The sequence below is a fragment of the Porticoccaceae bacterium LTM1 genome (assembly GCA_030252795.1).
Taxonomy (GTDB): domain Bacteria; phylum Pseudomonadota; class Gammaproteobacteria; order Pseudomonadales; family Porticoccaceae; genus SCSIO-12696.
Map to the genome: position 1 here is coordinate 2,418,186 of CP127080.1, position 461,373 is coordinate 2,879,558.

Sequence of the window (461,373 nt, forward strand, 5' to 3'; positions counted from 1 at the left end):
CAAGGCTATTGGCAGCGATTGGTACAAAAGCCCCATTTGGCCGGGGCCGTTGCTGGTATCAGCGCTTCAGTGGTCGGCCTTTTGATCGCAGCCCTCTATCAACCGCTTTTTATCAGCTCCGTCGCATCGTCTTTCGATATGGCGCTGGTAGTAGCTGGCCTGTTGACTCTGCGAGCATTGAAATTGCCAATACTCTGGCTGGTGCTGGCGTTTGCAACTGTGGGGGCCCTAGGTGCCTAGTGTAAAGTTGAAATTACACTTTAAGCTTTTTAGCGTTAGGGGTAGTCAATTTCACAATTGACGCAAGTCATCCTTTCCCAAAGCACCAATAGAGACAATCACTTCCTGATATAGACCCAAGTGCCAACACTCAGGAGATGACATGACCAGCCAAGCCTCAATAACTGCCCCCAACCCTTACGAGCAAAACTTTGGAAAGGCATATAGTGATTTGCTGCCAACCCTTGGCAATACCATTGTCGACATTCTCAAATTTTTTGGTTGTGAACGGGTTTATGGCGTGGGGGGGGATTTTGCGGCCAATCTGATCGGGGCACTCACTACCGGGCTTGAAGTACTACCTTCTGGCAATGAAATGCACGCTGGCTTCACCGCCTGCGGTCAGGCAGAAATAGAAAGCCTCGGCGTTTGCTTGACCACTTATACTGTTGGCAGCCTGCCCTGCACTTCCGCTGCCGCACTGGCAATGTCCGAGCGCCTACCCGTTATTTTCATATCCGGTGCTCCGGGCGAAAGCGAAGTTGCTGATATTGCCATTCACCATACTGTCACTTCCGCTGGCTCCTGGAAAACCGAATACAACGCTGCCATAAGGGCTTTCGCCGGCTTGGGTATGCGTACCGAAAGATTGCAAGGGGCGCGCAACGAAGGTCAGCCCAACATAGCAGGTGAACGCTTTTTTCAATTAGTCGCTCATGCCTACACTCACAAAGAGCCCGTCTTCATCGAAATACCACGGGATTTGGTAAACGCCAAAACCCAGCCGATACGATTGCCGGAATCTCCATTGTTGGCGTATCCGGAATATCAATTACTGGATGGTACTGCGCCAATCGCCGACGACATATGGCGCAAACTGAGTATTGCTCAAAACCCGCTGTTGTATATCGGTGAAAAGGCTAAATTGAATAAAGACCTCAAAGCGTTATTGCTAGCATTCAGTGAACGGTTAAATATTCCATTCGCCACCAGCTGGTTTGCAAAAGGTATATTCGATGAAAGTCACCCTCTTTGCCTGGGAGCCTATAATGGAGCATTCAGCAATCCTGACTGCCGTCGGTATATCGAAACAGAGGTAGATTATGTACTTGATGTAGCGTCGAGCATTCACGTTCAGGATGCCAACAACGCCTTCTGTTCTGACACACATCACATTGAGCGCTTTGCCAACAAAACTATCCTGAAAGGCGCTGCCAACAATGAAAGGGATTTAATCGAAGTATTTCAACTACTGTTGGAAAAGCCTGTTTCTCCTTTTTCGTACCAGCCAATAGAGCGCTCTCCACAGCAGTGGGAATCAGACGATCGAATTGATTTCCACAACCTGACAGATGTACTCAATGGCATTCAACAACAAGACCATAATCGCTATGTCTATCTACCAGAAGTGGGCAACTCCTATTTCGCCAGCTACAGCTTAATCACCCGGAACCCACAGCTAGGCCGCGGCTGGATAACCAACCCCTGGTATGCCGCCATGGGCACAAGCCTGCCCTACGCGCGAGCTTGTGCAGAAAAAATCAAAGCTACTGGCAGCAATGATCGCACTGTTGTAATTACCGGTGACGGCGGCTTCCACTTCCAGGCCAATGAGCTAATTCATTTTTTAAAGAATGATTTGCCAGTCACCATTGTGCTTATGCGCAATAATATTTTTCATTTAGGCAAAAGTGGTGATGCTCCCATCTACCATTGCTCTGATAAAGATTTCGACTTTCTGCAACTTGTCAAAGCCTATGGTGGCGAAGGAAGGGTCTGCTCGACTGTAGGTGACTTTCAGGAATATTTCCTGGAGTGTGTAACTGAAAACAAAGGAATTAAATTAATTGAAGTACCAGCTATTCCCACAGAAGAATATCAATGCAATGAAATTCGTCTGCTGAATCTGTATATCAAGGCACGAAACGGGATACCAGAAGCGGCTGAAGAGTGGCAGAGGCTGGTAGATCAGCAATAACTTTTTTGCATCCGGAAACAGCGCTAAAAGCACAAAGCGTCATTCCCGCGAAAGCGGGAATGACGTCAGTTTCCGGGTGTGCACTAACTAAGTAAAAGAGGTGGCAATAGCCCGAGTAAACAGCTGATGCCACCCTGAGAGTTAATTACTGGCAGGTATCGCTTCCAGTGCCGCTTTGAAGTAACGCCAGAAGTTCGCCACTGCCGGAATAAATACTTTCTCATCCGGTGAGTGAGCACCGCGAATGGTTGGGCCAAACGAGATCATATCCCAGTGGGGATAGGTCGCTCCCAAAATTCCGCACTCAAGCCCTGCGTGAATTACCGTAACTTTTGGCTCATAGCCAAACAGCTCATTGTGCTTGGCAACCATCATTTCCAACAGTGGAGTCCCCATTTTGGGGGTCCAGCCGGGATACGCACCGCCAAAATGGACATCGGCACCGGCCAACTCAAAAGCACTGGCTACCGACTGGGCAAAATCATCGCGAGCACTGTCGACAGCGCTACGGGTCAAACACTGAACATAGATAAACTGGTCATCCGAGAACACCACCGCCAGATTGTTGGATGTCTCCACCACACCAGGCAACGCACTGATCATACGAGCCGCACCACTCGGACAGGCGTACATGGCTTTGATAAATTTGTTTAGACATTCGCGAGCGATCTGTTTCTCCGGCAGCTCGGCAGCTTCCAGGGTTACGGTTAATCCGTCGTCGACACCCAACAGTTCGGTACGGGCCAAGCTGGCAAACTCATCCACATAGGCTTTGAACGCTTCAACTTGCTCCGCTGGCACGGTAATACCGGTAAACGCTTCACGCGGAATGGCATTGCGCAGTGTGCCGCCATTGAACTGATAAACACCAACTCCAAAACGCTCGACCGCCTCACTCAACAGGCGATTGGTCAGCTTGTTGGCGTTGCCGCGACCGTCATTGATATTCAGGCCACTGTGACCACCCACAAGTCCGCCCACGTTCATTTCAAACGCGACAGAACCAGTGTCTACTGGCTCGCTCTGGAATGGTAATTTGATATTTACATCAACCCCACCGGCACAGCCGACAAACAATTCACCCTCGTCCTCAGAATCCAGGTTGAGGAGAATCTTGCCCTCCAACCAGCCCGGCTCTAACCCTTGGGCGCCGGTCATTCCAGCCTCTTCGTCAATGGTAAACAGCGCCTCCAATGGGCCGTGTGGAATATCTGTAGATTCCAGCATCGCCAGCATAGCCGCGCAGCCAATGCCGTTATCCGCGCCCAAGGTGGTTCCCTCGGCAGTAACCCACTCTCCATCCACATACGCCTTGATCGGGTCGGTGGCAAAATTATGGCTGGAACTGGCGTTCTTCTGTGGCACCATGTCGAGGTGGCTTTGCAGAATCACTCCAACGCGGTCTTCCATACCCGCTGTCGCTGGTTTGGAGATAATCACATTGCCCACGTTATCGACTTTGCTCTCCAGCCCTCTTGCCTTGGCAACGCCAAGCACATAATCCACCACTGCCTGTTCCTGCTTGGAAGGGTGGGGGCGATTGCACAATTCCTGGAAGTGCTTCCAGAGTACGGCGGGCTGAAGTTCAACGAGCTGGGTCAAAATGGACTCCTTTGGTATTCAATAGAGTGAAGAAGCCGCATAGGATACGGCGAAAGGGATAATCATGAAAGCCGGGTTAATGACCGTTCAATATAAGACCCCGTTAGTTGCGGAATGCCCGCACACTCAGGATAATCGCGCCCTACACTTATAAAGACCCTATAGAGATTTGCAGTATGGCACTCAGCGTATTTGACCTTTTCAAGATTGGCATTGGCCCCTCCAGCTCCCACACCGTCGGTCCGATGCGGGCTGCCCTGGAGTTTGCCCAGGAACTGAAAGCCTCGGGCGCACTGGCCAATACCGCTCGTATCAAAGCCGAACTGTACGGTTCCCTGGGTGCTACCGGCAAAGGTCACGGTTCTCCCAAGGCGGTGGTACTGGGGCTTCAAGGTGAATCACCGGAAACAGTCGACGTTGCTACCATACGCGATCGCATGACCCAGCTGGAAGCCGAAAAGCAGTTACTGGTACTGGGTGAACACAACCTGAAATTTGACCGTGATACCGACCTGATCCTGCACCGCCGCAAAAGCCTGCCCTACCACCCCAACGGCATGCTGTTTACGGCGTTCGACGCTCAGGGTGAAGAGATCTCTAAAAAAGCCTATTACTCAGTTGGTGGCGGCTTTGTAGTGGATGAAAAAACTGCGTCCAACGACAACCCGATTGTTGAGGATGCCACCAAACTCCCTTACCCCTTCAAAACCGGTAACGAGCTTTTGGAGCTGTGTAAAAAGCACAATATGTCTATCAGCCAGATTATGTGGGAGAACGAAAAATCCTGGCGCCCTGAGGCAGAGACTCGAGCACAGCTGCTGAAAATCTGGGAGGTTATGCGCGAGTGTGTGGACAATGGCATCAAAAATGAGGGAGTACTGCCAGGCGGACTGAATGTACCCCGCCGTGCTCCTCAACTGTACCAAAAGTTGATGCAACGCCCAGAGTCGGCACTATCAGACCCGCTCAGTGTACTGGACTGGGTGAGCCTCTACGCCCTGGCAGTGAATGAAGAGAACGCCGCCGGTGGGCGGGTGGTGACTTCACCGACTAACGGAGCGGCGGGCATCATCCCGGCGGTAATGCACTACTATGATCGCTTTACTCCCGGCGCTAATGAAGACGGCATCATTGAAATGCTGCTGACTGCCGCCGCAATTGGCATCCTGTATAAACTCAACGCATCTATTTCCGGAGCGGAAGTAGGTTGCCAGGGCGAAGTCGGGTCAGCCTGCTCCATGGCAGCCGGTGCGCTGGCCGAAGTTCTGGGTGGTACACCCGCCCAGGTAGAAAACGCTGCAGAGATCGGCATGGAACACAATCTTGGCCTGACTTGCGACCCAGTGGGCGGATTGGTTCAGGTGCCCTGTATCGAGCGTAACGCAATGGCAGCCATCAAGGCCATCAGCGCAGCCCGTATGGCACTGCGCGGTGATGGAGAGCACTTTGTCTCTCTTGATAAAGTCATTAAAACCATGCGGGATACGGGCCTGGAGATGCACTCCAAGTACAAAGAGACCTCCCGTGGTGGATTGGCGGTTAACGTTGTTGAGGTACCTGTAAATATCATCGAGTGCTGAATCAGAGCGTTTTCCTGCTATTGCAAATTATTGTAAAGCCGGTTCATTAACCGGCTTTTTTTATATTACTCTCCAGCTGGTAGTTGAAATGCCATAGTAGTGTCAACAGGCTCTAATTAGATAACAGAATAAAGATCCCGGCACTCCTGACAGGCAAATAAACAAGTGCGTTAGGGTGGGGAGCAAGGCATATGCCTGATTACCGATTACCACATGGACAGTCATTACATCTTTTGATTCAACCGGACACCAGTAGCTGTTCGCAACATCTAAGTGCAAACTGCTCGCACCCTCTCCAACAGAGAATCCTCTCAGGATTTTTTCTCACAAAGAAAAAAATTAACAGCACGCTTTTCAACCAGCACACATACATCGAGCCCTAAAGCCATGTTTCAGAGTTATTTTTTGACTGCATTCCGCAACCTGATCAAGCACCCACTGAATAATGCCATCAATATTTTCGGGTTGTCGCTTGGACTCGCTTGCTGTGTAACACTATTGATATTTATCACCTATCAGTTGAGCTTTGATAAGCAATTTCAAGATATTGACAGAGTTTATATTCTTCAAACTACCATAGAGTTTGGCAACGGAAACGAGCGAACCAGCTCAACTATCGATAAAGAGAAGTACGAACAAATTAAAAATGCCCTTCCAGGACTCGAGCTGATCACCAGTTTGTCACGGGGAAATATAACTATCCAACGGGAGCTGGAGTTTGAAGAAACACTCCACTACACCGACAACACATTCTTTAATATTTTTAATCTACGATTTTTAGAAGGCTCTCCTGTCGGCGCTTTGGACAAGCCCAACTCTGTCATCCTGACTCGCAGTAAGGCTCAAAAATATTTTGGAAAACAGCCCGCTCTTGGAAAACAGCTTCCTGTATCAGACGGTTTACTCACAGTTACAGGCGTTATTGAGGACATTCCCGAAAACAGCCACCTGAAGAGCAACGATATAGGCATACTCGCTGCACTTTCTGGAAAGCCCGAACCAAGAAATGCCAATCAATTCTGGAACCGAAGCTCTCTGACAACTTATGTAAAAATGAGGCAGGAAATCTCTCTTGATGACATGAATCGACGACTGGCCAACGCCACCCCTGAACAGGTGAGAGAAGAGGCTGATCGGAATGCAGAGCAGTCTCCACGCCGCAGAGATTTTGCCAATATGAAGCAAACTCTCAGCGCCATCAAAGTACGCAACTCTCATTTACAAAATGTAAATATCAGTGAGCGGTCAATTCGGCGAGGGCAAACCGGATCTGGAGATCTTTTTCAAAATTGGTACTTCATATATATAGCTGGAGGCCTTGCACTTGCCGTTCTGGTGATTTCCTGTGTGAACTTTATCAACCTTACAACAGCCCGCTTCACTCAGCGAAATCGTGAAATTGGTTTGCGCAAGGTACTCGGGGCAGGCCGCAATAATATTTTTGTACAGTTTATCTGTGAAACTTTTGTCCTTACCTTTTTAGCGGTTATCGTTGCATTTTTTCTGTCTCTTGCCAGCCTGCCATGGTTTGAGGCTCTTGTACAAATAGATCTGTCCAATACCTCTTATGCCAGCCTGGAATTTTTTGCAGGGTTAGTGGGTTTGATTGCCTTTACAACAATTTTGGCAGGCTTCTATCCATCCATGGTACTTTCTCGTGTAAAACCTGCAGCAGCACTGTCTTCAGGTGGCTCCTCCAATAATAAAAACCGACTTCGAAAAATCCTGACCATTGTACAATTCGGGTTTTCGATATTACTCGCCACAACTTGTATCACGCTCTACTATCAGGTCAATCACCTGAAAAACCTGGACCTGGGCTTTGAGCTGGATAACATTTCTATCGTACCAGCCCAGAGCTGGGGCCGCGGACGAAATCAGGAGGAAAGTAATAACAAGCGGGACATTTTGACCAAGGAACTTCTGGCAAACCAAGCCATTCACTCAGTATCCACTCCTGCGTTGTCATTTGGGGCTCAAACGGAATATCAATTTGAAGATCGCGACCCGGTTGCCCTTAACATGGTGGTCGCCGATTATCAGTTTTTTGACCATTACCAGGTTGACATGCTGTCTGGCAAATCGTTTTCAAGTCGGGATAAATCATATGCGGTAACAGTTCCACCGTGGGGGGGAGCCCCTCAAACCAGTGGCGGTGTCATATTGACGCTTAGCGGTATGGATAAACTTGGTCTTGGTAACAGCAAAGAGTTAATTGGCAAAAAGCTGGTCATGCAAAATGATCAAGGTGAGCCAAGCGGTATTGAACTTGAAATTCTTGGTGTCGCCAACGCATTCCCCAAAGTATTGGAGGACTCTCAAATCCCCCTGACTGCAGACTACATAGTATTATCCGAAAGTCCCCTGGGGATGATGAGCGTTAGAATTCGGGACGGCCAATGGGCCACTGGCAAGGAACACATTCAAAGTGTTATTGAGAAGGTTTTACCCAATCAGGCAAACCGGATCATGTATCCGAAACAGCTGCTGGACGGTCTATTCACCACTATGGAAAGAGCGCTTTACAGCGTCGGTTTATTTGCTGTTATTGCAATTGTAATTGCCATATTAGGTCTTTATGCGATGTCCAGCTTTGTCGTTGAACGCCGCACACGGGAAATCGGAATTCGCAAAGTACTTGGCTCTTCCATACCAAAGGTTACCCTGTTATTGCTTTGGGATTTCAGTAAACCGGTACTGATAGCTCTGGCGTTTGCCGCTCCCGTAGCCTATTTGGGCGCCAATCAGATTATTCAGCACATTGCCGCACGAATTCCGCTGGAATTTATTACCTTTGGGGTTGTCCCCTTTATGATGATGGCAATCTCACTACTGACTGTAAGCAGCCACACATTGAAAGCGGCACTAATAGATCCTGTTGTCGCATTGAGGTATGAGTAAGTGCATATCAGTGAAGATGTAATAACAGAGAGTAGGGTACATCCTCACTTGGGGGTATTTAATATGGACAGGAATGTTCGAAAACGTACAGTCTGAACAATTGAAGAACGGCACCAGAAATATAACCTGCTGTTCTAAAAGGATTTTTTAATTGGCACGACATGTGCTTATAAAAAAGCAAAAGTTAAACCAAAAGTTAAACCAACCCTGGCACAGCATTAATACAGGAGAAAGAGAATGGGAATGGATCGCGCCATCAAAAAGAAACGCTGGACAGCCAAAAGAATTATATTGCTGTCGGTAGCTGCCGGCGGTCTGGGATGGCTGATTTGGGCGACGGCCAGTGTCAGCGGCAAAAGCACATACCGCATGGAGCGCGACTACGCCGCAATTGCCACCGTTCAGAAAGGTGAATTTCGGGACTATATTGCCCTGCGCGGCACAGTAGAGCCCTATCGATCCATGCCAATCAATATTTCTCAAGGTGGTACCGTCGACGAAATCTACTCCGAAGTCGGCGATTTTGTTAAAGCCAATGACCCACTGGTGAAATTCCACGACCCCAACTTTGAATTAGGGGTGTTGGATAAAGCAGGAACCATTTCCGAACAAATCAACCGCAGTAGTGAAACCAGGCTGCAGTTGGAAAAATCACTGCGCGATCTCAGAACACAGCTGAACGATACCGCATATCGAATCGAAACCAGGCAGAGAGAGCTGAGCCGCAAACAGGCCCTTCTGGAAAAGCAGCTGATCAGCAAAGACCAGATTGAAAACCTTGAATTTGAGCTGAAGCATGATATCGAGCAACACAAGCGCCTCTCTGATGACCTGACAAGAGAAGAAAAGGCTTTTCCACAAAAAATCAAACAGCTCAACGAAAGTGATGAACGAGCTCAGAAACACCTGGAAATTGTCGAAGCCAGTATGGACAACCTGGTAACTCGCGCCCCGATTAGCGGGCAAATAGTTGAAATGGAAATCGAGCTGGGTGAACAAAAAGGAAATGGCGTGCTGGGCCGAATTGATGATGTCAGTAAGTTCATTGTGGTTGCTGATGTTGACGAATATTACCTGAACAGGGTGAAAACCGGTCAAACAGCAATTTTTGAGTTGGGCAACAAAGAGCTCACGGCCACAGTGAACAAGGTTTACCCACAAATTAAAAGCGGGCGCTTTGAAATCAATCTGGAACTGCCTGAATCGGAAGAAGTGGTCAATCAGTTACGTCGTGGTTTGAGCTTGCAATTACAACTGGAACTGGGCGCGGCAAACCAATCACTATTGCTGGCCAATGGCAGCTTCATCAACGATACCGGTGGTAACTGGGCCTTTGTACTTAATGAAAACGGAGATATCGCCATCAAAAGGGATATTCGCCTGGGACGAAAAAACAATGACTCCATCGAGGTTCAGGGGGGACTGAGAGAAGGTGAACAGGTCATTATTTCAAGTTATGCAGGACTTGAAGACTTCGACGAAATTATTCTGACGAACTGATGGTAAGGGAATACGAACATGAAAATTAAACTACTCAGTATCGCCACCGCCCTTGCAATCAGTGCCAACAGCCATGGCGAATCACTGGCTGACATCTATGAGCTGGCTCTGGCTAATGACCCGACTTACCAGCAAGCCGTAGTGGAATATAAAATTGGTCAACGCAGCAACTACAAAGCCTGGGCAAATTTTTTGCCGAAATTGAATATTGACCCTTCCGGCTCATATTCTGAAGGAACTGGAGCAACCTTTCGAAGTAAAAGAGGGGATGATGATTGGGTTACCAACGAAGGAAAAGAAACAGAGAGTAAATCAGCCAGTATTGGCAGACTCACCTTCAATCTTGGCATCAACGACTGGTTCACTTTTCAAAACAGCTTGATGAATGACGATGAGGCAAAATATCGATTTGCCCAAGCTCAGCAGAATTTAATTATCAGCGTTACCAATAAGTACTTTTCTGTACTAAAGGCGTATGATCAATTAAGGATAGCCCAGAAAAGCCAGGAATTAAGCAGGATCAATCTGGAATTGGCACAGACCCAACTGGACCAGGGCCTGAATACCATTACTGACCTCCATAGTGCCAAAGCCGACTTTTACAGCAAACAAATCTCCACTCAAGACGCACAGGTTGCCTTTGATCAGGCATTTGAAGCGCTCAGTTTACTGACGGGTAAAGCTCACTATGAGCTGGAAGGGTTTGAAGAAAAAATCCCCAGCCCCGCGCCTTCACCCTCTGATCCGGAAAGTTGGATCAATGAAGCCATGAGCAGCAATTACAATTTAAAGCTGGATGCAATTACGCGGGAAAAGGCCAGAAATACTCGACAAGCAGATAAGCTATTTTACTTACCTAGAGTCAATATGAGCTGGGGCGGACAAAGTTACAATAGCACTCCGGGCACCTCCAGCATTGAGAAAATCCCAGTTACTGATGAAAATGGCGACGTGGTATTAATCGAACAACAAATCACCAGCCCTTCTCAACGCAACCTTAGGAGAGGAGGTGAATCTCTTACAGTCAATCTGAATATTCCCCTGTTCGGAGACAATGGCCTCAGCTGGATACAGCGTAAGGAAAACGCCGAACGCGAGCAGATTGCCCAGGAAAACTTCATCAAGTCACGTCGCCAAACCGAGTTTGATATACGCAGTAATTTCCTCAGCATCCTCAGCCAGCAGAAACGGCTTGAATTACAGGAAATGCAGCTGGAACAGTCACAACTGGCTTACGAAAAAACATTGATCGAGTACGAGCATGGCAGTAAGAGCATGGTGGACCTGTTACAACAGCAAACCAACCTGATGCAAAGTGAAAAAAGTAACAGCGATACTCGCTTCCAGTACATCGAACAGCTGCTCAGGCTAAAACAGGATGCCGGCAAATTAACGCCAGCTGACATTTATGAGATTGATAGCTGGCTGAGTGAAGATGCAGAAATTATTGCCACTCAGCGCACCTTTGAAGCTGCAGCCTCTCAAATTGAATCCATAACGACTAATACCACAAAGGAATGACCCATGTTAAAGCTGACTAATCTGGTAAAACGCTTTACCACCGACGAAGTGGAAACCTCCGCCCTCAATGGTATCAACCTGACAATCAAGGAAGGCGAGTTTGTCGCCGTAATGGGCCCTTCAGGTTGTGGTAAGTCCACACTGCTTAACATTGTCGGCATGCTCGACACCCCCGACGATGGCAGCTATGTCTTCAATGGTGAAGAGATCGCCCACTACAATGAAAACCAGCGCGCCAATCTTCGCAAAAACAACCTCGGGTTTATCTTCCAGAGCTTCAACCTGATTGATGAGCTGACCGTTGCCGAAAACGTAGACCTGGCCCTGCTCTATCAGGGCGTTCCCGCCAAAGAGCGCAAACAGCGCGTTACCGAAGTGCTGGAAAAAATGAACATCGCCCACCGCGCCAAGCACTTTCCGCAGCAATTGTCAGGTGGTCAACAGCAGCGCGTTGCCATCGCCCGGGCACTGGTTGGCAAGCCCAAGCTGATCCTCGCCGATGAACCGACCGGTAACCTGGACAGCAAACACGGCCAGGAGGTGATGAACATGATCACTGAACTAAACAACAACGGCACCACCGTACTGATGGTGACCCACTCGGAAGAACACGCACAATACGCACACCGGATTGTTCGTATGCTTGATGGTCAGATTTTAAGTGAGTCAGAAGACCAGAAGCAGACCGCACTGGCCTGATAATGGCATTGCCCGCCAGTAATTTTTCACCAACACTGGCGGGCAATATCTTATCTTCAGGACATTCGGACGCCTTCACACCATACTGACTCAAACCGCAACAGCATAAAACCTATATAAAGCGCCCATCTACCTCATAGTGGATTGGGTACGTCTACCCCAAAAAAATACAGAGGAGGACACTCAGATGTTCAAAAGCTACCTGATTACCTCACTTCGCAACCTAAGCCGTCATCCGGCTTACTCATTTATAAATATTTTCGGACTGTCACTGGGTATCGCCAGCTGTATGGTACTGGCTGCGTTGATTTTGAAGATGGGCAGTACGAACCGGAGCCTTGAAGGTGCAGACTACATTTATGAATTACAAACAGAACAACTTATAGACCGCGGTTGGGTACCGCAGCCTATCCATAAAACGCACCTCTCTCTACTCACCGCCAATATTCCAGAGCTGTCAGATGCTGCCTCTGTCGAAGTAACACCTTTTTCTATTCAACAAAACGAGGCCACCATCAACCTGAATGCTTATACGGCTGAAACCAACTTTTTCAATATATTTCCTATCAATATGATTCAAGGAAAGAAGGAAGGTGTACTCGAAGCCCCTGGACATGCAGTTATTTCGGAGAGCTCAGCCAAAAAGCTCTATGGCGACCAGTCGCCAGTCGGTAAAGTATTACAGCTAAACAAACAGTCATCCGTTGTTATCAACGGTGTTTATCAGGATTACCCAACCGACAACTTTCTCACAAATTGCCATCTGATTACCAGCAAGGATTCTGTACAAAAAAGTACAGAACAAATATTTTCCCCTGAACGTGCCTTTCTGAAACTCATTGACCGGCAGCACTTAAGCCAGATTCGACACCAGCTCAGTCTCTACAAGCTGCCCGAAGCGAATATACACCATATCAAGGATCAAAGAGTAACTCTTGAACCCATCATTACACCCTACCGAAAACTGTTTTCCACTGCCAACATCAAAGGAAAAGCGCAACTAACCTATACTCTTGCAGCGGCCGCCTTATGCTTTATTGTCCTATTTGCCTCCTGTATCAACTTTATCAATCTGACAACCGCTCGCTTATCACAGCGACAACTGGAAGTTGGTATACGACGCTCTTTTGGCGCACGCCAAAGCCACCTGCTTAGACAGTTTTTTGTGGAAACCCTGACGCTGGTATTAATCAGCTCAATCCTATCAATAACAATTCTGATACTGGGGGCTACCTGGGTTGAACATCTAATTGGCGAACAGATCCCTCTTGAACACCTCTTACGGATAGACACACTGATTGCCTATGCCATTATCATAGTTTCGGTGACCCTCTTGGCAGGTACCTACCCTGGCATCCAGATATCGCGATTAAAGCCTATTGAGTCACTCTCTAGAAGACTTTCTGGAGCAGGCAAAGGTATGCTTCGAAAGCTTCTGGTGTGCATTCAGTTTATCTCTGCCACCATTTTATTAACACTGTGCCTGATTGTTCAGTTTCAAGTGAATATATTTAAACAGATTAACAATGGCATAGAGTTAGACAACATCGCCACCCTTTATCCCGGCACAACAGAAACCACCTCTTTGCAACAAGAGATCTCCAAGCTGCCTTTTATTACGTCTGTCACCAACCCAATCCAGGAAATATTTCCCCCCAGCTTATCACTGGAAAACGCCAAATTTGACCAGAAAATCATTCATGATAGGTTGGTAATTAGTGGAGTATCAACCGGCTATGACAGTCATTTTGGGATAGGACTAATAGCTGGCGAACACTTCTCACCTCATAAGCACCATTTTGTGGAAGACATAAGCAACATTTTCAAGCAGTTGCCACTTTATGATTACTCAGGCAAGCATATACCGGTTATTATAACCCTTGCCGGCCTTGAGCTATTGGGTTATAGCACAGATAGTAAAAATCTGGAGTCTCTGATTAATCAGGAAATTACTCTTTCTGATAACAAGACTACCTTTGAGATCATTGGTATTGCTGATGCTTACCCTGAGTTCATAACAAATGATTTACCCATTATCAGTAGCAGAATCCCTCATTTCTTACTCTTCCACAAGCCAAACCATGTGTTAAGTATCAAGTACCACAACTTAACTTTTACAGAACTCACAAAACAGCTCCAGCCTTTAGTGAACTCATTCACTGGAAATTTGCTTGCTTCCTTCAGAAAGGAAAAGGAAGAGCATGATAAATCTTTTCAAAGAATGTCTAACCTGATTTGGAAAATTGGCAGTTTTGCAATTCTCGCAATTACCATTTCCCTGATGGGAATCTACGGCCTGTCATTATTCACCATTGAGCGTCGAACCAAAGAGATTGGCATTCGTAAAACACTTGGCGCCTCCAATGGCCAACTGAGCTGGCTACTGATCATTGACTCCTGCAAACCACTGGTAGTCGCACTGGCCATTGCGAGTCCTCTAAGCTTTATCGCTGGCAATTTATTGGCTAACTACTTTAAAGAAATCCCACCCATCTGGCTGTTTAGCCTGGTAGTTGTACCAGCAATCTTGCTTTCGCTCTCGGTGATTTTCATCTTGTCACATACACTCCAAGCTTCACGTGCCAACCCGATACTGGCGCTTAACAAGGAGTAACCCAAGAACTGACACACAGAGATCGCTGCTCAAAACCAGCCATATTTCCAAGGCTTATCAACTGCTATTTGAGTAGCGATCTGAAGGGATTTCTTCTGGAACTTCTACCTCGGTCATTGAAAACCAAGAGCAATAGAGCCGTAAGTGCTCATAGCGCTCTCGAACCTGAAACAAACTGTAATCACCAAGCTATCTTCGGCTTCGGCTTCGGCTTCGGCTTCGGCATCACAGGCATGACTGAAACCTTGCCGCTCTCAATCAAGAACCACACACCAAACTTATAATTACGGCAGTTCCTGCGCCTTCATTGGAATTAATAGATACTGTTCCACCGTGTGCAAGCACAATCTGTCTGACCAGACTCAACCCCACACCACTGCCTTTATTCTTGGTGGTGAAAAAGGGAATCCATACTTTCATTGCGTCTGACTCGGCGATTCCTCGGCCATTGTCTCTAACTGTTATTTTTACCTCATCCAAAGATCCACGAGCTGCCTTAATCACAATGAGAGCGCCATCAATCCCCAGAACCGCATCTTTGGCATTGAGTAGAAGATTAATTAATGCCTGGTTAATCATTTGCTCATCAATCTGAACATCTGGAAGATCATCGACAATTAACTCCAATTGAATGCTGTGCTCGCTGAAGTCTGGCCGCATCAAATGAACAACCTGCTCTAATAAAACACCTAAATTTACTGCATTCAACGAAGGTTCCGGAAGCCGAGCTACATCCCGATAACGCTCAACAAATTCAAGCAAACCATCACTTCTACGAGCAACAGTTTCCACCGCCGAAGCCATTTCTTCCATCAACTCCGCGTCCGGCTCGACTTCACCATCTGCCAGAGAGCGTAACATCCCACTGGCACTGTGACTCAATGAGGTGATAGGTGTTATGGAGTTCATAATTTCGTGGGACAGAACCCGTGCCAAATCCTGCCAGGCTTGCACCTCCTGACGGTCCAACTCAGTACGAATATTTTGCAGGCTAACAATTTTTTGAACGCTTTTACCTGCGATAAAGCGACTAACAGAGACCATCAAATGGAGGGTTTCATTACCAAGATTCACCTGAATAACCTTCCTGCCACCGGATCTCGCATTGACAATAAAATCAGCAAGTTCGTGTGAAATTTTCGACAGTGAATTGAGTTGCCTTAAACCACTAACTCCTAATAACTGACGGGCTTTATTATTGGCCAGCACAACGTCTCCATTAGATTCATACACCACAACGGCAACGGGAACCTGCTGAATGATCGTTTGCGAAAACTGTGCCATCTCCTCACGGGATAGTCGGGTTCGCCGAAACAGATCCATCACTTCTTCTAGAGATTGACCCAAACTGGCAAAGCTTTTTCCTAATTTTAAAAAGTGAAAACTCTGCGAGAAATCATCGTATTTAATCGACTGAAAGAAACGCTCCAACTCCCGATTGGTCTTTTCGACGTAGTAAATCAGCTTCCATACCTGGACTACTACAAAGCCGGCAGCAACCACAGCTAAAAAGATCATTTTTGGCTGCATCCAAAAAAAATAAGTAGTGATAAAACAACTAACAAGCAATAGAGCTACTCGGCTGATTACCTTGAGTCGGAAATGGTCAAAGCTCATACTTTTCCATCCTTCTATAGAGCGATGCCCGGGTAATACCAAGATCTTTTGCCGCCTTGCTGATATTGCCCTGACGATTTTTCAGGGCAGCTTTTATGACAGAGCACTCCACTTCTTCCAAATTACAACTGGTAACCGGAGTCTCGGCTTGTTTCTCCGCAATTGGCATAATCGAAAAGGCCTGTGCGTCGATCACATCCCCTTCATTTAAAATAATCGCCCTCTCAATAGCATGCCTCAACTCCCGCACATTTCCCCGCCATGGATTGCGCTGTAATTGACTCATAGCTGCAGCTGAAAGCTCCATTTCTGGCTTATGATATTTACGTTTAAAATACTCCAGAAAATGATTAGCCAGCACTGATATATCCTCTTTTCTCTCGCGAAGAGGTGGTAATCGCAACTCTACTGTATTGATACGAAACAATAGATCCTGCCGGAATTTGACTTCGTTATGGATTTCTTCCATGGGCATATTGGTCGCAGACAGCAACCTCACATCAATCTTGATGTATTGGTTGCCACCAACAGGCATTACCTTGCGTTGCTCAAGAGCAGTTAATAGCTTGCTTTGTAAATGCAGAGGCAAGTTACCGATCTCGTCCAGAAAAAGGGTTCCACCATTAGCCGCCTGAAGACGTCCAACACGATCTTTATCAGCGCCGGTAAAAGCCCCCTTTTTATGGCCAAACAATTCACTCTCAAACAGGTTTTCGGGAACTGCCCCCAGGTCAATGCTTACAAAGACTTCATCACTGCGTCTCGAGAGGCGATGAATCTCTCGAGCAATCATTTCTTTACCCGTTCCATTCTCACCGGTTATCAACACATTGGCATCCGTTGGCGCGACACGCTGCACCACTTTTAGCACTTCTGTAAATGTCGAAGATTCCCCGAGCAAGCTGCTTTCATTACCACCATCAATAGATGTCGCTGTATTGACCGCTTTCAGTTGCTCCACTTTCTGCCGTGACATATACAGCTGCGCAGCAGTACCCAAAGTCGCCAATACCTTTTCGTTATGCCAAGGCTTTAATACAAAATCGGTAGCACCTAGTTTGATCGCCTTGACTGCTGTATCGACATCCCCGAAAGCGGTCATCATCACTATCACGGTATCTGGCTGCTGCAAAAGAATTTGCTGAAGCCAATGAAACCCTTCAGAACCATCATTCACCGCCGAGTGAAAGTTCATATCCAGCAGCACCAAGCCAAATTCACCCTCAGTCAAGTTATGGGCAATCCGGCTCGGATCATCAATTGTTACTACCTGCTTGAAGTGAGACCGAAGCAACAACCTTGCCGCTGCTAGAATATCCCGGTCATCGTCAACGACCAGTATTGAAAGATTTTCTGTTGCGTTCTTATTTTCCCGATATCCGTGACTCATAGTCTTCCCACTCTTACTTTGGCCAGCAAAGTGTACGGATTCGCACACAGAGTGTCCGATATCGTACACAGCCAGCTATATTCAGAACAGCCCCTTTATGACATCTGAGATTCGGGGGCTAGAATATGCTGGAGGTTGTCATGGCTTTACCCCAGCAAGTTGCATGCCTAAGAATTGGATCTTCCTGAGATCAGGTAATAGCTCCAGACTACTGTGCCTGAGAGATATGCACCTGGCTGAAAATCCGGGCAGGTAGTATTCTGATTGTAATTTTCATAAGCTAGAAAGTTCTGTTAGCCATCTGTAAAACCTGGGCAATAATTTTGAGATCTGGGTTACTCTATGCTCCATACCTTCCAATAATTGGGAAAATCACAACCATGAAAAGCCCACTGAAAAAGTTGCTCACCTTAATCACCGTCTTTTTAGCAACGGCTTTAATTGTGGTGGTGATCAACCAGACTCTGCAATTGGCGGAATTTGCTGAGCGAGTGAGTCCAACCTTGGGATTGGTTGTGTTTTGGGGGCTATTGGCAATTTACGCGGCCTGCCTGATTACACCACTTTGGATCTATTTTTCGCTGCCACCTGCGCTGAAGCCACCCGTCTCTGAGGAAGACCCTCAGTTTGAAAAGCACTTGAACCAGTTGCGCAAACGATTGGCACGCAACCCCCGGTCAATTGGCTTGCCGCTGAATAATCGCGACCAGATTGAGTTCGCACTGACGAAACTGGATGAGCAGGCACTGGATGCGACCAGGGCAACGGCGGGTAAGGTTTTCCTGTCTACCGCCATTTCCCAGAACGGCTCCCTGGACGCATTGATTGTGCTGGCTGTGCAATCAAGGTTGGTTTTGGATATTGCCCGGATCTATCACCAGCGCCCTTCATTGCGTGAACTAGCCCAGCTTTATGCCAATGTAGCCGCTACAGCCTTTATTGCCCGCGAACTGGATGAGGCTGATCTATCGGAGCAGGTCCAGCCGGTATTGAGCAGCGTGCTAGGTTCAGCCGCTGGTGCGGTTCCGGGGCTTCAGGTGGCCAGTACGCTTCTGGTAAGTTCCGTCGCCAGCGGCGCAGCAAATGCTTTTTTAAGTTTGCGAGTTGGCATTATCGCTCAGCAATACTGCCGCGCTTATACCCGCCCTGAGCGCGCTACCATGCGCAAATCCGCTACCGTTCGCGCCCTTGCCATGCTGGGTTCGATAGTCGCCCGAGGATCGGGCAATGTCTCCAGTGCGATTGTCAGGGCATCGACTCGCGGTGTAACCGGAGCGGTAACGGATATGGGGAACAGGGTGAAAGAAACCAGCAAGGCCATGACGGACAAGATGACTTTTTGGAAAAAGAAAGGCGAAACGCCGAGTATTGATGAGTAATAAAAATGGCGCGGAAATCCGCGCCATTTTTATTTGCCAACATCAGATTAGCAGGAATCCTTAATTTGAATGGATCCCCGCTTTCGCGGGGATGAACTCTAAAAACAAGCTAGATAGTTGTCATCCTGAGTGCAACGAAGGATCTCTTACTTAATCAGACAAGAGATCCTTCACTTCGCTCAGGATGACAGTGCTGAGAGTGAAGGAGGTTAAGCCGCTTCGCCTTCACCAAGGTTCAGCAGCAGAGCATTACCACCGGTCGCCACAATGTTCACGGTTTTGGTTTTTTCCACTGCAAAGCGCACCAGATAGTTCGGGCCCCCGGCCTCCACCACCATTGGTGCAATGGCGCCGCCGCGATCTACCATATCCAGCTGCATTTGCAGGGCATTCTCTACCGGACCGCTCCAGGCGATACCGGCGGTGCGGAAGTCGGCAGTCATCATTTTGCCAACCAGCTTGCCCGGTACAAAGTGCACCAGCTCAGTCGGAATACCGGCATCCAGCATGGCCTTAATCATTTCCGCTGCAAGCAGAGCGTTGTCATCGGCTGGTTTGGCGATAACCGCATTACCCGCTGCCAGAGCTGCAGCCACCTGCTGAACAAAGTTGGAAACACTCGTACCATTGGCAACAGCGCAGTAGAATACGCCGCGACCCTGCAAGCTCAGTTCGTTAGTTTCACCAGTCGGTCCCGGCAGAATGATCGGGTTCTGGAATTTCTCACGCGCCTGCTGAGCGTAGTAGCGGCAAACGGATGCAGAAGCCTGCTGGTCCGGCATGCGCTCTTCAATCAGCTCAGCCGCTTTTTCCAGCAACATGGCGCGAATATTCCCTTTAGCCAAGTCCCACTTGAGCTGCTTCTTGCTGGCCATATCAACGGCGGTAGCAATCTGTTCAACACCTACCTGGGCAACCTCTTCACCGCCGATAATGGCATTGGCCACTGGCAGCTTGTCACCACTGGACTGTACCTGCTTTTCAGGCAGCGCTGGTTTGATCTCGGTAATTTTCTCAACCGCAAAACGGGTCATGTAGTTAGGGCCACCGGCTTTGGGGCCCGTACCAGAGAGTCCCTGACCACCGAACGGGTTGACGCCCACAACGGCACCAACCATGTTGCGGTTAATGTAGTTGTTACCCACACGGGTCATTTTCACAACGTCATCGGCAAAGCCTTCGATACGGCTGTGAACACCAAGGGTCAAACCAAAACCTGTGCCATTGATGTCGGCAATTACCTGTTTGAAGTTGGCTTTGTTAAAGCGAATCACATGCAGTACCGGACCGAATACTTCACCCGGCAGCTGGTTGATTGAACGCAGTTCAAACAAATGTGGGGCCACAAAGGTGCCCTTTTCAGCCGCCTCTGGAAGTTCGCAAGCGTAATGCAGTTGCGCTTCTTTCTTCATGTTCTCGACATGCTGCAGCAGGCCCATCTGGGCGCTGGCATCGATCACCGGGCCAACGTCGGTTGACAGCTCCCATGGGTTTCCAATGGTCAGCTCTTTCATGGCGCCTTTGAGCATTTCGATCACGCTGCCGGCAATCTCGTCCTGTACAAACATCACTCGCAACGCAGAGCAGCGCTGACCGGCACTGAGAAACGCCGAGCGAATTGCATCGTCCACTACCTGCTCCGGAAGTGAAGAGGAGTCGACAATCATGCAGTTCTGGCCGCCGGTTTCGGCGATAAACGCAGGCACTTCACCACCGCGCTCCACCAGCGTCTTCTGGATCCCCAGCGCCACCTCGGTAGAACCGGTAAAGGCAACACCCTTAACCCGTGAGTCAGTATTAAGGATTGGCCCCAATACACTGCCGCGACCAGGCACAAAGTTAAGTACATCGCCAGGCACACCGGCTTCGTGCAGAATCTTGATACCTTCAGACGCAATGATCGGAGTGGTGTCAGCAGGTTTGGCAATTACCGAGTTACCGGATGCCAGCGCTGCAGATACCTGACCAATGAAAATCGCCAGCGGGAAGTTCCACGGGCTGATGCAGAAGAACACACCACGGCCGTGCAAGCTGTGCTCGGCCACTTCACCCATTGGTCCGGTTACGGTCTCTGCACCGGAGAAGCGATTGCGTGCCTGCAGAGCGTAATAGCGCAGGAAGTCTACTGCTTCGCGCACTTCGGCGATGCCGTCGTTAAGGGTACGACCAGCCTCGTAGGAGATCACCCCCATCAGGTGCTCCATGCGCGATTCCATGATATTTGCCGCACGCTCCAGAATTTCGGCGCGAGCTTCACCGCCCAAGGCATCCCAGGCAGGCTGTGCGTTGTGAGCCAACTCCAGTGCCTTGCTCACCTCTTCCGAGGTAGCTTTACGACAGGTACCCACCACAACACTGGTATCTGTAGGGCGAACTACCGGCTGACCTTCAGCGACATTCTCCACACCGCCAATAATCGGACCGGTTTCCCAACTCTCATTGGCCAACGGTTGAACCACATCGAGAAGCTTTTTAATTGCATTCTGGTTGGCCAGGTCGATACCGTGGGTATCCGGGCGCATTTCACCGGCGTGACGGAACAGATCTACCGGCAGCGGAATGGCACTATGGCGGCGTGTTTCTTTCGCTTCCACATCGCCACGCACATCGGTAATCACCTGTTCAACCGGACACTTGTTATCCATAAAGCGGTTTACGAACGAGCTGTTGGCACCGTTTTCCAACAGGCGGCGTACCAGGTAAGGCAGCAGATCTTTGTGGGCACCCACCGGCGCATAAACGCGAACCGCGCTGTGGCTTTCACCTTTGGCCAGCTGCATGTGCAGCAAGTCGCCCATGCCGTGCAGGCGCTGGAATTCAAAGTTTTTGCCTTTCGCCAGTTCCAGAATCAGTGCCGCCGAGTGGGCATTGTGGGTCGCGAACTGCGGGTAGATTACGTCCTGGGCATCTAGCAGTTTGGCGGCGCAGACCTCATAACTGAGGTCAGTATTGGCCTTACGGGTGTAGACAGGATAATCCTTGTACCCCTCTTCCTGGGCAAACTTGATTTCGGTATCCCAGTAGGCACCTTTCACCAGACGCACCATCAGTTTGCGACCGGCATCACGAGCCAGCTCGGCCAACCATTGGGCTACGAAAGGCGCGCGTTTGCCGTAGGCTTGCAAAACGAAGCCAAGGCCGTCCCAATCCAGCAATTCCGGATCGCGGGCCAGGCTTTCAAAGATATCGAGGGAGATGTCGAGGCGATCCGCTTCTTCGGCGTCGATACTGAAACCGAGACCGAATTTTTTCGCTTCCAGCGCCAGCTCACGAATACGCGGCACCATTTCGTCAAACACGCGTTTCTCTTGCACGTACTGATAACGTGGGTGCAGGGCGGAGAATTTAACCGAGATACCGTTGGCTTCGATAACGTTATCTTGGGTTTCCTGGGCACCGATTTCACGAATGGCACGCATATAAGCCTGGAAGTAACGGTCGGCATCCTTCATGGTGCGAGCACCCTCACCCAGCATATCGAATGAGAAACGAGTGCCTGGAGTATTTTCCTTGCGGCCGCGCTTGATCGCCTCCTGAATATCGCGACCCAGTACGTATTGCTGGCCCATGATTTTCATGGCCTGACGTACCGCCGCGCGAACCACTGGCTCGCTGACACGGTTTACCAGCTTTTTCAGCCAATGGTCGGTGTTTTCGGTAATTTCAGACTCCAGGGAAACAACCTGGCCAGTCAGCATCAGTCCCCAAGTGGAGGCATTCACAAACAGCGAGCCGGATTTGCCAGCGCGCTCTTTCCAATTGCCCGAAAGGATTTTCTCGGCAATCAGGTCATCGGCGGTTTCGGCATCGGGCACCCGCAACAGTGACTCTGCCAAGCACATCAGGGCTACACCTTCCTTACTGGACAAGCTGAACTCCTGCATAAACACATCCAGCGTACCGGCTTTATCGGAATCACCACGACAGCCTTGTACCAGCTCGCGCCCCTTGGCAACAATGTGCTCACGCTGAGCTTGATCAAGAGCGGACTCTGACAGCAGACGCTCAACACAGGCAGCTTCATCGGCGTGGGTGTGTTCACGGATAAGACCGCGCAGTTCGTTCAACTTGGACATATTCGTACCTCGAAAAGGAGAGATAACCATAGTCAAACCTCTGGCTCTCGGCATGGCCAACAGAGATATGACTAGTATTGTAAAAGCGGAATTATCCAACACATGAACAATAATTATTCCATTGAATAATTATCAGACAGTTTTTTTCATTAAGGAAAAACCAATAATAACTAATAATATTTCGCAAACATTTCCGGTGTTACGCGCATAAAAAAACGCCCCTGGCGTGACCAAGGGCGTTTTAGAGCTATAGCTGCCTGGGTAACTCTATTGGCAATTACTCTTTGGCTGCTTCAACTTCCTGTTCTGGCTCATCCTCAGCCACCTCGGATTGAACGCCCTGCTCTTTATCTACTGAGGGCTCTTCTTCAGCTGAGGGCTCTCCTTCAGCTGATGGCGCTTTCCCAGCGGCGTCATTTTTAGCAATTTGCTGAGATTTCTTCAGCTCCATCGCCTGCAACTTCAGGTCGGCAACGCGCTCCTCAACATGCTCATCCATATCCAGGTAAGGCACTCCATCTTGCCACCAATCCGGAGCTTGCTCACCTTTCAGGTGATGGTCAAAAAACTCTTTCATCCGAACGGTATAGTCCTTGCGGTTGGCCGCATTTACCACGCCATGGTTTTCACCAACGTACTGCAGCATCACCACTTCTTTACCGAGACGGCGCAGGATGTTGTAGTACTCAACCCCCTGGTTCCAGTCCACGGCTCCATCCTTGTCGTTGTGCAGAATTACCATGGGTGTTTGAACCTGATCGGCAAACAGTACTGGCGAGTTGCGGGTGTAGGCTTCCGGCACATCCAGGTAGTGGCTGCTGAAACGCCCCTGCAAATCTTCAAAAATAGCGCCGTTTGCCACACCGCTGTTCCAGTAGTTGATGCCATACATACTGATCATGTTGGTCAGTGGCGCACCGGTAACAATCGCCTTAAAGGCGTTAGTCTGGGTCGCCAGGAAGGAGCTTTGGTAACCACCCCACGAGTGGCCGTGAAGTCCCACACGATCTTCGTCAACAATACCGGTATCGATAGCCGCCTTAAGTGCTGGCAATACTGCCCAAACCGCAGACATACCCGGGTTGTCGATCTCGTAGACGATGTCCGGCTGCAGTACCGCATAGCCATTGCTGGTGTAGTAAGAGAGGTTAAAGCCTCTCACTGACGGCATGGCATAACTGTTCATATTTTGAGAAAGCTTCTCGTAGATATAAACAATGGTCGGGTACTTTTTGCCTGGCTCGTAGTCAGCGGGGAGCGTCAGTGACGCCTGCAGTTTTACCCCTTTATCAGTGGTAAAGTCGATCAGGCGAGCACCGGCAGTCCAGGCAAACTCATCCTGATCCGGGTTGATATCGGTGAGGCGCTCGGACGTTTTAAAGCTGGCATCAGTCCAGTAAAAATCCGGGTACTCTGTTGGAGTCTGGCTGCTGTATACAAATACATTGGCGTCTTTAGCCTTGCGCGGCATAGCATACTTGGCTTCACCCCACTTGAGCATTTCTACGCCTTTTTTGATAAGGCCAAAGCCAGACTTCTTGGTCCACTCACCATATGCGGAGACGTAAAGATCCCGAGACAGATCAATACCATCCTGCCTCGCATCCTCATCGTAGGTTGTTACGTTGCTGTAGCGAATTTGCTTCTGTTTGCCATCGCGAGTCAGGTTCTCAGACCTGCCACCAGTGGCACTCACTTTCCAAATGTCCCATCCGTCAGACAGCAATACCCACTTTTCACCTTTGGCCCAGCCGATTGCCTGATATGGGGGATCCACCTGGTTATGATCATCCTCAACGTTAATAAATGAGGTATCCACACCCTTGGTGATATTGCGCACTTTACCGGTTGCCAACTCCAGAGTGTGGTAGTGGCCATTCAGGTAGTAAAGGTAGTAACGCCCTTTCGGTGAAAGAGCGCTGCCCCAACGAATTTTTTCGAGAGCTTTGATACGTTCGCCGGTGGCGAGATTTACCCGATAGATATCGAAGTAGTTTTTTCCTCGCAAGCTGGCCAGGAGGCTATACGCGGAATCGTCAAAACCTACACCCCACTTATGCTCGGAAGTGGTTTGTACAGAAGGAACCTGCTCATCGGCAATACGGACAAAAGTTTTTGTCTTGATGCTGTAACTGGCGAGATAAGTACGGTTTTTATCGCGCCCGGCCTGCTTTTGCTGCTCGGATTGCAGGCGATCGTCTTTCCAGTGCCACAATACCAGACCCGGTTTTTCGGCCGGTGATACTTTGGGTTTTGGCTTAGCTGGTTTGTCCTGCTCTTTGTCTTCAGACATGGACTTGGCTGCCTGTTCCGAACCCGGCTCTTCATCAGACTCCGGAGCTTCACCTTGAGGCATCGGTGGCTTTTTGCCAGCTGGCATCTCCACTTTGGTGACTTCTGCAATACCAAATACCAGGGTATTCAGGTCTTCATTCCAATAGGGCCGCGTATTGGCACTGATCGAGTAGTCTTTAGGAAAGTCCGCGTTTTCGTGAGGGTTGAACACGGTTTTCTCGGGCGTTTTGGCACCGGGCTTAATAATGCCAACCACGGAGTAGAGCAACTCTTCATAGCCTTTATCCTTTTCCCCTTTCAGGAAGGTCAAGGCGTTTTTATCATTTGCCCAGCTCAACTGCTTGTAACGGGCATCGCCACTATCCAGTACACGTGCCACATCAGTTTTGAGGTTGCGAATCTGAACACCATTGCCTGACTGTCCTTCCGAATCCACAATCCAGGCGATGTTTTCGCCCTCTTCATCAAAAGCAAACTCAGAAACATTGCCGATGTTGATCTGCACATCGGAGTCCAGGTTGTGAAGGATCAGGTCACGACCAGATGCCGGCTCTTCTGAAGGCTTACCACCATTGCCCGCACCAGGTTGCATACCGCGGCCACGGGGTGCTTGACCACTCGGTGCCTTTTGCATAGCCAACCAAGTCGTTCTTTCACCAGCAAACTGGTAGCCCTGAACATCTTCAAATTCCTTCAACTCGCCATCTTCAAGACTTACCAGTCCCAGCTTGCCTTTCGGCCCAGCCCCTTGTGGCCCGCGTGGTCCCGCTGGTTGGTAGGGTGCCGCAATATCAAACGTAAGCCATTTGCCATCTTCCGAAAAGCTAATCCGGCCCCGGTTTGCAGTGTTTCCGCTTGGAAAGCGGTACTCTTTGTCACCGTCAATTTGCTTGATTGTGAGTTCGGCATTGCCCTCTTCGGCGGGCCCTGCGATATAGGCAAACCATTTGCCGTCATCAGACATAGCGACCTGCTTGGCACTGTTCCAGGCCAGCATATCCGGTATGGTAAGAGCGCGGTTACTCTGCTCTACCGATTGTTCTGCTGCTTTATCAGTTTTGGTATCAACCGCATCGGTCGCCCAACCGTTCAGACTGACGGCAGACCCGATCACCAGACTCAAGGATAGTGCCAGTGATTTGCGATTAATCAGTTTGTATGAGTGATTCATAGTACCTTTCCAACCTAAATTTAGCCGTACAGGATACTAAATCTGCCAAGAGGATGAACCCAAAAACGTGTTAAGTAGTGTAAACACAGGTTTGCAGGCAGTGGTCATCTACACCGGCCGGAGACAAAAAAGGCGGCTCCAGGAGCCGCCTTTTTATAGGGAATTGATATAACTTAGACCAATTCCACTGCAATTGCGGTAGCTTCACCACCACCAATACAAAGGGAAGCAACACCACGCTTCTTGCCGTAGGTCTGCAGGGCAGACAGCAGCGTGACAATGATACGCGCCCCGGACGCACCCAGCGGATGACCCAGAGCTGTCGCACCACCGTGCACATTCACTTTGTCATGGGGAATATTCAACTCGGTCATCGCTGCCATGGTAACCACTGCAAACGCTTCGTTGATCTCGAACAGATCCACATCATCCACCGACCAACTCAGTTGATCCAGCAAATTGCGCATCGCACCAACCGGCGCAGTCGTGAACCACTCAGGCTCCTGTGCATACTGGCTGCTGCCCTTGATCACGGCGATCGGTTTCAGGCCGCGTTTTTCAGCCTCACTCTGACGCATCATCACCAAAGCCGCCGCGCCATCGGAGATGGAGCTGGCATTTGCAGGAGTGATGGTGCCATCTTTTTTGAAAGCGGGCTTGAGGGCTGGAATCTTGTCCGGGCGAGCCTTGCCAGGCTGCTCATCGATTTCAACGACGACTTCGCCCTTGCGGCTTTTGACAGTTACCGGAGTGATTTCGGCTTTGAAGTGACCAGCTTCAATTGCGGCATTGGCGCGACGCAGTGACTCTATGGCAAATTCGTCCTGCTGCTCGCGGGTGAAGGTATATTTGTCAGCGCAATTTTCGCCAAAAGCGCCCATCAATCCGCCTTCGTAGGCATCCTGCAGGCCATCAAAGAACATATGGTCAACTACGGAACCATGACCCAGGCGGTAACCACTGCGTGCATTCGGCAACATGTAAGGGGCATTGGTCATGCTCTCCATACCACCGGCAACCACAACATCGGCAGATCCCAGCTGAATCTCTGCGGCGCCCATCATGACAGTCTTCATACCGGAGCCGCAGACTTTATTTACAGTTGAGCATGGTACAGAGTTTGGCAAACCAGCTCCGATAGCCGCTTGCCGAGCAGGTGCCTGCCCAAGGCCCGCTGGCAGAACACAACCCATCAGCACTTCGTCGATGTCATTACCGGACAGACCAGCGCGTTCCACCGCAGCGCGAATAGCAGCAGCTCCAAGCTCCGTTGCTTTCACAGCAGAAAAATCACCCTGAAATCCACCCATTGGCGTGCGAGCCATACCCACAATAACTACCGGGTCACTCATTGAAATTTCCTCTTATCTAGCATTGGTTATCGTTAACGCCCTTTCTTGGAGCGTATCTGATACAAAAAGTGCGTTGGTATAGCCGCAGTGTCTCCCTGATCACTGACACACAAGACCATACACACACCTGGTTTATCTATTTGACTACCCTGAGGCTCGGACGATTAGGTGATGAGCCACCACTTGGCGGGGTGTCATCTCCATCATCCTCGGTTACCGATGAAACCGGTGATAGTGGTTTCTTTTCGGTCTCTGCGGCTTTTGAATTTTCTTTCTCGCCCTTTTCTCCGGGCTCCGGCTGAAATACCATGCCTTGACCGTTTTCACGAGCATAAATGCCAAGCACAGCCTTTACCGGCAAGTAAATATCGGTAGGAACACCACCAAAACGAGTATTAAACGTAATTTCCGTGTTATCCAGCTGTAAGCCAGTAACCGCGCGCGGGGCAAGATTCAGAACAATCTGGCCATCATTGACAAATTGCTGAGGTACTTCAACGCCTTGGTAATAAGCATCTACCACAACATACGGGGTACAGTCATTGTCCAGAATCCACTCGTAGAAAGCACGAATCAGATAGGGACGGTTGGAACTCATCGACATATTAATGGCCTCAAAGGCACGGGCGGCATCTAACTTGGCTACCAACAGTAGCGCTTATCACCCATTATGGTCAATGCTCGCCCGGTGAACACCGGGCGGGACAAAACATTAACCGCGCATCTCGCGCTCAGCCTCAGAAAGACTTTCTTTCATTGAGGGGCGAGCAAACATACGCTGCATGTAATCCTGCAATGGTTTCACCTGACGAGTGTTGGGCAGCTTGATACCCAGACGATCCAAACGCCACAGGATAGGTACCAGACAACAATCTACCAGGGAAAACTCTTCGTTCATGAAGAATGGATTTTCAGCAAAAACCGGCGCAATGGAGATCAGCTCGTCGCGTAGCTCTTTGCGTGCAGCTTCGGCAGACTTAAGATCCGGCTTGGCCATGATCAGATCTACTTTCTCGCACCAGTCTTTCTCAATGCGCTGCATAAACTGTCTGCTCAATGCACGAGCGACAGGGTATACCGGCAATAGCGGCGGATGTGGAAAACGCTCATCGAGGTATTCCATCATTACCTTGGACTCATAGAGTGCCAGGTCGCGATCAACCAAAGTCGGAACACTGTTGTATGGATTTACCTCAGCCAGTTCTTCCGGTGGATTTTTCGGGTCAACATTTTCAACATCTACAGTGACACCTTTCTCAGCCAGCACAATGCGTACACGGTGACAGTAGTGGCATTCAGGATCGGAAAAAAACGTCATTGAAGATCTTTTAGCTACAACCCCCATGGGGCACCTCATCTATATAACAATTAAGGCGGCACATGAAAGTACCGCCTTTTTATATCCCTAATCAGTGAATATCTTTCCAGTATTCACGGTTCAGTAGCCATACCCAGATAAACAAGAAGGCAAGGAAAAACAGTACATATACACCAATTTCCTTACGCCTCTCGGCACCCGGCTCACCTACATATTCCAGAAAGTTCACCAGGTCAAATACTGCCTGATCAAACTCGGCAGGACTCATGCTGCCCTCTTCAACGATTTTGTAATCGCCACAAGGGTCTTCCAGCAATGGCTGACCAGTATGGGGATCAACAATCATGTTGCCATGATGATCGTAGGTTGGCCCTGGCGCACACTCCTGAAGACCTTGCAGCTCCAACAAAACGTGCGGCATACCAACATCTTTAAAGACCTTGTTGTTCACACCCAGCGGGCGGCTTTCGTCTTTGTAGAAGTTGCGTAAGTAGGTGTACAACCAGTCAGCGCCACGAGCGCGAGATACCAGAGTCAAATCCGGCGGTGTAGCACCAAACCACTGCTTGGCCTGACGAGGAGCCATGGCGATTTCCATCTTGTCACCAATCTTCTGGTCGCCAAACACCAGGTTTTCCATCGCCAGGTGGTAAGGGATTTTCAGGTCATCTGCCACTCGTTGGTAACGAGAAAAGTTGGTGGAGTGACAGCCCATGCAGTAGTTTGCAAAAAGCTTTACACCGCGCTGGCGGGACTCCATCTGCAGGCGATCGCGATCAGTTTTATTGAGCTCCACTCCCTGGTCTTCCAGCACAATCAACTCAGGGTTTACAAACTGGTCACAGTCAATGGTACCACAGGGCTTTTCACCACCGGCCCCAACAGCTTTCAGTGGCAATACAATCAGCAGCGCCACACCAATCCAGACCAGCAGAGTTTTCCAGAACCCAAGACCACCGTTCATGGTGACACGAGCCGGCTCTGTTTTGCATTTTTCACGAGCAGTCCAGAACGGCATACCGATGAAGTAAGCAAAGTAGATAACCGTACAGATTTGCGCCAACAGGTTACGTTCCGGAGTCGGGGTCTTCACACCCAGCACACCCAGAATTACAAACGCAGCGGCAAGAACCAGCAACGCTACACGACTGAACATGCCTTTGTAACGAATCGACTTTACCGGGCTCTTGTCGAGCCAGGGCAGTACAAACAGGATTGCCACACCGGCACCCATGGTAACAAAGCCCATCAGCTTGTCAGGAACCGCACGCAGCATTGAGTAGAACGGAGTGAAGTACCAAACCGGCGCAATATGCGGCGGGGTTTTCAGACCGTTAGCCTCTTCAAAGTTGGCATGCTCCAGGAAGTAACCACCACCCTCTGGAATAAAGAACATGATGAAACTGAACACGAACAGGAACACAACCACCGGAACCATGTCGTGCACAGTGAAGTACGGATGGAACGGAATGCCGTCCAGCGGCTTGCCATTGGCATCCTTGTTCTTCTTGATTTCCACGCCGTCCGGGTTGTTGGAACCCACTTCGTGCAGAGCGAAGATGTGCATCACCACCAGACCGAGCAGTACGATCGGCAGCGCAACTACGTGCAGAGCAAAGAAGCGGTTCAGGGTAGCGCCGGAGATCAGGTAGTCACCGCGAATCCACTGAACGATGTCTTCCCCGACACCCGGAATTGCGCCGAACAGGGACACAATCACCTGGGCACCCCAGTAAGACATCTGCCCCCAGGGCAGTACGTAGCCAAGGAAGGCCTCGGCCATCAGTACCAGGTAGATCGCCATACCGAAGATCCACACCAACTCACGTGGCGCCTTATAGGAACCGTACAGCAGGCCGCGGAACATGTGCAGGTAAACTACCACGAAGAACATCGATGCACCGGTGGAGTGCATATAACGCAAGATGTCGCCGTAAGGTACATCGCGCATGATGTATTCAACAGAAGCGAATGCCTCTTCTGCACTTGGGGTGTAGTGCATGGTCAGCCAGATACCGCTGACCAGCTGATTCACCAGAACAAGCAGGGAAAGAACACCAAAGAAGTACCAGAAGTTGAAGTTTTTTGGCGCATAGTACTGCGCCATGTGCTTATTCCACTCTACCTTCAACATTGGCATGCGGGAATCAACCCACTCACCAAACTGAGTCAACTTGCTCATTACGCGGCCTCCTGATCAACACCGACAACCAGAATGCCATCACTTTCAAAGTGATAAGGTGGCACTTCCAGGTTGGTTGGCGCAGGTACATTTTTATAAACGCGACCCGCAAGATCGTACTTGGAGCCATGACAGGGGCAGAAGAAGCCACCTTGCCAATCAGACTCACCGAAGTCGGTAGCGCCAACCTGTGGTTTAAACATCGGGGCGCAGCCCAAGTGAGTACAGAGGCCAACCAATACCAGGAACTCCGCATTGATAGCCCTGTTTACCGGATCAACGTAATCCGGTTGCTTGGAAGCTTGGGAGTTAGGGTCAGAAACCTTATCCTTGAGCGTCTCAAGTGAAGCCAGCGCTTCCGGGGTGCGACGCACCACGTAGACTGGTTTACCGCGCCACTCGACAGTCATCATCTGACCTGGTTCCAGTTTAGAAATATTGGCCTTAACCGGCGCGCCTGCCGCCTTGGCCTTGGCACTGGGATTCCAGGAACCAACAAATGGTACGGCCGCGAAGCCCACACCCACTGCGCCTACTGCGCAGCTTGCACCCGTCAAAAAGCGGCGTCTGCCGTGATTGACACCGTCATTACTCATGACGCTATCCCCTTAGTTGTTTACAGCGATTTAAGAGCGAGAAGTCGACTTTTCTTGCGCACAAATAGAGGGCGCGCAAAATAGCGGGCAATATTAAAGAAAAGTGCCATTTTTGACAAGAGAGGCCCTCTGAAGACTAGGGTTAATTCGTTGTTTTTATTGATAAAAATCAATTAAAAAAATAACCACCCACCACCTGACAGCCACCAAAAACAATCGGGCACAAAAAAGCCCGGATGAATCCGGGCTTTTTTGAAGCAGAGTGCTCGCAGCGAATTAACGCTTGGAGAACTGAGGCTTCTTACGTGCTTTGTGCAGACCGACTTTCTTACGCTCAACCTCACGGGCGTCGCGAGTCAGGAAGCCAGCAGCACGCAGAGGTGCACGCAGGTTTTCGTCGTACTGCAGCAGGGCGCGAGACAGGCCGTGGCGAATAGCGCCAGCCTGACCGAAGCTACCACCGCCTTTTACAGTGATTTTCAGGTCAAATTTCTCAACCATATCAACGGTTTCCAGCGGCTGGCGCACGATCATGCGGGCCACTTCGCGACCAAAGTACTGCTCGATGGTGCGATCGTTGATGGTGATGTTACCGCTACCTGCCTTCAGGAAAACACGAGCGGAAGAGGTCTTGCGGCGACCGGTACCGTAGTATTGATTGTCTGCCATGTTCTCGCGTCCCTTAGATGTTCAGTTCTTGGGGCTGCTGAGCAGCGTGCGGATGCTCGCTACCAGCGTAGATTTTCAGCTTCTTGAACATTGCACGACCCAGTGGGCCTTTCGGCAGCATGCCTTTAACAGCATTCTGCAGAGTGCGCTCAGGAGCTTTGTCGATCAGCTTTTCAAAGCTGATGGACTTCAGACCACCCGGGTAACCGGTATGGCTGTGATAAATCTTGTCCTTCGCCTTGTTGCCAGTAACGCGGATTTTCTCAACGTTAGTTACAACAATGTAGTCACCGGTGTCTACGTGAGGAGTGTACTCCGGCTTGTGCTTGCCGCGCAGACGCTTGGCAATCTCCGCGGCCAGGCGGCCCAGAGTTTTGTCTGCTGCGTCGACTACGTACCAGTCGCGCTGTACAGATTCGGATTTAGCGCTAAATGTTTTCATCTTTTCCTGCCTGTTGGCCAGTTAAGCCTTTCGGGTTTGAGTTCGGGGCTCGTCCCAAAAAAGAGCGCGAATACTACCTAAGTAGCGCAGCCATTTCAACTGCTTTTTGAACCACACACGATTTAGCCCAAATACTAGGGGCGGTGCGGTCTCGCCAGGTATTCGTGGGACTGCATTTCCAGCAATCGGGAGCAAGTGCGCTCGAATTCAAACTCCAGTTTACCGCCAGCGTAGAGCTCCACCAGAGGCACCGCTGCTGAGATCACCAGTTTGACCCCACGATCATAGAACTCATCCACCAGATTTATAAAGCGTCGGGCCTGATCATCGGTTTCACGTCCCAGCCGGGGAATATCGCTGACCAGCACCGCATGGAACTCTCTTGCTATTTCAATATAGTCGTTCTGGCTTCGAGGGCCATCGCAGATCGCCATAAAATCAAACCAGACCACATCCTCCCCGACACTGCGCGCATGAATGGGGCGGCCCTCCACCTCCAGCGCAAGATCATGGTTAACCTCACCCACTGCCGGCACCAGATTTGAAAAAGCAGTTTGCAGGGCAGCCTCAGCCTGGTCACCCAGCGGATTGTGGTAAAGAGGTGCTTTGGAAAGCGCGCGAAGGCGGTAATCGACCCCACCATCTACATTGACCACCTCGGTGTGTTTATTAAGCAGCGCAATTGCAGGCAAGAACCGGGCACGCTGTAAGCCGTTGGCATAGAGACCATCAGGAACAATATTTGAGGTAGCCACCAGCGCCACATCGCGCTGGAACAATAGCTCCAGCAGCGTACCCAGTATCATGGCATCGGTTATATCAGAGACAAAAAACTCATCAAAGCAAAGCACCCTAGCTTCAGCTGCCAATCGATCCGCAACTTTCTCCAGTGGGTTTTTCACTCCATCAAGTTGTTTTAACTCCTGATGAACACGCCGCATAAAACGGTGAAAGTGCGCACGCATTTTCTGCTCAAAAGGCAGACTTTCAAAGAAATTATCCATCAGGTAGGTTTTGCCACGACCAACCCCACCCCAGAAATAAAGCCCGCGCTGCACAGTAATCTCAGGCGACTTTCGCCCCAGGCGCCCGAGCAACCGCGACAGAGTCCCACGCTGCCGCTCATCTTGCCAATCCGCCACCAGTCGCTCATAGAGATCCTGAAGCTTCTTGACGGCAAGCTCCTGCGACGGATCGTAGTTAAACCCATCCTTTTTCAGATCGCGACGGTAACGCTCCAATGGCGTGTCCGGGGTCATGGCAGCTCCTGTAGCCTAGGGCCTGTTCACACTAATTGAATATTTTATGTATTCAATTGGTGCGAACAGGCCCGAATTTAAATGGGCGCGCATTATGCTGGCAAAAAAAACCTTGATTCAAGTAGGCAGCATCCGACACACTTGCTTATATGATGTCGGTATACAAGGACTTGTTATACTTAACCTAGTTTGTACCCAGGAGAAGTCGATTGACCACTGCAATTATTATCACCGCCCTGATCTGTCTCGCCGTTGGTGCCGCCATCGGTATTCTGTTGACCCGCCTTTCCCACCCGGAAGAAAAACAACGCCGGGAACTGGAGAGTCGACTGCAACAAGCCGAAGACGAATTAAAAGCCTACCAGCAGGAAGTCAGTACCCACTTCATCAAAACTGCCAGCCTGGTGAACAATATGACCCAAAGCTATCGCGCTGTAGGCGAGCACCTTGCCGCAAGCGCCATGCACCTGGCCAACCCGGATATCAGCAGGCAGCTGCTTAATGCCGGCTCCGGATCACTGACCGGTTCCACTGCCAAGCAAGCCTCATCCCTGACCTTGGGTGATACAGCACCGGAACCACCAAAAGATTACGCACCAAAAGCACCGGGTGGCATTTTGAGCGAAGAGTATGGCCTGAAAGAAGATTATGGGGTGGAATCACGCCCGGCCTATGAAATGGCCAACGACGATCTGGACTCGGAAGATGATGACGATCAGGACCCGACCCTGAAAGCTGTCTGACGATTAGCGCCTGTCAGTACTAGCTTAAACACATAAAAAAGCGGGGAATTTCCCCGCTTTTTTTCGCTCTCACTATCTGTACAATAATCATCAACTACTGACTTGAAAAGGGAAATGCCTAATGGTTCGACTGCTTAGCTTTATCGGCTGGCCGGTAGTCGCCGGTATGATTGCTGCTGCCGTTTTACTTTGGCTTTTTCCATCGCAATTGCAGATTGCCCAACCAGAAGATCCATCCCCAACAGATAGCCTTTCACCCACAGCCAATGGCGACTGGAATGGACAGGTATCTTATGCCGAAGCGGTACGAAGAGCTGCACCATCGGTTGTGAGCATATATACCACCAAACAAGTCCGCCGCCGATACAACCCGATTCTGGACGACCCTTTTTTCCAACAGTTTTTCAACTTGCGTAGCCCGCGAAATTCTCGACCAGTAACCAGCCTGGGCTCTGGCGTTATTCTCAGCGAAGAGGGTCACATCCTAACCAACTATCACGTAGTACAGGGTGCTGAGCAGATTCAGGTGCAACTGGCCGATGGCCGGTCAGCGATTGCCCAGATTGTCGGCAACGATGTCACCACCGACTTGACCGTACTCAAAGTAGACCTGCCAGGTGTATCACCAATCAGTATCGGGGACTCAATGAATGCCCAGGTTGGCGATGTGGTCCTGGCAATTGGTAACCCGCAATGGGTTGGACAGACTGTTACCCAGGGCATCATCAGCGCAACCCGCCGCCAGAACCTGATGGCCAACCAGTTTACCCAGTTCATTCAAACCGATGCTGCCATCAACCCGGGCAACTCGGGCGGTGCACTGGTAGACGCTCATGGCAATCTGCTGGGTATTAACACCCAGATCCTGGATAAAGAGACCTACGGTATCAGCTTTGCCATACCGAGCCATCTGGCGGTTAACAAGGTAATGAAAGATATTGTCGAGCACGGCCGCGTAATTCGAGGCTGGGTGGGCGTCAACGATGTACAGGCGCTGACGGCTGACGAAGCCACAAGACTGGGACTGGGCGATTACGCCGGCTTGGTAGTACTGGAAATTGTCGCTGGCAGCCCAGCCGAAAAAGCCGGGTTAAAAGCTGGCGACCTTATTACCCATGTTAATAATCACAGCGCCCTGGATCAGGCGCACTTGAGCTACATGGCAGCCAACATGGTCCCTGGTGACGAGATTACAATGTCGATTATTCGCGGCGGCGAAGCCTTAACTCTGACCGCAGTTGCAGAAGCAACTCCAGAGACCACGCCGACAAATTAAAGTTATCTAATCGCTCGCAAGAATCTCGTTTAACGCATCGATAAACCGCTGGTTTTGCTGATCGGTTCCAACGGTAATTCGCAAGTACCGATCAATGCGCGGCTTGGCAAAGTGACGCACTACAACTCCACGTTCGCGCAAAGCACTCAGTAATTCAGCACCTGCTTTTTCACGGTGGCAAGCAAACACAAAGTTCGCCGCCGAAGGCAGAACATCAAAGTTTAACGCTTCAAGGTTAGCGGCCAATTTATCTCGACTGTCGATAACCTGCTGACAGGTTTGCTCAAAGTACTCCCTGTCATCAAAGGCGGCCACTGCACCGGCAATTGCAACACGACTCAGCGGGTAGCAGTTAAAACTGTTTTTGATGCGTTCAAGCGCTTCAACCAATTCCGGATTGGCGATGGCCAAGCCAACCCGCAAGCCCGCCAGGGAGCGGGATTTTGATAGTGTCTGCACCACCACCAGATTGGGATACTTATTGATCAGGGCTGCTGCCGATTGACCACCAAAATCAATGTAGGCCTCATCCACCACTACCACGGAGCGAGTATTGCTCAACAGCAGCTGTTCTACCGCTTCAAGTGCCAACAAACGACCAGTTGGCGCATTGGGGTTAGGAAAAATAATACCGCCATTGCTGCGTTGATAATCTGCCAGATCAATAGCCAACTCATCATTGAGTGGTATCGCATCAAAATCGATACCATAGAGCTTGCAGTAAGTTGGATAAAAACTGTATGTGATATCCGGAAACAGGATAGGCTTATCGTGTTTCAACAGGCCGTGAAAAATATGCGCCAGTACCTCATCGGAACCATTGCCGACAAAAACACAGGCTGGGTCCACGCCATAAAATTCGCCGATGGCATTTTTAAGCTTCTCTGCATTAGGCGCAGGATACAGGCGCATATCATCGCCAATAGCAGACTGCATGGCTGCCACCGCTTTGGGGGATGGGCCATAGGGATTTTCGTTGGTATTGAGCTTGACCAGATTTTCAATCACCGGTTGTTCGCCTGGCACATAAGGCTCCAGCACAGAAACCACATCACTCCAAAACGGATTGCTCACAGCAGCTCTCTCAGAAAATAGATTCGACAAATAAAATGTATGCGCAGCGTTACGACTTGATTCGGTATTCCGCCGAACGGGCGTGGGCCGTCAACGATTCGCCACGGGCAAGAACAGATGCCACCTTACCCAGCTCAGAAGCTCCTTCTGCGGAGCACATAATCAAAGAGCTGCGTTTTTGAAAATCATATACGCCCAGCGGCGACGAAAAACGTGCCGTGGTAGAGGTAGGCAATACGTGATTGGGTCCGGCACAGTAATCACCAAGAGCCTCAGCCGTATAGCGACCCATAAAAATCGCTCCGGCATGACGAATACCAGGCAGCAGACTTTCCGGATCCTCAACCGACAACTCCAGGTGCTCTGGAGCGATGGCGTTTATCACTTCAACGGCCTGTCCCAGGTTAGCTACCTGAATCATCGCACCGCGATTTTGAAGCGATGTTCTGGCAATTTCCTGTCGTTCCAGCTCCGGCAACAAGCGCTCAATGCTTGCCTGAACGCGATCGAGAAAATCAGCGTCCGGGCTGATCAAGATAGATTGGGCATCCTCATCGTGTTCAGCCTGCGAGAACAGATCCATGGCAATCCAGTCAGGGTCGGTATTGCCATCGCATACCACTAGGATTTCCGAAGGACCCGCCACCATATCGAGGCCGACCTGACCAAACACCATGCGCTTGGCGGTGGCTACGTAAATATTTCCCGGCCCGACAATTTTATCGACGCGCGGCACGAACCCAGTCCCGTAGGCAAGTGCAGCAACCGCCTGGGCACCACCAATGGTAAAGACGCGATCAACACCGGCAATAGCGGCGGCGGCGAGAACCATCGGGCTCAAAACCGCATCCGGAGCCGGAACAACCATGATAATTTCTGCAACACCAGCCACCTTTGCCGGAATCGCATTCATCAATACAGAAGAGGGATAACTGGCTTTGCCTCCCGGCACATAGATACCAACCCGATCCAGCGGGGTGATCTTCTGGCCCAACAGCGTGCCATCGGCTTCGCGATATTGCCAAGACTCCTGCTTCTGGTGCTGATGGTAACTGCGAATTCGTTCAGCCGCCCGCTCAAGCGCACGACGCTGCTCAGCCGGAATTTCATTGAGCGCATCACTCAACTGCTGCTGACTCAGCTCAAGCTCCTGAGCCGCCTCCACCTCACGGCGATCAAACCGATTGGTGTACTCAACAATCGCCTCATCACCACGCTGGCGAACGTCGGCGATGACATTGCGAACGGTTTGCTCAACCTGCTCATCGGAAACAGCTTCCCAAGCTAACAGCCCGGAAAGTTGCTCGGAAAAATTGTCGGTGTCAGCGCTTAACCGCTGAATCTTTACTGAGTCAGCCATTGGATGCCACCGCGTCGCGAAGCTGATCGATCAGCTTGTGAATAATGCGGTGCTTCATCTTCATAGAGGCATGATTGACGATCAATCGGGAGCTGATGTCGGCAATGTGATTACGCTCTTCCAGACCATTGGCGCGAAGGGTATTGCCAGTATCCACGATATCGACAATTTCATCGGCCAAACCGATCAGCGGCGCCAATTCCATTCCACCGTAAAGCTTGATCAGATCCGCCTGACGCCCCTGCTCCGCGTAATAGCGCCGAGCAACTTCAGTATATTTTGTGGCAACCCGAATGCGACCTTTCGGCAGCGACTTGCCCACCAATCCGGCGGTCATCAGCCGGCAACGGGCAATACCCAGGTCCAGCAGCTCATACAAACCTTCACCGCCGTGATCCAGCAGAATATCTTTCCCAGACACACCAACATCCGCCGCACCATACTGAACGTAGGTGGTGACGTCGGAGCCGCGCAACACTAACAGGCGAACATGCTCAAGATTGGTAGCAAATTCGAGCTTGCGGCTGGAATCAATATCCTCCAGCGGCTCAATACCGGCCTTGGCCAGCAGCGGCAGGGTCTCTTTGAGAATACGACCCTTGGTCAGTGCAATAGTGAGTTGCTCAGTCATGATCAGCCCGGAAAATTATTCAAGTCAGTCGGCAATGCGTTTGATGTTGGCACCCAATTGCTGCATTTTTTCTTCAATGCATTCGTAACCGCGGTCAATGTGATAAATGCGGTCGACAATTGTTTCCCCATCAGCCACCAGTCCAGCAATAACCAGGCTGGCAGAAGCACGAAGGTCGGAAGCCATTACCGGCGCACCTTTAAGGCGCTCAACACCGGTAACCATGGCATTATGGCCCTCTAAAGTAATTTTGGCGCCCATGCGATTAAGTTCATGAGTCTGAATCAGACGGTTTTCAAAGATAGTCTCTGTCACCATACCTACACCTTCGGCAACCGCATTCATTGCCGTAAGCTGCGCTTGCATATCTGTAGGAAATCCTGGGTATGGCGCAGTGCGCAAGCTGACTGCCTTGGGACGCTTGCCCTTCATATCCAGCTCGATCCAGTCCTCACCACAGGTAATTTCGGCACCCGCCTCTTCCAGTTTCAAGAGCACAGATTCAAGAAATTTGGGGTCAGTATCCTTGAGTTTCACACGACCGCGCGTGGCCGCCGCAGCCGCCAGGTAGGTTCCGGTCTCAATACGGTCCGGCATTACGCGGTAGCTACCGCCACCCATGCGTTCGACACCATTAATAACCAATGTATCGGTTCCGGCACCACGAACATCGCCACCCCAGGCATTGATACAGTTGGCCAGGTCCACCACTTCCGGTTCGCGGGCGGCGTTTTCAATAACGGTTTGTCCGTCAGCCAGTGCAGCTGCCATCATCAGGTTTTCAGTACCGCCCACGGTAACTGTATCCATAAAGATGTGCGCACCTTTCAGTCGACCGTCGCTGGTAGCCTTAATATAACCGCCATCAATTTCCACTTTGGCACCCATCTGCTCAAGACCACGCAAGTGCAGATCAACCGGACGGCTGCCAATGGCACAACCTCCAGGGAAGGAGACATTTGCGACCCCGTAGCGAGCCAGCATTGGGCCCAGCACCAGGATAGAGGCGCGCATTGTTTTAACTAGTTCATAGGGAGCGGTGTGGCTATGCAAGGTACTGTTGTCGATCTCCAGCTGCATTTTCTCGTCCACCACCACACTGACACCAAGGCATCCGAGGAGCTCTACCATAGTGGTGATATCGTGCAGGTGTGGAATGTTGCCAATGTGCACCGGCTGTTCCGCCAACAGCGATGCAGCAATAATCGGCAACGCGGAGTTTTTGGCACCGGAAATACGAATCTCACCAGAGAGCGGTGCGCCCCCGACTATCTGTAATTTATCCATCTGGGTCTAGACCTGATTGTAGCTTCTAAAAATAGTAAAGCGCTATTGCACTTCGGCGGGAGTTTTTGCGGTGATATAAACTGCGTGAATTGCTCCGCTGGCGATATGGCTGTTCAGTGCTGCATAAATCAGCTGCTGTCGCTTAACCGCTCGCAGGCCTTCAAAAATTTCACCAATTGCAACAATGCGATAGTGACCACCCTCACTCTCAACACTGATCTGGCAATCCGGCATCTGCTCTTGCAGTACTTGTTTAACCTCTTCAGGCTGCATATTCGCTCCTTAACAAACAACGAAGGCGTTAAACCTTGGCCGCCCAATTCTCAATAACTTTATCAATGTCGCCGTCATGCTGTTTGGCCGCTTGAATAAACTGGTTACGGAATGTTTTACCGAGATTGACACCATTCAGTATCACATTGGTAATCTTCCACTCGCCGTCGCGGTTCAATCCCATGCTGTATGACACAGGGTAAACATCGGTTTTACCGTAAATCTTCTGATCAATGCTAACTTTTCGTTTGCCGTTAGCGCCACCTTCCAGCGGCATCACTTCAATTTTTTCATCACTGTAACTGAGCAGACCACGACCATAGGTCTCCACCAGACCGCGGCGAAATACTTTTGCAAATCTTTCCTGCTGATCATCAGTAGCCCCATCGCGATAGGGCCCCATCACATTTTTGGCGATCCAGGGAAAATCAATTATGTTATTGAGACGACTTTCCAGATAATCAAAAAACGGTTCAGGATTAGCATCTACGGTTTCGCGATACTGCTCCATTGAGTTCAGCAGATCGTTGGTCATCTCCTGGACCAGTTGATCCGGCTCGACAGTTTTTCCCTCAGCAGCATTCGCCAAACAGCCCAACATCATCAGAAAGGCAATCAAAATATGTTTCATACAAGCAGCTTTTCTCAGTTTCATATCAATACGAATCCCTGTTCATTTTCGCTTTGACCCAGCAATGCCGCTTAGATTCAACGGCCGCCCATCCCAGTCAGTATTTCTTTGAACTGGTTAACTTTTGGTCAAGACGCTGTTAACTCTCCTTTAACAGCTGACTTCAGCGACCGCGCACTATAACATTGCCACCCCTATACACGGAACACTATACAACCGGACAAAATGCTCAAATGACCGCCATGCTACCCGCCTCTATCGCTGTTGTACTTGGACTGATTGGCCTTTTATGGGGTGCCGACCGCTTTGTAGCCGGCAGTGCCGGTGGCGCCAAAAATTTCGGTATCTCGCCTTTAATTATAGGCCTGACCTTTGTATCTATCGGCACCTCAGCGCCGGAAATTTTTGTCGCCGTGAACGCCGCCCTCTCCGGTTCAGGTGACATTGCCATCGGCAACGCGCTTGGCTCCAATATTGCCAACGTTGGCCTGGTGCTAGGGGTTACAGCTCTCGTTGCCCCACTACCCAGCCAGTGGCACCTGCTCAAGCAGGAAGCTCCGGTACTTCTCGGAGTGACCGCCCTGGCTGGTATTTTACTGGCCAACAACTACCTCAGCCGCCTCGACGGGCTTTTGTTACTGGGCCTGTTAGTACCAACACTTTGGTTAACCATCCACCTCAAAAAGCGCGAACTCTCGCCAATTGAAGTGGCAGAAGAAGAGGAAATACCCGACATTTCAACCGGCGCGGCCATTTTGTGGTTTGTAGTTGGCCTTGCGGTGCTGCTGGTCAGTTCGGAAGCCTTGGTATGGGGCGCCAAAGAGATTGCCACTCACTTCGGTGTCAGCGAACTGGTTATTGGACTTACCGTCGTAGCCATCGGCACCAGCCTGCCAGAACTGGCCGCTTCCGTGATGAGCGCAATCAAGGGTCAGCACGATATCGCACTTGGCAATGTGATCGGCTCCAACATGTTCAACCTGATGGCGGTAATGTCCGTACCCGGCATTATCAGCCCAATCACATTGCAATCAGGTGTTTTAAGTCGTGACTATGTCGCTATGGCTGCCCTGACTGCACTGCTAGTCGTGGCAATCTGGCTTTCGCTGCGCGGAAAATCAAGCCAGCAAGCCGGACGTCTCGGCAGGCGCTTTGGTATAACACTGCTGCTTCTCTGGTTTGGCTACAACTACCTTCTGTTGGTTCACGGCTGATTCAACAATATCCAGAGCCATCTCATCTGCGACCCGGCGCGTGATCTCGGTTATACTACGCGCCTTAACTTTTTTGACGTCGGACACCGAAACTGATGACCCCAAAACCCGTCACCCCTGACAGCCTGATCCACACCGGCCGCCGCACCATTCAAATCGAAGCGGAAGCAGTACAGCAACTGGAAGGACGCATCGACAAAGCGTTTGTACGCGCCTGTGAGTTGATGATGGCTGTTGAAGGGAGAGTGGTGGTAACAGGCATGGGCAAGTCCGGGCACATTGGCCGCAAGATCGCGGCCACCCTGGCCAGCACTGGCACCCCAGCCTTTTTCGTACACCCCGGTGAAGCCAGCCACGGCGACCTGGGCATGATCACCGAAAAAGACGTTGTGTTGGCGATGTCCAACTCTGGCTCTACTGGGGAAGTAGTTACTTTGCTGCCACTGATCAAACGACTGGGTGTTCCACTGATCAGTATGACTGGCAACCCGAACTCCCCGCTGGCAGAGGCCGCCGAAGCACACCTTGATATCAGTGTTGCCAATGAAGCCTGCCCACTTGGGTTGGCACCAACCTCCAGTACGACGGTCACATTGGTTATGGGCGACGCTCTGGCCGTAGCTCTTCTCGAAGCGCGAGGTTTTACCGCAGAAGATTTCGCCTTCTCACACCCGGGCGGTGCATTGGGGCGCAAGTTGCTACTGAAAGTAACCGACATCATGCATAAAGGTGACGAAGTGCCACGAGTGACCAGCGACTGCTCGGTACGCAAGGCACTCATCGAGATGACCGGCAAGGGATTTGGCATGACCACCGTTGTTGATAACAACCAACAGCTGCTGGGAGTTTTCACCGACGGTGACCTGCGTAGAGCAGTTGACCAGAATGTCGACATCAACAGCGCCCAGGTGGGCGACGTTATGACCCGCAAGTGCAAGACTGTCTCTCAGGAGATGCTGGCCGCCGAGGCGCTGCGCATTATGGAAGACAACAAGATTACCGCCCTGGTTGTGGAGAATGAGCAACAACAGCCCTGCGGTGTACTGCATATGCACGATATTCTTCGTGCAGGGGTAATGTAAGAGGGAATGTGAGGCAGCCATGATTCGCACTTCGCTGATTTTCATCATCCTGCTGGCAGGCATTGTTGCCTTTATAGACTTTTGGGATTCACCTCCTGAAAAGTTTTTCAAAAGCAAAACCACTACCGTCGCCAACCCCAAGGCAAATGTCTTTATGACAAACACCGAGACTCGGCAGTTTGGCGAAAACGGCCAACTGCAGTTTCAACTCAATACAGTGCGCAGTGAGCACTATGAAAATGAAGAGCGCTTTGAGCTTTCCTCTCCAGTGGTAACCGCACATCAGGACAAACGCCCCCCATGGGTATTGACCGCAGAAAAAGGTGTTATCACAGAGAAGGACAAAAAAATGCTGTTGTCTGGAGAAGTGCTTGCGGAGCAAACTCTGACTGGTAACAGATACAACAAGATAGCCACCCCGGAGCTGACGTTTCACTTCGAGAAAAAATTCGCTGAAACCGACAAACCGGTTACACTAACCACACCCGAAAGTTTAACCACCGGTGTCGGCATGACCGCCGAACTGGAAAGAGGCCTCTACAAACTGGGCCTGAACCCACAATCGCGAGTTAAAAGCCAGTACGATGCCAAGTAAGCACCTTTTGAAATGGATAGTAATACCAGCACTGAGCGTAACAATGGGTGCCACTGGTGCTATCGCCCTTCAGAACGACTTGAAAGAGCGTATCAAAGCCGAGGCCGACCTGTATGAGCTCAATGATTTGGAGCACATCACCACGTACACCGGCTCCGTAATCATTACCCAAGGATCAATTCGGATTGAGGCAGACACTGTGACCGTCAAGTGGGCAGTAAACCACGAGACCAACGAACGAACGATTGAAAGCCTCACCTGCAACGGTCAGCCAGCTCGTTTCCAGCAAGAAATCAATCCGGAAGAAGGCCTTGTTGTGGCCACTGCCAATACAATTTTTTACGACCACTCAAACGAAAAAATTGAACTCACTAAAGATGCCAATATCACTCGTGAAGATGGCAGCTTGTTAACCAGTGACAGCATTCTTTACGACCTCTCAACTGGTGGCATGTCCGCCGGTAAAAATGAGCGCGTAAAAACCGTTTTCCCGCCACAAAAACAAAAGGAAGAAAAAGATGGCGACTCTTGAAGCCCGCCATCTCGCCAAGTCCTACAAGCGTCGCCCGGTCGTCAAGGACGTAACCCTCAAGGTTCACAGCGGTGAAATCGTAGGCCTGCTGGGCCCCAACGGCGCCGGCAAGACCACCTGTTTCTACATGATTGTCGGACTGGTTGCACAGGGTGGTGGCACCATCACCATCAATGGCGAAGACATCACAAAACAGCCGATGCATGGCCGCGCACGTCAAGGAATCGGCTACCTGCCACAGGAAGCCTCCATCTTTCGCCGCCTGAGTGTTCAGGACAACATCATGGCGATTCTGGAGACACGCAAAGATCTCAATCGCAAACAACGCAAAGAGAAGCTGGAAGAGCTGCTCAAAGAGTTCCACATCACCCACATTCGCACCAGCCTGGGCATGAGCCTTTCCGGCGGTGAACGACGTCGAGTTGAGATCGCCAGGGCACTGGCCACCGAGCCACAGTTTGTTCTGCTTGATGAACCTTTTGCCGGTGTTGACCCGATTTCGGTCAATGACATCAAGTTCGTTATTCGTCATCTTCGTGACAAAGGCATTGGTGTATTAATCACCGACCACAACGTACGTGAAACTCTGGATATCTGCCAGCGAGCCTATATTGTCGGGGAAGGCCGTGTCATTGCCGAGGGTGGCGCTGAAGCCATTCTCTCAAACCAGCAAGTACGCAATGTGTACCTGGGTGAGAACTTTCAGCTTTGATAAGCCCGTCCCGGTTCAATCGTTGCACCAGCAGCAATAGCGGCGCTACACTGAAGCACCATTCAAGAACATGCGTTTTCTCGTAGTCTAAGTCGTACATGAAACAGAGCCTGCAACTCAAAATCGGACAACACCTGGCAATGACGCCTCAACTTCAGCAAGCTATCAAGCTGCTGCAGTTGTCGTCGCTCGACTTGCAACAGGAGATTCAACAGGCCCTGTACGAAAATCCGTTGCTGGAACTCGCCGAAGAAGATGACCACGCCGGGTCGACAAGCGACGACTCCCAGGAGTCCTCCGAATCAAGCTCCACATCAAATGCTGATGGCGTAGACGACTGGAGCAACGAAATACCCAATGACCTGCCGGTCGACGCCAACTGGGACGATATTTTCCAGGCTACTGCAGGACTCTCCGGCAGCAACACCCCGGTTAACGGAGAAAGCCGCGACTTTGATAGCGTGCAAACCGTTACCGAATCCCTTCAGGATCACCTGCTGTGGCAGCTAAACCTCTCTCACCTGTCCGACCGGGACCGCATCATCGGCTCCAACATTATTGATGGCATAGGCGAGGATGGCTTCCTGAAGCTGCCCATCAACGAGATTTGGCAGGGCCTGCAATCAGAAGTTGACGAAGAAGACCCGGTAGAGCTGGATGAAGTCGAAGCGGTACTGCACAGAATCCAGCAGTTTGACCCGCCCGGCGTCGGCGCCTGTAGCCTTCGGGAGTGTCTGCTGATACAGCTGGGACAGTTGCCATCAGATACCCCATTTCTGGCCGAGGCTCGCAAACTGGTTAATGACCACCTCGACCTGATCGCAAGCCGCGATTATCGACAGATTGAGCGCAGAACCGGCCTGCCAACTGCAGACGTGGAATCTGCGGTAGATCTGATCCAGAGACTCTCACCACGGCCCGGCGATGCTATTCAAAGCAACGATATCGAGTATGTCGTTCCCGATGTACGGGTCAGCCGTAAAGACGAATGCTGGCAAGTGTCGCTCAACAACGACATCACCCCCAGCATCCGCATCAATCAAAGCTACGCCCAACTCATCCGCCGGGCAGATAGCAGTGACCAAAACCGCTTTTTGCGCGATAACCTGCAAGAAGCACGCACCTTCCTGCGAAGCCTTGAGAGTCGCAATGAAACCCTGATGAGAGTGGCAACAGCCATCGTCGAGTCCCAGCAGGGGTTCCTGGAACAGGGTCCGGAAGCAATGAAACCGATGGTACTGGCAGACATTGCTGACCGCCTGGAATTGCATGAATCCACCATCTCCAGGGTCACAACCCAAAAGTACATTGACACCCCCAAAGGGATCTATGAACTGAAGTACTTCTTTTCGAGTCATGTCAGCACAGCAAGTGGAGGACAGTGTTCATCTACCGCAATACGCGCTATGCTGAAAAAAATGATTTCAGAAGAGAATCCGGCCAAACCGCTGAGCGATAGCAAACTGGCCACTATACTTGAAGAAAAAGGTATTCAGGTTGCCCGGCGCACCGTCGCCAAGTATCGCGAAAGTCTTAACATACCTTCGTCGAGCGAACGCAAACGGTACCAGCGCAGGCAATAGTCGGCTCGCTGCAAAAGCCCAGGGCCTGTTGACTAATAGTCACCGCAGTTCACTGCACTGAGATAAGGAGCATACAATGCAACTCAACATCAGCGGACACCACCTTGAAGTTACCGATCCCATCAAAAGCTACGTCACCAATAAAGTGGATCGCCTGCAGCGACACAGCGACCGTATTACCACCACCAACGTTATTCTCACTGTCGACAAGCTGGTTCAAAAAGCCGAAGCTACCGTCCATGTCAGTGGTGGCGAATTGTTTGCCGACAGTGAGCACGAAGACCTTTACGCCGCCATCGATATGTTGGTGGACAAGCTGGATCGACAACTGATCAAGCACAAACAGAAACAACGCGGTCGCTAATACGACCACTCGGAACAGTTACAGCAACAATGCTAATTTCAGAAATCCTCGCTCCCGATCGCACGCTTTGCTGCGCCAAAGCTGGCAGTAAAAAAAGACTGCTGGAATTTCTCGCCCATTTCCTGGCAGAGAAAAGTCCCTATGCCAATGCCGAAATACTATTTGAGCAACTGTTGGCCAGGGAGCGACTTGGCAGCACTGGCATTGGGGAAGGCGTTGCCATTCCCCACTGCCGCCTGCCCGGCTTTGACCAAACCAATGGCATTTTGCTGAAACTTGAGCAGCCCATTGATTTTGACTCCATAGATGGTCAGCCGGTGGATCTGGTATTTGCACTAGTGGTTCCTGAGGAACACAACGACGAACATCTCGTCACCCTGTCAAATATCGCCGAACTATTGCAGGATCCTGCTCAACGGGCGAAACTTCGATCTGCGCAAAGCGATGACGAGCTGTATCGTGCTGCTACAGTTAACCGGGCAGCCTAATAAACATTCAAAAAGAATAACAAGGATTGTGAAATGCGCTTGGTAGTAATCAGCGGCCGTTCAGGGTCGGGGAAAAGTACAGCGTTACATGTAATGGAAGATGTAGGTTTTACCTGCATTGATAACCTGCCGGCAGGCCTGCTACCGGCACTGTTTGAACAGCTGAAAAGCAGCAACGAGCCAGAAGACCTTCAGGTGGCTGTTGGCATTGACGCCCGCAACCTGATTGATGACATGGAGCACTTTCCCGGCATCCTCGATCAACTCAAGGCTGCTGGCGTCAATTACGAGGTAATCTACCTCGATGCAGGCGATACCACCCTGCTTAAACGCTTCAGTGAAACACGCCGCAAGCACCCGCTCAGCACCACGCACCTTGGCTTAAAGGAGTCTATCGACTGGGAAAGGGAAATTCTCGAACCCATCGCCATGATCGCCGATCGCGTGGTAGATACCACCTCAATGACCCTGCACCAGTTGCGGGACCTGATCAAAAAACAGGTTTCCCCGGATACCAGGGGCGACATGACAATCCTGTTTGAGTCCTTTGGTTTTAAACGCGGTGTGCCGGTGGACGTGGACCTTGTTTTTGACGCCCGCTGCCTACCCAATCCCTACTGGAAAGCCGAGCTTCGGGCCTTTACCGGTCAGGATCGACCCGTAGTGGACTTTCTGGAAGCACAAGTAGATGTCGCACATATGTTTGCCGATATCACCGGATTCCTGGAACGCTGGATCCCCAAGTTCCAGGCCAATAACCGCAGCTATCTGACCGTCGCTATAGGATGTACTGGCGGTCAGCACCGCTCCGTTTACCTGAGCAACAAACTGGCAGAATACTTCAAGAAAAGACTCAGCAATCCGGTGCAGGTTCGTCATCGCGAGCTCGACTAGGGCCAGACTGGAACTTGACAAATTCAGCATCGGCCGGCATCAATAGAGCCCATGATCAATACCGAACTGACCATCATCAACAAATTGGGCCTGCACGCTCGAGCAGCCACCAAGCTCGCCCAAACAGCGAACCAGTTTGCCAGCACCATTCGCTGCGGGCACAACGGGAAACTGGTCGACGCAAAAAGCGTCATGGCCGTAATGATGCTGGCTGCCAGTAAAGGCACCGTACTAGAGTGGGAGATCGATGGCAGGGATGAAAAACATGCTCTCGCTGCCATTGACGCCCTTATCGCCGACTGCTTTGGTGAAGAGCAATAACTCACATTTTATCCCACTGACCCACTCATCAAGCGCATTACCGATCTTCTCGCAGTAATTCAGCGCTATAAATTTTTCTTCAAAATCAGTAAACTGGACACCAAATAAATCATCACAACCACCGGGGGAAACGATGCAGCCTGCGAAGGATTCGTCCAATCATCTTGCGCATCTGGATCGTATCAGCGAAGCCCTGGATTCCGGCACGCTGAGTCATACCCAGCACATGCTCAACTCGCTTTCTCCGCCGGATATTGCCCACCTGATCCAAGCCTCTCCCCCCAAAGAGCGTCATGTACTCTGGGAGCTGGTTGATAAAGAGTTTGAAGGTGAGGTACTGCAGGAACTGGAAGAAGATGTCCAGCGCCAATTCCTGTTGCGCATGGACAGCCAGCAGCTCGTTGACCTGACCGAAGGCCTCGACGTCGACGACGTAGCCGATATTCTCCAGCAATTGCCTGACCGGGTAATCTCGGAAGTGCTGGAATCAATGACCAGTGCAGACCGTCATCGCATCGAAAGTATTCTGAATTTCGACGAGGATACCGCTGGCGGCTTGATGGATACCGACACCATCACCGTACGCCCGGACCTCACACTGGATGTGGTACTGCGCTTTCTGCGCCGCCACGAAGAACTGCCTAGCGGCACAGACAACCTGTTCGTCGTCAATCGAAACGACACCTTTCTGGGTGTTTTGCCACTGCGAAAAGTGCTTACTTCCGGTCCTAACACTACCGTTCGGGAGATTATGCTCACCGACGTACAGGCAATTCCTGCCACCATGGCTGATCGTGAAGTAGCTCACCTGTTTGAACGCCATGACCTGGTATCTGCGCCTGTAGTGGACGAACAAGGCAAGCTACTGGGCCGAATCACCATTGACGACGTGGTAGACGTAATTATCGAAGAGGCTGACCACTCCCTGCTCGGTCTGGCAGGCTTGAGTGACGAAGAAGACACCTTTGGCTCGGTACGCCGCACCGCCCCGCGCCGGGCAATCTGGTTGGGCATCAACCTGTTGACCGCCATTCTCGCGGCAATTGTGATCAAACAATTCGATGCCACGATTGAAGATATAGTTGCCCTGGCCGTACTGATGCCGATTGTCGCCAGCATGGGCGGGGTTGCCGGCAGCCAGACCCTGACTGTGGTGATTCGCGGTATGGCACAAGGCCAGGTCGGCCGAAGCAACCTCGGATGGCTGCTTAACAAAGAATTTGGCGTCGGCCTGATCAACGGCCTGTTGTGGGCGGCCGTCATGGGCGCCGTTGCCGGTGCTTTTTACAACCCCGATATTGGCATGGTGATAGGCGCTGCCATGGTCATTAACCTGATCACCGCGGCCGTGGCCGGCGCAGTGCTGCCGATCACCCTTAAAAGCATGAATATCGACCCCGCTTTGGCAGGCAGCGTGGTGTTGACTACCATTACTGATGTGGTGGGCTTTTTTGCCTTCCTGGGCCTCGCCAGCCTCTACCTTATTCCCTGAGACCTTATTCCTTGAGTAACGCTGAACAATGATTGATTTTCCTGAAGATTACGGCAAAGACCCGGACGAACCTGAAGAGGTAATCCTGGTCAGCAAATCCGAAATGAAGCGAGACATGCTCGCCCTGCAAAAACTGGGTGAGGATCTTGTCGACCTGCCTGAAAAACAGCTGGAAAAATTTGACCTGCCGGATGTGCTACTCGAAGGCATTATGCTGGCCCGTCGCCTGAAAAACCGCGAGGGTCGTCGTCGCCAGCTGCAATATATTGGCAAGGTAATGCGCGACATAGATGTCACCGAAATCCGCCAGCAAATGGAAAACCTGCAGCTGCAAAGCCGTGGCTTTCGTCAACATTTCCACCAACTGGAAGAGTGGCGCGATCGCTTGATCGAAGAAGGTGATGACGCCGTCACGGCACTGCTGGAAGAACAACCGGATGCCGACCGCCAAAAATTGCGCCAGTTGATTCGTCAGGCTCAAAAAGAGCAGTCACAGCAAAAGCCGCCTGCGGCGAGCCGTAAGATTTTCAAATATCTGCGTGAGTTATTTGAGTAGTTTTACAGCTTCTGCGGAACCATGAAAGCCCGAAGCAATTAATGATCTCAGCCACACAGGGGCACACCTGGAAAAATGATCCTGATTGGTTTATTTATACCAGAGCGCCCCTTCCAAAACCAAAATTATTTCTTTGCAGCCTGCTGAAAAAACGCCTTCATCTCAGCCACACTCTGATAACCGACAAAACGGGCGATTTCCTTGCCTTCTGCGGAAAATAAAATACCCGTTGGGTATGCCTCCACACTGTATTTCTCGATTAAGGCTCCTTCCTCATCACCATCAGCTTTAATACAAATAATTTCACTGGCCACATCAACGACTTCCTGGGCAACATAGACCATCGCATCCATTTGCTTGCAAGCGCCGCACCAAGTGGTTTCAAAATCGATAAAGTAAGCAGCACCTTCTGCTTGTGCCTGCTTGATACTAGCTTCAATATCGTGACTAAATTGCACCGGTTTTGCTGCACGCTTGGCCTGACGATCAAAGTGGTATGGATCACGCTTGATCAAATCATCCTTTTTTGTAATTCCGGGGTTATGAGCACGAAGAATACCCTCTCGAGCAGAACTATCACTTAAGGTTAAGAGATAAGCGTTATCACCAGACCAGACAAAGTCACCAATGTACCGAGAGGAACGATTTGATTCCATCTCCGTAGCTGCCCGCACTGACCAAATATCTCCTTTACCACCATAATCTCCATCATTTTTCGAGTCCGACAATGTCACATAATGTCTAACATCTTCTATCAGTACTTCACCAATAAGAAACCCTTGGGAAGAAAATCGTAATGTGTCAGGCGCTTTAGTCAGGTCGTCAGTAGCAGCCCACAGCGCCACCGGATATTCTCGAGTGAAATCAACTTTGCCAGCCGAGTACATCACCCGCAAACTTGATGAGAAAGTAGACCAATAAGCATTCCTCCCGACACTAATCTCAGTCGACAAAACCACATCATTATCAAGAGACCCGTTGTTATCAGTATCAACAACCAACCGGTCATACCCTTTTCCAGTTCTACTTTCAGTTAGCTTTACCATCCGCCCCTTACCAGCTTCCAATGGCAACTGAATAAAGCCCACCAAGGCACCATTAGGTTGCTTTTCAAGAATTACTTCAGTACCTTTTGGAGTTCCCATCGGCTGATATCTTTTATACTTTTCAACGCCGTACCCTTGCTCAAAAGAGACATCCCATTTGTTTTTTCCAGCGATCAAAACTTCACAGCTCCCTATAAGCGCCAGAAAAAGTCCAACATTCATTACTTTCTTCATATATCTCTCTTCCTTTTTTATAAAAATCTAAAAATATTCTATTTTCAGCCCTACATTAACCATCACATAGGGCGTAAACCCTATACACTTAATTCATTTCCAATATACAACCAGAGTCAATGATTTATTTTCATATATTCCCGTTGCTGAGGAAGCCTCAAAGGACAGTGCCAAATTAATACCTTGAGATTCTCCCTATATAATTGAAATGAGAGGACTGCTAACCCTCAGGAAGAACAATAAATTTGTAACCATCACCTTCCGAGAAATACAGGCGCTCATAGTTAGCTTTCAGCCAAGCACTCCATTCCGTAGCACTCTGGAAAGACTCATTGGTATATCGATTCAGAATACGATTGGCCATATCGACTTGTTCTCCTTTCACAAGCATACCCACGGCTGCTTCTAACAATCCCAAATTACCGACTGCAATACCCAGCGACTTGGCATCTTCATCCAGATCTTTCTCATGCCACTGATCAGCGGAAGGATAAAAATAATCCATATTTTCAGCGTAGTATTTCTCGTAGGCGGCCCAATTCTGGCCAAATTTTTCCTTCAGGTGATCTGACTCATATTGGATAGTCCAAGCACGGGTTTCTTTAGGTTGATCTGGAAGTTCAAGCAACCTGGTTTCCTGGTCTGTTAACGGCTCGCCAGCTTCTTTTTTAGCCTGAATCTCCGCTTTCCGCTGGACAGACTCGATGCGCGCCTCATCAATGTATGCCAACCAAGCAGCAGCCCCCTGATCCGATACCATCCACTGCGACTCTATGTTGTACCCTTTAAGCCTAACACCTTTAATTTTACGTGTTACCTGTTTAGCCCCTTTGAAAGAAGCAATGTAGTGGATTGAATTGATGAAAGCCAACTTAGCACTTTCGGTCATATACCTAGGCGCTCCGGCAAATCCCCAGTGTAAAAAATTAGCATGACGGCCAATCGCCATAGCTTCTACTCCCTTGATACAGGTGCCACTGGAGATCCATTCCGCATCAATACCATTATCAAAACCGTAGCCAGTGGAAACCAAACCAACCGGAAACCCTTTACCGTCCTCATAACCTTCGATTTGCATACGCCACATGGGCATGGTATCGCCCAAATGGCGGCCAGTGTATCGAGCTTTATAGTTACCCGGTGTTTCCCTCTCTTCGTAATTAATTTCCACTTTGTATGGCACATTGAAAATCGGGTGATTTAATTTCATGCTGTGAGCGTGGGCATCCAGACACAAACAAAGGTGATCTATTTTCAGCTGACGGCCTTCACCGATAAAAGCCGAGGGCTCACCAATCATCACCATGGCAGCATTGTACTGTTCGGTCAGATACTTGGGTTGAACATAAGTCTGTTCGCCAGTTTCCGAATCAACTACCATCCCCCCCTTTTCCACAATTGCGGGCAAATAGGCATCAATGATGGTGACATCGTAACTAGCACTCATGCCCTCTTTAAAAGTATCACCGTAAACCACCGATACTTTTTCAAAGTGTTCCTTCAGAAACTGCTCAAAGTCCAGTGAACGTGATTTACGCAGTTCAACCACTCTTTCAGGGAAAGCAGTTAATCGCCTATCTCGATCACTCAGTGGCTTGTTAGGATCCGATCCCACATACAAAATACTTAGCCTGGACTTCTCTGGAGCCGCACTCACTTGATTAGCACACCCCATCAATAGAAGTGCTACAAATATCGTCAGCACACCACTGAGGGTTAATTTGAAAGTCTCCAAGTATTTTCTCATTTAAGAATCTCTCCGAATATAAGGCAGCCGAAACGGGCTATTTCACAGTCATAGTTACTTCGGTCGATCGCATACACATATCTTCATTGCAGGCTTGATAACTAAACCGCCAATAGAGTTAGTTCACCTTGAGCATCATCGACAACCAACTGATGGGTAAATACCTGCTCTCCTTGATAAATCAAAATATCCGAATATCCAGCTAAATATTGTGATTGTGGCTTCTGCCAACAACCAATCCTTCGAACATCTTCAGGAAGCTCTAATGCCCACTCGACCGTCTTATAAGGAGTACTCGGCCCCACACATCAGTGTGACTGAATACGCATCTTGATCACTACCGTGACGGTATCAGCATCCCCCACATTGACTACATTTGGGTACACGGACACCACTACAGATACCAGTATTCACTCGCTAGTTTCGGGAAGAGCCAACTTTTCGATGTTTTGATCCAACTCCTTGAAAATACGGCAGAAGGTAGCATTAGAATTAACAACAGAAATAAAGTAATAACCCCCACTCATTACATATCTATCCGATACTCAATACGAAAATCAATGCAACTTTTGGTTTCCTATAGCTCTATGCTGAACATACATAAACTATCAGACAAACTTACAACGCCGGGGTACTCCCCCGGCGCTTAAAAATCTGCATCCCTATCAGTTCAAGAAAGCAGAATAACAATTGCAATTAATAAAGGTTGTATGACTTACTTACTTCCAGATACATGAGTCGACCACGAGTATCGACACGACGGGGATCCCACGGCCTCCCAAAGCCATCATAGAATGGAAAATCAGCGTTAAATACATCGCGGATACCACCATTAAACTTCCAGCCAGAATCCTCCATCAAGTACGAAGCTGTCAGATCATAAGTCATGTGAGATTTAATTTTCTTTTGAGGGCTATATATTCCAGCTCCACTATGCTCATAGCTGCTGCTATAGTTTGCAATAAAATTTAGACTGAGATCATCTTTAAACCAACTCAGTAAACCGCGAACTCTTATACGATCAGGACCATTATCCTTTCCATCACCGTATTTTGGGGTATGTTTTTCCGAAAGCTGATCTTTAAACACACTATAATAAGTGGCATTCAGCCCTGCTCGAAACGAACCCACATCTGTATCAAAGTCATAAGTAACATTTATATCAGTCGATTCACTGGTTCGGCTGGCCAAATTGAACGAGCTGAAATTTAATTGCCTAATGGAACCATCAGCGTTGTAATCAACAACTCCCGGAATTTCGAACAAAAGTTCTGGTGCATCATAGAAGACTTCTGTCCAACGGGTAAGCATACCCTCGATATCAATTTCGGTTCGAGTGACGCTTACGAAAAGCCCCTCCAATACACCAGTAGGTGCCCAGTCAAAACCATAGGACAGACTATCCGATGTCTCAGGTTTGAGGTTAGGATTTCCCCCTGTAGTCCAAAGGGGTGTCTGAGCTCCCAAATCTGGTCGCGACGGATCAACGATTGGGTCCCATCCGATGTAGGGAGCTCTCCGCTCACTAAACAACGAACGTAGCGTTGGTGTTCTGAATGACTCACCTTGACTCGCTCTCACCTTCAACGACTCAATTGGCTTCCAAGCCAGCTCTAGTTTCGGCGCTGTATGAGTGAACTCCTTACTGCTAAAAGGCATATCTGGGCCGTTGAAAGGCCCTTCGAAGGAATAGGTGTCACGACGCAAGGCAACGTTCAGGTCCAGGGAATATATACCAGGCACCCCATCAAAAAGCGGCACACCCAGCTCAGCAAAATACGACTCCACTTCACGCTCTGGTGCAAATACCGAAAGCCCCAAAGTGTTAGCTTGCGTAAAGTCCAAAATTTCGGTGCGATGCTCTGTCCCCATTACCAGCCGCACCTCCCCTGCCGGAAGATCAAACACACCGCCTTCAACAGACAATAGATAGCTATCCATTTCAGATCCTGTTGTACTTGGTGCCCATGAGCCATCCGTTGGCACAGTCATTAAACCTTCAAATGCCTCTGGGTGTTGCGCACTACCATCACCAAACGGATTAACAATTTGTTCAATAGGTAGAGGATTACCATCTTCATCAATGCCCGCCAATCGTTGGGCCATGAGAGCATCATTCATGCGAGGAACTGCAAAATAGAAGTCTTCTTCAGAACGACTGAGTGAAAAATCTAACTCCCAGTCTCGAAATGGCAACGCAGCCTTTACACCCAAAGTATAAGACAAGCTATCTTGGTCACTTGATGCACGAGTATCACCAAATAAGCCAGCAAGCAGCTCGGTGGCAAAGATGGTAGTAACCAATACTTCTTCACCAGTATCATTGTAAGGATTCGTCGTTGGTACGGGGGTGTAATAAAGATAAGGTGCACCAAAACTGCTTGTGGACTCATTAGCCGAATAACTTAACTCGCCATAAAGCTCTACTGAATCTAAAACTTCCTGACTAACAGTTAAAAAAGCTGTCGTGCTTTCAAAAAGTGATGTTGCCTGATTACCCAGTATTTTAGCCTGGTCAAACGGAACCACATTATCTGGCGAAAGCTTACCTGCGACACCATCACTACCATCATCACCCTCAGGCAATGAGCCGATAAGGGTATAATCAGCAGAATTGACAATCCCGGGCTGCGCATAATACGTCGCTCGATTGTCACTACCTCCTAAAGAGGTGAAATCTGAGGTAGTAAGCCCGGCTTTAACTGAATTCACCGGCTTACTCTCCTTGTAATTCACCGTCAACAATGCGCGTCCAGAATTCCAATTAACGCCAAAATTTTGCTCTAGACTAAACATATTTCCATTATTACGACTACCTTCGTAACGAGCTGTAGTTTCACCGCCAACATAATCCTTTCGCATTATGAAATTAATTACACCGGCCTGCGCATCGGCACCATAGATAGCTGATGCGCCATCCAACAAAACCTCAACCCGATCAATCGCACTGAATGGAATACCATTTAAGTTTACTGTACCGTTCCCATAAAAAGAGGACTGAGGCCAACGGCGACCATTTACCAGTACTAGCGTGGCACTAGTACCCAAGCCACGCAAGTTGATAGCTGACTGCCCTTGTGCCCCTGTCGCGGTGATACTGTTATCATTGGTAGTGGCCGCATTCACGTTACTTACGTTTTGAGTGAGTATACGAACAATATCCTCTACGGACCCCAGGCCTTGTTGCTTAATGTCTTCACGTGTAATTATTTGTACTTGTGATGCTGTGGTGACATTTTTTAAACGACTACCGGTAACTACTACTTCTTCGACCTCTTTACTTTCGCTTGCCTCCTGCTTAACTTGCTCCAGCACCACCAATCCATCAGCAGTAAAACTGTATGTCAGACCAGTACCACGAAGCAAAGTATTCAAAGCTGCTTCAAGGGTGTGTTCACCTTTCAATTCGGGCAATGTCATTTGCACATCAAGCCCTTGTTTGAACATAATTTCCGAGCCAGTCTGCCTGCCCAACTCCAGCAAAGCTGCATCTGCGCTTTGTGAAGAAATTTCCAGTTTGAATTTATCCATATCTTCTGCATAAAGACCGCCCGATACAAGCAGTGCAATTGCAGGAGCCATCCCCAGAACTAATTTTTTTTTAGTCGAAAATTTCATAAATACCCACCTCTTTCATCATTTTGTATGTATTCCTCTCTTTTTTAGCGAAGAACATCAAATACACGATTCAGATAAAAGACCTACTAAAATAATCTCAAAAAATTTAACACCCAACTTACATCCATTAGATGGAGACCCTTAATTCGACTCTAAAACGATCCTATCAAAATAGTGTCTCGCTTTTATGTTAGAGGTAACCTCAAGACCACGTACAGCCACATCAATACGATTAATTCGAATTACCCCAGAGATAGGAAGATCAATAATTGACTTGTCTTCTATCAGAATTTTTTTCCCTGAATAACGATTAAGCTCTTTTACTACATCAAATAACGGTTCCTGATTAAAGGTTAGAAGGCCGCTGCGCCACTCAGCCACTTTCTGTGTCGATTCGTAACGCGACAACTCTACTGTCCCGGCATCATCATTGTAAATCGACTGCTCACCCTGCTCTAAAACATACTGTGAAAAAGCAGGCAATTTCCCGATGGACTCTGATCCCAATTGCTCAGAAGAAACATTTTCCGAGACAGCCTCACCAGATTTGTGAACCACAATCCTCCCCTGCTCCACCGCGATAGTGATACTGCCAGGATCACGTCTAACACCAAATGCAGTACCCAACACCGTTATAACCTGATCGCCAATATCAATCGTAAAAGGCCGCTCGGGGTCTCTGGCCACATCAAAATATGCTTCGCCTCGAACCAGTGTTAATGAGCGCTGTCCATCTGTGAGGCTAACCAGTAATTCTGATCCTGTATTAAGAGCAACCTGAGTACCATCTGACAGGGCTATCTCCCGCTGCTTGCCAATAGCTGTCAGATATCGGTCTATACGCCCCTCAGGCGTCTCCCTCAAAAATTCTCCGTGCATCACCCAGAAGCCAACTCCCATCATCAGTAGCAGGCTTGCCGCAATCGCCACTCCCTTCCAAAATTTAAATCCGGATTCAGAAACAGGTGGAAGAGGCGCATCTGCAATGCTTAGAATTCGCTCTGAATTGCCTAAAGACTCAATATCAGCAAGCAGTGCTCCAAGCGTCTCAAACTCTTCTTTGTAAGGACTATCTTTCAACTGCTTTTCGAATAACTGACGTCCTTCTTCTTCTTTCACTTCCGCAGAAAGAATCCGGGCAAAGTCCTCTGCCACACGTTTAGCGATTTCTCCATTCGCTTTATATGTCGCCATTATTCAATCTCCTCAAGGGCACCCACTAGCCGCCGAATCTTGGCTAATGCGTGTCCTATGTATTTTTCTACCGATCTGGGGGATACACCCATCTCGACAGCAATTTGCCTGTAACTTAAATGCTTAAAACGGTTCATCACAAAAGCTTTTCGCCATACCGGCGGCAGACTTAAAATAGCCCGCTCCACCTGCTCAAGCCGCTCTCTGTAATCAGCAATTATTTCCGGTGTAGCCTCTACCTGCTTTTCACCATCCAACCCTTGTTCGGACTGCTGGTAGCGTCGACGAATAACTTTGCTGCGAGAGAGGTCTACAACCAGGTTGTTGGCTATCGTTAGGATAAATGAGCGATTTTCACGAAATTCATGGGACAAACGACCATCAATATCTTCCATTCGCGAAAGACGTAGAAATACTTCCTGCATAATATCATCCACGTCTGGACTGTCGCCCATACGCGCCAACAAAAACGCACGCAACACCTGCCCATGCTCACGAAACATGCGCGCAAGCAACTGTTTTCGTTCTTCTTTTTTACCGGCAAAAGCAACGATATTGTCCTGATCGCCAACTACCATTCCACTCTCGTTCTGAGTCGCCACATTACATACACGTACCAAAAACAATACCTACGAATATTTTTCAATATTCGTGATGACAAAGGAAAGTATAGGAATGTAATAGAGGTAACGCTTTGAAGACCGGTGTATCAGATGTTCCGGGAGAAGGGGATATTTGAACCACCGCCTCCAATTCAGTCAAGATTTTTCACTGGCATTCAAACGGAATTCGCTCCATCAGCACGATCTCCTCAGCGCAAAGCGATGCTCGATAAGCCAACACTTCTACACCCGCCGCAACCGCTTCACGCAACGTAGCGCCATATTCCGGATCGATCTCATCTGCTGGAGCAACACGATCAATACCAGTGTGTTGCACACAGAAAAGCAGTACCGCACGATGGCCCTGCTCTACCATCTGCTTGAGCTCCCGCAAATGTTTACTGCCACGAGTGCTGACTGCATCGGGAAACAGGCCAAGTCCATCACCTATTCCAAGCGTGACGTTTTTCACCTCCACATAACAACGCTCGCCATCACGCTCCAGCAAAAAATCGATGCGGCTGTTTTCTTCACCGTATTTCACTTCGCTGCGAATATGTTCGTAATTCTGCAGTTCGGCAATTACGCCATTTTCAATAGCTTCGCGAACCAGGCTATTAGCCCGCCCCGTATTGACCCCCGCAAGGTGCCCGTCCGGTGTGGTAGTAATTTCCAGGGTACAGGGGTATTTTCGCTTTGCGTTGTCGGAGCGAGAAAACCAGCACTTACCGTTTTCCGCCAGACAGTTTTTCATCGAACCGGTATTGGGACAGTGAATAGTAAATTCACCCTGTTCATGTTTAACATCGGCCAGAAAACGTTTATAGCGTTTTAATAAAATGCCACTTTCCAATGGCGGATCAAACTTCACAGGCTCTGCACTCCTTTAGCCAATCGCTCCAACGCTTCTTCAAGGCGAGGCATTGTCTCAGTGTAGGTAAAGCGAACATATTGATTGGCCAAGTGTTCACCAAAGTCCGTCCCCGGCGTAAAAGCAACACCCTGTTCGTTAAGCATTTTCCAACACAGTGCCTCACCATCGTCTGTAAGGTCAGAAACGTTCGCATATACGTAAAAAGCACCCGCCGGCAGGTGATCAATTCGAAAGCCAATATTGCGAAGACCAGCCACCAGAAAATCGCGGCGTTTATGAAACTCTTCACGGCGCTCCACTAATATCGCTTCCGTTTCCGGAGTCAATGCCGCCAAAGCGGCGTGCTGTGAAAGGCTTGGACAGGAAATATAAAAGTTTTGTGCCAGCTTATTGATACGCTCAACAGCATCTTCCGGCACCACGGCCCAACCCAGTCGCCAACCGGTCATGCCAAAGTATTTTGAAAAACTGTTGATCACATAGGCATCGTCAGCCAGTTCCAGCACCGAAGGCACATCAAGGTCGCCATAGGTGAGGCCGTGATAGATCTCATCCACCACCAGAGCTGCATCTCGCTGTGACGTGAACTGGTGCAGCTCAATCAGGTTGTCGCGGGTGATAATTTCACCGGTAGGGTTACTTGGCGAAGCGACCATCACACCCCGGGTATTGGGTTGCCAGTAACGCTCCACCAACTCGGCAGTAAGCTGGAAATTATTGGCGGCCTCGACCGGTACCAGTTGGGGCTCAGCTTCCAGCCGACGCACAAAATTGGCATTACACGGGTAACCAGGGTCAGACAACAACAAGCCATCACCAGCATTAAGTAGCAGCTCGCAAACCATGCCCAGCGCCGCGCTGCTACCGGTTGTGACAATCACCCGTTGTGGATCTATCACCACGCCGTAGCGACGCTGATAGAGGCCGGCAATCGCCTCGCGCAGAGGCATTATGCCGCAGGCTGGCGTATAACCGTTGCGTCCACTCAGCAATGCTTTCTGGGCGGCCTCTACCACCGGCTGTGGAGGCGGAAATGCTGGCTCCCCTACTTCCATTCGGATAATGTCTCGCCCCTGCTCCTGGAGCCTGACGGCGGCCGCCAGAATATCCATAGCCTTGAATGAACGGATGGTTTCGGTCCTGCGTGCAAATCGCATCGGGTTTTGAGTCCTTATTGAAATAAACCGTAAAAGTGCAGTCTAACCCCTAAATGCTGCTTCAGAAACCGCAAGGATGTAACAATCATCTGCAATTATGCTTGCAAATTAGCGCCAGCCCATCTATAAACGGCTGTTTTACAGAACAACGGGAAACGGGAAAAGAGTGATGCCCAGCAAAAAATCCGCAACCACCTCAGTATCTCTTCACGGATATGAACCCTATCAAGAGAAAAAAGGCGAGGAGTACATGAATGAACAGCAGCGAGAGCACTTCAAGGCTCTGCTGCGTGCCTGGAAACAGGAGTTGATGGAAGAAGTCGACCGCACTGTTACCCACATGAAAGACGAAGCGGCCAACTTTCCGGATCCTGCAGACCGCGCCACCCAAGAAGAAGAGTTCAGCCTGGAGCTGCGTACTCGCGATCGCGAGCGCAAGCTGATCAAGAAAATCGACAGCACCATAGAGCGTATTGAAGCTGACGATTATGGCTTCTGCGATCAGTGTGGCATCGAAATCGGCATTCGTCGTCTGGAAGCACGTCCCACCGCTAACCTGTGTGTGGACTGCAAAACCCTCGACGAAATCAAAGAGCGCCAGACTGTCGGCGGCTGATTGATTGCGATCTATTGAAAGGGCGGTAATACCGCCCTTTCTTTTACCTGTGGCAAGCTGTTGTGTCCCACTCCAATTACATAGGGCGATTTGCCCCTACTCCATCCGGCCCACTGCATTTTGGATCCCTGGTCGCCGCATTGGCGAGCTATCTGGATGCCCGCCATGTGGGTGGCCAATGGTTGGTGCGCATTGATGATATCGACCCGCCACGGGAGGTAGCAGGGGCGGCCGATACTATTTTGTCGCAACTCGAAGCGCATCATCTGTACTGGGATGGAAGCGTGTTTTATCAAAGCAATCGCGATGACGCCTATCTCGCAGCATTACAACAATTGCAAGACGATGGTTTGGTTTATCGCTGCGACTGCACTCGTCAGGACATCAAGGCCATGGGCGGACGCTATAACGGCCACTGCCGTCAGCGAACGTTGCCCGATGATTCCAGCTTTGCCCTGCGGGTAAACACCGAAATGTATCCGGCGATCGAGTTCAATGACCTTTGGCAGGGGCCTCAGCAATGGGATCTCAGCGTGGAGGGCGACTTTGTCGTGCGGCGTCGGGACGGCCTGTTTGCCTACCAGCTGGCCTGCGCAGTAGATGATCTGTTTCAGAATATCAGCCACGTGATTCGCGGCAGCGACCTGTTGAACTCCACTCCCAGACAGATTTTTTTAATGCAACTGCTTCGCGCTGACGAAGCTATTCCGGAATATGGCCATATTCCCGTTGCCATTAATCCGGATGGCCAAAAGCTGAGCAAGCAGAATTTCGCTTCCGCAATTGAAGCAGACCAGGCTTTTCACAACCTGTTAATCGCCTTGCACTGGCTGAACCACTCCCCCCCTGAAGAGCTGGAGTTTGGCAACTGCACAGAACTGCTGGACTGGGCCAGCACACACTGGAACCGCCAACAGATTCCCACCGGTTCGGAAATTCCGGCACCAGCCGGTTTTTGATAACTGCTTAAGGGCTATTAGGGCCTGTTAACACCAATTGCGTAAACAGACGCCCTTCTTTACCATCCAACCATGCTCAATTATCGATTTGTCGCCCTGCTTATCCTGCTGGCATGCGTGGTGTCCCCACTGGCCTTCCAGTGGATCACCGAACCTGGCGGTAGCTGGCTACGCCCTTATCTCGCCTGGTTGGTAATGATTATTGCCGCCTTGCTGATGCATCGAAGACAAAGGCCCTAGCACCACCATGAATACTTACCTGATCACACTGTTTCTGGCGGTGCTTTTGGCCCTCTACTTCCTGATGACACCCATAGCCAAACGACAACTGCACACTCACCCCACACTGCAATCACTGCTGTTATTTGGTGGCTTGGGGGCGATTATGTTTTTTGGGCTTCCGGAGATGGGTGGACGATTCGGGTTTAGTGCCATTCTGGCAATCATTGTATTCAGTGTCCTTTTTCTGTTTGGCCCTATGGTTATCCGCCCACTGCAATGGGCAGCACATGATCGTCAATTAACCACGTTCAGCGATTTGTTCAGTTACCGTTACCGCGGAAAGATAATCGGGCCACTAGCGACATTCACCCTGCTAGCCAGCTGCCTGCCATTACTTTCCGGCCAACTTTTGATCGCCGGACAAATTCTCTCTCAACAGCCATTAATTCCGGCAGAGAACAGCCTCAGTGCTGGCATGTATACAATTTTAGTGGTCGCCATCACTACCTGGCTGGGGTGTCACCCGAAACGACAGACCAAACTCAAATTAATCCTCGCCATAGGCGTATTACTGGCCCTTGTCACACTGATTGCTGCAACCATCCTTATCATCGTGCAGGTTTTTGGCAGCGCTGCAGAGATGGATTACTGGGCCAGGGAAAGGGGGCAGGTGCAGTTAACCCATAATTCTGAATATAACTACGGACTGATCAGCTTGTTTTTGCTGGCCAGCCTGACACTACCGCATTTCTACCATCAGCAGTCAGAAGCCGGGGCTTCCCGCCAGCGCACCACCCTGACAAGCTGGTTACTGCCATTGCTACTCCTGGTGGCATCCTTAACCATGTTCCCGCTGATATGGGCAGGCCTCGCCCAGCAACTGACTACACCCCTACAACTTTACCCACTGGCCCTGGCATCCAGCCTGGAGGTTTCAGGGTTATATGAAATGCTTTCGTTGGCAGGGTTGATGATCTGCACTGTCGCCACCATCACCATATCCCAGTCCTTGATCCAACCAGTTGCCCAATACAGTTTGCGCTTACCCGTGTCTCCCCAAAAAACACTTTGGCAAAAGATCACTCGCCACCAGCAATTTGCCGCCGCGATATTACTGGCACTGGCTTTTATAGCCACACATTGGTTACAGACCACCAGTATCACTACCCTGACGCTGGTCAGCTTTGTCGGCGTAGCGCAGTTGACTCCGGGAGTCCTGGCGGCACTTTACGTACCTTTCCTCAACCGGAAAGGCGTTATCGCAGGGCTATCGTGCGGGCTGATTTTATGGTTTGCAGGACTGTTCATACCGTTATTCATCGGCACCAGCTTCTGGAGCCCTTTCGGTAATGAGCAGGGCATACATTTTGGCATTTCGTATTGGATTGACTGGCTAATGACATCCATGGCGTTCAACTTTTGTATCGCCATCATGGTATCCCGGCTGACTCAAACTGATTCGGCGGAAATCATGAATGCCCAGGCCTGCATGCTGGACGAGCTTGTAGCGCCAAAACGCCTGGCATCTGACAGTTGCGATATGAACGAATTACAAACGTCCCTTTCCCAGTGGATAGGTGAAGTAGCCGCTGATCAGGCGCTGAGACTGTCACGCCAGAAACTGAATCTGTCACATGATGATTTACGCCCCCTTGATTGGCGCATGCTGCGTGAGGAGCTGGAGAAATTTCTTTATAAGCCCCTTGGGGTCTTACAAGCCGAGCAACTCATGGCGCTTATCATGCCATTGAGCGAGCAGATTGAAAGGCAGCAAAACCTCTACTCATTTGAATCACAGCTGGCCAGACATCAAAACGAACTCTCCGGCCTTGCCGCTGAATTAAACAAGTTGCGCATTCACCAACAGCAGATACTTCAGCAGCTGCCTCTGGGTGCCTGCGCTATTGATGACAGCCGTGAAGTAGTTCTTTGGAATCGTGCACTGGCCAAACTGACCGGCATTTCCATCGACCATGCCATAGGTACTTCGCTCGACAGCTTGCCTTCGCCCTGGAATGAATTATTAATGCAAGCGGCCACCAACAAACAATTACACCTGTTTGCCCAGGAGGTCCGCATTCAGGAGCGCCCACTGTGGATCAACCTGCATAAGTCAGCTGTTCAGCAAAGTGGCCAGCAAAATGGTGAGCAGGTTATTCTGATCGAGGATGTCACAGCCCCACTCCAGAGCACTCGAAAACTCGCTCACACCGAGCGACTGGTATCCGTTGGCCGACTCGCTGCGGGTGTCGCCCATGAAATCGGCAACCCGGTAACCGGTATCGCCTGCCTGGCCCAGGACATTAAACTGGACAGTGAAGACGAAGAGGTACGCACTGCCGCACAACAGATCCTCACACAGACCGAGCGCATCACCCGCATTGTTCGCTCAATGATCGACTTTTCCCGTTCCGGTAACGAACACCAGATACAACCCAGAGCAGTATCCCTGTACGACACTGTTCAGCAGGCTCTTGAGTTGCTGAAACTGCAAATGCAACACAACAGTCTCAACTGTCAGGTACAGCTGGCCAAAGACCTGCTGGTGCGCAGTGACCCACACCAGCTGATTCAAGTGTTCCTGAACCTGCTCAGCAACGCTCGCGATGCCAGTGAACCAGGCGCACCTATCGAAATATCTGCGCAAACTCATGGAAACGAAGTGCATGTTGCTGTCACCGATCAGGGCAGCGGCATTCCCACCAACAAACTTGAACAGGTTCTGGAGCCGTTCTACACCACAAAAGAAGCTGGAGAAGGCACCGGGTTGGGGCTTTCACTTGTGTACAGCATGGTGCGCAGTTATGGAGGCGACCTGCTCATTGAGAGTCCCGTTACCAAAAACAGTGGCACCCGAGTCACTGTGATTTTGCCAAGGGCTTGATCTTCGTGGTTCATCAGGTAACACTTGTCGGTCACCTTGTTACCAGATGTTACCAATGCGTCCAATTCTCATTGTCGAAGATGAAGAGGTAATTCGCTCTTCACTGAAAAAACTGCTTTCACGCGAAGGCTATGATGTCAGCGAAGCCCGCAATATTCAGGATGCCACCAACCAGTTCCAGCTCAACGATTTTGCACTGATCATAAGCGACCTGCGCTTGCCGGGAGCACCCGGTACGGACCTGATTAAAATGGCTGGCGAAGTCCCTGTGCTGATCATGACCAGTTATGCCAGCCTGCGCTCAGCGGTGGATACCATGCGCATGGGGGCAGTGGATTACATTCCAAAACCATTTGATCACACCGAGATGCTCAATGCCGTAAAGCGCATTCTTGACGCTCAGGGTCGCCAACCCAATCGCAACTTCGATTCACCAACTCATGCCAGCCGCGGCATGATCGGTCAAAGTTCGGCGATGAAAGAAGTGTTTAACATCATTCACAAAGTCGCCAGCACAGATGCCACGGTACTGATTTTGGGTGAAACCGGCACCGGTAAAGAACTCGCCGCACGCGCCATTCACAATGAAAGCAAGCGCCAGAATGGCCCTCTGATTTGCGTTAACTGCGCCGCGATCCCTGAAACCCTGATTGAAGCGGAACTGTTTGGCCACGAAAAAGGGGCGTTCACCGGCGCCTCCGAATCCCGCCAGGGGCTGGTAACTGCTGCCAATGGCGGCACACTGTTTCTCGATGAAATCGGCGAATTGCCCCTCGAGGCACAAGCGAGGTTATTGCGCGTACTTCAGGAAGGAGAAGTTCGCCCCATTGGGTCGGTCAAATCTCATAAAGTGGATGTTCGTCTGGTGGCAGCCACTCACCGTAATCTCAAAAAGCTATGTCAGGATGGCCACTTTCGGGAAGACCTCTTTTACCGAATCAATGTCGTCAATCTGGACTTACCGCCCCTTCGGGAACGTGAGAAAGATGTTCTTGAGATCGCCGACTTCCTGCTGAATAAATTCTGCGACAAATTCGATAAACCACAGCTGCAGCTGGCTCCCGATGCCATTCAGGCGATCACCACTTACAGCTGGCCAGGCAATATTCGCCAGCTGGAGAACTCCCTGCAGCGCGCAGTGATCTTGTGCGACAGCAACCATGACATTGGCCACCAGCTACTTGGCATCAACCTGGCCCTGGTGGATATTGAGGAACAGCATGACGAGCAAGACGAAACGGTTAAACCCCTGAAGAGTAATCGCAGTGGAGACCTGGATGAGGGGCTGTCCCTGGAAGATTACTTCACCCACTTCGTGCTGGAACACCAAGACCAGATGAGCGAGACCGAACTGGCACGCAAACTGGGGATCAGCCGCAAATGCCTTTGGGAGAGACGCCAGAAGCTGGGCATTCCTCGTCGCAAAGTGGAACAAACGTGAACTGTTACCACTTTATGTAACAATTTGTAGACATAGGTAACATAATTTGACACTTTTATGACATACCCCAAGTGAAGAAAATGGATAACCCATTGAAATATAAAGATATTCCGTTTTTGGCACAGGTAATGCATATATACAAGCACAACAACTAAGTACAAAAACAACAACCACTTCTAATAACAACAATAAACATAACAATATAAATTGGATGGATTGCACTGAATAAATGGGGGGGTAGGCCCCAATTAAAATGTAAGCGGGAAACTGCTAATGCAAAGGGAAGCCTTCGGGCTTCCCTTTTTACATTTCAACTTTTTACTTTTCACCTAAACCCCACTGGCCTAAGGCAGATTCTGACCATCTGTGGTAAAGTGGCCGCTCATTTTTCCTGTTCCAATCCAATCACAGGGTCACTACCTCTGCATGCTCAAGCGGATAAAAAAATTTCTTAAAAAGAAATCACCTCGCAGCAACGCCCCCCACGTCATTCAGGCACGCCACCACGGCATAGAGCCTGGGGATATCAGCCATGGCGCACTCAATGTAGTTGAAGGGTTAACCAAGGCGGGTTACGAAGCTTACGTAGTTGGCGGCTGTGTGCGCGACCTGCTTCTGGACCTGCATCCCAAGGATTTTGATGTGGCCACCAATGCCACCCCAGAGCAGGTAAGGTCGATCTTCAGGCGTGCCCGCATTGTGGGTCGTCGCTTCCAGATCGTGCACGTCCACCAGGGACGTGAAATGATTGAAGTCACCACGTTCCGCGCTCACCATGATGGAGAGCACAGCAAGAGTAGTAAGCGCTCACAAACCAGCAGACAAGGTATGCTGTTGAGAGACAACATCTTCGGTGACATAGACCAGGATGCAGCGCGTCGTGACTTCACAGTTAATGCACTCTACTACCACCCCCAGGACAACACCGTCTACGACTATGCGGATGGCCTGCCAGATCTGGAGCAGCGCATACTCAGAATGATCGGCGAGCCAGAACAGCGTTACCGGGAAGACCCGGTACGCATGCTCAGAGCAGTCAGATTTGCTGCCAAGCTCGGTTTTGAGATTGAACCCGCCACTGCCGAACCCATTCAGCGACTGGCAAAACTGTTACGGGATGTGGCACCCGCCCGGCTGTTTGATGAAGTGATCAAGCTGCTTATGTCCGGTCAGGGACTCGCCAGCTATCACCTGCTACGTCAGTACGGCCTGTTCAGATACCTGTTCCCGGCTACAGACAGCCTTCTGGATAATGGCGACGAACGATTGCACAATTTCATTGAGCAGGCGCTCACCAACACCGATCAACGCATTCGTATTGGCAAGCGTGTTACACCCGCCTACATCTATGCCGCCATGCTCTGGCCGGTAGTGCAGGAGTACAGCGCCCGCAACAGACACAACAACGAGTCCAGCACCTATGCGCAGCAACATGCTGCTGCACAGGCCATCGAACAGCAATTGCAATACATCGCTATTCCCCGGCGCTTTACCACACCGATGAAAGAGATCTGGGACTTGCAAGACCGCCTGCCTCGACGCGCCGGGAAACGCGCCGAACGCCTGTTGGAACACCCGCGCTTCAGAGCGGCCTATGATTTTGTATTAATGCGCGAAGAGTCCGGTGAGGACCTCAGTGGCCTTGGCAACTGGTGGACCCTGTTCCAGGAAGCCGGGGAAGAAAAACGCCGCACCATGGTTCAGGCGCTCAATGATGGCGATCGCAAGCCACGTCGCCGTCGTCGCAAGCCGCGCAAGCACAACGGCGGAGAGAGTTGATGAGCATTGCCTACCTGTCACTTGGCAGTAACCTCGACAACCCTCGCCAGCAAGTTGAGGAAGCTCTGCACGCCATTGCCGAGCTGCCAGCAACCGATCTGTTAAAAGTCTCACCCTGGTACCGCACCAAGGCGATCGGCCCCGGCGAACAACCGGATTACGTCAACGGCGTCTGCGCCATCGAAACAGATCTTTCGCCACTGGAATTGTTGCACGCCCTGCAATCCATAGAGCTGTCCCAAGGGCGCGAGCGCAATATCCGCTGGGGTGCCAGAACGCTGGATATCGATATTCTGCTCTACGACGACCAACAGATTTCCAGTGATGAACTGGAAGTACCCCATCCGCGTATGGTGGACAGGAACTTCGTACTGATCCCACTGGCAGATATAGTTCACGGTCTGCACATGCCCGATGGAACTACCCTCAGTCAGCTATTGGCAAACTGCCCCGCCGACGGTATTGTGCGCCTGTAAATCAAACGTCATAAGGAGAACCCGGTGGACATGGCAATTGAGGAACAAAGCGTTACGCTGCCGACAGGTCTACCCTCCTATATCGCTGTAGAAGGCCCGATCGGGGTTGGAAAAACCTCACTGGCGAAAAAGCTGGCGCACCGATTCAACTACGACACCCTGCTGGAGCTGGCTGACCAGAATCCTTTTCTGGAGCGCTTTTATCGCGACCCTCAAACGGCTGCCCTCCCCACCCAGCTGCACTTTTTGTTTCAGCGCGCAAAACAATTACAAGGCATTCGCCAGGGCGATATATTCCAGCAAGTCAGAGTGGCCGACTTCCTGATCGAAAAAGATCCGCTATTTGCACAGGTCACCCTCGACGATGATGAGCTTCGACTCTATCAACAGGTGTTTGACCAGCTCACTCTCGACGCACCGAAGCCGGACCTGGTGATTTACCTGCAAGCGCCCAGCGACATATTAATGCAGCGGGTAGAGCGCCGCGGAATTGCCGCCGAGCGTCATATTGACTCCGATTACATGACGCGGATTAATGAAGCCTATACGCACTTTTTTTACTACTACGATGATGCGCCTCTACTGATTATCAATGCCGCCGAAATCAACCCTGTCGACAACGAGCAGGATTTCGACGCATTGGTGGATTACCTGCCCCGAATCAAGTCGGGGCGTCACTATTACAATCCACACGCCAACCGTTAACCCTCACGGCTGCAACTTGTTGCGGCTTGAAACCAAACGAGTTTTACCATGAAAAAAGTTACCATCCAGACTCTGCAGGAAATGAAACAGAGCGGTGAGAAATTTTCCGTTCTGACATGCTACGACGCCACTTTTGCGCGTCTGATGGAAGCCGCAGAAATTGAAGTTTTATTAGTAGGCGACTCTCTGGGCAATGTGATCCAGGGCCAGGGAAGCACAGTACCGGTTACCGTTGATGACATGGCGTATCACACCGCCGCCGTTGCCAACGGCAACAGCAAGTCCCTGCTTATCGCCGATATGCCCTTTATGAGCTATGCCACTGAAGAGCAGGCGCTGGAAAATGCCACGGTGTTAATGCAGGCCGGTGCTCAAATGGTAAAACTGGAAGGTGGCGCCTGGCTGGAAGAGACCGTATTAATGTTGAGCGAACGCGGCATTCCGGTTTGCGCCCACCTTGGCCTGACACCACAGTCGGTTAACAAACTGAGTGGCTACAAAGTACAGGGACGCGATGAGGAAGGCGCCGAACAAATAATTTCCGACGCGCAAATTCTTGAAGAAGCCGGCGCAGATCTGCTGGTGGTTGAATGCATTCCCGCCGAATTAGGTAAACATCTCTCCGAAATTTTAAGCATTCCTGTAATCGGAATTGGCGCCGGCCCTGACACTGACGCACAGGTACTGGTACTGCACGATATGCTGGGCATTTCGGCAAGACTGCCCAAGTTCTCCCATAACTTCCTGCCAGAAGCCGGTTCTATTGAAGGGGCGATCGAAGCTTATAAAAAGTCTGTTCGTGAAGGGACTTTTCCTGCGGATGAACACTGTTTTTAATTTTTAGCCGCCAACATACTCACAAAAAAATAAGCATCTCGTTGGGAATTTAACGAGGTGCAAGAATGGCCAGAAACAAGAAAGACAAAAAAGGCGAACCCCTTACAGAGTTCGCCTTTTTCTTTAAACACAGCTTTTAGCTAAAAGCTGTATCTCTTCTTAAATGTAAAAATACCTGACTTATTCAGCCTGGGCACCTTTTACAAACTCAGCCACTACCTCAGCTGGCAACGCATAGCTGCGAGTGCGGCTGTGGCGAGCAATGTTGATGCCGAGGAATTCGCCATCGATGCTATATACCGGGCCACCGCACTCGTCTGGGCGCAGACGGGCGTCGTGGCTGAACACTTTTTCAAAACCGTCACGACGAAGGCTTTTACCACCGCGGAAGGTCTCGGCAATATGTTTGCCATTGTCCGGGCGAACACCCAGTGCCAGCTCTACAGAGAAGGTCTCTCCATCTCTAACAGCTTCCATTTTAACCATATCGCCAGGTTCATAGCTGGATAGCTCTTTCGCCAGCTCTTTCGGTTTGGTAACAGCCTTACCATTCACTTTAACGATGAAGTCACCAGCCTTGAAAAAATCTTTAGCAGGGCCATCTTCGCTAATCTGGTTCAGGAGAATCTTGCCTTCCGATTCTTCCATGAATACCCCGAGGAAACCGCCACTTTCACGCTTATCAGCAGTGAACACCTTGGAACCCCACACGCCAAAGCGTCCGCTATATTTGGGGTGTGGCGACATCAGGAACTCACCGCGCTCTGCCGGGGCTGTTTCCATGTCTTCCAGAGAAATGCCACCTTTCAGCTTGCGGTTCACTTTCAGCAGCACCAAATCGTTGGCGTCATCACGGCTGACAACTTCAGCTGGCAGGGTTTGATCCTGATATTCAATTGCTACGTTTTCACCCACCAGTGAGCTTTTGCTTACCAGCAAGGTGGAAAAGCTGAACCAGCTGTCGCGCTTGATGATTGTCGCCAGAGCAGCGGTAGAAGTGTCATTTTTCTCACTGCTGACCTCTACGGTGTTGTCATCCAGCAGGTCTTCCAGTACAGCTACAGGTTCGAGAATCTCGTCAATTCCAGCTACCGGATTAACGGGACGGGACAGTGGCTCGGATTGAAGGATTTGCACATCACCGCTCCAGGCATTGTAAGCGGCGGTATTTTCCGGCAGTGGCAACTTGATGCTGACCTCTTCACCATCTCTTTCCACAACCACATCAGCATGGGACTGCTGCAGGGTGTAGGCGTTTTCCAGCAGCATGGTCACTTCAACATAAGTACGAGCACGTTCACCATTAATGCTTTCAAAACGGTCACCGACTTTAAGCCCCGCTGCAGCTACCGGGCTACTCTCTTCAACAGAGGTAACATCAACGCGTTGACCACGATTGGAGTTTGGCCTGCCGGATCTTTGCTTGCGAGCTGTAGAAGTCGCTTCGAATTCAAAACCGTAGTCTTGTCCCTGATAAACATCAGATGGCTTGAAGCTTTCAGCTTTCACCATCTGATCCCAGAAACGTCTGAAGTTATCGACTCCCACTTCCTTGTTATCATCCAGGGAGGCGGCAATCTGACTGTGAACTGCAATTACCCTGCCTTCCATATCAAACAGCGGACCACCGGAATCACCCGGCTCCATCAGGCAGGTAGAGCGAATCATGCCGTTACTTGCTACAACATCCGCGATATAGCCTAAGCGAACCACAGTGCCCCGCTCCTGATCCCCACCACCCGGATGGCTGATACTGATAACCGGCTGGCCGGATTTGACGGTGGCTGACCAGCCCATCTCCGCTACAGGCAAATTGTCTGGCTCGCTAATCTTGAGCAAACCCATATCAATGGTGGGCTCTGAGCCCAAGCCAACAGCCTTGAATTCGCGACCATCTGCAAGTGTGACGGTGTATTTGGTGCCCGGCTTTACTGCGTGTCCGGCACTCAGTGCATATCCTTCCGGGCTAACGATCACCGCGCTGAATCCGCCCTGGCCGGCAGTAACGGATACAGATGCAGGCGTTACCTTACGAACAACTTCCAGAACAGATCTTTCCAGCTGCTTTTGCTCGCCAACAGCGGCAAATTGCTCCACATTGATCTCTGTATGTGAGACACATCCGGTTAATACACATCCGCTTAGCAGCAGACTCGCGATTGATGTTACTTTCATGGTTACTCCCGATATCGGCCATGGATCTGACAAAGGCCTACCCAGATAGATTGAGGGTGCTATTCCCCCTAGCAATGAAGGGGCCCTCGGTAAAGCAGCCCAAAATACCAAAATTGACTAAATTCATCAGCCAACTTTACAAATGTATACATTTTGGACAGCGCCACGAGTATGTGCTTCAGAAAGCGCACACAGGAAAAGGCTGGTAGCCCTGAGTTCTAGTCACCCCAGCAGACAGAAGTCTGCGGCAGCACATTCTATAGCGTGAGAAGACTGGCGATCAGCCAAAAAAGAACAGGGCTGCGATACTTCTTTAACCACAACCCCTGAGATATTCGTACTATTACTTATTTGTACATCTGTAATACTGTCTTACAGCCTGCATCATCCAGGCCACGTTTACAGGTTGTCACGACAAGCGAATAACATGCCTGATCTGCACCCTCATACATCACTTTCATCACACTGGCATCGGTTGAAGGGTTATCTTCTTCAAGCTCTTTATACATCTGTTTAATACAGGCTTCGTAGGCATTCTGGATTTCGGCTATCTCAGAAACCTTGGCAATATTTTTTGCACTGACAGAGCTTGAGTGTTCAGATTTTCCACACCCAGCAAGAAAGACCAACATAAATACAGCAGTAATTATTGTTTTCATTCTTGTCTCCATGACTTTTGATTTAACAACTGCAATTATTCAATTTCTTCCACAAACGGCTCTTCGCTCACCTTCAGGGTAAGCTGTTTTTTATAGGTGGTAATGATGATTTTATCTTGCTCGAGCTGCTCGATACTGACCACATCATCCATGGTGTCATCATCCACTTTGTTCTGCAGGTTTTTCTCGCTAAAGCTCAGCACTCCCGGAAATACCACACGCAAATCCGGCTCACCGTTTTCCGGGTCATCAATTACTTCGATAAACACCATGCGTACGTCAATGTCATACACCAGATTAAAAATATAGGGGGCGCAGTCGCCCAACAGTTTTCCGGTCAGGCTCATTTGCTATCTTCCTCTTCTTCATCAGCCAGGGCTTCCAATTCGGCATTGATCGCATCAAACAGCTCAATAGGGTCAATCACCGTGCCACCATCGACGCCGTCCACCGGGAATACCGCGATCATTGATCCGTCCGCTTCCATACCCGGCAGCCAACGCTCCATCCACACGTCCAGTGGAATCGCTTCGGCGCGACAATCTGACCAATCATCGGTTGCCCAGCTCTGGGCAAAGTCGGGGTGCGGCCACACTGGCAGGCACTCTTCGCCATCGGAGTTCACCCCAACCCAACCGTCGTCATTGCGCAGGCTCCACACCTCTTCCCAGACCGCTACCTTGGTCAGGAAGTTGGCGTATCGCTTGGCCGCAGGCAACCGCTGTTGCTGCTCGTACTGTTCTTTATCGAGTTGATAGGTCATGGCGGACTCCTTCTAATTTGCTGCACATGATACCCGATTCACTGCAATTTCCGGGCATAAAAAAACGGAGCCGAAGCTCCGTTTCGTAACTAACTTAACAGGCTATTGAAAACGTTATCGAGGCAGTCAGTGCAAGGCAAAAACAGGCGAAAGAGCGCAGTTTATATATGATAAATGAGCATCTTGAGCCTGTTTTTAACGCCGCACTGGCAACGTAGATAGTTTTCAACTCCTGTTAAAGCGATTACTCGCCCTGAGGTGCCTCAGTTTCAGCAGCTGGCTGCTCTGCTGCACCACCTTCTTCGGCTTGCGCCTCTTTGATGGAGAGCTTGATGCGGCCGCGAGCGTCTACGTCCAGTACTTTAACGCGTACTTGCTGGCCTTCCTGCAGGTAGTCGCTGACTTGGGCAACGCGCTCCTGCGCGATCTGGGAGATGTGAACCAGACCGTCAGTACCCGGCATAAAGGTTACGAAAGCCCCAAAGTCCACAACACGGGCAACTACACCGTCGTAGATTTTGCCAATTTCAGCTTCGGCAGTGATCTCTTCGATACGGTTAATTGCTTTGTCCAGATCTTGTTTGTCTGCAGCGTAGATGCGGATGCTGCCATCGTCTTCGATGTCGATGGAGGCACCGGTCTCTTCGGTGATGCTGCGAATGGTGGCGCCACCTTTACCGATCACGTCACGGATCTTGTCCGGATCGATCTTCATGGTGTGGAAGCGCGGTGCGCTTTCAGCAACGGCATCGCGACCAACAGAGATAACCTTGTTCATTTCGCCGAGGATGTGCAGACGAGCGTGCAGAGCCTGCTCCAGAGCGATGTCCATGATCTCTTCGGTGATACCTTCGATCTTGATGTCCATCTGCAGTGCAGTAACACCTTTGGCGGTACCGGCTACTTTAAAGTCCATGTCGCCGAGGTGATCTTCGTCACCCAGGATGTCGGTGAGAACGGCAAAGCCGCTATCTTCTTTCACCAGACCCATAGCGATACCGGCAACCGGCGCTTTCAGCGGAACACCGGCGTCCATCAGTGCAAGAGAAGCGCCACACACGGAAGCCATGGAGCTGGAGCCGTTGGATTCAGTGATTTCAGAAACCACACGCAGGGTGTACGGGAATTCTTCAACGGATGGCAGTACCGCCGCGATACCGCGACGAGCCAGACGACCGTGACCGATTTCGCGGCGACCGGCAGAGCCCATACGACCACACTCACCTACCGAGTAAGGAGGGAAGTTGTAGTGCAGCATGAACGGATCTTTACGCTCGCCTTCCAGGGCGTCGATGATCTGTGCATCGCGAATCGCACCCAGAGTAGCGGTAGCGATAGCCTGGGTTTCACCACGGGTGAACAGGGCGGTGCCGTGTACATTTGGCAGCAGACCAACTTCTACGTCGATAGCACGAACCGTCTTACTGTCGCGGCCATCGATGCGCGGCTCACCAGCGATGATGCGGCCACGAACAATCTCTTTTTCCAGCTTCTTGAAGTAGTCGGTTACAGACTCAGCGGCAACGCCACCTTCTTCGTCAGAAGCCAGCGCCTCAACGGCTGCGTCGCGCAGTTCGTTGATGCGAGTAACGCGCTGTTGCTTGTCAGTAATGGTGTAGGCGGCAGTCAGGTCGACACCTACTTTCTCTTTCAGGGCTGCTTTCAGCTCGGCATTGACCTGTGCAGCTTCCCACTCCCAGCGAGGCTTGCCAACTTCGGCAGCCAGTTGTTCGATTACCTGAACAACCGCTTGCATCTCCTGGTGGGCGTACAGAACAGCGCCCAGCATCAGGTCTTCCGGCAGCTCTTTAGCTTCGGATTCAACCATCAGAACAGCGTCTTTGGTACCGGCAACGGCCATGTCCAGCAGCGACTCTTTCAGCTCGCTGTAGGTCGGGTTCAACAGGTAGCCTTCTGCTTCGCTATAACCAACACGTGCGGCACCGATCGGGCCGTTGAACGGAATGCCGGAGATCGCCAGCGCAGCAGAGGCGCCGATCATGGCCGGAATGTCCGGGTCTATGTTTTTGTTGGCAGAGATAACGGTACAAACAACCTGTACTTCGTTTTTGAAGCCTTCCGGGAACAGCGGGCGAATCGGACGGTCGATCAGGCGAGAAGTCAGGGTCTCTTTCTCGGAAGGACGACCTTCACGCTTGAAGAATCCGCCCGGAATTTTACCAGCGGCGTATGCCTTTTCCTGGTAGTTCACGGTCAGCGGGAAGAAGTCCTGACCGGGCTTGGCTTGCTTGGCACCCACAACAGTACAAAGTACCGCAGTGTCGTCCATAGAACAGATCACCGCACCGGTAGCCTGACGGGCTACGCGACCGGTTTCCAAAGTAATGGTGTGCTTACCATACTGAAACGATTTAATAGTAGGAGTCATATTACCTTTCCTATTTGTTGATTTAGCGTCCCAGCGCTAGATCGGTGTTTCTCTTGCTGCTCGGGTTAGCTATAGCTGCTCATCTGTCATTCCCGCGAAGGCGGGAATCCACCATTTTGAAGAAATGGATCCCCGCTTTCGCGGGGATGACACGATTCCAGAACAACCATAGCTAACTCGATCAGCACACTGATACCACCGCGTGGATCGCTGCAGTTTTAAACAATTAAAAACAACAGTGGCTCCCAGAGGAGCCACTGATGCAAGCGTTTAGCGACGCAGGCCGAGTTTTTGAATCAGCGCAGCGTAACGATGAACGTCTTTGCTCTTCAGGTAGTCCAGCAGCTTACGACGCTGGTTTACCATGCGGATCAGACCACGACGAGAGTGGTGATCTTTTTTGTGATCACCGAAGTGACCTTGCAGCTTGTTGATGTTAGCAGTCAGCAGGGCAACCTGAACTTCCGGAGAACCAGTGTCGCCTTCGCCTTTGCCGTGTTCAGCAACGATTGCTGCTTTTTCCTGTGCACTCAGTGCCATAACAGTTTCCTCTTTCAATATGCGGCTAATAAAGTCCAGGCTATCCGCGCATATTTACAGGTAGCCTAGTGTTCGACGTTTGATGCTGGCCGAGGAGTCCCCGTCTCACATCTCCTGTCTTACTTCTCTCGGTCAGTTGCCGTCAGGCATCGACCACCAGACGCCGGGGAGCAACCCGGCCATCTTCAAGAACTTCTGCGACCCCCAAAAACGGGCCGTTTTCCATAAAGACGCGCACTATATCGCCTTCTTCGGCTTCGCGATAGGCCTCTGGGCACATAACCGGCTGACCCTGCTTGAAGTAGAACACCGACTCTTCCGGTACATCAAAGCCCGGCAGGTCGTCTACAGCGGCCTCAGTGGGCTTGAGCAGGTAGTCCATATCCTCGCCGCGCTTGCCTTCGCGCAGCCGCTCCAGCTCCTCCAGCGAGGTAGCGTCTTCTTCAAAGAACGGCCCCGCCTGAGTGCGGTGCAGCATCGACACATGGGCGCCAACGCCCAGCGCTTCGCCGAGATCTTCGGCAAGGCTGCGTATATAGGTGCCCTTGGTGCAGTGTACAAACACGTCCGCTTCAGCTACTTCGCCAGGGCGGAAGTCGAGCAGATCGTATTCAAATATGGTACAGGGGCGCGCTTCTCGCTCTACGGTAATACCCTGACGGGCCAACTTGTAGAGCGGCTCGCCATTGTGCTTGAGTGCCGAATACATGGACGGCACCTGTTCGATGTCGCCACGAAACGGCTCAATCGCTTTCTCCACCACCTCGCGAGTGAGGTGGGAGGCACTTTTCTGCTCGATCACCTCACCATCGCTGTCACCGGTTTCGGTGCGCAGGCCAAAGCGAAAGGTGCTGCGATAGCCTTTATCGGAGTCCAGCAGAAAGTGGGAAAACTTGGTGGCCTCGCCAAGACAGATCGGCAACACCCCGGTTGCCAGAGGGTCGAGACTACCAGTATGGCCCGCCTTGTCGGCAAACATCAGGTATTTCACCCGCTGCAGGGCATCGTTGGAACTCATGCCGGTAGGCTTGTTGAGCACAAATACACCGCTGACCGGACGGCCGCGCTGACGACGACGTCTTCCCACAATTACTTCCCGTCACTCTCTGGTCCGTCGCGCTCGGACAGATCGTCGTCGCTGACGTGACGTTTCTCAGCGTCGTCAAACACCGCTTTTTCAATCAGGGCTTCCAAATGCTGACCGTGGCGAACACTCTTGTCATAGATAAAGCGCAGCTTAGGGGTGCTGCGAAGCTCCATTGACTTGGCTACCAGAGAGCGCAGAAAGCCCGCTGCACCGTTGAGTACCTCAGCGGCTTTGTGGGACTGCTCTTCGGTGTCATGACCGACGAAGGTAACAAACACCTTGGCATTTGAGAGGTCGCGACTGACTTCGGCACCGGTTACGTTAACCATGCCGACCCGAGGGTCGCGGATTTCATCACGAATGAGAACTGCCAGCTCACGCTGCAGGGCATCCGAGATACGTTGGGTACGGCTGTAATCACTCATATTACGGGAGATGGGAGATGGGAGATGGGAGATGCTACAACAGCTCTCTCATCATCACCTCACATCAACAATCTCTCTACGTTAGCGAGATGGGAGGAATTCGACCGGGATTCAAAAATATCGCCCCATCGTCTCTCGTCTCCCATCTCTCGTCTCACATCACAGTGAACGCGCTACCTGAACGACTTCGTAAACTTCGATCTGGTCGCCCGGTTTCACATCATTGTAGTCTTTAACGCCGATACCACACTCCATGCCGTTGCGCACTTCCTGCACATCGTCTTTGAAGCGGCGCAGCGATTCCAGCTCGCCTTCGTAGATCACTACGTTGTCGCGCAGAACGCGAATGCGCTTGTTGCGGTATACGGTACCTTCTATCACCATACAACCTGCAATGGCACCAAACTTCGGCGAACGGAATACATCGCGTACTTCGGCAATACCGACGATATCTTCACGCTCTTCCGGTGCAAGCATACCACTCAGGGCCTGCTTAACTTCATCCAGCAGCTGGTAGATGATGCTGTAGTAGCGCAGATCGATATTCTCGCGCTCGGCCAGGCGACGTGCAGATGCTTCAGCACGCACGTTAAAGCCCATCACTACTGCACCTGAGGTCAACGCCAGGTTCATGTCGGATTCGGTAATACCGCCGACACCGGAGGAGATTACGTCTACCGCCACTTCATCATTGGCAATGTCTGCCAGTGAGGCGATGATCGCTTCCAGTGAACCACGTACGTCGGCCTTCAGAACAACCGGCAATACTTTCTTGTCAGTGCCTTCAAAGGTGGCAAACATGCTCTCCAGCTTGGCCGCCTGCTGACGAGCCATACGCTCGTCACGAGCTTTGCGCTGGCGGTGCTCGGCCACATCGCGGGCTTTACGCTCATCGGCAACTACCACAAACTCTTCACCGGCATCCGGCGCTACGTCGAGGCCGAGAATCTCTACCGGGATAGACGGGCCAGCACTTTGGATCGGCTTGCCGTTTTCGTCCACCATGGCGCGCACTTTACCAGCACTCTCGCCAGCCAGAACGTAGTCCCCTTTGTTCAGGGTACCGCTCTGGATCAATGCAGTCGCTATCACACCACGACCTTTGTCGAGGCGGGCTTCAACGATTACACCGCGAGCCGGACCAGCCACTGGCGCAGTCAGCTCCATCAGTTCCGCTTGCAGCAATACTGCTTCCAGCAGCTCATCAATACCCTGGCCGGTGTGAGCGGATACGTGAATAAACTGGGTGTCACCACCCCACTCTTCCGGGATTACTTCCTTGGCGGACAGCTCGTTGGTTACACGATCGGGGTCTGCACCCTCTTTGTCCATCTTGTTGATGGCCACAACCAGAGGTACACCTGCCGCCTTGGCGTGCTGGATAGCCTCTTCGGTTTGCGGCATCACACCGTCATCGGCAGCAACCACCAGGATAACCACGTCGGTGGACTTGGCACCGCGGGCGCGCATAGCGGTAAATGCGGCGTGGCCCGGAGTATCCAGGAAGGTCACCATGCCTTTCGGGGTGTCTACGTGGTAGGCACCAATGTGCTGGGTAATACCGCCGGCCTCACCAGAGGCAACGCGGGTCTTGCGGATGTAATCCAGCAGTGACGTTTTACCGTGGTCAACGTGACCCATTACGGTCACCACCGGGGCGCGAGGCTGCTCGTCGGCACTTTCACTCAAACCAGCCAATACTGCTGCCAGCTCGTCTTCCACCGCATTGCTGGAAACGTTAACAGGCTTGTGACCCAGCTCTTCAACCACCAGAGTCGCCGTGTCGCGATCAATGCTCTGGTTGATGGTGGCCATGGTACCGAGCTTCATCAGCTCTTTGATCACTACAGCGGCTTTAACGGCCATTTTCGAGGCCAGTTCGCCAACCTGAATCTCTTCCGGCAGTTCAACTTCGTGAACAATTTTCCCGGTCGGGCGCTTGAATTTGTGCTTGTTGTCACCCTTCAGCTTGACTGGCTTCTTGGGCGCTTCTTTAACCTTTTCAGGCACTTTCAGACGCGGGGTCTTCACAATGCCTTTTACTTCATCAAGATCCTCAGATAACTCAACGCGTTTTTTGGTGTCTTTGGCTTTAGCCGGTTTAACACCACCGCGAGCTTTCTTCTTGGCTGGCTTATCATCGTCATCATCACGGTCTTCTTTCTCCTCTTTTACAGGAGTAGCGTGATGATGCTTTTTCGGCTTGGCTGCTTCTGCTTCCACCTCAGCCGTCTTCTGTTCAGCTTCGGCGGCTGCCTTGCGCTGAGCCTCTTCTTCCTCGGATTTGCGTTTGGCTTCTTCCTCTGCCTCTTTGGCAGCGGCTTCTTCCTCGGCCTTGCGGCGGGCTTCAATGGCCGCCTGGCGTTTTACTTCAACATCATCGGTGAAGGAGCTCGGTGCTTCAGGTGCAGTCGGTTGCTCAACCACTTGCTCACTGGTTTCAGCCTCTTCTTCACTGCGCTTCACGTAAGTGCGCTTCTTGCGAACTTCAACGTTCACCGCTTTTTTACCGGCACCCACTTTCAGCGTGCTGACAGTTTTACGCTTCAGAGTGATTTTCTTTGGCTCACGTGCGCTCTCGCCGTGCAGGCTTTTCAAATAAGCCAACAGGGTTTGTTTTTCTTCGTCAGCGATCAGGTCAGTTTCTGACCTTTGACTCAAACCCGCTTCCTGCATTTGCTTGAGCAGACGGTCTGCGCTAACGCCTACCACTTTAGCGAGTTCGCTTACGGTAACCTCTGCCATCAGATATCCTCAATTTCTGTGCCCGACCACTTGGTCAGGCTGGTTATAACTTGCTATATGTTTGCTGTCCGCGACAGCTTGGGTTTGCTGGCGATTATTCGCTGTCTTCAGCAAACCAGGGTGCGCGTGCAGTCATGATCAAATCAGCAGCGCGAGCTGGATCCAGCCCTTCCACTTCCAGCAGTTCGTCGATTGCCTGCTCTGCCAGATCTTCCATGGTGACGATACCGCGACCTGCCAGTTTGCGAGCCAGCTCTTCGTCCATACCTTCCATATTGAGCAGGTCTTCGGCTGGCTCAGCGCCAGCAATCTGCTCTTCACTGGCCAGAGCCAGGGTCAACAGGGCGTTTTTGGCGCGGGCACGCAGCTCTTCGGCGATTTCTTCATCGAATCCTTCAATCTGCATCATCTCGTCCAGTGGCACATAAGCCACTTCTTCAAGACTGGTGAAACCTTCCTCGACCAATACAGCAGCTACGTCTTCATCAATATCCAGTTGCGCCATGAAGGTTTCCATAAACCCGGACGCTTCTTGCTGCTGCTTCTCTTCTGCCTCGTCAACAGACATAACATTGATGCGCCAGCCAGTCAGCTCGGATGCCAGACGCACGTTCTGGCCACTTTTACCGATGGCCTGAGCCAGGTTATCTTCAGCAACCGCAACATCAATAGAACGGGAATCTTCGTCAACAATAATAGACTCCACTTCTGCCGGAGCCATGGCATTGATTACCAGCTGAGCAGGATTGTCGTCCCACAGCACAATATCGACGCGCTCACCGTCCAGCTCATTGGATACTGCCTGAACGCGCGCACCGCGCATACCAACACAAGCACCTACCGGATCAATGCGGCCGTCATTGGTTTTCACAGCAATCTTGGCGCGCAGACCGGGGTCGCGAGCAGCACCACGGATTTCGATAACTTCTTCGGCAATTTCCGGCACTTCGATCTTGAACAGTTCGATCAGCATCTCATTGCACGCACGGCTCAGCAGCAATTGCGGACCGCGATTTTCTTCACGAATAGCTAGCAGCAGAGCGCGAACACGATCGTTCACACGGAAAATTTCGCGGCCTACCAGCTCTTCACGAGGCAGCAAACCTTCAGCATTATTCCCCAGATCAACAATAATGTGATCGCGAGTCACTTTCTTTACGGTACCTGACAGCAGCTCACCAACCCGGCTACGGAATTCGTCAACGATCAGGGCACGCTCAGCATCGCGAACTTTCTGTACGATAACCTGCTTGGCAGTCTGCGCAGCGATACGACCAAAGCCGATGTTCTCAACCTGTTCTTCGTAGATGTCGCCCACTTTCAGAGAAGGATCTTTTTCAAGCGCCTCTTCTGTGGTGAACTCGGTACCGAGTTCGGCGAGCACGTCATCTGCCACGACTTTCCACCAACGGAAAGTTTCGTAGTCGCCGGAAACGCGGTCGATCACAACACGAATATTGGCATCTTCGTCGTAGCGTTTTTTGGTCGCAGTTGCCAGAGCCTGTTCAATGGCTTCAAAAATAATTTCCCTGGAAACGCCCTTTTCATTGGAAACCGCTTCCGCTACCAGCAAGATCTCTTTATTCATCTCGGTGCCTCATGACATCCCGTTAAAAACGGGGAACGATATTAGCCTTTTCAACACTGTCAAACGGAAGGAGATATTCATAACCATCCACTTCCACCACTATGTCACCTTCTTCAATACCTTTTAACAAGCCTTTGAAGTTGCGACGCCCTTCATAGGGAAAACGCAGTTTGACACTAACATTCTCGCCAACAAATGCTTCAAATTGTGCAAGGGTATATAAAGGACGATCCGCGCCCGGCGATGAAACCTCGAGGGTATACTCACCAGTGATCGGATCCTCCACATCCAGCAGGCTGCTCACCTGACGGCTTACCCGCTCACAATCTTCAATGCCGATACCTTCCGGTTTATCGATGTAGATACGCAACAGCGACTGATTGCCCTGCGCCGTTTTTTCGATTCCCCACAACTCACAACCAAGCGCGGTTACCACCGGCTCAAGCATTTGCTGCAGCTGTTCAACTTTGCTACTCATCGAATCGACCAAAAAATAATCAGCGAAAAAATTCAAAGCCAAAAAAAGGGCCTTTGGCCCTTCTTGCTTTACTTCTTTTTAGCACACTTTCAAGATTTCAGTGCGCTGGCCGGCTTACACCGCCTACGAAAAAGCCCCAAACTGGGGCTTCAACGCTTGCATCAATTTGATGCGAATATTTGGTAGCGCGGGTAGGTTTGAACCTACAATCTTCGCCCGGTTATCCGACCGAGGTAAAGAGGAGCCCTCGGGCGTCTACTCTCTACTTGCTCCAAAATTAAAATTGGTAGCGGGGGCAGGATTTGAACCTACGACCTTCGGGTTATGAGCCCGACGAGCTACCAAGCTGCTCCACCCCGCACCAGAACTTGATTTAAGCAACACACTGCCCGCCTCAAGAGGTCGCAAATTATAGGGAGGCACCTCAAGTTGGTCAAGGGTTTTATTAGCTATTTTTTGTAGAAAAATGAAAAAGTTATCCAACAGGGGCAGACAAGCGAATATTTCCAATTTCCCCAATCATTATAGACCCGGCCACATCACCAAAATTGAAAGAAATACCGCTCAACAATATTGTTTTCGCAAAATAAAAACGAAAAAAAACCGACTCAAATGAGTCGGCTTTTTTTAAGATGGTGCCCAAGGCCGGACTTGAACCGGCACGGCTTACGCCACTACCCCCTCAAGATAGCGTGTCTACCAATTCCACCACTTGGGCAAAAACTGCTCACTTTTCCTCTTCCTGCTCTACCGTTTCTTCTACCGGCACCTCAGGAACATCTTCAGAAACACTTTCTTCCTCAACCACAGGAACATCAGATTCCTGCTCAACAACTTCGTCCACAATTTCTGCTGCAGGCAGAATTTCCGCTTCAGGAGAGGATTTCTCCTTAGCCAGAATTGCCAGACCAAAGCTGGTTACGAAAAAGATGGTAGCAAAAATTGCTGTCATCTTACTAAAAAAATTCCAACTACCAGAGCTACCAAAAATAGTTTGAGATGCACCGGCACCAAAAGATGCACCAACTTCAGCACCTTTGCCCTGTTGCAACAAAATCAAACCAATAATGGCCAGCGCTACCAGAACATGAAAGATCAGAATAATATTTTCCATCTGTACCGCTCTTCAAAAAATTCGTTTACTGGGCAGCCAAACGGCCAACTTCCAGAAATTCTTCAGCAACCAAAGAGGCGCCACCAACTAACGCACCATCAATATCAGGCTGGGCAAATATTTCAGCCGCATTCGCCGCCTTCACACTGCCACCGTAAAGCACCCGCGTTTTTGCACCAGCCTCACCCAACTGCAGGCGGATCGCAGCATGAACCTGCTGCGCCTGCTCCGGTGTAGCCGTCTTGCCGGTACCAATAGCCCAAACTGGCTCATAGGCAACAACACCTTTGGCAACTGCTTCAAGTCCGGCAACATCAATCACGACACCCAACTGTTCAGCAATTACATCCAGCGTAGCGTCAGCTTCGCGTTGCTCCAGCGTTTCACCGACACACAAAATTGGTGTCAGACCGGCACGCTGCGCCGCTATAAACTTTTCAGCAATCTGGCGATCCGTTTCGGCAAATAGCGCACGACGCTCGGAGTGCCCAACAATTGCATAACGACAGCCCAGCTCAGCCAGCATATCACCGGAAACCTCTCCGGTATAAGCACCCTGCTGATGCTCACTGACATTTTGAGCACCCAAGGCAACCGAACTGCCTTGAAGCTCTTTTGCCACTACCGACAAAAAAACAGACGGCGGGCAAACTGCCATTTCAGCCTTACTTTCTGGATTCCAACCAACCAGCGCTTTACTCAACTCAACAACGGATTGCAGAGAACCGTGCATTTTCCAGTTGCCAGCTATCAGCGGTAATCGCATTGCCTTATCCAAAGTTTCAGACTGTTTTCGCATCGACCAACTGAGAAAAACAATTTTGGTCGACCCCAAAAAGGGCGCAAATCTTAGCCGAGAAGACTGTCCGTAGCAACACCTTATGCCAAAGTATTTTCAACAACGTTGGCAATACGCTTTGCCAGGGTTTCCACCCACGGCAAATCATCCCCTTCCACCATCACACGAATCAACGGTTCAGTGCCTGAAGGGCGCAGCAATACTCGGCCACGACCACCCAGCTCCGCCTGCGCAGAAGCGACTGCATCAGCAATTTCAGGGTAATCCTCAAGATCAACCTTGCCGGAGATACGTACATTGATCATCACCTGGGGATATTTTTCCATACCCTGCTTGAGCTCATGGAGTGTCAGGTTGCTATCTCGCATTGCATGCAACACCAACAACGCAGAAATAACGCCATCTCCAGTAGTTGTGACATCCGAGCAGACAATATGCCCTGAGTTTTCGCCACCCAGTGACCAGCCATTTTCTTTCATGGCTTCAATCACATAGCGATCACCGACCTTGGTACGAACAAAAGGAACTGACATCTGCTCGAAAGCTTTTTCCAAACCGAAATTACTCATCAGTGTTCCGGCCACACCGTTGCACCCCTGCCCATTCTGCATGCGGTGACGGGCGATGATGTAAAGAATTTCATCACCATCAATCAATTCACCTTTATGGTCCACAAACACCAGGCGATCGCCATCACCATCAAACGCCACCCCCAAATCAGCTCCCTGCTCGACTACCGCTTTCTGCAGGGCGGCAGGTTTGGTGGAGCCGCAATTCTGGTTGATATTCACACCATCAGGCGCCACTGACAGCTCAATCACCTTGGCACCAAGCTCACGCAATACATTGGGGGCAATGTGATAGGTGGCTCCGTTGGCGCAATCCACCGCAATCTTCAGGCTGGAGAGATCAAAGTCACGAGGCAGCACCCCTTTACAGAACTCGATATAACGGCCGGATGCGTCATTGACGCGGTGCGCTCGACCAAGCTGACTGGACTCAACAGTGATCATCGGCTCGTCCAGATAGCGCTCAATCTCCCGCTCAATATCATCGGGAAGCTTGCAGCCATCCGCACCAAAAAACTTGATACCGTTATCGTAATAGGGATTGTGAGAGGCACTGATTACAATTCCGGCCTGAGCGTGGAACGTGCGAGTCAGGTAAGCGATTGCCGGTGTTGGCATTGGCCCAAGCAGCCCCACATCTACACCCGAGGCGATAATGCCAGCCTGCAGCGCAGATTCAAACATATAGCCGGACACTCGAGTGTCCTTGCCCACCAATATCAACTTGCGCCCCTTGCTGCGCTGACCAAAAACCTTACCTGCTGCCCATCCCAGTTTGACCACAAAGTCTGCGGTTACCGGAAATTGCCCCACCAGACCGCGAATACCGTCGGTGCCAAAATAGCTTCGTGCCGTTGTCATTATTTACCTTCCAGATTGTGTTGCTCGATTGCCGCTAAAACGTTCAACGCGTCAACCGTCTCTCTAACATCGTGAACCCGCACAAAGGCCGCCCCTTTTTGGGCCGCCAGCAGTGCCATCGCCACGCTGCCTATCATTCGTTCACCCACATCCCGCTGCAGTAAAGTGCCGATCATGTTCTTGCGCGACACTCCCACCAACAACGAAAATCCTTCCTCCCGCAATTTCGGCAATGCGCGAAACAGCGTCAGGTTGTGTTCCAGTGTTTTACCAAACCCGAATCCCGGATCGAGAATAATGCGTTCCCTGGCAATACCAACCTCTTCACACGCTGCAACCCGCTCCTGAAGAAATGCCGTTACATCCGCGACCACATCCCGGTAACTGGGAGACTGCTGCATGGTGTCGGGCTCACCCTGCATGTGCATTAGGCAGATTGGCAGATTACCCTCAGCTGCCGCCTGCAAAGCACCCTCACGACGCAGAGCCCGAACATCATTAATCATCGACGCTCCGGCAGCCTGAGCTGCCCGGATCACTTGCGCTGTACTGGTATCGATCGAAACCGGCACATCGAAGCGCTGACGTATTGCCTCAAGCACCGGGATAACCCGGTCCAGCTCCTCAACTACAGGCACCGGTTTGGCGCCCGGTCGAGTGGATTCTCCACCAACATCTACCCAGTCCGCACCATCAGCAACCATCTTCTCAACAGTACGGAGCACCGAATCCAGGTGCACACTCACACCATCACATAGCTTGCCACCATCTGAAAATGAATCCGGGGTGACATTAACTATACCCATCACCTGAGTGCGAGGCAGAGTTAACAAGTCTATCAAGCTGGCCATTCGATAACCCGGTCCTTAAAAACAACGGCGCCTTCAGCTATGGGCCGAAGGCGCCTTGAAAACTGATTTTAACAGTTGAAAAACATCAGCCGTCAGTGCTGTTTACAGGTCCGCCAACAGTGCCTTTGTCCTCACCACTCTTGGCAGAGCCGGAACCACCACCGGTGTAGTCACCATCGTGCCAGTCGCTGGGCGGACGTACCGGACGACGCGCCATCAAGTCATCCACCTGCTCGGAGTCGATTGTCTCGTACTCCATCAGCGCATCCTTCATGGCGTGGAGAACATCCATATTCTCTTCGAGAATGGTTTTGGCCTTACTGTAGCAGCGATCAATCAACTGGCGAACTTCACGGTCAATTTCGCGTGATGTTTCATCCGAGTATTTGGGGTTACCACCACCAGGCACTTGCGAATCTTCCTCACCGTAAAGCAGTGGCCCCATCGCTTCAGAGAGACCCCAGCGAGCTACCATGTTGCGAGCCATCTGGGTAGCGCGCTCAATGTCGTTGGATGCGCCAGTAGTAACACCCTCCACACCCAAAGTCAGCTCTTCTGCAATTCGACCACCGAACAAGCTGCAAAGCTGGCCTTCCAGCTGCCGCTTGCTGAGGCTGTAACGATCTTCTTCTGGCAGGAACTGGGTAACACCCAGCGCTCCACCGCGAGGAATGATGGTCACTTTGTGTACCGGATCGTGCTCGGGCATCATGCGGCCTACAATTGCGTGACCAGCCTCGTGATAGGCAGTATTGGCCTTCTCTTTCTCGGACATCACCATGGAGCGGCGTTCGGCACCCATCATGATTTTGTCGCGGGCTTTTTCAAACTCTTCGGTAGTCACCAGTCGCTTGTTGGCACGAGCAGCAAACAGCGCTGCCTCGTTGACCAGGTTGGCCAGATCGGCACCGGAGAAGCCTGGTGTACCACGCGCAACCACCTTCAGGTCTACTCGTTCATCCACCGGCACTTTGCGAACGTGTACCTTGAGAATCTGTTCACGACCGCGAATATCCGGCAGACCAACATACACCTGGCGGTCAAAACGACCGGGACGCAGCAGGGCCTTATCCAGTACATCGGCACGGTTAGTTGCAGCGATCACAATCACACCTTCGTTGCCTTCGAAACCGTCCATTTCAACCAGCAGCTGGTTGAGGGTCTGCTCGCGCTCGTCGTTACCGCCGCCCCAGCCGCCGCCACGGTGGCGACCAACTGCGTCGATCTCATCGATAAACACAATACAGGGAGACTGCTTTTTGGCCTGTTCAAACATATCGCGAACACGGGATGCACCAACACCAACAAACATTTCAACAAAGTCGGAGCCGGAAATGGAGAAGAATGGCACCTTGGCTTCACCGGCAATTGCCTTGGCAAGCAAGGTTTTACCAGTACCGGGAGGTCCAACCATCAGCACACCGCGCGGAATACGCCCCCCCAGGCGCTGGAAGCGACTTGGGTCACGCAGGAACTCCACCAGTTCGTGAACATCCTCTTTGGCCTCATCAACGCCGGCCACATCGGAGAAATTGGTTTTAATCTGGTCTTCAGACAGCAGTTTGGCCTTACTCTTGCCGAATGACATCGGGCCACCTTTGCCACCGCCGCCTCCGCCCTGCATCTGACGCATAAAGAACATAAAGATGAACAGAATCAGCAGTATCGGGAACGATGCCACCAGCAGCGAAGTCCAGATGCTCTGTTGCTCGGGCTGAACCCCCTTCACCGGCACCCGCTCATCCAACACTACATCGTAAATTTTATCGTCAGCAAACTGCGGCTGTACTGTTTCGTATTTGGTGCCATCGGATAATTCGCCGCGAATTATCAAGCCCTGCTGCTCAACCGATTCCACTCGCCCCTGCTCAAGGGCTTCCCGCCATTGGGAATATTCCATTTCCTGCACCGAGCCGGAAGGGGCAAAGTTCTGGAATACCGACAGCAAAATCGCCGCTATCACCAGCCACAAAATCAGATTTTTAGCCATATCGTTCAACGAACTAACCTCTATTTATAAATCGGCATCACTGCCAAGGAATACTGCATTATCCCGTTCTGGGAGCCCCACACAACCTTTTCAAAGTAATGTGTTACCCCTTAAAACCAAAACCCACCACATAAACTTCGCGGGAACGGGCGCGGGAAGCGTCAGGCTTGCGGGTTACCACCCGTTGATAGCGGTTGCGTACTTCCTGCAACCAGCTGTCGAAACCTTCACCCTGAAACACTTTGGCAACAAATGCGCCGCCAGGTTTCAGTACCTGGTCCGCCATATCCAGCGCCAACTCCACCAAATACATCGCTTTGGGCTGATCGACGGCACGCATACCAGACATATTGGGGGCCATATCGGAGATTACAAGGTCTACGGGCGAATCTCCGATCACCGCCATGATCTGCTCAAACACCGCATCCTCGGTGAAATCCCCCTGGATAAACTCAACACCGGCTATGGTATCCATCGGAAGAATGTCAGAGGCAATCACCTTGCCCTTATCACCCACCAGCTCTGCAGCTACCTGCGACCAACCACCGGGGGCCGCACCAAGATCCACTACAGTCATGCCAGGGCGAATCAACTTGTCTTTTTCACACAGTTCAACCAGCTTGTAGCTGGCCCTGGAGCGATAGCCGTCCTCTCGGGAACGCTTCACATACTGGTCACTTTCATGCTCTCGCAGCCAGGCACCACTGCTTTTGGAGCGGTTTTTTTTGTTGGCGGCGGATTTTGCTTTTGAATCTGGTTTAGAGGACATAGGGATTTGACAGTCTTTCCGTTACAATAGCGAGCTTCTAGAGGATCCTATTCTATGCCACTTTCCAACCACGACAAAAAACAATTGCGCAGTATCGGCCACAGCCTCAATCCGATTGTGACTGTTGCCGGCAATGGCCTGACTGAAAATGTAATGACCGAAATCGAACGGGCACTTACCGATCACGAACTGATCAAGGTGAAGTTTATGGTTCCCGACCGTGAACTCAAGAAACAGGCTGTTGAGGAAGTTTGTCGACTGACCAAAGCAGAACTGGCCCAGATGATTGGCCATATAGCCTTGCTCTACCGCAAAGCAGACAAGCCAAATCCGAAACTGTCCAATCTGTTGCGCTAACCCTACCACTCAATAATCCCGCACAAAAAAAGGCGCCCTGCATCACTGCAAGGCGCCAAAACAGAGGGGGTTAACTGTCAGTCGGTTTAGAACCGGTACTGAACCTCTGCAAACAACTCACGTCCAAAACCGTTGTACTGACCGCGGTAGAAATACGGCCACGCTGTCCAGGTGTCATCCACCGGAGGGCGCTCATTCAGCAGGTTGTTACTCATTAACGAGAAACGCAGGTTTTCATTGACGTCGTAAGTAGCCGTCATATTGATAGTTTTCCAGGAGCTGATTCGCGCATCCTCATCGTAGTTAGGTGTAGAACCTATGCGACGGGCAAATACCGTTGTGCTGAAATTGCCGTAATTCCAGGACACACTGCCATTGACGTAAGAGCGAGGCTCATAGTTGTCCAATGCGTTACGTACATCCTCCACCGGATCACTGGAAAAGATCTGCTCTTCGTAGTCGATCACATTGGTGTAGCCCAGATTCAAACGGAACTCACCAAAATTGTCGGTGTTGTAACGGTAATCCAACTGCATATCGACACCAGTCTGGTTCAAAATTGACTGGTTGATAGGCAACAAACTCAGGGATTGCAGCTCCATATCACCGGAGAGAGGGTTCTCTTCACGAACCACGCGCTGGAGCACATCCAGACAACGGGCAGAGCTCGGGTCAAGGTCACCAGTGCGGCAATCCGCCTCAATATCCAGCAGGTCCTGAGAGCTTTCATCGTTAACGATATCGCGCAACTTCACTCGATACAGATCAACCGACAGGGACAGCTGGTCAAGCGGGCGAACCACAAAGCCGAAGTTGAGGTTGGTTCCAGTCTCCTCTTTCAGCATCAGGTTACCCTCACGGTAGCCCTGCTCACTGCCATACGAGCAGTCGTAGTCGGTTTCTGTTTCACAGCGATAGGTATCTTTTACAGTGGTGTAAAAACCACTCTCACCCGCGAACAGGTAGTGCATATCCGGCGCACGGAAACTCTGTGACCAACCACCACGAACCGTCAACCAATCTACCGGACTGAAGAGGAATTTGACCTGACTGGTTGGACGTCCACCCACATCAGAGCCGTCGTCGTAACGGTCATAGCGACTGGCCACAGTCACTTCAAGGTCGTCGGTTACCGGCAACAAAAACTCCATGCCCACTGCAGAGCGGTTGCGATCACCACCACCGCCGGTGGCACTCAAGCCCCACCAGCCGTTACCGGTTTTATCCAGCGCACGTGGGTGTGGGGCCAGGGTATAACCCTGCTTGGCATACTCCATCTGCAACGCCATCTGGATTGGCCCAGCCATCCAGTTAAACTCGGTCAATTCACCGGTGATTTTGGCGCTCAATTGACGACCGTAAGAGTCACCGGTTTCGTTATTCATGCCCATCATTGGTCCGAGAATTTCCGGTGTGAAAGCAGTGTAAATACTGTGGTCGGGGTTACCACTTAAATAGCCGTATCCCCACAAATCCTCAGTTCCCAGGAAATACTCGTCAATAGCCTCTTCCTTGAAGCGAACCTGAGAACTGGCGTAGTCGTATTCGCTGTTGGTCAGCGCCACTTCCCAGTCAAAGGTTTTATTAAACAGCGCAACTTCCCCCTTGGCACCCAAAGTCAGGTTCCAGGTATTCTCATCAAAACCAACTTCCTGATCGCCAGTTTCATTCGCTGTAAAAAATCGCTGCAGATAGATCCAGTCGAAATCCTCAGTCAGGATGTCACCACCCCACCAAAGCTTAAAGTTGCGCTGCTCGACAGTAGAATCCCAATACATTGCATTGGCAAACAGCTCAACACCGTTATTCAACTCATACCGACCATCAAAAAACACCGACATACGTTCGCGGTAGCTGCGCAGAGATTCTTCACCGTCACCATCGTTACCACAGTACAAACCAGCACCAGCTGGCTTGTCAGGCCTTTCGGAGTAGCCGTATCCAGTCAGGGAGTCATCACAGGCATCCGAGCCTGGATCAATGTAATGGGCAGTGAAGTTATCCATAGTCAGGATCGCACGATCCGGATACCGGACACTTAATGGACGATCCATGTAAGAGTCCATAAAACCACGGTCCTTACCGTAGATTGGATCCTGCTCCTGGTATTCACCGGTAATCGTGAACGAGCCGCGATCAAAGGAGTGACCGGTTACAAATTGCAATTGCTGGGAGTCGCCGCCACCTTCGGTGGTGGTACCGCGACGAAATGAGATGGTAGTGTCTTCAACATTCTTGCGAGTAATAATGTTGACCACACCGGCAATCGCATCAGAGCCATATACTGCCGATGCACCAGAGGTCATCACCTCGATACGTTCCACAGCAGACAGGGGAATGGAAGAGAAGTTGAAGAAGTTACTTTCGCTGTTATAAGGTGCAGGATAGTCCGCCAAGCGGCGACCATTGAGCAGCACCAGTGTGCGACCCGCACCAAATCCGCGCAGGTTTACGTCCTGGGCAGCCGGGGTAAATGAGTTAGTGTATTGCTCGCCCTGTACCGCACCGGTTGACTGGGTCAGGGAGTCCATCACATCGGTCAGATTGACAAAACCACGCTCCTTCATAGCGTCCTTGTCCATCACGACCATCGGGTTTGGTCCGGTAAATCCATCTCTTGGAATCAAGGATCCCGTAACCACTACCTCCTCAAGATCTTTTTTATCCTCCTTGATTTTAGCGGCATCTTCGGCTTTAGAGGCTTCCTCTTCGGCAGATACCGATAGAGCCGTCCCGAATAATGCACATGAAATAGCGGCAGTTAAAAGGCCTTTTTTGAATACGTGGTTTTTATCGTAATTCATAGAATCTCCCCTGATTTTTTTTGGTATTCGCGGCTTCCCTATGGTTATGCCGCTCAAACAGGGAGACGCTCCAAACGGAACAGTCATCAATAAAAAATTTAACCAGAATTACAATACAGGAACAAAATAATCAAATATAACTACAAACTCAAAACAATATTCCAAACAAACTAAACGTAATTGGCCTTTGTTTTTCTAATTAAGAGAAATAAAGGAAAGTGTTTTTATATCTTTTCAATATCAAAAAACCATAAAAAAAGGTGCCTGTCAGGCACCTTTTGAAGTCAGTCGAGCTTACCGATTTAGAGGTGAGCCACGCTGTCGATTTCGTACTCCACCTCTCCGGAAGGAGTGTTAACGACCACGATTTCGCCGACTTCTTTACCGATCATTGCACGTGCAATCGGAGACTGGTAAGAAATCTTCCCCTCTTTTACTGAGGCTTCGTCGTCACCCACAATCTGGTAACGAACCGTTTCATCCGTATCCAGATTAATGATCTCTACAGTCGAGCCGAAAATCACCTTGTCACTGGGCGCTATCTTGGTGACATCAATGATCTGGGCGTGGGACAGTTTTCCCTCGATCTCGTTGATGCGACCCTCGGCAAAACCCTGCTGTTCGCGAGCGGCGTGGTATTCAGCGTTTTCTTTCAGGTCACCGTGAGCGCGAGCCTCGGCAATCGCCTCAACAATACGCGGGCGTTCAACTTTTTTCAGGTGTTCCAGTTCGGCGCGAAGTTTGGCCTCACCGATAGCGGTCATTGGAATCTTGTTCATTGTCCACTCTTATTGTCTAAATTCTGAAAATGACCCAACCCCTGCCGCCCGAAGGGCGACAGTGATTGAGTCAGTTCAAATGTACTTTTTACGACACGCAGTGCAAATCCTGCAAGCGGCGCACTTTGATTTCACCACCGTGCTGCAGGGCCATCACAACTGCTTTACCCCCCGCCAGCGTGGTAGTGTAGTACACACCATGCTGCTCGGCACTGGAGCGAATAGTCGCGGAGTCGGCAATCGCCTGACGCCCTTCGGTGGTATTGATGATCAAATCAATATCGTCACTCTTGATGCGGTCAACAATATGCGGACGACCTTCTGTCACCTTGTTGACCAGCTCAACCTCAAGGCCTGCCGCCTGAATAGCACTGGCAGTACCTTCGGTAGCAATCACCTTGAAGCCCAAGGCTATCAGGTCACGAGCCACCTCGACAATACCCGCTTTATCCGGATCGCGAACACTGAGGAACGCATTGCCACTGGTCGGAATGCTGTCGTTAGCACCCAACTGAGCCTTGCCGTAGGCTTCAGCAAAGGTTTCGCCGATACCCATTACCTCACCAGTTGACTTCATTTCCGGCCCAAGAATCGGGTCGATGCCAGGGAATTTGTTAAACGGGAACACAGCCTCTTTAACGTTGAAGTGCTCCGGCACCAGCTCTTTGGTGAAATCCTGCGACTGCAGGCTCTGACCAGCCATACAGCGGGCGGCCACTTTCGCCAGGGAGCGGCCAATGCACTTGGACACAAATGGTACGGTGCGAGAGGCACGCGGGTTCACTTCGATGACGTAGATCTTGCCATCCTGCCAGGCCAGCTGCACGTTCATCAAGCCGATAACATTCAGCTCACGCGCCATCGCTTTCACCATGTCACGCATTTCAGCCTGAACCTCTTCCGGCAAGCTGTAGGGCGGCAGCGAACAGGCGGAATCACCGGAGTGGATACCAGCCTGCTCGATGTGCTGCATGATGGCACCAATCACCACTTCTTCACCATCACTGACGGCATCAATATCCACCTCGATAGCCGAGGAAAGGAAGTAGTCCAACAGAACAGGAGCTTCGTTGGAAACCTTAACCGCTTCGTTCATGTAGCGGCTCAGCTCTTCTTCCTTGTAAACAATCTCCATGGCGCGGCCACCCAAAACATAAGAGGGGCGCACCACCAGCGGGTAACCGATCTTGCCAGCTTCCTGAATCGCCTCATCCAGGGAGCGAACAATCGCATTTGGCGGCTGCAACAGACCCAGTTTGTTAATCATCTGCTGGAAGCGCTCGCGGTCTTCGGCGCGATCGATGGCGTCTGGAGTGGTACCGATAATCGGCACTCCTTCTGCCTCCAGAGCACGCGCCAACTTCAGTGGGGTCTGGCCACCAAACTGAACAATCACACCCTTGGGCTTTTCAACGCGAACAATTTCCAATACATCTTCCAGAGTTACCGGCTCAAAGTAGAGGCGGTCGGAAGTGTCGTAGTCAGTGGAAACCGTTTCCGGGTTACAGTTGACCATGATGGTCTCATAACCGTCGTCGCGCATTGCCAGGGCTGCGTGCACACAGCAGTAGTCAAACTCGATCCCCTGACCGATACGGTTCGGGCCACCGCCCAATACCATGATCTTGTCACGGCCGGACGGCTGGGACTCACACTCTTCTTCATAAGTGGAGTACATGTAGGCGGTGTCGGAAGCAAATTCCGCAGCACAGGTATCAACACGTTTGTATACCGGGAACAACTCCATCGAACTGCGGTAGCTACGCACATCACCTTCAGACACACCCAGCAGGGTAGCCAGACGCGCATCGGAGAAACCTTTGCGCTTGAGGCGGAACAGCTCGTCGCGCTGCAGCTCTACCAGGGTGCGGCCTTGCAGCGCCTGCTCTTCTTTGATCAGGTCTTCGATCTGTACCAGGTACCAGCGATCGATAGCGGATACGTCAAATACTTCATCAACCGACATGCCTGCGCGGAATGCATCACCCACAAACCAGATGCGCTGGGCGCCGGGTTCCAGCAACTCCTGGCGAATGATGTCGAGCGCCTGATCGGACGCCAAATCGACAATCGGGTCAAAACCAACCTTGCCCTCTTCCAGGCCGCGCAGTGCTTTCTGGACAGACTCCTGGAAAGTGCGACCGATGGCCATTACCTCACCCACTGATTTCATCTGGGTGGTCAGCTTGGCGTTGGCCTTGGTGAATTTCTCAAAGGTAAAGCGCGGCACTTTGGTAACCACGTAGTCGATGGACGGCTCAAAGGAAGCCGGAGTCGCACCGCCGGTAATTTCATTTTGCAGCTCATCGAGGGTGTAACCCACCGCCAGCTTTGCCGCCACTTTGGCGATCGGGAAACCGGTCGCTTTGGAGGCCAGCGCTGAAGAACGAGACACCCGCGGGTTCATCTCGATAATCACCATGCGGCCAGTGTCCGGGTGGATACCGAACTGCACATTGGAACCACCGGTTTCAACGCCGATCTCGCGCAGTACCGCACAGGAGGCATTACGCATGATCTGGTATTCTTTATCCGTCAGCGTTTGCGCTGGCGCTACCGTAATGGAGTCGCCGGTGTGCACCCCCATCGGGTCAAAGTTTTCAATCGAGCAAACAATGATGCAGTTGTCGTTTTTGTCACGAACAACCTCCATCTCATACTCTTTCCAGCCCAACAGGGACTCATCGATGAGCAGCTCGTTGGTAGGTGACAGATCCAGGCCGCGAGTACAAATTTCAACCAACTCTTCGCGGTTGTAAGCGATACCACCACCAGAACCACCCATGGTAAACGACGGGCGAATGATGATCGGGTAACCAAACTCTTCCTGAATCTTCAGGGCATCCTCAATGGAGTGAGCGATACCGGAACGGGGAGTTTCGAGGCCAATAGCCTTCATCGCCTTATCGAAGCGAGAGCGGTCTTCCGCCTTGTCGATGGCGTCTTCGGTAGCACCAATCAGTTCTACACCGAACTTCTCAAGCACGCCCTTGCGAGCCAAGTCCAATGCACAGTTCAGTGCCGTCTGACCACCCATGGTCGGCAGCACCGCATCCGGACGCTCAGCTTCAATAATTTTTGCAACAGTCTCCCACTCAATCGGTTCGATGTAGGTGGCGTCAGCCATGGCCGGGTCGGTCATGATAGTTGCCGGGTTGGAGTTCACCAGAATTACCCGGTAGCCCTCTTCGCGCAGTGCCTTACAGGCCTGAGCGCCGGAGTAGTCAAATTCACAGGCCTGGCCGATAACGATCGGGCCCGCGCCAATAATGAGGATACTTTTGATGTCTGTACGTTTTGGCATATCTGCTCCGTTCTACGAGAGATGTGAGATGTGAGATGTGAGACGTAGACCGCAGTGCGTTCCGGTTTTGCCTCTCATCTCCCGTCTCTCGTCTCCCGACATATCTCGTTAGGCTCTGGCTTTCATCAATTCAAAGAAATGATCAAACAACGGTGCCGCATCGTGCGGGCCCGGACTCGCTTCAGGGTGCCCCTGGAAGCTGAAGGCCGGCTTGTCGGTACGGTGAATACCTTGCAGCGAACCGTCAAACAAAGACTTGTGGGTAGCGCGCAGGTTACCCGGCAGGCTCGCCTCATCCACCGCAAAGCCGTGGTTCTGGCTGGTGATCAGCACCGTCTTGTCGTCGAGGTTTTGTACCGGGTGGTTGGCACCGTGGTGGCCAAACTTCATTTTCACAGTCTTGGCACCAGAGGCCAGAGCCAGCAACTGGTGGCCAAGGCAGATGCCAAATACCGGAATGTCTGTTTTCAGGAATTCCTCAATCGCTGCGATGGCGTAGTCACAAGGCTCGGGGTCACCGGGACCGTTGGAGAGGAAGATGCCGTCCGGGTTCATCGCCAGAACCTCAGCGGCCGGTGTCTGGGCTGGTACAACGGTCAGCTCGGCACCGCGATCTACCAGCATACGCAGAATGTTGCGCTTTACACCAAAGTCGTAAGCCACCACTTTGAAAGGCTTCTCAAAGGTCTTTTCGGTGTGACCGCCCTTACTGGTCTCTGAAGGCAGCTCCCAGCTACCCTCTTTCCAAGGATAGGAAGAGGTTGTGCAAACCACCTTGGCTAGGTCCATCCCCTTGAGGCCGCCAAACGCCTTGGCCTCAGCCAGCGCCTTGTCTTCATCTATTGCATCACCCGCCATCAGGCAACCGCTCTGGGCGCCTTTCTCGCGCAGCAGGCGAGTCAGTTTGCGGGTATCAATATCAGCGATACCAACAATGTTGCGCTCGCGCAGGTATTCATCCAGAGCCTGCTCACTGCGGAAGTTGCTTACCAGCAGCGGCAGATCGCGAATCACCAGGCCAGCGGCCCAGATTTGCTCGGATTCTTCATCTTCTTTGTTAACACCGACATTGCCGATGTGAGGATAGGTAAGTGTGACGATCTGTTTGGCGTAGGACGGGTCGGTGAGAATTTCCTGGTATCCGGTCAGTGCAGTGTTAAACACCACCTCACCACTGGAAATTCCGTCTGCGCCGATGGAGGTACCACGGAATACGGTACCATCCTCCAACACAAGAATTGCGGGCTTACGGGAAGAAGAATATGTGGTCACTCGGCATCCTCTGTGCGATTTGAGACAAAGGGGTCACCGGCCACGGTGGAGGCGCGTGAAAACAGCAGCCTGTGAGTGAAAAGCACCTGATTTCAGGTTGTAAAAAAGCGAGATGCCGCGTATCGCTTCATCTCGCTTTAATAATTTCGCTATTTCACACTCGGGCTACCTGTTTGAGGCCTGCTTTTTGACCGGTGGGAATCTAACCCGGCATTCTAGACAAAGAGACTGTGAATGTCTACGTGAAATACCAATAAATCGTTTGGGAGATGGGAGACGAGAGATGGGAGTGTAGTTCGCTGGGTATTCACCCTCATCTCTCATCTCTCGTCTCTCGCCACATCAACGTGGCGGCATTCGAATGGCACCATCCAGGCGGATGGTTTCGCCATTCAGGTAGACATTTTCACCGATGTGAATTATCAGCGAGCCGAAATCCTCTTCAGGCAAGCCAAGACGCTTCGGGAATTGGATATTGGCGACCAGGGCATCCTGGACATTTTCCGGCATCGCCTTGACCATGGGAGTGCCCATAATACCCGGCGCCACAGTCATAACGCGAATACCTAGCGGAGCCAGATCACGCGCCATTGGCAAGGTCATGCCAACCACCCCTCCTTTACTGGCCGAGTAGGCACTTTGGCCAATCTGCCCCTCATAGGCCGCTACCGAGGCAGTATTGATAATAACACCGCGCTCGCCAGCCTCACCCATCGGTTCGTTTTTAGCCATCGCCTGCGCAGCAACCCGCGCGACATTAAATGAACCCACCAGATTGATATTGATCGCTGTGGCAAAGTTACCCAGCGGCATGGCATTGCCTTCTCGATCCAGCACCTTTTTGGCCGGGCAAATACCGGCACAATTCAGACAGAGGTGAACCCCACCAAAGTTTTCAACAACAGCTGCCACCGCCTGCTCAGCCGACTCTGCACTGGTTACATCGACAGAGCGGAACATCACTTTATCACTGCCCAATTCAGCAACCGCCTGCTCGCCCGCTTCAGCGTTTACATCAAAAATGGCCACGCGCATGCCTTTAGCCACCAGCGCGCTTACGGTAGCGCGGCCCAATCCGGATGCACCACCTGTAACGATGGCAACTTTATTTTGTAACTCCATTGATAACTCCTGATTCTGGATACTATTAGATATCAGCCTGCAGCTCGAAGCAGTTCTCTTGCGATAATCAAACGCTGAACTTCACTGGTGCCCTCATAGATTGTGGTCACCCGATTATCGCGAGCCATTCGTTCCAGGGGATACTCGCGAATATAGCCGTTACCGCCCATCATTTGCAGCGCTGTATAACATGCGTCATTGCCTTTCTCGGTGGCGAACAGTTTTGCCATGGATGCCTGGCTTGCAAACGGCTGACCACGCTGTTTCAAATCCGCTGCCTGCATCAACAGCAATCGCGCCGCCTCTAGTTCGGTATAGCGATCTGCCAGCATCCACTGCAATCCCTGAAAATCTGCAAGCGGACGACCAAATTGATTGCGCTGCAACAGGTAGCTGCGCGCATAGTCCATTGCGGCCAAGCCAACTCCCAGTGCCAGTGAACCGATGCCGATTCTACCACCAGCCAACTCGGCCACAGCGATGCGAAATCCGTCATTCTCTTTGCCCATCATAGCGCTGGCCGGAATGCGGCAATTATCAAACAACACCTCGTTAGTGACCGAAGCCTTCTGCCCCATCTTTTCTTCGGCCTTACCAATCACCAGGCCCGGTGTACCTTCCTCTACCAGAAAGCAGGAAATACCTTTACCTTTTGCAGCGTTCGGATCCGTTACGGCCCATACCACAAAGACACCGGCATACTCGGCGCTGGTAATAAAAATCTTACTTCCGTTAAGCACCCACTCATCACCTTCGCGCACCGCCTTGGTACGCATGCTAGCCGGATCAGACCCTGCATTTGGCTCGGTCAAACAAAAGGCACCGGCCCGGTATTCTCCAGAGCAAAGTTTGGGTAGATAACGCTCCTTTTGCTCATCGCTGCCGATAGTCTGAATAACTTCTGCCACCATGTTGGTGACCGACACGGTCACAGCAGTGGATGCACAGCCTCGAGCCAGCTCGGTAATTGCCAGGCTGAACGCCACTGAGCCAGCCTCTACGCCACCGTATTGAGCATTGATATTGAGCCCCATAAAACCCAGCTCGGCCAACTGCTGCAACTTACCCAGAAAAAGTGCTCGATCACCGGTTTCGTCAAGCTCTGCCGACACAGGTGCCAATTCAGCCTCAGCGAACTGGCGCGCCATATCTTGTATCATCTGTTGTTCTTCGGTGAGAGAAAAATTCATTGTTCAACAGCCTTACTCGCATAGTGATTACATAAATCTAGCTCTCGGAAAGGTAAATCGGAATGGCAAAAGCGGCACATTTTCATAGCATTTATTGCCATCAAAGTTATATATTTGCCATAATTCGGAAACAAACCGCCCATTAAACAACATTTTTTCTCATTTTCATTATGGCTACTATCGGCATCCATTACGTTCAGGCCGCATTACAGGGGGCCATCCAAAATGGCCTTGATGTAGGACCATTATTGGCCAAGGCCAACATTCACCCCAACCTGCTCAACCGTGACGACACCCGTGTCCACGCAGACCAGATGACCCAATTGGTGCAAACCATATGGCGAGAAATGGGTGACGAGTTCATGGGCTTTGTGCCGGACCGCTGTAAAAATGGCGTTTTTGCGTTGATGGCCGAAACTGTCAGCCATTGCAGCAACCTCGGCACCCTGCTGCGCACCGGTATTCATTTTTACAATCTGTTTTGCGATGGCATTCAGATGAAGTTGCTGGAAAAAGGCGACCAGGCAATCATCGACATACAGTTCAATCAACCAGCACTGGATCCCCAGCACTTTTACCGCGAATTCTGGTTGGTTATCTGGCACCGCTTCCCCAGCTGGTATATTGGTGAAAGCATCCACCTAACCTCGGTTGATCTTGACTACCCACTTCCGGACTACGAAAAAGAGCTGCGCTACATCTTCCCATGCCAACTTAATTTTGATCAGTCCAACTGTCGCCTGCACTTTTTGCGCAGCTATCTCGACAAACCGTTAATTCGCTCCCAGCTGGAGTTGAAGGATTTCCTGACCAACTCTCCAGCGGATCTGATGACCATTCCCGGAGAGGACTTCAGCCTGTCCGCGCAAATTCAGCGTATGCTGCTCAAGGTAGAAGGGGATCAACTGCTGTTCCCGAAAATTGACGAATTGGCTCGATCCTTAAAAATCAGCCCCCAAACTCTGCATCGTCGCTTAACTGCCGATGGCACAAGCTACCAGCAAATCAAAAATCGTATTCGACGCGATCTTGCCATCAGCAAACTGGCTAAAGAGAATTGTCCGGTAGAAGAAGTTGCTCGATATACCGGCTTTACCGAACCCAGTTCATTCACCCGCGCCTTTAAGCAGTGGACGGGCATGTCGCCGCGCGATTATCGTCGCCGGGAATAACAATCAGGGCTTTCACTAGGAAGAGCTATCTTTATAATGATGCCTTTTTAAGATTACGGCGACTCAATGAATACAAGCTCACACAATGGCGTTATCTTGATTGGCATGCCCGGCGCCGGAAAAAGCACCCTTGGCGTGCAATTGGCCAAAGAACTCGGCTTTGATTTTCTCGATACCGATGTGTCAATCCAGGTACATACCGGTCAAACCCTGCAGGACATTATCGACACAACTGATTACCTGAATCTGCGCCGCATTGAGGAAGCCGTACTGCTGAGTACCGACTGTCACGGCAAAGTCGTAGCGACTGGTGGCAGCGTGGTGTACAGCGATGCCGGTATGAACCACCTGAAAGACCAGGGAACAATTGTATTTCTGGACACACCGCTGGATGAGTTGCGACGTCGTATTCACAACTACGATACTCGTGGTATCGCAAGACGTCCTGAACAAACTCTTGAAGATGTATTTGAAGAGCGTCAGGAACTGTACAAGCAGTACGCGCAAATCACCATTGACTGTTCTGATAAAGATCAGCTGAGCGTGTTGGCGGCAATTATTGCCCAACTGGGATGATCAGGAGCGCTGCAACTCATGATCCCGATAATGGGGATCGAGCCAGCAGCGCGGCAGGTGCTCACCGGACATAAACTCCAGCTCTTTTTTTACAAACTCCTCAGGATCCTGGGCCTCCTCACCAAAATGTGAGCGCCCTTCTACCACCTTCTTAAATGGATCAAAGAGCATGGCGAGATTGAGCACTTCCACCAAGTGACCGTTGTTTTTGTCTTTCAAAAACACAATACAACCCTCCTTTCTAGGGCCTGTTGGCCCTAACACTCCAAGTATAGACAAGCGGCACATCTAATCCGCCGCTTGCTGTCGGGTTTACTTCAGCTCCAGCACATCCTGCATATCAAAAAAGCCACTGCCGGCATTGGCAATCCAGTCTGCTGCCCGCACGGCACCACGAGCAAATGCCTGTCGACTTTGCGCTTTGTGGGTAATTTCCACGCGCTCGCCATCAGCGCAGAACATCACAGTATGATCACCGACAATATCGCCAGCACGAACGGTGGCAAAACCGATAGTTTCCCTCTCACGGGCACCGGTCTGACCTTCACGACCGTAGACGGCAACTTTTTTCAAATCACGTCCCAGCGTGTCTGCCACTACTTGGCCCATACTCAACGCTGTACCGGAAGGTGCATCCACTTTATGGCGGTGGTGGGCTTCGACAATTTCGATATCCGAATCTTCACCCATCACACGTGCAGCAATTTCCAGCAATTTAAAGCAAAGGTTTACCCCGGTACTGAAATTTGATGCCAGGCAGATGCCAACCTTTTCCGACGCATCAATCAGTTGTGTTTTCTGCTTATCATTAAATCCTGTAGTGCCAATCACCATACCTTTGCCGGCAGCAGCACAGACTTCAGCATTTTGCAGGGTCAGTTCAATCGTGGTGAAGTCGATCAACACATCAAACTGGTCAGCAACAGCTTTCAAATCACCACTTAGGTGCACACCCAGCTTGCCTACCCCGGCCAACTCGCCAGCATCAGCACCAATCAGGCTACTGTCAGGACGTACGGTCGCAGCCGCGAGGCGACACTCCGAACTGGCAGCGACAGCCTGAATTAATTCTTTTCCCATTCGGCCAGCGGCTCCGGCAATTGCAATTCTGGTCATTCTGGTTACTCACCTGGTTAATCTGATATATGGCTGCGAGTCTATCGGACAGATTGAAAACAGCAACCCTAATTGTGGCTTAGCTGCAGTTAAAGCCTCTCTTACATAGTAGGTTGTAGGAGCGGCTTCAGCCGCGAACCTTTAGGTTAAATACTCTGGTACTATTCACGCCATGAATCTTTCCCGAATTGACCTGAATCTGCTGGTATACCTCGATGTGCTGTTACAGGAGCGCAATGTCTCCCGTGCGGCCGAGCGGCTCGGCATCACCCAGCCAGCGATGAGCAACAGCCTGCGCAGGCTTCGGGAACTGTTTAAAGACCCATTACTGATTCGCACTGGCAGCGGCATGAAGCCAACAGAGCGGGCACTGGAACTGGAGCCGCTGATTCGGGAGATTCTGGTCAGCACGGAACAGGTTCTACAGCCAGCAGCGGAATACAACCCCGCCACCAGCCGTCAGGTATTTCGAATTATGGCATCGGATTACGCGGAGGCGACGCTGCTTCCAGCCTTGTTATCAAGGATCCGCGATGAGTCACCCTATATTACTCTGGATATTCTCACACCGTCTGATGTGACCTTTCAGGATGTAGAAAAGGGCCAGGTTGATCTCGCCATCAATCGATTTGATTATCTTCCACAGTCGTTTCACCAGTTGCCATTGTGGCATGACGGCTTTGCCTGCCTGATCCACCGCAACAACCCGGCTTTAAAAGATTTCAATCTCGATAATTACCTGACCATGCCCCACATCTGGGTGAGCAAAAGCGGCGCGGGGGTCGGCACTGGTATGGATCCGCAGTCATTGCAAAAACTTGGCTGGGTAGATGATGCCTTGGCTGAATTGAATAAAAAAAGGCGGATAAGGGTATTTACCCGCCACTATCAGGTTGCTGCACATCTTGCCCAGCAACCAGACCTGATCGCCACCGTACCACACCGATTTGCCCAGTTGTTTCTGGACAGCCCCAATCTGGAAGTGCGTGAACCGCCTTTCCCAATTGAGCCCATTGAATTGAAAATGGCCTGGAGCCCTCTACTGCAATACAGCTCGGCCCACAAATGGTTGCGAAGACTGGTGAAAGAGGTAGCGGAAGCAACAGGGTAATTTCTGATCAGCCTTCCATTCTGAAACCAGATAAGCCTGCAGGTGCGCTGTGCGCACCTGCAGATATTCGCTATTTTGTCTCTTCCTATTCTGCCGGTTTCAACCTGGCGGTAAAGTGCCTCAATACAGGCGGCTCATACTCAAATTCCAACCCCTTGATATCACTGGCACGTTCGCGAATCGCGATCAGACAATCAGCGATATAGTCCATATGATCATTGGTGTAGACACGACGTGGGATGGTTAGTCGCAACAGCTCAAACGGAGAAGCCTTCTGTTCGCCAGTCTCAGGCTCACGGCCCAGGAGCAGTGAGCCAATTTCCACACCACGAACACCACCTTCCAGATAGAGCTCATTAGCCAGCGCATGGGCCGGGAATTGATCGGCAGGAATATGAGGCAACAATTTACCAGCATCCACAAAGACAGCGTGGCCGCCCGTTGGATACTGAATAGGAATGCCCCCTTCCCGCAAACGCTCGCCAAGATATTCAACCTGACCTATGCGATATTTCAGGAAGTCTTCATCGGCGCACTCCCACAATCCAATATTGAGAGCTTCCATATCGCGACCATTAAGACCACCGTACGTGATAAACCCCTCCATCGGCACACAGAGCACCTGTGCAGCGCGGTACAGCTCTTCATCTTCCTTGAAGCAGCAAAGCCCACCCATATTCACCATCGGGTCTTTTTTCGCAGACATGGTAAAAACGTCGGCATAACTGAACATCTCACGAATAACATCACCAATGGGTTTATCGGCATAACCGGGTTCCCGCTGTTTGATAAACCAGGCATTTTCCGCAAAACGGGCAGCATCAATCACAACCGTAATATTGTTGGCACGCGCCAACTCAGACACCGCACGGATGTTGGCCATCGACACCGGCTGGCCGCCAGCGGAGTTACAGGTAACAGTTACGATGATACCTACGACATTTTCAGCGCCATGCTCCTCAATCGTAGCCGCCAGCCTTGGCAGGTCGAAATTCCCCTTAAAGTCATGCCAGGTTGCCGTGTCAGTTGCTTCCGGTGTCAGAACATTAATTGCTTTGGCTCCACTGAGCTCCACATGAGCTGCCGTGGTGTCGAAATGGTAATTAGAGATAAATACAGGTTTGATTGCCTTTTTACGCTTTACCATATTGGGAAACAGGATTTGCTCTGCTCCGCGTCCCTGATGCACGGGAATGACGTACTTGTATCGAAACAGGGTTCTTACCGACTCCTCCAGCTTTACAAAGCTACGGCTTCCCGCATAGGCCTCGTCACCCACCATTAGGCCTGCCCACTGGTTGGCACTCATGGCACCGGTCCCCGAGTCAGTCAGCAAGTCGATATAGACATCTTCACTTTTAAGCAGGAAGGGGTTATAACCAGCTTCGACAAGCGCTTCTTTTCGCTCTTGTTCAGTGGTCATTTTGATGGGCTCAACCATCTTTATACGGAAAGGTTCTGGAATGCGTTTCATGATTTTTTCCTCAACAAAAAAAGACATCCGCACCACAACAGTGATGCGCAAACAAATAGTCAGTTGCGAAAAAATCAGTAATACAGACAGGAGTGTGCCAGCCTGAAATCGTGGATGTACCACTTCAGGCTGGCGTTAATTTCGGGGTTTGGATACTCAACTATCATAGCGACTCGTGGCGTATGTTCTACCGCCAACATACACCACTTATACGTCTCGACAATTGCGTTAAATCAACTGACCAGACCTATTCTTAGTCAAAAAAAAGCCTGCGATATTCTCGCAGGCTTTCCGATAGTTTTAACTACAACCTAATTACATCAGAGCTTATCAAAGAAGCTCTTTACACCATCGAACCAGGACGTTTTACGCGGCGAGTTATCGCCGCCTTCAAAACTCTCCTGCAGTTTTTTCAACAACTCTTTCTGTTCGCTGCTGAGGTTAACCGGGGTTTCCACTACCACGCGGCACAGCAGGTCACCCGTAGAGCCACCGCGCACCGGAGTTACCCCTTTACCACGCATGCGGAACAATTTGCCGGTTTGAGTTTCGGCAGGTACTTTCAGTTTTACACGCCCATCCAGAGTAGGTACTTCCAGCTCGCCACCCAGTGCGGCATCGACAAAACTGATCGGCACTTCGCAATAGAGATTCTTGCCATCACGATGGAAAATATTGTGCTCGCGCACCATGACTTCCACGTACAGGTCACCAGCAGGTCCACCCTCCGGTCCAGCTTCACCTTCGCCGGACAGGCGAATCCGATCACCGGTATCAACACCTGCAGGAATTGTGACGGAAAGGGTTTTAGTTTTCTCAACACGACCCTGGCCATAGCAACTTGGGCAGGGATCCTTGATCTCTTTACCGCGACCACGACAGGTTGGACAAGGTTGCTGAACTGCAAAAAAGCCCTGCTGCATACGCACCTGGCCACTACCGTGACAAGTGCCACAAGTGGTCGGCTGGGTGCCTTTTTTAGCGCCACTGCCATCACAGGTTCCGCAATTGACCAGTGTTGGAACTTTAATCTGTTTGGAGACGCCTTTTACCGCTTCTTCCAGGGTCAGTTCCATGCGATAGCTTAGGTCGGCTCCTCGGCGCGGACCACTACGACCACGGCCGCGGCCACCGCCGCCAAAGATGTCGCCAAATACATCACCAAAAATATCGCTGAAGTTACCGCCGCCAAAGCCACCGGCACCACCGCCAAATCCGCCCTGACCATCAACACCGGCATGACCAAACTGATCGTAAGCAGCTTTTTTCTCTTTGTCGGACAGTACTTCGTAGGCTTCAGACGCTTCCTTGAACTTGTCTTCGGCTTCTTTGTTATCCGGATTACGGTCCGGGTGAAACTTCATCGCTACCCGGCGATAGGCTTTTTTGATTTCCTGCTCGCTGGCGCTTTTTTCGACACCGAGAATTTCGTAATAATCGCGTTTGGACATGTTTTTGCTTCAGCGTTTTTAACAAATACAAACGCGGGACTTTGCCCCGCGCTTCGAAAAGTGCACCAGAGGTCGCACGTCTGATGTCGCATGTCGCACGCTAAAACCAAGCAGCTTGCAGGTCGGGTTTAGTCTATCAAATACCTTACCAGCTACGACCATTCTTGACGGACCAAAACCCGATCCACATAGAGTGGTACTTTTAGCGTGCGACGTCAGACGTGCGACGTGCGACGTGCGACGTGCGGCCAATTACTTCTGGTCGTCTTTAACTTCTTCAAACTCGGCGTCAACGACGTCGTCACCAGCCGGTTGCTCGGCATCAGCGCCGCCTTGAGCCTGGGCTTTTTCAGCTTGCTCGGCGTACATCTTCTGAGCCAGACCGGAAGTGGCTTCGGACAGTTTCTTGGCCGCTTCGTCCATCTTCTCTTTGTCGTCGCCTTTAACAGCCTCTTCCACTTCGGCGATAGCCGCTTCAATAGCAGCTTTCTCTTCAGCGGTGGCTTTGTCACCGGCTTCTTCCAAAGTTTTCTTGGCGGCGTGAGCAAGGCCATCCGCGCTGTTGCGCGCCTGAACCAGCTCTTCGAACTTGGCGTCGTCAGCAGCATTCGCTTCAGCGTCGCGAATCATTTGATCAACTTCGTCATCGGACAAACCGGAGTTGGCCTTGATCACGATGGACTGTTCTTTGCCGGTCGCCTTGTCTTTAGCGTGAACGTTCAGGATACCGTTGGCATCGATGTCGAAGGTTACTTCGATCTGCGGCATGCCGCGCGGGGCTGGCGGAATGTCTGCCAGGTCGAAACGACCCAGTGACTTGTTCTGCGCCGCTTGCTTACGCTCACCCTGAACCACGTGAATGGTTACCGCAGTCTGGTTGTCATCGGCAGTTGAGAACACCTGAGACTTCTTGGTCGGGATAGTGGTGTTTTTCTCGATCAATGCAGTGGCAACGCCACCCATAGTTTCAATACCCAGTGTCAACGGAGTAACGTCCAGCAGCAGTACGTCTTTAACATCACCAGCCAGAACTGCGCCCTGAATGGCAGCACCGATAGCTACGGCTTCATCCGGGTTTACATCTTTACGCGGCTCTTTACCGAAGAACTCAGCCACTTTCGCCTGCACCATCGGCATACGGGTTTGACCGCCCACCAAAATTACATCGTCGATTTCGGAAGCTGATTTGCCAGCGTCCTGCAGAGCGATACGGCAAGGCTCCAAAGAGCGTTTAACCAGCTCCTCTACCAGGGACTCCAGCTTGGCGCGAGTCAGCTTAACAACCAAGTGCTTGGGACCGGTGGCGTCCGCAGTGATGTACGGCAGGTTTACTTCGGTCTGCTGGCTGGAGGACAGCTCAATTTTCGCTTTTTCGGCAGCTTCTTTCAGGCGCTGCAGAGCCAGCGGGTCGTTGTGCAGGTCGATGCCGTTCTCTTTCTTGAACTCTTCGGCCAGATATTCGATCAGGCGCAGGTCGAAGTCTTCACCACCCAGGAAGGTGTCACCATTGGTGGCGAGTACTTCAAACTGGTGCTCGCCGTCTACGTCGGCAATTTCGATAATGGAAACGTCAAAGGTACCACCACCCAGGTCGTATACCGCAATTACGTGGTCGCCCTTGGCTTTGTCCATACCGTAAGCCAGTGCAGCGGCGGTCGGTTCGTTAATGATACGTTTTACATCCAGACCAGCGATACGACCGGCGTCTTTGGTCGCCTGACGCTGGGAGTCGTTAAAGTAAGCCGGAACAGTAATCACCGCTTCGGTAACTTTTTCGCCCAGATAATCCTCGGCGGTTTTCTTCATCTTTTTCAGAACTTCGGCAGAGATCTGAGGCGCGGCTTTTTTCTCGCCTTTCACTTCTACCCAGGCGTCGCCATTGTCAGCTTTAACAATTTTGTACGGCACCATTTTGATGTCTTTCTGAACCACATCGTCCTCAAAACGACGACCGATCAGACGCTTAACGGCGAACAGGGTATTGTTCGGGTTAGTTACCGCCTGGCGCTTGGCAGACTGTCCTACCAGTACCTCGTTGTCGTCGTTGTAAGCAACAATGGATGGCGTGGTGCGAGAACCTTCTGCGTTCTCGATTACTTTAACTTTGTCGCCTTCCAGTACTGCCACACAGGAGTTGGTAGTACCCAGGTCGATACCGATGATTTTTCCCATTTCTCTGTTCTCCAGAAACTTTAGTAAGCCCTTAGGCTCAGATCTTCATTCGCTTGGTGTTGATATGGGGTTGTTCACCCCGCTTTCAACCCCGACTTTGTATTTCCTGTCATTCTGAGTGCAGCGTAGACAAAAGCGCGTTGGGCACCCCAGGGCGACAATCTCGCTCTTTGCCAAGCCTGAGATCCTTCGCTACGCTCAGGATGACAATAGGGCTACGCCCTATTGTCAGTTTTTAACCACTACAACCATGGCCGGGCGTACCAGGCGGCCACTCAGGGTGTAGCCCTTCTGGAATACTTCCAGCACGGTGTTATTTTCCATATCCGGGTTAGGCACCATGCTCATTGCCTGATGCAACTCCGGGTCAAACGGCTGGCCAGCAGGGTCAACAGCTTCTACCTTGAAGCGCGCCAGCACGTCGATAAAACTTTTCAGAGTCAGTTGAATACCTTCCGAGGCCTGACCGTCTTCAACCGCCAACGCTCGCTCCAGGTTATCCACCACCGGCAGTAATTCACCGACAAATTTTTCCAGCGCGAACTTGTGTGCATTCTCCACATCGCGCTCGCTGCGACGACGCACGTTTTGCATCTCGGCCTGGGCACGCAGCAAATCCTCTCTGGCGTTGTCTAGATCCTGCTGCAGCTGATCCAGGGCATCCGGCTGCTCTTCCGGCTGTTGATCCACCTGCTGCTCAGCAGCTACCTCTTCGATTGACTGCTCTTCGCACTGAGCATTTTTGTCTTCACTGGACACGCTGTTCTCCGTCAATATTGCGGTTGTTACTGTGTTTGACCGGTATATGGGGCTCCACTATGAAGTTTCAACCCCTACAGAGCTTCTCAAAGAACAGATAATCGGTTTATGATGGGCTCACCCAAAAACTACTGAATAAATAACCAGTGCTACTATCTCTCAACATTCAGAATTTCACCCTGGTGGAGTCGTTGGAAGTGGACTTTGCCAGCGGTATGACCGCCATCACAGGTGAAACCGGTGCGGGTAAATCCCTTACCCTGGATGCCTTATCCATGGCACTGGGTGATCGTGCCGACAGCGACCGCATTCGCCAGGGAGCCAATCGCGCCGAAGTGAGCGCCCGATTTGAGATTGCCGGCCTCAGCGACGCCAGGCACTGGTTGGCAGAGCACGATTTTGAGAGTGATGACGAATGCCTGCTGCGACGGGTGTTCTCACGCGATGGTCGCTCACGGGGCTATATCAACGGCCAACCCGCCACCATGCAGCAGCTGCAACAATTTGGCGAACTGTTGATCGACATTCACAGCCAGCACGAGCATCAATCACTATTGCGCCGCGACACTCACCGGGTACTTCTGGACGCATTTGGCGGTCACCAATCACTCGCCGAGCAGACCGCCGACGCTTACCAGGTCTGGCGCCAGTGCCAGAAACAACTGGAGCAGCTATCCACTCAAAGCTCCGAACTGAATGCCCGACGCGAGTTATTAAGTTTCCAGGTTCAGGAGCTGGATGATCTGAGCCTGAAAACTGGTGAGCTGGAAGAACTGGAGCATCAGCAAAAACTGCTGGCCAATGCCGAGCATGTACTCACTGATACTCATCGCCTGTTATCCCTCTGCAGTGAAGACGACCACTTCAGCCTGCTGAGCGGCCTCAGCCAGGCATGTTCACTCGTGGGAGCTATCCCTGGTAAGCAATCTGCCCTGCTGGAAATAGAGGAGATGCTGACCAGCGCAAAAATCCATGTGGAAGAAGCCAGTAATAACTTGCGTCATTATGTGGACAGCGTTGAGCTCGATCCTGAAAAATTGCAGGAAGTGGAAGAGCGCCTCAGTCTTATTTATCAGCAGGCGCGCAAACACCGTATAGAACCGGAGGCACTGCTGGCCCTACACCAGCAGTTACAGGAGGAACTGGCCGAACTCAGTGGCGGGGAGCAGGATCTGGAAGCTTTGGCCAAACAGGCAGAGACCCTGCGCAGTCAGTATCAGTCTATGGCCTCTGAATTGACGGAAAAAAGAACTCATACTGCCAGCAAGCTGGCAAAAGCCGTCAATGATTACTTTCCGGATCTGGCGATGAAAGGTGCCGAGTTAAATGTTTCCCTGACTCAGGCCAACCCAAGTCTCCACGGCAATGAATCGGTTGAATTTGTGGTGCGTACTAACAGTGGTCAACCCCACAAACCGTTAAGCAAGGTTGCTTCCGGTGGTGAGCTTTCGCGAATCAGTCTGGCTATCCAGGTTGCCACTGCCAAAGTAAATACCAAGCCAACACTGGTCTTTGACGAGGTGGACGTGGGCATTGGTGGTTCCACAGCCGCGGTGGTTGGAAAACTGCTTCGAGAGCTGGGTAACCCGGGCCAGGTGATCTGTGTAACTCACCTGCCACAAGTGGCCAGTTGTGCCCACCATCATTGGCAGGTGAGTAAAGCCAGTGACAAAAAGTCTACCCACACCAAATTACTGGTGCTGGAGCAGGACCACCGAGTGGAAGAGATTGCCCGAATGCTGGGTGGAATGACAATAACCGATCAAACCCGCACGCATGCGCGGGAGATGTTGGAATTATCAAATAGTCCGGCTTGATGGGCTCGAGTAGCAAAGTCAGTTTAACTGACCGTTGAACACTTAAGCTGTGTTCGCAGCTTTAATTGGTATTGCGCTGCCAGTAGCCCTTCTTTTCTGAGAATATCGACAAAGACTTCCATTTCACGAGTAGCCCTATTTTGGCTATCCAGTGGCCCAACGGTGGGAACCTCTCTGGTACTGAAATACCAGCCATCCCCCATATGATAAATGCGATTGCTCCGGAACCAGGCTTTTTCCGGCTCGCCAGCGCGACACTGCATGGTCTCACCTCACGTCTTCACCCAGTGATTTAAGCGTAGCTTGTGACTGGATTCGGGAACGAAAAAAGCTGACCAAAGGCTACCCGAAAGTCTCTTGATATAGAGGGTTAACTCTGGCTTGAGGGCATAAATAGGGCAGGGCTTGATGTGACCATGGGCAGTAAGAATACTGGCCTCGAGCCCCCGTGGATGACTCTTTACCTATGGGTAGTACGACGTGTCACAGCAAGCCCAGCCCTATTTATACCGCACACCTGCAACTCGCTATCCTCTTAATAAAGGAAAGCGAACGCCGCAGGTAAGTAAGGAAATCCAGGCGAAAGAAGTTTTGTGACTGAGAAGTATTATTTCTTGGGTTTGACGTACAGAACCAGGCTGTGGCCAATAATTTCGTAACCGTGCTCGCTGGCAATTTTGTGTTGCAGCTGCTCGATCTCTTCACTGTGAAACTCAATCACCTGCCCGGTAACCGAACACACCATGTGATCGTGATGCTCTTCACTGGCCAGCTCGTACACCGCCGGACCGTTGTCAAAGTTGTGCCGCTCAACCAGACCCGCAGCTTCAAACTGGGTCAATACGCGGTAGACGGTAGCAATTCCCACATCATCGCCAGCATCGGAAAGGGCCTTGTAGACATCTTCAGCACTGAGGTGTCGATTGCTCTCGGATTCCATAATCTGGAGTATTTTGAGACGCGGCAAGGTGACTTTCAGCCCCGCCTTGCGCAACTCCTGATTTTCATTCGGCATGTGTCTACCCCTTCTCAGCGTTTTCTAGAGAGGGTATTATCCCCTTTCGCTTCACAGACTGGAACCCCTGAAATGCGCCGCACACTACAACTGACTATCATCGCGTCCCTGTTGCTCACCCTGAGTGCCTGCCAAAATTTCGGGTTTCCGGGCGTATATAAGATTCCTATACAGCAAGGCAATATCATCACCCAGGAAATGGTGGATCAGCTGGAGCCGGGCCGCACCAAAGCCCAGGTTCAGTTTATTCTCGGCACCCCACTGATTGCGGATAGCTTCCACTCAGACCGCTGGGATTATTTTTACAGCATGGACGACCGCCAATCACCGGAAAAGCGCGAGCGACTGACGGTATTTTTTGAAGATGGCAAGCTGACCCACATCGTGGGTGATTTTGTTCCATCCAGCGCCAAGCAAGTTGGAACTGAATAAACAATCTTTCCATAAAAAGCCCGCACATTGCGGGCTTTTTTATTTTTCGGGCTCTCTACACAGAGATTCCCTGCTCAAGACTCTCTTTGCTGCTTCGCTTTCTCGGCGCGCTTGCGGCGCACCTCTTTCGGGTCGGCAATCAAAGGGCGGTATATCTCCACCCGGTCTCGCGGTTGCAACTGGTAGCGTTCTGCTGCCTCAAGCCCTTTGGTGCCAAGAGCCTGTCCGAAAATCCCCAACCTGGCATTCTCCAGGTCAATGCCCGGAAAGTGATTGTCGATACCAGAGGCAAGAACCGCCTGCCGGGCAGTAGTGCCCTCCTCTACCTGCATCTCAATAATCTTCTGCTTGTCCGGCAGAGCGTATGCGACTTCTACAGTAATTAATTTACTCATACTCAGAACTATCCATAAAGCTGATCGGCACGGCGACAGAGAGAATCCACCAAATTATTGGCGACCTGGGTAAATAACCCCGAAGCCGCAAATGCGAGCACCGAATTTTTGAATTCGAACTCAAGTGAAAGGCTGACTTTACAGGCCGAGTCACTAAGTGCGTTAAATTGCCAAACTCCCAGCAAGCGTTTAAATGGGCCATCCTCAAGGGACATTTCAATGCGCTCCGGCCGTTGCAATTGATTACGTGTAGTAAATTGCTGACCGACACCGGATTTTTTCAGCGTCAACCGAGCCACCATCTCGTGATCGGTCTGCGACTGGATCTCGGCAGCCACGCAGCCATCCATAAATTCCGGATAGGCAGCCACATCGTTAACCAGATCAAACATTGCCTGCGCAGAGTGCATTACCAGCGCACTGCGATTAATAATGGTGGACATCAGAGGTACTCACCTGACAGTTGATAGATTCCCGAGGCGAGAATGATAGCGATGGCGAGGGGGCAAATAAACTTTATTAACCCGGTCCAGATCATGTAAAGCCAATGAGGCTCCGTGTGCAGCTCTTCACGCAGAAGAGTTGATCGCACTCGCCAACCAACAAAAATGGCAATCAGCAACGCCGATACCGGTAACAACAGCGAGCTGGTCAGAGTATCTACCATTCCATAGAAATTGAAATCACCCAACCATCGATTGAACGAGAAAATGGTTCCAAGGCCTAGCGCCCAGGCGGCCAGCCCCGCCAGAAGACTCGCAAAGAATCGATTACACCGGGTGGACTCAACCAGCCAGGCTACCGCTGGCTCAAGCAGTGAAATGGCCGAACTCCACGCAGCCAGCAGAGCCATCAAAAAAAACAGCGCCCCCCACAGTAACCCCCCCGACATATTGGCAAATGCCCACGGCAGCGTTACAAAAATCAGTCCTGGCCCAGTACTGGTATCTACTTCTGGATTAGAGGTGACTATGGAAAAAACAACAATCCCAAAGCCAACTGCCACTAACAACCCAATCAGGGTAACCACCAATAGATTTCGAGCCACCGGTGGGTGGTCTGGCATATAAGCACCATAGGCCATCATTGAACCCACCCCGATGCTAAGGGTAAAGCAGGCCAACCCCAAGGCTGCCAATGTGGTGGATGCCGTTAACTGACTCCAGTCAACATCAAACATAAATCGTGCAGCCAGCTCTAACCCCCCTTGCTGATAACTGAAGTTAATTAAAACCAGCAGTAATACCAGCATGATGGGTACCAGCCATCGAACCGCATTGCCAAGCCCTTTGTGCACACCCCGCATCACAACCAGAACAGAGCACAATATAAAAGCACTCTGCCAGGTCATCATCTGGTTGGGGTTATCCAGGAGCAGTCGAAAATGCTCGGCATGATCATTCACATTTTTTGCCTGCAGCGAACCTGTAGCGGTATCCAGCAGGTACTGGATTGACCAGCCAGCCACCACAGAATAGTAGGAGAGGATCAACAGGCCAGTGATAACGCCAAGCCAGCCCAGAGCTGCCCATTTCTGGCTTAAACCCGACTCCCTACTCAAGTAGCGAATGGCATTAACCGGACTCTGGCGAGCGCGACGCCCCAACGTTGTTTCCGCCAACAGCAAAGGCAACCCAAGCACCAGAGTAAACAACAGGTAGAGCAGAACAAATTCCGCTCCGCCATGCTCCCCTACAAGATAGGGGAACTTCCAAAGTGCCCCCAAACCGATGCTGGAACCGGCAGCGGCACATATGTAAGTCCAATGGTTATCCCATACCCCATGGATTCTTTTATTTTTTTCTACCATCCAGTCGCCGGTTATCGTTTTAATATTGCTGTCGATTGTAACGACAATCCAATGCCAACACTATTTTGAGCCAGCTATCCTTCTCTTGCTGAGAAATAGCTCCCAGACAATAGTGTTCGAGCCTCTCTATCCGTATAATCCACCGCCATGGCAAAGAAATCCAACAAACCCAAACAAACCTCTAGCACCATCGCTCTTAATCGCCGGGCCCGCCACGAGTACCATCTGACGGACAAGTTTGAAGCCGGCATCTCCCTGCAGGGCTGGGAGGTAAAAAGCATGCGTGCCGGAAAGGTGCAGTTAACCGATACCTATGTGCTGTTGCAAAACGGCGAAGCCTGGTTGATCGGGGCTAACGTCACGCCGTTAAAAACCGCCTCCACTCATTTTGTCACCGAGCCGGATCGCACCCGCAAGCTGCTGCTTAACCGCAAAGAGCTGGACAAGTTGACCCAGGCTGTTCAGCAAAAGGGCTACACCTGTGTGGCGACTGCTCTGTACTGGAAGCAGCATTTGGTGAAGTGTGAAATTGCCCTGGCCAAAGGTAAGGCTGATCACGACAAACGGGAAACCGAAAAGAACCGTGACTGGGACCGCCAGAAACAGCGCCTGATGCGAGAGCATTAAGCGCTGAAGCCGCTGTAATTTACTTTTTAAAACCACCTTCCAGTAGCTTCGCGAACTCACTGGCCTTCATAGGGCGCCCCAGAAGATAACCCTGGCCCAGGCGACATCCATAACCGCGCAAAATCTGCTTCTGCATCTCAGACTCAACACCTTCTGCAACCACCCCCAGGCCAAAGGCATTTGCAAGGGCAATAATCGCCTGGGTAAGTGTGCGGTTTTCCTGAGCGTGCTCCAGATCTGACACAAAAGTACGGTCAATTTTTACACCGTCCACCGGATAGCTCTTGAGGTGACTGAGTGCGGAATAACCGGTCCCGAAATCATCCAGCCAAATTTGTATACCCATGGATTTAATCTTCTCCAGGGTCTGGCAGGCAGTTCGCTCATCTTTCAGAAGATAGGTTTCAGTAATTTCCAGACGCAGGTTACTTACGCTTTCACCCAACACAGGCAAGACGACCTGCAGGTCCTGCATCAGAGTTTCACGCAGAAGCTGGGCTACCGAAACGTTGACACTCAGGTAAAAACCCGGATCTTGTTTATTCCACAACGACAGTTGCTGTGAAGCCTGCTGCAATACCCATGCGCCTATGTCGTGAATCAAATCCCTCTCTTCAGCGATAGGAATAAATTCAGACGGGCTGATATAACCTCTCGTCGGATGATTCCAACGCAGTAACGCCTCCGCACCCACCAGCTCATTACTGACCAGGTTGAATTGCGGCTGGTACCACAATTCCAATTCTGCTTTTTCCAACACATGATTTAGATCAGTAAACATCTGGTGCTTGTAATGCGCCTCGCGATCCATCTCTTTGGAAAAATAGTGGTAGTCGTTTTTACCTGCCGCTTTTGCACTGTACATAGCCATATCTGCATTGCGCATCAGGGTTTCACTGTCAGTGCCATTTTCAGGAAAAGTAGCAATCCCGATACTTGTCCCAATGATTATCTCTCGATCATTAACCATCAGAGGCTGGGCGACAGTTTCGAGAATTCGCTCGGCTACAACGGCTGCATCTATAGGGCTGGTCAGGTTTTTCAACAGAACCACAAACTCGTCACCGCCTACTCGCGACATCAGCTGCTCGTCCTGCCTTTCACTTTCGTTAATCACATGATCTTCATCGCGAATACTGCTGCTGATCCGCATGGCAACGTTACGAATCACATCGTCCCCAACATTATGCCCCTGGGAGTCATTGACCAATTTGAAATTATCCAGGTCGATAAACAGCACTGCGAAAACATCCTGGCGACGCCGCCCCTGCATGACGGTTTCGTCCAGGATCTCCCGAAAATAACGTCGATTGGGCAGCTCGGTAAGGCTGTCGTGATAAGCCAGAAAGTGAATTTCTTCAGTGCGCTGATTGAGCCTATTCGCCATATTGTTTAACGCTTTGGCAAGCTCGCCAATTTCATCGCGTCGATGAATATTGGTGGACAAGTTGAATTCACCTTCACCAATTTTATGGGCGAATTGCACCAACTCCTGAATAGGTTGATTAAGCCGTCTGGCAACGAAATTAGCAAATAAAGCACCTATAAGTACAAACAATGACGTGATCAAAAAAGCATTGGACAACAACTGGCTTTGTGTACGGGTCTCCTGCTTGATACTGGCTTGTTTCAAGGCTTCAATTTCTTTCATTACAGTTGCTGAGCTCATACTCAATAACACACCGCCAATCACCGACTCATCGATAGCCACCGGCGAGAGAAACATCATTGTTTTATCATCCCCCAGGAAGAGCGATTCTCCCTGAAGGACTGAAGCCAGTTCATTTTCAGTAAGTGGTGCAGGTAAACCCACCCCCCTGTTGTCTCCCTCACCGCCGTAGATAACTTTGCCATTGTTATCGAATAAAATAACACTCGACACATCCGGGTGCGCCAAAGCAACTTTCAGCAAACTCTCAATTGTGTCCATCTCAAAGTAGTAGAGAGGGTTGATCAGGTTGTGGGCCAATTGCTCGGAAAGGTTACTACCCTGTACACACATATACTCAAGCAGTTCTTGGGAAAAAACCTTCTCCTGCTGTCGCGCCAAGGCATCAGATGAGCGTTTAAAGTGCACCAGCAATGTAGTACTGAGAACAAGTGCCGTACTGATTACAAATACCAGGATAATCGTGGTATAGCGCCGCTGCATGTTGAATCGAATCACAATCCACTCCCGGTCATCGATACACCCAAAGATTGCAATTCCTTCAAAGCCTTGCGGTCAAGTTCGGTAATTTCTTCAAATTTAGTGGTACGTTGATAAGCTTTCAGTGCCTCAACAGCCGCAGGGTCATTGGGCATATTCAACAGAATTCGGGAAAGCCGTGATTTGACCTTTTCCGGGAGCCCGGGACGTACGATTTCAAAAGCTCTGGGAACCGGGTCGGATTGGTAAATGACTCGAAAGCTTTCTTTTTGATGAGGCAGGATATGATCCGGTTTCTCAAAATCAAGATTGCTGATACAACCAGCATCAACCCAGTTACTTTCTACCCAGGCAGCGGTATTTTGTTCGGCCTGGCTGAATACAAATCCAGTGAAAGGGTGGCTTGCTACTTCACGCGGTGACTCAAGTTCCTGCAATTTCAATCCCGCTTTTTGCAAAGCGTAACGGGGCAACAGATAAGCACTTGTAGAACCGCGATCTTCAAAAGCGACCACCTTACCCTTCAGGTCTTCCAGGGAATAAATGTCACTGTCCTTATGCACCACAATCAGGCTGTGATATTCCCTCACACCTTTTTTCCATTTCAAAAGCAGCAACTCTGCTCCTGCTTCCTTTTCAAACTTGAGCGCACTAAAAGGTGTATCAGTCACCAGATCGACCTGATTATTTTTGAGCATGGCAGTCATGCCATCGACACTCTTTGCCAGACGCACTTCCACCCGTTCGTAACCCAACTCTTTTAAATGAGGAAGCAGATATTGAGCCATCACCATCAGGCGCGGGTAGTGTTTCTTGGGGTTGTGAGTGACCTTTCCAATAATGAAAGTCGTGGAACGATTTTCTGGTGTAACAACCCTGGAACCAGGTTCAGCCTGTGTTTGTGAACAAAAGAGTAACGTGACACACATAAACAGGGAGACACAGAAACACACAAACGAGCCACTGCGATGGCGTATGTCAGTTAGCCTTGCATCGGGAAGTACGCGGTTAAATACCGTCATAATGAAATTGTGGTTATAGTCTCTGATTACTGCGTAGCAGCTTCTTATAATTGTTGTAACTTTGACTGATCCCCCTGACAGCCCAAAGTCGCATTTGTCCGGCCATTTTACACAATCAAGATAACCACGGTAAAAAAATCTCCCTGCCGTTGCCCTGAAGCCTTCATATGCATACAATTCAAAAGTGTTATGTTATTACATTACTAGATTTCTAACAGCTAAAGGTAAAGCACGATGAAACTCCTCTCCCTGACTGCCGGGTGTCTGTTAACTACAGCCTCCTTTGCAGGTGAGCCACACTCCCTGGACGACAGCCATCATCACGAAGCCCACGCTCATGTCCACGGCGAAGCCGCCCTCACCCTGGTGTTGGAGGATGGCGAACTGCATATTCAGCTCTACTCACCGGCTTACAACATTACCGGTTTTGAGCACGAGCCCACTGATGAGGGAGAGCGAGCCACCGTCAATATTGCCGCCCACCGCTTGAGACAGCTGGACACCTTGATCGAATTGCCTAAAGACGCTAACTGCCAGCTGAACTCGGTGAAAGTGAATTCCAGCCTGCTGGAAGACGATCATGCTGGCCACAACCATGATCATGACGACCTGGATAAAAGCGCCCACCATGCCGACTTTTATGTGGATTATGAATTGAGCTGTAAAGACACCAGCAAACTCAACGGTATTACCGTCAAGATGTTCAAGCAATTTCGCGCGGTAGAAAAGACCAAAGTGGAATGGGTAATTGAGGGTAAGCAGGGAGCAGCAGTTACTACCCCAGAGTCTGCGAAAGTCAATTTCTAAGTAACTTTAAGAGCTGCCACATTCAGTAATAAATTCATCACCAAGATAGTAGCTGTACCACTATATTTGCAGGACTGGCTCGGCCAGGGGTTGCAGTGACCGTGGCCAGCAAGGATGCTGGCCTCGAGTCCCCACGGATGGGTCTACGACGTGTCACTGCAGCCCCTGGCCGATCCAGTCCCGGCACCGAGCTCCAGTGAACAACTTTCTGAACTACATCTCTTCCTTGTAAAGCTCCACTGAACTTGCTTCCAGCGTATAGGCGGCAAACCCCATGTCGTTCATCTTGCCTTTGGTCATCAGCTTGCCGGTTACCCAAAACGGGTCGTAAATAGAATCCAGCACAATACCCACCTCCATGGTGACATAGATCAGCTGGTTCGGTGGCGGAGGTGGTACGTGAATGCAGGCGCCAAAATAGGGCACCAGAAAAAACTCCGTCACCACCATATCGTCGTTAAACTCCAGTGGCACAATAAATCCGGATATTTTTACCTCGGTGTTATTCAGCTCGGCAACAGTCTTGGTGGATGTCAGCACCTCTCGCCACATCTGTTTAGCCTTCTGAGTATCCACATCAGATCCATCCATTGCACTGCCCTGGCTATCCAGAGGGTTACCCAGGCTCAGCGAACTGCCTGAGTCCAGAGGATTGCCTTGATCCAATGAGTTACCAGAATCCAGCATATCGTCAGATTTGATGAAATCGAGGCTATTGAGGCTCATTTCACCCGGCGCTAATTCAATCTCTTCACCAAGGTGTTCAATCTCAGGCAGCGCCGCCATTTTTTGGCGATCTTCCTTGGTGAGAAGATCCATCCAGTCCAGAACTCTTGGTTCCTTTTTCTCTGCCTGTACAAATCCTGCAAACATCAGCAGGGATATAGCTATTAAGACCTGTTTCACACTTATCTCTCCAAATTGGCGACTCTGGCCTGGAAGTTATTGCCCACAGAAGTGTTATATTATTGCATTCCAAATCATCTATACAGAACTATCCATACAGAGGGAATGATGACGGAATCACCACAACCCGCTATTCAGATCACAAATCTGCAATTTGGTTGGCATTCTGCACAACCGCTTTTGACCATTCCCGAGTTCTCCATCAACCGCGGCGAACACCTGTTTCTGTACGGGCCATCTGGTTCAGGTAAAACCACCCTGCTGAACCTTCTGGCTGGCGTGATTTGCCCTCAACAGGGCTCCCTGAAAGTGCTTGGTACCGAGTTCACCAAACTCAGCGCCCACAAGCGGGATCGTTTTCGTGCTCTGCATATCGGGGTTATCTTTCAGCAGTTCAACCTGATTCCCTATCTCAGCGTCCTCGACAACGTGTTATTGACTGGTCATTTTGCACGAATCAAAGACCGCAACGCGTTGCAATCACGTGCGGTTGAGTTGCTATTATCTCTTGGCCTGAAGGAAGAGTTGCACCACCGAAAGGCCACCTCGTTGAGCGTTGGACAACAACAACGCGTTGCGGTTGCCCGGGCACTGGTCTGCCAGCCGGAACTATTGATTGCCGATGAACCCACATCCGCACTGGACAGTGACAACCGCGATGGCTTTCTGGATTTACTGTTCAACGCTGCCGATCAGTGCAACAGCACCGTTGTGTTTGTCAGCCACGATCGTGCGCTGCAGGAACGATTTACCCGCACGGTGGATATTCGTTCGTTAAATGGAGGCCAGTCCGATGCTGCTTAAACTTGCCCGTCAGAGCCTCTGGAACCGACGTTCAACTGCCCTGCTTACCGTGATCTCATTGACCATCAGTATCGCCCTGCTGTTGGGCATCGATCACTTGCGCCGCGAAGCCAAGCAGAGCTTTACCAGCACCCTGTCCGGTACCGACCTGATTATCGGCGCGCGCAGCGGCTCCACTAACCTGCTGCTCTACTCGGTGTTTCGCATCGGCAATGCAACCAACAACATCAGCTGGGACAGTTACCAGGCCATTGATACCCACTCTCTGGTGGAGTGGACTATTCCGCTGTCGCTGGGCGACTCGCATCGCGGATTTCGCGTACTGGGTACCAACGACAGCTACTTTGAACACTACCGCTACGGTAAAAAACAGACACTGGAGTTCCTGCAGGGCAAACCTTTTAACGGTGTTTACGAAGCTGTAATCGGCTCACAAGTGGCTCGCAAACTGGGCTATCAGGTCGGCGAGGAGATCATTGTCTCTCACGGCATTGGTGAAACCGATTTTGCCAAACACGATGACAAACCGTTCACCATCGTGGGTATCCTCAGACCAACCGGCACACCGGTCGACCAGACCGTGCATGTGTCACTGGCAGGAATCGAGGCGATTCACGTCGACTGGCAAACCGGAACGCGAATTCCTGGACAGGAGATCAGTGCCGAAGAGGCGCTTGAACACGACCTTCAACCCAAAAACATCACTGCTTGCCTGGTGGGTCTTAACTCGAAGATGGCAACCTTCAATATGCAGCGCAAAATCAATACCTACGGGGGCGAGGCGCTGATGGCTATTCTACCGGGCGTGGCGTTATCCGAGCTGTGGCAGATGCTGGGTATGGTGGAAAACACTCTGCTGGTGATCTCGTTCCTGGTACTGCTGGCCACGCTGGTAGGTATGATGACCACCCTGCTCGCTTCCATGAAAGAGCGACAACGGGAGATGGCCATTTTGCGCGCCATGGGCGCCCACGCCAGCTATCTATTTATTCTGGTAGAAATGGAGATCATTCTGCTGGCTGCATTGGGTGTGGCTGGAGGATTTGGTCTTCTCAGCTCGGCACTGGCAATCAGTCAGCCATGGTTGGCCAGTGAATTCGGGTTGTTCTTGTCTATCAATCCCATTGGCAAAGATACATTGAGTATCGCCGGGGGGATTATCGGGTTGGCCGCGGTGCTTGGCGTGATTCCGGCATTGGCAGCTTACCGAAAAGCGTTGTCGGAAGGATTGGTGGCGAAGACTTAATATCGATTATTGGAAAAGTAGGGTGCGCCGTGCGCACCGCATGTTCTGAAACGGTGCGCACGGCGCACCCTACACAACAAGATCCTTCGCTGCGCTCAGGATGACTGCGCAGCGAAGGGTCTCTCACCCAAACTACAGGCTTCTACCCGGCGTCCAGGGCGCATCCAGATTTTCCAGCTCAGCCTCCAGGTTCATCAGCTTCTTGTCAGCTGCACGAACCATCTCTACCAGCTGCTGGTATTGTTTGTCGGCAATTCCATAAGCCTTGCGATAAACGTCAATCGGAGCTGCCTGAGAATCCCAGTGGCCACCCATAATTGAGCCGATTCGCGCTTTCAGGCTCATTGGCGCTTTCTCATTTGCACCGGCCTTGATTGAATCGCCATTGAGCAGCAATCCGATTGCACGCATATCCGCCTCAATACCGCGAGCTTGCTGGGCTAACTCTTCACCCGCCTTGGCAGTGATATCGATGGTTTTCAGCACATGCTCGAGACGATTATTCATCTCGCCCACATAGCGACTGGCGCCAACAATATCGCTGTTTAACTCTGCGGTCTGCTTCTGGAAGGCCTGCAGTGCTTTTCTGTCATTGGTTACCAGTTCACCCACCCCCATCTCGGTGAGATTAAAGGTCTGTGGTTCAGCAAGAGCTGAGACCTTGCCACCTTCACGTTTCATCAACTGAACACGGTATTGACCAGTAATCGCCAAAGGTGCTTCAGGTGAGCTGCCCCATGGGCTGCCAGCGCTTTTCTTTAACTCGACCGGATTGCGGGACTCCAGCCGGAAATCCCAGGCCACACGGTTGAAGCCTTTGGCCGTACTGGCATCCACTCGACGAATCTCATTGCCATTGGCGTCGCTAACCTGTAACCAGACGGTTGGAGCCTCTTCACTTGCCTCTTTGTACAGCGCTTCCCAGCTGGGGTAAGGGGTGTCTTTGCCATCCTTCTGAAGCTTTTTCTCCTCGGATTGACGTTTGGACTTCAGGGTCTCAAGACCATCGCGAAGGTAGTAACTGAACGTCACACCGTAGGCTGGATTATCCGCAACAAAGAAGTTATCCCCCATCATGCCCTTGTTGCTTGAGTAACCACCCCAGCGACGATTCTTGATATAAATCGGCGTGTCCTTGACCGGAAACAGCGTGGCTTCCGACGTTTTCAACGCAGACTCTTTAGTGCGCAACGGTGAATAGTCGTCGAGTACATAAATACCGCGGCCGAAGGTGCCCACCAGCAGGTCATTTTCACGGCGCTGGATCTCCAGGTCGCGAACCGCAATGGTCGGGAAGTTGCCTTTCAGTTGGCTCCAATTAGCACCACCATTCTGGGAAAAGAACAAACCGTATTCAGTACCGACAAACAACAGGTTGGGGTCAATATGGTCTTCCACGATGGTGTGCACGGTACCGCGCTCGGGCAAATTGGCAGAAATGGACTTCCAGCTTTTGCCGCGATTGGTTGACTTGAGAACATAAGGCTTGGCATCGCCGCGCTTGTGGTTATCAAACACAGCATAAAGCACGTCCTTGTCGTGGCGGGAGAACTGTAAATCCTCCACCAGACTCATCTCCGGTACCCCTTTGAATTTGTCGTAGCGGGTCCAGTTTTGGCCGCCATCTTCAGTCACCTGAATCAGGCCATCATCGGTGCCAACCGCAATCATCCCTTCCTGCAAAGTACTCTCGTCCAACGCAATCAGTGAGCCATAGTTTGAAGTGGAGTCATTTTTGGCGATGGCATCAATGCTCCACACTCGCCCCATCACTTCCAGTTTGTTGCGATCCAGATCGCGAGACAGGTCACCGGAGATAGCAGTCCAACTCTCCCCCCTGTCATCGGAACGGAACAGGATCTCTGAGCCGTAGTACAGACGCTGGTGATTATGCGGGCTGATCAACAGCGGCGAGTTCCAGTTCCAGCGATAGGCATCTTCGCCTTCCGCTGGCTGTGGTGTGATATACACTTTTTCGCGAGTCTGCCGGTCTACTCGTGCCAATCCACCATATTGGTACTGGGAATAAACTATGTCAGGGTTAGTTGGATCAATAGCAGGCTCAAAGCCATCGCCGCCAATCGTCACCCACCAGTCAGCATTTACTATGCCTTCTACCGAGGTATTGGCCACTGCCGTGCCCAGCGTGTTGTTATCCTGGGTACCGCCGTACACGTTGTAGAACGGCTTGTCGTTGTCAGTAGCAATTCGGTAGAACTGGGTGATTGGCAGGTTGCGCAGATGGTTCCAGTGCTGACCGTTATCAAAGCTTTCATAAACACCGCCGTCACCACCGATGCGAATATGATTACTGTGATCCGGGTTCACCCACAGGGCATGGTCGTCCACGTGGCGGGCGCTTGCACTCAGGTTTTCAAAGGTCTTGCCACCATCCACGGATACTTTTGAAAAGGTATCCAACGCAAACAGACGATCCGGATTGTGGGGATCCACCACCATTTCGTTGTAATACTGGGGGCTGGTTGTCATAAAGCCAGAACGCTTCTCCCAGCTTTCACCAAAGTTGGTGGTGCGGTAAACACCTTTATCCGCATCATTGGCTTCGACAATTGCATACACAGTTTCTGGGGCGCTGGGAGCAGCCGCCAGGCCAATTCGGCCCAGTTCACTGCCCGGCAGGCCGTTATTCAGCTTGCGCCAGGTTTTACCGCCATCAGTCGATTTGTGAACGGCAGAGCCGGGACCACCATTGATCAGTGTCCAGACGTGACGACGACGCTGATAGGAAGAGGCAATCATCTCATCAGGGTTGTCTGCGTTGATCACTACTTCATTGATACCGGTATATTTGTCAATTTCCAGTACCCTTTCCCAGCTGTTTCCACCATCGGTGGACTTGTACAGGCCACGCTCGCCACCATCGGACCAAAGCGGCCCTTGGGCGGCGACAAAAATGGTATTGCTGTCGCGGGGATCAATAATGATCTGGCTGATATGGCCGGACTTTTTCAGCCCCATGTGCTTGAAAGTCTTGCCCCCATCTACCGACTTGTAGACGCCATCACCATCCGCTACAGAGCGTTGGGCGTTGTTTTCACCGGTTCCCACCCAGACCACATCAGGGTTGTTGGGATCCAGTTCCACCACACCAATGGCGTACGAGCCGTAATTGTCAAAAATGGGCGTCCAGGTGGTACCAGCATTTTCGGTCTTCCAGACTCCACCTGCAGCAACACCCACAAAATAGGTATGGGGCTTGCCTGGCACAACCGCAAAATCAGCTATACGACCGCCAGTATGTGCTGAGCCTATATTGCGCAATTTAATAGATGAAAAAGACGATGAATTGTCTTCAACATCCGCCAGAGCAGGCATTACTGCAGCGGTGGAAATAAACAATGCACCGGTTACGAGTGCAGATATTTTTTTATTCAAAGGAACTCCCTCCTGGTTTATTTTTAAGCATTCTATTTTCAAACTTTCTATTCTCAGTAATTGAATAGTGTAGACGGCCAGGTGCGACCATGACCAAGGGCCTGATGACACTGGTTTATGTCTGCTGTTTCGCTTCCAGCCGCTTCCGCTTTTGCACTTTTTTGTAATGAGGCAAAACAAACAGGTAAATACCGGTAATCCACAATATCAATAACACTACACCCGCCGGCAAGAACAGCCATAACTTTGCCCAACCAGCAAACCAGCTGCCGTCATGTATCGCCTCAATGACATCGGAGCGGCGTTTAGCCAGCATCAGCAACTCACCCGTATGGGTGTCTACCTGGGCTTCCCAATTATTGGCAGCAACAAATTTCACCACCCCCTTGCCCGGCTTAACATCAACACGTTCCAGCTCGGACCAGTGAGTTACGTTCATCTCCGGAATGGCAGACACCACTGCAAATAGTTGCTCGAAGCTCTGGGTTGGCACCATCGCACGTTCAATGCCTTTCTGGGTGGGGGGCTGAATCCAGTCAAGATCTTTTTTCAGCATCAACAGGATACCGGCAGCAATCATTACCAACAGCGGCAATGCAACAATTATCGCCCCCCAGTGGTGGACTTTTCGCCAGAGTATCTGAGCTTTCATACGGTTAATCACAGAAAATTTAAATGGTCGATCATATTACGTGAATAGCGTTCCAACGACCAGACAACCCACTTCCGGTTTGTGCCGATAAAAAACGGCGATAGAAATCTGTTTATCTATCGCCGTCACTCTTAGTAGAGGTCAAAAAGGATTGGCCTTTTCAACCTATTGAGCAGCACTAACCGATTTATCCGCCCGAACCATACCATTACCAAATATGACTTTCGGGCCCAGCCGTTCAGCATTCTTTTCAAGCAATTTACGAACTTGAATAGGACTTGAATCCGGTGCTACCTGCAGAATCAAGGCAGCTACACCTGCAACATGTGGCCCCGAAAATGAAGTTCCGTCTACAGTGTCGTAGTCACTGGCAACAACACTGATATCGACCAGTGTAACTCCGGATGCTATGTCTGCCTGCACCAGCTGTCCCTCTTCCAACGACAGGGAAGCCGCTGGTACTGCTGCGGTAAAGTCTCCCAATGTACCGTTGAAATTGCCCGGAACATTGTTAAAAACCGCGACGGCAACTGCACCAGCCTGCTCTGCAAACATGACCTTCTCTGCAAATGAGCATGCGCCACGTTGTATAAGCGCCACCTTGCCGGTTGGGTCACTGTTGTAGACATCGCCCTGACTGGCGACACATCCCCTTCCCAGATCAACTATTTCCGTACCGGCCACAGTTGCAACACCAGTACCCTCCATAGCGACTGGAGATAACATTCGAGCCATTGGCGATAGCTCCATCATCATGGCAAAACGACCACAACCTCTACAGGTTGCTACCGGAATGTGCACACCAGGGCCGGTTATATCGACCCAGCCACCCACATTAGTGAAGTCCGCGGGAGCGTCACCAAATTCAGTCGCACCAACTGCCAGAACCGTGTCATAGGCCGCTGGAAAGCTGGGCTGTTGTGTTGCCTCATTACCTGCTGAGGCAACAAGTATTACTCCAGCCCGGTTAGCAGCTTGAATGGCTGATGCTTCAATATTAAACCCGGCAGTACCACCAAAACTCATATTGATCACATCCACATCATCGAGAACAGCCTGTACCAGGGCGGCAATAATTGCTGATAGTGGACAAGTACCATCACAGACACGGTAAGGTGAAATTTTGGCTTCGGGCGCAATCCCGATAACGCCAACATCATTGTCCACCGAGGCAATCACACTGGCTACGTTGGAGCCGTGACCATTTCCGGTAGCATCGGTAGGGTCCTCATCTCCGTCCAGAAAATCGCGCATAACACCATCACCGCGAAGATCCAGAATATTGTCCATCAGATCCGGGTGGCCGTAATCAATACCGCTGTCGAGTACCGCAACCACTACCCCATTGCCCGTGACACTGCCTGGCAACACTTCCGGCATTGCCACTCCATTATCTGCGGGCCCACTGTTGGCTGCACTACTCCAAAGTTGATCGGCCTCTACCCGGTCCACCCCCCAGGGAACAAATTCCTCAAAAGGTAGTAACGGGTAATTTCCCGGGAGGGCATGCTGGGTCCGTTCTGAATCTGCTTCAATAGAAGTCGCTAAACCACTGCGCCGCAATTCTTTTACTGCAGTTGCTGACAGATCCACCGCCATCCCGCTAATCAGCGTCGAGTAATCAAAAATTACCTGGCCGCCTTTCTGGTGAATGAATGCTTGAAGTTCTTGATAAGAACCCGCCGAATATTGGACAAGGTAACGACTGACGTTATTTGACTGTGGCTTGCCTCTGCTGTCTGCGGCAGCTGCGTAAAACAAAATCGCCAACAGCGATATGAGAGCAAATAATCCATTGCGTTTTTTCATAGGACCTCTCCTTTAAATCAAAACTGCTCCATGTATGAGAATAAGCCCAAGACAAACAGGAAATACCGCAAAAAATAAAACAAGGAAATTGATCATTTGTGTAAAAGAAAATAGACAGCAAATTGACTTTCTTCCACGTCAAGCAGGACTCCAGAATAAAACAAACCCAATTTATCTAATGGCTTTATTTCCTTGGGATCTAAACAGTAAGGCGCTTATTAAAGTTAGTTACAAAAAAGTCAAAACTTTCACAACTATACTTATCACCACTTCCGAAAATCAGAGGAAGATTTACCATGACCAAACGAATTCTCTTTTCGCTGATCACGGCTATCTTTTTGTCTATTACGATAACCGGTTGCGACAACAAACAAGAATCCGAGCTAGCTGGCGACAGCCCACCAGCCACCGATGCTGCGCCGACTCAATCTCTGATGTATGAGGGATTTGGGAATTACCAGCGCCCGATCACCACCAATTCGAAGGAAGCTCAACAGTGGTTCAACCAGGGCATGCAGCTGCTTTACGGTTTCAATCACGACGAAGCGATACGAAGCTTTGAAAAGGCAGCGCAAGCGGATCCGGATCACCCCATGCCCTATTGGGGGATAGCCTATGCAAACGGCATAAATATCAATGACCCGGCAATGACCGAACAGCGCTCCTATGCAGCCCGAGCCGCAGCCGATATGGCAATAGCTCGCATTGGTAATGCTTCCGCTGTCGAGCAGGCTCTCGTAAATGCTGTCGACCAGCGTTACACGTTGCCAATTCCCGATGATCGCAAACCTCTGGATCAAGCCTATGCACAGGCGATGGAGCTTGCTTACCATCAATTCCCCAGCGACCCCGATGTTGGCGCGTTATATGCTGAATCGCTGATGAATTTACAACCCTGGGATTACTGGGACAAAGCTGGTCACCCGAAAGGTCGTATCGATGAAATAGTGCAGACCCTTGAGACTGTAATGGCAATGAGCCCCAACCATCCGGGTGCCAATCATTTTTATATTCATGCGGTCGAAGCATCCAACAATCCCGACAGAGCTGTCCCTGCGGCTGAGACCTTACGCGATCTGGTGCCCGGTTCCGGACACCTGGTACATATGCCGTCCCATATCTTTATTCGAGTGGGTCGCTACGCTGATGCCGTCGATTCCAACCGGGACGCGGTAACCGCAGACCGTAACTATTTCGAACGCGCGCCTGAACCACAGATGTACGCGGTCTATTACGCCCACAACCTGCATTTCCTGGCGTTTGCAGCAATGATGTCCGGTCGCTATGAAGACGCTATTACTGCAGCACGCGCACTTGAAACAGAGATGCCTGAAGAGCCGTTGCGCGAATTTGCCGGGCTGATAGAAGGCATAATGCCCACCACCTTTCATGTTCTGGTTCGATTCGGTAAATGGGATCAAATTCTCCAGGAACCGGATTACCCTGAGTATCGGTTGGTTAGCCGAGCTGTGCGACGCTACGCACGCTCTATCGCCTACTCGGCTCTGGGACAAACCAGCGACGCTCGCGATGAGATGGCTAAATTCAAACAGGCTGCCAGCGAGATTCCCCCCGAATGGTTCATCTTTAACAACCAGGTCTCCAAAGTACTGCCTATTGCTAACGCCATGATCGAGGGCGAACTGTTATTCCGCGAAGGCAAAAAAGAGGCCGCATACGCAAGACTGCGTGAGGGTATTGCCGCTGAAGATGCACTGATATATGACGAGCCACCCGGCTGGATGCTGCCGGTTCGACATGCCCTGGGGGCACTGCTGATGTCAGATGGCCGGTTTGCCGAGGCTGAAACAATATACCGTGAGGATCTGGCCCACAATCGCAATAACGGCTGGGGATTACTGGGTTTAAGGTTGGCTCTGGCTGCCCAAATGAAAGATGAGGAAGCTTCCAGTGTCGGGCAGGCGTTTCAGGTTGCCTGGGCCAAGGCCGACACTCACCCCAACTCCTCCTGCTTCTGCGAGCCAGGTACCCCGCAATAGTAGTGTGCGCTTTATGCCAACTGAAAATGGAGATATTTCCTACAAAGAAATCAGTTTTCTTCCGATGTGTACTAAGGGGAAATTATGAAACTATATACACCGTCGCAGGGAGTGACAGGGAAGACGACAGGATTGTTGTGAAGCCGAGCCAGGGAAAGCTACTACGGATGGTGTGTCAGGACAGACACCGGCAACGGAAACGCACGGCCACGTTTAGTGGCCGTTTTCGTTTCTGGTAGAAAATAATCTTCAGGTTTTTCCCACCCTAATCACCTGTCAGCCGCCTGGGGTCTAACAGCCGCTCCAGCTGCTCCCGACTAAGATCTGTCTTTTCCAAAGCAACCTCAATAATTGGCCGCCCGTCTTTGTATGCCTGCTTGGCAATTTTCGCCGCCATTTCGTAGCCGATAATCGGATTAAGCGCAGTAACCAGCACCGGATTTCTGTGCAGTGACTCCTGCAAACGTTGTTCGTTGACTGTAAAACCGGCGATAGCTTTATCAGCCAGCAGGCGCGCCGAGTTGCTGAGTAAAGTGATACTTTCCAACAGATTACGGGCAATCATTGGCAACATTACATTCAACTCAAAGTTTCCCGACTGACCACCAATAGTGATGGCTGTATCGTTACCTATTACTTGTGCCGCTGCCATGGCAGCCGCTTCGGGAATTACCGGGTTAACTTTGCCGGGCATGATTGATGATCCCGGCTGTAATGACTCAAGAGTAATTTCACCCAAACCTGCTAACGGCCCTGAATTCATCCAGCGCAGATCATTGGCAATTTTCAGGATGGATACCGCAATTGCCTTAAGCTCTCCCGAGAGTTCAATTGCTGTATTTTGGGAGCTGATCAGGGCATATCGATTTGATGCTGGCAAAAACTGTAACTTTGTCCGCTCATTCAGGAATCGACAAAAACTGGCAGCAAAATCCGGGTCAGCATTAACACCGGTACCCACTGCAGTGCCGCCTTGTGCAAGCTGCAAAAGATTCGGCATACGCTGCGTCAAATTTTCACTATTCTGACGAACCTGTGCTGACCAACCGCTTAACGACTGCGCCATAGTCACCGGCATCGCATCCATCAAATGGGTACGACCGGTTTTGCAATACTGCTTAACCGTTTTACCTTTCTGATCAATTACCTCCACGAGGTGGGCCAGTGCAGGTAGTAATTGGCTGTTGATTTCCCTGGCTACACTGACGTGAATAGTCGTAGGAATCACATCATTGCTGCTCTGGCTGCAATTCACATGATCATTAGGGTTTACAGTGCTGGACAATATTCCACTCGCCAACTCGGCAATCACCTCATTGGCATTCATATTGGTACTGGTACCGGAACCGGTCTGGAATACATCCACCGGAAAGTGCTGCATCAAAGATGCTGACTCCAGCAGCTTGTCGCAGGCAGAAACTATCGACGCTACCATCAGCTTGGGCAGAGCCCCAACCTCACCATTAGCCTTGGCGGCAGCAGCTTTAACATCCAGCAATGAACGAATAAAGGCTTCCGGCATAGGTTGGCCACTGACCGGAAAATTATCGATAGCGCGCTGGGTTTGTGCTCCGTAGAGCGCATCGGCAGGCACCCAGACTTCACCCAGGCTGTCCCGCTCCTTTCGCTTCCTGGCCATAAATTTCCCTGATGCTTTCTAATTAGAGATAGTGAATGGTCTGTATTCTTTATAGTTCAAGGCGCTGTGTTAAGCTCACTCTCCAATAAGTTCAAAACAGTCGATAACAATACAAATTGCTGGGAGAACCGTTATGTCCACCTCTGACAGTACCAATTCATCCCCAAACTTCTTAGGACGTATGCTTAATGGCGTCGAGCGCATCGGTAACAAGTTACCCGACCCCGCGATGCTGTTTCTGTTTGCCATGCTCATAGTCTGGCTGCTCTCCTGGCTGTTGTCCGGTGTTCAGTTCGATGAAATCAACCCGCAAACCGGTGAAGCCCTGCAGGTTAAAAACCTGCTCAACGGAACCGAAATGGCGGCGTTTCTATCCAACATGGTTACGACATTCACCAGTTTTGCGCCCCTTGGTGTGGTGCTGGTGGCAATGCTGGGTGTTGGAGTGGCCGATGCGTCCAAATTCATCAACACCGGCCTGAAGCTACTGCTCAGCCGCACTGCCAGCTTTTTGCTCACTCCGATGGTGATCTTTATCGGCATTCTCAGCCACAGCGCCGTAGATGCCGGTTACGTGCTGGTCATTCCGCTGGGGGGGATAATTTTCCACGCCGCCGGACGCCACCCGCTGGCGGGCATTGCAGCAGCCTTTGCCGGTGTATCTGGTGGCTTCAGTGCCAACCCGGTTCCGTCAGCACTGGATCCTTTGCTACAGGGCTTTACCCAACCGGCCGCGCAAATCATTGATGCCGAGTATTTGGTCAACCCACTCTGTAACTACTTTTTTACTGCCAGCTCCTGTCTGCTGATTATTCTGTTGGGCTGGTTCCTCACCGATAAAGTGCTGGAGCCACGCCTCAAGCGCACTGCACCCCTGAATGACGATATCGAAGAGCCGGAAGACCTGAGCAACGTCAGCGCCAAAGAGCGCAAGGCGTTTTTGGTAGCCTCATTAAGTATGCTCGTTGGTGCGGTGTTACTGGTATTCGCCCTTCTGCCCGCCGACTCTCCATTCCGCGATGCCAGCGGCTCGCTGAACTCTTTTGGCGCGCCGATCATGAAATCCATCGTGCCACTGATTTTCCTGTTTTTCCTGATGCCAGGCGTAATTTACGGTTACATGTCAGGGATTTTTAAAAACTCCAAAGACGTGATCGACGCCATGAGCGGCTCAATGCGCGACATGGGTTACTACATAGTGATGGCGTTTTTCTGCGCACTGTTTATCAAGGCATTCTCCGATTCCAACATCGGTGCGTTGCTGGCATTGAAAGGTGCTGCCGGTCTGAAGGCATTGGCACTGCCCGGTGGCATAACCCTGTTTGGCATTATCCTGCTGGTGGGCTTTGTGAATATCTTTGTCGGATCCGCATCCGCCAAATGGGCGTTATTGGCACCAATCTTCGTACCAATGCTGATGCAGGTAGGCTTCTCTGCGGAACTGACTCAGGCTGCTTATCGGGTGGGTGACTCATCCACCAATATCATTACTCCGTTAATGCCGTACTTCCCGCTGGTAGTAGTGTTCTGCCAACGCTATGTGAAGAGCACAGGTATCGGCACCCTGGTATCGATGATGCTGCCCTATTCGCTGGTGTTCCTGCTGAGCTGGACCATTTTCCTGGTCGCTTATTGGGGACTGGGCCTGCCACTAGGCTTCCAGGCAGGCTATACCTACCCCTAACTTCACCCTGCAAAGCGCCGCTCCATCATAGTGAGCGGCGCTTGTTTAGCCCCTCTTCACTGTATTATTTGCTTGCCGTTGGCGTCATTTCGCCCTATAAAGTCACCCTGCCCATCACAGGTACCCAGTGGCCTCAATCTAGCCATCGACCTTTCTACCTGAACGGCCTTTTCAACTTTTTTGAGATCAACCTGATTGAACATACTTGGCTCAATTGCCTGCCAGAATGGCGAGGGTAGTGACGAAGCGCTGTTTGAAACCATTGCCCGTGACCTGCGAGAAAAAGGCTTCAGCGTTAACCCCGCATCGCTGCCGGAATCTCTGGCTGACAATCTGTTCATCCACCTGCAACAGATGGACGACTCGGCATTTATACGTGCTGGTATTGGTCGCGAGCAGGATCACAACCTCAACGGTTTTGTACGCCGCGATGAAATCTGCTGGATAAATGGTGAATCGTCCGCTGGCCAGCAGTGGCTGGATTGGGCCGGACGCTTGCAACAATTTTTAAATCGTCGATTACTGTTGGGACTGTTCTCTTTTGAGAGCCACTTTGCCCACTACCGCCCCGGCGACTTTTACAAACGTCATCTGGATGCTTTTAAAGGCCAGGCCAACCGGATTTTGTCCCTGGTGGTCTATCTCAACCCCGGCTGGGGGCCTGAGGATGGCGGCGAACTGGTGTTATACCGCGACGAGCAGGATAGCGAAGGCCTGAAAGTGACACCCGGTTTTGGCACCGTGGCGGTATTTCTCAGTGAAGATTTCCCTCACGAAGTACTGCCAGCCCAGCGGGATCGTCACTCCATTGCCGGTTGGTTCAGGGTCAATACATCAACGGCCAATCGGGTGGATCCACCGAAGTAAAAAATATTCCTAACGGCTCTGCAGATGTTGAAAGACATGAACAGGGTATGGCGTGCCGTGACCGTGGCCAGCATGGATGCTGGCCTCGAGTCCCCATGGATGACTCTTTACCTATAAGGAGTACGACGTGTCACGGCACGCCATACCCTGTTCATGTCCGGCACCCAAGCTAGATAAACCCTTTCACCAACAAAGAAATTCCCGAAAGCAATAACAGTACTCGACAACACTGCATAAACTGACGCTCATTGATGCGTCGCTGAATACGATGGCCGAGCCAGACACCCACCAAAGCCGCAGGTAAAAGCAGCGCGGCCATCAACAGCAATTCGGATTTCCACTGTCCCAGCAATCCGTAGGGTATAACTTTTACCAAATTCATTACCGCAAAAAATAGACTGGCAGTAGCCAGCCATAACGGCTTGGGCAATGCCCGAGCAACCAGGTAAATATTGATTGGCGGCCCGCCAGCATGAAGCAATGTACTACTGACACCAGACACTGCACCCCACAACCAGCCGCCTCCGGGAATACGCCCAAGTATCGACGCCAATGGCTGCCAACAGGCAAACAGCACACAAAAAATACCCAGAATGCGCTGCAGCCAATCCGACGATAAACTGCCCATCAGCCAACCACCCAAACCAATACCCAGCAAGGCTGCTGGCACGATATGAAGCAATTCCGATTTACTGGCACTGCGCCAATAGTAATGAACCGTTTTTGCATCCATCACTATCAGCAATGGCAACATCAATGCCGCTGCGGCGGGAACCGGCATAACCAAAGCCAACAAAGGAACTGCCATTACACCGGCTCCACCAGCAAATCCGGATTTGGAAATACCGGTGAGAATGACACCGGCTATCGCCAAACCCCAAAACAGCGGGCTATACCACAACGCTTCCATCAGCTGGCATCCCGCAAAGGAAACTGCGCCGGAGGCAAATCAAACCACAACGCAGTGATCCCCTGATCGCCAGCTTTAACTGACAAGGGCTCGCCAATAACACCCAAGCCATCGCCTTCCACTAAACTGTAATTCGCAGCTTTGGCGCCGCCGTTGATCACATGCAGGTATCCAGCGCGACGACTCTGTCCTTCACCAGTATCAATCGTAATTGATTCATCAGCAGCCAATACCAGCCGTGAAATACTGACATCCTGATGCATCATCAGCGAACCTTCGCGACCATCTGGCGTCACCAATGGTGTCAGACTGCCATTTTGCACAATCTCTTTCTGCTCATAGCCGGGTGTTAATCCACGCTTGTTGGGGATTACCCATATTTGCAGAAATTTCAGTGGGTCGCTTTGCGAGTGGTTAAATTCCGAGTGCGTGATGCCGGTGCCCGCTGTCATTCTCTGCACTTCACCAGCAGGAACAACAAACTGGTTGCCCATGCTGTCGCGATGTTCAATCGCACCTTCAAGCACATAGGAGATAATTTCCATGTCGTGATGACCGTGGGTATCGAAACCGGCACCCGGTGCAACGGTATCGTCGTTAATCACTCGCAACATTGATACTCCCATATGTTTGGGATCGAAATAGTTGCCAAAGGAAAAGCTGTGATTGCTTTGCAGCCAACCAAAATCGGCCCTGCCACGCTCACTTGCTGGTCGATAGTAAAACATCTGATCGCTCCTCAAATACTGGTTGAATGACAACCATGTTAGCGATGATAACGACGATAAAAAATTGGATATTTTGTAACGATTGATTCGATTTTTTGAATCTTCTACTCGCACAAATCAGCTTTGGTGTAAGGCATAGTCTGCACGCGCAGCTCCCCCATAAACTCTCTCGCCGCTGGACCCAGTGTATCCAATTCAGCGTAATTGAGATAAAACGCAATACTTCGCTGCCTGCCTTGCGCCAGTGGCAATTCCTTTAATTCACCAATTTCCAGATAGGGTTGTACCAGTGGCTCTGGCAGCCAGGCAAAACCAAATCCCTTACTCACCAGATCCAGGGAAGTACGTACATGACTAACCGTCCAGCGTTGCTCAGAGCCCAACCATCCGGCACTGGCTTTTCGCGCCAAAGCCGAATCACGAACGACAATCTGGCGACAGGTTTTCAGGTCATTCGCGGTTAGTTCCCGATTCATTGCCAGCAGCGGATGGTTATGTGCGGCGACCGCAATAAACTGAACCCGCATCAACTCTTCATTTAAACCATCGGCAATCGCAATTGGCGAAATTCCCAATGCAGCCTCATTGCGTTCAATCAAATCATTGCTCCCAGACAACACCGTTTCCAACAACTCAATTTTCAACAGGGGAAACTTTGCCGAGACATTTTCCATTACCTTGTAAATAATCTCATGGGGAAAGGCTTCATCAACTGCTATGACAAGACTTGATTCCACACCGTTACTGAGCGATTCGGCCACCGCCTCTACACGGGATAATTCATCCAGCAAATAATTACCGCGAGATAGCAGTAACTCACCATGCGGCGTAAGAATAGTTTTGCGTCCATGCACCTCAAACAATTCAATTCCGAGCTGTTCTTCAAGCTTTCTAACAGCATGATGCACACTGGACTGACTTTTATGAATTGCCTCGGCCGCCTGGTTAAAGCCTCCGTGATCCACCACTGCTTTAAACATTCGCCACTGTTCGAACGTAGTTTTAGCCATATCTTTCCCTCAAACATTAAAAAGGGAGGATGGCATACCATCCTCCCGAAACCTGCTCACTTTAACTGCGGCGTTTGGCATCCAGACTGCAGGCGCCAGAGCCACTTGTTGCAAGAATCAAGAACCCGCCGGCAATGGCTATATTTTTGAAGAACATAATAAATTGCATCTGGTCCCCAAGGTTGGAATGAAACAGGATTGCCGACAGCACACTGAAGCCGGCAAAAGCCAATGCCACAATGCAGGTGCGATATCCCAATACCAGCATCACTGGCCCAATCAGTTCAAAGGCGATCACCAAAGGCAATAGAAACTCCGGCAACCCCACTGACGCCATATACTGGCCACTTCCTTCATAGTTTTGCAGTTTGCTCAAACCCGCCAGAAAGAAGATTAACCCAAGGCCGATACGCCCCAACAGGTTGGTGACGCTTGCCAAATTTTTGCAGCTCATGGAATCGGTCATTACAGTTTCCTCAAATAGTGAATTACCACTATGAGTTTAGACTCTATTCTTCAGGATAAAAGGCGTGATTTTCGAAGATTTTGTTCTACTTTATCGAATGTCTTAAGAAAAAAATCCCCTGCCTAGGAAACAGGGGCATCCGATGGGGATAAAAACGCGGGATTGCAATAAGGTCAGGGTGATTTAAGAAGATTTCTCAGAGGCGTACTTTCTGATCAGTGGCAGAGACTTTCGAAATTCCGAGCTGACCAGCTTGGGCAACAATTGATTGATGACCACAAACAGCTTCTCCGGCCAACCGACGTAGTAAATCGATTTTCTATTGTTCAGAAAATTAACCAGCTCTTTGGCAACCCTCTCCGGTGGATCCATCTGTACTTTCATTGCCCGGTTCATGGACACCACCTGTTCACTATTCAGGTCAGTGAGTGTCGCACGAGGCGAGAAGTAACGAATGCGTACAGGGGTATCGGCGTATTCGCGACCCAGTGCCTCAGTGGCACCTCGCAGGGCAAACTTGCTGGCGGAATAGGCAACAAAACCGGGGCTGGCGATGGCACCAAAGGTCGATCCGACATTGATGATTTGCACCGGTTTATCTCTCTGTAAAAAGTAGGGTAGAAACAGTTTCAGTAATAACAGTGGATAGACGCTGTTTATCTGAATAATTTCGGAAATTTCCTCATCCGATTGCTGCTCAAACAGTGCCAAATGGTTAATGCCGGCGTTATTAATCAACAAATCGACTCCCATCGGCAGCTGTTCAACAACATTTAAAAGCTGTTGACGATCCTCTGCGCTGGAGATATCACAGATACGACTTATGGTATAAACAAGTGGATAGAGTTCCCGCAGTCGCTTTCTTAATGACTCCAGCTTGTGTTCGTTACGCCCTACCAGAACCAGAGGTTTTCCCTGCTTGCATAATTGCTCAGCTATAGCCTGCCCGATTCCGCCAGTTGCACCAATCAGAACTGCACATGATTGTTGTGACATCATATTATCCGTTTGTTAATCGTTTAAACCGAGGCCCATGCCGATATAAAGCTTACGCTCCGACAAGGGCACCAGAATTTCGCGACGGCCGTGCATCACCCGTTTGTTATCAATAATGGCAACATCGCCATTTTGCCAGGCGATTTCCTGAGTAAATTTCTCGCAAAGCTCTGCTACTTCCTGAATCAAATCTTTGGTCAATATCGTGCCATCCGAAAAACGATATTCTGGGGTTTGGTAGTTGTAGGACGGCCCGAGAATGGCATTGGCAAAAGCCGGGATATTGGAAAGATTGTCGTTTCGAACCGGATCAAACCGCATCTGATAAATCACACCGCCGTCATCGGCATCTTCTGCTTGTTGGCCAGGGATGGCATTCAGCAATCGATCAAGATCACTCCGTGTAACCTGCTCTGGATCATCCACATCAAACGCATTGGCGACATAGCGTTGCCAGAGAGCTTTTGGCAGATAGCGGCTCGATGTCATCGACTGAGTGAACTTTTCCTGCAAATCTTTTGGCACTCCCTGGTAAACCACTGCGCCGTCACAGACCGTGGTTCGTCCACCGCGACTGGCACTGAGTGCACTGTGAAATGCCACCACGTCCGGGGGCAATGGTGTATTACCATTTTCAATATGAAGTCCTACAGCGACAGTACCGGCATCGACGGATTGAGTCTGGCGCGAGGCGTACTGGCGCGCTGGATCAAATGTTAATTTTTTGCACAAGGCAAGCATCAACTCACTGAAACTTTCCAGGGAGTAATCCTCGTCCCGCAGCAATATCCAGCCATCACTGCGCAGCGCATTGCGAATTTCAATTAGTGGGGTCGACATTTTTTTCATTAATAGGGTTGTCGTCATACAGCTCTCTCCCGCTGTTCCAGATTATTGGAAAACTGTTGATAGATTCTTTGACGATTGAGCTTGCCGTTTTCGGTCAGGCAGCCGTTACTTGCCGAGAATGGTTGTTTGGACAGGTGCCACCTCAACACCTGGGCGTAATCCGGCAACTGTCTGTTAATACGATCAATGATCATATCCAGTTCCTGCCCGGTGTCAGAAACATCGCTGTAGATGACCGCCGATAAAAATGGCTCAGATTCACCAAATACAGCAATTTGCTGAATGGCTTTGTCCCCCAGGAAAATGGATTCCACCCACTCCGGTGAAATATTCCGTCCAAAACTGCTAATAATGGTGTTTTTGATTCGACCGGTTATATGCAGGTAGCCGTCTTTATCTAGATATCCGGCATCTCCAGTATGAATAATATTGTGAGATACATTGTCAGTGCCTTGATCGTGGAGGTAACCTTGCATGACTGGCCCGGAAATCAAAATTTCGTCATTGTCAGCAATACTGATTTTCAAATGTGGAAGCGGCTTACCAACACTACCAATGCGATGTTCATCCGGTGTATTAATGCATACCACTGATGCACACTCGGACAATCCGTAGCCTTCAAAAACCGGCAACTTTAACTTTTGACAGTGCAACAGTAGATCTGGAGCAACTTTACCACCACCGACAGCAATAAATTTCAAGCTGGTCAACCTTTCAATATCAGCCTTCTCAACGATTGCCTTCAACATCTGGGGAAGCAAAACCACAATCTCTGCCCGGTATTTTTCGACTGCCCGGCAGAAAGCATCCACATCAAACTGGTGATTTGAGGACAAACCAAACTCAGCCACATCGTCAACCACTACACTGCAGCCCCGGGAAAGCGAGACATAAATGCCAGCGATATTTTCCAGTAGCGTAGAAAAAGGAATCAGGCTGATATGACGCTTGACCTTGTATATATTTAATACGTCAGATAAAGAGCGGGTAATTGCATCCAGAGAGTCATCGCCCAGACAAACTCCTTTAGGCTTGCCTGTACTCCCTGAAGTGTATGTAACCTTTCTGACTTTGGGATCTGTGCGGTTTGATGGACTAGTTAGAAGGCGAAGATACAAACCCTTCATATATAACGATGAAAGCTTTATATCATCAGACAGAATCCTTTTACTTTTCGGGTTAATGAAAACAGTATCCAGCTGACTATCTGCAATCAGATGTCCAACTTGCTCATCGCTGAAAAACAGTGGAATTGGAACTACAACAACGTCAGCTCTGGCTGCGGCCAGATCCAGCACAATCCAGTCAAGGCAATTTTCCAGCTGAATACCCAGCCGTTTCACTTTCAGTGAAAGAAGTTCGTCTTTCACTGACTCTACTCGGCTTACAAGCTCTGAATAACTGATGATTTCTGACGGCGTAACTACGGCCTCAGCCAAAGGATATTGTTCAGCAAAATAAAAAATACGCTCCAGAATTCCCTTCATAGCGGGCAGCGTCCGTAATGGTATTTATCCTTAAGAACCTGGTGAGCCAATTGGATATTGACTCCCAAAACAAATGGACTGTTGTTGTAGTAGTTTCCCCACAAGAGCCGATCTTCGCCAAGTCGCTCTGGATCAGCTTTTTCAATCATATGGTAGGTAATTCCCATTCTGGTCAGTGCACCCCGAACTGCATTGGTACCGGTAAACACTGCCCAGTCGATCTGATTTTCGGCCATGTAGTGGACAAGAAAGGCAATCAGGTTTCGGCCCGATCCTGCAGAGATCGATGCCAGGTTTCCCACTTCTGCAATAGATTGGCGAGGGACATCACGACCAGCAAAAGGACGGATGCACTTCTCTACCTGGCAGGTCAGGTATTGCTCAAGGAAAATTGGCTCATCCTGGATAGGACGTAAGCCAACAGCAGCCACCAGCTGATAGCTACTATCTCGAATACTGAATAACTCAGGCATAAAAGCCTTAAGCACTGCATGATGAACGGCGTAATAGACTGAACTGATAAAATCGGAAACTTCCTGACGCTCGTAATCAGACGCCAAACAACGTTGAATCCGCAGAGGCTCATCTGACATCAAGCCACATAGTGTAAACGTCTCTGCCACCGGCATCAGCGGATGCTGATTCGCAGCTGGCAGTACAGCATCGATACTCGAACGATTGCGTAGATTATCGCCGGTAGTAAATTCAGTACGCTTGGCCTGGAAGCTCATAGATCACCTCATCGTTTCCATGAGGTGAGTATCACCAAATAACCTTAAACGAGGCTTAAGGCACCACTAGGACAGGTAACTTATTGATTATTAAAAGAATTCATATTCCAATTGGAACTTTACAGTGGTGTCTGGTGTTTCATCCTTAACACCCCAATAGACACCAAACTGCCACAGCAATTTATCGGAAGTAGTGGTTTTCCACTGCCCGGAGAATGCCGGCCCAATGGCTAACGTATCCTGACTGACAAACAATTCCAGTCCTGGCTCAAAGTTCGGGGATTGCCGATACTTGGCCTGTAGTGCCGCTGTAGTCTCCAGCTCCGCATCTATATGGCTGCCCCATTCACGAATAACAAACAAGTTGGTGGTTATCAGCCAGTTTTTCCATTCACGTGTATTGAGCAAGCCAACAGCCGCCTCCCATTTATCATCTTCAGATTCTCGTTCCAGCTCAAACATGACTCCCCAATCCGAGTCGTATTCACCCTGCTCAGTCAACTGATAACGAAATTCCAGCTCATAGCCCTCATGCTCCAGATTATCTGTATCAGAAAAGAGTGCGTAACCTTCAACAAACAAGTGCTCAGATACCGCCGAGCCAAAACCAAATTTATGACGCAAACGCTGGTCTTCCGTTTCGGGATCATCCCGTTCAACCAACAGTTGGTATTCAAGCTCCTTTTCCAAGGGCTGCACATAGGGCGTATAAATTTTGTCGATAGTATTGCCATCCGCCCAGGCCGATGCCACAAATAGTCCGCCGGCTAGAAAAGCAAAAAGTTTTGTTTTCATTTATCGCACTCGTTTCTGGAAAATAACCAGAGCCGCCACAAAGGCAGCAATACCCGCAATATAGACAACCAACTGATACAGTGATGGCGTTGCTTCATAACCGACTATGGCATACAGAAGCTGCCCCAACAGCGACTGCTCGTCAATAAACAACGAACTATCCCAAAGCCGCTCAGTAGAGGGAAGAATATCCACTTGCTCAAACAAGGGTACAACCTGGCTGAGAATACCGGTTGCCACCACAGCCAACACCAACTGGCACCACAAAATAGCCCGCTGACTGTTATTAAAAGCCAGCGAGTAATACAAAATGGCTCCGATACTCGCTCCAATTGCAGCGCCTACCAAACCACCGGTGAGAACAGATCCAAATTTTTCGGAGTCACCAAGAAAACCCTGAACATAAATAAATATCTCGGCGCCTTCCCGTATCACGGCCATCATCATGGTGATCGCCAGAACCAATTTGATTGGCCAATTCTTCAACAGTGATTGGTTTCCGAACAAGCCAACAAAAATCACCACCATTACTGCAGACAAAAAGCTGAACAGCTGCAACAGACCGTTCACCAGCTCCTGACCTCGGTAATCAAACCACTCACTGACCGAACTCATATTAAGGGCATAGATGCAAGCACCGACTATCCCCAACAGAAGGCTCAGGGCAAACCAGCGATAAGACAACATCAACAGTCGACTTAAAGCCAGCAGTACACTGGTTAGCAAGGCCGCTTCCAACGCTTCCCTCAAAACAATAATCACCGCTGTCAGCATCATGGCTTTTTCACCTTGATTACGCCCTGGGCTGTCTTGGGATTAAACTCACCAAAGAAGGGGTATTCGCCCGGCTCCAGCGGCCCGATAAAGACCACAGCTTTCCCTTTACCAACAATCACTTTTTCCCGGTTGAGTGGATAACTCTCAAACTCTTCTGGTGTATCGTCTTTATTTTCTATTATCAATTTGATTTTCTTACCAGCAGGTACTTCGATTTCTGCCGGAATAAACAGGTGGTTTTCAATTCTGATTTTTATAACTGGCGTTTCCGCCATCGCCGAAAATGCCAGCAGCACCAGACACAACAGCCCATAATTTTTAAGAGCGGTCTTCACGCTCGACCTCCTGGCTTTTAGGCAATTCAACATCCACTCTCAGGCCTGTTGGAAATCGCGATCGACTTAACTCCAGCCTTCCGCGATGAAGGTCTACGATATGCTGCACGATCGACAAACCCAGGCCACAGCCCTGTACTCCGGAGTTGTGCTGATCACCATCAACGCGATAAAAGCGCTCCAGAACCCGGCTTTTTAACGCGTCGGGAATACCTATACCACTGTCTTCAATTCGCAGCTGAATAATATCGCCCTTCTCATAGACAGTGACGATGATCTCGCCGTTATCCGGCGTGTACTTGATGGCGTTATCCAGCAGGTTTTTTACCAGTGTAGACAAGGCAAATGCATCGCCCTGCAGCCGCACGGAATCGCCATCCAGAATTATCTCCTGATGCTTGCTCTCCATGGCAGGGTAGAGTCCAACCACGACTTGTTGAGTAATCGCCAAAAGATCTACCTCTTCGAGGCTACCCTGGAATTGCTCTGGTGACATTCGGTACAGCAGCAGCAATTGTTCTATGAGGTGGGACATACGAGATACACTTTGCTCCATCTCATCCGCATCGGCACTTTCGGTGGCCAAGCTTTTTCTCAAATTGTAGAGATTCACCTTGAGAGCACTGAGAGGTGTGCGAAGCTCATGGGCAGCGTCGCTGGAAAATCGTTTTTCACGTTCAAACGCTGCTGAGAGCCGCCTCAACAGATTGTTCATAGCCACTACCAAAGGAGTCAACTCCTTGGGGGCATTCTTCAATTCAATGGGCGTCAGGTCCTGGGACTGCTTGCCCTCTACCTGGGCTGTTAATTTTCTTAAGGGTCGCAACCCCTGAGTCACCAGCAGCCATACCAGAAGCGCCAAAAAAGGCATGCCCAACAAAATTGGAATCACGGTTTTCAGCACTATGCCTTCTGCCAGGTAATAGCGACTATCCATACGCTCGGCGACCAATATCCCCAACCCGGATTCAGGCTGTTTCAGCTGAAAACTTCGCCAACGATAGCCGCCAACATTGATAGATGAGAATCCATCTTCATGGTCTGTAACTACCTCCATCGGAGCAATTTCCGAATGGGCAATCAGTTGATGGTTTTGATCAAAAACCTGAAAGAAGAAATTTGGTGCAGGAACGTTATAAACCGTCAGCGACGAATTATTGCCCGCCAGTTGGGCGATTAATTGGGCTTTCTCCCTGAGCTGGTCATCCATCAGCTGTTCGGTATTTTCCAAACCGGTTCGATAGCCCTGCAGAGCGGCTATGAAGTTAACCAGCACAATCACGGCCAGGGAGACTACGATTAAAAATCGGCGAATTGAAGTCATGATTTACTTATGGTGTAGCCAATTCCACGTACATTCTTGATGAAGGTTTTACCCAGTTTTTTTCGCAAATGATGCACATGCACCTCCACCGTATTGCTGGCCACATCCTCGCCCCAACTGTACAGTTTGGATTCCAGTTGCTCCTTGGAGAGAATTTTCCCGGCATTTTCCATCAGCACTTTCAGCAGGCTGTACTCTTTCCCCGACAACTCCACCACTTGTTCCGACTTTGAAACGCGATGCGCTTCTTTATCGAGAGTCACATCGTCGAGAGTAATACAGTTATTTAACTGACTGGTGGCTCGCCGCTCGATCACTCGCAAACGTGCAATCAGCTCTGGCATCTCAAATGGTTTGGTAAGGTAATCGTCAGCACCGCCATCCAACCCGGCCACTTTATCATCCAGAGAATCCCGGGCGGTAAGCAACAGTACAGGCAAGGTCGGCTTGCCGGGCCGCAAGCGCTTGAGTACAGTTAAACCATCCACATCGGGCAGGCCGATATCCAGAATGACCATATCCGGTGAGCTTTCTGCCAATAAAAACAGTGCACCTTCCCCGGTATTGACTACATCCACAACGTAGCCCTCCGACACCAGTGCCCGCTCCAGCCCCCGGGCCAGTGGCAAATCATCCTCAACCAGTAAAATTCGCATTTATTATCCCGTTGGAGAAGTCGCTTTTATAGGTATAGCACTCACGCCGAGCCTATCCTGAAAAACTTAACAGAACCTTAAGAAGCTTCTGGCCAACTTAACACCATGCTTCTGTATTCTGTAAAGCGTTCAAAAAAAATCCCCCGTTACTTACGCAACGAGGGATTTTGGAAAGAACCTGCTGATGCTTAGTTAACCAGCGGCAGGTTGCCATACTTCTCGGCGTACTCCAGCATTTGCGCGCTGAAGTCCCCAGGGTATTCAACCTTCACATCCACCATCTGCTCTCCATCCATTACCGGTACCAGACGCGGGTTGATGAAACCACCATAGGGTGGAATACCGAGCTTCTCGGAGCGGGCCAAAACCTCTTGGTGAATAGCCTGGTCTACCTGAACTCCATAGTTTTCAACCAGTGCTTTACCCGCCTCGTAATCGCCTTCCGACTTTATACGCTGAATTTCACGCAGCAGTGCACCAAAAATGGTGCGCAGCTTGTCGTAGTCATTAATTACAAAGTAGGTTTTACCATTTTCAACTTTACGCTCAATGACATTGTCGACAGCACCGTGCTCCATTGCCCAGGAAGCCACCAATTGGCGATTGCGCATGTGCGCCTCTTCAATAATGGCACCCGGCTCAAGGCGACGCAGTTGCAGCATAAGGCCATTTCGAATATAGGTGTCATATTCGGCTTTACCCACTTCCAGTGAATCCATTACACCCATTTCAATCAGTTTTGGATCTGGCAGGAAGTACAGGGCAACCAGGTCGGCGCGGGCTTCTTCCAGGGTGGAAGCATAGTTTTTCAGGGTCTCTTTGGGAGTTCCGACACCCGGGTTCAGTTTACCGGAGGCGTGACCGATAACCTCGTGCAGGCTGGTCATCAGTTTGCCGGCTTTGGACGCATACTTTTTCGAACGCTCTACTTCTTCTTTGGTATAAGCAAACTCTTCCAGCAGCCCTTCACCTTGAGCCTCATCGTAGGCAGACACGATATTGCCCAGACTTACCGATTTGGAACCGTGTGTAGAACGAATCCAGTTGGCGTTTGGCAGGTTTACACCGATTGGCGTAGACGGAGATGCATCACCAGCTTCACCGGCCACATTCACCACCTTATAAGACACGCCCACCACGTTTGGTTTTTTATGCGCATCATCAATGGAGGAGTTATCTTCAAACCACTGGGCATTTTCTGCCACTACTGCCATCTGCTCGGACGCAGCAAAGTCGTTGATTTGAATAATGCTCTCGTAGGAACCGCGATAGCCCATCGGGTCGTTGTAGACCTCAATGAATGAGTTGATGTAATCGATATCGCCCTTGGTAGCACCAGCCCAGGCAATGTTGTAGGCATCCCAGGTTTCCAGATCACCGGTGCGGTAGTAATCGATCAACAGTTTCAGGGCGTCTGCCTGCTCCTGGTTTTCCGCAACGGTTACTGCTTTTTCCAGCCATCCAATGATTTTTTCAATGGCGCTACCGTACATACCACCAACGTGCCAAACCTGCTCTTCCAGCTCACCGTCCGCATTGCGTACCAGCTTGGAGTTCAGGCCGTATGAAATCGGCTCATGATCGTCTTTGTCGATTTTGGCTGCATAGTAAGCTTCAGCATCTTTTTGCGAGACCGTGGGATCGTAGAAGTTAGTGGCCGACGCCAACAGCAGATCCTTATTGGAATCGAGACTTACCTTCTTGGCATCAACACTTGGATCGAAAATAGCGGTCAGAACTTCTTCGCCAAGTTCCGCGCCGGAAGCATTCAACAGGCCCTCAAAGTACTCGCGACTGAAACCCGGCTTGAACTTGTCCATGGAGTAATGGTGGTGAATACCGTTGGAGAACCACACTCGCTTGGTGTAAGTCTCAAAGGCTTTCCAGTCATCGCTTGCCTTGTCACCCTGGTAGCTGCGAATAATTGATTCCAGCGCATTGCGAATAGTCAGGTTGTGACGGTAGTTCTGGTCCCAGATAATGTCACGGCCTTCATAACCGGCTTGGGTCAGGTAGTAAGCCAGCTGCTTCTGTTGCAGGGTCAGCTTGTCCCAGCCAGGAATCTGGTAACGAATCAGTTGAACATCGGCAAACTTCTCCGCCACCCACTGGAACTCGGGCTGTGTCGCCTCAGCTGCTGGCTTGGCGGCAGCCTGTTCAGGTGCGGTTTCATTCTTAGAGGAGTCACATCCGGCCAAAGCGATCGCCGCTGAGAGCGCCAAAATCTTGAAATTGTTCATAGTGATCACTGTTATGGTTATGAAAAGTGGGTCGATTGTAGGGGCTATCACCCTACTTTTTAAAGGGCTTTTTTCAAAAGACAACCGAATGACGACTGAAAAGGTGTGTCTTCCCAAAGCCATCACAACGCTTGACCGAATCCCCTATCAGCCCGAAGATAGCGGCATTCATCCTCCCTTTGGCGAGAACACCATGACCGCTAAAAAGCCCGCACATCCTCCCCATTGGGCAAAAGTACAAGCGCTGGATAGCGCCCTGTTTGAACTGGCTGACAACATCAGCATTCTGGATGTAATCGCACCACTCAATTACAAGACGCAGAAGCAGACTTTTTTTGAAACCAACTACAAGAAGTCACCGACATTTACTTATAAACAAAACGCCATCGACTCATTTCAGCTGAAGCGTAAGCTTTACAGTTTGCCGGTTGAAAAGCTTAAAGATGAAGATCTGGTTAACCTCTACAGTGACGTCATTGAATCCTATGCCGACAAAGTGGAGCAATACAATTCCATCGGCACATCAAACCTTGTTTACGACTCACTGCGCTATTTTGGTGAGCCAAGCGAAAAGGACATTCGCAATGCCGAATTTATCCTGCACCTGCCCGCCTCCATGAACGAAAAAGATCCGGTGCCGGTAAATGCAAAGCAGCTTTCCAAACACTTGATTGCCTTTGCCAAAGAGCACGGCTATGAACACCAGGTGAAACTGGATGATAAAATGATCGCCAACGCCCTGGTCACCGGTCTAACAGTAAAAATCAACACAGCGGCGCAAGTGACCGAAACCGAAATGAGGGCTCTGGCGCACCACGAATTGGGTGTACACCTGGTTACCACTTTAAATGCGCGCAACCAGCCATTAAAAGTACTGTCACTGGGCTGCCCCGTGAACACCATGACCCAGGAAGGTATCGCAATTCTCAGCGAGTACCTGGCCGGCTGCATGACACTGCCACGCCTGAAAATTCTCGCCCTGCGAGTATTGGCAGTTAAATCGATGCTGCAGGAGAAAGATTTCAAGCGCACATTTTTAATGCTGAAAGAGGAGTATCAGGTTTCCGACAACGACGCATTTACCATCACAGCACGGGTTTACCGCGGCGGCGGCTTCACCAAGGATTACTTGTACCTGCAGGGTCTGCACCAGATGCTCAATGCATACGAAACTGAAACTAATTTCCAAAACTTGCTGTGCGGAAAAGTCTCCCTGGAACATTTGCCGATCATTAGTCGGCTGGTTGGAAAAGGTTATTTGAATAAACCGAAGTACATCACTCCGGCAATCGCATCACCATCCGTGGATGACCCGATTCAGAAATTTATTGTTCATGCGATTATGTAGGTGGATTCCATCGTCATTACGAGGAGTGAAACGACGCGGCAAACCAGTGACTTAACCTCTCACGCAAACAACTACTCTCCGCGGTGAATACGCTGAATCAACTCCGGTATCTCGTCAGGGTGCAACACAGTGTGGTGGGGATCAATTCCCAGTTCTGCATCCAGTGGCTGCTGGTGTTGGACCCAAATAGAGGTAATCCCGCTATTCAGGGCGCCGGCAATATCCGCGCGCAGGCTGTCACCCACATGTACCGCCTCGTGCGCTTCGCAATCCGCCAGTCGCATCGCTTTTTCAAAAATTGAGCGATTGGGTTTTGGCTCCGGCTCCTGGCCACCGATAATAATGTGATCGACATGCCTGGCGAGATTCACTCGACGAATCTTGGGTATCTGCGAAAATTCCGGCCCATTGGTGATAACCACCAGGGTAAAGAACTGGCGAGCCTCGGCCAAAAACTCGGCAATTCCCGGATAGAAATCAAATGCCACCAGCCGGTCATCATCAAAACTGGTCTGGAGATCTTCGATGGTCTGGTCATCCAACTGCTCAATACCATTGGCCTCCAGCAAATCGCGAATTACCTGTTTGCGAAATGCTTCTTCGCTCTGCTGCTCAATTATCGGCATATAGCGCTCACGCTGTACGTCAGTCCACTCCCGGTAGATCAGAGTGACATACTCATCAGCGATGGCTTTGCCGTTGATATCGCGGTCCGTCAGTGCCTCTATCGAACGCCCCATCAGCTCTTTGGCCTTCTCATTGGCGGCATTGGTATCACACAGCGTATCGTCCATATCGAAGAAAAGGGCTTTAAGCATTGGGAATCCTGTCGAAGTTATTCGGTGAATCAATTAGGTGGGGCATTATAGCAACCTGAAGCCGGCTTTGAGTCGGTGGGATTTGCAAGGCGACGAATACAACGTGATGCTGACTAAATAAAGAGCCAGACAATGCACATTTTACAATGACTTATCTGTGCTGGCCTGGCTCATAAATTACCAGAAAGTTACTCTTTAATTTCCACCAGAATCACTTCCAACGGACTGTCACTCAGGTTTTCAGGAAGGTGTTCCTCTTGATCACTCCACATGGGCTCACCTACTTTTAAGGTGTACTCCTCGGAAGTACCGTCGGGAAGATTCATTCTGACCTTATTCTCTGTCATAGCGATGGAAACATTGGGGCCGTGGGTATGCATAACCGACTTTTCACCTGGCCCGTACTGGATTTTAATTACTCGAACCTTGTCGTTTTCAAGTACCACGGTGTAGTGCTCGGGGTCTGCCTTGACTGCGTCCTCGCCGATGGCGAAATATGAAAGCAATGAAACTGCAAGAAAAGAGAGGGCAATGATCACATACTTGTGCATGATAGATTCCTCATATCAGGTAGTTGGATGAGGGTGCTCGGAGAGCTCTAGAAGTGTAGCAAAGCTTTTATAAATCGCCACGAGCGGGCGACTGGAAAGGATAGTATTTCAATGTCATTCCCCGATGGGCTTTTAATTAGTATCCACCCGGAAACAGCACAAATAGCCCAGAGCGTCATTCCCGCGAAGGCGGGAATGACGCCAGATTCCGAATGGACACAAATCAATCAACCGGAAAACCTTACTTCCAGACCTCCCAAAGCCACTGGCGGTGCTGTTCAGCAGCCTTATCAAAAACACCTGCTCTCAACGCATAGTCAACAACAGCGGCGTGAGCAGCCTTTTTGTCACCTGCGTATTTGAACAGGAACTCAGCCACATCGTTGGCCTCCGCTGTACGACCCACACTCAGCAATGAAACATAACGCTCCGCACCTTCAGATCGCATCTGGAAATCGATTTGTTCAGGTTGTGTGCGCCCCTCTGAACGTACCCCCGGGTACATGCCCGGACTGCCAGCAGGAGGCTCTGTGCCATTATTTTTGGCAACTAAATGTGCGTAAGCTTCGATGTAGCCTTTGGTGTTTTTATCACCAATACTGTAGCCCGCCGCTTTCCAGGCACCGTGTTCGCTAAAAAGCCCGAATAAGCCACTGGTCTTGAGTACAGCCTGCCCTTTTTTGGTTTCAGCCATGCGCTGTCCCCAATTGACTACAGTTTCAGTCTTTCCGGCCATGTTGGCAAACTGTCGCCACATGCCCAGAGTGTCTCTTGTGGGAGACTTTGCAACTTCCTGAGTTATCTCGTCAAAGCACTGTTTGGCCACGGCACGAGCAGGCTCATGACCCCGCACGATGCTGTTCAGAATACCCGGAAGCATATTTTTTAACGGGAAACCATAGCTGCTCTTTTCCTCGCCAGTGTTTTCCCAAAGCCACTTCCATTCCTCCAGAGCCGGTTCGTAGAATTTGCTATTAATCAATTCGCTGGTGAGTTCTGCACGGTCAGCAACAGACATCTGGATAGCACCTTTCTGCACATCTGCAAGCTGCTTCAATAGTGCTTGCCCTCGTGTCTCGCCCTTTTGTAAAGCTCTCAGCCACTCCATCATAAAAGCGGCGCTCTGCAGCCCCACTACACGATCTTGCAGATCCCCCTTAAAGGCGATAATGGTTGGGAAAGCAGTTATGCCTAGTTCATCCTTCAACGCTTCGTGCTCATCCATATCCAGCTGGATAGAGATCGCATTGGCCTCAAGCCATTTAACCAGATCGGCATCAACCCAAGTGGTTTTGTCCATCTGCTTGCAGGGACCACACCAGCTGGTCATCGCATCCAGAATCAGGAGCTTGTTTTCGTCGGCAGCGCGTTTGGCCGCCTCTTCGTATTCCATATCGACAAACACCGGTGGAACACTGGCATTTGCCACAGACCCCAGCAACGCCAATAGCAGCAGCACAGGCATTAAGCAGAAACGTTTCTTCATAAGATTCCTCACAAAACTTGGTACTAGGGACAACCATTGTCCCGGCAATACACCTCGGCATTCTTCAATTGGATTATTGGCACTCTGGGCCGATGGCTTATCTACTAAAACGAAGAACGGGGCTGTTTTGGGAACTCTGACACAAGTACTGGTGGCGAACGACAGTCGTACCACGTTAGATGGATATGCAGGTGCATGGATCCGTTAACTTGGGGAAGTTCAAATCTGTAAGGCATCGATGCTTATACCGACACCTTCCATGAATACCTGCGAGGCTTATTAAAGAGGGAAATTAATTGCGCCCAGGCCTTTCGGGTTTTTCTGGCTTCTCCGGCCTTTCGGGGGTATCTGGTTTTTCTACACGCTCCGGACGTTCCGGTCGAGCAGCCGGTTCAGCACGTTCGGGCCTCCCCCCTCTTTCAACAGATTCTGGCTTTCTGTCGGGAACAGAAATACCTTCAAATACAGGAGTCTTCTGCTCAGAAGGATTCTGTTCTGCATTTGCGCCCTTGAGCTCAGCCGCTCCCCTGCCAGCATTTTCAGTATGTTCATTGCCCACACTCTCAGGGACATGGATACCTGCTTGTTGGCCAGCTTCAGACTTAACCACTTCAGAGATACCCGCGCCTTGCGCTTTTTCAGGCGCTGCAAGTTGAGGTCTGTCCCCTGCAACATCGACCACACCGGGTCGTTCGATTTTTTCAGGTTTGGGTGGCAGGGATACCTTATGCACGATCCCCTTCGGCACCTCGCCTTCCTTCAAGATGGTAATTGAGCTTGTGCCTTTCCCGTCAGCCAATGCCAGTCCTGTGAACATCCCTGCTGTGATTAATAAGGATAATCTTTTCATAACGTTTATCACTTTCTGCTAGGCACTGGCTGCCAGTTCGGCCGCGCTGACATTCACCCGAACACTTTGCACTTCCCCATTCGAGCTATAGGAAATTTCCATATATCCCTCTTCATCCGAGTTCATCACTACAGGCAAGGTAAGAAGATTTTTGCCTTGCAGCAGTTCAGTTTCCCAGCTTAATTGCTGCGATGCCGGATAGCCTTCGATAGTCATGTTATCCGCCAGAGAAACCGTAATAGTGGACGACGGCAGGTGAACATCGCTGTCGATAACTACATTCACCATTTTGATTTCATTTACCTGCAGCGCTATCGGTTCTGCCACTTGGGGTACCACAGCATCTGCAACAGTTGGATCACTACCGTTAAAATCCATTGACCCTATAGAGCCAATCAAAATTCCAACAACCAGTGCCGCAGCTACTGGCCAATAGGTTGAAGAGCGTTTTACGGAACGGGTATTTTCCTTTACTGCTTTGGCGATGCAGCGGTCGGCAAAATCGTCACTCGGTGCAGGCTGAAAAGCATTTAATTGCTGAGCCAGTTGGTAGTCACTGTAAAAGTGTTTGCAGAGGTCACAGTTTACGAGGTGCTGCTGCAATCCGTCAGCTGCACCGCTCTGCTGTATTTTTTGTTGTACCTCAAAACATTTCATGATGACCACCTCTACCTATAACACGCTTGGCACCAGCAAAAGGTTCCACTCGAAGGCTTTTTTTAAGTTCCGCTTTTACCCGGTGCAAACGGGATTTAAGAGTACCTAATGGCACATCAATCAATTCGGAAACTTCTTGCAGGGTAAACCCCTCGATCAGATGCATTACCACCAGCACCCTATTATCGTGACTCAGGGTCGACAATGCCTGCTCTATAACTTGCGACTGCTGTGAGTTTTGTACACTCTTTTCCGGACCCGGTGTCGAAGCTGGTTGCTGCTCCAGGCTATCCGGATCTTCCGGGGTATCACTATTTTGATAACTGGCAGGATTGCGTTTTTGGCGGCGGCTGAGATCAACAAACTGGTTGTATACGACGCGCTTTAACCAGGGCTCCAACTGCTCCACTTCAGCCATTTCCGCCGTTTTGGGATACAGCTTAATCAATACATCCTGAACAATATCTTCCGCGTCGAATTGGGATCCGGCCAATTTATAGGCCATTCGATAAAGTGCAGGGATATGCGGGCGCACCAACCGATCAAATTGATCAGCGGTCGCTTTTTCTTGGCTTTTTAAAGTCAAAAATCCCATTACTGACGCGATTCTTAGATAACTGTGTCACAAAGAAAAAGTGAAACAGCCCGTGCACGGGCTGTTTCAACGTGGAGTAGATTGAGTGTACGACTACCCCACAGTCACCTGCAAGGAAGCGATTAACCGCGTCCCGGTCTTTCAGGACGGTCTGGACGATCAGCGCGCTCTGGCTTTTCCGGTTTTTCAGGTTTTTCCGGCTTCTCAGGACGCTCCGCTCGTTCCGGGCGATTCGATGAAGATCCACGCTCCGCACGATCCGCTTTTGCAGCAGCACGCTCAGCCTTGAAGGCAGCCTGTGCCGGTGCCTGGGATTTAAGGCCACGCATAACCTCACCAACCTTCATATCGAAGGACTTGAAGATCTCCCCCCAACCCATGCCGGAAGCACGCATGTCGAGAATACCGCCACCGGTTTCAGCGTTGTACAGCGCCAGGGTGATCTCCTCAAGAGTCGCACCGTCTTCCAGCAACGCATCAGCGAGGCCCAGAGCCAGAGTTACCTCACCAACCCCCATAGGGCCATTGGCATTCTCAACGGTAACTACTTCGGTAACCAGCTCGGTCTTCTCGGTTTGGATCACATTGCCATCGGCATCAAACGTCTGGTTGCCGTCGGCATCCAGCACATCCACCATGACCGGATTGCCATCCGCGTCCACAACCGTCTTCTCAACTTCGATTTCGTAGCTGAGATCGTCGCCATTGCGCAGTGACTCAACCAGAGTTTGTGAATTGTCACCGGCAAAATCACTGAACTCATCAGCAACCTTATCCAGCGCCTGGCCGGCATCTTCCGCCATTGCCACTGCTGAAACACTGCTGCCCAATACGGCAATTACTGCTACTGCAATTGGTTTCTTAAACCACATAAGCCTTTCCCCTTGGATCATGTTTTACGAGTAAATATGTGTGTCCTTAACAGGACGCTTTCATACCTATCACGACGGGAAGGGAGGAAAGGTTGCATTTAAATTGCGGGAAAGGGTGATGGGGGTCACAGAATGGGGCGGTTTTGGAGTTGAGGTTGTTGGTTAAGCGAGGAGGCGGATGTTGAAATACATATATCTATTTGTTTTTTATATCCTTATTTAATTCAATTTTGACACAACCCAACCTAATGCAGCTTATGCATGTAACATCTGCCGAACCTATTTTATCCGCCCCCTCTCTACACAGCTTGGCCGACTCAGCAGTGCTTAACTATTAGCCAGGAACGTCTCAGTAAATATTGCCAGCCACTCTGAGCATTCCGCCAAATCACTATTACTGCCACGCTCCATGTCCCGAGCAAACTGATCCACTTTGTCAGTTTGATCAAAGAGTTCACGCCTCAGGTATTCTCGTGTTTTTGGCAAAACAACAGCGTTAGCATCCTGCCCGAGCTTCATGGCGCTGGCCTTGCCCTCATCCCACGCTTGAGCCTCCATTTGCCCATCCTGATAAATGGCGTCGTTGATTTCCGGGATATTGGTGTAACTTCTTATCAGGTATTGAAAATCTGATGCATCTTTCCCTTTAAACTCGACGCGCTCAGTCCATGAAACCAATTTCAGGATACTAACCCCTACTGGTGAAGCGACCGGGATAACGATTTTTGGGTCATGATTTATTGTTACAGCCAACGCGTTTTCAGCGGCCTCAGCAAATCCAAGCACTGTCATTAAAGACTCTTGCTTCGGTGGCCAACTGATAGTCGCATCTTTATCCGCTATTGCACCAAAGGGCAGAATATCAATCTCCCACGGCAGCCCTTCTTCATCCCGACAAGAAAATCGGTGCCATTGTTTTGAATCGGGCTCATAACCAGCTTCGAGTATGCGTTTCCCAAGAGCATCAAAGTCTTCCCAGCTTGCTACATTAATCCCAAAGTCAATGTCTCGAGTGCCTCGTTCTATTGTCGATCCATATCCATGCACCAGAACCAGGTCTCGTGCCATAGCCCCAACAACAAGGTAATCAATGCCAAGTGCACTGGTGTGTGCAGCAATGTCGCTGTAAATCTCGACCAGCCCTTTGGGTAACTTTCCTGTTATATCAATTGATGTACTTTTCACGAATTCTGTTCGCTGTGTCGAGGTTGCGCGGATCGGCAGTTTCCAGTAGATCCGCATAGGTGATAATAGGAGGCGCTAAACCTTTCTTTTCCTCATTGACTGGCACCGTATCCCAGAACGGTTCTATCAGATCAACTCGAACTTCCGGGTGCTCATGCGGCCCAGGCTTTCGCAGCCGAGCTGCCCGCAAGAACTTTGCCATATCAACTTTATTGATATACACCGTCGCATTTTTGGGAGTCAGGTAATCGGTGTATTTGTTCGCTGCTACTTCCCCCCCCCAAACAGCGTTAAACTTTTCGGGATTGATTGTCTTCCACCAGTCAGGATCATCCGTGGTGAATGTGCCTATCCAGTATTTTTCCTTCAGCTTATATGGATACACCTCGACCCATTTATCCAACAACCGATCAAAATCTGCCAGTTGTCGTTGGTTCTTTTCCATACCTTCTAATACCATGTCCTGTGCAATCAGATCATTGATCACAGGCCCAACAGCCCCTAAAGCCACTTGAGCTTTCTCTGCTATGGCCCGGTATTTCGCTTCAATAAATTCTTTATCCCTGAGGAAAGCCAGTACAACTTTCATTCCTGCAAGATGGAATGCCCTGCCCGTTTTGGCCTTTTTCCTGGCTTGAGCTTCTGGTGTAGGCTTATTGCCTTTTGCATAGACGAAAACCGGCGGCTGGTTGATATATGCATTGCCCACGGTATCGATGAACTGTACGCCTGCCTTCTTCAGCTCCTCACACATTTTAGGGTTCACATAATCGGCTACCAGCATGCCGCAACCAGGTTCTGCAATCTGGTTGATACGATTGATAACAACCCCGAGATTGGCATGTGCCGTCCATTTTTTAACTTCTACCGCCAGGCGAGTTGCTACCTCAGGTAGCTGAATGATTGCATCGGCGTGCTTATCGCCTGCCTCAGCTTCGCACTCGATCACCAGCAGCTGCAAGCCCACCTCACGATGAAGTGCTTTGATGGCTGCAGTCAGTATGTCCTGATTCCTCGCCTGTCTGTTCATATCGCACTAATTACCTGAAGATCGATTGCTAGCCTTCATTACGTTGAATTGCACAAATGAAGACGCGTCCACCTTTATATCATGTTCACAATTAATGAACAACACATAACATTGAACATAAGGAGTACAACCATATTACATTCCCACCTGAACAACGAAGCCATATCCAAGCCACTAGCTAGCAGTACTAGACCAAAGTTATTCCCAACAATACCCTTTCAGCTCTTCAAACCTACCTTTAACCCATTGTTTTAATTAGATATGAGCCGAATAAATTTGCTATTCGGCTCACCAAGCAAGTGCAACATATTCGTTGCTTTCCTGGCTAGGCAGGACATTGTCGAGTTGATAGACAAGGGCTTGAACAGCCAACTGATGTTGATCCCGCAGGAAAAGCTGAATGCAGTTCTGGCTGTTTTGGAGAACGACTCTGAATCGAACGACAGCACAAAACCAAAGACACCCAAAAGCCTGTCCGATGGGCCTTGGCAAAACTTGCTGGACGATAGCGAATGAGTAGTCACTACACTGATGTGTGTTAATTTTCTCGAACTAACGCTGCATGGCTAATTGATTGGTCACCTTGCAGGATACATAAGCGGCCGCAATGCTCTGACCTTTGCCGACTCGTTTCGAGAAACAGGAGTTGCCCTACTTTTGCCTCCCGTTACTTCTCGGGTGGATTATCGGGATAAATGGACCGTAGATGCTTATTTAAAAACCAAGAATTTCAACCCCTTATCACGCCACCACATACCCTATAACCAATTGATTTTATTAAGTTATTTATTTGACCCGTTGTTTAAATTTCGCCCAAAGTCGGCTATACTAACGCCTATGAGCGATAAGACCCTTAAATCCACCAATATCTATCTGAGCAAAGAACGATCTTCGCGTAAAATGCGTGTTAGGTCGATTGCCAGCTCTACTGCTATTGAAACTCGCGAGTCTGTTTCAGCAATTGAAGCAAAGCTTATTCGAAAGCAGTCTGCTCCGCGTCGCGTAACGCTTGCCTAACAAGTTGTTTCATAGACTCATAATTACAATCCATTCCAGCTTGAATAGCTGAAAAGTATTTATCTCTATCTAAATCCCAACTCGAATAGTCCAGTTCCGGCTTATTAGCCTGAAGTGCCATGACGTTTGCCAACAGACGTGAAATTCTGCCATTTCCCTCTCGAAATGGATGGACGATAATCAGCTCCACATGAACGACTGCAATTGCCTCAATTAACGATTCATCGTCCATTTCAAAGCAAGGGGTGTACTTAGACAAAAACTTTTCGTCCAGCTCTTTTAAACAATATGGAATTTGTCTGGCAGACGCAAAATGGAAATCATCTTTCGCCAGATTAACCGAACGTTGATTGCCTGCCCATTCATAAACATTGCCCAACCACTTTCGATGCCATTCAAAAATTTCCTCTACGGTAATAACCTGATCATTTTCAACTTCACCTAAAACCACATCGTAGAGTTGTTCAAGCAAATCCAGCTCGATATCATCCATTTCAGCTGGATCAGTAATGCCCAACTTGTTTCGCAACACACGCTCATTCGAGCCAGGTTGATATTGGCCTTCCACGGTTCCCGAAGCTTGGTAACGATCAGTCATAAACCAGTTTCCCAACTAGTCCAGCAGTAATTAGCAAACTTATAGAGGATATTAATCCACGGGCCAGTAAATCCGAACAAGAGGCACTAAAACTCTCCCATCCAAATCAAAGTTCTCATAGTGACTGACGATTAAGTCGGCTATGTCATCGAGATCAACTAGTGTCAAAGGAAAAGTTGAACGATCCGCTTCATATCTCGCTTCACGAGAGAAGCCACCCGTGCTTACAAACAAGCCGGAATCCCCTTCGCGAAGTGCCCCAATAAAACCTCTTATTGCAGAAGCGCCCATAGAGCCGCTGCGATGCTTTACTTCAGCCTTAATCCTTGGTTGAGTGAGCCCCAAACCATCCGGCGAAGCAATAACATCAACACCACGATCAGGGCCTTTTGGCGATACTTTGGCCTTGTAGCCCATGGCGCGCAATATTGCAGCAACCAATTCTTCCATCTCATCGGGATTAAGAGCAGCCACTTTGTCTTTAATCAATTCATGGCTTTGCGCTACCGTGTCATCCTTTAACTGAGTCGTTTCTTCCAGCTCTGGTTGATCCTGCTTTGACTCTTGCTTAACAGACCTTCCTTCTAACACCACAAGCATCTCTTGGGCAACTTCTTCACTTACCGCAAATAGAGTTAACACGGAACCCAGTGAGTTTCGGGCTTTGGTAGATAATGCATCGCGCCCAACAGAACCCAGCCATTCAACTTTTCTCAGATTAGCATAGCCCTCAATCACTTCTGGCTGATAACTGTACTGCCCGAGATCTCTACCAACCATGTATTCGCGAGTTTCCGGATTGTAGCTAACCACAATATCACCAGATGAAATCTGATCACGAAACTTCAAAATCATCGCCACGGCATTAGCCGTTTTACTGGGTTTATCATTGCCGTAAATTTCAATATAGCGAGAACGCAATGATTCATCAGTTTTGTATTGGGTTAAATCACCCAGCTGTGACCAACCAATGGCCACATAGCCTTTAGCAAAATCTTCGCTAATAATCCCGCCTCGACCGGCACGAACCATCCAGGTATTACTCATTCTTTATTCCCTATCTGAGTACAACTGATTAATAAACTCCGATACCATTTCAAAGCTGCCCAAAACCTGATCATGCAACATGGCGGTTCCGTGGGCGTACGTGTTTCGGATTTTGTTAGTGTGATCAATCAAAAACTGAACATGATCATAATTTTCGTCAGGCGGAAGTTGTTCAACCTCTATTATTGGAAGCTCGATTTCATCTTTACCCGTTTTGGCCATCTCTGCCTCAGCCCACTCCCACTGTTCACGTTGAGTCGTATAATAAGCCTGCCTAGTAGCATGACGGTGCCATGCTGAAAAGCCATTATTAGCCACCAATTTGTTATCGCGGCTATATTCCATCAGAGTCTTTAGGCCTTGCCTAATTCCTAGCTTCTTTCCAGTCTGATCGAAATGCTGCTGTTTCCGATCTCGTATATAGTTTTTCAACTCCTTATCGCCTACCCGGTCCTTCAATGCCAACTCTAGGACTGTAAGAACTTTCGCTTCAGCCACATTAAAAAACTCATAAACATACCAGGCATAGACGTAGATATTTCGTGCAATCCCATATTGAGATGAAATCTTAGCGGGCACCATTGAATGCAACTCAAATTGGGCGACTTGAGAATAATGATCCTCTAATGTTAATGATCGCTGACTACCCGTTGCTCGATCAATAACCACATAGTGGCTATTACGAGCATCTACTTTCGATATATCCGATAAAGGTTTCAAACTATCGATACCACTGCTATTAAACTGAATCTTCCATAAGTACCGCTTCAACAGAGCGAAATTCCTCAAGTGCCGCTTCTAGCTGCTCCACTATTTCCTGGGCAAGAATTTCAGGTGCCGGAAGGTTTTCGGTATCTTCCAGTGATTCATCCTTCAACCAAAAGATATCCAAATTCGTTTTATCCCTGGAGATCAGCTCGTCGTAGGTATAAGACTTCCAGCGCTCTTTATGTTTGGATTCTCTTCGTTTATTGAGTTCACCAGCCTTGTAACAATCAACAAACTCCGAGAAGTCATCTTTTTTAAGGCGATTTTGCTTCAATGTTTTATGTACATTGGTTCTGTAGTCATATACCCAAAGCTTTTTAGTCCACGGTGTTTTTGCGGCAGGCTTGGCATCAAAGAAGATGACGTTTGCCTTTACGCCTTGGGCGTAGAAGATGCCTGTGGGTAGGCGCAGTATGGTGTGTAAATTGCAACGTTCTAACAGGTTTTTACGGATGGTTTCGCCGGCACCTCCCTCAAATAGGACGTTATCGGGAACAACCACTGCGGCTTTGCCGTCGATTTTTAGCATATTGGCGATATGCTGCACGAAGTTAAGTTGTTTGTTGGAGGTGGTAGCCCAAAAGTCGGTGCGCTCATAAGTGAGTTTTTCGGATTCGGCTTTACCAGACTTTTCGTTAATTACTGTAATAGAGCTTTTTTTACCGAAAGGTGGATTGGCTAGCACAATATCCACACGGTCGTTATCGCCCACTTCTTTGGCCAAGGCATCCTGACTGATTACCGGGCACTCACCATCGGCGCTGCCGATGCCATGCAGGTATAAGTTCATGGCACATAAACGGGTAACACTATCGACAATGTCGTTACCGCGTACGGCGTTTTCACGCAGGTGCTTCTGCTCTTTTTTCGACTTGGCTTGAGTCGCCATATAGTCATAAGCCGCCAGCAAAAAACCACCTGTACCACAGGCTGGGTCGGCCACGGTATCCATTACAACCGGCTGCATCACCTCTACCATGGCTTCAATTAACGGGCGAGGGGTAAAGTATTGGCCGGCACCGCCTTTCACATCTTGTGCGTTACGCTCTAACAAGCCTTCGTAGATTTCGCCTTTTACATCCACCGGCAAAGTCGACCAGGCTTCTTTCTCGATCATTTTGATTAGGCGTTCCAGCTTGGCTGGGTCTTGTATTTTGTTTTGTGCCTTACGGAAGATAGTGCCTAACATACCGCCTTGTTTACCCAACTCTTCCAAGGTATGGCGGTATTGAATCTCTAAGGCATCACCATCGAGCTTAACCAACCTTGACCAGCTATATTTATCAGGCACAGCCACAGTTTGACCAGCGCTTTCACGCTCATCAGCCATTTTTAAAAAGATAAGAAAAGTAATCTGTTCGACGTAGTCGCCGTAACCTACACCGTCATCACGTAATACGTGGGCGTAATTCCAGACTTTGTTGACGATTTCTGCTGCGCTCATAATCTAATTCTTATTTAAATATTAAAATCTAACCAAGGCAATTTGTTAAACTCTTGAAGAAATGAGTCACCTTGGACTTCATTGATCGAGCGAACATACATGATCAACCCGTAAAGATGGTTCCTAAATCCCAAAACAGACCTAAATCCCTTTTGCTTACAATGCTCAGGGATACCAACCTTTTTACAGTAGTATAGGTGCATGCGAATCCTGTCCCTTAACTCTCTTGGAATAGTTGTTTTACCGCTATCAATCACAACACCTGTAATAATTTTTCTTGAGCCAGGTGGAATTATTCTGGTTTTCTTCCTATTTTCTCTAAAATGATTTTTATAGAGTACCTTTGATGCTTGTCTTTTGAACTCATAGACAGACTGTCTATTTGCATCTAAGAAAGAAAAACATAAGTCATCAGCATATCTTGAATAGTCTGCACCATGAACATGAGCTAAACTCTCAAGTTCTTGGTCCATTTCAAAGCAAACTAAATTTGATAGTGCTGAACTGGTAGGAGCACCCTGTGGAAGGCTTCCAATTTTAGAACATTGGTACGATTGGTTTTTAGAAAAGTCTATCTCAGAATTCCAACGATCACCTTTTCGCTTTGGAGTAATACGGGTACATAACCTTGCCATCTCAAAGGATAGTAAATTCGGATAACCTAGTGATTTAAATACATCATAAACTTGTCGTTCAGAAATATTACTAAAAAAGCTTTGTATATCCATTTTAAGGATCCATTTAGCATGCATATGTTTCTCAGCATTAGCCTTTAGTGGGTTATTCAAGCCCGGTACATATGCCATGGCAGCTGAGTGAGGCTTTATATTATTTAAAACTTCCTGAGCGATAAAGTCTTGAACTGCCATTAATTGTTCACAAGGAATTGAAATCCAACGTTTTCCGCCAGACCGCTTTCTAATTGGAAAACTTTTATATACAAGGCCTTGAGCATCTTCTGTCGGCCTTGAAACAAATGCATGTAAGTCTTTATAAAGAGTATCTGACAAATTAGCTAAATGTGATAATGAAAATATAACAGGCACATTTTTATTAGTAATTACCCTACCAGCTTTAATGAGCTCTTTTAGGTAGTCTTCTTGAAAGCCGTGTCCTCGACCTTCGTTAAGATATGATTTGGGGTTCCAGCGTGTCATTTACTTCACCTCACGTAAGTGAGGGTATAGATCGCGTTTTAAAGCTAAGGCTTGGTGTAGCCCCAAGCGGAGACCACGTGCTTTAAAACGCGATCTATATTCCACTTTTGCGAGGGCTATTCCAGTGAGTAACGGAATCCGCACTCTTCCAGTGACGAGAGACAACCTCTGTTGAAACCCGCCTAGGCTGGTATTGAGTACTGATATAAAATCGAGCACCCAATTACAACTAAACTTCACGCTGAAACCCCAAAAACGTTGCAGGGTAAAAATTATTATATTCTCTTTTACCCTTAATTCTTTTAGATTTTAATTTACTCCCTCTAACAAGTACATCTTTTCCGAACCGTGTAACATTGAATACTTCATCGATTAAACCATATAATTTTAACTCATCAAATAACTCTTCGATCTTACTTTCAGGCATAACCATCACCTCCCTGACATTCTCAGGACCTCTACCTGCATTCAAATAAGATAAGATGGTTAAAATTTCGAAATGCCCATTATACAAATCTGCGTTTTCTAAAAAATTAACTGCCAACTGGTAGTTTCTAGCCATCCAGAGATCTTCAGCTGTTTCACCAACAGTTACCTTATTGTGAAATAAGGGAAATAAACTTACAGGCACACTTCGATTAGGGAATAAAGGTTTGAAAGATTTTTTCTCTGCATCGCCTTTGCACCATAAAATACCTGGCGCATTGTTAGGGCAGCCGTATTGAAATACGATTGGGCTAAATTGCTTGCCAAACCCAACAATCGAACCACTATCCGAAAGCCTAGAACCATATTTATGACATAATTGGCTAAGACTTTTATTAGTCTTAATAAATGACTCTGTTACTAAATGATCATATTTAATAGAATCTTGATTTAAAGGGCCTACTTTTTGAACTATCTTTTTTAACCCTTCGTTATGTGCCGCAAAAGTAAGAAACCATATATCACACCAACCATGTGAACACCAAGATTTAATGCTTGGACTCACTTTATTCCAAAAATCTATAAATCGTTTTCCTGTGCCAGTGAAATCATCAACATAAATAATATGCTTCACTCGCCTTGCTTTCATAGAATCAACTCTTGGAGAAAGCTCAATATGCTTAGTCATATTTCTTTCTAAGTTTTTTAATGCATGCCCCAACCTTCCACTGCTATCATTTACAGCTTTAAGTTCTTTATCTTGATTAAATACATTTTGAGTGTTTTTAGTAACAGGAAATATGGCAACAGACGTCTTACCATGATCTCTTTTTTCTAGATCTAACAATAAATTGGTAATGGAACTTTGCACCCAAGCCTCATACTCTTCCAAACTGACATATCTTAGTTTTTTAAGCATATATTCAGCTAAATATAGATCTGGCATATCGAATTGCTTAAGCCAACTAGCTACTTCTGGAAGTTCTTTAATATCCATATTTAAAGTAAACCCCCTGAAAATGCCGAAGCTAAGATCGACTGTTTATTTTTTCCAGCCAACATGATTTTTTTTGATGAATTCTCATCAGCTCTCTCTATTTGATCAATTTTACTTGAAATATCATTCGCAATTTTCGCTTGTTCCAAAGTTGATGGCAGAGGGATTTTGATTTCTCTAAGCCCACCTAACGGAACTGTTTTTTGCGCCGTACCTGTAGAAACCTCAGTAGCTTGTTTGAAAACAAAACCGCTCGATAAAACATGATACAAATAATCCACCGAAATATTTTCATTAGGCTTCAAAATAGCTATATGTCTTTGAACACAAAAAGGAACATCCTGATCAACCCTGACTGGTATTCCATAACTTCCAACAACTGTATATAACAAATCACCTTTTAACGGCTTTCTAATATCTGCCAAAGAGTCATAATATGATTGAGGTACAAATCTAGTTTTACCAAAAGTCAAAACTCCTTGATTAACATCACCTATCACTAGAAAAGGGATCCCACAATCCGACTTTGGAGGTGCCTGGTGATCTCCATCAGTAATAACATCAAATACATGTTGCAAACTGACCCATTCCCAACCTTCTGGAATTTCGGGCAAATCTTCAGCTCCAGGAAGCTCAGGCTCTTTGTACTTCTCCTTCCACTTATCATTCTTAGGCATCTTGCCTTTGGCTTTAAATTGTTCGAGTTGTTGTTCTTCCCATTTTTGGCGGCGTTCGGTGAGGATACGTTCTAACAGTTGGCTTGCTGGCTCTAGTTTGTCTTTATTCTGCTCGCGCCATTCTTTGGTGAGTTCGCCGGTGACGGCGGCTTTAAGGACGGATTGGCGGTATTGTTTGAGCAGTTGTTTGGCTTTGTTGAGGGCTTCGATGCCGGCGTCGATATGGGAGAAGAGTTCTTCGATTTTGGCGACGATGCGTTTTTGCTGGTCGAGAGGGGCTAACTTAAACGCTACTTTGTATGCATCATTTCTGTTTAACCCAGGAATAGCAGTCGACTTATCAAGCCGGCCCAAGTCCAGATGGCCTAGTTGATAATATAGATACTTGATGTCTAGACCTTTTGGGGGAATAACATAATAAACGGTATCTATAGGCCAGCATGGTTTATGACTTATAAAAATATGGCCAACATTTCCTTTTCGCCCAACAATCAAACATTGCTCAGTCACAAGGGGTTGATCATGTCTCCCTACATTTCCACTTGAGCCAAATACAGATATTTCGCCAGTCTCAACACGATCCTTAACTGTTAAAGATTTCCCATATTCGAGTTTAATTAAATCACCCAAAGATATTTCTTGCCAGTTATTAGGCAATTCCTTTACTGCTACTTCACTCATGCAATTAAGAATCCATTAAGTTCTTGAATAATTACATTCAATTCTTTACCAAACAATTGCTGCGCCTTTAATAAACCGCCCTGCTGTTTACATTCGGGGATAAAATCAAAATCATCAATTTCAAATTCGGCGTTATTGGCGATCTGTTGTTTTATTCTTTCTAGCCAGATTAACTGCTCTGCAGTGAAGGCTTCGCCTTCTGGATTCCCGCCTTCGCGGGAATGACGGTGAAAAATATGTTGTGCCAACCAGGTATCGAAGCGTTGGTTAACCAATTCTGGGAATGGTTCTAACTCGTTTGCCACACCGATGGAGCAACGGATCAGGCTGATTAATGCAGGCAGCTTTTGGTTGGGCGGTGCGCCTTTGGCTTTGAGTTTTTCTAACAGCTCATAGGCCTGCCACACTTCTTGCGGGGCAATGTTATAGGGCGGCTGTTCGATATCTTCTACTAAATCATTCAATTGCTCGTAGCTTAAGTGACGCTCTGTCCACGGTTGGTTGTATACCAGTTGAATGGCATCGAGTTCGTTTTTATGGTCGGCAATAAATTGTTGCCAACTTGCGATGGTCTTTTCTGCCCGCTCGGTGCTGTAGCCAGTACCTTCGGTAATGAGCTCATCGGCGGAGTCATCGATGATTTGATCATTCTCTTTACGGAAGACTTCTAATATGTCGCGCAGCTCCGGGTTATGGAATGGCATCACAAGCTGATCAGCTTGTGGCTCGAAAGCTTGTTGAATTTGCTCTTCACTAGGATGTTCCGTGTTAAATTGCTGCTGAGCGGTTTCGGCCAATTTGGCATCATTAGTGGCGTGTATTAGTTCACCGGCGATCAGCGCCAGTGGTTTGCCTGCCAGTTCGGCGACTTTTTTGCGTTGCGCTTCATTGAGTTTGCTATCGAGCCGTAACATGCGATTACCGAGGGAGCGCAGGCTATCGGAGTGGCGATCGCCCTGGGCGATTTGCAGCATCAGTTTTTCGGTAGAAACAGAAGGCTTTGCCTCTAGCGATTTGGATTCGGTTTTATCGGTTTCGGTAACGCCGACGCAGTCGATCAAAACAAAGCGCACTTTTTTGCCGGCATCAGGTGTTACTTTTTTCAATTCGTCATCGCCGATCACGCGAGTACCCCTGCCCTTCATTTGTTCGTAGTAAGCGGGGCTTTTCACATCACGCATAAACATCACCACTTCGAGCGGTTTGATGTCGGTGCCAGTGGCGATCATATCGACTGTAACGCCCACTCTTAAGCGTGGGCTGGTGCGAAATTCGGCAATAGTATCTTCAGCGGTTTTTTTGCCTACGCGGTAGGTAACTTTTTTGCAGAACTCGTTGCCCTCGCCGAAGATTTCTCGCACGGTATCAACGATGCGATCGGCGTGTTCATCATCTTTGGCGAAGATTAGGGTTTTGGGCAGCCATTCGCCGCTTCTATCGGTAAAGATGTCGGTAAAGACTCTGTCTTTAAAGGTTTGGATGATGGTGCGTATCTGGTTAGGGGCAACCACTGAGCGGTCGAGTTGTTTGGCTAGCCAGACTTCATCTTGATCGAGGGTTTCATAACGCTCTTGTTTTGTGAGCCTATCTCGTATGGATACGGTGGTGCCCGCTTCGATGGTATCGCCCTGTTCGGTTTTTTTGGTGCGTATGCGGTAGATATCGTAGCCGACGTTCACGCGGTCTATCACGGCTTCTTCGTGGGTGTATTCGCTAACCAGGTTTTGGTTAAAAAAGCCGATGGATTTTTTGGTGGGCGTTGCGGTAAGGCCGATTAAAAAGGCATCGAAATATTCCAGCACTTGGCGCCACAGGTTGTAGATGGAGCGATGACATTCGTCGATGATGATCACATCATAGGCTTCAACAGGAATAGCCGGGTTATAACGCACTTCTCTTGGCAGGCTGTTTTCCCCATTTATGTATGAGCTGCCCATTTCATAACCTGAAACTTCTTCGGCATCGTCATCGAGCTCTTTACCGCTAAGTTGCGAATACATGCGCTGGATAGTGGAAATGGTGACTTTAATTTCATCACCCACACCACCTACACCCAATATATGAGCGTTATACAGCTCGGTGAATTTACGGCCGTCATCGGGAGTGGTGTATTGCTGAAATTCTTTAAGGGCTTGGCGGCCTAGGTTGCCGCGGTCTACCAGAAACAGTACGCGATTGACCTTGGCGAATTTGGCCAGGCGATAAACCTGTGTACAAGCAGTAAAGGTTTTACCGGCACCGGTGGCCATTTGCAATAAGGTTCTGGGTTTGTTTTCTTTTAATGACTTTTCAATGCCGTGGATGGCATCGATTTGGCAATCTCGCAAACCGTTGGTATTCAGCTCGGGCAGGTTTTGTAGCCTTGCTCTGAAGCTATCACCATCTTCCAGCAAGTTTTTTAAAGTTTTAGGTTGATAGAAGTGGTAGACCTTGCGTGAGCGTGGGTTTGGATCTCTTCCATCACGAAAGCGGATTTCATGGTTAGTGGCTTCGTATAAAAATGGAAGCGGTTTACCTTCTTCTGCCCAACGTTTGATGAACTTGGTATTAGAGGTGGCATAACGGGCCGATTGCTCAGCCACTTGGCCCAAGCTGGTGCCTTCGCGCTTCGCCTCGATAATGCCGCAGGCTTTGCCTTGAATGAATAGCATGTAATCAGCAGGGCCGGTGCCCGTATCCATTTCACGCACGGCAACACCATGAACACCCTGTTCACCAGCGTATAGATTCATGGCTTTTTTATCTTGAATCACCCAACCAGCTGCTTCCAGCTTGGCATCTACCTCTAGTCGGGTTTCGGCTTCGAGCATATCGGTTGGTGTCATGGTTCCTTCACAAGCATCCGTTTTAGTTATTTACGCCAGTTTACAAACACAAGGGAGGGGTGTCACTTTCTTACTACTATTAAGCTGAACATCAAATTGAGAGAGCGTTTTGTTCTCTGTCTAATGAATTAAGGCAAAACTAATCACTGCACAAGCATCCCACTGAACCCAAAAAGAAAAAAGCCTCGCAACTCAATATGTTACGAGGCTTTTCGGACTTGTGTTGGTGGAGGCGGCGGGAGTTGAACCCGCGTCCGTCAGCACTCCGCCCTCGGCTCTACATGCTTAGATTCCATCTATTTATTTAGCCTCACACAGCCCGATGGGCAGGACGTGGTTGGCGATCTCAGTTAGTGTTTAACAGCGCTGCCCTGAGAATGCTTTGCTGCGGTCCAGTTCTATTTGACAGAAGCTTCCCGTTTACTGGCATCCGATGGCTTCTGTTAGCGGGGTTTAGGCCGCTAAAGCGTAGTTGTCGTCGTTGGCAACTATTAATATACGGCTTTGGGTTAACGTGATTGGCCGCCATCACGACATGCACCTTGGGTTTTGTTACCGGCGTCGAATCCAAAACGCCCCCATAACTTCGGCCTATTGTCCTTATGCTGCGTTGGCCGGCGGACTCGAAAATGCTCACGTACCAATGTACGCTCCGCTTTTCTCGCCTTGGCCGCCTTGCCTAAGAACAATTGTCCTCGTTATTGATTTGATCTGTTTACCGTAAGCTGCGTTGCTCTGCGCATTCAGCAAACATCTCTCGTCTGCAATCTTAGTTGAGCCGGCTTATGGTCTAAGCCTTGTATCTCACTCAACTATCTTCGCCCGGCTTACTTGTGAATTTGGGCTGAAGATTGCTTTCGCTACTCGTATGTTTTCTCGTTGATCGCTGGACTGCGGTCTACGGTTTCATCCACGAGCTGGCGATTGTAGCAAATCTTTTGACTGGTTTGTGGGGGATTTGTTCGCTGGATTTGGTGGTTTTGTGGGGTGTGAGGTTGATTCGTCGCTTTGCGCCTCGCAATGACGGGCTCTGGGGGTTTGGTATTTACTTGATGGATGGATGCCCGCCTGCGCGGGCATGACGATGGAGAGGTTATCCCTGGCAGCAGTGCGCCTTCGCGGGAATGACGGGAGGCGAAAAGAAAAAGCCCGGCGATTGCCGGGCTTTGGGTTATTGCTCTGCTGGCTTGTTGGGGCCGAGGGGTTTGATCAGGATGATCAGCCTTGGCAGCAGGGTCAGTGAGCCGAGCAGTGCTGCAAGCATGGCGAAGGCGGTGAGCACGCCGAAGTAGACCGACGGAATAAAGTTGGACAGCGCCAGTATTGAGAAGCCGGCAATAATGGTGATGGCGGTGTAATACAGCGCGCGTCCGATACTGCCGTGGGAGCGGTGCATGGCGGCGATGTAGTCGTGGTCATGGGCGAACTCGACTTTAAAGCGGGTGATGTAGTGAATGGCGTGGTCTACGCCGATGCCCACGGTAATCGCGGCGATGGTGATGTTCATCATATCCAGCGGCACACCAGCCAGCCCCATACCGCCCAATACCACGCTGGCAGCCAGCAGGTTCGGCAGTATGGCGATGATGGAGAAACGCACCGAGCGGAACAGCACCAGGAACATGGCCATAATGCCCAGGAACACGGCACCCAGGGTAACAATCTGGGAGGTGTACAGGCTCTGCAGCATGTTGTTGTACAGCACTAACAGGCCGGACATACGGAAGTCTTCGGACTTTATGCCCACCTCTTCCTCTGCAATTTCCTGAATATGAGCCAGCAGTTCGGAGCGGCGCAGGTCGCCTTCGGTCTCTTTGGTGCGCAGGGTAATGCGCGCCTCGTTGAGCTCATCGTCGAGGTAAGGCTCGATCATGATGTTGTTGATCTCCGGCGACAGCTGCTTGCGCATAAACGCCAGCTCAAGGTCGTCGAGGCGGTGATCCATCAGCTCGTTGGCGGTTTCAAAAGCGTTTACCAATGAACTGACCTTGCCGATCTCCGGCATGGATTCGAGCCTGTAGTGCAGCTTTTCGAGGGTGTTCAAACCGGCACGGGTGAACCAGTAGCTGTTTTGGGTTTCGGACTCGCCTTCTTCGCCAAATGGGTCTTCTTCTGCGAAGGGATCTTCTGATTCAGACTTTTGCGCGAACGGGTCGTCACCTTCTGAAGCAAAGGGGTCGTCTTCGTTGCTGCCAAAGTCGAGATCCACTTTGGCGTCTTCCGGCATTTCCAGAATGATATCAAGCGGCGTGGTGCCGCCGAGCTTGGCATCAATTACTGAAAGCCCTTGGTAGATCTCGGTGGAGTCACGGAAGTAGTCGATAAAGCGGTTATCTACCTGCAGTTTGGTAACACCCCACAAGCTCAATCCGGCCATCACCAGACTCAGGCTCCACACCACTGCCGGGCAGCGCTCGGCAAAGCGGGAGAAGTAGAGAGTAAAGGCGCCGGAGCGATCCTCGCGCTGATTGTTTACGCCGCGCCCCCACAGAATCATACCGGCGGGAATTACGATAAAGGCCAGCGCCAGCGCCACGGTAATACCAATGGTCATCATCCAGCCAAAGTCGATCACCGGGCGAATGTCGCTCACCACCAGCGACGCAAACGCCACTACGGTAGTCAGCACGGTGTACAGGCAGGGTCTGGCCATGTAACGAACGGTCTGTCGAACCAGTTCAAACTGGTCGGCGTCCGGGTCTTCGGCTTGCAGTTCTCGATAGCGAACGATCAGGTGTATCGTCAGCGCGAGCGTAATAATCAACAGCAGCGACACAAAGTTGGAGCTGATCACGGTCAGTCGCCAATCCACCCAGCTGAGATAGCCGAGCATAATCACTACAGACAGAATACAGGTGACCAGAGGCAGCACTACCCAGCGTAACTGACGGAAAATAATCGCCAGGGTAAGGATAATGAACAGCACGATGCTGATACCAAACACTTTCAAGTCACTGCGAATAAAGTCGATCATGTCTGCAGTGATCATGCTGGGGCCACCCAGGAATACTTCAGCATACTCCCTGTAGGGATCCATCAGCTTACGGGCTTTGGCAACACGTAAAGCATCTTTATGGGTGCGCAGGGTATGGTATTCGCGGAATTCGGCCGACACTTTTTCCAGCTCTTCTGCTTCCGCTGGAATCAGGCCAATGGTGTCCCGTTTCAGTCGCAGTGCATCGCGGGCGCGCACCAGCTCAATGTATTTGTCATCTGTTCCCAGAATAGCCATTACACCTGTGGTCTGGCCGTCCGGGCTCAGCACGAGGTCGCGGTAAACCGGGCTGGTGAGAAATTCCTGTTTGGCGGCTTCTCGATCCACACCTTCGGTTAACAGTGTGCGCGGCTCCTGCCCCAACCCGGAAAGGGTCACTTTCGGGCTGAACAACAGCGGCACATCGAGAATAGAAATGACATTATCAACACCATCCAGGGTGGCAAGATCATCTCGCAGCTTGTCTAGGGTGTTTAGGTGTTCGTCGCTGAACAGGTCACCTTCGCGCGGGGTGTAAGTCACCAGCAGAAAGTCGCCGCTGCCATAGCGTTTATTGATTTCGCGGAAATAGTCCAGATCGGTATCGTGCTCAAGGGTCAGGGATTCCGCCGAGGCATCGAGTTTGAAGTTGGGCATACCAAACGCCATACCCACTGCGACCAACATTACCAGAACCAAAGCAATTATCGGGTGGCGCAAAATCGCTGCTTCATAAAGCGACAAAAACCGCTTTCCCATGAATTTTTTCCTTATAAATCCGTAAAAGCTGTAACTGTTCGAGAGCTCAAAGGCCGCTATTATGACGGACAACGGGCTTTTTAGTCAGTCCCAAAGCGTAAACATTTGTAACGGCCTGTTACACTGTGACCTTTTAACCGATAGATTTATTGACCATGTACAAAGGCGTAATTCTCGATTTAGACACTATTGGCCCCACCGACCTCAATCTGGACGAATTGAAGGCCCTGCCCATTGAGTGGCAATTTTTCGGTAACACCAGTAAAGATCAGGTTACCGAGCGAATAGCCGATGTGGATTTTGTGATCACCAACAAGGTTGTGATCAGTGCCGATCACTTCGCCAAAGCCAAAGAGCTGAAATTGATTGCGCTGTCTGCCACCGGTTTTAACAATATCGATATTGAAGCTGCCCGCCAGCACAATGTCACCGTGTGCAACTGTGTAGCCTACTGCACCCCCAGTGTGGTGCAGCACACATTCTCCCTGTTGTTGGCACTCAGCACTCGGCTGATGGACTACCACCACGACTGCATGGATGGGCGCTGGCAGAATAGCGAGCTGTTCAGTTTTCTTGACTATCCGATTCACGAGTTGAGCGGAAAAACCCTGGGTATTGTCGGCTATGGAGAACTTGGCCAAGCCGTTGCTAAAGTGGCAGAGGCATTTGGCATGACTGTCAGAATCGCGTCGCTGCCCGGCCGCGAAGCGGAAGGTCGCACTCCCCTGGCGGAATTACTGCCACAAGTGGATGTACTCAGCCTGCACTGTCCACTGAACGAGCAAACCCGCGACCTGATTGGCGAGCAAGAGTTGGCAGCAATGCCTGACCATGCACTGCTGATTAACGTAGCGCGTGGCGGCATCGTCAATGAACAGGCACTGGCGGATGCCTTGCGCAACGGCACCATTGCCGGTGCGGGTATTGATGTACTGAGTCAGGAGCCACCGCGCAATGGTAATCCACTGTTAGCCGAGGATATTCCCAATCTGTTGATCACCCCCCATACCGCCTGGGCCGGACGTAACGCACGCCAGTTTGCGGTTCACCAGATTGCAGAAAATATTGGTAATTACCTGAAGGGACAAGCGACAAGAGTCGTCAACGGATAAAGAGTCGTCAACTGACCATCTTTTACCGTGAGCTAGACTTCCAGTAGTAATCTGGAAGTCTAGCCATGCCAATTATCGACCTCATAGCTTTTTTACTTCTGCTGTTTGTCGCCAGCCTGGTAATGCCGACCATTGCCAGCTGGCTGCGACTGCCGACTTCCAGCCTGCTGGTGTTGGCCGGTTTTGTGATCTCTGAACTTCACATAAGCCAGGGAGGTGATACCGGCGTTCGCGCCATGCACTTTCAGCCGCTGATTTTTTATGTGTTTCTGCCGGTACTCATTTTTGATGCGGCCTACCACATTCACGCCAGCCAGTTTTTAAAAAACCTTCCGGCAATTTTATGGCTAGCCATCGGCGGTATGGTGCTGTCGGCACTGCTGACTGCCATTGGCATTTATTACGGTATCAATCACACAACCGGGTTCCCCTGGACTACGGCGCTGGTGTGCGGCGCGCTGCTGGCAGCCACTGATCCGGTCGCCGTAGTAACACAAATTCAATCAAGCGGTGCTCCGCAAAGGCTGGGGTTATTGCTGGAGGGTGAGAGCCTGCTTAACGACGCTACGGCAGTGGTGCTGTTCAGTTTGTTTATCTCCCTGGCCAGCAGCCAGTCCGGAGAAATATCTATCCCGGATGCACTGCTGGAGTTTGCCCGATTGTTCGGAGGCGGCATTGCCATTGGCGTAACCTGCGGCTTTGCTGCGCGTTTGCTGCAGCGCTGTCTGGTGGACGGCTTCAGCACCCCCATTCTGACTTTGTTAACAGCGTATGGCAGTTTTTACATTGGCGAACAGTGGCTGCATGTGTCGGGGATCATGTCTGTTCTTTGCGCCGGCCTGGTTTTGGGCAGCGAGCATCAGCGACGGCACACAGAGGAACAGCGTCGCTCACTGAAAAGACTTTGGGGACTGCTTGGGCAACTGGGCACAGATCTGGTGTTTTTGTTGATGGGCGTCACCATCAGCATTGCCATGTTCCAGGAGCGCTGGCTCGCCATGTTGATCGCTATTGGTGCCGTGATTGCTGCTCGCTTTGTCAGCACCTGGCTCTCGCTGCTGGCGGCCAATTTCACTCCGGGCAGCGAACCGGTTCCGAAAGCCTACACCCCGGTTATTATCTGGGGAGGCTTGCGAGGTGTGGTGGCCATTGCCCTCGCTCTATCCCTGCCAACCCACATTGAGGGTTGGTGGACTGTTCAATGCATCGCCTATGGCGTGGTGGCTTTTTCGCTGTTTATACAGGCTCCGACGAATCCGCTGATATTAAGAAGCCTGGTCAAACAGAAATAGTCCTTTAAAAATCTGCTTTATTTTTACTTAAAAAAAATCCCCGCAAGAGCGGGGATAATAGAGGTAGGTAAAATCGGTAATCACTCGTCTTCGGGCTGATCTCTGTCATGATGTTTACCGCGACGTTCTTTCATTTTTTCCTGACGATTTTCTTTCATTTCTTCCATCTGGGCGCGTTGCTCTTCGGTCAATACAGCCTGCATGCGCTCATGGATTTCATATCGAAGGGAGATCATTTCTGCTTGATGTTCGCCCTGTGCTTTTGCCAGAGCATCAATATCGCTTTGACTGGCCCCGGAGCCTTTAGCCTCATGCAGGGCTTTGCGAGTTTCACGGGTGGATTGCATCAACTCTTTCATTCGCGGTCCATACTCTTCATGAATGGCTCGCATTTCTTCGCGCTGCTGTTCAGTCAGTTGAAGCTTTTCGGCCATCCTGTCACCCATCTGCATCATGCCAGGGTGGTGACGACCGCCCTCTTTCTTACCATGCTGGTCAGCCATAGCGATGCCTGAGAGTGAGATGGTTGCAAGTAACGCAATAGCTGTAGTTTTAAAAGTCATCATGGCAGTTCCTCCAATTGGCTCCATTTGATTGACGATTTGAGTCTACGCCCCGGTTTCGTCAGTGTGGGTATTGCCTGTGTAAATAGGGTGTAAATCTTTGTAAATGGGAGCAGAGCCACTATTCTGTGTGGCATTATCTAAGGCCGTAATTCGGCGGAAAGGTGCCATGAGCCAGCGAATTCTGATTATTGATGACGACACAGAGCTTTGCGAAATGGTGTCTGACTATCTATCTCTGGAGGGGTTTGCCACCCACTCGGTCCACTCAGGTACCGAAGGTGTTGAACAGGCACTGTCTGGTGGCTTTGACGCTGCCATTCTCGATGTAATGCTACCCGGCCTGAACGGCTTTGATGTATTGCGCCAGGTTCGTGCAAATACCCAGATCCCGGTGTTAATGTTGACCGCCCGGGGAGAAGAAGTAGACCGAATCGTTGGCCTGGAAATGGGCGCCGACGACTACCTGCCCAAACCTTTCAACCCCAGGGAACTCACCGCTCGCCTGAAAGCCATTTTGCGACGCTTTAAAGTCAACCAGGCAGTTGGAAGCGACCACAAATACCAGATGGCAGGGCTTGAGCTGCAACCCTCTGCCCGTCGCGCCAACCTGAATGGCAACGCACTGGATCTAACCAGCTCGGAATTTAATATTCTGGAAGTTTTGATCCAGCATCCGGACCAGGTGGTTAGTAAAGAGACCATCTCCGAGATGGCTCTGGGCAAACCGCTGGAGCGTTACGATCGCAGTATTGATATGCACATCAGCCATCTGCGCCGCAAACTCGACAGCGGTGCCCCGGAAAATCCCCAGATACTGACGATTCGAGGCATTGGCTACCAACTGTGCCCCACCAACCAGGAAGGATCGAATTGATGGGGCGCTTGTTCTGGAAACTGTTTTTTGCCTTTTGGCTGGCTTTTGTCGTTATCGGCTTTGGCGCTTTGATCAGTTTTAAGCTGTACCGGGACTATCTCGAATGGGAACTGTTTGAGCAATCTGCCCGGCCTGAGGTTCATACTGTAGCCAGCACGCTGGAGGAGGAAGGCGAAGAAGCGGCGGTACGCTTGATTCACGAAATCCACCGTGCAAGAAAACGACTTTTTATTGTAGTGGTGGACAGCAAAGAGCAGAGCCTGCCGGGATTACCACTTCACCCCAGAGCAGAGCGAATCCTCAAAGAGGCTCGCCGTGACTCTCTGCGATTTCCCACCCGAAAAGTCACCACCCCAAAAGGAAAAACCTATTGGGTGATCGCCCTTGACCCACAAAATCGAGGCATGGCACATGAAAGGCGCCGGGAACACTGGCTCACAATGCAGTGGATGGGCTTGAGTATTTCAGTGGTTGTTTGCCTGTTTATCTGCTTTGGCCTGGCCCGCTATCTGAGCCGCCCTATCAAGCAGTTGAGTTCTGCCAGTCGCAATTTTTCCGAGGGTGAACTGTCTATTCGTGTCTCACCAGCGTTGGGTAACCGCAAAGATGAAATCGCCGATCTTGCCGGTGACTTCGACAACATGGCCGAAAAGCTGCAAGGCCTGATTGATGGCCAGAAAAGACTGCTCCGCGATGTTTCACACGAACTGCGTTCACCGTTGGCGCGACTGCAAATGGCTGTGGGTTTGGCACGCAAGCGCCGGGAACACAATCTGGAAAGTGAAGAACTCGACCGAATTGAAAAAGATGTCGCTCGGCTTGAAGAGCTGGTCAAACAGGTGCTGACTCTGTCGCGGCTCGAAACCGATTTACCCGATGCCCATGAAGACTGCGTCGATATTAATGAGCTGATCTGTGCAGTGGTGGAAGATGCCGATTTCGAAGCGCAACAGCGCAACTGCCGGGTTCTGCTTACTGCCTGTGTCGAGCTTGAAATGATGGCCAATGCCGAGCTTCTGCACCAGGCACTGGAAAATATTGTGCGCAATGCGGTTCGTTATACGGAGCCAGGAACAGACGTTGAGGTCTCATCAAGCCAGTCTGATACTCGGCTGGTAATCGAAGTCTGCGATCAGGGACCAGGTGTCCCCGATGATCAGTTAAGCGGCTTGTTTGAACCTTTTGTGCGCCTAAGCGCAGCGCGGGAACACACTGGCGGTTTTGGTCTGGGGCTGGCAATCGCTCAACGCGCTATTGCTCGCCATGGCGGAAAAATCTCTGCAAGAAACCGTGCATCCGGCGGACTCTGTGTTAGTGTTGAACTGCCGTTGAATTCCCGACAAGAAGCCTAGGGCCTGATGACACTGCTTGAATTATTGCTACTGAAGGTAACAGTTAATTAGTGGGAATAGGACTTAATATCGGTTCAATCAAAAAACCAGAAAAAAGTAGCAAGCTAAATCCCTGCTACCCTGTAAGATTCCGCACTTAAGGTTTTGCGGCCATTGCCACTGACGATTTTCACTCTCCAGTGGCATATATACGTTCCGTAAATATTGAATGTCTGCGCCAGTCACTGCATCATTCGTGGGTCAGGCAACAATCAATAACAGTTAACTGCAGGTGATGGTCATGGAATGGTCCTCAATATTTTTTTGGCTCGTAGTCGTTTTTGTTGTTTTGTATGTTGTATCTATCTACAACCGCCTGGTCACCATGCGAAATCGGTTTAAAAACGCTTTCGCACAAATTGAGGTGCAACTGAAGCGCCGCTACGATTTGATTCCCAACCTGGTTGAAACCGCCAAAGGGTATCTCTCCCACGAACGGGAAACCCTCGAAGCAGTAATTGCTGCCCGTAACGAAGCGCTGACCGGCTTGAACGCCGCCGCCCGGAACCCAAGCAACCAGGCAGCCATGGATGAATTGGTCAATGCTGAAAAACACCTAACCAGTGCGCTGGGCAAATTGAGTGTAGTGGTAGAAGCCTACCCCGAACTGAAAGCCAGTGAAAACATGCAGCAGTTGAGTGAGGAGATGACCAGCACCGAAAATCGTGTCGCTTTTGCACGTCAAAGCTTCAATGACTCGGTTATGGCTTATAACACCTACAAGCAAAGCTTCCCGCCTGTTGCTCTGGCCGGCCTTTTTGGGCACGGCAAAGATGCCTCGTTGCTGGAATTTGCCGACACTGCGGACATTCAGGACGCTCCGAAAGTATCATTCTAGGAACACATCGGTTTGCCCTGACTTTCAGCTCAGGGTAAACATCCAAAAGGATCTTTGGCGATGAATTTTTTTCAGCATCAAGAAACGGCTCGCCGCAATACCTGGAAGTTGATCGGGTTATTTGTGATTGCGGTTGCCGCCCTGATTGTCATGACCAACATACTGGTCGCCCTGGTTTTCGGCTTGCTTGGCAATGGTGCTGCTGATAGTTATCAGGCCGCACATAACTTCTCCCAACCCTTCAATTGGGGTCGCTTCTGGCAGATTGCCCTGTTTGTCGCCGGCACCATCGGACTGGTCATGCTTTTCAAGTGGATGCAGTTGCGAAGTGGTGGCAGGGTTATCGCTGAGCGATTGGGTGGCACAGCCATCCCCTCCGGCACCCAGGATTACAAACAGCGCCAACTGCTCAATGTCATCGAGGAGATGGCTATCGCCGCTGGTTTGCCGGTACCGCCTGTTTACCTGTTGCCCGAGCAGGGCATCAATGCCTTCGCCGCCGGTTATGAACCCAGTGATGCGGTCATTGGTATTACCCGGGGTTCACTGGAGCAACTGAACAGGGACCAATTACAGGGCGTTATCGCACACGAGTTCAGCCATATTCTCAATGGCGATATGCGCATTAACTTGCGTTTGATTGCAGTGCTTTCGGGTATTGTGTTTATCGGCCACGCGGGACGTGCCGTACTCAATAGCGGCCGCTATAGTCGCCGAAAGAGCAACGGTGGCCAGTTGAGTATTGGGTTGGGTCTTGTTGTTATCGGTTATATCGGCGTATTGATGGGAAGCCTGATCAAGGCTGCGATCAGCCGCCAGCGCGAGTTTCTTGCCGATGCCTCTGCTGTACAGTACACACGTAACCCGCAAGGCATAGCGGATGCGCTCAAAATCATTGGCGGCAATCATGCAGGATCCGGGCTTGATTCCCGGCGCGCGGAAGAGAACAGCCATTTGTTTTTTGGCGATGCGCTCCGGCGGGCCGCTAATTCGGCGATGTCTACTCACCCGCCACTGGAAGAGCGCATTCGCCGTATCGAACCCGGCTGGAATGGTGAGTTTTTAACCCCCAAAGCCCCGGAAAAAGACCCCGGTGGCGAACCCGAAACTACCCCGCAGCGCCGAAATGTGGGTGCAGTTGTTACATCAGCTATCGCCGCGTCATCCCTGTCAGATCGGATTCACCACAGTGGCGAAATGGGCCATCCGCAGCTGATCAATTCACGTCAGGTTATAGGTGCAATTCCCGATACATTGAGGGAGGTGTGGAGAGATGTTTACCAGGCCCGTGCGCTGGTTCTCTCCCTGTTAATCCAACGCGACAAAGGCGTTCGTGAAAAGCAACTGACCCTGCTGGAAGTGCGCGACCCGGCGCTATGTGAATTAACCAAAGAGTTGATTCCAATTACCGAAGTACTGGCCACCGAGACTCGATTGCCACTGGTAGAGTTGGCCATACCGGCACTTAAACAGCAGTCCTACAAACAATTTCTGCAGTTCCGCGAACTGATACAGCGTTTTATCGATGCCGATGGCAACGTCTCATTGTATGAGTGGGCTCTGCAGCAGGTCACCCTGACACATCTGCAACCTACCTATAAAAAACCGGGAGAGTTCAAGCCCAGGTTCAGCTCTCTGCGCTATCTGGATATGGAGTGCTATCAGGTATTGAGTTTTCTCGCTCTTCGCGGACATGTGAATTTTTACAGCGCAGAAACGGCATTCCACCAAGCGGTATTTCACCTTGAGTTGGGGCCCGCCAACCTTATCCGTGACGAGCAACTCAGCCTGGAAAAAGTTACTGTTGCCCTGCAGAAGCTCAACTACCTGAAGCCACTGCTGAAGCAGGAGTTTCTCACTGCCTGTGCTATCTGTGTTGAAGTAGACAGCGTCATTACCATTGCGGAGCGAGAATTAATGCGAGCCATAGCGGCAATGATGGACTGCCCCCTTCCACTAGAGGGGGCTTGAGAAATTACCTGTAGGAACAATCCTGAATTGGGGCTACTCGCCCCAACGGGACAATAACCGCTGCTCAACCCCCAGGTGATCGAGAATCCGCGCCACCACAAAATCAATAATCTCTTCGACCGTCTGCGGGCGCTGATAAAACCCCGGGCAAGCTGGCATGATGGTCACCCCCATACGGGCCAGCTTGTGCATATTTTCGAGATGTATTTCCGACAGCGGCATTTCCCTCGGCACCATGATCAACTGACGGCGCTCCTTGATGGCAACATCGGCGGCCCGTTCGATCAGGTTATTACTGGCACCACTGGCAACCGAAGAGATCGTGCCGCCACTGGCAGGGCAAATAACTGTTGAGGTTGGTGACGCCGAACCGGATGCCACCGGTGAAAACCAGTCGCGCTTACCGTACACACAAATCTGCCCGGGCTCCGCATCAAAGTTTTCGATCAGGTACTCTTCCAGCTCATCCTCGTTACGTGGCAGGCTGATATCGGTCTCAGCCTCGATCACCACATGGGCCGCTTCGGAAATCAAAAAATAAACCTGTACACCGGCCTGCACCAGACACTCCAGCAAACGCAGTCCGTATTGGGCACCGGAAGCACCAGTCATGGCCAGGGTAACGGTCTTTTGAAACTTTGACATGGTGTTTTACCTGGGCGCAGTGCGCCGATTAGTTAAATTTATTCGCTACGGCTGCGCAGTGCTTCGATCAGTTTTTGATGGAAGCCGCCAAACCCGCCATTACTCATTACAACAACATGAGCTCCGGTCGCCGCCGCCTTAATGGTCTTTTCAATCAGTACAGACAAGTCCGACTCGGTCTGCGCAGTCACCGGGCTGTTAGCAGCAACGTCATCCAGCCACTCCATACCTTGCGATTTAAACCATAGCACTTCGCTCGCCAACTCTGTCGAGGCGGCCAACTCTTTTTTGTGGTGGCCCATCTTCATGGTGTTAGAACGAGGTTCGATAACCGCGACAATTTTTTCCTCGCCAACCTTATTGCGCAACCCTTCCAGGGTAGTGGCTATAGCGGTCGGGTGGTGGGCAAAGTCGTCGTAAACCTTGATGTTGCTGATATCGGCCAATAACTCCATACGGCGCTTTACGCCAGCAAATTTACTCAATGCCTCACAAGCAGTATGGGGCTCTACCCCTACGTGGCGAGCGGCGGCAATCGCCATAAGGCCATTATCGACACTGTGCTGACCAGTCATGGTCCACTGTACATCGCCCTGCACCACGCCATCGAGCAGCACGCGAAAATGACTGCCATCGGCATTAACCAGTTCTGCCTGCCAGTGCTTGCCGTCGCCGGTAAATTCCAGCTCCGACCAGCAGCCACGATCCAGCACCTCTTTGAGGTTGTTGTCTGACGCTGGGGCAATAATGCGGCCAATGCCGGGAACGGTGCGCACAAGATGGTGGAACTGGGTCTGGATCGCCGCTAAGTCAGCAAATATATCGGCGTGATCAAACTCCAGGTTATTCATGATCAGGGTGCGTGGGTGGTAGTGCACAAACTTGGAGCGCTTATCGAAAAATGCGCTGTCGTATTCGTCTGCCTCGACCACAAAGAACGGCGAATTCCCCAATCGCGCCGACACCCCAAAATTTTGGGGCACACCGCCAATCAGGAAGCCCGGCTGGTATCCCGCGTAATCCAATACCCAGGCAAGCATGGTAGATGTGGTGGTTTTACCGTGAGTACCGGAGACAGCCAGTACCCATTTGTCTCGCAGGAAATAATCCCCCAGCCACTGTGGGCCTGAGGTATAAGGAATGCCTTTATCGAGCACATACTCCACACAGGGATTTCCGCGCGACATGGCGTTGCCGATTACCACCAGATCCGGTGCCGGATCCAGCTGGGCAGGATCATAGCCCTGAATAATTTCAATACCGGCATTTTCCAGCTGGGTACTCATCGGTGGATAGACATTGGCGTCGCAGCCACTCACACGGTGGCCACTGGCCACAGCCAACTGCGCCAGACTGCCCATAAAGGTGCCGCAAATACCGAGAATATGGATGTGCATAAAACTCCCTGAACTCCAAATCACTTTTTATAAAAGGGATTATGTCATTCGCTGGCGAGCTATGTCACTTTCGAGGCGATAAAGTTGCCGAAAAGTCGAATTGGCTCATATACTCAGCAAACTATAAAAACAAAACAGGGAGTAGTTATGCAAGCAAACAACTTCAAACGCCTTTTACTAACTTCAGCAATCGCCGGTTCTCTCTCAGCATGCTCTTCAGGAGGTGGCGGATCAAAAGACTCAACCCCTGAACTCCTGCCCTACTCTCCCCCTCCATACTCAAGTTTTACTACCCAAACAAAAGACCCAACAAACTTTGCCACACGGAAAAGTGATGCCGAGGATCAAGAGTACGACGGCATGGGTTATGCGCTGGAGATGATTAATGCCTCGTCAGCCTATGCTCGCGGGGGAACCGGTAAAGGTGTGAATGTCGTTGTTGTGGACTCTGGTATCGACTCCACTCATATTGAGTTTGAGAAAGAAAATGGCAGCTCAAAAGCTGTAGCTGTATCAAATAGTTACTCTATTTTTGGTGCAGTCCGGGACAATAATGCAATTAGACATGGCACCATGGTAGCAGGTGTCATTGCCGCTCAAAAAGATGGTAATCCTTATGTTGAAGGTGAGAGTTTAAACCTTCACGGTGTTGCCTATGAGGCCGAGATAAGGGCTTTTGAAATTCCTTTAGGGAGTGGTAGCGGCCCTTACGAGCCAATCGACTTGGCAGATATAAGCATTACCGAAGATCAATTTTTCAGCGACATTTTTAATAACACCGATACCCATGGTGAGATAATTAACATGAGCTTCGGGTATGAAGGACTGATCACCAATTATACTCGCAGTGAAATTGAAGCCGCCTTCCCTCAATTTATAAACACCCTTAAACATACTGGCGAAAGCGCTGCCGACCGCCCTATCTATGTTCTCTCTGCAGGCAACTCTCACAACGATATAGATGCTTTTGGCAATGTGGTAAACGCCTCCTCTCCCAACTTGCTGGCTGGTCTGCCCTACCGGTTTTCAGAATTTGATGATCATATGATCGCTGTCGTGGCGGTGGATAAAAACGGGGTAATCACCAGTTACTCCAATCGTTGCGGTGTCGCCAAGAGCTTCTGTCTCGCAGCACCCGGGGGCGGTGCGACAGCATCTGACGACTTCATCCTATCCACTATTCCCGACCCTGATGGGGCTGATCCTAATTTCGATTATTACAGTGGGGCAGCAGGAACATCTTTTGCCGCCCCTCTCGTAAGTGGCGCACTGGCCATACTGAAACAGATGTTTCCTACAGTTGGTAACGACGAAATTGTTGACCGCCTACTCGATACCGCCAATGACGAAGGCATTTATGCGGACAGCAATATATATGGCCACGGCTTACTGGATTTGAACGCTGCCACCGCTCCAGTTGGCGTAACGTCTCTCACAACAACCAGCAACCTTAATGGTCCATCTGCACCCATGGGATCAACCAGCATTACCATCACTGGTGGCGCTCTGGGCGACAGCCTGACCAACAGCCTCGCTGCACAAAACCTGACTGTGTTTGACAGCATGGGCTTTCCTTTCCAGATTGCGGCATCATCCCTGATTGCCCGTCCGCAGTGGGTGCCGGAAACCAGCAACCTGTCTCACCAGCAATTAACCTCTGATAGCGGTTGGCAGATTCGCTCCGGCCGCGATATCGATAATGGCTATCGCGATCGCAACTTCCATCCCGACATGAAGCAACTGCCTTCCCGCGACTATTTCGCCATGCAGTTCACCGATCCCAATACCGGGCGAGAGACATTCACCGGTGCGCGCGCCAACCCCGGTTGGTTCTTCGGGGTTTATGCCAATACGAATTTACAACCCGCCAGCACAACTCGGGATGACGCCTTTGCCGCGCCCTGGCTGCAGTTTGCTCGCCAGGGCTGGAGCAGCGGCGGCGCCCTGGCCAGTGGCAAACAGAAATTGCGCTTTGGCGTGTTTCGCGGTGAGGCATCATGGGATCAATTCAGCCACGACAACACCGTTGAAGGGCACGGAGCGCTGATTGAATGGGCGCATCAGTGGCGCGACAGCGGTATCAGCATTCAGGGCGGCGCGCTGAGTGAGCAGCAGAGTTTCCTTGGACTTCAGACCCAAGGCGCACTGGGCCAGAACGGCAGTTCGAATACCTGGTTCAGCGGCTTGAATGCCTACTGGCAGATGGGCACTCAGTGGCAAGGGGTATTAGCCTTATATGGTGGCGTCACCAATCCACAGATTCAGAACGGCTTGCTGTCCGTGAACGATGAACTCTTTTCCAGTTCCTTTGCGATGGGGGTTTCAAGCAGATCCATGTGGCAGCAAGGGGATCAGCTGGGGTTTTATATCAGCCAGCCACTGCGTATCGAAAATGGTGATGCGCAACTGCAAGTCGCCACCGGTCGCACAGTAGATCGCCAGGTTACCTACGAGCAGTTGGGTCTCAACCTGGAGCCTACCGCTCGCGAGGTTCGTGTGGAAATGAACTACCGGTTTGATATGGGAATGGCCCGGGCCAGTACTTCCGTGCACTACGTTCAAAACCCGGGGCACAACAGCCAGGCCGACAACGACGCTGCGGCAACTATCAGCGTCAGTCTGCCGCTGAGATTCTAAGTCATGTACAGTATGAGTTGCGAAGCACTTACCCGGTGCTTCGCGATTTCTACTTGTTACTGCGTATTGCCTGCCAGTCGTCGACGATCCATGCAATTCCCTGCCCGTTCCGGTATCATCGCGCCCCATTCAAATCGCTCATTTTCTTTTCAGGACGAACCATGGCCAAAAAGAACGCTTTCTACGCCCAATCGGGCGGTGTGACCGCTGTTATCAACGCTTCTGCCTGCGGTGTTATCGAGGCAGCTCGCGCCAGCAAAACAATCGGTAAAGTTTACGCTGGCAACAACGGCATTATCGGCGCACTGCGCGAGGAGCTGATCGACGTCAGCAAAGAATCCCGCGCTACCATCAGCGCCCTCAAACACACCCCTTCCGGCGCCTTTGGTTCCTGCCGCTACAAGCTGAAAAGCCTGGAAGAGAACCGCGCCGAGTACGAGCGCCTGATTGAGGTGTTCAAGGCTCACAATATCGGCTACTTCTTCTACAACGGCGGTGGTGACTCTGCTGATACCTGCCTGAAAATTTCCCAACTCTCCGAGAAAATGGGCTACCCGATCCAGGCCATCCACGTACCCAAAACCGTGGACAACGATCTGCCGTTTACCGATTGCTGCCCGGGCTTTGGCTCGGTAGCCAAATACGTGGCTGTTTCTACCAAAGAGGCCAGCATGGACGTTGCTTCCATGTGCGAAACGTCCACCAAGGTATTTATTCTGGAAGTAATGGGGCGCCACGCTGGCTGGATTGCCGCTGCCGGTGCACTGGCCCAGGAGCAGGAAGGCGATGCACCGCACATTATCCTGTTCCCGGAAATTGCTTTTAATAAAGAGAAATTCCTGCGCAAAGTGAAGCAGACCGTGAAGAAAAACGGTTACTGCGTAATCGTTGCTTCCGAAGGCGCCCAGTACAAAGACGGCACCTTCCTGGCCGACGCCGGCACCACCGACGCCTTTGGCCACAAACAGCTGGGCGGTGTTGCCCCTACCCTGGCCTCTATGGTCAAGGATGAGCTGGGCTACAAATACCACTGGGCCCTGGCCGACTACCTGCAACGCGCTGGTCGTCACATTGCCTCCGCGACCGATGTGGAGCAAGCCTACGCTGTGGGTAAAGCCGCTGTTGAACTGGCAGAAGCCGGTAAAAACGCAGTGATGGTTACTATCGAGCGCAGCAAGGGCAAAAAGTACAGCTGGACTACTGGTGAAGCTCCACTGGACAAAGTGGCCAATGTGGAAAAAATGATGCCGCGCAAGTACATCAGCAAAGACGGCTTCGGCATTACCGAAGAGGGCCGCACCTATCTGCAACCGCTGATTCAGGGCGAAGATTACCCACCGTACAAAAATGGTATTCCCCAGTACGCTCGCCTGAAGAAAGTACTGGTAGCGAAAAAACTGAAGAAAGCCTTTAAAGTTTAAGGCTGCTCTTTAGAAAATTTAAAAAGCCCGATGTGAACTCGCATCGGGCTTTTTTTATGTGGTGTGTTAGGGTTAATAGGCCTAAGCTCAAAAGAAGTTACGTCTATATATACAGGAGAACAACATGCTCAGGTGGGTATACGCGCCAATACTGGCTTTGCTGTTTTTTTCAGCAATGGCGGACACGGATAAGTTGCCAGACCCCATGTCTGTTACCACCAAGCATAAGATTACCCTGCAGGGAAAAGCGATTCGCTATCAGGCTGTCGCCGAGCAAGTGCGAATTCACAATCAAAAAAATCAGCCTTGTGCGGACATTTTTTCGGTCAGTTATTTAAGCTCGGAACACGACAATCGACAGAATCGCCCAGTTACCTTTGTATTTAATGGCGGTCCTGGCTCTTCGTCCGTCTGGCTGCACTTGGGCCTGCTCGGCCCTCAAAGGGTCGTGATTGATCAGGATGCCGGTGACGATGGCGCTGCGCCTTTTAAATTGCAGCCGAATATTTACAGCCTTCTGGATATTACCGACCTGGTGATGATAGATCCGGTTGGGACCGGTTTTTCCCGACCGCTGTCCCATGCTGACCGTGACGATTTTTGGGGCGTATCTCAGGATGCCGACAGCCTGGCAACTTTTATTCGCCAATGGCTGACCAAACACAATCGCTGGAACTCCCCCAAGTACCTCGCCGGGGAGAGTTATGGTGCAACGCGCACAGCCTATTTGACTGAAGCGCTGCACAACGGATTACAGGACGTTGCACTTAACGGGGTAATTTTAATTTCTGCAGTGCTCGACTTCAGCACTATCCGCAGCAGTGATTACAACATCAATACGCCCGTTACTGCACTGCCCACAATGGCAGCTATAGCTTGGTATCACGGCAAAATTACCAATGAGCCGGAGCTTGAGCCATTCCTCGATCGCGCCCGGGAATTTGCGTTAACGGATTACGCCACCGCCCTCTATAAGGGCAATCGACTTTCAAAATCAGGACGCCAACAAATTCTGGAAAAACTGGTGCACTTTACCGGGCTTCCCAAGGAGTTTTTACAGCGAGCAAATCTCTACCTGGATCCAACGTCGTTTCGAAAAGAGTTGCTGAGGGATCGAGGGATGGCTGTGGGCAGACTCGATGGACGCTATCTCGGCGAAGAAGAGGATCACAACGCCGATAGCCCCGATGCAGACCCTTCAGGTTATGGGGTCAGTGCTGCCTATACCGCCGCCATAAACCATTACTTGCTCAACGAGCTGAAAATTAACAGTGATCGCCCCTATGAAATACTGTCGATGGACGCCAACAAAAAGTGGGACTGGCACGAGAATGGGCGCATCTTTGGTGGTTTTAATGTGGACGTCACACCCAAGTTTTCCCAGGAGCTTCGCCAAAATCGTAACTACCGTATTTTTATAGCCAATGGCTATTACGACTTGGCGACGCCTTTCCTCGGTACAGAAACCAGCTTTGCTCGCCATCATATACCTGCCGACAGAGTGGTACTGAAATACTATTCAGCAGGCCATATGATGTATGTTCACCAGGAGTCACTGGAACAACTCGCTCAAGATATTCGCCGGTTTATTCTTGGTGAGGAGTGACGGTTCAATAAATATGAACCGTCAACTATGTTTCTAACATGAAAGTCACCGGCCCGTCGTTACAGAGGCTAACTTTCATATCTCCGCCAAACTCACCGCAAGCCACGGTTGAGTACCTGGCCTGAAACTGTTCGACCACGTAGTTATAAAGCAGCTCAGCCTCAGCCGGTGGTGCAGCGCTTGAAAAGCTCGGTCGCAATCCTTTTTGAGTATCGGCAGCCAAGGTAAATTGCGACACCACCAGAACGCCTCCAGCCACATCCTGAACACTCAGGTTCATCTTGTCATCGGCATCAGGAAAAATGCGGTAATTGAGAATTTTTTGAACCAGCTTATCGGCCTTGTGCCGGTCATCCCCTTTCTGGACCCCCAGCAATAACAGAATTCCTCGATCAATTTCACCAACGGTATTACCGTTTACCACCACACTGGCATGTGACACTCTTTGAATCAGTCCTAACAAGCTTTCCCCCTAAACCAACATTACCTGACTGGCAGGCTGCTAGGCCGCACCACCGATTAGCTTATGAGCCATCTCATCCGTGGCGCGAATCAAGGCGTCAAGTGTACCCGGTTCAGACGAGGCGTGCCCGGCATCGCGAATAATTTCCAGACGCGCTTCCGGCCAGACACGGTGCAAGGCAAAAGCCTGATCGATGGGGCAAACCATATCGTATCGTCCATGGACAATTATCCCCGGAATGCCGTTCAGTTTATTGGCATTCTTGAGGATCTGGTTCTTTTCCAGGAATGCATCGTTCATAAAATAGTGGCATTCGATGCGTGCCATCGACAGCGCCACATGGGGAGAGCCAAGCCGTTCAACAATATGGGGATTCGGGTCGAGGGTAGCGCAGCGCCCCTCCCAGACACACCATGCCTTGGCGGCAGCCATTCGCTCCAGTTCGTTGTCACCGGTCAATTTGCGATGGTATGCGGCCATCATATCGTTACGCTCTTCCTCTGGAATCACCGACTCGTATTCCAGCCAGTAGTCCGGAAAGACATGGTCAGCGCCGTGCTGATAAAACCAGTTTACATCGCGATGTCTACAGAGAAAGATGCCTCGAAGAACCAGGCCCAGCACTCTCTCTGGATGTGCCTGGGCGTACAACAGACTCAGCGTAGATCCCCATGAACCACCGAACAGCACCCATCTCTTCACCCCCAGGGACTCCCGAATAGCTTCCATGTCATCAATCAATGCCTGGGTGTGATTACTCTCCAGCGAGGCATGGGGCGTAGATCGACCACACCCTCGTTGGTCAAAGAGGATGATGCGGTACTTCTCCGGGTCAAAAAAACAGCGATCCTGGGTACTGGCACCGGCTCCGGGGCCACCGTGAACGAACAGCACCGGTATGCCGTCCGGTATGCCGCACTCCTCGATGTAAATCTCGTGGGGTGCCTCTACAGTAAGGCTGTGCTCCCTAAAGGGTTTGATATTGGGGTAGAACGTGCGCATAAGTCCTCCAGCAGTCTCATAAAGATAGACCAACTCTACTGACAGTACGCTGTCAGTAGGCATGGTGCAGAATGCTCCGGCAATTACGCACAAGGAGCTATCTCATGAAAGAGCAACAAATCGTTACTATTTACACCTTCAAGACCACCCCTGAAGCCAGTCGTGAGGCATTCCTGGATGCCAATCAAAAGCTGACGAGGTTTTTGGCAGAACAACCCGGGTTCCATTACCGTTCAGTGGGTCAGGAGTCCAAGAGTGAATATTGGGTAGATGTGGTTTATTGGGAGTCTGCCAGCGCAGCGGATCACGCCAATTGTGAGTTTATGTCATCACCATGCAGTCAGGAGTTTATGAGGATGGTTGATCATGACTCACTGAGCGTTCAGCGGATTCGCGTAGACTTTTCAAGCTGTCAGCTCCAAGAGACCGCTTAAGCTGGACTGACCACCATGGCATCCCTGGCATGGACAGCCATGGTGGTCGGGGGTACATTGTTGATCTACTTAATAACACTCAAAATAATACCATGCGCCGAGCCGACCGACTGTTTCAGTTACTGACCCTGTTGCGAAATCGGCGCACCGCCATTACCGCCGCCCACTTGGCGGAAGTTCTGGAAGTATCGGAACGAACCGTATACCGGGATGTGCAATCGTTAATGCTCACTGGTGTACCTATTGAAGGTGAGGCCGGTGTCGGGTATCGATTGAACCGGCATTTTGATCTGCCACCGTTGATGTTCAGCAGTGACGAGATTGAAGCACTGTTACTGGGCACCAAAATGGTTCAGGCCTGGAGTGATAAGCAACTGGCGGCCTCTGCCAGTCAGGCAATGCAGAAAATACTGGCGGTACTCCCACAAAATCTTCGTCATTTTGATGAACAGCTGGCATTCCTGGTTCCTGACTGTCATGTCGACAAAGAGCTGGTTGCATTCAGCGAGGAAATTCGACTGGCAACCCGCAACCAACTGAGCCTGAATATTCAATACCGGCGTGCTGATGGTGAATACTCCAGCAGGATAATTCAGCCGCTGGGACTGGTTTACTGGGGTAAAGTCTGGACACTGGTAGCCTGGTGCGAAATGCGTAACGAGTATCGGGCATTTCGTCTTGACCGAATTCAGGCCTTGCAGACCACAGAACATTTTTTTGAGCTGACCCCAGATAAAAATCTAAAACATTATCTACAACTGGAAAAGCAAACCCATGAACAACAGTACGCCGAATCGCTGTGACTGGTGCAATGGCAGCGAACTCTACCAGCATTATCATGATACCGAGTGGGGTGTACCCTGCTTTGACGACAAAACCCTTTTTGAATTTTTAATTCTGGAGAGTGCACAGGCGGGATTATCCTGGATCACCATCCTCAAGAAGCGCGACAATTATCGAAAAGCTTTTGCAGACTTTGATGCGGAAAAAGTAGCTCGCTTCAACAGCCGCAGTATTGAGCGATTAATGGGTGACGCCGGAATTATTCGCAATCGATTAAAGATTGAAAGTGCGATTACCAATGCTCGAGAGTTCCTATCCATTCAGGAGCAGTTTGGCAGCTTTGCCAATTACATCTGGGATTTTGTCGATGGAGAACCAGTTCAGAATCACTGGAAATCACTAAAGGAGCTGCCAGCTTCTACACCCATCTCGGACAAAATCAGCAAGGATATGAAACAAAGGGGCTTTAGATTTTTTGGCAGCACGATTTGCTATGCCCACATGCAAGCAACAGGAATGGTAAATGACCATTTGGTTGACTGTTTTCGTCATCAGGAATGTTCGGAATTAACAGCAAGGCTATCAAAAAAATAGCACCCAAAGGTGCTATTTTTTATTCAATTACTTTTTATTTGGTTTCAGGCGATTCGCTTTTTGCTACTTCAGGAAAAGGAGCTGCGTATTTGTTGTAAAGTGACTTACATTGTTTTGGCATCTGCACCAGTGTATTAATGGTAGTGCTCCAGCCGGTTTCACTTCTCACCATATTTTCATAGCGACGTTTAACATTCATCTCCAGGGTTACTTCAGTCGCACTTCCGGACCAGGAAGTCTTGATCAAACCAGTATCACGATTCTGGTCAATATCAAATTGATAAAAATGATAGGTAATTATTTCGCCACTTTGTTTGGGGTAACGATCAACCCGGGCATCTCTCATTACTTCAGTTCTAAAGTAACCTCTCGGATATTCCTCTGCGATAGCTGTACGTTTAACCCGTCCATCTTCACCAACCAGAACTTCCACCATCACACAGCCAACCTTCGGTGGCTCTGTACTGATATTGCGAATAGCAGCAACCGGGTAATCATCAAATGGAAAACGATCACCAACATTTAACAACGGGACCTGGCCAATCGGGTAGACTTTTGCATCGGGACTAACTTCAAGCAGAGATGGCTTGGCCGGATCAGCAATCGAAGAAACCCCTGCACAACCGATTGCCAGCAATGCACCTGCTGCAACTGAGCCTGTCAGAGCCTTTTTTGAAACCCGGGAAAAAATAGACAATGCGTTCACACAAACCTCCGTGTAGTTATTTTAGTTAGATCTGTAAAACCTGAACCTTATCCTAACAAAAAAGTGTGACTCAAAGTCAAATCTAAATTATCCGGCGACAACCATATCCCGCCCCATATGCTTGGCTTGATACAGGCCCCGGTCGGCACTGGTTATCAATTCATCACCAGTCTCATGCCCCTGCATACAGGAAACACCAAAGCTCATGGTTACAGATACCTCTTTGTCGTCCACCTTCAGACGCATACGACCAATCGCCTGACGAAGACGTTCTGCCACCTGCTGAGCCGCTTCTAACTGTTGTCCTTTGAGTAGTATCAGGAATTCATCCCCTCCCCAACGAGCAACGATATCGTTGGATCGAAGCATTTGATGCAGGGTATCGCCCACCATTTTCAGAAGCTTATCCCCCATCTGGTGGCCATGGCGATCGTTAAAATGTTGATAGTTATCAATATCGGCAATCACAATTGAAAATGCCTCACCCGCCAGGTGATAACGATTCAGGGAACTGCCAATCAGACGTTCCATCTCCCTGCGATTAGGCAATTTGGTGAGCTGGTCTGTAGCTGCCACTCGATTGAACTGACGTGAAACCGCCACCAGTTTTTCACGGCCACGGCGACGACAAAACTCCAGTGTACAAAGGTAAACTCCTACCGAAATATAGGTTCCCAGATACATTAGCCACATACTGTTGCTGTAGCTCGCTTCAGCCAACTCCTGCCAGCCAAGGTAAACAACAACCAATGCAGCAAAGGTCGCGATGGCCATCCAGCTGGCACGCTGAAAATTGAGTACCGAGCTGAACCCAACCATCATGCAAAGACTGGCCAACATTCCGACCTGCTCAACATCACACATCAGCACAAAAAGAACACTCATCGCTCCCAACAGCATTCCAAAAGCATTCTGGATTTGTGGAATCAAGCGTTTGCCACTGAGTCGCAACATCAACAGCATTGCCAGGCTCAACACCCCGGCCACAGTCAAAATTAGGGAAAATAACGAGTTCACCACCAGATAATGCCAGGCACCAAAACCAAGGCAGCCTAAAGTCATCAGCAACAGTCCGACCGGCAGAGATTCACCTAGCTCTTCCTGACGAAGCTGGCCTATGGCAAACACTTTATCATTACTATCGTTCGGGTTTGGGCGGGAATTGGACATGATCGGATCTCCCCCTTCCGGGTATTTTTATTGTTAGGGCCTGTTAACACTAATTGAATATTTACTGCTGAGGGCCATTTTTTTGTTCAGCAAGGCAGAAGGAGTGATGTGTAGTCATTCTACATGAACGACTGATAACGCAGCTGGACGGAAAAATGGCCTCAGCCCTTCGGGTTGCGGCTAAAAAAGCGCCACTCTACGTTATTCGTCGTTTATTTGGAGCAACCAAACTACTCTCCTCATGCCTTGATTGGCACTTTTTTAGTCACAACAGTAAGTATTCAATTAGTGTTAACAGACCCTAGGTAACACTACCATAAAGTAGTACTTTTCTCCCTATTCATATACGGGATACAAAAAAGGCACTGTTTTCACAGTGCCTTTTTGAATTCTGATTAAATCAGAACTTGCGTCCGCGTTTGCGCTCGTTTTCCTTGAGCAGCTTCTTACGAATACGAATGCTCTCTGGCGTTACTTCTACCAGCTCATCGTCCTCAATAAACTCCAGCGCCTGCTCCAATGTATGACGAATCGGCGGGGTCAGGGTCAGCGCTTCATCAGTACCAGCAGCACGAATGTTGGTGAGCTGCTTGCCTTTGGTCGGGTTCACTGCTAGGTCGTTGTCGCGGGAGTGAATACCAATTACCTGGCCTTCGTATACGTCGATACCGTGGCCCAGGAACAGACGACCACGATCCTGCAGCGTGAAGAGTGCGTAGGCCAGAGTCTTGCCGTTCACCATGGACACCAGAACGCCATTCTGACGGCTGACTACTTCACCAGCTTTTACTGGACCGTAGTGATCAAAAATACTGGTCATGATGCCGGAGCCCGAAGTCAGGGTCAGGAACAGGCCACGGAAACCAATCAGGCCGCGAGACGGCACGATGAACTCCAGCTTAACGCGACCCTTGCCATCTGGAACCATGTTGGTCAATTCAGCTTTGCGCAGACCCAGTTCTTCCATGATGGAGCCCTGATGTTGCTCTTCAACATCAATCACCACTTGCTCATAGGGTTCCTGGATTTCACCATCGACAACCTTCTGAACCACTTCAGGGCGTGATACACCCAATTCAAATCCTTCACGACGCATGGTCTCGATCAATACCGACAAGTGCAATTCACCGCGCCCGGATACCTTGAATTTGTCGGGGCTGTCACCTGGCTCAACACGCAGTGCCACGTTGTGGATCAGCTCCTGTTCCAGGCGCTCCTTGATATTGCGAGAAGTAACAAACTTGCCCTCTTTACCAGCAAACGGGGAATCGTTTACCTGGAAAGTCATGCTTACAGTTGGCTCATCCACGCTCAGCGCCGGCAGCGCTTCCGGATGGGCCGGATTACAGATGGTGTCGGAGATATTCAGGCCGTCGATACCGGTAATACAAACGATGTCGCCCGCTGATGCCTTGTCTACCTCAACACGCTCCAGCCCCATATGGCCCATAACCTGAAGCACTTTGGCCTTGCGGGTCTTGCCGTCAATATCGACAACCACTACCTGATCGTTAGGTGACAGGGAGCCACGGGTAATGCGACCAATACCGATAACGCCCACATAGCTGTTGTAATCCAGTGCCGAGATCTGCATCTGGAATGGCGCATCCACATCTACTTGAGGCGGAGCTACTTTCTCTACGATCTGCTCAAACAGCGGAGTCATGTCTTCAGCCATATCGCTGTCATCCAGACCGGCAATACCGTTCAGGGCAGAGGCGTAAATAACTGGGAAGTCCAGCTGTTCGTCGGTAGCACCCAAGCGGTCAAACAGATCGAATACCTGATCCATCACCCAGTCCGGACGTGCGCCAGGGCGGTCGATCTTATTGATGACCACAATCGGGTTGAGCCCTTTCTCAAAGGCCTTCGAGGTTACAAAGCGGGTTTGTGGCATCGGGCCGTCAACGGCATCCACCAGCAACAGTACGCTGTCCACCATAGACAGTACACGCTCTACCTCTCCACCGAAGTCGGCGTGCCCCGGAGTATCCACAATGTTGATGCGGTAGCCGTTCCAGTTGATCGCAGTATTCTTGGCCAGAATGGTAATTCCGCGCTCTTTCTCCTGATCATTGGAGTCCATCACGCGCTCCGCGCCCTGATCCTTACGGTCAAGGGTGCCGGACTGCTGCAGCAACTTATCCACCAACGTGGTCTTGCCGTGGTCAACGTGGGCAATAATGGCGATATTGCGCAGCTTTTCGATATTGGGGTTACTCATGGGGACTCCGGATCGGCCTTCGGGCCACTGTACAAAAGGCGCGCATTATACAGGTGGGAGTGTTGCAGGGGATAGTAGTTCTTTTGCAGGTGACCTGCCAGATTGCTGACGACTGGCAATTACCCCTCTATCGCGAGAATGGCCGTCAATTTCCGTTTATCGTTTTCAGCCACCAGGTCTGCGAGCGTGTACTGATCCAACGTCGCGAAAAAGCTCTCCATTGCTTCGGCAAAGATCAGCTTTAATCGACACGCAGAGGTGATCACACACTGATTATTGTCTCCAAAGCACTCCACCAGTGTAGAGCTCTGCTCGACCATTCTCACCAATTCCCCAACATTAATCTCAGATGCAGGACGACTTAACCGCATACCACCGTTTTTTCCCCGGATTGCTGTCAGATAGCCCTTGATGTTGAGCTCCTGAACCACTTTCATCAGGTGATTCTTGGAAATTCCATACCGTTCAGCCACCTCTTTAATGGTAACCAGTTCGTCGTCCTGTAGCGCCAGGTAGATCAGCACTCGTAGTGAATAGTCAGTAAATCGGGTGATATTCATCTGTAGTCAGCCTCAGTCTAATCCCAATTTTTAATATGCATGTAGTTTACATCTTTAAATCACGAGAGTACACTGCCGCCAAAAAGATGCAAACTATATGAATCTTTAATTGGAACGGTGTAAGCAAAACATACCCCGTTAATCCCATTACCCAACTTGAGCGAGAGACCAGCTATGCAAGCCTACAAAAAACTGTGGTGGACACTCATAGGAGTGCTGGCCATCACCTTCTCCATCCTGGGGTACTTCGGTACCGAAGTGTATCGGGAAGCTCCTCCCATCCCCTCCCGATATGAAACCGAATCGGGAGGCCTGCTATTCACCAATCAGGATATTCTGGACGGTCAAACTGCCTGGCAGTCTGTAGGAGGCATGCAGCTGGGATCGATATGGGGCCATGGCGCCTATCAGGCTCCGGACTGGACCGCTGACTGGCTGCACCGGGAGTTGCTCAACTGGCTTGAAATCGCAGCCAGGGAGCAGCACCGCACACCCTACGCCGAACTCACTGGCAAGCAGCAGCACGACCTGCAGTACGACCTCAAAGAGGAATACCGCACCAGTACTTACAACGCTGCCCATGATACTGCCGTCCTTTCGGATCGACGGATCGAAGCAATAACTGAGACTGCAGCCTATTACGACGCTTTATTTGGTGGTGACAAGGCGTTACAGCCAACCCGTGAACACTACGCCATGAAAGAGGTCACCCTGCCCAGTGCGGAGAGGCGTCAGCAATTAACCCGTTTCTTTTTCTGGACAGCCTGGGCGGCAGCGACCGAGCGTACCGAAGGCAGTGCCACGTACACTAACAACTGGCCACATGAGCCACTAATCGACAACAAGCCCACTTCCGAAAATATCGTCTGGTCCATCATCAGCGTTGTGCTACTGATCGCGGGTATTGGTGCACTGGTATGGTGCTGGTCATTTACCCGCAAAGAAGAGGAGCCTCCAGCAGCACCCAAACAGGACCCTATCACTACCTTTAACCTTACCCCCTCGCAAAAAGCGTTGGGCAAATACCTGTTTGTGGTTGTTGGGCTGTTTGTGTTCCAGGTGTTCCTGGGCGGCCTGACCGCTCACTACACTGTGGAGGGCCAGAGCTTTTACGGACTGCAACTCTCCGAGTGGCTGCCCTACAGTCTGGCGCGTACCTGGCATATCCAGTCAGCCCTGTTCTGGATCGCTACCGGCTTTTTGGCGGCTGGCCTATTTTTGGCCCCCATCATCAACGGCGGCAAAGATCCCAAGTACCAGAAACTGGGCGTTGATATTCTGTTCTGGGCGCTCATCGCTGTTGTGGCGGGTTCTTTTATCGGTAACTACCTGGCCATCGCCCAAATCATGCCCGCCCACCTGAACTTCTGGTTCGGCCATCAAGGCTATGAATTTGTCGATTTAGGTCGAGTCTGGCAGATCGGTAAATTTGTTGGTGTAGTTTTGTGGCTGGTGCTTATGCTGCGCGGTGTAATTCCGGCCCTGCGCCAGAAAGGTGATAAAAACCTCCTGGCCCTGTTCGCCGCATCGGTAATTGCCATTGGCTTGTTTTACGGTGCCGGCTTCTTTTACGGCGAACGCACCCACATCTCGGTGATGGAATACTGGCGCTGGTGGATTGTGCACCTGTGGGTAGAAGGCTTCTTTGAAGTATTCGCCACTACTGCGCTGGCCTTTATTTTCTACAACATGGGGCTGGTCTCCAAGCGCATGGCCACTGTTGCCTCTCTGGCATCAGCTTCACTTTTCATGCTGGGCGGCGTTCCTGGAACCTTCCACCACCTCTATTTTTCCGGCACTACAACTCCGGTAATGGCGGTAGGAGCTACTTTCAGTGCACTGGAAGTGGTGCCATTGATCGTACTGGGTTACGAGGCCTGGGAGCATTACAGTCTGAAAAAACGCGCCCCCTGGATGGAAAATATTAAATGGCCACTGATGTTCTTCGTTGCCGTAGCATTCTGGAATATGTTGGGTGCCGGCGTGTTGGGCTTCTCTATTAATCCGCCGATTGCGCTCTACTACACACAGGGTCTGAACACCACGGCAACACATGCCCACGCTGCCCTGTTCGGAGTGTACGGATTCCTGGCGCTTGGCTTTACCCTTCTGATACTTCGTTATATCCGCCCTCAAATGGTGTTTGATGACAAGCTGATGAGAACGGCCTTCTGGTGGCTTAACGGTGGCCTGGTACTGATGTTGTTCACCAGTCTGCTACCGGTAGGTATTATCCAGTTCTTTGCCAGCAGTTCAGAAGGCCTTTGGTATGCGCGAAGCGAAGTGCTCACACAAAGTGAAATCCTGGTAACGTTGCGCTGGATTAGAACCATAGGTGATGTGGTATTTATTGTCGGTGCACTGGCCGTTGCCTGGCAGGTGGTCAAGGGCGTGTTCCTGGCAGACCCCAGACCAGTTCACCCGGCTGCCACTTATACCACCGCTGAACCAGTCCATTCAGTTACCAGCTGCTGTGGCTCTTGTGGTGGTGACAACCCGGCTTAATCGTTACTGTAGCTAATTGTTCAGACAAGCCCCTCCTGCATGGAGGGGCATTTTTAATGGGAATAGAGGCTTTCCTAAGCGCAGCATTGCCAGCCGCATGACCGCCATCCGATTATTTGAACCGCCTTAAGATCGGCTTATTTATACCATTCGTCCACAGACGCTGAAGCACCCTCACCCACTTGGGTTTTTTCAGCAAGAGGCGCTCTTCCGTAGTAAGGGGTTCACCAGACAAGTCATACTTCATCTTCAGTAAACTGGTCATATCGGCACGTTGCATCACACCGATCAGCCACATCCATACAAACAACAGCTTTTGAAAGCGCTGTGGCTTTTTAATGGCGGCTGCGAAATCAAAGAACCGCACAGAGCCATCCGGCTGGATAAGTACGTTATTTCGGCGAAAGTCGTTGTGGCAGTAGCCTTTTTTGTGGAACAGCTCAAGAAACTCCCTGGCCTGCTGGTATGCCTGTGGCCATTTGCCGCGATTGCGACGTCCGGGGTGCTCCCCCTCCAGAAACTCCATGGCAAAGATATCGTCAGATATACGCCCGAAATATTGGGGAAGGAAGCCGCTTGTCCCAAAGGCTTCCAGAACCTTGACTTCACGCTTAACCAAGGAGCGGCAGACCAGTATCCGGCTTAACCAGGGGCGGTTACTGAAGTCTTTAACCACCACATATTGACCATCAATGTTCAGCAGATAGACATCCGCCTGAAACACGCCACGGCTGGGCCTGAGCATCTTGTAGTGATGCTCGCGCAACGCCTCTTTGATAGCAGAGAGCAGATGATCTTGGCTCATGAGTGGTCTGTGGCTCCGATTTTCTGTTCTGCCATGTTGGTCGATTTTCCGAAATTGTACCTCAATTCTTGCAAAGGGATAATTGAATCAATTAGTTAGCACGCTTAAACTAGTGCTTTACGTGTAAATTAATTCTTATCAGGCTTCCCGATGCACGACTTTAACGCCCTGGCCGAAAGGCTTGCCCCCCACTACTCCCGCTTCAATGTTGCCAACCGGCTGTTATTTTCCGGTCACTCTCACCAGGCGTGGCCTGATGTCGCTGTCGAAGGCCAGATTGAGGCATTTGATGCCGCTGCGCGCTCGGTGGATGAAAAGTGGCACGCTGCCTTTGAAAAAGCGGACATTCTCCGCAACTACCTGCGTGAATGGTATGACGACCCCGAAGGGCTTTACTGCCTGGCCGAGAACACCCATATCCTGCTGGTCAGCTGGTTGTCGGCCATTCTTTCGAAACAAGGGCAGCTGAAGAGCAAGCCCAAAATCATCACCACCGATGGCGAGTTTCACTCCATGTATCGCCAGCTCAAACGCCTTCAGGAAGAAGGAGTCGAAGTGGTAATGTTGCCGGCAGAACCTTTCGCAACATTCCCGGAGCGCTTGGCGGCAGAAGCCGATGACCGCACTGCGGCCATTATGCTGTCCCGCGTTTATTTTGAAAGCTCACTGATTCACACCCACCTGCGTGAAGTGGCTCAAGTTGGTAGGGATAGACAGATTCCGGTGCTGATTGACGACTATCACGGCACAAACAATGCCCCCCTATCCCTTCGCGACGAGGGACTCGAGGATTGCTACCTGGTGACCGGCGGGTACAAATACCTGCAATGGGGTGAGGGCAACTGTTTCCTGCGCTTCCCCAAAAGCTGCGAGCTGCGCCCGGTTATCACCGGTTGGTTTGCATCTTTTTCAACCCTGGACAAACCGCGCACAAATGAACCAACTGTTTATGACGCCGGTGAACAACGCTTCTCCACCGCCACATACGATCCGACATCGCAATTTCGCGGTGCAAAGGTGGTCGAGTTCTTCAGGGATCAACAGCTGACAAAAGAAGTCATTCGTCAACAATACCTGGGTCAGCTCGGCTATCTCCGCGAACTGTTTTTGAATGCCAATTTCAACCCGGACACCATCCGTCTGGTGCACCAGCAGTCACTGGAAACCAATGGCGGCTTCCTGGCATTGCACAGCCCTCATGCGGCGCAGTTGCGCCAGATGCTGCTGGAAAATGATGTGCTAACTGACTCCCGCGGCAGCGTGCTGCGTTTTGGTGTAGCTCCGTATGTCACCGCATCGCAAATTGATCAGGCCATGGAACAGCTGGCACGCTGTATTGACAAGCTCTAAACTGGTTCAGGGATGGGCACCACTGATTTTTCAGTGGTGCCCGCAAAACAAATCGAACGGAACCGGTAATTTCAAAGTAAAAAATAATTTCCGAATTTATCTCCAACTCGCCTGTACATTTTCAGTAGATGCCATTAAAGCTGTTGTCGCCTCAACGAACTCCCGCTGCTTCTCTGCAATCCGCTCTTCACAATTAATCACCCGATTGATCAGGTCTATCGCAGACTCTTTTTGTTCAAGACTGAATTTGGAAATACTGGGCTCGAGGTATTTTTTAAGTTGTTCCCTCACCTTGTCCTCATCCTTGATCAGGAAGGCACAGGATGCCAACAGTTCGGTTGCCTCCCGCTCAGAGAGGTGAAACTCACTTTCAAATAGAGACAAAAGACAGGCTTTCTGCTCTTTGGAAATATCCCCGGAACACTTGGCCGCCACATACATCAACCCGGCGGTGGCCTCCATCGGATTATCCAGGGAGAATGCCGGATCAGCGTGGTATTGCTTTTGCCATTTTCTACGGCGGTACCACCAGAAGGGGTTCAAGGCTCGAAAGTCGATGCCCGCATTGTCGAGCTGCCTCAGCAGAACCAGGATCGTGACCACAGCCCCAAGAAAAGCCAAAATAATATGCATGTCGATATCCTTATTCGTTTTTGTTCAAAACACTATAGTAGCTTGCGCTTCGGTGTGGCAAGAGACCTTGGCTGCCGGTAAAATTCGCCTGTTTTATCAGGAACCTATCAATGACAACTACTCAACCAAACACCACACTTTCCGACAGCCATCTGCAGCGCTTTGGCGGCATTGCCCGGCTTTATGGCATGGCGGGATTGCAGGCTCTTTATAAGGGTCATTTTGTGGTGGTTGGTATCGGCGGGGTTGGCTCATGGGCTGCCGAAGCACTGGTGCGCACCGGGCTGGGCACAATCACTTTGGTTGATCTGGACGACATCTGCATCACCAATACCAATCGCCAGTTACACACCACCAAAGCCACTGTTGGACAACCGAAAACCGCCGTACTGGCAGAACGCCTGAAAGCGATAAATCCAGAACTGACGGTTAACATTGTCGATGACTTTATTGACAGCGATAACGTCGCCGAACTGATTGATTCAGATGCACATGTCGTTATTGACGCTATTGACGCCTCTTTTGCCAAAGCCGCGTTAATCAACCACTGCCGACGCCAGAACCAGATTGTCATCACCGTGGGTTCCGCTGGCGGTCGCACCGATCCAACTCGTATTCAAACCAACGATTTACGCCATGTGAGTGGTGACATACTGCTAACCCGGGTGCGCAAACGGCTGCGTCACTACTTCAAATACGCCACCAGCCCAAATAAAAATATGCGGGTACAGGCGGTATTTTCCGATGAGCAGATGAAATACCCCACCGCTGATGGTCAGGTTTGCCAGAGCAAAACTGATATGCAGGGCGGTGTTAAGCTGGATTGTAGCGGCGGGTTTGGGTCAGTAACCATGGTTACCGCAGCATTTGGTATGGCAGCGGCAGCAAAGGCGGTTGAAAAATATCTGTCGCGTTAAAGCCTAACTGCTGAATTTTTTACCAGGGAAAGCGCTCTATCCACCAATGCCTTAAAACCATTGTTGCGCGAAGCGCTTAAGTGCCTGTCCAGTTCCAACCCTGTAAAAATACCGGCAAGATCCACTTCATCAATTTGTTCGGTGGATTTACCATCAACCAGAACCAGCAACAACGCCGCTAACCCTTTTACAACACGAGCATCACTATCAATAAAAAATCGATGACACCCATCCACTACAGCATGTGTTAACCAGGTATTTGCTTCACAGCCTGCAACCAGATTTTCATCTTTACGAATCTCCGGCTTGCCGTGGATCAACTCCGCCCATTTCATCAACATCCGGTAACGGGATTGCCAGCCTTTTTGGGCTTGTAAGGTTTCGAGCGATAACTCATCCACCTCACTTTGCAAGAGCTCAGGCTCACCCTGCAATGCAGACTGAATAGCACTAACTAAACGATCGATATCATCATTGGTGTTATAGGCAGCCAAAGAGACCCGGACTGTTACATCACCTGACACTTCAGCCATCAATGGCATCGCGCAGTGACGCCCCACCCGAACGGCGATATCATGGCCATCAAGCCAATGCGCCAATCCGACAGCATCCAGTGCAGCGGTATCATCCACTGAAAAAGTCGCGATCCCGACATTTTCCTCGGGGTGAGTATGGACTTTGATTTTTTCAATTTGATTCAAGTTCTGATGCAAATAATCACACAGCTGCTTTTCATAAAGCTGCATTGCAGCTCGATCCTGAACCTGCCAAAAATCAAAACAACCATTTAAACCGGCGATTGCTGCCAGCGAAGAGGTTCCGGTTTCAAAGCGATGTGGTGGTGCGGCATAGGTACTTTTTTCAAGCTCCACCCGCTCAATCATTTCACCGCCGCCCTGCCACGGTGGTAGAACGGCCAAACGTTCACGCTTTCCGTACAGCAATCCAACACCGGTTGGGCCGTAAAATTTATGCGCCGAGCAAACCAGAAAATCGCAGCCCAGACTTTGCACATCTATCTTTCGATGTGCGGCAAGCTGTGCTGCATCCACGCACCAGATGATATCCCGGTCGACCAACTGTCGTTTGATACCAGACAGATCCGTACAAAAGCCCAACGCATTTGACGCTCCCGTAATCGAGATAATTCTGGTTTTGTCGGAAAGCACTTCAGGCAATCGTTCAATTTGAGGCTCGCCATTCACGGATGGAATAAATCGCAATACCAGACCATGGCGTTGTGCCGCCATCTGCCAGGGCACCAGATTGGCATGATGTTCAGCACTGGTGAGAACAATTTCATCTCCTTGATTGAGATTTTCAGTCAGGGAGAAAGCGAGCAAATTGAGGGCCTCAGTCGCACCGCGGGTAAATATTATTTCATCACTTTGTGCCGCCCCCAAAAATTCAGCCGCGCGCTGACGAACATCCTCCACCATCTGTGTCGCTTTTCGGGCAAGGCGATGACTCGATCGATGAGTATTGGCATTACCAGACAGATAGAATTGCGTGACGGCATCAATAACCAGTTGAGGCCGCTGGGTTGTTGCGGCATTGTCGAGATATACCAATTCGCTGTTTTCTGGTTGCGAAAACAGTGGGAATTGTTGTTTAAATTTTTCCGGATTGAAGGTCATTTCTTAATCTGCAAAATTAAAAAGCGTTAGGCTATTTTCGGTAGTTATTTGAGCGATATTTTCCAATGACTCACCTCTCAACGCCGCCAAACATTCAGCCACTTCTGGTAAGTAAAGTGGACTATTGGGCTTTCCCTGTTTTCCAGATAGAGGCATGTCCGGTGCATCTGTTTCCAGCAGTAGTGCTTCCAGTGGCAACTGCTGTACAGCTTGCCGGGTTTTATGGGCTCGCACATATGTGATAGTACCGCCAATACCCAGCCTAAATCCCATCTTCCAATAACTATCCCCAAGCTCGGCGCTTCCGGAAAAGCCATGTATCACTCCACCACGACTTGGCCGGTATTTTTTCAGCGTTTCAAGAACCTGATTGTGTGCTTTTCTGACATGGACAATAACCGGCAGATTGTATTCGCAGGCCAGCTTTAGCTGTTGCTCAAATAACGGCTGCTGTCGCTCTAGCGGTGCGTCAATCAAACCGTCTACCCCGCACTCACCTACTGCAACACAGTTGGGCAGCTGTAAAAATTCCGCCAATTGTTCGTCAAGCTTTGCTGGATCAATATGCTCTTTCAGCCATGTTGCAATCCACCAGGGATGCAGGCCAGCGGCACCATATATTCCGGTTAACTGTTCTGTAATTTTAAATAGTGCGTTACACCTGGAGGGTTCAACGGAAGGGATAACCAATTTTGAAATACCTGACGCCATACACCTCGCCCACAAGCTGGCGCGGTCAGGATCAAATTCGGGAAAGTCGAAATGGCAATGGCTGTCTATGAGCTGCATATCATTCTCGCTGGTTCGACAGCAGTTTAGCAGTCAGTGAGTTTTTTACGTAGCTTGTCGATTGAGCGCTGAAGTGCCGTCCATAAGTACCGGAAAGGCCTCGCCCTCATATAACTGACAAATCGGGCGAAACCTTTCCGGTACTTATGGACTAGTTTCTTCGTATATTGATTACTCAGCGCTTTTGGGTGCCGGCCAGTAGCGACGATTTGTGGGTATTATGAGGAGCTACTGGCCGGCACCCAAAAGCGCGGCTCTACGAAGCACTCAATCAACACAACTACTTAGGCCGATAAACCGCCACATTTGTAAACCCTTCCTCAAACAATAACTCGGCATGCATACGACTCATCACGCCTTTGCTGCAATAGAGCATGTAGCGGGTATTGCCATCCAATTCCTTAAAAGCTTTACCCAGTTTGAAAAACGGAATTTTGGTTACGGTTGCGCCACTGACTTTGAGCGGGTTTTGCTCTTCTTCATCAGGGTGACGTATATCGATAATTACCGACTCTGCCAACGGCACAGACAGAACCTCTACATCAATCTCCTGATCAACGTGTTCCATGATATCGATAATGGACTCTTCGCGACGCTCTTCGACAGCTTTATCCAGTACCGCAAAATCAAATCGCGATTCCTCACGCTCAATCCGATCCATCTTCGCGCGGGTAGTAGGCTTCACCGAAATGACACCGCAATACTCCGGCATGCTGGCTGAAAACTGCTCTGTGCCAATTTCGCGCGCAGTCTTGATAATGTCAGTTTTGTCGGCAGTGATCAGTGGACGCAATACCAATGTATCAGTGACTTTATCGATAACCGACAGGTTCGTCAGGGTCTGGCTGGACACCTGGGCAACTGCTTCCCCAGTTACCAGTGCATCCACATTTAATGTCTCTGCAACACGGCTGGCAGCGCGGAGCATCATACGCTTGAGAATCACCCCCATCTGGGAGTTTTCTACTTTGGTAAGAATCTCTGACACCACACCTTCAAAAGGTACGGTAATAAATTTCACATTGTGAGACGCGCCGTACTTGCTCCACAAGAAGTGCGCCACTTCTTTAACACCTACCTCATGCGCTCGGCCACCGAGGTTGAAAAACAGGAAGTGGGTACGCAGGCCACGGCGAATGCAGAGATAACTGGCCACGTTTGAGTCGAAGCCACCAGAGATCAGTGAGATCACGGAATCCTGAGTACCAATGGGAAAACCACCCAGACCGGCTTCGGTATTTTCGATGACGTACAGGTCACCATCTTTGATTTCCAGGCGAACAGTCACATCCGGATCTTTCAATTTAACGCCTGCAGCCTCGGTGTTCTGATTTAGGCCACCGCCAACATACTGCTCCACCTGACCAGAGTTGAACTCGTGCTCGCCGGTGCGCTTTACGCGAACACAGAAAGTTTTCCCTGCCAATGCATCCCCCCAGAGGGCGAGGGTTTTTTCATAGATGTCGTGTAGATCGCCCAAAGCATAGCGTCGCACCAATGAAAAGTTGGCCACCCCCGGAGTCTGTTGCAATATCGCACGAGCGCGACGCTCCAGCTCGGCTACCTGTTCGGCACTGTGAGTCTCGCTGACTTCCGGGCCAACCACTTCCAGTTTGTCCCACTGGCGTACAACTCGAAACTCGTCGGAGGCACTTTTCAGCAATTTGGTCAGGTTGTTGTGCAGTTGCTTGACCATGCGCTTACGCACCGGTGCGCTTTTGATGATGATTTCCGGGAACAGTTTGACAATAAAGTGCATTACTCAGGGCCTGGGTAGGTTAGCCGAATCGGACTGAAATTCAGGGCCCTCAACAGGCCCACAAGGGGCGGTGATTATAGCGGGGTTCCTGCGGTGCTGCTAATTAACGATCCCTTCTGTAGACCTTTCTTGCCATCCCCGCTCCGCGGCTTCGTTGCCCGAAGGGGGAGTGCACCAAATTGGGTCGCTGCGCACCAAATTAATACAGAAAATAGCCTCTCAACTGACAAAATGCTTTGCTAGACTCTCTTTTTAGCCTGTCTCAGCCAATTTTAAAGTTGGCACGGCAATTGCTACACGGGATATTAATTCAATTTGCTCAACACACTTCTCAACGGAGAACACAATGTCCAAGACTCTGGAACTGATCAAAGAAAGCGGCGCCCGCTGGATTGACCTGCGCTTTACCGATACCAAGGGTAAAGAGCAGCATGTTTCCATGCCAGCAACAGAAGTTAACGAAGACTTCTTTGAAGACGGCAAAATGTTTGACGGCTCCTCTATCGCCGGCTGGAAAGGTATTCAAGAGTCCGACATGATCCTGCAACCGCAGGACGATACTGCTGTTCTGGACCCGTTCACCGACGAGCCGACTGTAATCATCCGCTGTAACATTCTGGAGCCAGCAACTGGCCAAGGCTATGAGCGCGATCCTCGCTCTGTTGCTGCCCGCGCTGAAGCCTACCTGCAGTCTACTGGTATCGGTGACTCCGCCATGTTTGGCCCGGAGCCTGAGTTTTTCGTGTTTGACGACATCAAGTGGGGCGCTGACATGAGCGGCGCATTCTACAAGATCAACTCTGAAGAAGCGGCCTGGGCCTCTTCCCACAGCTACGATGACGGCAACACCGGCCACCGTCCGACGGTAAAAGGCGGCTACTTCCCGGTTCCTCCGGTTGACTCCCTGCACGACCTGCGCGCTGCTATGTGTGACGCCATGGAGCAAATGGGCCTGACCATCGAAGTTCACCACCACGAAGTGGGAACTGCTGGCCAGTGCGAAATCGGTGTTGGCGGCAATACCCTGATTAAGAAAGCTGACGAAGTTCAGATCTTCAAATACTGCGTTCACAACGTTGCCCACGCTTACGGCAAAACTGCAACCTTCATGCCGAAGCCGCTGGTAGGTGACAACGGTTCCGGTATGCACGTACACATGTCCATCTCCAAAGATGGCGTAAACCAGTTTGCTGGCGACAGCTACGCTGGCATGTCCGAGATGGCACTGCACTTCATTGGCGGTATCATCAAGCACGCTCGCGCCCTGAACGCCTACGCAAACCCGTCTACCAACTCTTACAAGCGTCTGGTTCCAGGTTTTGAAGCTCCGGTAATGCTGGCTTACTCCGCTCGCAACCGCTCTGCGTCAATCCGCATTCCGTACGTGACCAGCCCGAAAGGCAAGCGCGTTGAAGTTCGTTTCGGCGACCCCACCGCCAACCCGTACCTGATGTTTTCCGCCTTCCTGATGGCTGGCCTCGACGGCATCCAGAACAAGATCCACCCTGGCGATGCAGCCGACAAGGACTTGTACGACCTGCCGGCAGAAGAAGCTAAGGCTATCCCGACTGTATGTAGCAGCCTGGAACAAGCTCTGGATGCTCTGGATGAAGATCGCGCCTTCCTCACAAAAGGTGGCGTATTCACTGATGACATGATCGACGCTTACATTGCCCTGAAGCGCAAAGACGTTGAGCGTGTCAACATGACCACTCACCCGGTTGAGTTTGACCTGTACTACAGCTGCTAATCAAGCAACTGCGGTATCGAAAAGGGCGATCTTCGGATCGCCCTTTTTTTAGTGGCAAATACTCGTACCATCACATTACGAAAACCAACAGATACTTAAATTGCCGGGCACGAAAAAAGGCGCCAAGTTAATGCCCTAAAAATGTATGCACAAATATTAGCCACAAATAACAGAAGGAACTGATTACTTTTTGAGCTGCTGGATTTTCAACTGAGCCACAAGGTGATCGCGACCTTTAGCCATCTCGGACTCAGGATCAAGGGCCAACGCCTCATCAAGAATCTGAACCGACTTCTCATAATCAGTTTTGGCGACCAGCAATGCCCAACCATAGCCTATAGTCATACGTGTCATTATCGGATAGTTAACATTACGATACTCTTTGGCGTAAAACGCGATCCCCGCTTCAGGTTGACCTAGCTCACTGTAGAGTAATCCCATTCCCAGCATAAACTTGGGAATGACTTGCTCATCCTGATACTTGATGTCGCTGTATTCCTGAAGCAATTGAGTCGCCGCCTGAAAATTCTCTTCTGGCTCCGCACCAAATACTACCCTCTCGCCCATCTCTACCTGCAATTGATTTGCACGCTGCACAACCTTGTATTCCGCATTCAGCGATTTGTCCGATTTCGAAATTTCCAGCACTTCTCTCTCCAGCTCGGCGCGGTTCTCGATAAATGCGCCTTTAAACTTAAGCACTTTATCCAAAATTCTGGCGCGCTCCACACCGCTCAACTGCTCTGCATCCGCCATGTATTTCTGGATACGAACATCATTAGCTCTCAGTTGTTCAATATACTCAATGTATGGCTTTGGGCCGCCTTTTTTATATCCCGTCAACGCATAAGGATCCGCTGAAGCGTCCGTCAAGAAAACACTGGGGAAGCCACTGACTTCTAACTTAACCCGCCAGAATTCATTATGCTCACGCTGCTCTTCAGTAATGATGTCATCGGCCGATGGAAGATCCAGTTCCACCAGCACAAAGTGTTGCAGCGCGTACTCCAGAAACTCTTTCTTGCTAAACACTTCATTACCCAACTTGATGCAGTAGCCACACCAGTCTGAGCCAGTAAAGAACATCAAAATATCTTTATCTTCTTTTTTGGCGATGGCCTGCGCCTGATCCATATCGGTCAGCCACTCTTTGCCACCTCCACCTGCGACAGCACTAGCTGATAACACCAGGCCAATAACAATCGAACTTATTAGTCTAAATACGATTTTCATCATCTTTCCTTCCAGATAAAAGTAGGGTTGAGCCCAAAAAACATGCGACATCGAACCATCACACAGTTAGTGGTTAGCCAGCTGCGCGATGGTCAGATTTGCATAGAGTGATTTAGAACGACTTCTTGACTTCCAGATACACTACGCGACCGCGAGGGTCGTCTGTGCCCGGTTTGTAGAAACTGGCAACTCCACTGTCCTCAATGGATCGCGCCTCCTGCAATTCATCCGTGATATTGAGACCCCCCAACGTCATCACAAACCCATCCAATATCCCTTCTTGTGGACTGTACGAGACTCGTACATTGGCTGAGGCGGTATCTTCGAACAGAATGGTTTGGCTGCGGTTGGTGGTCTCTCCGCTATAGGCCACATCCAGAACTGCCGACCAGTTATCCATCAACCAGTTGATACTGGTTTGCACCCGACTGTTAGGGCCAGCTTTGCCACGTTTCATTTCATCGCTAACCGGGAGGTCAGGTCCAAGCACCTCTTCGTACTTGGTGCCATACGCCCAGTTCAGGTTAAATCCAAACTGCCCGATATTAGTGTCCTGATGGTAGATAACACCGAAGTCCCAACCGGCGATATCAACGGATGCGATATTCACCAAACGCGAGTCATAGCCCACAAGTAAACTGGTTACATCTCCTGGGATTGCCCGGGTATACCGCTCAGGGTATGCGGCCTCCAGCGCCGGGTTGGTTTCACCAAAAGAAAGCCCGGGAAGCGATCCCACACGATCGGTAAATTCCGTTTCATGATAAGTGGCTTTTAACGTCAAGCCTTCCAGCCACAGCGGTGAGTATTCAATACCCATCGACAGCGAGGTTGACTCCTGTGGCTCAAGGTCTGGGTTGCCCCCCGACGAAACCAAAACACCCGGGATAGGCACACCTGTTTGCGGATCAGTTATAGGAAAAGGTGAGATACTCGGTGGCAGCACCGGCGATGACGTTTGATTTAACACCGGCGCCAAAAACGCAGTGCCATAGGACGCTCGAATTCGCACTTCGTCGACAAGCCCCCAAACAATCCCTGCCTGATAGGTGGTCGCGCCACCGAAGTCAGAATATTGTTCATGGCGCAACTGGCCAGTCGCATCCAACTGCTGGATTCCCGGCAAGGCATTTTCATCAGATACCAGCGGCACCAACACTTCACCAAAAATGGCGGTAATTGATCGATCCTCATCAATATCCTGATCACCTTCAAATCCCGGTGTGGTGGTCGTGTCGCCAGAGCTACCCACAAAGAATCCAAGGTCGCGAGCATTAGGAAGTTCGTTTCGTGACTGCAGGCCTTCCGTACGATAGCTGACACCCAACGCCGACACTGCGGTACCCGCCGACGTATCGAAAAGTGAACCGTTGGCAGAAAACTCAAGTGCGAGCTCTTCGTTTTCTGACGTCAGCACACTGGGGCCAACCCAGATCATATCGATCAAGGACTGATCGTTGCTGCTGTAGTCAAATGGGTTAAATGGCGTGAACGATGTAGAACCAGAGGCGGCAACGGGCAAAAAACCAAAGAACGGATCCAGCTGGACTTCCGTTTCACCGATTATCGCCGAATACAAGCCATACTGACTGATGGTGTTGTGATTGGTGATTGTGTTTTCATCGGTGTTATAGACCACCGAGCCGGACCAGGACCAGTCATCAGAAAAGGTACCATCAAAAGATAGCGCTAAATTCAGCGTTTCAGTCTCAGCTTCCGCGAATTGAATGCCTGCGTCTGAGTAATTAACCTTCATAAATGTTGGCGCAGAAAACGGGCCAAACGGGTTAACCGAACTTACTAGCCCACCAAAGAGCGGATCGGTACCCGGAAAAACGGCAAATAGACTACGTGGACCCTGCGCATTCAACGTGTCACGGGTGTTATAGCGAACTCGGAAGTTCGCCATTACATCATCGTTAATTTCTTGGCTGATATTCCCCAGAAATGTATGCGAGTCTTGCTCAGGAATAATCGAGGTACCATTTTCCGTGCGATCGACTTCAACATCGAGGTCGTAGCGAAAATTGGCAACCGGATTTATATTCGCCGAGCCGTCGTGTTGAGCGATGACATTACCGATCATAGCTCCAAAACCAATATCCGTAAGTGCCACTGTGGAAGACGCGAAATTAATTAAAACACCTGCTGTTGCAGGATCATCTGGAACAAAGCCAGCCAGCTCTGGCGTCGAGCCGTAGGATACGTGCGGCCGTTCTTCACCACGCAAATCGCTGCTGTGATTGTATTCGTAGCTTAGACTCGCACTACCGGTATCCCAGGCAGTACCAAAGGATAGATTCAGGGTAGATTCCGATGTGCCGCCAGCCGTAGGCTCGCCGTAACGAGCGACAGTTTCGGCGCCATCGTAATCCTTCTTGAGGATAATATTGACTACGCCACCGACTGCATCTGAGCCGTAAATGGCTGCAGCACTATCCAGCAATACCTCAACGCGTTCAACCTGATTTAAAGGAATACCTGAGATATCGGTTACACCACCCAACGCACCAGACTTACCAAAGCGCTTCCCATCGACCAGAACCAAGGTGGATTCACTGCCCAAACCACGCAGGTTGACGGTATTCATCGCCGTCGCATTGACCGCACCACCCACCGTGACAGGGTCAGCAGAGATCAGGTTGGCAAAGTTTCCCACAGGGGTCGCGCCACCAAAATTCTGCGGCAACCGGCGCAACGCCCCCGCCAGGGTAGCCTCGCCCATACCCTGAAGCGTATCGGCGTCCAATACAATCACATCCGAAGCAATTTGGCTGATGTCACGCTTCAGGCGAGAACCGGTGACAACTAGCTCCTCAACCTCATTGTCACCTTGCTCTTCATCCGCCACCTTGTTATCAATCACAATCAAACCAGACGAGGTGATTTCATAAGTCAGACCAGTCCCTGAGAGCAAACTTTCAAGAGCAGAGTGAATTGAGTACTCGCCCTTCAATTCTGGCACTGAAAAATCAGCATCCACACCCTTGGAAATCATGATCTGCGTCTTCATCAATTCCGATAATTTCAGCAGCGCCTGATCCGCCTCCATGGACGGAATATTCAATGTGACAGTCCCCTCGGTCGCCATCGCCCCCAGTGAGATCATCGAAGCAACAACACACGCGAGCTTGTTTTTCCTTAGCAGTTTCATACCCACCTCTAATTAAAAATTGTAAACACAGGCTTATGAAAGCCTTACAAGTAAAACGAGCAACTGCTTAAAACCCCAATTCACTTTGACACCAGAACAATTCTGTCTGGCAGGTTTTTCACCTGAATCCCCTGTGAATACTGCAGACCAGAAAGGAATACGCCCAAGTCATCCACTTGCACGGTCGCGGTCACCTCAAGCCCTACGATTCCATCGTCCTCGATCAGAATCTTTCTGCCGGAATAGCGATTGAGCTCCTTCACGATCAGATATAGCGGTGTTTTATGAAAGCTCAACTGCCCGGAGCGCCAGCTGTGAGTGGCGTCCGACAACTGCAGCTGCTCTCGCCCCCCAGCAAGATCCAGATTCAACGCCTGACCAGAAACAACCCGCCACTGCCGATAGCCTGCACTCTCTACCACACCACCCTCCAACTGCTCGGGTTGAAGCTCGTGCAGCATCGACTCTCCTGATTTGTGAACAGCAACTTCGCCTTCAGTGACGGATACGGTTAGCTGATCCGCCTCCTTATAGACATTGAACTCGGTACCCAACACAGTGATTTTTCTCCCGCCCGCATCAACCACAAAAGGCTTCTCCGCATCTTTAACCACATCAAAGTACGCCTCACCTCGTCTCAGCACCAACTCTCGGCCAGCATCCGATTCCATCACAAGTAGCTCAGACCCTGTATTCATATAGACAAGAGAACCATCGGGCAGTGTAATCTCACGCTGCTCTCCAACTCGAGTCAGGTACCGGTCAAATTTCTCTACTTCGGGGGGGTGATTTGTAAGCACAAGTCCAGCCAATACAAACAGTGCCAGGGAAGCAGCGATCGCGTAGTACCTGCCCATTTTTCGGCGCACTGATCCTTTGATGGTGGACTGAACCAGCGAAGACTCTTTCAGATCCTCCATCTGCGCCAGCAGGTCAAATGCGGAATCAACCTCGGATGCAAAATTGTCATCGACACATTTACGCATCGCGATGCGTTTACCAAAGGTTTCACCCCCGTCTCCCAGCACCATATGAGAGACCTGATTGACAGCTTCCTGACGGTGGGAATTTTTTTCGTGGCGTTCACTCATATCCGTCTCCATCCAACTCCGCTACTGCATTTCTGACACTTAACAGCGCTTTACCGATATAGGTCTCTACAGTTTTAGGGGCTAAGTCCAATCGCTCACCAATTTGTGCGTGGGATAAATTTTCAAATCGACTCAAAATAAATGCATCTCGTATCGGTTTCGGTAACGCTTTGAGAGCCCGCTCAATGACCTTAAGCACCTCATGCTTATGGGCGATCGATTCCGGCGAAGCATCATTTACTCGGTCAGCAGCCCCACCACTCTCTTCATCCAAGTACCGCTTTTTCACCTCAAGGTGCCGGTACTTATCGATGATAAGGTTGTTGGCCATAGTGAGCATGAATGACTTGTTAACCCCCTGACCAGATGCCACCCTCGCCACCAGATCCGGCATCTTTGTCAGACGAAGAAAAGCATCGTGAAGAAGATCCTCAATATCCGCTCGATCTCCCAACCGAGCACAGAACAGCCCCCGCATCGGTTGCGAATATTCTTGGTACAACCAGTCCAGCAGTTCACGCTTGTTCAAGCGCCGCTCGGAAAGACTTACAACCTTCTCTGACGGGGTCTTCATAATATTCAGTTTAGTGGCTTCTGTAGGTAGAACGAGCAGCTGGCTCAAACCCCAATAAAAAGTCCAAGGTCTATTTCAAGGCAACCCAAAACCCCAATCCGGTCACGCTTTCGCGCGCCGCTCTTTATTCCAAACTGAGCTAGGCTTACACTGAGGTGGATAAGGATGGCAACGAGGCGTTAGAGAGCATGCACCCCCCACTGAAACTACTGCTGATGAGTTTATTGGCTCTCCCCCTGGCGGCGACAGCAGGCAAGCTCTACAAGATTATCGACGAGCACGGCAATGTCACCTACAGCGACAAGCCACCTGCTGGCAACGTGAAATTCGAAGTTCTGGATATGCCGGGGCTGAATACAACCCCCTCACTAAAAGTCGCCCCCAAAGCAACCAAGGAAGAAGAACCCGCCGTATTTGCCGGATACAAGAAAGTCCGGATCTCCGCTCCTGAGCATGACCAAACCATACCTCCCGGACAGCAAGAGGTAGAAGTGAAGTTAGCACTTACTCCAGAGTTGCAATCCGGTCATAAAGTACAGGTGATTTTTGATGGCAAACAATGGGGAAGCCCGGTACCGTCCACCACATTCACCCTGACTAGTCTCAACCGGGGCGCACACACCATCAGCATGGAGATCAGGGATGAAAAGAACAAAACGGTAGCACGCTCCAATAGCGTTACCTTTCATGTAAAACGCTCCAGCAGGCTGCTTAACAGCCCTCTCGGCGCTCCGAAACAATCCCAGGTCACCGGCGCCCTCAAAGCTCAGGGAGTCAATCAGGGTAAAAAATAGCTTTTACCCGTTAAGCTCAGCCCCATCCTGATACTCCAGAATTACACCCCTCAGGAACGCACCAAAATAGTGCATTCCTTTTGGCCATACCTTACAATCAGCCATATCAACCGCACATTTGGAGCGCTGCGTCCAGGCTATGGCCAACCACACCTTTGCACGCTTGGCTTTCGACAACCTGACTACCGCCGTCTTGCTGCTCAATGACCAGCTCAGCATCCTTGAAGCAAACAATTCTGCGGAAAGCCTGCTATCGGCCAGTGCCAGCCAGTTACTTGGCAGCGACTTTCGCCAGTATCTGCTGGACGATGATGCCGCCAATGAACTGATCCATGCTCTCAAAACCGAAAGCGGGTATACCTATCGCGAAACCCAGCTGCACCTCGCTCCCGAAAAAACCATTACAGTGGATTACACCGTCACACCATTGGAGAGTCGCCAGTTACTGCTCGAAATTCAACCGGTAGACAGGATTTTACGCATCAACCGTGAGGAAGCCCTGCTCGCCACTCAAGCCACCAGCCAGGAGATGGTCAGGGGACTTGCTCATGAGGTGAAAAATCCACTTGGAGGGATCAAGGGGGCGGCACAGCTGCTCGCTACTGAACTCAATGACGAACAGCGCGAATACACCGACCTGATCATTACCGAGACCCAACGATTGTCAGGGCTGGTCGACCGCCTGCTCGGCCCCACCCAGCCGCTGAAGTTGGACATTATTAATATTCACCAGATTACCGAGCATGTTGCTTCATTACTCGAGGCGGAAACCCAGGGACAACAGGACAGCAATCTAAACCTAATACGTGATTATGATCCCAGCGTTCCCGAGCTGGAGGCAGACCGCGACCAACTGGTGCAAGTGGTGCTCAATATTGCTCGCAATGCCCTGCAGGCAATTCAGGATCAGCCCAACAGCCAAATTACATTACGCAGCCGAATCCAGCGCAACTTCACCATAGGCCGAACAGCACACCGCATTCTGCTCAGGCTGGATATTGAGGACAACGGCCCCGGAATTCCCCCGGAAATCGCCGATCGAATTTTTTACCCCATGATCAGTGGTCGCCAGGGCGGTTCCGGCCTTGGGTTACCCATCGCGCAAACCATCATCAGCCGTCATCACGGGTTAATAGAATGCAACAGCAAACCCGGAGAGACACGCTTCAGTGTTTTCTTACCACTCAGCCAACCCCGGAATAGCAAAAATGACTGACGCAACCGTCTGGATAGTAGATGACGATCACGCCATTCGCTGGGTGGCGGAAAAAACATTGGCCCGCGCAGGCCTTAAAACTGTTTGCTTCAGCCATGCAGAAGAGTTGCTGGAGCAATTGAGCAGTGAGTCCCCAGATGCCATTCTCAGCGATATTCAGATGCCGGGAATTGATGGCTTACAACTGCTACAGCGCATACACCAAGCCTACCCCGGTTTGCCGGTGATAATCACTACTGCTCACTCTGATCTCGACAGTGCGGTATCCGCCTACGAAGGCGGCGCCTTTGAATACCTGCCCAAACCTTTTGATATTGAGGAGCTTGCGGCAGTAGCCCAGCGTGCCATTAATTTCAGCCGTGAACATCGTCACGACACTGCTGCCGAGACTCACGATCCCAACAGCCCGGAAATAATTGGCGAAGCGCAGGCAATGCAGGAAGTCTTTCGCGCTATCGGGCGACTGGCCCATTCACACATTACTGTTCTTATTAACGGAGAGTCCGGCACCGGTAAAGAGTTGGTTGCCCGCGCCCTGCATCGCCACAGTCCCCGGCGCAAAGGCGAATTTGTAGCCCTGAATATGGCAGCCATTCCCCACGAGCTGATCGAGTCTGAACTGTTTGGCCACGAAAAAGGCGCCTTTACCGGGGCTACACAGCAACGCAAGGGACGATTTGAACAGGCCAATGGCGGCACTTTGTTTCTCGACGAAATCGGCGACATGCCGCCGGAGGCGCAAACCCGTTTATTACGTGTATTGGCCGAGGGAGAATTTTATCGAGTCGGTGGCCACACCGCCGTAAAGGTTGATGTACGAGTTATCGCCGCCACTCACCAGAACCTGGAACAACTGGTAGCCAACAATCAATTTCGTGAAGACCTTTTCCATCGCCTGAATGTCATTCGCCTGCATTTGCCTCGTTTAACAGAGCGCAAGGAAGACATTCCCAAACTGGCACGCCACTTCCTGAAAAAAGCCGCGATTGAATTGGGTATTGAGCCAAAAATCCTATTGCCAGAAAGCGAGCAATTCCTCTGCCAGCAACCATGGCCCGGCAACGTCCGCCAACTGGAAAACTGCTGTCGCTGGTTAACGGTAATGGCCCCTGGGCGGGAAATTCACAAGCAGGATCTGCCGCCGGAATTACTTACGCCTCATGCTGACGTGAAGAGTGCACCCAGCGATGATTGGAAAAGTTTATTGCAACAATCCCTCAATCAGCAGCTAGCTCAAGGTAAAAGAGATTTACTTTCAGAAGCAATGCCGGCCTTTGAAAAGGCAGCGATAGAAACAGCCCTAAAATTTACAGGTGGCAAGAAAAAAGAAGCCGCAGAACTTTTAGGCTGGGGACGAAATACCCTGACGAGAAAATTAAAAGAGCTGGGAATCAACTAACATTTGCTTTGAGCTGGTAAGAGCCAGTAAAAACTAGCTCTCCAGCTCATTCATTCGATTACGCAACTTCCCGATCAATTCAATCAACGTTTTGACCTCTTCATTGCTGAGTGCGCTGAAAATATCGTCGGTCCATTTTTCATGATCGGCAGCCATTCGAGCAAACAGTTGTGCCCCATCATCCGCCAGGTGTATATCACTGACACGTCGGTCCACTTTGTTTGGCTTCCTTTCAATCAACTGATCATCTTCCATTCGATCCAGAAGCCGAGTGATATTGCCTTTTGATGCCAACAACATCTTGGCCAATTGTGTTGTGCTTGCCTTGTCCCCCGGCATACGCTCCAAATTTGCAAGCACATCAAAGCGAGGCAGCGAGCTGTTGTAGGTACGGACAAAGTTACCATTCATCCGCCCCTCAATCCGCTTCGCACATTTTGTTAACTGCAACCACGCACGTAGTGCATTTTTGCTATGACTATCGGCGGCGCGACTATTTTTTTCGTTACTCATTAATCACTCTCTTATTGCACAAGCTGTCATCCTGAGCGTAGCGAAGGATCAAGAGTTTGGGATAACAGCGGTGGTTTCCACTTCGACTTTGGCGCGCTCTTCCATAAGAGCCACCACCTGGACCATGGCCATCACAGGGAAATGACGGCCAATAATATCACGGTACACCTGCCCCATCTCCTTAAGACGCTTAAGGTATTCTTCACGATCGGTGATGTACCAGGTCATGCGGACAATATGCTCCGGCTTGGCGCCACCCGCCTCCAGAATAGCGACAGTATTTTTCAACGCCTGAGCCATCTGCTCGATAAAGTCGTCGCTGTGAAACTGCTCGTTTTCATCCCAGCCGATCTGACCGCCAACGTAAAGTGTTTTACCTTCCGCCAGGATGCCATTGGAATATCCACGCGGACGTGGCCAGCCTTCGGGGTTGATAATCTGCATTGTTCTTTCCTGTGGGGTGCGCAGTGCGCACCGTTTATATTTTATGGTGCGCACGGCGCACCCTACTTTTAATTCGCCAGTCTTTTAATTCGCCAGTAACTGCCTGGCAATTACCAACTTCTGAACTTCCGAAGCACCTTCATAGATTCGCAGTGCCCGCACTTCCCGATACAATTTCTCCACCATTACACCACTGGTAACGCCAAGGCCACCAAACAATTGAACCGCCTTATCAATCACCTGCTGAGCAGCTTCGGTAGCATAGAGTTTGGCCATCGAAGCTTCCCGGGTAACACGTTCAGCAATACAGTCCTTGGTCCAGGCCGAGCGATAAATCAGCAATGCACTGGCATCAATATCCAGCGCCATTTCGGCCAGCTGGGTTTGCACTCCGGGAAGTTCCGCCATTGGAGCCCCAAACAGATTCCTCCGGGTGGTGCGTGCCAGCGCCTCGTCCAATGCTCGACGGGCAAAACCGAGTGCCGCAGCACCAACGGTGGTACGGAATACATCGAGCGTTGCCATGGCAATTTTGAAACCCTGGCCAACTTCGCCGAGGAGATTCTGTTTCGATACTTTCAGATTATTGAATCTCAGTTTTGCCAAAGGATGTGGCGCTATGACTTCAATACGTTCTGCAATCTCAAGGCCTTCCGAATTGGCATCGACAATAAACGCTGACAAACCGCGTGCTCCTTCATCACTGGTGCGGGCAAACACCACGTAAAAATCGGCAATGCCGCCATTGGAGATAAAGGTTTTTTCACCGTTAAGAATAAAGTCGTCACCTTCTGCCACCGCACTGGTCGACAGCGCCGCAACATCGGAACCGGCCTCCGGCTCTGTGAGCGCAAAAGCGGCAATTTTTTTACCGTCGCGAACTGCAGGCAGATAATTTTGTTGTTGCTCGTCACTGCCAAACAAACTGATCGGCCCACTGCCGAGTCCTTGCATGGCAAAAGCAAAATCTGCCAGCCCGGAATGACGCGCCAAAGTCTCGCGAATCAAACAGAGGCTGCGCACATCGAGCTTACCACCCTCACTACGAAGCGCGACCGAGTTATTCAGCCAGCCACCATCGGCAAGTTTTGACACGGCCTCACGGCAGGCATCATCTACTTCTGCAATAGTATGGCCGTGTTCGCTATCGATGTTTTCCTCGGCCCAGGCATCAAGATTCATCGCCAGCTGTTTGTGCTGCGCTTCCAGAAAAGGCCAATCCAAAAAGGTTTTATCGCTCATAAATTCAAAATTCCCTACGTCATTGCGAGGAGTAAAGCGACGCAGCAATCCAGTGACTAGCAGTTAGAGACACTGGTTCGCCACGCTTCGCTCGCGATGACGCTCAAAAATTAATTCCCCTCAAACACCGGCTTCTCTTTCGCCACAAACGCGTGATAGGCGCGTTCAAAATCTTTTGTCTGCATGCAGATTGCCTGTGCCTGTGCTTCCGCTTCTATGGCCTGATCAATGCTCATATTCCACTCCTGGTGGAGCATGGTTTTGGTGATGCCGTGAGCAAATGTCGGGCCTTCCAGTAAACGATGCGCCATGGCCCGGGTTTCGTCCAACAGGTTTTCAGATTCCACCAAGCGATTAAAGTAACCCCAGCGCTCCCCTTCTTCAGCACTCATGCTGCGACCGGTGTAAAGCAGTTCCGAAGCGCGACCCTGACCGATAATACGCGGCAACATAGCGCAAGCACCCATATCGCAACCAGCTAATCCAACGCGGGTAAAGAGGAATGCGGTTTTGCACTCAGGCGTGCCATAGCGAAAATCCGAGGCCATGGCGACAATCGCTCCGGCGCCGACACTTACTCCGTCCACTGCGGCCAATATTGGCTGCGGGCAAGCGCGCATCGCCTTCACCAGATCACCGGTCATACGGGTAAAGTCCAGCAATTCCCGCATATCCATTTTTACCAGCGGGCCGATAATGTCGTGTACATCGCCGCCGGAGCAGAAGTTACCCGCTGCGCCGGTCATCACGACTGCCTTTACATCGTCCACATACACCAGATCGCGGAACATATCCCGTAACTCGGCATAGGAATCAAAGGTCAATGGATTTTTACGGTCGGGAATATTCAGCGTTACCGTCGCCACACCGCGATCAAATGACCACAGGAAGTGCTCAGGGGAAAAGGTTTCGGGGTTAAAGCGATTTTTTGGGCGCATATCTTTACTCAAATCTGTTGGATGCCGTCGACTTCGCGCAGTGTTGTCAGGGTCGCACGTCTGACGTCGCATGTCGCACGCTAAATAAGGCAGCATCAAGAGTAGTGGGAGATAACTTCCCTATTACCCCGATTATTTGCCAAACACTCAATCTTCCAGCATTGATGCTTTTAGCGTGCGACGTCAGACAAGCGACGTGTGACCATCAGTGACTACAATAATACTTTACACATAAATAGAACAAACTTAATATAGTTTACATGTAAAGTAATTTGACGCCAACGTATTCGGAGCATCAATAATGAAAATCGTCTGTCTGGGCGGCGGCCCATCCGGCCTCTATCTCGCCATCTCCATGAAACTGCGTAACCCCGAGCACGACATTACCGTTTACGAGCGCAACCAGCCCGGCGACACCTTTGGCTGGGGCGTGGTGTTCTCTGACCAGACCATGGAAAATCTGCAGGCCAACGACCCGGTCAGCGCCAAATCCATGATGGACGAGTTGATTCACTGGGACTATATCGACGTTACCATTAACGGCCAGACCGAACGTTCCGGTGGCCACGGCTTTATCGGTATCGGCCGCCGCCGCATGCTGCAGATTCTCAGCGAGCGCGCTGCAGAGCTAGGCATTAAACAGGAGTTCTCCACCGAGGTTCAGCTGGAAGACCTGCAAACCCGGTTTGCCGACGCCGACCTGATCGTCGCGGCCGACGGCCTCAACTCCAAAGTACGCAACTCCGATCACGAAGGCTTTGACTGCGATATCGAGATGCGTCCGAACAAGTTTGTCTGGCTGGGTACCAAGCACCGCTTTGATGACGCCTTTACCTTTATTTTTGAAGAGACCGAACACGGCTGGATGTGGGTTCACGCCTATCAGTTCGACAACGAAACCTCGACCTTTATTGTCGAGTGCTCGCCGGAGACCTACGACAAGTGGGGCTTTGAGCATATGAGCCATGAAGAGAGCGCCGAAACCTGCCGTAAAATTTTCGAGAAGCACCTCAATGGCCACGAACTGCTGACCAACTCCAAGCACATCCGCGGTTCCGCCTGGATCAACTTCCCTCGAGTGCTGTGCCACAACTGGGTCAAAGACAATATCGTGCTGATTGGCGACGCTGCCCACACCGCCCACTTCTCTATCGGTTCCGGTACCAAACTGGGCTTTGAGGATGCGATCTGTCTGGCCGAACATCTCAATTCAAATGAGTCCCTGCAGGAAGCCCTGAAAAACTATCAGGATGAACGCGAACTCGAAGCCCTGAAACTTCAGAGTGCCGCCCGCAACTCCATGAGCTGGTTTGAAGAGATCGGCCGCTACCTGAACTACGACACCAAGCAATTCGCCTATGCCCTTCTGACTCGCAGCCAGCGGGTCAGCCACGAAAACCTGCGCCTGCGCGACCAGGCGTGGCTGGCAAGCATCGAAAAAGACTTTGCCGACAAAGCCTATAAAGCCTGTGATATGGCAGCCCCTGCCGAACCGGTTGCGCCGATGTTCACGCCGTTCAAACTGCGCGACATGACTTTGGCAAACCGCGTCGTGGTATCGCCAATGTCCATGTACAGCGCCAAAGACGGCCTGCCCGACGACTGGCACCTGGTGCACTACGGCAGCTTGGCCAAAGGCGGTGCCGGACTGGTTTACACCGAGATGACTGACGTCTCCGAAGAGGGTCGCATCACTCCGGGGTGTGCGGGCTTATGGAACGACGAGCAGGAAGCCGCCTGGGCGCGTATCGTCAACTTTGTACACCAGCACAGTCAGGCAAAACTCTGCATGCAGCTCGGTCATGCCGGCCCTAAAGCTTCCACAAAAGTACTCTGGGAAGGCATGGACCAACCGCTGGATCACGATAACTGGCAAGCCATGTCTGCTTCCGCCGTGCCCTACTCCAAGATCAACCAGGTTCCCCGCGCCATGACCCGTGAGGATATGGACACCGTTCGCGATCAGTATGTCGCCGCCGCCCGTCGTGCCGAGCGAGCCGGTTTTGACATGCTGGAAATGCACTACGCCCACGGCTATTTGATGAGCGCATTTATTACTCCGGTACTCAACAAACGCGAAGACGAATACGGCGGCTCACTGGAAAACCGCCTGCGCTTCCCGCTGGAAGTATTCAGTGCAGTGCGCGATGTATGGCCAGCCAACAAGCCGATCTCGGTGCGTATATCCTCCAACGACTGGGTGGGTGACCTTGGGGTAACCCCGCAGGAGTCTGTGGAAATTGCCAAGGCATTCAGCGCCGCTGGTGTCGATATTATCGACGTCTCCGCAGGACAAACCACACCAGACGCACGACCGGTTTACGGCCGCATGTTCCAGACCCCGTTTGCCGACCAGATTCGCAACGAAGCCAAAGTGGCCACCATGGCTGTGGGCAATATTTTTGAAGTGGACCACGTCAACAGCATACTCGCCGCCGGCCGAGCTGACCTTTGCTGCCTGGCTCGCCCACACCTTACGGATCCCAACTGGACTATCCGTGCTGCCGCCCAACAGCACTACCATGGCAACGCCGTAAAAGTACCGGTACAGTACGAATCGGGCTTTGACCAACTGGAACGCAACCTGCAACGCGCTGCGGATATGGCGATTAATGCGTGATTTTTGATTGTCATCCCCGCGCAGGCGGGGATCCACAAATAAACAATGGATTCCCGCCTACGCGGGAATGACAAAAAAGCGAGAAAATACATGAACACACTGCAAGGCAAACACGCCGTGGTTACCGGCGCTGGCCGCGGTATTGGCGCCGCCATTGCCAAAACCCTGATCGCTGCCGGCTGCAAAGTCACCCTGATGGGCCGCACACAATCCCATCTCGACGATCGCTTTGCAGAACTGGGCCCCAACACCCAGGCAATTTCTGTCGACGTTACCGACCCAGCTGCCGTTACCGCCGCCTTTACAAAAGCCCGTGATGGTTTTGGCTCCATCGACATCCTGGTCAACAACGCCGGTGCCGCTGAAGCCAAGCCCTACCTGAAATCCAGCAATGAGGAATGGCACAACTGCATCGCTGTTAATCTGAACGGCGTGCACTACTGCACCCAAGCCGCCCTGCCCGACATGCTCGAGAAAGGCGCTGGTCGTATCATTAATATCGCCAGTACCGCTGCACAAAAAGGCTACGCCTACGTCGCCGCATACACTGCCGCCAAACACGGCGTACTCGGTTTAACCCGCGCACTGGCCCTGGAGTTCGCCACCAAAGGCATCACGATCAATGCCGTCTGTCCCGGTTATACCGAAACGGATATTGTTAAAGATGCTATTAAAAATATCGTTGCCAAAACCGGCAGAACAGAAGAAGAGGCTCGCGCGGAACTCACCAAAACCAATCCACAACGCCGGTTAATTCAGCCGCAGGAAGTAGCTAATACTGTATTGTGGCTGTGTGGCGATCAGGCTGGATCAATTACCGGACAGGGGGTATCTGTGGCTGGTGGTGAGGTGATGTAACAGTCTGAAGAAAACCCAGAAATAAAAATGCCCTGACTATCGTTGATAATCAGGGCATTTTTTAACAGTTAAGCCATTTGTACTTTAGGGCTGTCACCGTATTCATTTGAACCATCATTACTGTCCTGTACAGAGAACACCAGGAAAATAATCCAGCCAACCAGTGGAACCAGGTTAATCAGCACCCACCAACCACTACGACCGGTATCGTGCATACGGCGCACGCTCACTGCGATGCTCGGGATCAGGATAAATAGAGAATAAAACCCGCCCAGAACACCAAGCCCAACTTCTGAATTGAACATTCCAGTCAAGCCATCAATAAAACCCATAGCAAATGAAATAATTAAGTTAAACAACACAAAAAACCAGTACTCTGATCGACGAGCACGGCCAGAAAATACTGCATACTTTTTGATAACTGCCAGATAGTAGTTCATTTCTCTCTTCCTGATTAATTAAGTTATTGCTTCCAAACATTCCGTATTGGGCTGTGATTTAACTAAAAACCTCTATTTGGCCACCCAACTACAGCCCGTTTATAATACCTCTCTATTTCAGGAATTTGAAACGCAAATATTTTTTGATTATTTATTACACATTAAGACCAACCATTAGCCAGAAAACTGCTGCAATCACTCTGACCTAACCGATTTCTGTACCAGTGAACGGATGTGCTTTTTCATACTGTCATCCAGATGAGTAGTGCGTTGCCGGATTATGCCATTGGCATCCACCAGAAAGTAGGTAGGGTAACTGTTGACATCCCACTGGGTAAGAATGTCGCCACTTGGGCCAATGTGCCAATTTACCCAAGGCATGGGCTGTTCGCTCTGCTGAAATCCCAACACCTCTTCCACATCATCATCAATACTGATCGAAATGACTTCAAAGGGCATCTCCACCAATTCAGTTTTCAGCACCGCAATTTCAGGCATAGCCTCCCGACAAGGCCCACACCATGTGCTCCAGAAGTCAATCAGGACCACCTTGCCTCGATACCGACTTAGCTGGTCAATCTTCTGATCCAATGTTTTGGCCGTCACATCAGGAAGCTCGCTACCAGGAAGCAGTGCTCTGAGGGAGAATAACTTTCCTTCCACCACTTCTTTGACAGTGTCTCGATACAAGCTGACATCTCCATACTGCTGGATCGCCTGCTCAGAAAACACACTTAAATCATTTAAAGCCAGTTGACGCATACTGTCTTTTACCGAACCTGCCTGAATTACATCAATCGCCAATTTGACACGCTGAAATGCCGCCTCTGCTTTCACCTGACGATGTGGGCTTTTATTCATTATCCGAGTCCAGACATTTTGCTGTTCCGCATATTGCTCCAGGAATGCCATGTGCACTGGCAAATCAATCACTCCGACCAGACCAGGCTTGTCAATATGATCACTCAGTGCCGAAGTTACAATTCGTTCAGAAATCGCTTTCAAATCCTGCTCAGGGAAATTCGATTTACCCTCTTGACCCTGAGAACTCAACAGATAGGAATGCATCGAAAATAACCGCATTGCCAAATAACCAGTATCACTTTCAGGCGCAGTCTTAATCAGCTCAATAGCAGCCAACAAAGTGGGAATCATGTTAAATGACTGCTGTTTTTCCTGAAAGACCTTGAGTGCCTGCTGATACTCTTCTGGGTCACTGTACTTTGTTACTTTTGAATCTCTACGAAGCTTTCTCAGTTCTTCAGAATATTCAAGTGCGTACTCAATCTCATTCTTCAATGACTCTGCAGGCGCCACCTGACAAAGTCCAATTACAGAAAACAATAAAAAGAAACCAGAAACCAATCCACCAACAAGATAATGCTGTTTCATAAGCACACTCCCTCCAGCTTCAAAATGACAAATATCACAATGTCATTTCACGCACTGGAAACTGCAGATTTTTCCAGCGCGTGAAATTCATAACATCAAAAATATTTTTTGGAATTACCAGATTTTGACAACACCTAGAGAAAGGTATCGCCCAAGGATATCTGCATTGGCGCCATCGAAATCACTGACACCAAAACCGTATACATACCCAGGCTGACGCTGAAACAAATTACTGGCACTCAGGGAAATACGGGTACCGGCCAACCAGCCAGTAGATTTCTCCACATCATAGGATAGGTTGACATTTACGGTCGTCCAGGAAGGGACATGCCGCCTTGCGGGCTCCGGAATTGCCTGACGAATCTCATCATAGCTATCCACATAATTGATTGACACCGTGGCACTGGTTCGATCACCTGACCAGGACAAGGATGCATTCATTTTCAAATCCACTGGTGAATAGACTGTACTGGTCGTATCCAGAAAAGGAACTCCCGCTGTCTTTTTATCGCCATACTCAAAGAGATATGTACCTGCGACAGCGAAAACGAATTGACCTAACCCCGTTTCAAATCCGTAATCCAGATTAAAATCCAGGCCAGATTGACGATGAATGGAGATATTGGTCAGTCGATTATCAAAAATCGCCTGAAAATCTTCGACATCAATGCCCGCTGTATTAGTAAAAAACGGGCCACTGGCATAGGCGTCTATCAATGCCTGAAATTGAGGTTCACCTTTACGAATAATCGCTGCACCGTAAATATATTCATCAATAAACACGTCTCCAAAGTCACCACTATCGAGAGGTACGGCTATTCGGTCTTCAAACTCAATATCATAATAAGTCAGTGACACACTTAAACCGGGAAAGCTCAGTGGTTCATAATCCACACCTGCGGTAAAGGTAGTTGCCGTTTCTGGCTCCAGATCTGGCGCAATACCATAAAGAAGCAGTGTCGCCAGCTCACCACCGGGATCATTGGGCGCCAAAATAATTCTCGATGAAGAACTGGTCGGAGTTGTCGGATTCATCTCATTCAGCAATGGGGCCTTGAAAGAAGTTCCCCAAGTGGTGCGAAACCTCACTCCGTCCACCGGTGACCACATTAATCCTATTTTGGGATCGACAGAGCTACCAAACTCGTCATAGCGTTCAACACGTGCCGCCAGTGACAGGCTGAGCTCTTTGGCAAGGGACATACTATTTTCATCACCAATGACCGGTAAAAACAGTTCTCCGGAAACAGCTTCTACGTTCCTGTCACCCTCAACAAAAGAAAGCGACTCATCATTAAAGCCGGGAATTTCAAACGAGGAAGTCACTCCATTCAGGGACTCTTTCCGATACTGGGCATTGATTGCCAGTCTCGCCTCGCCACCACTCATCGAAAATAAGACCCCATCCGCCTTCACATCCAGCACCTGAACCTTGGAGGTATCGGAATTTTTGAAAAATGGTGCTGGTTCAAAAACAGCTATGCCCAATAATGTATCACTGGAGAGATCAGTTTCACTAACTGAGCCACTAACATCCAATTGCCAACTGTCATTCAAATCAATACGAGTTCCAGCTACCACACTCCACTGCTTGGATGAGGTAATGGATTGCTGGCGAATAAACCCACCGGCAAGAATCACATCGCTGGTAAAGTCTCGATCAGAGAAAAGTGCATCTGTGTATAATTCAACGCGGTCAGTCAACTGCTGAGTTGCTGCAAATAACAAGGTTTCATCTTCTCGTTCGCCAACGATTGAGTTTCCCTGAATTCGCCCCTTGGTAGCCTCGCGCGTAGAAGAATCTAGCGGGTTGCGATCATTGATAGTCAGGCTGACAAGCGCATTACCCGATCTCCAACTCGTGCCAAATGTTTGGCCGAATTCGATTTTCCTGGCATTGCCATCGGTATGATCACCATATCGAATACGTGTTTCTGCGCCTTCATAATTACTACGCAGGGTAAAATTCACTACCCCACCAACTGCATCAGAACCGTAAATTGCCGAGGCACCATCTGTCAGAACGTCAACGCGCTCAATTGCTGACAACGGTATCATTGAGATATCAACTACATCTCCATTGTTTGATGGCGCGAGACGACGACCATTCAAAAGAACCAACGTGGAATCATTACCCAATCCACGCAAATTCACTCCCGAACTTTTACTGATATTACCACCGGCACCACTCAGCAGGCTGCCATACTCATTAATACCTGCACCATGATTTTGCGATAAATTGCGCAAAAACTGCTCGATGGTTACAAATCCAGACTGTTCAATATCGGTTTGGTCAAACGTTAAAACGGGTGATGCTGACACATCCACACCACGAATATTGGATCCGGTTACAACAATCTCTTCCAGCTCAGGTGATTTGCGGGAATCATCGTCATCTTCTTTTTCCTGAATTACCACCATATTTTCGGTGACAAAGCGATAGGTCAGGTTGGTACCCTCCAATAATTTATCCAACGCTGACTCAATTGTCAGGTTGCCAGATACCGCTTTTGAACGGCTATTGGTACCAAGGTTACGTGGGACAATAATTTGTACATCAGTTTCGCTGGCCAGCTCTACCAAAGCTGTCGCAGTATTTTGCTCAGGGATATCTATTTCCAGGGCTTTACTCTCGGAAAATGCTGATGGTGCAATAGCAGAAAACGTTGCAGCCAGCGCAATACTAATCCCCCGACGTCGGAGAGAAACCCTACCCCATTTTTTGGCTTCGGCGATCTTTATCATATTTCCATCTCCAGAATTTCAAATTCCAGGCTTTCAAAAGCCCTTCGAGATTGATACGCGCCGATCGACAATTTCTACCCCTCTTTCAATTAATTTTTCCCGGTAATCACAATACTGTCCGGATAACGCTTCACTGTAATCGGTAAACTCTGTTCCAAGCCGGTCAATACATCATCTAACTCGCTGAGATGCAACACAGCTGTGACACTGAGGTTCATGACGGTTGCGTCATCAATAAACACTTTACGATTGGTGTAACGATTAATTTCCTGAACAACCTGATACAAATATTGATTTTCAAAATACACTTTACCCAACCGCCAACTGGCGTAATGAGCAATATTTTCTGTAGCTGAAATTTCAACCTGAGGTTTGGCTGTATTCTCAATCGTCAGTAAATCCCCGGCAACAAGCCGATATTGCGTTCCGCGAGACAGATCCGGGTTTGAAGTGTTAATGGCAGCCGTGGAAGCAATTTCTGCTTTTGGGTGACAAGCCACTACACCTTCTACGAGTGCCACACTTAGCTGCGAATGCACTTTACGGACATTGAATTGAGTGCCTAGTACCGTCAGGGCATGTGAATCCAGCTCAACCACAAAAGGTCGGTTGGCATCCTGCGCCACGTCGAACCACACCTCACCGTAATCCAATACAGCACGACGTCTGTCAGCACTAAAATCTACCAGCAAACTGCTGCCGGTGTTCAGGATAACGGTGCTGCCATCAGGTAGTTGAACTGTTTTTTGTTCGCCCAGTGCCGTACTGTAACGAGCTATATCTGAAGGTTCCTGCACATTATTATCCGGCTGGAGCTGCCACAAGCTCACTATCATGCCCAGCAATATGGCAGCCGCTATCGGGTACCCAATACGATAAAAGGCTGGACGCTTAGCCTGACTCGCTAATGCCGTCTTTTGCCAGTCCTGTATTTCCGGATCCTCTGCCAACGATTCCATACCAGTCCACAGATCAATGGCATGATCAAGTTCTTCCGCCTGTCGGGGATCCGCCTTTTTCCATTCCATTAATTGCTGTGCCCGCCGAGTGGTCAATGCTCTGTCAAACAGGCTCGTGACTCTGGTTGCAGCCTGCTTCCACGCTTTGCGCTGCGGACGATTGAGAGTACTCATGGCAGATTCCCCTTCTCTGCGACGGGATGGTGCCGCCGCTCCATTTCATCGCGCAGGGCCTGCATCGCCCGTGCAATATATTTGTTAACACGACTTTCTGAAATGCCCATATTGAGGGCAATCTCGCGAATGCCCATGTGCTGAAAGCGCTTCAGCACAAACGCAGTACGGCATTTGGGAGTGAGCTTTTTCAGGACAGTTTTCACCCAACTCAAATCCTGATTGGCGGCAACAATGTTTTCCGGGGTAATGTGGACTGGGGCATCAAATGGTGTCACGCCCTGTTCCATTTCATGGGCTTGCCGCACCGAGCGCTTGCGCAAGTAATCAATCAGCAAGTTATTAGCTATCGTAAACAGGTAGGCTCGCGGGTTTAGCTCTGGGTCCAGTTGAGTACTCAAGCCATCAATACGAGCCAACTTACAGAAGAGATCCTGAAGAATATCTTCACTGTCGGCACGCGATCCAAGACGCACCTGCAGAAAGGCGCGCAGCTCAGATTCGTGTTGTTTGAACAACCGCTCAAGCACTTGACGTTGCGTGTCCTGCCGCTTGGCAGTGATATCAATGATCTTGCCGTGTCCAGGCACGGTATTACTCCAATCAAAGGGACCCAATAGCTATGATACGTGCGAACACCAGATTTCTACCCCCCCTTAACTGATATTTGCCTGAAAGCAATTTGGTCAAAGTATAGTCAGCCTGACACCTCCGGTCCGCCAAATATATACTTCTGCGTATCTGCCACCATCCGCATAAGCACACATGCAAAATTCAGGACTGTTTCACAGGGACAGATACCGCCGAAGGTACGGATCGGGCTTTAATCTCGTTAATCAAGGTTACCAGCACAAAGCTCAGCTGCATCAGCAAGAACCAGGAGCTGAGCTTTGCCAGCGAGACCATTTGCCAGCTCTCTGATTGGTTGGGATAGATCCAGATATTGGTATAGGTAGCAACATTTTCTGCAATCCAGATAAAAAGTGCGACCAGGAACCAGCCCAATAGCAAGGGCATCTGCCGATGGGTTTTAATGATTTTGAAGTGAATGTGAGTTCGGAAAAACAGCGCCAAAACCCCTGCCATCAAGACCCAGCGAAAATCCCAGATAAAGTGATGGGCAAAGAAATTGAGATACACCAAAGTCACCAGAATCACTGTCAGGTATTTGGGTGGATAGCTAGTGTATTCAAACTCAAAGATTCGCCACACCCTGGCAATGTAACTACCCACCGCGCTGTACATAAAACCGGTAAACAATGGCACATTCCCTATCCCGAATACATATGCCTCCGGGTAAACCCAGGAACCAATAGCATCCGAGGTTTTAAACAGCTCCATCACCGTCGCCACAATATGGAAAACCACTATGACCAATGACTCCCTGAACGTTTCAAGCCTGAAGGCGAGTAGAAAAACCTGAAATGCTATCGCCGCCAGAAAGATAAAGTCATAGCGATGCAGACTTTCCAGTGGATACCAGTATTTGGTGACCACCATCACCAGAAGCAGGAAACCTCCGAAAACTGCAGCATTGGCTTGCTTTAATCCAAATACCCATAGCTCCCTTAGCAGGTTGCTGGCACTCATTATTATCCTTATTTATTAACTGGTTGGATGGCTACGGCTTCCTGATCAGACATTCAAAGAGAACCACGCGTCAGTTCATGACCAAACTATACAGTAACTCCAAATTCACCTGACGGAACTCAGAGACTATACAAACAGGCACGACACCCATGTTAAGCAAACTGACTAATACTCATTCTGCGGCAAATCATCATTGATTTGGTAATAGTCTCCCTGTAATCCCCCCGAAAAATAATCGCGCTTTTAAGTAGAGACTTTTATGATGTGAATCAGAAGGAGTTATCTATGAAGAAGTCGAAGTTTTCGGATCACCAGATTCTGGCGATACTGAAGCAACATGAGGCTGGCGTTTCCGTTGCCGAATTAGCTCGTGAACACGGTGTCAGCACAGCCCTGATTTATCAATGGCGTTCAAAATATGGCGGTATGGACGCCGCCTTGATGAAGCGCCTCAAAGAGCTGGAAGCAGAGAATGCCCGCCTGAAGAAGATGTATGCCGAGGAGCGCATCAAAGCAGAGCTTCGCCAAGAGGCCCTCGAGGGAAAGCTGTAAGGCCATCCTGCCGCAAAGCAATGGCCCAAAAGGCTGTTCAGCGGGATGGCATCAGCATCCGTCTAGCCTGTGCGACCTTCGGCATTAGTGAGACTTGCTACCGCTATCAGGCAAAGCTCTCATGTGAGAACCAACAGATTGCAGGCTGGCTATTAAGTTTGACAGAGGCCCACAGACGCTGGGGGTTTGGCTTGTGTTTCCTTTACCTGCGGAATGTAAAAGGTTTTCCCTGGAATCATAAGCGGGTTTACCGTATTTATCGGGAGCTGGAGCTAAATTTACGAATAAAGCCCAAACGACTTATCAAACGCGACCATCCTGGCGAACTTGATGTGCCCACAGCGCCTAATCAGGTCTGGTCGATGGACTTTATGAGCGATGGGCTAATTGATGGTCGCTCATTGCGTACGTTCAATGTACTGGACGACTACAATCGTGAGGGCTTAGGCATTGAGGTTGACCTCTCTTTGCCAAGCAGCAGAGTGATACGAAGCCTTGAGCAGATTATTGAATGGCGAGGGAAGCCAATGGCGATACGTTGTGATAACGGCCCGGAGTATATCTCTCAGAAGCTAATTGACTGGGCAACCGAGCAACGTATTACTCTGCTATACATCCAACCTGGCAAGCCAACTCAGAATGCGTACATAGAGCGATTTAACCGAACCGTTCGGCATGAATGGTTGGATATGCACCAGTTCGAGAACGTTGCTCATGCCCAGCTATTGGCCACCCAATGGTTATGGCAATACAATAACGAAAGACCAAATACCGCCATTGGCGGTGTGCCGCCAAGGCAATTAATGTTGGCGGCTTAATCCTCTACTAAAAAGCTCGGTTATAAATGGGGGGATTACATCCCTTCTCGGCCACAAAAATATGCTTTTCAAGGCTGGTATTAGTTGGGGTATCGAGCGCACCTAAAGCTATACCTGTCCAATTGTGCTTCTCGGTATCCAGAGGATCAAAAAACAAAGAAGAGCCACAAACGGAACAAAAGCCCCTCCTTACTTTGAGCGATGATTGATACCAGGTTATGTATTCAGCTCCCGAGACATTAAGAGCTGAACGAGGAACATTAGCACTAACCAGAAAGTGACCGCTCCACTTGCGGCAATTGACGCAATGACACGCATCATTCTCACCCAGGTCACCGGCTATCTCAAAAGTTATTTTTCCGCAGAGACAAGAGCCTTTGTGCATAATGTGTTTCTCCAGAAACAAATCCAAACCATCACCAACCCTATCAAACCACCTTTTTGCAAAAAACATTCACCTAGATGAATAAACATCTTAATAAGATTAAAAAAGGGAAATTTATAACCAAAAAACCAGATTCTTTTATTTTCCGATAAATTATTTATTAAGCGTCACTCTCAATCATAGATGACACAACAGACGACATTATATCTTCACCTTTTTCAGTTATATCAGATGGAGAGTTCGGAAGTTCAACATACAAAAGTCCATATTTACACATATCTTTTCTAACCAAAGGGGCAGCTTTTCTTGCCAAAATATACAGAAGCTCATCAGGCCTAAAAGTTACCGCTTCCTCCAAACCAAAATCACTTACCTTACGACGAAGATAAGATTTTATTTTCATTACAGTTCTTGCTTTCAGCTTTGCCTGCTCCTCCCTAAGTACATTCAATTCATCGTCTTTTTTCTTCAGCTCCTCCTCCAAACGCTTCTTCTCTTCAGGCTCAATAGTGGAAACATTCAATATTTGATTTAAAGACTCTTCCCATCGAGCTTTTACTTTAGCTATTTGTTCTTCATTTTCCTCTCTTCTCTCATCATCCTCCTGATCAATACTTTGCTGTATATACCTGCGATCTATCCTATCACCAAGCTCCTTTTGGCGAGTATTTACATGTTTTATTTGCTCATCTAGGCGCCCTAACAACTCTGATGTATCTTTATTGAATTTATTTATGTTGTCATAAAATTGATTACTTGCATTTGTAGCGGCGAAGTAAAATGCAGCAGCAAGTGCAATTGAAAAGAATGCTAACAATATAGAAACCAATTCTGGCGGAGACAACTTAGTAAAATCCAAGCTTAAATCCCCACTAAAAATACGAACAGCCATATATATGGACACACCTATTACAGCAACCTCCCTCACCAACCTAAGCACATGACCAAAAGTAAATTCAGAGATTTTTACGTTATCCAATTTCATTATTAATATCCCTTTAGACTTTAAACTCTGCTTAAAGGCCTTTGGCCCTATAACCACTATTCTTGAAGACAAACTAGCCCAATTAAAAGCAACCGAGGAATGGAAAATTTATACTGTGCAGACTTTTAGCACAAGAAGAGATATTCAAATACCTATCACCATTCCCTCGGTACACTTTGAGCAATTACACTATACAGGCAACCAAACAGTAATACTTTGGCGGCATATGATCAACGAGCTTCTGTATGCTATTCCGTTTTACTCATCAACGAAAAGGCAATTACTCCCAGCGCACCGCAACCGGCAATAACAACACACATGCCAAGAGGCGTTCCGTTGTTCAACAAACCCAGCAATACACCACTTAAAGAACCCAGGCCAAACTGGGTGGCTCCGCACAATGCGGCTACCGCTCCGGCAGCTTTAGGATATTCCCCACAAGCGAGGGCAACGCCGTTGGCACCAACAATGCTTATTGGGCCGAGGAAGAACAATAGGGGTACTACGATAAGCCAGATTCCCCAGCCTTCGCTGCCAAGGTTCAGCCAACCCACCAGGCCCAAAGCAAGCCCGGCAATGCAAGACACCATAATGGATCGTCCCATCATGGTTTTGGCTCCAATCTGGCTGACAAAGCGTACATTGATTCTTGAAGCGATCACGATGGCGATAATATTTAAACCAAACAGGTAGCCGTAATTTTCCGGCGCGACACCGAAGTATTCGATATACACAAATGGCGTTCCGATAATGTAGGCAAACATACCGGCGTAGATAAAGCCGCTGGCGAACATATAGCCAATCACTCTGGGGTTGCCCAGCACCTCTTTGTAGCGCACAAATGCTTTAAGCAGGCTGGAGCCATCCCGTCGACTGGCGGGGTTGCTCTCCTCCAGACTGAGTAGCACCACCAAAAAGCTGAACACCCCAAATCCGGTTAATACCCAAAAGATGGTGCGCCAGCCACCGTGCTCCAGTAAATAGCCACCAATAATTGGCGCGGCCAGTGGTGCCAGAGCAGTACAAAGCAAAATCGTGGAGAGCACTTTGGCGCTTTGGTTGGTGTCGAACCTGTCCCGCACCACCGCTCTGGCAACGACGATGGCCGCACCGCCGCCAAGGGCATGCAGGAACCGGAACAAGGTCAAGGATTCGATATCCCAGCTTAATGCGCAAAGCGCACTGGTTAACGAGAACAGGGAAATACCACTGAGCAGTATTGGCCGCCGACCAAACCGGTCTGACAGCGGCCCATAAAAAAGCTGCCCCAAAGAAAAGCCAATTAAAAACGCACTGAGGGTAAGCTGCACCTGTGCAGGTGATGCCTCAAGCTCCTCGCCAATGGATGGCAAGCTGGGCAAATACATGTCGATGGCAAGTGGCGCAAAGGTGGAAAGCAGCGCCAAAATCCAGATCAGTTTAAAGCCAGGATCGACCGATTGGGTCGAAGAACTCGGTACGCTCAAGGTGGGCTCCGGGTTAGAACGGGGTCAACACATGATACCTGATTCAACTGCCCTTCTGACGGGTTTAGATAAATATTTGGCTATCGAACCTTTACATAGCTTTACCATCTGAGCTATTTCATAACGGCGCCAATTACTTAGACTGTCTTTTATGAGTGAATACAACCGACGAGACATTCTTAAACTCAGTGGTCAGGCTTTTCTGGCCCTGACTGCCTGTTCACCACTGTTGAGCGCAGCTGCCAGCAATGAAAACAGTGCCATCAGCTGGGAGCGTTTTCTTGAGCTGTGTCATCAGCTTTCCGAAACACAGTTCGAGCCGGATTGGGATCAACTCAAGTACACACAAAAAGTGCAGCAGCGCCTGTTTAAGCTCAAGGTAGATGACGCCAAAATAGAAGCAATAATTCGCCGCTACCGTAACTTCCGTAAAGACTTCCCCGAAATTCGCCCCATGCACTACCAACAGCGTTTTATGGTATCGATGCTGGAATTTGAGCCTGGCGAGGAGATCGGTCTGCATGATCACCCGGATATGACCGGTGTTACTTTGTGCCTGGAAGGAGATCTCAAGGTCGAGCACTACGACCTTTTAGAACAGCGCAGTGAATCCGGCATGTTTTTACTCAAAGAGCAGCAGAAGCTGAACATGACAAAAGGTGACAGCGCGATCCTGACGGTTGACCACGGCAATATCCACACCCTGAGAGCGGATAAATTCACTCGCCTGATTGATGTCTTTACACCACCGTATAATCGCGATCGCGCGCAGCGCTCAAAGTATTTTCAAAAAGCGGAAACGGCCTATTTGAATCAAGCTGGTGTGTTTGAAGCCGAGGTGATTTAACCGGCAACGATATTACTATGGTGCCACTAACCTCCGCTTGCCATCCTTGCTGAGCGCAATCCCAGGCTGATCTTTATCGAGCCGATCCCAGAGCTTGCAGGTGACCTGCTTGTGCTTCTGGTCCAACCCTTCGCAGTAGTTGCTGTATTCACAGAGTCGTACGGTTTTACCCTGACCGGTGCGCACCTTTTCAAACCAGTCGGGATCGGCCATAGCTTGGCGCGCTAAACCGACAATATCCGCCTTTTGGTTTTGCAAAATGCCCTCGGCCTGTTCGAAGTTGTGAATACCACCCGCTACAACAACAGGCGTATCGCAGCCAGCCTGATGCACTGCTTTGCGAATTTGCGCTACCGGTTCGATATTGCGGCCAAACGGCCCCTGCTGATCGGAAATCTGGTGAGGCATGCATTCGTAACCGGACCGGCCGGTGTAGGGGTACGCTGCTTCCCCTACTTTGGGCTGCTTGGCATCGTCAAATTTTCCGCCACGGGACAGCGACAGAAAATCCATTCCGGCCCTGCCCAGTTCAGCGCCAAAGTAACATGCATCGTCCAGTTCGCTGCCACCCTCAATACATTCATCGCTCAGGAAACGACAACCTACCGGATAATCACTCCCCACCTGCTGGCGTACAAATTGATAAACCTCCAGCGGCAGGCGAATCCGATTTTCACGGCTGCCACCGTACCCATCATCACGGTGGTTGGTAGCAGACAAAAAACTGGCCATGGTGTAGGCGTGCGCGTAGTGCAGCTCAACGCCATCAAAGCCGGCCGTTTTGGCGCGTACCGCCGCCTCGGCAAACAGGCCAGGCAACACTTGAGGGAGCTCACGAATATGGTCGAGGTGGATATCGGTTACCCGCTCGCGATAACCCATGGTCAGGGATTCGTATTCCCGCTCAGGCAATAGCTTCTGCACTTGCTCCAGCGGCAGTGCCGCGACGTGATCACGGATTTGTTGCTCGCTCCAGTCCTGTGCCTGTAACGTTGAACGAAGCTCATCGGTAACCGGCATAAAACGCTGAAAGTATTTATCAGAATCGGGGCGACGGCGAATACCGAGGAAGTCGATCAGCTGAATAAGCAGGCGGGTTTGCCCTTCGCTGGCAATGTGCACTCGCTCAACCAGCTCTTTCAAGCCGGGAATAAAGCGATCATGGCCAATACGCAGCAATGGGCCGCTGGGTACATCGCGAATACCTGTGGCCTCAATTACAATGGCACCGGGTTTCCCCTTGGCAAAACGCTCATACCACTGGATCACATCTTCAGTGACAAAGCCATCGTCACTGGCGCGCCAAGGTACCATGGCCGGTATCCAGGTACGCTGCGACAGCAGCATAGGTCCCACCGACATAGGCTGGAACAGCAGTGCCCGCTGCGCCTCATCAGCCGTTGGCCACTGCCCTGAGGTTGCTATGTACTTGATTCGTTCTGGCGGCTTCCACATATCGCTGTAACAGGTTACTCTTGTCAAATAATTATCTTACACGTAAAGTAATATCAAAAGCCACTCGAAGAAGCGGCCAGCTAATTAAGGGTATTTCTAAAAATAGTAATTTTTTTGCGAGAGCAAGGCGGCAACACACACAGACCCGGAGTGTATACGGCATACATGAGGAGTCGAGTACGATGCCAACGCGGCTATCGCAGGAAAAGTGCATTTTTAGAAGTGCCTTTAAGAGCAATAATAGAATTACCAATAGATAAGCGAGTGCTGAACGGGTTTACCAATTCAGCGTCTAACCGCAACAAGATTAGGAGCCGATGGCCAGTGCCATCGAAAGGGTAACCACAATGAGCGTATCTTTTCCGGACCAGTTCAGTCTGGCGGACTATTTTCTGTACGACCGACTTAATGAAGGGCTCGCGGACAAAAAAGCAGTATTGTTTGGCCAGCGTCACTACAGCTATCAGCAGGTAGCTGACAAATCCCGGGCGTTGGGCAGTTACCTCCAGAGCATTGGTGTTCGCCGCGAAGAGCGCGTCTATATTGTGCTGCCGGATATGCCTCCATTCGTCTGGTCGATTTTCGGGACCTGGAGTGCGGGCGCGGTGCTGGCGATGGGGAACCCCTCTTCGCCTGCAGATGATATCGACTACGTTATCGGCTATACCGGTGCGACGGTGTTAATTACCCTGCCCTCAGTCGCCGAGTCGCTGGCCCCGCAATTGCTCGCTAATAAAGATTTGAGGGCGGTGCTGCTGGCACCGGATGTAGCCACCGGAGAGGATTCCGAACAACCCGTCACCGTTCCCGCAAATTTGCAGAACGCCGAATTTGATGTGCTGCCACTATCCGAGGCAATCGCCAAAGGTGCAGAGCTGGATCTGCCACGCCCGCAACTGCATCGCGATGACATGGCCTGCTGGCTATTTACCTCCGGCTCCACCGGTCGCCCCAAAGCCGCCATGCATACCCAGCGCGATTTTGCCTTTAACACCGAGGTGTACGCCAAGGGCACTGTGGGTTATCAACAGGATGACATTACCGTCAGTGTGCCGCGGCTGTTTTTCGGCTACGCCACTGGCACCAACCTGTTCTTCCCGTTTGCCGTAGGTGCGACTACAGGGCTGTTTTCCGAACCGCCGCGTCCGGATTCACTGGCCAATGCCATTGAGATGTACAAGCCGACGATTGTTACCAATGTACCAACCATGCTGGGTAAATTACTGGTCGAAAAGCCGGATCTGGATCTTTCCAGCGTGCGCTTCCAGCTATCCGCTGGCGAGGCGCTGCCACCGACGCTGCTGGAAAAATTCAACGAGCATTTTGGCACCGACAATATTTACGACGGCATTGGTTCGGCGGAAATGTTTCATATCTACTGCAGCAATCGCCCCGGCGACATTAAACCCGGTTCGCTGGGTAAAGTGGTTGATGGCTACGAACTCAAAGTTCTGCCCACCGACGCCGAAGGGCCGGGCGCAGAAGAGGTCGCTCCCGGCGACACAGGTGTTCTGTGGGTAAAAGGTGAAAGCGTTGCGCTTGGCTACTATCGCGACCGCGAAAAAAGCTGGAAAACGTTCCACGGCCATTGGTGTCGCACCGGTGACCTGTTCAGCAAAGATGAAGAGGGATACCTGTGGTTCAGTGGTCGCGCCGACGACCTGATGAAAGTAAATGGCCGCTGGATGGCACCACAGGAAGTTGAAGATTGCCTGCTCAAGCATCCGGCCGTTGCAGCCTGTGCCGTGATTCCCAAAGATGTCGACGGCCTGACCAAACCAAAAGCGATCGTTGTACTGATGGATGCCTATAAAGGTAAGGAAGGCGACGAGCTGACCAAGGTACTGCAGGAGCATGTGCTGAACAGCATCGCCAAACACAAATATCCACGCCTGATAGAATATGTGGCTGAACTGCCCAAGAATGACCGTGGCAAAGTGGATCGCAAGGCATTGAAAGAACGCGAGATGTAAAGGTTATTGCGTTGCACTCCTATATTGTCATCCTGAGCGCAGCGAAGGATCTCAAACTTCGACACAACTACGAGGTCCTTCGCCAGGCTCAGGACGACAGGCTTACAGAGAGAAACCATGAAAGACTACAGCCTCAACCGAATCACCACCGACGACTTTGGCTCCGCCATCGACAGCGGCAAGCCTGTTGTTATCTTGTTACCGGTGGGTTCCGTAGAGCCACACGGCCCTCACCTGACGTTACTTACCGATACGGTTATCTCACAGGGTTGTGCTGAGCTGGCTGCTGAGCGTTTGGAAGCGGACGGAATGTCGGTATTTATCGCCCCCGCCGTCCCCTATGGTGTTACCGATTGCGCAGCTGGATTTAAAGGTGCTGTCAGTATTCCCGAAGAAGTTCTTACCGGTTACCTGGCTGCAGTGGTAAAAGGCTTTCTCGATAATGGCGTCGCCCATGTCTGCCTGATCAATAATCACCTCGAACCCGAACACTACAGCGCGGTGCGACAAGTTCCCAAACAGTTTGCAGAAGGAAAAGCATCGCTGGCCTGCCCTCTGTCCCGTCGATGGGCCCGCACTCTTTCGGATGAATTCAAGCGAGGCGAATGCCACGCCGGTCGCTATGAAACCGCCATCGTTCTCGCAGCCGACGCCAATGGTGTAAAAGAAGACGTGCAAAAATCGCTGCCGGAAGTACCGGTGAGCCTTTCAGAAAAAATTATCGCCGGGGTCAAAACCTTTTCCGATATGGGTATGGAAAACGCCTACTCCGGAGCGCCAGCGCTCGCCACGGAAGAAGAAGGTCACGACATGCTGGATCGACTCGCAACCATGGTGGTTACCGAGGTACTGGAATCACTCAACATTAATCAATGATATTGCGTCGTCGCAGGTGTGAAATCACTCCTGCGACGAAAGCTCAAGTCGATGGGTATTTTTCCCGTCACCAAAAACCAGCCTTATCTTTTCGTCACCTCGAGTTACTACCAGAGTATTAATCTGTTGCCCGTGACTGACTCCATCCAGAATGGTGTTTTTGATGGTCAGGGTTTTCTCGGTTTTATAGGGAATCTCAAAGTAGAGCCAGGCGGCTTTATGGGTAATCTCTTTTCCAACCCAGACCATGTCCAGCTGGTGGCCAGTTTCACTACTGAACTGAAAAGACGCCCAAAGATATTTGATGATCTCCTGGTCAATATCTTTGGTGCTTTCCAGATTCACCCGCTTGCCAACCTGTGATTCAAGAGCAGTTTCAAGGTCTTCTGGAATCACTTTAAGAGCCACCTCCAGAGTTTGACGATCACTGTTGACCGTCGCCTCTGCAAAGCTGTGATGAAATTTGTGGGCGTGCGTAACACTCGCCCACAAACCAAACGCCATCAGCATTAAAAATGCCATCTGCTTTCCACGGAAAATCATTTATCAGCCTCTTTTTCAGGCTCTTCACCGGCTTTATTTTTTTCCTTTTTCCAGCCGTCTTCCGTCATACGAAGCATATGGTTGGGCTTTGCACTCTCTTTAAACAGCTTAAACCGTGTCTCGACCGGCTTTTTGGGCCAGCGGTTGTTGCTCACATCAATATCGGCAGTTTCCAGATACGGATCAAACTCAATACTGGTGATCTCCTGATCGGCAATAAACAGCTTGGTTACCTGCTGGGCATTTCGACGCCAGATTTCTGCTGGAATGGTAAATTGCTCAACACTGCTGTCTGCATAGGTGATTCGAAGCGGCAATGGCATCACCAGGCCACCTTTATTGTGAAACTCAACGGTATAGAACAACTTGTCAGTATTGAGCAGCAGCTTCTCTTTATCATCCAGCGACTTCAGCAGCTTCTCGTACTGGGCATAGTCGTATGGAGTTACCGAAAACTCATCACGTTCATTGTAGAAATCTTTCAGCTCCGGGTATTTTTCCACCAGCTTTTCTACATCCTTATAGCGCTGCATGGAAAGTGTTTTAACCACTTCTTCTTTTTCTTTACGCAGCCTTTCTTTCTCAAGTTCCGGGTTTTGGGTATCCAGCTTATAGAGTTTCACTTGACCCAACTCGATATCTACCGGATCTGTTCCGTAGAACCAGCCGCGCCAGAACCAGTCAAGGTCGACACCAGAGGCATCTTCCATGGTTCTGAAAAAGTCTGCCGGCGTGGGGCGTTTGAACTTCCATCGTCTTGCGTACTCCCTGAAGGAAAAATCAAACAACTCACGGCCGAGAATACTCTCCCTGAGAATATTCAGCGCAGTAGCGGGTTTGCCGTAGGCGTTATTGCCTCTTTGCAAGATTGATTCGGGGTTGGTCATGATCGGAACCATGGCGCCCTCTGCACCACTCATATATTCGGCAATATTTTTCGGCTCGCCACGTCGTGATGGATACTCTTCTTCCCACTCCTGCTCGGCAATAAACTGCAGAAAGGTATTGAGGCCTTCGTCCATCCAGGTCCACTGGCGCTCATCGGAATTCACAATCATCGGAAAATAGTTATGGCCGACCTCATGAATAATGACCGAGATCAATCCGTACTTACTGCGTGACCAACTTTCGCTGTCTCCTTTCTGGGTTACATCCCAATAGGTTTTGTCCGGGAATGGCCGCGGCTTATTGAATGTCATCATAGGGTATTCCATACCGCCCACAGGACCATTGATGGACTGTGACGTGGGGTATGGATAGTCAAATGTGTAGCGGGAGTATACGTTTATGGTGTGGGCAATTGACCGGGTGGAGTACTGGCTCCAAAGTGGCTCAGCCTCATTGGGATAAAACGACATTGCCATGACAGTACGGTCGCCACTTTTCACCCCCATGGCATCCCAGATAAATTTGCGTGAAGACGCCCAGGCAAAATCACGTACATTGTCAGCTTCAAAGGTCCAGGTTTTTGTCCCTTTGGCTTTTTTGGATTGATTAGTTTTTGCGTCTTCAGGGGTGACCACAAATACCGGCTTGTCACTGTTGCGAGCTTTTTTCAGACGCTGGCGTTGCTTGCTGGTCAGCACCTGGTTGGCATTCGCAAGCTCACCGGTTGCGGCTACAACGTGGTCGGCTGGAACGGTGATGTTGACGACGTAATCACCCAGCTCCAGGGTAAATTCACCAGCACCAAGATACTGTTTGTGCTGCCAGCCTTCGTAGTCGGTATAGGCCACAAGGCGCGGGAACCACTGGGCTATTTCGTAGATATAGTTATCATCGTCCTTGAAGTGTTCGTAACCATTGCGCGAACCAATAGCTATGGCATCAACAATATTGAAGCTCCAATCCAGCTGCAGTTCAAAATCCATGCCCGGCTTCAGGGGCTCCGAAAGATCAACCCGCATCATGGTTTTAACAACCTGATGGCTCAGCGGTTTACCGCGGCCATCCGCAACCTTTGAGAGGGTATATCCGCCGTTGAATTCCTGCCGAGCGAGTAAGCTTCCCAATCGACCGTAAGACATCTTTTCAAAGCCTGGCGCAGTGGAGGTGAGCATCGAGTCGGATTTTGGATCGAGAATATTTTGATCCAATTGCAACCACAGGTAACTCAAAGTGTGTGGAGAACGATTGTGATAGGTGATCTTGGCCGAGCCTTCTAATCGCTGCTTCTCATCATCCAGACGAACATCAATGCGATAGTCTGCACGCTGCTGCCAGTACTCGGGACCGGGAGCGCCACTGGCAGTCCGGGTTTCAGTTGGGGTAGGCAGCAAATGGTCAAGCTGTTCAAAGGCTTGTGCCCCAGATGGATTGTCAGCGGCAAATACATCAAGACTACCAAGTAGCATGCAACATGCCAAAGCTGCACCTTTCAGGCGCAGTTCAAATGATTTAAACATTGAGTTCCCCCACTCAGAAATTGTGCTTGGGGCCTGTTACCCGCCCCTATGGCAAACCAGCCAGACAACCTAATGGATAAGCTGTACAAAATCCAGCCTAACGCAACAGAATAAAACCGGGACTCGATATATCAAAACGGTTTAACCCGAGTAGGGGCGAATCATCGTTTGAAACGTTTATATAGGTACAGACAATAAAAATAACCTTAGGGATGCTCCCAGGGACGTAAATGTTAACTTTATCCACCAACGTCGTACTCAGGATGTACTTCATTAGTAGACTGAGAGGTTGAGGAAATTATGACTATTTTCGAACTTACAGCAGTACTTAACTACCACCAGATTAAAAATCTCGTATCCGATGGCCGCGTCCTTGCTTTACGCAGCAATGCAGGCTGGATTGACGTAACAGAATGGAGCCGCTTGCAGATGGCTCGCTGGCTGGGCTGATCTTCATCAGCCCTTCCCACTCGGTACAATTCCTATCTGCTATTCCTACCGACTTTTACCCAAGCCGCCACACGCAAAAACCTCTGACTTTACGTTTTTTTAAGCTGCGTAAAGATAGGTAAAGCCTTGAAGATTTCCCCGTTCCGAAACGTCTTATAGATAGAAGAGGAATCTATACAGCGAGGTAGCTGCCATGTGTGTACTAGAGCTGACAGCGATACTGAATCAGTACAAGATTAAAAACCTTGTGACCGGAGGCCGTGTTTTGGCCAACTTTGGCGAAAGCAATTGGACGGACGTCACTCAGTGGAGTCGCTTGCAACTGGCAAAAAAGTTGCTGTAACAAGCCAGTCAAACAGCTGACCTGGCTGTTCATTTGCCAGACATCCTGAATTTGCACCTTTAATCTAAAGTCGAAAAAAATAGCTGGGATTTTTAGGACGTTGGTCTATATTTACAGCATAAAGACAAGAGAAGTTGTTGGTAACACGCGGTAAATAACAATGTGTGTTTTTGAGCTAACCGCGATTCTCGATCAGCATCATATTGCGAATCGCGTTATTGAAGGCCATGTTCTGGCCAAGTCCAAAAAGGGCACTGGCTGGATCGATGTAACCGACTGGTCGAAGCAGAAAATAGCTCGCTGGTTAGGCTACTGATTTTTAAGGCCAAAAATAAAGCGGAGCCTTTCGACTCCGCTTCATGGGATTGTCACCCCTACTTTTTTACTTCACCCGATTACAGTACCGCTGCAACCGAATTGGCAAAATAGTCGATATTTTCATCGTTCAGGCCAGCAACATTGATGCGGCTGGAGCCCACCATGTAAATGCTGAACTCCTGCTTGAGGCGCTCAACCTGTTCAGCACTGATTCCCAGGAATGAAAACATACCAAACTGCTTTTGGATAAAGCCAAAGTCATGTCCCGGGCAAGCAGCATTCAGTTTTTCCACCGCCAGGGCACGCAGGCCATTGATACGATTACGCATCTCGGCCACTTCACCATGCCACTGATTGCAGAGTTCTTCAGAGGAGAGAATTGTGGCAACAATAGCCGCACCGTGAGCAGGGGGCATTGACCAGATACCGCGGGCAATATTGATCAACTGACTGCCAGCCGCCTCTGCTGCGTGCGCAGTTTCAGCAATAACCAGCAGCATACCGATACGCTCGCGGTAGAGACCAAAGTTCTTTGAGCAGGAGATAGAGACAAACATCTCTTTCACTTTACTGGCGATCAGACGCAGACCTTTGGTGTCTTCCTCAAGACCAACGCCAAAACCCTGGTAGGCCATATCCACAAACGGCACCAATCCTTTTTCTACACAGAGGTCGGCAATCGCATTCCACTGGTCAATATTCAGGTCAGCACCACAAGGGTTGTGACAGCAGGCGTGCAGCAATACTAAGTCACCGGTTTGCGCTTCGTTTTGCAGGGTGGCCATCATGTCGTCAAACAGCACGGCACAGTTTTCCCGATCGTAATAGGGATACTCTTTCAGTTGCAGACCGGCTTCACCAAACAATGGAACATGGTTTGCCCAGGTAGGGTTGCTAAACCAGATGGTGGCGCCCTCTTTGGCGCGATTGATCAACTCACCACCCAGACGCAAGGCACCACAACCGCCCGGCGCCTGAATGGATGCTACTCGATTAGCCAGCAAAGCCGGGTGACCTTCACCGAGAGCCAGCTTGCGCATTTCTGCATTAAATACTGCATCGCCAGGGCCACCAATATAGGATTTGGTGGTTTCATTTTCGAGGCGGTACTTTTCTGCTGCTTTTACAGATGCCAGTACCGGTGTTTCACCCTGGGGAGTTTTGTAAACACCTACACCAAGATCAACCTTGTTTGGGTTGGTATCTTTTTGATAGGCAACCATAAGACCAAGAATTGGGTCCTGCGGTAATACATTCAGAGCTTCAAACATAGTGACGTTCCAAAAAGTTGAGGGTGAGTGGTACGACAAGGCGGACTATTGTAGTGTCGCCGCCGGCAAGTGCAATGCCCTTCTAGGGGTGCTGGTCAGGACAGACCACCAAATCTTGTAAAGTAATCCTTACTCGCTGGTGGCAATGCCCCACTGACAGTTTCCAACTCATTAACCACAAACTGTTCAGCAAGCGAATGAACCTTGCGATAGAGATTGGCAGCCAGATTCTGGACATCAGTGCCTATCCAAGACGCCGGCAAAAGGGATGACGGTAGTTCAACATCCTTCAACAACAGTCTTCGGTACTCGTGAATCAGCAGGGTACGTAACTGGAATGCCTGCTCTGGACTCAGCAAATCACCTTGCTTCAAACGCTGATAGATAGGCTGAAACACCTCCCAGACCGAGCGGTATTGCTGCTCCAATTCACTTAAATTCCAACACTCGTAGACCAATTTGCGAAGATGCTGCTCAGACGTCAGGTCATCCGGCTGGCTGCGCAGTATCATCACCTGCTCATGAAGGCCAAGTTCGCGCAGGGTCTCATCTAGGGAACGTCGTTCCGCGCCCGGCTTGGCCATTACGGCGGGAAACAGGTTGCCAAACCCCAACCAGCGCAACTCCTTGCGCAGTTGCTCACGCTCCCGGTCGGGAAGGCTACTGAGGTAAACAAAAAGCCACTCCCCGCTTGCCTGGGAATGCTCCGCCGCATAAATTCGACGAGCTGCCTTTTGATAGTGCCGCAAGCCAAATTCGGTGAGGCTGTAATAACTGCGTCGCCCCACCTGCTCGGAGCTCAACCAGTTATCCTGAATTAATCGATACACCGCAGTACGCACCAGTCGCTGACTGAGCCCGAATGGTTGCAGTGCATTGATGACACTACCCAGCCAGGCACTATTGCCATGCTGAGAAATAGTATCGCCGTACAAAGTAATAATGAGCGAACCGGCCCGCATGGGTCGGCGCTTGCGAAATCGGGCGAGCTGAAGCTCGAGTAACTGACTGGCTGATAGATTCGTCATGCCGGCATTCTATCAGGCTTGCGATCAATTGCTGTGTGAACATTGCAGATAAAGAAGCGGCACAGTTGGGTGCCGCTTTAAGTTCATCAAAATCGCTACTGGTTTTCTGCGCGTTTTTTCCGATCCAGCTCCATTGAAAAAATCGTCTCCACTTGGCAATCACGCACTGGCGGCCCCGGCACAATCAGGTCATCTCCTTTCATCAACTGGGTTCCCCGACTGCGAAACCCGATCTCCTGGGTAAAACTCAACTCCCTACAAGGGAAACTGAGTGTAATCAGGTAATAACGCTTTGGTCTGGACTCCACCCACAGCGCTTTGTCATCTATATACCCCCAGGAATCCAGAGTGCTGGGAAAGGTAATGCCCGTCAATTCTTCAATAACCGTAAAACCCTGGCGAGCCAGCTTATCCGCTCTGCTTTCAGGTGCTTGCGGCAACGCATTTGAGTTGCTGCCCGCGCAACCGGCAAAAACCAAAGCCAATAATGTCACCACCAATAACCATTTCCGCTTATACATAATTGCTCTCCTTTGTTTGCGCAAAGTTTAGACCGTTAAGGGCAACCTGGCCCGAGTCCTGGCACTTCTATACGCTATTCTGTGATTGGAAGCAGTTAAGGCACAGTTACCGGCAACGTTCCCGTCAACTTATTTTGACGCAAGGAGATCAACGTATTCACCGATCGGATACCACGCATTACCAACATTTTTGATGATAAAAACGACTCATAGGATTCCATATCGCGGGCAACAATTTTAAGCAGGTAGTCACACTGCCCGGTTACTGAATGACACTCCAGGATTTCCGAACTGCTATTCACCCGATCAAGAAACTCCTGAATGGTTTCAGGGTGGTGGTTTTCCAGTATCACCTCAGCGAAAGCAATCACCAGCAGCCCCACTTTGCGGTGACTGATCTGGGCGCTGTAGCCGAGGATCACACCGTCTTCTTCAAGCCGCCTGACTCTCCGCCAGCAGGGTGCCGGAGACAACGCGATACGTTCGGAGAGATCCCTATTGGAAAGACGGCCATCCGTTTGCAATTCGTGCAAGATCTGCACATCAAATTTATCCAAAGCAAAAACCCCTTTCTCAAATACTCATTTCAAGAAAGGATATTGCTTAAAACACCTCTCGGCAAGCAACAACGAAAACAAATTTCCTCAATCCATAGCTAAAGTATCTATACATCACAAATTCGTGGTGCGCGACTTGCTGCGCTCGCCAAAAACTCCAAGAGACTGTGTTATGTCCTCACCAGAACTCAAAGTTATGGAAACCACATCATCCCCGATCCAGGCCTACGACTGGAAACGTATTGCTTACCTGATCCTCGCCTCGCGTGCGATGGATGATATTGAAGAGAAAGAACTGGTACCCCAAAAGCTGGTGTTCAACCAGTTTTCCGCCCGCGGTCACGATATGGCTCAGGTACTGCTGGGCTCGCTGCTAACCCACCCCCACGACGGCGCCACCGGTTATTACCGCTCGCGTCCGTTTGTACTCTCTTTGGGGCTGGATTTTGTTGAAGCCGTTGCCGGACCGCTGGCTCGCAGTGGCGGTTACAGCGATGGTCGCGATATCGGTGTAGTTTGTAACTACCCTAACAACGAGCGCAAGGGGGCCATGCTGTTCCCTATGTGTGGCGGGGTAGGCTCTCAATACTCGCCTATTTCCGGATGGGCACAATCCATCGTTTATAACCAGGCCGTTTTGAAAGACGACAACTACAAAGGTGCGCTGGGCGTCTCTATGGGGGGCGACTCCTCCATGTCCACCAGCGGCTTCTGGGCGGCGCTGAATATCTCTACCACCAATAACCTGCCCCACCTCTTCTATATCGAAGACAACGGCTACGGCATCTCGGTACCGCAGGAAGTACAAACTCCCGGTGGTGATCAGGTGGCCAATCTGGCAGCTTACAAGCAGCTGAAGATTGTCGATGGTGACGGCTCCGACCCATTGGAAGCCGCTGCAAAAATCAAAGAAGCGGTTGATTACGTTCGTTCCGGCCAGGGCACATGCCTGCTGCGCCTGAAAGTGCCTCGCCTTTGCGGCCACACCTTCCAGGACACGCAAACCTATAAACCGGAAGAATTTGTTGCCCGCGAGCAGGCCAACGACCCGCTGCCAAAACTGAAAGCATTTATGCTGGAAAACCAGCTGACCACAGAAGCCGAGTGGCAGGAGCTGGAATCCAAAGCCACTGCTGAAGTGAAAGCGGCAGTTGAAGAAGCACTGAAGCGCCCTGAACCAGATACAGACAAACTCACTCGCTACGTGTATGAAGAGAAAGACGCCAGCGGCCAGCCGGAAGTCCAGCTGCGCGGTGGCCTCGCCCCTAGCGGCCATCAGTTCCCTGCCGCCAGCGAAGAAGCCAAGCCTGTAGGCGCTCGCCTCAACATGCTCACCGCTATTCGCAAGACTCTCGACTACGAACTGGAAACCAACCCGAAGGTACTGGTTTTCGGTGAAGACGTCGGCCCTAAAGGTGGTGTTCACGCCGCCACTCTCGGCCTGACAGACAAGTACGGCTACGAGCGCGTATTTGATACCAGCCTCTCGGAAGAAGGCATTATCGGGCGTTCCGTTGGCATGGCACTCTCAGGTCTGATGCCGGTACCGGAAATCCAGTTCCGCAAGTACGCAGAGCCGGCCGCTGAGCAGCTTACCGACACCGGCATTATGCGCTGGCGTACCGCCAACCAGTTTGCCGCGCCAATGGTGGTTCGCGTTCCAGGCGGCTTTGCCCGTCGTGGCGACCCCTGGCACTCCATGTGTGACGAAGTGGAATGGGCACACAAAGTGGGCTGGCAGCTAGCCATGCCTTCCAACGCTGAAGACGCCGTTGGTCTGTTGCGCTCTGCGTTGCGCAGCAACAACCCGACTATCTTTTTTGAACACCGTGCACTGCTGGACGACAGCTGGGCACGCCGCCCCTATCCGGGCGACGAGTTTGTGATTCCATTCGGTAAAGGCAAGACCTTAATCTCGGGTGACAAGCTGACCGTAGTGACCTGGGGTGCCATGGTGCAGCGCTGTGAGGCTGCTGCACTCTCTATGAACGAAAGATTTGAAGGCAAAGTGGAAGTCATCGATCTGCGCACCATTCAGCCTTGGGATAAAGAGTTGGTTCTGGCGTCAGTGAAAAAGACCGCGCGCTGCCTGATTGTTCACGAGGACAACAAAACAGCCGGCTTCGGTGCCGAGATTGCAGCTACCCTTACCGATGAGCTGTTCTTTAATCTGGATGCACCGGTACGCCGCCTGACCATGCCGGACATTCCAAACCCGCACAACATCCACTTGCTGAATGTGGCTGTGCCGAGTGTGGAAAAAATTGCTGCAGAGATGAAAGAGCTTTTGGAAATTTAAATTATGGGCCGCACGTCGCACGTCGCACGTCGCACGCTAAAAACAAGTGTCTCGTCATCCCCGCGAAAGCGGGGATCCATATTCGAGGCTTCACAGCCAAATGGATTCCCGTCTGCGCGGGAATGACTACGCGCTGTAGCGTGCGACATGCGACGTCTGACGTGCGACCACTCACTAAGAAATCAGAAGTGAAGTCGTAAGACCGAAAATAAATTACGGAATGCCCATGACAGACAAAATCAACATCACACTTCCAGCCGATCAGCTGGAAGGTACCGAAGCCACTCTCAGCCAGTGGCTGGTTGCCGTTGGTGACAAGGTAACCACAGGCCAACCGGTAGCCGAGCTGGAAACTGACAAAGTCTCTGTGGAAGTGACCGCACCTGCCGACGGCACCATTGCCGAATTGATTTTACAGCCCGGTGATAAAGTTGAACCGGATGCCACACTGGCTACCCTGAGCAGTGGCGAAACTACTGCACCGGTACAATCACCTACAGCAGTCCCGTCAACCGAAACCATAGACCTCACCTTCCCCGCCGACCAACAGGAAGGCACCGTGGCAAAAATCGCCAAGTGGCTGGTAGCTGTCGGCGACACCGTCAAAGCCGAGCAACCGGTGGCCGAACTGGAAACCGATAAAGTAGCGGTAGAAGTAATTGCTCCAGCAGATGGTGTGGTACAAGAACTGATTGCCAGCGTTGGCAGCGAAGTGGAGCCAGGGCAGATTCTGGGTCGCATGGCCGCAGGAGCAGTAGCTGCAATTGCCGCCACAAATTCAGCTCCCGCAACACCGTCACCCGCTCAACCGGCCGCAGTAAACGATTCCGGCAATAACTCCTGCCGCCACCTGATTGGCCCGGCAGTTCGCAAGCTGGTGGCAGAACATGAACTCAATTTTGATGCCATTCCCGGTACCGGTCGCGGTGGGCGTGTGACCCGCGAAGATGTGGTTACCTATCTCAACAGCGGCCGTGCCGAGCAGGATAAACAGCAGGCAAAATCCGCTGCCCCTGCTGCCAAGACTTACCCGGCGTCCACCCCCGGCAGTCAGGGTATTCCCAGCCGACTGGTACCGCATTCTCAAATGCGCAAATCCATCGCCAACCACATGGTAGAGAGCCTGCTTCATAAAGCGCCGCACGTGACCTCTGTGTTCGAAATGGATATGACCAACCTGATCGAACACCGCAAGTGGCACAAAAAAGAGTACGAGGCGAAGGGCGTCAAACTGACCTTTACCGCCTACTTCCTGGCTGCCTGTGTCGAAGCCATGCGCGCCGTTCCGGACATGAACGCCCAGTTCCATGACGATGCCCTGGAAATATTTGATGACATCAATATCGGCGTTGGCACCGCCCTTGGTGATGCAGGTCTGGTAGTACCCGTGGTCAAGCAGGTCCAGAACATGGAATTGTTTGATATCGCTCAAGCTCTTGGCGACCAGACCCAGCGCGCCCGCACTGGCAAACTGACCCCGGCTGATATGAAAGGCGGCACCTTCACCATCTCCAACCACGGTGTGAGCGGCAGCCTGTTCGCTGCGCCAATTATCATCAACCAGCCGCAAGTAGCCATTCTTGGTATCGGCAAACTTGAAAAACGCGTTGAAGTCGTGGACGTGGATGGCGAAGATGAAATTCGCATTCGTCCTAAATGCTACGTCTCCCTCAGCATCGATCACCGCGCAGTAGATGCTTTCCAAACCAACGCCTGGCTGGCGAAGTTTGTGGAAGTGATTGAGAATTGGGGGCAGTAAGAGCCGCGTTGCGGCTCTGGTCGGACGCTTGACGTCGCACGTCGCACGCTAAAAGCACCAAACCCGTCATTCTGAGCGCAGCGAAGAATCTCTTTGTCAGCTCAAAGCCAGAGATCCTTCGCTACGCTCAGGATGACAAACAGTGCTTTTGGTTTTTAGCGTGCGACGTCAGACATGCGACGTGCGATCCCGACAAAAAAACACCAAAATTAAAATTTGGCAGGAACCTTACATATGAAGTATCAAAGCTACGTCTGCGGCAACTGGCACACTGGCACCGAACAGGGCCAGGAAGTATTTAACGCTATCACCGGTGAGTCTCTCGGTTTTGTCTCCAGTGCCGGCATCGATTTTAAAGAAGTTGCCGAATACGCCCGCAACGTCGGCGGTCCGGCCCTGCGTGCGATGACCACCCACGAGCGCGCCAGTGCCCTGAAAGCGCTGGGCCTGCATTTGATGGGTATCAAAAAGAAATTTTACGAGCTGTCCGCCGCTACCGGCGCCAGCAAGGCTGATAGCTGGATTGATATTGAAGGTGGTATCGGCACCATGCTGAGTATCTCCTCCATGGTGCGTCGTGAACTACCCAACGAACGCTTTGTTGTTGAAGGTGACACCGAACGCCTGTCCGCCAACGGTACCTTTGTTGGCCGCCATATTCTGGTACCTAAAGAAGGCCTTTCACTGCACATCAATGCGTTTAACTTTCCGTGCTGGGGCATGCTGGAAAAAATTGCACCGTCACTGGCCGCCGGTGTTCCGGTAATCGTTAAACCTGCCACTGTATCCGCCTACCTGACCGAACTGATGGTGAAGGAAATTATCGACTCCGGCCTTCTGCCGGAAGGCTCCATCCAGTTGATTACAGGCAGCACCGGCGACCTGTTGGATCACCTCAACGAGCAGGACAGCGTCACCTTTACCGGTTCCGCCACCACCGGTCGCAAGCTTAAAACCCACCCGAACATTGTCGCTAACTCCATTCCATTTAACATGGAGGCGGACTCGCTGAACTGCTCGATCCTCGGTGAAACTGTGGACGAAGACAGCGAAGAGTTCGGTCTGTTTATCAAAGAAGTGGTGCGTGAGATGACTACCAAGGCGGGCCAAAAGTGTACCGCCATTCGCCGTATTCTTGTGCCGCGCAGCAAGGCAAACGCCGTTGCTGATGCATTGAAAGCTCGCCTAGCCAAAACCGTCGTGGGCGACCCGTCCGTGGAAGGTGTACGCATGGGTGCACTGGTCGGCCGCGATCAGGTGACCGACACCTGGGCCGCCGTGAAAACCCTTCAGGAGTCTTGCGACACTCTGTTTGGCGGTGACGACAATTTTGAAGTAACCGGTGCCGACAAGAGCAAAGGCGCGTTTTTCCCGCCTACCCTGCTGTTCTGCGACCAGCCTTTGACTACAGCCACTCCTCACGAGGTGGAAGCCTTTGGCCCGGTGAGCACCCTGATGCCTTACGACGATCTTAAGCAAGCCATCCAGATCTCCAAACTGGGTAAAGGCTCGCTGGTGAGCTCACTGTTTACCTACAACAACAGCGAAGCTACCGAAGCGGTACTGGGCATCGCCGCTTACCACGGCCGTATGGTGATTATTAATCGCGACTGCGCTGGCGAATCCACAGGCCACGGTTCACCACTGGCACAACTTGTTCACGGCGGCCCCGGTCGCGCTGGTGGTGGCGAAGAATTGGGCGGCATCCGCTCAGTGAAACACTATATGCAGCGCACCGCACTGCAGGGATCACCAACCACACTGGCGGCGATCACCAACGAATATATGCCGGGTGCGGAAATCAACCAGATCGCGGCACACCCGTTCACCAAATACTTTGAAGAAATTCAGCCCGGCGACAGTCTGATCACGCACCGCCGCACTGTGACCGAAGCAGACATCGTCAACTTCGGCTGCCTGTCCGGTGACCACTTCTACGCCCACTTTGACGAGACCGCTGCTGCCGACTCACTGTTTGGCAAGCGCGTGGCACACGGCTATTTTGTCCTGTCTGCCGCTGCCGGTCTGTTTGTATGGCCAGGCGTCGGCCCTGTATTAGCCAACTACGGCCTAAACAACCTGCGCTTTATCGAGCCGGTAGGTATCGGCGACACCATTCAGGCGCGCCTCACCTGCAAGCAGAAAATCAAAAAAGACAAACGTCCGGATGATAAAAAAGCTACTGGTGTTGTAGAGTGGGATGTTGAAGTAACCAACCAGGAAGGCGTCGCGGTTGCGGTGTACAGCATTCTTACGTTGGTTGAGAGAAAAGAAGTTTGAATTGACTGGTCGCACGTCGCACGTCGCACGTCGCACGCTAAAACCAAGCCCCCTGTTTGTCATCCTGAGCGCAGCGAAGGATCTCGAGCATCGAACAGACGAAGAGATTCTTCGCTTCGCTCAGAATGACGGGTTTGGTGCTTTTAGCGTGCGACGTCAGACGTGCGACGTGCGACCTCTAAGAAAGAGTCCACGATATGTCCAGTTACAACTTTATTATTTCGGAGCCCCAGGGCAACGGCGTCCTGCTCATCAAACTCAACCGCCCCGAAGCGCGCAATGCCCTGACCACTTCCCTGCTGACCGAGTTAGCGGCGGAGCTGGAAGCAGCGCAGGAGAACAGCACCATTCGCGCGGTGGTTCTGTACGGCAATGACAGTGTATTTGCTGCCGGTGCCGATCTGAAAGAGATGGCCAAACTGGATGCAGTGGGTGTACTGCAGGATGTGCGCCCGAAACTTTGGAAGCGTATTTACGATTTCAAAAAACCGCTGATTGCTGCAGTTAACGGTTACTGTCTGGGTGGTGGCTGTGAGCTGGCGATGCACGCCGACATTATTATTGCCGGTGAAACTGCTGAATTCGGACAGCCGGAGATTAATCTCGGCATTATTCCCGGTGCCGGCGGCACCCAGCGCTTGATTCGCACCGTGGGTAAATCCCTCGCGATGAAAATGTGTCTGTCCGGCGAATTTATCAACGCCGATGTTGCCGTTGCCTCCGGCCTCGCCGCCGAAAAAACCGCTGACGACGAGACCCTGAACCGCGCTCTGGAACTGGCTGGCCGCATCGCCAAAAAAGCCCCACTCGCCGTTCAGCAAGCCAAAGAAGTATTACTGAAAGCCTTTGAAACCGATCTCGAAGCAGGCCTGCATTACGAACGTAAAGCGTTCACTGTGCTGGCAGCAACTGAAGATCGCAATGAAGGAATTAATGCATTTTTGGAAAAGAGAAAGCCGGAATATAAAGGCCGCTGAACACGACCTTTATTTGGTCGCACGCCGCACGTCTGACGTCGCACGCTAAAAGCGCCAGCGCCGTCATTCTGAGCGCAGCGAAGAATCTCTTTGCCGGCTCGAAGTTCGAGATCCTTCGCTACGCTCAGGATGACAAACGGAGCACTTGGTTTTAGCGTGCGACGTCAGACGTGCGACCTCTCGAACAGAGCCCTGAATTTACAGAGAGCACCGAACTCGATAAGGATTACAGATAATGACCTTCACCACCATAAATTACACCGTCGAAGACGGCGTTGCCGTTCTTACCCTGAACCGTCCGGATCGCCTGAACAGTTTTAATACCGAAATGCACGGCGAAGTCCGCGAGGCGCTGAGGTGCGCCGCCAATGACAAACTGGTGCGATGTGTAGTGCTGACCGGAGCCGGTCGCGGTTTTTGTGCCGGACAAGATCTGAGTGATCGCAATGTCGCTGCAGATTCAGAGATGCCGGATCTTGGTGAGTCGGTTGAGAAAAATTACAATCCGCTAATCCGCGCTCTTATGGGTATGGAAAAGCCGATTATCTGCGCCGTGAATGGCGTTGCAGCCGGAGCCGGCGCCAACATCGCCCTGGCCTGTGACATTGTTGTAGCAGCCGAGAGCGCCAGCTTTATCGAAGTATTCTGCAACATCGGTTTGATTCCCGACTCCGGCGGCACCTGGAACCTGCCCCGCGCCGTCGGCCTGCCACGCGCCAAGGGACTCGCTCTGCTGGGTGAAAAACTGCCAGCGAAAAAAGCCGAAGAGTGGGGCCTGATCTGGAAGTGCGTTGAAGACGACAACCTGATGGATGATGTAATGGCCATGGCTCGCCGCCTCGCCACCCAACCCACCAAGGGTCTCGGATTAATCAAAAAAGCCCTGAACGAATCCACCGCTCACAGCTACCACCACCAGCTTGAGCTGGAAAAAGAGTACATGCGCCAGGCCGGCCGCACCCACGATTACCGCGAAGGGGTGGCGGCATTTATGGAAAAAAGAAAGCCGGAATTTAAAGGGGAATAAGCTACTTCGTAGCATGTGGTCGCACGTCGCACGTCTGACGTCGCACGCTAAAACCCCCTTCGATAAAGAACGACGTGAACAATGAGTAAGGTAGCTATTGGCAGTGTATGGATTAACTGCCCAGGAGCTATCTACAAAGTGCTTGGTTTTAGCGTGCGACGTGCGACGTCAGACGTGCGACCCGGTAAATAGATCACCGAGCTTCCAGAGCTCGAACAAACTGGAAACGAAGTAATGACCGCACTAAACACCAACGACACCATCGCCGTTATCGGCGCTGGCACCATGGGCGCCGGAATTGCTCAGGTTGCCGCTGCTGCCGGGCACCCGGTTCTGCTGTTTGATGCCGCCGACGGCGCAGCCCAGACTGGCATTGATAAAACCCGCAAGGGGCTCAACCGCTTGATCAGCAAGGGCAAGATGACCGCCGAGCAGGCCGACGAACTGACTGGCCGCATCAAAGCCTGTGGCTCACTTGAAGAATTGGCACCGGCCAAACTGGTGATTGAGGCGATTGTTGAAAAGCTCGAGATCAAACAGAGTGTGTTCAGTCAGCTGGAAGCGATTTGTGGCGACGATGTCATTCTCGCTACCAACACTTCATCCATTTCAGTCACCGCTATCGCCGCCGGTTTAAAAAATCCCGAACGTTTAGTGGGTATGCACTTTTTTAACCCGGCACCGGTAATGAAGCTGGTGGAAGTGATCAGCGGGCTTGCATCTGATAGCGATGCCCTGCAAACCGTTTACAACACCGCTGCCAACTGGGGCAAGCACCCGGTAATGGCAAAATCCACTCCCGGCTTTATCGTCAACCGCGTAGCGCGACCATTTTACGCAGAAGCGCTACGGGTATTACAGGAGGGCGGCGCTGACGTTGCCACTATTGATGCCGTGATGCGTGAGTCCGGTGGCTTCCGCATGGGCCCGTTTGAACTGATGGACCTGATCGGCATGGACGTCAACTACGCGGTGACCAACTCTGTGTACAACGCCTATTACCAGGATCAACGCTTTCTGCCTTCGCTGGTCCAGCAGGAGCTTGTACAAGCCGGACGTCTTGGCCGTAAAACCGGCCACGGTTTTTACAGCTATGCAGAAGGAGCGGAAAAACCTGCTCCGCAAACGGCCGCTCCAAGCGCTAAGCCAGAGCGCGTCATTATCGGCGGCTATTTGGGTGCAGCTGAAGCGCTGGTACCGATGTTTGAAGAAGCGGGAATTAACGTTGAGCGCAGCGAAGAATCCGATCACGATTTCTTCTGGGTGGACGGTGTCGAATTGCGCATGACCGATGGCGCCATGGCTACCGAAATCGCTTCCGAGGAAGAGCTTAACGACATCGTACTGTTTGACCTGGCTCTGGATTACGCCAGCGCAAGTCGTATTGCCATTGCCAAAGCTGATCAGGCCAGCGACGAGTCTCTTCAGATTGTTGCAGGACTGTTTCAGGCCATAGGTAAGCAGGTGTCGATCATCGACGACATTCCCGGCATGATTGTAATGCGCACCGTCTGTATGCTCGCCAACGAGGGTGCCGATGCGGTGAATCAGGGTGTTTGTAATGCCGAAGCTGTGGACATCGCTATGAGAGGCGGCGTCAATTACCCACAAGGGCCGCTGGCCTGGGCAGACAGCCTCGGCGTGCCAGTGGTGGCAGAAGTACTGGAGAATCTTGCCCTTACTTACGGCGAAGACCGCTACCGCACCTCGCCGCTGATTCAGCGCAAGTGTTTTGCGGAGCAGAATTTCTTCCAAAATTAATTAGTGCGTCATCCCCGCCCAGGCGGGGATCCATTTGGAATCAGGCAACCATGGAACGGAATCCTGCGGTTTATATACTGGCCAGTAAACGAAATGGAACTTTGTATATCGGTGTAACCAGTGATTTGCTAAAGCGAATATGGGAGCACAAAAACAATGTAGTAAAAGGTTTTACTGAGCAGCACTCGGTGCACTTGCTGGTTTACTTTGAATTGTTTGAAGATATGTACTCGGTGATTCAGCGTGAAAAGCAACTAAAAAAGTGGAATCGACAGTGGAAAGTAAACCTTATTGAGAAACAGAATCCATGGTGGCAAGACCTATGGAGTTCTATTACAGATGGATCCCCGCCTGCGCGGGGATGACAAAATGTGCGTCATTCCCGTGAAGGCGGGAATCCATTGAGAACGGAGCAGCAAGAAGTGAACGACCAGCAACTCGCCGAAGCCTGCGTTGCAGAGCTGTATCAACGCGACCCAGCCAGCATAGAACTGGGCATGCGCATTATTGAGGTGCAGCCCGATATCGCAGTGGTAACCATGACCGTGCGCCGCGATATGCTCAACGGTCACGCAACCTGTCACGGTGGTTTTGTATTTTCACTGGCGGATTCGGCGTTTGCCTTTGCCTGTAATACCGGCAACAAGGCAACGGTAGCATCGGGTGCATCCATCGAGTACGTTGCGCCAGCGCGTGAAGGGGACTTGCTCACAGCCCGGGCAGAGAAAAAGCACCGAGCCGGTCGATTGGGCGTCTATGACATTACCGTCACAAACCAGAACAACGAGGTTGTCGCCTACTTTCGCGGCAAGTCTTATCAGACCAAACAGGCGGTACTGCCCGAACGGGACTAATCCGCCGTCATCGCGAGTGCAGCGACGCGATCCAGCGACTTTGATCTACAGACACTGGATTGCCACGCTCCGCTCGCAATGACAACAACAGGAGAACAGAGAGTGAAAGAAGCCTACATCTGCGACGCAATCCGCACCCCCATCGGCCGGTATGGCGGCAGCCTGTCTTCGGTGCGTGCCGACGATCTCGGCGCTGTGCCGATGAAAGCCCTGATGGAGCGCAACCCATCCGTCGACTGGACCAAGGTGGATGATATTTTTTACGGCTGCGCCAACCAGGCTGGCGAGGACAACCGCAACGTAGCGCGCATGAGCGCCCTGCTCGCCGGCATTCCAACTGACGCACCAGCAAGCACCGTCAATCGCCTGTGTGGCTCAGGTATGGATGCGGTGGGTATGGCCGCTCGCGCCATTAAATCCGGCGAAGCCGACCTGGTGATTGCTGGCGGCGTAGAGCAGATGTCCCGTGCACCGTTTGTGGTTGGTAAATCAGAGAGTGCCTTTGATCGCGGCCAGCAGATGTACGACACCACCATGGGCTGGCGCTTCGTGAACAAACTGATGAAAGAGCAGTTTGGCGTCCACTCTATGCCAGAAACCGCCGAGAATGTCGCCGAAGACTTCAATGTCTCCCGCGATGATCAGGACGCCTTTGCCCTGCGCAGCCAACAGCGAACCGCAGCAGCTCAGGCTAATGGTATTTTTAACGATGAGATCGTGCCGGTCACTATTCCCCGTCGCAAGCAGGAACCGCTGATTTTTGATACCGACGAGCACCCGCGTGCTTCTACCAATATGGAAGGTCTGGCGAAACTGCCGACACCATTCCGCGCTGGCGGAACTGTGACAGCGGGCAACGCCTCCGGCATTAATGATGGTGCCTGTGCACTGCTGATCGCATCAAAAGAAGCGGTGGAGAAATACGGCCTGACCCCGAGAGCAAAAATTGTTGGTATGGCCACTGCCGGTGTCGAGCCGCGCATTATGGGCATCGGCCCTGTTCCGGCCACCCGCAAGGTGCTCGAGAAAGCCGGCCTGACCCTGGAGCAAATGGACGTTATCGAACTGAACGAAGCATTTGCCGCCCAGGGACTGGCCTGTATGCGCGAACTGGGACTGGCGGATGACGCCGAACACGTTAACCGTAACGGCGGTGCAATCTCACTGGGTCACCCACTGGGCATGTCCGGAGCACGCCTGATTACCACAGCTATGTACCAGCTGCATCGTGATGGCGGTCGCTACGCCCTGTGCACTATGTGTATCGGCGTTGGCCAGGGCATCGCGCTGGTGATCGAAAAGGTCTGAGCCGTATAAATCCAGACCGGGAAAGGGCAGCTTCGGCTGCCTTTTTGCTATCTATACTTCATTGGTATTCATGCAGGCAGAGATCGACATTTTGGTCACCACATCACTTGCACCCTACCACCAAAGTGATACATAATTTCAAAATTGACTAGCAAATAACGTATCACTTAATAAATGAGCAACTCTTCGGAGAGCGCCATGACTCAGAATGTAAAAAGCCCCGAACAACTCGAGGCCGAACTGAACCAACACTTCCAGGCACGTATCGATGCAGAAGAACGCATTGAGCCGAAAGACTGGATGCCGGAAAAATACCGCAAAACCGTGCTGCGCCAGATGTCCCAGCACGCCCACTCGGAAGTGATCGGTATGCAGCCAGAAGGCAACTGGATCACTCGCGCACCTAGCCTGCACCGCAAGATAGTGCTGCTGGCCAAAGTGCAGGACGAAGCCGGTCACGGCCTGTACCTGTACAGTGCCGCCGAAACACTGGGTGCTACCCGCGAAGAGCTGGTACAGGCCATGCACGACGGCAAAGCCAAGTACTCCTCGATCTTTAACTACCCCACCCTGACCTGGGCCGATATCGGTGCCATCGGTTGGTTGGTGGATGGCGCGGCCATCGTTAACCAGGTAGCGCTGCAGCGCACCTCTTATGGCCCCTACTCGCGCGCCATGATTCGCATCTGTAAGGAAGAGAGTTTCCACCAACGCCAAGGCTACGAAATCATGCTCAAGCTCTCCAAGGGCTCACCAGAGCAGAAAGCCATGGCCCAGGATGCACTGAACCGTTTCTGGGAACCATCGCTGATGATGTTTGGCCCCACCGATGCAGATTCGCCAAACTCAGCGCAATCCATGGCGTGGAAAATCAAGCGCAAGTCCAATGACGAACTGCGTCAGGCGTTTGTAGACCAGACCATCAAACAGATAGAAGTGCTCGGCCTGGATATGCCAAGTAAAGACATCAAGTGGAATGAAGAGCGCGGCCACTACGATTTTGGCGAACTGAACTGGGATGAGTTCTTTGCCGTAATCAAAGGTAACGGCCCCTGCAACCGCCAGCGCCTGGCCCACCACCAAAAAGCCCAGGATGAGGGCGAGTGGGTACGCGAAGCTGCTCGCGCCTATGAGGCGAAAAGGCAGGCTCGCAAAGAACGCGCTGCGTAGTAATCGGCGAAACACAAATTGGTTTTAGCGTCCGACGTCTGACATCCGACGTCCGACCTTTTGAATAGAGCGCCTTAGTCAACAAAAAAGCTGGCGCGTTAAATAGAGAGAAGGTTATGACCACGAACAACATGCCCCTTTTCGAAGTATTTGTCCGCTCCAAGCGCGGCCTGGACCACACTCACTGCGGCAGCCTGCACGCCGAGAACGCCGAGCAGGCTCTGGAATACGCCCGCGATGTATACACCCGTCGTTCAGAAGGCGTAAGTATCTGGGTAGTTAAATCCAGCGACATTACCGCTTCCCAGGAAAGTGATCGCGACAGCTTTTACGATCCGATGGATGACAAACCATACCGTCACGCGACGCACTATGTGCTTCCAGACGAAGTAAACAACATGTAGCAAACCGTCTTTCCCGCGCAGGCGGGAATCCACCATTTCGCAGAAATGGATCCCCGCCTTCGCGGGGATGACAGTTGAACAGTTAACAACGACGGTAATTACTATGACCGATACAAAACTTGCCCCAAATAAGGACGCCATCGTCGACTACGCCATTCGTCTGGCCGACGACTCGCTGACTCTGGGCCACCGTCTTTCCGAGTGGTGTTCCAATGGCCCGTTTTTGGAAGAAGACATCGCCCTGATCAACGTGGCACTGGACTATGTTGGTCGAGCAAAAATGTTTTACGAATATGCCGCCACCACCGAAGGTAAAGGTCGCAGTGAAGATGACATCTGCTACCTGCGTGATGCGCGCGAATATCGCAACCTGCTGATCAACGAGCTGCCCCGCGGTGATTTTGCATTCACGATTGTGCGTCAGGTTTTTGTCGACACGTTTAATATGCTGTTCTACACAGAACTGCTAAAAAGCGCAGACAAAACCCTGGCCGCTATTGCCGGCAAGTCCATTAAAGAGACCAAGTACCACTTGCGTCGCAGCCAGGAGTGGCTGATTAAATTAGGTGACGGCACCGAAGAGAGCCATAACCGCTGCCAGAACGCCATCGAAGAACTGTGGGACTACGTCACCGAAATGTTTGATATGGACGCGCTGGAAACCAATCTGGTTGAACAGGGTATAGCTGTTGATCGCGCTGCTTTGCGCGAACCATGGCAAAAAATGGTCAAAGAAGTATGCGACGAAGCCACACTGCAATTACCGGATCACGACATCGCCATTCGCGGTGGCCGCAGCGGGATTCATACCGAGCACCTCGGTTTTCTGCTGGCAGAATTACAGTTTGTACAGCGGGCTTACCCAGGCAATACCTGGTAAGTAGGCCTGTCATCCTGAGCGTAGCGAAGGATCTCGTAGGTTAATGTTCCACTGAGATCCTTCGCTATGCTCAGGATGACAAATAATGATGATGACAAGAGAGCGTATATGGTTGCACTAATCCCCACCGTCAGCGCAGAACAGGTCGAACGCGACCAGCGTCGTGCCGACCCGGCTACTGCTGAGCTCTGGAAGTTGCTGGACGCTGTCCACGACCCGGAGGTACCCGTGCTGTCGCTGTGGGACTTGGGCGTACTGCGCGATATCGAAAAACAGGACGACAAAATCATTGTCACCCTGACGCCGACATACAGCGGCTGCCCAGCCATCAAAACCATGGCGGAAGATGTCGAAGCGGCATTGCGTGCTGCAGGCTATAACGATGTCGACATACGCAACCAGCTGGCTCCAGCCTGGACGACAGATTGGTTAAGCCCCGAAGGGCATCGCAAGTTAAAAGAGTACGGTATTGCGCCACCGCAAGAGTCTTCAACCTGCAGAGACTCGCGCAGCCCAATGGGAAAAGAGCCCAGCGTGCCCTGCCCGCAATGTGGCTCAAGCAATACTCGAAAAATCAGTGAATTTGGTTCAACCGCCTGCAAAGCACTGTATCAGTGTGAAGATTGCCACGAGCCATTTGATTATTTTAAGTGCCTGTAAAAGTGATTTTGTCATCCTGAGCACAGCGAAGGATCTCGTACCCTACCGCAATATAGAGATCCTTCGCTGCGCTCAGGATGACAGCTAAAAAATTATCGACAGAGTAAGAACTATGAACGACACCAACTTCTACAAATTAAACGTCGCCGCCGTGGTGCCGGAAACCGACACTGCCGTTCAGGTAATTTTTGATATTCCAGGCGAGTTAAAAAACAAATATGAATTTATTCAGGGCCAATACCTGACCTTGAAACAAACCATCAATGGCGAAGACGTTCGCCGCTCCTACTCTATCTGTTCCACTGTGGGCGACGAGCAGTTGCGTGTGGGAATCAAAAAGATTGATGACGGTGTTTTTTCCACCTACGCCAATGAGCAATTAAAAGCTGGCGACACTCTGGAAGTGATGCCGCCGCAGGGCAAGTTCTATACCGAACTGAATCCGACCAATGCCAAAAACTATATGTGCATTGCTGCCGGCTCAGGTATTACCCCAATGCTGTCGATTATCAAAACCGTGCTGGCCACCGAGCCTAACAGCAAAGTCACGCTGATTTACGGCAACCAGCGCGTTAAAAGCATGATGTTCCGCGAAGAGCTGTCCGACATTAAGAACGCCAACATGGAACGTTTTCAGTGGATTAATATCCTCAGTCGCGAAGAGCACGAAGCAGAAGTACTGCACGGCCGCATCAATAACAAAAAAGGCGCTGAATTGCAGGCCAAAAAGTTAATCGCCATTAATGAATTCCAGGAATTCTTCCTGTGCGGCCCTGAGGCTATGATTTCAGAAGTCTCTCGTGGACTGCGTTCCGAAGGAATCGACGAATCCCAGATTCATTACGAATTGTTTGGCGCATCGGCTGAAGCAGCCCAGGCCGCTGTTCAGAAGCACCACGAGCGCGCGGAGAAATACGGCAAGCTGGTGAGTAACGTCACCCTGATGTCTGGCGGCCGTCGTGTTAATTTTGACCTGAGTGCCGACGGCGAAAACCTTTTGGACGCTGGAATCGACAACGGTGTCGACCTGCCGTTCTCCTGTAAAGGCGGTGTCTGTGCCACCTGTAAAGCCAAACTGATTGAAGGCGAAGTGGAGATGGACCTGACCCACGGCCTGGAGCAGTACGAAATAGATAAAGGCTTTATTCTCACCTGCCAGTCACACCCGGTGAGTGAAAAAGTAGTCGTGGATTTCGACCAGCATTAATCCAACCCACATTTTAATTTCCAGATTAAATGGCCTGTTTACTGAAGTGAACAGGCCATTTTTTCAAATCCAACAAGCCGGTTACATTCACGGTCGTCACAATACAGTCACAACTCTGTAGCATCATGCCACCCCTACTTTGCAGTTCCGGGATTTCATTATGTTGCTGCCTGAAACAAGACGCCCCACAGATCCCTTACATCAGGTCTTAACCAATATTCTCGACCAGCAATCCCTTGAGTGTTGGTTTCAACCTATTGTCGATTTTCCCAGTCGAACTATTCTTGGCTATGAAGCACTGGCTCGCGGCCCACAGCATAGTTCACTTCATATGCCCTCAGCGCTGTTCGCATGCGCCCATGACAGTAATCAACTTCAAAGGCTTGAAGAGCTTTGCATAGCTACTGCCTGCGCCCAATTTCTGAAACTGGAATTGCCCGGCAAACTTTTCATTAACATTTCTGCCGCCGACATTTATCAACTGGACAGGCCACACAGCATAATCGGAACAACTCTTGCCAACTATGCAGAGCAGATTAATATCGTTTTGGAGGTGTCGGAAAAAGCACCGCTTAACGACTATAAACGCATTCGCGAAATCTCTAATTACTGCCACAAGATTGGCCTGCAACTGGCCATTGATGACCTCGGAAGTGGTTATTCCGGATTGCGGACCTGGGCTGAGCTACACCCTGACTATGTAAAAATTGATATGCACTTTGTGCGGGACATTCACAAAGACTCTGTTAAACGGGAGTTTGTGCGCTCAATTTGTGAAATCGCCAGAGGCATGAATTGCCACCTTATTGCAGAAGGAATTGAACACCCTCTGGAACTGGAAACCCTGCGAAATCTTGGTTTGAAGCTTGGGCAGGGCTTTCTGCTACACCCGCCTTCCAGTTATCCGCAGAAAAAACTCTCCGGACTGGCAAAACAACTCGGCACGTCCAACTCCATCAGCACCCGACGTCAAAATACCCGGCCCGCTGACACCGTTGCTGCCATTGTACAAAGCGCACAATCGCTTCCACCGGAAATTGTCGCCGAGGACGTTAATGATTTCTTTATTCGCAATCCATCCGTAAGTTCAGTCCCTATTGTCGAAAATGAAAAACCTGTTGGGCTGATCTCCCGCTCACAGATTCTCGAAATTTTTTCAGGACGATTCTCTCACCAACTCTATGGTCGGCAGCCCGTAACCAACTTAATGAATCGTCAACCGATCATTGTCGATGCAGATACACGTCTCGAAGAAGTTAGTCAGCGAATTACCGAAGAGCAGCATGCGGACCTCAGTAATGACTTCATCGTTACCCGCAATGGCAAATACATTGGCGTGGGTAAAGTAAATGATTTACTGCGGCGCATTACCGAGTACCAGATGCGGTATGCCCGATACAGCAACCCATTAACCCTGTTGCCGGGCAATGTTCCCATTTACGAGTGGATTGATCAGCTATTGGATCAGCGCGAACATTTTCGTCTCGCATACATTGACCTCAATAATTTCAAGCCGTTTAACGACACCTACGGCTACAGTCGTGGCGATGAGGTGTTAGCAACAATGGCTGATATTCTGGTCGCCGCTACCGATCCGGATACAGATCTGGTGGGGCATGTTGGGGGAGATGATTTTGTTATCCTGTTTCGCAGCCCGGACTGGCGGCATCGCTGCGAAGAGATATTTAATCGATTTGATCACGAGAAAAGACGTTTTTACGATTCGCCTGATTTACAGGAAGGCGGAATCTGGTGTGAAGATCGCCAGGGGAACAATAATTTCTTTGGCCTTCTTACCCTGGCGATGGGTGTCGTTGTTCCCGATCCTGACCGCTGCCAGTCACACCACGATGTTGCCCAGATGGCTACCGAAGCCAAACATCAGGCAAAAATGCGCGGGAAAAACCAGAACTACACATTCCTTTCGCGCCGTCGTGGACCTTCCGAATATCGATTCAAAAGCATGGTCAGGGATCAGAGCAATTCTCGCAGAGCCATTTAGCTGCCGCTTTCATTACCTATAATTCGATTCATTAAATCCACCGGCAGTGGAAAAACGATTGTCGAACTCTTCTCACCGGCAATCTCTGTCAATGTCTGCAGGTATCGCAATTGCAGCGATTGCGGTTGTGTGCCAAGAATTTTCGCTGCCTGCGCCAGTTTTTCTGCCGCTTGATGCTCACCTTCAGCATGTATCACTTTGGCGCGACGCTCCCGCTCCGCTTCCGCCTGTTTGGCAATTGCGCGAATCATGCTCTCATCCAGGTCAACATGCTTGATCTCAACATTGGAAACCTTGATTCCCCACGCATCAGTCTGTTGATCCAGAATCACCTGAATATCTGCATTTAATTTTTCGCGCTTGGAAAGCATATCATCAAGATCGTGCTGGCCAAGCACTGAGCGCAGTGTAGTCTGGGCAAGCTGACTGGTAGCTTCGAGATAATTTTCCACCGCAATAATTGCTTTTTGCGGATCGACCACTCGAAAATAAACCACTGCGTTTACCTTGACCGATACGTTATCCATTGAGATAACATCCTGGGTCGGCACATCCATCACAATGGTGCGAAGATCCACCCTGACCATTTGCTGCAGGCCAGGGATAACAATTATCAGGCCAGGACCTTTAACCTTATAAAAGCGACCCAATAAAAAGATCACGCCTCGATCGTATTCGCGCAGTACGCGAAACGTGGACATGATTATCAGAATCGCAAATACGGTTAACGTAACCGAAAAATATTCCATCATAGGATTACTCCCGAGAGTTGTTATCCATTGGTGTCACTGACAGCTTCAAACCATCAACTGCCAGCACTCGCACATAATCACCTTTCTGCAGGGGTTGATCACATATTGCCTGCCAGCGCTCCCCCTGAACCAACACTATCAGCTGCTCACCTTGCCCTGTGATTACCTGTGCCACGTCACCTACCAATATAGACACACCGGAAACCGTCGGTCCGCGTCGATAACGCAGCAGCATTCCCAGCACCAGTATCAACAAACCGGCTGAAACGGCGGTCAACGCCAGAATAATTGGCCAGGCAATCTGGAAAGCTGGCAGCTTGGTATCCATCAGCATGATAGAGCCCACCACAAAGGCAATAATCCCGCCCACGCCCAACACCCCAAAGCTGGGTGAAAAGGCTTCTGCTGTCATCAATCCGATACCCAACACAATGAGCGCCAGCGCCGAATAACTGACGGGCAAAACCTGCAAGGCATAGAGAGCAGTAATTAAACAGATCGCCCCGATAATCCCCGGGCCGCCCATTCCCGGGTTGGAAAATTCAAAAATCAAACCGTAAATGCCAATCAACAACAGGATGTAAGCCACGTTGGGATCGGTAATGATGGACAGAAATTCGTAGCGCCAATCCGGTTCATGCAGGCTGACCTCGGCATCCGTCGTAGCGAGCGTCACCTTGCCGGCCTCAGTTGTGACGACCCTTCCATTGATTAATTTCAGCAGTTCCGATGTATTACTGGCCACCAGGTCAACTACGTTTTTTTCGCGTGCCTGCTCTGCGGTGAGCGTCGCAGCATCCGTGACAGCACGCTCCGCCCACTCGGCATTCCGTCCTCGCAACTCAGCCAGTCCGCGAATATAGGCCACCGCATCATTGATCATCTTGCGTTCCATGGCAGTAGAAGGTTGTTTGGACTTTTCGGCTGAGGGAGAGTCTGGATCAGGTTCATCAGGTGATGAAGGCATTCCCGGCGCGCCGATCTGCACTGGTGTAGCGGCACCGAGATTTGTAGCTGGTGCCATCGCCGATATATGGCTGGCGTAGAGAATATAGGTTCCGGCACTGGCCGCCCGGGCTCCGCTGGGCTCCACATAGCCAATGACCGGGATGGGCGATGCAATGATGGCCTGAATAATATCGCGCATGGCACGATCCAGGCCGCCGGGTGTATCCATCGCCAGGATTACAGCATGCGCGCCCTGTTCATCGGCGTCTTCCAGCCCCCTGACGACATAATCCGCTGTGGCCGGGCCAATAGCCCCCTGAATTTTCAGTATCCACACGGACTCTGCCGCAGATACCGACAGTGAGGTTACCAACAATAAAAGTAGCCATAGTTTTCTCATGTGAGTAAGTATAGAAGGCTTCTGCAACTCTTCAGGACTGAAAGAAATGAGAGTCTTTGCGATTCAGCTGTCATACTACTGTGTACAATAGTGAGAAATTCGCCTGTATTCACAACTGTAAAAACAATGATGAAACGCACCAAGATTATTGCCACCCTGGGGCCAGCCAGTTCCGACGCCGACACCATTCACAACCTGATTCGTGCGGGCACAAATGTCTTTCGCATCAATTTTTCCCACGGCAAGCCCGACGAGCACCGCGAACGGGCCCGGCTGGTTCGACAGGAGGCTGAAAAGCTCAATGCTCATGTGGCTTTGCTGGGCGACCTGCAAGGACCCAAGATTCGCATTGCCGGTTTTGCGGAAGGACAAGCCACGCTAAGACAGGACGCCGGGTTTGTGCTGGATACCGCACTGGACTCCGATGCGGGCGACGACACACAGGTAGGTTGCAGCTACACCCAACTACCGGAAGACTGCCGCCCAGGCCAGACCCTGCTGCTGGACGACGGTCGCCTGCAGCTGCTGATCGAGAAGATTGAAGACACGCGGATTTACACCAAAGTACTGGTTGGCGGCACGCTCTACCCCAAAAAAGGGATCAACCTGCTGGGTGGCGGCTTGTCTGCACCAGCGCTGACCGATAAAGACCTGGAAGACCTGCAGCTCGCATCCGAACTGGAGCTGGACTATCTCGCCATCTCCTTTCCGCGCAGCGCCGACGATATGCACTACGCCCGTCGCTGCGCCACCCGTGCGGGCTGTAACGCCCGATTGATTTCCAAAATTGAACGCGCCGAAACCGTTGCCAATGACCAAACCCTGGACGACATTATTCGCGCATCTGATGCGGTAATGGTGGCGCGCGGAGATCTGGGCGTGGAAATTGGTGACGCAGAGCTGATTGGTGTGCAGAAAAAAATTATTCTGCGATCGCGACAACTGGATCGCCCGGTAATTACTGCCACCCAAATGATGGAGACAATGATCGAGAACGCCATCCCCACTCGCGCCGAAGTGTTCGACGTGGCCAACGCGGTACTGGATGGCACCGACGCAGTAATGCTCTCCGCCGAGACTGCCACCGGCAAGCACCCCGTTACCGTTGTGGAAGCGATGAGCCGCATCGCCCTGGGTGCAGAAAAACAGCGCAGCGCAAAAACTTCCGGCCACCGTATGGACCGTCTGTTTGATACCACTGAAGACGCCATTGCGATGGCCGCAATGTACGCTGCCAACCATATGCCGCGAGTGAAAGCGATTGTCTGCCTGACCGAATCCGGCACCACCCCGCTACTGATGTCGCGCATTCGTTCCGGCCTGCCGATCTACGCCATGTCAGAGCACAAAGCCTCACTGAATCGAATGGCTCTGTTTCGCGGTGTAATTCCCCGCTACTACGACATGTCATCCGTGGAAAACCGCAACAAACTGCTGACTAATGCAGTGAAGCAACTTAAAGCCAACGGGTTTATTCAGAAAGGTGATGTGGTACTCGGGACTCGAGGTGATTTGGTTGGCCAGGGTGGGATGACCAATACGTTGAAGATTTTTGAGGTGTGAATGTAAAAGGGGCTGAATATTCAGCCCCTTATTGGAACTTTAATTCTGCAAATTCAGAAGTGGCATATTAGCCATCAGTGAATTGACCAAATTTTCATCCAAACGTTTCGCCTCTTCCAGTGCGTGGCTACTACTTGCCAGATTTCCAAGTTTTTGATACCCCTCACAAAGTCCGACATATGTCATAGCCAGCTGGGCTGGTATGACTTTTTGTCTTTCCTCTTCTTTTTTTATTTTCTCCAGGAGCTTAACGCCCTCTTCAACATCAAATGAAGTTCGAATCAGAATAACTGCATAGGTGCCAACCACAGAGTTCTCCCATGGGATTTGCCGAAATGCTCGCTGGGACAGCTCCAGCATTTTTTTATCATCTCGACTACCTTTGCAGTACATAGAAAATGCATAGTTATTTTCACAAATTGCTAATACCACCTTAGACTGGTCACTACCATCCTTGCTCTCTGCATCCTTCGCCACCTGAAGAGCCGCTTCTGAATTCACAAGAAATTCCTCAAACTTCCCCTCTATGTAATACGCGTAGCTGAGAGCAATCAATAAAACCGGGGACTCCTGATAATTGCGACAAGAGAAGACAAAGTCTTGTAATTCGCCAAATCTATTTCTTGAAATCAATGCAGTGACTATCGTCGAATAATAAACCCCATCAGTTGCAACCACAGAATCTGGTGTTGAACGGAAAATATCCAAGATCCTCATACCATCAGACTTTAAGGCCTGTCTGACTACCTGCGGATATATTGAGCAAAAAAACAAAGCCCCATTCACTAAAGCACACACAAGCCAAAATAATGACTTAGGCTCAATGCTTAACACATCCAAACCGTAGATAAATATGTATACTGATAACAAACAAATTAGTAAGTTAACCAAGAAACCAGCTGACAGCATCAAGATATTCCGCCATACCTGACGCTTATAAGCAGGGTAAGCACAGTATGCCAAACCAAGTGTTGGAGAAGTTTTCAACCTCCAGATCGTATTTTTAGTATTCCACGAAAAAATCTCTTCACCCTCTCCAAATTCAACAATAGGGCATACCCCACCTGTAAGTCTTGCTACGGCCCAATGCCCGAGCTCGTGAAGCGCTATACTGATGAACTGAAGAGCATACGCCCACGCTGAAATTAGAAGTAATGCCAGAAAAAAGTTAGACTCAAAACTGATTTCCAGCCAATACCCAACCGGAATTCCCACTAGGACTAAGAGCCAGACAATCCTGGCTCTTTTGGATACTGAGTTTTTGAAGCAAATAGGACACAACAGTTCGTTTTTATCATTACGTGTAAAACCTGATTCAACAGTTGATTCTAATTGGCACCTTGAGCACTCCATACACACTTCTCCTTAAGAAAATCTTCCATAAAATGGATTTAAAACTCAAACATCATTTCCCCAAATCACTTTAATGCTTCGACCATCTTTTACTTCGCTAAAAGGCCCTTCGTAACTGGCTTCACCATTTTCAACTTTAATTTCACTACCATCATACGGATTTATCTCACCATGACTATTTAAGTCTTCCATAGAACTTGACTGCACTATCGCTCTAGCCAAAGATAATAGGCAATCAATGTCATGAACCCGAGCAAAATAGGTGTAATAAGTATCGGCATCCGGGAAAGCATGAGCTGACAGGAATGGGTTATAGACTTTTTGCCAGAATGGCCAGCCTGATATAGATTCAGTTTTTTTGAGAACCTTATTAAATTGCTCAGGGCTCATCTCCCCCTTTTCTATAAGCCTCTCCCACTCAGGAAACCTCTCATTTGCTGCCGAATTTGGTTTACTAAGCCATTTTTTTACAGAATAAATAAAACTTTCAGGAGCCCCATAAAGAGAATCTTCAAAATCACTAAATAGCAACCACCAATCCTCTGACTCATTCAAGCCCACAAAGAAAAGGAGTTCTCGTTTCAAGACCTCATCAAAACTTCTTTCCAACTGTGTTAGTGGATTGAGGACAGAAAGTAATTTATCTTTTTCATAACGGCTTATGTGTTCTTGCCTCATCAAGAACACAGAAAACTTAATCGACCTTTGAAGAACAACCACTCGAACCATCTTATCAATTAGAGTATCCACTGCAGCCAACTGACGACGATTAGAGCCAAGGTCATCAATTACATTTTGAACAGCGCTGGAAACCTTCCCTGCTGATACCAAGTAAACTGCTTCCAGAAAAAACACATCCTGAGCCCTCAACAATTGGTATGCGCTTGGCATCTGTTCCAGATACGTGGGGTCAGTCAGTGTAGAAAAAGCAGGAAACTGATAAAGCTCTTTATATCGCTTCAAATATAAAGAATTGTCTCGAATAAGAGATAGAATGGAGTCTGGATTATCAAATAACCGTTGCAAGCAGTCAAAGTCATCCAGATCACATGGAACTGTTATGCCTGATTCAGGAAATACTGACTTCTCATCTAACTGATCTTCCAGACCATTAAGAATACGATCAACTCTGGACATTCCAGCATTTAAAGGGCTTTCCTTTTCAGGGCATTCAAAGCCCATCAGGTAAAGGTAAGCATTTTTTTCATCAGGTGGGTGATTATTTTCCTCCACTAACCATTTTTGAATTTCAGGGTTCAGTTTTTCATCAATGCTATACAGCCATACCAAAACCACCAAACAAACAACAAAAATTTCGATGCAACTTAAAAATCTTTTCATCGCCTTCTCCCTGGCTACTTTTAGTTTACTTATTCTCAAACAACGGCTTCACATCCCCAGCCTCAATCCGTCGCCGATTCGGCTCCACCTCGGTAAGCGGCTCCACCTCTTTTAGCGTATTTTTACAGCGCACTGCCAATTGATGATATTCCGCTGTCCCCTGACTCTTCCACTTCAATTGATCATCGGTTACCTGCTTCACAACTTTAGCAGGACTGCCCACCACCAGGCTGCGTGGTTCACATTTAAACGCGGCTTTTACAAAAGAACTGGCAGCGACAATGGACTCTTCGCCGATCTCGGCGCCATCCATCACCACGGCATTCATTCCAACCAAAGCATTGCGACCAATATGGCAACCGTGCAGTACTGCACCGTGGCCGATATGACCATCTACTTCCACCACTGTATCTTTGCCCGGGAATCCGTGTACAACACAGGTGTCCTGAATATTGGCCCCTTCTTTGATAACCAGCCGCCCAAAGTCTCCACGCAGACAGGCGCAGGGCCCGATGTAGCATCGCGGTCCGATAATTACATCACCGATAATTTCGGCCGAGGGATGAACATAAGCAGTTGGATCCACCACAGGGGTAATTCCATCAATCGAATAAATAGGCATATAACAGGTACTCGTTTCGAGGTGCGATTTTTGTAAGGGTACTCAGGCTGGGTCGGTCAGACAACTCTGTTTAAAGCCGGAGCCCTGATATCTCCAGACAAGGCCAATTGTGCAGGCGGCAATCCGGGGCATGGGAGTAACAGCGACATGGATTCCCGCTTTCGCGGGAATGACGAAGCATAGGCCATCGCTTGCATAAGTTTTTCCGCCCACAAAAAAGCCCGCTATAAGCGGGCTTTTTTGTATCACTTGTCAGCGATTAGTGAGTAGCTTCACCAGCCGCTTCGGCTTGCTGCTGTTCCGCTTGGGCTTTGGCTTGAGCCATAGCTTGCATGAACAGGGCATCGAAGTTGATCGGTGGCAGCATCAGTGCCGGGAAAGAACCCTTGGTCACTACGTTGTCGATAACTTCACGTGCATACGGGAACAGCATGTTCGGGCACGCAGTGTTCAGTACTTGAGCCAGTTGAGCACCTTCCAGGCCTTTTACGGTAAACAGGCCAGCCTGTTGTACTTCTACCAGGTACAGTGGCAGCTCTTCATCCTTAACAGTGATGGTCAGCTTCAGGGTCACTTCATACAGATCGTCTTCTACTTTATTGGTAGAAGTAGTCATGTCCTGGTTTACAGATGGCTTCCACTGCTTTTTGAAAGCTTCTACACCCTGTGGTGTTTCGAAAGAGAGATCTTTCAGGTACATGCGCTGCATGGCGAATTGTACTTGCGGGCGCTCCTGTTGTTCGATCGCCTGAGCTTCGGTCGCTTCGGTGTTCTCTTCCTGGGTGTTTTCGTTTGTGATTTCGTCAGTCATTGGACTCGCCTTTATATCTTGGATTGTGAAAGGGCTCAGGCCCATTTTATATTGGTTGTGGAGTCTATATGGAGACTACTCAGGCCAATTCAAGGCCTTCTAGCAAATTATTTAATTGCCCACTCATCTCGAGCCTGCGAAGGTCATCAAATCCGCCCACATGAGTGTCACCCACCCAGATTTGGGGGACGGTACGCTGGCCACTGCGCTGCATCACCTCGGCGCGCAGCTGGGGATTTCCATCAACCGGAATATCTTGATAATGCACCCCTTTTTGCTCCAGCAGTCGCTTGGCAGCAATGCAGTAAGGGCAAAAACGAGTGCCGTACACTGTAACTTTTTGCATCAGGCTTTACCGGCTACCAGCGGCAGGTTCTGGTTTTGCCACTCAACCATGCCACCGCGAATCCGGCGCACATCAAAGCCCTCTTTGCGCAACTGTTTGCCCACGTTACCGGCGTGTTGCCCCAATTTATCGACAACAATCAGGGTTTTGTTGCGGTATTTTTCCAACTCAGCTTTACGATCCGCCAGCTTGTTGTGAGGAATGTGGAGAGCCCCGGTAACATGTCCGGCCTCGTACTCTTTGCGTTCGCGAACATCCACCAACACGGCGTCGTCACGGTTGAGCAGTTGTACCACTTCACTTGTGGAGAGCAGCTTGCCGCCCTTGTTGCCCTCGGTGATAGCCAACAGGTAAACCAATACCAATCCGGCACTCACCAGTACCCACTGTTCACTGACAAATACAAAAAAATCCACGCTAGCTTTCCCGTCGGTTGATTCAAAAGGCGGCAGTATACCTGAAAACCTTTCCAGCTGGAGGGCCCCACCTCCAGAGCGACCGCGACGATGAAGATATTCACCAATGCCTCCTCAACCGTGGAGTTAACGGCCTTAAAACGGTAACATTCGCAGCTGATTTTGATTGCTAAAGATGCGGTAACCATGACGACCCAAAAGAAACCCCTGGTACTCCTGATTCTCGATGGCTGGGGGCACAGCGATGCCACCGAGCACAACGCTATTTACCACGCCAATACACCGGTATGGGACAAGCTGTGGGCAGAAGCGCCACACACCCTGATCCAGACATCCGGCATGGCAGTTGGCCTGCCAGAGGGCCAGATGGGTAACAGCGAGGTTGGTCACATGACCCTCGGTGCCGGTCGCGTGGTGTACCAAAACTTCACCCGCATCAATAAAGCCATTGCCGATGGTGACTTCTTTACCAACCCGGCCTATGTAAAAGCGGTGGATGCCTCAGTGGCTGCCGGTAAAGCCGTGCACGTTCTTGGCCTGTTGTCACCAGGCGGTGTACACAGTCACGAAGATCACATCCTAGCCGCTTGCGAACTGGCCGCCAAACGCGGCGCCCAACAGGTTTACGTGCACGCCTTTCTCGATGGCCGCGACTGCCCACCACGCAGTGCACAGCCGTCACTGGAGAAAGCCGACGCCAAACTGGCCGAACTGGGTGTTGGCCGAATCGCCACTATCTGTGGCCGTTACTTCGCCATGGATCGCGATTCACGCTGGGACCGAGTGCAAAGCGCATACGACCTTATGACTCTTGGCAAAGCTGAATTTTCCGCCGGCAGCGCCGTGGAAGGGTTACTGGCGGCGTACGAACGCGGTGAAAACGACGAGTTTGTGAAAGCGACGTCTATAAACGGTGCCGCTCCGATTGCCGATGGCGACGCGGTTCTGTTTATGAACTTCCGCCCGGATCGCGCCCGCCAGATCACCCGCGCATTTGTAGAGGCCGATTTCGACGGCTTTGAGCGCAAAGCCAAGCCTGCGCTTGCTGACTTTGTAATGACCACTGAATACGCTTCGGACATTCACACAAGCTGCGCCTTCCCGCCAGAAGCCCTGGTCAACTCTATGGGCGAATACCTGGCCAGCCAGCACAAGACTCAGCTGCGAATCGCCGAGACTGAAAAATACGCTCACGTAACCTTCTTCTACTCAGGTGGTCGTGAAGAGCTCTATCAGGGTGAGGAGCGTATTCTGGTTCCTTCACCCAAGGTTGCCACTTACGACCTGCAACCGGAAATGAGCGCTGGCGAAGTCACCGAGAAGTTGGTGGATGCCATTACCAGCGGCAAGTACGACACCCTGATTTGCAACTACGCAAACGGCGATATGGTAGGCCACACAGGGGTATTTGATGCCGCTGTTAAAGCCGCTGAATATGTCGATCAATGCCTGGGGGAAATTGTTGAAGCGGTAAAAAGTGCTGGAGGCGACTGCCTGATCACTGCCGATCACGGCAATCTGGAAGAGATGTTCGACGCCAGCTCCGGTCAGATCAGCACTCAGCACAGCACCCTGCCCGTTCCACTGGTTTACGTTGGCGACCGCAAACTCAGCCTGGCCGATGACGGCTCACTGGCTGATGTTGCCCCCACCATGCTTGCCCTTATGGGTCTGCAGCAACCGGCAGAAATGACCGGTCGTTCGCTGGTAAATCCGGAATAATTCTATCCATGCAGGCAAAGCCGACCAAAGTTAAACGGCAGCTCCTTAGAGGGCTGCCTCTGGTTGGCTTGGCAATTTTCTTGCTTCACGCCGTTTCATTCAGCGTTTGGGCAGACAGCGATGGTGCCGAAGAGGAGCGTAAACTCAAGGCCCTGAAAGCCCGCATCGAAAGCCTGCAAAAAGAGATTCAGTCCCGTACTGCCGATCGAGACAAAGAGAGCCAGGCACTTCGCAACACCGAGGTGGCGGCCGGCAAGCTGCGTAAGCAAATTCACGGCTCCGAACAAAAACTCAGCGCACTTCGAAAAGAGCTGGCCGACCTGCAAAAACAACGCACCGAACTGCAAGCTGCCAAGCACGAACAGGAAGGCCGGATCGGCCAGCACCTCAATGCCGCCTATCGACTCGGTCGCGAAGAGCAGATCAAGCTGTTGCTCAATGCGGAAGATCCGGCACGCTTCAATCGTTTATTGAAGTACCACGATTACTTTGTGCAAGCACGGGCCGACAAAATCAAAACCTTTTTGTCTACCATTGAAACTCTCTCCGAAGTGGAGAAGTCCATCGCGGCAAAAGAACAGCAGCAATTAGCCGAGCGCGACTCCCTAACGGAAAAGCAGGCGCAGCTTAATCAACAGATAAAAGAACGCCAGAAGATAGTCGCCAGCCTCAACAGCGCGATTACCAGCGACCAAAAAAACCTGTCCAAATTGCACAGTGAACGCAAAGCGCTGGAAGAGGTTTTGCGCGAGCTTGAAAAGGCGATTACCGACCTCGCTATGCCCCAAAACAATCAGCCTTTTGCCAAGCGCCAGGGCAAAATGAGTTGGCCGGTTAAGGGTCGGGTTACCAAGCGATTCGGCAACTCAAGGACCGCAGATATTCGCTGGAATGGCTGGTTGATGAGTGCCCGTGAAGGCACTTCAGTTCACGCCGTGCACCACGGTCGAGTGGTATTTTCTGATTACTTACGCGGCCACGGTTTGCTACTGATTATTGATCATGGCGATGGCTACATGAGCCTCTACGCTCACAATCAGGTACTTCTTAAAGATACTGGTGACTGGGTTCAGTCTGGAGAGCTGATCAGTCGAGTGGGCGATTCCGGAGGGCTTGGCGAAACGGCGCTTTATTTTGAAATTCGCAAAGATGGCAAACCCCGCAATCCGGCGAAATGGCTATCCAGTAAATAGCCCTTCCCCCTCCACACGGACAAACGGCGTTAGCTCCTGCACTGCCGGTACGGAAACTCTTTCCATTTTCCAGGTTCCAACCCTACACTGACTATAGAACCGTTGAATGCAGGAATACCCGATGTCCATCCGCAAGCCGTGCTGGCTGTCCGCTCTACCCATAGCACTGTTACTGAATGCCTCCGTACTGCAGGCCAATGAGCCCGCTCCAGAGGTTCCCGACAATGCCCGCCTGCCACTGGAAGAGTTGAGACTCTTTACCCAGGTATTCGAACAGATTCGTCAAACCTATGTCGAACCGATTGACGATAAAACTCTGCTGGAACACGCCATAGCAGGACTGCTTACCGGCCTCGACCCACACTCTGTATATCTGGATGAACAAGCGTTTGCGAATCTGCAGGAAAACACAAATGGGGAGTTCAGCGGCATCGGCATTGAAGTGGACATGGAAGATGACCAGGTACTGGTTATTGCCCCAATCGACAACTCGCCAGCCAAAAAGGCGGGCATTAAGGCTGGTGACCGCATCATTAAAATTGATGAGCACCTGGTAAAAGGCATGACCCAGGCTCAGGCCATAGAACGCATGAGGGGACCGATTGGCAGCATGGTATCGCTAACCATACTGCGCAGTGGGGAAACAGCCCCTTTGGAAATCAAACTGGCGCGAGGCACCATAAAAACCAATAGTGTTTCCAGTCGTGTATTGGAGCCGGGCTACGGATATATAAGAATTTCCCAGTTCCAGCTGGATACTGGCACCCAGTTCCGGAACAACCTGATTTCATTGATGCACACGGAGAAACCTCTGAAAGGTTTGCTGCTTGATCTACGCAACAATCCCGGTGGCTTGTTACCAGCCGCAATTGATGTGGCCGACACTCTATTGGATGGCGGCATAGTTACCTACACCAAAGGACGCCTCTCCAGTTCTAACCACGAATACGCAGCCAGCCCTGGAGATATCACCAGTAATATTCCAATCGTTGTAATCATTAACGGCGGCTCTGCTTCGGCATCCGAAATCGTTGCAGGCGCTCTTCAGGATCACCAAAGAGCTGTAATCCTTGGCACCCAGAGCTTCGGTAAAGGCTCGGTACAAACAGTCATGCCAATCAGTGAAACCCAGGCAATCAAATTGACCACTGCCCGTTACTTCACACCTGCCGGAAGGTCTATACAGGCGCAAGGCATCAAACCGGACATTCTGGTTGAACGCGCCCAGATAACTGCTGTTGAACCCAGTTTCGGCATTCGCGAGGAAAATTTAATAGGCCATCTGGAGAATGGAGACCCCTCTTCAGCCAATACACCATCAAAACTGGACTTCAGCGCCGATAACCAGTTGTTTGAAGGCCTGAATGTTCTAAAAGGTGCTCATATTCTCAGTCGAAAAGAGACAAAGGCCGACCAAATTGGTGATCTGGGTCACAAAATTAACTGACACAAAAATAAAATTAAGCCACATTACCTGCGGGGTTATACAGGGAATGTGACTCGGGGAGTACAAAAAAACACAACAACAACTCTTGGAGAACATTGTGAAGTCAGACCTAAGAGCGGGTGAATTTAATCCACCCAAATCAATTCGCAGTGACAGGTTTTTCAACCTGAACAACTACTGGTTTTTTGCCACCAGAGAAGGAGCGTCGGTAGGTCCTTACGACTCAAAAGAGCAAGCAGTACAGGGTGTGGCTGACTACATCGAGTTTGTCGGCAGCGCAGACCCTATTTCAATGGATTTTTTCAGGGCTCGGGATAAAGCGTTAGCTTCCTGATCCTGAATCAACAAGCTCCATCAGGAGCTTGTGTTACTGCGACAAAAGCGCTTGGCGAACCTCGACACCGTGGTTCGCCAAGTGTGTTTTGGCTTCTTGAATGCTGTACTCACCGAAGTGAAAGATGCTTGCGGCAAGCACTGCATCGGCACCGCCTTCCTGAATACCATCAACCAGGTGCTGCAGGTTACCCACTCCACCTGAAGCAATAACCGGAACTGCCACCGCATCAGAAACCGCCTTGGTAAGTTTCAAATCAAAACCATTTTTGGTGCCATCGCGATCCATACTGGTCAACAAGATCTCACCTGCGCCATAACTTACCATTTGCTTCGCCCATTCAACCGCATTGATCCCGGTAGGCTGGCGGCCACCATGTGTGAAGATCTCCCAACGCATTGGCTCACCTTCCGCGGAAACCTGCTTGGCATCAATGGCTACCACAATGCACTGGGCACCAAAACGATCAGCGGCCCGACGAACAAATTCCGGATCTTTCACTGCCGCTGAATTGATGGCAACTTTATCAGCGCCAGCATTAAGCAGTGCACGAATATCATCGAGCGTTCTTACTCCACCGCCTACAGTCAATGGAATAAATACCTCACTGGCCATACGCTCAACGGTTTGCAGAGTGGTTGCCCGCCCTTCGTGAGTAGCACTGATATCGAGAAAAGTAATTTCGTCAGCACCGGCTTCGTTGTAGCGCTTGGCCACTTCTACCGGGTCACCGGCGTCACGAATATCGACAAATTGAACCCCTTTGACAACACGGCCGTTATCAACATCGAGGCAGGGAATAATACGTTTGGCGAGGGACATGGCAGTTACTCAATATCAGGCTGAATTAAAAGCGTGGTCGGGCCTGGGCCCCTTAATCGAACAAGTGACCAAGCTTGCCCGCTTTTGTTTCCAGGTACTTCTGGTTGTGTGGATTGCGACCGGTTTGAAGAGGAACCCGTTCCACCACCTCAACTCCGTGAGCGGCAATGGCTTTCACCTTGCGCGGGTTGTTGGTCATCAACTTAACCTTCTGGATATGCAGATGTTCTAACATTGGCTTGCAAATCGAGTAATTACGCATATCTGCGCCAAAGCCCAGCTTTTCATTGGCCTCAACGGTGTCATGGCCTTCGTCCTGCAAGTGATAAGCCTTGATCTTGTTCAGCAGGCCAATGCCCCGACCTTCCTGACGCAAGTAAAGAATCACTCCACGGCCCTCTTCCGCGATCCGCTGCATTGCAGTCTGCAATTGCGAACCGCAATCACAGCGCTGGGAAAACAGGGCATCCCCGGTGAGACACTCAGAATGCACTCGCATCAAAACCGGTTCATCACCGGATAAATCCCCCATCGTAAGGGCGATGTGTTCCTTGTTGTTTTCACGATCATCAAACCCGTGAATGGTAAACACACCATAAGGGGTTGGCAGTTGGGAAGATTCCACAAATCTGAGGGTCACGGGTTACTCCGGGATCTGTTCATTCAGGCATTGCACTCTTTATTCATGCATTGCCAAGGGCGCGCCTATTGTAGCGGCGAACCGCGTTGAGTAAAGGTTTTAGTATTTGGTGGAAAGCACCAAAACATCACGCTCTTGCTCCATTTCCAGCAGCTTTAGGAAACTGTTGCCCCTGGAGGGTGAACACTGTTACGAGTCATTATCCGGTAAATTGATACACAGAAAACAGTATAAGCCAGCTGTAAACACCGGCGAGCAGATCATCAACCATTATGCCAACACCACCGGACACCCGCTTGTCACACCAGCCTATCGGCCAGGGTTTGGCGATATCAAAAATACGAAAAAGCACGAAACCTGCGGCGATCCACGGCCAAGTTGCTGGAATTGCTGTCATTGTGAGCCAAAAACCAACATATTCATCCCAAACAATTCCGGGGTGGTCATGCACCCCCAAATCCTTGGCGGCCTTACCGCACAGGTAGCATCCCAACAGTGCTGTCACCAGAATCATTGACAGGTAAATTGGCAAGGGCAGATGCGCCATAGGCAGGTATAACAGCACTGCCATCACTGTACCAACTGTACCGGGCGCTTTGGGCGAAAGACCGGAGCCAAACCCGAAGGCCAACAGATGAACAGGGTTCTTTAGCAGGCTCAAAAAGCCGGGTGTTGGTATTTTAGAAGTGGCTGTATCCATTAGAGTGAGTACTCACTTTCTTGTTATGACTGTCCAGGCAATACACGCCATTGCCTTCGATAATTCGACCTATCCGGTGAACAGGTGTATCTGTATCTTTGGCTATTTGCGCCAACTCCCCAACAGCCGACTCGGGTACGGTGAAACAGAGTTCATAATCATCCCCACCACTCAGCACCCATTGTTGCAGTTGTTGGACTGCGATACCGCTGACTGTGCTCAAAAGCGGCAATGCCTCCAGCGAGAGCTCGGCGCCCACACCGCTGAGCCGACAGATGTGTCCAAGATCCGCCAGCAGGCCGTCGGAAACATCAATGGTTGCACTGGCAAGATTTCGCAATTGTACCCCGAGGGCCAGTCGCGGCACTGGGCCAACAAAATAGTCGACCAGCTGCTGATACTGCTCGGCAGCAAGCCCTTCCAGCTGCCCAAGTACCGCTGCCAGCCCCGCCGCCCCCTTACCGGGTTGGCCGCTGACAAAAACCAGGTCACCGACTTGGGCACCGGAACGGGTCAGCGCAGCACCTTTTGGCACCACACCATGGATGGCAATTGTTACGGTAAGTGGACCGCGGGTGGTATCACCACCAATCAGCGAGCATCGATATTGTCTTGCAGCCTTTGCCAACCCCTCACTGAACCGTTGCAACCAGTCGGGATTGGATTCAGGCAGGGTTAACGCCAGCGTGAACCAGCGCGGTTCGGCTCCCATCGCCGCAAGATCGCTGAGGTTTGTCAGCAACGTACGTGCGGCGATATAGCCGGGGTCGAGATCTTCGGGGAAATGTACGCCGCTCACCAGGGTATCGGTGGCGACCACCAGTTGCTGGTCTGCAGGGACATTCACTACAGCGGCATCATCACCGATTCCCAACACCAGGCCCGGTGACAGCTCCTGAAGATCGGAAAAATAGCTTTTGATCAGGTCAAATTCGCCGATCATGATTACCCCTGCTTCAACTACCTACCAAGCGGCCTGCAGTCTCAATTGCGAGCAGCTTTGACTTCAATGGCACGCTTGTCGGCGGCCACTTTGTCCATTACGCCGTTTATGTATTTGTAGGAGTCGGTCGCACCAAACTTCTTAGCCAGAGAAACCGCTTCATTGATTACTACTTTATACGGAACATCAAGACGGAACAGCATCTCGTAGCAGCCCACTTCCAGCACAGCGCGAGCAATTGGGTCGAGGCCGTCCAACTCACGATCCAAATATGGTTTATAGGCGGATTCTATCTCGCCAATACGCTTGGGAACACCGTGAAAAATTTCCTGGAAAAAGTCTACGTCGACTTTTGACATATCGTTATCAGTACGAAATTCCGCATCGATATCCACCAGGGCATTACCGCTCATACGCCATTGGTAGAGGGCCTGCACCAGCAGATGACGGGCTTTTTTACGTTCGGATGGTTTGCTCACAATTTTCTCTCTTCAGTGTGTCACCCTGAGCGCAGCAAAGGATGACAATAATCAATTAAAGGGTGCGAAACAGCGACAGCATTTCCAATGCAGTCAACGCGGCTTCTTCGCCTTTGTTCTCTTCATTGTCAGCAGAACGCGCCTGGGCCTGAGCCAGATCATCGGTAGTCAGCAGACCAAAAGCGACTACCTTGTTCTCTTTCAGGGCCACTTCACCCAGACCGCGAGTGGTTTCGCTGCACACGTAGTCGAAGTGCGGGGTGTCTCCACGAATCACACAGCCCAGTGACAGCACCGCATCGAAACGACCGGTTTGCAATACACGCTGGGTAGCCAACGGAAGCTCAAAGGCACCGGGGACACGGAACAGTTCCAGGTTGTGCTCGTCAAAACCGTGACGAGCCAGTGCACGCTTGGCACCGTTCAGCAAACCCTCTGTGATTTCGCCATTCCAGCGTGCAACCACTACAGCGATTCGCGCTTCACCAAATTCAAAACTGCCTTCGTCGGGACGGTATTCACTCATTGTTTTGTTCCTGCTGTTTATTGTCATTCCCGCGAAGGCGGGAATCCATCTCAGGGATTCACATTAACCCTGGATTTCCGCCTGCGCGGAAATGACAGTGCCTGGCACTATTCACAATCAATCATTTCGACCACTTCCAAGTCAAACCCTGAAAGGCCGGTAAATTTAAATGGCGCACTGAGCAAGCGCATTTTGGTCACTCCCAACTCACGCAATATTTGCGAGCCTGTACCTACCTGCTGATACACCATTGGAGCTTTGGAGGACTTGGGCGGCGCTTCTTCAAACAGGTGCTCCAGCTGCTGCTCGACATCTTCCGCATCTTCTTCATGGCAGAGTAACACCACTACTCCGCGACCTTCCTCAGCAACTTTCTGCATAGCCTTCGGAAAGTTCCAGCTGGCGTGCTTGCCACCCGGGTAGTGCAGGGTAAATACATCGCGCAGCATACTGCCTACATGAACACGCACCAGCGGCGCTTCGTCACCACTGATATCTCCTTTCACAAAAGCGAAGTGCTTTTCACTGCGCGCCACATCCATAAAGGAGTGCAACTCAAATTCGCCGTAGTCGGTATCGACTTTACGAGTGGCGATGCACTCAACCGTTTTTTCAGTAGCGATGCGGTAGTGAATCAGGTCGGCAATGGTGCCGATTTTCAGACTGTGTTTTTTGGCAAACTTTTCCAGATCCGGACGGCGTGCCATGGTGCCGTCTTCATTCATGATCTCGACAATTACCGCTGCCGACTCATATCCTGCAAGGCGCGCCAAGTCACAACTGGCTTCGGTATGACCAGCTCTGCTCAATACACCACCAGGCTGGGCCATGATCGGGAATATATGGCCGGGCTGAACAATATCCGAAGGCTTGGCGTTGGGAGCCACCGCCGCCTGAATAGTGCGGGCGCGATCGGCAGCAGAGATGCCGGTTGTAACACCTTCGGCTGCTTCGATAGACATGGTGAAGTTAGTGCCAAACTGGGCACCACTCACCCCCACCATCAACGGAAGGTTGAGCTGTTGGCAGCGCTCTCGGCTCATCGGCATACAGATCAGGCCGCGGCCTTCAGCAGCCATAAAGTTGATATCGTCCGGACGCACCTGCGAAGCAGCCATCACCAGATCGCCTTCGTTTTCGCGATCCTCGTCGTCCATCAGAATAACCATCTTGCCCTGGCGAATATCTTCGATCAGTTCTTCGGTTGTATTCAGTAGCATTGTCTTCTGCCTTTAAAGCTTGGTGTTTGCTCTTAACCTTTTATATCGCCATCTTCTTGAAAGTAGCGATCACAGTCTGGTGCGCTGGGCACTTAATTAGTTTGCTCTGCAGCCTTATCGCCCAGCAACAGTCGCTCCAGATAGCGGGCGATCAGGTCCACTTCCAGATTTACTTTGCTGCCTGGCTGGTATGTGCCCATCACAGTTTTTCCCAGTGTATGCGGCACGATGTTCAGCTCAAAATCGCAGCCACTTACCTTGTTCACCGTAAGGCTGGTGCCATCCACGGTGATAGACCCCTTGTGAGCGATGTACTTGGCAAACTCTGCCGGTGCACGCAGCACAAAGCGCTCGGAACGCGCATCAGGGTGTCGGCTGATGACTTCGCCAATACCATCGACATGACCGCTGACCATATGGCCACCCAAACGGGTTTGCGGGGTGAGTGCCTTTTCCAGGTTTACCGGAGTGCCTTCCTGCCAGTCACCCACAGTTGTAAGGCTCAGGGTTTCCACTGACACATCGGCTACATAGCCATCGCCCGGCAATTCAATAACCGTCAGGCAGACACCGTTGGTGGCGATGCTGTCCCCCAGGGAGACATCCGCCAAATCCAGGTCGTTGGTTTTAACCCGCAGACGCACGTCGCCGCCGCGTTTTTCGACGGTAGTGATCTCACCAACTGCTTCGATAATTCCGGTAAACATATTATTTCCTGGTCGCACGTCTGACGTCGGACGTCGCACGCTTAAAACATTTCACCCAAAGTCATAGCGAGGAGTAAAGCAACGCGACAAACCAGTGACTAATTTCATTAAAGACACTGGTTTGCTTCGCTTCGCTCGCAATGACGAGACGTAATTACTTTTGCGGAACCGCGGTGATGCGTAAATCATCACCCACAGTTCGAATATCCATAATCTTTAACCGCCGCTGCTCGGCCATCGTGTTAAACGGCAAAGTCAGTAGCGGTCTGGCTGCACTGCCGAGTAAAGTCGGCGCCATATAAATGACCAGCTGATCCACCAGGCCAGCTTCAACAAAAGCACCAGCCAACTCGGCTCCGGCCTCGATCAACACTTCATTACACTGGCGTTCCGCCAAGTGCGTTAACAGTTTGAGTAAATCGACCTGGCCTTTTTCCCCGGGCAATTGGATGGTATCCACACCGGCAACATCCACGCCCGCCGTCACCAGCAACAACTCGCCGGGCTGATTGCGAATTTTCGCGCCTTCAGGCAGCTGGCCGCGACTATCCACCACTACTTTTAGTGGCTGCCGCAAGGTCGAAATACCATTGCGATCTGCCGCCAATTCATGACTGCGAACTGTCATGGCCGGATCATCGCTCAGTACAGTACCGATACCGGTAACAATTGCACAACTGCCCGCTCGCAGGCGTTGGACGTCCTTTCGCGCCTCTGCACCAGTAATCCACTGGCTCTCACCGCTGGCCATTGCTGTTCGGCCATCGAGGCTCATCGCCAACTTCACGGTTACCCTTGGCAACCTGCTTCTCATGCGCTTGCAAAAGCCGGGGTTGAGCAGCTCGGCCTCGGACTCCAACAGCGGACCTTCAACCTCAATACCAGCATCACGCAGCCGCTTCAGGCCGCGACCGGAGACCTTTGGATTAGGGTCGGCCATGCCGTAAATCACCTTGCCAACTTGCGCAGACACCAAGGCTTCTGCACAAGGACCGGTCAACCCGTGATGGCTACAGGGCTCCAGGGTCACATATACAGTGGCACCCTTGACATCATTGCCCTTGCTCGCGGCATCCGCCAGCGCATTTACTTCGGCGTGACCTTTACCAGCCCACTGGTGCCAGCCTTCGCCGAGAATTTTTCCATTCCTCTCAATCACACAACCCACTCTCGGATTGGGCGATGTGGTGTAATGACCGCGGCGCGCCAACTCAAGCGCACGGGACATTATTGTGCGTTGTTCAGCCAGCATCGTTCTTGGCTGTTCCATTGTTTTCGAGCTTGTCGAGCTCTGCACGGAATTCATTCAGGTCCTGGAAGCTGCGATACACCGAGGCAAACCGCACATAGGCAACCTGATCGAGCTGACGCAACTGGTCCATCACCTTTTCACCCACTACTCGGCTGGGCACTTCTCGTTCGCCCGCTGCTTGCAGGGCAAATTTGATATTGGAGATCGCGGTCTCGATCTGCTCCATACTGACCGGGCGCTTTTCCAGTGCTCTCAACAAGCCGGCGCGCAACTTTGCCTCATCAAAAGGTTCGCGGGTTTCGTCGCGCTTGATAAGGCGTGGCATTAACAGCTCTGCCACTTCATAGGTGGTAAAGCGTTCCTTACAGGACAGGCATTCACGTCTGCGTCTAACCTGGCCGCCTTCAGCCACCAGTCGCGAGTCGATTACCTTGGTATCGTCGGCACCGCAGAAAGGGCAATGCATGAGAGTTCCTTGAAAGAGTTCCTTGAAATGGAGATGCCTTACAAATCAGCAGGTTGGCAATTTTAGCACATCCACTGCCAATGCTAACCCTCAGCAACCAGATACAACTCGGGCTTCTTAGGCAATAAACAATCACCCAAGAAGCCCGATGAACAGCGTTAACAACCGAGCGTTACTTACCGCTCTTATTTGCCGCTCTTACTTACCGTACTTACTTACCATACACGGGGAAGTCAGCGCACAGGTTCAGAACCTTGGCTTTCACTTCCGGAATCACCTGCTCGCTGGTGCCGTTTTCCAGAGACGCCAGAACGTCGCAAATCCAGTTGGTCATCTGCTCGGTTTCAGCTTCTTTAAAGCCGCGAGTAGTGATGGCAGGAGTACCAACACGCAGGCCACTGGTAATGAACGGCGAACGGGTGTCATTCGGAACAGCGTTCTTGTTCACAGTAATAAAGGCCGCACCCAGCGCTTCCTCAGCGTCTTTACCGGTGTACTCTTTGCCCAGCAGGCTTACCAGCAACAGGTGGTTGTCGGTACCGCCGGAAACGATGTCGATGCCGCGCTCCAGGAATACTTTCGCCATTACACGGGCATTGGTAACAACTTGCTGTTGGTATACTTTGAAGTCGTCAGACAGCGCTTCTTTGAAGGCAACGGCTTTAGCAGCGATCACATGACACAGCGGGCCACCCTGACCGCCCGGGAATACTGCGGAGTTGATCTTCTTGGCCACGTCCTCGTTGTTGGAGAGGATGATACCGCCACGCGGGCCGCGCAGTGTTTTGTGGGTAGTAGAAGTTACAACGTCAGCAAACGGCATTGGGTTCGGGTACACACCGGCAGCAATCAAACCGGCTACGTGCGCCATATCCACCATCAGGTAAGCACCAACTTTGTCGGCGATCTCACGGAAACGAGCCCAATCCACTACGCGTGAGTAGGCAGAGAAGCCGGCAACAATCATCTTCGGCTTGTGTTCCAGTGCCAGCGCTTCTACCTGATCGTAATCCAGCTCACCACTGCCGTCGGCTTTCAGGCCGTACTGAATGGCGTTGTACATTTTGCCGGAGAAGTTCGGCTTGGCACCGTGAGTCAGGTGACCACCTTCCGCAAGGCTCATACCCAGAACGGTATCACCCGGAACACACAGGGCCTGGTAAACCGCGGAGTTAGCCTGGGAACCAGAGTGCGGCTGCACGTTGGCGAACTCAGCGCCGTACAGCTGCTTAACGCGCTCAATGGCCAGATCTTCGGTGATGTCCACATACTCACAACCGCCGTAGTAACGCTTGTGCGGGTAACCTTCGGCGTACTTGTTGGTGAGTTTGGTACCCTGCGCTTCCATCACCGCCGGGCTGGTGTAGTTTTCGGAAGCAATCAGCTCGATGTGCTCTTCCTGACGCACTTCTTCTTTCTGAATAGCAGCGAACAGCTCTGGGTCATACTTGGCAAGGGAAAGGTCTTTGTCGAACATCTCAGCTCCACAGCGGTTAAGTCAGTAAGGGGTGTAAAAAAGGAGCGCAGATTGTACACGAGATGATCAAGCACGTCTCTCCCAATACCGCCTTCAAGGCGGCAATTTCCTTTCAATATCGACGAAGATACGCAATTTCCAGAACTTACACCCAATCAATCCCGGCAACCATGCCACCCAACTGAGTTTCGCTGTAATTCCAATCAGCATCACCCTCCAGCTAATTTCAACAGCTGCAAGGCCTTTTACGACTTATTCATGCCAGCAACATGAAAAAAATTCACCTCCACCGGTAGGGTACCAGCCGTTTTGCGAGTGTAGTCATAAAGGAAACTGAAGAGACCATCGCCTATTCTCATGTTGATGGCACGCAAAAAAGACAATGTTGTCGATCTGGATCGGCGACGATTGCAGGCAACCGAGCAACTGCTCAAACAATTGTTTGATGAGCATGCGGTGCCATTGCGCTCTTTTTTGGCCGCTCGCCTGGGTTCAAGAGCTGATCTTGATGATATCGTTCAAGATGTATTCCTGAGGCTGGCCAAAATGAACAACCTGATTGAACGAATGGAAAAAGACCGGGGAAGCTGCCGGGCTTACCTGTTCACCATTGGCAGCAATCTGGTGATGGATCTTAAACGCAAACATCAAGTCCGCAATGACTATGCGCAGGAAAAATACCAACTGGATCAGGAACACTCCGGGGAAGCGTCGCCAGAAACCATACTTGCAGCCCGGCAGGAGCTGGCCATTGTGAAAAAGGCGATTTTTTCCATGCCACCCAGATGGCAAAAGGTATTTTTGCTCAGCCGAGTGGAGTTGATGAGTTACAAGCAAATCGCAGAAAAACTGGGTGTGTCTGTGAAGCAGATAGAAAAGTACATGTCTAAAGCTCTGAGATGCATTCGGGATGCTGTACAGCAGGAAAATCGGCGGGAAGCTGAAAATGACTAAGTTAAAAGACAACTCTACAGACAGGGACCTGGCCAAACTGTTTTCGGATCATATCTCTAAACAGGATGCCGGGCGTATTGGCCAATTAATGGAGTCGGACTCCAGCTATGAGGCGGATTTCTTGCGCACCTCAAGCGCTACTTTGGCAGCAAAAGACCTGATCGACGATGAGGACATACGCAAGCTATTAAACGAAGATAGTTTACCCGCATCCAAAAAACGCAGCTTCTGGATCAGCACCGGAATTGCAGCGGCATTTTTAATTGCCGCCACATTTGCATTACAGAATTTTTTACCATGGGGGACTTCTAACCAGGCCGAATCTCTCCAGCGCTACGCCACACGCATTGGCGAGCAGAAAACTTTCAGCCTGAGTGACGGCAGTACATTAACCCTTAATACAGGCACTGTTCTCAGGGTCCAGATAAATGACAACTTTCGAAAAGTCATACTGGACAAGGGTGAAGCATTTTTTGACATTGAGAAAGATGAACAACGCCCATTCTCAGTTGATTTGGGTGAAAAGACCATCAGCGTACTGGGCACCCAGTTTAATATTCGCAAGCAACCTGAATCTTTTACCATGGCACTGGTAGAAGGTGTTGTAGCTTTACATAACAGCGACGAACCACTTTCCGCAACATCAACAGCTATACCTTTTGGCGGCACTAGCGAGGAGCAAATCAATCTTAACCCTCAAAGCCAGCAGACAATTAAGGCCGGCTGGGTAGTCTCCTATAACCAGAACAACCAGACCCTCCTTGCACAGCAGGATGCGGACATATCAAGGCGCCATGCGTGGACCAATGGCTTTATTCCATTTAGCGGAGAGTCCTTGGTCAACCTGGTAAATGAATTAAATCGTTACTCAGGTAAAAAGATTCTGATTGGCGACAGCTCTATTATGGACCTCCAGGTGTACGCAGGTATTCGAGTAGACCAGATAGATCAAACCCTGAAAGCCCTGGAAATGACACTACCAATAAGGATTGAACAGGATTTTGACCGTGTTTTAATTCTGGGGTCAGACAAAAACAGATAGTTTTAAAAAAAGACCATCTATCAATCTATACTTATTAAAAGACTGGCCATGATCTTCCAGCCTAAGAAGGCAGAACCAGCCATTCCACATCCCATTCGATGCTTCCACGAATCGATATTTTTTATTTTTTGAATACGGATATTCCACCTCCAACTCTTTTCAACCAGAAAAGGGCTGGGTCATTAAGCTCTAAACTGGAATTATTTTTTGAAGAGCCGGTAGGGTAGACAAAAAGTTACACGTGTAGTCCGTGAATCCACAACAGCTTAAAAAAGTTTCGGATTACAAACGTGATAACCAGAGGGTGGTACTAATGATTCAGAAAAAAAGCAGATTCAATCGAAATAAGCTGGCATTAAGCGTAGCAGCGCTCACGCTGTCCGGCGCTGTTTTAGCTGGCGATTTATTTAAAATTAATATAGAAAAACAAAATGCCGGAACAGCATTATTGAAGCTTTCCGAAAAGTCCGGTGTACAGATCCTGATGTCAAAAGAGCTTGGCGACAACATCCAACTGCCTGCCATCAAAGGCGAATATACCGTTGAAAGTGCATTGGCATCTATGCTGAAAGGCACCGGCCTTACTTTCGAGTATGCCTCTGAAAACTCAATTGTTATTCAAAAAGAGGACTCCCAACCTGAAGTATCTGATAAAAAAGAGGTTGAAGAAGTTGTCGTCACAGGGTCACGACTGAAAAACTCCAACCCGACTTCACCGGTTGTCTCAATTAATCGAGACCAAATTGACAACCGTGGATTCAGCACCGCTGAAGACATCATTAGATCTCTGCCACAGAATTACTCCAGCATGAATATGGCGCGAAGTGTAAGCCAACCTGTTGGCGGTGATGGCATCCCTGTCGGCTCGGTTGCCCAAGGGGAATCATCAGCAAACCTCAGGGGGCTTGGAACAGGTGCCACATTAGTCCTGATCAACGGTCGCAGAACTTCCGGGTCAGCCGCATTCAAAGGCGCCCAGGTAAATTTATCCAACATCCCCGCTGCCGCAATCGAGCGAGTGGAAGTCATGCTGGATGGTGCCGCTGCCGTATATGGCTCCGATGCCATAGCCGGTGTAATTAACTTCATATTGCGAAAAGAATACTCTGGCGCAACAACAACAATTCACTATGAAAATGGCGTCAATGGTGGCAACAAATATGCTCTGGACCAACTATTTGGGATCAATTGGGAAACCGGCAATTTAACAGCCTCTATGAGTTTGTCCCAAACAACTCCCATATTAACTTCAAAAACAGGATACACCTCTAATGACTACCGCAACAGAGGTGGTCCGGATCTGAGAAACTCAACGTTCACTCAACCTGGCAATGTCAGTGGATTTGGCGCTCTAGCTCTGGATAATGACGGAACGAATTGGACATTGGCAGACTTGAGTATGGATAACATCGAATCCGCCAAAGGTGACCTGATTCCAAAAACACAGACATCAGATACCGATTCCAAGTCATTATCCTTATCGCTGGAACAAGAGATTTGGGAAAACGCTAAGGGGTTTGGTGAAATTCTTTATACAAAAAATAACACCCAAAGCCTTGGCCAAGGCCCTATAGCCTTTGGGTTTGTGCCAGCTTCCAACCCATTTAATCAAGCGGGATTCCCTCTACTTGTATTTTCATATCACGGCACAGAAGCTGAAGCCGGGTTAATTCCATTTTCGAGAACCGAAGCAAACTCAGATAATCTGACAATCAATGCCGGATTCACCTCAGACATCGGCTTTAAAGATTGGGAAGTGAATGTCAGCGGCTCCTATTCCACCAGTAAAACCGAAGCGACCAGCTTTGCGTACGATTCCACCTTTAGTTCCAATCCTGACTTCACCGAGCATTACAACCCATTTGGAAATGGCAGCGTTCAGGATACAGATGCTTTCCTGGCCGCATATCAAGCAGGCACTCCTCGTATCACTAAATCACGACTAGCGAGCTTGAACGGCTTCGTAGAGGGCAGCATTATGGAGCTGGATTCTGGTGACTGGCGATTAGTAATGGGCGGAGAGTATCGCCTTGAAACCCTGTCTCAAGGCAGCGATGCATTGGCCATTAGAGATCTGGCTGATACTGGCCCTTCGCAAACCGTTGAAGCGCTATTCCTGGAGAGTTCCCTGCCAATTACAAGCTCCTTAAGTGCAACACTTCAGGGTCGATGGGAACAGTACACTTTTGATTCAGACGCAGATCCAATGGACACCTCAGGCGTGAAAATTGACGGAATTTCCTACGAGAAGTTTAGTCCTCGTATTGGTCTCCTCTGGAATGCGACAGATGAACTGAAATTGCGAGCCAGCTGGGGGGAGTCTTTCAAAGCGCCTAATTTGACCCAAGTTGTAAGCAGCACAAGTGAAGGTACATTTCCATCGAACACTTACGATCCTATCGAAGATGAAATCGTTGCAATCTTTTTTGATGGAAGGGGAAACCCCAAACTCCAACCTGAAACCGGAGAAACTATTACTTTTGGTCTGGACTGGACACCAGAGTTTATAGACGGACTGAATATTTCATTAAATTACAACAAAACCAAATTTGACAGCCGCATTGAAGCAAACCCCGGATTTAATTTTGGTGAAGAATTTATATTAGCTAACCCCGATCTTTTCCCAGGATTTGCCAAGAGGAACCCTGACACCAATCAATTGGAGCGCATTGAGTTAAGGCCAATCAATATTGCCCAAAGGGACAATGAAAGTATCGACTTCTCTGTTCAATACGCATGGAGCAATAACTGGGGTGACTTTGATGCCAGCCTGGGCGGAGTCTACACAAGTAAACAGGAAGACCTCATTGCCCCCGGCCAGGAAAAAATTGGACTGGATGGTACAACAGGCGGACCAGATAAAGTGACTGCCAACCTATCCCTTAACTGGACAAAAGATGCGTACGGCGCCAATTTGTATGGCAACTATCACCATCATTACCAGAATACCGAAGCAACCGGCCCATCATTCATTGCCACCATTCCTGAACCACCGAGGATTGGGCACTATATCACCTGGGATTTAACCGGCTTCTATAAAGATGCGAATTCCGGCTGGACATTCAGAGTTGGCGCCAGAAATCTGTTAAATAACAAATTTCCATTTCATATCAGTTTTGCCGGCCCGTATGACACAGTCAGAGTGGATTTACGTGGACGCGTAATATTTGCAGAAGTGAAAAAAAACTTCAACTTTTAAACTTATAACTTTTTTGGGCACCTTCCAATGGAGGTGTCCATTTTCTGTTTTTTGAAATAATCAAAAAACTACCATTAAATGGAGGGAAAATGAAACATTTGATCAGCGTTATTTTCTGCCTACTTGTACCCATTGCTGCAAGTGCTAATGGCATTCAATTTTTTCAGGGCAGCTTTGATGAAGCATTATCTTTGGCGACCAAGGAAAACAAACTGCTTTTTGTAGATGTGATGACTGAATGGTGTGGCCCCTGCAAAAACATGGAGTCAAACGTATTCCCTCAACAAGAGGTAAGAGATTTCTATAATCAACACTTTATTGCCTTCCAGCTGGATGCTGAAGACTCCGACTTAAATGGCCCTGAAATCAGTGAAAAATATCAAGTAAATGGCTATCCAACTTATCTGTTTATCCAGCCGGATGGCACCCTGAAGCACAAGGCATCAGGCGGCATGGAGGCAGAGGCTTTTATTACAGTTGGCAAGCAGGCCTTAGGCCTGGACGTACTTTCAGTATTATATGGCCTGCAGGAAAAATACGATGCCGGGAATCGAGAACCAAAGGCAGTCAGAGCTTATCTGAAAGAGTGGACAAAAGTCGTTCCGGCTTTATCCAATGTCCTCCCTCAGGAAAAGTCTCAGGAGTTGTATAAAAAATGGAGCAATGCCCTGAAAGACTATTTCTCGCACCGCACCCCCTACGAATTGACCAATGCTGAAGACTTCCAAATCATCACGGATATGAGTGTTCAATTTACCCTTGAACTGAGCCGGGGACACCCAATGGTGGAATACCTGATCAATCACTACAATCAGGCAAGTAGCGTAATTCCAGAAAAGTCGCTAGGTGAATTCTTAATGAATATGAACTATTTCGGTATTCGCAATGCCGCTTCGAAAGGCGACAAAGAAACTTATCAACGATACGTGAAAGATATTACCGGAACTTTGGAGCAAGCCTACACCTTCAATGACTGGACCGATGTGAACCCGCCTGCCCTACTGGGTGCTATGGGAGATATGGAGTACGCCTTTTCCCGAAAAGACTACCCTGACTACCTGAAAAAAGGCTGGAAATACATCGAACTCTGTGAAAGTCATACCGGAGCCAGCGAGCTTCTCAGCTTTGCTCGTCGTCTGGAGCGTGCAGAAGGCGGATCGGCGTATCTTCCGGAAACCTTGAAATTTATCCAAAAAGCCTACGACGAGTATCACAACATTTATGTGCCCGCCGATTATGGCCGTGTTCTAGCCAAAATCGGTCAACCAGAGAAAGCACGTGAATATTATGCGGAAGTAATGAAGCTGGCAGACGAAATGGGCGGCGAGCGCGGCCAGGGAATCCGCGAGCGCTTTACCAAAGAAATGAAAGAACTGGGCTTGTAAGGCAACGCCTACTACAACAGCAATTCAAGGCCTATGGGCCTGGTTTATCAGGAGCAACTCATGAAGTATTTGATAGCAATTCTCTGTTTGCCATTAATTCTGGCTGCCTGTGATGGCTCATCCAGAGAAAACGAGACCAGTAAAACAATGGCCCATACTGCGCAAATGAGCGCAGGAGACGCAAGCCATGATCATTCAGTGAAAGAAACCGGCATCCGATTCTTTCACGGCAGCTTTGACGAAGCACTCGAAAAAGCCAAAGTGGAAAACAAGCTGGTATTTATTGACGCCTACACCACCTGGTGTGGTCCCTGCAGGATGATGGCCCTCAATATCTTTCCCTTGAAAGAAGTTGGCGACTTTTACAACGCCAACTTTATCAACCTGAAACTGGACACTGAGAATGAAGACCAGAATGGTCCTGAGCTGTCTGAGCGTTATGGTGTAGAGGTACTTCCTACGTACTTCTATCTTGATCCTAATGGAAAAGTACTCCACAAAGCTACCGGTTTTATTGAGGCTGATCGTTTTATCGCCACTGCCAAAGAAGCGATGGGCGAAGAGAACACTCTGTTTGCAGAACTGGATAAACGCTATCAAGCAGGTGAGCGCTCTCCAGAGTTTATTCGTGAATTCCTCGCCGAAGCGATACATATTGAGCCAGGTGATCGGATGTCCCAAGAGCGTCGCAATCACCAGGCCAGAATGCAAAAAATCTTTAATGACTATATCCGCAAAAAAGATAAGTCATCATTGGTAAACGCCGAAGATTTTGCCCTGATGAAGTCCTTTCTGCACCATGCCGGTCGCAACAACGAATATGTAGATTATGTAGCAAATCACTACAAAGCTTTTACGAAAGTCATCCCTGAATCACAAGTTGCTTTTTTCCTGCTGGAGTCAGTCAAACACTCTGTCGGCGAGATATCCCGTAAAGGAGATGCCAACTACATCAAATACATTCAAGAACTCGATGACTTACTGGCTCCTGCCTATGAATGTCAGCTGAAGGTTATCAAGAACGTTTATATCTATCGCGAATACCTGGAAAAACTGGGCAGAAGATGTTATTTGGAGGCAATTCAGGATTGGGAAGAAATGCTGGCTGATGCAGAAAAGTCCATCGCCGAAAAAGGCAACACCCTAACCGGAGAGGATTATAGTGGTTTTAGCAATGGATTTGGGAGCTGCAATGATACCGAAGTTCTCAAAAAAGTAATGACTTACGCCAAAAAGGGTTATGAGTTGAGTCCCTCTGCTCATACCTCCATGAATTATATCGGAATTTTGACCACTTTAGGTCACAGGGAAAAAGCCATTGAGGTGGCCGAAAAGACACTGGCAAGCATTGATAAAAAATCCAAAGACGCAAACTACATCGACATCCTTAACCAGATGCTAACGGTCCTTAAAGCACAAAAGTAATCCCCGCTTTACTCCGGCAGCTTGATCCTAAAGCTGCCGGTTATTCACGCCATTTACTTATAATGAGCTTCAATTCTGTTAAGGTATCAGTTGATTAAAAATCAAGGTTCTTGCTGAAACAACTCTCAACGACCTTGTTCACATCTTCTCACCCCAAAATCAAACTGGTAAAAAATAGGGGCCCTTCAAGGGCCCCATATTTTTCTTGCAAGAATCAATTACTGAATTATTTAAAATTCAAAGGTTTTACTGATATCAAAATAGACGATTCTTCCTCGGGTATCTACACGTTGTGCATCGAAACCATAGCCTGTGCTTGCGTGAGGAAATCCTGAATTAAAGAGGTTTCTCACACCCAACTGCAGGTTCCAACCGGATTCAATCAAATTATATCGACCATTTACATCAACGGTAGTATAACCTTCAACCTTCTCGTTTGGATTTGGTGCATACCATGGGCCGCCTGTATCAGCGTTAGTGTAGCCACTAGAGTGGTTAACAAACAGACTGGCGCTGTATTCGCTATATGACCAATCCAGTTTGGCACGCAGTTTCCATGGCTCCGGACCTCTCTCGGTTCCGTTCAACACTTCTGGCTCAAGTCCTTCAAAAGCAGTATCTTCCAGTGTACTGGTATAAGTTCCTGCCAGCCCAGTAACAAATGAACCGAAGTCGGTATCAAAGTCATATTTGATATTGAAGTCTACCGATTTTTGCAGCCTTCCAGCCAGGTTGATGGGCATACTATTAACATGGGTCAAGAAACCGTTTGCATCACGCTCTGCCACACCGGGAAACTTATCCGGGTTTCCAAATACTGCTTCGTCACCCAGCGTAAACAAGAATCCACTATCAATTCGATCCACAAATTCTGTGCGGCTATAGGTCATCGAAAAAGACAGCCCCTCAATCGCAGCTGGTGTCCAGTCGAATCCATAGCTGTACGTATCAGCGGTTTCTGCCTGTAGATTAGGGTTACCGCGATACTGGAAGCTGGCCATTACCTCATCTCGCCCTTGCGGATCCAGCGGATCGACAAAAGCCAGATCGAAGGGAAATTCCTCCGTGTAGTACAACATATCACTGGCGGTTGGCGCTCGAAATGAGGTTGATTGACTGACGCGAATATTTAGATCTTCGACTGGGCGCCATGACAGCTTTATCTGCGGGCTGGTCTGCGAAAAAGTTGTCGTGCGAGATTCAGTTCCAAAACCATCAAATGGTGCAGTAACTTCGTACTCCTCCCAACGAGCTGCCAGTGAAACAGTCAGAGATTTAACCATCGGCAACTGATTGTCTGTTCCAACTACTGGAATACTTGCTTCCACAAAATACGCAGTCAGGTCGCGGCTTGGGGTGGAATCAAGCAGGTCATCCGCCTCTGAGCCGAGATCTACATCCGAACTCGACGACGTAAAATTCAATTCTTCGCGACGGAGCTCAGCACCCAATGCCATACGAATTTCACCACCCGGCAAATCTGCAATACCACCGTCCAGGCTCAAGTTAACGCCTGTGATCAAGTTTTCCGGTTGTGTACCGCGCAACTCGCCGTAAAGAGTTCCCAAAAGTGGAGATTGTGCACTACCGTCCCCAAAAGGATTGATCGCTTCGCTGGGGTCGGAAGACGCCAATAATCTATCCAGCTCCGGGTTGCTATACTCAAGCAACGTCAATGTTCTGGAATCACTTTTTTCTTCAGCATAACTACCGGAAAGATCCATGCGCCAATCCCTGAATGGCAAATTAACTTTAACGCCATAGTTAAAGTTAACTCGCTCATGCTCGGAGATTTGCTGTCTGGGATCAATCAGTCCCGCTGCGATCTCATTATCCAAAGAGTAATACACTGCCATGTGACGATCAGTATATGGTGTAAAGGCGTTTGTACCCGGAACAATAAACTGAACCGAATATGTGGCGGCGTTACTGTGAGTTTCAGTTTTATCATAAAGGGCATCTGCATATAGGCTGATGCCGTCCGTAATGTCCTGTTCAGCGCTCAAAAACAGTGAGGTTGTTTCGCTGTCCGATCCCAACTGAAAAGGGATGGTTGATTTGTTGACTACGTTATCAGGAGATACATCACTTTCATCAAAATTGGTACCATCATGGCCCAGCGGTAGAGTGCCGATTTCATCCCATACACTCCAGTACGAATCTGTCCACCATGCATAAAACGTATTACTTATTAGAGGCATAACCGATCCGCCTCGGCGATCATAGCCACCGCGACCGGTAAAATCCTGAGTCACAATGCCAGCTTTTTCTGCTGAGATTGGCTTATCTTCAGTTTTGGTCAATGTGGCATTTACTCGACCGGAATCCCAACTGAAACCCAGATCCTGACTGATTCTGTAACGGTCACCACCATTGACGGAATTTTCATATCTGACCGAGGTGGTTGCACCTACATAGTCTTTTTTCAATATAAAGTTGATTACACCGCCAATTGCATCGGAACCATAAATAGCCGACGCGCCATCCAGCAATACTTCCACTCGCTCAATCGCGCTTGCTGGAATGGTATTCAGGTTGACTACTGCGCCATCAAAAAGAGCTGCACCGGCAATGCGTCGACCATTCACCAGAACCAGTGTGGAATCTTCACCCAGACCGCGCAGATTGGGTGAGGAAATGCCCTGCGGATTAAAATAGCCTACTCGCCCCTCACTCAGGTTGGTTACATTATTGGAACTGGGAAAATTTTGCGGCAGCGAGCGGACAATATCTTCCGCCGAGCTAACACCCAACTTATCCAACTCATCACGAGTTATGATTACAGTGGCAGAAAGTGGATCCACTTTACGCAGGCGAGAACCGGTTACTACAACTTCCTCTACTGTTTCATCACTTCCAGCTTCCGGCTTATCTTCTTCACGAACTAATACAGATGCTTCAGAGGTAAATTCGTACACCAGGCCGGTGTCTTTCAACAGCACATCCAAGGCAGCAGTGAGATTATATTTACCATCAATACCTACTTTTGACACGCGGCTGCCAACACCGTCTGCAAACATAATTTGCACACCGGCAGACTCGCCTAATTCCATTAATGCCGTACCGATTTTTTTGGCATCGATTTTCAGTTGAATCTGTTGATCGTCTTTTGCGTGCAATCCTGCAGAGAATCCAACTGCTATGGCAGCAGCCAGACCTGCCGCCAATCGATTACGCTTGATATGTGATTTTTCGAATATCATCTATCCCACCTCTTTGGTCAAAATCATTAGTTGCCCAGTTTTTTTGTCAGGGCTACTAGACGCACGGATAGATCCTTTAAACACCCTACCTTCTTATTTTCAACTTATGTAATTATCGTTTATTTACCAATTTACCCATACGCTTAAATGCAAAAACCCACCAGTGGTGGGTTATATACATGACCATTTGGATTAAACCGGTATTACTGGCTATCTCTTTTTATCACTACACGATCAAAGTATTGCACCACTTCTACTGGCAGGGTGTATTCCAAATCGTTAAGTGCAAGATCAAGTCTATCCACCCGAACCGTTGCATAGACTTTGAGATCCATAATATCGGTATCTTCAATCAGAATTTTCTTGGCTGAGTAACGGTTTAGCTCCTGTATTAATTGTTTTAATGGCACCGAATCAAACCGCAGTACTCCTGCGCGCCAGCTTAGTCTCTTCTCAATTTTTGCATCTGCGTAAGCAGTCATATTTTTGGAATCATATTTATAATTCACCACTGTACCCGCAGCAATTCGGAGTTGCCGTGCAGCACTGACTGTTGCGGCATGATCAGAAGAAACCTCCAGCAAGGGTGCGTCGGGAATAACGCTTTCATAGTCAGGGTGCAACGCAACCGACCCTTCCACCAACGCCAGGGTGAACTGTTCTGGGGTAACACGAATATTAAATTGAGTTCCAAGCACTGTGACTGCCTGCCGCTCCATTTCGACCGTGAAGGGCCGATCCGAGTCCTTGGCAACGTCAAAATAGGCCTCTCCGCGCTCAAGTATGACCCTCCTGCCTGACTCGGTCATTTCGACCAGCATCAGCGTGCCTGTATTAAGGGTCACCTCGGAGCCATCAGCCAACTTCACATCTTTTTGCTCTCCTATACGAGTAACATAACGGTAGAGATCGGCCTGATCCCTGTCCTGAACCTGAAAGCTTTGGTAACCAACTACTATCGCCACAATAACTGCAGCCGCGGCAGCCAGTTTCGGCCAGCGATATCGTTGAGTTACCTTGGTTTCTTGCTTGCTGTATACCGGAGCCGATTCACCAATCAACGCCAGGATATCCGGATCATTCTCCAGACCCCGCAGATCCGCCAGTGCGCCATTGGCAGCGCGAAAATGCTCTTGATATTCAAAGTCCTTACTTTGCCACTCTGCAATTTGAATTTGCTGGTCAGCAGTCAGTGCAGCCGAGTTCATTCTCACCACATCACGGGCCGCACGGCGCTTGGCGATAAAATGCCTCAATTTACGCATAATCATGGCTTTGCTCCCGAGGGCGATCCCGCCACATCCCGAATGCGCATCAGCGCCTGCTTCATATATTTTTCAACTTGCTTGACCGAAACTCCCATCTCACTGGCAATCTGTGGGTAGCTCAGATACTTGAAGCGACTCAAAACAAAAGCCTGGCGCCAGTTGGGTTTCAACTCCATGATCACATCCTTTACCCTCGCGAGCTCCTGCTTATTCAGGGCAATAATCTCTGGTGTAGCTTCATTTGCTTTGCCATGCTGCTCCAGAGCCAAACGCTCGGCATAGTTGCGCCGCACCGATTTATAACGCTCTAGATCTACAGTCAGGTTGTTGGCAACTGTAAACAGATAAGACCGATTATCCTCTCGACCCGGCGCCAACTTTTCCCTGAGGTTGTCCATATTGGCCACTCGAATAAAGACCTCTTGCAGTACATCTTCCAGCTCGTCATCAGCCCCCATACGCATACGCAGAAACGCACGTACATCAGATGCGTGCTCCCTGAACAACCGTTCAAGCACCTGCTCCCGGGTTTCTTGTCGCCTGCCTTCGAGATCGACGACATTGTTGGGTGGTTTCTTTTTCAATGCGATGGTCATATCTGTTATCTACCTTCTCCAGTCTACGCACGGCCAGGTAGTGCTGCCACCCTACCTTTAGAAGGAAATTTATTTGAAGGTGATCGCCACTCTTGCCCCTGATGAGGCTGGAGTTTTTTACCCTTATTTTTCAACCTGTGCTGATGCACGCTTTGTGATACTGTTGGCACTGCTCTACTGGAGGTATGAATACATGGGCAGGCTCGCTGAACACGCTGCCAAACTCACTTTGATCGTTTTCCTGATGTTGACGACCAGTTACGTCGCCTGTGCCTCAACGCCAAAACAACGCGCAGAGGAGCGCAACCGGGAACTGCAGCGCCAATACGAAGCCCAGCGCTACAAACAGTACAAATATCAGAGAACCCACCCCATGGAACGCCGTGGCACGGTTCCACCGGGATTGTCACAAATCCTGACACGCACCTTCGATTACCACAGCAATGTTCCAAGCATGATTGACGTAAAGCTGCTTACCGATGGCTGTGACCAGCGCGATTGCGTTACTGCTATTGACCTGCCTCACTTCGACAGTGTCGTTAACACCAGTTACCTCCAAGAGGGTGACCTGCTGATTGTGGTGGAATATCAGGGCGAAATTCGCGCCTACCCTCATACCGTCCTCAATATTCATGAGGTGGTCAATGACCGGTTTGGAGATACGCCTGTGTTGGTGAGTTATTGTCCACTTACCGGTGCTGGAACCGCTTTTTATGCTCAAGTAAATGGCCTACCAGCTGAGTTTGGTGTCTCTGGAATGCTCTATAACAGCTCTCGGGTTTTATATGATCGCAGCAATAACAACCTGTGGGATCAAATCAGCGGCGAAGCGCTGGTGGGTAAATTCGCCGGCCAGGTACTGACGCCCCTTCCGGTTCGCACATTGACCTGGAGTCAACTGAAACAGTACTACCCAAAGGCCAGGGTTCTTCAAGTTGAAGTAAATCAAATGGCCAAACTGAGAGATGTCACCAATCAGTTTGCCAATTACCGGCAGAGTGAACGGATCTATTTCCCGGTAGCCAACAAAGATAGAACCCAGCACCCGAAAATGATGGTGTACGGTATTTATCACAATGGACAATCCCTGGCGATCAGTGAATCCTATTTGCAACAGAAACCTGTAGTAGAGAGGGACTTCAACGGCGACATGGTACGTATTCAGCGCAATCGCGACGGCTCTATTCAAGCGATACTCAAACAAACCAAACAGCCACTGGCTGTCACCCAGCTCTACTGGTTTGCCTGGTATAACACTCACACAGAAACTGATTTGCTAATTCCACGAAGCCCTTAAATGACTTTTTAGCGTGTGCAGCTTGGCGATTCCTGAGATCACCACTACCATCTAATAATCAGAATATAAATCAGAAGCCAATCGAGTTTTCCGATGACGCACGCTCCGACACTGAAACAACTACGTTACCTACGTGCACTGGCCGAAGAACGTCACTTCGGACATGCAGCCGCCCGCTGCCATATTTCCCAGTCAACGCTCAGCACCGGTATTCAGGAACTTGAGCGTATGCTCGACGCGACCCTGATTGAGCGCAACAACAAGCAGGTAATGCTGACGCCACTTGGCGAAGAGGTTTTACAGCGCGGCTGCCAGATTCTTGGACTGGTAGATGACTTGATGGCCGCTTGTGATCGCTCAAGCAAACCCTTTCAGCAGCAACTGCGACTTGGTGTTATTCCCACTATTGCGCCTTTTCTGTTGCCCAAATTACTGCAGTCATTGCGCAGGGAGCATCCGGACTTTCGTCTCTATATTCGCGAAAACTTGAGCGAGCCATTAATTGCTGAACTGGCTCGCGGCGAACTGGACTTGTTGCTGCTGGCTCTTCCCTATCCGGCGGAAGGTGTTACCACCGAATTTTTGTTTCACGATCCGTTCACTCTGGCTTTGCCCAAGGGGCACAACTTCTGCGATCAGCAAGCCGTCTCTACTTCACAACTGAAAGGCCAGGATCTGCTGCTCCTGGAAGATGGCCACTGTTTGCGCGAGCATGTTTTAGAGGCGTGCCAATTGCGGGAAAGTGATTTTAACCTGCCCTACAAAGCCACCAGCCTGAATACCATCGTACAAATGGTAGCTAACGGCATCGGTATGACACTGCTGCCACAGATGGCTCAAGCCAGCGGAATTTTAACCGGGACCGATATCGCCACACGCCCCTTTGAGGAAGCCTGTGTATGGCGTTCGATTGGCTTAATGTGGCGACAGAGCAGCCCTCGCGCCGAGGAATTTAAAATATTAGGTGAATTTATACGTACCATTACTAACAGCGAACCGGCAACTGAAAATCTATAATCGCACAATCAACCGTCGGGCGAATAATAGCGGAACCAGCAGTCCGACCAGCACCACCGAATTGTATGGCAGAGCGACCTCTACACCATTCATGGTTGCATAACTGGAATCACCTACAAACCACAATAACTCAGCCAGCACCAGCCCCCACCATTTATTTCCATTCGGTTCGGCAAAAAAGCTGTTAACCAGAGTTAAAAACAGCACTCCCCAACTGGCCACCGTAGGACCAAATAACGCCACAACAAATGCTGCCTGCTTCGCCACTTCCGGCTCAAGCACCATGCCAGGAAAAAAACTGGCCACAAAGGAATCGGATACAGCGGGGATTTGATTTAAAAATGGCAGGGCTATACCTGCAACAATGTGAAAGATTGCGATGATTTGGAGCGGAATTTTACACCAGGGCATATTTCACCATATACATTAAATAATAAGACACTTTACTAACCTCCAGTTTTACCATTCCCTCAAGGCAACCACCAGTCCTGTGCAAATCCTTCAACATTGGATGCAGAGCTTCAAATTTTGAACCAAACCACACTGTTACTGCATTTGCTATAGGTTGCTCTCAGGCATTTCAGCCTCTGAGATGAGTAAAAAAGAACAGAATATCCATACCTGTACGTGAGTTGATGTATTCAAAACCCAGATTTTCAATCTGAAAACAGCTTTTCCTTACAAATAGATGCCCGCGATCGGTGTGAAGCCATACTATCGCACTCAAATTAACCACGACTGTCAGCCAAAATACGATTTGAAAACTCAGCTTCTTGGTCTTATGACGAAATCTCTGCTGAGCAAGGAGTGCGCCTGGCCAACCAAAACCCAACCCCAACAAATGAAGATTGTTTTCAGGTATTCGCCAAAGACCGTCCTGTGCAGCTCTCTTATCTTTTCGATAGGCAAAAAAAGCCACCCCACTGACCAGAACAAATAGAAGAGAAATTAACAAAGGGGTGAAGCCATTAAAATAAGAGAATGCCAATCCGGCTGTGAGCAATAGTAGCAGTGTGGAATGCCATTTCACGAAATTTCGTCCTTTATCATTTGTAATTAAACAGTAACCATCGAATTGAATTTTACTCAACCATTAGATATTTCCTGAAAAAATCCAATGTTCGAGTCCAGGCAAGTTCCGCCTCTTTTTCAGAATAACGCCCGGTAGAATCATTATGAAAACCGTGATTTACATCCTTATACCAGTGATCAATATATTCAACACTATTTTCCTTTAATACCTTCTCGTAGTCCGGCCAGGTAGCATTTACCCTTTGGTCGTTACCGGCAAACTGTAACATCAAAGGACCCTTTACTTTCTTTCTGAGCTCCTCTGCCGCTGGAGTTCCGTAAAAAGGCACACCTGCATCTAGCTGGTCCGGAATAGTAGCTGCCAGCATATTAACGATATAGCCTCCAAAACAGAAACCAACTGCACCGAGCTTGCCATTACCCTGGATGTGGCTCTTGATAAATAGCGCTGCGGCAATAAAGTCCTCTTCCAGTTTGGCGCGATCCATACTGCGCTGCATTGCCCTTCCTTCGTCGTCATTGCCGGGGTAACCACCCAGCGGATACAGGCCATCAGGCGCAAAGGCAATAAAACCCTGCTTGGCCAAACGGCGGGCCACATCCTTGATGTATGGGTTCAAACCGCGATTTTCATGCACCACCAGTACAGTAGCGGCTTTACCCAACAAATTGCGAGGCAGCACCAGATAGCCCTGACACTCGCCATGCCCCTTGGGAGACTTAAATTTCTGATAGCTGGCTTTGATATCGGGATCGTTAAATGACACCTGCTCGGCGAGAGCATAATTGGGCAACAGGGCGGAGGTCAGCGACGTCATGGTAAAACCCAGCGCCGTCAGGCCGGCTAAACGGCCTAAAAATGTTCGCCGGTCCATCAGGCCGTGGGCGTATTGGTCGTACCAGTCAAATGCTTCTTGGGGGATGGGGCGGGCAAGGCCCTGCCGCTGTTCGCTCACGAGTAATCCTCCGTATTATTAGAGTTCCAAGCTCAACAACCATCTTGTCCAACTTACATAATCTGGATTTTAAAACGCATTTTTCCATTGCTCAGTATCTATGAACCAACGTTCCTCATAAATTTTATTATCTTCAAATTTAAAAAGTACAGACAACTGGGAACTTGAAACCTTGTCCGACTTCCACTCCAGAATCGACACAACTTCATTTTCGCCTTCCAGATTACGAAGACCAGTAATCTCGAATCCCGGCGGCAATATTTGACCAAGGGAACTTAGAGCTTCTCTAAATGGCCCCTTACCTTCAAGAATATTATCCTGCCCAGGCATAATGAAGATCATGTTATCGGCATAGTCCTTCACCAGAGCGTCAAAATCACCAATACCCAATAAATTCCAACCATTTTGGATAATATCTGACAATTTCATACCGTTCTCCTAAATTCGCTTATCATTTCGAATTGAAAAATACATAAGGAATACTAGCTATAGTTCCATCTTTAATCACTCGCAACCTCTAATTAATCAATCCCAGCAGCCCGTAATACTTAAGCACCACCGTTAACACAAGATAAAGCACATAACATGCCCCCAACCCCCACAAACTGGTGCGGGCGGCGATATGACCCAGTGTATGGAGCTTGGTTTTGTGGGCGAGCAGGTAGAGCAGCCAGAGGATAAACGCACCCATCCAGAATACGGTGTAACGCTCGGCAATGATGGGGCCGAGCATATTTGTGTAAACTGCCTTGCGGTCGTAATTCCAGATTACCCCGTCTTCACGCTGATGATGTGGGCCACGTGCGATTGCTTTTACTGCGTTGTTTTCTGATTGCAATTCGACTTTTTCCCAGATAAAAACGCCCTGCTCACCGTGGTGGCTGCCGAGGGATATTCCGTTAACCATCAGTTCCACTTCTGGCAAATTGGAATAGACTTTTACTTCTATTTTTTTATTGCTGCGATTCAGGTTGCGACGGTCAGTGATGTACACAAATAGCTCGTCACTCCAGTTTGCCTTATAAAAATAGAAGGCGTCCTTCTTAACTTTGCGATCATAGCTGACCAATCCTTTGTTATTGAGCCCTGCACTGTCGCCTTCCTGACGGCCAGTGGAGGTAAAGTCGAACATACTCCACACAAAGCTGCCCACCAGGTAATCCCGCACGCTGATATCGCGCCAGTTATGTTCGTGCAGGTAGGCCTGCCAATTTTCTTCATGGTGGGCGCCACCGACAGCATAGGGCTTATCCAGCCCTTCACGGTGCTGGTTGACGCTGGCCCCGGCGCCATATTCACTGATGCCGATTGGGCGCTCAGGTAGTTTTTTGTGGGTTCGATCCAGCCAGGGACCGAGGGAATTAACAGAGCCGTAGTACCAACCGTGGTAGCGATTCCAGAATTGCAGGTCGGTTATTTGATTCAGTGGTTCTTTGACACTTTCCACAAAGGCCGCCGAGACGGTATAACGATCGGGGTCTTCCTGTTTGGCCAAACGCTGCAGCTCGCGGACAAAGTCATTTCTGCTGTCGCTGTACTTGGCACGATGGCTGTTGGGCAGTTCGTTGTAGAGGCCCCAAAATAAAACCGACGGATGGTTGTAGCGCTGGCGAATCATTTCAATCAATTGCTGGCGACCTACCTGGCGAAACTCCTCGCTATCACTGTATCCACCCACTGGGCCGATGGGGAATCCGACAAATGGAATTTCGCTCCAGGCGACAATACCAAGTTTGTCACTTAGCTCCAGACTGTGATTGCCGTGAGGATAGTGGGCAAGTCGCACCGCATTGGCACCGATCTCGTGAATTAATTGAAAGTCCCGCTCACGCTGTTGACGAGTAAGCGCCACGGCCACACCGGGCCAGTCTTCGTGCAGTGCTACGCCATTTAACTTGAGGGGCATACCATTCAGAAGCAGGCCCTTATCGGGGTCAACAGCTATAGAACGCAGCCCTAGTGGCTGTGTAATCCGATCAAGCAATTGGCTGCCTTCGAACAGGGATATTACTACCAGGTAGAGGTAAGGGTTTTCCCTGCCTTGCCACAAGACGGGGTTGGCGATTGTAATGGGTAGTTCAACACTACCTGTCAGGCCCGCTGCCAGTTTTGTAGATTTGGATCCGGTGGCAACGACACGGTCAAAGCGATCAATAACTGCGGCAGAAATAGTTAACTCGCGATTTGTGGCACTGCCATTATCGAGCTTGGTGATCAGTTCCACTTCGGCTTTTGAGTCCTCCACCAACTTTTGCTGCAGGTAAACTCCGGGGCCACCGAAATCCAGCGGGGTGATATTTATCTGCTCAGTGACCAGCAGTTGTACCGGTCTCACCAACCCGCCGTAAAGGTTGTAGTCCCCTTGCAGGGGCATAATGTCAGGGTTTGCGCTGTTGTCCACTTGCACTTCAAACTGGTTTTCAGCGCCAAAAACCACATAGTCGGTGACCTCAAATACAAAGGCACTGTAGCCACCGCGGTGCTGACCTACATGTTTACCATTAACGTTTAGATCGGCGACAAAGTTAGCGGCTTCAAAACGCAGGAACAGGCGCTTACCACGATAGCCTTCGGGAATGGTATGCCACTTACGGTAAGTGCCGAGACCACGGCGGTAAACAATACTGCGTACTTTGCCGCGGTCGGCATCCCAGGACTCTGCGCCATTCCAGCTGTGGGGAAGATTGACCTCTTCGTTGTATTCGTCGCCGTAGAGGTCTATGCAAGAGAAACTCCAGTCACGGTTAAAGTCGATGACTTCGCGTGCTGCCAGATGCTGGCAGAACAACAGCCCTATTAGGCAGAGGGCGATGGCGAGCTTCTTTTGCTGACTGTAGGTCATACCGGTTTTTAGCCTGTTGGTGTTAATAAAGACCCTGGATTACTTCGTTACTCTCGTAACGACGGGTGGGGATAATTCGTCATTGCGTGGAGTAAAATGACGCGTCATTCGAGTGTCCTAGAATCTGCGAAACTCCTTCTAGTCACACCAATACTATTACCGTTGTATGTGAGTCATATTTCAGGCGTTATAATCCCGGTTCATTCATCGCGACCTGATAAGAACAATGCCGATTACCCACGTTATTGCCCACCACGCCCTGCGCCCCACCCCCACCAGCGAAGCCAAGTTTGCCCAGCGCGACGACGAGTTGCCAATGGATGGCAAGGTGGAAGAGCTGCTGCGGGAGCTGAAGCGCACTTACTGCAACCGCACTGGCAAGTTGTGGGGGCTATTCAATAATGACCTGGGCAACTACCCGTTTCCGGGCCTGCTGAAAAAGTACAGCGACGAAGGGCTGACTTTTGCCGGCTTTACCCAACAGGTCGTAAAGCAGTTCAAGCTGGAACTGGAGAAAGACGACGCAGTGGTAGACGCGCACTTACTGATGTTTCAGGAGAAACTGGCAGAAGCGGACTACATCTACCTGTTCATGGTCGATCACGACGAGGCGCTCTATATCGATGGCGACCTTTCGATCAAAAGCACCTGGAATATTGGCAGCCTGATGCTGGGTGCACGGGTAAACCTGTGTGAGTGGCAGGCCGGCGGCAGCAACTATCTGTCCCTGCTGCGGCTGCGTGGTGAGAAGGCATTGACCGACGCGTTTTTCAATCTGGTGGCTTACGACGACCCACAGATTGACCTGATTGCCGACACCAGCCAATTCCTGGACGCAGTGGACTCCTACAGCAAGACACTACCAGAAGAAAAGGCTCAGGAAACCCGCCACAAAGTAGTGGATTATTGCATTGAGCAGGATAAAAACGCGGAACCGGTGGTATTTGAAAAACTTTCCAAGGCACTCAACGAAGAAAAGCCCCAGGAATTTGTCGAGTTTATTGAAAAGGCCTACGAAGAGAGCAAAAGCTTTGAGGAGAGAGCTGAGAAGCAGCCGCCGAAAAAAGAGATTATTCCGCACCGGGGCCGCCTTAAACAGTATCTGCGCTTAAGTGGCCGCGACCCGGAAATAAGCATCAGCTTTAATGCCGACTGCATCGGTAACAGTATTGAGTATGATCATGAAAATGATGTGCTTACCCTCAAAAAGCTGCCCAAAGCACTGCGCTCAAAACTGCTGGAGCACCTGCGCGGACAGGAAGGGTAACGCCACCTTTACGGTTTTTTACATTTACAAGCTGGTTTCAAATCGACCCTGCTCCTAGTATTGACCCCTGACACTAATAATTTCAGGGGTAGATCATGGCAATTGAATTGACCATCAATGGTAAGCCGGTTCAGGTCGCGGACGAGCCTGATACGCCGTTATTGTGGGTAATCAGAGACTCCCTGGGGCTTACCGGCACCAAATTCGGTTGTGGTATGGCTCAATGCGGTGCCTGTACGGTTCACCTCAACGGCAGCGCAATTCGTTCCTGCATAACACCAGTTTCCGCAGTCGCAGGACAATCCATTACCACCATTGAAGGTGTTTCCGAGAATGGGCTGACTCCTGTTCAACAAGCCTGGATCGAAGAGGATGTCGCCCAATGCGGTTACTGCCAGTCCGGGCAGATTATGTCCGCCACTGCACTACTCGCCTACAACGCCGCCCCTACTGACAAAGATATCGATGACGCCATGATGGGCAACATCTGCCGTTGTGGCAGCTATCCGCGCATCAAAAAAGCGATTCACCGTGCCGCCGAGCTGGCACGGGAGGTGAAGTAATGGATATTTCACGTCGCGGATTTTTGAAAGGCTCCACAGCCGGTGGCGCACTGTTAACCCTGGGCTTTCATCTCAGCAGCAAGGCCCAAGCGCAGCAAAACGATGAGCAAACCAAAGGTGAGTTTGAGGTCAATGCCTACATTCGTATCTCAGCTGATAACCGCATCACCCTGATCACCAACAAATCGGAAATGGGCCAGGGTTCACACACCGCCATACCGATGTTGCTGGCAGAAGAGCTAGACGCCGATTGGCAGGCCATTAAGGTCGAACAGGTATCGCTGCCCAACAGTGACTTTCGATTTATCGGCACTGCAGGCTCCAGCAGTATCTCCAGAGGTTTTATGTCGGTACGCCAGGCCGGTGCTAACGCCCGCGCCCTTTTAATTGCAGCCGCCGCCAAAGAATGGAATGTACCAGCGGATTCGCTGCGCACCGAAACCAGCCATGTGATCAACCCCGTCAATGGCAAACGTCTCCCATATGGCGACTTACTGACAACAGCCGCCACATTGCCAATACCCGGTGATGCACCATTGAAGGCACCGGCAGATTTTAAGCTGCTGGGTAAAGACGTTAAACGCACCGAAGCCAAAGAGAAGGTCACCGGCAAAGCCAACTTCGGCATTGATGCCCAACTGCCCGGTATGCACTATGCGGTGGTTGCACGGGCACCAGTGTTTGGCGCTACGCTGAAATCCGTAGATGACAACGCAGCCAAGAATGTAAAAGGCGTTGTGAAAATCAAAACCATTCCCTCCGGTGTCGCGGTTATTGCCACCAGCTTCTGGCAAGCCAAAAAGGGCCGCGACGCCTTGAAGTTGGAGTGGGATATAAACGACTGGGCCGATCAATCTACCGAGGACCTGCAAGAAACCTATCGCAGTGAAGCCCAGCAACCCGGCAGCCGCGCCCGCAGAACTGGCGACCCGGCAACTGCTATAGCAAACGCCAGCCAGGTACTGGAAATGGTCTATGAGGTTCCTTACCTGGCCCACGCGCCGATGGAGCCACTTAACTGCACAATCCACGACAAGGGCGACAGCGCAGAAATTTGGGTTGGCAGCCAACTGCCCACCGCCGACCAAACCAAGGCCGCACAGATTCTGGGCCACAGCCCGGATAAGATAACCCTCAACCTGGCATTTTTGGGGGGCGGCTTTGGTCGTCGCGGAGCTTCCGACTTTGTTAAGGAAGCCGCCCATGTTGCCAAAAGCGAGCCATGGCCAGTCAAAACACTGTGGACCAGGGAAGATGATATTCAAGGCGGCTTCTACCGGCCTATGATGACCCATAAAACCCGTCTGGCACTGGATGACAACGGCAACTTAAACGCCTTTGAAAGCATTGCCGCCGGTCAGGGTGGTGGCGTTGGCAGTATTGCCTACTCTGTACCCAATACCCTGTTTGATACAAAACCCCAACAAGCGCCGGTACAGACCCACTGGTGGCGCTCGGTGAATAACTCATTTCAGGCGTTTGTCGTTGAATCCGCTCTGGATGAAGCGGCACAGACAGCCGGCATTGATCCATTCAGTTACCGTCGCAGCCTACTCGCCACCGAGCCCAGAATGCTGGCGCTGCTGGACAAGGTGAAAGAGATGTCGGACTGGGATCGCAAGAGACCGGAAAATACCGGATTGGGCGTGGCGATTCACGCCTCTTTTGGCAGTATCGTTGCCGAGGTAGCGGAAGTGACTGTTAAGGGTACTGACATTGCCGTGAACAAGGTCTGGTGTGCCGTAGATTGTGGCTTTGCAGTAAACCCTCTCAATGTTCGGGCACAAATGGAAAGCGCCATTATCTACGGATTGAGTGCAGCGCTGTTTGGTGAGATCACCTTTAAGGGTGGCAAGGTACAGCAGTCCAATTTCCACGACTACCAGGTTGTGCGAATGTCTCATTGCCCCGACATTGAGGTCGCCATTATCAATAACGGCGAAAGCATCGGTGGTATTGGCGAGCCCGGACTGCCACCCATTGCACCGGCGGTAGCCAATGCAGTATTTGCCGCCACCGGCAAACGACTGCGTCAACTGCCACTTACTATCAGCTGATATTAAGTGGCAGCTGACAGTAAAAAGGGGAGCCATTGGCTCCCCTTTTAATTCTCGATACTGACCGATTACATTCGGTCTTCAAACTGTTTCGGGTCAACGTAAAACAGTCTTACCGTCACTTCACCCGGAGTTCCCATATCAATCGCCATCATGATGGTATTGAGCTGGTTGTTTACAGAGTATCCACCGGCAAAGCCGACCAGCACACCACCACTGTTATTGGTGCGCAGGTTCAGGTCTGCTTTCAACTTCAGAGTACTGGCAATACGCTCCAGTAGACTGCCCAACGCCGGACGAAACACATCAAAGTTGAATCCCGGGCCTACAAACTCACGGTGATCCAGGGCAATTTTAAGCTTCAGCTTGATCTTTTCACCCAGGGTGACTTCACCCAACTGGGGCTTTTCACCTTTTTTCATCTGCTGAAACAGCTCTTTGGATTTCTCCTTGGGCAGTTTGAAGAATGCCTGACTCAGTACACCGCCGCACAGGTCCAGTAACTTTGGAAAGTTCAAGGTTGGCTTGCCGGGCTGCTCTGGAGCTGTCGCCGGTTTCACACCCTCATCCATATCGTACAGGTTGGTTTTGCTCTCGGAATTGTTACTCATAATTCTACTTCCTGATACATCATTACCACGGCGCGTTCATTGTCTATGTTGTTAGCGCCCCTCCAAAGTCGCCAAGATTGCCACGTCTGGCCCGTTACCGCAATCACCGGTTGAAGTTGTCTTTTTAGCCCCCATATAGGCTGTTCATGCCGTTGAATTGGCGGCAAAAAGTTATCAAACAATATGAGGTGCCCCATGGCATTTGAAACACAGATCGAGAAAATCAGCTACGCCATCGGCACCGACATTGGCCGTCAACTGCAGTCCCAGGAGCTGGAATTGGACGCCGCTGCTTTGAGTGCTGCAATCTGCGACACCCTCAACGGTGCAGAGCCACAACTTTCCGGCGAAGAGATCAACGCCGCCATGACCGCACTGATGGAACAGCAACAGGCCAAGCAGCAACGCGCTGCAGAAGCCGCCGCCGCTGCTGGTGAAGAAAACCGCAAAGCCGGTGAAGCGTTCCTGGCTGAAAACGCCCAGCGCGACGAGGTTGTAGTACTTGAGAGTGGCCTGCAATACGAAATCATCACCGAAGGCACGGGCGACAAGCCTGGGCGTGACAGCACCGTGGAAGTTCACTACGCGGGCACCCTGATCAACGGTAACGAGTTTGACAGCTCCATCAAACGTGGCCAGCCAGCCAGCTTTGGTGTAACCCAGGTTATCGCCGGCTGGACCGAAGGCCTGCAGCTGATGCCGGAAGGCTCCAAGTGGCGTTTCTTTATCCCGGCTGACCTGGCTTACGGTGACCGCGCCATGGGTCCACACCTGCCAGCTGGCTCCACACTGATTTTTGAAGTAGAGCTTCTGAAAGCTAACATCTAAAACCAGTATTCGTTAGCTGGAATGTACAGGCTCTGATACCATTCAGGGCCTGTTTTATTTTGTCTGAAGGAAATCTAATGGCTACTGAAATCAAAGCCTGTGGTGTCGAAATCAAGAACAACGAAGTGCTGATTTGCCCGCTGGTAAAAAGCGGCGAACTGTTCACCGTTCCGGATCTGCGCCAGCAGCGCTTGCAAGTTAACAATGCGGATGATCAAAGCCAGATTCAGGCGTTCCAGCGCACCTTCAGTAAACTGATGAAAGATTACGGCATCACCCAGGTTGCCATTCGCTCGCGCCCCCAGAAAGGTAAATTTGCCGGCGGCGCAGTGGGTTTTAAGCTGGAAGCAGCCATTCAGTTGATTGATGGGCTGACTGTGACGCTACTCACCAACACCCAGATCAATGAACAGCTGAAGCACACCCCACTGTTTATCGACTTTGCCGAAACCGGGCTGAAAAAGTTTCTGGAGCCGGCTTTTACCACTGTGTTTGCTGCATTGAGCAAGAAAAACGGCTGATCAACCAGTTTCAACAACCTGTTAACGGGTGGCCTCCTCCAGCTGCCCTATCAATCTAATCGCCTCTTCGCGAGACTCACCACACACATACTCTGCTGGCAAAAAGTGACGACAGGTATCCGGGTACTGCTCGGTATCCCAGATTTTGCACTGGCGAGTATCGGCATCGAGATTCACACAAATAACACCGGCAGGCTTACCTTTAGGCATGCCCGGCAACGGGTGATTGATTGATGGCGCAATACAGCAGGCGCCACAATTGGGTCGGCAGTTCAAATCTGGATTCCTGAGGCGTCACTATTGGGCCAGGCTCAATTTTCGCACACGCTAACCCCGCAGACTAAAACAGCCTGCAGGGCGATGTGCGCAACAAATGATTTATACAGTCGCCAGATCAGGCAACCGGATTCACATTTTCCGCTTGCGGCCCTTTTTGGCCCTGCACCACATCCATAGTGACCTTCTGGCCTTCGGCAAGCGAGCGTCGACCGCTGCCGCTAATAGCGCTGAAGTGAACAAAAACATCCGGGCCACCTTCCTGCGCTATGAAACCAAAACCTTTTTCGTCGTTAAACCACTTAACCGTGCCTGTTACCTGTGACATACCTTGCCTTTCTTTGTTGCTGAAAACTTTACCATTCTCAGTGTAGTTGATAATTGCCAATTGTTTTGGCGAAACAGCATTATAGAAAGGCAGTATTAAAGAAAAATGTTATCTATATAACAGTGTTGACGGCCATTTCAGTAACGAACTAACCGTCAATCACTCGAATAAAATTAATTCACCAGCTCCAAAGCCAACTTCTTAACAGCGCAGAAATCCGTTTTACCACTGCCCAGCTTGGGAATTTCAGTAACCGGATAAATTTCTGATGGAATCATCAGGTTATTACACTTGGCGGACAGAAGCGCATCACGAATGGCCTCCGGCGAAGTACCATCAGCCAGTAGCAACACCACTTTCTCGCCCTTTTTGGCATCTGGCAGATTGACCGCAGCCACTTCCAATTCCGGCATTTGCATCACATCGCGCACTGTTTGCTCTACGGCTCCAAGACTGACCATTTCACCGCCCAGTTTGGCAAAACGCGAGAAACGATCGACGATGGTGAGAAATCCATCACGATCCACATACCCTTTATCGCCGGTTTTGTACCAACGAATTCCATCCTGTTCCAATATGGCTTCGCAGGTCTTTTCTTCGTCATTCAGGTAGCAGCTCATTACCTGGCTCCCCCCCACCAATACAAGCCCAGCCTCCTCTGTCGGCAGCTCCTGTAATGTGTCTGGATCGACAATTCGAAAACTGGTACCTGGCAGTGGCAGGCCCACCGTACCAATCTTGCTGCCCAGCTGGACTTTAAAGTCATTGGGATCCAACCTGTCCGGGACATTGACGCTGGCAACCGGCGAGGTCTCGGTGGCACCATAGCCTTCGTAAATCTCTTTGTTGAATTTCAGTTTGAATGCTTCACGCACATCCGGAGAAAGTTTCTCCGCGCCAGCAACAACCAGCCTCAATGATTCCAGCATTAAAGGCTGAACCTTGGTATTGCGGGTATAAAGCCTCAGAAAGGTCGCTGTTGCGCACAGAATGGTGGCGCGGTAGCGAGCGATTGCTTTGCCGATATTTACTGCATCAGTCGGGTCCGGGTGAAATACCACTGGAATCCCTTCAATCAGTGGCATGAACTGGGTAACGGACAAACCAAAAGCGTGAAATGGTGGCAACGTTCCCATCATCACATCCCCATCTTCCATGTTCAGCACTTCGCTCATCTGTTTGACGTTGGTCATGACATTGCGGTGGCTCAGAACTACCCCTTTGGGAACTCCTTCACTGCCACTGGAAAACAGAATCGCTGCAGGTGAGTCTATTGTGGTGCGAACTGTAACCAGTATTTTCAGAAGCCACGCCGGGAGCAAGCGCACGGCTACCAGCCAGGTAACAAAGGTTCGCTTGTGTATGGAGGCCCGTAATTCCTCCAGATAAATCACCTGCATACCTTGCAATACCGCATCTACATCAATGCCCTTACCGCGCAGCTTTTCGACAAATTTTTTCGATGTATAAACAGTCCTTACCCGGGCCTTTTTCAAAGCTGACTGTTGCGCGTCCACTGAAGCCGTAAAGTTGATATTGACCAGTGTTTTGCCCCGCAACAATGCCGCCATATTAGCGATGGCTGAACCGCTGGCGCCGGGCAATAAAAAACCGACATTTTGCTCTTTAGCCTGAATTTCCATCTTGCGGGAAAATGCAATTGCCGCAGCCAACATGCGGTAGTTGGAAAGGCTGGCCCCAATGGAGTCCGCAGCCGACATTTCCGAACCATTGCGTTTTACGGTATCAATCCATGCTTCCGGCAGGGTCGGGAGCCCCTGGGTGTAGGTGTCCCATGAGTGGGTGGACAGTTCAAATATCTTGCTCTTTAACTGTTCTGCCGTGGTGCTGTCCGGCAACGGTTCCCCAAACGCGACAACAATGTCGCGCACCAAGCCGCGGCTCGTTGAACTGCCAAGGCGATCGCTGGAGCGGGAAAAACGGCTGCCCCACAAACCGCGCAGATAAAAGGGCACAATTTCCGCACCGGTATCTGCTGCTGCGGTTTCAAAACCACGCTGGAATTCCGCCAGATTTCCGGTGCGGCTGATCACCCCTTCCGGGAACAGACATACCACTTCGCCCTGCTTCAACAATTCGTTAATGGTTTTCATCGCGGTTTTGGTGCTGCGGCCACCGATAGGAATAGCCCCCATCAGATCCAGGAACCACTTCAGGTACCAGCGCTGGTAAAAATCCTTATACATCACAAATCGCACCGGCCTTGGCGAGGCAATCTGAACAATCGCCCAATCAATCCAGCTGATGTGATTGCCCAGCAGCAATACCCCTCCCTGTCCCGGCAGATTGTGGAGCCCCTGAACATTGAGTTTGTAGCGGCGACCTATAATCAGTGCTGCCACATAACGGGCAAACGCCTGGGGTAATTTCAACAACGTCCACACTGCACCACCACAGGCCAGCATCGCCACCAGAATAAACAGGGTTTTGGTGCCAGCTCCCACCGCAGAAATGACGGCTGTAAGAATCAACACCCCCAACATACCGATATTCTGAACCCAATTATTCCCTGCGAGGATTTTGCCAAGTTCATTCTTGCCAGCGTGAAACTGGATCAGCGCGTTTAGCGGTACCGCAATAAAGCCCCCACCAATGCCCAGGATCACGAAGTTGACCATTGCACCGGTAATGGTTTGCAGCGAGGGAATCAATGCCAGGGTTGCTGCCATCAAGGCGGCACCAATCGGCAGTGTGCCGGTTTCGATATAGGCGCGTGAAGCTCGTCCGGCGATTAATGAGCCGAGCATAATGCCGATGCCTGAACAGGCGAGCGCCCCCTGCACCAGCACTGTGTTGTCGATACCCATTTCCGCTTTGGCAAAAGCGGGGAATGCCGCGAGCAAGACTTGGCCAATACCCCAGAACATGGTCAGTCCAATAATGGAGCGCCAGATAATTTTGCGGTGACTAATTGCGTGGATGGTTTCTTTTAGCGCTTTTCCACTGCGATACTCCGCCATATCAAAGTGCATTTCCCGGTTGGTTTGCGATGTGGAGGGCAGTCGATAGCAGAACAAGAACTCTGCAACTGACAACGCCACCAGCACCCAACCCAATGGAGCAATCAAAGTGAGGATCTCGCTTTCACTTCTGAATGCCTGATCTGCCAGTCGATTTTCAAAAAGGACGGAAAAGAAAAAGATACCAGCCAGAATTGCGATGGTTGTCATAGCCTGAACGCCACCATTGGCACGCCCCAACAAATCCTTACCCACCAACTCTTTTATGTAGCCATATTTTGCCGGCGAGTAGAGGGCGCTCTGCACGGCCAATAAAAAGGTCAGACAGAAAGCGGGCCAGAACCAGCCCATGTAGTAACAGAGGGTAATCAGTAAAGTGATCGCAATGGCTGCGGCTGCTGAATACCTAAGCACTTTTGGCTTGTCATATTTATCTGACAGAAAGCCGGCTGGTGTCATTAATAGGATAAAAGGTAACAGAATCAGCGCATTGACGATGGCAGTCAGTACAACCTGTTCTGTGCCATCGTAGATTTTAAAAACGGTATTCTGGACCATGATCTTGTGACCCAGGTCCACAAAGGCATTCAGGAATACCACTGCCATGTAGGGCAAAAATCCTGCAATCCGGTGCAGCGCTTTCATGTGTTGATCCTCTATAGCTATTGTTCTTGATTCGGGATGGCCTGCACTCTACTCAAAGAACCAAAATACACAACTTTTTTTGATTAAGTGGTATTTTTTTGATCTTCAAGTATTATTATTTGATACTTTTTTAACTAGTAATCTATCGAGGCCTTTGTGTCGGAAACCGATTCCCTGTTTGGAGCCCTTAAACATTACCTGAAAGCGGATGGTAAAACCTACCGCGATCTGGCTCTGGCTTTGGAAATTTCCGAGTCCAGCGTAAAACGGATCTTCGCAAATCGCGATTTGTCGCTTAGCCGGTTGGGACAAATCTGCAGTTGGCTGGGAATTACCATTTCTGATCTTTCTGAATTTGCCAGTCGACAGCAACCCAAACTTGAACAGCTTGACTGTCAACTTGAGCAACAGATTATTGAAGATCCCCTGCTATTACTGGTAGCCACCTGTGTGATGAACCATTGGCAATTGGGTGAGATCATCGGCTTCTATCGATTACCGGAAGCGCTGTGTATTCAAAAGCTGATACAGCTGGATCGCATTGGCATAATTAACCTGCTTCCTGGCAACCGTATCAAATTGCGCATTACACCTAACTTTCGTTGGCAGCCTAATGGACCAATTCAACGCTTTTTCCAGAAAAGTATCGCTGACGAATTTTTTGATTCCCAGTTCACCGCCAGGGATGATCAGCTGATTGTCCTCAACGGAACCCTCTCCTCATCATCCAACCAGGCGTTTCAAACTCTTATGCGCAGACTCGCAGAGGAGTTCAATGCACTGACTAAAAACGACCTTGCATTGCCGCTGGACCAACGCCATGGGACCACAGTTGTTATTGCCATGCGCCGTTGGAGTCCCAGTTTTTTTGATGATTTCAAGCGCGACTAATTGAACGCCTAGCGACTATCATCGTTGGCAGCGATCTGTTTAAAGCTCTGGCACTGCTGTTGTAGCTGTTCTTTCAAGGCTGCCAGCCGTTTCTTTTTCTCCAGTGAAAAAAGCTGTAAACCAAGCAGGCTTTGACCTTTCTCCCCAAATCCATCCCCCTCCAGAATATGAATTATTGCGCTTTCCAAAAAACAGTCCATTGCCTGTAGATCTGCCAGTGCATCACACCAGGCGACCAAATTGGTCAACATGAGCTGCTGCTCTCGTTTTGACGACATCACATCCTCCTCGACCCAAGCACTGTATAAATATATAGCTTTACGCTAATGATATTCAAGCTAAACTTTCTGGATGTGTTAACACTCATACTTGAAGATGGATGTTTCAAATGACAATTCAGTCTATTCGCTATCAAAATCTAAAAATTCTGCTGGCAGACGCGGCAAACAGCCAGGCTGAACTGGCCAGGCGCGCAGGTACTCACCCTGCCTACATCAGCCAGATTCTCAATGGAACTCCGCTGCCTTCTGGTAAGCCTCGATCTGTTGGCGACCGCCTGGCTCGATCCCTGGAAACAGCTTTTGATAAGCAGCACGGCTGGATGGATGAAACCCATCCACAGCATCACGTGAGTGAAAATCACCCTGAATACAGGACAAAGCGCCAGACGCTTGTTGAACTAGCAAAGACCCTTGAGGAGTCGCAGCTGGATAAAGCAATCCGTCAACTGACAAACCTTATGGATACACGGTAATTTACTGGCAAACAGCAGCAGGGACTGAGTCTATTGGTACTTCAACTGGCGCAAGCCATCCCAGAAGATCCCTTTGTATGGTATGCCGAATAAAATCCATCGGATCGCAGTATCGCCTTGCCTGAAGCCAAAGATGCTGGCTTTGCCAAGTGAGGTAGGATTCACAACAACCCAATTTACGCTCAACCGCCCAGGCATTAATCACACCCAACTCTTGCAACAGTTCGCCTTGCTGCTGCCAGACCAATTTAAATGCCGGGATTGCCGGTGATTTAATCCAGACTTGATACATCACTGTGAACACGTTTTCCCTCCTGGATTAATCGCTGTATTTTTATTTGAAGTTCACTTTGACGTTGACGCACCCAACTGCAGGTAATGTCCAGGCCATTGCTAATGCTGGGCGAGACACCACTATCGGGGCTGGAAGTGATATTCACAAATGCTTCAAAAATAAAATGGTTGAGCGATGTCAGCTCCACCAGTTCATCATAAAAATCAATTACCTGACCCAGTTCAACGGTCAAGGAATCGCCAGCCTTCTTTCCTTTCTGATCTCTTGCCTGAGGCATACACGGTCACTCCATACACCATTACGCCATATATGACGTTGCATGAGCCATTTAAACATGACATTAATGTCGTGTCTATACATAGAGAATTCCATGAAAAGATCAATACCACCGGAAAACTCGCTCTACCCGGAATTTCAGCGTTACAGCCAACAGCTGAGAGAACGGATCACCATGCTGAGGAAGGAGCGGGGACTCACCCAGGAAGATATGCAGTCCTTTGGTTTGTCTCTTCGCCAGTATCAACGTATTGAAAGTGGTGAAACCGAGAACATTACATTGGCAAACCTCTACCGCCTTGCCATAGCATTTGAATTAACCCCAGCTGAGCTTATGGACGTTTAATCAGCTTCAAAACAAAAGCCCCCACCTTAACGGCGGGGGCTTTTGCATTCTTGCGGTAATAATCCTTATTAGGGCCTGTTAAATCACCCCTCTACGCTCCTGATCACGCTCAATGGATTTAAACAAGGCACCGAAGTTACCTTCTCCAAAACCCTGGTGGCTAGCGCGCTGAATAATCTCGATAAAGATGGGGCCAAACAGGTTTTTGGTAAAAATCTGCAACAGGTAACCCTGCTCATCACCATCCACCAGTACCTGATGATCCATGATGCGTTGTTTATCTTCACGTACGTTACGCACACGGGCAAACGCCTCGTCGTAATAATCTTCATCGATATCTAAAGTCTCGATAGAAGATCCTTTCATCTTATCCAGTGATGCCAGGATGTCGTCGGTCAAAAATGCCAGGTGCTGAACACCGGGACCTTTGTACTCATCCAGATATTCATCAATCTGGTTGTTGTTATCGTCTTTACCTTCGTTGATCGGTATACAGAAACTTCCATCCGGTGAACGCAGTGCGTAAGAAAGCAGAGCGGTTTTTTTGCCTTTGATATCAAAGTAGCGCACTTCGGTAAATCCGAATACGTTTTTGTAAAACTCGGACCACTGCTCCATAGTGCCTTTGTAAACATTGTTGGTAAGGTGATCGACAACCGTAAACCCTTTGTCTTCTACGATCACCGGATTTTCCAGGTCAACAAAGTCGCTTTCGTAAATTGATCCCTTGTCACCAAACTTGTCGATCAGATAAATCAGGCTGTCGCCAATACCATATATTGCCGGATATGGCAGATCCTTGTCATTGGCAGCAACCGGTTTGGCACCACGCTCAACGGCTGTTTTAAAAGCCGCTTCCGCATCATCCACACGCCAGCCCATTGAGCAGATAGAGGGACCGTGCGCTTTGGCAAACTGCCCGGCATGCCCATCACTATCCAGATTCAGCAAAAAGTGAATGTCATTCTGGTTGTAATAGTAGATCTCTTTTTCCTTGTGCTTTTTCAGCAGAGAAAAGCCAAAGTCGGCAAACACATTTTTCATAAAATCGATATTCGGGGTGGCGTACTCGGTAAACTCAATTCCGCGCAGCCCCAACGGGTTTTCTACTGTACTCATACTCTTTCTCCAAATTTGATAACCGTCATTGCGAGCCAAGCGAATCAATCCAGTGTCTTTGACTACTGTTTTGGACCATCACTCCGCTATTAAGCTCGCATTAACTAATAGTAATTACTCAACCCAGGAACGGTTGTATTCCTCGTCCATGGTGTCACGTACGTTTTCAGTCAGTTTCAACGGCGCAAAGGTGTCCACCATAACGGCGTATTCGTACGTGTCTTTTTTGCCGATGGAGTCCTCGGTCTTACCCGGCTGCGGACCATGGGGTACTCCCTTCTGGTGCAAGGTCATAGAACCGGGCTCAATGCCAGTGCGACTCATAAATTCACCGTGTACGTAATAAAGGACTTCGTCGCTGTCGATATTGGAGTGGTAGTACGGCGCTGGAATGGCATCCGGGTGGAAGTCATACAAGCGTGGTACAAAATTACAGATCACAAAATTATTAGCGGTCAGCAACAAGTGAATGGTCGGCGGCAAGTGAATTTTGCCAACGATCGGCGCGAACTCATCAATATTGAAAGCCCATGGGAAAACATAACCATCCCAACCCACAAGGTCGTAGGGATGGTATTCAAGCTTGGCAAGCTGGTAACGGTCGCCATACTTCATCACCAGATCAAACTCCCCCTTTTCAACGATCGCATCCTGCAACACCGGGCCGCGAATATCGCGCTCGCAATACGGTGCAGTTTCCAGCATCTGGCCGTGTTCGTTGCGATAGTTTTTGGGTATCTGCACCATGGAGAAAGACTCCACCACAAACAGGCGAACATTCTCAAAAGAGCTGAACTTCAATTGATAAGTGGTGCCACGAGGAATCACCAGGTAATCCCACTTGCGGAACTGGATATTGCCGTATTCAGAGGTCAGCACCCCCTCTCCTTCGTGAACAAATACCACTTCGTCGGCGTAGCTGTTGCGATAAAACTGTTCGGTGTCTTCGGTCACTTTGGCGGTGTAGATCGCCACATCAACATTGAACATATGCTTTTTGCGGGCAGTAAAGAAGTTGCCTTCACCATCGGCTTTTTTGGTGTCCATGCGATAGTTCTGCAACAGGGTGTCCTGCCACTCTTCTCCGTGAAGAACCGACATGGTGTCCACGGCCAGAGTTTTGCAGGGCATGTTGTAGTGATACTTGTTGGAGTAGATATTGCTGAAACCGTGCGTCGAAAACAGCTCTTCTCGGTACAGTTCGCCATCCGGACGCTTGAAGGCGACGTGGCGCTTGGCGGGGACTTGCCCCTGAGTCATATAGAACGGCATCTACTGCTCCCTTGCTATGTCCTGTAGGGTGCGCCACGCGCACCGGTTATCTGTCATCGGGGCACTTGACGTGCCCTACGGTTAAGGCGAACACGATAAAGGAGCAATAACCCTAAAAAAAGAATGGGTTTTTGATAAACATCATCTAATATTTTGATATAGTTTCATCCCAACCAACTGATTATCTGGCCTTGTTATGTATCTTGACCTGGACACCTTTCGCACCCTTTCGGCGATCGTTGAAGAGGGCAGTTTTGCCAAGGCCGCAGAGCGCCTCAACCGCTCCCAGTCAGCGGTAAGCTATAAGATCAAGCAGCTGGAGCAATTTCTGGGAGCACCGGTATTTGATCGCAGCAGTTATCGAGCCACGCTTACCGAGAGCGGTGAAGCCATTCACCGTGAGGGGCTCAAGCTGCTCAGACAGATGCGACACATTGAACACCTGGCCCAGCAGCATCAAACCGGCTGGGAGCCGCGACTGGACCTGATTATTGACGGCGCACTGTCCATGACGCCGGTACTGCGCGCACTGAAGGCGTTTGAAGACCAGCGTGTTCCCACCGCTATTCAGCTTCACGTTGAACACTTGCACGGTGTTCAGCAACGATTCGAGAAATCTCCCGCTGCCATTATGCTAACCAAGGAATATACGCCGCTGGACGACTGCGACTCGGAGCCGCTTCCACCGGTGAGAAATTTACTGGTAACCGCAACGGATCATCCTTTGGCTGGCATGAAAGAGATTACTCGCCAGCAATTGCAACAGTACGCCGAACTCACTGTTCGTGACAGCGCCCAACGCATTCAATCAGCATCGGTCACCGGCACGCCACTATTTGGGGGCGAACGGGTCTATTTTCTCAGTGACTTCCAGCAGAAGCGTCAGGCGCTGCGAATGGGTCTCGGATTTGGCTGGGCACCCCAATACCTGATTAAAAAAGAACTGGAGGCAGGAGAGCTGTTAAGCATCGATTACAAAGAGGGCAATCAGTTTGAGTTTGTCCCGGTAATGGTTTGGCATACCGCTCAGCAAGCTGGCCGTGGCTCGGCACTGCTTCTCGAGTTATTGCGTCAGGAGTTTCAATCACTCAAAACAACTGGCTAAATTTTCTGGACAAAAAAAGGGCTGCCATTAGGCAGCCCTTTTAGTACCTGAACTCAGGCAATACTTACCAAATACGCACACGCTTTTCCGGCGGCAAGTAGAGTTTGTCACCCGGCTCAACACCAAATGCGTCGTACCAGGCGTCTACGTTGCGAACGATACCGTTTACACGGAATTCGCCCGGAGAGTGCGGATCTGACTTCAGCCTTTGCAGCAGGGCTTGATCACGCATCTTGCCTTTCCAAAGCTGCGCATAAGCCAGGAAGAAACGTTGATCACCAGTCAGGCCATCAATGACTTCGTCCTCTTCACCATTGAGGTGCATTTTGTATGCCTCGTAGGCGATCATCACACCACCCAGGTCACCGATGTTCTCACCCAGGGTAAAGCGGCCATCTACGAACTGTCCAGGCAGGGCCTCGTAGCTATTGTATTGAGATACCAATTGATCAGCGCGCTTCTCAAATTCCTGCGCGTCTTTGCTGTTCCACCAGTCGCGCAGCACACCCTTGGCGTCTGACTTACGGCCCTGATCGTCAAAGCCATGGCTCATCTCGTGGGCAATAACAACACCGATGGCACCGTAGTTGACGGCTGCGTCAGCGGCCGGATCAAAGAATGGCGCCTGCAAGATGGCCGCAGGGAAAACAATTTCATTAAACAGCGGGCTGTAGTAAGCGTTTACTGTTTGTGGCGTCATTCCCCACTCAGTGCGATCAACCGGCTTTTGCAGATCTTCAATTGACTTGGCTCGTGAGTAAGTGCGTACGTTACGGATATTATCGAACAAATCCCCATCGGTAATTTCCAGGCCAGCGTAGTCTTCAAACTTTTCCGGGTAACCGATCTTGGTATTGAAAGCATCCATCTTTTGTTCGGCGGATACTTTGGTTTCCTCGGTCATCCACTCCAGCTTTTGGATACGGGCGCGCAATGCTTCTTTCACATTACCAACCAGGTCAGACATCATCGCTTTTGACTCTTCCGGGAAGTGACGTTTTACATACACCTCACCGATAGCTTCACCGAAAGTTCCGGAAACAAAACCGACCGCACGCTTCCAGCGCGGGCTCATCACCTGTTGGCCACTCATGATTTTGCTGAATTCAAAAGCCGCTTGCTCCAGCTCTTCATGCAAAGCCCCGGCGCTACCCGCAACCAGAGTGAAGGTCATATAGTCCTTCCAGATTTGCAGGTTGGCTTTGTTGTTAATCAATTTCAATGCTGGATTGATAGCAGAAGGGTTGCTGATAACCCATTTTTTTGAAGCCGCAATTTCCGGGTTCAGTCCTGACTCAGTGATAAACCAGTCCCACTCCAGACCGGAAAACTCCTGCTTCACTTCTTCATAAGTGAACGGGTTGTAAGTTTTACTGGCGTCACGACGCTCTTCGCGAGCCATTTGATTTTTAGCTATTTTGGTTTCAATAGCCAAAATGTTTTCCGCTGCTGTTTTTGCTCGCTCAGCATCGTACCCTGCAAATCCCAACATATTGGCGATGTGCTTCTTGTACTCTCCACGGATAAATTCAAACTGCTCGTTATCTACCAGATAAAAATCGCGATCAGGTAAATTCAGGCCGCCAACGCCTGCTGCCAGAGTTTTCTGGTTGGGATCTTTACGATCCAGACCGCCACCGATGCCTATTGGTGCTTGAACACCCAGCAAATCAGAGTTGGCAAATGCGCTTAACAGCTCTTGGCGACTGGAAATAGCAGCAATCTTATCCAATTCTTGCTGGATAGGTGCCATACCTAACTCGTTGCGACGCTCAAGGTCCATGTAACTCTTGTAGAGGTCACCAATTTTCTGCTCGACCGTTCCCTTGTCATATGACTCGTCACCCAGCTCAAGAATGATCGCCTTAACATTTTCCTGAGCCTGGTCAGCCAATTTATCAAAGGCACCAAAGCGGGTTTTGTCCTCAGGCAATTGATACTCATTGAGCCAAGTGCCTGAGGTGTAACGGTAAAAATCATCGCCTGGCTTAACGGTCTGGTCTTGAGTGGTCAGGTCCACACCCCATTCACCCATCACTGGCTCAGGCTTATTTGTCAAAAACGGTATGTTAGTTGGCATACTGACACTGCTACATGCAGCTACCAATGTAAGCGCTGACACTACCCCAGCCAATCTCAATTTACGCATTTACGCTTTCTCCTGTGACAAACATTTTTTTTGCAAAGCAGTGCAATGACACGCTGCTATTTTTGCTAAACATTATTTAGGGTTTTCAAGGCAACAACCGGTATCGATTCACAAACTTTTTTAAAATTTCCAAATGAAACTGGTAACGAGCTTTTGAAAGCCAAACAAGGCGCCGTTTGAACGCTAGAACGGCATAACCTACAAACATTGCATGTGACTGACAAGCAAAAAGCCGGCTTTAGCCGGCTTTTTATTGGGATGACTATATGTTATCCCCGGTACTCTTTGATGCTATTGATCAATACGCCAGGGCTCGGCAGCAATTGAGGCAATTTACGGCCATCCTGCAAAGAGTCACCAGGCTTGAAGTACAGGTACAGCGGAACACCCGGATGCTTGTACAGTTCGATAATACGGTTGATCTCTTCATCAAGATCTGTGTTATCACCAACCATCACATGAATATTGTTATCCGCAAAGAATTTAAGGGTTTCATCTTTGTGGAGAGATGCCTTCTCATTCACTTTGCAGCTTACACACCAGTCTGCAGTAAAGTAGGCAAACACCTCTTTACCCTCAGACAGCATCGCCATCAGCTCCTGTTCGCTATACGGCATTTCTGCGCTGTGAGCACCATGTGTTTGTTCCAGAAGTGCAGCGCCATCACCGGTCACCTTACCACCATTGTCGATCGCTTCTTTCAACGCTGAACGCAGTGCATTGATAGTCTTCAAGGTTTCGGTTTTTTCTGCCTTGGCCACTTCACGAGCAGTAATAGACTCTTCTTTACGATCAATCGCAGTGGCGAACGGGTAATACAGGGCCAGTACAAAGATCGCAGCAGTCACACGCCATGCATTTGGCTTGTTGGCCATTGGCACTTTACCCCAGGCCCAGGCGGCCAGAGCGATGGTCAGGGCAGCAGCCATAGTCCACAGCATCGCATCCTTGTCACCCATTACCCAGATCAGCCAGATAGCGGTACCGAACATCGGGAAAGCCAAGGCGGTTTTGAATACGCTCATCCATGGACCCGGATTCGGCACAATGCGGCGAGCACCCGGCACGAAGGCAATCAACAGGTAAGGGAAGGCAAGGCCCAAGCCCAGGAACACGAAGATCAGCAGAGACACTGCCACCGGCTGGGTAAAGGCGTAACCCAAGGCACCCGCCATAAACGGCGCGGTACAAGGAGTTGCAACCACAACCGCCAGGACACCAGTCCAGAAAGAAGATTTCTTGGAGTGAGCATCGCCTTCGTTGGTCAGGTTGGAGCCCACATTCATCATGCTGGTACCAAACTCAAAGGCACCCAGCAGGTTCATACCGATCAAGGTCATCAACAGAACCAGAGACAGCACCACAATCGGGTTTTGCATCTGGAAGCCCCAGGAAGCGGCTTCACCGGCTGATTTAATGCCGATCACCACCGCAGCCAGTGCGAGGAAGCTGAGCACCACACCAACGGTGTAAAAAATACCGGATGAACGCACTTCGCGCGGGTGAGACTCACCCATTTTGGACAGGCTGAGCATTTTCAGGCTCAGTACCGGCAATACACAAGGCATCAGGTTAAGGATCAGACCACCCAGAAAGGCAGCACCAAGAGCATACAAGAGCCCCATATCGTCCTCTGAGTCTGAACCACCAGTGCTGGCAACCGCAGCGGCCTTCACAGTGCCTGCGCCATCTACACGTGGCGCATCAGCAACAAATTTCGCCTGCTCATTACCGTTAGCGTCGGTATAGGTGAGCAGCAGGGCAGAACGCTCGTATTTACGTTTTTCCGGGGCTTTACCAGCGTCTCTTTCCAGCTTTTTAGCCAGGGAATCCATCGCTTCGAGAGGAGCGGTCAACACACCATCCTTAACCGAAATGGAAGGCTGGGTATTCGTGTGCTTGATCAGCTTTTCAGTTGCCGGCCACAGGTAGATGTTCGTGGCACCCTTCTCGGGAAAAGCAACTTCGTAGGTAACAGTAGCGTTGTCTTCCGAGATGTAAAACGCTGCATTCCAATCAACAACTTCCGGCTGGTGGTCACGGGCGCTTTTGAAAGTTTCTGCATTTCCAGCATCGATAGCACCATTACCAATCGGCAGGGTGATACTCAGGGAAGCACTCTGCGGCACGCAGTTGGCATCGTCACATACCAGGTAGGAAGCCTTGCCAGTCAAGGTCAGGCTGTCACCGGTGTAACCAGCCGGAACAGAAACGTCCATGGTGATCACGTTTTCTTCGCTGTAGCCGTAGGTCACGATGTCGCCCATTGCAACAATATGCGGTACCGCATAAACGAAATCGGCGATCTCTGTACCTTCAGCCAGATCCTTCCAGCGAATCGTCATGTTTTTGCCAGCTTCACCCGGGTTCATCCAGTAGTTATGCCAACCTGCATCTGGCTTAACAATCAGGCCAAGGGTAAACACATCTCCCGGCTTAACACTGGAAACCTCGGATACCAGCTCCAATGAGCTGTACGAATCACGGACCGGCTCGGCCTGGGAGATCGCCGCTGTTAATGACAACATCATCACTAATGTTGCCCGCATCACCTTATGAACTAAGTTCATTACTCACCTCTCACATTGGAAGGACATTCTGTGTTTAGGATCTACCCCCGAACACAGACCCCTCTGGGATCTATTATCGATGGTCTAATAATAGTCAAAAAAGTACTTCTTATAAACTACAATAACGGCTCAACCATACAATTCGAAACGAATGACCCTAATATTCGCCAGGTATCGCTACGGTCGTTCCCCGACTTTACTTCATAGCTGTCACTGCCGCCTTTGCCGTATTGGCATCCCGCTGAGCCTCATGAACCAAACGATTCAGGTAGACTTCCATCCTTGAGCCGTAGATTTTGGGAATACTGCGAATTACCCCGTTGTGGTCAATCACAACCAGGGTCGGTATTTCATTTATTCCGAGCTTGGCCCAAATGGATGGATTCTCATTTGGCTTCTTATGCCATTCTACGAAACCACCTGTAAGTGGTTCAGAGAAACTCTTGGCCAGGTCAATATCTTCATCAAGGTTGATAGCTATAACTTCAAATGGACGGTCTTTCATTTCAGCCATCATTTTCTTGTTCTTTTCCAGGTTAGCCAGACAGGGCTCACACCAGGAGGCCCAAAAGTCCAACAGGATCACCTTTCCCCGATATGGGGCAAAGCTTACAGGCTCACCCTCATAATTGGTGGCGCCAAAGTCAGCGGCAACCACACCGGGAATAAAACTCTTAAGCCTGTCCGAGAGAAGATCAACGTGTAGCTTCAACTCCCCATGCTTCTTTATTTCTATCTTTCCATCGGAAATTACATACCGAGACGACCGCAGGTGCTCACTTTCCATGCCGTCTAACCAGCTCAGTGCCATTAGGCGCATTGAGTTTGGATCAACCGAAATCAGCATTTCCAGTCTCTGCGACTGTGCTCGCAGATCATTGATCAGTTGGTCGGGAACCTGCTCACTATTGTCTCCCCAGACACTCGAAATCAGATAACCGAAGACATTGGTTCTGAACTCCCTGACATTGGATGACAAGGTCACCAGGCGTGCATAGAGGCTGGCCGCATGCCATCTCGCCAAATCTCTAACCTCGGCCGTAGACCCAGCCCGTACAGCTCCAACATACAGTTGCTCACAGGATTTATAATCAGCACCTTGCTGAAGCAACTCAGGAAAAAACAGATGCAAATTATCGTTGCGAATATGGTACTGCCTCAGGTATATACAGACCTCATTAATAAATGGTGATCCGTAACGCAAGCTAAATAGCATGGCATCAAATGCAACCTGATCTCGCGGATAATCCCTGGCAAGTTCCATTGCCTGCTTGCCGAGAACGGCATACCTGTTGAACAATTGCGTACGAAGTTTGCGAGCAATACCCTTGGATGCCTCCCCATTACCCCGTGCTTTTAGAGCCTCGCGATAATCCTGTTCCGCCTGTTGGTAATTTTTGAACAGCTGGTCCAACTGGTCCTGGCGCGCAGAAGCCTGCCCTGCGCCATTAACTGGCGTGGCATAAGCATTAGAAATTGCAAAACCAATTCCAAAGGCCATCAAAATGGCGACAACTACATTCTTGTATTTACGTCTCATCAACATTACCACTGGTTGAGGTTCGATATTGAATGTCTGTTGGATCAAAACAAAGGGACCGTGGGTATATTACGTGTCACAAAGATACACGTTGCAGCAACAGGGTCTCCAGTGCTTTTACCTAACTTTACACCTGTAAATCAATTGGTTAGCAGCCAACTTTACAGGGAAAACGGGCTTCTTTGGGACTAAAGATCGGCAAGTGGATGCCCCCCCCAGCCTGGCGCCCTAAAAAATGCCTCTATCTCAGCATCAGTCACCAGGTCCAACCTTTCCGGGCACCACTTGGGCGCCTTATCCTTGTCAATTAATGCAGCCCGCACCCCTTCCTTGAAATGGCCTGACTGCATAGCATTGACTGACATCGCCAACTCCATCTGAAACACCTGCTTTAACTGCAGCTTGCTTCCACGTATCAACTGCTCATCAACTATTCTCATGGATACCGGGCAGGCACTCACCAACCCTTCCGCCGATTTTTGCAGCCAGCCATTCTGCCACGGGCAAGCCTTAATTTGTTCTATCACATCTAGAAGTGTGCCATTAGAACAAGCATTGATTTGCGCAAGCTCAGACTGAACCCCACCTACCGGTAACTCGGACTGATTATTCTGCTGACCAAAGTGATGATCCAATAACTCGCTATCCTGAGACCTGACTCCGGCCCAAGGCAAAGTTGTCAATTGCTCTGGCAAGCTTTTCAGGGTCGAATCTGGCACAGCATGATCAGCAAATCCCAAAAATATCGCATCAGCACCATTAAAGCTCGCCCCTGTCAGCCCGAGAAAACGTCCAAGCTGCCCGGGAAGTCGACTCAAAAAGTAACTGGCACCGACATCCGGGTACAGGCCGATCGCCACTTCCGGCATTGCCAGGCGGCTGGATTCCGTTACCACCCGGTGGCTCGCCCCCACCATCAGGCCAATACCTCCCCCCATCACTACCCCACTTCCCAGCACGACAACGGGTTTTGGGTATGTATGGATGCTGTAATCCAACCGGTATTCCGCAGCAAAAAAGCATTGCCCAAAGTCATCCGCCAGTGTTTCGCCATATGCCGCAGCATGGCTATAGAGAGAAACCACATCACCGCCGGCACAGAACGCGCGCTCACCAGCCCCCCTCAACACCACACAAACCACATCTCGCTCCTCACGCCAAACGTCCAATTGCTGTTGAAGCATCTCGATCATTGGCAGGCTAAGGGCATTCAGTGCCTTGATGTTGTTTAGCGTTGCTACGCCGATAACTTTGCCGTTGACCGTGGAGAGCTGGTCAAACAAAACGAGGGGCTGTGTGGCCATTTATTCTCCTCAGGGGGATTGAGGCTTTCAGAAATCCCGCGGTAAGCGAAAAGATTGTTGCTGATGATAGCTGTCTGGGTACGTATTTCTACCCCACGAAGACCATTCAATGTGATCTTCTTCTCGAGTTATTCATCAAGGTTCTGACTACAGGAGCAAGAGCAACTGCAAATTCTCAGGGCAGATAAAAAAATCCCCGGCCTATCAAGAACCGGGGAAAGCGGATGGATACACACTATTTTGAGATTTTCTAAATCGGGTCAGCTTCCTTGAGCTGTATTGGCGGGAGTTTGGGTAAATCGATCCAGCAGCTCACGATTGCGCTTATCTGCCGCCGAATCACCCAGGCTGTTGCGATACACGTCGATAACCTGTTCTGCCTCTTTGGTCTTGCCGTCTTGTTTCAAAATACCAACGTAAGTCATCAAGTCGAACGCATTATCCAGCCCCATCTCGTAGCCCTTGCGGGCATACTCCCTGACGATGCCCTGATATTTCGAGTCTTCCGCCTTGCTTAGCGTGCCCGCAGCCCTGATGTAGCCCTTGGCTGAAGGATTGGCCTGTAACCCCTGCTCAATGACCCGATGCAGCTCAGCCCAATTTTTCGTGGCCTCGAGATACATTTGATGATAGACCCGTTTGGACCGCTCAATATCGGTCAGGTCCGACTTGTCATGGGCATTGCGATAGGCGACCGCTTTGGCGAGCTTGCCATCGTAATCCGCGACATATTCCTTATAAACCGGATCGCCGGCCTGAGCGGCGTTAAGAGCGCCAAACCAGTTGCTACTGAGCACAAATTCAACAACAGCAACCTCAGGAGCAACTGCCACAAAGGCATCGTAATTGTCGATGACGAACTCCGCCATTTCGTCGCCACGGGGAGTCTTGTCCCAGTAGCTGGAGATGATGGAAAAGTCCTCCTCATTGATCAGGTTTTCCTTACCACGACTGGCCACATACTCTTCGGCTACTTGTTTCATGCTTTTGAACAGCTCATAGCTTTTCTGGCGGTCATTAATCAAAGAGAATTGTAACTGGGCACCATTAAGATACTGGCGCACAAACTCGACACTCCGCTCACCCGCTTCGTATCGGGCAACCAGCTCATCAAAGTTTCCGCCGTGCTCGCCAAGAATCTGGCCAGCCAACGAGACAAACTGCTCTGCTTCCATTCCGCCCACTGCACGACTAATCTCGGATCCATCGGCATTCAGGAAAAGGTAGGTAGGATATGCATGAACCTCATAGCGATCTGACAGTTCCGGGCCGTTGATATCTTCATCTTCGGCATCCAGTTTGATGCTTATAAAACGCTCGTTGAAGTATTCACCAACGGATTGTTGCGGGAAGACTGTAGCAGCCATAATTTTGCAGGGTCCGCACCATTCTGTATAAACATCGACGAACAGCTTTTTGTTCTCAGCCTGGGCTTTCGCCAAAGCCTCATCCCACTCGCCATGGAAAAAATCAATTCCGACGACTTCGGTGACTGCCTCATGCTGGTCATCAACTACTGTATTGTCTGTAGCCACTACAGCATCGCCACAAGCAGTCAAACCGAGCAGCGCAAAGGCCAGTAATAATGGTTTTTTCATTGCCTTCTCCCAAAACGCCAATGCGCTTTGTGTTGCGGCCGGATTGCATGTCCTGGCAATCCGGCAATTCCTTTAATTATTCAGCGCTTTTATTTACGGCTTCACGAATTTGATCTTTCACCGCGTCATCAAGGTACTTATTACTGATAATCACACCTTCGGCGTCCACCAGATAATACGTGGGATAGCCACGTACACCCCATTGGGTGAGGATTTCACTGTCAGGGCCAATGTGCCAATTCACCCATGGCATTGGCTGCTCACTGTCCTGGTAACCCAGAACAGTCTCCACATCATCATCAACACTGATCGAGATTACTTCAAAAGGCTTATTGGCCAACTCTTTTTTGAGCTCTGCAATTCCCGGTAGTGCGGCCTTGCAAGGGCCACACCAAGTCGCCCAGAAGTCAATCAAGACAACCTTACCGCGATAATTACTCAAGCTGTCCTGCTCACCTTCCAGATTATTGGCTATTACAGCCGGCAGCACTTTTCCCGGCACCAGTGAATTCAGGGAAAACAACTTGCCATCCAACATGGACTTGACCGTTTTATCGCCCCATATGGGAACATCTGCGAACTCATTCATTGCCATGTCTGTATAAATAGTTACATCCATACTCGCCTCGCGACGCACCTCTTCCGTCCTACGGTTCGACTTGGAAGCATCGATAGCATTGCTGGCCAATTGGAAAGCCGCGACGCCACGAACCCCGCGGTTATCACTCTCATTCAAAATGCGCAGCCATGAGGCTTTTGCCACCGGATATCCTTCGTAATAGTCAAGCATCATCAGCGGCAAGCTCACCACGCGGATTAATTCGGGGTTATTAATATGGTGCTCCAGCGCTTTTGACATCAGCTTATTGAACAGAACACGTAAATCATCCTCTGACAATTCACCATCTTTTGGCTCATCTCCTCGAGCTCGCACCGCATTGAATTCAGAGGCGATTAGTTTCATTGCATCAAAACCCAACTCTCCGCTGGCATCCTCTTTTATCAGCGCAATAGCAGAGTGCACTTTGGCAGGCATATTGAATTCTTCCTGCTCTTTTTGAAGCGCTTCTAATTTTTGTTTGAACAGCTCCGGTTTCGAGTACTGGATCTCTTTCAGTTCGGCGTAGGTCTCATTTACCTTGGCGCTGAACTCGAGTGCGCTTTTGACATCCATGCCGACCACTTCGCGGTCGACTTCAGCGGCCCAGCTTGACATGGCCAGCGTTGAAACCAATGTTGCAATTAACAGTTGTTTCTTCATTTTCCACTCCCAAAAACTTTCATGAATAACCAGACTGCTTGGATCCCAATTTCAAAAAGATCCAGACTTGCTGCGCATCAGTTGTCTATTTAGACGCCCGAGACGGCATGATGGAAAATTTGAATCCACCGACATCGGAGAAAAAGAACAGATATTTATTCTGGTTATACCAGTTGCGCCATTCTTTGGCTGATATAAATTTCTCATCGGTATAACGAGACAGCAGACGCTTGGCGCGCTCCATATCTTCGCCCTTTTCCAGAAGCGCAATACAACGATCAAGCAGTTCCGGGCTGCGGTTGGAAATACTCAATGCTTTGGCATCGACATCAACTACGAATGAGTATTGCTGCTCACCCGGCATCAGGAATTCCATATTTTCCTGGTAATAACCCATGTACTTGTCAAAGTCGGCACCAAATTTTGCAACTAACTCTTTAGGCCAACGCGACAACACATCCTGCTGCATCCATTCCTCTCGCCCCAAAGGCTTTGGCGGCTCTGACTTCAGAAAACGCTTATCAGCAAAGCTCAGATTTCTGCCTGCTTCGGCAGCTTTTTCAAGAGAGTCTTTGCGACTGTTGTAATTGGAAGCCACTCCTTCTACATAATTTTCGTAGGTATTCTGGCTGGTAAAATGCACCCTATCCAGAATGACTTCGCGTCCCTGTTTTCGATACTGGCGCTTACTGTAGGGTTTTTGACCATCAAATTTGGCAATGTAGTGAATGGCGTTCAAAAAAACTTGACGCCCCTGTTCAGTCATATCATCTGGCTTGGCACTGAAACCCCAATGAAAGAAGTTTCCGTGGCGTGCAAGTGCGACTGAATCGACTGACTTGGCACACACGCCATTGGAAATTACTTCACTATCTGTTGCATCAACATACCCCAAACCCGTGGAGACCAATCCGGGGGGGTAGCCCTTGCCATCCATATAGCCTTCTCGCTGAACACGCCACATCGGCATACTGTCTTCCAGATCTCGGCCGTTGTAGTAATGCTTGTAATTTTCCGGTGTTGGGCGCTGTTCCATGGTCAAATTGACTTTAACCGGCGTATTGAAAATTGGATGATCCATCTTCATACCGTGAGCATGTGCATCCAGGCAAAGGCAAAGCCAGTCCATTTTGTACTCCAGTGGTTCACCAATACGCGGTGACACATCTGCTATAACAATTGCGGCACTGTCAAAGTCTTTAGTCAGGTATTGAGCTGGCTCATACTTAAGGGTTTGTCCGGTTTTCTCATCAACCTCAAGCACTCGCTCTTTGATGGCCTTCGGTACATCGCCAAAGATAGTGACCTGGTATTTGTCCGACATATCCTCCGAGTAGTCGATACTAAAAACTACATCCACGGTTTTAAAGTGGTCGCTCAGAAACTTCTGAAAGCTGGGCAAACGACTTTTTTTCAGTTCCTGAACCCTGTCACCGACCCCACCCATCTTGTCGGCACCACTCAATTGAACTGTTTCCGGATTATTACCTACATAAAGGATTTTCAAGTCAGACTTATTGGCTGCAAACAAACTGTTTGCAGCCAATAAGACGGTGGATGCAATTAAAGCTTTTAATATTTTATTCATATTCCCTCCTAATTAACCTCTGGATATTTCAGGGCTTATCAACTGTCAACTTCAGATTCATGGATTTTTTCTTCGGAGGCAGACAGATATAGGGGTCGCAGGTCTGGTAGCGAAGACCCGTATCAACATCCACTTCTCCGTTGGCACCCTCAGCCACCACTAGCTCACGAAAAAACACCAACGGCTGACTGCTGCCTTTATGGATCTTCATTTCGGCATTGGTTTCATAAGGTCGCGGCTCCGGACCACTCCAGTCATCCACTAACATCAAGCCATCACCAAGCTCCAGATACCATTTGGTTTCGATATAGGGTTCGGTGGCAGGCACATGATGATAAAAGTGCCAACCCGGCATCAGTCGAATCTTGACGACGGCAACTACGGTCTCTCCAGGTGCAGCGTGGTTCGGCACCAGTGTGGCGCTCATCTGAAGTGGATCGCGCTTGGAGGGTTCGGCCACATCCAACGCCTCAACAGCTTCATCAAACTGGCCCAGGGTGTAATCCTGAGCTTGCGAGCTGTTTGCCAACAAACCAAGTGTGAGCAAAAGTGCTCCAGTTAAAACCATCTTCATAGATCGATCCCTCACAAATCACCAAAGGCAAGCAGGGTGCAGCATGCACCCTGCTAATGGTCTATTTCACTAACCTGCTATTACTGTCAGCTGTTTTCATAAATCCTCATATGCATTTACGAACAAGGAACCAACAGCCCTAGATTGTTCAGTTTTTAGTAGCCTCGGTAGCCAACTCACGTACCAGTGGTTCGGCCTCGTCAAAACTGTGGGTTTTCATGCGAATAACACCTTTTGCATCGACCACAAAGTACGTTGGGTATGCTGTGGTACCTACACGCTCGCCTTCTTCGGTCAAAGCTGGCAAATGCCAGTTAACCCAAGGCATGGGTTGCTCTTCTTCACGAAATTCAATTACTGGCTCAACCTCTTGGTCGCAGGCGACAGAAATCATCTGGAAAGGTTTGCCTTTGAGCTCTTCGGTCATTTTGGCAATATGTGGCAGTGACGCCTTGCAGGGACCGCACCAGGTAGTCCAGAAATCGATTAGCATCACTTTGCCGGCATAGTTATCTGTGCCGTCCTCTTTGCCTTCTAAATCAAGCGCTTGCAGATTGGGCAGTTTCTGCCCCAACCCCAGGTGCTGCAGATCAAACAACGCTCCCTTGACTCGCCACAGATTCAGCGGAATGTTCTTACCGGAGATTTCCATATTCGGCACTGCATCGCTCAGCTCATCGATGTACAACCGGGCATAGCGTTCACCGCGGGCTTTATGGGCAGCTCGCTCCTGTTGTGACAACTTGTCGCTGTAAAGAATGGATACCGCCTGGTCGACTATCAAATCAGCAATTTGTGCTTTCATCTGCTTGTTATCCACCTTGGCAAAGACTTTTTCCAGAAATCCAGAACCCTCGGAACTTCTGGAGATTCCAAGCAACATACCAAAGAGCTTAGGATTATCTACGTGATGCTCCAGTGCCAGGTTATAGATTTCATCGACGTGCTGTGTGGCATATTCCTGTTGCTCGCCAGTTGCAATATCGGCTGCATAGTAAACAAGCAGCATCGCACCAAGTGATATGTCTGCCGATGGATCAGCTTTGTACGTTTGGACAGCTGCCTTTAAATCAGCAACCGAAACCGGCTGTTCCGCAGTATTCTGTGCAGGTTGATCGTCGTGGCCTGACTGAGATTGACGACTCCACTCAAACAGCTGGCTTAGTTGTTGTTGATATTGATCTGTTTCCGGCTGTGGAGCTTCGCCAGCCATAGCTATTGATGCTGAAAATGCCAATAAGAACCCGGCAATTACTGATTTCATGTTTTTATCCCTCCAAAATGAATACCTAATCGGTAGAAAATGCTTTTACTTTCTAGAGACTCACGTTTGAAAGGCCCAATACCCTAACTTCTGCACACAAAAAAAGGCGCCCGAAGGCGCCAATGCTGCAATATCGACCCTATCTGATTAGATCAAACGGTCATATAACTCGATTTGGAAAATCTTCAAAATTCTGCGCTCAAAGGGAGTCCAGCATGGTTTTAAGCCGCTTTTTGGCGTGCTCTTTTGCCTTTATGGACTCTTTGCCTAATAAAACCAGAGCCTTCTGGAGAACCGGCTTTGCTTTCTCTCCCTGATCGACCTTCACCAGTAATTCGCCATACATTGACGCCGTTTTGAAGTTTCCAGCCAATTCATAAGCACGTTTGGCATACTCGACAACGCCTTCTAAAACATCTTGATCTTTACAGCGATAGATTAAGCTTCGTGGAATATTAAACCAAACCTCCCAATCAGCCTGATCACCTCTGGCCTCGACATTTTTCCTGGCCGCATCCAACATCGCACTCCAATCCTGTTGGGCGACTGCGAAATCAAACGATGCTGTTAGCCGCATATCATCGTAAGCGCCAACTCCTTTTCGGGAATCCTGACTAGCTACGGTATAAGCCTGTCTCAGGTTGCCTCGAATTTCCTCCAGGTAGGTTTGATACTGTTTTTTTCCCGTACGGGCGAGATAACCAATAGAATGATCATTCACTTTTACCAGAAACTCTGCCACTTCTTTTTCTGAAACGACTTTGGAAAATTCTTCGTAGTGACTTATCAAAAATTCAATTTGCTTTTCGCCACGGCTATAACCGTATACCTTGATCAGGGCGAAGTCCTGGGCGTTGATCAAGTCACTCTCTGCTCTGGATGCATAATAATCATCCAAAACCTGTTTAAATTTTAATGTAGCCGAGCTTCGTTCTTCCCGAGACATACTATTGACAGCCAACTTTGCTTTTACCAGGTAGTTTCTGACAAACTCAGGATCACGATTACCTGACTCATATTTTTCAGCCATCACTTCAAAACTGTCACCTGACATTCCCAAAGCCTCACGAGCAACCTCTAAAAACACTGGTGCACTCATGCGACTACTGCTGCGATACAGCAACTCACCATCAGAATTCAGAAACAGATAGGTGGGATATAAATTAACCTGGTACCTTTCTGCCAACTCAGGTCCATCAACCTCTTCATCTTCGGCATCCAGTTTGAAGTTGATAAAGTGCGCATTATAAAACTCACCGACCTTTTCTTGAGGAAAAACCTCTGCTGCCATCATTTTGCATGGGCCACACCACTGGGTGTAGACATCGACAAATATTTTTTTGTCCTCTGTTTTTGCTTTCTCTAGCAATTCTTCCCAAGTACCATCAAAAAACTCAATACCACCAGCAAAACACACCGGAGCCATCCAGGCTGCAACTATAAAAAGAATAATTTTCTTCATTTTCTCACCTTAAAAAAACGGGCACTTTCGTGCCCGCTAATAAATCAACAACTTGATCAAGCTAATTGATGGATTACAAAGAGTAGTTTTTCTGCATTTGGAAGAACAGTGTACGGCCTTGAACCCTCACTTTACTGGTATCAAATCCGAACCCCGAATTTACAAATGGCAGACTCTGATTGGTAAGATCCGTTACACCTCCGACAAAACGCCAGCCTCTGTCTGTTTCATAGCTGCCAGTCAGGTCATAGGTAATATAATGCTCAACGTGATCTTCTATAGCTTCACTAAAGCTTGAGCGACTGTACAACCCGTTGTGCCAGGTATAATCACTACCATAGTTCACAGCAAAGGATGCAGAATAGTTGTCATAATCCCACAATAAGTGACCGCGAGCTTGCCAGCGATTTGGCCCGTAATTGGTTGCATCATACTTATAGACATCCGCCACACCGGTATCGGCATCAGTCACATGCACATTATTTTTGGAAAAATAGGTACCACTTAGACCAGTGCTGAACAATCCATAGTCAGATGCAAAATCATAGGTAACGGAGAAGTCGGTAAACGTTCTCAGTCTCTCATCATAGTTGATTGGTGAAGTAATGAATTTATAACCATTGGCATCACTGATATCTTCAATCAGAACACCTTTTGCTATTAATTCTTCACCATTAAGTCCTGCTGTAATTTGACTGCCGATAGCGTCATTGGTGGCGATAGTCTGCCAGGTGACCGACAGCTTCAGGCCATCCAGAAAGGAGGGCGTCCAATCCAAGCCAATGGCCAGGTTATCACTGGTTTCGGGTTTCAGATTTGGGTTTCCTACTCTGACCGGGGAGGCACGAAATGAACTACCATCCGCCCATTCCAACCACTGATAACCTGCGCCATACCCACCACCGACCAGGTCAGTAAATCTCGGTGTACGGAAGTTTTCCGTCCAGTTGGCTCGGATATTCAGGTCTTCTACAGGATACCATGAGATACCAACAGAAGGACTTAGATTGTTGTAGCTGGCCTCCTGGAACAAGCTTTCCACATCTACAATATCACCACCGCTAACCTGCCCTTCAGTTGTAGTTGGTTTATTGTAGGTGTAATCGCCCCAACGAGCTGCCACATTAAGCGACAACCGCTCAACGCCGGTCATACGATTATCTTCGCCCACCAATGGAATTGAGGTTTGGGTAAACAGCTCAATTACATCTTTATCTAACTCAATAAGATTTTTGAAAAAGCCGCCGGTTACTCCCGGCGCACTTTGAGCCCGATCTTCATTGCCACTGTAGTCAACAGTAGCGTTGTGGTATTCAAATCCGAGAATACTTCTCACCTCACCACCGGGTAAATCCGCGATTGAGCCTTCTATGGATGCGCTGTATTCAAACGTTGTATTGGTTGGCTGCTGGTTGCGTGTTTGACCCACTGCAAGTGCAAGTAGTGGTGTCTGTACTGTACCATTGCCAAACAGGTTAATCATTTCATCCGGATCGGTAATCCGCTCACCGGTAATTGGGTGATCACCCTGAATCAATCTCTCCAAAGGAGAGCGTGTATCCATCACTGGATTACCATCGTCATCCAGTACAGGATTTCCATCATCATCTAAAACATATGGATTCCCCGAACCGTCCAGTCTGCTATGCCGCGTCAGCAAGCCAACATCCAAACCCTCAGTCTTTGCCTCACTGCGGGTAAATGTGGTCTCAAGACGCCAGTCACGTACTGGAAGATCCCAGGTTAATCCTACTGTGCCATCTATACGCTTTTGATCTGTTTCCCGATACGCATCGGGAACAAGCCCGGATTCAACCTCTCCATAAAAGGTGTAACGCATGTATTTGCTGGTTCCAAACGGGTTGTAAGGGTTATCCGCTGGCATAGACAATCCGGGAGCGGTTGTCGATGAAAAGACAGTTACACCCGGAGCTGGTGCGCCGCCAAATACATTGTTAGTCAGATTGTAATTAACCGACCCAAACACCAGAATACTGTCTGTCAGCTCCTGTTCAACGCGAAAGCTGAGATTTTTATTTTCCACATCAGGTGACATTTCTGCAGAAAGATTTTCCCGAAAAACACCGTCACGATCATATTCAAAATATTGATCTAAAGCCGCGGCCATCTCTTCAGGTGAGTTAACTCCATCGCCATTTGTATCGATAACCCCATTATAATCATCGGAAGCTGTTACACCTGCCCCTCTAAACCACAAGCCGGTTGAAACAAATGGTGAAACAGTAGCGCCAAAAATTCCGTGCCCACGACGATCTGTGCCACCCCGACTGCGAAAATCATTACTAACGTAACCAACTTTTTGCGCATCAATCGGATCTGTCTTGGTGTAGCCCAACGTTACATTGGCATTACCGGAGCCCCAGGCCACTGAACCGGTCTGAGTCAAAGACAATCGATCCTGACCATTTGCACTGGTTTCATAGCGAACCATGGTGCTGCCACCTGGTTCACGATCTTTTTTCAGAATAATATTAATTACACCACCAACTGCATCGGCGCCGTACAATGCAGAAGCACCTTGGGTAACCACTTCAACTCTTTCAATATCGTGTGCGGGAATAGTAGATAAGTTAACAAACTGCCCCTGATCAAGAGGGGTGCCGGCCGTGCGACGGCCATTGATCAAGACCAGTGTTGAGCCTTCTCCCAGACCGCGCAGGTTGGCTGCTGAAATACCGGCAGCATCATAATCAGAGAAGCCTCCGGTAAACTCCCCAGTGCCTGAGTTACTAATGGTTGAGCTGGAGTTGGTTGCCGCGAAATTTTGGGGCAGCGTACGAATAATTTCTTCTGCAGAAAATACGCCTCTGCGTTCAATTTCTGCACGGTCTATCACGATCACTGGCGCTACCGGATCAACACCACGCAGTCTCGAACCTGTTACAACAACTTCTTCAACCTCATCATGAGCTTCAGCCTCTTTATCATCCTTGGAATCTTCCTTAACAATCACCAAGTCATCTGAAACAAACTCATATATCAATCCTGAGCCTTTCAACATTTTTTGAAGAGCTTCGGAAAGACTATAGACTCCTTGAATTTTGGCCAACTCAATATCATTTCTGACATTGTGTTCCACCATGATTTGAACGCCTGCTTTTTTACCAAGCTCGACTAATGCTTCGGAGACTTTTTGACTTTTTAAATTTAAATCCAGGTTATCTATATCCGCAAATAGCGAACTGGCAAACCCAAGACTTAATGCGGAAGCAACCCCCAATACCAAGCGATTACGACGAAACGCGAATGTATTCCTCATTACCACACCACCCATTATCTGTAAGATTTATTTTGCATGCAGACTTGCAAATCAAATCGCAAGTTATCTAGAGCACGTCTTACTAATGGGGTCTCCCTACACCCGGAGATAAAAATAATTCCCTTATCTGAAAAATTTATTTTAATAATCTATTTTTTAGTAATAATTATTTTGTCAAAGCCGGATACAACTTTTATTGGAAGGGAGTTTTCAAGACCAACCAAAGCCACATCAACCCGATTTACACGCACAGTAGCTCGCACCATCAAATCACGTATAACTGGATCATCAATAAATATTTTCTTGCCAGTGTAGCGATTCAGCTCATCCACTACTTTATAGAGCGGCTGACTTTTAAAACTGACCAATCCACTTCGCCAGCTTTGGAACTGGTCGACATCAGATTCATAGTAAGCCTTGTACTGACGAGACTGATTATCGAATTCAACTACCATTCCCGCAGCAACTCGCCTCTGATGTTCGGCTGAAATAACCATCTGATTTTCCGTAGCATCAAAAGCTGGCGCCGCCTCGGACACCATCTCGCTTTTGCGGTGCACTGAGACCATACCCTCCATAACAGCCAGGGTGAACTGTTCTGGCTCCTTCTTCAAATTGAAGGCGGTACCCAACACACTGACAGAGCGCTCACCCAACTCAACCGTAAAAGGTCGTTCCGCGTCCGCAGCTACCTCATAATAAGCTTCGCCACGCTCCATAATGATTCGGCGTGCCTGGTCATTGAAATCAACAAGTATTTGAGTAGCCGTATTTAGCGTGATTACGCTTCCATCACTCAAGTTTACCGACTTGTTTTCCCCGGTGCGGGTCACATAACGAAGAATTCCGTTCTTCTCGGGAACCGATTCATGAAATGCAGTAAACCAGACAGCTGTCACCGCCAAAACCAATGACGCAGCAACAGCCAATCTCGGCCAATAATTGCTGCCATTGTTATTGGACTCTCTTAGCAAAGGCTGGCGATTGTTCCCTTGCGGATACTTTTCTACCAGGGCAAGCAAGTCCGAATCTTCCGAGAGAGCAGAAAGGTCTGCCAATATCTCCCGGCTGGATGCCAAATCGGCAGAGTATCGCTCAGAGTTCTGTGAGCGATTTATAATGCGCTCCTCCTCACGCTCAGTCATCTCGCCTGAAAATTGCCGCACAACATCAGTGACTGCACGCTGATTGGCGATAAAACGTTTAACTTTGCCAATCATGATTTCTCCACTCCTTTTAAGTCCTGCACGGCTGCTTTTATCTGTAGCAAGGCCTTCTTAATGTATTTCTCAACGGTTTTTACAGAAATCCCCATATCGATGGAGATCTCCCGATAACTTCTATGACGAAAGCGATTGAGGATAAAGGCCTCTCTCCAGCAGGGACGCATCTGTAACAGAACCTCTTTGACGCATTCCAGATCACTCCTGGCCAATGTAATAGCCTCTGGAGATCCATTATTCACAAACGCTTCAGGGCCTGCTTCTGCCTGATGCGCGCTTGCGTACTCACGACGAACACGCTTACTCCGTTCCAGATCAACCACCAGATTATTGGCTATGGCGAACAGAAATGAGCGATTACTGGCCCCGCCAGGCGGCAAGCGTTCTGGTAATTGCTCCAGGTTAGCCAGCTTGATAAAGACTTCCTGAATAATATCCTCCACTTCAGAGTCAACTTTCAGGGTAACCCTCAAAAACCCGCGCAGGGCCGAGCCGTGCTCGATAAATAACCGTTCAAGCACCTGCTCTCGTGATTCTCGCTGGCGATCTGCCAGCCTTACTACATTGTTAGATAAGCGGTCAGCCATCCGTAAGTGGCCCATAGGGGGTTTAACAGGAGCACGGATGATATGCCCCTCCTCCCTACACCTTAAGTGAAATTTTTTGAAATTTTCGCTTTGGCCCCGACAAAGGGCCCCTGGCACCATTGAACTAAGAAACAGATATGCCGAATTTCATGCATAAGACCGGAAAATGATCGCCATCTCACAGTGTGAATGTAACGATCTGTCACAAACCACCACAGGCCAACCCGACCAGCATGAGGTATATGGTCACAACTAGCGGGATATAGTGGCTTTACCGGGATTGTGATCTGAAGAGGTGGGTTAGTTTGACCAGTGACACGGGTTCTACCCGTGTCACATTTTTCTATCAACCACCCTGTGTATAAGGGATATATGTGTCTGTTTCCGAATACAGATCAGCCACGAATCAACTTCAGCAGTTCTGCCTTCAACTCTGGCGAAGATGGTCGTCTGGCATTGGCATCTACAATCTTTCCTTCTTTATCAAACAATAGAAAACGAGGAATGGTATTGATTTCATAGTTTTTGGATAATCCTGAATCACTTCCACCGTCTGCATGCAGCTGAACGCCACTCATCTCATTCTCTTCAATAAACTGCAGCCACTCATCTTTATCTGCATCAGTAGAAATACTGACAAAGACAATGTCCTCTCCCTGCAGAGCATGCTCCAGCTTTTTCAAGTGAGGAATCTCAGATTTGCATGGACCACACCAGGTTGCCCACACATCCAGATAAACAACTTTTCCCTTAAAAGACTCAAAAGCAACCGGATTTCCTTCTGCATCCTCACAGATAAAATTGAATCCTGGCTGCCCCACCTGACTCTGAAAGTCTTTCTCCAGCTCAAGCAATAGCGACTTGCTTCGATCAGACTGAAGATAATGACGCACCGGATCAACCAGCTGATAGTACTCAGCTACCGGGGGCTTTCTGCTTTTGAATCGAGAGAAGTACTCATAGAGATAAACCTCTTTCAGTGAATCAGAAGCAATCCCTGCCATCACATTTGATAGCGTTTGATTGGCAGGAGCAAACTCCGTCAGCAGTTGACTGAAGGTAAAATACAGCTGCATCAAATCACAGCCATTGCCGAGATTAAGAAGACGGGCATCGGTAAATTTCTGCTCTTTTTGCCAATCGAAGTAAACCTGCGGATAATTGCCTTTTTCCGGATGCTTCGACCTTGGCATTAACAAAAATCGATAACAGGCAGCTTCAAAGTCAGTATTAACTGCCAATGTCATCAACTCATCAAATTGCTTATCACCGGTATTTAGTTTTTCAAGAAACTGATTCCTGGAATCAAGCCCTGTCTCCTCCAGGAACGGATAAAAATCCTCATAGGTAACATCACCACCTATACTGGTGTATTTATGAAATGCCTGAAACTGGTTATTCCAATCCAAAACCAGCTTGTTATGGCCGATATTGCTACCCGTAATTCGCTGTGACGTCTCATCAATTTCCAAACTCAGATCAAGACCAGCCTGTAAATACAGACGAACCAGCTGCTTCTGTTGCCTATCGGCATAATTCAGGCGAAAGAAACCCGGATCTTTTACTGGAACCATAAATGCGAATCGACCTTCCTGATCGACCAGCGAACTGCCGTATGCCTCTAGCTTCCCATTTTCTACATACTGAAGCTCTACATTATTGTCTGTGACCGGCGCAGAGATTTTTCCTCGAACTATGGCAAACTCTTCAGAATTGATTTTCGCATGGACAGCACAGCTACATATCAGCGACAGCGAAATTGTCAGCAGTTTTACTATTCTCATTAAACTCCCTCCAGGTAATTAACCTAAACAACTACAACTAACACTCCACAAAAAAATCCATAGACTTAAATACCCAATTGGGCAGATTCGCCAGAATTCATGCGGAGAGGAATGAAAAACAGCACGGGCTTTCACCCGTGCCAAGATGGACTACTCAGTTAGAAATCAAACTCTTTGGTCACATTCATATATGCAGTTCGTCCCTGCACATTGACGCGACGGTTATCAAAGGGTCTCCCACTATTATCGATAAATGGATAGGGGTTGTTGGTTATGTCCCGAATACCAAAGTTGATATTCAATCCTTGCTCTACCAAGCTATAGCGCCCAGTCAAGTCAAGTGTCCAATACTCTTCAATATGGTTCGACAAATCGCTATAGGCACCTTCATCTGGATTCCAGCGGCTAATGTTTTGTACGTAGTCACTTTTGTAATTAACCGAAAGTGCCGCACCCATATTGTCATATTGCCAATCTACAAATGCGCGCCCTACTAATTTGTCGCTGCCTGTTACGGTAGCCACTTTAGGAACAATATCTCCACCCAACAATAGACTCTCTTCTAATGTTCCCGTATAAGTGCCGTTTACACCGACCAAAAAATTACCCATGTTGCTGGAAAAGCTATAAGAGAGGTCAAAATTAACCGATTTATTGCGACTTAGTGCCAGATTAGTTGAAACATTTCGAACCAACAATAACTTATCTGTCTCTGGGTCTTCATAGAAAAGATCCGGAACTGACTGCCAATCTTCTGCCGGCCAGGAATAGTGGCTGGTTTGAGCAATTCGGTCGGTATAGTCAATAAAGTTGTAGGTCGCCTTCATTTGAAGGCCTGGTAGAAAAGATGGCATCCAGTCAAACCCAAACGTAATATTTTCGGCTGTCTCTGGACGGATATTCGGGTTTACGCCCAGATTGGTACTATAAACATAAACCGGTGTCGGTCCATCTATAAAGTTGCCATCCTCATCATAGTAGCCATCCACATCGATATATCGCGATGCCCATGCGGTTGGATCATTCCATATATAGTTACACCCATCACCCTGACAACTTACTGGATCATCATAGCGAGCTTCTGAACCAACAATTTCGGAATTGGATGGAGCGCGGAAGCTCTCTGACCATGTACCGCGCACAATCAGATCTTCGTACGGCATCCAGGCCAGTGTTAATTTAGGAACACTACTGGTAAAGGTATCATTTGCCGCATTTGATTGGGGCATTTCCAGTCTTGTCCAGCGATTCTGAATACCCAGCTCGAGCAACTGAACGCCAGGTAGTGCATTGTCTTCACCAATGATGGGAATGGATGTTTCAAAGAAAGCACCCTCGTTAACTGTATATACTTTGTCATTCATGCCAGCGTATGTAGCTCGAACTCCATCATTTTTATAATTGGTTACCTGTACATCACGATCCATTCCTAAAGCCAACCGGATATCACCGCCGGGCAGAGTAAACAATGCGCCTTCCGTCAACAGATTAAAACCATAGCTACTGTTAACCGGATTGGCTGTCGTGTAAGTTATAACGGTATCCGCCAAGTGCGCTGACTGTGCACTCCCATTACCAAATAGGTTAATCGCTTCATTGGGGTCACTAGAGCTGATCAACTGGCTCCAAGCAGACTCTTTACCAGCATCACACTGAAATCGTAAACCTCGCTCCCAATTATCTTGACCTGGATCACTGGGATCATTCGGATCGTAGTATTTGCCATACTGTCGTCCCGTGGCCGGATTCTTTTCGCAGGCACTCATATTAATATCCGTGAATCTGGCATACACACTGTGCTCTGTCCAGCGTCCACTCAGGTCCATGGTCCAGTCACTGAATGGCAAATCCATTTTAAAACCAAGATTTACATTGTAATTTTCATTTTGATTTATTGGCGAGAAGGCGTCGACCAGTCCAGAATCCGTCTCTTCAATAAATATATAATTTACACGGACATCTCTATTGAAAGGGTTAAACGCATTGCTCTCTGGCACAGTCACATTATTGGCACGCGCTACCTTCCAGCGATTTAGCGTCTCATTTTTATTAAGGCTGGCATCCAGATAGACTGTCGTATTCCAGAAGCCCAAATCCTGCTCGGCATCAAAGCGAAATGAAGTTCGCTCCCTGGCAGTGGACAGATCAGGATTTAAATCATAATCATTCGGCAAAATATTATCACGAGAGAAGTCCTCTACAGATGCGTCTACCCCATCATGATCTTCTGGCAAAGACACGTAAATTGGGGTCCAGGTTATATAATCATACCCCTGATAAACCCCACCAGGTTGGCCGCCACCGGTGTAGCGAGAATCCTGCCCACCTCTCGAGGTAAGGTCTTTCGTGTACCATCCCGCTTTAGTACTTGAAATTGCCTGGTTTTCACTCTTGGAAAAGCCCAATCTTGCACGACCACTTCCCCAACTGTAACGAAAACTCTGATTCAGGTTATAGGTATTGCCACCATTCTGGCCATGTTCGTAGCGCACTTCGGTGGTTGCACCAGTACCGGCTTCTTTAGAGAGAATAAAGTTAATTACCCCACCTACTGCATCGGAGCCATATTTAGCCGAGGCACCATCATAAAGAACTTCGATTCGCTCAATTTCACTGAATGCAATTCCGTTCAGGTCTACATAGCCATTATCCAAAACTGGTGATTTGGCAACACGTCGGCCATTTACCAGAACCAAAGTACTTTCTACACCCAACCCCCGCAGATTAGCGGCAGCTGAGCCTTGAATACCGGATTGTGACATCCCAATCTGAACAACCAAATCCTGATCAATACCTGTCGTAGAACTGGATTCATTTAAGTTGCCAAAATTGGCCGACAATGAGCGGACAAAATCTTCTGCTGAAAAAATACCACGGCGCTGAAGGTCTTCTTTGGTAAAAACATCCAGTGGTGCGGACAGATCTTTTTTGCGCAGCGATGACCCCGTAACAACAATCTCTTCTACTTCTTTTTCTGATTGGCCTTCAGCTTCTTCTTTTTCACTGATAGTCACCACATCATCAGCGCCGACCATATAGGTCAGATTGGTATTTTTTAACACCTGATCAAGGGCCTGATTAATGGTCAGGCTTCCTCGCACAACAGGGGACATATTTTTTCGAGCAATCTCTGGAGAAAATACAATTTGTACGCCTGCTGCCTCTGCCAATTGCAACAGTGCAGACTCTGTATTTTGGGCATCCATTTTCAGATCAACCGGCTCAGATTCCTGTGCATAGCTGCTCAAGCTCAGCAATGCAACTACAGCAGCCACACCTGCTGCCATTTTTGTCTTGTGAGACTTCACACTCGATTTATTCAATCTTTGGTTCAATGATGATACCTGCATCATCCCCACCCTCTTTATGTGTAATGAAATATTTATTGACGAAGAATTCACGTCTTTTCTTTTAACGAAAATTGATTCACTACACACTCAAACTTTTATAAAAATATTTCTAAAAATCCTTTTATAAAAATATCGCCATCAACAAGAAACAATAATTTTCCAACAAAAATCAATCCAACCCGGTTATTACAATCCTGTCCGGATACTCAACAACTCTTAACGGCAAGGCCTGCTCAAATCGCTTGAGCGCAGCATCAATAGCATTCAGTTTGAATACACCGCTTACCTTGACATCCATAACACGGCTGTCTTCAATCAGAATCTTCTTGGTTGTATAGCGATTCAGCTCTTTAACAACTTCCTGAAGGGTTCGATTCATAAATCGAATTCGCCCAAAACGCCAATCGGGAAAGTTGTCTGACTGAGAAATTTCTTCGCTGGTTATCCTCGCCGATGATGACCCCATATTTCCGGTGAATGTCGCCATCACTCCTGCACCAAGGCGATATTTGCCTGCAGTACCTTCTACCGGGATGGGTTGACCAGGTTTGATGTCCACGGCTTCTGTTGTCGGTGTCATTTTATTTTCTGCCCGATGTACTGCAACCAACCCCTCAACCACAGCCACTTTCAATGCAAATCCTGCTTTTTGCACATTAAATCGTGTCCCTAATACCGTTACAGCTTTCCCTTCTGTATCCACAAGGAAAGGACGATTGGGATCAGCTGTCACCTCAAAATACGCCTCACCCCAGTTCAAGGTGACTCGACGCTGATTTTCACTGTAATCCACCAATAACCGGGTGTTGGTGTTCAATATCACCAGGCTTCCATCTCCCAGAGTGACTGCTCGATTTTCTCCGGTGCTGGTCTGGTAGATAGCTAATTGCGACTCTGGCACTGAGGATTCCCCAACAAACCAGCCCTGCCAGGCTACCGCAACACCGAAAAGCACACTGGCCGCCAATGCGACTGGCAACCAGCGCTGACGAGGTTTCACAGGGGGTCTTTTTTCACTAACCTCTTCGCCCAACTCATCCAGTCGCGAAGAGAGCGCACCAGTGCTGTGCCACACATCAAGCATCGATTCGTATTCAGCGCGGCTCTCTGCACTTTGCTCCAGCCATGATGCCAGTGCCTGCTCTTCTTCAGCCGTCATAACCCCGGAATAGAGCATAGCGGCGAAATCTGCAGCCTGTGCTGTACGCTCATCGACCTGTTGCTTGTTAATAGTCATTTCCATTACTTCATCCCTTCCCGCAGGCTCGCCAAAGCGGTGGCTATATAACGTTGTACCGATGCCACAGAGATCCCCATCTCTTCCGCCACCTCCGGGTAACTTTTGTACTTGAATCGGTTCAATACAAAGGCCTGTCGACACTTGGTCGGCATTAATTTGAGTGCACTCATCATCCGGTCCAGTTGCTGCTCGGTAGCCACAACCATCTCCGGGGTTGGGTGGTCAGTGGAGGAGAACTCTTCTTCGTAAGCCAGGTGTTGATCCTCTCTTCGGGAAACTGCCTTGCGTTGTCGATCCACAATCAGATTGGAGACGATAGAGAACAGGTACGCCCGTGTACTGCCACTTTGCTCGGACAAGCGTTGAGCCAACCCCTCGACACGGGCCAGCCTCAGGAACAGATCCTGAAGAACGTCTTCCCGATCTTCCTCATTGACCAACCTTGCTTTCAAAAAGCGACGCAGAGCAACGCCATGCTCATGAAAAGTTCTTTCCAGCAGCGCTTCCCTGGTTTCAGGATGATCCGTCAGGTAATAGATGTTGCGACCCTTTCTCTCCATACCGATTCTTCTTGCTTCTTCAAGAGAGTAAACGTAAGTCAGATAGGCACACACTCAGCTCGAAGTGAAAATTTCAGTCCAGGCGATTGCCTGACTCTGGTGACTATAGCCATGAAAGTCATGATATGGGCACTTTTCAATGACCACTGCGATAGGTGTAAGGGGGTAAATGGGAGGGGGGAGCTTTTGCTGAGGCAAATAAAAACCCCTGATGACGGAGGGAGGTGTCGATCAGGGGCTAGCGTTGTACTTCCTACCGGCCTTGAGCAGGCTCTTGATTCTTGTGAACTCTATCCTAATGCACTTGCGAACTAATGCCAACTACCACTTAACCTTAATTTTGTGCCGTTTACCTCTCAATTACGCCGAATTTTAATTGGTTTGTATGGTATTCATGGGGCATACCTGCCCTTATTCCCCAAATACAATGCATCAGAGACTTGCGATTTAAGGTAGAATCGCCGCTCAAGTCACCCACTTATTTACTTATAGCGAGAGGCCGAACCCAGCAATGGCTGAATACGTCTATTCCATGAACCGCGTTGGCAAGGTAGTCCCGCCGAAACGCGAAATTCTCAAAGACATCTCCCTATCCTTCTTTCCCGGCGCCAAGATTGGTGTATTGGGTTTGAATGGTGCCGGTAAATCCACCCTGCTGCGCATTATGGCCGGTGTTGATACCGACTATAACGGCGAGGCCCGCCCGATGCCGGGCATCAAAGTGGGCTACCTGCCCCAGGAACCGGATCTGGATCCTGCCAAAGATGTGAAAGGCAACGTCGAAGATGGCCTGCGCGAAGCACTGGACGCTCTGGCTGGCCTGGATCAGGTATACGCCGATTACGCAGCTCCCGACGCCGATTTCGACAAACTGGCCAAAAAGCAGGAACAGTTTGAGAACATCATCCAGGCCTGGGATGCCCACAACCTGCAACACAAAATGGATGTTGCCGCCGACGCCCTGCGCCTGCCGCCCTGGGACGCTGACGTAACCAAGCTGTCCGGTGGTGAGCGTCGCCGAGTGGCGTTGTGCCGCTTGCTGCTGTCACGTCCGGACATGCTGCTGCTCGATGAGCCCACGAACCACCTGGACGCCGAATCCGTTCACTGGCTCGAGCGCTTCCTGGTTGATTTCAACGGCACCGTGGTAGCGATTACTCACGACCGTTACTTCCTCGACAACGCCGCCGGCTGGATTCTGGAGCTGGACCGCGGTCGCGGCATTCCTTATGAAGGCAACTACACCAGCTGGCTGGAACAAAAACAGGCCCGTCTGGCTCAAGAAGAGCGCAGCGAAGCCTCTCACCAAAAAGCCCTGAAGCAGGAGCTGGAATGGGTTCGCCAGAACCCGAAAGGTCGTCACGCCAAGAACAAGGCGCGTCTGGCCCGCTTTGACGAGATGAATAGCCGCGAATTCCAACAGCGTAACGAGACCAACGAAATCTACATTCCGCCGGGTGAGCGCTTGGGTGACAAAGTTATTAACTTTGAAAACGTCACCAAGAGCTACAACGGTCGCATGTTGATGGAGAACTTGAACTTCTCAGTTCCGAAAGGCGCCATCGTCGGTATTATCGGTGCCAACGGTATGGGTAAATCCACCCTGTTCCGCATGATCACCGGTCAGGAGCAACCCGACAGCGGCACCATCGATATTGGTGAAACCGTACAGGTTGGGTTTGTGGATCAGAGCCGTGCCAACCTGGATGACAAGAAAACCGTTTGGGAAGAAGTCTCTGGCGGACACGACATGCTGCGTATCGGCAACTATGAAGTTCCGTCACGCGCCTATGTCGGTCGCTTTAACTTCAAAGGCTCCGATCAGCAGAAACGCGTTGGCGATCTGTCCGGTGGTGAGCGCGGTCGACTGCACCTGGCCAACACCCTGAAACAGGGTGCCAACATGCTGCTGCTTGACGAGCCGTCCAACGACCTGGATGTGGAAACCCTGCGCGCACTGGAAGAAGCCCTGCTCAACTTCCCGGGTAACGCCATGGTGATCTCGCACGATCGCTGGTTCCTCGACCGTATTGCCACACATATTCTCGCTTACGAGGACGACAGCAATATTGAGTTCTTTGAAGGTAACTACACCGAGTACCACGAAGATCTGATCAAGCGCAAAGGTGTAGATGCCCAACCGCATCGAACTCAGTACAAAAAACTGAAAACCTAAAACAAAAAAGCCCCGCTCAATCAGCGGGGCTTTTTTGTACTTAGTAGCGGCTTTAGCTGCTTTTCCTGTCATCCTGAACGCAGTGAAGGATCTTAAAGAATCAGAAGCTAAACAAAGAGATCCTTCGCCGGGCTCAGGATGACAGCCTACAACATTATTTCAGCGCTTTCAGAATTCCATCGGGATTAAATCCCCGAATCACCTCACCATTCACCACCGACAGTGGAATGCCGCGTCCACCGAGACTTTTGAATTGCCGCTTGGCATCGGAATCCTTATCAATATCCAGTTCGGTAAAAGGAATATTCTTTTCCGCCAGAAAAGATTTTAGTGCCGTGCAATACCCACACCACTCAGCGGAATAGACTAACACTTCACCTTCAGCCACCGCAGGCAATTCCGGTGGATCAATAAAATTGTGAATGCTCGTCCAGTTCACCCAGATCGCCAGAGCAATTAAAACCACCAACAGTTTTTTCATGATTCCTTCACCTTTAAATCCGTTCTACGGCCTTTTTGGCCACCAGTGATAGTTTCTCACCACCTTCGGCCAGATAGTGACCAATTCGCTCTCTCATTGGTGGTGCCCAGAATTTTTGTATATGCCCCGCGACGGCGTTCACCGCCGCTTCTTCGCCAATCAATTCAACGGGTTGATTGGCGGCAATCTGGTTGACCATTTTGATCAGATGGTTCAATTGATCAGTGTCGTGGCTCATTTGTTTTCCTGTTTATAATTTCAACTACCGGGATTCTTCACTTGCCTTGCTCACTCAGAATGACAACGGGTCACAGTGTGCATAACAGACAAACCCTTCATCGCGGGTAAATCCGAGCAAGGTGATATTTAATTTTTCTGCCAACTCAATTGCCAGTGACGTTGGTGCCGAGATGGCTGCCATTAAATTCATCCCGGCCCAACCGGCTTTTTGCACCATCTCGTAACTGGCTCGGCTGGTTACCAGTAAAAAGCCATTGGGGCGCTCAGCTTTTGCCAAGGCACCTATTAATTTGTCCAGCGCATTGTGACGCCCGACATCTTCGCGAAGACAAGTTATATTTCCCTTTAAATCAGCCCAGGCCGCCGCATGAACCGCTCCAGTGATGCGATTGATTGGCTGCTGTTCAGGCAGTGCTTGCATGGCGCGATGTATTATCCCGGCATCCATTTTTTCGCCATGCTCACTTTCCCCCCTATGCAGTGGCAAAGGCAGATGCAGCGCCTGCTCTAACGACTCTGCGCCACACAGGCCACAACCGGTTCGTCCTGTCAGGTTTCGGCGCCATTGCTTCAATTGTTGAAAGCGACGTTCACTGATTGTCAGTTGCAGTTCAATACCTTTTTCTGTCTCTTTCTGTTCAACACTGAACAGCTCCGAGGGTTTTTCAATAATCCCTTCGGTCAAACTAAAACCGAGAGCAAAATCCACCAGGTCATTGGGTGTGGCCATCATCACCACATGGGATATGCCGTTGTATACCATGGCCACCGGCACTTCCACCGCCACCTTATCGGTATCGGTTTCGTTTTTTTTGCCCTGCCACCTCTGCACGTTTACTTGCTGACAGGTCATCTTATGAGAGTCCAAATAAATTCCTGTTTAATCGTATGCGGTGCGCACGGCGCACCCTACTCTTCGCTGCACCAACTCCCCGTAGGGTGCGCCGTGCGCACCACAATTCCATGCGACCCTATTGGTTATTTAAATAACTCAACTGATCTTCATTACGTTCGCGAAACTCTTTTTGCCACTTCGACGGTTCCATCACCTTTGCTACTTGCACAGCGGTTACCTTGTACTCGGGACAGTTGGTAGCCCAGTCCGAGTTATCGGTGGTCACCACATTGGCACCTGTAGATGGATGGTGGAACGTGGTGTAAACAACACCCGGCTGAACCCGCGTGGTTACTTCGGCACGCAATACCGTATCCCCGGCGCGACTGGCGATACTCACCCAATCGCCATGCTCGATACCGCGATCTTCGGCATCGAACGGGTGAATTTCCAGCACGTCTTCATGGTGCCAGCGCACGTTGTCGGTACGACGGGTCTGGGCTCCCACGTTGTACTGGGAAAGAATGCGACCGGTAGTGAGTAGCAGCGGATATTTGCGACTGCTGCGCTCCTCGGTTTCCACATACTGGGTAATGGCAAAGTACCCCTGACCGCGAACAAACTCTTCCACGTGCATAATCGGAGTGCCCTCTGGGGCGTCTTCATTACAAGGCCATTGAATGCTGCCCAGCTGATCGAGTTTTTCGTAACTGACCCCGGTAAAGGTAGGCGTGTGGGCGGCGATTTCCGCCATGATTTCTGACGGATGGTTATAACGCATGTCGTAGCCCATGGCTTGTGCCAGCTTGCAGGTCACTTCCCAGTCCTGCAGCCCTGCCAACGGCTCCATCACTTTGCGCACTGGCGAGATGCGGCGCTCGGCATTGGTAAAGGTGCCGTCTTTTTCCAGGAAGGTAGAACCGGGCAACAGCACATGAGCGAACTTGGCGGTTTCATTGAGGAAAATATCCTGCACCACCAGACACTCCAGTGAGCCCAGTGCCGCCTCCACATGATGGGTGTTGGGGTCGGATTGGGCAACATCCTCGCCCTGTACATACATCCCTTTGTAGGTACCTTCGACAGCTGCATCGAACATATTGGGGATACGCAGTCCCGGCTCACTTTGCAGTGTTACACCCCAGGTTTTCTCAAACAGGGCGCGCACGCTGGGATCAGAGATATGGCGATACCCTGGCAGCTCGTGTGGGAACGAGCCCATATCGCAGGAGCCCTGTACGTTGTTCTGGCCACGCAACGGATTCACCCCCACACCTTCTCGACCGAGATTCCCGGTCAGCATGGCAAGGTTGGCAATGCCCATCACGGTAGTGGAACCCTGACTGTGTTCGGTCACCCCCAGACCGTAATAAATAGCGCCGTTACCAGCGGTAGCGTAGAGTCTGGCCGCAGCGCGCAATTCCTCAGCGGGAATACCGGTCACCGACTCAGTATTTTCCGGCGAGTTTTTCGGGTCGCTGATAAATTTGCGCCACAGTTCGTATGGCTCTTTTTCACAGCGGCTGGCGATAAATCCTTCTGCCTCCAATCCCTCATCGATAATGACGTGGGCCATGGCATTGATAAAGGCGACATTGGTACCGGGACGCATCTGCAAATGGTGCGCCGCCTTGATATGCGGGCTGCTGACCAGTTCGATCTGGCGCGGATCGGCAACAATTAATTTAGCGCCCTGACGCAGGCGTTTTTTCAGCCGCGAGCCAAATACCGGGTGGGCAGCGGTGGGATTGGCGCCAATCACCATGACCACATCGGCTTTATCCACAGAATCAAAAGTCTGGGTACCGGCGGATTCACCAAGAGTGGTCTTCAATCCATAACCGGTGGGCGAGTGGCAAACCCGGGCACAGGTATCAACGTTGTTATTGCCAAACACTGCGCGAACCAGTTTTTGAACCAGATAGGTTTCTTCATTGGTACAACGCGACGAGGTAATACCGCCGATGGCGTTTACGCCGTATTTCTTCTGAATATCACGGAATTTTTTCGCGGTAAATTCAAACGCCTCACCCCAACTGACTTTTCGCCACGGCTGGTCAATCCGGTCGCGAATCATCGGTTCGCGAATGCGATCTTTGTGGGTGGCATAACCATAGGCAAAGCGCCCTTTCACACAGGAGTGACCGTGGTTGGCGGGACTGGCTTTGGATGGGGTCATGTTCACCACCTGCTCGCCCTGCAATTCCACATCGAAATTACAGCCCACGCCACAGTAGGCGCAGGTGGTTGTAGTGGTATGGGTACCCTGGCCGTGCTCGATAATGGAGTTTTCCATCAGGGTGGCGGTCGGGCAGGCCTGCACACAGGCGCCACAGGAGACACACTCGGAGTCCATAAAGGCCTGGTTCTGTCCCGGCGAGACTTTTGAATCAAAGCCGCGACCATCGATGGTCAATGCGAAAGTGCCCTGCACCTCTTCACAGGCGCGCACACAGCGTGAGCAGACAATGCACTTGCTGGGATCAAAGGTGAAATAGGGATTGGAGGTGTCTTTTTCAGCGCTCAGGTGATTTTCACCTTCAAAGCCGTATCGCACCTCCCGCAAGCCAACCGCACCGGCCATATCCTGCAATTCACAATTGCCATTGCTCGGGCAGGTCAGGCAATCCAGCGGGTGGTCGGAAATATACAGCTCCATCACATTGCGGCGGGTGGCTTCCAGCTGCTTATTCTGGGTGGTGACCACCATGCCTTCCCGAACCGGTGTGGTACAGGAAGCGGGCAAACCGCGCATTCCTTCAATCGCTACCAGGCAGAGTCGACAGGAGCCAAAGGCTTTCATATTGTCGGTGGCACACAACTTGGGAATATCCACACCGGCCAGCGACGCTGCACGCATGACAGAGGTGCCTTCCTGCACCGTTACTGAGCGACCGTCGATGGTCAGTGTCACCGCCACATCGGACTCAACATCAGGAGTGCCGTAGTCTTTCCTTGGGTCAAAAATTTGTACTGGAGCATTCACTGTTGAATACCTCCACACTCATGGAATGTTTTCATCCCCGCAAAGGCGGGGATCCATGCTGAATAGAGCTCCGTAGTTCTGGATTCCCGCCTTCGCGGGAATGACGGCAAATAACTCATCACTTTACCTCCGCCACAAAATCTTCGGGGAATTTCTGCACTGCACTGCGCACCGGGAATGGGGTCATTCCGCCCAAAGCACAGAGTGAGGCCACTTCCATGGTGTCGCACAAATCGGCCAACAGAGTCAGGTTTTTCTCCCGCTCCGTGCCAGCGATTACTTTGTCGATCACTTCCACGCCACGAGTGGAACCTATTCGGCAAGGTGTGCATTTACCGCAGGATTCTTCGGCACAGAACTCCATGGCAAAACGGGCCTGTTCAGCCATATTCACGGTGTCGTCAAACACCACGATACCGCCGTGCCCCAGTACCGCACCGATGGCTGCAAAAGCCTCATAATCCATCGGAGTATCAAATTGCGAATCGCCCAGATAGGCACCCAACGGTCCACCCACCTGTACTGCTTTAATGGGTCTGCCGGATGCGGAGCCCCCGCCGTAGTCATACAGCAACTCACGCAAGGTGACTCCAAATGGTACTTCCACCAATCCGCCACACTTGATATTGCCAGCCAACTGGAACGGCATGGTGCCGCGCGAACGCTCCATACCCAGTGCCTGATAGGCCTCGCCACCGTTAGCGAGAATATCCACCACGGCAGTCAATGACAGTACATTGTTGACGACTGTTGGTTGACCAAATAGCCCCTCTATTGCTGGCAGTGGTGGCTTAGCCCTAACCAGGCCTCGCTTGCCTTCAAGACTTTCCAGCAGCGATGTCTCCTCACCACAAATATAGGCACCTGCCGCAAGGCGTACTTCCAGGTGGAAGCGCTTACCGCTGCCGAGCAGATCGTCGCCGAGGAGTTTTTCGCGATAGGCGATAGCAATGGCTTTATTGAGAATTTTTTCCGCCAGCGGGTATTCGCAACGCAGATAGATATAACCCTGTTCGGCGCCCACCGCGAGGCCAGCAATCGCCATACCTTCAATCAGCGCAAAGGGATCTCCCTCCATCACCAGGCGATCGGCAAAGGTGCCGGAGTCACCCTCGTCAGCGTTACAGACAATATATTTCTCATCGTCATCACAATCGAGAACTGTCTGCCATTTGATACCTGTCGGAAATCCTGCTCCGCCCCGACCGCGCAAACCCGATGCTTTTACTTCATCGACTATCTGTTGAGATGTCAGCTCCAGGGCTTTTTGCATGCCGGCAACACCGCCATGCGCGCGATAGTCCTCAAGAGAAATCGGATCGGTGACACCCAGCCTGGAAAACATACGGCGCTGCTGGTTCGCCAGCTGGGGAATCTGCTCAGTCATCCCCAGACCCAGCGGGTGATCACCACCGGACAAAAAGTCGGCATCAAAAAGTGACTGAACCTGACTCTGCTCTACTGGTCCGTAGGCAATGCGTCCCTTATCAGTGTCCACTTCGATAAGCGGCTCCAACCAGTAAAGCCCTCGAGTACAAGTTCTAATTACCGTGACTTCGACACCTTTCCGTGCTGCCTGCAATTGAATCTCGGCGGCAACTTTGTCTGCGCCCAGTGAACGGGCAGTAGTATCAGAGGGCACATATACCTTGATTTTCATGGCGTTACCTCACCGACTTTGACACCGTGAGCTGCCAATAACTCATCCAGTTTCTGGTTATCCATACGTGCATAAACATCATCATCAAAACGCACATTCGGTGAACAGGCGCAGTTACCGAGGCAGTACACCGGTTCGAGTGTCACTCTGCCATCAGCACTTGTGCCGTGGTAATCCACTCCCAGACGTTCCTTCACATGACGCTCAAGCTCTCTTGATCCCATGGACTGACAGGCTTCAGCGCGGCACACATAGAGAGTGTGCTCTCCTCCACGTTCAGTTCGGAAAAAATGGTAAAAGCTGATCACTCCGTGCACTTCCGCACGGGACAGGTTTAATCCCTGGGCAATTACCGGGACAGAGGAGTTCGGGATAAAGCCATATCGTTTCTGAACGGCATGAAGAATTGGCAACAGTGCACCGGGCCTGTTTTTGGATTCATCTACTATGTCCTGCACATCACTTAACGAGATAATGGTCTGCAGGCTGGATTTTTGCTCGGTCATTATAGGTATATCCGGCAGGTCTATGTCTTGAGTCTGATTACTCAAACTGAAAGAGTAATGCTATCTCAGTCAGGGTACCAGCAGAAAGGTTGTATATACAACCTCCTTGAGCTTAGTTATGACATCTATCATTCTTGTGTCAGCCACTCGATCAAACGCTCTATGCCACTCACACAGTTACCGCCGTACTGGCAGGCGAAGTCATCAGTCAGCAATTGATCTGCAGGCACCTTTTCAGCAGCAACCAGCGCCCTGGCACCATCAAAGTCCACGTAAGCTAACCGTGCGGTGAGCTGCTCTGGGCTACAGCCAAAATCTGCGCCCGGTAACAAAGCCACCCCGGTATCCTCCATCAACTTTTCACAGAGTTGCGCTGAAGTGGTGATTCCTCGCTTGTGAAGCTTCTCTTTGAAGGGGTCAAATTCGATAAACAGGTAAAAAGCGCCATCTGGCAGCTCGACATCAAGCCCGGCCTGCTTCAGGCGGCTGACCAATGCAATAGACAGACACCGCAGGATACGACGACTGTTCATTAAATATTTCTCAATCTGGGTACCCCCCTTATACGCCCTGACAGCCGCATACTGGATCGGAGTCGACGTAGAAGTAAAGGTTTCACTGGCAACCGTCGCCATGGCCTTCTTTAGCCAGCAAAGGTTTGGTGGAAAAGCGACAGTCCCCAGGCGCCATCCGCCAGCGCCACACCACTTGCTCAAACCACTGCTGATAACCGTACCTTCCGGGTAAAAGCGGGCGATAGAGGTATGGCGATCTTCAAAATTTAGTTCGCTGTAAATCTCGTCAGACAATACCAGCACTTTGTACCGTCGCAGTACCTGGGCCAGTGTCTTCAGCTCAGATTCCGAATAAGTGTACCCGTGGGGATTGGCGGGGTAGTTAAGAATCAACAGACGAGGCTTGTCGGGGTCATCCTTGCAAAGAGTACGAATTTGCTCTGGAGTAACCTTCCATTTTTCTTTTGCATTGGTTGGCAACCAGCGAATTGGCCTGCCGATGATATGTGCTTGTGGCGCGTAAGAGACCCAACTGGGCGTAGGAATTACCAGATCCCCGTAGTAAACCAACTGAAGAAGGAACATCAGCTCCTTGGAACCTGGGCCGATCAGAACATTTTCGGGAGAAATTGCCACACCGTTTTTATTGTGATGATACTCTGCCACAGCCTTACGCAGCTCGGGCAGTCCCGCCACTGGCAGATAGTCTTTCTGATGTGCGTTACTACGCAACTCTTCTTTTACTACTTCCGGAACAGGAAACGGGCTCTGACCCAGGCCAAATTTAATGACCTGCCGTCCCTCGCGAATTAGTTTATTACTGGCTTCGTTAATTGCCAGGGTGGCTGACATTGGCAGCCCCCTGACATTGAGATTTAGGTGTACATCCGGCTGTTTAGGCATAGCGATAACAAAAAAAGAATATTGTTATTCGCAGTGTAGGCAATAAATCACTCCTTTGACGGCGACCCTGTTAACTTTTCGTTGAAGACTCTTGCTCAAAACCCTGAATTTTGAGTGCTGCGGGAGAAGAACGGAAATGCAGGTCGCGCTGCGGGAATGGAATCTCAATTTCGTATTTACGGAATGCATTTTCAATCTCCCATAAATACGTCGATAAAATCACTGCGGGGCGCTTTACCACCTCTGCCTGAACCCAAACCGCCAGCTCAAAATCAAGACTGCTATCACCAAACCCTGTCATCAATACCTGTGGCTTGTACTTTTCGTTCTTGAGTGTGTATGGAATTGCGTTCGCCGCTTCCAGTACCGCTGTTTTAACTTTCTCTTTATCGCTGCCATAGGCAACACCGAAAGGAACACGAAAGCGTCGAATAGCCTCTTCCAGAGTCCAGTTAATCACCCGTGTAGAAAATATCTCGGCATTGGGAACCAGAATATCGACGTTATCATTGGTGCGTACCAGTGTTGCGCGAATATTAATCGCCAGCACTTCACCCACGACGCCATCATTAAATTCAATAAAGTCACCAACCCGGATAGATTTTTCCAGCAGGATAGTTAAACCCGAGACAAAGTTGTTGACTATATTCTGCAGTCCGAGACCGACACCCACGCCCAGAGCACCAGCCACCAATGCCAGCTTGGTCATGTCGATACCGATCACCGACAACGCCATAAAAAAGCCGATAACCAGAATGATGTAGTGAATAATTCGATTCACGGCATACACCTGGGATACCGTAGCATTGGCACCCAGCACCGAAAAACGGCGAATGGAATGGCGAATTATCTTTGAGGCATAAACCGCGATCACCAGCACCAGCAGGCCTGCCAGTAACTGCCCCAGTGTCAGTGAATACTTCTCCAGCTCGAGCAGTTTGTAATTTAATAAATCCTGAATTGCGGCAACCGTCATGACAACCAGCCTTTGCGTTTAAATATAGTTACCAGCGTCACCGCGATAGTCAGCATCACCCCAATCAAAACAAAATAACTGTTTCCGTAATGCAGCTCGGGCATATTATCGAAATTCATGCCGTAAACACCCGCCAGGAAGCCCAGCGGCACAAACACTGCAGTAATTACAGTAAGAATCTTCATGGTCTGGTTAAGCTGGTGGGAAGTCACAGAGATATAACCTTCAATCAGGTCACCGCAGATTTCATAAAACATCTGCCCCTGCGTTTGCAGTCGCTCACATCGGTCATAGAGGGCACGAATGGCGTGACGAACATCATCGTTCTTTCGATCGATATGAGAAAGAGTCAAACTGTTAAGTTGGCCGATAATACGCTCGTGATAGGCAAATATTCGGTTCAAGCGACGCAGGCGTGATTTGTACAACACCATCTCTCTCAACATCTCATCGTCGCCACCAGCCTGAATTTCCTCTTCCAGATCCTGGAGCTTTTCCTCAAAAGCCAACAGGTTCTCCAGATAGACACCCAGTGAGCCGCGAACAATCTGTACGCCTAACTCAGCCGGATTTTCCAGCAGTTCCGGTGTCTCTTCGGATCCAATCCACTGATCGACGCTGTAGGATCGTTTGACGTGACGGGTAATTAAAATGCGATCGCCAATAAACAGTGATATATCCAGCGGCTGGATATTCAGGTTCGGCTTAACTTCAGCAATACCGCGATAGACAATCAGGGTATGATTTTTGAACTCTTCGATTTTGGGCGGACGACGCTCTATCTGCGCCTGACTGACGGCAATTTCGTGACATCCCAGGGACAGCAACAGTGCCTCTTCGCGCTTCTGCTCTTCCCCTTCCAGGTCCAGCCACAATTTGCTGGCGGGCTGCTGCCGCCAGCGATCTATCAGTTCTTCTGCACCCCGGTGGGCAACACCTGCCTCGTCCAGCCAAACCGTCCTTATCATCTGCCTGTACCTATTTGTTTTTTTGGTGATTATTGACAGATAGTATGGCAGGAAAATTATTGCCCTGTCAGGGCCTGTTTGGCTAAATCACTGGCACACCGGGCAGTCTGGATGCTTGTTGAGTTTAATTTGCCGCCAGCTGAATTTCATACCGTCAAATAACTGCAAAGCCCCTACTGTATCCGAGGGTATGCCCACCAACAGCTTTATCGCCTCCAAAGCCATGGCTGTGCCAATAATGCCCACTGCAGGCCCCATAACACCAAGCTCCGAACAACTCGCCGGCGCTTCTGGCAACTGATCACCGAACAGGCATTGGTAACATGGCCTGGAATCACCCAGCTTACGAAAATCAAAAACTGCCAGCTGCCCTTCCCAGCGAATAGCCGCACCAAATACCAACGGCACACGATGTTGGTAGCAGGCGCGATTGACTGCCAGTCGGGTAGTGAGGTTGTCACTGCAGTCCAGCACCAGATCCACTTCCGGCACATAATAGTTGAGCATTTCCTCATCGAGCCGCTCATCTATCGCTTCGATTTCCACCTCGGGATTCAAGGATTCCAGCTGCCGCTGTGCGCTGTCGGACTTGCTATCACCGGAATCATCTTCGCGATAGAGAATCTGCCGATGCAGATTGGTGATATCCACCTGATCGCCGTCAGCAATCAGCAGCGTTCCGACACCGGCTCCCGCCAGATACAGCGCCGCCGGAGCACCCAGCCCCCCGACCCCCACCAACAACACTTTGGAATTTTGCAGTTTTATCTGACCTTGCTCGCCTATATCCGGCAGAGCAATCTGGCGCGCGTAGCGAAGTGATTGTGTTCTATTTAACATGAGTGATTTCAGAATTATTAATTGCCGTGTTTACCAAGCAAGGTGCCTACAAAATTACATGGCTTGGTGCGTGCATCCAACTGTTCACGAATAATTTCTTCCCAGCCTGTTCGGCAAGCATTGTTGGACCCGGGCAGGCAGAAAATCAGGGTGTTGTTGGCAAGCCCCGCCAGCGCTCGGGACTGCACGGTAGACGTGCCAATCTGTTGCAGGGAAATCTGACGAAACAATTCACCAAAACCTTCCACGGTTTTATCGAAAAGCGGTTTCACCGCCTCGGGGGTCGAATCGCGGCCTGAAAAACCGGTGCCGCCGGTTATCAATACCGTATGAATATTCTTATCAGCTATCCACTGGGAGAGTTTGGCACGAATCTGGTAGATATCGTCGATCACAATGTCCCGATCCACCAGCAAGTGGCCGCTTTCCTTGAGAGAATCAGTCAATAATTGACCAGAGGTATCTGTTTCCGGGGTACGGGTATCGGAGACAGTTAATACAGCGATATTAAGGGGCATAAACTCGGACATAGGATATTAGTTCTATAGTTCTGATGCGCATGGCGCACCCTACGGAGACAATAAGGGTGACAGGGCTAGCCGCCTGTCATATTCATAAACCGCACAATTTGTGGTTCTTCATTTAAATCAAAGTAATGCCGTTCCGGCTTGCGGGCAACAGCTTCGACGATTTCCTGCTTTAAGCGATTCAAATCACCCGGATACTGTCGAACCACCGCGCGCAAATCCGCTGAATGCTCATTGCCGAGACATAGCAGCAGGCGCCCTTCCGCCGTCAAACGCACACGATTGCAGCTGCCACAAAAGTTATGGCTGTGGGGCGAAATAAATCCGACTCGAGTTTTTTCAATGCCCACCAATTTAAAATAGCGTGATGGTCCGTTGGTGGCCTCCGCAGTCGGAATAAGTTGATATTTTTTCTCGATGAGGGCTTTTACTTCATCGCTGGAACAATAACTGACTGCACGATCATGGTTAACATTCCCCAGCGGCATCTCCTCGATAAAACTGACATCCAGTCCACGCTCTATCGCAAATTCCAATAGATCGAGTACTTCTTCATCATTGTGGCCGTGCATGATCACTGAGTTTATTTTCAGGCGTTTAAAACCAGTGTCAACGGCAGCATCGATACCGGCAATCACTTTATCCAATTTTCCGGTGCGCGTGATGCGATGAAATTTATCAGCATCCAGACTGTCCAGGCTGATATTTATTCGCTGCACACCCGAATCCTTCAGTGCGACAGACATTTCGCTCAATCTTGAACCATTGGTACTTAGGGTCAACTCTTTTAAATCAGGCAGCCTCCCCAAGGAAGCGATTAACTGTTCACTGTCGTGACGCACCAGTGGTTCGCCACCGGTCAAACGTATTTTGGAGATTCCCAGCTCGGTAAAAGCGCGGGCGATAAATTCAATTTCTTCAAAGCTGAGAATATCTTTGCGCGGCAAGAACTGCATATCTTCAGCCATGCAATACTGACAGCGAAAATCGCAACGATCCGTAACGGAAATACGCACATAGTCGACATGCCGACCAAAGGGATCGATCAACTTATTGGGATAACTGAATTTATTTAATTGTGTCATGAATACCAACGAGCAGCCTGTTGCTGGTCGCTCTCTTTGGCCTCAACCCAGCAGTCACCCTTTTCACTGAGGGCTTTTTTCCAAAAAGGAGCGCGAGTTTTAAGGTAATCCATAATAAATTCGCAGGCAAAAAATGCCTCACTTCGATGGCCGCTGGCAACACCCACAAAAACAATCTGCTCACCCACAGCCATTTCGCCCACCCGATGCACTAAAGTCACTTCAGAAATCGACCAGCGCTGCTTTGCCTCGTCGACAATAGCCTGGAGGGACTTTTCAGTCATTCCGGGGTAGTGCTCAAGATACAGGGCTTTCAGATCACCCTCAGCGCGTACACAGCCGGTAAAAGTTACCACTGCGCCGCTATCAAGGTCGCGAAGACGCTGATATTCAAGCCCGACATCAAAGTCGTCTGTTTGTACTCGAACTGCCATCAGCCCCCCGTTACTGGCGGGAAAAATGCCACCTCATCTCCAGGGCATATTTCCGTATCGGCGGTCGCCATCTGCTGATTTACAGCAACCAAGGTCTGTTTACCAAGCAACTGTGCTTCCCAAGTTTCACCTCTTTTCGCCAACTCTTGACGAAGTTTCGCCACGGTAGTCATTGACTCCAGAGGAAGCTGCTCACTGTCGCAGCTCAAGATATCGCGGAGAGATGCAAAGTACTTGAGTTCAATCACGTCTCTATTCCTGTGGTCGCTGCCAGTCGCCGGATTTACCGCCAGCTTTTTCGACCAGTCGCACCTGTTCGACACTCATACCGCGATCCACTGCTTTGCACATGTCGTAGATCGTCAGAGCGGCCACGGAAGCAGCTGTTAACGCCTCCATTTCCACACCGGTCTGGCCAATGTTTTTGCATTGGGCTTGAATATGAAGACAGTTATCGCCCACCGGGGTAATTTCCACCTTAACCGAGGTCAGCATGATCGGGTGACACAGCGGAATCAGCTCCCAGGTACGTTTGGCGGCCTGGATTCCGGCAATACGCGCTACTGCCAGCACGTCACCTTTCTTGTGACCACCTTCCAGTATTAGTTTAAGGGTATCGGGCTGCATACGAACCCGGGCTTCAGCGACACCAAGGCGTTGTGTTTCAGCCTTGTCGCCAACTTCAACCATGTGTGCCTGACCGGCTTCATCCAGATGGGTTAACTTACTCATAAGACTAGTATCAACGGACCCTATTACTCTGAAAAAACATCACCATAGCATAATAGAGGAGTACACCCTGCACGCCAATGGAAACAAATTATCTGGTTTTTGGTATGCTCATATTCCCGCATAGAACAGGCCTGCACCATGACCTCGAACAACTTCGAGCCTTCTTCCCAGCTTACCGGTGTGATTCTGGCCGGTGGCCAGGGGCGGCGAATGGGAGGCCGTAACAAAGGTCTGCTTCAGGTGGAGGGTCAGCCGCTAATAGCCTTTGCTGCAGAAAACTTAAGACCCCATGTTTCAGAGATACTGGTTAACACAAATACAGAAAGCGAGCGCTACCAGCGGCTAGGTTATCAGGTAATTAACGATGGCGACTTCGCAGGCAAGGGCCCATTGGCGGGTATTCTTGCCGGGTTAAGTGCAACATCCACACCTTACATTGCCATCTGTGCCTGTGATCAGCTGGAACTGCCTCCAAACGTCTATCCGGAGCTGTTTAAAGCTGCCCAGAAAAACCCATCAGGTCTCGCGGTTGCTCACGACGGTGATCGCTTGCACCCCACGTGCGCGGTGATTTCTCAGTTAAACAGACAATCTTTGTTGGACAGGCTGAAGCAAAACCAGCTGCGTGTCGGCGAATGGTTTACCGACATGAAAGCCGATGTTGTGGTTTTTGAGGGTGTTACTTTTTACAACATCAACACCCCTATGGATCTGATTACCCGAGGCTCATGACTGACGCTTGTCGTCACTAAGCCGGCAGTTCTATGGTGACTTTCAAACCGCCACCTTCACGATTTTTGGCGTAGATCTCGCCATTCATTTGTTGCACTGACTTTTGAGTGATGCTCATACCGAGCCCATAACCTTCTTTACTGTTATATGCCTTGACCCGATAAAATGGCGTGAAGATATTCTGCAGGTCATCCTCGGTCATTCCCGGCCCCCGGTCAGCCACCGATATATGAACCTTCCTTCGGGAAAACTCCAGGTCCACCTCAACTATGCCTTCAGGGCTGTATTTGATGGCATTTTCCAGGATGTTCTTGACCGCCTTTTCCAGCGCGACTGTTTTTATTTTTACCTGCCGCGGTTTGCCAGTAATTTGCAGTTCTATCTCTCTTTCACTGTGTAAAAACCGCGCATCGCTGACAATGCGATTTAAAAATTCAGGCAATTCACACGGCTCTTCAAGCTGATCATCGTCGGCGCCTGCTTCAGCTCTGGACAGGGTCAGGATTTCATCAATCAGTTTGTTGAGAGATACACACTCGCTCTCTACCCGGTCGTACATAGCTGGGCCAATTCCCGCCACCTCGGCTTCCATCCTGGCCAACTCTCCTGCCACCTGTAGACGGGCCAGAGGGGCACGTAATTCATGGGATACATCATGCAGCAGCTGTTGCTTTGAATTGACCAGGGAGGTAATGCGATCCGCCATCTTGTTGAATGCGCGAGAAAGCTGCCCGAATTCATCCCGACGACGAATTAAACGACGACCCAGTCGGATATCAAGATCCCCTCCGCCCATGATTTCAATATGCTTTTGGAGGTTTTTAATGGGGCGAATTACCACCAGTGACAACAGCAAGCTAAATAAACCGGCTACAACTACTGACAAGCCAAAGCGGTAGGGGTCATTCCGCCATACAACAGACAGAATATGAACAAAGTTAGCCTGTTCATTTCTGGGAATATAGACTTCATATGAGTTGTTATTCTTTGAAGTGAACTCAATGGGAGTCCACTCAATATCAGGAAAGTTTTCAAAACTGCCAGCGATAAATTCGCCCGTTGATTCCTCAACAATAACCAGTGGACGGTACTGAGCCAGCCTGGCCCGCCGAGGAGAATCAGGATTTTGCTTGGTCCAGTTTTCGTAGTAGCTAACCAAAGCCTGTACTGTACTCTTGAACGTCTGCTCCCAATCTCGCTCAATTTGGTTTTGAACAATTTCCCTGGTTAACAACACTGAGCTACTTGCACCAATAATGAAGCTGGTAAGCCAGATGACCAGGAAAATCTTCCAGAAAATACTCCGCATCGGGGCCTCGGTTATTCGCTATCCTTGACCATTTGATAACCGACACCACGAATGGTTTTTATCAGGTCCTTATCACCCAGATAATTGCGCAACTGCTGACGCACGCGGCTCACGTGAACATCAATACTGCGGTCGTAGGGTGTCAGTTCCCGGTGCAATACTTTGCGGGTCATATCTTCTTTACTAACCACGCCACCTGCTTTTTGCATCAGCATTGCCAGCACTTCAAATTCGGTACCAGTCAGCTCAACCGACGTGCCATTACAAATGATTGAGCGACTACCCATATCCAGCTCAAGCCCATGCAGGCTGATTTGATCCTGCGAAGCCTCCTGTTGGACCAACACAGAGCGCCTTAACACCGCATTGATCCGGGCCAGTAGCTCACGGGGATTGCAGGGTTTGCCAAGATAGTCATCTGCGCCCATCTCCAGCCCCAGAATGCGATCCACCTCTTCACCACGCCCTGTCAACATAATTACCGGCGTTTTGATCCGTGCCCGCAGTTGTGGCAGCAGTTCCAGGCCGGTCATGCCGGGCATCTGGATATCCAACACCATCAAGTCGTATTGAATATTTTTATCCAGCTGCTTGAGGGCTTCCGGGCCGCTGTGAACCGCATCAACGGTAAAGCCGTTGTTGGACAGATAGGTGGACAGAAGGCTGGTTAAATCGACATCGTCGTCAATCAACAGAATTTTTTGCGTTGTTGTATTCATATCGCATCCGATCGCGGCAGAGAATAGTCTTTAGTTATAGCGGAGCTATATTACCCCGAATGGTGTATCGCTTGCACCTGAGAGAGCTATCTAAGGAATCACCTTAGAAAGTTTGGTTGTTAGCCGCTTTACCGATATTCCAAAATCTTCCCACTTGCACAGCCAACAGTGACTATAAATGGGGGTACTTTTTCCTGACGGTCAGGAAAACGTAGTATTTTTTACAAGGAGCTCCTCATGAATACCGTAACAACAATGCTACTAAGCTTGATTCTACTTATCGGCGCACTTGGCGCCAATGCAGATAGCATGCCCTATACGGAAGGTGACGTCTGGCAGGTTTCCATGATCCGAACTGATGCCAACCGCACAGATGACTACCTGAAACAGCTCAAAGCCACTTTTGACACCTGGATGCAGGCAGCCAAGAAACAAGGGCTGGTTGAAGACTATATGATCCTGTTGGGCGAATCGGCCAACAGCAGCGATTTTGACTTAATGATTATGGTTCGCCAGAAAAACTGGGCCGGTCGTGACCGCACCAAAGAGTGGTATGACATGGGAGACAAACTGTTTAGCGAAGATGAAATGCTGAACAGTGCCAAGGAGTACGAGAAAGTACGCGAATTCCTCGGCTCCAAGTGGATGCGTCAGATCAAACTGAAGTAACAGCTACTTTTCCAGAAGGACTATGCTCTCAAGATGGCTGGTGTGGGGAAACATATCCACTGCACCGGCCATTTTTAAGCGGTACCCGTAGCCGGTCACCAATTCACCAACATCCCTGGCCAATGAGCCGGGATGGCACGAGATATACAGAACTTTGGGTACACCACTTTGTCCGATCCAGGAGATCATCTCGGCCGCACCTGATCGCGGAGGGTCAAGTAGCACTGCATCGTAAGAGTGCCTGGTCCAGCCGGCCTTTCGCGGATTGATACTGAGATCGGCCACATGAAATTCGCAGTTTTCAATCCCGTTGTGTGCCGCATTTTGCTCTGCCAGCTCAATGGCTCGCGCACTGCCTTCCACTCCCACCACTCGCGTTGCCTGGCGCGACAATGGCAAGGTGAAATTGCCCAACCCGCAAAACAGGTCCAGTACTTCTTCGTCACCTTTCAGGTCGAGTAGCTCAATCGCTTTTGCGATCAACCTTCGGTTCACCTCGGGATTGACCTGAACAAAGCTACCGGGCAAAAACATCAGATCAAGATCCCAGCCCGGCAGACTGTATGTGAGCGGTTCAGTACTACCGTGCAATGATTGCACAGTGTCTGTTGCGCCGGTTTGCAGATAGATTGCCAACTGATGATCTCTGGCAAAGGTGTCCAGTATGTCTCGATCAGCGTCTGTCAGCTCTGCCAACAGATGCAAGTTCACTGCACTTCCGTTATCTGCCGCCAGCAATTCAATCTGCGGAATTCGCTTGCGACAGGAGAGCTGTTGAATCAATTCTGCCAGTAACGGAATTAAATCACTGAATGGCGCCATCAATATCGGGCATTGCTTAATGGGTACCAGCTGATCGGTTTCAGCCTGGCGAAAGCCCAGCTCTACGCGGTCCTCTTTAGCAAGATAACGAACTGCCAGCCGTGCACGGCGGCGGTAGCCCCAGGGCTCACCAATAATAGGTTCCAGGATACACTCCGGCTCCACCTTTCCCAATCGCTGCAACGTGCGCAACAGCAGTTGCTGCTTGTGATCAACCTGCCCCTGTATGCTGAGGTGCTGTAACTGACAACCTCCACACCGGGAAAAATGGGGACATGGCGGCTCTGTACGCAATGGAGAGGAGGCCAACACCTTGACTGCCACACCCTCATCAAACTTGCCTCGCCGCTTTTGGTAGCGCACTTCTACACGCTCGCCCGGCAGCGCCCCCTCAACAAACAGGGTTCGCTCATCAACCCGCGCAACACCACGCCCCTCGTGTGAGAGATCGCGAATTTCCACTTCTGTATTAGCGGGCAGGGATTGGGGCGAACGCTTCTGTTGCGGGCGTCGACCCCGTGAAGGGCGTCGTGAATTGGCCATTAGATATTAGTGCTTACCTGTAAATTTGCTCATCACAAGGTTGATCAGTGGTTGCAGGCCAATCAGGTCTTCTTCGCTAAAACGATTCAACTCTGGACTGTCGATATCCAGCACACCGACCACTTCACCGTTGAAGATCATCGGAATCACTATCTCCGAATTAGATGCTGCATCACAGGCAATGTGGCCCGGAAACTCATGGACATCAACAACGATTTGCGGCGTTTTTTCCGCTGCCGAGGTTCCGCAAACTCCTTTGCCCATATCGATGCGGGTACAGGCTGGTTTGCCCTGGAACGGCCCCAGCACCAGTTGGTCTCCACGGCGAAGATAAAACCCGGCCCAGTTGATTCGCTCCAGGTTTAACCACAATAACGCCGAGGCATTTGCCAGCGTTGCAATCCAGTCATCTTCACCATCGAGAAGGCCTTGCAACTGAAGATTCAGGTTTTCGTAGAAAGGGGACACGTCCGGCTCCAGAAGTTTGTCAGGGGTCGCAGTTTAACGATACCCGCCAAATCTTCAATCCGGGGATTTGGCTTTTTGCAGCGAAGCCATCGATCTTATCCAGTAATCAATACCTGGATGTTGCTGCTGTAGTGCCAGACCTCTTTGCTCCGCAGATTCGCGATCCGGGAAATGACCAGCAGTCACCGCAAACCAGGGGCGGCCATTGCTGTAAATAAGGTGGCTTTCAAGTGTACTTTTCTGCAACCCATTCTCGGCGATAAATTTTTCCACTGCTGACTCGTTCGCCAGTGCTGCCAGTTGCAACGTGAAACCACTGGAAGTGAATCCACTGGAAGAGTCCGGCAAAAGTTTTTCCTGAGTCAGCACAGGCACTTTTGTTGGCTGCAACTGCAGTGATTCATAAGGTTCAGGATCTGGTGGTGGTGAAGTGATGTCTGATATACGAACTCGCGGACGGTCCTGTACCTTGGGTTTATCCTGGGTCTGGTTCAATTGAGGAAGCTGTTCTCGCCAGCTCTCTACCATAACCGGGGTAACCGTAAGGGATGGCACGGTTTCTTCCTGCACTGACTCACCAGTACCATCAATGTTAGCGGCCTGCGCTTCGGGTAACAAAGGCTGACTGTCTGCAGGCCTTGGCGGGATCTGATCAGCAGCAAGTTCACTGGCGTCTACCAATTGCCCGTCTCGCATTAGTCTCTGCTCGCAATCCCACTCGCCGGTTCGCGGATCACCCTCGCAATGCCACCCCCAATAGAGCTCATTGGAGTTGGCACAGCCTGTCAGCAATAAAATGGTTGTCGATAGAGCCAGCGCTTTTCTCATTATTTTTCTCCTGAGCTCTTAGGGCCTGTTCACACTAATGCAGTATCAAATTCCCATTTTGGCGAGCAGGTCCATTAGCTGACGCATCAGAGATGCAATGCGGGGATGGCGGTTTTCAAAATCGGTAGCGCGCTGCTCAAGCTGATCTTTAACGCCTTCCGCATCCACCTCTTCAGGACCCTGTGTCGCCAGCACAACGATGTCCTCCATCAGTGAACCGAACATGTCCTTTACATGGCTATCAGTCTTGCTGGCATACTCCAGCTGCTGACGGAGTTCCTGAATTTGTGTTTTTAAGTCTTCGCTAGTCATATCGTTATTCTCCGGCTTGCTAACCTGAGTATAGGCCGTTGCCAGCACGGAAACTAACTGGCATTTCCACTCAATGAGTTATAAAGCGTGAACGCACCAATCACCAAAAAGCCTGCACCGGCAATAGTACCCAACAACTTGGGATTCAGAATGTGAGACAGCGCACTTCCAGCCAACACGCCCAGGCCAGAGGCGACAATCAGTGCCAGCGATGCGCCGATAAAGACCGTCCACTTGCTGACCTCCTGATCAGCTGCAAACAGCATGGTCGCCAGCTGGGTCTTATCTCCAAGTTCGGCAATAAATACCGCACCAAAAACCGTTAACAGAACTTTCCACTCCATCTTTTCCCTCCAAAAAAACATCAAAATAGGCGCAAATTATAAATTAAGAGTGATCACATATAACACGCAGCCAGATATTTATCTGTCACCCTGAACGAAGTGAAGGGTCTTATACAGCACAATACCCTATAAAAGAGATTCTTCACTTCCGTTCAGAATGACAGTAACTACACATCTATACCACTACGAGCCTTGATGCCCGCATGGTAGGCGTGCTTGATGCTTTTCACCTCTGACACAGTGTCCGCAAGCTCCTGCAGGGCCTTGCCTCCACCGCGGCCGGTAACAACCACGCTCTGGCCTGCCGGGCGATTGCGAATGGCGTCCAGCACCCGCTGCTCATCCAGATAGCCAAAGCCAAGCATATAGGTCAACTCATCCAGTACCACTAACTGCACATTCTCGTCCTGCAACAGTCGTTCAGCGTGCGCCCAGGTAGCCTCAGCAGCTGCTATATCGGCTTCACGATCCTGGGTCTCCCAGGTAAAACCGGTACCCATCTGGTGAAGTTCCACTTGCGGCAGGTGATCGCGAATAAACAGCTCTTCGCCGGACAGCTGGGCACCCTTGATAAACTGCACAACCCCAACGCGATGACCGTGACCGAGACTGCGCAGTACCATGCCAAATGCCGAGCTGCTTTTACCTTTACCGTCGCCGGTAAGAAGCACCACAACACTGCGATCCTGATCGGCCGCGGCAATGCCTTCATCCACCCGCTCTTTCTGGCGCTGCATTTTGCGCTTGTGTCGTTCAGCCCTGTTTTCCTCACTACGGCTCTCTTCACTCATTTCATGCACTCACGGTATAAATGAAAACGCCGGCAATCGCCGGCGCTAAAAGTCTTGATCCCTGGCTCAGGAATAAGCCAGCCGACGACGCCACAAATAGTCGGCTCCAAACAGCAGCCCACTGTAGAGCACTGTGGCAATCAAGGTGTTGTGGAAAAACGGAATCGCCGCCACATAGCATGACACCAGACCGCTCGCCGTCATCGGGTAACCACCCTGCAACCATACGCCCAGATTAGTGAGCATGAAAAACAGCACCGATGAGGCAATCGAATAACCCAATACACGACCAGCACTGCGCTGCTTGTGCAACACAAATCCCAATGCCGTCATCAACGCCACACTGCCATACACATAGAGCATGGTGTTGTGGAAACCGATCAACAAGTCGCTCAGTAACAATGCCAACAGTGGGACAACCAATGCCAGCTTGCGATCGGCGATCACCGCACCGGCAAACAGGGCCATCGCAGCTACCGGAGTAAAGTTGGGCGGATGTGGCAGCAGGCGGGAAAGCGCCGCCAATACGATCAGTGACAGGGCAAATACCAGTTTTCCAGACATGATGGGTTTCCTTAATTGAATGTAACTATTTTAGGCGTTTGGTGTGCGCTCACACAAATCGGCGTAAACAAAACCACTGCGCTCTACCACCTCGCCCTGAATCAGCTCCAGGTTGCGCCGGAACATCGGCCCAGCCCAAACACAGGTGTGAAACTCTCCTCGCTCACCACAAGGGTCAACTTCCGAAGGCAAGCGGTCCAGTAGATCGTGATCAAAGGTAGCCCCCGCCAGGTCCGCAGGCATTTGCTTAGGGTCGAGACAACTGACAGAAGCCCTAAGGCCCGCATCAATCATCTGCCGCGCCAACACATCGGTGGGCTGCCCCCACAACGGGAACATTGGTTGCAGATCGGAATTGGCAAACTGCTGTTCACGATACTGTCGCACATCTTCCAGAAACAGGTCCCCAAAAGCGACCGTATCTGCGTAATAGTACTCCCTGGCTCGAGCCAGCGCCCACTCCATGGCGTGCTCATAATCCGCATTGCTGCACGGCCATGGCAGTGCGACTTCCAACAGCGGCAGGCCGGCTAATTCGACCTGTCGCTGCAGAATCTGGCGTCGCACTCCGTGAATCGCCACGCGATCAAACTCGCTGTTGTAGGTGGTGAGCAGGCCAACAACCTCCACCGATGGATCCTGCAGCAGCTGCCACAGGGTCCAGGCGGAGTCTTTGCCACTGCTCCAGCTCACCATCACCTTGCGGCGAGCTTGAGGCGCGTTATCAGCCATCAAAACGAATCCGCACACCGAGAGATGCACCACGACCCAGAGTCTGGAAGCCGTACACGTCTTCATATTGCTCGTTGAGCAGATTATCCACGCGGGCATAGAACTGCACCTGCGGGCTCCAGTTGTAGTTGGCAGTCAGGTTAACCAGGATATAGTCATCCAGCGTTACCAGTTCTGACGGCTGTGGCCAAGGAGGGAAAAACTGATCATGGCTGGTGCCGTTGTACTGGGTGTTGAGCAGCAGTTGCAGCTGGTCGCTGTAGTGCCAATCCAGGCTGACACTGCCAAGGTGGCGCGGGCGACGAATTTCTATCTCCTCGGTCGGCGCAACATATGGCTGAGTGGCGTCGGTGTAGGTATAACTGCCCTGCAAGCTCAAGTCAGCCGTCAGTTCAGCGTCAAAGGTCAGCTCCACCCCTTCGCGACGGCTGACACCATTGGTATTCATAGCGGTAAAACCACTATCTTCATCACTCCATACGAAACCATTGATCTCGTTATCCAAACGGGAGTTGAAATAGCCGATACCGATATTCACACCAGCAACGGTTTGATCCACCCCTACCTGCCAACTCTCCACCGACTCAGGCTGCAAATCCGGGTTACCGATAAAGTTAGTGAAGGTGCCAAAGCGCTCGCTCAGGGTCGGATTTTTAACTGCCGTACCATAACTGGCGCGCAGTCTTGTGCCCTCGACAACGCGGTAGCTAGCCTCAGCACGACGAGTGGTGGCACTGTCAAAATCGCTGTTGCTGTCGTAACGCAGGCTGCCAGCCAATGTCAGCTGCTCAGTAGCATTGATACGATATTCAAGTGCGGCGCTGTTTGTGTGCAAAGAGCGATCCTGATTGGGATCCAAACCCCACACCAGCGGTCCACGAGCACTGAAATCCTGATTCTCACGCTCCAGCAACAGCGACAACTGCTGGCTGTTATTCACCAGGTTCAGGGTGTTTAGCCACTGGATCTGGCGCTTGCGAATCTCGTTAACATTGCCCTGCACATTGTCACTGTAGTTAGTGTTGTGGTGTTTGGATTGGGACAGCGAAACGCGTTGTTTCCAGTTACCGTCCAGGGCGTCAATATCCGCTTGCAGGCGAGCAAAGTTCTGGCGGGTATCGGTTTCACGATTGGCATCAACTGGCAGGCCGGTGACATAGGAATCTACCTCGTCAAACTCATTGCTGGCTTCGGTACGGCGCAGCACCAGTCCAAGCTCAGCATTTTCGTTCAGCGTGTAACCACTGGTGAGGTGAATATTGCTGTTGCGGTAACCGTCTTTTTCATTCCCCTGACGAGCGATATTGTCGCCATCGGTACTGATGCGATCCACACTCAGGCGGCCATGAAACTGCTCGCCGCGTGCGGCGATGCTGGCACCGCTGTAGAAAGTATCAAAGCTGCCTTTTTCACTGAAAAAACTGGTTTGCAGTTTTTCACTGCCGGCTTTTTTACTGGTGATACTGATCACCCCGGCCACCGCCTCACTGCCCCATAAAGCACTTTGCGGGCCGCGAATAATTTCGATGCGCGCTATATCCGCTGCGGCGAGGTGTGCCCAGTTCAGTGCATCGCCCTGGGACGCGTCATTGATTTCAATACCGTCAAACAACACCAATACATGATTGCTTTCGGCACCGCGCAGGCGCACATCGGTATTGGAGCCGCGCACACCGGTGGCGCTTACCGCCAGCCCCGGAACATCGCGCAACAGGTCAATTACCTGCAGCGCCTTGCGGCTGTCCAAGTAGGCCTGATCAATAACAGTAATAGCGCTGCCGCTCTGCTCAATAGCAATCGGCTGGAGGGAAGCCACCGTTACCACTTCTTCAATGGCCGGGGCGTCGTTAGCTTGGGCAATGGCAGTCGCCAGTGCGGTTACAGCAAAAAGAGATGATTTGAACATCTTCTGTCTCCTAACAGGGTGACAGAAGCTACGGCGACAGCGGGCAAACGGATTGCGAGCGATGACATAGCTTCAACGTATTAATAAATACGCGTTGTCATTACGGCTCTTGAATCTACAACATGAGTCGCTCCGGCAGACAATCCCCGATCGTCGGATAACAACGCTCGCTCTGGCAGGTCTCCTGGCTCCCGGGTCAACGGATTTATTCACCTTCCCGATAGTTATTTTTTGATAACTACCAGTGGTATTCGAATAATCCTTACCGGATACAGTTGCGGGGACAGCTTCAGTTTTCTGTGCCTACTCATTCAAGCAACAGAATTGAATTCCCTATTAATTTGCATGGCAAAACCACAGCGATGGCGGCGATTATAGGCACTGAAATCAGTGCAGACAATCAATCCACCTCCAACAAGATCAATTCGTGACTCAACATGAAACCCCATCAAGATAAACCGGAAAATCATTTATAAAGCGGGCATCCTGCCCGCTTTTTTATCTCGAAAGTCGACTTCTAAAAAATTATTCCGCAGTGGTCGGGTCGATTATTGTCTTCACTTCGGAAATGCGATTGGCGGGGAAGCCACCCTGGTTGGCGTGCTCTCGTACCATCTCTTCATTAGGCGCAATGTAAACACAATAAATCTTGTCGCCTGTAACATAACTCTGTTGCCACTGAATTTGAGGGCCTAAATCAGACAACACAGCACAGGATTTTTGAGAAATAGCTTTCAAGTCGTCCGCGGTTAAATCTCCAGCGCCGGGAATTTCTCTTTCAATCAGATACTTTGGCATGGTCAGCTCCTTCCTTGCCTGAATTGGAAATGGAAGTATAGATGCCGGTTGAAGGTTTTGCCGGTGCGCACGGCGCACCCTACTGCTGTTTTGAACACAATTGTCATCCCCGCGCAGGCGGGGATCCATTTCGAACAACACTCAACATTTATGGATACCCGCCTGCGCGAGAATGACGCAAGAAAGACAGCATCAATAATTAAATTTTACCCACCAAATCCGCAGATGGAGACAGCGTCGCCTCGCCTTCATTCCACTTGGCCGGGCACACTTCACCCGGATTTTCTGCCACATACTGAGCCGCCTTAATCTTGCGGAGCAGCTCTTTTGCATCGCGACCAATACCACCGGCAGTGATCTCAACAATCTGAACACGACCTTCCGGGTCGATAACAAATGTCCCGCGGTCAGCAATACCCTCCTCCTCAATCATCACACCGAAATTGCGAGTCAGCGTACCGGTCGGGTCGCCAATCATCGGGTACTTGATCTTGCCGATGGTCTCGGAGCTGCCGTGCCACGCCATATGGGTAAAGTGGGTGTCAGTGGAAACCGAGTAAACCTCAACACCGCGCGCCTTGAACTCCTCGTAGTTGTCCGCCAGGTCACCCAGCTCGGTTGGGCACACAAAAGTAAAGTCAGCCGGGTAGAAGAACAGCACCGACCACTGCCCCTTCAGGCTCTCATCGGTCACCTCGATAAATTCGTGGTTATGAAAGGCGGTGGCTTTGAACGGTTTCAGTTCACTGTTGATATAGCGAGACATTAATTTCTCCTCGTTTAAATGCGAATAGGTAGACTTAAGAACGAGGGAAATGCTATCAATCAGACATCATTGATAGAAGTTATCAATATCTATGAAGGCGATAGATAAATTCGATAAAGCGAGAGTGGTATATTAACCATCCGGCAATCATCGCCGCCAAAAAACCAATAAGAATTTTTTCATGCCCAACTCATCTGCCCCGCAACACCAGCTTCACAAAACATTGCTCAGAGTTCTGCTGGCCTGCGGTCTGGTGGCACTGTTTGCCACCATCATGCACTGGAGCGAAGCTGCTCCTCAGCTTATGGACCTGATTATTCCGCCCAGCGTCGTCGCTATTTGTTTTACTCTGGCAGCCATCCTGCACCGTCACCCGCAAAGCCGGCCCGTAGTGTTTGGGCTATTTATTGCCACCTGTGCACTGGCTATCACCATACCGGCGTGGGCCTGTAGTTGGAGCGCTTTCCAGCAACCGGATATCCGGCTGATCGACATCTACCCGCCCATCACCTCAATGCTGCTGGTACTGCTTATTCTGGTGCTGGCAATCTCCCCTACCCGAACCGCCTGGCGTTGGGGTGTATTGATCTGGCTGGCTAATGCCGTGCCGGTAATTGGTTACCTGCTGGCTCATCCCGCTGAACTCTGGACGCCCAGAGGCAAAGACATGCTGATCTCATTCGGGCCGGTATTTCTGTTTCTGGTTTTAGTAGTGCCCTACCTTCGCCGGTTCAGCAGTCGGCTACGGTTACTGCAAAACCAGTTTGAAGTGACCAAAGCTATGGTCGAGCGCGACCCGCTCACTGAACTCTACAACCGCCGCGGCGCCGACCGGCTGATGAATGAGTCCGTCAATGCCGATGCACCATTGGCGGTATTGCTGTTGGATATCGACCACTTTAAATCCATCAACGACAACCACGGCCACGACATCGGCGACGCCGTACTGCGCGATGTAGCCAGCCGCATCCTTCACAACCTACGGCCGGACAATTATGCCGCTCGCTGGGGTGGGGAAGAGTTTCTGATTATTCTTAATACCGATGACGAAACCCTGCTGACTGCGATTGCCAACCGGTTGCATAAAGCCATTCAGCAAGTGCCTTTTGAGATCGCAGGAAAAATTACCGCTTCAATTGGCGGGGCAATACTTAAGCGTGGGGAGTCTATTAATGAGCTGCTGAAAGAAGCAGACCGGGCATTATATAAGGCCAAAGATCAGGGACGTGATTGTGTGGTGATCGACCCGGCGAACAACACCGGGTCATAAAGCACCGCACTACAAAAATACCCCCGCCAACCGGCGACAGGCCAGCTCAAGCTCGCGCTCCCCATACCAGGCAAAACAAAGCCGCATGCTGGCCACAGACTCAGGTGAGCGCGAAAACAACTGACCACCCAAAAAACCAACACCGTTACGCTTGGCTTCGGGCAACCTGTCTATTACATCAATGCCATCCTTTGCAGTAGCCCACAGAAAATAACCACCGCCCGGTTTATTCACTGTAAATTTATCGCCCAGCTCCGCTTGCAAACATTGGTGCACCGTTTCCATCCGCTGTCGAAGCGTCGTGCGCAAACCCGCCAGATATTCCTGAAACGCGCCACTATCGATCAACGAGCCCACCAAAGCTGACGTAACCGGAGCCAATCCACCACCACTGCTCACTAGCGCAGACTGAATCAATAACGGCAACAGATCACCTGCTCCCTGAATCCAGCCCAATCGCAAACCCGGCGCAAGTATTTTGGAAAACGAACCAATCGACAACACCGGCGCATTGGCGTCCAGACAAGCCAGTGGCAGTGGAGGCCGCTGGTCAAAATAGAGCTGCTGGTACACCTCATCCGCTACCAGCAGACATTTATTCTGCCGAGCAAGCTGCACCAGTGCCTCACGCCGGGACAGTGGCTGACAAATACCCGTCGGGTTGTGATAAGTCGGAATGCTATAAATAAATGCCGGCTTGTGTTTGTGAATCGCCTCCTCCAGCTGATCCAGCTGAATGCCCTCATCATCCATCGGCACCGCCACAACATTCAGGCCATGCTCGGCAAACTGCCGAAGGGCAATAAAATAGGTGGGGTCTTCCACCAGCACCGTATCACCGCGCCGGGCAAACAGTTTGCAGATCATGTCCAGCGCATTGGACGAACCATTGGTCACCATCAGGCTCTCTTCACTCACCTGAGAGTCATAGTCTGCCGATAGCCACCGTGCCAACGAGCGACGAAAAGCCCCATCACCCGCCTGTTCACCATAGGCAAGATGCTCTGGGTTAAGTGATAAAGATTGAAACAGCGCAGAGGGCAACAGCTCAGGGTCGGGCTGGCCGACACCGAGATCGATAATGTTTTTGGGTCTGGGAATTTGGAAACTCATGGGCGCAGCTTGGAGAAGGTGTTGGTGGTTTGCAAGGGGTTTATGGGGGGACTGGTCATATAATGGAATTACAAATTGGGTCAAAATAGTCTGGGATGACAGAATCAGGCTTCCCGACAATCCCCCGATAACGTGGCGTTTATTTTATCGGGGGAGTATCAATTAATCCGACAACTTATGTTGAATATTTTGCAACCAGACAATAAGCCCATCAATATCCGCTTTATTAAATTCACATGACAGCTTATTTTCTACATTTTTCACCGGAGAGACTTCTAGCGAAACAGCCTGACTGGATGGCCTATATACAAACTCCCAACCACCAGCCGACCCACCATCTTGAGAATCAAGCCTACCACCAATTGTGACTGCAACAGAGTCATTAACCATCATGCTCTCCTATACTTATCGTTAATTAAAAACCGGGTAAAATCAGCACCCATATAAAGCAGAAATGTATCTGACTCATCCCAATTCGAAGGTAGTCACCCCAAAAATGCGCTCATGTTTCAGATCCGGAAAATCCCCCACATACATCCGTGCGCAGCCAAACACCTCAATCATTTTTCGTTCCGCCACAAAGGCCATTGCGGCAGGGTTATTTTCTGGCACATCCAAAAACAAGGGGCCACCTGCCGCAAAGGCTGAAAGCTGTTCGTACAGCGCATCCGCTACTGCCGTGTCATCCGCAAACAGAGGGCCAATTTTGCAACCCTCGCAGCACCGCCTTATCACGCCATACCCTAATAGCTCACCATCACGAACATAACCAAGCGCCAATGCATCATCTTGCGTTATCCACTTTTCGAGAAATGCCGAACGGGGCGCTGGGAAACAACTGCGATCGTAGTGTAGCAACTCGTCAAAAGGCACCGAGGCAAGAGGGACGACATTCGGATCACTCTCTTGCGGAGCTTTTGACGCTTCTGGAATCTCTGAGCGAAATCGCAGATTACGATGAGAAAAAACAAAGCCACCTTTGGCATAGTAACTCTGCATATTAAACACACCATCCATACCAATCGCTGCGTCTGGCCTCAATCGACCTTTCAGCCGATTAAGTCGGGCGTGCCAAAGGGTATTACCAATTCCTTGCCCACGATATTCCGGCTTTACAATAAAAAAGCCCATAAAGCCAAACTCGCCGTTATAAGATGTGATGGCACCTCCGCCAATCATTTCCCTATCAATCTCAGCCGCAATAAACGCATCCGGATCAGCCGCCCAAAACAGATCAGCGTCGTGCATGCCTGGGTTCCAGCCTTCGACTGCCGCCCACTCAACCAATGTATCGACCTCTGGGCGGGTCATATTCCGGATGTTTAGAAGACTGGTCATAGCAAGTTATTTCCTTGAGAAAACACAAAGGGAAATTCTCCCTTTTCATTACTCAATATCAGGGATTTTTCGATTCTTTTCCGCCTTTTCTTTCTCCATTTCGCCAACAGCCCTCAACACTTCAGCCTGAACCACTGGCATAACTTCCGCCATGTAAACTCCAAATTTTTGCATTGCCGATTTAGCAATGGGCTTCGCATAGAAATCAGCTAATGCAGCCAACTCATCTGCTGTAAAAGCGTTCACCATTGCAACCTTCATAGCATCTGACAGAGTGTTTATATTCACATGCTTAAGCAATAATTCCCTAAATTCTTCACGCTGATCAGGCGGAAAATTCATAGCCACATTTTTTGCCATATCCTGCATCAGTTCTTCAGGAGGCATTGTTGCCATATATCGTTCGGCCTGTTGAATACGATTTTCCTTTGAATCATCCAAAGCAAGCGCCGAGACACTAAAAAAAACAAACAATAGTAGACACTTAGGTAATTTCATCATTCTTCCTCAACATTTCAATTTAGCTAAAATTATAACTCTACAAACTGTTGCCAAACGCTAGGAGGCCCAGTACAAGCGTCTTTTGCTTTTATTCTGCTGCTTTGCATTGCTATAAATTAACCCCATCTCCATGACCTCTCGATACATCAGACTTCACTAACAAAACTATCAAATAAATAATGGCAATCGGAGGGATTAGTGCTGACAGAAAACCTATTGTTGCAGCCATTGACGCAGAATTTGTCTTAGTTTTTCCAAGCCTAAAGCTCAAAATAGTGACCAACGCTATCCAAGCAGGTACAAGCAATAGGACTACGGTTTGAGACATAATAGTCAGATTAATCAACTTCCATACTCCTTGTATTTATAATAGTTTGATTATGACGAACAGTCACAAGGCGCTCACCATAACGGTTGACGAAACGTCGCGTTCCAGATTTGCCGGGCTTGAGGGTTTTAAGCACATCCATTGCAATCTTCCATTTTTGGAGAGGAGCGTGGCCATAGCCTTTATTGAGGGAACTGAGGCAATTGGCTACTTTTCAACCACGGCACCAACTCTAGCATTTCATTATTAGAGTGGCTAGCGCTAATCCTCTGGAGATTACGCAATTGTTTTTGTGGCCGTGCACGCCCTTTAAATGCCTTCCGGCTTTATTTATTAATTCAGCATATCGCAGCAATGATCCTTAAATGTCATCCAGACAAAATTGAACACTGCTGCGATATTCGGTTTAAACAATACTGATTCTGTAAACAGTCTTTACGCGCTTAAGAGAAAGAACCCCAACCTCCACCGGGGGTACCCAGTTGAACGCCAAGACCGTAAAACTCTCCATGGCCAATATACTTGCCGTTTTTAAACCAGGTGACCTGGAATCCACCGCCTACAACACCCACACTGGTGGCCTCAAAACTAATACCTGAAGCACCCTTGAGGGTATTGGGGTCGACATTAAAGGTTGCCTGACCACCGAGTGAGCCAGTAGCACCCAAACCAACAACCATCCCTTTACCATTGAAGGTCAGGTTTGGTCCGCCGGGAAATGACAGGTTACAGTCGACCTGAAGATAGGCGAAAACGTAGGCGCAGGATCCGGAAGCCTTGTCTGTTGTCCAGCTCGCCGCATCTACCTTCAAGTCTGCATATCTCTCAGCCATCTCAACATAGTGTCTTGTGATGGCATTATGAGTATCCTTGCTACGCATAGTGACGTCTTGATTCATAACATTTACTCCTTAAACATTACGTATAGAGGCTATTTTTTTTGCAGCATGTTGCTACTGGTATGTAGCCTCGAATCACACCAGTTCCTGAAAATTGCATATGACAAATGGATGCTCACGCCCCAAGGCTCTCTGGACATGAGTTTCCGGGACAAGATGATCTCGATGGTGCTCAGAAGTTTAATTTGACGGGGTCCACTCGATGGCAAACAACCAGCCGTAGTTCGCTGTCGTGCCAGGGAATGCATGAAGTCGGGTTGGATTGGAATGTGAGCTTGAGTCTCCGGCACTTCCATTTGCAAGCTTCCATATGAGACCGGGAAATCCAATGGCCTTTAATGCGACAAGTTGCGATAATTAGCAGCTTTCATTCAAGGCTGTGGTTCTAAACTTTAGTTCAATACTTAACAGAGTCAATGATCCAGCCGAACAAACAGGATTATTATCGTGACCATGCAACGCTCCGAACAGCTTTTTGAGGCCGCCCAGCAACATATCCCCGGCGGGGTGAATTCACCGGTGCGGGCGTTCCGCGCTGTGGGTGGCACGCCGGTGTTTTTTGATCGCGCCGAAGGTGCCTACCTGTTCGATGCTGACGGCAACCGCTATGTGGACTACGTGCAGTCCTGGGGGCCGATGATTCTTGGTCATGGTCACCCGCAAGTGCTGGACGCAATTCGCACTCAGCTGGACAAGGGCCTGACCTTTGGTGCCCCCACCGAACTGGAAACTCAACTGGCCGACGCAATCTGCGAGCGTGTGCCGGGTATGGAGATGGTGCGCATGGTGAACTCCGGCACCGAAGCAACCATGAGCGCGATTCGTCTGGCACGTGGCTATACCCGCCGCGACAAGATCATCAAATTTGAAGGCTGCTACCACGGCCACTCCGATTCGCTGCTGATCAAGGCCGGTTCCGGCGCACTGACCATGGGCGTGCCGACATCCCCGGGCGTTCCGGCAGCGCTTGCTGAGCACACTATCACCCTGACCTACAACGATATTGAAGGTGTTAAAGCGGCCTTTGCCGAATTGGGTGATGAAGTTGCCTGTGTGATTCTGGAGCCTGTAGCTGGCAACATGAGCTGCATTCCACCGGTGCCGGGTTTTCTGGAAGCCCTGCGCGAAGAGTGTACCAAGGCGGGAAGCGTGTTAATTATTGACGAGGTAATGACCGGCTTTCGTGTCAGCCGCACCGGTGCCATTGGCCACTACGGTGTAGACGCAGACCTGATCTGTCTCGGTAAGGTAATTGGCGGTGGTATGCCGGTAGGCGCATTTGGTGGCAAGCGCGAAATTATGGAACAGATCGCTCCACTGGGGCCGGTGTATCAGGCGGGCACCCTGTCCGGCAACCCTGTGGCTATGGCTGCGGGTCTGGCAACCCTTAAGCTGGTAACCGAAGAGAGCTTCCATGCGCCACTGTTCAAGCGCACCGAGGATCTGGTGAACGGCCTGCGCGAACGTGCGGCAGCGGCCAATATTCCGTTTACCACCAACCATGTCGGCACCATGTTCGGGCTGTTCTTTACCGAGGCAGAATCGGTGAGTAACTACCAGCAGGTGATGGCGTGCGATACCCAACGCTTTAACAAGTTCTTCCACGGTATGTTGAACGAAGGTGTGTATCTGGCACCGGCCAGCTACGAGGCAGGCTTTATGTCGGCGGCGATTACTGATGAAGATGTGCAGTTTACGCTGGATGCGGCTGAGCGGGTGTTTGCGACGCTGTAAGCCGGACCTCGGAATAAAATATCGTCACTCCCGCGCAGGCGGGAGTCCATTGTTTGTGGATCCCCGCCTGCGCGGGGATGACGGTAGAGTGTTGCGGGGATGACGACAGAGATTACAGCCGCTACTAATGCTACTCTTAGCACCTCTGAATTAATGCCAGACTGAGCAAAGCGGGCAACACCGCTATAGCAGGCAATGAGATCCATTCGTCGCTTTGCTCCTCAGGATGACAAGACAAAGGAATTCCCCATGCCCAAGCAAATTACACCGCGCTATTTCCCCATCACCCGTATGCGCCGCAATCGCACTGACGACTTTGTGCGTCGTATGGTGCGCGAAAATCGCGTTACTGTGGACGACCTGATTTATCCGGTGTTTGTGCTGGGCGGCAACAATGAGCGGGAAGCGATTCCTTCCATGCCGGGCATTGAGCGACTGAGTATTGACCTGCTGGTGAAAGAGGCCAAACTGCTGGCCGACTTGGGTGTACCGGCGATGGCCCTGTTCCCGGTAACGCCACAATCCGCCAAGTCGGAAATGGCTGAAGCCGCCTGGGACCCGAACGGCATTGCCCAAACTGCGGTAAAAGCGCTGAAAGATGCGGTACCGGAGATGGGCGTGATTACCGATGTGGCTCTGGACCCGTTCACCACCCATGGCCAGGACGGCATTATTGATGACACCGGTTATGTAATGAATGACTTCACGGTAGAGGCGCTGATTAAACAAGCGCTCTCTCATGCCGACGCCGGTGCCGACATTGTGGCACCATCTGACATGATGGATGGCCGCATCGGCGATATTCGCGACGCGCTGGAAGAGCACGGCCACGTAAATACCAAGATCATGGCCTACTCCGCCAAATACGCCAGCAGCTACTACGGTCCGTTCCGCGATGCGGTAGGTTCGGCAGGCAACATTAAAGGCGGCAACAAATACAGCTACCAGATGGATCCGGCTAACAGTGACGAAGCGCTGCACGAGTGCGCCCTGGATCTGGCCGAGGGTGCAGATATGATTATGGTGAAGCCAGGTATGCCGTACCTGGATATTGTGCGCCGGGTAAAAGACGAGCTGGGTGCACCGACGTTTGCCTACCAGGTGAGCGGCGAGTACGCCATGCACATGGCGGCCGCACAAAATGGCTGGCTGGATAAAGAAGCGGTGATGATGGAATCGCTGCTGGCTTTTAAGCGAGCCGGTGCCGATGGCATTTTGACTTACTTTGCGAAAGAAGCGGCGTTGCTGCTGAATAAATAAATCGTCATTCCCGTGAAAACGGGAATCCATCATTGCTCACAATGGATCCCCGCCTGCGCGGGGATGACGCACTGAGAATTAAATGCGCCTCGATAAATTTTTATCCAACGCCACCGACTTCTCCCGCTCCGAGATTAAAAAGTTGATCAAGGCGGGGGAGGTGACTGTGGATGGCATGTCCGCATCCGGCCCAAACCAGCAGGTAAATGAAGATAGTGATATCTGCCTGTATGGCAATTCGGTCAGCCAGCCAACAGCACGCTATTTTATGCTCTATAAACCGGACGGTTATGTGTCGGTGACCAAGGATGCCGAGCACCCGACCGCGATTGATTTGTTGGTAGATGAACCACGCAGTGGTGAGTTGCAGATCGCCGGGCGACTGGATCTGGATGCTACTGGTTTGTTGTTGATTACCGATGACGGCCAGTGGAACCATGCGCTGACGTCGCCGAAAAGCGACTGCAAAAAAACCTATCTGGTAACGCTAGCGAATCCGATTTCGGAAAACGATGCGGAGAAAATTGCCCGCAAGTTCAGCGAGGGCGTTTGGCTGGATAATGAAAAGCGCCGCACCCTGCCTGCGGTACTGGAAATGATTTCCGGGACTGAAGCGCGGCTAACCATTGCAGAAGGAAAATACCATCAGGTGAAAAGGATGTTTGCCTCACAGGGCAATCGGGTGGTGACACTGCATCGCGAACGGATTGGCGAGATTGTTCTGGATGCAGATATGGAGCCTGGGGAGTATCGGGCGCTGACGGAAGACGAGATTGATAGCGTGTGGAATTCAGGTGGCGGCAAGTAAGCGCCGGAATCCTTCGCTGCACTCAGGATGACAGGCCTGCAACCGTCACTAGTACCTCGTCACCGTCACTCCCGCGAAGGCGGGTATCAAGAGTTTTATGGATCCCCGCCTTCGCGGGGATGACAAGTAACGTTAACCAGTAATTGAAAATCATTTATGAGCGACAACTGTTTCGGCCAACTGCTTTCTGACATTCACTCCGGCGAAGGTAAAACCCTGCTGATTGTGGATGAAAATCTTCCAGACGCGCCATTTGCGTCACTGGCTGGTCGCGACCTGTCGCTACTCACCAACCGTTTTGATATTCACCAGCAGGCCGTTGCCGCCAAACTGGATGCGCACTTCAGCGATTTCGATACCACGGTATTTGCACCGCAAAGTTTTCAGCGCATCTGTTATCGGGTTTCAAAAGAAAAGCCGGTGGTGCATCACCTGATCAATCGTGCCTTTGATTTATTAGTCCAAGGCGGCGAGTTGATTTTGTCGGGCGAAAAAAACGACGGCCTGAAAACCTACGCCAAAAAAGCCGGTGAATATTTTCAAAGCGACGTGCACACCGAAAAAGATGGCAACTGCTACACCGCGTATATTGCCAAAAACTCCGATGAAGCCGGTGAGCCACTGGACGATAAAAATTACTCGGAATTGCGCTCTTTAATCTCTCTCGACGATGAACAACTGTTCAGCAAACCGGGTGTGTTTGGCTGGGATAAAATTGATCGCGGCAGCGCTTTTCTGGTTGAGCATCTGCCGCAGTTTTTAAAACATCTGCCCAAAGAAGCCGCCCTGCTGGATTTGGGTTGCGGCTACGGCTATATCGCCAGCTCGGCACGGCAGTATGGTTTCGAACGCATTGTCGCCACTGACAACAACGCCGCAGCACTGGCTGCCTGTAAAAAGAATTTTGAGTTGCTGAACATTAACGGCGAAGTGATTGCCGACGATGCCGGCAGCAATATCCGCGAGCGCTTTAATGTGGTGTTGTGCAATCCGCCCTTTCACCAAGGCTTTGCCACCGACGGGCGTTTGACCGACAAATTCCTCGCCACGACCAAACGGGTGTTGCGCCGCAGTGGCAAGGGATTATTTGTAGTAAACAGTTTTGTGCCGCTGCCGCAAAAAGCGAAGCAGTACTTTGATCAGGTAGAAATCGTTGCGGAAAACAAAAGCTTTAAGTTGGTTGCTGTAAGCTAGGAAATAACTCAAGAATGCCATTCCCGCGCAGGCGGGAATCCACAGGCACATGAAAATATGGACTCCCGCCTACGCGGGAGTGGCTAAAATGGAATTGATCAGATCTTCCTTGATTTTATAAATCTAACTGCTGCAACACCGCAAAGGCTTCGGCTTCCATATCGAGTATCTGGCAACCGACTGGCGTGTCGCCGTCGCTGTTGGTATCACCCACCCAGCGGCACTGCACTTTTATTTCCATCCACGGTAGTTGAACGTCACCCTTGGTAGACAGTTGCAGCTGCATTACCTGACCCAGTTCACAGGGCTGTTCACACAACAGCAAGATGCCTTCGCGGTGGACATCGGCCAATTTACCAAGGCTGTTGCCTGTCTCAATATCCATGGCATCAATCAAGCCGTGAATGTCGTGCCGATGCAGGCGGCGCTGCTCTTCAATGGTCAAATTCATCAATTTGTTACTCTTATTATCGTTTTTAAAACCGTTACTTCTGACGCTCAATGTCGGTGAGTATATCTTTCAGCTGGCTGTAACTGTCGCTCTTCTTATCGGTCACAGTCAGCCCCTGGCGGGCAAACTGTTCAGCACGGCTGAGTTGCGACATCGCCAGGTAATTATGCGCCAGCAGCAGATATATATCGGCCTGATAGCGGTCAATCCTTAGCGCACGTTCAGCAACACTGATCGAAGCGTCGTAGCTTTGCTGGCTATACAGAGACCAACCCTTCTCCAGCAAGCCATTTACCGCACGCTCGGTTTTATTGGAATCAGCCTGGCCGGGCACAATGGCCACTGGCGAGGCAGATGAATCCGGTTCAACCACTGGCGCTTGTTGCTGCGGCGCTGAGCTGCCCGCCTCTTCCACTGGCGCGCGATATGGGCCGTTACTGGGTGGGTAAGTTACCGGCTGCGAAGACGGTGGCAGAGTGGTACAACCCACCGCCGATAATGTCAGTGCAGTCAGCAGTATCTTTTTATTCATTTAATTGCCCCATAAATCCTTAAACCAGTCCACCACCGATTTTCTCGGCTCCTCATAACAAGGACCTTTTTCGGTTGGTTCGGTGCCGTTGATAAACGGCAAATAGCGAGCGTCTTTACAATCTTCGCCACTGAGACGATTTTGTGCATCAACCCATAGGTAGCTTACCTCTTGCGGCTTGCGAAATGCCATCGACTCATTGTCGATGCCGGCCATCAGGTCTGTCCAAACCCTGAGCGCGCCGGTACCACCGGTCAGCGGCATGCTGCTGTTGTCGTCCATGCCTAACCACACAACACTGAGGTAGTTACCGCTAAAACCTGCAAACCAGCTGTCGCGTTGGTCATTGGATGTGCCGGTCTTGCCAGCCACCACCATCTCCTGTGGCAAGCGGGAGTAGGCATTTTTGCCGGTACCTTCGCGCACTACAACCTGCAGACCGTATTGCAACAGGTGCATGCTTTCGGCACTGAAACGTTGCTCCACTTCGTGAGCGTAACGGCGCAGCGGCTCGTTGTCTGCGGTGTAAACCGCATCGATGGCGCTGAGCCGGGTGTAAAAACCGTCGGCGGCAATGGTGTGGTAGATCCCTGCTATTTCATAAGGTGACATTCCGGTGGCACCCAGCAACAGCGAGGGCACCGGATTTACTTCCCGCTCCAGACCGAGTCGCTCAAGGGTATCAACAACGGTTGGCACCCCGAGCTCCATACCCAGACGTGCAGTAGCGAGGTTGTAGGATTGCCCCAATGCCTCGTAAAGCGGTACATCGCCGTGCTCTTCACGGCCATAGTTTTTCGGCTGCCAGACCTGGCCGTCCTGGGCAGTGATACTGAATTCGGTATCGCTGATCAGGGATGACAAGGTGTAGCGCTGCTTTTCCAGCGCGGTTAAAAATACCGCTGGCTTGATGGTGGAACCCACCGGACGAATGGCATCGAGAGCGCGATTGAAGCCGGCAAATCCTGGCTGGCGACCACCGGCCAGCGCCACCACTTTGCCAGAGCCAACACGAGTGACCACTGCGCCCGCTTCCAGCTTGTCTTTCTCCATGCGATAGCCCTGCTCGAGATTAGCGAGGCGATTGCTGATACTGCGCTCCAGCTGCCACTGCACCTGCGGGTCAAAACTGGTAAAAATACGCAGCCCTTCGCTGCGCAGATCCTCGGCGCTGTAATCCTGTTGCAACTGGCGCTTCACCAGATCGAGATAAGCCGGGTAGCGGTTAAAGGCGGTGGCACGCTCTGATACCACACCAAGTCGTTTCAGTTTTGCCCCCCGTGCCTGATCGCCACTGATCATGCCGACTTCCGCCATTACATCCAACACCAGGTCGCGGCGCTGTTTGGCTCGTTCGGGGTGGCTCCATGGGTCGTAGTAGGAAGCACCTTTCACCAGCCCGACCAGTAACGCCACCTGATGCAGTTCAAGCTCCTGTACCGGCTGGCGGAAGTAGTGACGGCTGGCAAGGGCAAAGCCATGAATGGCGCGGCGACCAGCCTGGCCCAGAAATACTTCGTTGAAATAGGTTTCGAGAATTTCCGACTTGCTGTAGTGCAACTCCAACAGCAACGCCATGGGAATTTCCATCAGCTTACGCACCAGGGTACGGTCCTGGGTGAGATAGAAGTTCTTCACCAGCTGCTGGGTAACGGTACTTCCACCTTGACGCATTGAGCCGGATTGCAGGTTAGCCTTCATGGCGCGAGCGATTCCACGCAACGACACACCGTGGTGCTCATAAAAGCGGCGGTCCTCCACCGCCAGCAAACCGTCTACCAGATAGGGCGGCAGCTCTTCCAGTTTTACCAGTTCCCGATCTTCCAGGTGGGTTGGGAAAATACCGCCGATGCGCACCGGCTCCAATCTGGCTACGGCCACGCGCCCATCATTGGAGTCGAGCCGCTCCAGCAGGCCGTCATCAAAGCGCAGGTCGAGAAAACGTGCCGGCTCCTCGCCATCCCAGAATCGAAATCCGCGGCTGTACAACTCAACGTGATCGCCACTGATTCGATACTGACCAGGCTGACGCGGTTGGCTCGACTGGCGATACCCCAGTTCATCCAGCTCCCAGGCCAACTGGCTTGGCGTGAGAGCCAATCCTTCATAGAGATCCAGCGAACGGCTGTATACATGGGCGGGAAGAGCCCATTTGCGGCCTTCAAACTTGTCGCGAATCATCAGGTCCAGAATTCCCAGCCCGACGATGGCGATCACAAAACCCCACAGCATCGTCTTCCAGAACAGACGACGCCAGAAACTGGTTTTTTTCGTATTGCGGCCCTTTTTACGGCTGACCTTGCGCTTTTTTCGAGTGGCCAAAAAACACCTGCTTGCTGTTATGACTTGCTGAACTCACGAGAGACAGGATAATAGCCTCCTCAGTTGTAGACAGGAACCGGTTGGAAAAATTTATGGCCAAATACGATATTTATGGGGTGGGCGCTGCGCTGGTGGACACCGAAATCGAAGTACAGGACAGCGACCTGCAAACTCTCAGCATCGACAAAGGCCTGATGACCCTGGTTGATGAGGCCCGCCAGGCAGAGCTGATTGCACATCTGTCGGATCACCTCACCACTTCCAAACGCGCCAGCGGCGGCTCCGCAGCCAATACCATAATTGGCGCCAGCTACTTCGGTGCGAGCACCTATTACTCCTGTAAGGTAGCCAATGACGACAACGGCCGTTTTTATCTTCAGGATCTGCGCGATGCCGGTGTCGACTTCGTCAATGGCGAGCTACCTGAAGGCACCACCGGCAAATGCCTGGTGCTGATCACTCCGGATGCCGAGCGCAGCATGAATACCTTTTTGGGTATTAGCGAAACCCTGTGCCCCAACAACCTCAACCCGGACGCCATCGCCGAGTCCGAGTACGTTTACCTGGAAGGCTACCTGGTGACTTCCGCTACCGGCCGCCCGGCAGCTATTGAGGCGCGCAAACTGGCAGAACAGTCCGGTGTTAAAACCGCGCTGAGCCTGTCCGACCCGGGCATGGTTATGTACTTTAAAGAGGGTTTGCAGGAGATGATCGGCGATCGCGTCAATCTGCTGTTTGCCAACAAAGAAGAAGCGATGGGCTGGACCGAAACAGACAATATCGAAGCCGCCTGCGAAGCAATGAAAGCGACTGCCGATTGCTTTGCCATCACCCTGGGTGCCGAAGGTGCAATTTTGTTTGACGGCGAGCAGTTACACAAAGTGGATGCTCCGTCAGTAAAAGCCATCGACACCAACGGTGCCGGCGATATGTTTGCCGGTGCGTTTTTGTACGGTATCACTCAAGGAATGAGCTATCCGCATGCAGGGGCACTGGCCTGCCGCGCCGCGGCGCAGGTGGTAAGCCAATACGGGCCGCGCCTGAGGGCGGAGCAGCATCAAGAGGTCCTGTCCACTATTTAACCCCTTCTTCCTGGAACTGACTCTTCTGGCAAAGCGAAGATTGTGCGCTATTGTTAGTAATCAGGGCCTGCTTACAAAAGTTATTGTAAACAGGCCCCAATCAAAGCAATGGATTACCGTCAGTAACAAGGAGAACAATATGGAGCAGGCCTACCGGTCTTTCAACACGGATGGTTTATCACTTCGTCAATCCCCTCAAGCTCACTCCGTTTTTTTCCATACCATCGAGTCACTGGGCCGAGTAATGGAGATACGGGACCTCTATGTCCATTCACATCAAAACAGTGTTTCCAGCCTCGCCTATCAGATTGGCAAGGTTATGGGGCTTGATGGCGATTCACTCCAGGGACTGAAGTTTGGTGCAGCCTTGCATGACATCGGAAAAATTGGCGTGCCATCCTCAATTCTGAACAAGCCGGCAAAACTATCACCAGAAGAGTTTGCGCTGGTAAAAAAGCACTGTGAAATGGGCTATCAAATTCTTCAGGGAATTGAGTTTCCGTGGCCAGTAGCCGATATGGTTTACCAACATCACGAACGATTGGATGGATCGGGTTATCCGCGAGGACTAAGTGGAAATGAAATTTTACTGGAGGCGCAAATTATCAGTGTCGCAGACATTGTTCACAGCATCAGCGAAGAGAGACCGTATCGACTTGCGAAAGGCTTGTGCAAGGCGAGGGAGGTAATCACTGAAGGGTCAGGCAAATTTTTTCACCCTGAGGTGGTCAGGGCCTGCCTGAGTATCATTCAACCCAGAGATGCAATCAGCATCTACTAGGGCCTGTTAACTACAGGCTTAGCCTTACGCCAAACTTCAGCCCACGCCCCGGCTCATTGCTGCCGGAACCGTGACTGCGGTATGCCTCATCGAAGAGGTTGTTGATGCCGAGGGTGATATCGGTATTTTTATTCAGCTGGTAGCCAGCCATCACATCCACTACCGTATAGGACGGTGTTCCGCCGGGTGGAATTCGCTGCAGGTCATCCTTGTCGGCGGTGTTCAGGCGATCGGCTTTTTCTGCATGAATCAGGTCCATCCTCGCCCAGGCAGTTTTGTCCTGACTGTCCCAGGACAGAGCCAGGTTTGCGGTCATTGGCATGATACGACTCATTGGCTCCGTGACCTGAATGGTTGATCCCGCTACCGGATAGACATCCAGTTCTCCGCGTAGCCAGGTAATATTGCCACTGGCGGTAAAGCCGCCACCCAACTGCCAGTCTGCGGTCAGCTCAACTCCTTCAATAAAACCGCTGGAGCTGTTCTGTTTGCTTACCTCGGTCATACCGTCGACGATCCTTCCGGTCGGCGTACTGGTTATAAAATCGCGAATATCCGTGTAATAAGCAGTTGCAGTAAAAGCCAAGTTATCCCAGCGTGCTTTTGCACCAATTTCTCCGGTGAGAAAATACTCGGGATCGAGATTGGTTGCTGCCACTTCGGTTTCGTTGCTGCGACTGCCACCAAAGCGACTGATATCGGCAATATTGGGGGCTCGAAATGATTGGCTTAACCCGGCCCAGAGATTCCAGTCCGTTTCACAGGCCGGCTGAAAACTGACCCGCAGTGAACTCACCAATGCATTCCAGCGATTGTCATAACTGTCCGGAAGACCTGTCTCGGGTGATTCAAATCGACCTACTTCGGCACGAGTACCGGAGAAGCGAGTTCCCGCACTCAGCGCCCATTGCTCATTAACAGGAATGTCAGCCTGCAGGTAAACACCCCACTGATCGTAACGGGCATCGTCACCCACCGGCCCCTGTATGCGAACGGCTTTAACTGAACCATCAAAATTAAAATCGACGCGACCGGTATCTACCTGATCGCGGTAAAAATCAAATCCGTAGGTAAATTGCACCGATTGCCAGTGACTGTTGAGCTGCAATTCGGCACCGGTCATTTCGGAATCAAAAAAGTCCTGAATAGAAGCGCCACTGGAGCGAACCCGCTCGCCGTCTTCATCCCAACGCTGTTGTGAAACGGTAAAGGCTGCTTTATCCAGCCAATCGTTTAAATCACTGCCCGTCAATCTCACATAACTAAAGCGACGCTTTTGATCTTTTAAGCGACGCTGATCCGAGCCCACATCAGAACCCGCGAACGATTTCGAATAAATAGTGGAGTGTGTGCGCCACACATCGTCCTGCATTAATTGTTGATGCACCAGTGTTAACGCCCAATGATCGCTTAATTGAGAATCAAGACGGGCATCCCAGCTTTTCTCGTCGTATCCCGTGGTTGGCAATTTCCCAAGGTTCGCCGCTTCGACATCGCCAAAGTTTTTATAACTGAAGCCCAGCAGCGCCCCCCATTGACCACCCTCGCCTACCGACAAAGTAGTTCGACTCAAGTGGCTGTTTTCAGCACTGGCATAACGGTAACTCTGACTGGCATTCCAGTAATTTTCGTTCTGTGTTTTATCTGAATAATTCGAGCGAGCGGTTTGTATATTAAGTGCACCACCTATGGCATCACTGCCATAAGCGGCTGAAGATGGGCCGCCCAATAACTCAATCCGGGAGACCGTATTGAAGTCAATCAGCCCGAAATATTCATTCGGCCCATCACGATAAACGGAGTTGTTGTAACGAATGCCATCAATAAGTGCCAGAGTACGATATCCGGTAAACCCCCTGATAAAAGGAGAGCCATGGCCGTTGGCCGTTTTCTGCACCATCACTCCCGGCAAGATCTTTAAAGCCTCTGGCAAAGTACGCGCTAATTTATGATTCAGGCTTTCACTATCAACCACTCCAACACTGTAAGGCATTTCAAATGTCTGCTTTTTAATGCGAGTGACATTTACCACTGTTTCTTCAATAGTCTGGCCGGAGTTCGCCAACACCGGAGAGGCAGATAAAACAGAAATAATGACACTACTCAAAGCGCAGGGAGTGAAAAGACTAGAGATATCCATGGGACTTCAACTGCGAGTTCGTTAACTTTCTGAAAGTTTCAGGCTTGCCCTTCAAAAACACTTCAAACAGAGAACACCCTACCCAACAATTGTTGCGTCAGGCAGGGGCATTCTGTGTTTTTGAAGCAATCTTACAACTGCTCAATCGGCCTCGGCTGGGCAACGTGATACCCCTGTACATAATCGATACCAATTTCCCGCAACATCGCCATCTGGTTTTCATTTTCAACACACTCTGCAACGGTGTGTATTCCCATGATATGGCCCAGGTGATTGATGGTACTGATCATTGAGTAGTCGATATCGTTAAATTCCATTTTCTTGATAAAGCTGCCATCGATTTTCAGGAAATCCACTGGCAGCTGCTTGAGGTAAGCAAACGACGACAGACCGCTACCAAAATCGTCCAACGAGAAATAACAGCCCTTGGCCTTCAGGGCACGAATAAACTCCATGGCGCGATCAAAGTTGCGTACCGCAGCAGTTTCGGTGATTTCAAACTGAAGCTGCTTGGGGTCTACTCCGGTTTCATCCAATCGACTCAACACGTACTCACGGAACCCTTCATCACCAACGGAGTGACCGGAAAGATTCAGGCTGAAGCGCTGCTGATAGCTGTGCTCCTGAGAGCGCTGTTCCTGCAGATAAGAAAGCAGCCTTTCAAAGGTCCAACGATCCAGATCATCGATCAACCCATAATGCTCAGCGGCCGGGATAAACTCGCCCGGAGGCACAAGCTTGCCTTCCCTATCCACCATACGCACCAGCAACTCATAGTGGCGAGTGGTGAGTGCCGCTCGAAAGGTGGGCACAATCGGTTGTGCGTAGAGTACAAACCGGTCTTCTTCCAGCGCTTCGGTAATTCGGGGAATCCACGCTGCAACACTTTGACGATGAGCAATATCCTGACTCTGGTACTGAAAGTGAACCCGATTGCGCCCCGACTCACGAGCAGTCGCGCATGCCGCTCCTGCCGCTACCAGCACATCAATCTCGGTGCGGGTATCGCTGTTAATAACCTTGCCACCAATGCTGGCACCAATACGCAGCCTGCGCTCCCCCCAGGGGAAGCTGAAGGATTTAATTTGCCAGAGCAACTCCTCGGCAATCTCCCGTCCCTCTTCACCACCTTTGTTGCGAAGCAGTACGGCAAATTCATCGTTCCCCAAACGCGCCACCATATCGACATTGCTAACATGGCGAGTAAAGAGTCGCGCAAACTGTCGCAACAACTCATCACCGGCATTGTGACCACAGGTATCGTTAATCACTGAGAAGTTATAAAGGTCTATATAAAGCAGCGTGTGGGTAGTGCGATTCTGTTGAGAGTCCTCAATCAGTCTTGCCAGCTCAGCCTCAAGCTGTCGACGATTGGGGAGTTGAGTCAACGGGTCATGCAGGGACTGCCATGTCAATTTGCTCGACAGTCTTCGGGATTCGCTCACCGCGCGGAAAACAACCACCACACCAACCAATTCATTGCGGCGATTGCGCAACGGCGTCGCAGTAGCCATCATACTGACCGGATCCTGCCCGGGTATACTTAAATGCGCGCCTTCAGGCAAGCTCACCACGGTACCTCGTGACAAGGCTTCTGAGGCCGGGCAAGGCAGCTGTCGCCCGGTGTCATCACTAAAAGTCAGTAACTCTTTAACCAACATCCCTGTGGCGTCGTTGGTGCGCAGCAGTTCTTTGCCCACCGGGTTGACGTGCTCTACCAGCCCCTGGTCATCGGTCATCAGCAGACCATCGGCAACTTGCCCGAATACCGCGCTGATCAATTCCCTTTGTCGAAAGAGGCTTTCCTGTGTACTGCACAGAGCCGTTGCATCACGGACCGTGACCACATAGTTGTCCGAGTGAGTTACCGAGCGAAACGCCTGTACCTGTACGAACAGGGAGTGACCATCTGCGGTCGCGGCCTCAAGCAGGTTTTCACTCTGCTGGCGAACTTTATCCTCCAGATGGTACTTCAGGTCGCCCTCTGGCAATTCGGCCAAATCCGGTAGCAATAACCTGACAGGAGCACCCTTAAGCTGCTCGCGGTTAAAACCAAACATGGCCTCGGCAGCCGGGTTAAAATCCTGGATTGTGCCAAATTTATCCAGCAACAAAACAGCAAGCCATTCGGTCTCCATGTAGGCTGGCATTTCGCCATCAATTACCGGGCTATCTGGCTTGCGGGCTACAACCGCCATCGGGTCGTAAGGAGCCTCGTCAATTTGTACGAGACACAATTGACCATGTTCAGATTCTATAGCGCTGAGGCTAACGCGATGAAGAGGCAACTCCCGGTCTCCGGAAGTCATGGCACGCTCAATGGAATCAAGGCGCTCTGGATCAATATTCTGGCTCCAGCAAACCTGTCCGCCCTGTTTTATCACCCGCTCAATGACAGAGCAAAACTCGGTACCAGCCAAATTCGGGAAAACACTGTCCAGAGATTCTCCAATTACATGCTGATCAGGCATGCCGCTCCACTGTGCAATCCAGTCGTTCCAGAATTTCACACGCAGATCCTTGTCCACCAGGGCTATGCCAAGTGGCTGGGCAGCGATCACTTTCTGCAACAACTCCAATTGCTGAAGACTATCCATGGACGTAAGGCTGTTCACAGGTACAACACCTCAGTAATTACAGTTTAATTGTTATCCCTGCGCCAATAATTCACGCAGATCAATCAATGCCGCATTCGCACGACTGATATAAGAGGCCATCACCAGAGAGTGATTGGCCCACAACCCAAACCCGTTGCCATTGAGAATCAACGGACTTCTGACCGGTTGCTGGGCACCTTCAAGTTCGCGAATAATTTGTCGCACACTCACTCGTGCATTTTTCTTTTCCAGAACGTCGGCGAAATCCACTTCAACGGCTTTTAAAAAGTGCATTAATGCCCAGGAGCTGCCGCGAGCCTCATAAAAGACATCATCAATCTCGAGCCAGGATGTTTTCACTTCCTGATCCTTAGGTGCCGGGGTCGCCTGACGAGCCGCCGGATCACCAGCCAGATCCACATTGAGCTGTTGACGGCCCACACTGGCGCTCAGTCGCTGTGAAAGGCTGCCAAGCTTGGTCTCAACAACCCGCAACCAGTAATTGAGATTATCTGCGCGACTGTAGAACTGGGCATTAAAGTCATCATTATCCGTAAGCCGGTCGAGGTAGGATTGCAGATGTTTTATGCCATCCCGATATTCCGACTCGGTTGCAGGAAACAACCAGCTTTGATGGTCGTAATTCAGACGGGACTTGGCCAGCACCAGATCGGCATCGTCTTTGGATTGTGATTGGGATCGACTGAAAGCCTCTTCCATAGCCTTGGCCAGTTCGCGGGCCTGGGTCAGCGCCCCGTACTCCCAACTGGGAATATTGTCGAGCCAGACTCCTGGAGGGGCAATGTCATTACTCAGGTAACCGCCACGCTTATCCAGCAGGGTTTCTGTAACGCGAATCAAGGTCGTTGTCGTGGTGACTCCAACTATTGAGTGATTATCGCCAGATTTGGTCCGGGCATTCTCCACTACACTGAATGGTTCCGGCTCCTGGCTCCAATACCAGCCAATCAAACTGCAAATCAGCAAAAACGCTGCAATACCAACCAGTAACCACTTTAAATAAGGTGCATTATTCTTTTTAAAATAGTCTTCGCTAAGCCCCTGACCTAAATCACGAGCCCTGCCCAACCAGTTCGCTCGCCAACCGGAAAAGCCCACAGATCACTCCTTTTTTGATCACCCCGAATGGGTAATTCTTTATTCTTTGTTTGGATGACGCACCTCTGCGTCCACTGCCAGATTATCGCAGTCTTCAAACTCCAGTGTCAGCTGGATTTTGTCGCCATGCGACATATTTCTGGATACACCGTACAACATAATATGAAGGCCACCCGGCTTAAAGATGGTCTGCTCACCGGCTGGCACAACCACTTTATCCACTTCACGCATTTTCATCAGGCCATCTTCAAGGATGTGATTGTGCAACTCAGCCCTCTCGACATTGTCGGCAGTTGCAGCCACCAGATGGCATGTCTGATCACTTTTATTATCCAGTGTAAAGAATGCCGCCGTTACGGTTCGACCGGAAGGTATGGCCCGAACGTATGGGTCAACCACCTCCAGCTTTGCTGAGTCATCCGTGAAACACCCCGTCAACTGTGCGCACAACAACCCTACCAACACCACTGAACAACGCTTGAAAATTGAATACATTACCGAGTCCCTGAGACCTATAGGTTAAGCGCAGTCACTATAGCACGTAAGTAGCAGGTGCTATAGATTGCCAAGCCAAACCCTCCCCCCAGAACTCAACAAACAAGTTGGCAGCAACTTAACAACAAATAAAAGCTTTTTTGCCACAAATAAGATCACAATCGCAAAACTTACCCAATAGTTACGCAATTGAGGCGTGAAGTGCTGCAATCTCGCTGCGTTCTGGCAGGGATCCTGCTTTACAACCAAGCCAACAACTCAAACTTATGCGCAATATACACAAGAACTTGCTGCGATTATCCGCGAAAAATCATTAAACCGTAAAAAATTGGACATAAAGAATATTTTGGTGCAGACTTCTGGCAACCTTTATCAGGACATAACGCTCGGACAGAGATACCATGGCGACCATTCTAGTGCTGCACGGCCCCAACCTTAACCTGTTGGGCACTCGCGAGCCTGAGATCTATGGCTCCACCACCCTGGAAGATATCAACCGCCAATTGACCGAGACCTGCCTTAATGCAGGGCATCACCTACAAGCCCTGCAAAGTAATGCCGAATATGAACTGATTGAACGCATCCACGATGCCCGCCGCGAGGGGGTGAACTTCATCCTTATCAATCCAGCGGCATTTACTCACACCAGCGTAGCACTACGGGATGCCCTATTGGCTGTAGATATTCCGTTTATCGAGGTCCACCTCTCCAATGTGCACGCCAGGGAGCCCTTCCGGGAACACTCCTATTTTTCAGATATTGCCGAGGGCGTTATTTGCGGGTTTGGCCCACAGAGCTACCAGCTGGCCCTGACCGCCGCACTCAACGCCCTCGACAGCACACAATAACTTTGTTTAAAACTCAATAATTCAGGAATCATCATGGACATTCGCAAAATTAAAAAACTGATCGAGCTGCTGGAAGAGTCCGACATCGGCGAGCTGGAAATTAAAGAAGGCGAAGAATCTGTACGCATCAGCCGCAATGGCCCAACTGTAGCCGCAGCAGCACCTGTACACTATGCCGCAGCGCCGGCCCCGGCTCCAGCGCCTGCAGCCGCACCTGCCGCAGCCGCCCCTGAAGCTGCTCCGGCAAGCAGCCAGCCGGAAGGCCACATTATTGCCTCTCCAATGGTAGGCACTTTCTATCGCTCTCCGGCTCCCGGCTCTCCTGCCTTTATCGAAGTTGGCCAGAGCGTAAAAGCTGGTGACGTATTGTGCATCGTTGAAGCCATGAAGATGATGAACCAGATCGAAGCCGACAAGTCCGGCGTTATCGGTGCCATCCTGGTGGAAGACGGTGAGCCGGTTGAATTTGACCAGCCGATGATCACCATCATCTGATCCGGGAGTCACTCATGCTGGAAAAAGTACTTATCGCTAACCGCGGCGAAATTGCCCTGCGGATTTTGCGAGCCTGTAAAGAGCTGGGCATCAAGACCGTTGCCGTTCACTCCAAAGCGGATGCAGAGCTGAAGCACGTTCGCCTGGCAGACGAGTCGGTCTGTATTGGCCCGAACCCGTCTACCGAAAGTTACCTGAATGTACCGCGCATCATCAGCGCCATGGAAGTCACCGACGCCGTGGCGGTTCACCCTGGCTACGGCTTTTTGGCGGAAAACGCCGACTTTGCCGAACAGGTAGAGAACAGCGGTTTTACCTTTATTGGCCCAAGTGCTGAGGTAATTCGCCTGATGGGCGACAAGGTTTCAGCCATCGCCGCGATGAAGGCAGCTGGTGTGCCAACCGTACCCGGCTCCAACGGCCCACTTACCGACGACAACGAGCGCAGCCTGAAAATTGCCCGCGAAATCGGCTACCCGGTAATCATCAAGGCCGCCGCTGGCGGTGGTGGTCGCGGTATGCGCACGGTGCACACCGAAGCGCACCTGATCAACGCCATTCAGATCACCAAATCGGAAGCCCGCACTGCGTTTGGCGACGACACTGTGTACATGGAGAAATTCCTGACCACACCTCGCCACGTGGAAATTCAGGTACTGGCCGACGGCCAAGGTAATGCCATCCATCTGGGTGACCGCGATTGCTCCCTGCAGCGTCGCCACCAGAAGGTTCTTGAAGAGGCACCGGCCCCGGGCATTCCCGACCACGTTCGTCAGGAAGTTTACGATGCCTGCACCAAAGCCTGTATCGACATCGGCTACAAAGGCGCCGGCACCTTTGAGTTCCTGTATGAAAACGAGCACTTCTACTTTATCGAGATGAACACTCGTGTTCAGGTAGAGCACCCGGTTTCCGAAATGATTACCGGCGTCGATATCATCAAGGAACAACTGCGCATTGCCAGCGGCGAAAAACTCAGCCTCAGGCAGGAAGACATTGTTTTCCGTGGCCACGCGTTTGAGTGCCGCATCAATGCCGAAGATTCGAAAACCTTTATGCCAAGTCCAGGCAAAGTCACCAACTACCATGCCCCTGGAGGTTTTGGTATTCGCGTCGACTCACACCTGTACAACGGCTACACCGTTCCGCCGCACTACGACTCCATGATTGCCAAGGTAATTACCTACGGCCGTGATCGCGCAAATGCCCTGGCGAGAATGAACAACGCTCTGGACGAGTTAATCATTGAAGGTATTAAAACCAACCGCGATCTCCAAAAAGATCTGGTCAATGATTCCGAGTTCAAACGTGGCTGCGTCAATATCCACTACCTCGAGAAAAAACTCGGCTTGTAAACCTGAAAAAGCCCGGCTTCTGCCGTAATGCCAGTCAGTTAAGCAGCTGACTGGCATTTTTATTTCCTCATCGCATAGCGCTGCGGTCGCCTCCTTACCGCCCTCAGATAGCTGCGGTCCCGCCGATCCAGGAATAAGTGCAATGGAATAAGTGGGGGAACCCCAAGAAGCTTAAGTAAGTGCCATTTTCATCCGACCCCACTTATTACTTTTTCCTCCACTATACTGTTTCGATAAAAACCTTTTTACTCACCACAATGACCCCCCCGTCATTTTGGTCGCTCAAAGCATGGCCGCTCAATTCAAAATATGTTATTGATCTTCATGACAACGAAGCTTTGTCATTATAAGCATGGAACGCATATATCAATTCATTTCATAGAAATATACGTCCCCTGCACTTATTCATTAGACACTTCAAGGAGGATGTATGAAGCTCATCAAATCACTAGTAGTTGCAGTTTTTTTCACAATATCTGCTACAACTTGTTTATCAGCTGAAAACCATTTATTACCCGAACTCCTTTCTTACCTATCTGATGACGATACAGATTATCTGATGAAAGACTCTGACATAGACAAGCAGATCAAAAAAAAGATTTTTGAAATTCCATCTTACGGCATTGCCAAAGTAAACTTTAATGCCTTTTCTGACAGCGAAGGATTCTTAGTTACTATGCCTGACGGCATCTCAGTAAAGATTACTCACAAGAAGTCTACCTTTCAGAAGGATGCAAGTACTATTTGGAAAGGATCGATAGATGCCATTTATGATGAAAACGATACAGCAATCCAATTTGATTCGAATGATTTATTGATACGAAGCATAAATAACGCTTCTTTTCTTATTCAACAGAAAAAGCTCAAAGAGCCGAAAGAGGAGCCATTAGATGAGACTGCCTCAATACTTCCATCATTAGATAAGGGAAAAACAAAGAAGAAGCACTACATGCCATCCTTAATTGGATCAATAAAAATTTTTTATAAAGGGAAGAACTATATAATCGACCCAATAAAAAAAGATCCTCAGCTCGCACTTATCATTGAAACTGGCCATGCAATGCGGAAGGATGAAATGATTAAGTTTGAAAAGCGGTATCAAAAATACCTAAAGGATAATAACCTTAATTAATAAAGGAATAACTACTCAATTGAATGGAGGCTGTAACGATGAGATATCTATTTTCTCTCGCTTTTTTGTTTATCATTTCCTGCTCTTCTTATTCTGCCGACTCAACGATTAAGATACTATTTGGTTATACGTCGACAGCTGACCTTACCGATGCGTCTCGATAAATGATGAACATGATGGATGTATGGTCACAGTCACAGGAACTCTCTGGAATTCCTTTCCCAGTAGAATTAGAATTTGTGGTTCCATACCCTGTTCTGTTCACAACCTTAGATGGAAGTTTAACACTAGGCAGTTTACTTCAAGAATTAGACACCCAGTCACAGCATATGCCAGGGCCAAGTGACCCCGGAAGCGAACTGAATTGGCGAAGAGCTCAATTTAAAGCTGATGTGGTTTTAGTATTTACTGGTACTCCCTCGCCTGTCGGTATTTGCGGAAAGGCAAAACAACCCTTAAATTGGAATTTAGGGGCTGGCGGATTTCTGCCATTAGACCCAGATATCCCAGGAACAGACAGGAGATATAAAGACACTCATTTTTATGGTGTCATAGCCACTTCGCAGCTATGTATAAACAACCAGTTAACAGCAGCTCATGAATTGGGCCATATACTTGGTGCAGGACATTATTCATCTTCTGGGCTGTATTCAGATAGTCGAGGATATCATGCCACCTCAGGCATCTTTGGGGAGAACGTCTATACAGTAATGACTTCAGTCGATGACTTACCAGAGGAGACCTGGAGAGACTATGAACAGGTTAAAACATTCTCGCACAATAATTTTGCATTCCATGGTGATGATGACCATGAAAATCACCGTGCTGTAGGAACCACGGCTTTTTCTGTAGCCAATTACTATACTGCTCCTCCTGAACCTGAACCAGCTGTCTTAGTACCCCCTATTAACCTTTCGGGTATTCTTTTAGGTCATTGTGATCCCCCTCCGTATACACATCACTTGATATTATGGGAAGAGGGGGGAAGCACAGCTCAATACACTCACTTTGAAGTTTGGTATAGCCAGCCAATTGGCCCATATTTGGTATATGGGTGGTCAACTGGATTAAGTGAATTTACCCAATCTTATGTCTATGGTGCAGATGCCCTTGTTGTTATCAGGGTCTGCGATGACCAAGGAAATTGTTCTGATTTTTCAGAGAGTTTTTTTATAGCTAACTGGAGCTGCTATTTTCAATAGCTAATTAAGTTAACTAGCATAGATGAATCAGAAGCCGTTCAACTTCTGATTCATCTCTTGGCATAATACACCACACAAATCGTGTGGCGACCTTGTGGTATGTAGAGAAAAATCCCCGCTAATTAAGTATTCCGTTTGGATATCCTCTCCACCATCACATAAAACATCGGCACAAAGAATATCGCGATTAACGTTGCCGACAACATGCCGCCAATTAACGCGATACCAATGGCATTTTGACTCGCAGAGCCAGCTCCCGAGGAAATTGCCAGTGGCGTGACACCAAGAATAAACGCCATCGATGTCATCACAATAGGCCTGAAACGCAACTTGGCTGCAATAGCGGTCGCCTCCAGCAAACTGTGCCCCTGCTTGTAGAGATCCTTGGCAAATTCCACAATCAAAATGGCGTTTTTGGACGACAACCCGATGGTGGTCAAAAAGGCCACCTGGAAATAGACATCGTTGCTCAATCCAAACATACCTGTGGCTACTACTGCCCCCAGGATCCCCAGCGGAATAATCAAAATAACCGCAAATGGAACCGTCCAGCTTTCATAGAGCGCGGCCAGACAGAGGAACACCACCAGAATGGAGAGCGCATACAACGCCGGTGCCTGCGATCCACTTTCACGCTCTTCATAAGAGAGACCAGTCCACTCATGACCGATACCTTCGGGCAGTTGCGACACCAGCTTTTCCATTTCCGCCATGGCGACACCTGAGCTCACACCCGCAGCTGGCGAACCCTGTATATTCAGGGACGAAATGCCGTTAAAGCGCTCCAGTCTCGGTGAGCCGTAACTCCAGTGGCCGCTGGAAAATGCACTGAACGGCACCATCTCACCGGTGTTGTTCCGCACGTACCACTTATCAACATCTTCCGGGGTCATGCGATCCGGCGCATCCGCCTGCATGTACACCTTCTTGATGCGACCTTCATCCATAAAGTCGTTGACGTAACGTGAACCCCAGGCTGTTTGCAGGGTTTGTTGAATGACATCAATGGACAAACCAAGCGCCGAAGCTTTTTCAAAATCGATATCAATTTTGTACTGAGGTACATCGTTAAGGCCGTTGGGACGCACCCCCATCAGCTGACTGTTTTGTGCCGCCATCCCAAGCAACTGATTGCGCGCCTGCATAAAGTCTTCGTGACTGAGGTCACCGCGATTTAACAACTGCAAATCGAAACCGGTAGCATTACCCAGCTCCTGAATCGGTGGCGGGAAAAAGGCAAACGCCATGGCATCCTTGATGGTCGACAGAAAGCCCATCGCCCTGCCAGCAATGGCAAAGACTGTCTGGTCTTCGTTGGGGCGCTCGCTCCAGTCTTTCAGCTTCACAAAGCCCAGACCGGAATTTTGCGCGCTACCGGCAAAACTGAAGCCAACCACGGTAAACAGATGGTCTATGTTTTCGGACTCTTCCTCCAGAAAGTAATCTTCAATCTGCTTCAGGCTCTCCAGGGTACGGCTGGCGGTCGCGCCGGGAGGCGCATTTACCATCATAAACATGGTGCCCTGGTCTTCATCGGGGATAAACGCTGTGGGCAGTTTGCTGAACAGCAGCATCAAGCCACCCACCAGCACCACGTAGATAATCAGGAATCGGCCGATGCGACGGGACATAAACCCGGAGCCCTGTTGGTACGCGTCGCGGCCGCGATTAAACCAGCGGTTAAACCAACCAAAGAAACCCGTTTTCTTTTCAATATGACCATTCTTGGCTGGCTTCAGTAACATCGCACAGAGCGAGGGTGATAGTACCAACGCGACGACAACCGATAGCGCCATCGCCGACACGATGGTGATGGAAAACTGCCGATAGATCGCACCCGTAGAACCACTAAAGAATGCCATCGGTACAAACACGGCTGACAGTACCAGGCCAATTCCAACCAGCGCGCCAGTAATCTGGTCCATGGATTTACGAGTCGCTTCCAGAGGAGACAAGCCCTCTTCTGCCATAATCCGCTCGACGTTTTCCACCACAACGATGGCATCGTCCACCAGCAGACCAATGGCCAGCACCATACCGAACATTGTGAGGGTGTTGATGGTATACCCAAACGCGGCCAACACCGCGAAGGTACCCAACAACACCACCGGTACTGCAATACTGGGAATCAGTGTTGCCCTCACGTTCTGGAGGAACAGGTACATCACCAGGAATACCAGAATCACTGCCTCAATCAGGGTTTTTACCACCCCGACAATGGACAGCTCCACAAAGGGAGTGTTGTCGTAGGGGTAAACCACCTTCACACTCGATGGCAGACTTTTCTCCAGCTCCGTCATTTTCTCTTTAACGGCGGCGGCAGTGTCCAGCGCATTTGCACCGGATGCCAGGCTGATGGCCATGCCCGAGGCTGGCTGGCGCTTATATCGAGCAATGGTGCTGTACTGTTCTGAACCCAACTCGACTCGAGCTACGTCCTTGAGGCGCACCTGGGAGCCGTCGGGATTGACTCTCAAAATGATGTTTTTAAACTCTTCAGCAGTCTGCATCCGCGACTGTGCAGTGATGGTAGCAGTAAGCTGCTGGCCTTCCACTGCCGGCAATCCACCCAACTGGCCTGCCGAGACATCCGAGTTCTGCACGCTCACCGCATTGGCAACGTCCACAGTAGTGAGTCGATAGCTGTTGAGCTTGTCGGCATTCAGCCAGATTCGCATGGCGTGCTGGGTACCAAATACCCGCACACTACCAACACCGTTTACCCTGGCGATGGCATCCTGAATTTTCGAGGACAACATATCGCCCAGATCGTACTGACTGACCGAACCATCTTCCGAGTAAAGACCGATTACCAAGAGGAAATTGTTGTTGGCCTTGGTGACCGAAACCCCCTGGGATTGCACCTCCCTGGGAAGCTGTGGCATAGCAGCCTGAATTTTGTTCTGGGTTTGCACCAGAGCGATATCCGGATCTGCTTCTGGTTCAAAGGTCAGGGTGATAGCTGCGCTGCCATCGGAGCTGGTAGAGCTGAAGTAGCGCAGGTTATCGATTCCGGTAAGGCGCTGTTCAATGATCTGGGTAACGCTGTTCTCCACCGCCTTCGCTGACGCACCGGGGTATGTCGCGGACACTGTAACCGACGGGGGCGCAACCTTGGGGTACAACTCCACCGGCAACTGCTCGATAGAGAGCGCACCGGCGAGCATAATAATTATGGCAATGACCAGTGAAAACACTGGTCGATCGATAAAAAATCTCGACATGGGAAGCGTTCCTGCTAGTAGGCGGCTGACTCTGCGGTGGGTGCTTGATTAACAGCGTCAGATGTTGCGGGATTAACTGTCGCCCCCGGTCTGATCTTCTGAAACCCCGCCACCACAATGGTGTCGCCTTCGGCCAGACCTTCGGTCACCAACCAGTGATTACCAACTTCGCGCTCGGCCTGAATCGTGAAAGGGCTGACTGTGTTGTCTGCAGCTACTCGCCAAACCTGCAAGCTGCCATCCGGCGTGCGGTTGGTAGCCCGCTGCGGCACCAGAAATCCCTGCTGTGAAGGCAGTTCAATAGTCGCCCGAACAAACATGCCCGGCAACAATAGCTGGTCCGGGTTAGGAAATTCCGCTCTCATCACTACCGAGCTGGTGCTTTCATCCACAGTTACATCGGCAAACTGAATCTCGCCTTTGTGAGGATAAGGCTGGGCGCTACCGTCAACATTCAGCGACACTGCCAGAATATCGGTCTTACTCATACTGCGCATACGCATCAGGTCAGCACTGGATTGGGTAAGGTCCACATAAACCGGGTCGAGTTGGGTTACGCGGGTCAGTTCGGATTCCTGACTGGCAGTCACCAGTGCGCCTTCGGTCACCAGTGAGCGTCCGACCCGGCCGGAGATTGGCGCATAGACCTTGGTGTAATCGAGGTCAATTTTGGCGCGGGCAACGTTGGCCTCGGCGATAGCTACATCAGCCTTGGCCTGCTCGTGTGCCACTTTTACATCGTCGTACTGCTGCTGGCTGACAAGGTGCTTTTCAATCAGTCCATCGTAGCGCTTGGCAGTTGACTCGGCGGCCTTCAAATTAGCCCGGCTTCTTTGCAATTGCGCTAAAGCACTGCTGTAAGCGGCCTGATAAAGGCCTGGATCAATTTGATACAGCTGCTGGCCAGCCTCGACATAGCTACCCTCTTTAAACAGGCGTTTGGTAATAATGCCACTCACCTGGGGACGAATTTCAGCCACTTTCTGTGCTGCAACCCTTCCCGGCAGTTCATCAAACAGTCGTACTTGCTGTTTGTGTACCGCCATCACATCCACTGGCACCGCTTTCTGTCCATGGGCCATCGCCTGTTGCTGATCGGCGTCACTACTGCCGGCAGGCCAATAATAAAAGGCCAAACCGACGACACCGGCCAGAATGACTATGAGCAAAATGCTCTTTTTCATAACTCGCGTCCTTTACTACAAAGCTGAACCACTCAAAGAGGGGCTATAACTGAGGCCTTTTAATACTAGAAGATCGCCGCCGAAAAGGAGCCAATGAAGCGAACATTCAATGAGTGTTAAATTGCCCGAATAAAAAGAAAAACCATTAGGGCCATTACTATCCGATGGGCGTGTCGATATCAGACACAGCAGAAATTGAGGGTGAATTATCACTAGCTCAACGTTAAGGAAGGGTAAACAGCCTATCCACTGTTATCCGCCGCCTCATTCGATGATAATGGCCATATTATCAAGGGGATTATATGAGCTGGTTACAACTGAAACTGGATACTACTCGCGACGGCGTTGAAGCCGTGGAAGATGCATTACTGGCTGCAGGTGCAGTTTCAGTGACATTGCTGGACCGGGCCGATCAGCCCATTCTTGAACCCGCGGTGGGTGAAACCCCTCTTTGGGACCAGGTACGGGTCATCGGCCTGTTCACCGCCAACACAGACACCGAACAGGCCACCGAAACGGCGAGAGACTCTCTTGGCAAAGAGCTTCCAGACCACAGCTGGGAAATTCTAGAGGACAAGGATTGGGAGAGGGAGTGGATGAAGTATTACCACCCCATCCAATGTGGAGAACGCTTGTGGATCTGCCCGAGCTGGCTGGAACCACCGGTACCAAATGCCGTCAACCTGATGCTGGATCCGGGTCTCGCCTTTGGCACTGGCACTCACCCAACCACTTTTTTGTGTCTGCAATGGCTGGACGGTATCGACCTGAAGGGTAAAACTGTAGTGGATTATGGGTGCGGCTCAGGAATTCTTGGCATCGCTGCCCTGTTGCTGGGGGCAGAGAAAGTGATTGCCATCGACAATGACCCTCAGGCACTGCTCGCCACTCGTGACAATGGTGAAAGAAACAACATTGACCCGAACAAGCTGTTCACCTACTTGCCCGGTGAACAACCTGAACTGCAAGCGGATGTGACCGTAGCCAATATTCTCGCCGCGCCGCTTATCAGCCTTGCTGAAACCATCAGCGGCTTGACTCGTTCCGGCGGCAAACTCTGCATGGCTGGGCTGATTGTTCCCCAGATTGAAGATGTCATGGCACCTTACGCAAACCAGTTCGAGTTCGACACTCCGGTGAGCAAAGAGGATTGGGCGCGCCTGTCCGGCGTAAAAACACAATAACCTGATAATTGCATAGTCTTTACTGAATGGAATTTATTACACGCTGCCCGGCTTGCCAGATAGCCTTTCGCGTAACCGCCACCCAGCTTAAGCTGGCCAGCGGCCGCGTACGCTGTGGCGCCTGCCTGACGATTTTTAATGCCGAGCAGCATCGTCAGGATGTTGAACCTGAGCCATCGGATCAACAGCAAGACGAGTACAAGAACCAGCTGGAAGTTCAGCGCCTGGCGACTGAGAGCCTCGCCCGCAGCCGCCAGAATCGCCAACAGGCAGAAGCACAGTCCAGTTTTGAGCTGGAGGACGACCAGGCGGAGAACAAAGAACAGGAAGACGACTGGCTGATCCACGACGATATGGATAGGTCCCCGGATTCAGTGCTTGATTCTGAATCTGAGCCAACGTCCGGCGACCAACCTGATTCTACTGAGCTCGAACCAGCTACCGGGCAAGCGATGGCCGAAGAAAAGCCTGAACAAGACTATGATGGTGATCTGGCCGACCTTCCAACCGAAGCGCCCATTGCCACAGAATCCGCCTCCTCCACAGTCAGCGACGTGCTGACCGCCGAGAGCGAACAGGCGATTGTCGAGAGCGAGAAAGCAGCCCTGGAGAGCGAGAAAGCGGCCCTGGAGAGCGAGAAAGCGGCCCTGGAAAGCGAGAAAGCGGCCCTGGAAAGCGAGGAAGCACCTCAAGACTGCGAGACGCTGCTAACAACCGAGCTCGATCATCCGCCCATAGATCCTGAGCACCGGCTCGATGCCCCCGAACCTCCGCACGAACCCGCCATTAACGTTCTGCCGGATGGCGATGGACCCATTCCCCTTGGCAGCGACAGCGCCGAGTTTATACCTGAAGCCATCGAAGCTGATCCTGACAGCCCGTTTACCGCTACCAAAGCCAGACCCAAACAACGCAGACCGCTCACCATCGCCGCCTGCCTGCTGGCGCTGGTGGCACTGCCCACTCAGTACATTTACTTTAATTACGATGCGCTTATTCAAAACCCGCAGTACCGAACCTGGATAGAGCCGGTCACCAGCAAACTGGGTATCAAGCTGCCACAATTGGTCAATCTGGATTTGATTCTGAGCCAGCACCTGATGGTGATTAGCCACCCTACCGAACCTGATGCCCTGTTAGTGGAAGCCGTCCTGATTAACAAAGCCGGCTTTGATCAGTCATTTCCCGATCTATTACTGAAGTTTGAGAATGTACAAGGTGTGCCAGTAGCCGAGCGCCGCTTTTCTCCCAGTGAATATTTGAGCGGAGAACTGACTGCTGACAGTCCGTTTCCCAGCCAGCGGCCGGTACGAATTCGACTCAGTATTGTAGACCCGGGGCCAAACGCCACCAATTACCAACTTTTGATCAGCAAATAACCAATTTCGCTTTATTCTGCCCTGCCATTGCGAGTATCATTAGCGCCCCTCGCTGAGGGGTGCTCAAATATTGATCAACCTCAACGGGCAGCGCAGTGTTTCAGATCGGACCTTTTACCATAAAACACCCCACCATCCTGGCTCCCATGGCCGGGGTGACCGACTTGCCGTTTCGGCAATTGTGTCGGCAGATGGGCGCGGGTTTGGTGGTATCGGAAATGGTCACCAGTGACACCTCGTTGTGGCACAGCCGCAAGTCACAACAGCGTTTGATTCACCGCGACGAACCGGCACCACGCTCGGTGCAGATTGCCGGCGCCGACCCGCAGATGATGGCGGAAGCGGCACGCGCCAATGTGGAGCTGGGCGCACAGATTATCGATATCAATATGGGTTGTCCGGCCAAAAAGGTGTGCAAACGCGCCGCCGGTTCAGCACTGTTGGCGGATGAACCGCTGGTGGCCGAAATTCTTCAAGCCGTGGTAAGCGCCGTCGACGTACCGGTGACCCTGAAGATTCGCACCGGCAGCAATCCGGAGCAGCGCAATGGTGTAACCATTGCCAAACTGGCGCAGGATGCCGGCATCGCCGCCCTCGCCGTACACGGTCGCACTCGCGCCTGCCGTTTTATGGGCACTGCCGAGTACGACACCATCGCCACCATTGTGGACGCTGTGGAGATTCCGGTGTTTGCCAACGGCGACATCGACAGCCCGAAAAAAGCGCGCCGAGTGCTCGATCACACCGGCGCCGCTGCAGTGATGATAGGCCGCAGCGCACAGGGGCGACCCTGGATTTTTCGCGAGATTAATCACTACCTCGCGACCGGAAACGAATTAGCGGAGCCGCAGCTGGACGAAGTGCACCAGCTGCTGCACCAACACCTCGACGGTTTGCACCAGCACTATGGTGACTACCTCGGGGTGCGCATCGCGCGAAAACATATCGGCTGGTACCTGGAAACTCTGAAGGGGGATGACAGCACTGTTACCCGCCAGTTAAAAGCGCGATTCAATGGCCTTGAGAGCCAGCAACAACAAGTGACTTTTTTAGAACAACTCTTTGCCGATTTGGCACAGCTTCAGGAACAAGTAGCATGACACCGGATACCTTTACGATTGAAGTCGATAACGAAACGGAAGCACAAATTGAAGAAGTTCACGAGCACGACTCACTGCGCCAGTGCACCGAGCACGCACTGAAGCATTTTTTTGAGTGTCTCGACGGCCAGATGACCACCGACCTCTATGAGTTGGTAATCAGCGAAGTGGAACAGCCACTGCTGGAACTCACCATGGCCTATACCCGCAACAACCAGAGCAAAACCGCAGAGATCCTCGGCCTGAATCGCGGCACCCTGCGCAAGAAGCTCAAGCAGTACAACCTGCTGTAATTAACCCGTTTATTGATTTTCCAGCCATACCGACCCAAACCCAGGACCACAACACGATGACCGACCAACTGACCACCGTGAAGCGCGCCCTTATCAGCGTATCCGACAAAACCGGAATTGTAGAATTTGCCCAGGCGCTGAGCGCACAAGGGGTAGAAATTCTCTCCACTGGCGGCACTTTCCGCCTGCTGACTGAAAATGGCGTAGCTGCTATCGAAGTGTCCGACTACACCGGCTTCCCGGAGATGATGGACGGTCGCGTAAAAACCCTGCACCCGAAAGTACATGGTGGCATCCTTGGTCGTCGCGGCAAAGACGATGCGGTAATGGCCGAGCACGGCATTCAGGCCATCGACATGGTCGTGGTCAACCTCTATCCGTTTAAAGCGACCGTTGCTGACCCCAACTGCGACCTGCCAACCGCTATCGAAAACATCGATATCGGCGGCCCGACCATGGTTCGTTCTGCCGCCAAAAACCACAAAGACGTAGCAATTGTGGTTAACGCCAGCGACTACGACTCAGTACTGGCAGAGATGACCGCAAACAACGGCGCGCTGAGCTACGAAACCCGCTACGACCTGATGGTTAAAGCGTTCGAGCACACTGCCATGTACGACGGCATGATCGCCAACCACTTTGGCGCTCGCAGTCCTCTTGAAAGCGGGTCAATCGAGAAGCGCGACTTCCCGAACACTTACAACGCCCAGTACATTAAGGCGCAGGAAATGCGTTACGGCGAGAACCCACACCAAAAAGCGGCGTTCTACAAAGAAGCCGAGCCGGCGGAAGCCTCCGTTTCCACCGCCACCCAGCTGCAGGGCAAAGAGCTGTCATTCAACAACGTGGCCGACACCGACGCTGCACTGGAAACCGTCAAGCTGTTTGAAGAGCCAGCTTGTGTAATCGTCAAGCACGCCAATCCTTGTGGCGTTGCTGTTGCTACCGACATCCAGACTGCCTACGAGCTGGCCTTTGCCACCGATCCCGAGTCTGCGTTTGGTGGCATTATCGCCTTCAACCGCGAACTGGATGCCGAAACCGCTGCAGTCATCGTTGAGAAGCAGTTTGTGGAAGTAATCATTGCTCCGTCTGTGGCCGATGCTGCAGTGGAAGTGGTTGCTGCCAAAAAGAACGTTCGCCTGCTGGCCTGTGGCGAATGGGGCAGCGAGCGCCCGGTTAGCTATGACTACAAGCGCGTAAACGGCGGCCTGCTGATTCAGGAAAAAGACAACGGCATGGTCAACAAAGAAGACCTGAAAGTGGTTACCAAAAAGGTACCTACCGAAGACGAAATGAACGACCTGCTGTTCGCCTGGAAAGTCGCCAAAATGGTTAAATCCAACGCCATCATCTATGGCAAAAACGGCCAGACCGTTGGTGTCGGCGCTGGTCAGATGAGCCGCGTTAACTCCGCCCGCATCGCCGCCATCAAGGCCGAGCACGCCGGCCTGGAAGTAAAGGGCGCGGTCATGGCCTCTGACGCTTTCTTCCCGTTCCGCGATGGCATCGACAATGCTGCCAAGGTTGGCATCAGTGCGGTGATTCAGCCGGGAGGTTCAATGCGCGATGACGAAGTGATTGCTGCGGCGGATGAGCATGGCATGGCTATGGTATTCACCGGAATGCGTCACTTCCGCCACTGAGGATGAATCTTTTGCACGGATACCGCGTTGCTGTTTATTGCTGCGATGCTCACCTACTACAGTAGGCTCCGGTTGACTCGCGATGCTCGGTCCTACGGACCGCCTGCGGCGCCCAAATCGCAGATTTGTCTCACAACGAACGCGCCTTACCAGGGCACAAAATCTACTGCCTCAGTAGATTTTGTGATTTCTTGAAAAGCCGAACTTTTGTTCGGCTTTTTTAATTGTGCGGGGCTCTACCTCAGCACAATAGCAAACACCCGGAAAGTAAAAGCCCCGATCTAAAGCTTGGGTTTGCGGATTTTTTGCCAAGCCTCTTAGAATTATTTACTTGCGCCCCCTCTCCACCAACCCTTTAAGGAAACATCCGTCTCTTGTTTGTCATAAATCTGTCATTTATGATTCATGAGCCAGTAGTTAAGGCAAATATACTAATAAATTAAAGGATGGATTCAGATGAAAAAACTACTCACTACAACTATCGCCGCTGCCGCCTTTGGACTGTGCGCCAACACCATGGCCGAAGGTATTAACTTTGATTATCTCGATATTGGATACGTAGATACCGAATATGACATCAAAGTCGATGGCCTCGGCTCAGCTGATATGGATACTGATGGTTTTGCTTTAGACTTCAGCAAGATGATTGGCAGCAACATGTACTTCACCGCCAATTACGCCGACCAGTCCGATGACATGACTGAAAGCCGTTTCGGCCTGGGCTATGTGATGGCAAGAGACGACAAGGCTGCTGCTTATGTACGTGCCGAGTATGTAAAAACCGACATCTTCAGCAATGAAGAAGGCTATAACGCCGGCTTTGGTTACCGCTCAAAAACCGACGGCATTTTTGAGTACGGCATCGAAATCGATTACACCGACATCAACGTTCTATCCGGAGTGGGCTTTGAACCATATGCCCAATTCAACTTTGACAATGGCATGAGCCTGAGAGGCAGCTATGACTACTCAGACCTTGATGGCAGCGGATTTGAGATGAAAACCAAGTCTTTCCAGGTAAGCCTGCGGCTGAACTTCAATAAATAAGATCAAATCGACCAAAAAGCCGGATTGAAGTCCGGCTTTTTCATATCTACAAACCCCTGTTGCTATTTTTCAACACCGATCAAACCTATAGGCCTTCGACACCAAAAGATACAGTTCACCCCCAGGATTCCTTCATGTCACCAACGACATCTCATTCCATGAATCTGCTGGTCACCGAAAGAGGTAGCCGCGAACACGCCCTGACGCTGTCGAACCCTACTGCTTCTAACCCTTTCGATAAAATCCCGTAAAGAATTTTTGACACCTTGACATACCTTGCCAGCAAACCCAGGCATTGACCACCCTCGACAAAATCTTTATATGTAAAGTTAATTTTATTCCAACAAAATCATAATAAAACCAATTGCAGGGAATGAAATTCCATAAATACACCATAAAATGAGTCAAATAGTTAGGGGTAATAGATGAAAGTAAATTCCAAGTTCTACAAACATCCACTCGCAGCAACCATCTTTGCACTTACCAGTTCAGCAACATTAACAACTATTCCTGCCCACGCCTCCGAAGAGATCATTGAAGAAGTTCTCTCCATCGGTACACGAGTAGCCGGCCGCACCGCCACCGAATCGGCAGTGCCGGTAGATGTAATCAACGAATCCGAACTCACCAAGAACGGCTTTACCGAACTGGGCCAGTCACTTCAGGTTTCCGCACCCTCTTTCAACTTTTCCCGAACCCAGGTTTCCGACGGCTCTGACCTGTTCCGCCCAGCCACTCTGCGTGGCCTGCAACCCGACCAGACCCTGGTACTGGTCAATGGCAAGCGCCGCCACACCCAGGCCATTTTTGCACTTTCCGGAACGGTTGGTGAAGGTGCCGCCGGCACCGATATGAACGCCATCCCGCTGTCAGCCCTTCGTGGTGTTGAGGTCCTGCGCGACGGCGCAGCAGCACAGTATGGTTCCGACGCCATCGCAGGGGTGATTAACCTGAATCTGAAAGAGACCGTCGACGAGACCACCTCCTACTTACAGTGGGGCCAGACCAAAGAGGGTGATGGCGACACGCTGTCACTGGGCATCAACTCCGGTTTCGAACTGGGCGATGATGGCGGCTTTATCAATTTGACATTTGAATATCGCGACGGCGATCGCACCAATCGCGCCCAGCGAGACATCGGCGGCTCCTCCACCATCGCCCCTGGAGAGCTTTCCGACGATGTGCGCTGGCACATGGGAGATGCCGATACCGAATTTACCACCGTTTTCTACAACGCCATGCTGCCACTGGCTGGCGGCGAGCTCTACTCATTCGGCGGACTCTCCAACCGCACCGCCCTGGGCTCAGGATTCTATCGCGACTTCAATCGCGTCGAGCGCAATGTTCCCCAGGTTTATCCAGACGGCTTTTTGCCCAACATCGACAACGAGGCCGACGACAGCTCTATTGCGGTGGGTTTTCGCACCGATCTCAGCAACGACTGGCGCATGGATACATCATTGACCTACGGCCAGAACGAGTACGCCTTTACCTCACGCAACACCATCAACAGCTCTATTGCCGCCGAGTACCTGTTCAATAACCCGGGCGCCAGCGATGCTGAAATCGCCGCCAACGCCGGACCCACTTCCGGGTTTTCAGGCGGATTTGAATTTGACCAGCTCACCTTCAACCTGGACTTCTCCGGCCACATCGACACCGGGTCAGATGAGCTACTGTATGTATCCTATGGTGCTGAGCTTCGTGAAGAGTCCTACAAAATTATTTCCGGCGACCTGGCGTCCTACTCATGCGGAAGCAGCGACAGCGGCGTATTCCCTTCTGTGATCGATGGTACAACCCCTGCCGACTGTGGCTTCCAGGCTTACCCAGGCCTGCGCCCAGAGGCGGCCACCAGCGCTGACCGAAGCAGCTATGCTCTCTATCTGGACCTCGAGAAAAATTTCACCGACAAATGGCTGGCCGGTGCCGCCCTGCGTTTCGAGGATTACGAAGAAGCTGGTAATGAGTTATCCGGAAAACTGTCTTCGCGTTATGACTTTAGCGAGACCTTCGCCCTTCGCGGCGCCCTGTCGACCGGATTCCGCGCTCCCTCTTTGCAGCAAAGTGCTTACACCGCCTTTACCACCAACATCGGCTCCGACGGCAGCCTGGCCCAGTCTTTTACCGCATCATCTGGCTCCGAACTGCCTTCTGCGCTTGGGGTGACCAACCTGAAGCTCGAGACTTCTGAGAGTGCCAGCTTCGGTATGGTTTGGAGCCCACTCGACAGCATCACGGTAACTCTCGATGCCTATAAGGTTGAGATTCAGGATCGCATCACTCTTGGCGGATTCCTGTCAGCCGATGACCTGGCGTTCAACCCGGCAGCATTGGCTGCACTGGAAGCAACCGGAGTGGCGCAGGCCAACTTCTTCTCCAACGCCGTGGACACCACCACTGAAGGAGTGGACTTGATCATCACCCACAACACCGAGTTTGCCGAAGGCAACCTGAACATCACCTTTGCGGGCAATATCAACGAAACCACCGTGGATAAAATCAATGCACCTGTTGGCATCGATCCCAATGTCGCGTTCAGCCCATTGTCCGAGTCTTTCCTGACTAACGGACAGCCCCAGGAGCGCAGCACACTGACTTTTGACTGGTCTCGTGACAAGCTGAGCGCATTGGTTCGGTTCAACTACTTCGGTGAAACCGAAGTCGACTACTTTGGCCAAAACCACATCCCCATCCCGGAGACCCAACCAACAAGCGTGGTTGAATCCGCCGTACTCGTCGACCTCAACCTCTCTTACGATGTCACCGAAAAAGTCACGCTTTCTTTTGGCGCAAACAACCTGTTCGACAAAACACCGGACGAACTGGCTGCCAACGAAGTGCTGGATATCATCACCAACAACGCCGCCCAATACCCTTTGCGGGCTCTCCCCTACGGGTTTAACGGCGCATCTTACTACCTGAAAATGAGCGCCCGATTCTAACGGCGCCCCTCCAAGGAGGACCTCATATGAGGTCCTCCTCTTTGGAAATCCTGAGTGATCAACACATCCTGTCGCAACCCCGCTAGAGACCACTGGCCCAAACAGGTACAATTCGCCCTCTTTTTCAGCCTATCAACTTCTAGTGAGCTCAATGAACGTACTTGTTATCGGCAGCGGTGGCCGTGAACACGCCCTGGCGTGGAAAGCCGCACAATCAGCAGACGTAGAAACCGTTTTTGTTGCCCCAGGTAACGCCGGCACCGCGCTGGAAGCCAAGCTGGAAAATGTCGCTATCGACGTGATGAACTTTTCCGCGCTGGCACAGTTTGCCAAGGACAATGCTGTCGAGCTGACAATCGTCGGCCCGGAAGCACCTCTGGTTGAGGGTATTGTCGACTTCTTTAGCGGCCAGGGCCTGCGCTGCTTTGGCCCAAGCAAGGGTGCAGCACAGCTTGAAGGCTCCAAGGCTTTCACCAAAGACTTTTTGGCTCGCCACAATATTCCCACCGCCGGTTATGGCAACTTTACCGATGTCGACGAGGCCATCGCCTATCTGCACAAAATGGGCGCCCCCATTGTAGTGAAAGCCGACGGCCTCGCTGCCGGCAAAGGCGTTATCGTTGCAGAGACCATGGAGCAGGCTGAAGAAGCTGTACGCGATATGCTCTCCGGCAACGCTTTTGGCGACGCCGGCTGCCGAGTGGTAATTGAGGAATTCCTGGAAGGCGAAGAAGCCAGCTTTATCGTACTGGTAGATGGTGAGCACGTTTTGCCGATGGCCACCAGCCAGGACCACAAACGCGCCTACGATGGCGACCAGGGACCAAACACCGGCGGCATGGGTGCCTATTCACCCGCACCGGTAGTTACCCCGGAAATCGATGCCCGCGTTATGGAACAGGTCATCATGCCCACCGTTCGCGGCATGGCAGCCGAAGGCAACTCTTACACCGGTTTCCTCTACGCCGGCCTGATGATTAACCCGGAAGGCCAACCAAAAGTAATCGAATACAACTGCCGTTTTGGTGATCCCGAAACCCAGCCGATCATGATGCGCCTTCAATCCGATCTGGTAGATCTTTGCCAGGCCGCAATAGATGGCAAGCTGAATGAAAAGACCACCGACTGGGATCAGCGCGCCGCCGTAGGTGTTGTCCTGGCCGCAGGAGGTTACCCTGGCAGCTACACCAAAGGTGATGCTATCTCCGGCCTGCCGACTACCTATTCTGAAGACGCCAAAGTCTTTCACGCCGGTACGGCAATGAACGGTGATGATGTGGTCACCAGCGGCGGCCGCGTACTCTGTGCCACTGCTCTCGGAAACAGTGTTTCAGAGGCCCAGGCCAAGGCTTACGAGCTGGTTAAACAGATTAATTGGAATGGTGTTGAGTACCGCACCGACATCGCCTACAGAGCGATTGCTCGGGAGCAACAAGGCTAATTCAAGTAAAAACTGAAAATCAAAAAAGCGGACTCAGTATGAGCCCGCTTTTTTTATGCCTTATTTATTCCCCAAGGCCTAGTCACCTATTTTCGTCCAGAAGAATCAGAGAACGAAACAAACGAGATATACCAGGGAAATAAAAAAGGCGGACTACTCAAAACTAATGGGGGGTAGTTTGCCAGTTGATCCCGCGCCCTCCTGGCGCGGGAAACAAAAGTAGCCCACCTTAAAGGGGTTCCTGAGCGAATCACTTAAGATTCGCTCAGGAAATCAATTACCTAAAAGATGATTAACCCAACAGGCCGTTGGCATCTTCTTTGGCCAGCTTGGCAAATTCTTCAGCAGTCAGTTTGCCGTCAGAATCCACGTCCAGCTTTTTGAATACTTCTTCAGTCAGGCCTTTGTCAGTGGCTTCTTGCATTTCCACAGTGCCGTTCTGGTCTTTGTCCAATGCCTTGAATACCATGTCGTGAGCATTTTCTTTGGTTTCACCAGCGCTAACGGTGGCAGACAGGGCAAATACGGACAGGGCTGCGATCAGTGATTTCATCTTTAACTCCTAAATTTCATTTATTAAATAGATTTTGTGATAAGTCGAAACTCATATCCAATAGAGCAAACACTGTGCCAAAAATGAAATTCCCAACAAAATCAATACGTTAAACCTAAAACTGTATCTCACCACAAAATCCATATGTTGCAGAAAAGCAACACATTTAAACCTGAAAAATAAAATTCAAATAATTTCAATAAGTTAGCGTGTTTCAAAAGTGCAACACAGTTTTGCACGTAAAAATGTCCTAACCTCAGTTGGCATCTACTCTCGTGAAAACATCATGCTGAATGCCCTGCTGAAACGCTTCACTCTTACCCAGCTCTGGATCGTCGCCACATCGCTATCCGTGCTGCCACTGCTGGGGGCACTGTCCTATGCCGCCTATGCGCTTCGTCAGCAAACTATTGACCAACGCGCGTTGATGGAAACTCTGGATAACCTCAACACCCTGGAAGCGGAAATCTCTGAAGAGGTGACCGATATGGTGCGTCTGGCACGGCAGTTCCTGTTGCTGGGTGAGGAGAGTTTTCTTGAGCTGTATCGCCAAAAACAGAATGGCATCGCCTATAACAGCCAGCGACTGCTGGAAACACTGACAACCACTGCCACTAAGCAGTCCCCGGCACCCACCGAACAGATCAAAGAGCTAGTACCCACTCTGATCGAGAACGCCAATTCCCTGGAAGAGCAGCTCTCCCAAGTCCCCCAGCAAGATCAAGCCGTCGCCAGACTGATAAGCCAGATGCGCCTTCAGAGCAATCAACTGGCCAGCGGACTGGACGACTATGTGCGCACCTCGGTCAAAACAGGCGAAGAACACTTTTCACAGGTTGCGGACCGTCTTCTACTGATATGTACCCTCACATTGCCGATTGCTTTACTGCTTGTTGTGCTTAGCACCCTTATGGCATCGCGGCCGATTCGCCGCCTGAATCGCGCCATCAACCAGCTTGGTCTGCAGAAATGGGACACCCCCATCGCTATTGTTGGGCCAGCAGATTTACAGGCACTAGGTAAAAATCTTGAGTGGATGAGACAACAGATTTGTGCAGCCGATATGCAAAAGCGCGCCTTTATCCAGCACGTCACCCACGAACTGAAAACTCCACTCGCGGCCATTATCGAGGCGGGGAATCTGCTGCATGACGAGACCATAGCCCCGCTCCACAAAGGGCAAAAACCGGTTTTGGAAATTCAACTGCACAGCGCTCGCAATCTGCAGGCGTTGATTCAGCAACTGCTCAACTACAACTCGGTTTCCCACGGATTGATTCCCAATTACCAACCTCTGGATATTGCCGAGCTCTGTCAGCGAATCTGCCAAAACCTCACCGCCACTGGCAGCAAAAAAGTGACCTGGGACATCGAAGGCCAACCCCGCCTGGTGCAATGCGATGCTTTGGCGATGGAGATGATTCTCAGCAACTTACTCAGCAACGCCTACCACTACATTGGTGACAGCGGCGAAATTTCCGTGCACTGGCAAATGGATCACACCAGCTGGCAATTGACCGTCAGCGATAATGGACCCGGCATCGACAGCAATGAGTTGCCTCTGATTTTCAAGCCGTTTTACAAAGGCTCCGCTGGACGTCGAGACAGCATTCCGCGCAGCGGTATTGGCCTCGCTATTGTCAAAGCCTGTATCGAAAACCTCAACGCACGCATTTTTGTCTCGTCCACATCGGGCGAAGGCACCACTTTCACCATGACTTTTCCTCGAGACTCCCGGCAACTCGACACTGACAGTGAGAATTCACAGCATGCAACAGCCCAAAATTCGTAATCATTTCATTGCCAGGTTAGCGATTTTCTCGCTGGCTACACTGCTCCTGAGTGGTTGCCAGTACTTTCCATTTACTGTGAAAGAGGCTGAACCCACACAATCGACTATCGACAATCAGCGCATTGTCGACCTGCTGATGAGCCGCGAGCTACTCTGCGCACTTCCTGAAATTCAGCGCTCGGAGCTAATTCGCCAGCACCAGAACAACGCCAACCGCGACCAACTGTTTGAGCGACTGTTACTGGCTACCTGTGAACCCGACAAGACTCCGGGTGTTTTGAGCAACGCACTGATTCAATTGCACGCCAGTGGCGATTTAACGGAAGCCGAACGGGCTTTTCTGGGACTGATAGCCGCCCAATCGCGCACCTACAACCACCTCTTTGATAATTATCAGGCAGTGAAACAGGAGCTGGAAAAAACCATTCGCGGTATTCAACAAATCGAATCGGACATGGGCCAACTGGACAAACCAACCGAAAATGAGAAGCACGATTCGGAGGAAAAGGATGAACAGTAAACCCAAAGTACTGCTGGTGGACGATGATCCCAGTATGTTGCAATTGCTGTCATTGCGACTTGGGGCTGCGGGCTACGAATTAATCACCGCTTCCTCCGGTGTCGATGCCCTGCAGACCATGGGCCGGGAAAATATCGATGCAGTAGTCACCGACCTGCGCATGGAAGAGATGGACGGCCTCGCCCTTTTTGACCGCCTGCACGAGCGCTGGCCTACTGTGCCAGTTATTATGCTCACCGCCCACGGCACCATTCGCGAGGCGGTCACTGCCACTCAAAAAGGATTGTTTGCATTTCTCACCAAACCGGTGGACAAGGAAGAGCTTCTCAGCACACTGGAAAATGCTCTCAGCATCAGCCCGCAACAACCTCAACAACCGGAAGCTGCACTGCCGATCCTGACCCGCAGCGCAAAAATGTACAGCCTGCTGGAGCAGGCAAAACTGTTTTCCGAAAGCGACGTCAATATTTTGATTAACGGCGAAAGCGGTACCGGTAAAGAGCTACTGGCCACCACCATCCACCAGCAGAGCTCTCGCTCCGACCAGCCGTTTATTGCCATCAACTGCAGTGCCATCCCCCACGATCTATTGGAGTCCGAGCTGTTTGGTCACGTAAAAGGCGCTTTTACCGGTGCCAGCCAAAACCGTGAGGGTCTTTTTGTTACTGCTAACGGCGGCACCATTTTGCTGGATGAAATTGGCGATATGCCGCTGTCCCTGCAGGTAAAACTGTTACGGGTGCTGCAGGAAAAAACCGTGCGCCCGGTGGGCGGCAGCAGCGACCGGAAAATTGATGTGCGGGTTTTGTCGGCAACTCACTTTGACCTTGAGGCCGCCATTGATAGCGGCGAGTTTCGCAGCGACCTTTACTATCGATTAAATGTGGTTAATTTGAAATTGCCGGCACTGCGCGAGCGCCCGGAAGATATTCCGCTGTTGGCCAACCACTTTTTAACCGCGATTGCCGAACGTACCAACAAACCCGCCAAAACCCTGTCGCCGGAGGCGGTAGCGCTTTTGATCAGCTACCACTGGCCGGGCAATATTCGCGAGCTGGAAAATATTATGGAGCGGGTATTTGCGCTCTCCACCACACCAGTGATTTCCGCGGTGCAGGCCGAGCACGCGCTGCCCGGCCACCGCGGCATTCAGATCGACACCCTCAAAAATGCCAAACAACAATTTGAGAGGGAGTACATTGTTCAGCTGCTCACCGCCACCGACGGCCAGGTTTCCCTGGCCGCAGAAATTGCCGGGCGCAATCGCTCGGATTTTCACAAGCTGATCAAGCGTCACGGCATTCATGTCAATATTTATCGAAAATCTGACACAGAAGATGACTAATTGACAGGCACTCTCGCGGCAATTCATGATTTGACTTTCGACCAGCGTCAACTTGGTAATTATTGTCTCGAGTATTACCCCGGAATGTGGTGCGGTACAGTGCGCCAATAAATTCAATACGGAGATTGCCTAACCATTGATTCATCCCTAGAAAGAAAACTTAGCTAAAAATATAAAATCGAAAGTGTGTCAAATGCAAAAACCTGACACCATTGCCCTTACATTGCACTTATGCCCACTTCATTAAGTTGAGAATGCAATCTTAAATACACTCACCATAAACCAAGTAATCAACATTTTCTGTTCGTAACGTATTAATAACCTTATATCCATTTGGACATACCCCCTGACGACCCAACTCCTTTTCCATCAAAAGTACAACAACCTCCCATTCACTTATCCCCCTACGCCTAACTTCCTCAACTAAGCGATGATAACCGAGGTAATATTCAAACCCAGGAGCTCCCTTGTAAATACGCGCCTTTAAAGTCGATTCTTGCCTCTCCACCAAAGCACAACCAGTCATCATCATCGAAACAACAAAAAAAACAGCGAGTCTACATTTCATAAAATCAACCTAGAAATTATTGGCTCATCCACTCAATCATGCCTTCTGTTCACTCTCAATATTGAGAGAAATGGCTGAGTAGCCATCATTGCTCCAGTCGTACACACACCTGCCCGATCCATTCCCAGACGAGGTAAAAAAGGCATCAGGTGGAAACAAAAAACAAAGACACCCCAAAATCACCCAAATTCTTCAACGTGCGATTAGGAGGCCACCACAGTTCACAATATCTGCGTGGTCATGAAGTCGATTAATTCACCGACACCACCCCTCTCTCCGTGGCCCAGGCCCTCAGTGCCGCAATGCGTTCCGCCATCACCTGTGACAGCGGCGCGGTGCTGTACAGCTCCTGCAGAATTATCTCTGTGTCTACCTCTTTTCCACTGGCCTTGGCAGTGTAAATCGACGCGACAATGGCCTGCTCGATTTCCGCACCGGAGTAACCCTCGCTCGCCTCCACCAACGGGCCGAGTTGAAATTTCTGCACATCCAGTTCGCGCTTGCCCAGATGTATGGAGAATATTTCCAGGCGCACTTCCGAATCCGGCAGGTCGACAAAGAACAGTTCATCAAAGCGCCCCTTGCGCACCAACTCCGGCGGCAGTTTGGAGATGTCATTGGCGGTAGCCACCATAAACACCGGCTTTTCCCGCTCCGCCATCCAGGTCAACAGCGTGCCCAAAACTCGTTGTGACAAGCCACCATCGCTGCTGTCGGTACCGAGGCCTTTTTCAATTTCATCGATCCACAACACACAGGGCGACATACGATCCGCCAACGCCAGCGATTCGCGCAGATTGCGCTCGGTCTCGCCGTGGTATTTGTTGTAGAGGGCCGCCATATCGAGGCGCAACAGCGGCACACCCCACACGCCTGCCACCGCCTTAGCCGCAAGGCTTTTGCCGCCGCCCTGCACACCGGTAAGTAAAATGCCTTTGGGACGATCCTTGGCACTCTCTTCGGCAAATGCGGTAGAGCGTTTTTCGAGCCAGGATTTCAGCGCCGCCATACCGGCAACACTGCTGAATCGCTCGGTGCCAAATTCAAAACTGAGCACCCCTTCCATATCCATAAGCTGGAATTTAGCGCGGTTGACCTCCGGCAGGTCGGAGTCGTTGATAGCACCGTCATCGACAATGGCACCGCGTACCAGTCGACGCACTTCGGCGTGAGTCAAACCACGCAGATTGGAAACCAGTTTTTGCAGGGTATCGTTATCGGTTTTAACCTTGCGGCCATCGTTGCGGCGCGACCAGTTTTTCGCCTCTTCCCGCACCAGTGTCATGATCTGCTCATCGCTGGGCAGGCTCATGCTAAAGCGCGCCGACAGCCGCGATAGTTCCGGCGGCAAGTGCCAGGAGTAGCTGAGCAGAATCACCGCCGTGTTGGTGTGCTGATGCTTGAGGGCAAAGTCTTTCAGCAGCCGCACCAGCTTAGGCTGGTCGGTCAGCCAGGGGTGAAAATCACACAGACAGTAAATCCCGGGTTCGGATGTGGACTTCAAATATTCCAGCAACGCCTCCGGCTCGGCGTAACGACCGCTCTGCTCAATGGACAAACCAAAACTGCCATTGCGCAGCCCGTCGGTAACTGTCCAGCTGAACAGGGGTATTTGCTGACGTCTGGCCACTCTTTGCAACAGCCCCAGTGCCTGCTGCTCGTCGTGGCTTTCCAGTACCACAATCGGCACATGGGCGTCGATCACCAGGCTCAGGTCATGAGCGTCCTGCATAACTAACTCCTCTTATCGTTATGGCAGTGATTCTATTGCGCCCGGCGCCGAGAACCAATAGACTCGCTGCCATTGAACTTGTCGGAGTGCTCAAATTTCCCTGCGGGGATGGCGAGCTGAGACCGTATACGGGATCCGTCGAACCTGATCAGGCCAGTACCTGCGTAGGGAACAAGTGATGAACTTCACGCTGTTATTCCACAATAAACGCCCCTTGCCTCGCGCCCATCGCGAGTCGATTGACTGTGCCTGTCTCTTACTGCCTACCGGGAGACATCGCCATGACCACCAAAAAAAACCGCAGTGAAGCGCAAGCCAGCGCCCGCGAATTTATCGAAAACCTGAAAACCCGCCCGCTGCCCAACTCCCGCAAGGTGTACGTGACCGGCAGCCGCGAAGACATTCGTGTGCCGATGCGTGCCATCAGCCAGAGCAACAGCCTGGTGGGAGGCACTGCCGAGCAGCCGGTGTATCAACCCAATCCGGATATCTATGTTTACGACACCTCCGGCGCCTACACCGACCCAGACGCCCAGATTGATGTTCACAGCGGCTTGCCAAAACTGCGCGAGCAGTGGATTGTTGAGCGCGATGACACAGAACAACTCTGTGAAATGTCCTCCGGCTTTGCTCGCGAGCGCCAGGCCGATAGCAGCCTGGACCACCTGCGCTTTGATCACCTGCCACAACCGCGCCGCGCTCAAAACGGCAAGTGCGTCACCCAATTGCACTACGCCCGTAAAGGCATTGTCACGCCGGAAATGGAGTACATCGCAATTCGCGAAAACATGAAGTTGGACCAGCTGGAAGTGACCAGTGAGCGCACTGATCTGCACTTCCAGCACCCAGGCCACAACTTTGGCGCCCGCACCCCCAAGCGCATCACTCCGGAATTTGTGCGCGATGAAGTTGCCGCCGGGCGCGCCATTATTCCTGCGAATATCAACCACCCCGAATCCGAGCCGATGATTATCGGTCGTAACTTTCTGGTGAAGATCAACGCCAACATCGGCAACTCGGCAGTGACTTCCTCCATTGAGGAAGAGGTGGAAAAACTGGTCTGGTCGACCCGTTGGGGTGGCGACACAGTGATGGACCTGTCCACCGGCGACAACATTCACGAAACCCGCGAGTGGATTGTCCGCAACTCACCGGTACCAATTGGCACAGTGCCGATTTACCAGGCATTGGAAAAGGTTAACGGCATCGCCGAAGACCTCACCTGGGAAGTATTTCGCGACACCCTGATTGAGCAGTGCGAGCAGGGCGTCGATTACTTCACTATTCACGCCGGCGTACTGCTGCGCTTTGTGCCGCTCACAGCCAAGCGGGTGACTGGCATCGTGTCGCGCGGCGGCTCGATCATGGCCAAGTGGTGCCTGGCCCACCACGAAGAGAATTTCCTCTATACCCACTTCCGCGAAATCTGTGAAATCTGCGCCGCCTACGATGTGTCACTGTCACTCGGTGATGGCCTGCGCCCGGGCGCGGTGGCAGATGCCAACGACGAAGCCCAGTTCGGCGAGCTGATGACCCTGGGCGAGCTGACCAAAATTGCCTGGGAATACGACGTACAGGTGATGATCGAAGGTCCCGGCCACGTGCCGATGCAGCTGATCAAGGAAAACATGGACAAGCAACTGGAGGCCTGTCACGAAGCGCCGTTCTACACCCTCGGCCCGCTGACCACCGACATCGCACCCGGCTACGACCACATCACCTCCGGCATTGGCGCGGCCATGATCGGCTGGTTTGGTTGCGCCATGCTCTGCTACGTCACCCCAAAAGAGCACCTGGGCCTGCCCAACAAGGAAGATGTGAAGGAAGGCTTGATCACTTATAAGATCGCCGCCCACGCCGCCGACCTCGCCAAGGGTCACCCCGGTGCGCAGGTTCGCGACAATGCCCTGTCCAAAGCGCGCTTTGAGTTCCGCTGGCACGACCAGTTCAACCTCGGTCTCGACCCGGATCGCGCCCGCGAATACCACGACGAAACCCTACCCAAGGAGAGCGGCAAGGTGGCGCACTTCTGCTCCATGTGCGGCCCCAAATTCTGCTCCATGAAAATCACCCAGGAGGTGCGCGACTACGCCGCCGCCAACGGTTTTGACGAATTGCCAGAAGGGGAACAGGTGGTGCGTATGCTGGAGGATCCGCTGGAAGGTATGAAGCAGAAGTCAGCGGAATTCCGCGCCTCCGGCTCGGAACTCTACAGCAAGGCCAAGTAACCCGACACTGTCATCTTGAGCGCAGCGAAAGATCTCACACGATTTCCCCAAGAGATCTTTCGCCGCTTCGCGACTCAGGATGACAAGGACGAAATTGGAATCAACTATGAACATCGGAATCGCCGGCGCTGGCATTATCGGCCGATTAATGGCCTGGCAACTGCTGGAGCGCGGTCACCGCGTCACCTTGTTTGATCGCGAACCTATCGATGGCAAGGCAACCTGCAGCTTTACCGCCGCCGGTATGCTTACCCCTTTCAGCGAGGGCGAAACCGCCGAGCCGTTGGTTATTGAGCTGGGCCAGCGCTCGCTGCAGTTGTGGCCAGGACTGATCGATCAGCTCGGCAGCAACGTGCACTTTCACAATCACGGCACCCTGGTCGTGGCACACGCTCAGGATCGCGGCGACTACCAGCGTTTTAACAACGCAGTCAGAAGCCGCATGGCACTGAGTGAAGAGCAGTTCCCATTGCTGGATCGCTCCGAACTGGCGGAGCTCGAACCAGAGCTGGCAGACCGCTTTGGCCACGCCAGTTACCTGCCGAACGAAAGCTGGCTGTGCAGCCACTGCACTATGCAGGCCCTGGCAGACAGGCTGCTAAATGGTGGAGTTGACTGGCACGCCAACACTGATGTGGTGTCTGTTACTCCTGGCCGCATTACCACCAAAGGGCGAATGAAGGATCATCATCACGTTTTCGACCTGGCCATCGACTGCCGCGGCCTGGGCGCCAAAGAGAGTCTGCCGCTGCGCGGTGTACGCGGCGAATTGCTGTGGATTGATGCGCCCGATGTAAACATCACCCGCCTGGTGCGGTTAATGCACCCGCGCTACCGGCTTTACGTGGTGCCGCGCAAAGGCAACCTCTACCTGATCGGTGCCACCCAAATCGAGAGCGAGGACTACAGCGAGATCTCGGTGCGCTCCTCATTGGAACTGCTTTCTGCCGCCTACAGTGTTCACCCGGGGTTTGCTGAGGGGCGAGTGGTGAAGTCCGCCGTTCATTGTCGGCCAGCACTGCCAGATAACCTGCCACGCATTGAGCGAGGTGATGGCCTGATTCGTGTTAACGGCTTGTTCCGGCACGGCTACCTGATCAGCCCGGCGCTAACCCAAACGGTACTGGAGCTGATCGACAATCCTGCGAATCAGCACGACGGATTGGTGTTCCCGCTGTCCGACACCGCACCAATACTGCAACCCACTTCAACTGAGAGCTGAGCCATGTGGCAACTAGGCAATCGACAACTCAACAGCCGCCTGCTGATCGGCAGCGCGCTCTACCCGTCGCCGGCAATTATGTGCGACGCCATTCGCCAGTCTGGCAGTGAAGTCGTCACCGTATCTCTGCGCCGCCAAAATCCCCTGCAGGGTGGCGGCAATGATTTCTGGCAGCAGATCAAGGAGCTGGGCCTGCACATTCTTCCCAATACTGCCGGCTGTCACAGCGCCAAGGAAGCGATCACCACCGCACTGATGGCCCGCGAACTGTTTGATACCAACTGGATCAAGCTGGAAGTGATCGGCGACGACTACAACCTGCAACCCGATCCGTTTGCCCTGCTCGACGCGACCCGCGAACTCATCAATCAGGGCTTTGAAGTGTTTCCTTACTGCACCGACGACCTGGTGCTGTGCCAAAAACTGGTGGAGCTGGGCTGTAACATTTTGATGCCCTGGGGCGCGCCAATTGGCACCGGGCAGGGCTTGATCAACCCGTTTGCCCTGAAAACCCTGCGCCAACGCCTGCCTGATACCACCCTGATTGTCGATGCCGGCATTGGCCTGCCCTCTCACGCCGCACAAGCAATGGAGCTGGGTTTCGATGGCGTGCTGCTCAACAGCGCCGTCGCCCTGGCCCAGGATCCGGTGCGGATGGCGGAAGCCTTTGGTCAGGCAGTGACTGCCGGGCGCAGTGCCTACAAGGCTGGCGCCATGCCCGCGCGAGACATTGCCGCACCAAGCTCCCCGGTGGTCGGCCAGCCGTTCTGGCACCACAACTGATCAACATACAAAACTCAGGACTAGCGATGAAAATCTCCATCAACGGCGAACCCCATCAATTTGAACCCGACACCGGTTTACTCGAAGCGCTGAGCCAATACGGCGCCAGCGAACCTTTTGTTGTGGCGGTTAATACCGAATTCGTCCCCAAGCCTGGTTACCCGGAAGTGGTACTTAATGACGGCGACCAAATCGATGTCGTTCAGCCAATTCAGGGGGGCTGATAATGTCTAAAAAACCCATCGTCTGGACCATCGCCGGCTCCGACTCCGGTGGCGGCGCCGGTATTCAAGCCGACCTGCACTGTTTTCAAATGCTCGGCGTTCAGGGGTGCTCGGTGATTACAGCATTGACCGCGCAAAACAGCGTCGGCATTGGCCATATTGAGCCAGTTTCCCTTGAATCACTCTGCGCACAAATAGATAGCCTCGCCAACGACCTGCCTCCAGCAGTGATCAAGATCGGCATGCTGACCAACCCAGAGCAGGTAAAGCTTCTGGCCAGCCACCTGGAACAACTTCGCCAGCAAAACCCTGATCTGAAAGTGGTCTATGACCCTGTCATGTCCGCCAGCACCGGTTCGGCGCTGACCTGCTCGGCCATCGACAGCGCCATAAAAGAATACTTGTTTGCCCAGCTCGACGTATTGACCCCCAACGCTCTGGAAGCCACTCAACTGACTGGTATCGATATTATCGACCATTCCAGCTTGCGACTGGCCGCCGACCGAATTCGGGCAATGGGTGTGACCTCGGTAATCATCAAGGGCGGTCACAGTAAATTAGTACCCGGCCACTGCATCGACTACCTGCGCAGTGACCAGTTTGAAAGCGACGCCACCGAAATGGTGCTCGCCCAACCGCGGCACAACAGCCCTCATAGCCACGGCAGCGGCTGCAGTTACGCCAGCGCTATTGCCTCCGCACTGGCGCTGGACTACTCGCTGGAAGACGCAGCAATCATTGCCAACGCCTACGTTTATCGCGGTATAGCCGAAGCAAGCCCAATCGGTGCCGGCCCCGGCCCCGTGGCGCACGGACCTTGGCCCGAATCTCCCGATCATTTCCCCAGCGTGGTTTTGCCTGGAACCTCGCTCGCCAACGAGATGAGCTGGCAAAGTGACACCAGTTACCCGCAACAAGGATTTGCACAGTGTGAAACTCAACAACTTGGGCTCTATCCCGTGGTAGACAGTTGCGAGTGGCTTGAGCGGCTGTTAAAGCTGGGCGTCAAAACTCTGCAATTACGTGTCAAAAACCTGCCCGATGACCAACTGCGCCAAGACGTGGCTCGCGCCATCGAACTGGGAAACCAATATCAGGCCAGGCTGTTTATTAATGATTACTGGCAACTGGCCATAGAATTGAATGCTTACGGAGTTCACCTCGGCCAGGAAGATATGGAACGCGCCGACTTGCACGCCATCCAGTCGTCGGGGTTGAAACTGGGGCTGAGCAGCCATGGCTACTTCGAAATGCTGCGCGCGCTGGCAGTGAAACCCAGTTATGTGGCCTGTGGCGCCATCTACCCAACCACCACTAAATCAATGCCGTCTCGCCCACAAGGACTGACCAAGCTCAAGCGCTACCTGAAGCTGACAGGCAATACCCCGGTAGTAGCAATCGGTGGAATTAACATTGACCGCGCCACAGAAGTAGCGGCAACTGGCGTTGGCAGCATCGCAGTTGTAACGGCCATTACAGAAGCCGCCGATTATTCGAAAGCGGTGGCAGAACTCGCTGCCGTTATGAAGTAAGCCCGGAATTACCCACCCAAACTCAAAAATCTGGATTGGGTATGACTGGGCGTGACCGAAGCCAGCAAGGATGCCGGCCTCGAGCCCCCATGGATGGGACTCTTCTAAAACAGAGAGGGGCGTGTCATAGCAGTCATACTCAATCCAGATCCAGCACCAAGCCCCTATTGATAAAGATCATTCAGTAACAAGCTTTTTTGGCTACAATACCCCTTCGCTCAATCAATCACAGAACAACATGACCACTCGCAAGCTCAGTTTTTTTGACAAAGTACTGATCGAATTCGATCACGGCCTTCGCACTATCGCCGCTCGCGCGCCGCAACCACAGCGCCCGTCGCCAGCGGAAGAGTGCCAAAGCAACGAAATGTCAGATCAGGAAATGCGCCATGCGGCGGGACTGATGCGAGTGAATCACTCCGGTGAGGTATGTGCCCAGGCGCTGTATCGCGGCCAGGCGCTGACCGCCAAACTGCCCGAGGTTCGCCGGGAAATGGAGCTGGCCGCTGACGAAGAGATAGACCACCTTGCCTGGTGTGAACAACGCATACACCAACTGGGCAGCCACACCAGCGTGCTCAACCCGCTTTGGTACTCACTGTCATTTGGTATTGGCGCCGGTGCCGGACTGATCAGCGACCGACTCAGCCTCGGCTTTGTCGCCGCCACCGAAGATCAGGTCTGCAAACACCTGGAAAGCCACCTGCAACAACTGCCTGAACAGGACGAGAAAAGTCGCGCTGTTGTGGAACTGATGCTGGAAGATGAAGCCCGCCACTCCCACACCGCGCTGTCTGCAGGCGGTCTGGCATTCCCACGCGCAGTGAAATCGCTGATGACAGCAATCTCTGCCGCAATGACCACAACCAGCTATCGAATCTAACATTCGGAAGGCAAGAGATCTAAAAAGTTAATACCTGCTGATCTTCCTCACCTAGCTCTTCCCTCATCTCTTCCACAACCTGCACAATCTTATTAACAAGCCAGCGGTGTACTGGTGATGTCGCAGTGCGGTGGTGCTCCACAATACTCAACGGGAAAAATGGCTCTACCTGCAAGCTTTCTGGCAGCGGCTTACGAACGATTTCATAAAACTCACTCTGAACATCAAGATCCTGAAGGCTGCCAATCATCAGACAGTCAGTATTGAAAAGGGTATCCAGTGCTGTCATCAACTGAGTAGTTACCAGCACTTTCTCTCGCGTATAGCCCTGACGCCCCATCCACTGATCAAACAGGGTTGCCGACCTGGAGGATATGCTCTCCGTATTAAGCATGTAGTAGTGCACCCACTTATAACGGAGCATTTTTTCAATGGTCAGCTCTTCATCAGCCAAAGGGTGACCACGGCGCATCCAGCAAGCCAGGGTGAATCCACCGAGTTGCGTACTATTAAAATCGCCCGGCAGCTCTTCCTCGCGCTCAATAGCAAAATCCACCGTTCCCTCTTCCAACTCTTGCACATAGGAGGTCAGCTCACTGGTCACGGCAATGGTCAGGTTAGGCGCCTCCAGCATCATCAACCGCACCAGCCTCGGCACAATCAGTACCGCCAGGAATTCAGGCATAGCCATTCGGATAGTTCCGTTAAAGCGCATGGGGCTGAACTCTTTATTGCGCACCAGCTCGGCAATGCTGGCCAGTACATCCGGCAGATGCCTTTGCAGCTCCTGAGCCTTGGGCGTCAATACCAATCCACGACCACTACGCACTAGCAACTGGTCGCGATACAGGTCGCGCAGCCGCTGCAATGTCTTGCTCATAGCAGGCTGAGTGATAAACAAACGCTCGGCAGCACGAGTTACATTGCGCTCTTCCAGCAATATCTGCAGGGAGACCAGCAAATTGAGATCAACACGAGAGAGAGTGACCGGATCCATAAATAACTACCAGTTATCATTAAAATAAAAACAATACATTTCAATTATGATGAATGGAGCACCATAATTCCACTATCAAAGTTAATTACTGGCACAGAGGAGCATCAAAATGGTTATCACCTATTCCATCCTGGTTATCTCTGGCCTGCTAGGCTCTGCGATTGCATACGACGACCTGAAGTCAGCAATCAAAAAGTAAGCAGCCTGATACCGATTTCATACTACCCCCCTCCAATCTTGGAATTACTTAGGGAGACAGCAATGTCTCCCATTTTTTTGTCCTTAAAAATGTCTTACCAACACTTTATGTCAGAAAAATTTCCAGAATAACTCCAGGTTATCGATAAAATAATTTCAATACATTAGATTTATTATTAGGGCGACACCATAATTCGCATCGTCAACAAACAAACAAACATCAACCGGTAAGAAGGAGACATAGTATGACCATTATGTACATCATGTTTGCTATCTCCGGCTTGCTGGGCTCCGCCATAGCGTGGGACGACCTGAAGCCGGCCAGCAAAAGCGACGAAGATTAATTTATCGCTACCACATCAAAGGCGGAAGCAACCTTCCGCCTTTTTTGCACCCCAACAACAATCATAACTCAGAGTTATCGTCCCGATAAAGACAATGCATTTCATTTATTAACCGAAAATACCTATAGTACATCTCATCGAGCAACTGCTCACCCAGCAACCGAAAGGAGTCACCTCATGATTATTATGACCATCATGTTCATCGTTTCCGGACTGCTGGGCTCTGCTATCGCAGTAGACGACCTCAAACAAGCCAAGCGCTGAGGTTTCGATAGCAAACTGATTTACCTACCCCCTCCAATCTTGGAATTGTTTTGGGAGACGGAAACGTCTCCCATTTTTTTTGCCTGAAATTTACCTCACCAGAAAGATTTCAAACACATTTCAAAAATAACCACAGGTTATCGTTTCGATAAAAACAATATATTTCAATTATTATCAGAAGATCCCTATAGTACACGCCATAGAGTTTTGGCAGCCACTGATAGGAGAAGCGCCATGATTGTAATGACCACCATGTTCGTTGTATCCGCCCTGCTGGGTTCTGCTATTGCTTATGACGATCTGAAAGCCGCCTCCGGCAAGTAAGCTTCGTTACCGATTTACCTACCCCCTCCTAAATTCCATTTTTTGGATGTGCCGGAAACAATGTTTCCGGCTTTTTTTTGTCTTTTTTTCAGCCAAATTGCATCACGAACTGACAATTTCAAAGCTGTGAGTAATTTCGACACCCGCCTTTTGCAGCATGATCGATGCTGAACAGTACTTTTCTGCAGAGAGCTCGACAGCTTGCTTAACTGCTTTTTCCGACAGATCGCGACCCTTCACTACAAAGTGCATATTTATACGAGTAAATACAGCCGGAATCTCATCCGCACGCTCGGCGTCCAAATGAACCACACAGTCCAATACATCCTGGCGACGCTTCTTAAGAATACTCATTACATCAAAGGACGAGCAGCCACCCACGCCAAGCAACAGCATCTCCATTGGGCGAACACCCTTGTTTTCGCCACCATGATCCGGGGGACCATCCATGACTACAGTGTGACCACTGCCAGATTCACCCAAAAACATGGCGTTACCGCCCCATTTCACTGATGCTTTCATACCACTTTTCCATGATTGAATTTGGACGAAGACTAACACATCATGGGAGCCTTACGGATGGTTTTGCGCTCTATCAGGCTTTGGTGAATTACCCGCAACAATCCAGACTTCCCAGCAAAAACGTGAGCTACTTCGCTGCCAAAGCGGTAGTAAGACTGGGAAAATGGTTACATAATAATTTGCGGCACCTATATACTATGAAAACGATAACAGCGTCAGCCCCAACAAAAGCTACAAAAGACAGGATACATACTTTGAGCCCTGCACCAATTACCCCACATATACCTAATGTCGAAGAGTTTCTGGCGCATTGCCATCGGCGCCGTTACCCTGCCAAGAGCACCATTATTTATGCCGGGGATGAAAGTGACACTCTCTATTACATCACTAAAGGCTCAGTGACTGTTTTGATTGAGGATGACGACGGTCGTGAGATGATTGTTGCCTACCTGAATGAAGGCGACTTTTTTGGTGAAATGGGAATCTTTGGCCAAAATGACCGCAGCGCCTGGATTCGCGCCAAAACCGAATGTGAAGTAGGCGAAATCAGTTACACAAAATTCCACGAGCTATCACAGAACCACCCGGAATTTCTTCACTCCATCGGCTGCCAGGTTGCAAAGCGCCTGCGCAATACTACTCGCAAGGTGGGCGACCTGGCCTTTATGGATGTGACTGGCCGTGTGGCACGCACCCTGCTGGATTTGAGTAAAGAGCCGGATGCCATGACCCACCCTGACGGCATGCAGATCAAGATCACCCGTCAGGAGATCGGTCGAATTGTCGGTTGCTCCCGTGAAATGGTTGGCCGGGTACTGAAAAACCTCGAAGACGAGGGACTGGTACATGTTAAAGGCAAAACCATGGTGATTTACGGCACTCGGTAAGCTTCATCAAATGCCGTTGTACATAAGAAAAAACCGCCAGATGGCGGTTTTTTCAATTAAACGGTTCCAAATAACTCTGCCAGTCGCTGACCAGGATCCTCGGCTCGCATAAACGCCTCGCCCACCAGAAATGCATTCACGTTATGCTCACGCATAGCCGCTACATCTTCTGCGCTGTGAATTCCACTTTCGGTCACCACCACCTTATCATCGGGAATCATTTTCAACAGCTCAAAGGTAGTATCAAGAGACGTATCAAAAGTGTGCAAATCGCGGTTATTAATGCCCAGCAATCTATTTTCCAACTTCAGGGCCCGCTCACACTCTTCCGCATTGTGTACTTCCACAAGCACATCCAGACCAACTTCTTTGGCAAGCCCATTGAGGTCCGCCATCTGCTGATCTGACAAACAGGCAGCAATCAGCAGTATGCAGTCTGCTCCAAGAGCCCGAGCTTCAACCACCTGGAAAGGGTCGATGGTGAAGTCCTTGCGCAAAATCGGCAAACTGACTGATTCACGAGCGGCAACCAAATACTCGTCAGCACCCTGAAAGAAATCAATATCAGTGAGTACCGACAGACAGGCTGCGCCGCCCTCTTCATAACTGTGTGCAATCTGCACAGGATCGAAGTTCTCACGGATCACACCTTTGCTGGGTGAGGCCTTTTTCACTTCGGCGATTACCGCAGATTGTCCGCGCAACAACTTCCACTCCAGTGCTGCTACAAACCCTCTCGCTGGAGACTGCTCGAAGGCCCGGGATTTCATATCCTCAAAGGAAGTAACCTCAAGGCGGGCATTCACTTCCTCACGCTTGCGGGCAATGATTTTTTTTAGAACGGTTGGTGTATCAATAGCTGTCATATCTTCTATCTGCTGCTTATGCTTAATTACTCGCTGGAAACTTTCGCCAGCTCACTCAACTTGGCCAGTGCCTCACCGGACTGAATCACCTGCCGGGCGCGCTCAACGCCAGCCTCGAGATCACTCACTACTCCCGCGGCATACAGGGCTGCCCCTGCATTCAGGCTGACCATTTGTGATGCCGGGTGATCGACATTTGAGAGCGCGGTTTTGACCATTGCCAAGCTCTCTATTGCGTCAGCCACTTTCAGGGCCTCAAGCCGGGACTTATTAAATCCAAAGCACTCAGGGGAGAGTGAGTATTCACTAATCTCCCCATTTTTCAATTCGGCAACCATTGTTTCAGCGGCAATGCTGATCTCATCGAGGCCATCTGCACTGTGTACGACCAATACATGGCTTGCCCCCAGCTCACGCATTACCTCGGCGACCGGACGCACCCAGTCTGCACTGAAAACCCCCAGCAACAGGTTAGGCACTGAAGCGGGATTGGTAAGCGGCCCCAATAAATTGAATACCGTGCGCACCCCCAACTCCCGGCGCGGACCAATAGCGTATTTCATGGCGGCGTGGTGGTTTACGGCAAACATAAAGCCAACACCCACCTCCTCTATACAGTGCTTTACCTGCTCCGGGGTGAGATTCAAATTCACTCCGGCAGCCTCCAGCAAATCGGCACTGCCGGACTTGCTGCTGACTGAGCGGTTACCATGCTTGGCTACCGTTGCCCCTGCCGCGGCGGCAACAAAGGTCGAGGCAGTGGAAACATTAAAGATGCCGGCACTGTCCCCACCGGTTCCTACAATATCCACCAGGTGCTCTGCATCAATCTTCACTGGCTTAGCGAGTTTGCGCATTACCTGCGCTGCACCGGCTATTTCATCCACGGTTTCGCCTTTGGCTCGCAACCCTACTAAAAATCCACCTATCTGTGCGTCAGTGCACTGACCCGTCATGATTTGCTCCATGACTGCGCTCATCTGCTCTCTACTGAGATCGATGTTGTTGAGCAAGGAATTGATCGCCGTTTTTATATCCATAAGCCTTTCTCTCGGTGGTGCGCACAGCGCACCCTACTGATGATTATCTCTTACCATGCAGGGTGCACCGTGCGCACCAAAACATGTGGGCAAAATCAGTATCAGGTGTTTAAAAAATTCCTTAACAGGTCGTGGCCATGCTCGGTGAGAATGGACTCCGGGTGAAACTGGACGCCTTCAATGGCCAACTCCTTGTGGCGCACCCCCATTATCTCATCAATACTGCCATCGGCATTCTCGGTCCAGGCAGTCACCTCCAGGCAATCTGGCAGCGAACCCTGATCGATCACCAGCGAATGATAGCGAGTGACGGTAAACGGGTTGCTCAGACCACTGAAAACACCACTATTATTGTGGTGAACCGGAGATGTTTTGCCGTGCATCACCTGTTTGGCACGAACAATTTCACCGCCAAACGCCTGACCAATACTTTGATGTCCCAGGCAGATACCCAACAACGGAATTTTGCCGGCAAAGTGCTTGATAGCCGCCACCGATACTCCCGCTTCGTTAGGAGTACAGGGTCCCGGCGAGATAACAATGCGCTCTGGCGCCATCTTCTCAATTTGTTCAATAGTCAGCTCGTCGTTACGCACCACCTTCACATCCGCCTGCAGCTCGGCCAGATACTGCACCACGTTGTAGGTGAAGGAGTCGTAGTTATCGATCATTAGCAGCATGAGGCATGTCCCCTGACTTGGTTTTCGCTTCAACACCGCTGGCTTCCAGGCGCGCGTGGAGCCTTGCCAGCGCGTCTTGAGTGGTGCGCAATTCATTAAGTATTTCATCGTGGCTCGGCGGCGTGCGCAACTGACGCAGTTTTTCTGCCTTGGCCTCGTCCAGGTTATTGAGTACCACGGCGATAAACAGATTGATCATCACAAAGGTACCCAACACCACAAAACTGACAAAATAGATCCACGCCCAGGGCTTGGCGGCCATGGCCGTGTACATGATGTCCGTCCAGTCCTCCAGGGTGACAATACGGAACAGACTCAACAGTGCAATCGGCAAATCTCGCCAGTGAGTAGGGTCAATTTCCCGGAACAGATAGAAGCCACTTACTGCGTAGATGTAAAACAGAACGCAGAGCAACAACCCGACATGCCCCATACTCGGCAATGAACGTAACAGCGTATCCACGATCAGGCGCAACTCCGGAAAGGCCGACACCAGTCGCAGCACACGAAACAGTCTAGCCAGCCGTGCGACCATTGCCAGCTCACCGGAATCCGGCGCCAAACTCAGCAAGATGATTGCAAAATCAAAGCAGTTCCATCCACTTTTGAAGTAATTCTGTGGCTTTGGCCACTGCGCCACCATCTTTAATATCGCTTCAGCAATAAAGGCCAACAACACTACATGGTAAAGCTGAACAAACCATGGATGGTAGGCGGATGCCACCGAATCCCAGGTTTCAACCCCAACGGCGATGCCGTTAAGAACAATCAAACTGATAATCAGTGCCTGAAAACCGCTCGAGCCAGTCAAACGCTGAGCAAAGCCGACAAAACCGTGCATTTTTTACCTTCTGAGATTACTAGGGCCTGTTAACACTAAGGGTTATTTACCCTGCACCATTGCAACGGCGCGCATCATAGCGCGAGCTTTGTTCATCGTCTCCTTCCATTCCAGTTCTGGCACTGAATCGGCAACAACTCCAGCCCCTGCTTGAACGTGCAATCGCCCTTCCTTGATCACTGCTGTGCGAATGGCGATGGCGGTATCCATATTGCCACTCCAGGACAGATATCCTACTGCGCCACCATAGATGCCACGCTTCACCGGTTCCACTTCGTCGATAATTTCCATGGCTCGGATCTTGGGTGCGCCACTGAGGGTACCGGCAGGCAGGGCGGCTTTAAGTACATCCAGAGCTCCGAGCTCGGGTTTAACCTGGCCCGTTACATTAGAAGTGATATGCATTACATGGGAGTAGCGCTCTACCACCATCTGCTCCGTCACTTTGACGGTACCGGTTTGGGAGACCCGCCCAGCATCGTTACGACCAAGGTCAATCAACATCAGGTGCTCGGCAATCTCTTTCGGGTCGGCCAGCATCTCCTGTTCCAGGTGCCTGTCTTCCTCCTCCGTACGGCCTCGACGACGGGTACCCGCAATTGGTCGCACGGTAACTTCTCCGTGCTCCAGTCGCGCCAGAATTTCCGGTGAAGAACCGGCAATCTGAAATTCACCCATATCAAGGAAGTACATGTACGGTGACGGATTGAGGCAGCGCAGGGCGCGATAGAGGTTCAATGGCTCGTCGTGAAAATCCGCGCTCAGTCGTTGCGACGGAACCACCTGCATACAGTCGCCAGCGAGAATGTACTCTTTGATTTTGCTCACTGACGCCTTGAAAGCCTCTTCGCCAAAGCCCGATGTGAATGCCTGTTCGCAGGCCTCTTCACCACCCAAAGACACTGTGCCAAGATCGGGGAGTGGGTTAAGCAACTGCTTCTCCAGCTGATCGAGCCTCGCATTGGCGCGCCCTTCTGCTTCGGCTTCTGCCGGGTCTACATGAACAATTAAAATCAGTTTGCCCGCCAGGTTGTCGAACACCAGCACTTCGTCCGACACCATCAACATAATATCGGGCGTGCCCAGCTCATCGGGTGGACAGCTATTGGCCAGTTTTGGCTCTACGTAGCGAACACAGTCGTAACCAAAATAACCCACCAGGCCACCATTAAACCGAGGCAAGGCATCGAGGTCCGGGGCGCGATAGCGCTGTTGAAATTGCGCAACATACTCAAGTGGATCAGCCACTTCGGCACTTTCAACCACGACACCGTCACGCTCTACTGTGACCTGATGGCCGGTGACTTTCAGTACAGTGCGAGCCGGCAAGCCGATAATTGAGTAACGACCCCAGCGCTCCCCCCCCTGAACAGACTCAAACAGGTATGAATACTTACCGCGAGCCAATTTCAGGTAGCTGGACAGTGGAGTCTCCAGATCCGCTAATACTTCGCGAACCACGGGAATACGGTTGTAGTTTTGCGAGGCCAGCTCGGCAAACGTTGGAATCGTCATGGCTTTTTTACCATCGGTTTTTTCCCGCAACCCGCGGGTACGCAAATACATGATGCGTAAAGTAAAAACAGTTGAAAATAACTTGGGGTACTGTGCCGGGACGCACAGAAAGAATCACCAGCGGCGCCATCGCCCGGTGTTGAGGGAAGGAATGTCAAATGCGCTGTGTTGCATTGAGTTTCTCCATAGCAGGAGGCCGATTGTAGCGGAATTTATCCGCCTGACAAACTAGCAGGTCGAATTGGCTTCGACCTGCTCTGCAAATGACTTATTCGGCTTTGGCCAACTCAGCACGCAAACGACCAATAGCTTCGGCGTAAGCGGCCTGGCCAGCACCACCTTTGCCGTAAATGGCAGAACCTGCGACAAATGTATCGGCTCCCGCTTCAGCAATAGCGCGAATATTATCTGCAGTTACACCACCATCAATTTCCAGGCGGATATCATAGCCACTGTCGTCAATCAGCTGGCGTGCCTCACGCAGCTTGTCGAGGGTGCCTGGAATAAACTTCTGCCCGCCAAAGCCAGGGTTCACCGACATCAACAGCAGCATATCCATCTTGTCCAAAACGTACTTAACCGGCTCCAGAGAAGTGGCCGGATTGAGAACGAGGCCGGACTTGCAGCCCAGATCACGCGCCAACTGCAGGGAACGATCCACATGGCGGGATGCCTCCGGGTGGAAAGTAATGTAGGTAGCACCTGCATCGGCAAACATGCGAATCAGGTCATCTACTGGCTCAACCATCAAATGCACATCAATTGGAGCCTCTATGCCATAGTTGCGCAAAGCCTTGCACACCATCGGCCCGATGGTCAGATTGGGCACATAGTGGTTGTCCATAACATCAAAGTGGACAATATCGGCTCCAGCGGCAAGAACTGCGTCAACTTCTTCGCCAAGACGGGCAAAATCGGCAGACAGGATGGATGGAGCAATCTTGAAGTCTCGCATGGGTTGTTTCTCTGGGGCTATATCTGGGAAGAGGTCAAATAATGAAGGAGAAGATCGCGGCATGCAATCAATCGATACTCTGACACAGTTTCAGGGCCCTTAAAAGAGGTTATTGATGAAAAACAACTTTTTCATCATTTTGTCATTTTCCACTTGAAAGCGGAGGCGAATGGCCTCATGTTAACAGTGACCCAGGCAGAAAAAGCATTACAGCCTGGGCAACTCAACCGGGTCAGCTCGCTATCGACCCAACGCCACAACCGGGCAATCCGGTCACAAGGCACGATAAGAAACAACGCTGTATAGAAGGATGACGTCTATGAAACTGAACCTGTCTGGACACCATGTTGAAATCACTGATGCCCTGAGAGAAGCCGCCGAGCAGAAGTTTTCCGGCATCAAAACCCGCTACCCCGACCTGCAAGACATTTCCCTTATTCTCACCGTAGAGCGCAACGAACAGAGTGTTGAAGCCAGTACCATCTATCTTGGCCACACCGTTGCAGTCAATGCCGGTAACGGTGATATGTATACCGCTCTCGCCAGTGCGGCCAGTAAACTTAATGCTGCACTTGGTCATCGCAAGGGTTCCTGCAACGCCGGTCGCCACAGAAAGCCCGAGCCGATACCGATTGAGCTGCCGGAAGAAGAGCCGGTTTACACCACAGCCTCCTGATCTCCACCAACGGGAAGAAAGCCTCGCAATCGCGGGGCTTTTTGTTTTCATCACCACTGGTTAACATTCACCTTTCTTAGGGAAGAGTTAGCATGCAAACCGAGCGTTTAGTCAGCCTGGATACCATTCGCGGCATAGCCGTGCTTGGCATTCTGTTTATGAATCTGTTTACCATCGCAGTGCCCTACACTGCCTACAGCTCACCCGAGTGGAACAACAACGCCACCAACTTTGACTACTGGGTGTATGCCATTCAGCATCTGCTGTTTGACGGCCGCTTTATGACTTTGTTCTGCCTGTTGTTTGGTGCCGGACTCGCCCTGTTCCGGGAAAAGCTCGAATCCCGTGATTACCCCGCAAAACCGGTTTTATACAGTCGACTGCGCTGGCTGCTGTTGTTTGGTGCACTGCATGCGGTGTTTATCTGGTTTGGCGATATTCTGTTTTCTTACGCCCTGGCCGGACTTTTTATTGTTGCCAGTGGCCTGATTCACCAGCCACCTAAATCACTCCTGAAAATTGGCATTGGATTATTCGCTGCGGGTTACTTGCTGTTTGCCCTGCTCTGGTACCTGTTGCCAATATTACCGGAAGACTTTTTAATCGAAAAAATGGGTAGCGCCACTAATAGCCCCGAATTCATCGCAGGCGATGTCTCCATTTGGACCGGCCCATACAGCGAACAACTACTCAATCAGGCAAGTCTGTTTATTGAATCGATCATGGCAATGGTATTTATGGGGCCAATTTGGGCAGTAATAGGAATGATGTTGATCGGCATTGTACTTTACAAACTGGATATCTTTCGCACTGGGCTGAAGTCCCACACCCAATGGCTGTTGCTGACAGGGGGCCTACTGCTCAGTGGCTATGACTTATGGATATGCTGGCAAAACGGCTTCAATAGTTTTCGAAACACCTTTTCACCGTGGAATTTTATTGCCGCCCTGATGATGGCACTCGGCTACCTGTCACTGATCGTCAAAGCAACCAACCACTGCCAGGGACAAGAAAACCTGTTCAGCCGAGTTGGGCGAATGGCTTTCAGTTTTTATATTTTTCAGTCAATCAGCATGATATTGGTATTTCGCTGGTTGGCCCCCGAATTGTACGGACAGTTAGACCGTCTAAGCCTGATTGGCATTGCTGTAGCGATGAGTGTTTTACAGATATTTATAGCCAAATATTGGCTGTCACACTTCCAGCAAGGACCGCTTGAAGCGCTTTGGCGAAAATTAACCTGGAGAGGCATCCAGGAAACCGTTCAACCCGAGCAACCCTCAACTTAAAAACCGGCAACAATTAACACCCCAAAAAAAAGCCCCGCTTTATCGGCGGGGTTTTGTTTTTAAGCGTAGCCCACCGTCAGTGTTTAGCAACCATTTTTTCATTCACTTTGCCATCAGCGTAACGAAAACAGCGCACTGGTTGATATCCGGCATTTCGAACCGCATCTGCCAGGGCCGCCTCGTCTACCTTGCCCGAAGTTTTCAAGTCGACCACCAAAAGAGCCCGTTCGCTGTCCACTTTAACTGTGTCAGCAATTACAAAGTCGAGCTTCTTCACTTCATCGCCGACACCGGCAGCACAGTTGGGGCAGTACATACCCGACACTGTCATCACTACTTTGTTGCTGGTTTCACTTATCAGCTCATTAGCCGTGGCGCGCTGGGTGGCGAGCAACTCGGCAGGTGTTTCTTCCATCGCATCACTCGCATTTACAATGCCTGCCAACAGGCAGCTGAACAGAACAGTCACTATCTTCTTCATGCTTTAACACTCTTCTTCAATATCAGGCAACGCCTAAGATTGCACACTCCCCAAGGGGATTCAATCTGTTTCATACCTGACAACCACGGGTACTCAGCTACCTCAGACAACACAGTGCCCAGCTAACCCGTTGAAATTACAACAATTTAATTTTATTAAAAAAACCATAGGGTGGTGGTGATTCATTTCGTGTACTTAAATGAATAGATACGAATATACCGCACTTCATGTCTTTATCGACCCGCAAGAAGAGCAACGTCATCAAGTTGAAGGGCAGACGGAAAGAGACCAACGAGCAAGTGCTTGAACGACTGTTCAGAGAGCACGGTAGAGCCCTGCGCACCTTTCTGACAGGCAGGGTCCGAATAGAAGAAGATCAGGAAGACGTAATCCAGGAAATATTTGCCCGTATGGCCCGCATGGATGACTTACAACAGAAGCTGGCGGTTAACCGCAGTGACAATCGGGCATTCCTGTTCACCTCGGCAAATAATTACGTTATTGACCAGGAACGCCGAAAGATTCTTGAGAAGCGTTACCAGCAAGAGCACCTGAATCAGGATGATTATCTGGTAGTGGAAGCATCACCCGAGGTGATTGTAGAAAGTTCGCAGGAGCTGGCGCTGGTAAAACAGGCAATTGGCAACCTGCGGCCAACATGGCGGAGGGCTTTTGTGCTCAGCCGCTTTGAACACTTGAGTTACCCACAAATTGCTGAAAAGATGGATATCTCTGTCAAAACAGTCGAGAAATATATTACTAACGCTTTGGTGGAACTGAGAGACGTAACAGCCAAAGCGCACACGATAGCGAGTTATCGGTAATGGCCAAAGTAGTTAACAAATGGAATCGATGGCGAGCTGCTCGCAATCTGGCTCACCTGCACTCCGGCAACGCCACATCGGAAGAAGCTCGTCAAATAAACCCCTGGCTGTCTGATAATACCGAATATCAGAGCGAATTCTTTGGCACCGCTTATCTGCTTTCCAATATGGAAGAGCTCGCTGACGACCCTGATCTGGCAACCTGGAAAGAAGACACAACCAAAACCGGTGCCCTGGAAAAAGTTCGCAATAACTGGCCTGCTTTAGCTGCTGCCGCAGGTATCTTGTTGGCAGTCGCTATAGGCACTAACGTCCTCTTCGACACTGGGTCACAAATCAATTCACAAGGAAATATCCAGCGTTATGTCACTCGAATTGGCGAGCAAAAAACGATAGAGCTTCCTGATGGCAGCACAATTGCCATGAATACCGGCACACTGATGCTTGTGGATTTTGATAACGAAAAAAGACGTATCCTGCTGGAACGTGGGGAAGCCTATTTTGATGTTGCAAAAGACCCTCAGCGCCCATTCAGGGTTGATCTTGCGACACATTCCGTGACCGTACTTGGCACAGCATTCAACATTCGAACTTCACCCGATAAAATTTCGCTGGCCGTTCTGGAAGGATTGATCTCCCTTCATCAGAAAAATGAATCTGTCTCTCCTGACGCGCCACTAATGACAGCTCCTATGGGAAACTCCCTGCATATGGACGCGCCTTCCCAGTACAGGCTTGAAGCAGGCTGGGTTGCGGAGCTTGATATTACACATAATGAATTATCGGGTTATGAACCTGAAAACATGGACAGGTTTGAATCCTGGCGTAGCGGCATCATCAGCATTGAAGGTGAGCCGCTATTTAAAGTGGTACAGGAGCTAAACCGGTACACCCCCAAGAAAATTCTGATTGAAGATGCAGAAATCATCAATCTAAAGATGTACGGCATTCTTCGTGTGGACCGAATCAATACAACCTTGTCGACGATGGAAAAGACCCTGCCAATCAAGGTAACCCATCACTTTGATCGCATCGTTTTGACCAGTGCTCGTTAACACCGACATCTCTTGCTTTGACCAGCTCTGTCCGGCTGGTCATTCTTCTTGTGTTTCAAAAAACACTCTCGTGTAAAAATTAAGGCACCTTTTGAAGTTTTCCTCAAAAAAATTCATAGGGTGATCAAAAACCTCTTCGTGTACAGATTTAGGTGACCTGTAATTGTCGAGAGTCACCGCAAAAGATCTTAATGATATCTCCAAGAGGTGAGGGTAAATGAATCATTCCAAAAAAGCTTTTCGGCAAAATCGGCTTGTATTAAGCATTGCTTCGGCTATTGCCATTTCAGCGTCCAGTTCTGTGTATGCCGCCAACACAGAAACTCTGAAGGTTGATATTGAAGGACAGAAAGCCGCTACTTCCCTGATGGCTCTGGCTCGCAGTGCCGGCGTTGAAATCCTGATGTCCCAGGATATTGGCGAAAGTATCCAACTGCCTGCGCTGAAAGGCGAGTTCACTCTGACATCAGCGTTGGAAGCTATTCTGAAAAACACAAACCTGACTTACGAATTTGTTACTGATGAATCCGTAATTGTGAAGTTTAAACCAGACAACACGGATAAGGACGACCTCAGGGAAGTAGAAGAAGTCGTTGTGACCGGTTCTCTGCTGAAAAAAGACAATCCTGCTCAACCCATCACCGTTCTTACGAGCGATGATATTGCTCGTTTAGGCGCTTTCTCTGCAGAAGAAATCATACGCTCTCTTTCTCAAAACTACTCATCCGTTAACGTAGCATCTAGCCTGGAGCTGTTTAATCCCGATGCGCCCGGCTTTTACACCCCGGAACTTCAGGGCAACTCAACCGCCAACCTACGCGGCTTTGGTTCGGACTCCACGCTGGTACTGGTCAATGGGCGTCGCATGGCTGGTGCCCCGGTATTTGAAGGGAGTAGCGTCAACCTTTCCAACATCCCCACCTCCGCTATCGAACGCGTTGAAATCCTCAATGATGGCGCCTCCTCCATTTATGGTTCCGATGCCGTTGCCGGGGTAATTAACTTTATCCTGAAACAAGACTATGTCGGCGCCGAGACCTCAGTTCGATACGACAACGGAGAGAACGGCGGCAACCGCTACTCTATCAGCCAACTTATCGGCACTGCCTGGGACAGCGGCCGGTTAAACGCAACCTTGAACTATACAGAAACCGATGCCGTATCTTCAGCAAAAGCTGGATACACTACTCGCGACCTGCGTCCACAGGGTGGGCGGTTCTGGGGCAGCACCGGCTACGGAACTCCCGGCGTTGTATCCACCCCATCTCAGTATTTTAATAGCGCGCCATGGTACATACCAGGTACACGGTATGGATCCTTACCGTCAGACAACGATGGCACCAATTGGACAGTGGATGACCTAAGTCTTGATAATGTATCCCGAGATTCGCGCCCCTCTCGAAAGCAACTGACCTCTGCCAGCAAGTACTATTCTGTTCATGTGGATGTTGAGCAATATCTCTCCGACTCGGTCAGAGGCTTTGCTGATGTGACATACTCGGTCAATGAAAACATCAATGAGCAGAGAAACCCTTTCGGCACTATTGAGGTGCCGGCAAGCAACGCTTTCAACAAGTTGGACAAATTTGTAGAAGTTGGGTATGAATTTGATACTGAAGTTGCCAACGGCTTATTTCCAATAGAAAAGCCGGTTAACGAACTCGAAAGTGTAAATGTGAATGGCGGCATTGAGTGGAACTTGCCATTTGGCGATTGGACCCTGACCACTGAAGCGGGCTACAGCACATCAAGCAGTGACACCAGTGCGCTGCAACTGAACATCTATGACAACCCGGAATTTGATGCGCTGGTAGCCTCCAGTGACCCTGCGGTTGCGCTCAACTTCTTTGGTAATGGTGAGGCTCAGAATCCGTCGATCTCCAAGTTTTATGGCCCGGATGATAGGGGCAAACGAACCACTAGGCAGCACTCTGCCAAAATCAATGCCGAAGGCGGCCTATATGAATTACCCGGCGGTGAAGCACGGTTCGCCATTGGCGGAGAGTATCGCGTCAGCAAGATTAGCTTTGGCTATGGGACTGGCAATGAAGCGGTCGACAAACCAGAACAAGAGGTAAGAGCGGTATTTACCGAACTTTCCGTGCCGTTGGTCGGCCCGGATAATCAGCTGCCAGCCGTAAAAGATTTGCAGATGTCTTTTGGTTTCCGCTGGGAGGAAAACTTATTCCCACAAGCTGAGTTCGGCGGACGCTATACCAACACCAGCCCTCGAGTAACCTTGGCCTGGAACCCGATTGACGACCTGACCATTCGCACAACCTGGTCAGAATCCTTCCGCGCACCGCTATTATCCCAGCTGCTCCGACCTCAAGAGCTCAGTGCCTACCCAACTAGGATTGACGGCGACCCCTTTGATCCTCGGGACAATCCACCAACTACCTTCTATGTCAAAAGCTATAAGGGTGGCAACCCGGAATTGAAACCGCAAATTGCTGACACGATGACCTTGGGCTTTGACTGGACACCCATGTCACTGGAAGGTTTACGAGTGTCAGTAACCTATAGCAAGATCGAGCAGAACAACCGTATTACTGTGCTCACCACCTCTGGTGATACACCTCCAGAAGTTCTCTATTCCAACAACGACTTTGTGAACCGGAATGAGTTTGGAGTCATCGAGAGTGTAAACAGTTTCCCTATCAACGTAGCCCAGCGGGTGAGCAAGAGCGTCGACTTTAGTGTTGATTATGAGTTCGACACAGATTTGGGTACGTTCATTACCGGTCTTTCTGGAACCTATACCGGCGAGCTGTCTGACGCCATCACTGAAGGTACAGAGGTTATCTACACTGACCGAACTGTTTTTGGTCCGGACCAATGGCGTGCCCGTGCCAACTTGGGCTGGTATGTCGAAAACATGGGGGCTGACCTGTTTATTAATTACTCCAACAGTTACAACAACAACGTGTCGTCGATTTTTGGCGGTAATAGCAATGAGCTTATTGGAAGAGTCGAAAGCTACCACACTGTTGACCTGTCAGGCTTCTATCACATGGACGATATCGGCTTGAAAATTTCTGGCGGCGTTAAAGATCTGTTCCACACCCCATACCCATTTGCCGATGTAAGAAGCGGAATGCCTTTTGATATTTCACGGATAGATACCAGAGGCAGAACTATCTACCTAGCTCTCAAGAAAGAGTTTCAACTTTAAGCACCACACCTTATACACGAGCCGGTTTCCGGCTCGTGTTTTTTAATATTCACTGGAGGGAATAATGAAAAAATCCTTATTTTTGATAGCATCACTTTTATTCAGCAGCAGTGCATTTTCTGCTGGAATTGAATTCTTCCACGGCACCTGGGAAGAGGCTTTGGAAAAAGCAAAGTCAGAAGAAAAACTGATCTTTGTCGACGTCTACACTGACTGGTGCGGCCCCTGCAAAAAAATGGCCAAAACCATTTTCACGCAAGACCGCGTCGGAGAGTACTACAACGCAAACTTCATCAACTACAAGCTGAATGCCGAAGATGAAGAGCAAAATGGCCCGGAGCTCGCAGAACAATATGAAGTGCGCGCCTATCCGACCCTGCTCTACATTGACGGCACCGGCAACCTTGCACACAGGGCCACCGGATACAAGGATGCCTTTCCATTTATTCAGGAAGGCAAAAAGGCAACCGGTGACCTTCGCTCGTTGGCAGAACTCGAAAAAGACTATCAGGCCGGGCGCCGGGATGGCGAATTCATCAAGGCGTACCTGCTAGGCGCCAAAGCGTATGATGAATCATTCCGAATGAATGAGGAGCTGGTTCAACTGGCCAAAGAGTATTTTGACGCAGGCAACCCGACCGACTGGATCAATGAAGAGGATTACACCATCGGGGTCAAATATTTCCGCGACAGGAAAGACCGCTTTATTGCATTTCTCTTCGACCACTACAGTGACTTTGCCAAAGTAATCTCCCCTGAGCAGCTGGCGTCCAAAATATCCCAAATCAACACCTCCGCCATTCAGGCAAGCGCCTCTAATGGGGATATTGTTTACCGGGAGTACCTGGAAGATATCAAAGGCAGCCTGGCGGACGTGTATAAACTGAGTGGCATGAACTCCGACATTGCCCAGGCTATGGGGCTGGCCGGCGAATCCCTGGAAGAAGTATATGACTTGCACCGCCTGGCAGGTAACCGGAACTACGCTCTTTCCAAGTCGCAATGGAGCGATTACTTGCAATTGAGTGAAGAATACCTTGCGAAGCTGGGTAAGAATGCAAAAAGCCATCAATATATGGGCATTGTTCGAGATCTTCTGAACGCAGGCTGCAAAGACACCAAGGTGCTTGGCCAGGTAGAGCCATATGCCAAGAAGGCGATGCAGGATAAGTCCTACAAGCGTTACGCAATACCACACTATGCAATCCTTTTGGCAAGGCTCGGCCAGAAAGAAACCGCCAGGAGCATGCTGGAAGATATGATTGCGAAAGCCAAAAAGGCTGGCGATAAAAGGATGCTGACTTTTGCAGAACGCTCACTAGAAGAAGTGAACTAGTCCCCTTAGCCCTGCCGAGCCCCACCATCCTTCTCGGCAGGGACTTTTTTTCAGTACAACTGGGACGCCAGTTTTTTTCTTTCGTTTCTGCTTGTAGGTAAGCGCCAAGTTATCCAGCGCCCGAGTGCATTTACTCATTTATTGCATAACCTTCCTCAAACTCTTGAATGCAAATCCATGAAGTTTTCCAATACTTTCTTAATGCTTGGTGCTATTTCTGCACCAGTTATTGCCGATATAGCTCCTTCTGAAATTGGTACCAATGGTGATGAAATAGTGATTCACCTGCCCTCTGATTTCGATCGCTATTCCCCCCGAACTGCATTGGATATGGTCCAGCAGGTGCCGGGGTTCAGTATCAAAAACCGCAATAGCAATCAGCGCGGTCTCGGCCAGGCCAGTGGCAATGTTCTGATCAACGGGAAACGCATCACCTCCAAGGATGACAGCGTTACTGACATCCTGAAGCGGATCTCGGCCTCTGGCGTAGTGCAGCTAGAAGTATTCGATGGAGCCATCAGCTCAGTACCGGGCCTGTCTGGACAGGTAGTCAGTGTAGTTCTGGCGGAAGACGGCTTCTCTGGCACTTTCAATTGGGCTCCTCGCTTTGACCGAGGGGACGACCCCATGCTTACCGAAGGGGAGGTTTCGCTCAAAGGTAACAAAGGCCGGCTTGGCTATAACCTCGGGTTGGTGAGCACCGGCTACAAGCGCGGGCGAACCGGCGTTGAGCGTGTCTATAATGGCGCCGGCGAGCGGCTTGAACACCGCGATATCAACACCTACTACTACCATACCGATCCAACCCTGGCTGCCGGCCTGAGCTTCGAGGGCGACGCAGGATCAGTGCTGACGATAACGTCCAAATACCGGCGTCGATTTGTCGACGATGAGGAGGAGTATCAATCTTACCGCCCCACTGTGAAAGACGACCTCTTTCTGAAGCGCAGTTTTACCAGCAGCGAGCGGGAGCGCAGCGGTGAACTGGGCGTCGACTTTGAAATGGGTATTGGCTCGGGTCGTCTGAAACTTATCAGCCTGTATCGTTTCGAACACAGCCCTTATGAAAATCGCCGTGTGACCGAATACGCCGACCTCACGCCGACAGTGCAAACTCACTACCATAAAGTTCAGGACGAAGCCGAGAAAATTGTCCGCGGGGAATACTCATGGACAGCAGGCGAAATCCACAGCTGGCAGCTTTCAAGTGAAGTGGCCTTTAACTCTCTGGACGCTGCCGCAACTCTGGAGAATATCGCACCGGACGGTGATGTATCCGTTGTCGAATTGCCACACGCCAATTCCAGTGTCGAAGAACAGCGCCGCGAAGCAAATATCAGCTACGGTCGCCCCTTCACCAACACCCTTTCCATGCAACTGTCACTGGGTGTGGAATATTCGCAGATCAGCCAATCTGGCAGCGTGAGACAAACCCGTGAATTTGTCCGCCCCAAGGGTTTTGCATCGCTGGCTTGGCGACCCAATGCAAGTTGGTCCTTGAGTGCCAAAGTGGAACGCCAGGTTGGGCAGCTGGACTTCGATGATTTTGTGGCCTCGGTCAACCTGGAAGACAATACTGCCGATGCCGGTAATCCCAATCTGGTACCACCGCAAACCTGGTTGATAGAACTGGAGAGTGTCATCAATTTCGGTTCGATGGGGGTAATTAACCTGCGGGCCTACCAGAAATACATATCTGATATTGTCGATCAAATCCCGATTGGCTCGACGGGAGAGGCACCTGGCAACATCAGTCGCGCAGAGCGTTACGGACTGGCCACAACAACTACTGTTAAGTTCGACTCCCTGGGTCTGCCGGGAGTACAGACCAACCTTGATATCGACTATCAAAACAGTGAGGTGGCTGACCCCCTGACTGCCGATATGAGGCCAATCAGCGGAGATAAACTTGCCAAACTGGATATGGAGATACGCCACGACATCCAGAACAACAACATCGCCTGGGGCATTAAAGTGATTCGCGATTGGCAGGCTGACAGGGTGCGTCTCGATCAAGTTTCCTCAAAAGACCGACGACTATGGCTTGGTCTGTTTGTCGAACACAAAAATTTGTTTGGCTTGACCGCGAGAGTGGAAGCTCAGGACCTGACCTGCCGTAGTTCTACATACGCCAGAGAGGTCTTCCATCTCCGCCGCACGGATCAGTTGAGTTTTTTCGAAAAGTCGAAACTGGAAGATGGTTACGGATTGATCGTTAGCATTCGCGGGGAATTTTGATGGGTGGCGATATTTAGCCAAGTGAGGAGACTAACCTCCCTTAATGGCAAATTACGCGCCATGAAACAGTGAAGGATGAATATTATAATTAAGGCTTTTATTTGGTTTATAGCGTACGTCGTGTCTTGTTTGTGCTTTGCCCAGTTCATCCGCCATGATTCAACAACCCTTCCTTGTGTTTGATAATACGTTCATTCGTATTCAACGTGAGGGTTACCTCTTTAGGTTTTGATTTTCAGGTTTCGTCATCTTCAATCAAAGCCGGTAATCCTCCGTTTTTCAAAGGGATGTGTCAGATTTAGTCTGAACTGATGCAAGTTATACAACTTTATCTACAGTCTCGATTTTTCACACCTAACCCACACCCTTACCAACAGGCATGGAAATTGCCCTTTCCCCCTCCGGCTTCTATCCTTTTTCCAGTCATCTGTACTTTGCTGATAGTTCGACCCTTGATGGAGGCTACCATGAAACGACGGAGTGCCACTTCCCTCTTCTACATCGCACTGCTGGGCATAGGCCTACTGCTAGCAGCTTGTTCTAAAGAACCCGCAGAGACCACTAAGCCCGCTGACACTGTCCAAACTGCTGTCAATGAGAAAACCCAGGCTATGGTGCTATTGCGCGGTCTGCCGACTCTGGGCACCAGCCACAGTATCGCT

Annotated in this window: 393 protein-coding genes, 2 tRNA genes, 1 other RNA gene and 2 riboswitches (2 of these 398 running past the window's edge); of the genes, 150 read left to right on the forward strand and 246 right to left on the reverse strand. The window is 50.5% G+C overall.

From position 1 onward, the window contains the following. Together chrA and QP938_10560 are read left to right on the forward strand one after the other, a co-directional pair. Positions 1 to 240 carry the final stretch of a chromate efflux transporter gene (gene chrA, locus QP938_10555; GenBank protein WIO73730.1) on the forward strand. It extends 906 nt beyond the left edge of the window, so the window shows 240 of its 1,146 coding nt (coding positions 907-1,146); its start codon lies off the left edge, out of view; the stop codon is at positions 238 to 240. A 142-nt stretch (positions 241 to 382) separates the two neighbouring features. Continuing rightward, complete coding sequence (locus QP938_10560) at positions 383 to 2,197, forward strand: thiamine pyrophosphate-dependent enzyme (protein WIO73731.1); 1,815 nt, start codon at positions 383 to 385, stop codon at positions 2,195 to 2,197. Between the two features lie 141 nt (positions 2,198 to 2,338). Here QP938_10560 and QP938_10565 read toward each other — a convergent pair whose 3' ends face one another. Continuing rightward, positions 2,339 to 3,799, reverse strand: a complete 1,461-nt coding sequence (locus tag QP938_10565) for an aminoacyl-histidine dipeptidase (GenBank protein WIO73732.1) — start codon at positions 3,797 to 3,799, stop codon at positions 2,339 to 2,341. A gap of 176 nt (positions 3,800 to 3,975) precedes the next feature. Between QP938_10565 and QP938_10570 the strand changes: the two genes are divergently transcribed. The 6 genes from QP938_10570 (at position 3,976) to QP938_10595 (ending at position 14,614) form a co-directional block, all read left to right on the forward strand. Beyond that, positions 3,976 to 5,379 (forward strand): L-serine ammonia-lyase, encoded by a 1,404-nt coding sequence (locus tag QP938_10570; GenBank protein WIO73733.1) that lies wholly within the window; start codon positions 3,976 to 3,978, stop codon positions 5,377 to 5,379. 387 nt (positions 5,380 to 5,766) lie between these two features. Further along, the gene (locus QP938_10575) at positions 5,767 to 8,280 is read left to right on the forward strand and encodes an ABC transporter permease (GenBank protein ID WIO73734.1); all 2,514 of its coding nucleotides are present in this window, start codon (positions 5,767 to 5,769) and stop codon (positions 8,278 to 8,280) included. A 237-nt stretch (positions 8,281 to 8,517) separates the two neighbouring features. After that, positions 8,518 to 9,780 (forward strand): efflux RND transporter periplasmic adaptor subunit, encoded by a 1,263-nt coding sequence (locus QP938_10580; GenBank protein WIO73735.1) that lies wholly within the window; start codon positions 8,518 to 8,520, stop codon positions 9,778 to 9,780. Positions 9,781 to 9,798: 18 nt separating this feature from the next. Further along, complete coding sequence (locus tag QP938_10585) at positions 9,799 to 11,301, forward strand: TolC family protein (GenBank protein WIO73736.1); 1,503 nt, start codon at positions 9,799 to 9,801, stop codon at positions 11,299 to 11,301. 3 nt (positions 11,302 to 11,304) lie between these two features. Further along, positions 11,305 to 12,000 carry an ABC transporter ATP-binding protein gene (locus tag QP938_10590; GenBank protein ID WIO73737.1) on the forward strand — a complete coding sequence of 232 codons (696 nt, stop codon included), beginning with the start codon at positions 11,305 to 11,307 and terminating at the stop codon, positions 11,998 to 12,000. A gap of 187 nt (positions 12,001 to 12,187) precedes the next feature. Beyond that, the gene (locus tag QP938_10595; protein WIO73738.1) at positions 12,188 to 14,614 is read left to right on the forward strand and encodes an ABC transporter permease; all 2,427 of its coding nucleotides are present in this window, start codon (positions 12,188 to 12,190) and stop codon (positions 14,612 to 14,614) included. A gap of 258 nt (positions 14,615 to 14,872) precedes the next feature. Here QP938_10595 and QP938_10600 read toward each other — a convergent pair whose 3' ends face one another. Beyond that, positions 14,873 to 16,231, reverse strand: coding sequence for an ATP-binding protein (locus tag QP938_10600; GenBank protein WIO73739.1), 1,359 nt, complete (start codon positions 16,229 to 16,231; stop codon positions 14,873 to 14,875). Further along, positions 16,221 to 17,621 (reverse strand): sigma-54 dependent transcriptional regulator, encoded by a 1,401-nt coding sequence (locus tag QP938_10605; protein WIO73740.1) that lies wholly within the window; start codon positions 17,619 to 17,621, stop codon positions 16,221 to 16,223. The genes QP938_10600 and QP938_10605 overlap by 11 nt, the downstream gene beginning before the upstream one ends. A 380-nt stretch (positions 17,622 to 18,001) precedes the next feature. Between QP938_10605 and QP938_10610 the strand changes: the two genes are divergently transcribed. Continuing rightward, positions 18,002 to 19,000 carry a DUF697 domain-containing protein gene (locus QP938_10610; protein ID WIO73741.1) on the forward strand — a complete coding sequence of 333 codons (999 nt, stop codon included), beginning with the start codon at positions 18,002 to 18,004 and terminating at the stop codon, positions 18,998 to 19,000. Between the two features lie 209 nt (positions 19,001 to 19,209). Here QP938_10610 and putA read toward each other — a convergent pair whose 3' ends face one another. The 10 genes from putA to zapE all read right to left on the reverse strand — a co-directional run bounded on the left by putA (position 19,210) and on the right by zapE (position 34,360). Then, entirely contained in the window at positions 19,210 to 23,076 is a 3,867-nt protein-coding gene (gene putA, locus QP938_10615; protein ID WIO73742.1) for a bifunctional proline dehydrogenase/L-glutamate gamma-semialdehyde dehydrogenase PutA, read from the reverse strand. Positions 23,077 to 23,353: 277 nt separating this feature from the next. Next, entirely contained in the window at positions 23,354 to 26,542 is a 3,189-nt protein-coding gene (locus QP938_10620; GenBank protein ID WIO73743.1) for a prolyl oligopeptidase family serine peptidase, read from the reverse strand. Positions 26,543 to 26,715: 173 nt separating this feature from the next. Continuing rightward, positions 26,716 to 27,894: an acetyl-CoA C-acyltransferase gene (locus QP938_10625; protein WIO73744.1), complete on the reverse strand. Its 1,179-nt coding sequence runs from the start codon at positions 27,892 to 27,894 to the stop codon at positions 26,716 to 26,718. Between the two features lie 136 nt (positions 27,895 to 28,030). After that, positions 28,031 to 28,498 (reverse strand): ClpXP protease specificity-enhancing factor, encoded by a 468-nt coding sequence (locus QP938_10630; GenBank protein ID WIO75657.1) that lies wholly within the window; start codon positions 28,496 to 28,498, stop codon positions 28,031 to 28,033. Positions 28,499 to 28,606: 108 nt separating this feature from the next. Further along, positions 28,607 to 29,239 carry a glutathione S-transferase N-terminal domain-containing protein gene (locus QP938_10635; protein WIO73745.1) on the reverse strand — a complete coding sequence of 211 codons (633 nt, stop codon included), beginning with the start codon at positions 29,237 to 29,239 and terminating at the stop codon, positions 28,607 to 28,609. 64 nt (positions 29,240 to 29,303) lie between these two features. Next, complete coding sequence (locus QP938_10640) at positions 29,304 to 31,394, reverse strand: ubiquinol-cytochrome c reductase (protein ID WIO73746.1); 2,091 nt, start codon at positions 31,392 to 31,394, stop codon at positions 29,304 to 29,306. Further along, a complete protein-coding gene (petA, locus tag QP938_10645; GenBank protein ID WIO73747.1) occupies positions 31,394 to 31,990 on the reverse strand; it encodes a ubiquinol-cytochrome c reductase iron-sulfur subunit in 597 nt (198 codons plus the stop codon). The genes QP938_10640 and petA overlap by 1 nt, the downstream gene beginning before the upstream one ends. 276 nt (positions 31,991 to 32,266) lie before the next feature. After that, positions 32,267 to 32,659 carry a 30S ribosomal protein S9 gene (rpsI, locus tag QP938_10650; GenBank protein WIO73748.1) on the reverse strand — a complete coding sequence of 131 codons (393 nt, stop codon included), beginning with the start codon at positions 32,657 to 32,659 and terminating at the stop codon, positions 32,267 to 32,269. 13 nt (positions 32,660 to 32,672) lie between these two features. After that, positions 32,673 to 33,101: a 50S ribosomal protein L13 gene (gene rplM / locus QP938_10655; protein WIO73749.1), complete on the reverse strand. Its 429-nt coding sequence runs from the start codon at positions 33,099 to 33,101 to the stop codon at positions 32,673 to 32,675. A 134-nt stretch (positions 33,102 to 33,235) separates the two neighbouring features. Beyond that, the gene (gene zapE / locus QP938_10660; GenBank protein ID WIO73750.1) at positions 33,236 to 34,360 is read right to left on the reverse strand and encodes a cell division protein ZapE; all 1,125 of its coding nucleotides are present in this window, start codon (positions 34,358 to 34,360) and stop codon (positions 33,236 to 33,238) included. 209 nt (positions 34,361 to 34,569) lie between these two features. On the opposite strand from zapE, the gene QP938_10665 reads away from it, so the two are divergent. Further along, positions 34,570 to 35,103, forward strand: coding sequence for a DUF1043 family protein (locus QP938_10665; protein WIO73751.1), 534 nt, complete (start codon positions 34,570 to 34,572; stop codon positions 35,101 to 35,103). Between the two features lie 121 nt (positions 35,104 to 35,224). Continuing rightward, positions 35,225 to 36,379: a trypsin-like peptidase domain-containing protein gene (locus QP938_10670; GenBank protein ID WIO73752.1), complete on the forward strand. Its 1,155-nt coding sequence runs from the start codon at positions 35,225 to 35,227 to the stop codon at positions 36,377 to 36,379. A 6-nt stretch (positions 36,380 to 36,385) separates the two neighbouring features. On the opposite strand, the gene hisC is transcribed toward QP938_10670, so the two are convergent. The 6 genes from hisC to QP938_10700 are packed head-to-tail and all read right to left on the reverse strand — an operon-like array spanning position 36,386 to position 41,635. Then, positions 36,386 to 37,453: a histidinol-phosphate transaminase gene (hisC, locus tag QP938_10675; protein WIO73753.1), complete on the reverse strand. Its 1,068-nt coding sequence runs from the start codon at positions 37,451 to 37,453 to the stop codon at positions 36,386 to 36,388. 49 nt (positions 37,454 to 37,502) lie between these two features. Beyond that, the gene (gene hisD, locus QP938_10680; GenBank protein WIO73754.1) at positions 37,503 to 38,813 is read right to left on the reverse strand and encodes a histidinol dehydrogenase; all 1,311 of its coding nucleotides are present in this window, start codon (positions 38,811 to 38,813) and stop codon (positions 37,503 to 37,505) included. Continuing rightward, positions 38,806 to 39,444 (reverse strand): ATP phosphoribosyltransferase, encoded by a 639-nt coding sequence (gene hisG / locus QP938_10685; GenBank protein ID WIO73755.1) that lies wholly within the window; start codon positions 39,442 to 39,444, stop codon positions 38,806 to 38,808. Before hisG ends, hisD begins: the two co-directional genes overlap by 8 nt. Before the next feature lie 24 nt (positions 39,445 to 39,468). Beyond that, complete coding sequence (gene murA / locus QP938_10690; GenBank protein WIO73756.1) at positions 39,469 to 40,731, reverse strand: UDP-N-acetylglucosamine 1-carboxyvinyltransferase; 1,263 nt, start codon at positions 40,729 to 40,731, stop codon at positions 39,469 to 39,471. Positions 40,732 to 40,773: 42 nt separating this feature from the next. Next, on the reverse strand, positions 40,774 to 41,004 hold the full coding sequence (locus tag QP938_10695; protein ID WIO73757.1) for a BolA/IbaG family iron-sulfur metabolism protein: 231 nt from the start codon (positions 41,002 to 41,004) through the stop codon (positions 40,774 to 40,776). A 28-nt stretch (positions 41,005 to 41,032) separates the two neighbouring features. Then, positions 41,033 to 41,635, reverse strand: coding sequence for an ABC transporter substrate-binding protein (locus QP938_10700; protein WIO73758.1), 603 nt, complete (start codon positions 41,633 to 41,635; stop codon positions 41,033 to 41,035). Between the two features lie 233 nt (positions 41,636 to 41,868). Here QP938_10700 and QP938_10705 point away from each other — a divergent pair, with 233 nt between their 5' ends. The 12 genes from QP938_10705 (at position 41,869) to yjgA (ending at position 51,468) form a co-directional block, all read left to right on the forward strand. After that, positions 41,869 to 42,849, forward strand: coding sequence for a calcium/sodium antiporter (locus QP938_10705; GenBank protein WIO73759.1), 981 nt, complete (start codon positions 41,869 to 41,871; stop codon positions 42,847 to 42,849). Between the two features lie 95 nt (positions 42,850 to 42,944). Continuing rightward, positions 42,945 to 43,931 (forward strand): KpsF/GutQ family sugar-phosphate isomerase, encoded by a 987-nt coding sequence (locus QP938_10710; GenBank protein ID WIO73760.1) that lies wholly within the window; start codon positions 42,945 to 42,947, stop codon positions 43,929 to 43,931. Between the two features lie 19 nt (positions 43,932 to 43,950). Next, a complete protein-coding gene (gene lptC, locus QP938_10715; protein ID WIO73761.1) occupies positions 43,951 to 44,526 on the forward strand; it encodes an LPS export ABC transporter periplasmic protein LptC in 576 nt (191 codons plus the stop codon). Between the two features lie 7 nt (positions 44,527 to 44,533). Beyond that, positions 44,534 to 45,058, forward strand: coding sequence for a lipopolysaccharide transport periplasmic protein LptA (lptA, locus tag QP938_10720; protein ID WIO73762.1), 525 nt, complete (start codon positions 44,534 to 44,536; stop codon positions 45,056 to 45,058). Next, positions 45,045 to 45,770: an LPS export ABC transporter ATP-binding protein gene (gene lptB / locus QP938_10725; protein WIO73763.1), complete on the forward strand. Its 726-nt coding sequence runs from the start codon at positions 45,045 to 45,047 to the stop codon at positions 45,768 to 45,770. Before lptA ends, lptB begins: the two co-directional genes overlap by 14 nt. A gap of 98 nt (positions 45,771 to 45,868) precedes the next feature. Beyond that, the gene (locus tag QP938_10730; protein ID WIO73764.1) at positions 45,869 to 47,353 is read left to right on the forward strand and encodes an RNA polymerase factor sigma-54; all 1,485 of its coding nucleotides are present in this window, start codon (positions 45,869 to 45,871) and stop codon (positions 47,351 to 47,353) included. 76 nt (positions 47,354 to 47,429) lie between these two features. Further along, positions 47,430 to 47,717 (forward strand): ribosome-associated translation inhibitor RaiA, encoded by a 288-nt coding sequence (gene raiA / locus QP938_10735; protein ID WIO73765.1) that lies wholly within the window; start codon positions 47,430 to 47,432, stop codon positions 47,715 to 47,717. 29 nt (positions 47,718 to 47,746) lie between these two features. After that, positions 47,747 to 48,205 (forward strand): PTS IIA-like nitrogen regulatory protein PtsN, encoded by a 459-nt coding sequence (gene ptsN / locus QP938_10740; protein ID WIO73766.1) that lies wholly within the window; start codon positions 47,747 to 47,749, stop codon positions 48,203 to 48,205. A gap of 33 nt (positions 48,206 to 48,238) precedes the next feature. Further along, complete coding sequence (rapZ, locus tag QP938_10745; GenBank protein ID WIO73767.1) at positions 48,239 to 49,099, forward strand: RNase adapter RapZ; 861 nt, start codon at positions 48,239 to 48,241, stop codon at positions 49,097 to 49,099. 51 nt (positions 49,100 to 49,150) lie between these two features. Continuing rightward, a complete protein-coding gene (locus QP938_10750; GenBank protein WIO73768.1) occupies positions 49,151 to 49,420 on the forward strand; it encodes an HPr family phosphocarrier protein in 270 nt (89 codons plus the stop codon). Positions 49,421 to 49,553: 133 nt separating this feature from the next. Beyond that, a complete protein-coding gene (mgtE, locus tag QP938_10755) occupies positions 49,554 to 50,912 on the forward strand; it encodes a magnesium transporter (protein WIO73769.1) in 1,359 nt (452 codons plus the stop codon). Positions 50,913 to 50,940: 28 nt separating this feature from the next. Beyond that, positions 50,941 to 51,468, forward strand: coding sequence for a ribosome biogenesis factor YjgA (gene yjgA, locus QP938_10760; protein WIO73770.1), 528 nt, complete (start codon positions 50,941 to 50,943; stop codon positions 51,466 to 51,468). 125 nt (positions 51,469 to 51,593) lie between these two features. Here yjgA and QP938_10765 read toward each other — a convergent pair whose 3' ends face one another. The 7 genes from QP938_10765 to QP938_10795 all read right to left on the reverse strand — a co-directional run bounded on the left by QP938_10765 (position 51,594) and on the right by QP938_10795 (position 61,940). Then, positions 51,594 to 52,748 (reverse strand): thioredoxin family protein, encoded by a 1,155-nt coding sequence (locus tag QP938_10765; protein ID WIO73771.1) that lies wholly within the window; start codon positions 52,746 to 52,748, stop codon positions 51,594 to 51,596. 220 nt (positions 52,749 to 52,968) lie between these two features. Beyond that, on the reverse strand, positions 52,969 to 54,495 hold the full coding sequence (locus QP938_10770) for a hypothetical protein (protein WIO73772.1): 1,527 nt from the start codon (positions 54,493 to 54,495) through the stop codon (positions 52,969 to 52,971). A gap of 696 nt (positions 54,496 to 55,191) precedes the next feature. After that, complete coding sequence (locus QP938_10775; GenBank protein WIO73773.1) at positions 55,192 to 58,113, reverse strand: TonB-dependent receptor; 2,922 nt, start codon at positions 58,111 to 58,113, stop codon at positions 55,192 to 55,194. Positions 58,114 to 58,254: 141 nt separating this feature from the next. After that, positions 58,255 to 59,307 (reverse strand): FecR domain-containing protein, encoded by a 1,053-nt coding sequence (locus QP938_10780; GenBank protein ID WIO73774.1) that lies wholly within the window; start codon positions 59,305 to 59,307, stop codon positions 58,255 to 58,257. Further along, complete coding sequence (locus tag QP938_10785) at positions 59,307 to 59,909, reverse strand: RNA polymerase sigma factor (protein ID WIO73775.1); 603 nt, start codon at positions 59,907 to 59,909, stop codon at positions 59,307 to 59,309. Before QP938_10785 ends, QP938_10780 begins: the two co-directional genes overlap by 1 nt. A 166-nt stretch (positions 59,910 to 60,075) precedes the next feature. Beyond that, the gene (gene sfsA, locus QP938_10790; protein ID WIO73776.1) at positions 60,076 to 60,780 is read right to left on the reverse strand and encodes a DNA/RNA nuclease SfsA; all 705 of its coding nucleotides are present in this window, start codon (positions 60,778 to 60,780) and stop codon (positions 60,076 to 60,078) included. Continuing rightward, a complete protein-coding gene (locus tag QP938_10795) occupies positions 60,777 to 61,940 on the reverse strand; it encodes an aminotransferase class I/II-fold pyridoxal phosphate-dependent enzyme (GenBank protein WIO73777.1) in 1,164 nt (387 codons plus the stop codon). Before QP938_10795 ends, sfsA begins: the two co-directional genes overlap by 4 nt. Before the next feature lie 169 nt (positions 61,941 to 62,109). On the opposite strand from QP938_10795, the gene dksA reads away from it, so the two are divergent. From dksA to panB, 8 genes are all read left to right on the forward strand, one after another. Next, positions 62,110 to 62,556 (forward strand): RNA polymerase-binding protein DksA, encoded by a 447-nt coding sequence (gene dksA / locus QP938_10800; protein ID WIO73778.1) that lies wholly within the window; start codon positions 62,110 to 62,112, stop codon positions 62,554 to 62,556. Positions 62,557 to 62,618: 62 nt separating this feature from the next. Continuing rightward, positions 62,619 to 63,515, forward strand: coding sequence for a tRNA glutamyl-Q(34) synthetase GluQRS (gluQRS, locus tag QP938_10805; protein WIO73779.1), 897 nt, complete (start codon positions 62,619 to 62,621; stop codon positions 63,513 to 63,515). 247 nt (positions 63,516 to 63,762) lie between these two features. After that, positions 63,763 to 66,621: an ATP-binding protein gene (locus QP938_10810; protein WIO73780.1), complete on the forward strand. Its 2,859-nt coding sequence runs from the start codon at positions 63,763 to 63,765 to the stop codon at positions 66,619 to 66,621. A gap of 55 nt (positions 66,622 to 66,676) precedes the next feature. Then, positions 66,677 to 68,062 (forward strand): sigma-54 dependent transcriptional regulator, encoded by a 1,386-nt coding sequence (locus QP938_10815; protein WIO73781.1) that lies wholly within the window; start codon positions 66,677 to 66,679, stop codon positions 68,060 to 68,062. A gap of 426 nt (positions 68,063 to 68,488) precedes the next feature. Beyond that, positions 68,489 to 69,841, forward strand: a complete 1,353-nt coding sequence (pcnB, locus tag QP938_10820; GenBank protein WIO73782.1) for a polynucleotide adenylyltransferase PcnB — start codon at positions 68,489 to 68,491, stop codon at positions 69,839 to 69,841. Then, positions 69,841 to 70,317 carry a 2-amino-4-hydroxy-6-hydroxymethyldihydropteridine diphosphokinase gene (folK, locus tag QP938_10825; protein ID WIO73783.1) on the forward strand — a complete coding sequence of 159 codons (477 nt, stop codon included), beginning with the start codon at positions 69,841 to 69,843 and terminating at the stop codon, positions 70,315 to 70,317. The genes pcnB and folK overlap by 1 nt, the downstream gene beginning before the upstream one ends. A gap of 30 nt (positions 70,318 to 70,347) precedes the next feature. After that, positions 70,348 to 71,022 carry a deoxynucleoside kinase gene (locus tag QP938_10830; protein ID WIO73784.1) on the forward strand — a complete coding sequence of 225 codons (675 nt, stop codon included), beginning with the start codon at positions 70,348 to 70,350 and terminating at the stop codon, positions 71,020 to 71,022. A 48-nt stretch (positions 71,023 to 71,070) separates the two neighbouring features. Then, entirely contained in the window at positions 71,071 to 71,859 is a 789-nt protein-coding gene (gene panB / locus QP938_10835; protein WIO73785.1) for a 3-methyl-2-oxobutanoate hydroxymethyltransferase, read from the forward strand. A gap of 180 nt (positions 71,860 to 72,039) precedes the next feature. On the opposite strand, the gene QP938_10840 is transcribed toward panB, so the two are convergent. The 19 genes from QP938_10840 to rlmE form a co-directional block, all read right to left on the reverse strand. After that, entirely contained in the window at positions 72,040 to 74,034 is a 1,995-nt protein-coding gene (locus tag QP938_10840; GenBank protein ID WIO73786.1) for a trypsin-like peptidase domain-containing protein, read from the reverse strand. A 347-nt stretch (positions 74,035 to 74,381) separates the two neighbouring features. Continuing rightward, positions 74,382 to 74,693: a hypothetical protein gene (locus QP938_10845; GenBank protein WIO73787.1), complete on the reverse strand. Its 312-nt coding sequence runs from the start codon at positions 74,691 to 74,693 to the stop codon at positions 74,382 to 74,384. A 35-nt stretch (positions 74,694 to 74,728) separates the two neighbouring features. Next, positions 74,729 to 75,040 carry a hypothetical protein gene (locus QP938_10850; GenBank protein WIO73788.1) on the reverse strand — a complete coding sequence of 104 codons (312 nt, stop codon included), beginning with the start codon at positions 75,038 to 75,040 and terminating at the stop codon, positions 74,729 to 74,731. Next, complete coding sequence (locus QP938_10855) at positions 75,037 to 75,456, reverse strand: DUF2750 domain-containing protein (GenBank protein WIO73789.1); 420 nt, start codon at positions 75,454 to 75,456, stop codon at positions 75,037 to 75,039. The genes QP938_10850 and QP938_10855 overlap by 4 nt, the downstream gene beginning before the upstream one ends. A 244-nt stretch (positions 75,457 to 75,700) precedes the next feature. Then, entirely contained in the window at positions 75,701 to 77,845 is a 2,145-nt protein-coding gene (gene pnp, locus QP938_10860) for a polyribonucleotide nucleotidyltransferase (protein WIO73790.1), read from the reverse strand. A gap of 270 nt (positions 77,846 to 78,115) precedes the next feature. Then, a complete protein-coding gene (gene rpsO / locus QP938_10865; protein WIO73791.1) occupies positions 78,116 to 78,385 on the reverse strand; it encodes a 30S ribosomal protein S15 in 270 nt (89 codons plus the stop codon). A gap of 142 nt (positions 78,386 to 78,527) precedes the next feature. Further along, complete coding sequence (gene truB, locus QP938_10870; GenBank protein ID WIO73792.1) at positions 78,528 to 79,472, reverse strand: tRNA pseudouridine(55) synthase TruB; 945 nt, start codon at positions 79,470 to 79,472, stop codon at positions 78,528 to 78,530. A 2-nt stretch (positions 79,473 to 79,474) separates the two neighbouring features. Beyond that, a complete protein-coding gene (gene rbfA / locus QP938_10875) occupies positions 79,475 to 79,897 on the reverse strand; it encodes a 30S ribosome-binding factor RbfA (GenBank protein ID WIO73793.1) in 423 nt (140 codons plus the stop codon). A 159-nt stretch (positions 79,898 to 80,056) separates the two neighbouring features. Then, positions 80,057 to 82,642, reverse strand: a complete 2,586-nt coding sequence (gene infB, locus QP938_10880) for a translation initiation factor IF-2 (protein WIO73794.1) — start codon at positions 82,640 to 82,642, stop codon at positions 80,057 to 80,059. 94 nt (positions 82,643 to 82,736) lie between these two features. Continuing rightward, the gene (nusA, locus tag QP938_10885; protein WIO73795.1) at positions 82,737 to 84,230 is read right to left on the reverse strand and encodes a transcription termination factor NusA; all 1,494 of its coding nucleotides are present in this window, start codon (positions 84,228 to 84,230) and stop codon (positions 82,737 to 82,739) included. A 22-nt stretch (positions 84,231 to 84,252) separates the two neighbouring features. Then, positions 84,253 to 84,708: a ribosome maturation factor RimP gene (gene rimP, locus QP938_10890; GenBank protein ID WIO73796.1), complete on the reverse strand. Its 456-nt coding sequence runs from the start codon at positions 84,706 to 84,708 to the stop codon at positions 84,253 to 84,255. A 284-nt stretch (positions 84,709 to 84,992) separates the two neighbouring features. Beyond that, positions 84,993 to 85,069: transfer RNA gene (locus QP938_10895), tRNA-Met, on the reverse strand. 272 nt (positions 85,070 to 85,341) lie between these two features. Continuing rightward, a tRNA-Leu gene (locus tag QP938_10900) sits at positions 85,342 to 85,426 on the reverse strand. A gap of 9 nt (positions 85,427 to 85,435) precedes the next feature. Further along, entirely contained in the window at positions 85,436 to 85,822 is a 387-nt protein-coding gene (secG, locus tag QP938_10905; protein ID WIO73797.1) for a preprotein translocase subunit SecG, read from the reverse strand. Positions 85,823 to 85,847: 25 nt separating this feature from the next. Further along, on the reverse strand, positions 85,848 to 86,588 hold the full coding sequence (gene tpiA / locus QP938_10910; GenBank protein WIO73798.1) for a triose-phosphate isomerase: 741 nt from the start codon (positions 86,586 to 86,588) through the stop codon (positions 85,848 to 85,850). A gap of 113 nt (positions 86,589 to 86,701) precedes the next feature. Further along, positions 86,702 to 88,051 (reverse strand): phosphoglucosamine mutase, encoded by a 1,350-nt coding sequence (gene glmM, locus QP938_10915; GenBank protein ID WIO73799.1) that lies wholly within the window; start codon positions 88,049 to 88,051, stop codon positions 86,702 to 86,704. Next, entirely contained in the window at positions 88,051 to 88,902 is an 852-nt protein-coding gene (gene folP / locus QP938_10920) for a dihydropteroate synthase (GenBank protein ID WIO73800.1), read from the reverse strand. Before folP ends, glmM begins: the two co-directional genes overlap by 1 nt. Positions 88,903 to 88,987: 85 nt before the next feature. Beyond that, the gene (ftsH, locus tag QP938_10925; GenBank protein ID WIO73801.1) at positions 88,988 to 90,892 is read right to left on the reverse strand and encodes an ATP-dependent zinc metalloprotease FtsH; all 1,905 of its coding nucleotides are present in this window, start codon (positions 90,890 to 90,892) and stop codon (positions 88,988 to 88,990) included. Positions 90,893 to 90,995: 103 nt separating this feature from the next. Beyond that, positions 90,996 to 91,661, reverse strand: coding sequence for a 23S rRNA (uridine(2552)-2'-O)-methyltransferase RlmE (gene rlmE, locus QP938_10930; GenBank protein ID WIO73802.1), 666 nt, complete (start codon positions 91,659 to 91,661; stop codon positions 90,996 to 90,998). Positions 91,662 to 91,715: 54 nt separating this feature from the next. On the opposite strand from rlmE, the gene yhbY reads away from it, so the two are divergent. Continuing rightward, the gene (yhbY, locus tag QP938_10935) at positions 91,716 to 92,018 is read left to right on the forward strand and encodes a ribosome assembly RNA-binding protein YhbY (GenBank protein ID WIO73803.1); all 303 of its coding nucleotides are present in this window, start codon (positions 91,716 to 91,718) and stop codon (positions 92,016 to 92,018) included. A gap of 86 nt (positions 92,019 to 92,104) precedes the next feature. Here the strand turns inward: yhbY and QP938_10940 are convergent, their stop codons facing one another. The 6 genes from QP938_10940 to QP938_10965 form a co-directional block, all read right to left on the reverse strand. Further along, complete coding sequence (locus QP938_10940) at positions 92,105 to 94,822, reverse strand: TonB-dependent receptor (GenBank protein ID WIO73804.1); 2,718 nt, start codon at positions 94,820 to 94,822, stop codon at positions 92,105 to 92,107. 302 nt (positions 94,823 to 95,124) lie between these two features. Next, a complete protein-coding gene (greA, locus tag QP938_10945) occupies positions 95,125 to 95,601 on the reverse strand; it encodes a transcription elongation factor GreA (protein ID WIO73805.1) in 477 nt (158 codons plus the stop codon). An 88-nt stretch (positions 95,602 to 95,689) separates the two neighbouring features. After that, a complete protein-coding gene (gene carB / locus QP938_10950; GenBank protein ID WIO73806.1) occupies positions 95,690 to 98,905 on the reverse strand; it encodes a carbamoyl-phosphate synthase large subunit in 3,216 nt (1,071 codons plus the stop codon). Between the two features lie 108 nt (positions 98,906 to 99,013). Beyond that, complete coding sequence (gene carA / locus QP938_10955; GenBank protein WIO73807.1) at positions 99,014 to 100,177, reverse strand: glutamine-hydrolyzing carbamoyl-phosphate synthase small subunit; 1,164 nt, start codon at positions 100,175 to 100,177, stop codon at positions 99,014 to 99,016. A gap of 342 nt (positions 100,178 to 100,519) precedes the next feature. Beyond that, on the reverse strand, positions 100,520 to 101,299 hold the full coding sequence (locus QP938_10960) for an SDR family NAD(P)-dependent oxidoreductase (GenBank protein ID WIO73808.1): 780 nt from the start codon (positions 101,297 to 101,299) through the stop codon (positions 100,520 to 100,522). A gap of 32 nt (positions 101,300 to 101,331) precedes the next feature. After that, on the reverse strand, positions 101,332 to 102,489 hold the full coding sequence (locus QP938_10965; protein WIO73809.1) for an acyl-CoA dehydrogenase family protein: 1,158 nt from the start codon (positions 102,487 to 102,489) through the stop codon (positions 101,332 to 101,334). A 170-nt stretch (positions 102,490 to 102,659) separates the two neighbouring features. On the opposite strand from QP938_10965, the gene QP938_10970 reads away from it, so the two are divergent. Further along, positions 102,660 to 103,661: an AraC family transcriptional regulator gene (locus QP938_10970; protein WIO73810.1), complete on the forward strand. Its 1,002-nt coding sequence runs from the start codon at positions 102,660 to 102,662 to the stop codon at positions 103,659 to 103,661. 66 nt (positions 103,662 to 103,727) lie between these two features. Next, entirely contained in the window at positions 103,728 to 104,237 is a 510-nt protein-coding gene (locus QP938_10975) for a shikimate kinase (GenBank protein WIO73811.1), read from the forward strand. Here QP938_10975 and QP938_10980 read toward each other — a convergent pair whose 3' ends face one another. Beyond that, positions 104,238 to 104,462 carry an acetyltransferase gene (locus QP938_10980; protein WIO73812.1) on the reverse strand — a complete coding sequence of 75 codons (225 nt, stop codon included), beginning with the start codon at positions 104,460 to 104,462 and terminating at the stop codon, positions 104,238 to 104,240. An 87-nt stretch (positions 104,463 to 104,549) separates the two neighbouring features. Beyond that, a complete protein-coding gene (gene dapB / locus QP938_10985) occupies positions 104,550 to 105,353 on the reverse strand; it encodes a 4-hydroxy-tetrahydrodipicolinate reductase (protein WIO73813.1) in 804 nt (267 codons plus the stop codon). Positions 105,354 to 105,525: 172 nt separating this feature from the next. On the opposite strand from dapB, the gene QP938_10990 reads away from it, so the two are divergent. Next, on the forward strand, positions 105,526 to 106,464 hold the full coding sequence (locus QP938_10990; protein ID WIO73814.1) for a LysR family transcriptional regulator: 939 nt from the start codon (positions 105,526 to 105,528) through the stop codon (positions 106,462 to 106,464). An 85-nt stretch (positions 106,465 to 106,549) separates the two neighbouring features. Here the strand turns inward: QP938_10990 and QP938_10995 are convergent, their stop codons facing one another. The 4 genes from QP938_10995 to grpE all read right to left on the reverse strand — a co-directional run bounded on the left by QP938_10995 (position 106,550) and on the right by grpE (position 112,320). Continuing rightward, positions 106,550 to 107,938 (reverse strand): tryptophanase, encoded by a 1,389-nt coding sequence (locus QP938_10995; GenBank protein ID WIO73815.1) that lies wholly within the window; start codon positions 107,936 to 107,938, stop codon positions 106,550 to 106,552. Positions 107,939 to 108,258: 320 nt separating this feature from the next. After that, entirely contained in the window at positions 108,259 to 109,389 is a 1,131-nt protein-coding gene (dnaJ, locus tag QP938_11000; protein WIO73816.1) for a molecular chaperone DnaJ, read from the reverse strand. 252 nt (positions 109,390 to 109,641) lie between these two features. Next, entirely contained in the window at positions 109,642 to 111,561 is a 1,920-nt protein-coding gene (gene dnaK / locus QP938_11005; protein ID WIO73817.1) for a molecular chaperone DnaK, read from the reverse strand. Between the two features lie 228 nt (positions 111,562 to 111,789). Further along, positions 111,790 to 112,320 (reverse strand): nucleotide exchange factor GrpE, encoded by a 531-nt coding sequence (grpE, locus tag QP938_11010; GenBank protein ID WIO73818.1) that lies wholly within the window; start codon positions 112,318 to 112,320, stop codon positions 111,790 to 111,792. 146 nt (positions 112,321 to 112,466) lie between these two features. On the opposite strand from grpE, the gene recN reads away from it, so the two are divergent. After that, positions 112,467 to 114,137, forward strand: a complete 1,671-nt coding sequence (gene recN / locus QP938_11015) for a DNA repair protein RecN (protein ID WIO73819.1) — start codon at positions 112,467 to 112,469, stop codon at positions 114,135 to 114,137. Between the two features lie 23 nt (positions 114,138 to 114,160). Here recN and QP938_11020 read toward each other — a convergent pair whose 3' ends face one another. Continuing rightward, positions 114,161 to 114,400, reverse strand: coding sequence for a DUF6316 family protein (locus tag QP938_11020; GenBank protein ID WIO73820.1), 240 nt, complete (start codon positions 114,398 to 114,400; stop codon positions 114,161 to 114,163). Positions 114,401 to 114,744: 344 nt separating this feature from the next. Continuing rightward, on the reverse strand, positions 114,745 to 115,152 hold the full coding sequence (fur, locus tag QP938_11025) for a ferric iron uptake transcriptional regulator (GenBank protein ID WIO73821.1): 408 nt from the start codon (positions 115,150 to 115,152) through the stop codon (positions 114,745 to 114,747). A 72-nt stretch (positions 115,153 to 115,224) separates the two neighbouring features. Between fur and bamE the strand changes: the two genes are divergently transcribed. Beyond that, positions 115,225 to 115,584: an outer membrane protein assembly factor BamE gene (bamE, locus tag QP938_11030; GenBank protein ID WIO73822.1), complete on the forward strand. Its 360-nt coding sequence runs from the start codon at positions 115,225 to 115,227 to the stop codon at positions 115,582 to 115,584. Between the two features lie 74 nt (positions 115,585 to 115,658). Here bamE and QP938_11035 read toward each other — a convergent pair whose 3' ends face one another. Genes QP938_11035 through QP938_11045 form a run of 3 tightly spaced genes read right to left on the reverse strand, consistent with a single transcriptional unit; the run spans position 115,659 to position 117,789 of the window. Next, on the reverse strand, positions 115,659 to 115,985 hold the full coding sequence (locus QP938_11035) for an RnfH family protein (protein WIO75658.1): 327 nt from the start codon (positions 115,983 to 115,985) through the stop codon (positions 115,659 to 115,661). Between the two features lie 2 nt (positions 115,986 to 115,987). Further along, the gene (locus QP938_11040; GenBank protein WIO73823.1) at positions 115,988 to 116,422 is read right to left on the reverse strand and encodes a type II toxin-antitoxin system RatA family toxin; all 435 of its coding nucleotides are present in this window, start codon (positions 116,420 to 116,422) and stop codon (positions 115,988 to 115,990) included. Then, positions 116,422 to 117,789: a sodium-dependent transporter gene (locus QP938_11045; GenBank protein ID WIO73824.1), complete on the reverse strand. Its 1,368-nt coding sequence runs from the start codon at positions 117,787 to 117,789 to the stop codon at positions 116,422 to 116,424. The genes QP938_11040 and QP938_11045 overlap by 1 nt, the downstream gene beginning before the upstream one ends. A gap of 147 nt (positions 117,790 to 117,936) precedes the next feature. Here QP938_11045 and smpB point away from each other — a divergent pair, with 147 nt between their 5' ends. Beyond that, positions 117,937 to 118,416, forward strand: coding sequence for an SsrA-binding protein SmpB (smpB, locus tag QP938_11050; protein ID WIO73825.1), 480 nt, complete (start codon positions 117,937 to 117,939; stop codon positions 118,414 to 118,416). 19 nt (positions 118,417 to 118,435) lie between these two features. On the opposite strand, the gene QP938_11055 is transcribed toward smpB, so the two are convergent. Together QP938_11055 and QP938_11060 are read right to left on the reverse strand one after the other, a co-directional pair. Beyond that, a complete protein-coding gene (locus QP938_11055) occupies positions 118,436 to 120,583 on the reverse strand; it encodes an EAL domain-containing protein (GenBank protein ID WIO73826.1) in 2,148 nt (715 codons plus the stop codon). Further along, positions 120,580 to 121,587, reverse strand: coding sequence for a phosphate/phosphite/phosphonate ABC transporter substrate-binding protein (locus QP938_11060; GenBank protein WIO73827.1), 1,008 nt, complete (start codon positions 121,585 to 121,587; stop codon positions 120,580 to 120,582). The genes QP938_11055 and QP938_11060 overlap by 4 nt, the downstream gene beginning before the upstream one ends. 234 nt (positions 121,588 to 121,821) lie before the next feature. Here QP938_11060 and QP938_11065 point away from each other — a divergent pair, with 234 nt between their 5' ends. Continuing rightward, positions 121,822 to 122,394, forward strand: coding sequence for a DUF2796 domain-containing protein (locus QP938_11065; GenBank protein ID WIO73828.1), 573 nt, complete (start codon positions 121,822 to 121,824; stop codon positions 122,392 to 122,394). Between the two features lie 213 nt (positions 122,395 to 122,607). Here QP938_11065 and QP938_11070 read toward each other — a convergent pair whose 3' ends face one another. Beyond that, positions 122,608 to 123,300 (reverse strand): DUF3299 domain-containing protein, encoded by a 693-nt coding sequence (locus QP938_11070; protein WIO73829.1) that lies wholly within the window; start codon positions 123,298 to 123,300, stop codon positions 122,608 to 122,610. Between the two features lie 108 nt (positions 123,301 to 123,408). On the opposite strand from QP938_11070, the gene QP938_11075 reads away from it, so the two are divergent. Together QP938_11075 and QP938_11080 are read left to right on the forward strand one after the other, a co-directional pair. Further along, positions 123,409 to 124,104 (forward strand): ABC transporter ATP-binding protein, encoded by a 696-nt coding sequence (locus tag QP938_11075; protein ID WIO73830.1) that lies wholly within the window; start codon positions 123,409 to 123,411, stop codon positions 124,102 to 124,104. After that, on the forward strand, positions 124,094 to 125,350 hold the full coding sequence (locus QP938_11080) for an ABC transporter permease (protein WIO73831.1): 1,257 nt from the start codon (positions 124,094 to 124,096) through the stop codon (positions 125,348 to 125,350). Before QP938_11075 ends, QP938_11080 begins: the two co-directional genes overlap by 11 nt. 132 nt (positions 125,351 to 125,482) lie before the next feature. Here the strand turns inward: QP938_11080 and QP938_11085 are convergent, their stop codons facing one another. From QP938_11085 to QP938_11095, 3 genes are all read right to left on the reverse strand, one after another. After that, complete coding sequence (locus QP938_11085) at positions 125,483 to 128,746, reverse strand: glycosyl hydrolase (protein WIO73832.1); 3,264 nt, start codon at positions 128,744 to 128,746, stop codon at positions 125,483 to 125,485. Between the two features lie 115 nt (positions 128,747 to 128,861). Then, positions 128,862 to 129,398, reverse strand: coding sequence for a PepSY domain-containing protein (locus QP938_11090; GenBank protein ID WIO73833.1), 537 nt, complete (start codon positions 129,396 to 129,398; stop codon positions 128,862 to 128,864). Between the two features lie 165 nt (positions 129,399 to 129,563). Next, on the reverse strand, positions 129,564 to 131,207 hold the full coding sequence (locus tag QP938_11095; GenBank protein ID WIO73834.1) for a S8 family serine peptidase: 1,644 nt from the start codon (positions 131,205 to 131,207) through the stop codon (positions 129,564 to 129,566). Between the two features lie 296 nt (positions 131,208 to 131,503). Here QP938_11095 and QP938_11100 point away from each other — a divergent pair, with 296 nt between their 5' ends. Further along, positions 131,504 to 133,207, forward strand: a complete 1,704-nt coding sequence (locus tag QP938_11100; protein WIO73835.1) for a hypothetical protein — start codon at positions 131,504 to 131,506, stop codon at positions 133,205 to 133,207. A gap of 265 nt (positions 133,208 to 133,472) precedes the next feature. Here the strand turns inward: QP938_11100 and QP938_11105 are convergent, their stop codons facing one another. Then, positions 133,473 to 134,846, reverse strand: coding sequence for a class II fumarate hydratase (locus tag QP938_11105; GenBank protein ID WIO73836.1), 1,374 nt, complete (start codon positions 134,844 to 134,846; stop codon positions 133,473 to 133,475). Positions 134,847 to 134,979: 133 nt separating this feature from the next. On the opposite strand from QP938_11105, the gene QP938_11110 reads away from it, so the two are divergent. Together QP938_11110 and QP938_11115 are read left to right on the forward strand one after the other, a co-directional pair. Beyond that, positions 134,980 to 136,530: an AbgT family transporter gene (locus QP938_11110; GenBank protein WIO73837.1), complete on the forward strand. Its 1,551-nt coding sequence runs from the start codon at positions 134,980 to 134,982 to the stop codon at positions 136,528 to 136,530. A 195-nt stretch (positions 136,531 to 136,725) separates the two neighbouring features. After that, complete coding sequence (locus tag QP938_11115) at positions 136,726 to 137,397, forward strand: 2OG-Fe(II) oxygenase (protein WIO73838.1); 672 nt, start codon at positions 136,726 to 136,728, stop codon at positions 137,395 to 137,397. A gap of 169 nt (positions 137,398 to 137,566) precedes the next feature. On the opposite strand, the gene QP938_11120 is transcribed toward QP938_11115, so the two are convergent. From QP938_11120 to QP938_11185, 14 genes are all read right to left on the reverse strand, one after another. After that, positions 137,567 to 138,307, reverse strand: coding sequence for a sulfite exporter TauE/SafE family protein (locus tag QP938_11120; protein WIO73839.1), 741 nt, complete (start codon positions 138,305 to 138,307; stop codon positions 137,567 to 137,569). Beyond that, complete coding sequence (locus tag QP938_11125) at positions 138,307 to 139,035, reverse strand: pirin family protein (protein WIO73840.1); 729 nt, start codon at positions 139,033 to 139,035, stop codon at positions 138,307 to 138,309. The genes QP938_11120 and QP938_11125 overlap by 1 nt, the downstream gene beginning before the upstream one ends. A gap of 104 nt (positions 139,036 to 139,139) precedes the next feature. Further along, the gene (locus QP938_11130) at positions 139,140 to 140,045 is read right to left on the reverse strand and encodes a LysR family transcriptional regulator (GenBank protein ID WIO73841.1); all 906 of its coding nucleotides are present in this window, start codon (positions 140,043 to 140,045) and stop codon (positions 139,140 to 139,142) included. A 61-nt stretch (positions 140,046 to 140,106) separates the two neighbouring features. Continuing rightward, positions 140,107 to 140,511 (reverse strand): DoxX family protein, encoded by a 405-nt coding sequence (locus QP938_11135; GenBank protein ID WIO73842.1) that lies wholly within the window; start codon positions 140,509 to 140,511, stop codon positions 140,107 to 140,109. 183 nt (positions 140,512 to 140,694) lie between these two features. Then, positions 140,695 to 141,507 carry an SDR family oxidoreductase gene (locus QP938_11140; GenBank protein WIO73843.1) on the reverse strand — a complete coding sequence of 271 codons (813 nt, stop codon included), beginning with the start codon at positions 141,505 to 141,507 and terminating at the stop codon, positions 140,695 to 140,697. Positions 141,508 to 141,522: 15 nt separating this feature from the next. Beyond that, positions 141,523 to 142,374 (reverse strand): TauD/TfdA family dioxygenase, encoded by an 852-nt coding sequence (locus tag QP938_11145; protein WIO73844.1) that lies wholly within the window; start codon positions 142,372 to 142,374, stop codon positions 141,523 to 141,525. Then, positions 142,371 to 143,843 (reverse strand): AMP-binding protein, encoded by a 1,473-nt coding sequence (locus tag QP938_11150; GenBank protein WIO73845.1) that lies wholly within the window; start codon positions 143,841 to 143,843, stop codon positions 142,371 to 142,373. The genes QP938_11145 and QP938_11150 overlap by 4 nt, the downstream gene beginning before the upstream one ends. Next, positions 143,840 to 144,574, reverse strand: a complete 735-nt coding sequence (locus QP938_11155; protein WIO73846.1) for a thermostable hemolysin — start codon at positions 144,572 to 144,574, stop codon at positions 143,840 to 143,842. Before QP938_11155 ends, QP938_11150 begins: the two co-directional genes overlap by 4 nt. Before the next feature lie 90 nt (positions 144,575 to 144,664). After that, positions 144,665 to 145,369: a hypothetical protein gene (locus QP938_11160; protein WIO73847.1), complete on the reverse strand. Its 705-nt coding sequence runs from the start codon at positions 145,367 to 145,369 to the stop codon at positions 144,665 to 144,667. Beyond that, the gene (locus QP938_11165) at positions 145,370 to 146,146 is read right to left on the reverse strand and encodes an FTR1 family protein (protein WIO73848.1); all 777 of its coding nucleotides are present in this window, start codon (positions 146,144 to 146,146) and stop codon (positions 145,370 to 145,372) included. Continuing rightward, positions 146,143 to 146,421 (reverse strand): cupredoxin domain-containing protein, encoded by a 279-nt coding sequence (locus QP938_11170; GenBank protein ID WIO75659.1) that lies wholly within the window; start codon positions 146,419 to 146,421, stop codon positions 146,143 to 146,145. Before QP938_11170 ends, QP938_11165 begins: the two co-directional genes overlap by 4 nt. Before the next feature lie 43 nt (positions 146,422 to 146,464). Further along, complete coding sequence (locus tag QP938_11175; GenBank protein WIO73849.1) at positions 146,465 to 147,805, reverse strand: ATP-binding protein; 1,341 nt, start codon at positions 147,803 to 147,805, stop codon at positions 146,465 to 146,467. Further along, positions 147,802 to 148,461, reverse strand: a complete 660-nt coding sequence (locus QP938_11180; GenBank protein ID WIO73850.1) for a response regulator — start codon at positions 148,459 to 148,461, stop codon at positions 147,802 to 147,804. Before QP938_11180 ends, QP938_11175 begins: the two co-directional genes overlap by 4 nt. A 188-nt stretch (positions 148,462 to 148,649) precedes the next feature. Then, a complete protein-coding gene (locus QP938_11185) occupies positions 148,650 to 150,701 on the reverse strand; it encodes a hypothetical protein (GenBank protein ID WIO73851.1) in 2,052 nt (683 codons plus the stop codon). 88 nt (positions 150,702 to 150,789) lie between these two features. On the opposite strand from QP938_11185, the gene QP938_11190 reads away from it, so the two are divergent. Beyond that, positions 150,790 to 152,049, forward strand: a complete 1,260-nt coding sequence (locus tag QP938_11190) for a flavohemoglobin expression-modulating QEGLA motif protein (protein ID WIO73852.1) — start codon at positions 150,790 to 150,792, stop codon at positions 152,047 to 152,049. 71 nt (positions 152,050 to 152,120) lie between these two features. Here the strand turns inward: QP938_11190 and QP938_11195 are convergent, their stop codons facing one another. The 9 genes from QP938_11195 to QP938_11235 all read right to left on the reverse strand — a co-directional run bounded on the left by QP938_11195 (position 152,121) and on the right by QP938_11235 (position 160,093). Then, complete coding sequence (locus QP938_11195) at positions 152,121 to 152,867, reverse strand: HAD family hydrolase (GenBank protein WIO73853.1); 747 nt, start codon at positions 152,865 to 152,867, stop codon at positions 152,121 to 152,123. 188 nt (positions 152,868 to 153,055) lie between these two features. Further along, positions 153,056 to 153,418 carry a hypothetical protein gene (locus tag QP938_11200; protein WIO73854.1) on the reverse strand — a complete coding sequence of 121 codons (363 nt, stop codon included), beginning with the start codon at positions 153,416 to 153,418 and terminating at the stop codon, positions 153,056 to 153,058. Between the two features lie 241 nt (positions 153,419 to 153,659). Next, entirely contained in the window at positions 153,660 to 154,904 is a 1,245-nt protein-coding gene (locus QP938_11205; GenBank protein WIO73855.1) for a thioredoxin family protein, read from the reverse strand. A gap of 292 nt (positions 154,905 to 155,196) precedes the next feature. Next, positions 155,197 to 155,754: a hypothetical protein gene (locus QP938_11210; GenBank protein WIO73856.1), complete on the reverse strand. Its 558-nt coding sequence runs from the start codon at positions 155,752 to 155,754 to the stop codon at positions 155,197 to 155,199. An 18-nt stretch (positions 155,755 to 155,772) separates the two neighbouring features. Further along, the gene (locus QP938_11215) at positions 155,773 to 156,411 is read right to left on the reverse strand and encodes a hypothetical protein (GenBank protein ID WIO73857.1); all 639 of its coding nucleotides are present in this window, start codon (positions 156,409 to 156,411) and stop codon (positions 155,773 to 155,775) included. Further along, a complete protein-coding gene (locus QP938_11220) occupies positions 156,398 to 156,997 on the reverse strand; it encodes an RNA polymerase sigma factor (protein WIO73858.1) in 600 nt (199 codons plus the stop codon). Before QP938_11220 ends, QP938_11215 begins: the two co-directional genes overlap by 14 nt. Before the next feature lie 131 nt (positions 156,998 to 157,128). Then, positions 157,129 to 157,878 (reverse strand): hypothetical protein, encoded by a 750-nt coding sequence (locus QP938_11225; protein WIO73859.1) that lies wholly within the window; start codon positions 157,876 to 157,878, stop codon positions 157,129 to 157,131. A 327-nt stretch (positions 157,879 to 158,205) separates the two neighbouring features. Continuing rightward, the gene (locus QP938_11230) at positions 158,206 to 159,063 is read right to left on the reverse strand and encodes a nucleotidyl transferase AbiEii/AbiGii toxin family protein (protein WIO73860.1); all 858 of its coding nucleotides are present in this window, start codon (positions 159,061 to 159,063) and stop codon (positions 158,206 to 158,208) included. Further along, positions 159,044 to 160,093 carry a type IV toxin-antitoxin system AbiEi family antitoxin gene (locus QP938_11235; GenBank protein ID WIO73861.1) on the reverse strand — a complete coding sequence of 350 codons (1,050 nt, stop codon included), beginning with the start codon at positions 160,091 to 160,093 and terminating at the stop codon, positions 159,044 to 159,046. The genes QP938_11230 and QP938_11235 overlap by 20 nt, the downstream gene beginning before the upstream one ends. 360 nt (positions 160,094 to 160,453) lie before the next feature. Between QP938_11235 and QP938_11240 the strand changes: the two genes are divergently transcribed. Then, a complete protein-coding gene (locus QP938_11240) occupies positions 160,454 to 160,609 on the forward strand; it encodes a hypothetical protein (GenBank protein ID WIO73862.1) in 156 nt (51 codons plus the stop codon). Positions 160,610 to 161,066: 457 nt separating this feature from the next. On the opposite strand, the gene QP938_11245 is transcribed toward QP938_11240, so the two are convergent. The 10 genes from QP938_11245 to QP938_11290 all read right to left on the reverse strand — a co-directional run bounded on the left by QP938_11245 (position 161,067) and on the right by QP938_11290 (position 175,463). Next, on the reverse strand, positions 161,067 to 161,708 hold the full coding sequence (locus QP938_11245) for a Fic family protein (protein WIO73863.1): 642 nt from the start codon (positions 161,706 to 161,708) through the stop codon (positions 161,067 to 161,069). A gap of 51 nt (positions 161,709 to 161,759) precedes the next feature. Continuing rightward, positions 161,760 to 162,755, reverse strand: a complete 996-nt coding sequence (locus QP938_11250) for a restriction endonuclease (GenBank protein ID WIO73864.1) — start codon at positions 162,753 to 162,755, stop codon at positions 161,760 to 161,762. 3 nt (positions 162,756 to 162,758) lie between these two features. Continuing rightward, on the reverse strand, positions 162,759 to 163,526 hold the full coding sequence (locus tag QP938_11255) for a hypothetical protein (protein WIO73865.1): 768 nt from the start codon (positions 163,524 to 163,526) through the stop codon (positions 162,759 to 162,761). Next, a complete protein-coding gene (locus QP938_11260) occupies positions 163,495 to 164,967 on the reverse strand; it encodes a class I SAM-dependent DNA methyltransferase (protein WIO73866.1) in 1,473 nt (490 codons plus the stop codon). Before QP938_11260 ends, QP938_11255 begins: the two co-directional genes overlap by 32 nt. A gap of 14 nt (positions 164,968 to 164,981) precedes the next feature. Further along, the gene (locus tag QP938_11265; GenBank protein WIO73867.1) at positions 164,982 to 166,124 is read right to left on the reverse strand and encodes a reverse transcriptase family protein; all 1,143 of its coding nucleotides are present in this window, start codon (positions 166,122 to 166,124) and stop codon (positions 164,982 to 164,984) included. A gap of 229 nt (positions 166,125 to 166,353) precedes the next feature. Continuing rightward, on the reverse strand, positions 166,354 to 167,547 hold the full coding sequence (locus tag QP938_11270; protein WIO73868.1) for a hypothetical protein: 1,194 nt from the start codon (positions 167,545 to 167,547) through the stop codon (positions 166,354 to 166,356). A 2-nt stretch (positions 167,548 to 167,549) separates the two neighbouring features. Further along, positions 167,550 to 168,905, reverse strand: a complete 1,356-nt coding sequence (locus tag QP938_11275) for a restriction endonuclease subunit S (GenBank protein ID WIO73869.1) — start codon at positions 168,903 to 168,905, stop codon at positions 167,550 to 167,552. Beyond that, the gene (locus QP938_11280) at positions 168,902 to 171,658 is read right to left on the reverse strand and encodes a type I restriction-modification enzyme R subunit C-terminal domain-containing protein (protein ID WIO73870.1); all 2,757 of its coding nucleotides are present in this window, start codon (positions 171,656 to 171,658) and stop codon (positions 168,902 to 168,904) included. Before QP938_11280 ends, QP938_11275 begins: the two co-directional genes overlap by 4 nt. A gap of 296 nt (positions 171,659 to 171,954) precedes the next feature. Then, positions 171,955 to 172,310, reverse strand: a transfer-messenger RNA (tmRNA) gene (gene ssrA / locus QP938_11285). A 591-nt stretch (positions 172,311 to 172,901) separates the two neighbouring features. Next, positions 172,902 to 175,463: an MMPL family transporter gene (locus tag QP938_11290; protein ID WIO73871.1), complete on the reverse strand. Its 2,562-nt coding sequence runs from the start codon at positions 175,461 to 175,463 to the stop codon at positions 172,902 to 172,904. A gap of 155 nt (positions 175,464 to 175,618) precedes the next feature. Between QP938_11290 and QP938_11295 the strand changes: the two genes are divergently transcribed. Then, the gene (locus QP938_11295) at positions 175,619 to 176,575 is read left to right on the forward strand and encodes a 2-hydroxyacid dehydrogenase (GenBank protein WIO73872.1); all 957 of its coding nucleotides are present in this window, start codon (positions 175,619 to 175,621) and stop codon (positions 176,573 to 176,575) included. Positions 176,576 to 176,640: 65 nt separating this feature from the next. Then, positions 176,641 to 177,867, forward strand: a complete 1,227-nt coding sequence (locus QP938_11300) for a sodium:proton antiporter (GenBank protein WIO73873.1) — start codon at positions 176,641 to 176,643, stop codon at positions 177,865 to 177,867. Between the two features lie 80 nt (positions 177,868 to 177,947). Here the strand turns inward: QP938_11300 and QP938_11305 are convergent, their stop codons facing one another. Then, the gene (locus QP938_11305; GenBank protein ID WIO73874.1) at positions 177,948 to 178,433 is read right to left on the reverse strand and encodes a Spy/CpxP family protein refolding chaperone; all 486 of its coding nucleotides are present in this window, start codon (positions 178,431 to 178,433) and stop codon (positions 177,948 to 177,950) included. Positions 178,434 to 178,599: 166 nt separating this feature from the next. Here QP938_11305 and QP938_11310 point away from each other — a divergent pair, with 166 nt between their 5' ends. The 4 genes from QP938_11310 to QP938_11325 all read left to right on the forward strand — a co-directional run bounded on the left by QP938_11310 (position 178,600) and on the right by QP938_11325 (position 183,507). Continuing rightward, a complete protein-coding gene (locus QP938_11310; GenBank protein ID WIO73875.1) occupies positions 178,600 to 179,307 on the forward strand; it encodes a response regulator transcription factor in 708 nt (235 codons plus the stop codon). Beyond that, the gene (locus QP938_11315) at positions 179,307 to 180,659 is read left to right on the forward strand and encodes an ATP-binding protein (GenBank protein WIO73876.1); all 1,353 of its coding nucleotides are present in this window, start codon (positions 179,307 to 179,309) and stop codon (positions 180,657 to 180,659) included. Before QP938_11310 ends, QP938_11315 begins: the two co-directional genes overlap by 1 nt. Positions 180,660 to 180,939: 280 nt before the next feature. After that, on the forward strand, positions 180,940 to 181,536 hold the full coding sequence (locus QP938_11320) for a LemA family protein (GenBank protein WIO73877.1): 597 nt from the start codon (positions 180,940 to 180,942) through the stop codon (positions 181,534 to 181,536). A 60-nt stretch (positions 181,537 to 181,596) separates the two neighbouring features. Continuing rightward, positions 181,597 to 183,507 carry a M48 family metallopeptidase gene (locus QP938_11325; GenBank protein WIO73878.1) on the forward strand — a complete coding sequence of 637 codons (1,911 nt, stop codon included), beginning with the start codon at positions 181,597 to 181,599 and terminating at the stop codon, positions 183,505 to 183,507. A 33-nt stretch (positions 183,508 to 183,540) separates the two neighbouring features. Here the strand turns inward: QP938_11325 and QP938_11330 are convergent, their stop codons facing one another. Continuing rightward, positions 183,541 to 184,152 carry a flavin prenyltransferase UbiX gene (locus QP938_11330; protein WIO73879.1) on the reverse strand — a complete coding sequence of 204 codons (612 nt, stop codon included), beginning with the start codon at positions 184,150 to 184,152 and terminating at the stop codon, positions 183,541 to 183,543. A gap of 38 nt (positions 184,153 to 184,190) precedes the next feature. Further along, positions 184,191 to 185,549, reverse strand: a complete 1,359-nt coding sequence (gene mpl, locus QP938_11335; GenBank protein WIO73880.1) for a UDP-N-acetylmuramate:L-alanyl-gamma-D-glutamyl-meso-diaminopimelate ligase — start codon at positions 185,547 to 185,549, stop codon at positions 184,191 to 184,193. A gap of 147 nt (positions 185,550 to 185,696) precedes the next feature. On the opposite strand from mpl, the gene QP938_11340 reads away from it, so the two are divergent. From QP938_11340 to QP938_11350, 3 genes are all read left to right on the forward strand, one after another. Further along, positions 185,697 to 188,186, forward strand: coding sequence for a S8 family peptidase (locus QP938_11340; protein ID WIO73881.1), 2,490 nt, complete (start codon positions 185,697 to 185,699; stop codon positions 188,184 to 188,186). Positions 188,187 to 188,347: 161 nt separating this feature from the next. Next, positions 188,348 to 189,607 (forward strand): 6-phosphofructokinase, encoded by a 1,260-nt coding sequence (locus QP938_11345; GenBank protein ID WIO73882.1) that lies wholly within the window; start codon positions 188,348 to 188,350, stop codon positions 189,605 to 189,607. 124 nt (positions 189,608 to 189,731) lie between these two features. Further along, positions 189,732 to 191,213, forward strand: coding sequence for a serine carboxypeptidase (locus QP938_11350; protein WIO73883.1), 1,482 nt, complete (start codon positions 189,732 to 189,734; stop codon positions 191,211 to 191,213). 25 nt (positions 191,214 to 191,238) lie between these two features. Here the strand turns inward: QP938_11350 and dtd are convergent, their stop codons facing one another. Further along, entirely contained in the window at positions 191,239 to 191,676 is a 438-nt protein-coding gene (gene dtd / locus QP938_11355) for a D-aminoacyl-tRNA deacylase (protein ID WIO73884.1), read from the reverse strand. 39 nt (positions 191,677 to 191,715) lie between these two features. Beyond that, positions 191,716 to 192,678 carry a prolyl aminopeptidase gene (gene pip, locus QP938_11360; GenBank protein WIO75660.1) on the reverse strand — a complete coding sequence of 321 codons (963 nt, stop codon included), beginning with the start codon at positions 192,676 to 192,678 and terminating at the stop codon, positions 191,716 to 191,718. 104 nt (positions 192,679 to 192,782) lie between these two features. Here pip and QP938_11365 point away from each other — a divergent pair, with 104 nt between their 5' ends. The 3 genes from QP938_11365 to QP938_11375 all read left to right on the forward strand — a co-directional run bounded on the left by QP938_11365 (position 192,783) and on the right by QP938_11375 (position 194,489). After that, positions 192,783 to 193,112, forward strand: a complete 330-nt coding sequence (locus QP938_11365; protein ID WIO73885.1) for an antibiotic biosynthesis monooxygenase — start codon at positions 192,783 to 192,785, stop codon at positions 193,110 to 193,112. Between the two features lie 92 nt (positions 193,113 to 193,204). After that, on the forward strand, positions 193,205 to 193,915 hold the full coding sequence (locus tag QP938_11370; GenBank protein ID WIO73886.1) for a YafY family protein: 711 nt from the start codon (positions 193,205 to 193,207) through the stop codon (positions 193,913 to 193,915). Next, complete coding sequence (locus QP938_11375; protein ID WIO73887.1) at positions 193,887 to 194,489, forward strand: DNA-3-methyladenine glycosylase I; 603 nt, start codon at positions 193,887 to 193,889, stop codon at positions 194,487 to 194,489. The genes QP938_11370 and QP938_11375 overlap by 29 nt, the downstream gene beginning before the upstream one ends. Before the next feature lie 34 nt (positions 194,490 to 194,523). Here the strand turns inward: QP938_11375 and QP938_11380 are convergent, their stop codons facing one another. The 4 genes from QP938_11380 to QP938_11395 form a co-directional block, all read right to left on the reverse strand. Beyond that, positions 194,524 to 195,195 carry a hypothetical protein gene (locus QP938_11380; protein ID WIO73888.1) on the reverse strand — a complete coding sequence of 224 codons (672 nt, stop codon included), beginning with the start codon at positions 195,193 to 195,195 and terminating at the stop codon, positions 194,524 to 194,526. Between the two features lie 87 nt (positions 195,196 to 195,282). Next, on the reverse strand, positions 195,283 to 196,365 hold the full coding sequence (locus tag QP938_11385) for a GGDEF domain-containing protein (GenBank protein WIO73889.1): 1,083 nt from the start codon (positions 196,363 to 196,365) through the stop codon (positions 195,283 to 195,285). A 400-nt stretch (positions 196,366 to 196,765) separates the two neighbouring features. Next, a complete protein-coding gene (typA, locus tag QP938_11390) occupies positions 196,766 to 198,589 on the reverse strand; it encodes a translational GTPase TypA (GenBank protein WIO73890.1) in 1,824 nt (607 codons plus the stop codon). A gap of 119 nt (positions 198,590 to 198,708) precedes the next feature. After that, positions 198,709 to 199,149: an Rrf2 family transcriptional regulator gene (locus QP938_11395; GenBank protein ID WIO73891.1), complete on the reverse strand. Its 441-nt coding sequence runs from the start codon at positions 199,147 to 199,149 to the stop codon at positions 198,709 to 198,711. Positions 199,150 to 199,323: 174 nt separating this feature from the next. Between QP938_11395 and QP938_11400 the strand changes: the two genes are divergently transcribed. Continuing rightward, positions 199,324 to 201,654, forward strand: a complete 2,331-nt coding sequence (locus QP938_11400; GenBank protein ID WIO73892.1) for a nitric-oxide reductase large subunit — start codon at positions 199,324 to 199,326, stop codon at positions 201,652 to 201,654. Between the two features lie 112 nt (positions 201,655 to 201,766). Here QP938_11400 and QP938_11405 read toward each other — a convergent pair whose 3' ends face one another. Next, entirely contained in the window at positions 201,767 to 202,459 is a 693-nt protein-coding gene (locus tag QP938_11405; protein WIO73893.1) for a hypothetical protein, read from the reverse strand. Positions 202,460 to 202,609: 150 nt separating this feature from the next. On the opposite strand from QP938_11405, the gene QP938_11410 reads away from it, so the two are divergent. Then, a complete protein-coding gene (locus QP938_11410; GenBank protein WIO73894.1) occupies positions 202,610 to 203,809 on the forward strand; it encodes a kynureninase in 1,200 nt (399 codons plus the stop codon). Positions 203,810 to 203,905: 96 nt separating this feature from the next. Here QP938_11410 and QP938_11415 read toward each other — a convergent pair whose 3' ends face one another. Next, entirely contained in the window at positions 203,906 to 204,442 is a 537-nt protein-coding gene (locus tag QP938_11415; GenBank protein WIO73895.1) for a hypothetical protein, read from the reverse strand. Positions 204,443 to 204,552: 110 nt separating this feature from the next. Between QP938_11415 and tcdA the strand changes: the two genes are divergently transcribed. Further along, entirely contained in the window at positions 204,553 to 205,359 is an 807-nt protein-coding gene (tcdA, locus tag QP938_11420; protein WIO73896.1) for a tRNA cyclic N6-threonylcarbamoyladenosine(37) synthase TcdA, read from the forward strand. Here the strand turns inward: tcdA and QP938_11425 are convergent. The 3 genes from QP938_11425 to thiI all read right to left on the reverse strand — a co-directional run bounded on the left by QP938_11425 (position 205,356) and on the right by thiI (position 209,544). After that, positions 205,356 to 206,996: an aminotransferase class V-fold PLP-dependent enzyme gene (locus QP938_11425; GenBank protein ID WIO73897.1), complete on the reverse strand. Its 1,641-nt coding sequence runs from the start codon at positions 206,994 to 206,996 to the stop codon at positions 205,356 to 205,358. The two genes, tcdA and QP938_11425, sit on opposite strands and share 4 nt — an antisense overlap. A gap of 3 nt (positions 206,997 to 206,999) precedes the next feature. Further along, the gene (locus QP938_11430; protein ID WIO73898.1) at positions 207,000 to 207,785 is read right to left on the reverse strand and encodes a TatD family hydrolase; all 786 of its coding nucleotides are present in this window, start codon (positions 207,783 to 207,785) and stop codon (positions 207,000 to 207,002) included. Between the two features lie 280 nt (positions 207,786 to 208,065). Continuing rightward, positions 208,066 to 209,544, reverse strand: coding sequence for a tRNA uracil 4-sulfurtransferase ThiI (gene thiI, locus QP938_11435; protein WIO73899.1), 1,479 nt, complete (start codon positions 209,542 to 209,544; stop codon positions 208,066 to 208,068). A 346-nt stretch (positions 209,545 to 209,890) separates the two neighbouring features. Here thiI and glnA point away from each other — a divergent pair, with 346 nt between their 5' ends. After that, positions 209,891 to 211,294: a glutamate--ammonia ligase gene (gene glnA, locus QP938_11440; protein WIO73900.1), complete on the forward strand. Its 1,404-nt coding sequence runs from the start codon at positions 209,891 to 209,893 to the stop codon at positions 211,292 to 211,294. Positions 211,295 to 211,477: 183 nt separating this feature from the next. Here glnA and QP938_11445 read toward each other — a convergent pair whose 3' ends face one another. The 4 genes from QP938_11445 to QP938_11460 all read right to left on the reverse strand — a co-directional run bounded on the left by QP938_11445 (position 211,478) and on the right by QP938_11460 (position 217,346). Next, the gene (locus QP938_11445) at positions 211,478 to 212,527 is read right to left on the reverse strand and encodes a thioredoxin family protein (protein ID WIO73901.1); all 1,050 of its coding nucleotides are present in this window, start codon (positions 212,525 to 212,527) and stop codon (positions 211,478 to 211,480) included. Positions 212,528 to 212,639: 112 nt separating this feature from the next. Then, positions 212,640 to 215,681, reverse strand: coding sequence for a TonB-dependent receptor (locus QP938_11450; GenBank protein ID WIO73902.1), 3,042 nt, complete (start codon positions 215,679 to 215,681; stop codon positions 212,640 to 212,642). 80 nt (positions 215,682 to 215,761) lie between these two features. After that, positions 215,762 to 216,772, reverse strand: coding sequence for a FecR domain-containing protein (locus QP938_11455; GenBank protein WIO73903.1), 1,011 nt, complete (start codon positions 216,770 to 216,772; stop codon positions 215,762 to 215,764). Beyond that, positions 216,765 to 217,346 carry a sigma-70 family RNA polymerase sigma factor gene (locus tag QP938_11460; GenBank protein WIO73904.1) on the reverse strand — a complete coding sequence of 194 codons (582 nt, stop codon included), beginning with the start codon at positions 217,344 to 217,346 and terminating at the stop codon, positions 216,765 to 216,767. The genes QP938_11455 and QP938_11460 overlap by 8 nt, the downstream gene beginning before the upstream one ends. Positions 217,347 to 217,561: 215 nt before the next feature. Here QP938_11460 and QP938_11465 point away from each other — a divergent pair, with 215 nt between their 5' ends. The 3 genes from QP938_11465 to glnG all read left to right on the forward strand — a co-directional run bounded on the left by QP938_11465 (position 217,562) and on the right by glnG (position 220,755). Continuing rightward, positions 217,562 to 218,140: a DUF4124 domain-containing protein gene (locus tag QP938_11465; GenBank protein WIO73905.1), complete on the forward strand. Its 579-nt coding sequence runs from the start codon at positions 217,562 to 217,564 to the stop codon at positions 218,138 to 218,140. Between the two features lie 139 nt (positions 218,141 to 218,279). Continuing rightward, complete coding sequence (gene glnL, locus QP938_11470; GenBank protein WIO73906.1) at positions 218,280 to 219,356, forward strand: nitrogen regulation protein NR(II); 1,077 nt, start codon at positions 218,280 to 218,282, stop codon at positions 219,354 to 219,356. After that, positions 219,349 to 220,755, forward strand: a complete 1,407-nt coding sequence (gene glnG / locus QP938_11475) for a nitrogen regulation protein NR(I) (GenBank protein WIO73907.1) — start codon at positions 219,349 to 219,351, stop codon at positions 220,753 to 220,755. Before glnL ends, glnG begins: the two co-directional genes overlap by 8 nt. Positions 220,756 to 220,788: 33 nt before the next feature. On the opposite strand, the gene QP938_11480 is transcribed toward glnG, so the two are convergent. The 4 genes from QP938_11480 to QP938_11495 form a co-directional block, all read right to left on the reverse strand. Continuing rightward, a complete protein-coding gene (locus QP938_11480) occupies positions 220,789 to 221,268 on the reverse strand; it encodes a MarR family transcriptional regulator (GenBank protein WIO73908.1) in 480 nt (159 codons plus the stop codon). A 48-nt stretch (positions 221,269 to 221,316) separates the two neighbouring features. Next, complete coding sequence (locus QP938_11485) at positions 221,317 to 221,712, reverse strand: RidA family protein (GenBank protein WIO73909.1); 396 nt, start codon at positions 221,710 to 221,712, stop codon at positions 221,317 to 221,319. A gap of 84 nt (positions 221,713 to 221,796) precedes the next feature. Then, the gene (locus QP938_11490) at positions 221,797 to 222,954 is read right to left on the reverse strand and encodes an acyl-CoA dehydrogenase family protein (protein ID WIO73910.1); all 1,158 of its coding nucleotides are present in this window, start codon (positions 222,952 to 222,954) and stop codon (positions 221,797 to 221,799) included. 110 nt (positions 222,955 to 223,064) lie between these two features. After that, positions 223,065 to 223,892 (reverse strand): enoyl-CoA hydratase family protein, encoded by an 828-nt coding sequence (locus QP938_11495; protein WIO73911.1) that lies wholly within the window; start codon positions 223,890 to 223,892, stop codon positions 223,065 to 223,067. Between the two features lie 301 nt (positions 223,893 to 224,193). Here QP938_11495 and QP938_11500 point away from each other — a divergent pair, with 301 nt between their 5' ends. Continuing rightward, a complete protein-coding gene (locus tag QP938_11500) occupies positions 224,194 to 226,512 on the forward strand; it encodes a bifunctional salicylyl-CoA 5-hydroxylase/oxidoreductase (protein WIO73912.1) in 2,319 nt (772 codons plus the stop codon). A gap of 90 nt (positions 226,513 to 226,602) precedes the next feature. Further along, complete coding sequence (locus QP938_11505; protein ID WIO73913.1) at positions 226,603 to 227,370, forward strand: SDR family oxidoreductase; 768 nt, start codon at positions 226,603 to 226,605, stop codon at positions 227,368 to 227,370. Between the two features lie 68 nt (positions 227,371 to 227,438). On the opposite strand, the gene QP938_11510 is transcribed toward QP938_11505, so the two are convergent. From QP938_11510 to QP938_11535, 6 genes are all read right to left on the reverse strand, one after another. Beyond that, positions 227,439 to 227,810 carry a DUF805 domain-containing protein gene (locus QP938_11510; GenBank protein WIO73914.1) on the reverse strand — a complete coding sequence of 124 codons (372 nt, stop codon included), beginning with the start codon at positions 227,808 to 227,810 and terminating at the stop codon, positions 227,439 to 227,441. Between the two features lie 195 nt (positions 227,811 to 228,005). After that, on the reverse strand, positions 228,006 to 229,202 hold the full coding sequence (locus QP938_11515) for a TlpA disulfide reductase family protein (GenBank protein WIO73915.1): 1,197 nt from the start codon (positions 229,200 to 229,202) through the stop codon (positions 228,006 to 228,008). A gap of 114 nt (positions 229,203 to 229,316) precedes the next feature. Then, a complete protein-coding gene (locus tag QP938_11520; protein ID WIO73916.1) occupies positions 229,317 to 231,947 on the reverse strand; it encodes a TonB-dependent receptor in 2,631 nt (876 codons plus the stop codon). 89 nt (positions 231,948 to 232,036) lie between these two features. After that, the gene (locus QP938_11525) at positions 232,037 to 233,080 is read right to left on the reverse strand and encodes a FecR domain-containing protein (protein WIO73917.1); all 1,044 of its coding nucleotides are present in this window, start codon (positions 233,078 to 233,080) and stop codon (positions 232,037 to 232,039) included. After that, complete coding sequence (locus QP938_11530; GenBank protein ID WIO73918.1) at positions 233,077 to 233,670, reverse strand: RNA polymerase sigma factor; 594 nt, start codon at positions 233,668 to 233,670, stop codon at positions 233,077 to 233,079. The genes QP938_11525 and QP938_11530 overlap by 4 nt, the downstream gene beginning before the upstream one ends. A gap of 184 nt (positions 233,671 to 233,854) precedes the next feature. Continuing rightward, entirely contained in the window at positions 233,855 to 234,670 is an 816-nt protein-coding gene (locus QP938_11535; protein ID WIO73919.1) for a DUF817 domain-containing protein, read from the reverse strand. A 285-nt stretch (positions 234,671 to 234,955) separates the two neighbouring features. Between QP938_11535 and QP938_11540 the strand changes: the two genes are divergently transcribed. Further along, positions 234,956 to 236,040 (forward strand): IS3 family transposase gene (locus QP938_11540; GenBank protein WIO73920.1). Its coding sequence is split into 2 segments (ribosomal slippage): positions 234,956 to 235,217 and positions 235,217 to 236,040, totalling 1,086 coding nucleotides; the frame shifts between segments, so codons are not numbered across the junction. A gap of 7 nt (positions 236,041 to 236,047) precedes the next feature. Here the strand turns inward: QP938_11540 and QP938_11545 are convergent. From QP938_11545 to QP938_11555, 3 genes are all read right to left on the reverse strand, one after another. Further along, positions 236,048 to 236,494 carry a GFA family protein gene (locus QP938_11545; GenBank protein WIO73921.1) on the reverse strand — a complete coding sequence of 149 codons (447 nt, stop codon included), beginning with the start codon at positions 236,492 to 236,494 and terminating at the stop codon, positions 236,048 to 236,050. 91 nt (positions 236,495 to 236,585) lie between these two features. After that, a complete protein-coding gene (locus QP938_11550) occupies positions 236,586 to 237,410 on the reverse strand; it encodes a hypothetical protein (protein ID WIO73922.1) in 825 nt (274 codons plus the stop codon). Positions 237,411 to 237,658: 248 nt separating this feature from the next. Then, entirely contained in the window at positions 237,659 to 238,876 is a 1,218-nt protein-coding gene (locus QP938_11555) for a Bcr/CflA family multidrug efflux MFS transporter (protein ID WIO73923.1), read from the reverse strand. 151 nt (positions 238,877 to 239,027) lie between these two features. Here QP938_11555 and QP938_11560 point away from each other — a divergent pair, with 151 nt between their 5' ends. Beyond that, positions 239,028 to 239,723 (forward strand): hypothetical protein, encoded by a 696-nt coding sequence (locus tag QP938_11560; GenBank protein ID WIO73924.1) that lies wholly within the window; start codon positions 239,028 to 239,030, stop codon positions 239,721 to 239,723. Between the two features lie 15 nt (positions 239,724 to 239,738). Here QP938_11560 and QP938_11565 read toward each other — a convergent pair whose 3' ends face one another. After that, positions 239,739 to 241,205, reverse strand: coding sequence for an NADH:flavin oxidoreductase (locus QP938_11565; GenBank protein WIO73925.1), 1,467 nt, complete (start codon positions 241,203 to 241,205; stop codon positions 239,739 to 239,741). A 320-nt stretch (positions 241,206 to 241,525) separates the two neighbouring features. Here QP938_11565 and QP938_11570 point away from each other — a divergent pair, with 320 nt between their 5' ends. Both QP938_11570 and QP938_11575 read left to right on the forward strand, forming a co-directional pair. Next, positions 241,526 to 243,151, forward strand: a complete 1,626-nt coding sequence (locus tag QP938_11570) for a benzoate-CoA ligase family protein (GenBank protein ID WIO73926.1) — start codon at positions 241,526 to 241,528, stop codon at positions 243,149 to 243,151. A gap of 117 nt (positions 243,152 to 243,268) precedes the next feature. After that, positions 243,269 to 244,027: a creatininase family protein gene (locus tag QP938_11575; protein WIO73927.1), complete on the forward strand. Its 759-nt coding sequence runs from the start codon at positions 243,269 to 243,271 to the stop codon at positions 244,025 to 244,027. A gap of 24 nt (positions 244,028 to 244,051) precedes the next feature. Here the strand turns inward: QP938_11575 and QP938_11580 are convergent, their stop codons facing one another. Together QP938_11580 and QP938_11585 are read right to left on the reverse strand one after the other, a co-directional pair. After that, entirely contained in the window at positions 244,052 to 244,570 is a 519-nt protein-coding gene (locus QP938_11580; GenBank protein WIO73928.1) for a hypothetical protein, read from the reverse strand. Continuing rightward, complete coding sequence (locus tag QP938_11585; protein WIO73929.1) at positions 244,567 to 246,975, reverse strand: M1 family metallopeptidase; 2,409 nt, start codon at positions 246,973 to 246,975, stop codon at positions 244,567 to 244,569. The genes QP938_11580 and QP938_11585 overlap by 4 nt, the downstream gene beginning before the upstream one ends. A 300-nt stretch (positions 246,976 to 247,275) precedes the next feature. Here QP938_11585 and QP938_11590 point away from each other — a divergent pair, with 300 nt between their 5' ends. Together QP938_11590 and QP938_11595 are read left to right on the forward strand one after the other, a co-directional pair. Continuing rightward, positions 247,276 to 247,425, forward strand: coding sequence for a hypothetical protein (locus QP938_11590; protein ID WIO73930.1), 150 nt, complete (start codon positions 247,276 to 247,278; stop codon positions 247,423 to 247,425). A gap of 503 nt (positions 247,426 to 247,928) precedes the next feature. Beyond that, a complete protein-coding gene (locus QP938_11595; GenBank protein WIO73931.1) occupies positions 247,929 to 248,084 on the forward strand; it encodes a hypothetical protein in 156 nt (51 codons plus the stop codon). Between the two features lie 79 nt (positions 248,085 to 248,163). Here the strand turns inward: QP938_11595 and QP938_11600 are convergent, their stop codons facing one another. The 4 genes from QP938_11600 to QP938_11615 all read right to left on the reverse strand — a co-directional run bounded on the left by QP938_11600 (position 248,164) and on the right by QP938_11615 (position 251,463). Then, a complete protein-coding gene (locus QP938_11600; protein WIO73932.1) occupies positions 248,164 to 249,357 on the reverse strand; it encodes an amino acid aminotransferase in 1,194 nt (397 codons plus the stop codon). Positions 249,358 to 249,452: 95 nt separating this feature from the next. After that, the gene (gene paaX / locus QP938_11605) at positions 249,453 to 250,385 is read right to left on the reverse strand and encodes a phenylacetic acid degradation operon negative regulatory protein PaaX (protein ID WIO73933.1); all 933 of its coding nucleotides are present in this window, start codon (positions 250,383 to 250,385) and stop codon (positions 249,453 to 249,455) included. A gap of 95 nt (positions 250,386 to 250,480) precedes the next feature. Continuing rightward, positions 250,481 to 250,906 carry a DUF6491 family protein gene (locus QP938_11610; protein WIO73934.1) on the reverse strand — a complete coding sequence of 142 codons (426 nt, stop codon included), beginning with the start codon at positions 250,904 to 250,906 and terminating at the stop codon, positions 250,481 to 250,483. Between the two features lie 95 nt (positions 250,907 to 251,001). Then, positions 251,002 to 251,463: an Lrp/AsnC family transcriptional regulator gene (locus QP938_11615; protein WIO73935.1), complete on the reverse strand. Its 462-nt coding sequence runs from the start codon at positions 251,461 to 251,463 to the stop codon at positions 251,002 to 251,004. 172 nt (positions 251,464 to 251,635) lie between these two features. Between QP938_11615 and QP938_11620 the strand changes: the two genes are divergently transcribed. The 15 genes from QP938_11620 (at position 251,636) to QP938_11690 (ending at position 270,051) form a co-directional block, all read left to right on the forward strand. Further along, positions 251,636 to 253,762: a transketolase C-terminal domain-containing protein gene (locus QP938_11620; GenBank protein WIO73936.1), complete on the forward strand. Its 2,127-nt coding sequence runs from the start codon at positions 251,636 to 251,638 to the stop codon at positions 253,760 to 253,762. A gap of 226 nt (positions 253,763 to 253,988) precedes the next feature. Next, positions 253,989 to 255,521 (forward strand): 2-oxo acid dehydrogenase subunit E2, encoded by a 1,533-nt coding sequence (locus QP938_11625; protein ID WIO73937.1) that lies wholly within the window; start codon positions 253,989 to 253,991, stop codon positions 255,519 to 255,521. Positions 255,522 to 255,755: 234 nt separating this feature from the next. Continuing rightward, positions 255,756 to 257,801 carry a phenylacetic acid degradation bifunctional protein PaaZ gene (gene paaZ / locus QP938_11630; GenBank protein WIO73938.1) on the forward strand — a complete coding sequence of 682 codons (2,046 nt, stop codon included), beginning with the start codon at positions 255,756 to 255,758 and terminating at the stop codon, positions 257,799 to 257,801. Between the two features lie 197 nt (positions 257,802 to 257,998). After that, positions 257,999 to 258,778, forward strand: a complete 780-nt coding sequence (gene paaF, locus QP938_11635; protein WIO73939.1) for a 2,3-dehydroadipyl-CoA hydratase — start codon at positions 257,999 to 258,001, stop codon at positions 258,776 to 258,778. 235 nt (positions 258,779 to 259,013) lie between these two features. Continuing rightward, on the forward strand, positions 259,014 to 259,805 hold the full coding sequence (gene paaG / locus QP938_11640) for a 2-(1,2-epoxy-1,2-dihydrophenyl)acetyl-CoA isomerase PaaG (protein ID WIO73940.1): 792 nt from the start codon (positions 259,014 to 259,016) through the stop codon (positions 259,803 to 259,805). Between the two features lie 234 nt (positions 259,806 to 260,039). Beyond that, complete coding sequence (gene paaH, locus QP938_11645) at positions 260,040 to 261,566, forward strand: 3-hydroxyacyl-CoA dehydrogenase PaaH (protein ID WIO73941.1); 1,527 nt, start codon at positions 260,040 to 260,042, stop codon at positions 261,564 to 261,566. A 50-nt stretch (positions 261,567 to 261,616) separates the two neighbouring features. Then, on the forward strand, positions 261,617 to 261,931 hold the full coding sequence (locus QP938_11650; GenBank protein ID WIO73942.1) for a GIY-YIG nuclease family protein: 315 nt from the start codon (positions 261,617 to 261,619) through the stop codon (positions 261,929 to 261,931). Positions 261,932 to 261,937: 6 nt separating this feature from the next. Next, positions 261,938 to 262,420 (forward strand): hydroxyphenylacetyl-CoA thioesterase PaaI, encoded by a 483-nt coding sequence (gene paaI, locus QP938_11655; GenBank protein WIO73943.1) that lies wholly within the window; start codon positions 261,938 to 261,940, stop codon positions 262,418 to 262,420. 102 nt (positions 262,421 to 262,522) lie between these two features. Further along, positions 262,523 to 263,728 carry a 3-oxoadipyl-CoA thiolase gene (gene pcaF, locus QP938_11660; GenBank protein ID WIO73944.1) on the forward strand — a complete coding sequence of 402 codons (1,206 nt, stop codon included), beginning with the start codon at positions 262,523 to 262,525 and terminating at the stop codon, positions 263,726 to 263,728. A gap of 198 nt (positions 263,729 to 263,926) precedes the next feature. Then, positions 263,927 to 264,898 (forward strand): 1,2-phenylacetyl-CoA epoxidase subunit A, encoded by a 972-nt coding sequence (paaA, locus tag QP938_11665; GenBank protein ID WIO73945.1) that lies wholly within the window; start codon positions 263,927 to 263,929, stop codon positions 264,896 to 264,898. A 116-nt stretch (positions 264,899 to 265,014) separates the two neighbouring features. Then, complete coding sequence (paaB, locus tag QP938_11670; protein ID WIO73946.1) at positions 265,015 to 265,302, forward strand: 1,2-phenylacetyl-CoA epoxidase subunit PaaB; 288 nt, start codon at positions 265,015 to 265,017, stop codon at positions 265,300 to 265,302. 103 nt (positions 265,303 to 265,405) lie between these two features. Further along, positions 265,406 to 266,182 (forward strand): 1,2-phenylacetyl-CoA epoxidase subunit PaaC, encoded by a 777-nt coding sequence (gene paaC, locus QP938_11675; protein ID WIO73947.1) that lies wholly within the window; start codon positions 265,406 to 265,408, stop codon positions 266,180 to 266,182. A gap of 108 nt (positions 266,183 to 266,290) precedes the next feature. Further along, positions 266,291 to 266,842, forward strand: coding sequence for a 1,2-phenylacetyl-CoA epoxidase subunit PaaD (paaD, locus tag QP938_11680; GenBank protein WIO73948.1), 552 nt, complete (start codon positions 266,291 to 266,293; stop codon positions 266,840 to 266,842). Positions 266,843 to 266,954: 112 nt separating this feature from the next. Then, on the forward strand, positions 266,955 to 268,049 hold the full coding sequence (gene paaE, locus QP938_11685; protein ID WIO73949.1) for a 1,2-phenylacetyl-CoA epoxidase subunit PaaE: 1,095 nt from the start codon (positions 266,955 to 266,957) through the stop codon (positions 268,047 to 268,049). A 160-nt stretch (positions 268,050 to 268,209) separates the two neighbouring features. Next, complete coding sequence (locus QP938_11690) at positions 268,210 to 270,051, forward strand: GGDEF domain-containing protein (protein WIO73950.1); 1,842 nt, start codon at positions 268,210 to 268,212, stop codon at positions 270,049 to 270,051. On the opposite strand, the gene QP938_11695 is transcribed toward QP938_11690, so the two are convergent. Together QP938_11695 and QP938_11700 are read right to left on the reverse strand one after the other, a co-directional pair. Then, positions 270,048 to 270,803, reverse strand: a complete 756-nt coding sequence (locus tag QP938_11695) for a slipin family protein (GenBank protein WIO73951.1) — start codon at positions 270,801 to 270,803, stop codon at positions 270,048 to 270,050. The genes QP938_11690 and QP938_11695 overlap by 4 nt on opposite strands. Before the next feature lie 4 nt (positions 270,804 to 270,807). Beyond that, complete coding sequence (locus QP938_11700; GenBank protein WIO73952.1) at positions 270,808 to 272,127, reverse strand: nodulation protein NfeD; 1,320 nt, start codon at positions 272,125 to 272,127, stop codon at positions 270,808 to 270,810. 150 nt (positions 272,128 to 272,277) lie between these two features. On the opposite strand from QP938_11700, the gene pyk reads away from it, so the two are divergent. Continuing rightward, complete coding sequence (pyk, locus tag QP938_11705) at positions 272,278 to 273,714, forward strand: pyruvate kinase (GenBank protein WIO73953.1); 1,437 nt, start codon at positions 272,278 to 272,280, stop codon at positions 273,712 to 273,714. 39 nt (positions 273,715 to 273,753) lie between these two features. Here pyk and QP938_11710 read toward each other — a convergent pair whose 3' ends face one another. The 6 genes from QP938_11710 to QP938_11735 form a co-directional block, all read right to left on the reverse strand. Further along, complete coding sequence (locus QP938_11710) at positions 273,754 to 275,067, reverse strand: site-2 protease family protein (protein WIO73954.1); 1,314 nt, start codon at positions 275,065 to 275,067, stop codon at positions 273,754 to 273,756. 45 nt (positions 275,068 to 275,112) lie between these two features. Beyond that, the gene (locus QP938_11715) at positions 275,113 to 276,408 is read right to left on the reverse strand and encodes a hypothetical protein (GenBank protein ID WIO73955.1); all 1,296 of its coding nucleotides are present in this window, start codon (positions 276,406 to 276,408) and stop codon (positions 275,113 to 275,115) included. Between the two features lie 25 nt (positions 276,409 to 276,433). Next, entirely contained in the window at positions 276,434 to 277,030 is a 597-nt protein-coding gene (gene paaY, locus QP938_11720; GenBank protein ID WIO73956.1) for a phenylacetic acid degradation protein PaaY, read from the reverse strand. 259 nt (positions 277,031 to 277,289) lie between these two features. Then, positions 277,290 to 277,739, reverse strand: a complete 450-nt coding sequence (gene secB, locus QP938_11725) for a protein-export chaperone SecB (protein WIO75661.1) — start codon at positions 277,737 to 277,739, stop codon at positions 277,290 to 277,292. A 181-nt stretch (positions 277,740 to 277,920) separates the two neighbouring features. Continuing rightward, positions 277,921 to 278,187 carry a glutaredoxin 3 gene (gene grxC / locus QP938_11730; protein WIO73957.1) on the reverse strand — a complete coding sequence of 89 codons (267 nt, stop codon included), beginning with the start codon at positions 278,185 to 278,187 and terminating at the stop codon, positions 277,921 to 277,923. Then, a complete protein-coding gene (locus QP938_11735) occupies positions 278,187 to 278,603 on the reverse strand; it encodes a rhodanese-like domain-containing protein (protein WIO73958.1) in 417 nt (138 codons plus the stop codon). Before QP938_11735 ends, grxC begins: the two co-directional genes overlap by 1 nt. Before the next feature lie 186 nt (positions 278,604 to 278,789). Here QP938_11735 and gpmI point away from each other — a divergent pair, with 186 nt between their 5' ends. From gpmI to QP938_11755, 4 genes are all read left to right on the forward strand, one after another. Further along, the gene (gene gpmI / locus QP938_11740; GenBank protein ID WIO73959.1) at positions 278,790 to 280,325 is read left to right on the forward strand and encodes a 2,3-bisphosphoglycerate-independent phosphoglycerate mutase; all 1,536 of its coding nucleotides are present in this window, start codon (positions 278,790 to 278,792) and stop codon (positions 280,323 to 280,325) included. An 8-nt stretch (positions 280,326 to 280,333) separates the two neighbouring features. Further along, positions 280,334 to 281,518 carry a peptidoglycan DD-metalloendopeptidase family protein gene (locus QP938_11745; GenBank protein WIO73960.1) on the forward strand — a complete coding sequence of 395 codons (1,185 nt, stop codon included), beginning with the start codon at positions 280,334 to 280,336 and terminating at the stop codon, positions 281,516 to 281,518. Between the two features lie 121 nt (positions 281,519 to 281,639). Beyond that, complete coding sequence (locus tag QP938_11750; protein WIO73961.1) at positions 281,640 to 282,965, forward strand: S41 family peptidase; 1,326 nt, start codon at positions 281,640 to 281,642, stop codon at positions 282,963 to 282,965. 97 nt (positions 282,966 to 283,062) lie between these two features. Then, on the forward strand, positions 283,063 to 283,299 hold the full coding sequence (locus tag QP938_11755; protein ID WIO73962.1) for a DUF6316 family protein: 237 nt from the start codon (positions 283,063 to 283,065) through the stop codon (positions 283,297 to 283,299). A 33-nt stretch (positions 283,300 to 283,332) separates the two neighbouring features. Here QP938_11755 and hisF read toward each other — a convergent pair whose 3' ends face one another. The 11 genes from hisF to glyA all read right to left on the reverse strand — a co-directional run bounded on the left by hisF (position 283,333) and on the right by glyA (position 292,531). Then, positions 283,333 to 284,121 (reverse strand): imidazole glycerol phosphate synthase subunit HisF, encoded by a 789-nt coding sequence (gene hisF, locus QP938_11760; protein WIO73963.1) that lies wholly within the window; start codon positions 284,119 to 284,121, stop codon positions 283,333 to 283,335. Positions 284,122 to 284,173: 52 nt separating this feature from the next. After that, a complete protein-coding gene (gene ribA / locus QP938_11765; protein ID WIO73964.1) occupies positions 284,174 to 284,761 on the reverse strand; it encodes a GTP cyclohydrolase II in 588 nt (195 codons plus the stop codon). 199 nt (positions 284,762 to 284,960) lie between these two features. Next, positions 284,961 to 285,461, reverse strand: coding sequence for a phosphatidylglycerophosphatase A (locus QP938_11770; GenBank protein WIO73965.1), 501 nt, complete (start codon positions 285,459 to 285,461; stop codon positions 284,961 to 284,963). Next, a complete protein-coding gene (gene thiL, locus QP938_11775; protein WIO73966.1) occupies positions 285,442 to 286,404 on the reverse strand; it encodes a thiamine-phosphate kinase in 963 nt (320 codons plus the stop codon). The genes QP938_11770 and thiL overlap by 20 nt, the downstream gene beginning before the upstream one ends. Positions 286,405 to 286,445: 41 nt before the next feature. Further along, on the reverse strand, positions 286,446 to 286,883 hold the full coding sequence (gene nusB, locus QP938_11780; GenBank protein WIO73967.1) for a transcription antitermination factor NusB: 438 nt from the start codon (positions 286,881 to 286,883) through the stop codon (positions 286,446 to 286,448). Between the two features lie 55 nt (positions 286,884 to 286,938). Next, a complete protein-coding gene (gene ribH / locus QP938_11785) occupies positions 286,939 to 287,409 on the reverse strand; it encodes a 6,7-dimethyl-8-ribityllumazine synthase (GenBank protein ID WIO73968.1) in 471 nt (156 codons plus the stop codon). 107 nt (positions 287,410 to 287,516) lie between these two features. Continuing rightward, entirely contained in the window at positions 287,517 to 288,629 is a 1,113-nt protein-coding gene (gene ribBA, locus QP938_11790) for a bifunctional 3,4-dihydroxy-2-butanone-4-phosphate synthase/GTP cyclohydrolase II (protein ID WIO73969.1), read from the reverse strand. A gap of 92 nt (positions 288,630 to 288,721) precedes the next feature. Further along, positions 288,722 to 289,336, reverse strand: coding sequence for a riboflavin synthase (locus QP938_11795; GenBank protein WIO73970.1), 615 nt, complete (start codon positions 289,334 to 289,336; stop codon positions 288,722 to 288,724). A gap of 154 nt (positions 289,337 to 289,490) precedes the next feature. Then, entirely contained in the window at positions 289,491 to 290,606 is a 1,116-nt protein-coding gene (gene ribD, locus QP938_11800) for a bifunctional diaminohydroxyphosphoribosylaminopyrimidine deaminase/5-amino-6-(5-phosphoribosylamino)uracil reductase RibD (GenBank protein ID WIO73971.1), read from the reverse strand. Continuing rightward, entirely contained in the window at positions 290,578 to 291,054 is a 477-nt protein-coding gene (gene nrdR, locus QP938_11805; GenBank protein ID WIO73972.1) for a transcriptional regulator NrdR, read from the reverse strand. Before nrdR ends, ribD begins: the two co-directional genes overlap by 29 nt. Positions 291,055 to 291,265: 211 nt before the next feature. Continuing rightward, complete coding sequence (gene glyA, locus QP938_11810; GenBank protein ID WIO73973.1) at positions 291,266 to 292,531, reverse strand: serine hydroxymethyltransferase; 1,266 nt, start codon at positions 292,529 to 292,531, stop codon at positions 291,266 to 291,268. Between the two features lie 363 nt (positions 292,532 to 292,894). On the opposite strand from glyA, the gene QP938_11815 reads away from it, so the two are divergent. From QP938_11815 to QP938_11835, 5 genes are all read left to right on the forward strand, one after another. Next, a complete protein-coding gene (locus QP938_11815; protein ID WIO73974.1) occupies positions 292,895 to 293,485 on the forward strand; it encodes a sigma-70 family RNA polymerase sigma factor in 591 nt (196 codons plus the stop codon). Further along, entirely contained in the window at positions 293,478 to 294,527 is a 1,050-nt protein-coding gene (locus tag QP938_11820; GenBank protein WIO73975.1) for a FecR domain-containing protein, read from the forward strand. The genes QP938_11815 and QP938_11820 overlap by 8 nt, the downstream gene beginning before the upstream one ends. 313 nt (positions 294,528 to 294,840) lie before the next feature. After that, entirely contained in the window at positions 294,841 to 297,726 is a 2,886-nt protein-coding gene (locus tag QP938_11825) for a TonB-dependent receptor (GenBank protein WIO73976.1), read from the forward strand. 89 nt (positions 297,727 to 297,815) lie between these two features. Continuing rightward, entirely contained in the window at positions 297,816 to 299,111 is a 1,296-nt protein-coding gene (locus tag QP938_11830; GenBank protein ID WIO73977.1) for a thioredoxin family protein, read from the forward strand. 60 nt (positions 299,112 to 299,171) lie between these two features. Continuing rightward, positions 299,172 to 300,536 (forward strand): thioredoxin family protein, encoded by a 1,365-nt coding sequence (locus tag QP938_11835; GenBank protein ID WIO73978.1) that lies wholly within the window; start codon positions 299,172 to 299,174, stop codon positions 300,534 to 300,536. A 230-nt stretch (positions 300,537 to 300,766) separates the two neighbouring features. Here the strand turns inward: QP938_11835 and QP938_11840 are convergent, their stop codons facing one another. The 3 genes from QP938_11840 to QP938_11850 form a co-directional block, all read right to left on the reverse strand. Then, positions 300,767 to 303,739, reverse strand: coding sequence for a TonB-dependent receptor (locus tag QP938_11840; GenBank protein WIO73979.1), 2,973 nt, complete (start codon positions 303,737 to 303,739; stop codon positions 300,767 to 300,769). A 203-nt stretch (positions 303,740 to 303,942) separates the two neighbouring features. Further along, positions 303,943 to 305,010, reverse strand: a complete 1,068-nt coding sequence (locus QP938_11845) for a FecR domain-containing protein (protein WIO73980.1) — start codon at positions 305,008 to 305,010, stop codon at positions 303,943 to 303,945. Then, positions 305,007 to 305,603: an RNA polymerase sigma factor gene (locus QP938_11850; protein WIO73981.1), complete on the reverse strand. Its 597-nt coding sequence runs from the start codon at positions 305,601 to 305,603 to the stop codon at positions 305,007 to 305,009. The genes QP938_11845 and QP938_11850 overlap by 4 nt, the downstream gene beginning before the upstream one ends. A gap of 79 nt (positions 305,604 to 305,682) precedes the next feature. On the opposite strand from QP938_11850, the gene QP938_11855 reads away from it, so the two are divergent. Both QP938_11855 and QP938_11860 read left to right on the forward strand, forming a co-directional pair. After that, on the forward strand, positions 305,683 to 306,900 hold the full coding sequence (locus QP938_11855) for a DUF3179 domain-containing (seleno)protein (protein WIO75662.1): 1,218 nt from the start codon (positions 305,683 to 305,685) through the stop codon (positions 306,898 to 306,900). 93 nt (positions 306,901 to 306,993) lie between these two features. Then, positions 306,994 to 307,917: a hydrogen peroxide-inducible genes activator gene (locus QP938_11860; protein ID WIO73982.1), complete on the forward strand. Its 924-nt coding sequence runs from the start codon at positions 306,994 to 306,996 to the stop codon at positions 307,915 to 307,917. Here QP938_11860 and QP938_11865 read toward each other — a convergent pair. From QP938_11865 to QP938_11885, 5 genes are all read right to left on the reverse strand, one after another. Further along, complete coding sequence (locus QP938_11865; GenBank protein ID WIO73983.1) at positions 307,912 to 308,328, reverse strand: hypothetical protein; 417 nt, start codon at positions 308,326 to 308,328, stop codon at positions 307,912 to 307,914. The two genes, QP938_11860 and QP938_11865, sit on opposite strands and share 6 nt — an antisense overlap. A gap of 169 nt (positions 308,329 to 308,497) precedes the next feature. Continuing rightward, complete coding sequence (locus QP938_11870; protein ID WIO73984.1) at positions 308,498 to 309,007, reverse strand: DUF1294 domain-containing protein; 510 nt, start codon at positions 309,005 to 309,007, stop codon at positions 308,498 to 308,500. Continuing rightward, positions 309,000 to 309,905 carry a dienelactone hydrolase family protein gene (locus QP938_11875; protein ID WIO73985.1) on the reverse strand — a complete coding sequence of 302 codons (906 nt, stop codon included), beginning with the start codon at positions 309,903 to 309,905 and terminating at the stop codon, positions 309,000 to 309,002. The genes QP938_11870 and QP938_11875 overlap by 8 nt, the downstream gene beginning before the upstream one ends. Positions 309,906 to 309,974: 69 nt before the next feature. Continuing rightward, positions 309,975 to 310,334, reverse strand: coding sequence for a nuclear transport factor 2 family protein (locus QP938_11880; GenBank protein WIO73986.1), 360 nt, complete (start codon positions 310,332 to 310,334; stop codon positions 309,975 to 309,977). Between the two features lie 88 nt (positions 310,335 to 310,422). After that, positions 310,423 to 312,747: a glycoside hydrolase family 2 TIM barrel-domain containing protein gene (locus QP938_11885; protein ID WIO73987.1), complete on the reverse strand. Its 2,325-nt coding sequence runs from the start codon at positions 312,745 to 312,747 to the stop codon at positions 310,423 to 310,425. 226 nt (positions 312,748 to 312,973) lie between these two features. On the opposite strand from QP938_11885, the gene QP938_11890 reads away from it, so the two are divergent. The 3 genes from QP938_11890 to QP938_11900 all read left to right on the forward strand — a co-directional run bounded on the left by QP938_11890 (position 312,974) and on the right by QP938_11900 (position 316,634). Beyond that, positions 312,974 to 314,014: a nucleoid-associated protein gene (locus tag QP938_11890; protein WIO73988.1), complete on the forward strand. Its 1,041-nt coding sequence runs from the start codon at positions 312,974 to 312,976 to the stop codon at positions 314,012 to 314,014. Between the two features lie 95 nt (positions 314,015 to 314,109). Then, on the forward strand, positions 314,110 to 314,577 hold the full coding sequence (locus QP938_11895; GenBank protein ID WIO73989.1) for a (2Fe-2S)-binding protein: 468 nt from the start codon (positions 314,110 to 314,112) through the stop codon (positions 314,575 to 314,577). Further along, positions 314,577 to 316,634 (forward strand): molybdopterin-dependent oxidoreductase, encoded by a 2,058-nt coding sequence (locus QP938_11900; protein ID WIO73990.1) that lies wholly within the window; start codon positions 314,577 to 314,579, stop codon positions 316,632 to 316,634. The genes QP938_11895 and QP938_11900 overlap by 1 nt, the downstream gene beginning before the upstream one ends. A 68-nt stretch (positions 316,635 to 316,702) precedes the next feature. Here the strand turns inward: QP938_11900 and QP938_11905 are convergent, their stop codons facing one another. After that, positions 316,703 to 317,245, reverse strand: coding sequence for a hypothetical protein (locus QP938_11905; GenBank protein ID WIO73991.1), 543 nt, complete (start codon positions 317,243 to 317,245; stop codon positions 316,703 to 316,705). A 195-nt stretch (positions 317,246 to 317,440) separates the two neighbouring features. On the opposite strand from QP938_11905, the gene QP938_11910 reads away from it, so the two are divergent. Further along, positions 317,441 to 318,073 (forward strand): FKBP-type peptidyl-prolyl cis-trans isomerase, encoded by a 633-nt coding sequence (locus tag QP938_11910; GenBank protein WIO73992.1) that lies wholly within the window; start codon positions 317,441 to 317,443, stop codon positions 318,071 to 318,073. A gap of 77 nt (positions 318,074 to 318,150) precedes the next feature. Continuing rightward, a complete protein-coding gene (locus QP938_11915; protein ID WIO73993.1) occupies positions 318,151 to 318,594 on the forward strand; it encodes a DUF3010 family protein in 444 nt (147 codons plus the stop codon). Between the two features lie 21 nt (positions 318,595 to 318,615). On the opposite strand, the gene QP938_11920 is transcribed toward QP938_11915, so the two are convergent. The 3 genes from QP938_11920 to QP938_11930 all read right to left on the reverse strand — a co-directional run bounded on the left by QP938_11920 (position 318,616) and on the right by QP938_11930 (position 322,824). Beyond that, positions 318,616 to 318,870 carry a YkgJ family cysteine cluster protein gene (locus QP938_11920; protein ID WIO73994.1) on the reverse strand — a complete coding sequence of 85 codons (255 nt, stop codon included), beginning with the start codon at positions 318,868 to 318,870 and terminating at the stop codon, positions 318,616 to 318,618. 118 nt (positions 318,871 to 318,988) lie between these two features. After that, positions 318,989 to 319,198, reverse strand: a complete 210-nt coding sequence (locus QP938_11925; GenBank protein WIO73995.1) for a cold-shock protein — start codon at positions 319,196 to 319,198, stop codon at positions 318,989 to 318,991. Between the two features lie 173 nt (positions 319,199 to 319,371). After that, positions 319,372 to 322,824 (reverse strand): acyl-[ACP]--phospholipid O-acyltransferase, encoded by a 3,453-nt coding sequence (locus QP938_11930; protein WIO73996.1) that lies wholly within the window; start codon positions 322,822 to 322,824, stop codon positions 319,372 to 319,374. A 156-nt stretch (positions 322,825 to 322,980) separates the two neighbouring features. On the opposite strand from QP938_11930, the gene QP938_11935 reads away from it, so the two are divergent. Further along, on the forward strand, positions 322,981 to 323,715 hold the full coding sequence (locus QP938_11935; GenBank protein WIO73997.1) for a helix-turn-helix transcriptional regulator: 735 nt from the start codon (positions 322,981 to 322,983) through the stop codon (positions 323,713 to 323,715). Between the two features lie 8 nt (positions 323,716 to 323,723). Here the strand turns inward: QP938_11935 and QP938_11940 are convergent, their stop codons facing one another. Next, positions 323,724 to 323,993, reverse strand: coding sequence for a hypothetical protein (locus QP938_11940; GenBank protein ID WIO73998.1), 270 nt, complete (start codon positions 323,991 to 323,993; stop codon positions 323,724 to 323,726). 110 nt (positions 323,994 to 324,103) lie between these two features. On the opposite strand from QP938_11940, the gene QP938_11945 reads away from it, so the two are divergent. Further along, entirely contained in the window at positions 324,104 to 324,469 is a 366-nt protein-coding gene (locus tag QP938_11945; protein ID WIO73999.1) for a helix-turn-helix transcriptional regulator, read from the forward strand. A 272-nt stretch (positions 324,470 to 324,741) separates the two neighbouring features. Here QP938_11945 and QP938_11950 read toward each other — a convergent pair whose 3' ends face one another. After that, complete coding sequence (locus QP938_11950; protein ID WIO74000.1) at positions 324,742 to 325,041, reverse strand: hypothetical protein; 300 nt, start codon at positions 325,039 to 325,041, stop codon at positions 324,742 to 324,744. A gap of 93 nt (positions 325,042 to 325,134) precedes the next feature. Here QP938_11950 and QP938_11955 point away from each other — a divergent pair, with 93 nt between their 5' ends. Beyond that, positions 325,135 to 325,386, forward strand: a complete 252-nt coding sequence (locus QP938_11955) for a helix-turn-helix transcriptional regulator (GenBank protein ID WIO74001.1) — start codon at positions 325,135 to 325,137, stop codon at positions 325,384 to 325,386. 78 nt (positions 325,387 to 325,464) lie between these two features. Here QP938_11955 and hppD read toward each other — a convergent pair whose 3' ends face one another. Together hppD and QP938_11965 are read right to left on the reverse strand one after the other, a co-directional pair. Continuing rightward, a complete protein-coding gene (gene hppD / locus QP938_11960) occupies positions 325,465 to 326,505 on the reverse strand; it encodes a 4-hydroxyphenylpyruvate dioxygenase (protein ID WIO74002.1) in 1,041 nt (346 codons plus the stop codon). Positions 326,506 to 326,619: 114 nt separating this feature from the next. After that, positions 326,620 to 327,777: a homogentisate 1,2-dioxygenase gene (locus tag QP938_11965; protein ID WIO74003.1), complete on the reverse strand. Its 1,158-nt coding sequence runs from the start codon at positions 327,775 to 327,777 to the stop codon at positions 326,620 to 326,622. 196 nt (positions 327,778 to 327,973) lie between these two features. Between QP938_11965 and QP938_11970 the strand changes: the two genes are divergently transcribed. Beyond that, positions 327,974 to 328,882: a LysR family transcriptional regulator gene (locus tag QP938_11970; protein ID WIO74004.1), complete on the forward strand. Its 909-nt coding sequence runs from the start codon at positions 327,974 to 327,976 to the stop codon at positions 328,880 to 328,882. Positions 328,883 to 328,946: 64 nt separating this feature from the next. Here QP938_11970 and QP938_11975 read toward each other — a convergent pair whose 3' ends face one another. The 17 genes from QP938_11975 to QP938_12055 form a co-directional block, all read right to left on the reverse strand. Further along, positions 328,947 to 331,031, reverse strand: a complete 2,085-nt coding sequence (locus tag QP938_11975; GenBank protein ID WIO74005.1) for a M13 family metallopeptidase — start codon at positions 331,029 to 331,031, stop codon at positions 328,947 to 328,949. A gap of 269 nt (positions 331,032 to 331,300) precedes the next feature. Further along, a complete protein-coding gene (locus QP938_11980; protein WIO74006.1) occupies positions 331,301 to 333,601 on the reverse strand; it encodes a cytochrome c biogenesis protein CcdA in 2,301 nt (766 codons plus the stop codon). A 196-nt stretch (positions 333,602 to 333,797) separates the two neighbouring features. Continuing rightward, positions 333,798 to 335,141 (reverse strand): TlpA disulfide reductase family protein, encoded by a 1,344-nt coding sequence (locus QP938_11985; GenBank protein ID WIO74007.1) that lies wholly within the window; start codon positions 335,139 to 335,141, stop codon positions 333,798 to 333,800. A 188-nt stretch (positions 335,142 to 335,329) separates the two neighbouring features. After that, positions 335,330 to 336,445, reverse strand: coding sequence for an enoyl-CoA hydratase/isomerase family protein (locus tag QP938_11990; protein WIO74008.1), 1,116 nt, complete (start codon positions 336,443 to 336,445; stop codon positions 335,330 to 335,332). 260 nt (positions 336,446 to 336,705) lie between these two features. After that, positions 336,706 to 338,043 carry a thioredoxin family protein gene (locus QP938_11995; GenBank protein WIO74009.1) on the reverse strand — a complete coding sequence of 446 codons (1,338 nt, stop codon included), beginning with the start codon at positions 338,041 to 338,043 and terminating at the stop codon, positions 336,706 to 336,708. A gap of 76 nt (positions 338,044 to 338,119) precedes the next feature. After that, the gene (locus QP938_12000) at positions 338,120 to 339,304 is read right to left on the reverse strand and encodes a TlpA disulfide reductase family protein (protein WIO74010.1); all 1,185 of its coding nucleotides are present in this window, start codon (positions 339,302 to 339,304) and stop codon (positions 338,120 to 338,122) included. Between the two features lie 85 nt (positions 339,305 to 339,389). Further along, positions 339,390 to 340,892, reverse strand: coding sequence for a hypothetical protein (locus QP938_12005; GenBank protein ID WIO74011.1), 1,503 nt, complete (start codon positions 340,890 to 340,892; stop codon positions 339,390 to 339,392). A gap of 28 nt (positions 340,893 to 340,920) precedes the next feature. Continuing rightward, entirely contained in the window at positions 340,921 to 341,466 is a 546-nt protein-coding gene (locus tag QP938_12010; protein ID WIO74012.1) for a protein-disulfide reductase DsbD family protein, read from the reverse strand. 148 nt (positions 341,467 to 341,614) lie between these two features. Further along, on the reverse strand, positions 341,615 to 342,730 hold the full coding sequence (locus QP938_12015) for a TlpA disulfide reductase family protein (protein ID WIO74013.1): 1,116 nt from the start codon (positions 342,728 to 342,730) through the stop codon (positions 341,615 to 341,617). Positions 342,731 to 342,929: 199 nt separating this feature from the next. After that, positions 342,930 to 344,192: a DUF255 domain-containing protein gene (locus QP938_12020; GenBank protein ID WIO74014.1), complete on the reverse strand. Its 1,263-nt coding sequence runs from the start codon at positions 344,190 to 344,192 to the stop codon at positions 342,930 to 342,932. A gap of 73 nt (positions 344,193 to 344,265) precedes the next feature. After that, positions 344,266 to 347,472: a TonB-dependent receptor gene (locus QP938_12025; protein WIO74015.1), complete on the reverse strand. Its 3,207-nt coding sequence runs from the start codon at positions 347,470 to 347,472 to the stop codon at positions 344,266 to 344,268. Positions 347,473 to 347,621: 149 nt separating this feature from the next. After that, the gene (locus QP938_12030) at positions 347,622 to 348,692 is read right to left on the reverse strand and encodes a FecR domain-containing protein (GenBank protein WIO74016.1); all 1,071 of its coding nucleotides are present in this window, start codon (positions 348,690 to 348,692) and stop codon (positions 347,622 to 347,624) included. Next, a complete protein-coding gene (locus QP938_12035; GenBank protein WIO74017.1) occupies positions 348,689 to 349,282 on the reverse strand; it encodes an RNA polymerase sigma factor in 594 nt (197 codons plus the stop codon). The genes QP938_12030 and QP938_12035 overlap by 4 nt, the downstream gene beginning before the upstream one ends. Before the next feature lie 395 nt (positions 349,283 to 349,677). After that, positions 349,678 to 351,066 (reverse strand): TlpA disulfide reductase family protein, encoded by a 1,389-nt coding sequence (locus QP938_12040; protein ID WIO74018.1) that lies wholly within the window; start codon positions 351,064 to 351,066, stop codon positions 349,678 to 349,680. Positions 351,067 to 351,224: 158 nt separating this feature from the next. Further along, positions 351,225 to 354,419 (reverse strand): TonB-dependent receptor, encoded by a 3,195-nt coding sequence (locus tag QP938_12045; GenBank protein ID WIO74019.1) that lies wholly within the window; start codon positions 354,417 to 354,419, stop codon positions 351,225 to 351,227. Between the two features lie 166 nt (positions 354,420 to 354,585). Next, positions 354,586 to 355,659: a FecR domain-containing protein gene (locus QP938_12050; GenBank protein WIO74020.1), complete on the reverse strand. Its 1,074-nt coding sequence runs from the start codon at positions 355,657 to 355,659 to the stop codon at positions 354,586 to 354,588. After that, positions 355,659 to 356,216: an RNA polymerase sigma factor gene (locus QP938_12055; GenBank protein WIO74021.1), complete on the reverse strand. Its 558-nt coding sequence runs from the start codon at positions 356,214 to 356,216 to the stop codon at positions 355,659 to 355,661. The genes QP938_12050 and QP938_12055 overlap by 1 nt, the downstream gene beginning before the upstream one ends. 511 nt (positions 356,217 to 356,727) lie before the next feature. Here QP938_12055 and ettA point away from each other — a divergent pair. Continuing rightward, the gene (gene ettA / locus QP938_12060; GenBank protein WIO74022.1) at positions 356,728 to 358,392 is read left to right on the forward strand and encodes an energy-dependent translational throttle protein EttA; all 1,665 of its coding nucleotides are present in this window, start codon (positions 356,728 to 356,730) and stop codon (positions 358,390 to 358,392) included. A gap of 154 nt (positions 358,393 to 358,546) precedes the next feature. Here ettA and QP938_12065 read toward each other — a convergent pair whose 3' ends face one another. The 15 genes from QP938_12065 to moaC form a co-directional block, all read right to left on the reverse strand. Next, the gene (locus QP938_12065) at positions 358,547 to 358,873 is read right to left on the reverse strand and encodes a glutaredoxin family protein (protein ID WIO74023.1); all 327 of its coding nucleotides are present in this window, start codon (positions 358,871 to 358,873) and stop codon (positions 358,547 to 358,549) included. A 13-nt stretch (positions 358,874 to 358,886) separates the two neighbouring features. Beyond that, positions 358,887 to 359,111, reverse strand: coding sequence for a formate dehydrogenase subunit delta (locus QP938_12070; protein ID WIO74024.1), 225 nt, complete (start codon positions 359,109 to 359,111; stop codon positions 358,887 to 358,889). 54 nt (positions 359,112 to 359,165) lie between these two features. Next, a complete protein-coding gene (fdhD, locus tag QP938_12075) occupies positions 359,166 to 359,981 on the reverse strand; it encodes a formate dehydrogenase accessory sulfurtransferase FdhD (GenBank protein ID WIO74025.1) in 816 nt (271 codons plus the stop codon). Between the two features lie 103 nt (positions 359,982 to 360,084). Beyond that, complete coding sequence (gene fdhF / locus QP938_12080; protein ID WIO74026.1) at positions 360,085 to 362,934, reverse strand: formate dehydrogenase subunit alpha; 2,850 nt, start codon at positions 362,932 to 362,934, stop codon at positions 360,085 to 360,087. 118 nt (positions 362,935 to 363,052) lie between these two features. Next, positions 363,053 to 364,594, reverse strand: a complete 1,542-nt coding sequence (locus QP938_12085) for an NADH-quinone oxidoreductase subunit NuoF (protein ID WIO74027.1) — start codon at positions 364,592 to 364,594, stop codon at positions 363,053 to 363,055. Beyond that, complete coding sequence (locus tag QP938_12090; protein ID WIO74028.1) at positions 364,591 to 365,100, reverse strand: formate dehydrogenase subunit gamma; 510 nt, start codon at positions 365,098 to 365,100, stop codon at positions 364,591 to 364,593. Before QP938_12090 ends, QP938_12085 begins: the two co-directional genes overlap by 4 nt. A 128-nt stretch (positions 365,101 to 365,228) precedes the next feature. Further along, the gene (locus tag QP938_12095; protein WIO74029.1) at positions 365,229 to 366,467 is read right to left on the reverse strand and encodes an aminotransferase class I/II-fold pyridoxal phosphate-dependent enzyme; all 1,239 of its coding nucleotides are present in this window, start codon (positions 366,465 to 366,467) and stop codon (positions 365,229 to 365,231) included. Between the two features lie 121 nt (positions 366,468 to 366,588). Next, the gene (locus tag QP938_12100) at positions 366,589 to 367,494 is read right to left on the reverse strand and encodes a mechanosensitive ion channel (protein ID WIO74030.1); all 906 of its coding nucleotides are present in this window, start codon (positions 367,492 to 367,494) and stop codon (positions 366,589 to 366,591) included. Next, complete coding sequence (locus tag QP938_12105) at positions 367,491 to 368,462, reverse strand: magnesium transporter CorA family protein (protein WIO74031.1); 972 nt, start codon at positions 368,460 to 368,462, stop codon at positions 367,491 to 367,493. Before QP938_12105 ends, QP938_12100 begins: the two co-directional genes overlap by 4 nt. An 87-nt stretch (positions 368,463 to 368,549) precedes the next feature. After that, on the reverse strand, positions 368,550 to 369,302 hold the full coding sequence (locus QP938_12110) for a HesA/MoeB/ThiF family protein (protein ID WIO74032.1): 753 nt from the start codon (positions 369,300 to 369,302) through the stop codon (positions 368,550 to 368,552). Between the two features lie 17 nt (positions 369,303 to 369,319). Next, a complete protein-coding gene (moaB, locus tag QP938_12115) occupies positions 369,320 to 369,832 on the reverse strand; it encodes a molybdenum cofactor biosynthesis protein B (protein WIO74033.1) in 513 nt (170 codons plus the stop codon). 65 nt (positions 369,833 to 369,897) lie between these two features. After that, complete coding sequence (moaA, locus tag QP938_12120; protein ID WIO74034.1) at positions 369,898 to 370,914, reverse strand: GTP 3',8-cyclase MoaA; 1,017 nt, start codon at positions 370,912 to 370,914, stop codon at positions 369,898 to 369,900. Continuing rightward, complete coding sequence (moaE, locus tag QP938_12125) at positions 370,911 to 371,348, reverse strand: molybdopterin synthase catalytic subunit MoaE (GenBank protein ID WIO74035.1); 438 nt, start codon at positions 371,346 to 371,348, stop codon at positions 370,911 to 370,913. Before moaE ends, moaA begins: the two co-directional genes overlap by 4 nt. After that, a complete protein-coding gene (gene moaD, locus QP938_12130; GenBank protein WIO74036.1) occupies positions 371,348 to 371,596 on the reverse strand; it encodes a molybdopterin converting factor subunit 1 in 249 nt (82 codons plus the stop codon). Before moaD ends, moaE begins: the two co-directional genes overlap by 1 nt. A 4-nt stretch (positions 371,597 to 371,600) precedes the next feature. Continuing rightward, positions 371,601 to 372,080 carry a cyclic pyranopterin monophosphate synthase MoaC gene (gene moaC, locus QP938_12135; protein ID WIO74037.1) on the reverse strand — a complete coding sequence of 160 codons (480 nt, stop codon included), beginning with the start codon at positions 372,078 to 372,080 and terminating at the stop codon, positions 371,601 to 371,603. Positions 372,081 to 372,218: 138 nt separating this feature from the next. Between moaC and mobA the strand changes: the two genes are divergently transcribed. Further along, positions 372,219 to 372,812 (forward strand): molybdenum cofactor guanylyltransferase MobA, encoded by a 594-nt coding sequence (gene mobA / locus QP938_12140; GenBank protein WIO74038.1) that lies wholly within the window; start codon positions 372,219 to 372,221, stop codon positions 372,810 to 372,812. A gap of 16 nt (positions 372,813 to 372,828) precedes the next feature. On the opposite strand, the gene QP938_12145 is transcribed toward mobA, so the two are convergent. Both QP938_12145 and QP938_12150 read right to left on the reverse strand, forming a co-directional pair. Then, positions 372,829 to 374,121 carry a HAMP domain-containing sensor histidine kinase gene (locus tag QP938_12145; protein ID WIO74039.1) on the reverse strand — a complete coding sequence of 431 codons (1,293 nt, stop codon included), beginning with the start codon at positions 374,119 to 374,121 and terminating at the stop codon, positions 372,829 to 372,831. A gap of 11 nt (positions 374,122 to 374,132) precedes the next feature. Beyond that, a complete protein-coding gene (locus QP938_12150; GenBank protein WIO74040.1) occupies positions 374,133 to 374,840 on the reverse strand; it encodes a response regulator transcription factor in 708 nt (235 codons plus the stop codon). Positions 374,841 to 375,077: 237 nt separating this feature from the next. Between QP938_12150 and QP938_12155 the strand changes: the two genes are divergently transcribed. Continuing rightward, positions 375,078 to 375,509 (forward strand): hypothetical protein, encoded by a 432-nt coding sequence (locus QP938_12155; GenBank protein WIO74041.1) that lies wholly within the window; start codon positions 375,078 to 375,080, stop codon positions 375,507 to 375,509. 3 nt (positions 375,510 to 375,512) lie between these two features. On the opposite strand, the gene rlmD is transcribed toward QP938_12155, so the two are convergent. The 11 genes from rlmD to ahpC form a co-directional block, all read right to left on the reverse strand. Further along, positions 375,513 to 376,874 (reverse strand): 23S rRNA (uracil(1939)-C(5))-methyltransferase RlmD, encoded by a 1,362-nt coding sequence (gene rlmD / locus QP938_12160; protein ID WIO74042.1) that lies wholly within the window; start codon positions 376,872 to 376,874, stop codon positions 375,513 to 375,515. Positions 376,875 to 376,880: 6 nt separating this feature from the next. Continuing rightward, the gene (locus QP938_12165) at positions 376,881 to 377,342 is read right to left on the reverse strand and encodes a GAF domain-containing protein (protein ID WIO74043.1); all 462 of its coding nucleotides are present in this window, start codon (positions 377,340 to 377,342) and stop codon (positions 376,881 to 376,883) included. A 54-nt stretch (positions 377,343 to 377,396) separates the two neighbouring features. Beyond that, positions 377,397 to 378,170, reverse strand: coding sequence for an SPOR domain-containing protein (locus QP938_12170; GenBank protein WIO74044.1), 774 nt, complete (start codon positions 378,168 to 378,170; stop codon positions 377,397 to 377,399). Between the two features lie 45 nt (positions 378,171 to 378,215). Then, the gene (locus tag QP938_12175) at positions 378,216 to 378,482 is read right to left on the reverse strand and encodes a DUF4404 family protein (protein WIO74045.1); all 267 of its coding nucleotides are present in this window, start codon (positions 378,480 to 378,482) and stop codon (positions 378,216 to 378,218) included. Between the two features lie 53 nt (positions 378,483 to 378,535). Further along, positions 378,536 to 378,826 carry a TMEM165/GDT1 family protein gene (locus QP938_12180; protein ID WIO74046.1) on the reverse strand — a complete coding sequence of 97 codons (291 nt, stop codon included), beginning with the start codon at positions 378,824 to 378,826 and terminating at the stop codon, positions 378,536 to 378,538. A gap of 167 nt (positions 378,827 to 378,993) precedes the next feature. Continuing rightward, a complete protein-coding gene (cobO, locus tag QP938_12185; GenBank protein WIO74047.1) occupies positions 378,994 to 379,617 on the reverse strand; it encodes a cob(I)yrinic acid a,c-diamide adenosyltransferase in 624 nt (207 codons plus the stop codon). A 66-nt stretch (positions 379,618 to 379,683) separates the two neighbouring features. After that, positions 379,684 to 380,181: a hypothetical protein gene (locus QP938_12190; protein WIO74048.1), complete on the reverse strand. Its 498-nt coding sequence runs from the start codon at positions 380,179 to 380,181 to the stop codon at positions 379,684 to 379,686. A 30-nt stretch (positions 380,182 to 380,211) separates the two neighbouring features. Then, a complete protein-coding gene (locus QP938_12195; protein ID WIO74049.1) occupies positions 380,212 to 380,913 on the reverse strand; it encodes an ATP-binding protein in 702 nt (233 codons plus the stop codon). Continuing rightward, positions 380,906 to 382,819, reverse strand: a complete 1,914-nt coding sequence (locus QP938_12200; GenBank protein ID WIO74050.1) for a TonB-dependent receptor — start codon at positions 382,817 to 382,819, stop codon at positions 380,906 to 380,908. Before QP938_12200 ends, QP938_12195 begins: the two co-directional genes overlap by 8 nt. A 156-nt stretch (positions 382,820 to 382,975) precedes the next feature. Continuing rightward, a riboswitch (cobalamin riboswitch) is annotated at positions 382,976 to 383,193 on the reverse strand. Positions 383,194 to 383,344: 151 nt separating this feature from the next. Then, positions 383,345 to 383,617 (reverse strand): DUF4242 domain-containing protein, encoded by a 273-nt coding sequence (locus QP938_12205; GenBank protein WIO74051.1) that lies wholly within the window; start codon positions 383,615 to 383,617, stop codon positions 383,345 to 383,347. Positions 383,618 to 383,816: 199 nt separating this feature from the next. Next, positions 383,817 to 384,383, reverse strand: a complete 567-nt coding sequence (gene ahpC / locus QP938_12210) for an alkyl hydroperoxide reductase subunit C (protein WIO74052.1) — start codon at positions 384,381 to 384,383, stop codon at positions 383,817 to 383,819. A gap of 181 nt (positions 384,384 to 384,564) precedes the next feature. Here ahpC and QP938_12215 point away from each other — a divergent pair, with 181 nt between their 5' ends. Further along, positions 384,565 to 385,653, forward strand: a complete 1,089-nt coding sequence (locus tag QP938_12215) for a GGDEF domain-containing protein (GenBank protein ID WIO74053.1) — start codon at positions 384,565 to 384,567, stop codon at positions 385,651 to 385,653. A 9-nt stretch (positions 385,654 to 385,662) separates the two neighbouring features. On the opposite strand, the gene QP938_12220 is transcribed toward QP938_12215, so the two are convergent. From QP938_12220 to QP938_12240, 5 genes are all read right to left on the reverse strand, one after another. After that, positions 385,663 to 386,766, reverse strand: a complete 1,104-nt coding sequence (locus QP938_12220) for a PLP-dependent aminotransferase family protein (GenBank protein WIO74054.1) — start codon at positions 386,764 to 386,766, stop codon at positions 385,663 to 385,665. A 162-nt stretch (positions 386,767 to 386,928) separates the two neighbouring features. Further along, positions 386,929 to 387,159 (reverse strand): hypothetical protein, encoded by a 231-nt coding sequence (locus tag QP938_12225; protein ID WIO74055.1) that lies wholly within the window; start codon positions 387,157 to 387,159, stop codon positions 386,929 to 386,931. 72 nt (positions 387,160 to 387,231) lie between these two features. Next, positions 387,232 to 388,104 (reverse strand): GNAT family N-acetyltransferase, encoded by an 873-nt coding sequence (locus tag QP938_12230; protein ID WIO74056.1) that lies wholly within the window; start codon positions 388,102 to 388,104, stop codon positions 387,232 to 387,234. Between the two features lie 48 nt (positions 388,105 to 388,152). Beyond that, on the reverse strand, positions 388,153 to 388,602 hold the full coding sequence (locus tag QP938_12235) for a DUF2059 domain-containing protein (GenBank protein WIO74057.1): 450 nt from the start codon (positions 388,600 to 388,602) through the stop codon (positions 388,153 to 388,155). 774 nt (positions 388,603 to 389,376) lie between these two features. Then, on the reverse strand, positions 389,377 to 389,832 hold the full coding sequence (locus QP938_12240) for a hypothetical protein (protein ID WIO74058.1): 456 nt from the start codon (positions 389,830 to 389,832) through the stop codon (positions 389,377 to 389,379). 453 nt (positions 389,833 to 390,285) lie between these two features. Here QP938_12240 and hemL point away from each other — a divergent pair, with 453 nt between their 5' ends. The 4 genes from hemL (at position 390,286) to QP938_12260 (ending at position 394,828) form a co-directional block, all read left to right on the forward strand. After that, complete coding sequence (gene hemL, locus QP938_12245) at positions 390,286 to 391,566, forward strand: glutamate-1-semialdehyde 2,1-aminomutase (protein ID WIO75663.1); 1,281 nt, start codon at positions 390,286 to 390,288, stop codon at positions 391,564 to 391,566. A gap of 249 nt (positions 391,567 to 391,815) precedes the next feature. Further along, the gene (hemB, locus tag QP938_12250; GenBank protein WIO74059.1) at positions 391,816 to 392,826 is read left to right on the forward strand and encodes a porphobilinogen synthase; all 1,011 of its coding nucleotides are present in this window, start codon (positions 391,816 to 391,818) and stop codon (positions 392,824 to 392,826) included. An 82-nt stretch (positions 392,827 to 392,908) separates the two neighbouring features. Next, positions 392,909 to 393,634, forward strand: coding sequence for a 16S rRNA pseudouridine(516) synthase RsuA (gene rsuA / locus QP938_12255; protein ID WIO74060.1), 726 nt, complete (start codon positions 392,909 to 392,911; stop codon positions 393,632 to 393,634). A gap of 156 nt (positions 393,635 to 393,790) precedes the next feature. Next, on the forward strand, positions 393,791 to 394,828 hold the full coding sequence (locus tag QP938_12260; GenBank protein WIO74061.1) for a methyltransferase: 1,038 nt from the start codon (positions 393,791 to 393,793) through the stop codon (positions 394,826 to 394,828). Positions 394,829 to 394,943: 115 nt separating this feature from the next. Here the strand turns inward: QP938_12260 and QP938_12265 are convergent, their stop codons facing one another. From QP938_12265 to mrcB, 3 genes are read right to left on the reverse strand one after another with little or no spacing between them, the layout of a single operon-like run. Next, entirely contained in the window at positions 394,944 to 395,279 is a 336-nt protein-coding gene (locus tag QP938_12265) for a PilZ domain-containing protein (protein ID WIO74062.1), read from the reverse strand. A gap of 34 nt (positions 395,280 to 395,313) precedes the next feature. Further along, positions 395,314 to 395,811, reverse strand: coding sequence for a hypothetical protein (locus tag QP938_12270; GenBank protein ID WIO74063.1), 498 nt, complete (start codon positions 395,809 to 395,811; stop codon positions 395,314 to 395,316). After that, on the reverse strand, positions 395,812 to 398,133 hold the full coding sequence (gene mrcB / locus QP938_12275; GenBank protein ID WIO74064.1) for a penicillin-binding protein 1B: 2,322 nt from the start codon (positions 398,131 to 398,133) through the stop codon (positions 395,812 to 395,814). It lies immediately after the preceding gene. Positions 398,134 to 398,225: 92 nt separating this feature from the next. Between mrcB and QP938_12280 the strand changes: the two genes are divergently transcribed. Continuing rightward, positions 398,226 to 399,215 carry an adenosine kinase gene (locus QP938_12280; protein WIO74065.1) on the forward strand — a complete coding sequence of 330 codons (990 nt, stop codon included), beginning with the start codon at positions 398,226 to 398,228 and terminating at the stop codon, positions 399,213 to 399,215. A gap of 139 nt (positions 399,216 to 399,354) precedes the next feature. Beyond that, on the forward strand, positions 399,355 to 399,996 hold the full coding sequence (locus QP938_12285) for an HD-GYP domain-containing protein (protein WIO74066.1): 642 nt from the start codon (positions 399,355 to 399,357) through the stop codon (positions 399,994 to 399,996). Positions 399,997 to 400,006: 10 nt separating this feature from the next. Here the strand turns inward: QP938_12285 and QP938_12290 are convergent, their stop codons facing one another. The 4 genes from QP938_12290 to QP938_12305 all read right to left on the reverse strand — a co-directional run bounded on the left by QP938_12290 (position 400,007) and on the right by QP938_12305 (position 406,347). Further along, positions 400,007 to 402,136 carry a TonB-dependent receptor gene (locus QP938_12290; GenBank protein ID WIO74067.1) on the reverse strand — a complete coding sequence of 710 codons (2,130 nt, stop codon included), beginning with the start codon at positions 402,134 to 402,136 and terminating at the stop codon, positions 400,007 to 400,009. Positions 402,137 to 402,267: 131 nt separating this feature from the next. Continuing rightward, positions 402,268 to 404,751: an EAL domain-containing protein gene (locus QP938_12295; protein ID WIO74068.1), complete on the reverse strand. Its 2,484-nt coding sequence runs from the start codon at positions 404,749 to 404,751 to the stop codon at positions 402,268 to 402,270. A gap of 33 nt (positions 404,752 to 404,784) precedes the next feature. After that, entirely contained in the window at positions 404,785 to 405,852 is a 1,068-nt protein-coding gene (locus QP938_12300; protein ID WIO74069.1) for a DUF2333 family protein, read from the reverse strand. Between the two features lie 39 nt (positions 405,853 to 405,891). Further along, the gene (locus tag QP938_12305; protein ID WIO74070.1) at positions 405,892 to 406,347 is read right to left on the reverse strand and encodes a copper chaperone PCu(A)C; all 456 of its coding nucleotides are present in this window, start codon (positions 406,345 to 406,347) and stop codon (positions 405,892 to 405,894) included. Positions 406,348 to 406,748: 401 nt separating this feature from the next. Here QP938_12305 and aroQ point away from each other — a divergent pair, with 401 nt between their 5' ends. The 5 genes from aroQ to QP938_12330 all read left to right on the forward strand — a co-directional run bounded on the left by aroQ (position 406,749) and on the right by QP938_12330 (position 411,379). Beyond that, the gene (aroQ, locus tag QP938_12310; GenBank protein WIO74071.1) at positions 406,749 to 407,195 is read left to right on the forward strand and encodes a type II 3-dehydroquinate dehydratase; all 447 of its coding nucleotides are present in this window, start codon (positions 406,749 to 406,751) and stop codon (positions 407,193 to 407,195) included. A 33-nt stretch (positions 407,196 to 407,228) separates the two neighbouring features. Then, positions 407,229 to 407,690, forward strand: coding sequence for an acetyl-CoA carboxylase biotin carboxyl carrier protein (gene accB, locus QP938_12315; protein ID WIO74072.1), 462 nt, complete (start codon positions 407,229 to 407,231; stop codon positions 407,688 to 407,690). 14 nt (positions 407,691 to 407,704) lie between these two features. After that, a complete protein-coding gene (gene accC / locus QP938_12320) occupies positions 407,705 to 409,045 on the forward strand; it encodes an acetyl-CoA carboxylase biotin carboxylase subunit (GenBank protein ID WIO74073.1) in 1,341 nt (446 codons plus the stop codon). A gap of 430 nt (positions 409,046 to 409,475) precedes the next feature. After that, on the forward strand, positions 409,476 to 410,177 hold the full coding sequence (locus QP938_12325; GenBank protein ID WIO74074.1) for a hypothetical protein: 702 nt from the start codon (positions 409,476 to 409,478) through the stop codon (positions 410,175 to 410,177). A gap of 164 nt (positions 410,178 to 410,341) precedes the next feature. Then, complete coding sequence (locus QP938_12330) at positions 410,342 to 411,379, forward strand: hypothetical protein (GenBank protein ID WIO74075.1); 1,038 nt, start codon at positions 410,342 to 410,344, stop codon at positions 411,377 to 411,379. 122 nt (positions 411,380 to 411,501) lie between these two features. On the opposite strand, the gene QP938_12335 is transcribed toward QP938_12330, so the two are convergent. Together QP938_12335 and QP938_12340 are read right to left on the reverse strand one after the other, a co-directional pair. Beyond that, positions 411,502 to 414,603, reverse strand: a complete 3,102-nt coding sequence (locus tag QP938_12335; GenBank protein WIO74076.1) for an efflux RND transporter permease subunit — start codon at positions 414,601 to 414,603, stop codon at positions 411,502 to 411,504. Positions 414,604 to 414,617: 14 nt separating this feature from the next. Continuing rightward, a complete protein-coding gene (locus QP938_12340) occupies positions 414,618 to 415,787 on the reverse strand; it encodes an efflux RND transporter periplasmic adaptor subunit (protein ID WIO74077.1) in 1,170 nt (389 codons plus the stop codon). Between the two features lie 302 nt (positions 415,788 to 416,089). Here QP938_12340 and prmA point away from each other — a divergent pair, with 302 nt between their 5' ends. From prmA to purD, 8 genes are all read left to right on the forward strand, one after another. Next, on the forward strand, positions 416,090 to 416,971 hold the full coding sequence (gene prmA / locus QP938_12345; protein ID WIO74078.1) for a 50S ribosomal protein L11 methyltransferase: 882 nt from the start codon (positions 416,090 to 416,092) through the stop codon (positions 416,969 to 416,971). 26 nt (positions 416,972 to 416,997) lie between these two features. Continuing rightward, the gene (locus tag QP938_12350) at positions 416,998 to 418,350 is read left to right on the forward strand and encodes a DUF3426 domain-containing protein (protein ID WIO74079.1); all 1,353 of its coding nucleotides are present in this window, start codon (positions 416,998 to 417,000) and stop codon (positions 418,348 to 418,350) included. 146 nt (positions 418,351 to 418,496) lie between these two features. Next, positions 418,497 to 419,450 carry a tRNA dihydrouridine synthase DusB gene (gene dusB / locus QP938_12355; GenBank protein WIO75664.1) on the forward strand — a complete coding sequence of 318 codons (954 nt, stop codon included), beginning with the start codon at positions 418,497 to 418,499 and terminating at the stop codon, positions 419,448 to 419,450. Beyond that, the gene (gene fis, locus QP938_12360; protein WIO74080.1) at positions 419,447 to 419,743 is read left to right on the forward strand and encodes a DNA-binding transcriptional regulator Fis; all 297 of its coding nucleotides are present in this window, start codon (positions 419,447 to 419,449) and stop codon (positions 419,741 to 419,743) included. The genes dusB and fis overlap by 4 nt, the downstream gene beginning before the upstream one ends. A 56-nt stretch (positions 419,744 to 419,799) precedes the next feature. Further along, entirely contained in the window at positions 419,800 to 421,389 is a 1,590-nt protein-coding gene (gene purH / locus QP938_12365; GenBank protein ID WIO74081.1) for a bifunctional phosphoribosylaminoimidazolecarboxamide formyltransferase/IMP cyclohydrolase, read from the forward strand. Between the two features lie 456 nt (positions 421,390 to 421,845). Then, positions 421,846 to 422,436: a hypothetical protein gene (locus QP938_12370; GenBank protein WIO74082.1), complete on the forward strand. Its 591-nt coding sequence runs from the start codon at positions 421,846 to 421,848 to the stop codon at positions 422,434 to 422,436. A 425-nt stretch (positions 422,437 to 422,861) separates the two neighbouring features. Continuing rightward, positions 422,862 to 425,381: a TonB-dependent receptor gene (locus tag QP938_12375; protein WIO74083.1), complete on the forward strand. Its 2,520-nt coding sequence runs from the start codon at positions 422,862 to 422,864 to the stop codon at positions 425,379 to 425,381. Positions 425,382 to 425,532: 151 nt separating this feature from the next. Beyond that, positions 425,533 to 426,822, forward strand: coding sequence for a phosphoribosylamine--glycine ligase (gene purD / locus QP938_12380; GenBank protein ID WIO74084.1), 1,290 nt, complete (start codon positions 425,533 to 425,535; stop codon positions 426,820 to 426,822). A gap of 292 nt (positions 426,823 to 427,114) precedes the next feature. Here purD and QP938_12385 read toward each other — a convergent pair whose 3' ends face one another. Continuing rightward, a complete protein-coding gene (locus QP938_12385) occupies positions 427,115 to 427,375 on the reverse strand; it encodes an EF-hand domain-containing protein (GenBank protein WIO74085.1) in 261 nt (86 codons plus the stop codon). Positions 427,376 to 427,595: 220 nt separating this feature from the next. Here QP938_12385 and QP938_12390 point away from each other — a divergent pair, with 220 nt between their 5' ends. From QP938_12390 to QP938_12400, 3 genes are read left to right on the forward strand one after another with little or no spacing between them, the layout of a single operon-like run. Next, positions 427,596 to 429,167 (forward strand): ATP-binding protein, encoded by a 1,572-nt coding sequence (locus QP938_12390; protein ID WIO74086.1) that lies wholly within the window; start codon positions 427,596 to 427,598, stop codon positions 429,165 to 429,167. Beyond that, positions 429,145 to 429,687: a hypothetical protein gene (locus tag QP938_12395; GenBank protein WIO74087.1), complete on the forward strand. Its 543-nt coding sequence runs from the start codon at positions 429,145 to 429,147 to the stop codon at positions 429,685 to 429,687. The genes QP938_12390 and QP938_12395 overlap by 23 nt, the downstream gene beginning before the upstream one ends. Then, complete coding sequence (locus QP938_12400; protein ID WIO74088.1) at positions 429,677 to 431,032, forward strand: sigma-54 dependent transcriptional regulator; 1,356 nt, start codon at positions 429,677 to 429,679, stop codon at positions 431,030 to 431,032. The genes QP938_12395 and QP938_12400 overlap by 11 nt, the downstream gene beginning before the upstream one ends. Positions 431,033 to 431,294: 262 nt before the next feature. Here the strand turns inward: QP938_12400 and QP938_12405 are convergent, their stop codons facing one another. Continuing rightward, positions 431,295 to 431,600 (reverse strand): hypothetical protein, encoded by a 306-nt coding sequence (locus tag QP938_12405; protein ID WIO74089.1) that lies wholly within the window; start codon positions 431,598 to 431,600, stop codon positions 431,295 to 431,297. A 250-nt stretch (positions 431,601 to 431,850) separates the two neighbouring features. Continuing rightward, positions 431,851 to 433,332 carry an AAA family ATPase gene (locus tag QP938_12410; GenBank protein ID WIO74090.1) on the reverse strand — a complete coding sequence of 494 codons (1,482 nt, stop codon included), beginning with the start codon at positions 433,330 to 433,332 and terminating at the stop codon, positions 431,851 to 431,853. Between the two features lie 72 nt (positions 433,333 to 433,404). Beyond that, positions 433,405 to 433,520, forward strand: a riboswitch (TPP riboswitch). Positions 433,521 to 433,613: 93 nt separating this feature from the next. On the opposite strand from QP938_12410, the gene thiC reads away from it, so the two are divergent. From thiC to coq7, 6 genes are all read left to right on the forward strand, one after another. Next, the gene (thiC, locus tag QP938_12415; protein WIO74091.1) at positions 433,614 to 435,560 is read left to right on the forward strand and encodes a phosphomethylpyrimidine synthase ThiC; all 1,947 of its coding nucleotides are present in this window, start codon (positions 433,614 to 433,616) and stop codon (positions 435,558 to 435,560) included. 106 nt (positions 435,561 to 435,666) lie between these two features. Beyond that, a complete protein-coding gene (gene thiO / locus QP938_12420; GenBank protein ID WIO74092.1) occupies positions 435,667 to 436,782 on the forward strand; it encodes a glycine oxidase ThiO in 1,116 nt (371 codons plus the stop codon). Between the two features lie 3 nt (positions 436,783 to 436,785). Beyond that, entirely contained in the window at positions 436,786 to 437,565 is a 780-nt protein-coding gene (locus tag QP938_12425; GenBank protein WIO74093.1) for a thiazole synthase, read from the forward strand. A gap of 26 nt (positions 437,566 to 437,591) precedes the next feature. Beyond that, positions 437,592 to 437,789 carry a sulfur carrier protein ThiS gene (gene thiS, locus QP938_12430; GenBank protein ID WIO74094.1) on the forward strand — a complete coding sequence of 66 codons (198 nt, stop codon included), beginning with the start codon at positions 437,592 to 437,594 and terminating at the stop codon, positions 437,787 to 437,789. Positions 437,790 to 437,791: 2 nt separating this feature from the next. After that, positions 437,792 to 439,321, forward strand: coding sequence for a thiamine phosphate synthase (gene thiE, locus QP938_12435; protein WIO74095.1), 1,530 nt, complete (start codon positions 437,792 to 437,794; stop codon positions 439,319 to 439,321). 238 nt (positions 439,322 to 439,559) lie between these two features. Further along, complete coding sequence (gene coq7 / locus QP938_12440; protein ID WIO74096.1) at positions 439,560 to 440,204, forward strand: 2-polyprenyl-3-methyl-6-methoxy-1,4-benzoquinone monooxygenase; 645 nt, start codon at positions 439,560 to 439,562, stop codon at positions 440,202 to 440,204. Positions 440,205 to 440,223: 19 nt separating this feature from the next. Here the strand turns inward: coq7 and QP938_12445 are convergent, their stop codons facing one another. Next, positions 440,224 to 441,201 (reverse strand): LysR family transcriptional regulator, encoded by a 978-nt coding sequence (locus QP938_12445; GenBank protein WIO74097.1) that lies wholly within the window; start codon positions 441,199 to 441,201, stop codon positions 440,224 to 440,226. Positions 441,202 to 442,433: 1,232 nt separating this feature from the next. Further along, entirely contained in the window at positions 442,434 to 442,853 is a 420-nt protein-coding gene (locus tag QP938_12450; protein ID WIO74098.1) for an OsmC family protein, read from the reverse strand. 254 nt (positions 442,854 to 443,107) lie between these two features. Between QP938_12450 and crp the strand changes: the two genes are divergently transcribed. Further along, complete coding sequence (gene crp, locus QP938_12455; protein ID WIO74099.1) at positions 443,108 to 443,740, forward strand: cAMP-activated global transcriptional regulator CRP; 633 nt, start codon at positions 443,108 to 443,110, stop codon at positions 443,738 to 443,740. 56 nt (positions 443,741 to 443,796) lie between these two features. Here crp and trpC read toward each other — a convergent pair whose 3' ends face one another. The 6 genes from trpC to rpe form a co-directional block, all read right to left on the reverse strand. Continuing rightward, the gene (gene trpC / locus QP938_12460) at positions 443,797 to 444,606 is read right to left on the reverse strand and encodes an indole-3-glycerol phosphate synthase TrpC (GenBank protein ID WIO74100.1); all 810 of its coding nucleotides are present in this window, start codon (positions 444,604 to 444,606) and stop codon (positions 443,797 to 443,799) included. Positions 444,607 to 444,632: 26 nt separating this feature from the next. Continuing rightward, on the reverse strand, positions 444,633 to 445,646 hold the full coding sequence (gene trpD / locus QP938_12465; GenBank protein WIO74101.1) for an anthranilate phosphoribosyltransferase: 1,014 nt from the start codon (positions 445,644 to 445,646) through the stop codon (positions 444,633 to 444,635). A gap of 101 nt (positions 445,647 to 445,747) precedes the next feature. After that, positions 445,748 to 446,326, reverse strand: a complete 579-nt coding sequence (locus tag QP938_12470; protein WIO74102.1) for an aminodeoxychorismate/anthranilate synthase component II — start codon at positions 446,324 to 446,326, stop codon at positions 445,748 to 445,750. Beyond that, complete coding sequence (locus QP938_12475; protein WIO74103.1) at positions 446,307 to 447,167, reverse strand: ion transporter; 861 nt, start codon at positions 447,165 to 447,167, stop codon at positions 446,307 to 446,309. Before QP938_12475 ends, QP938_12470 begins: the two co-directional genes overlap by 20 nt. 42 nt (positions 447,168 to 447,209) lie before the next feature. Beyond that, the gene (trpE, locus tag QP938_12480; GenBank protein WIO75665.1) at positions 447,210 to 448,682 is read right to left on the reverse strand and encodes an anthranilate synthase component I; all 1,473 of its coding nucleotides are present in this window, start codon (positions 448,680 to 448,682) and stop codon (positions 447,210 to 447,212) included. Between the two features lie 268 nt (positions 448,683 to 448,950). Continuing rightward, positions 448,951 to 449,637 carry a ribulose-phosphate 3-epimerase gene (rpe, locus tag QP938_12485; protein WIO74104.1) on the reverse strand — a complete coding sequence of 229 codons (687 nt, stop codon included), beginning with the start codon at positions 449,635 to 449,637 and terminating at the stop codon, positions 448,951 to 448,953. Between the two features lie 319 nt (positions 449,638 to 449,956). Between rpe and raiA (QP938_12490) the strand changes: the two genes are divergently transcribed. Together raiA (QP938_12490) and QP938_12495 are read left to right on the forward strand one after the other, a co-directional pair. Further along, the gene (gene raiA / locus QP938_12490; GenBank protein WIO74105.1) at positions 449,957 to 450,313 is read left to right on the forward strand and encodes a ribosome-associated translation inhibitor RaiA; all 357 of its coding nucleotides are present in this window, start codon (positions 449,957 to 449,959) and stop codon (positions 450,311 to 450,313) included. Between the two features lie 92 nt (positions 450,314 to 450,405). Beyond that, complete coding sequence (locus QP938_12495) at positions 450,406 to 451,602, forward strand: DUF418 domain-containing protein (GenBank protein WIO74106.1); 1,197 nt, start codon at positions 450,406 to 450,408, stop codon at positions 451,600 to 451,602. Positions 451,603 to 451,678: 76 nt separating this feature from the next. On the opposite strand, the gene QP938_12500 is transcribed toward QP938_12495, so the two are convergent. Continuing rightward, positions 451,679 to 452,083: a heavy-metal-associated domain-containing protein gene (locus QP938_12500; protein WIO74107.1), complete on the reverse strand. Its 405-nt coding sequence runs from the start codon at positions 452,081 to 452,083 to the stop codon at positions 451,679 to 451,681. 227 nt (positions 452,084 to 452,310) lie between these two features. On the opposite strand from QP938_12500, the gene QP938_12505 reads away from it, so the two are divergent. The 6 genes from QP938_12505 to QP938_12530 all read left to right on the forward strand — a co-directional run. Beyond that, positions 452,311 to 452,907, forward strand: coding sequence for an RNA polymerase sigma factor (locus QP938_12505; GenBank protein ID WIO74108.1), 597 nt, complete (start codon positions 452,311 to 452,313; stop codon positions 452,905 to 452,907). After that, the gene (locus QP938_12510; protein WIO74109.1) at positions 452,907 to 453,962 is read left to right on the forward strand and encodes a FecR domain-containing protein; all 1,056 of its coding nucleotides are present in this window, start codon (positions 452,907 to 452,909) and stop codon (positions 453,960 to 453,962) included. Before QP938_12505 ends, QP938_12510 begins: the two co-directional genes overlap by 1 nt. Positions 453,963 to 454,179: 217 nt before the next feature. Next, entirely contained in the window at positions 454,180 to 457,137 is a 2,958-nt protein-coding gene (locus tag QP938_12515) for a TonB-dependent receptor (protein WIO74110.1), read from the forward strand. Between the two features lie 64 nt (positions 457,138 to 457,201). Further along, the gene (locus QP938_12520) at positions 457,202 to 458,473 is read left to right on the forward strand and encodes a thioredoxin family protein (protein ID WIO74111.1); all 1,272 of its coding nucleotides are present in this window, start codon (positions 457,202 to 457,204) and stop codon (positions 458,471 to 458,473) included. Between the two features lie 177 nt (positions 458,474 to 458,650). Beyond that, positions 458,651 to 460,711, forward strand: a complete 2,061-nt coding sequence (locus tag QP938_12525; protein ID WIO74112.1) for a hypothetical protein — start codon at positions 458,651 to 458,653, stop codon at positions 460,709 to 460,711. Positions 460,712 to 461,178: 467 nt separating this feature from the next. Further along, positions 461,179 to 461,373, forward strand: partial view of a hypothetical protein gene (locus QP938_12530; GenBank protein ID WIO74113.1) — the beginning only. The gene runs 1,149 nt beyond the window's last position; the window shows 195 of its 1,344 coding nt (coding positions 1-195); its start codon is at positions 461,179 to 461,181; its stop codon lies off the right edge, out of view.

Excerpts from the sequence above, each read along its gene's own strand:
- QP938_11215 (WIO73857.1), bottom strand. The coding sequence starts at position 156,411 with ATGAAATGTTTTGAGGTACAACAAAAAATACAGCAGAGCGGTGCAGCT.
- QP938_11450 (WIO73902.1), bottom strand. The coding sequence starts at position 215,681 with ATGAAACTGCTAAGGAAAAACAAGCTCGCGTGTGTTGTTGCTTCGATG.
- QP938_10580 (WIO73735.1), top strand. The coding sequence starts at position 8,518 with ATGGGAATGGATCGCGCCATCAAAAAGAAACGCTGGACAGCCAAAAGA.
- QP938_11200 (WIO73854.1), bottom strand. The coding sequence starts at position 153,418 with ATGCACAAGTATGTGATCATTGCCCTCTCTTTTCTTGCAGTTTCATTG.
- QP938_11300 (WIO73873.1), top strand. The coding sequence starts at position 176,641 with ATGCCAATTATCGACCTCATAGCTTTTTTACTTCTGCTGTTTGTCGCC.
- QP938_11940 (WIO73998.1), bottom strand. The coding sequence starts at position 323,993 with ATGTCGTCAAAACGAGAGCAGCAGCTCATGTTGACCAATTTGGTCGCC.
- petA (WIO73747.1), bottom strand. The coding sequence starts at position 31,990 with ATGAGTAATGACGGTGTCAATCACGGCAGACGCCGCTTTTTGACGGGT.
- ribH (WIO73968.1), bottom strand. The coding sequence starts at position 287,409 with ATGAGTGAATACCGTCCCGACGAAGGCAGTTTTGAATTTGGTGAAGCG.
- glnG (WIO73907.1), top strand. The coding sequence starts at position 219,349 with ATGACTGACGCAACCGTCTGGATAGTAGATGACGATCACGCCATTCGC.
- QP938_12400 (WIO74088.1), top strand. The coding sequence starts at position 429,677 with ATGAACAGTAAACCCAAAGTACTGCTGGTGGACGATGATCCCAGTATG.
- QP938_11315 (WIO73876.1), top strand. The coding sequence starts at position 179,307 with ATGGGGCGCTTGTTCTGGAAACTGTTTTTTGCCTTTTGGCTGGCTTTT.
- QP938_10995 (WIO73815.1), bottom strand. The coding sequence starts at position 107,938 with ATGAAACGCATTCCAGAACCTTTCCGTATAAAGATGGTTGAGCCCATC.
- QP938_11525 (WIO73917.1), bottom strand. The coding sequence starts at position 233,080 with ATGAGTACTCTCAATCGTCCGCAGCGCAAAGCGTGGAAGCAGGCTGCA.
- QP938_11190 (WIO73852.1), top strand. The coding sequence starts at position 150,790 with ATGACGACTGAAAAGGTGTGTCTTCCCAAAGCCATCACAACGCTTGAC.
- QP938_12285 (WIO74066.1), top strand. The coding sequence starts at position 399,355 with ATGGAGCAGGCCTACCGGTCTTTCAACACGGATGGTTTATCACTTCGT.
- QP938_12040 (WIO74018.1), bottom strand. The coding sequence starts at position 351,066 with ATGAGAATAGTAAAACTGCTGACAATTTCGCTGTCGCTGATATGTAGC.
- QP938_10610 (WIO73741.1), top strand. The coding sequence starts at position 18,002 with ATGAAAAGCCCACTGAAAAAGTTGCTCACCTTAATCACCGTCTTTTTA.
- QP938_11860 (WIO73982.1), top strand. The coding sequence starts at position 306,994 with ATGACGCACGCTCCGACACTGAAACAACTACGTTACCTACGTGCACTG.
- QP938_11970 (WIO74004.1), top strand. The coding sequence starts at position 327,974 with ATGTATCTTGACCTGGACACCTTTCGCACCCTTTCGGCGATCGTTGAA.
- QP938_12195 (WIO74049.1), bottom strand. The coding sequence starts at position 380,913 with ATGGCTGATAACGCGCCTCAAGCTCGCCGCAAGGTGATGGTGAGCTGG.
- QP938_12155 (WIO74041.1), top strand. The coding sequence starts at position 375,078 with ATGAATACCGTAACAACAATGCTACTAAGCTTGATTCTACTTATCGGC.
- QP938_11290 (WIO73871.1), bottom strand. The coding sequence starts at position 175,463 with ATGGGAAAGCGGTTTTTGTCGCTTTATGAAGCAGCGATTTTGCGCCAC.
- QP938_11945 (WIO73999.1), top strand. The coding sequence starts at position 324,104 with ATGACAATTCAGTCTATTCGCTATCAAAATCTAAAAATTCTGCTGGCA.
- lptC (WIO73761.1), top strand. The coding sequence starts at position 43,951 with ATGATTCGCACTTCGCTGATTTTCATCATCCTGCTGGCAGGCATTGTT.
- infB (WIO73794.1), bottom strand. The coding sequence starts at position 82,642 with ATGGCAGAGGTTACCGTAAGCGAACTCGCTAAAGTGGTAGGCGTTAGC.
- QP938_11465 (WIO73905.1), top strand. The coding sequence starts at position 217,562 with ATGAGTTTATTGGCTCTCCCCCTGGCGGCGACAGCAGGCAAGCTCTAC.
- QP938_11610 (WIO73934.1), bottom strand. The coding sequence starts at position 250,906 with ATGTATAAGCGGAAATGGTTATTGGTGGTGACATTATTGGCTTTGGTT.
- QP938_12305 (WIO74070.1), bottom strand. The coding sequence starts at position 406,347 with ATGTATTCAATTTTCAAGCGTTGTTCAGTGGTGTTGGTAGGGTTGTTG.
- QP938_10575 (WIO73734.1), top strand. The coding sequence starts at position 5,767 with ATGTTTCAGAGTTATTTTTTGACTGCATTCCGCAACCTGATCAAGCAC.
- QP938_11205 (WIO73855.1), bottom strand. The coding sequence starts at position 154,904 with ATGAAGAAACGTTTCTGCTTAATGCCTGTGCTGCTGCTATTGGCGTTG.
- QP938_11845 (WIO73980.1), bottom strand. The coding sequence starts at position 305,010 with ATGATTATGCGTAAATTGAGGCATTTTATCGCCAAGCGCCGTGCGGCC.
- nrdR (WIO73972.1), bottom strand. The coding sequence starts at position 291,054 with ATGCATTGCCCTTTCTGCGGTGCCGACGATACCAAGGTAATCGACTCG.
- paaC (WIO73947.1), top strand. The coding sequence starts at position 265,406 with ATGACCGATACAAAACTTGCCCCAAATAAGGACGCCATCGTCGACTAC.
- QP938_11695 (WIO73951.1), bottom strand. The coding sequence starts at position 270,803 with ATGATGGAATATTTTTCGGTTACGTTAACCGTATTTGCGATTCTGATA.
- hisG (WIO73755.1), bottom strand. The coding sequence starts at position 39,444 with ATGACTGAGCAACTCACTATTGCACTGACCAAGGGTCGTATTCTCAAA.
- dusB (WIO75664.1), top strand. The coding sequence starts at position 418,497 with ATGGCCGGGGTGACCGACTTGCCGTTTCGGCAATTGTGTCGGCAGATG.
- QP938_11900 (WIO73990.1), top strand. The coding sequence starts at position 314,577 with ATGGATATTTCACGTCGCGGATTTTTGAAAGGCTCCACAGCCGGTGGC.
- QP938_12330 (WIO74075.1), top strand. The coding sequence starts at position 410,342 with ATGATGAACATGATGGATGTATGGTCACAGTCACAGGAACTCTCTGGA.
- QP938_11075 (WIO73830.1), top strand. The coding sequence starts at position 123,409 with ATGACGGAATCACCACAACCCGCTATTCAGATCACAAATCTGCAATTT.
- QP938_11260 (WIO73866.1), bottom strand. The coding sequence starts at position 164,967 with ATGAGCGCAGCAGAAATCGTCAACAAAGTCTGGAATTACGCCCACGTA.
- QP938_10700 (WIO73758.1), bottom strand. The coding sequence starts at position 41,635 with ATGAAACATATTTTGATTGCCTTTCTGATGATGTTGGGCTGTTTGGCG.
- QP938_11455 (WIO73903.1), bottom strand. The coding sequence starts at position 216,772 with ATGAGTGAACGCCACGAAAAAAATTCCCACCGTCAGGAAGCTGTCAAT.
- accB (WIO74072.1), top strand. The coding sequence starts at position 407,229 with ATGGACATTCGCAAAATTAAAAAACTGATCGAGCTGCTGGAAGAGTCC.
- smpB (WIO73825.1), top strand. The coding sequence starts at position 117,937 with ATGGCAAAGAAATCCAACAAACCCAAACAAACCTCTAGCACCATCGCT.
- QP938_11915 (WIO73993.1), top strand. The coding sequence starts at position 318,151 with ATGGCTACTGAAATCAAAGCCTGTGGTGTCGAAATCAAGAACAACGAA.
- QP938_11625 (WIO73937.1), top strand. The coding sequence starts at position 253,989 with ATGACAGACAAAATCAACATCACACTTCCAGCCGATCAGCTGGAAGGT.
- QP938_12410 (WIO74090.1), bottom strand. The coding sequence starts at position 433,332 with ATGCAGGACGCTCATGACCTGAGCCTGGTGATCGACGCCCATGTGCCG.
- fis (WIO74080.1), top strand. The coding sequence starts at position 419,447 with ATGACACCGGATACCTTTACGATTGAAGTCGATAACGAAACGGAAGCA.
- zapE (WIO73750.1), bottom strand. The coding sequence starts at position 34,360 with ATGACCCCGGACACGCCATTGGAGCGTTACCGTCGCGATCTGAAAAAG.
- moaB (WIO74033.1), bottom strand. The coding sequence starts at position 369,832 with ATGTCCGAGTTTATGCCCCTTAATATCGCTGTATTAACTGTCTCCGAT.
- QP938_12020 (WIO74014.1), bottom strand. The coding sequence starts at position 344,192 with ATGAAGAAAATTATTCTTTTTATAGTTGCAGCCTGGATGGCTCCGGTG.
- QP938_11885 (WIO73987.1), bottom strand. The coding sequence starts at position 312,747 with ATGACCTACAGTCAGCAAAAGAAGCTCGCCATCGCCCTCTGCCTAATA.
- secG (WIO73797.1), bottom strand. The coding sequence starts at position 85,822 with ATGGAAAATATTATTCTGATCTTTCATGTTCTGGTAGCGCTGGCCATT.
- QP938_11965 (WIO74003.1), bottom strand. The coding sequence starts at position 327,777 with ATGCCGTTCTATATGACTCAGGGGCAAGTCCCCGCCAAGCGCCACGTC.
- QP938_11415 (WIO73895.1), bottom strand. The coding sequence starts at position 204,442 with ATGCATATTATTTTGGCTTTTCTTGGGGCTGTGGTCACGATCCTGGTT.
- dnaJ (WIO73816.1), bottom strand. The coding sequence starts at position 109,389 with ATGTCCAAACGCGATTATTACGAAATTCTCGGTGTCGAAAAAAGCGCC.
- QP938_11925 (WIO73995.1), bottom strand. The coding sequence starts at position 319,198 with ATGTCACAGGTAACAGGCACGGTTAAGTGGTTTAACGACGAAAAAGGT.
- QP938_11305 (WIO73874.1), bottom strand. The coding sequence starts at position 178,433 with ATGATGACTTTTAAAACTACAGCTATTGCGTTACTTGCAACCATCTCA.
- pcnB (WIO73782.1), top strand. The coding sequence starts at position 68,489 with ATGCTCAAGCGGATAAAAAAATTTCTTAAAAAGAAATCACCTCGCAGC.
- QP938_12215 (WIO74053.1), top strand. The coding sequence starts at position 384,565 with ATGCCCAACTCATCTGCCCCGCAACACCAGCTTCACAAAACATTGCTC.
- QP938_12515 (WIO74110.1), top strand. The coding sequence starts at position 454,180 with ATGAATCATTCCAAAAAAGCTTTTCGGCAAAATCGGCTTGTATTAAGC.
- QP938_11745 (WIO73960.1), top strand. The coding sequence starts at position 280,334 with ATGCAGGCAAAGCCGACCAAAGTTAAACGGCAGCTCCTTAGAGGGCTG.
- trpD (WIO74101.1), bottom strand. The coding sequence starts at position 445,646 with ATGGATATAAAAACGGCGATCAATTCCTTGCTCAACAACATCGATCTC.
- QP938_12105 (WIO74031.1), bottom strand. The coding sequence starts at position 368,462 with ATGATAAGGACGGTTTGGCTGGACGAGGCAGGTGTTGCCCACCGGGGT.
- QP938_12145 (WIO74039.1), bottom strand. The coding sequence starts at position 374,121 with ATGCGGAGTATTTTCTGGAAGATTTTCCTGGTCATCTGGCTTACCAGC.
- paaX (WIO73933.1), bottom strand. The coding sequence starts at position 250,385 with ATGACGAATCTATCAGCCAGTCAGTTACTCGAGCTTCAGCTCGCCCGA.
- paaG (WIO73940.1), top strand. The coding sequence starts at position 259,014 with ATGACCTTCACCACCATAAATTACACCGTCGAAGACGGCGTTGCCGTT.
- QP938_11225 (WIO73859.1), bottom strand. The coding sequence starts at position 157,878 with ATGTGGTTTAAGAAACCAATTGCAGTAGCAGTAATTGCCGTATTGGGC.
- lptB (WIO73763.1), top strand. The coding sequence starts at position 45,045 with ATGGCGACTCTTGAAGCCCGCCATCTCGCCAAGTCCTACAAGCGTCGC.
- thiE (WIO74095.1), top strand. The coding sequence starts at position 437,792 with ATGTCTAAAAAACCCATCGTCTGGACCATCGCCGGCTCCGACTCCGGT.
- purD (WIO74084.1), top strand. The coding sequence starts at position 425,533 with ATGAACGTACTTGTTATCGGCAGCGGTGGCCGTGAACACGCCCTGGCG.
- QP938_12350 (WIO74079.1), top strand. The coding sequence starts at position 416,998 with ATGGAATTTATTACACGCTGCCCGGCTTGCCAGATAGCCTTTCGCGTA.
- QP938_12425 (WIO74093.1), top strand. The coding sequence starts at position 436,786 with ATGTGGCAACTAGGCAATCGACAACTCAACAGCCGCCTGCTGATCGGC.
- paaD (WIO73948.1), top strand. The coding sequence starts at position 266,291 with ATGGTTGCACTAATCCCCACCGTCAGCGCAGAACAGGTCGAACGCGAC.
- QP938_11400 (WIO73892.1), top strand. The coding sequence starts at position 199,324 with ATGCAAGCCTACAAAAAACTGTGGTGGACACTCATAGGAGTGCTGGCC.
- QP938_12030 (WIO74016.1), bottom strand. The coding sequence starts at position 348,692 with ATGATTGGCAAAGTTAAACGTTTTATCGCCAATCAGCGTGCAGTCACT.
- QP938_11515 (WIO73915.1), bottom strand. The coding sequence starts at position 229,202 with ATGAAACAGCATTATCTTGTTGGTGGATTGGTTTCTGGTTTCTTTTTA.
- QP938_11365 (WIO73885.1), top strand. The coding sequence starts at position 192,783 with ATGAAAGAGCAACAAATCGTTACTATTTACACCTTCAAGACCACCCCT.
- QP938_10600 (WIO73739.1), bottom strand. The coding sequence starts at position 16,231 with ATGAGCTTTGACCATTTCCGACTCAAGGTAATCAGCCGAGTAGCTCTA.
- trpE (WIO75665.1), bottom strand. The coding sequence starts at position 448,682 with ATGACGATTCCAACGTTTGCCGAGCTGGCCTCGCAAAACTACAACCGT.
- QP938_10670 (WIO73752.1), top strand. The coding sequence starts at position 35,225 with ATGGTTCGACTGCTTAGCTTTATCGGCTGGCCGGTAGTCGCCGGTATG.
- QP938_11180 (WIO73850.1), bottom strand. The coding sequence starts at position 148,461 with ATGCGAATTTTACTGGTTGAGGATGATTTGCCACTGGCCCGGGGGCTG.
- cobO (WIO74047.1), bottom strand. The coding sequence starts at position 379,617 with ATGAGTGAAGAGAGCCGTAGTGAGGAAAACAGGGCTGAACGACACAAG.
- QP938_10810 (WIO73780.1), top strand. The coding sequence starts at position 63,763 with ATGAATACTTACCTGATCACACTGTTTCTGGCGGTGCTTTTGGCCCTC.
- QP938_12375 (WIO74083.1), top strand. The coding sequence starts at position 422,862 with ATGAAAGTAAATTCCAAGTTCTACAAACATCCACTCGCAGCAACCATC.
- murA (WIO73756.1), bottom strand. The coding sequence starts at position 40,731 with ATGGATAAATTACAGATAGTCGGGGGCGCACCGCTCTCTGGTGAGATT.
- QP938_10815 (WIO73781.1), top strand. The coding sequence starts at position 66,677 with ATGCGTCCAATTCTCATTGTCGAAGATGAAGAGGTAATTCGCTCTTCA.
- QP938_11265 (WIO73867.1), bottom strand. The coding sequence starts at position 166,124 with ATGACACGCTGGAACCCCAAATCATATCTTAACGAAGGTCGAGGACAC.
- QP938_12335 (WIO74076.1), bottom strand. The coding sequence starts at position 414,603 with ATGTCGAGATTTTTTATCGATCGACCAGTGTTTTCACTGGTCATTGCC.
- QP938_11840 (WIO73979.1), bottom strand. The coding sequence starts at position 303,739 with ATGATATTCGAAAAATCACATATCAAGCGTAATCGATTGGCGGCAGGT.
- QP938_11245 (WIO73863.1), bottom strand. The coding sequence starts at position 161,708 with ATGACTGATCGTTACCAAGCTTCGGGAACCGTGGAAGGCCAATATCAA.
- QP938_11690 (WIO73950.1), top strand. The coding sequence starts at position 268,210 with ATGTTGCTGCCTGAAACAAGACGCCCCACAGATCCCTTACATCAGGTC.
- QP938_10940 (WIO73804.1), bottom strand. The coding sequence starts at position 94,822 with ATGAATTACGATAAAAACCACGTATTCAAAAAAGGCCTTTTAACTGCC.
- QP938_11995 (WIO74009.1), bottom strand. The coding sequence starts at position 338,043 with ATGAAAAAACCATTATTACTGGCCTTTGCGCTGCTCGGTTTGACTGCT.
- QP938_10780 (WIO73774.1), bottom strand. The coding sequence starts at position 59,307 with ATGGCGACATATAAAGCGAATGGAGAAATCGCTAAACGTGTGGCAGAG.
- rlmD (WIO74042.1), bottom strand. The coding sequence starts at position 376,874 with ATGGCCAATTCACGACGCCCTTCACGGGGTCGACGCCCGCAACAGAAG.
- QP938_11600 (WIO73932.1), bottom strand. The coding sequence starts at position 249,357 with ATGTTTGAAGCTCTGAATGTATTACCGCAGGACCCAATTCTTGGTCTT.
- ptsN (WIO73766.1), top strand. The coding sequence starts at position 47,747 with ATGCTAATTTCAGAAATCCTCGCTCCCGATCGCACGCTTTGCTGCGCC.
- QP938_11550 (WIO73922.1), bottom strand. The coding sequence starts at position 237,410 with ATGAAATTGGATAACGTAAAAATCTCTGAATTTACTTTTGGTCATGTG.
- paaZ (WIO73938.1), top strand. The coding sequence starts at position 255,756 with ATGAAGTATCAAAGCTACGTCTGCGGCAACTGGCACACTGGCACCGAA.
- QP938_11880 (WIO73986.1), bottom strand. The coding sequence starts at position 310,334 with ATGAAATTGTCAGATATTATCCAAAATGGTTGGAATTTATTGGGTATT.
- aroQ (WIO74071.1), top strand. The coding sequence starts at position 406,749 with ATGGCGACCATTCTAGTGCTGCACGGCCCCAACCTTAACCTGTTGGGC.
- putA (WIO73742.1), bottom strand. The coding sequence starts at position 23,076 with ATGTCCAAGTTGAACGAACTGCGCGGTCTTATCCGTGAACACACCCAC.
- QP938_11150 (WIO73845.1), bottom strand. The coding sequence starts at position 143,843 with ATGAAGGGAATTCTGGAGCGTATTTTTTATTTTGCTGAACAATATCCT.
- QP938_11905 (WIO73991.1), bottom strand. The coding sequence starts at position 317,245 with ATGAGTAACAATTCCGAGAGCAAAACCAACCTGTACGATATGGATGAG.
- QP938_11065 (WIO73828.1), top strand. The coding sequence starts at position 121,822 with ATGAAACTCCTCTCCCTGACTGCCGGGTGTCTGTTAACTACAGCCTCC.
- QP938_12090 (WIO74028.1), bottom strand. The coding sequence starts at position 365,100 with ATGACCGAGCAAAAATCCAGCCTGCAGACCATTATCTCGTTAAGTGAT.
- QP938_11325 (WIO73878.1), top strand. The coding sequence starts at position 181,597 with ATGAATTTTTTTCAGCATCAAGAAACGGCTCGCCGCAATACCTGGAAG.
- QP938_11020 (WIO73820.1), bottom strand. The coding sequence starts at position 114,400 with ATGCAGTGTCGCGCTGGCGAGCCGGAAAAAGCCTGGTTCCGGAGCAAT.
- QP938_11135 (WIO73842.1), bottom strand. The coding sequence starts at position 140,511 with ATGACCGATTCCATGAGCTGCAAAAATTTGGCAAGCGTCACCAACCTG.
- QP938_11195 (WIO73853.1), bottom strand. The coding sequence starts at position 152,867 with ATGCTTAAAGCCCTTTTCTTCGATATGGACGATACGCTGTGTGATACC.
- QP938_11985 (WIO74007.1), bottom strand. The coding sequence starts at position 335,141 with ATGAGACGTAAATACAAGAATGTAGTTGTCGCCATTTTGATGGCCTTT.
- QP938_10770 (WIO73772.1), bottom strand. The coding sequence starts at position 54,495 with ATGAGAAAATACTTGGAGACTTTCAAATTAACCCTCAGTGGTGTGCTG.
- QP938_11175 (WIO73849.1), bottom strand. The coding sequence starts at position 147,805 with ATGACTTCAATTCGCCGATTTTTAATCGTAGTCTCCCTGGCCGTGATT.
- ahpC (WIO74052.1), bottom strand. The coding sequence starts at position 384,383 with ATGTCTCGCTATATCAACAGTGAACTGAAACCGTTCAAAGCCACCGCC.
- QP938_10840 (WIO73786.1), bottom strand. The coding sequence starts at position 74,034 with ATGAAAGTAACATCAATCGCGAGTCTGCTGCTAAGCGGATGTGTATTA.
- QP938_11865 (WIO73983.1), bottom strand. The coding sequence starts at position 308,328 with ATGCCCTGGTGTAAAATTCCGCTCCAAATCATCGCAATCTTTCACATT.
- QP938_12190 (WIO74048.1), bottom strand. The coding sequence starts at position 380,181 with ATGTCTGGAAAACTGGTATTTGCCCTGTCACTGATCGTATTGGCGGCG.
- rapZ (WIO73767.1), top strand. The coding sequence starts at position 48,239 with ATGCGCTTGGTAGTAATCAGCGGCCGTTCAGGGTCGGGGAAAAGTACA.
- prmA (WIO74078.1), top strand. The coding sequence starts at position 416,090 with ATGAGCTGGTTACAACTGAAACTGGATACTACTCGCGACGGCGTTGAA.
- yjgA (WIO73770.1), top strand. The coding sequence starts at position 50,941 with ATGATTGATTTTCCTGAAGATTACGGCAAAGACCCGGACGAACCTGAA.
- QP938_10970 (WIO73810.1), top strand. The coding sequence starts at position 102,660 with ATGGCTACTATCGGCATCCATTACGTTCAGGCCGCATTACAGGGGGCC.
- raiA (WIO74105.1), top strand. The coding sequence starts at position 449,957 with ATGAAACTGAACCTGTCTGGACACCATGTTGAAATCACTGATGCCCTG.
- QP938_12385 (WIO74085.1), bottom strand. The coding sequence starts at position 427,375 with ATGAAATCACTGATCGCAGCCCTGTCCGTATTTGCCCTGTCTGCCACC.
- QP938_12290 (WIO74067.1), bottom strand. The coding sequence starts at position 402,136 with ATGGATATCTCTAGTCTTTTCACTCCCTGCGCTTTGAGTAGTGTCATT.
- folK (WIO73783.1), top strand. The coding sequence starts at position 69,841 with ATGAGCATTGCCTACCTGTCACTTGGCAGTAACCTCGACAACCCTCGC.
- raiA (WIO73765.1), top strand. The coding sequence starts at position 47,430 with ATGCAACTCAACATCAGCGGACACCACCTTGAAGTTACCGATCCCATC.
- QP938_10590 (WIO73737.1), top strand. The coding sequence starts at position 11,305 with ATGTTAAAGCTGACTAATCTGGTAAAACGCTTTACCACCGACGAAGTG.
- folP (WIO73800.1), bottom strand. The coding sequence starts at position 88,902 with ATGGCCAGCTTGATAGACTTGTTAACTCTGCCTCGCACTCAGGTGATG.
- ribD (WIO73971.1), bottom strand. The coding sequence starts at position 290,606 with ATGGAACAGCCAAGAACGATGCTGGCTGAACAACGCACAATAATGTCC.
- QP938_11980 (WIO74006.1), bottom strand. The coding sequence starts at position 333,601 with ATGAACTTAGTTCATAAGGTGATGCGGGCAACATTAGTGATGATGTTG.
- pnp (WIO73790.1), bottom strand. The coding sequence starts at position 77,845 with ATGACTCCTACTATTAAATCGTTTCAGTATGGTAAGCACACCATTACT.
- QP938_11830 (WIO73977.1), top strand. The coding sequence starts at position 297,816 with ATGAAACATTTGATCAGCGTTATTTTCTGCCTACTTGTACCCATTGCT.
- QP938_11145 (WIO73844.1), bottom strand. The coding sequence starts at position 142,374 with ATGACGACAACCCTATTAATGAAAAAAATGTCGACCCCACTAATTGAA.
- QP938_12045 (WIO74019.1), bottom strand. The coding sequence starts at position 354,419 with ATGATGCAGGTATCATCATTGAACCAAAGATTGAATAAATCGAGTGTG.
- mobA (WIO74038.1), top strand. The coding sequence starts at position 372,219 with ATGACCTCGAACAACTTCGAGCCTTCTTCCCAGCTTACCGGTGTGATT.
- QP938_11825 (WIO73976.1), top strand. The coding sequence starts at position 294,841 with ATGATTCAGAAAAAAAGCAGATTCAATCGAAATAAGCTGGCATTAAGC.
- QP938_11165 (WIO73848.1), bottom strand. The coding sequence starts at position 146,146 with ATGATGCTGACAGCGGTGATTATTGTTTTGAGGGAAGCGTTGGAAGCG.
- QP938_11080 (WIO73831.1), top strand. The coding sequence starts at position 124,094 with ATGCTGCTTAAACTTGCCCGTCAGAGCCTCTGGAACCGACGTTCAACT.
- QP938_10595 (WIO73738.1), top strand. The coding sequence starts at position 12,188 with ATGTTCAAAAGCTACCTGATTACCTCACTTCGCAACCTAAGCCGTCAT.
- QP938_10605 (WIO73740.1), bottom strand. The coding sequence starts at position 17,621 with ATGAGTCACGGATATCGGGAAAATAAGAACGCAACAGAAAATCTTTCA.
- QP938_10830 (WIO73784.1), top strand. The coding sequence starts at position 70,348 with ATGGCAATTGAGGAACAAAGCGTTACGCTGCCGACAGGTCTACCCTCC.
- yhbY (WIO73803.1), top strand. The coding sequence starts at position 91,716 with ATGCCACTTTCCAACCACGACAAAAAACAATTGCGCAGTATCGGCCAC.
- tcdA (WIO73896.1), top strand. The coding sequence starts at position 204,553 with ATGACAACTACTCAACCAAACACCACACTTTCCGACAGCCATCTGCAG.
- QP938_11910 (WIO73992.1), top strand. The coding sequence starts at position 317,441 with ATGGCATTTGAAACACAGATCGAGAAAATCAGCTACGCCATCGGCACC.
- QP938_12110 (WIO74032.1), bottom strand. The coding sequence starts at position 369,302 with ATGTTAAATAGAACACAATCACTTCGCTACGCGCGCCAGATTGCTCTG.
- QP938_12175 (WIO74045.1), bottom strand. The coding sequence starts at position 378,482 with ATGACTAGCGAAGACTTAAAAACACAAATTCAGGAACTCCGTCAGCAG.
- QP938_12520 (WIO74111.1), top strand. The coding sequence starts at position 457,202 with ATGAAAAAATCCTTATTTTTGATAGCATCACTTTTATTCAGCAGCAGT.
- ribBA (WIO73969.1), bottom strand. The coding sequence starts at position 288,629 with ATGCTACTGAATACAACCGAAGAACTGATCGAAGATATTCGCCAGGGC.
- QP938_11795 (WIO73970.1), bottom strand. The coding sequence starts at position 289,336 with ATGTTTACCGGAATTATCGAAGCAGTTGGTGAGATCACTACCGTCGAA.
- QP938_11210 (WIO73856.1), bottom strand. The coding sequence starts at position 155,754 with ATGAAAAGATTATCCTTATTAATCACAGCAGGGATGTTCACAGGACTG.
- typA (WIO73890.1), bottom strand. The coding sequence starts at position 198,589 with ATGAGTAACCCCAATATCGAAAAGCTGCGCAATATCGCCATTATTGCC.
- QP938_11125 (WIO73840.1), bottom strand. The coding sequence starts at position 139,035 with ATGTTTTACTATCGACCAGCAAGTGAGCGTGGCAGGGCCGATTTTGGT.
- QP938_11395 (WIO73891.1), bottom strand. The coding sequence starts at position 199,149 with ATGAATATCACCCGATTTACTGACTATTCACTACGAGTGCTGATCTAC.
- thiC (WIO74091.1), top strand. The coding sequence starts at position 433,614 with ATGACCACCAAAAAAAACCGCAGTGAAGCGCAAGCCAGCGCCCGCGAA.
- QP938_11100 (WIO73835.1), top strand. The coding sequence starts at position 131,504 with ATGACCAAACGAATTCTCTTTTCGCTGATCACGGCTATCTTTTTGTCT.
- thiL (WIO73966.1), bottom strand. The coding sequence starts at position 286,404 with ATGATCGGCGAATTTGACCTGATCAAAAGCTATTTTTCCGATCTTCAG.
- moaC (WIO74037.1), bottom strand. The coding sequence starts at position 372,080 with ATGAGTAAGTTAACCCATCTGGATGAAGCCGGTCAGGCACACATGGTT.
- trpC (WIO74100.1), bottom strand. The coding sequence starts at position 444,606 with ATGACAGCTATTGATACACCAACCGTTCTAAAAAAAATCATTGCCCGC.
- QP938_10695 (WIO73757.1), bottom strand. The coding sequence starts at position 41,004 with ATGCAGCCTGAAGAGGTTAAACAAGTACTGCAAGAGCAGATGCCGGAT.
- rlmE (WIO73802.1), bottom strand. The coding sequence starts at position 91,661 with ATGTCCTCTAAACCAGATTCAAAAGCAAAATCCGCCGCCAACAAAAAA.
- QP938_12005 (WIO74011.1), bottom strand. The coding sequence starts at position 340,892 with ATGAATAAAATATTAAAAGCTTTAATTGCATCCACCGTCTTATTGGCT.
- paaF (WIO73939.1), top strand. The coding sequence starts at position 257,999 with ATGTCCAGTTACAACTTTATTATTTCGGAGCCCCAGGGCAACGGCGTC.
- hemB (WIO74059.1), top strand. The coding sequence starts at position 391,816 with ATGCCCAAGCAAATTACACCGCGCTATTTCCCCATCACCCGTATGCGC.
- QP938_11110 (WIO73837.1), top strand. The coding sequence starts at position 134,980 with ATGTCCACCTCTGACAGTACCAATTCATCCCCAAACTTCTTAGGACGT.
- rplM (WIO73749.1), bottom strand. The coding sequence starts at position 33,101 with ATGAAAACATTTAGCGCTAAATCCGAATCTGTACAGCGCGACTGGTAC.
- thiS (WIO74094.1), top strand. The coding sequence starts at position 437,592 with ATGAAAATCTCCATCAACGGCGAACCCCATCAATTTGAACCCGACACC.
- QP938_11820 (WIO73975.1), top strand. The coding sequence starts at position 293,478 with ATGACTAAGTTAAAAGACAACTCTACAGACAGGGACCTGGCCAAACTG.
- paaH (WIO73941.1), top strand. The coding sequence starts at position 260,040 with ATGACCGCACTAAACACCAACGACACCATCGCCGTTATCGGCGCTGGC.
- QP938_10730 (WIO73764.1), top strand. The coding sequence starts at position 45,869 with ATGAAACAGAGCCTGCAACTCAAAATCGGACAACACCTGGCAATGACG.
- QP938_10850 (WIO73788.1), bottom strand. The coding sequence starts at position 75,040 with ATGAGCCTGACCGGAAAACTGTTGGGCGACTGCGCCCCCTATATTTTT.
- QP938_11040 (WIO73823.1), bottom strand. The coding sequence starts at position 116,422 with ATGTCCACCATTATTAATCGCAGTGCGCTGGTAATGCACTCTGCGCAG.
- coq7 (WIO74096.1), top strand. The coding sequence starts at position 439,560 with ATGACCACTCGCAAGCTCAGTTTTTTTGACAAAGTACTGATCGAATTC.
- thiI (WIO73899.1), bottom strand. The coding sequence starts at position 209,544 with ATGCACTTTATTGTCAAACTGTTCCCGGAAATCATCATCAAAAGCGCA.
- paaE (WIO73949.1), top strand. The coding sequence starts at position 266,955 with ATGAACGACACCAACTTCTACAAATTAAACGTCGCCGCCGTGGTGCCG.
- QP938_11095 (WIO73834.1), bottom strand. The coding sequence starts at position 131,207 with ATGAAAAAACGCAATGGATTATTTGCTCTCATATCGCTGTTGGCGATT.
- QP938_12070 (WIO74024.1), bottom strand. The coding sequence starts at position 359,111 with ATGAGCCACGACACTGATCAATTGAACCATCTGATCAAAATGGTCAAC.
- QP938_10975 (WIO73811.1), top strand. The coding sequence starts at position 103,728 with ATGAATACAAGCTCACACAATGGCGTTATCTTGATTGGCATGCCCGGC.
- QP938_12470 (WIO74102.1), bottom strand. The coding sequence starts at position 446,326 with ATGCTGCTAATGATCGATAACTACGACTCCTTCACCTACAACGTGGTG.
- QP938_11505 (WIO73913.1), top strand. The coding sequence starts at position 226,603 with ATGAACACACTGCAAGGCAAACACGCCGTGGTTACCGGCGCTGGCCGC.
- QP938_11330 (WIO73879.1), bottom strand. The coding sequence starts at position 184,152 with ATGTCAAAGTTTCAAAAGACCGTTACCCTGGCCATGACTGGTGCTTCC.
- QP938_12505 (WIO74108.1), top strand. The coding sequence starts at position 452,311 with ATGTCTTTATCGACCCGCAAGAAGAGCAACGTCATCAAGTTGAAGGGC.
- paaA (WIO73945.1), top strand. The coding sequence starts at position 263,927 with ATGACTCAGAATGTAAAAAGCCCCGAACAACTCGAGGCCGAACTGAAC.
- moaE (WIO74035.1), bottom strand. The coding sequence starts at position 371,348 with ATGGCAGTTCGAGTACAAACAGACGACTTTGATGTCGGGCTTGAATAT.
- hppD (WIO74002.1), bottom strand. The coding sequence starts at position 326,505 with ATGAGTACAGTAGAAAACCCGTTGGGGCTGCGCGGAATTGAGTTTACC.
- QP938_11120 (WIO73839.1), bottom strand. The coding sequence starts at position 138,307 with ATGGAAGCGTTGTGGTATAGCCCGCTGTTTTGGGGTTTGGCGATAGCC.
- QP938_12525 (WIO74112.1), top strand. The coding sequence starts at position 458,651 with ATGAAGTTTTCCAATACTTTCTTAATGCTTGGTGCTATTTCTGCACCA.
- mpl (WIO73880.1), bottom strand. The coding sequence starts at position 185,549 with ATGCACATCCATATTCTCGGTATTTGCGGCACCTTTATGGGCAGTCTG.
- QP938_11890 (WIO73988.1), top strand. The coding sequence starts at position 312,974 with ATGCCGATTACCCACGTTATTGCCCACCACGCCCTGCGCCCCACCCCC.
- greA (WIO73805.1), bottom strand. The coding sequence starts at position 95,601 with ATGAACAAGATTCCAATGACCGCTATCGGTGAGGCCAAACTTCGCGCC.
- QP938_12450 (WIO74098.1), bottom strand. The coding sequence starts at position 442,853 with ATGAAAGCATCAGTGAAATGGGGCGGTAACGCCATGTTTTTGGGTGAA.
- QP938_12510 (WIO74109.1), top strand. The coding sequence starts at position 452,907 with ATGGCCAAAGTAGTTAACAAATGGAATCGATGGCGAGCTGCTCGCAAT.
- QP938_11500 (WIO73912.1), top strand. The coding sequence starts at position 224,194 with ATGAAAATCGTCTGTCTGGGCGGCGGCCCATCCGGCCTCTATCTCGCC.
- QP938_12270 (WIO74063.1), bottom strand. The coding sequence starts at position 395,811 with ATGAATAAAAAGATACTGCTGACTGCACTGACATTATCGGCGGTGGGT.
- bamE (WIO73822.1), top strand. The coding sequence starts at position 115,225 with ATGCGCCGCACACTACAACTGACTATCATCGCGTCCCTGTTGCTCACC.
- QP938_11350 (WIO73883.1), top strand. The coding sequence starts at position 189,732 with ATGCTCAGGTGGGTATACGCGCCAATACTGGCTTTGCTGTTTTTTTCA.
- QP938_12260 (WIO74061.1), top strand. The coding sequence starts at position 393,791 with ATGAGCGACAACTGTTTCGGCCAACTGCTTTCTGACATTCACTCCGGC.
- accC (WIO74073.1), top strand. The coding sequence starts at position 407,705 with ATGCTGGAAAAAGTACTTATCGCTAACCGCGGCGAAATTGCCCTGCGG.
- QP938_10620 (WIO73743.1), bottom strand. The coding sequence starts at position 26,542 with ATGAATCACTCATACAAACTGATTAATCGCAAATCACTGGCACTATCC.
- glnA (WIO73900.1), top strand. The coding sequence starts at position 209,891 with ATGTCCAAGACTCTGGAACTGATCAAAGAAAGCGGCGCCCGCTGGATT.
- rbfA (WIO73793.1), bottom strand. The coding sequence starts at position 79,897 with ATGAGTGATTACAGCCGTACCCAACGTATCTCGGATGCCCTGCAGCGT.
- QP938_12240 (WIO74058.1), bottom strand. The coding sequence starts at position 389,832 with ATGAATCAAGACGTCACTATGCGTAGCAAGGATACTCATAATGCCATC.
- pip (WIO75660.1), bottom strand. The coding sequence starts at position 192,678 with ATGCGCACGTTCTACCCCAATATCAAACCCTTTAGGGAGCACAGCCTT.
- QP938_12220 (WIO74054.1), bottom strand. The coding sequence starts at position 386,766 with ATGAGTTTCCAAATTCCCAGACCCAAAAACATTATCGATCTCGGTGTC.
- QP938_11295 (WIO73872.1), top strand. The coding sequence starts at position 175,619 with ATGTACAAAGGCGTAATTCTCGATTTAGACACTATTGGCCCCACCGAC.
- QP938_10845 (WIO73787.1), bottom strand. The coding sequence starts at position 74,693 with ATGAAAACAATAATTACTGCTGTATTTATGTTGGTCTTTCTTGCTGGG.
- QP938_11425 (WIO73897.1), bottom strand. The coding sequence starts at position 206,996 with ATGACCTTCAATCCGGAAAAATTTAAACAACAATTCCCACTGTTTTCG.
- QP938_12265 (WIO74062.1), bottom strand. The coding sequence starts at position 395,279 with ATGAATTTGACCATTGAAGAGCAGCGCCGCCTGCATCGGCACGACATT.
- purH (WIO74081.1), top strand. The coding sequence starts at position 419,800 with ATGACCGACCAACTGACCACCGTGAAGCGCGCCCTTATCAGCGTATCC.
- QP938_11485 (WIO73909.1), bottom strand. The coding sequence starts at position 221,712 with ATGCAGATTATCAACCCCGAAGGCTGGCCACGTCCGCGTGGATATTCC.
- QP938_11590 (WIO73930.1), top strand. The coding sequence starts at position 247,276 with ATGACTATTTTCGAACTTACAGCAGTACTTAACTACCACCAGATTAAA.
- QP938_12500 (WIO74107.1), bottom strand. The coding sequence starts at position 452,083 with ATGAAGAAGATAGTGACTGTTCTGTTCAGCTGCCTGTTGGCAGGCATT.
- hemL (WIO75663.1), top strand. The coding sequence starts at position 390,286 with ATGCAACGCTCCGAACAGCTTTTTGAGGCCGCCCAGCAACATATCCCC.
- QP938_12475 (WIO74103.1), bottom strand. The coding sequence starts at position 447,167 with ATGCACGGTTTTGTCGGCTTTGCTCAGCGTTTGACTGGCTCGAGCGGT.
- glyA (WIO73973.1), bottom strand. The coding sequence starts at position 292,531 with ATGTTCGACAAAGACCTTTCCCTTGCCAAGTATGACCCAGAGCTGTTC.
- QP938_11975 (WIO74005.1), bottom strand. The coding sequence starts at position 331,031 with ATGCGTAAATTGAGATTGGCTGGGGTAGTGTCAGCGCTTACATTGGTA.
- QP938_11460 (WIO73904.1), bottom strand. The coding sequence starts at position 217,346 with ATGAAGACCCCGTCAGAGAAGGTTGTAAGTCTTTCCGAGCGGCGCTTG.
- QP938_11160 (WIO73847.1), bottom strand. The coding sequence starts at position 145,369 with ATGAAAACAAAACTTTTTGCTTTTCTAGCCGGCGGACTATTTGTGGCA.
- QP938_12010 (WIO74012.1), bottom strand. The coding sequence starts at position 341,466 with ATGAAGATGGTTTTAACTGGAGCACTTTTGCTCACACTTGGTTTGTTG.
- QP938_11405 (WIO73893.1), bottom strand. The coding sequence starts at position 202,459 with ATGAGCCAAGATCATCTGCTCTCTGCTATCAAAGAGGCGTTGCGCGAG.
- QP938_12095 (WIO74029.1), bottom strand. The coding sequence starts at position 366,467 with ATGTCAGCCACCCTGGCAATTAACGAAGCCAGTAATAAACTAATTCGC.
- QP938_11535 (WIO73919.1), bottom strand. The coding sequence starts at position 234,670 with ATGAGTGCCAGCAACCTGCTAAGGGAGCTATGGGTATTTGGATTAAAG.
- QP938_11570 (WIO73926.1), top strand. The coding sequence starts at position 241,526 with ATGAGCGTATCTTTTCCGGACCAGTTCAGTCTGGCGGACTATTTTCTG.
- QP938_12085 (WIO74027.1), bottom strand. The coding sequence starts at position 364,594 with ATGAAAATCAAGGTATATGTGCCCTCTGATACTACTGCCCGTTCACTG.
- QP938_10795 (WIO73777.1), bottom strand. The coding sequence starts at position 61,940 with ATGCGATTTGCACGCAGGACCGAAACCATCCGTTCATTCAAGGCTATG.
- QP938_11320 (WIO73877.1), top strand. The coding sequence starts at position 180,940 with ATGGAATGGTCCTCAATATTTTTTTGGCTCGTAGTCGTTTTTGTTGTT.
- QP938_11850 (WIO73981.1), bottom strand. The coding sequence starts at position 305,603 with ATGACCATCGCATTGAAAAAGAAACCACCCAACAATGTCGTCGATCTC.
- QP938_11385 (WIO73889.1), bottom strand. The coding sequence starts at position 196,365 with ATGTCCAATTCCCGCCCAAACCCGAACGATAGTAATGATAAAGTGTTT.
- QP938_10625 (WIO73744.1), bottom strand. The coding sequence starts at position 27,894 with ATGAGTGACCCGGTAGTTATTGTGGGTATGGCTCGCACGCCAATGGGT.
- QP938_10960 (WIO73808.1), bottom strand. The coding sequence starts at position 101,299 with ATGGAGTTACAAAATAAAGTTGCCATCGTTACAGGTGGTGCATCCGGA.
- QP938_11650 (WIO73942.1), top strand. The coding sequence starts at position 261,617 with ATGGAACGGAATCCTGCGGTTTATATACTGGCCAGTAAACGAAATGGA.
- QP938_11575 (WIO73927.1), top strand. The coding sequence starts at position 243,269 with ATGAAAGACTACAGCCTCAACCGAATCACCACCGACGACTTTGGCTCC.
- QP938_10775 (WIO73773.1), bottom strand. The coding sequence starts at position 58,113 with ATGAAATTTTCGACTAAAAAAAAATTAGTTCTGGGGATGGCTCCTGCA.
- QP938_12150 (WIO74040.1), bottom strand. The coding sequence starts at position 374,840 with ATGAATACAACAACGCAAAAAATTCTGTTGATTGACGACGATGTCGAT.
- QP938_11375 (WIO73887.1), top strand. The coding sequence starts at position 193,887 with ATGAACAACAGTACGCCGAATCGCTGTGACTGGTGCAATGGCAGCGAA.
- grxC (WIO73957.1), bottom strand. The coding sequence starts at position 278,187 with ATGCAAAAAGTTACAGTGTACGGCACTCGTTTTTGCCCTTACTGCATT.
- QP938_12180 (WIO74046.1), bottom strand. The coding sequence starts at position 378,826 with ATGGAGTGGAAAGTTCTGTTAACGGTTTTTGGTGCGGTATTTATTGCC.
- QP938_11835 (WIO73978.1), top strand. The coding sequence starts at position 299,172 with ATGAAGTATTTGATAGCAATTCTCTGTTTGCCATTAATTCTGGCTGCC.
- panB (WIO73785.1), top strand. The coding sequence starts at position 71,071 with ATGAAAAAAGTTACCATCCAGACTCTGCAGGAAATGAAACAGAGCGGT.
- dksA (WIO73778.1), top strand. The coding sequence starts at position 62,110 with ATGCCCAGCAAAAAATCCGCAACCACCTCAGTATCTCTTCACGGATAT.
- QP938_10765 (WIO73771.1), bottom strand. The coding sequence starts at position 52,748 with ATGAAGAAAGTAATGAATGTTGGACTTTTTCTGGCGCTTATAGGGAGC.
- QP938_12015 (WIO74013.1), bottom strand. The coding sequence starts at position 342,730 with ATGAAATCAGTAATTGCCGGGTTCTTATTGGCATTTTCAGCATCAATA.
- QP938_10710 (WIO73760.1), top strand. The coding sequence starts at position 42,945 with ATGACCCCAAAACCCGTCACCCCTGACAGCCTGATCCACACCGGCCGC.
- QP938_11620 (WIO73936.1), top strand. The coding sequence starts at position 251,636 with ATGTCCTCACCAGAACTCAAAGTTATGGAAACCACATCATCCCCGATC.
- QP938_12280 (WIO74065.1), top strand. The coding sequence starts at position 398,226 with ATGGCCAAATACGATATTTATGGGGTGGGCGCTGCGCTGGTGGACACC.
- QP938_11445 (WIO73901.1), bottom strand. The coding sequence starts at position 212,527 with ATGAAAATCGTATTTAGACTAATAAGTTCGATTGTTATTGGCCTGGTG.
- mgtE (WIO73769.1), top strand. The coding sequence starts at position 49,554 with ATGCAGCCTGCGAAGGATTCGTCCAATCATCTTGCGCATCTGGATCGT.
- QP938_10750 (WIO73768.1), top strand. The coding sequence starts at position 49,151 with ATGATCAATACCGAACTGACCATCATCAACAAATTGGGCCTGCACGCT.
- rpe (WIO74104.1), bottom strand. The coding sequence starts at position 449,637 with ATGCGAGACTTCAAGATTGCTCCATCCATCCTGTCTGCCGATTTTGCC.
- QP938_10640 (WIO73746.1), bottom strand. The coding sequence starts at position 31,394 with ATGAGCAAGTTGACTCAGTTTGGTGAGTGGGTTGATTCCCGCATGCCA.
- QP938_11140 (WIO73843.1), bottom strand. The coding sequence starts at position 141,507 with ATGTCACAACAATCATGTGCAGTTCTGATTGGTGCAACTGGCGGAATC.
- QP938_11170 (WIO75659.1), bottom strand. The coding sequence starts at position 146,421 with ATGGCGGAAACGCCAGTTATAAAAATCAGAATTGAAAACCACCTGTTT.
- glnL (WIO73906.1), top strand. The coding sequence starts at position 218,280 with ATGGCCAACCACACCTTTGCACGCTTGGCTTTCGACAACCTGACTACC.
- dnaK (WIO73817.1), bottom strand. The coding sequence starts at position 111,561 with ATGGGAAAAATCATCGGTATCGACCTGGGTACTACCAACTCCTGTGTG.
- QP938_12225 (WIO74055.1), bottom strand. The coding sequence starts at position 387,159 with ATGATGGTTAATGACTCTGTTGCAGTCACAATTGGTGGTAGGCTTGAT.
- QP938_11950 (WIO74000.1), bottom strand. The coding sequence starts at position 325,041 with ATGCCTCAGGCAAGAGATCAGAAAGGAAAGAAGGCTGGCGATTCCTTG.
- QP938_10630 (WIO75657.1), bottom strand. The coding sequence starts at position 28,498 with ATGTCGATGAGTTCCAACCGTCCCTATCTGATTCGTGCTTTCTACGAG.
- QP938_10990 (WIO73814.1), top strand. The coding sequence starts at position 105,526 with ATGAATCTTTCCCGAATTGACCTGAATCTGCTGGTATACCTCGATGTG.
- QP938_11185 (WIO73851.1), bottom strand. The coding sequence starts at position 150,701 with ATGAACAATTTCAAGATTTTGGCGCTCTCAGCGGCGATCGCTTTGGCC.
- QP938_12395 (WIO74087.1), top strand. The coding sequence starts at position 429,145 with ATGCAACAGCCCAAAATTCGTAATCATTTCATTGCCAGGTTAGCGATT.
- QP938_11370 (WIO73886.1), top strand. The coding sequence starts at position 193,205 with ATGCGCCGAGCCGACCGACTGTTTCAGTTACTGACCCTGTTGCGAAAT.
- QP938_11595 (WIO73931.1), top strand. The coding sequence starts at position 247,929 with ATGTGTGTTTTTGAGCTAACCGCGATTCTCGATCAGCATCATATTGCG.
- pyk (WIO73953.1), top strand. The coding sequence starts at position 272,278 with ATGATGAAACGCACCAAGATTATTGCCACCCTGGGGCCAGCCAGTTCC.
- glmM (WIO73799.1), bottom strand. The coding sequence starts at position 88,051 with ATGACAACGGCACGAAGCTATTTTGGCACCGACGGTATTCGCGGTCTG.
- QP938_11495 (WIO73911.1), bottom strand. The coding sequence starts at position 223,892 with ATGCGCCCAAAAAATCGCTTTAACCCCGAAACCTTTTCCCCTGAGCAC.
- QP938_10965 (WIO73809.1), bottom strand. The coding sequence starts at position 102,489 with ATGAATTTTTCTCTCACCGAAGAACAACAGATGATACAAGATATGGCG.
- hisF (WIO73963.1), bottom strand. The coding sequence starts at position 284,121 with ATGTCCCTCGCCAAACGTATTATTCCCTGCCTCGATGTTGATAACGGC.
- QP938_11250 (WIO73864.1), bottom strand. The coding sequence starts at position 162,755 with ATGAGTAATACCTGGATGGTTCGTGCCGGTCGAGGCGGGATTATTAGC.
- fur (WIO73821.1), bottom strand. The coding sequence starts at position 115,152 with ATGCCGAATGAAAATCAGGAGTTGCGCAAGGCGGGGCTGAAAGTCACC.
- QP938_12495 (WIO74106.1), top strand. The coding sequence starts at position 450,406 with ATGCAAACCGAGCGTTTAGTCAGCCTGGATACCATTCGCGGCATAGCC.
- QP938_11715 (WIO73955.1), bottom strand. The coding sequence starts at position 276,408 with ATGAAAAGATTTTTAAGTTGCATCGAAATTTTTGTTGTTTGTTTGGTG.
- QP938_11510 (WIO73914.1), bottom strand. The coding sequence starts at position 227,810 with ATGAACTACTATCTGGCAGTTATCAAAAAGTATGCAGTATTTTCTGGC.
- rpsO (WIO73791.1), bottom strand. The coding sequence starts at position 78,385 with ATGGCACTGAGTGCACAGGAAAAAGCAGCAATCGTTGCTGAACACGGC.
- rimP (WIO73796.1), bottom strand. The coding sequence starts at position 84,708 with ATGAGTAGCAAAGTTGAACAGCTGCAGCAAATGCTTGAGCCGGTGGTA.
- QP938_12235 (WIO74057.1), bottom strand. The coding sequence starts at position 388,602 with ATGAAATTACCTAAGTGTCTACTATTGTTTGTTTTTTTTAGTGTCTCG.
- secB (WIO75661.1), bottom strand. The coding sequence starts at position 277,739 with ATGCAGCGCATGTACCTGAAAGATCTCTCTTTCGAAACACCACAGGGT.
- paaB (WIO73946.1), top strand. The coding sequence starts at position 265,015 with ATGACCACGAACAACATGCCCCTTTTCGAAGTATTTGTCCGCTCCAAG.
- QP938_11560 (WIO73924.1), top strand. The coding sequence starts at position 239,028 with ATGAGTGAATACAACCGACGAGACATTCTTAAACTCAGTGGTCAGGCT.
- ftsH (WIO73801.1), bottom strand. The coding sequence starts at position 90,892 with ATGGCTAAAAATCTGATTTTGTGGCTGGTGATAGCGGCGATTTTGCTG.
- moaA (WIO74034.1), bottom strand. The coding sequence starts at position 370,914 with ATGACACAATTAAATAAATTCAGTTATCCCAATAAGTTGATCGATCCC.
- QP938_11520 (WIO73916.1), bottom strand. The coding sequence starts at position 231,947 with ATGATAAAGATCGCCGAAGCCAAAAAATGGGGTAGGGTTTCTCTCCGA.
- tpiA (WIO73798.1), bottom strand. The coding sequence starts at position 86,588 with ATGCGATTACCGCTGATAGCTGGCAACTGGAAAATGCACGGTTCTCTG.
- rpsI (WIO73748.1), bottom strand. The coding sequence starts at position 32,659 with ATGGCAGACAATCAATACTACGGTACCGGTCGCCGCAAGACCTCTTCC.
- QP938_11930 (WIO73996.1), bottom strand. The coding sequence starts at position 322,824 with ATGAAAGCGCTGCACCGGATTGCAGGATTTTTGCCCTACATGGCAGTG.
- QP938_11895 (WIO73989.1), top strand. The coding sequence starts at position 314,110 with ATGGCAATTGAATTGACCATCAATGGTAAGCCGGTTCAGGTCGCGGAC.
- QP938_12035 (WIO74017.1), bottom strand. The coding sequence starts at position 349,282 with ATGGCTGACCGCTTATCTAACAATGTAGTAAGGCTGGCAGATCGCCAG.
- QP938_11155 (WIO73846.1), bottom strand. The coding sequence starts at position 144,574 with ATGAGCTTCCAGGCCAAGCGTACTGAATTTACTACCGGCGATAATCTA.
- rsuA (WIO74060.1), top strand. The coding sequence starts at position 392,909 with ATGCGCCTCGATAAATTTTTATCCAACGCCACCGACTTCTCCCGCTCC.
- QP938_12370 (WIO74082.1), top strand. The coding sequence starts at position 421,846 with ATGAAAAAACTACTCACTACAACTATCGCCGCTGCCGCCTTTGGACTG.
- QP938_12200 (WIO74050.1), bottom strand. The coding sequence starts at position 382,819 with ATGTTCAAATCATCTCTTTTTGCTGTAACCGCACTGGCGACTGCCATT.
- QP938_11490 (WIO73910.1), bottom strand. The coding sequence starts at position 222,954 with ATGAGCGATAAAACCTTTTTGGATTGGCCTTTTCTGGAAGCGCAGCAC.
- QP938_12230 (WIO74056.1), bottom strand. The coding sequence starts at position 388,104 with ATGACCAGTCTTCTAAACATCCGGAATATGACCCGCCCAGAGGTCGAT.
- dapB (WIO73813.1), bottom strand. The coding sequence starts at position 105,353 with ATGACCAGAATTGCAATTGCCGGAGCCGCTGGCCGAATGGGAAAAGAA.
- QP938_10705 (WIO73759.1), top strand. The coding sequence starts at position 41,869 with ATGACCGCCATGCTACCCGCCTCTATCGCTGTTGTACTTGGACTGATT.
- QP938_11090 (WIO73833.1), bottom strand. The coding sequence starts at position 129,398 with ATGAAAGCTCAGATACTCTGGCGAAAAGTCCACCACTGGGGGGCGATA.
- QP938_12065 (WIO74023.1), bottom strand. The coding sequence starts at position 358,873 with ATGAAAAAACTGTTGGTGGTTTTAATTGCTCTGGCGATCTGGGTGAAC.
- QP938_11345 (WIO73882.1), top strand. The coding sequence starts at position 188,348 with ATGGCCAAAAAGAACGCTTTCTACGCCCAATCGGGCGGTGTGACCGCT.
- nusA (WIO73795.1), bottom strand. The coding sequence starts at position 84,230 with ATGAATAAAGAGATCTTGCTGGTAGCGGAAGCGGTTTCCAATGAAAAG.
- QP938_11060 (WIO73827.1), bottom strand. The coding sequence starts at position 121,587 with ATGACGGTATTTAACCGCGTACTTCCCGATGCAAGGCTAACTGACATA.
- QP938_12205 (WIO74051.1), bottom strand. The coding sequence starts at position 383,617 with ATGCCAAAGTATCTGATTGAAAGAGAAATTCCCGGCGCTGGAGATTTA.
- QP938_12325 (WIO74074.1), top strand. The coding sequence starts at position 409,476 with ATGAAGCTCATCAAATCACTAGTAGTTGCAGTTTTTTTCACAATATCT.
- QP938_12025 (WIO74015.1), bottom strand. The coding sequence starts at position 347,472 with ATGAGGAATACATTCGCGTTTCGTCGTAATCGCTTGGTATTGGGGGTT.
- QP938_11045 (WIO73824.1), bottom strand. The coding sequence starts at position 117,789 with ATGGTAGAAAAAAATAAAAGAATCCATGGGGTATGGGATAACCATTGG.
- QP938_12055 (WIO74021.1), bottom strand. The coding sequence starts at position 356,216 with ATGGAGAGAAAGGGTCGCAACATCTATTACCTGACGGATCATCCTGAA.
- QP938_10585 (WIO73736.1), top strand. The coding sequence starts at position 9,799 with ATGAAAATTAAACTACTCAGTATCGCCACCGCCCTTGCAATCAGTGCC.
- QP938_11410 (WIO73894.1), top strand. The coding sequence starts at position 202,610 with ATGCACGACTTTAACGCCCTGGCCGAAAGGCTTGCCCCCCACTACTCC.
- gpmI (WIO73959.1), top strand. The coding sequence starts at position 278,790 with ATGACGACCCAAAAGAAACCCCTGGTACTCCTGATTCTCGATGGCTGG.
- QP938_12405 (WIO74089.1), bottom strand. The coding sequence starts at position 431,600 with ATGAAATGTAGACTCGCTGTTTTTTTTGTTGTTTCGATGATGATGACT.
- QP938_11130 (WIO73841.1), bottom strand. The coding sequence starts at position 140,045 with ATGGCTAAAACTACGTTCGAACAGTGGCGAATGTTTAAAGCAGTGGTG.
- hisD (WIO73754.1), bottom strand. The coding sequence starts at position 38,813 with ATGGCTGACTCAGTAAAGATTCAGCGGTTAAGCGCTGACACCGACAAT.
- QP938_12100 (WIO74030.1), bottom strand. The coding sequence starts at position 367,494 with ATGACGGTTGCCGCAATTCAGGATTTATTAAATTACAAACTGCTCGAG.
- QP938_11710 (WIO73954.1), bottom strand. The coding sequence starts at position 275,067 with ATGGAGTGCTCAAGGTGCCAATTAGAATCAACTGTTGAATCAGGTTTT.
- QP938_11770 (WIO73965.1), bottom strand. The coding sequence starts at position 285,461 with ATGGATACAGCCACTTCTAAAATACCAACACCCGGCTTTTTGAGCCTG.
- QP938_11235 (WIO73861.1), bottom strand. The coding sequence starts at position 160,093 with ATGAACAGACAGGCGAGGAATCAGGACATACTGACTGCAGCCATCAAA.
- QP938_11270 (WIO73868.1), bottom strand. The coding sequence starts at position 167,547 with ATGGATATTAAAGAACTTCCAGAAGTAGCTAGTTGGCTTAAGCAATTC.
- thiO (WIO74092.1), top strand. The coding sequence starts at position 435,667 with ATGAACATCGGAATCGCCGGCGCTGGCATTATCGGCCGATTAATGGCC.
- QP938_10570 (WIO73733.1), top strand. The coding sequence starts at position 3,976 with ATGGCACTCAGCGTATTTGACCTTTTCAAGATTGGCATTGGCCCCTCC.
- QP938_11955 (WIO74001.1), top strand. The coding sequence starts at position 325,135 with ATGAAAAGATCAATACCACCGGAAAACTCGCTCTACCCGGAATTTCAG.
- QP938_11310 (WIO73875.1), top strand. The coding sequence starts at position 178,600 with ATGAGCCAGCGAATTCTGATTATTGATGACGACACAGAGCTTTGCGAA.
- QP938_11750 (WIO73961.1), top strand. The coding sequence starts at position 281,640 with ATGTCCATCCGCAAGCCGTGCTGGCTGTCCGCTCTACCCATAGCACTG.
- ettA (WIO74022.1), top strand. The coding sequence starts at position 356,728 with ATGGCTGAATACGTCTATTCCATGAACCGCGTTGGCAAGGTAGTCCCG.
- QP938_12445 (WIO74097.1), bottom strand. The coding sequence starts at position 441,201 with ATGGATCCGGTCACTCTCTCTCGTGTTGATCTCAATTTGCTGGTCTCC.
- QP938_11275 (WIO73869.1), bottom strand. The coding sequence starts at position 168,905 with ATGAGTGAAGTAGCAGTAAAGGAATTGCCTAATAACTGGCAAGAAATA.
- QP938_12000 (WIO74010.1), bottom strand. The coding sequence starts at position 339,304 with ATGAAGAAACAACTGTTAATTGCAACATTGGTTTCAACGCTGGCCATG.
- QP938_10560 (WIO73731.1), top strand. The coding sequence starts at position 383 with ATGACCAGCCAAGCCTCAATAACTGCCCCCAACCCTTACGAGCAAAAC.
- QP938_11430 (WIO73898.1), bottom strand. The coding sequence starts at position 207,785 with ATGCAGCTCATAGACAGCCATTGCCATTTCGACTTTCCCGAATTTGAT.
- QP938_10635 (WIO73745.1), bottom strand. The coding sequence starts at position 29,239 with ATGGGGGTTGTAGCTAAAAGATCTTCAATGACGTTTTTTTCCGATCCT.
- QP938_11585 (WIO73929.1), bottom strand. The coding sequence starts at position 246,975 with ATGTTTAAATCATTTGAACTGCGCCTGAAAGGTGCAGCTTTGGCATGT.
- QP938_12050 (WIO74020.1), bottom strand. The coding sequence starts at position 355,659 with ATGGAAATGACTATTAACAAGCAACAGGTCGATGAGCGTACAGCACAG.
- QP938_11340 (WIO73881.1), top strand. The coding sequence starts at position 185,697 with ATGCAAGCAAACAACTTCAAACGCCTTTTACTAACTTCAGCAATCGCC.
- QP938_11545 (WIO73921.1), bottom strand. The coding sequence starts at position 236,494 with ATGTTTTTTGCAAAAAGGTGGTTTGATAGGGTTGGTGATGGTTTGGAT.
- paaY (WIO73956.1), bottom strand. The coding sequence starts at position 277,030 with ATGCCTATTTATTCGATTGATGGAATTACCCCTGTGGTGGATCCAACT.
- QP938_11105 (WIO73836.1), bottom strand. The coding sequence starts at position 134,846 with ATGGCCAGGAAGCGAAAGGAGCGGGACAGCCTGGGTGAAGTCTGGGTG.
- carB (WIO73806.1), bottom strand. The coding sequence starts at position 98,905 with ATGCCAAAACGTACAGACATCAAAAGTATCCTCATTATTGGCGCGGGC.
- QP938_11815 (WIO73974.1), top strand. The coding sequence starts at position 292,895 with ATGGCACGCAAAAAAGACAATGTTGTCGATCTGGATCGGCGACGATTG.
- QP938_10855 (WIO73789.1), bottom strand. The coding sequence starts at position 75,456 with ATGACCTATCAACTCGATAAAGAACAGTACGAGCAGCAACAGCGGTTG.
- QP938_11990 (WIO74008.1), bottom strand. The coding sequence starts at position 336,445 with ATGGCCACACAGCCCCTCGTTTTGTTTGACCAGCTCTCCACGGTCAAC.
- QP938_11480 (WIO73908.1), bottom strand. The coding sequence starts at position 221,268 with ATGAGTAACGAAAAAAATAGTCGCGCCGCCGATAGTCATAGCAAAAAT.
- QP938_12170 (WIO74044.1), bottom strand. The coding sequence starts at position 378,170 with ATGAGAAAAGCGCTGGCTCTATCGACAACCATTTTATTGCTGACAGGC.
- QP938_12340 (WIO74077.1), bottom strand. The coding sequence starts at position 415,787 with ATGAAAAAGAGCATTTTGCTCATAGTCATTCTGGCCGGTGTCGTCGGT.
- QP938_11580 (WIO73928.1), bottom strand. The coding sequence starts at position 244,570 with ATGATTTTCCGTGGAAAGCAGATGGCATTTTTAATGCTGATGGCGTTT.